This window comes from Neorhizobium tunisiense (assembly GCF_039631515.1).
Taxonomy (GTDB): Bacteria; Pseudomonadota; Alphaproteobacteria; order Rhizobiales; family Rhizobiaceae; genus Neorhizobium.
On record NZ_JBDIUU010000001.1, the window covers coordinates 901,869 to 1,337,447 of the forward strand.

Here is a 435,579-nt window from a genome sequence, read left to right on the forward strand (position 1 = left end):
GGCGATGACCGCAATGCGCGTACCGCTGATCCTGCAGCAGACCATCCCGACGCTCAGCCTGTTCATCGGGATGACGGTGCTCATCGCTCTCAACCGCCGTTACGAGTTGGTGGTGACACGTGCCGCAGGCATCTCCGTTTGGCAGTTCATCTCGCCCTTCGTCATCGGAGCGTTTCTGATCGGGCTAGCCACCTTGCTTGTAATCAATCCGCTCGCCGCCTGGGGCCAGCGCGAATCCGCTTCCATGGAGGCCAGCTGGCGCGAAGCGAGCAACCGCTCCCGGGCCTCCACCTTCATTCCCTGGATCCGCCAGATCAGCGGCGACGACGATACGGTCATCGGCGCCAAGAGCTATCAGGAGAAGGGAACGCTGCTTGTCGACGTGGTGGCTTTCCAGTTCGACAAGGATGGCCGTGTGATCCTGCGGCAGGATGCCAAGACGGCAAAATTGGAAGATGGTTACTGGCTGCTTAACGAGGTTTTGGAAAACCGGCCGGGCGAAATTCCGGTGCGTCGCGAGACAGCACAGGTTCGCACCAACTTGAAGCGGGAATATATCCAGGAGAGCCTGGCGCAGCCTGATACTGTTGCGTTTTTTGATCTTTCCAGAAAAATCGAGGTCAGCAAATCTTTCGGCATTCCCACAAAGGCGCTCGAGACGCAGTACCACTCGCTTCTCTCTCTGCCGATCCTGCTTGTGGCCATGACTCTCATTGCTGCAACAGTCTCATTAAAATTCAGTCGGTTCGCCCAGTCGCGCTCCGTGATTCTGGGTGGAATAGTTTCTGGCTTCGTGCTTTATGTCGTCACGGTGCTTGTGAAGGCATTCGGGAGCAGCGGGGCAATTCCTCCTTTCGTGGCGGTCTGGATTCCAGTGATCGTCGCGACGGCACTGGGGACGACAATTCTGCTTCATCAGGAGGATGGCTAGTGGCGGTAAGTGACCGCAAACATATAAGACGGCTCGCCGCCGCCCTGCTGACAGGTGTGTCTGTATGCGTATTCGGCGTATCCGCAACGGTTGTGCAAGCGCAGGGTCTGGTGCCTCAGGCAGCGGACGGCGCCAAGATGCTGCTGCGCGCCAATGAGCTCGTCTATAATCAGGACGCCGAAGTGGTCACCGCGACCGGTGGCGTGCAGATCTATTACAACCGCTACAAGATGGTGGCGCAGCGCGTCCAGTACGACCAGAAGAGCGGCCGCGTCATGGCGACCGGCAATATCGAGCTGATCGAGCCGGGCGGCAGCCGCGTCTATGCCGAACAGCTGGACGTCACCGACAGCTTCGGTGAAGGTTTCATCAACGCGCTCCGCGTCGAGACCACCGACAATACCCGCCTTGCCGCGGAGAGCGCCGAGCGCCAGCCTGGCGACCTGATGGTGCTGAACAATACCGTCTACACCGCCTGCCTTCCCTGCACCCAGACGCCGGGCAAGGCTCCGCTCTGGCAGGTCAAGGCGCAACGGGTGGTCCGCAATGGCCAGACCCATACGATTCGGCTTGAGAACGCCCAGTTCGAACTGTTCGGACTGCCGATCGGTCGCCTGCCTTTTGCGATCGAGGTGCCGGACGAAACGGTCGAGCGCAAGTCGGGCCTTCTGTTCCCGCAATACAGTGCGAGCGACAACCTCGGCTTCGGCGTGACCGTGCCCTACTATCACGTGTTCTCGCCGAGCATGGATGCGACGCTCAGCCCTACCTATTACTCAAATCAGGGGCTGCTGCTTCAGGGCGAGATCCGTAACAAGTTCGAGACGGGCGAACACACGTTCCGCTTCGCCGGGATCCACCAGAACGATCCGGAAGCCTTCGATCCGAATACCAGCGACCGGGCTGCGAATAACCGCCTCATGGCCGCCTCCAAGGGCGAGTTCAAGATCAATCCGCGCTGGACGTTCGGCTGGAACGTCATGACCCAGAGCGACAACAATTTTTCGCGGACCTACAAGCTGACGGGCGTCGGCGGCGGCACGTTCACCAACGACGTCTATCTTACCGGGCTGGGGACGCGGAACCACTTCGACCTGCACAACTATTATTTCAACATCCAGGACGACACCTACAGCAACACGGCGGAACAGAAGCAGGCGATCGTCTACCCCTCGCTCGACTACACCTACTACGCGCCGGAACCGATCCTCGGCGGCGAGCTTTCGGTCACCTCCAACATTACCAACCTGTCCCGTCGCGAAGACGACTGGTACAGGGAGGGCACGACCAATCGTTTCCCGGGTCTTGAAGGCAGCTACAGCCGCTTGACCGTGGAAGCCGAATGGAAGCGCACCTTCAATACGCTCGACGGCCTGCTGCTGACGCCGATCCTCGCCGCCCGCGGCGACGGCATCCGCCATACCGGTTCCGGCACGCCGGGGGCCTATTTCGGTGACATGGAGACCGAAGGCGCCAACGGCCGTTACATGCTCACGGCCGGTCTTGAAGCCCGGTATCCGATCCTGCTGACCACCGAAAACAGCAGCCATATCATCGAGCCGATCGCGCAGATCTTCGCGCGCCCCGATGAGCAGATGGCCGGCGGATTGCCGAACGAGGATGCACAGAGCTTCGTCTTCGACGCCACCAGCCTGTTCGAGCGCGACAAGTTCTCGGGCTTCGACCGTGTCGAAGGCGGCACGCGCGCCAATGTCGGCCTGCGTTATACCGGCACCTTCGCCAATGGCATCGGCGTGCGCAGCATTGTCGGCCAGTCCTACCAGATCGCCGGCCAGAACTCGTTCGCGACCGAGGACCTGGTTCAGGCAGGCGCCAATTCCGGTCTCGAAACGCGCCGGTCCGATTATGTCGCGATGGCGGCCGTCGATCTGCCGCAGGGCTTCACGATCGGGGCAAACGCCCGCTTCGACGAGAAGACGCTCGCGATCAAGCGCACCGATGCCTCGCTTTCCTACACGACGCCGCGGGTGAGCGGCACGCTGGTCTACACGCAGGTCGATGCTCAGCCGGAATACGGTTCGGACGACGCAAGAGACGTGCTGAAGCACTCGATGAGCTTCCGGATCAACGAAAACTGGGCGCTTGCCGGCACGGCGACCTGGGATCTCACGGACAAGGAACTGATCCGGCGCGGCATCGGCATCAGCTATGCGGACGAATGCACGATCTTTACGGTTGCCTATTCGGACAAGCCGTCGGACACGGCCGCCAACGACTGGACCGTCAGCGCACGCCTGAGCTTCCGCACGCTCGGCGATATCAGCGTCGGCTCGACCGAGGGTTTCGATCAGGACTACCGCTACTGACGTAGCGGCTCGTCCTATCGGCTGACCGTCATCGTTTCGCCGCAAGAATTGTGCAAGCGGTCGCGAATAGAGTATGGAATGCGAGGCCGGTCGGGCTCAAGTGCCCACCGGGGCGGGAAAAGGGATTGGTATCATGTTCGCAATGACCGCAACGCGCAAGCTGGTGCTGGCCGCGGCCGCTTTGGCCGCCTCGGTCGTCATGCAGCCCGCCGTGCAGCAGGCTCAGGCCGCAAGCGAAGTCGCAGCCGTCGTCAACAGGACGGCGATCACCAGCACCGACGTCAGCAGGCGCGTCGCCTTCCTGCGCCTTCAGCGCCAGAAGGCCGATGCCAAGACGGCGCGTGAGGCGCTGGTGGAAGAAGCCCTGAAGCGCCAGGAAATTTCCCGCGTGAAGATGTCGGTCAGCACCGAGGACGTCGACAAGGCCTTCGAGCGGTTTTCCGCCGGCAACAAGCTGAGCGTGGCACAGATGAGCCAGATCCTCGACAAAGCCGGCGTCGGCGTCGAGCATTTCAAGAATTACATCGCCGTACAGATGAGCTGGCCGCGACTGGTCAACGCCCGCTACGGCGGTTCGCGCGGTCGCATGTCGAGCCAGGAACTCGTCACGCGCATGATGGAGAACAAGGAAAAGCCGGTCACGACCGAATATTTCCTGCAGCAGGTGATCTTCGTCGTGCCGCCTGCCAAGCGCAACGCCATTCTCGCCAAGCGCCAGAAGGAAGCGAACGCCGCGCGCTCCAAATTCCCGGGCTGCGAGCAATCGAAGGATTTCGCCGCGACCATGCTGGACGTGTCGATCCGCGACCTCGGCCGGGTCCTTGCGCCCGAACTGCCGGCCGATTGGAAGCCGCTGATCGAGAAGACGACCGAGGGCGGCACGACGGGCACCCGTGTCACCGAGCGCGGCGTCGAGTTCCTGGCCATCTGCAAACAGCGCCAGGTGTCGGACGATCTCGCAGCCGAAGTCGTCTTCCGAGCCGAGGATCTCGGCAAGGAGAAAAAGGGCGCTCCAGACCCCAACGACAAGAAATATCTCGACGACCTGCGCAGCAAGGCCCAGATCGAGTATCGCTAAGAATATCGCTGATCGCGACACTTAAGTCATTTTCGGAGCCGTAATGCCTCTCGACCGTCCGCTTGCGTTGACCCAGGGCGATCCTGCCGGCATCGGCCCCGATATCACGCTTGTCGCCTGGGCCTCGCGCCAGGCATATGACCTGCCGCCCTTCCTCTTCCTCGGCGATCCGGCCGTGCTCAAGGCACGGGCCGTGATGCTTGGCCTCGACGTGCCAATCCGGGAGGCGGATGGCGAAAGCGCGATGTCGATCTTCGCGGACGCCCTGCCGGTGCTGCCGATTGCCGCCGGTGCGGAAATCGCCGCCGGCGAGCCGCATGTGGCGACCGCCAAGGGGACGATCCAGGCGATCGAGACCGCCGTTTCGCTCTCGCTTGCAGGCAAGGCCGCTGGCACGGTCACCAATCCGATCGCCAAATCCATTCTCTACCAGGCCGGCTTCGGTTTTCCCGGCCACACGGAATTCCTGGCAAACCTTGCCGAGCGCGCCACTGGAAAAAAAGTCCTGCCGGTGATGATGCTGGCGGGGCCGAAACTCCGGGCCATCCCGGTCACCATCCATATCCCGATCAAGGACGTTCCGGCAGCCCTCACTGAGGAGCTGATCGCCGAGACCTGCCGCATCGCCCATCACGATCTCAAGACCCGCTTCGGCATCGACAGGCCGCGGCTTGCGGTTGCCGGCCTCAACCCGCATGCGGGCGAGGACGGGGCGATCGGCCGCGAGGACCAGGACGTCATCCATCCGGCGATCTTCAAGCTGCGGGCCGAGGGCCTGCATGTGTTCGGGCCGCTGCCGGCCGACACGATGTTCCACGACGAGGCGCGCGCCCGTTACGACGTGGCGGTCTGCATGTATCACGACCAGGCGCTGATACCCGCCAAGGCGCTCGGCTTCGACACCTCCGTCAACGTTACGCTCGGCCTGCCCTTCATCCGCACCTCGCCGGACCATGGCACTGCATTCGGTATCGCAGGCCAGGGTGTGGCCCGCGAAACCAGCCTCGTCGAGGCGATCAAGCTCGCCGGCAATCTCGCATCCAAGTCGAAAGCCGCCTGATGGCCACTCTGGATGGCTTGCCGCCGCTGCGGGACGTGATCCAGCGTCACGGGCTCGACGCCAAAAAGGCGCTCGGCCAGAATTTCCTCCTCGACCTCAACCTCACCCAGAAGATCGCCCGCAGTGCAGGGCCGCTTGGTGATGCAACGGTTTTCGAGGTCGGCCCCGGCCCCGGCGGCCTGACCCGTGCCATTCTGTCGCTCGGCGCCAAAAAGGTGATCGCCGTCGAACGGGACAGCCGCTGCCTGCCGGCACTCGCCGAAATCGGCGACCACTATCCCGACCGCCTGGAAGTGATCGAAGGCGACGCGCTGAAGACCGACTTTGCGGCGCTCGCCCCTGAAGGCCCGGTCAAGATCATCGCCAACCTGCCCTACAATGTCGGCACCCAGCTGCTCATCAACTGGCTGCTGCCTTCGCCCGATCGATGGCCGCCATTCTGGGAAAGCCTGACGCTGATGTTCCAGAAGGAAGTCGGACAAAGGATCGTCGCCGACGAGGAGGACGACCATTACGGCCGCCTCGGCGTGCTCGCCGGCTGGCGCACCGATGCCCACATGGTCTTCGACGTGCCGCCGCAGGCATTCTCGCCGCCGCCGAAAGTGACCTCGACGGTCGTTCACCTGACGCCGCGTGCCAATCCCCTGCCCTGCGACGTCGGCAAACTCGAACGCGTCACCCACGCCGCCTTCGGCCAGCGCCGCAAGATGCTGCGCCAGAGCGTCAAATCGCTCGGCGGCGAGGCGCTATTGGTGAAAGCGGGCATTGACCCGGCGAGGCGGGCGGAAACGCTGTCGGTGGAAGAATTTGTGAGATTGGCGAACTGCCTTTGAGAGGCTGCGGTGACCGCTCTGGCCCCAGCGCCATCGCCCGTTCCCTTGCCACGTGTGGCCTTACTCAGGAGCTTGAGCAAAAGTTGAAGCTCGACTTAAAGGACGATAGGTTTCGCCAGCGGGCTGTTGCGATTCGGTCCTCGTGTTAGCAAGTCTATTCTTGGTTTGAAAATGACGTTCGGTGTTTGCAAACTCACTGGTACTAAAGGTACTTTTGTTAAATGCCACCTCCTCCCGAAAGCTCTTACTTCACCACCAGAGCGGAGTGAGGTACGGGTCGAAGGAGGCGAGGGGCGGCTACCAACTGCACGCTTTGATAGTTGGTTTGACAAGACAATAGTCACGAGAAAGGGAGAAGATATCTTCGAGCGACTCGACGCATTCGCAATTTCTGAATTGCGTCGCGAAAAACTTATTTGGAGCTCTTGGGCCGACTCCGAGGTTCTTTGCCCGATGGAAAGCGATCGGATAGATGATCAATGGGGCATGAGACAGGTAGCGTTCTCAAATCCCGAACGGATGCGCCTATTTTGCCTCAGCTTGTTGTGGCGAGCGGCGATGACAGAATTGCCTGGTTTTACAACCGTGAAGCTTCCACTCGGGCGTCTGCAACTTTTGACCGATATGCTGCTGTCTGATAGCGCGACTCCATTCGAGCACTTTCCTATCCACTTAGTTCAGTTGAGGACCCGTGGAGGCTGGCACAACCAAACTCCCATAAAGCAGTTTAATCGGTTTCCCGATGCGGATGGTACCGAACGGGAAATCGGCACTTTTAGGTTCTACATGGATGGCCTGATCATCCGCATTGAAGATGAGATCGATGATACCGTCCATTGGCGTTTTAAGGGTGTAGCCCTGGGCGAAAGCCCCAAACAGATGATTCTGACCATGCCGTTCGAACAGTCCTTTCAAGACGAACTTATCACTGGCCATATGCTAAGTGCATTGAATGACGAGCGACATGCAGCAATTGTCGAACGAATTTTCGCTCGAAGGAATGAAACCTGATCTCTCCGAACGCGACGTGATAGTCGGCGTTTGGTCACATCGTGGCTACAACTGGCGCGGAGCGTGCCCTTCATAGTTCGCATTCAGGCGCAAAACCGCAAATTCTGACATTGAACCGCTAAATTCCCGGCAGCGGGCAAGCCCATCACGAGCCCCTACCCCCTACAGCTTCGGCTCCTCCGTCAGCAATTCGCTCACAAAATCGAACAACCCATGGCGGCGGTCGCGGCGGATGCGTTCGGCGTTGACGATGCAGCTCACGTGGCCGAAAGCCTCGTCGAGGTCGTCGTTGACGATGACGTAGTCGTATTCCCGCCAGTGCTCGATCTCGGCGCGCGAGTTCAGGAGCCGCGTGCGGATCACCTCTTCGGAGTCCTCGGCGCGGCGGTGCAGGCGCGACTGCAACTCGGTCATCGTCGGCGGCAGAACGAAGATAGAGACGACGTCGGCCGCCATCTTTTCCTGCAGCTGGCGGGCGCCCTGCCAGTCGATGTCGAACAGCATGTCGCGGCCTTCGCTCATCGCCTGTTCCACCGGCTCGCGCGGCGTGCCGTAGAAATTGCCGTGCACCTCGGCCCATTCCAGCAGGTCGCCGGCATCGCGCATCTTCTCGAACTGCGGCACGGTGATGAAATGATAATGCTTATCCGCGATCTCGCTCGGGCGCTTCGCCCGCGTAGTGACGCTGATCGAGATTTCGAGGCTGCGATCCGCATCCAGAAGATTGCGGGCGATCGTCGACTTGCCGGCGCCCGACGGCGAGGAGAGAACCAGCATCAATCCGCGCCGGGCGATCTTCACGGCCGGGGACGGCTTGCCCTGAGACGATGGGGCCGGGCTCATGTCTTACTCCAGATTCTGGACCTGTTCACGGAACTGGTCGATGACGACTTTCAACTCGATGCCGGCGGACGTGACGGCAGCCGAATTGGACTTCGAACAGATAGTATTCGATTCCCGGTTAAATTCCTGTGCAAGGAAATCGAGCCGGCGGCCAACCGGACCGCCCTTGGCTATAAGCTCGCCCGCGGCTGCAACATGCGCCTTCAGCCGGTCGATCTCTTCACGCAGGTCGGCCTTGGTGGCGAGCAGGGCCGCTTCCGCATGCAGCCGGTCGCGGTCGAGCGTCGGCGCCTCCTGGAGAAGGGCGGCGAGCTGGAAGGAGAGCTTGCGGGCGATCTCCTCCGGCGTGCGGGAAGGATCGGCCTCGACGATCCCGGTAAGTTCGCCGATGCGGGCGACTTGGCTCCTGAGCACGACGGCCAGCGCCGTCCCCTCGCCTTCGCGCATCCGCTGCAGATGGCCGATCGCCTCGTCGAGGCTGGCGAGGATCGCGGCGTCACGGGCGGCGACCGTCTCCTCGTCCTCTTCCGCCTCGCGGATGTCGACCAGGCCGCGAATGCCCATCAGCGTATCAAGCCTCAGCGGCGAAGGATCGACGAGATCTCCGAGTTCTGCACGCAGCGCCAGCACGGCTGCCAGCGCATCGCGGTTCAGCACCGCTTCCACCTTGGTCTCGGCAACGGTGAGGGTAAGGGTCGCCTGCAGGTTGCCGCGCGAAAACTTTTCCGAGATCAGCCGGCGGACGTCCGGCTCCAGCCGTTCGAGACCCGGCGGCAGACGCAGCCTCATATCGAGGCCTTTTCCGTTCACCGAGCGCAGTTCCCATGCATAACGGTTGCGCCCGCTCGTGCCTTCGCTGCGGGCAAAACCGGTCATGGACTGCAATGTCATCGGTGTCTCCAGATCATGCTTCAAGGAAGCGGTCAGTTGCTCTTCGGCGGCTTTTCCGCTTCGTCGCCATCCGGCTGGCCGTCCACCACTTCCGGGTTGGCGGCGCGCTCGGATTCCATTCTACGCCAACGGCGGACATTGGCATTGTGTTCCTCGAGTGTCGCGGCGAACACATGCCCGCCGGTGCCGTCGGCCACGAAATAGAGATCCTTGGTCCGCCAGGGATTGGCAACGGCTTCGAGCGCCGCACGGCCGGGATTGGCGATCGGCGTCGGCGGCAGGCCCTTGATCTGGTAGGTGTTATAGGGTGTCGGCTTGGCAAGGTCCGACTTGAAGATCGGCCGGTCGGAGGGTTTTCCCTCGCCGCCGAAGATGCCGTAGACGATCGTCGGGTCCGATTGCAGGCGCATGCCGCGTTGCAGCCGGTTGATGAAGACGGAGGCCACATGGGCGCGCTCGTCTTCCTTGCCGGTCTCCTTCTCGACGATCGAGGCGAGCACGACGAATTCTTCCTTGGTCTTGATCGGCAGGTCCGGGTCGCGGCGCTCCCAGATCTGGTCCACCATCTTCTGCTGCGCAACCCGCATCTGCTGAATGATGTCGGCGCGCTTGCTGCCGCGCGAGAACTTGTAGGTATCGGGCCTCAAGCTTCCCTCGGACGGCAGTTCGGACGGCAGGTCGCCTTCGAGCACCGTATCCTCGGCAAGCCGCAGCATCATCTGGCGCACCGTCAGGCCTTCCGGCATGACGACCGAATAGAGGATCGACTTGCCCGATTCCAGGATGCCCATGATGTCCTTCATGGAGGCGCGCGCCTTGATTTCATATTCGCCGGCCTTCAGCGTGTCGCCCTTGCGCAGGTAGGTCGCCGTCACGTAGCGGAAGATGCGTGCATCGGCGATAATACCGTTACGCTCAAGATTGGTGGCGATTTCCGAAAGCCCGTTGCCAGGGCGGACCATGAAATGGGTATTGGCTTCGAGCGGGCCTGGCTGCTGGAAGGCCGAGATCATGTAGTAGAAGCCGGCCACCCCGATCACGCAGAGAACCACGACCATGGTCATCACGAAATTCAGGAAGATGACGACCTGGCTGCGCGCCTTCTTGGAACGACGGGGCGGTTCCGGGACGCGTTCGGGCTTCAGGGCCTCGTTCGGCGATTTCGGAATAATCGGCCCTCTGCCATTGCCGGGCGGCAATTCACTGACATGATTCGTATCGTTCAACCGCGCCCCCCGGGGTTAACGCCCCCTACAGACTCAAAGACTTGAAACCCGCTGTTTGGCCAACCAATGCGGCGAAAAACAGGTCCAGAAGATGATACGAGCCGGCTCGCGAGTCCAGCCGGCATGTGTTTCAGTACCCGAAACAATCGGCGCCCCGGAAATGGGGCCTCGAAAGATCAGGCCTCGTAGCGGCGCAGCACGAGAGATGCGTTGGTGCCGCCGAAGCCGAAGGAGTTCGACAACGCGACGTTGATCTCGCGCTTGCGCGCCTTGTGCGGCACGAGGTCGATCGCCGTCTCGACATCGGGATTGTCGAGGTTGAGCGTCGGCGGCGCGATATTGTCGCGGATGGCGAGCGCCGAGAAGATCGCCTCGACCGCACCGGCCGCGCCGAGAAGATGGCCGATCGCCGACTTGGTCGACGACATGGAGATCTTCGAAGCGGCATTGCCAACCAGGCGCTCGACCGCGCCGAGCTCGATCGTGTCGGCCATGGTCGAGGTGCCGTGGGCGTTGATGTAGTCGATGTCTGAAGCCGAGATACCCGCGCGCTTCAGCGCCGCGGTCATGCAGCGGAACGCACCGTCACCGTCTTCCGAAGGCGCGGTGATGTGGTAGGCGTCGCCGGACATGCCGTAGCCGACCACCTCCGCGTAGATCTTGGCGCCGCGCGCCTTGGCATGCTCCAATTCTTCCAGAACCACGATGCCGGCGCCCTCGCCCATGACGAAACCGTCGCGGTCGCGGTCATAGGGGCGCGAGGCCTTCTGCGGATCGTCGTTGTGCTGCGTGGACAGCGCCTTGCAGGCGGCGAAACCGGCGAGCGCAATGCGGCAGATCGGCGATTCCGCACCGCCTGCGACCATCACCTCGGCATCGCCGAAGGCGATCATCCGGGCCGCGTCGCCAATTGCGTGGGCACCGGTGGAACAGGCCGTGACGACCGCGTGGTTGGGGCCACGGAGCTTGTGGCGGATCGACACCTGGCCGGAGACGAGATTGATCAGCCGGCCGGGAATGAAGAAGGGCGAAATACGGCGCGGGCCCTTGTCGCGCAGCGTGTAGCCCGCCTCGACAATGCCTTCGAGGCCACCGATGCCCGAGCCGATCAGCACGCCGGTGGCGATCTGGTCCTCGTCGGTCTTCGGATGCCAGCCGGCATCTTCGAGCGCCATGTCGGCGGCGGCCATGCCGTAGATGATGAAGGGATCGACCTTGCGCTGTTCCTTCGGCTCCATCCACTGGTCGACGTTGAACGTGCCATCGGAACCGTCGCCGACAGGGATGCGGCAGGCGATCTTTGCGGGAAGGTCTTCGACCTCGAATTCAGTGACGACGCGGGCGGAATTTTCGCCGGCCAGCAAGCGCGACCAGCTGACTTCCGTTCCGCATCCGAGAGGAGATACCATGCCGGTACCGGTGATAACGACCCGTCTCATCGCCAGTGCCCTACCCTATAGTTTTTTGTCGATTTGCAGGGCCAAGCCCCAATTGCTGAAACGGCCCGAACAAGCGGGCCGTTTTCGGGACCTGCCTTGCGGCGTCATCCCCACTATGTCGGGTTGATCAGGCCTGGGCCTTCTCGATGAACTTCACAGCGTCGCCGACGGTCAGGATGGAATCTGCAGCGTCGTCAGGGATTTCAACGCCGAATTCTTCCTCGAAAGCCATGACCAGTTCGACGGTGTCGAGCGAGTCCGCACCGAGATCGTCGATGAAGCTTGCGCCTTCGACGACTTTGTCGGCATCGACGCCGAGGTGGTCAATAACAATTTTCTTAACGCGTTCTGCGATATCGCTCATGTCGGTTTCCTCGACCTTTGTCTTTATCGAATGCCCGATTGGCATCCGCACCCTGTTAAAAACCTGCGACCGCCGCTTGTTCAGCGCCGATGCGGGCAAACCCGTTCTCCCCTTTTCAGGTTCCGATCCTATTGCACTCACGCAATATGACGGCCTGCATTTCAGGGTGACCATTCACAGTCATGGCCCGCTTAACATGGTTTCCGTGTTCAGCAAAGCCAGAATTTGTTCCATTGCACAGCCGCCAACAACCGATTGTAAGGTGTTTTCCTGACGGCGGCACTCAATCAGATCATCGCCATGCCGCCGTTGACATGCAGGGTCTGGCCGGTGACGTAGCCAGCCTCGCTGGAGGCGAGATAAAGAACCGCAGACGCGATGTCCGACCCGGCACCCATGCGCTTCATCGGGATGGCACCGAGGATCGCCTCTTTCTGCTTGTCATTGAGCTTGCCGGTCATCGCACTGTCGATGAAGCCCGGCGCGACGCAGTTGACCGTCACGTTGCGGGTGGCGATTTCCTGCGCCAGCGATTTGGAAAAACCGATCATGCCGGCCTTGGAGGCGCAGTAGTTGGTCTGGCCCGGATTGCCGGTGACGCCGACCACGGAGGTGATGTTGATGATGCGGCCGTAACGGCGGCGCATCATCGGGTGGGTGAGTTCGCGGGTCAGGCGGAAGACTGCCGTCAGGTTGACTTCGAGCACAGCATCCCAGTCCTCATCGCTCATCCGCACGAACAGGCCGTCCTTGGTGATGCCGGCATTGTTGACGAGGATGTCGACGCCTTCGAGCTCGGCCTCGGCCTTTTCGCCGAGCGCCTTGACCTCGGCGCGGTCCGAGAGGTTGGCCGGGAAGATCTTGACCCGATCGCCGAGTTCGGCAGCGAGCGCCTCGAGCTTCTCGACGCGCGTGCCGTGCAGGCCGACTGTGGCACCCTGCTTGTGGAGCATTCGGGCGATCTCTTCGCCGAGCCCGCCGGTTGCGCCCGTCACCAATGCCTTGCGGCCGGTCAAATCAAACATGATCCTATCCCTTCGATCCTATTATCAGCCGAGGATGGCTGTGAGCGCGGCGTCGATATCAGCCGGCGTGTTGACGGCAATGCCGGAGATATTCTTGTCGATGCGGCGGGCAAGCCCGGTCAGCACTTTTCCCGAGCCGATCTCGTAGAGGGTCGTCACGCCATTGGCGCCGAACCATTCCACCGTCTCGCGCCAACGCACCTGGCCGGTCACCTGGGTGACCAGCAGTGTGGCGATCTCCTCGGCATCGTAGACCGGCACGGCGCGCACGTTTGCGACGACCGGCACGACCGGGTTGTTCTTTTCCACCTTGTCGAGTGCGTGGCGCATGGCGTCAGCGGCCGGCGCCATCAGGTCGCTGTGAAAGGGTGCGGAGACCGGCAGCATGATGGCGCGCTTGGCGCCCTTTTCGGTCGCAAGCCCCGCTGCCTTCTCGACCGCCGCCTTGGAGCCGGAGATGACCAGTTGGCCGCCGCCATTGTCGTTGGCGATCTGGCAGACGCCGGCATCGCGCGCGGCAGCGCAGATGGCATCGACATCACCGTGCTCAAGCCCGATGATCGCCGCCATGGCGCCCTGCCCGACTGGAACCGCCGACTGCATCGCATCGCCACGGATGCGCAGCAGCCGTGCCGTATCGGCGAGCGAGAAGGTGCCGGCGGCGCAAAGAGCAGAGTATTCGCCAAGCGAATGGCCGGCGACGAAGGCCACCTTGTCGGCGAGCTTGAGGCCGCGCGCTTCCATGACCCGGATCGCCGCGACAGAGACGGCCATCAGCGCCGGCTGCGCATTGGCCGTCAGCGTCAGCGTCTCTTCCGGACCGTTCCACATGATGTCGGAGAGCTTCTGGCCGAGCGCCTCGTCAACTTCATCGAAGACGGCGCGAGCTTCCGGAAAGGCTTCCGCCAGATCCTTGCCCATGCCGACAGCCTGGCTGCCCTGGCCGGGGAACGTGAATGCGATGGTGCTCATGGGGATGATTTCCTTCCCTTATGTTTTGCCCTCTCCATTCACATTCCGGCCCGGAGAGTCAAGGGCGGCGCGGTTTTCGGGCCCTTTTCCGGCCTGTTGTCCCCTTGCGCTTCGTCAAATCACGCTTAGAGTGCCGCCGACTTTTTGAGGACGGGATCTGTCGGCATGAAATACAAGAAACTTGGGCGCACGGACCTCTCCGTGTCGGAAATCTGCCTTGGCACGATGACCTGGGGCACCCAGAATTCGCAAGCCGAAGCCCATGAGCAGATGGACTACGCGTTCGAGAACGGCGTCAACTTCTTCGACACCGCCGAACTCTATCCGACCACGCCGGTCAGTCCCGCCACCTATGGCCGCACCGAGGAATATATCGGCACGTGGCTGAAGAAGAACGCGGCCAAGCGCAAGGACCTGGTCCTCGCCACCAAGATCGCCGGCAGCGGCCGTCCGCATATCCGCGATGGGCGCGACATCGAGGCCGCCACCATCCGCCAGGCGGTCGATGCCAGCCTCAAGCGCCTGCAGACCGATTATCTCGATCTCTACCAGATCCACTGGCCGAACCGGGGCACATTCCATTTCCGCAATTCCTGGACCTTCGACGTTTCGCAGCAGGACCGCGACAAGGCGGCGGCCGAGATCGCCGAAATCCTCGAAACGCTCGGCGAGCTGGTGAAGGACGGCAAGCTGCGCGCCGTCGGCCTGTCCAACGAAAGCGCCTGGGGCGCGATGAAATATCTCCGCCTGTCGGAGAAGAAGGCCCTGCCGCGCATCGCCTCGCTGCAGAACGAATACAATCTCCTCTACCGGCACTTCGATCTCGACCTCGCCGAGGTCGCCCATCACGAGGATGTCGGGCTGATGGCCTATTCGCCGCTCGCCGCCGGTCTCCTCACCGGCAAGTACCAGAACGGCGCAAGGCCGGAAGGCTCGCGCGCGACGATCAACACCGATCTCGGCGGCCGCCTGACACCCTATCAGGAGCCGGCCGTAAAGGCCTATATCGAGGTCGCCGAAAAGCACGGCCTCGACCTCGCCCAGATGGCGCTCGCCTTCTGCCTGTCGCGCCCCTTCATGGCCGCAGCCATCATCGGCGCGACGTCGATGGCCCAGCTGAAGCACGACCTGGCCGCCGCCGACCTGACATTGTCGGACGAGGTGTTCGCTGATATCGCCAGAGTCCACCGACAGTATCCTATGCCGCTCTGATCTCGCGTCCCATGACCCGATCGAGGGATGCTCTGCGGCCGCAAAGCATCCCTTTTTCTTTACCAAACGCTTACCGCGCAAAGCGATGCCGCTGTCTCGCTACCCTGCTCTGCTATAAGCTGTTCTCAATCAATGTCCGGCATGATGGCGGCATGTGAAAGACGGGACCTGCGGCCTCAGTGCTGCATGCCGGAGGACAGAGCCATCACCAACATCACCAACTCGTTCTATCGGAACTCCAATGCAGGCGCTTATGCCTCGTTGCTGTTTTCCGGTTCGTCCATTTCGGCGAGTTCCTCTTCCAGCAGCGCCCAGGGTTTCACTTCGGGCAGCGCGGGCGGCATCGAGCCAGACACGCAGGGGCCGGCGCAGCGGGCGCTGGCGCGGATCGTCGAAATCCTGGCGCTCGGCAAGGCAGACGACACGTCCGAGGTGAATGTTAGCGAAAGCCTCGGCTATATCACCCACGCATCCGGCAGCGAAGGCGACGACAGCCTGACGATGACCGGCCGCGCCGTCTACAATGTCGATAGCGGCGCCGGTGACGATACGTTGAAGATCAAGACAGCTTCCGTCTCCGGCGTCGAGGCTGGCGATGGCGCCGACAAGATCGAGGCAAAGGCCACCCTTTTGCGTGCCATAAGCGGCGGCGGCGGCAAGGACGACATCCAGCTTGCAGGAAAGCTGGCGATGGAGATTTCGGGCGGCGACGGTGCCGACAGTATCCGGATCTCGGCCGAGACGATGACCGGCATCGACGGCGGCGAAGGCGACGATACGCTCTATCTCGAAGGACGCCGCATCTTTGCCTCGGGCGGCGCAGGCAATGACACCGTTACCATCCACCAGACCGGCAAACCGGCCGGCAAGGGCGTCGTCGAATACACGTTCGGCAAGAATGGCGGCCAGGACACGGTCGCCACGGATGGGCCGATCTCGCTGCGCTTCGACGGTTATTTCGAGAAGGATGTCAGCATTTCGATCAAGGACAATGTGCTGACAGCCTCCATCAAGGGCTCCGACGACAAGATCACGGTGACGCTCGACGAAAAGACGCTGAAGAACGGTGGGCTGTCCTATGGCTTCACCTTCGACAAAGGGCAGACCATCCTCAAGATCGGTTGATCCGCGCTTCACGGACGATCGCAGGCGGGCCGGGCTTAGGCAGCGCTCGTTGAATGCATTCGATGAGCCCCTTGCCATCTCGCCAAAAATCCGTATAAGCGCGCTGTTCGCAACACCCGGTCTTCTGGCTGGTGGCTGAACGGAGGGCAGGTTCGCCGCAAGGCAAGCCGCAGGGACCACAGGGTCCAAGCCTCCCGTGTCTCCGCTCTCGACCGTCTCGATACAACACTTTTCTTGCCTGGGTTCGCCCGTTCAGGAGCAGTCGTTGAGGCTTAGCCGCCGAGGTCCGGGTAGACAACCGCAAGAAAAGGCAAAGCTTACATGGCTCTTTACGAACACGTATTCCTTGCCCGGCAGGATATGTCCGCTCAGCAGGTTGATGCCCTCGTCGAACAGTACAAGGGCGTCATCGAAGCTAACGGCGGCAAAGTCGGGCGCATTGAAAACTGGGGCCTCAAGTCCCTCACCTACCGCATCAACAAGAACCGCAAGGCTCACTACGCGCTGATGGACATCGATGCACCGGCTCCGGCCGTGCACGAGATGGAACGCCAGATGCGCATCAACGAAGACGTTCTTCGCTACATGACGATCGCCGTCGAGAAGCATGAAGAAGGTCCGTCGGCAATGATGCAGAAGCGCGACCGTGACGACCGTCCGCGCCGCGATGGCGACGACCGTGGCCCGCGCCGCGAATTCGGCGACCGCCCGCCGCGCCGCGAAGGCGGCTTCGGCGACCGTCCGGACCGTGGTCCGCGTGAAGGCGGCTTCGAGCGCCGTCCGCGCGAAGACCGTGCGTAATAGAGGCTAAGGAGAAAAATCATGGCTGACGTATCATCCTCTTCCTCCCAGGCACGCCGTCCGTTCCATCGCCGCCGCAAGACCTGCCCGTTCTCGGGCGCCAATGCGCCGAAGATTGACTACAAGGACGTACGCCTCCTGCAGCGCTACATTTCCGAGCGCGGCAAGATCGTTCCCTCGCGCATCACGGCCGTTTCCCAGAAGAAGCAGCGCGAACTCGCCCAGGCGATCAAGCGCGCCCGCTTCCTCGGCCTGCTGCCCTACGTCGTAGCGTAATTTCCGAATACCGGACCCGCTGATTAAGAGTCAGCGGGTCTATCCCTTTCGCGATGGGCGCGGATCGGAACCTCTAAAACCCCATGTTGGGGATGAAGCGCCTGAGAGATCGATTCAGGACTTGTCCCCTAACTGCTTCAAAAAGCAGGACAGCGAGACCGTGACGACCAAGATACAGACAGTGCTGCCCACCGGCATTCTTGCCGGCATAGCCGCCACCCTGCTCGTGCTGGGTGCGAATGCACAGCTGTCTTTTGCGTCCTTGCTTTACGCCGCCTCCTCGCTTCCGATCTTCATCGCCGGTCTCGGCTGGGGCAATCGCGCCGCCGTCATCGGCATCGTGACCGCCGCTGTTCTCGGCGCCATCCTCGTCTCGCCGATGTTTGCGGTCGCCATGGCGGTGTTCACGCTGATCCCGGCGGGCTGGCTGTCGCATCTCGCCAACCTGGCGCGCCCCGCTTCCGAACTCGGCGGCCCGGACAACCTGATGGCCTGGTACCCGATCTCGGATATCCTCCTGCATCTGTGCGGCCTCGTGACAATCGCCGTCATCGCGCTCGGAGTTGCGATCGGCTACGGCCCGGAACTTACCGACCAGATGGTCGATGCGATGACCGCCGCCCTGCAGGCCCAGGAACCCGCCTTCACGCCGGAACCGGCGGGCATGGCGCAGACAAAGGCGCTCTTGGTGCTGATGCTGCCGCTCGTCCAGGGCGGCGTCTGGGTAACGCTACTGTTTGCCGCCTTCTACATCGCCGTGCGCATCGTCTCGCGCTCCGGCCGCGCCTTGCGTCCGCGCGAGGATATGCCCTCGGCACTCCGGATGAACCGGCACGCGATCTTCATCTTCCTTGGCGGCATCGTGCTCGCCTTCCTCGGCGGCGTGCCGGCGATGATCGGCGCCACCATCTGCGGCACGTTCGGCGCCGGCTTCCTGATGGCGGGTTTCGCCTCCTTGCACTTCCGCAGCCTCGGCAAGGACTGGCGCATCCCGGCCCTCGTCCTCTGCTACCTCTCTTCCGTACTTGTCCTGCCGGCGATCGCGATCCTCATCCTGGGGCTCTCCGACACCAGGCGGACGATCGCGCTGACCCCGCTGAAGGGCGGCGCGAGCCCCGATAACAAAACCACCGACAACAAGATTGACTGATCGAAAGGAAACCTAACCATGCAAGTCATTCTGCTTGAACGCGTACCGAAGCTCGGCCAGATGGGCGAAACCGTCAAGGTCCGCGACGGCTTTGCCCGTAACTACCTCCTGCCGCTCGGCAAGGCTCTGCGTTCCAACGAAGCCAACAAGAAGCGTTTCGAAGCCGAGCGCGCCACACTCGAAGCCCGTAACCTCGAGCGCAAGGGCGAAGCCGCCAAGGTCGCCGAAGTTCTCGACGGCAAGTCCTTCGTGGTCGTGCGCGCCGCCGGCGAAACCGGCCAGCTCTACGGCTCGGTCGCTGCCCGCGACATCGTCGATGCGCTGGCTGCCGAAGGCTTCACCATCGGCCGCAACCAGGTCGACCTCAACACGCCGATCAAGGAAATCGGCCTGCACAAGGTCTCCCTGCACCTGCATGCGGAAGTCGAAGTTTCGGTTCAGCTGAACGTCGCCCGCTCGGCGGAAGAAGCTGAACGCCAGTCCCAGGGCGAAAGCCTCACCTCGGCCGACGCCATTTACGGCGTCGACGAAGATGCCCTGCGTCCGGAAGACTTCTTCGATCCGGAAGCCGACGGCGTCGGCGACGACGAATAATCGTCGTCTTTCCGAAGACGTTTCAAAGAGCGCCCGGGCTGACAAGGTCCGGGCGTTTTTTTGTCTATGTTCAGCGTGTAGGATGAAGCTTCGCGCCAACGATTCGCCGATTGCCACAGTCAAACGGATTCGTGCCGTTTTCCGTAATTTTGTAAGCAGCCTGTGAATCACTGTGTGTAGCGAACTGAATCATTTCAGGACGCCTCGCAACCCGTTAGAACCGACGGCTTGGCAGCAGGACAGAACGGAAAAGACCATGAACGACGCAGTACGCAAGCTCGCCAACATCCAGCCGGCAGAGCCGCATTACCGCGAAGCCCCGAACAATATCGAGGCCGAACAGGCGCTTCTCGGCGCGATCCTGGTCAATAACGACGCCTATTACCGCGTCTCCGACTTCCTGAAGCCCGTCCATCTCTACGAGCCGCTGCACCGAAAGATCTTCGAGGTTGCCGGCGATATCATCCGCATGGGCAAGACCGCCAACCCGGTGACGATCAAGACCTTCCTGCCCGCCGACGACAAGGTCGGCGACCTGACGGTGGCGCAGTATCTCGCGCGCCTTGCCTCCGAAGCCGTGTCGATCATCAACGCGGAAGACTACGGCCGGGCGATCTACGACCTGGCGCTGCGCCGCGCGCTGATCACCATCGGCGAGGACATGGTCAACATCGCCTTCGACGCGCCACTCGACATGCCGCCGCAGACGCAGATCGAGGATACCGAGCGCCGGCTGTTCGAGCTCGCAGAAAACGGCCGCTATGACGGCGGTTTCCAGTCGTTCAACGATGCGGTGGCGCTTGCCATCGACATGGCCGGCCAGGCATTCGAGCGCGACGGCCATCTCTCCGGCATCTCGACCGGCATCATGTCGCTCGACAGCAAGATGGGCGGGCTGCAGCGTTCCGACTTGATCGTGCTTGCGGGACGCCCCGGCATGGGCAAGACTTCGCTTGCCACCAACATCGCCTATAATATCGCCGCCTCCTACGAGCCTGAAGTCCAGCCGGACGGTTCGTTCAAGGCCAAGAACGGCGGCGTCGTCGGCTTCTACTCGCTCGAAATGTCGGCCGAACAGCTCGCCACCCGTATCATTTCCGAGCAGACGGAAGTCTCGTCCTCGAAGATCCGCCGCGGCGACATCACCGAGGCGGATTTCGAAAAGCTCGTCGCCTGCAGCCAGATGATGCAAAAGGTGCCTCTTTTCATCGACCAGACCGGCGGTATCTCGATCGCCCAGCTTTCCGCCCGCGCCCGCCGCCTGAAGCGCCAGCGCGGCCTCGACTGCCTGGTGGTCGACTATATCCAGCTGATGACCGGCTCGGGCAAATCCGGCGAGAACCGCGTCCAGGAAATCACCCAGATCACCACCGGCCTGAAAGCGCTCGGCAAAGAACTGAACGTGCCGATCATCGCGCTGTCGCAGCTCTCGCGCCAGGTGGAAAGCCGCGACGACAAACGTCCGCAGCTCTCCGACCTTCGCGAATCGGGCTCGATCGAGCAGGACGCCGACGTGGTGCTCTTCGTGTTCCGCGAGGAATATTACGTCAAGAACATGGAACCCCGCGATATCGCCGACCCGAAATATCCCGAATGGGAAGTGCTGATGGACAAGGTCAAGGGCACGGCGGACGTGATCATCGCCAAGCAGCGCCACGGACCGACCGGCACCGTCAAGCTCGCCTTCCAGTCGGAATACACCCGCTTCGCCGATTTGGCCGACCCGAGCTTTACGCAATACGAAGAGCATTGATGGGGCGGGCGCATTCTCTCTTCTCCCGGCGGGGAGAAGATGCCCGAAGGGCAGATGAGGGGGGACTTGCGGCAAACTCGACCTATTGTGGCTGCCCCCTCATCCGGCTGCCGCCACCTTCTCCCCGCTGGGGAGAAGAGACATGCCGCGCCGTTCTTCCCTATGAACTCTCGCATGCCGATTTCGATCTGCGCAGCGTTGCCTGACTTCCCGACGGCCTAAAAGATTGTGCAGCGCGAAGGATTTTGCGGACGTGGTCTTTTTCCTGCCTTCGAAACCGGTAGGATCGTTGCAACCGTCCTCCTGCCTTACGAGCCGACATGACCGATTTCGACAGTGAGCTTTCCTATCCCGACGATTTCGATATCGCGCCCGTCCGGCTGACGGTCGATCTGGGTGCGCTTGCCGACAATTGGCGGGAGATGGCGCGGCGTTCGGGAACGGCGCGGGCGGCGGCCGTCGTCAAGGCCGATGCCTACGGGCTCGGGCTCGAGGATTGCGGCATCACGCTTTACGAGGCCGGCGCCCGCGATTTCTTCGTCGCCGTGGCGCGGGAAGGCGTGACGCTGCGTGCCTATGCGCCCGATGCGCGCATCTATGTTCTCTCCGGCATCTGGCCTGGCCAGGAGGCGATGTTCTTCGAACATGACCTGGTGCCGGTTCTGGCCTCGGAAGAACAACTCGCCTTCTGGATGTCGGTGACATCGGAATATGGCGACCACCCCTGTGCGCTGCAGGTGGATACCGGCTTCAATCGGCTCGGCCTTCCGCTTGAGGATGCCATCGCCTTTGCCGACGACGTGTCGCGGCCGGCAAGCTTCTCGCCGGTGCTGGTACTGTCGCATCTCCACAGCGGCGACACGCCCTCCTCGCCCCTCAACCGGAAACAGCTTTCAGCTTTCCAGAAGGTCGCGGAGGCTTTCGAAGGCATCGAAACAAGCCTCTCGGCCTCCGCCGGTATCTTTTTAGGCCCGGACTATCATTTCGATCTCACCCGTCCCGGTATCGCGCTTTACGGCGGCGAGGCGGTGGTCGGCGTGCAGAACCCGATGAAGCCGGTCGTCAAGGCGGAAGCCCGCATCATCCAGATCCGCGACGGAAAGAAGGGGGAGACGGTGAGCTATGGCGGAACCTACCAGCTCTCCCGCGACAGCCGGCTGGCGATCGTGTCCGCGGGCTATGCGGACGGCTACAGCCGAGCACTCTCCGGCTCCGGCGTGCCGCTGCGCCAGACGGTCGCCCAGGGCGGCTTCGGCTTCGTCGCCGGCCGCAAGGTTCCGGTCATCGGCCGCATCACCATGGACCTGACGATCTTCGACGTCACCGACATCCCGACATCGGAGATCCAGGCCGGCGACTATGTCGAACTGTTCGGCCCGAACATAGCCGTCGACGACGTTGCCCGTAACGCCGGCACGATCGGCTACGAACTGCTGACCAGCCTCGGTCTGCGCTATGAGCGGCGTTATCTTTATCCCGACGACTGATCGGCATCCGCTTGCCTCTTGGAAGCGGAAATCCCTCGTGCTATACGAGAACAAAAGGAGATCGAAATGACCGAGATCCATCTCAGCGAACAGCACAAGGCCTTCATTGACCAACAGGTCAAAACCGGGGCCTACAAGGATGCCGACGAAGTCATCGCCGCCGGATTGCAGCGGCTTGGGAGCGAAACAGAACTGCTGCAGCAAATGATTGCCGAGGCGGACGCTCAGTTCGAACGGGGGGAGTATCTCACGTTCACCACCGCCGATGCCCTGGCTGATTCCGTCATCGAGCGGGGGATGCGGCTATTAAACCGAAAGAGCTGATCTACTCTCCTCTCGCCGATCAGGATCTCCTCAATATCTTCCTTTATATCGCCAGCCACGATCCGGTCGCGGCGTCCCACTTTGTCCGCGACCTTGTACGAAAGATGGAATGGATCGCGTTGAGCGGCTTTCCGGGCGTTCCCCGTGATGAACTGTCACCGGGATTGAAGGCTCTCCCCTACCGCCGAAGATGCATCTACTTCCGTACGGACGAGAAGACGGTGCGCATTCTCCGCGTCCTGCACGGCCACCAGAACGTCGCCCCCGACGATTTCACGACAAGCGAAACCTGAAATTTCCCATGGCAAAATCCAAAACCCAATTCGTGTGCCAGAACTGCGGCACGGTGCATAACCGCTGGGCCGGCAAGTGTGACGGTTGCGGCGAGTGGAACACCATCATTGAAGACGACATGATGGGCGGCATTGGCGGAGGCCCCGGCAAGGTGCCGAAGAAGGGCCGTGCCGTGGCGCTCACCACGCTGTCGGGGGAGACCGAGGAAGCGCCGCGGATCTTCACCGGCATTTCCGAACTCGACCGGGCGACCGGGGGCGGGTTCGTACGCGGTTCGGCGGTGCTCGTCGGCGGCGATCCGGGCATCGGCAAGTCGACGCTGCTGATGCAGGCGGCGGCCGCGCTTTCCCGCCGCAGCCACCGGATCATCTATGTCTCAGGCGAAGAGGCGGTGGCGCAGGTGCGGCTGCGTGCCCAGCGCCTCGATGCCGCCAATACAGAGGTACTGCTCGCCGCCGAGACCAATGTCGAGGACATTCTCGCCACGATCGGCGAAGGCAAGCGTCCCGACCTCGTCATTATCGATTCGATCCAGACGCTGTGGAGCGACACGGCCGATTCGGCGCCGGGCACCGTCACCCAGGTGCGCACCGGCGTGCAGGCGATGATCCGGTTCGCCAAGCAGACGGGCGCCGCCATGGTTCTCGTTGGCCACGTCACCAAGGAAGGCCAGATCGCCGGCCCGCGCGTCGTCGAGCACATGGTCGATGCAGTCCTCTATTTCGAGGGGGACCGCGGCCACCACTATCGCATCCTGCGTACCGTCAAGAACCGGTTTGGACCGACCGACGAGATCGGCGTCTTCGAAATGTCCGACAAGGGGCTTCGCGAGGTCACCAATCCGTCCGAACTTTTCCTCGGCGAGCGCAATTCGAAATCGCCGGGGGCCGCCGTCTTTGCCGGCATGGAGGGCACGCGACCCGTTCTGGTCGAGGTGCAGGCGCTGGTCGCGCCGACCTCGCTCGGCACCCCGCGCCGCGCCGTGGTCGGATGGGATTCGTCGCGCCTGTCGATGATTCTCGCGGTCCTGGAGGCCCATTGCGGCGTCAAGCTCGGACAGCACGACGTCTATCTCAACGTCGCCGGCGGTTACCGGATCACCGAGCCTGCGGCAGACCTTGCGGTCGCTTCCGCGCTGGTGTCGTCGCTGGCCGGTCTTGCCCTGCCGGCCGATTGCGTCTATTTCGGCGAAATCAGCCTCTCGGGGGCGGTGCGGCCGGTTTCGCAGACCGCCCAACGCCTTAAGGAAGCTGAGAAACTTGGTTTTGCAGGAGCGATGCTGCCGGCCACGTCCGCGGAGGTGCCGAAAGGCGCGAATGGACGCTGGGTGACGATCGAGGACCTGCCGGACCTTGTGTCACGCATCGCCGGTTCCGCTTCCAAGCTGAGGCAAACGCCGGAAGATGATTGATCTTCCGTTAACAAGCCCGCTGATGTATGACGGCTGCGGTAAGGCGGGGCGCCGGGCTTGAAGCCGGCAAGTCTTGAAGTCGGCAAGTCTGGAGTAGATCATATATGCCCATCACGATTTTCGACGGTATCGTCATCGGTGTGACGCTGTTTTCCGCCGTGCTCGCCATGGTTCGCGGTTTTTCGCGAGAGGTGCTGTCGATCGCAAGCTGGGCGGGTTCAGTCGCCGCCGCTTATTACCTCTACCCGCTGGTTCTGCCCTATGTGAAGCCTCACCTCAGTGACGAGCGCATCGCGATCGCAGCTTCCGCCGGCGCCATCTTCATCATCGCGTTGATCGTCATCTCGTTCATCACCACGCGGATCGCCGATTTCATCATCGACAGCCGCATCGGTGCGCTCGACCGCACGCTCGGCTTCCTGTTCGGCGCTGCCCGCGGCATCCTGCTGCTCGTCGTCGCCGTCGCATTCTGGAACTGGCTGGTGGCGGCCAACGCCCAGCCGACCTGGGTGACGCAGGCGAAATCAAAGCCGTTCCTCGATACGCTGGTCGCCCGCCTCGAAGCCGTGCTGCCCGCCGATATCGAGCCGCAGATCCGCGCTCGCATCCTCGGCCGCGAGGCCACACCAACCGATGGCGCCCCGGCTCAGGATCAACCGACGGCAGACGACGCGCCTGCGACAAATAATTGACGCGATCTTGCGCTTGATGCAGCGCAAAACGTCACCATTTGTGGTATCATTCGCATTCAAGTGAAAAACAGGCTGGTTTCCGGGGAGGTTCTTCCCGGCCGGCCTTTCCATTTTTCCGACAGGGACAGGTTGTCCAAAGGGATAAGGGGCCAAGATGAATCAGCCGGTTTCCGAGACGTTCGCCGAAGACAGCGTCAATGAATGGGATGGCGATACGCTGCATGAAGAATGCGGCGTGTTCGGCATTCTCGGCCATCCCGAGGCCGCGACGCTGACGGCGCTCGGGCTGCACGCCCTGCAGCATCGCGGCCAGGAGGCAGCCGGCATCGTCTCGTTCGACGGATTGCGCTTCCATTCGGAACGCCGCATGGGCCTCGTCGGAGACCATTATACCGATCCCGTTACGCTCGCCCGACTGCCCGGCAATATCGCGATTGGCCACAACCGTTATTCGACCACCGGCGAAGTGGCGCTGCGCAACGTCCAGCCGCTGTTTGCCGAACTGGAAGTCGGCGGCATCGCGGTTGCCCATAACGGCAATTTCACCAACGGCCTGACCCTGCGCCGGCAGTTGATCGCCGGGGGCGCCATCTGTCAGTCGACGTCCGATACCGAGGTCGTCCTGCACCTCATTGCCCGCTCCCGCTATTCGTCGACCGCGGACCGGTTCATCGATGCGATCCGGCAGATGGAGGGTGGCTATTCGATGCTCGCCGTCACCCGCACCAAGCTGATCGCCGCCCGCGACCCCACCGGCATCCGCCCGCTGGTCATGGGCGAACTCGACGGCAAGCCGATCTTCGCGTCTGAAACCTGCGCGCTCGACATCATCGGCGCCAAGTTCGTCCGCGACGTGGAGAACGGCGAAGTCATCATCTGCGAAATCCAGCCGGACGGCTCTATCTCGATCGACGCCCGCAAGGCCGGCAACGGCCAGACCGAACGGCTCTGCCTGTTCGAATATGTCTATTTCGCCCGTCCCGATTCCGTCGTCGGCGGCCGTAGCGTCTATGTCGCCCGCAAGAACATGGGCATCAACCTCGCCAAGGAAGCCCCGGTCGAGGCCGACGTCGTCGTGCCGGTGCCGGATGGCGGCACGCCGGCCGCGCTCGGTTACGCACAGGAAAGCGGTATTCCGTTCGAATACGGCATCATCCGCAACCACTATGTCGGGCGCACCTTCATCGAGCCGACCCAGCAGATCCGCGCCTTCGGCGTCAAGCTCAAGCATTCCGCCAACCGGGCGATGATCGAGGGCAAGCGCGTCGTGCTGGTCGATGATTCGGTGGTGCGCGGTACCACGTCGCTGAAGATCGTCCGGATGATCCGCGATGCCGGCGCCAAGGAAGTGCATCTGCGCGTCGCCAGCCCGATGATCTTCTATCCGGACTTCTACGGCATCGACACGCCGGATCGCGACAAGCTGCTCGCCAACCAGTACGACAGCCTGGAAGCCATGTGCCGCTATATCGGCGCGGATTCGCTGGAATTCCTGTCGATCAACGGCCTCTACCGCGCCGTCGGCGGCGAAGACCGCAACAACGCCCGCCCGCAATTCACCGACCATTATTTCACGGGCGACTATCCCACCCGCCTGCTCGACAAGGACGGCGAGACGATGGGCCGCAAGGTTTCGGTACTGGCCAGCAACGGCTGACGCGAGCTTCTCCCGAAGCTGAAATCAAAGGTCGAGCAAGCTCGCCCCTCTGCCCTGCCGGGCATCTCCCCCACAGGTGGGGAGATCGGCTGGGAGCCTGCTCACGGCCCTGCATTGAGCGTCACACCCTTCGCAGCAGTGCTTTGTAGGCGGGGATCGTGCCGCTTGTAATCTCCCCACCTGTGGGGGAGATGCCCGGCAGGGCAGAGGGGGGCTGGCTGGCTCGACGCTTATTGGCGCGGCTCTCCGAATGACGACCCCCTCCCGCGCAAGGACTTGCGCGCACTGGATCCCTGTGACAAGCACAGGGATGAGGGAGATTGAGGCCGGGCTGGTGCAAAGAAGCAGCCGCCTCCTCCGCAGAGATATCGGCGTGCGCATCGCATTTTGAGGGCGGAAAATCATGACTATCGATCTGAAGGGCAGGATCGCGCTGGTGACCGGCGCGTCGCGGGGCATCGGATATTTCACGGCGCTGGCGCTCGCAAAAGCCGGCGCGCATGTGATTGCCACCGCGCGCACCGTCGGCGGCCTGGAAGATCTCGACGACGCGATCAAGGCGGCCGGCGGCACCGCCACGCTGGTTCCCTTCGACATCACTGATATGCAGGCCGTCGACAAGCTCGGCGCCTCGATCTTCGAGCGCTGGGGCAAGCTCGACATCCTGGTTGCCAATGCCGGCATCCTCGGCGTCATCTCGCCGCTCGGCCATATCGAGGCAAAGGTGTTCGACAAGGTGATGCTGACCAATGTCACCGCCACCTGGCGGCTGATCCGCTCGGTCGAGCCGCTCCTGACCAAATCCGATGCCGGCCGGGCGATCATCATGTCGTCGGGCGTCGCCTCCAAGGCGCCGGCCTTCTGGGGCGCCTATTCGATCTCAAAGGCTGCGGTCGAGAACATGGCCCGCATCTGGGCCGCCGAGACCGAGCACACGCCGCTCAAGGTCAACATCGTCAATCCCGGCGCCACGCGCACGGCGATGCGCGCCCAGGCGGTGCCCGGCGAAGACCCGGAAACCCTGCCGCATCCCTCGGAAATCGCCGAAAAGATCCTCTTCCTCGCCTCCCCCGACCTCCAGGACACCGGCCGCCTCTTCGTCGTGCGCGACAACAAGTTCGTGGATTTTCGCGCACCGGAATAGAAGCAATCCACCAAGGCATGAGGCTTGCGTTCGACATTGCAACCGCACCTTACCGACGAGCAGAGAGAACAGGCGACGGCAACCGCCAATCTGGTCGCCGCGGCGATGGCCCGCCTTCACCGCGAGCATGGCGACGCTGCCGTCATGGAGGCGATGCGGCTGATCAGCTCCGCCATGACCGACGACGCACGGCGCAAATCCATCGCCCAGGCCCTGCTCGACAACGGCAATCCCCCCACCGACAAAGGACGCTGAGGCGGCCGCCTCAGGTGCCCTCTGCCTCCTGATCCAGCGCCTTGGCACGGCGCTGCAGACTTTCGCTGAGCTTGCGAAGCTGTTTCTCGTCCAGTTTTTCAATGCCGATAAACTCGTTGGCGGCCTGGCTGGACAGGATCAGTTCGTCAAGCTTCGCCTGGACCGCCTCGCCATCCCTGTTCTGGGAATTTTGAAGAACAAAGACCATCAAGAAGGTGATGATCGTCGTGCCAGTATTGACCACCAGCTGCCAGGTTTCCGAGAATCCGAAGAACGGCCCGGTGACGCCCCAGATGACGATCAACACGACGGCCGCAACGAACGTGACCGGTTTTCCAGACCAGGAGGAGATGGCGCTCGAGAACATTTCGAAAACGTTGTGATGTCTATCCTGGCTGGCCATTTCGGTATCCATCCGATTGGTGGAATTCGTGCCCATCAACGTGCGAAGCCCATGTTTTGATCCCGGTGGCGCATCAACGGCAGCCCGGGAGATACCCCCATGTATGAAAATCGGATTTTCCGCTATACTGGGCGTCCTGCGATAGGGCGCAGGAACTTCATATTTCGGGGGACAATCTGATGAGAAACATCGCTTTCTATTTCTTCGGCGCAGCCGTGCTCTGTGTCACCGCCGGCATGTTCTGGGGCATTCAGATGGCAATCTCCGGCGACCATCTGATGGCGCCGGCGCATGCGCATCTGAACCTGGTCGGCTGGACGACGATGGGGATTTTCGGCCTCTATTACACCGTGACGCCCTCAGCGGCCGACACCCTGCTGTCGAAGGTCCATCTCGGCTTTGCGGTTCTCGGCGTCCTCTGTCTCGTACCGGGCATCGCGATGGCGGTGTCCTCGGGCGGCGAGGCGCTGGCCGCGATCGGCTCGATCCTCACCGCCATCTCGATGCTGATCTTCCTGTTCACGGTCGCCAGGAACGGCATCGGCGCCAAGACGGCATAGGGCCGATTTCGGAGGTCCGGCGCGGGTAAAGCCCACTTGACCAAATGGCTTGCCCGCGCCATAAACACTTCCATGAAAACGGCGATTTCCATTTGTGGGATCATTATCCGCTAGCGTTCGCGCTGGCCCGGCCGTTTTCGTCTCTCGAAAAGCCTTGAAGACAAACGACCCGGTCCGGCCGGCACCTTGTTGTCGGGAGATTTTTCGATGAGCATTCCGCTCAGGTTCTACAATACGCTGACCCGTGAAAAGACGGCGTTCGCGCCGATCGATCCCCAGAACGTACGCATGTATGTCTGCGGCCCGACGGTCTATGACTATGCCCATATCGGCAATGCCCGACCGGCCATCGTCTTCGATGTGCTGTTCCGGCTGCTTCGCCATGTCTATGGCGAAGCTCACGTCACCTATGCCCGCAACATCACCGACGTCGACGACAAGATCAACGCGCGGGCGCTGCGCGACCATCCCGGCCTGCCGCTCAACGAGGCGATCCGTCTCGTCACGGAAAAGACCGAGACGCAGTATCACGAGGACATTGCCCTGCTGGGCAACCTGGAGCCGACCGTCGAGCCGCGCGCCACCGACACGATTGCCGAGATGATCGAGATCATCGAGAAGCTGATCGGCAACGGCCATGCCTATGTCGCAAAGGGCGAAGTGCTGTTCGACACCAAGTCGATGGCGGATTACGGCCAGCTTTCCAAGCGCCCGCTCGACGAGCAGCAGGCGGGCGCCCGCGTCGCCGTCGATGCGCACAAGAAAAACTCGGCCGATTTCGTGTTGTGGAAACTCTCCTCCCACAACGAACCCGGCTGGGAAAGCCCTTGGGGCCGCGGCCGGCCGGGCTGGCATATCGAGTGCTCGGCGATGAGCCGGCGTTATCTCGGCGAGGAGTTCGACATCCATGGCGGCGGGCTGGACCTGATCTTCCCGCACCATGAGAACGAGATCGCCCAGTCGCGCTGCGCCCATGGCACGGAAGTGATGGCGAATGTCTGGATGCATAACGGCTTCGTGCAGGTCGAGGGCCGCAAGATGTCGAAGTCCGAGGGCAATTTCATCACCATCTACGACCTGCTGCACACCGAAAAATTCGGTGGCCGCCAGTGGCCGGGCGAGGTGCTGAGGCTTGCCATGCTGATGACCCACTACCGCGAGCCGATCGACTTTTCGGTGAAGCGGCTGGAAGAGGCAGAACGCCTTCTCGCCAAGTGGCCGGCGGCGGAAGCCTCCGGCGTGGTTCCCTGCGATACCGTGATCAACGCGCTTGCCGACGACCTCAACACGGTCGCCGCCGTTCAGGCGCTGCACGCCCTGGCGCAGGACGCCCACGGCGACCCGGAGGCACTTGCGGTGTTTGCCGCCAGCGCCGCGTTTCTCGGCGTACTGCCTGAGAAAACCGAGGTCGACGAGGCACTGGCGTCCGCCGTCGACGCGCTGGTCGCCCTGCGTCTCGAAATGCTGAAGGCGAAGAATTTCGCCGAAGCCGACAAGATCCGCAACGAACTGTCGGACAAGGGCATCCAGCTGAAGGACGGCAAGGACCCGGCGACGGGCGAGAGGGTGACGACCTGGGAGGTGAAGCGGTAAGCTTCACCTCCTGGAACAACGCGGAGGAGCAAGGCGATGATCGATCACATGGGCATCAAGGTCGCGGATTTCGACCGGGCCAAGGCATTTTACGACGCAGCCTTCGCGCCGCTTGGCGCCTCGCTGCTCTACATGGTGCCGGCCGAATATACCGGCGGCGTCAAGGTCGGCGGCTACGGGCAGGAACGGCCGGTCTACTGGCTGCACGAGGCCGAACCAGTGGCCGGCCATTCGCAACATATCGCCTTCACCGCCCGCAACCGTTCCGAGGTGGATGCCTTCTACCAAGCCGCGATCGCCGCCGGCGGAACCGACAACGGCCCGCCCGGCCTGCGCACGCACTACCACCCGAACTATTACGGCGCCTTCGTCTTCGACCCCGACGGCAACAATATCGAGGCGGTGTGTCATTCACCGGAGGGTGCGTGATGGTTTTGGAACTCAGGCAATAGGATGGCGCTGCGGGCGCGGCATACCCCCCTCTGCCCTGCCGGGCATCTCCCCCTCAAGGGGGGAGATCGGCAAGCCGCATCCACCTCCCCGGCCATCGATCGCCGCGGGCGCCGCAATCTCGAGGATACTTCACACCGCCACGGCAAACTCACGCTTGGATTGAGCGCGAGGCATCGCTACCATCCGATCTCCCCCCTTGAGGGGGAGATGTCCGGCAGGACAGAGGGGGGTGCGGCACCCTGCGCCGCCGCCTGTCTCCATGTCCTGAAAACCGTCGGGGAGGCTTGAAGATGACCCAGATCCACACCGGCGGCTGCCAGTGCGGCGCTGTGAGATACCGCGCGGAGGGGGAGCTCGGGTTTCCGCATCTGTGCCATTGCCGCATGTGCCAAAAGGCGGCGGGGAATTATTTCATGCCGCTCGGCGGGGTGATGTACGAGAATTTTTCGCTGACGCGCGGTGAGCCCGCCTGGTTCCAGTCGTCGGAAACCGTGCGGCGCGGCTTCTGCGAAAAATGCGGCACGCCGCTGTTTTACGACGGGTCGAGCGATCATATGAGCATCACGCTCGGTTCGCTCGACGATCCGCAATCGGTCAAGCCGGAACTGCAGACCAATCTTGCCCACAAGATGTTCTGGTTCGGCGAGCTCGACCGCCTGCAGCACGATATCGCCATGGACATGACCGAGGAACAGGAAAAGACTGTCTCGGCCAGCAGCAACCAGCACCCGGACCACGACACCGAGGTCTGGCCTCCAAGCAATCGACACGCGGAGGGTCATTCATGAGCGATGCCATCCGAACCGGCGGCTGCCAGTGCGGCGCGATCCGCTTCCGGCTTGAAGGCGAGCCGTTCGATTCCTCGGTCTGCCATTGCCGCATGTGCCAGAAGGCCTTCGGCGCCTATTACGCGCCGCTGGTGGCGACCGGCGAGGCGAAGCTTACCTGGACGCGCGGCGAACTGAAGTATTTCCAGTCGTCGAACCATGTCCGACGCGGTTTCTGCGGGAATTGCGGGACGCCAATGACCTACGAGGCGGCGGACGGGATCGCGATCTCCGCCGGCAGCTTCGACGACCCGGCCCTGCTGCCGCCGGTCGTGCAGTTCGGCGTCGAGGGCAAGCTTCCCTTCGTCGACCGGCTTTCCGAATTGCCGGCGCGCCACACGATGGACGATATCGACACCGCCCCCTTCCTGGCCGATATCGTCTCCTACCAGCATCCCGACCACGACACCGAAATCTGGCCTCCAGAGAACGAGCACCCAGAAAACCAGCCACCGGAGAACAAGCGATGAGCGAAACCCTTAGAACAGGCGGCTGCCAGTGCGGCGCCGTGCGCTTCCGGATCCACGGAGAACTCGGCCGCGCCTCGATCTGCCATTGCCGCATGTGCCAGAAGGCCTTCGGCGGCTTTTTCGGGCCGCTGGTCTCTGCGCCGAAGGACGGCGTCGAATGGACCCGCGGCGAGCCCAAATATTTCCAGTCCTCGGTCAATATCGACCGCGGTTTCTGCGCGGATTGCGGCACGCCGCTCACCTATCGTTATCCCGGCGGGCTGGAACTGGCGATCGGCGCCTTCGACGACCGCAGCGACCTCGCCCCGAAGATCCAGGTGAACTACGCCTCGCATATCCCGTGGGTGACGACGATCTTCGACCAGCCGGTCCGCGACAGCGGCGAGGACGCCGTTCAGCAGGAGCAGATCATCTCCTTCCAGCATCCCGATCACGACACCGAAAACTGGCCGGCGAAAGGGCTGCATCTGTGACCGAAGTTCTGCGCACGCTGTATCCCGAAATCGAGCCCTATCAGACCGGAACGCTCGATGTCGGCGACGGCCATGTGATCTACTGGGAGCGGGTCGGCAAGCCGGGCGCCAAGCCGGCCGTGTTCCTGCATGGCGGCCCCGGCGGCGGCTGCAACCCGAACCAGCGCCGGCTGTTCGATCCTGATCTCTACGACGTGCTGCTGTTCGACCAGCGCGGCTGCGGTCGCTCCACCCCGCATGCAAGCCTCGAGGCCAACACGACCTGGCATCTGGTCTCCGATATCGAGCGGCTGCGCGAAATGGTCGGCGTCGACAAATGGCAGGTCTTCGGCGGTTCCTGGGGCTCGACCCTGGCGCTCGCCTATGCGGAAACCCATCCCGAACGGGTGAGCGAACTTCTGGTGCGCGGCATCTATACGCTGACCAGGCCTGAGCTCGACTGGTACTACCAGTTCGGCGTGTCGGAAATGTTCCCGGACAAGTGGGAAGCCTTCATCGCCCCTATTCCCGAAGCCGAGCGCCACGAGATGATGGCCGCCTATCACCGCCGCCTCACCGGCACCGACAAGGCCGAACAGATTCGCTGCGCCAAGGCCTGGAGCGTCTGGGAAGGCTCGACCATCACGCTTCTGCCGAGCCCCGAACTGGCGTCGGACCACGACGACGACCATTTCGCGCTCGCGTTCTCGCGCATCGAAAACCACTTCTTCATGAATGCCGGCTGGCTGGAAGACGGGCAGCTTCTGCGCGATGCCACCAAGCTCAAGGGCATTCCGGGCGTCATCGTGCACGGCCGTTACGACATGCCCTGCCCGCTGAGATATGCCTGGCAGCTTTCGAAAGTCTGGACGGACGCGGATTTCCACATCATCGAAGGCGCGGGGCATGCGGTCTCGGAACCCGGCATCACCGACCAGCTGATCCGCGCGACGGACCGGTTTGCGGGGAAGGTCTAAAACCCTACTTCCGTCATCCTCGGGCTTGACCCGAGGCTCCATCTCTTCGGTCGGCGGGTCGCCTCCATTAAACCCGTGAGCTTGGCCTTGGGTCCTCGGGTCAAGCCCGAGGATGACGGGCCGAGAATTAGAAACACCGCTCCAGGAGGAGCACCCATGACACGCGAACGCATCTATCTCTTCGACACCACGCTGCGCGACGGGCAACAAACCCCCGGCGTCGATTTTTCCGTCGAGGACAAGATCGCCATCTCCAACCTTTTGGACGAATTCGGCCTCGACTATGTCGAGGGCGGTTATCCCGGCGCCAACCCCACTGACACCGCCTTCTTCTCCCAGAAGCGCACGGTGAAATCGAAATTTGTCGCCTTCGGCATGACCAAGCGGGCCGGCATGTCCGCCTCGAACGATCCGGGCCTGGCCGTGCTGCTGCAGGCAAAAGGCGACGCGACCTGTTTCGTCGCGAAAAGCTGGGATTATCACGTGCGGGTCGCGCTCGGCTGTTCGAACGAGGAGAACCTGGAATCGATCCGCGACAGCGTCGAGGCGGCTCGCGGCGCGGGAAAGGAAGCGCTGGTCGATTGCGAGCATTTCTTCGACGGCTACAAGGCCAATCCCGAATATGCCCTTGCCTGCGCCAGGACGGCCTATGAAGCGGGTGCGCGCTGGGTGGTGCTCTGCGACACCAATGGTGGCACCCAGCCGGGCGAGATCCGCGCCATCGTCGAGGCGGTGATCGCGTCCGGCATTCCCGGCACCTCGCTCGGCATTCATGCCCATGACGATACCGGCCAGGCGGTCGCCAATTCGCTCGCCGCGATCGAGGCGGGCTGTCGGCAGATCCAGGGGACGCTGAACGGTATCGGCGAGCGCTGCGGCAATGCCAACCTCGTCACGATCATCGCGACGCTTGCCTTGAAGGACGCTTACTGCAGCCGGTTCGAGACGGCGATCGACGCGGAGCGGCTGACCGGGCTCACCCGCCTCAGCCACGCCTTCGACGAACTGCTCAACCGCTCGCCGAACCACCAGGCGCCTTACGTCGGGGCGTCGGCCTTCGCCACCAAGGCCGGCATCCACGCCTCGGCGCTTCTGAAAGACCCGCGCACCTACGAACACGTGACGCCGGAAAGCGTCGGCAACCTGCGCAAGGTGATGGTGTCCGACCAGGGCGGCAAGTCGAACTTCATCAACGCGCTGAAGCGCCGCGGCATCGAGGTCGGCAAGGACGACCCGAAGCTCGACCAGCTGATCTCGATCGTCAAGGAACGCGAGGCGACCGGTTATGCCTATGAGGGAGCGGATGCGAGCTTCGAACTGCTCGCCCGCCGCACGCTCGGCACCATTCCGGAATTCTTCTCGGTGGAGGGTTTCCGGGTGATGGTCGAGCGCCGGTTCGATTCGCATGGCCGCATCAAGATCGTCTCCGAGGCGGTGGTCACACTGGTCGTCGACGGCCAGACGCTGATGTCGGTCGCCGAGGGCGACGGCCCGGTCAACGCGCTAGACCGGGCGCTGCGCAAGGACTTCGGCAAATACCAGCACGAGATCGATGACCTGGTGCTCGCCGACTTCAAGGTGCGTATCCTCAACGGCGGCACCGAGGCGATCACCCGCGTTCTGATCGAATCGATCGACAGCACCGGCGTGCGCTGGTGGACAGTCGGCGTCTCGGAGAACATCATCGACGCGTCATTCCAGGCGCTGATGGATTCGGTCATCTACAAGCTGATGAAGAACCGGCAGCTGGCGGGCAAGATCGCGGCGGAGTGAGGCTTGTAAACGCTGCGGGTCGATCGTTTCCTCGACTTCGGCGGCATGCTGGTTTAATGCTCCGATGTCACGACGAATGGGCAGAGTTTTGGTCGAACCAGGAACCGGCCCCTTTGCACCCGATCTGCGGCTCTTCCCCGAGAGAACGCGATCTCAACCTGCGGAAAGCCTGCCCATGACGGCGTCCCTGAATTTTCGAACCACACCTTGACCGGATCCAACCCGCCCTCATCGCTTGAACGGCTTGGCTGGTCCGATTTCTTTGCAGCTCAGGTCGAGCCGGGCGAAGCGGAACTGCTGCCCCGGCGGATTGCCTCGGTTCACCGGGCGCGCGTCGATGCGATCGATGCAGGGGGGCCGGTCGGGATCGAGCTTCCGCTCAATAGCAATACTGCGGAGTTTGCGGTGGGCGACTGGGTTCTCGCCGATCCGCTGACGGGCATGCTCGTGCGCCGGCTCGACCGGAAAACCGTGTTTCAACGGCGTGCCGAAGGCGGGCACGGCCAGCAGCTTGCCGCGGCTAATGTCGATACGCTTTTCATCGTCACCTCGTGCAATGCGGATTTCAACCCGGGACGGCTGGAACGCTACCTGATCATGGCCAACCAGGCAGGCACCAACCCGGTGATCGTGCTGACCAAGGCCGACACGGTCGAAGACGCCGGCCCCTTCGAGCAGCAGGCCAGGGCGCTGCAGCGCGATCTGCCGGTGATCGTCCTGAATGCGCGGTCCGACGATGCGGTTTCTTTGCTGAAACCCTGGTGCGGTGTCGGGCAGACCGTCGCCCTGGTCGGCTCCTCCGGCGTCGGAAAGTCGACGCTGGTCAATACGCTCGCCGGACCTCAGTCCGACACGATGCAGAAGACCGGAAGCATTCGCGAACGTGATGCAAAGGGCCGTCACACCACGACGGCACGCTCGCTGCATGCGATTGCCGGCGGCGGCTGGGTGATCGATACGCCGGGTATTCGGACGCTCTATGTCAGCGACGTCACCGACGGCATCGATACGCTGTTTGCCGAAATCACCGATCTGGCGCCGAATTGCCGGTTTCGCGATTGCACGCACGCCCACGAACCGGGCTGCGCCGTGCAGGCAGCCGTCGCCAGCGGCGAACTTGCCGCCGACCGCCTGGAACGCTGGCGCAGCCTGCTTGCGGAAAACCGCGACAGAACGCCGGTGCTGAGCGGTCCAAAGGGCAACAAGATCGTCCGCAAGAAGAAATACTGAAGGTTTCGCGCGCGAATACCGTCCTCGCAGAAGGTAGCAGGCGGCCCCGAATCCCGTGGCCCCGATCCGGGCCATTGTATTTCAGGGGCTTTCGTACCATATAGACGGCATATTGAGGCGGCCGCTCGCGGTAATGACGCAGCAGCGCCTGACAACCAACTCCCTCACTATTTCATTCATCCAAGAGGCTTCGGCATCCTGTCGGAGCATCGAGATCGGAGACGTCCATGTCTGATAAAAAAACAAACACCCCGGACCAGGCTTACCAGCCCATCCCCTTTGCCAAGAAGCATCGCATTTCGGTTGAGGATGCGAAGGCTATCATCGAAAAGCACGGCGCAGACCGCAAGTCGGCCGACAAGGAAGCACGACGGGTGGCCGTCTAACCCTTCTCACCTGTAAGGCGACTGGAAGAACCGGAGACTGAGGATGCCGCACCCGGCTATTGGACCTTCAGTCCCAGTTCCGCCAGGATATCTCCGGCCTGCTGCCGCGAGATCGTGGCACCCTTGAACTTCCTGGCGTCGATCAGCTTCAGCCCGCCGAGGTCCGCGCCACGCAGATCGGCCCCTTCGAACCTCGCATCGACGAGCCCCGTGTCGCGCAGGCTGCAGCCGTCGAACACGACGTCGCGAAAATCGCATTTCGACAGATCGGCCATGCCGAAATCGACCCGCTCGATCCGGGATCTCCGGAACGACAGTGCGGGAAGCCTCGCCTGCGCCAGGATGGTCTCCTTGAAGGACAGGCCGAGCGAGGCAATCCGCGTCAGATTGGCGCCCGTCAGCTTGCAGCCGACGAACCGGGTGTCGTTCATTTTGGCTTCCAGGAAGGCGGCGTTGTTGAAGTCGCAGTTCCGGAATTCCGCCTCCGCGAGGTTCGCACCTGAAAAATTGGCGAACGGTCCCCGGCATCCCTCGAACTTGGCCCCTTCGAGATCCGCGGCCCGCAGATTGACATTCGTCATCCTGCAGTTCCTGAATTCCCAGCGCTGAAGATCGAGCCCCGACAGGTCCGCCTCTTCCAGAATGCAGCCGTCCAGGACCACCACGCTTCCGGCGGTCGTCAAGCCAAGCACGTCCGCGCGGCCGATCTGCCGCCCGGAAACCTCGACCTGGTTCTGCTCCGCCATGACATCCGCCTCCGCCGACTTTCGTTTCGCGTGATTGATCAGAGATTCGGGTCGGAGACAATCGACGACGCATCCGAGATGATGGCGACCGGGGCGTTCAGGCCTTCAGGAATGCAAGCCGGTCATCGACTCGGCCAGGCACGATTTCCTGAATTTCAGCGCTGACAACGCCTTCGGCAACGAAAGGATCGTCCGTCACGCGTATTTCGAGATCCGCGCGTGTGGTGTTGTGGACCAACACGGTTCCGCCTGCATTCGGTTGGAGGCTGCCGACCAGCAGGAAAACACCGTCATCAAAGCCCTTTCTGATCCAGGCGTTGTGTCCTTCCATGAGTTGCGGTGCCTTTGCCTTGTCGGCAAACTTGAGAGTGACGATGAACATCGGCCTTCCTTCAGACGGTTTGTGATGAAACGGATTGAGCGGGAGGCGACCGCTCGGAAATATGCGCCTCCAACCACGTGTGCATGGCGTCCACTTCGCGGCGGATGAAGGTTTCGTCGCGGAACGCCGTAGCAAGCGTCGATACACCTTGGCTTCGCATCAGGAGATGGAGGGAGAGCGCATCGGCATCGGTTTCCCTGCCGAGAGCGCAGAACTGGCGAGCGAGCCACTCCTGGAACAGGGTGAAAAGCGCGGCGGCGTCTGTTTTGGCAACATGATCGAGTTTGGCGAGTTCGTTGCAGAGCGATCCGACCGGGCAGCCATACGCCATGATCTTCGTTCGGTTGACGATGAGGATATTGATAAAGCTTCGGATGCGCTCGGCAGGCGTCTCGCTTTCAGCCTCCCATGCGTCCAGCATCCTCCGCGTATTGGCGATACGAAGGGCGATCACCGCGCTCAGAATTTCATCCTTCGTCTTGAAATGGTAGTAAAAATTGCCGCGCGACAAGCCCACGCATTCGGCAATATCGGCAAATGACGTGACGTCGTACCCGCGCTCGTAAAAGAGGCGATCAGCAGCGCTGGCGATCTGATTCCGTGTGTCCATGCCCTTCAATGTGGCAACCCTATTCACTGTTGCCCGCGTGCAAAGCAACGGCCTTGTACGATTAGGGCAACTGTCCTAATTTTCTTTAGGACAGTTGCCCTAAAACAATCAAGCCCAGGGATGCGGAATTTTCAACCCATTGCGATATTCGCGACTGGCGCCTGCTGGCCATACATTTCGTCTTGAGACAGAACGGACTACTCCCCTCCCACCTCCTCGAACGACAGCCCCCAATCCTCCTCGCCGTACCACTCGCCCTCTTGCGGCGGCCGATGCCAGCGCAGGCTGCGAACCTGATAGCCGCGGCGCAAGCGGAAGGCTTCCGCCAACCCCTCGTGGCGGCCGGGCGGAGGTGGCTGCTGGCCTTCCGCCCAGACGAAGGAGACCGGCTGCAGGAATTTGGCGCCGAAGCCCTTTGCCCGCCGGTCGATCATCAGGAAGCCTGCCCGGCCGGTAAAGCCGCCTCGCCGGCCGTTCTCGAGCGCCGGGTAGCCGAGCGGGAAGAGCGCCCGCCCCGAGACGGCCAGATTGTCGATCCAGGCAGGCGGCGGGTGGTCGAGGGCGAAATTGGCGTAGATCACATCCGCATCCTCATTCGGCCATTCGGTCGCGTCGCCGCGGACGAGTTCGACATTGGCGTAACCCGCCAGGTTCTGCCGCGCCTTTTCCGCGAGCGCCTCGTCGTATTCGACGGCGATCACCCGCCCCGACGGCCCGACCAACTCGGCGATGATCGCCGTGTAATATCCTGTCCCGGCGCCGAGATGGGCGACCGTCTCGCCGTCGCGGATGCCGAGCGCGTGGAGGCCTCCCGCATGCAGCGAAGGCATGCCGTTGTTGACGCCGCGCGCCGTGTCCAGCCCGACCAGCACATCCTGGTAGAGCACCAGCGGATCGGTGGAGGCGAGCTCGCGGTAATTGCGGAAGTCGTTATAGACCCAGGGCGGCGGGCCGACGAACTGTTCGCGCGGCACCGTGGCGAAAGCGGCAAGCAGCCGGTGGTTGGCCCCAACGCCAGCCTTGGCCAGGATCTGGCGGGCATAGATCTGCCGGTGCAACGGCTGGCTTTCGAAATCCATCCAATTCCTCCGTTCTGACCGGCAACCACTATCGCAAACCAGGCCGACGGAATCGCGACAAACGATCGGTCCTTCAATGAAATGAATTGGTCCGGCTCAACCCATTCGTTTAAACGGAGGATAACAAAAACAACATACCGGAAACACCTGCATGGCCACCGATACCGCTCCGGCGACGATAGTGAAGAACGAAGATACGCCGCGCGGCTTCGCCTTCGGGCTGACGGCCTATTTCCTCTGGGGTTTCCTGCCGTTTTATCTGAAGGCGGTTGCCCATATTCCTTCGCTCGAAGTGCTGGCGCACCGGGCGATCTGGTCGGTGCCGGTCGCCGGGATCGTTCTGTTGATCCTGCGCCGCACCGGCGATCTCAAGGTGGCGGTGCAGAACCCGCGCATGCTGGCGATGGCATGCCTCACCGCCCTGATCATCATGGCGAACTGGGGCATCTATGTGTGGGCGGTCGCCGCCGGCCGGGCGCTCGATGCGGCGCTCGGTTATTTCATCAATCCGCTGTTCAGCATCTTTCTCGCGGCCGTCCTGCTGAAGGAGCGGCTGGCGCCGGTTCAGCTCGCGGCGATCGGCCTCGTGGTGGTGGCTGTGGCGATCCTCACCTATGATGCGGGCGGATTGCCGTGGGTTTCGCTGGCGCTTACCGTCACCTGGGGTTTCTATGCGCTCTTCCGGAAAACCCTGCCGATCGGTCCGAACCAGGGTTTCTTCCTGGAAGTGCTTCTGATCAGCATTCCCTGCCTCCCCTATGTGATCTGGCTGGAATCGACCGGCCAGGGTCATCTCCTCAATTCGACCGGCTGGGACACATTCATCCTGGTGATCGCCGGGGTCGTCACCGCCGGGCCGCTGATGATCTACGCCAACGGTGCAAAACTCCTGAAGCTCTCGACCATCGGCATCATGCAGTATATCGCGCCGACGATGATCTTCCTGATCGCGGTCTTCGCCTTCCACGAGCCGCTCAGCCCCGTCAAGCTCGGCGCCTTTGTGCTGATCTGGACGGCGCTGGCGATCTATACCTGGTCTCTTCTGAAACAAGCCCGCGGCCGATAGGCCTTTCCCGGAGCATTCCCATGAAAATCAGCGATATACCCTTCGGCACCACCGACTGGAGCGCCGTGCCGAAGACCGAGCATAAGGGCGATACGGGACTGGCGACCTGGCAGACATGCCATTTCGGCGGGATCAGGGTGCGGATGGTCGAATATACCCCGGGCTATCTCGCCGACCACTGGTGCGTCAAAGGCCATATCCTGCTCTGCCTCGAAGGCGAGCTGACGACGGAACTCGCCGACGGCCGGGTCTTCGTGCTGAAGCCCGGCATGAGTTATCAGGTGGCGGATGATGCCGAGCCTCACCGCTCGTCGACATCGGCCGGAGCCCGGCTCTTCATCGTCGACTAGAAGTTAAGCGCCTGCTCTCAAAGCCTTGAAATCACCGCGTCTTCGCCACCGGACGGCGGGCGGTCCTCGCCCTGTTCGAGGATCGCCGGGACGATCTCCTCGACATCGGCGATGACCAGCGGCTGGACGAGATGCGCGCGGTGGATAAAACCCTGCTCGCGCATATGGGTGATGAGGTCCAGCATCGGATCCCAGAAGCCGCCGATATTGGCGAACACCATCGGCTTCTCATGCCGTCCGAGCTGCGCCCAGGTCATGATCTCGACGATCTCCTCCAGCGTGCCGATGCCGCCCGGCAGGGTCACGAAAGCGTCAGCGCGCTCGAACATCTTGTGCTTGCGCGCATGCATGTCCTCGGTCACAATCAGCTCGTTGAGCTGGCCGAGCGAATGGCGCGTGGCCTCCATATCGACCAGGAATTCGGGAATGATGCCGGTGACCTGACCACCGTTCGACAGAACGCCGGCCGCGACCGCACCCATGATGCCCTTGGTGCCTCCGCCATAGACAAGCCGAAGCCCATGGGCGGCGATGGATTTTCCGAGCGCACGGCCGGCTGCAATATAGGCGGGATCGCGTCCCGGCTGCGAGCCGCAGTAAACGCAGATGGATCGAATCGGCACAGTTTTCTCCGTAAGGCATTTCAAAGGGAGGGCCAAACCAAGCCCCGGTCGTCAAAATTGACGGGAAATGCCCGGAAGAGCAAGGGTTTATCGTGTGAAAAGCTTGTGAAGGCGGGAGGAAAAGGTTAATCCGGATATGCGACGGCCATAGCTGTCGGGAGAGGCATTGATGATGAAAAACCGCGCCGGCTGGCTGGCTCTGATCGTATTGGCTATCGCATCGCTGCTGATGGTGTTCCTGGTGATGCCTGCGATAAACAAGGATTCCAAGCCGATCGGCGACGCGATCAATGCCGCAGGCAATGCCGTCAAGGACGCGGTGACGGAACCGCAGCCGACGGCCAGGGCGCCCGATGCCGCAAAGCCGGCCGACCAGGCCGCTGCCACGGCGCCGCAGACGGGTGAGCCCGCCGCGTCTTCCGCAGCAGGCCAGACGACCGCGGCGATGACACCGCCCTCCTTCGACGTGCTGCGCGTCGAGCCGGACGGTTCGACCGTGATCGCCGGCCGCGCCGCCCCCAATTCCAAGCTTGAGGTCACCGATGGCGCCGCGATCGTCGCCAAGGTCGATGTCGGCCCGAGCGGCGATTTTGCCGCCATCCTCGAAAAACCGCTGCCGCCCGGCGACCACCAGCTCGTGCTCAAGGCGATCGGCAAGGACGGCAAGACCACCGTGTCGGAAGAAACGGCGACCGTCTCGGTGCCCGCCGACAAGAACGGCAAGCTGCTCGCCATGGTCACCAAGCCCGGCAAGGCAAGCCGCCTGATCGCCACGCCGACCCCGGACGCCGCAACTCTCCCTGGCGCGAGTGCCGCGCAGCCGGCCGCCCAGGCCGCGGCCACTTCGCCCGCTGGCAATCCGGCCCCCACCAGCCCCGCGCTTGCCGCCCCCTCGGCCGCGCCGTCTGCCACTCCCTCCGTTACCGCCCTGCCGGCACCGCCGTCCGGCTCCTCCAATCTCGCCTCTTCCGCGCCAAGCATACCGGTCTCGACGCCCGCCTCTCCGACGGCGACATCCGCTGCACCTGAACTGCGCATCACGGCTGTCGAAATCGAGGGCAACAAGATCTTCGTCGCCGGCAACACGAAGGCCGGCACCTTGCTGCGCGGCCAGGCCGATGGCCGGCCGATCGGCACCGCCCAGGCGGGCCAGGACGGCAGTTTCGTGATCGAAGGGGCGATCGACCTCGCAGTCGGCGACCACCGGATCGGCGTCGAGGTGCTCGGGGCCGGCGGCCAGCCTCTGGTACGGGTCGAAGTGCCCTTCAACCGCCCGGCCGGCGATCAGGTCGCGGCCGTCGCGGCGCCGCAGGCCGCCAATAACGGCATGTCGGCGGCCGACAGCGGTGCCTTCGACAAGCTGCGTAACGAGACGGTACGCGCCTTCAACCTGCTGCGCGGGCTTTACGACAACGGCCGCGTACCCTCCGCGGAACAGATGGCCGCCGCCCGCTCCGCCACCTCGATCGCCCTGAAATCGCTCTCCGAATACCGCCTGCCGGCCGAGGCGGCCGCCTCCGCCCGGGTGCTTGCCGAAACCACCGTCCAGAACGCGTCCGCGGCAGGTGCCGCGCTCGACGCGCTTCCCAAGGATGTCGCAAGCGTCGGCGCCGGCCTGAAGCGGATCGGCGAAATGATCGCCCGCGCCGTCGGCCCGGTCATCGCCCGCGAACTGCACGGCATTCCGGCCACCACAGCCGCCCCGATGACGGTTACCGACGCCAGCGGCACCCGCACCATCCATCAGGAGCCGCTGACCCAGAGCGAACGCAACTCGGTGATCATCCGCCGCGGCGACACGCTCTGGCAAATCTCCCGCCGCGTCTACGGCCAGGGTGTGCGCTACACGACGATCTACCTCGCCAACGAGGACCAGATCCGCAACCCCGACGTCATCCAGCCCGGCCAGATTTTCGGCGTGCCGGGCGAGGCCCTGCCGGACGCGGAAGAACTCCATCGCCAGCGGATGATCCAGCGCCGGTCGTAAGGGGCTGGGGTACCAATATCCCTCCCCGGCCTATTCGGGACGTCGCTTGGGACTGCCGCAGCTTCCCAACCACCCTCATTCCTGTGCTCGTCACAGGAATCCAGCCGCGCCGCGTCGGCGGTGCGGAAGACTCTTCGTGAGCATCTCCCCTGCCAAGAAACCGGGACGATTTCCCCGTCCCGTGAAAAACGCATCCAGCCCAACCACCGCTGCCATATCAATTCCCCTGCCCAAAGGACCCTTGGGCGGCCATTGCCGCGCCGGCTCCGGTTCGGCCAGCTTCGCGCAGGTTCGGAGGAATACCGCGGTGGTCAGGCGGCGTGCTCGCATATTATCTCCGACTCTGATCCATGCCGCGCGGACAGGAGAAGAAAATGGTTTCCAGCATTAATTCCATTCGGATTTGGTCCTCTCAGACGGCCCTCAATGCATTCAAGGATGTCTCCGAAAACAGGACGCCCGGCAACTCGGCGTCCGGTTCGTCCTCCTCGTCGCTTGCCGACATGCTGTTTTCCAGCGGCGGTGGCGACGACTATGAGGACGACAAGATCGCGGCGCTGATCGCCTCGCTGCAACAGACCCTAAATGGCAATGCCCCGGATGCCGACGACGACGGATCGGTCGGCGACATGTCCAGCAAGGCGTTCATGAAGGCGCTCCAGGAGAAGCTGGACGCACTGAAGGCTAGCCCCGCCAGCAAGGCGATGGCCGAGGCAATGCAGAAGGCACTGGAGGCCGGCACGCTGAAGATGACCGACGCGGTCGCCGGCGACCAGATCACCGCCTGGGACATTACCGACGGCAAACAGACTTCGGCCGGCGTCACCTCTGTCGACAAATCCGACTGGACACAGTTCCTGAAGGACCGCCTGACGCGGGACGAAAGCGGCAAGTTCGTGCGCAACGCCGACGGCAGCTATATCGAGAAGGCGACCGGCGCGAGCTCCTATTTCGGCATGGTCGGCGAGGCCTATTACTACATTTCCTGGGCCGCGTCGGCGGCGACCACCAAGCCGGCAGCCGGAACCGTCACTGCCTCGTCCACCGATACCAAGTGATCGCGACCGGCAGTGGCCGGAGACATCCCGCCTTCGCCTCGCATCGCCCGGCCGGTCCTGAAGTTTCACGAAACCGTCATTGCAACATTCTTCCCCGGACCTTATGTGCGGGAGGCGTTTAGACGCGCCCGCTCCGGAGACATTGATGGCGAATAACAAGAAGACCATTTCGGCGGATGCCAGCAATCCGCTCGGCACGCTCGTCAACCTGTGGCCCTATATGTGGCCGGAAGGGCGCGCCGATCTGAAGGCCCGGGTCATCTGGGCGACCTTCTATCTCTTCCTCGCCAAGTTCGTGCTCTTGACGGTGCCCTATTTCTTCAAGTGGGCGACGGATGCGCTGAACGGCAAGCTGGACATGGCAGGCATCCTGCCGGCCTTCCTCCTCGGTGCCGTGGTCCTGGTCATCGCGCTCAATTTCACCCGCATCCTGCAGGTGGGCTTGAACCAGCTGCGCGACGCGCTGTTCGCCTCGGTCGGGCAATATGCGGTGCGCCAGCTCGCCTACCGCACCTTCGTGCACATGCACCAGCTCTCCTTGCGCTTTCACCTGGAACGCAAGACCGGAGGCCTGTCGCGGATCATCGAGCGCGGCACCAAGGGCATCGAAACGATCGTCCGGTTCACCATCCTCAACACCGTGCCGACGTTGCTCGAATTCCTGCTGACGGCGGTGATCTTCTGGGTCAGCTACGGCTTCTGGTACGTTCTCGTCACCGCCGTCACGGTGGCGCTCTATATCTGGTTCACGGTCAAGGCCAGCGACTGGCGTATCTCCATCCGCCGCTCGATGAACGACAGCGACACCGATGCCAATACCAAGGCGATCGATTCGCTCCTCAATTTCGAGACGGTCAAATATTTCGGCAACGAGGAGATGGAGGCCAAGCGCTTCGACGCGTCCATGGCGCGCTATGAAAAGGCCGCGACCGACGTGTGGACCTCGCTCGGCTGGCTCAACTTCGGCCAGGGCGTCATCTTCGGCCTCGGCACGACGGTCATGATGGTGATGTCGGCGCTTGCCGTGCAGCGCGGCGAGCAGACGATCGGCGATTTCGTGTTCGTCAACGCGCTGCTCTTGCAGCTTTCCGTGCCGCTCAACTTCATCGGCTTCGTCTACCGCGAAATCCGCCAGGGGCTGACCGATATCGAGCAGATGTTCGAACTGCTCGAAGTGCAGCCCGAGGTCGTCGACCGGCCGGATGCCAGGCCGCTCGATATCGGCCAAGGGTCGATCGCCTTCAAGGACGTGCATTTTTCCTATGATCCGGCCCGGCCGATCCTGAAGGGCGTTTCCTTCGACGTGCCGGCCGGCAAGACGGTGGCGATCGTCGGTCCTTCCGGCGCCGGCAAGTCGACGATTTCCCGCCTGCTCTACCGGTTCTACGACGTCCAGGACGGCTCGATCACCATCGACGGGCAGGACGTGCGCGACCTGACGCAGCATTCGCTGCGTGCGGCGATCGGCATGGTGCCGCAGGATACGGTGCTGTTCAACGATACGATCGCCTACAACATCCGCTATGGCAGGCCTTCTGCCAGCGAGGAAGAGGTGCTTGCCGCCGCCGATGTGGCGCAGATCGGCCATTTCATCAGCGCCCTGCCGGACGGTTTCGGCACCAAGGTCGGCGAGCGGGGCCTGAAGCTTTCGGGCGGCGAAAAGCAGCGCGTGGCAATCGCCCGCACCGTCCTCAAGGCCCCGCCGATCCTGATCCTCGACGAGGCGACCTCGGCGCTCGACACCACGACCGAACACGAGATCCAGTCGGCGCTCGACGTGGTCTCCAGGAACCGCACGACGCTGGTGATCGCCCACCGGCTTTCGACCGTGATCGGCGCCGACGAGATCATCGTGCTGCGCGACGGGCAGATCGCCGAACGCGGCACACACAATGCGTTGCTCGAACAGAACGGTCTCTACGCCTCGATGTGGAACCGCCAGCGCGAGGCTGTGCAGGCCGAAGAACAGCTGCGCAAGGTGCGCGAGGAGGACGACCTCGGTGTCGTCATGCGCGGTGTTCCGGCAGCGGAATGAAACAGACAGGACAAGGTTTGACGTGAAGAGATACCTCACTCCCCGCATGCTCGTCCTCGGCAGCATTGCCATCGCCTATATGCTGGTGCTGATCTTCTTCGGCTCGCCATTGCTCGCCTTCACCACCTGGATGGGCTGGGTCGATCCTCAGGCAGCGCGATAAGAACACGCACTGTTCACAAGACGGCCGCTGTCAATCGGCCGGTTTGCGTGCCATCTAAGGTGCAACTTCAGACACACGAAAACCGGATGGCAACGTCATGAAAAAGATCGGCTTTCTTTCCTTCGGGCACTGGACCCCCTCGCCGCAGTCGCAGGCGCGGTCGGCATCCGATGTCCTCCTGCAATCCATTGATCTCGCTGTGGCGGCCGAAGAACTCGGCGCCGACGGCGCCTATTTCCGCGTCCACCATTTCGCGCGGCAGCTCGCCTCGCCCTTCCCGCTGCTTTCGGCCGTCGGCGCCCGCACCAAGAAGATCGAGATCGGTACCGCCGTCATCGACATGCGTTATGAAAACCCGCTCTACATGGTCGAAGACGCCGGCGCTGCCGACCTGATTTCCGGCGGACGTCTGCAGCTCGGCATCAGCCGCGGTTCGCCGGAACAGGTGACCGACGGGTTCCGCTATTTCGGTTACCAGCCGGCGGAAGGCGAGACCGATGCAGATATGGGCCGGCGTCATGCGGAAGTGTTCTTCGACGTTTTGCGCGGCGAAGGTTTCGCCAAGCCCAATCCGCGGCCGATGTTTCCGAACCCGCCCGGCATGCTGCGCCTGGAGCCGCACTCGGCGGGCCTGCGCGACCGCATCTGGTGGGGTTCAAGCTCCAACGCAACCGCCGTCTGGGCCGCCAAGCTCGGCATGCACCTGCAGAGTTCGACGCTGAAGACCGACGAGAGCGGCAAGCCGTTCCACATCCAGCAGGCCGAGCAGATCCGCATCTACCGGGAGGCCTGGAAGGAAGCCGGCCACGCCCATGAACCGCGCGTCTCCGTCAGCCGCAGCATCTTCGCGCTGATGAACGACACGGACCGCGCCTATTTCGGCGGCAGCGCCGAAAGCCAGGACCAGATCGGCAATATCGATCCGCAGACCCAGGCGATCTTCGGCCGCTCCTATGCCGCCGAGCCGGACAGGCTGATCGACCAGCTGAAAGCCGACGAGGCGATCGCCGAGGCCGATACGCTGCTCCTGACGGTGCCGAACCAGCTCGGCGTTGAATACAACGCGCATGTGCTCGAGAGCATATTGAAGCACGTCGCGCCGGGGCTGGGGTGGCGGTGACATGTCGCCAGTCACGATGACGAGGGGCCGGCTCGCGCCGGTCCTTTTCGTCTGCGATCATTCCTCCTTTGCCTGCCAGGCGCTATGCCCGGTCAACCGCTGCATGCCGGCGCGATATTCGACTTCCGAGGTCGACCAGCGCAGGCGGGCATATTCCTCCACATCCGGGCCGACCTGGTAGCGCAGACGGTCCGTCGGGTCGATGGCGGCGGCGTAGATCGCCTCGACCACCGACTGCTCCTCCGTCGAGGCGAAGGGATAGTTGATCATCGACTGCAGCATGTGATCGAAATAGTGCTTGTAGCTTTCCGGCACCGGTGCTGCCTGCGAGGCGGCCATGCCGGTGGCGGTGAAATTGGTGCTGCGCATCGCGCCGGGCTGGATCAGCCGCACCGAGATGTTCTGCGAGGACAGTTCGTAGGAAAGCGATTCGGAAAGGCCTTCGACGGCCTGCTTGGAGGCGGTGTAGAGCGACAGCAGCGGCATGGCCGCGATGCCGACGCCAGAACCGACATTGACGACCGAACCGCCGCCACGCCGGCGCAGATGCGGCACGGCCGCCCTGATGACGTTCATCATGCCGAAGACATTGGTTTCGAAGATGTGGCGGACAGCATCGGCCGGGGTCGCCTCGAAGATCGAGACCATGGTGATGCCTGCATTGTTGACGACCGCGTCAAGGCCGCCGAAGCGGTCGATGCCAGCCTGGATGGCGGCCTCGATGCTCGTCGGATCGGCGACGTCGAGGGCGGCAACCAGAATGCGGGCGGGATATTGATCGGCGAGTTCCGGCTCCGGCCTGCGCATCGTCGCGACGACGTTCCAGCCCTTGGAGGCGAAATGGCGGGCGGTCATCTTGCCAAGGCCCGATGAGCAGCCGGTGATGAGAATGGTCTTGGTCATGGGTCTGTCTCCAATGGGTCGAGGCGCCTTCAATAGACGCAACTGCCAGATCACTCTATAATGGAAACTCCGATATTCATTATGGATCGTCCCGATGGATGCCCTTGCCGATGTCATCAGGCTGCTTCGCCCCGCTACCGTCCTGCTCGGCAGCATGTCGGCCACGGGGCGATGGGGCGTGCGCGTGCCGGAACAGCCGGGGCCGACCTTCTACTTCGTCACCGAGGGCACCTGCTGGTTCAGGACGGACGATACCGGGCCTGTCTCGCTGCGGGAGGGAGACTATATCCTCTCGGCAAAACCGTTCTCGGACTCCTTCCTCAGCGAGGCGGATGGACGGACGGAACTGTCTGACGACGCCTTCAAGGCCCGCCACATGGTGGATGGCGAAATACGAGTGGGTGGCGAAGGACCGGGACCGGTCACCAGGGTCCTCGGCGGCCTTATCCAGTGCGATCCGGCCAATGCCGACCTGCTGATCGGGCTTTTGCCGCGACTCGTGCATGTGCCGGCTATCGAGCGGACGGCCACGCGATTGCGGGCGCTTGTGTCGATCATCCTGGAGGAAGCGGCCGAAAGCCGGCCCGGACGCGATGCGGTGCTCTGCCGCCTGATCGAAGTCATGCTGATCGAGACCTTGCGACGCGAGGCCGCCTGGTCGCCGCATGCCGGCCTGCTCGGCGGCCTTGCCGATCCGCAGCTCGCTGAGGCGCTCGGGCATATCCATGCCGATGTCGCCCGCGGCTGGACGGTCGGGGAACTGGCAAGGCGTGTCGGCATGTCCCGCTCCGTCTTCGCGCGGCGTTTTTCCGAGGCGGTCGGGGTCGCGCCGGTCGAATATCTGCTCGGCTGGCGCATGGCGCTGGCAAAGGACGTGCTGCTGCGCGGCGGCAATACGCTGGAGGAGGTGGCCGAGACCGTCGGTTACCGGTCGGCCAGCGCCTTCAGCACCGCCTTCAGTCAGCGCGTGGGCTGCCCGCCGAGCGAATATGCCGCGTATCTGCAGGCCACACGGGGGTAACGGCGGCATTTTTGTGCAGCGTGTCCGCGTGGCGGGTTCATCCCAACGGAACCGCATTGCCGCAAAAACGGTTTCGCTGTAGTCAGATGACCCTGACCATACGGGAGAAAACGTTGATCAACCTCTTCGACACCATCCGCAACACGCTCGTGCCGATCCACAAGGAAGGTTACATCTTCGTCGCCGCGTTCTTCATCGCCTCGCTGGTGCTCGGCTATATCGCCGAACCGCTGTTCTGGATCGGCCTGGTGCTGACCCTGTGGTGCGCCTATTTCTTCCGCGATCCGGAACGGGCGGTGCCGCAGGATGACGATCTCGTCCTCAGCCCGGCCGACGGCCGCATCAGCCATGTCGCCATGGTCGTGCCGCCCACCGAGCTGCAGCTCGGCTCGGAGCCTATGCTGCGCATCTCGGTGTTCATGAACGTGTTCGACTGCCACATCAACCGCTCGCCGGTGCGTGGCCAGGTGTCGCGCATCGAGTATCGTCCCGGCCAGTTCGTCAATGCCGAACTCGACAAGGCCTCCGAAGACAACGAGCGCAACGGCCTCGTCATCGAAACCCGCCACGGCAAGGTCGGCGTTGTGCAGATCGCCGGCCTGGTGGCGCGGCGCATCGTCTGCTGGGTGAAGCCGAGCGAACCGGTCAATGCCGGCGAACGATTCGGCCTGATCCGCTTCGGCTCGCGGCTCGACGTCTTCGTGCCGGCGGGCGGCCAGGCGCGAGTTTCGGTCGGCCAGCTCGCCATCGGCGGCGAAACCGTGCTTGCGGAATTCGGCTCGACCAAGGGGCCGACCATCAGCCGCCGCACGTAAGGGAAGGCCAAGCCTCATGGAGACGCCAGCTTCACCGCCCTCGCCCCCCTCTTCCCCGAATGAGCTTCACCGGGAACCACATCGCCCCAACGATGAGGCCCGCGGGCCTCGCCTGCGCGAAATCCCGCTCCGGCTGCTGGTGCCGAACCTCATCACCGTGCTTGCCATCTGCGCGGGCCTGACCGGGATAAGGCTCGCCTTCGAGGGACGTTACGAACTTGCGGTCGCCATGGTGCTGCTGGCCGCCTTTCTGGACGGCATCGACGGACGCGTGGCACGGCTCCTGAAGGCCACGTCGAAATTCGGCGTGCAGATGGATTCGCTGGCCGACATCATCAATTTCGGCGTCGCGCCGGCGCTGGTCTCCTACGCCTTCCTGCTCGACCAGGCGCATTCGATGGGCTGGATCGCCGCCCTGCTCTATGCGATTGCCGCCGGCCTTAGGCTTGCCCGTTTCAACGTGATGGAAGACCGCAACATCAAGGCCGACTGGCAATCGGAGTTCTTCGTCGGCGTGCCGGCGCCGATGGGCGCCATGCTGGTGCTGCTGCCGGTCTATCTCGGCTTCCTCGGGCTCGAGGCCACGCCGGTCTTCGTTTATGCCAGCGTCGCCTATACGGTACTGATCGGCTACCTGCTGGTGTCCCGCCTGCCCGTCTGGTCCGGCAAGTCGAGCCGGATCCGCCGCGACATGATGCTGCCGATCATGCTCGGCGTGGTGCTCTATGTGGCGCTGCTGATGAGCTATACCTGGGAAGTGCTGTCGATTACCGTCGTCGGTTATCTCCTCGTCCTGCCGTTCAGCGCCCGCGCCTGGCACCGGCGCTACGGCACGATTACAATCGAGGATGACAGTGCGAACGTCTGAGGGCAGGCGCACTTGGTAAGTTGCAACTTCCGCGCAACAGTTTCCCGCAAGATGACAGTTCTACGAATGCCTGGCGGCGGTACCGGCTTGTCGGCCACGATTCCGCCCGCTTTTATGGGAAAAGCCGCGATCGCAAAATGCAAACAAGAGATTCGCGTGTTGAGGAGACAGCCATGAGCACCGAAAAGAAGATTGAATCCAAACCGGAAATGACGACGCCCTACCGTCCGCTGGGCTTGAAGGCCGTGGTTGCCGCCGCCCTGATGCTGAACCGCAAGCCGAAGCTTACTCCTGCAGGCTGATCAGTCGGCTGACCGGCTTCATTCACCGCTGAGAAAGCTCCAGAGAAGCCCCAGCGCGAGAAGGCCCATGACGATGCCGATGACGACATCCAGCACCCGCCAGGCGGCGGGTCTGGCAAAAAGCGGCGCCAGAAACCGCGCGCCGTAACCGAGCCCGAAGAACCAGACAAACGAGGCAATCGCCGCACCGGCGCCATAGGCCAGCCGTTCCGCCCCTTCGAAGGCCGCTGACAAGCTGCCGAGCAGCACGACCGTATCCAGATAGACATGCGGATTGAGAAAGGTGAAGGCAAGGCAGGTCAGAACCGCCGCCTTCAGCCCCATCGGTTCCGGCGCACCCGCCACCATCGCAGCCGGCTTGACCGCCCGGCGGAAGGCCATGAAGGCGTAGACCCCGAGAAACACCGCGCCGCCCAGCGTCACCACCGAGATCAGCACCGGGGATTGCGAGACGACCGTGCCGAGCCCGCCGACGCCGGCGGCGATCAGCGTCGCATCCGACAGGGCACAGATCAGGCAGAGGATGAAGACATGGGCACGGATCAGCCCCTGGCGTAGGATGAAGGCGTTCTGGGCGCCGATGGCAATGATCAGCGAGGCACCGAGTGCGAGGCCGGAAAGGCCGGCGGAAAGCAGGTTCATGGAATTGTCCGTTTAAAGGAAGAAAGCCGAGGGGTCAGAAAAGCGACATCTGGGTCGAATCGGGTTTCGGCTTCTTCGGCGGCTCCTCTTCCGGCTGGGCAACGGCGACCGGTTTCTGCAGGTCGGGCCCCATATTGGCGACCTTGTTGACCAGGTCGGAGACCGGCAGCGCCTCGAAGAAATCCTCCTGCACCGGCCGCATCAGGTCGGCCACCTCGCGCGGTTCCTGCGTCTTGCAGTCGAGCCAGCGGGAAAAGTCCTCCGGCTCGATGACGACCGGCATGCGGTCGTGGATGTGCCGGATGCCGCCGTTGGCCGCCGTCGTCATGATCGCGGCGGTATCGACTTCGGAACCGTCCGCCGAGGACCAGGTCTCCATCAGGCCGGCAAAGGCGATGACGCCGCCGCGCTTCGGACGGATCCAGTAGGCTTGCGGCTTGACGCCGCTTTCCTTCGGTGGGCGGCGCCATTCGTAAAAGCCGGTGGCGGGAATGAGGATACGGCGGTGGCGCATGGCGGCGCGGAAGGAGGCTTTGCCGATCGCCGTCTCGGAGCGCGCGTTGATCAGCAGCGGAAACTCCTTCATGTCCTTCACCCATCCGGGAATCAGCCCCCAGCGGGCCAGGAAGGCGCGGCGCTCCGGTAGGTTGCTGCCCGGCTCGCGCTTTTCAGAGGACATGACGACGAGGATCGGCTGGGTCGGGGCGATATTGTAGCGCGCCGGGAAATCGTCGAGATCCGCCAGGCTGAAGAACTCCGAAATATCCTTGGGGGTCGCCGTCAGGGCGTAGCGTCCGCACATGCGGACTATGTGGCATCGGGCTTTCCAAGGGTCAAGCGCCGATCAGGCGTTGATGTCATGCGCTCCTGGGGCCGAACAGGATGATCGCCCCACCGATCAGGCACACCGTGACGCCGAGAATATCCCATCGGTCCGGCACCCGGGCTTCGATGGCCCAGAGCCAGAGGATCGAGGCGAGGATATAGATCGCGCCATAGGCTGCATAGGTGCGCCCCGCCGCCTCGCTCGGCACCAGCGCCAGAACCCAGGCGAAAACGAGCAGCGACGCCATGCCCGGCACCAGCCACCAGACCGGTTTTTCCAGCCTGAGCCACGCCCAGAAGGCGAAACAACCGGCAATCTCGGCAAGGGCGGCGAGGAAGTAGAGGGTGTAGGTTTTCATGGGAGATGTAGGCTTGAAGGAAGTGTCATACCGGCCAGGTTTTCATATGACCTGAACAATGGAAACCGAAATCTGCACGATCTCTCCCCGACGTAGGGCGTGAGGCGACCATGTAAATTATCTGCTTACACATCTTGACGGCGTGTAAGCGATATACTTACATGTCGTATGATCAAATCCTTCAGGAACAAGGCTCTGGCCACCCTGTTCGAGACCGGCAAGACGGGTAAAATCGACGCAAAGATGCACAAGCGGATCCTAGTGCGGCTGGACCGTCTCGAAGCGGCCGAGCGACCGGAGGATATGAACCTGCCGGGGTTTGATTTTCACGCCCTGCACGGCTTTGATCCGACCCGCTATACTGTCCACGTCAACGGGCCATGGTGCATCACATTCGAATTCGACGGCAAGGACGCCGCCCGTGTCGATTTCGAGCAATATCATTGAGGGCGACAGACTTTGGGGATGAGATCGATGGCGGAATATGAAGTAAAAAGGCCGATCCAGCGTTGCCCGTCGCATCCCGGCGCACTGCTTGAGGAGATCATCCCGGCGACCGGCAAGACGAAGGTGGAGATCGCTGAGCTTTTAGGCATTTCCCGCCAGCAGCTCTACGACATCCTGCGCGAGCGCAAGCCCGTCTCGCCGAATGTCGCGGCCCGACTCGGCAAGATGTTCGGCGATGGCGCGGCGATCTGGCTGCGCATGCAGGCCGCCCATGACGCCTGGCACGCGGAACGCGAGGTGGACGTCAGCAAGATTCCGACGTTGAGTGCAGCGTAAGACGCAGCGAAAGGCCTAACATGCCCCCCGCCCCCCAAGCCGCGTCCTCCGCCATTCTCGAACGCGATGGCCGGTTTCTGCTGATTCGGCGCGTGAACCCGCCGTCGATGGATCTGTTCGCGTTTCCGGGCGGGCGGGCGGAACCCGGCGAGACGCCGGACCAGACGGCGGTGCGGGAATTTTTGGAAGAGACCGGCATTCCGGTGCGCAACCCCGTTCTCTTCGCAACCTACGACCTGAAGAGCGAAAAGGAGGACAGGCGACACTTCTTCCTGTCCGTTTTCCGTGTGGAGGCCGATCCCGAGGCCCAGGCGATCGCCGCCGACGATGCGGCCGATGCCGGCTGGTATACGGTCGAGGAGATCCGTGGCCTGGCCGTGCCGGCAAGCGTGCTCGAATGCGCCGAGAGGCTGGCGGCGGAGATCAATGCCCGCTAAGACACATGCAATCGCGCCCTTTCGAGATCCGTTCATGAAGCTCATTCCGCGCCTTGGCTGCCTGACGCTGCTGGCAATCCTGACGGCATTGCTGGCTGCGGGGCCGCTTGCCGCCCAGCCGGCGAAACAGCAGCCGACGGCGCCACCGCCTCCCCCGCCGGTCGAGGAAAAGCCGGCGCCCTATGACGTGCAGCTGACGCGCCTCGCCGAAGTGCTCGGCTCCATCCAGTATCTGCGCACGCTCTGCGGCGCACCGACCTCCGAATGGCGGGCCTCGATGCAGCAGTTGCTGGATGCCGATACCGGCACCGAACCGAAACGCCGCGAGAGGTTGACGGCGGCCTTCAACCGGGGGTATCGGTCGTTTGCATCCGTGCATACGTCCTGCACCGATGCGGCAAGGACCGCCGAGGAGCGTTATCGTATCGAAGGCGCAACACTTGCGACAGAAATCGCCGCACGCTTCGGAAATTAGAGGATTATTTACCTCTTTTGGCAGGAGGCCGTGTCGTTTTGATAAAAGGCTGATAAAGTTTTTAACGGGCTAGTAATTAAACGGGCACCGAGGACGACAGAATGCAGACAGGCCGCAACGACATCGACGACATGATTGTGCATGAGAAGATGCAGGCTGCCTTGGAATATCAGAGTGAGGCATGGGCAGACGGCCGTGCCGACGGTATCGAGCCGGAAATCATCGCCGACGCAGCTCTGGTACTTGCCATGCGGGAAACCATCCGCATTCATGGGGAAATAGGCGCTGAGGCCATGCTCGATTCGCTCAAGAGCCGCATGCTCGCCGGCGAATTCTCCCCCGAGCGCACTGTTCAATAAACGATAGAGGTTTCCCGTGCGGAATGCGGCGGAAACGACGATAGCCCAATTGATCATCCGCCTTTCGGCGGCAACCGTGCTTGCTGCGGCGGTCGGTGGTCAGGCTCTTGCGCTGCCCGAGCTGCGCCCGGGCGACGAGCCTAGCCAGCCGGAACAGGCCCAGAGCCGGGCGATCCTCCAGGCCTTCGAAGGCACGACACTGCCGCAGCCGGGTCCTGCGATCAATCGCTCGGCACAGGCCGGCGACACCAAGACAACCGCTCCCCCGGCGGACCCCAACGCCGCCAAAACCGCGCCCGCCGACGATAAACCGGCGGAAATCATTCGCGACATGACCAAGCTGCCGGCGCCGGTCAAGCACATGCGCGAGCAGCTCGTCGAGGCCGCGGCCTCCGGCGATGTCACCCGCCTGCGCGCCCTGATGGGAACCGGAACGACCCAGACGCAGGTGATGAACGGCGAATTCGAAGATCCGATCGAAACGCTGAAGAGTTTTTCAGGCGATGCGGATGGCCAGGAAATCCTCGCCATCCTGCTCGACATCCTGTCCACCGGCGCTGCACATTTCGACGTCGGCACGCCGGATGAGGCCTATGTCTGGCCCTATTTCGCGGGAAAGCAGCTTTCAACGCTGACGCCGCCCGAACGGGTCGACCTGTTGCGCATCGTGACGGCAGGCGATCTCGCCGGCATGGAAGAGAACGGCAACTACAACTTCTTCCGCGCCGGCATCAGCCCGGACGGCAAATGGAAATTCTTCTCCGGCGGCGATTGAAGCGGGATCGTAACCGCTATCGCCGCATTTGTCGCACTTGCTACCCCTGTCACCTTCGGTGACATCTCCCGCGTTATGCAGCAATGCTACCCACAGCAACTCACGGTCCACTGCAAACAACGCACGGCTTCACGATGACCGCGCCAACTTTAGCTCGTGGTCGATCTGCGAATGAAGTATAAAAGGGGATACCAGCATGTTGGTCGGCAGGACCGGAGCCGTCGGCTTGGATCGATGCTCGCCACAACGCGCGTTCACAGAGTGAACGCCTTCGTTCGCATAGTGAACGCCTTCGCCAGATGAGGGAACCCATTATGGACGTCGTCGTAAGGACTTACACAGGCAAGGGCTCAAAAGAGCTGTTTTCACTCCTGGAAGAGCGCAAGGCAGAGATCGAGAAGCTTCTGCGCTCAACAAAAGGATTTGTGAGCTACACCTTGGCTCAAAGCACTGAAAGTGACGGGGGGCTATCGATGACCGTGTGCCAGGACAAGGCAGGCATCGATGAGAGTGTCAGCATGGCCAGGGATTGGATTGCAAAAAACGCGGCGCACATTGGCGTAGATGCACCAAAGGTATCTTTGGGAAAGATCATCATCCACGCCACAAATAACTGACTTCCATACTTCCGCCCGGTCGAGCGAACCAACCGGCCGGGCGTTTTTCCCATTTCTCTCCAATTACCAGCCTTCGACGAGATTGGCCCCGCATCGATGGCGGGCAGGACGGCGCAGCACAATCCCCCCTTGAGGGGGAGATGCCCGGCAGGGGGGAACCTCTCAGCATATTCTTCCGCCACCGCATTTGCCGAACCGTTGCTACCCCCCTCATCACCCATGAACTTTATCATCCAACCGGACGGCATGGCTTGCCGCCGCCGTCGCGAAGAACTAACTCTCAGTCTCAGAACAACCGGATATCTTCACCATGCCCGCCGCCTTCCTTCCCTCGCGAAGCCTGATCCGCCTCACCGGCAAGGATGCCCAGGATTTCCTGCAGGGGCTGATCACCACCGACATCGATGGGCTGCCTGAAGGCGAAGCCCGGCCGGGGGCGCTGTTGACGCCGCAGGGCAAGATCCTGTTCGATTTTCTGGTCTGGCGCGAGAGCGACGGTTTTTTCATCGAGGCCGAGACGGCCCAGCGCGAGGCGCTGATGCGCCGGCTGACCATGTACAAGCTGCGCGCCGCGGTCGACATCGCTGCCGGCCCGGAAGGCGGTGTTACTGTGTTCTGGGGCGAGGATGCGGACAAGGGCACTGTGAAGGATGCAGCCTTTGCCAAGGCGGGCATCGCGCTGACCCGTGCGCCCGGCAAGCTGGGTGACGGGCCGGAAGCGGCCTATCACTCGCTGCGCATCGAAGCCGGCATCCCCATGTCGGGCCATGACTATGCGCTGCAGGACGCCTTTCCGCATGACGTGCTGCTCGACCAGACGCAAGGCCTTTCCTTCCGCAAGGGCTGCTATGTTGGCCAGGAAGTCGTTTCCCGCATGCAGCATCGCGGCACGGCGCGGCGGCGGGTGGCGATCGTCTCGGGCGAGGCCGCCCTGCCCGCTTCCGGCACCGAGATCTTGGCCGGCGGCAAGCCGGTCGGTACCCTCGGATCGGCCTCCGGAAACAAGGGGCTGGCGATCGTGCGCATCGACCGCGTTGGCGACGCCTTGGCGCATGGGGTACCGCTTTCCGCGGGCGATGTCACCGTCAGCCTGACGCTTCCCGCCTGGAGCGGGCTCTCCTTCCCGGTCGAGGCTGAAGAGGCCGAGACGTGAGCCCAGCAGTGACGGCGCCACGCGCCTGGCAACGGATGCTGTCGGGACGGCGGCTCGACCTGCTCGACCCCTCGCCGCTCGACGTCGAAATCAACGACATCGCCCACGGGCTTGCCCGCGTCGCCCGCTGGAACGGCCAGACGCGCGGCGACCATGCGTTTTCGGTCGCGCAGCACTGCCTGGTGGTGGAAGAAATCTTCCGCCGTTGCAACGAGGCCTGCACGGCCGATGCGTTGCAGATGACCATGCTGCACGACGCGCCGGAATATGTGATCGGCGACATGATCTCGCCGTTCAAATCGGTGGTCGGCGGTGGCTACAAGGCGGTCGAGCAGCGGCTGGAGGCGGCGATCCACCTGCGCTTCGGCCTGCCGCCGCATCCGAGCCGCGAACTCAAGGCGCTGATCAAGAAGGCCGATACGATCGCCGCCTTTTTCGAGGCCACGGAACTTGCCGGTTTCTCGGTGACCGAGGCGCGAAAATTCTTCGGCCAGCCGCGCGGTATCACCGTCGACATGCTGCCGATCCAGCCTATGCCGGCGCCTAACGCGCAACGGCTTTTTCTCGACCGATTCCATGCGATCGAGGCCGAACGCGCGGGCAAGGCGCCATGACCGCGATCGTCGTCTGCCCTCTCGCCGCCATCGCCGAAACCGCCGTCCGGCACAAGGCGCGCGAAATGGTGAGCCTGATCGCCGAAAAACAGGACTTTCATCGGCCGGGCGTGATTTCCGCCGACCGTCACCTGAAGCTGGCGATGAACGATATCGGTTTTGCCGGCACCGGCGACCTGATCGCGCCCAGCGAGGCGCATGTGGAAAGCCTGATCGCCTTCGTGCGCGACTGGGACCAGTCGGCGCCGATCGTCATCCACTGCTGGATGGGCGTCTCCCGCTCGCCTGCGGCGGCGGTGATCGCCGCGCTCTCGCTGCACCCCGAGGAAGACGATTTCGCGCTGGCTGCGAGGCTGCGCAGCGTCGCGCCGCATGCGACGCCGAATACGCGGCTGATCGAGATCGGCGACCGGCTGCTCGACCGCAATGGGCGGCTGATCGCTGCTATCAAGGGAATAGGCCGCGGCGCCGAGACCGATGGCCGGGCGTCCTTCATCCTCCCGCTAAAAATATCGCCTTGAACCTGAAAGTTGAATTTTCCTAATTGTTTAGCTGGAGGCGGGAAACCTCCATTTTTCCCTTGACCTCGCGGCCTGCTGCGCCAATTAACGGCGAAACCGAAGAAGGAGCAGACCGCCGGATGGACCAGGCGTCGGAATTCGTTGTGGCGACCAGGGCGGCGCTCGCTCAGTTGAGCGCGCTGGGGGTGCAATATTCCTTCTCCGCCGTCGGCGCGATCGTTCTCCTCATCCTCGGCTGGATGGCCGCCGGCCTGATCAGCCGCTGGGCCTATCGCGGCCTGTCGCGCATCCACGGCATCGACGCGACGCTGTCGCAATTCTTCTCCAACATCATCCGTTACGCCATTCTCGTCATCGTCGTCGTGATGGTGCTCGGCCAGTTCGGGGTGCAGACGGCTTCGGTGCTCGCGGCGCTGGGCGCGATCGGCCTTGCGGTGGGCCTTGCGCTGCAGGGCACGCTGCAGAACATCGCGGCTGGCATCATGCTGCTGGTACTCAGACCATTCCGGGTCGGCGAGAGCATCGAGACGGGCAGCGTCACCGGCACGATCGTCGATGTCGGGCTGTTTGCGACCGAACTTCGGACTGCCGACGGCGTCTACCGGCTGGCGCCGAACTCGACGTTGTGGAACGTGCCGATCACCAATTACAGCCGGCTGAAGACGCGCCGTAACGAGATTTCGGTCAGCATCGGCACCGACCGCGATATCGGTCGGACCCAGGCGAAACTGATGGCGATCGCCAGCGGCGACAGGCGGGTGCTGAAGGATCCGGCGCCGACCGTCTACGTGGCCGAATTCGATGCCGGCAGCGCCAAGCTGACATTGCGCTACTGGACGAAAAGCAGCGACTGGTGGGAAACGGGCCGCGACCTGACCCGGGACGTCAAGCTCGCGTTCGACAAATTCCCGGGCGACAAATTCCCCGACGACGGACGGCCGGAACAGATTCCAGACCCTCAGGTAGAAACCCGCGACGTTTCCGGTGAGAGCGGACCTCCGGCTCCTCACGGTGCGGACGAACCGGTCACGCAGCGGACCTGAAGGAAAGGATGCATCGGGGCCGGCTTTTCACGAGGAAGCCGGCCCCGATGCCCAAATTATTACGAAAAACGATTCGGCGGTCGGCGTCACACGGCCTTGAGGTCGTATTCCTCGCTGCCCGACCAGACGATGTCCCAGGAGGCGCCGGGGCGGACGTTGCGGATCGCCGTCGGTTCGAAGGCGACGAGGCAGCGGCCCTCATCGTGGCGCACCGATGGATAGATCAGGCCGTCGTGGCCGTCGCGCCTCAGTTTTTCGGCCAGCGCCTGCCCTTGAGGGTAACCGATCGCCGGATCTGGATCGAGCGCCGGGTGGTCTCTCTCGTCGGTGATGTCGGGATACTCGCCGATAAAATCCGCCAGCAGCTCCACATAACGCGCGGTCTCCTCGAAGAGGCCGATGAACCTCAGTTCCCGCGTCTTGTGGAAGGCGACCTCGGCGAGCGAGGTCATCGTGTCCCAGCTGCAGTACCAGGCGCCGCGGGTCTCGTCGTTGAAGCGGTTTCCGCCTTTTCGCGTGTAGGTGAAGGCCGCGTTGATATGCGTGTTGCCATAGACCTGCAGGTCGTGCTTGCGGCGTTTCCAGGCGAGCTCGCGGCGGTCGAGATAGAGGTTCAATCCGCGCTCGGCGGCAAGGCGGGCGCTGGTCATGCCCTCGATCTCGGCGAGGATCGCCAGTTCCTCGTCGCTATCCACCAGGCCGCGCAGGCTCGGCGGCTTGTGGTAGGTCGCCGGGATCAGCCGCACCAGGGCCCGGTCGCTGACCGGCGTGACGATCACGCGCCGCCCCGCAGAGCATCCAGGTAGTTTCGGACTGCCAGGAATTGCGGCAGCCCCTCGTCGATCAGCGTATCGATAGGCCGGGCGCCGCGAAACAGCGGTCCCTCGTTCGGAAGCGTCATCCACCTGGTGGCGATCGGATCGCTGAAATAGAGTTTTAAAGCCTTGAAGATACCGATCACGGCGCTGAGGCGCAGCATCTGGTCCTTGGTGAGGCCACCGGAATAACCGGGTTTTCGGGCACGTTTCCAGGTGCTTTCCGACATGTCGGCGAGTGCTGCCGCCTCGTTCACCGGCACGCCCCATTCGGCGACGACATTGCCGAACGCCTTCAGCGCAACCGCCGTCAGCTGTTCCGCCTGTTCTTTCCTTGCCGTGACCGCCATCAGAAGCTCCTTTGCGTCGAAACCAAATGTAGTTCATTTGGTCTTTATGTAAAGGTCAAATGGCCTTTATTGACACAAAGCGTCACTGCGACATGGAGGAGCGGTGTGCCCAGCCGGTCATGCGCATCTCGATCCAGGCCATCAGCGCATACATGGCGATGCCCTCGACGGCGAGCATCAAGAGGCCGGCGAAGACAAGGGGCACGTTGAACTGGCTCTGGGCGGAGCTCATCATGTTGCCGAGGCCGTAATTGGAGGCGACGGTTTCGGAGACGACCGAGCCGACGAAGGCGAGCGTGATCGCCACCTTCAGCGAGCCGAAGAAATAGGGCATGGAGCGCGGGATGCCGACCTTCAGCATGATGTCCAGCTTCTTCGCGCCGAGCGCGCGCAGCACGTCCTCGGTTTCCGGCTCGATGGTGGCAAGGCCTGTCGCGACATTGACGACGATCGGGAAGAAGGAGATCAGGAAGGCGGTGAGGATGGCGGGGACTGCGCCGATGCCGAACCAGATGACCAGGATCGGCACGAGCGCCACCTTGGGGATGGCGTTGAAGCCGATCATCAGCGGATAGAGCCCGGCATAGATCGCCTTCGACCAGCCGATGAAGAGGCCGATCGCCAGGCCCGCGACGACGGCGATCGCGAAACCGACGGTGGTCGTATAAAGCGTCTGCAGCGAGTTCTTCCAAATCGGCGACCAGTATTGGACGATCGCCTGAAAGACGCGCGACGGCGCCGGGAGGATGGTGGGCGGTGTCTGTAGCACGATGACCAGCAGTTCCCAGAGAACGAACAGGCCGATCGTGTAAAGCCAGGGGGCGAGTTTCACCCAGTTGATGTGATGGGCAAGCGGCTTGGCGGGCGTCACGGTGTTTTCGGTCAGCACACTCATGCGACAACCCTCGCGCTGGCGATTTCGCCATGCAGTTCATGCACCATGTCGTTGAAGGCCTTTTCGTACATGACTTCCAGATCGCGGGGCCGCGCGAAGGGCACGGTGTGTTCCTTCAGCACCTTGCCGGGACGGGCGCTCATCACGAAGATCCGGTCGGCAAGAAACGTCGCCTCGCGCAGGTCGTGAGTGACGAGGATGATGGTGACGCCTTGCGCGGCATGCAGGTCGCGGATGACGCACCACAGTTCCTCTCGGGTAAAGGCATCGAGCGCGCCAAAAGGTTCGTCGAGCATCAGGAGTTCGGGTTCGTGGATCAGCGCCCGGCAGAGATTGGCGCGCTGCTGCATGCCGCCGGACAGCTGCCAGGGGAATTTCGAGCCGAAGCCCTTGAGACCGACAGTTTCAAGCAGGTGCTCGGCCTTTTCGACATATTCTCGTTTGTTGGCCCGCAGGCGGTGGCGGTGTCTTTCGACGATCTCGAGCGGCAGGAGGATGTTGTCGAGCGTGGTGCGCCAGGGCAGCATGGTCGGGTTCTGGAAGGCCATGCCGACGATCGAGACCGGCTTGGTCACCTGTTTATCCGCCACGATGACTACGCCGCTCTGCGGGATGTGCAGGCCGGTGACCAGTTTCATCAGGGTCGACTTGCCGCAGCCCGACGGGCCGACGACGGCCGCGAACTCGCCCTTGCCGACTTTCATGGTGAGGCCGGAGACGGCAAGCGTGCCGGCCACGCCGCCATAGCGCATGTCGACATTGTCGATGGTAACGAGGTGGGGCATTTGGTCTCCGTTGCTGGCGGCTTGTTTCCTCTTCTCCCCAGCGGGGAGAGGTGGCCCGAAGGGTCGGATGAGGGGGCGGTTGCCGCAGATTCCGCCTTTCGCTGTTCGCTCAAGGCGTCGCTACGCTCCTCCCCCTCATCTGCCCTATCGGGCATCTTCTCCCCGAGGGGAGAAGATATATCCAATCAGGGCAGCATCCGCTGTTCCTTGGCCGGCAGGAAGCTGGCGTCAAAAACCTGGTCGGCCTTGACGTTGCCCTTGAGGCCCATGGAGACTTTCAGCGTGTCGATGGAGGCAGTGAGCCGCGCCGGGTCGATGCCGCCGAAGCCGTTGGCGACCACGTAAGGGGTCCTGATGTTCATCGAGTTCGCCATCTTCAGGCGCTCGAGCTCGATATCCTTGTTGAGCGTCTCGTTGCGCTTCAAGACGGCGGCAACGCCTTCTTCCGGCTTGGCGACGGCATCGGCAAAGCCCTTGGCGAGCGCCTTCAGGAAGCCCTTGACGGCAGCCGGGTTCTTGGCGGCGAAATCGGTGTTGATCAGCACCGCGTTGCCATAGAGGTTGAGGCCGTGTTCGGCCATCAGGATGGTGGCGATGTCGTCATCCTTGATACCTTGGGCTTTCAAGTTGAGGATGACCGAGAAGGCGAAACCGAAGACCGCGTCGACCTTGCCCTGGGCGAGCATGGGCTCGCGGACCGGGAAGCCGATCGATTCGATCGTGATCTTGGAATCGTCGATCTTCGCGACTTGCTTGAAAGCCTTCCACTGGGCGAAGGCACCATCCGGAGGAGGCGCGCCGAGCTTCTTGCCTTCCAGCGACTTCGGATCGGTGGTGATGCCGAGCGACTTGCGGCCGACGACCGCAAAGGTCGGGCGCTCGTAGATCATCATCGCAGCCCTGATCTTCTGGTTCGGATCCTCGTCGAGGAACTTGATCAGCGAATTGATGTCGCCGAAACCCATCTGGTAGGCGCCGGTCGCGACACGCGGGATCGCCTCGACCGAGCCGTTGCCGGTGTCGATGGTGACGTCGAGGCCTTCGGCCTTGAAGTAACCCTTGTCCTGGGCGAGCAGGAAGCCGGCGGCCGGGCCTTCGAACTTCCAGTCGAGCGTGAACTTGACCGCGGTTTGCGCCACGGCCTGGCCGGCGGGCATGGAAAAGCCGGCAGCAAGCGCCAGCGCCGCGACGGCCGATAGTTTTGAAAGCAGTCTGCGCGAGATCATGAAAGGTCGTCCCCCTGGAGTTTTTTGTGCGGATAGACTGTATCCAAGCGTTTATTCCGGTGCCGCGCAAGTCGAAACTGCACACAAAACAATCATACTTTTATTTTGCTCATTATGTAATCAAAGCGCCTTTTTGGCGCTCAGGACTCTGCCGAAGTTTTGAGCGGAAGCGATTGAGAAGTGCACGTCACGCGCGAGCCCTGAAATTGCTTTTCCATATCATTCAGCGCGTTAGCGGAGCGGCGAACCATGTCCTCGTCCAGCACAGGAATGCGGCAGCGGCGCCGTCGAGAAGGAAAACGAGGCAAACAGCGTGCTGGGCCGGTGCCGAAGCGCAGACCAATGCCGGCCATCCCGCCCGGACCACGGCGTAACCAAAACCCAGGTCACTACAGCCCCTAGGGGACTTCCGAAAAACACCAATGGTTTCCAAGGCTTCCAATTGGAGGGGGTTGTGGAACACGGCTCTTCCCTTCCCTCGCCCGGCAATTGTATAACCGCTTGACCGAACTCTTCACCCGCGAGCGTGCCGATGATCGAAATCTTCCTTCTGCTGCTGGTGATCCTTGTGGTGGGTCTCAATCGCAAGACCTCGGCCCGGGTGAGCGCGCTCGAAAAGGAGCTGGAGGCGATCAAGGCCGGGCTACTTGCCACACAGCCGGTTTCCAGTGCCGCACCTATAGCCGCTTCTGCGCCCGCTCCCGCTGCGGCGGCTGTCATCGCCACCGAGGCAGTGACCGAGGAACCTGCGGTTCGAACAGAACCGTTGACCCAGGCCGAGCCGGTCGCGGAACAGGCCTTGCCGGAGGAGACGATCGCGGCGAGCACCACGGCCGCGGACGTTGCTGCCATAGAGGAGGCTCCCTCCGCCGTCACGACGACGGCACCGACGCCAGCAAGGCCGAAGACCAAAGAAAACCTCGAAAGCTATCTCGGCGCCCGCTGGCCGGTCTGGGTCGGCGGCGTGGCGCTCGCCTTCGGCGGCATCTTTCTGGTGCGCGCTTCGATCGAGGCCGGGCTGCTCGGACCGGGTGCGCGCCTCGTGCTCGCCTGCCTGTTCGGCCTCCTCCTGATGGCCGGTGGCGAGATCGTGCGGCGCCGGGCGATGCCGCAGGTGTCCGACCGGTTCAGCAATGCGATGATCCCCGGCGCGCTGACGGCGGCGGGTGCGGTGACGCTGCTCGGGGCGATCTATGCGGCCTACGGCGTCTATGAATTCATCGGCGCGACGCCGGCCTTCATCCTGCTGGCGCTCGTATCCTTCGCGACGATCGCGCTGTCGCTGCTGCACGGGCAGGCGCTGGCAGGGCTCGGCCTGCTCGCCTCGCTGCTGACGCCCGGCCTCGTCGCCAGCGATGAGCCGAACGCCAATGCGCTGTTCCTCTTCCTCGGCCTCACCTGGGTCGCGGTCAACGCCGCTTCGCGCTTCCGCAAATGGACGATCGTACCGATGCTCGCCAATATCGGCATCGGGCTGTGGGTGGTCGCCTATGCGATCGGCGCGGACGAGTTCGATACACTGCCGCCGGCGCTGACGCTGATCGTGATGATCGCCGGCACCGGTTTCTTCTGGCCGGGTGCAGTCTATGGCAGGGACCGGGTGGTCAAGACCGGCTGGGGCGGAATGCTCGGGCGCCAGCCGCTGACCATCACACTGTCGGTGGCGATCATGTCGGTGCTGCCGGCGCTCGCCATGCTGGCGACCAACCCGGTGGGCGGCATCGATCCGTATTTCGCCGCCGCGGCGGTGATCGCGGCGCTCGCGGCACTCGGGGCCAGCCGGGCCTACACCGTCTGGCCGGCGATGATCGCGGCCGGCGGAGCGGTGCTGAGCCTCGCCGTCGTGGCGATTTCGCTGCTCGACACCTATGTGCCGCAGCCGGTCGGCAACGAACCGCTGCCGGTCGTCACCTATACGACGGAAATCGCCGTCAGCCTGCTGCTCGGGGCGGTCTTCACGCTGCTCGGCTTTGCTTTTCTCAGGCGCTTCCGTAAGACCGAACCGGAATTCGCGATGGTCTGGAGCGTGCTGATGTCGGGCGTGCCGGTGGCGCTGGCGACGATCAGCTTCCTCAATTTCGGCAATCTCGGGCGCGACTGGACCCATGGGCTTTACGGGGTCGGTCTCGGCCTCGTACTTCTGGCCGGTGCCGAATGGTTGTTCCGCGACCGCAACGAGACGGATGGGCGTATCGACTGGGCGGCCAATCTGCTTGTTGCCGGCTCGTTTGCCGGGTTCACGTTTGCGCTGCATGCGCTGACCAACGGCATCGTCACCACCGTTCTCCTCGCCGTGCTGGGCTTTGCCTATGTGCTCGGCATGCGGGCGCGGCCCTGGCCGGCGCTGCCCTGGATGATGGCGGCGGCGATCCTGATCGTGTTCGGGCGGATCGCCTGGGAGCCGACGCTGATCGGCCAGAACAGTCTTGGCACCACGCCGTTCTTCAACGCGCTGCTGCCGGGTTACGGCATTCCGACGCTGCTGGCGATCGTGACGGCCTATCTGCTGAAGGACTCGGCCGATTTCCGCATCCGCAACCTGATGCAGGCGCTCGCCTCGCTCGCCTCGCTGATGACAGTGGCGGTGCTGGTGCGCCACGCCATGAACGGCGGCGTGCTCGACGATCGGGTGCCGACGCTCGGCGAACAGTCGATCTACACGCTGCTGACGGTCGGCTTCTCCGGCATATTGATGACGCTCGACCTCAAGTCGCCGAGCCCGGTGTTCCGCTGGGGTTCGATGATCGCCGGCGTGCTCGCGACGATCAATGCGCTGTCGCTGCACGTGTTTGCGCTCAACCCCTATTTCAGCGGCGAAAACACCGGCCCCTGGCCTTTCTTCAACCTGCTGCTGCTCGGTTATCTCCTGCCCGGCCTCGCCTATGCGCTCGTCGCCTATTACGCCCGCGGGCGGCGGCCGATGCCCTACGTGATCATGCTGGCGCTGGCCGGCGCCGTGCTCGGCTTCCTGTGGGCGACGCTTTCGGTGCGCCGCTTCTGGCAGGGCGAAAACATCGCCGACTGGAAGGGATTTTTGGCGGCCGAGACCTATACCTATTCGGTGGTCTGGCTGCTGATCGGCGTGTTGCTGCTGGCGATCGGCTCGAAGCTCGACGCCAAGAGCCTGCGGCTCGCCTCCGCCGGGCTGGTTCTGGTCGCGGTGGTGAAAGTGTTCCTGGTCGACATGTCGAACCTCGAAGGGATTCTTCGGGCGCTGTCGTTCATCGGGCTCGGTGCGGTGCTGATCGGGATCGGGCTTTTCTACCAGCGCATTCTGGTGAACAAGGGCGGTGAACCCGCCGCCACCGATTCCCAGGAACCTGCCGCGTGATCACCTTACTCAGCGTTGCCTTTTCGCCTTTCGAGGCGCTTGCCGAAACCCTGATCCCGCATGCAACCGAGGGTGACGACGGCTCGCACGACATCGCCCATATTCTCCGCGTCTTCCGCAATGCGATGCGCATCCATGCCCGGGAAGGCGGCGACGGGCGGGTGCTGGCCGCCGCCGTGCTGCTGCACGATTGCGTCTCTGTGGAGAAGAACTCGCCGCTCAGGACGCAGGCCTCGCGGCTGGCGGCGGAGAAGGCTGCGGCGATCCTGGCCGATCTCGGCTGGAGCAAGACGGATATCTCCGCCGTCGCGCATGCGGTGACGGCGCACAGTTTTTCGGCCAACATCACGCCCGAGACGCTGGAGGCAAAGATATTGCAGGATGCCGACCGGCTGGATGCGATCGGCATGGTGGGCGCGGCGCGCTGCTTCTATATCGCCGGGCGGATGGGCTCCGGCCTCTACGACCCGGCCGATCCGCTCGCCAGACATCGGCCGCTCGACGACAAGGCGTTTGCGATCGACCATTTCGAGGTGAAACTGTTCAAGCTCGCCGACGGCTTCCAGACGGCCGCGGGCCGCGCGCTTGCCACCGAGCGGCATGCGCGGCTGAAACAGGTCCTCGAGCTTTTCATCGACGAGATTTGAAGGAGACTTCCCATGCGGATCAGCGAACTCAATTTCTATCCGCTGAAAAGCGGCCGCGGCATCGCGCTCGCCCAAGCGGAGATCGCGGCATCAGGCATTCCCGGCGACCGGGAGATGATGGTCGTCGATCCGACCGGCATGTTCATCACCCAGCGGGAATTGCAGTCTCTCGCCAGGCTCGAGGTCTACCCGGAAACCGATGCCGTGCGCTTCGTGATGGAAGGGCAAGGCGAGATCAACGTCGCCCGGCCGCCGGCCGACCGGCGCATGGAAACGGTGGTGTGGAAATCGAGCGTCAACGCAGCACTTGCCGACGATGCGGCCAATGCGGTGCTGTCGGAATGGCTCGGGCGGAATATCCGGCTGGTGTTCTTCGACGAACAGGCCCTGCGCGTCGCGAGCCCGGAATGGGCGGGCGAGGATTCGCCCGTGACCTTTGCCGACGGCTACCAGGTGCTGGTGACGACGACGGGGTCGCTCGCCGCGCTCAATGCGGACATGGCGGCGAAGGGTGAAGGTTCGGTCGGCATGGAGCGGTTCCGGCCGAACATCGTGCTAGACCACGACGAGGCCTGGGCGGAGGACGGCTGGACCGGCATCGAGATCGCCGGCATCCGTTTCGATTTCGTCAAGCCTTGCGCCCGCTGCATCATGACCACCCAGGACCAGCAGACCGGCTCGCGCGACGTGCCGGACCCGATCCCCGCCATGGGCCGCATCCGCATGTCCGCCGACCGGCGCGTGCCCGGCCCGCTGTTCGGCTGGAACGCCGTGCCGCGCGGCACCGGGCGGATCAAGATCGGCGACGGGGCGACGGTGGTTGCCGAGCGGCCGGAGGCCTGGGCGATCAAGCGGCGGGCTTGAGCGGTTCCCATCGATGATCGTCACCGACCGGCTCATCCTCAGGCGCCCCAAGCTTGCCGACGTCCCTGCCCTGTTCGAATTCCTCGGCGACCCGAACGCGATGCGGTTCACCCATGTGGACGGCTCACCGAGGGAATGCCGGCGGCGGGTGGCGGTGCACGAATGGCGGCGGCGCCGGGATGGTTACGCACCTTGGACTGTCGAGCTGAAGGAGAGTGGCCGGATCATCGGCTGGGGCGGACTTTACGACGATCCCTTCGATCCGGGCTGGGGCGTCGAGCTCGGTTACTATTTTCACCCCGATAGCTGGGGCAAGGGATTTGGCCACGAGCTGACGGCGGCAGCGATGCATGAAGCCGACGAAGTGCTGAAACTGCCGAAGGTCGGGGCCTTTGCCCGGCCGGAAAATGCCGCCTCGCGGCGACTGCTGGAAAAGACGGGCTTTCAGGTGGTGCGTTACGTGCCCGAAATGGAACGCTATTATTTCGAGCGCCTGCCCCCGGAAAGTTGAAGGGCCGCCCGGGGCGGCCCCTCCCATCACTCGGCGGGATTGAGCGCCACGCCACCCGCCACCACCTGCCGATCCGGCCGGCTCAGCAACCCATAGCCGGCGAGCATCGTGGACAGCGCCAGCGCGCCGCCGGCCACCGCGACCCAGAAGCCGTTGGAGGCGCCGTACGCATCGATAGTCCAGCCGGCGAGCGACGAGCCGGCGGCAAAGCCGATGCTCATGCCTGTCATGGCATAGGTGATGCCTTCCGTGACCTGCGACGACGGGACGATGCGCTCGATCAGCGTCATGCCGGAAATGAAGGTCGGCGAGATCGCGGCACCTGCGAGGAAGATCACCGCCGTCAGGCCCCAGAGACTGCCGACGAAGGGCATGGGCAGGGTGGTGACGGCGGCCACCAGGCTGGCCAAGAGCAGCCGGCGGGCGAGCGACGACTTGAACTTGATGGCGCCGAAGACGATGCCGACCACAAAGGAACCGGCGGCATAGGCCGACAGGATGTAGCTGGCGGCCCCCTTGTTGCCCAGCGCTTCCGAGAAAGCGACGACCGAGACTTCCGCCGTGCCGAAGATGACGCCCATGCCGGCGAAGACGACGACCAGGAACCACATGGCGAGCCGCCGCATGACCGAGCCGCCGCCTTTCATCCGATGCGGATCGACCTTCGGTTCCGTGGATTTCTGGACCACGAACAGCGTCGTGCCGACCGCCAGGAAAGCGGCCGAGGCGAGCACGCCGGCTTCCGGGAAGAGCGCGACGCTGAGGCCGATACCGAAGACCGGGCCGCAAATATAAACGAGCTCGTCGATGACGGATTCGAAGGCGAAGGCGGTATGCAGTTCCGGTCGGTCGCGATAGATCTCCGACCAGCGGGCGCGCACCAGCGCCATCATGCTCGGCATCAGCCCGGCGACGAGGGCGAAGGCAAACAGCGTCCAGATCGGCCAGCGCATCCAGGCGGCGGCGGCAAGACCGATCAGCGCAAAAAAGGTGACGAACGTGGTCGGCACCAGCACCGCCGACTGACCCTTCGCATCCACCCAGCGCGACACCTGCGGGGAGATGAAGGCGTTGGCGAGCGCGAACGTGGCCGAGACCGCGCCGGCCAGCCAATATTCGCCATGCGTCTGGGACAGCATGGCGACGAGGCCGATCGTCGTCATCGGCAGCGGCAGCCGCGCCACGAAAGCAGCGGCGGAAAAACCTTTCGTACCCGGCCTTGCGAATATTTCGCGATAGGGATTGGGCATAACCTGCTCCTTGGGTTATTTTGAATGAGGACTTACATACGCTGCGTATGTGAGCTAGATAGTCGCATACGTTTCGTATGTCAATTAACATACGACGCGTATGCGAATAATTCGGAGTCCGCATGGCAGAGAAGATGGCAGACAAGATCGTCCCAAGGATGGCTTCCGGCACGACGCCGCGGGCTGCGGCAAAGCCGCGCAAGGAAATGATCGCCGAAACGAAGGCCAAGCTGATCGCCGCCGCACGGCACGCCTTTGCGACACAAGGTTATGCCGAAGCCTCGATGGATGATTTCACCGCCGGCGCCGGGCTGACGCGCGGGGCGCTCTACCACCATTTCGGCGACAAGAAGGGCCTGCTGATGGCGGTGATCATGCAGATGGACGCGGAAATGTCCGACCGGCTCAGCGCCATCTCATCAAGGGCCGAGACGCCTTGGCAGGCTTTCGTCGACGAATGCGTCGCCTTTATCGAGATGTCCCTGGAGCCGGAGATCCAGCGCATCATGCTGCTCGACGGCCCCGCGGTGCTTGGCGACCCGTCGCAATGGCCGAACCAGAGCGCCTGCATCCGCGCCACGACCGCAAGCCTGCAGAAACTGATCGACAAGGGCACGATCCGCCCCGTCGACGCCGAAGCCACCGCCCGCCTCGTCAACGGCGCGACGCTGAGCGCCGCACTCTGGATTGCCAATGCGGAAGACCCGGACACGGTGTCGAAAAAGGCGGTGGAGGTGTTTCTGACGCTGGTTTCGGGGTTGTTGGTGGAGAGGTGAGGTTGAGGCAGGGGCGCTGCGACGTTGGCTGGGGTTAGAAGAGCCTTCGTCCGCTTTCGGCCCTTAGCCCTCATCTTAAACATGGCAGCCGAAAGTCATGGGACTAGCAGGATCACTACGAGGCGTGGTCGCCTTGGGCAACAATCTTGTGTCTATAGCTAAACGTCCGACGACAGATCAGCCTTTGATATTGAGGGCTCCTGAAGTTTGACGCCTCGCCGGGATACTCGGTGACGGTTTAGGTCGGAATCCAAGGCTACCTGCGTCATCGCATCGTGATATCGCCGAGTGACTTCCATCATGTCCTCGGAGGGGTTGCTGATACGCGAATAGGAGTGCAGGCCGCGTAGGATTCCGGCCAGCTTGTCGCCCTCATAGGTGCATAGAATGCGTTTGTACTCATCAACCGGAAATTCCAGCAATTCGGTGACTACCCGCCGGTCATAAAGGTCATTTGGTGAGGAAAAAATGTCCTCGATCGGCCTATTTGGCCGTTGTTTTTCCCGCGCCTCGTTCAGGCGGTCAGCAATCTCCGAGTCAAGTGTCCCGTCATGGATGTAGATCCGCTCCGGCTCCATCGCGCCCGGATCGTTCTTATGCGTGGCAATGAACGCATCGATGATTGGAGCGATCTTTTCCGTTAGGGAAAGCTCGCGCAGTAAGCTTACGACTCCATGCATGTTATCCGCCGACAGGAACTCCACCTCTCGGATGAAAGAATCCGCAATCTCGGTCACAACCTCCATGCCGTTCCGGAAGGAATAGTGGTACGCCTGCCATGCTTGGCGATGACGCTCCAGAGCCTGGTCTTTCAAGACCCTCCGATGAAATTCCGAGGCATGTGCGTCGATGTTCTCCTGCGTGAAATACCCATTGGTAATGCCGCGATAAAGCTCCACGTCCAACTCATCCAGATGACTGAAACCGAACTTGCTTAGCAACGTGTCCCAAGCCTCTTCTTCCGGTGTCAGCTTTTGCTCATCTCGACCCCACATCCGGCTGCCAAAGCCCTTCAGGAATTCTATCGGGGGTGCACTGGAAGGCTGATGGTGCACCCAACCCATTACGACCATCGCCGCCGCTATGGCTTCCACCGTCTCTTTCGAGAAGGCTGACAGCAGCGGCAGGATCTGTTGGACGGCGCCATAGATCTTACCGATGACGCGGATGTTGTCGATACCAAGCTGAATGCACCGTTGCCTAACGATATTCGCGATATCGTCAGTCTGGGGAATAGCTATCGCTGCGCTTTCTTCTGCCGTCGGGGCAAATAACAGGTTCCGGTCCACGACCTTTTCCAGATATGTAGCGAACTGGAGCTTGTCCGCCCCCTTCAACGCTTCATCATTAAGGAGGATGACGACTTTGCAACCACGCTCTTCCTTCAAGTTCGAGATATAGCCAAGTACGTCACTGCTGCTCAGCTTTTCGCCCTTCCGTTCAAGGTCGTCGATGCAGATGATCTGCTTGCTGATAAGCAGGCCCAAGGCAGACACCACCGCTTCAGCGCGGTTTCCCAAAATTCCGGAGACCAGTCCGAGAAATCCCTTCTTCGTGGCAGTTTCGACGGTTGAAGCGACGCTTCCAGCAGTCTCCATGCTCGGGACGTCGCCGATCTGTGCCTTCGTTACCGTGTTCTGGAGGATCTGCGATTTGAGTTCGGTGATCGAATTGACTCCGAACAGGGACACATAGGCATAGCTGTTCAGTGCAACCCCGCCGCTTACGCTACGCTGCGCCTTTGCTATGGTTTTCCAGTTGTGGGTCTTGCCTGTACCCCAGTGACCTCTGATGCAAAGAACTTCGGCTTTGGGCGAGGCTAAAAATTCTCTGATCGCGGTTCGGACACTGGCAACGGACATTTACACCACACCGGCTGGAAAGACAGAAGGGACTACTCTACCAAAAAGTGTTGCGAAGGCCGAGAGCCGCATCATCGCTATAGGGCAAAGAAGACAGGTGTGTATAAGTGGTTTTGCAGCACTTCTCATGTACGTTGATAGCGCAAAGCGGACACCACGGCCCAACCCACCCCACTCCCCCACCTCACGCATGGCAGCTATTCGCAAAAGCAGGTTGTCCGGCCCCTTGCCGAACGGTCACAACGGGGTCATCACCATACGCTGCCTGATCCTCATGCGCCGGCCGGGTTTTCGGGCGGTTTGTCGAAAGAGACTGCCTTCATGACCCCTCGGTCCACCGGCCTCATCTGCGCCATCGCGGCGGTGACGATCTTTTCGATGCAGGACGGAATTTCCAAACATCTGGGCAGCGCCTATCCGCCGATCTTCATCACCATGATCCGCTACTGGGCGTTCGCGGGCTTTGCGTTTGCGCTGGCCAGCCGCTCGGCCGGCGGGGTGAAGGTTGCGGCAAGCGCCCGCCGGCCATGGCTGCAGATTGCCCGCGGCGCGCTGCTGGCGGTGCAGATCGTCATCTCGATCTTCTCCTTCTCGCATGTCGGGCTCGCGGCCAGCCATACGATGTTTGCGGCGACGCCGCTGGTGGTCGCCTGTCTTTCGGTGCCGTTTCTCGGCGAAAAGGTCGGTTGGCGGCGGTGGACGGCGATCGGCGTCGGCTTTATCGGCATCCTTCTGATCGTCAACCCGCTCAACGCCACGTTCGACGCCCGGATCGTCATCCCGATGGTCGCAACGCTGATGTTCGGGCTCTATTCCGTCATGACCCGGCTTGCCAGCCGCACCGACACCTCCGACACCGCCTTTTTCTATACCGGCGTCGTGGGCGCGGTGACGATCACCCTCGTCGGCCCGTTCTACTGGACACAGGTCACGTCCACCGACTGGCTGTGGATGCTGGTGCTCTGCATGACCGGCATAAGCGGGCATTACCTCTTGATCCGCGCCTTCAACCTGCTCGATGCGGTGGTCGTGCAGCCGATGTCCTATATCCAGTCGGTGCTGGTCTGCCTGATCGGCGTCTTCGTGTTCGGCGAGGTGATGACCGCCAACATGATCCTCGGCGTCGCGATCGTCATCGGCGCCGGCATTTTTACCATTTGGCGCGAGGCCCGGCTCGGGCGCACGGCCCCGCCGGCGATCGATCCGCCGGGGACGCCGTAAGGGGCGTGGAGCCCCTCCCCTTGTGGGGAGGGGTCTTCGCTCCGCATCAAGATCCCTCCCGCCTGCCGGCCACCCTCCCCACAAGGGGGAGGGTTAAGCTGCCGCGCCCTCTTCCCTCGTCTGCAACGCCCTGCCCATCGCAAACTGCACGGCATTCGCAAATCCACGGCACATCAATCCCGGTGATGGATTGATTGAGCAAAAGTTGTTTTAAGAACAGCAGCGCACGCGGTATGTTCTGCTCCTGATTTTCGAGGAGGAATTGCATGCCCACGTCCGCATCGCCATCCGCGCCGAGGCCCGTTTCCATGCCCTGGCTGATCATCGGCGCCGGCGCCCTGATTGCCATGCTGACCTTCGGTCCGCGCTCGGCCATGGGCTTCTTCCAGCTTCCGATGCTCGCCGATACCGGCTGGGACCGGTCCACCTTCGGGCTCGCCATGGCGATCCAGAACCTTGCCTGGGGGCTCGGGCAACCATTGTTCGGGGCGCTTGCCGACAAATACGGCACAGGCCGCGTGCTCACCATGTCCGGCGTGCTTTATGCCGCCGGCCTCATCATGATGGCCAATGCCAGCGCGCCGGTCTGGCTGCATATCGGCGGCGGCGTGCTGATCGGCCTGGCGATCGCCGCCGGCTCCTTCAGCGTCATCCTTTCCGCCTTTGCCCGCAACGTGACGCCGGAGCAGCGTTCGATGGCGTTCGGCATCGGCACCGCCGCGGGCTCTGCCGGCATGTTCCTGTTTGCGCCGTTGAGCCAGGCGCTGATCAGCAATTTCGGCTGGTCCGACAGTCTGGTCTATCTGTCGGTACTGATGCTGATCGTGCCGCTGCTCGCCTTTCCGTTGCGCGGCAATGCCAGCTCGGGAAGCCAGTCGCACAGCCAGTTCCAGCAATCGGTAGGTGCGGCCCTGAAGGAAGCATTCGGTCATCAGAGCTACCTGCTCCTCACCTCCGGGTTCTTCGTCTGTGGCTTCCAGGTTGCCTTCATCACCGCGCATTTCCCGGCCTATCTCGGCGATATCGGCATCGCGCCCGCTTACGCGGTGATCGCCATGGCGCTGATCGGCTTCTTCAACATCATCGGCTCGCTCGCCGCGGGCTTTATCGGCCAGCGTTATTCGAAGCCCTATTTCCTCGCCTATATCTATATCGCCCGGTCGATCGCCGTGACGGCCTTCCTCATCCTGCCGCAGACGCCGGTCTCGGTGATCGTGTTCGCAATCGTCATGGGGCTGCTCTGGCTTTCCACCGTGCCGCCGACCAATGGGCTCGTCGCCATCATGTTCGGCACGCGCCATCTCGGGCTGCTGGGCGGTCTCGTTTTCCTGTCGCACCAGGTGGGCTCGTTCCTCGGCGTGTGGATGGGTGGTTATCTCTACGACCGTTTCGGCTCCTACGATCCGGTCTGGTGGCTCGGCGTGGCGCTCGGCATCTTTGCCGCCGTCGTGCATTGGCCAATCCAGGAAAAGCCGGTCGATCGCGGGATATTGCAGCCGCAGCCGGCGGAGTGACGAGGACGCCTGGGCCGGGCCTCAGCCCGCCTGGCGTTCCGTATCCTTCGAAAGCGCCTTCAGCGCCGCCTGAACGAAACCGTCGCGGGCGGCGTTTTCCGTCAGGCCACGCGGTTCGTAGACGTGGCGATGCAGGAAATAACCGGTGAGCCGGAAGGCCTCCGCCATGCTGTCGCGGTCGGCGGCGGATGCCGTGCCTTCGCTCAGGAAACCCGGCAGGGCAAGCATTCGGTCGGCATAGGGCCTGCCCGCCTCCCGGGACACGGCGCGGCCGCTTTTCGGCGAGACGTAGACGAGGTTTTCCCGTCCGCCGGTCGCCGCGCATTCGGTGAGGTCGAGGCCGAAACCGAGGTCGTTCAGCACCGCGAGCTCGAAACGCACGAAAAGCTCGCCGGCATCGGAGGGGTCGTCGAAGGCATCGAGGATGATGTCCAGCGCATCGAAGAGATGCGGATGCGGGTCGCGCTCGGGAAGCAGGCGCAGCAGCGCGCCCATGGCCTGGACGCCGTAGACGGCGGTCGCGGTCTCCATCAGCTTGGCGGCGCGCAGGCGGACCGGCTCCAGCTTGAACTCGCCGAGATGTTCGTCGAGCCTCGCGCGCCAGACGGCCTCGACCCGGTTTCCGGCCTGCAGGACCGGCTGCATCGCCCGCGACCGGCCGGAGCGGACGAGGCCCAGATGCCTTCCGCGGTCACGGGTCATCAGTTCGGCGATGACGCTCGTCTCGCCGTGGCGCTTGACGCCTATGATGATCGCTTCGTCTTGCCACTGCATGTATCGAATAAAGCTCCTTCCCGAGCCGATTCAACAATAGAGCATAAGTCCTTCGGACTGAATCGGTTTCTGCTTTCGCCCAGCTGCGGCAAAGATGCAGGTGGCTATGGGCTTGCCTGGAACAAAATGGCCTCCATTTGGATTCCTGTGCGAAAATTCGCGATGCCAATACGACCCACATCACGCCATCCCTGGGGAGCCTTCATGAAATACGCCCTCTTCGCCGCCGCCCTTCTGGCCGCCTCGCCCGCCACCCTCCTCCCCTCGCCTGCCGCCGCGCAGTCGCAGCAGCTCGAGCAGGCCTGCATCACGGTCGCCAAAAACTTCCTGCTGGTGCCGTCGATCAAGACGGGGATCGTCCAGTCCTTCCCCGAACTGGATCCGCCTGGCGCACGGCTGACCTATTCCACCCGCGAGGATGCCAAGCCGACCGACTTCTCCAACCAGATCGAATGCGAGTTCGACAAGGGGCAGCCGCCCTTCCGCCTGCAGCGCTTCTGCATTTCCGACACCTGCTACGGACCGAACGAACAGGACCAGGACAACCGCCGTCGCTACCAGGAGGTCAGGGCGCTGATGGACCGGCAGAAATGACGCGCAAGCCTATTTGCCGAGCACGTTGAGCGCCGAGGTGAGATAACGTGCGGCGAGCATCTGGCGGCGTTTGGTGGCGAGCCAGAGAGCGGCGCGGCAATGGCGCTCCAGCGGATCGGTCGCGGCAACCGCCGCAGCCGCGGACTGGATCGTGACCGTGCCGGAATAGATGTATGGAACGCCCTCTGCATCGCGCAGGCAACGACCATTCGCGATGACGTCGATCCGGCGGCCGTCCGGATGGGTGAGGCGGTAGTTTTCCCGGTATGCGTCACCGCTGACGATCGCATCGTGGATCGCCTTTGCGACCCGTTGCTTGTCGCCCTCGTTGATGTAGCGGATGACCCTCTCGATGGGGGCGCCGGCAGCCAATTCCTCCTCGGAAACGCCGAATATGTCGGCGATCACCTGATCGCCATACACCTTGTTTTCCGGCACGACCCAACTGTAGAAGCCGAGAGAGTTCGGATCATCCGAGCCCGTGTCTTCCTCTCCCGATCCGACGTCCGACATTCATGACTCTCCGTGCCACTTTGTCGATAAATTTGGATCGTCGGCTCTACGTTAGCAAGTCGTTATAATGATGGATAAAAACCGCTAGCTATCTACCTCGTCCGCAGGTGATGCCCGAGGACTTGACGCCGCCATGCGGCGGCGTAGACGGATATGGCATTGCTCAGGACTTCGGAAATTCCAGTCCCATTTCGCGGAACCGTTCCGGATCGTCGCCCCAGTTCTCGCGAACCTTGACGAACAGGAAGAGGTGGACAGGCTGTTCGAGAATCTCTGAGAGTTCCTTGCGCGAGGCGGTGGAGATCGCCTTGATGGCGTCACCGTTCTTGCCAAGCGCGATCTTCTTCTGGCTGTCGCGCTCCACGTAGATGACCTGTTCGATGCGCACCGAACCGTCCTTGCGCTCCTCCCACTTCTCCGTCTCGACATGGCTCGCGTAGGGGAGTTCCTGGTGGAGGCGCAGGAAGAGTTTTTCGCGGGTGATCTCGGCGGCGAGCTGGCGCATCGGCAGGTCGGAGATCTGGTCCTCGGGGTAATACCAGGGGCCTTCCGGCAGCGTCGCGGACAGATAGTCCATCAGGTCGTCGCAGCCGGAGCCTGTCGTGGCGGATACCATGAAGGTGCGCTCGAACGGCACGGCTTCGTTGGCGGCGGCTGCAAGCTTCAGCAGGTCCTCGTGGCGGACGCGGTCGATCTTGTTCAAGACCAGGATCTTCGGCTGGTGGACCTCCTTGAGGCCCTCGAGGATCGCCTCGGCGTCGCCGCGGATGCCGCGTTCGCTGTCGATCAGGAGAAGGATCAGGTCGGCATCCTTGGCGCCGCCCCAGGCCGACGTCACCATGGCGCGGTCGAGCCGGCGGCGCGGCTTGAAGATACCGGGCGTATCCATGAAGACGATCTGGGCGTTGTTGTGGATGGCGATGCCGCGCACGATGGCGCGCGTCGTCTGCACCTTGTGGCTGACGATCGACACCTTGGCGCCGACGAGCCGGTTCAGAAGCGTCGACTTGCCGGCATTGGTCGGGCCGATCAGCGCCACGAAGCCGGAATGGGTCGCACCAGCTGGGGTGTGACCAGCTTCGTTCTCGTCACCGGGGATGTTGTCGTTTTCGGTCATAGTGTCCAATTCATTGTTCGGCAGATGGTTTCTGCCACACGCCTTCGCGTTCGAGCATCTTTGTGGCGGCCACCTGTTCGGCGGCGCGCTTGGAGCGGTCCACGCCGGTCTCCGGCGCCACGCCCGGAACGTCGACCGTCACCGTGAAGCGTGGATCATGATCCGGTCCAGAGCGTTCGTCGACCCTGTAGGCGGGCGTCAGACCGAATTTCGCATGCGCCCATTCCTGCAGCTCGGTCTTGGCATCGCGCCGCGCGCCGTCGGCGCGGGTGGCGCGGCCTTCCCAATACTTGAGGATGAAGCCGCGGGCGGCTTCCAGCCCGCCATCGAGATAGAGCGCGGCGATCAGGCTTTCGACCACGTCGGCACGCACGTTCATCATCCGCTTGCCAGTCAGCTTCTTGACGTCGGCGCCGGTGCGGATGAAGCGGTGCAGCTCCAGTTCGTCGGCCACAAGAGCGCAGCTATCGGCGCTGACAAGCTGGTTCAGACGCACGGAAAGCTCGCCTTCGGCGGCAGTGCGGAACGTCTTGAACAGCAGTTCGGCGACACAGAGGCCGAGCACGCGGTCGCCGAGGAACTCCAGCCGTTCGTAATTGGCACTCTTGGCCGACCCGGTGCTCGCATGGGTGAGCGCCCGGTCGAGCCATTGCTTGTCGGCGAATTCATGACCTATGGCTTTTTCAAGCTGGCCGCGTTCCTCCGCCGATAGCGTCTTTGACTTCATCACCGAACGACCTTGAAAATCCGATCCCAGCGCATGTTGGTCGGCCACTTCCAGATCTCGCGGAACGAGGTGTCGTTGCCGAGCGAGAAGAAGATGACGCTGGCGCGGCCCACCAGGTTTTCGGCGGGCACGTAACCGACGTCGAAACGGCTGTCGAGCGAGTTGTCGCGGTTGTCGCCCATGAAGAAATAGTGGCCGGCCGGAACGACGAATTCCTGGGTGTTGTCGCCGCGCGAAACCGGCGAATGGTCGAGCGTGTCATAGGTGACGCCGTTATCGAGCGTTTCGCGGAAGACCGGCACGTCGGTGCCCGGATCGAGGCTGTAATCGGAGGTGAAGGTGCCGTCGCCCTGTTTGGGAACCGGCTTGCCGTTGAGGAACAGCACGCCATTGGTGACCTGGACGCGGTCGCCCGGCAGGCCGATCAGGCGCTTGATATAGTCGATATCCGGATGGCTCGGCAGGCGGAAGACGATGACGTCGCCGCGCTTGGGTTCGTTGAATTCCAGGATACGGCCGGAGAACAGGTCGGGCGAGAACGGCAGCGAATATTTCGAATAACCGTAGGCGAACTTGTTGACGAAGATATAGTCGCCGACGAGCAGGGACGGCATCATCGAACCGGACGGGATGGTGAAAGGCTGGAACAGCACGGTGCGGATCACCATTGCCAGCAGAAGAGCCTGGATGATGACCTTGATGTTTTCCCAGAGGCTGTTCTGCGACTTGGTCTCGGCTTTGTCGGACACGTTTGACGTCTTTCTGTTCGGCGCGGCTGTTGCCAGCGGTTTTGCGTTCTCTAAACCCTTCGCAAAGCGGCGGCAATGGTCGATTAGGCCTGAGGACGGGCTTCGATCACCACAAAGGCCTGTGCATAAGGGTATTCGTCGGTGATGGTGATGTGAATAACCGCTTCGTGGCCTGCCGGCATCATGCTCGCGAGACGTTCGGCGGCGCCATTGGTCAGCACCATGGTCGGTCTCCCGCCGGGCAGGTTGACGACGCCCATGTCCTTCCAGAACACGCCGTGGGCGATGCCGGTGCCGAGCGCCTTGGAGCACGCCTCCTTGGCGGCGAAACGCTTTGCATAGGAGGCGGCGCGGTTCTGGCGGCGATCGGATTTCGCCCGTTCGATCTCAGTGAAGCAGCGATGGGTGAAACGCTCGCCGAACCGTTCGATGGATTTCTCCACGCGTCTAATATCGATGAGGTCACTGCCCATGCCGATGATCATGAAATCTCCCCTGCGGCGCCCGGCCGGTTCTCGTCAGTTTTATACTGACTTGAGGGCTCCGGCCCGCGCCGTCAAGCGTTCCAGGCGCCGGTTGCGGAAACTGCGCACGCCCAGATACGTGACGGCATAGAAAACCAGGCCGCACAGGATGCCCGGCGGCAGGGAGCCGATCAGCATCGGCTCCAGGATCGGCCGCCAGAGCTGCGAGACATCGAGGTGGTGAAACAACCTGCCGAGATCGAGACTGTCATGGCCGGCAGCTTCGTTGCCAAGCATCGTCTCGCCGATCTTCCAGGTGAGCGGCCAGATGATCGGACAGGTAATCGGATTGGCAAAGGTGGTGCCGAGCGCCGCGGCGATCATGCTGCCGCCGAACAGATAGGCGAGCGGGATCGCAAACAGGATGTGGAGGCCGAGAAACGGCGTCCAGGCGCTGACCACGCCGATCGCAAGCCCTGCCGCGACCGCATGCGGCGAACCGCCGATGCGCATCACTTTCAGGCGATAATATTCGAGGACGCGGCGAAAGCCCTTGGGAGGCAGGACGGCACGGCGCAGTCTTTCACGAAATGCAAGCGGTGTACGGCGGCGAAACGGCATGGGTGCGCATCTGGTTCTGCAGCGGGATATTCATCCGTGGGCTGCGGGAATCTTCGATCGAACAGGCCCTAGCCCAAGCCGAAGATGATGGCGAAAATTGGCCCGTCTCGCATGAGACAGGGTTTTCGCGGAGGTGATCGGGTCTTCGACCGCATCGAGGCGGCACGCGAAGACCTGCAACTGCCGCGCGGCAATTTTCCGCGCGAACGGGTGGCTGGTCGAAGCGTGTCGCTTAGAAACCCGACTTGCGGAACATGCCGCGGTCGATCTGGCGCATGCGGTATTCGAGGTCGATCCGGTCGTTTGCTTCGTTCAGGTAAGCGACTTCACGGTCCTGGGTGGTGGGAACGCGGAAAGCGCGGGCGAACTTGCGTACTGAGTCAAACATGATGTCTTCTTTCCTTCTAATATTGCACTGCAACAACATAAGACGTGGCGTCATGCTTTACCAACGCCGCAACCGCCGGGCAGCCATGCGCGGGAAGCATGTCGGGTTAATGGGGATGCGCAGGAAATGGGCGATCGTCTGAGTTCCAGAGTTCCAGCATGCGGAGAAGCCGACACTCCAGAACAGAGGGAACGTGCGCCTTTGAGCGGTATTTGATATGACGGCAGGTATTGTTTCGAACACGGATGTCGGAATCGCGTTTAGCCGGTCGTCTTCAAGACGAACAAGCCATGGAGGACGACGATGACCATTACTATTACCGCCTTCGAACGGTCGCCGGACCGTGGCAGAGGGCTGGCGCGTGACATGCGCGTTCGCTGGGCGCTCGAAGAAGCGGGACAGCCTTACGACGTCCGTCTTGTTTCGTTCAAGTCGATGAAGGAGCCCGCGCATCTGGCACTTCAGCCTTTCGGGCAGATTCCGACCTATGAAGAAGGCGATCTCGCGCTGTTCGAGTCGGGAGCGATCGTGCTCCATATCGCGGAACGGCACGGAGGCCTGCTGCCGGACGATGCGAATGCCCGGGCGCGCGCGATCGCATGGATGTTTGCCGCGCTCAACACCGTGGAACCGCCGATCTTCGACCGCAGCCTCGCCAGAATCCTCGAACGCGACGAGCCCTGGTACGAAAAGCGTCTGCGTGCGCTCGACGACAGCATCCGGAAACGGCTGGCCGATCTTTCCCGCCGCCTTGGAGACGCCGACTGGCTCGATGGTGCGTTCAGCGCCGGCGATCTTCTTATGGTGTCGGTGCTGCTCCGGTTGAAAGCGTCATCGGATATGCTGGACGATTATCCGAACCTCTCCGCCTATGTCGCCCGCGGCGAAGAGCGACCCGCATACAAGCGGGCTTTCGACGCACAGCTGGCTGTGTTTACCGCCGCATCATCGGCCGGCTGACCGCGGCCGGCTCGGGATTCGAAGCCACCGCCCGGCCGTTTTGCTCGCGCGACGGGACCGATCCTAGCCCAAATCGAGAAAGCTCTATCGGCGGATTGGTGTCTTTCCGAGCAGCCTTTTCCTTGGCTAAATCCCCCCTCGGGCTCGTCGGGCGCGACTGCCGGCGGAAATGAGGAGGATGCCATGAATGATCGCAACGTATCGGTGAAGGAGATACGCCAGAACGAGAACCGCTTCCTGAGCTCCGACATCTTTGAATCAGGGCAATATGTCTTCCCCCGCCGCAACGGCGAGGGCGTCCTCAGGGAAGAGGCGCGCGACATTCCGGTCTATCATCGCTGCGACGTGCTCGTTGTGGGCGGAGGACCATCCGGAACCGCCGCGGCACTCGCCGCTGCGCGAACCGGCGCGGAGGTCGTGGTGCTGGAACGCTACAATCATCTCGGCGGGCTTTCCACCGGAGGCGTGGTGATCTGGATCGACCGGATGACCGACTGGGAGGGACGGCAGGTCATCCGCGGATTTGCCGAGGAGGTTCTCGGCCGCCTGCCGCCCGAAGCCGTCGCCGGGCCGGACCGGAGCCTCTGGGGCGTGCAGGACGCGGACCTGGCGAAATACTGGCGGCTGCGCACCTCCGCCTTCCACGGCATCGTCACCTGGGCGCCGACCATCGATCCCGAACGGCTGAAGCTGACCTCGCAGGAAATGCTGATCGAGGCTGGCGTCAGGATCGTCTTCCATTCCTGGGCGGCGACGCCGGTGGTGGAAGACGGCGCGGTTCAGGGCGTCATCTTCGAAAGCAAGGAAGGCCGCCAGGGGATTATGGCCAAGGTCGTGGTGGATTGCACCGGCGACGGCGACGTTTTTGCCCGTGCGGGAGCGAGTTTCGAGGCCGATATAGAGGAAGGCGACGTGCATCATTCGATGAATACCGGGTTCATGCTGGGTGGCGTCGACATGGAGACATGGCTGACATTCCGGGGAACCGAAGAGCAGGCCTTCGCGGACTTCAACACGCTCGGGCGCGAAACACTCGGGTTCTTCCAGACACCATATGTCTCCTGGCGCAACGACATCGCACTGTTCCTCGGGCCTCGGCAATCGGGCCTTTCCGCGCTCAACGTCGACGACATGACCGAGGTCGAAATCCGCTCGCACCGCTTCATGCAGTCGCATTGCGAATTCTTCAGAAGGCATGCCCCCGGATTCAAGGACGCCTATATGCTGCTCAGCGCGCCGCAGCTCGGCGTCCGGCACACACGGCGGCTGGCGGGGGCCGGCCGGATCGAGCGCAGCCAGTGGGCAAGCGGTACGATCCAGCCCGACGAAATCGGCGTCAGCCCTTCGGTCTCGCCCAAATTCCCGGTTCTGTCGGTGTCTTACGGGGCGCTCGTGCCGGCCAGGCTGAACGGACTGCTGGCCGCCGGGCGCCACATCTCCTGCGATGCGAACAGCCACGGTTTCATGCGCGAGATCCCGCAGTGCTGGCTGACGGGCCAGGCGGCGGGTGCCGCGGCGGGTATTGCGGCCAATCGTGGGGTGACGCCGCGGGATGTGGATATCGCCGAGCTGCAGTCGACCTTGCGCGCTCAAGGCGCCTTCGTGCGGGATGCCAGCGAGGCGGCAACGGTGGTGAGCCAGGCGGAAACGGTGCAGGGCTGATCTCAGCCGAGCTCCTGGGCCAGTCCGATGAGAAGCCCTCCAGGCCCGCGGATGTAGCAGAGCCGATACACGTCTTGATAGTCGACGACTTCGCCGACGAGCTGCGCGCCGCGTGCGAGGAGCCTTTCGAGCGTCTGGTCGATATCGTCCACGGTAAACATGACGCGGAGGTAGCCGAGCGCATTGACCGGGGCGTTCCGGTGATCTTCGACGACGGGCGGCGTGAGGAAGCGGGAGAGCTCGAGCCGGCTGTGGCCATCCGGCGTGCGCATCATGGCAATCTCGACATGCTGATTGCCCAGTCCGGTGACGCGCCCGGCCCATTCTCCTTCGATCGTCGCCCGCCCTTCAAGCTCAAGGCCGAGTTCGCGAAAGAAATCAATCGTCTCTGCGAGGTCTTCGACGACGATTCCGACGTTGTCCATCCGCTTCAGCGCCATGATTCCGATCTCCTATGTGTCGGGTCAATCTACAAGGCGTTCGCCTCGTCAAACAAAGGACGTTCCAGACACATCAACACCGACATCCACCGACGCCCGGTTCGCTGTTTTCCACATCAGAGGCTTGAATCGCGGGCACCTCTAAATTTCGGCCCCGCTTTCAAACGATCCCTCAGTCATACACCCGCTTCACATTGGCCACGCAATCCAGGTCCTTCATCTGGCTCAACAACTGATTCAGCTGGCGCAGGTCCCAGACCTCGACTTCCATGGTGATCTCGGAGAAATCGGCGGCGCGGTTGCTGCCCATGGTGAGCGTTCGGATGTTGATGTCGAGATGGGCGATCGTCTGGGTGACGGTCGCAAGCGTTCCCGGCTCGTTCAGCGTGTTGACCTCGATGCGGGCGAGGAAGCGCGATTTGTTGGCTTCGTCGAGATCCCAACGCACGTCGATCCAGCGTTCCGGCTGGTCGTCGAAGCGCTGCAAGGCGGAAGCCTGGATCGGGTAGATGGTGATGCCCGTGTCCTTTTCCATGATGCCGACGATGCGGTCGCCGGGCACGGCACCGCTCGGCGCGAACCGCACCTGGAGATTGCCGGAGAGGCCGCGGATCGGCAGCGGATCGGGACCTGCCTCGAGCTCCTCCGGCGAGACACGCCGCTGGTTCGGCAGCTTGAAGATCATGCCCGAGGCGCTGCGCATGTTGAACCAGCCGTCATCGGAGGCCGGCTTCACGGTGACGCGTTCGTCCTTGTAATCCGGGAAGACGGCGCGCAGCACGTCGAGCGAGGAAAGTTCGCCGCGCCCGACGGCGGCGATCGCATCCTCGACATCCTTGTGCGCCAGACGCGGCAGCGCGGGTTTGAGCGTATCGCGGGCAAAGACCTTGCCGGCGCGCTCGAAGGTGCGCTCCAGGATGCGGTGGCCGAGGCCGGCATATTGCTTACGGATCGCCATGCGGGTGGCACGGCGGATCGCCGAACGCGCCTTGCCTGTCACGACGATCTCTTCCCAGGCGGCAGGCGGCACCTGCACGCCTGAGCGGATGATCTCCACCTCGTCGCCGTTGTTGAGGCGGGTGACGAGCGGCATGATGCGGCCGTTGATCTTGGCGCCGACGGTGGTGTTGCCGATCGTGGTATGAACCGCATAGGCGAAATCGATCGGAGTGGCGCCGCGCGGCAGGGCGATCAGCTTGCCCTTCGGCGTGAAGCAGAAGACCTGGTCCTGGAACAGTTCCAGCTTGGTGTGTTCCAGGAACTCTTCCGGATTGTCGCCTTCGGCCAGCGATTCGATCGTATGCCGCAGCCAGGAATAGGCGTTGGATTCCTTCGGCAGCAGTTCCCCGCCCTTCACCGCCCCTCGGCCGTCCTTGTAGAGCGCGTGCGCGGCGATCCCGTATTCGGCGATCTCCTGCATCAGCTGGGTGCGGATCTGCAGCTCGATGCGCTGGCGCGAGGGGCCGACGATGGTCGTGTGGATCGAGCGGTAATCGTTCTGCTTCGGGTTCGAGATATAATCCTTGAAGCGGCCGGGCACGACGCGCCACCGCGTATGGACAATGCCGAGCGCCCGGTAACAGGACGGAATGTCGCCGACGACGATGCGGAAGCCGTAGACGTCCGAAAGCTGCTCGAAGGAGAGCGACTTCGACTGCATCTTGCGGAACACCGAATAGGGCTTCTTCTGGCGCCCCTTGACGAAGGCGTCCTTGAGACCGTTGGCGATCAGCAGTTCACGCAACTCGTCCTCGATCTTCTTGATCAGGCCCTCGTTGCGGGCTTCGAGATCGGCAAGCCTCTGGGTGACAGTCTCGTAGGCCTCCGGGTTCATGTAGCGGAAGGACAGTTCCTCCAGCTCGTCGCGCATGTCCTGCATGCCCATGCGGCCGGCAAGCGGCGCATAGATATCCATCGTCTCTTCGGAAATGCGCGCCTTCTGCTCGGCCTTCATGTGCTCCAGCGTGCGCATGTTGTGCAGGCGGTCGGCGAGCTTGACGAGCAGGACGCGCACGTCGTCGGAAATGGCGAGCAGCAGCTTGCGCAGGTTCTCGGCCTGCTTGGCCTTCTTGGAGACGAGGTCGAGGCGTTTCAGCTTGGTGAGGCCTTCGACCAGCCGGCCGATATCCTCGCCAAACAGTTCGTCGATCTCGGCGCGGGTGGCGGTCGTGTCCTCGATCGTATCGTGGAGAAGAGCCACCGCAATCGTCGACTCGTCGAGATGCATGTCAGTGAGGATGGCGGCAACTTCGAGCGGATGGGAAATATAGGGGTCGCCGCTGGCGCGTTTCTGCTGGCCATGCTTCTGCATGGCGTAGACATAGGCCTTGTTGAGCAGAGCTTCGTTGGCTTCGGGCTTGTATTTCTGAACCCGCTCCACGAGCTCGTATTGCCGCATCATCCTGAAAAATGTCCTCGATACCGCTTCAGTGCCTGCGAGTGGGCACCGGACGAAAAGAAAATGGCGCGCCAACCGTGAAGATTGGCGCAGCCATCATAAAACATTCAAGCAGATTAGGGCGAGAGAATGAACGAAAACTTGCTAAGCGAATGTTTCGCTTAGTAATCGTCGCTCTTTTCCGGCGGCACGAGGCCTTCGATACCGGCGAGCAGTTCCTCTTCCGACATCTGGTCGAAGGTAACGGCTTCCGGAGCGTCGTCTTCCTCGTCGCGATCCGAAGCGACGGACACGCCGCCGGCAGCGATCAGCGAAGCCGGATCGGGCTCGGGCTCGTCGACTTCGACATGCTTCTGCAGCGAATGGATGAGGTCTTCCTTGAGGTCGTCCGGGGAAAGCGTCTCATCGGCGATTTCACGAAGGGCGACGACAGGATTTTTGTCATTGTCGCGATCGATGGTGATCGAAGCGCCCTGCGAGATCTGGCGGGCGCGATGGCTCGCGAGCAGGACCAGTTCGAACCTGTTGTCGACTTTGTCAATGCAATCTTCTACTGTGACACGGGCCATTGCCTGTCCTTTGATCGGTGATTTCCGGAATTGATACGCCCGATACAGCCATTGCGCGGCAAATTCAAGTTTTTCCTGATAATTGACTTTTGACAAGCGGCGCAGCGTCTTCTGGGGGCGCCCGCGAAATTCAACCTCAAGCTGCTTGGATTATTGTGAATCGTGCCATAAATGACAGTTATATGAATAGTTCGTAATGTAGTGGATTATTCCGGAGATTTGGTTCGGCTTATATTGACCAGGTCTCCACCTGCAAAGCAGGTTCATAAGAAAAGGGGATGGAGACCACATGTTTGACCCAAGGGAGAAGATTGCTCTCTTCATAGACGGCGCAAATCTTTACGCTGCTTCGAAAAGCCTCGGTTTCGACATCGATTACCGGAAATTGCTCAAGGCGTTTCAGAAGCGCGGTTATCTTCTACGCGCCTATTACTACACGGCCCTGATCGAGGATCAGGAATATTCTTCGATCCGCCCGCTGATCGACTGGCTCGACTACAACGGGTACAAGGTGGTCACCAAACCCGCCAAGGAATTCACCGACTCGATGGGCCGCCGCAAGATCAAGGGCAACATGGACATCGAGCTTGCTATCGATGCCATGGAACAGTCTGAGACCGTCGACCATCTAGTCCTGTTTTCCGGCGATGGTGACTTTACCACGCTGGTGGAAGCGCTGCAGCGCAGGGGCCGCAAGGTCTCCGTGGTTTCGACCATGGCGACCCAGCCGCCGATGATCGCAGACGACCTGCGCCGCCAGGCCGACCATTTCATCGACCTCGTGTCGCTCAAGGCCGAAGTCGGCCGAGACCCGTCCGAACGTCCGGTACGTCCGGCGGAACCGACCGAAACCACCGATCTCTGATCACCCGGCATTCGCAATATCAAAAAGAAGAATAGGCGCCCGTTTTTCGGCGGCGCCTTTTTTCGTTCTGGGCTAGAAAAGGTTCATGCTTTTCGAACGCCCCTCCGACGATGCCCTTTATGATGCCCTGGTCGCCCGCGACGCCTCCTATGAAGGTTTTGCCTGGGCGGCGGTCAAGACGACCGGCATTTTCTGCCGCCTCACCTGCCCGGCCCGCAAGCCCAAGCGCGAGAATACCAGTTTCTTCGAGACGATCGCCGAATGCCTGGAAGCGGGCTTTCGACCGTGCAGCCGCTGCCGGCCAATGCTGAAACTCGGCGAGGCGGATCCGATGGTGACGCGGTTGCTTTCAGCGCTCGATACCGAGCCTTTCCGCCGCTGGAGCGAGGGGGATGTCGTGTCGCTCGGCATCGACCCCTCCACTGCACGGCGTGCCTTCAAGCGTCAGTTCGGCATGAGCTTCCTCGAAATCGCGCGGCTCAGGCGGATGGGCAAGGCGGCCGAAACGCTGAAGGAAGGGGCGAGCGTTCTCGACGCGCAGCTCGATGCGGGCTACGAATCCGGCAGCGGCTTCCGCAGTGCGGTGACCAAGCTGTTCGGGGCGGCGCCTGCCAGCCTGCGGACCAAGATCCTGCTCAGGGCCGACTGGATCGAAACGCCGATCGGGCCGATGATGGCGATCGCCGACCAGCACTGCCTGCACCTGCTCGAATTCGCCGAGCGCAAGGCGCTGCCGGCGGAAATCACGAAACTGCAGAAATTCACAGGCAGCGGCATCGTCATGGGACGCCATCCGCCGATCGATCAGATCGAGGCGGAGCTGAAGGCCTATTTCGCCGGCGAGGACCGTGGGTTCAAAACGCGGCTGGCGGGGCACGGGTCCCCCTTCCAGCGGCAGGTCTGGGAGGCGCTGCGGGCGATCCCCGCCGGGGTGTCGACGACCTATGGAGCGGTCGCCTCCGGGCTCAACCTGCCCTCCTCCACCCGCGCGGTGGCGGGCGCCAACGGCGCCAACCAGCTCGCCATCGTCATCCCCTGCCACCGCCTGATCGGCGCCGACGGCAGCCTCACCGGTTACGGCGGCGGGCTGTGGCGCAAGCGCTGGCTGCTGGAGCACGAGCGGCGGATGGTGGTGCGGAAGGGTTAGGGAGTGTCTGGCGCGAGGCGCGGCCGACGTGTCGTGCCCGTGATACCCCGAAACTTCACACGGATGCAGGTTCGGTGAACTCAAGCGCGGAATGAGACTGCTGCCTGGCCTTCCTGGCCCGAAAGATCGCCTCGACGATCAGCGACAAAGGTAAGCCGATGAAGAACGGGATGAAGAAGTAGATCACCCGGAAGGCGACCAGCGAGCCGATGGAGGCCTGGTCCCCCATGACGTGGCGGACGGTGGCTTCCAGGACGCCGAGTCCGCCCGGCGCATGGGTGATCAATATCGCCAGGTTGGCGAGCACGAAGGCGGTTGCGGCCTTGAGGTAGCTGACATCCGCCGTGGCGGCCATGACTTCGCGCAGGCAGGCGGAGACCAGCGCGAAATTGATCGTACCGATCACCACTTGAGCAATGGCGATCTTCAGCACCGGCATTTCGAAGGTCCATGAACGGATCTTCAGCGGGGTGCGGACGAAGGCCGCGAGCGCCAGGTAACCGGCTGTTGCGGCAAGGCAGGCAAAACCGATGGCGACGATCACCGCCTCGCCCAGGCCCAGCACCGAGGCGGCATCCTTCGGGTTGAGGACCATGACGATGCCCGACAGCATCGCCATGCCGATACCGACCGTGACGCCCGACAGCAGCACGATCTTCGCCACATCCTCGGTGCTCATGCCCCAATGGGCATAATAGCGGTAGCGCAGCGCGCCGCTGCTCAAGCCGGAAAGACCGACGCTCTGGCCGATCGACAGCGCGATGAAGGAGGCAAGGCCGATCTTCGGATAGGCGAGGTCGTTCCTCACATATCGCACGCCGGCCCAATCGAAGCCCGAGAGGCAGAGATAGGAACCGAAGGCGAAAAGGAGCGCCATCAGGAGGTTGAAAGTGGGGATAGCCCGGACGGATTCGACGATGTCGGAGAGCGAGTATTCGCGAAAGGTGTGATAGAGCAAATAGCCGGCGGCCCCGAAGCCGATCACCAGCATGCCATAGGTCAGGATTTTCTTTCGCATCATTGCCCCGTTGCCCCGTTGCCCGCTTGCTTCCAAGACGTACGCAACGGGATGGTGCGGATTTTGTTCCTGGGGCGACATTTCACAGCTGTTCGATGATGCGCGAAAAAGCGGGATCGTTAGGGTTATATCCGCGCGCGGGGCTGCTGAAGCCCGCCTCGGTCTGGGCCAAATCGCTGATCTCATCGACATGAAACAGGCGCCATCCGGAACCCGTTCCGGCAATCTGCCAGGCGCTGAGGGCGAGCGCGCCCTCGCCGACATAACCGAGGATATGCGGCCGGACCCTGCGCTTTACGCCCTTGTAGCGGAGTTCGATGATCCGCCGCCGCGTGATCGCATCGATGATGATATTCGGATAGCTTGTCTTCCGCACGAGAACTCCCCCGGTGCCTCCCTTAACGGCTGGGAGGCACGGAAGTTCACGGGCGATTAGGGCAAAACGGCTTCGGAGGGAGCTGCGCGGTCGTTCAGTTCGACTTCAACAGCCGCGACTTCTGGCGGTTCCAGTCGCGTTCCTTCTCGGTCTCGCGCTTGTCGTGCAGCTTCTTGCCCTTGGCGAGCGCGAGCTCGAGCTTGGCGCGGCCCTTTTCGTTGAAATAGATCTTCAGCGGCACCAGGGTCATGCCTTCGCGGTTGATGCCGGCGCGCAGACGGTTGATCTCGCGCTTCGACAGCAGGAGCTTGCGGCGGCGGCGCGGTTCGTGATTGAAGCGGTTGGCCTGCAGGTATTCCGGCAGATGCGAATTGATCAGCCAGATTTCGTTGCCCTCGTCGGAGGCGTAGGATTCGGCAATGTTGGCCTTGCCTTCGCGCAAAGACTTGACCTCGGTCCCGGTCAGGACCAGGCCGGCCTCATAGGTATCCATGATTTCATAGTTGTAGCGGGCCTTGCGGTTCTCCGCGACAATCTTGTTGACCGTGCGCTGGCTGCCTTTGGGGGCCATGGGTGTATTCCGTTCCGCCCTTTATCCGAAAACAAATCCCCGCCCATGGGCTATGAGCGGGGTTACTTGTCTATGTAATGCGGCCAATGCCGAAAGTGAAGCGGCGAGCGCGGATGCGCCTCAGTTCAACAGGCCGGCATGGCGCAGAGCGGAATCGATCGCCGCCTCGGTTGCCGGCTCCAGCGTCGAGACCAGCGGCGAGCGGACCGTGCGGTTCATGCCGCGGATCCTGTTGAGGCCGTATTTGGCCCCGCAGAGGCCGGGTTCCAGGAAGATCGCCTTGTGCAGCGGCATCAGGCGATCCTGGTATTCGAGCGCCTTGGCATAGTCGCCGGCAAGCGTCGCCGCCTGGAATTCCGCGCAGAGGCGCGGCGCGACGTTGGCCGTCACCGAGATGCAACCGACGCCGCCGTGGGCGTTAAAGCCGAGCGCCGACGCGTCCTCACCCGAGAGTTGGACGAAATCCTTGCCGCAGGTGATGCGCTGTTCCGAGACGCGCTCGATCTTGCCGGTCGCATCCTTGACGCCGACGATGTTCCGGTGCGCCTTGACGAGTGCACCCATCGTTTCCGGCGACATGTCGATGACCGAACGCGGCGGGATGTTGTAGATGATGATCGGCAGTTTCGTCGCTTGCGCGATCGCCGAGAAATGCGCGATCAGGCCTTTCTGGGTCGGCTTATTGTAATAGGGCGTGACGACGAGGACGGCATCGGCGCCGGCCTTTTCCGCGTGCACGGCAAGCTCGACGGCTTCGCGCGTATTGTTGGAGCCGGCGCCGGCGATAACGGGAACCCGCTTTTTCGCCACTTCGATACAGAGTTCCACGACGCGCCTGTGCTCGTCATGGCTCAGCGTCGGCGATTCACCGGTGGTGCCGACCGGCACCACACCGCTGCTGCCTTCGCTGATCTGCCAATCCACATGCGCGGCAAAAGCCTGCTCGTCCACTGCACCATCGGCAGTGAACGGGGTGACCAGCGCGGGCATCGATCCCTTGAACATGCAAAACTCCCAATCGACAGCGTTCATTCTGCTGCCGCAATCCGTGACTATGAGGGCTCTCGACAATTTTGGACGGGCAGCGACGCAGCCGATCTTCTTCCCGAAAGCCTTTCAGGTCGCGCACCATAAAGCGGCGGGAAAGCGGCGACAAGCGCAAGTGCCAGGGATTTCATATGGAATCTCATATAAGAAACCGCGCATTTTCATAAACGTGGTAAGCTTTCGTTAACGTGGCTGGCGGCTAATAAGGGGACGACCATTTTCGCGAGTTACCGGATGTACAGGCCTGTTCTGATCCTCGCAGCACTGGGGCTCGGCGCTGCGAGCATGAATGCGTTTGCGGCATCGCTGCCCGAGAGCGTGGCCCCCCTTCCCTATATGAAGCCCGAAAACCCGGTCGCGATCACCATGCCCGCCGCGATGCCTGTGCCGGACGTGACCGGAACGATCCCGAGGACCAGTCCTCTGGTGGTGGCGCCCGAGCTGAAAGCCGGGCTCGACGCGCTTGCCGGCAATGACATCGCCGCCGCCCTTGCCACACGCAACGGTCTCGCCGAAGGCTCGCTCGACCGGCATATCCTCACCTGGGCGATCGCCACATCCGGGGCGCCGGGCGTGCCGTCGGGTGAGATCGCCGCGGCCCAGACGGAACTCAAGGGCTGGCCGGGTCTGAAGGGCCTGCGCGCCAATTCCGAACGCGCGCTTTATCGTGAAAATCCGCCCGCCCCGACGGTGCTCGCCGCCTTCGGCTCAACCCGGCCGGAAACCACCGAGGGCACGATCATCCTGGCCCGCGCGCTGGTCGCCTCGGCCAGACAGGCGGAGGCTGCCCGTCCGCTGCGGCAGATCTGGCAGACCGAGACGCTCGATAAGCCGACCGAAGACCGGATCCTTGCCGAATTCCCCACGCTCTTTTCGACCGCCGACCACAAGGCGCGGATGGACTTCCTGATGTACAAGGGGCGTGCGGCGCAGGCCAAGCGTTTCGGCGATCTCGGCAAGGCGCAATCTCTCTACAAGGCGTGGACCGCCGTCATCAGCAATGCCCGGAATGCCGAGGCACTGCTGAACGGCATCGATGGCTCCCTGAAGGAGGATGCCGGTTATCTCTTCGCCCGCGTCGAATATCTTCGGCGGCAGGACAAATACCGCGAGGCGGCGGACCTGCTCGAAAAGGCGCCGCGCGAGGCGGCAAAACTTGTCAACACGAGCGAATGGTGGAACGAGCGGCGCATCGTGGCGCGCGGGCTTGCCGACCAGGGCGAGTTCAAGCTCGCCTACCGGACCGCGGCCAACTATGTCGCCGCCTCCTCCACCGATATCGTCGATGCGGAATTCCACGCCGGCTGGTATGCGCTGCGGGCGCTGCATGAACCGGCAACCGCCGAGAAACATTTCCGCAAGATCCTCGATACCTCGAACAAGCCGCTTTCGGCGTCGCGCGCCCTCTACTGGCTCGGCCGCGCGGCGGAAGACGGCGGACCGGGCAGCGCCAAGGAGTTCTTCGCCAAGGCGGCGCATTTCTCCAGTACGTTCTACGGCCAGCTTGCCGCCGCACGGCTCGACCTCAAGTCGCTCGACGTCACCTATCCGACGCCGAGCGGAGCCGACCGCCAGAATTTCGAAAACCGCGAAGCCGTCCGGGCGATCGCAAGGCTCGAAGATGCCGGCCATGGCAAACGCGCCGCGGTGCTTTATCGCGCGCTGGCCGAAGAGATGACCAGCCCTGGGGAACTCTCGATCCTCGCAGCCCGAGCCGAATCGGAAGACAATCACGCCCTGTCGCTACAGATCGGCAAGACCGCCTTCAGCCGCGGCATCGACGTGGCCGCACTTGCCTTCCCGATCGGCGTCATTCCAGCCGGTGCCGATATCGCCGGTTCCGGCAAGGCGCTCGCCTATGCGATCGCCCGCCAGGAAAGCGCCTTCAACCCGGGCGCGGTTTCACCCGCCAACGCCCGCGGCCTGTTGCAGATCCTGCCCGGCACGGCGCAGGGCGTCGCCAAGCGGCACGGCCTCACCTACGCGGCAGCAAGGCTGACCACGGATGCGGGCTACAACGCCACCCTCGGCGCCCATTATCTCGGCGAACAGATCGACACGTTCGGCGGCTCCTACATCCTCACCTTCATCGCCTATAATGCCGGCCCGAAACGCGTGCCCGAATGGATCACCCGCTACGGCGACCCGCGCGGCAAGTCCCTCGACGAGGTGGTCGACTGGATCGAGCGCATCCCCTTCCCCGAAACCCGCAATTACGTGCAGCGGGTGATGGAGAACTATCAGGTCTACAAGGTGAGGCTTGGGCAGAAGGCGGATATCGGGGCGGATCTGAGGTTCGGGCGACAGTAATCAGGCTGCGGTCTGATCGAGATCGATTTTCTCTTCTTTTGAATAAAGGATGCGACTGGCTGCCGTAGCCTCGCCGGCGATGGACAAACTCACATCGCGGTAGTTCGCTGCCTCGGCGCCTGGCTGAACGCGAACGGCCGCTCCCGAATTCCAAAATCACCCGGGATTCATTTCGAACCACCATCCCGTTGCCGCCGAAGTTCCTTAAAACAAAAAGCCCGGCACGAGGCCGGGCTTCTAAGCTTCATCCGATCAAATCAGATTAGAAGTCGCGCTGCAGGCGGACGATACCCTGTACCGTGCCGTCGTTGTCGCCAATTTCCTGATAGTTTACAGCAACCTTGGCAGCGAAGTTTTCGACGATCTGGTAGTTGACAGTTACGCCAGCGCCCCAGGCATCGTCGCCGAAGAAGTCGCCGTCTGCGTCAACTTCCGTATTCCAGATGTACTGGGCTTCCGGAATGATTTCGAGCTTGTCGGTTGCCTTGAAGGAATAGGCAACGGCCACAGCTGCTTCACCAGCACCGGTATCGGTTACGCCGTAGTAGGCATTGTCACCCGACGACCAAACGCCGGAGAGGTAGAAGGTGCCCGGGCCAACCGCAACCGAGCCGATTGCACGGACAGCACCGTTTTCGGCACCGAAGTCATAAGAGCCGAGCAGTTCGAGCTTGGCCGGGCCGATAGCCGCCTGGATGATAGCTTCGATACCGACGTTCTGGCCACCAACGCCCTGAAGACGCGACAGTTCGTCAACCTGAATGCCCGCCGTGAAGGCCGAGCCGGTATAGGTGTAGGAGATCGACTGCAGACGGTTCGAACCGAGGTTGTCGAGTTCGCCCGGAAGGTCGTTTGCATCCCACCAGTTCAACCAGCGACCGACGCGGAAACCGCCGAGCTGGATATAAGCTTCGTTGATATAGGCGCCGTTGGGTGAGCTGCTGTTGGACGTGTAACCAACGTCCTGGTTGGCTTCGAAACGAACCGAAGCAACCGAGGTCAGCGTGCCGAGTTCGGTGTCGGACTTTGCCGTGAAGTCGAGCTGAGCGCGGCTGTACGAATCCCAGTCGCCGTTGTTAAAGGCGTTCGTGTCTTCGCCAAAGCCGACTTCGAAACGGACATAACCGCCGATCTTGAGGCAGGTTTCGGTGCCCGGGATGTAGAAGTAACCAGTGCCGAACGCGTCGCAGACGCGAACGTATTCCATGGGCTCCGGTTCAGCAGCGACGATGGCGTCGGCAGCCTGAGCGCCGGAAACTGCCGCGAGAGCCGCTGCAGAACCGAGAAGAAGGCTCTTAATGTTCATTCTTTTGACCTCCAGTCAATTTCTCTGAATGCTAGTTCGCGCCCGACCAAAAATTGATCAAACACGTAAAGGCCGCGAAAGCAGCCCTATCCCCCGATATCAACTCCCCATGTGGAGGCCCTGCATAGAGGCCAACCATTTATAGAGAACTCCCCCGGATAACCGGGGGAGTTCCTTTATTATTAGAACGTGCGATCGAGACGAACGAAACCGTTCCAGAACTTGTTTTCACGCGACGTCAAACCATCGGTCTGGGTCTGGTTGTAGTTCGCGGTAACCTTTGCGGTGAAGCCCGGAACGATCGTGTAGTCGACCGTCAGACCAACGCGGTAAGCCTCGTCGTTACCATAATCGCCAACGCCGTCAGCAGCATTCCAGATGTAGGAACCGCCGGGGGTGATGGTCAGCTTGTCGCCGACCTTGAAGGCATAAGAAGCCGCCAGGGTCCATTCGCCACGGTTGGCGTAGGCATTGTCGAAGTTCGCATCACCGAGACCGCTCGACCAGATGGCGAGAGCCTGGAAGGTGCCCGGACCGACCGGAGCCGAGATGAGGGCGCGAACGGCGCCTTCTTCTGCACCCAGATCATAAGCGCCGAGAAGGTCGAAAGCTACGCCACCGAACTTGGCAGTTACGATAGCTTCGATACCGACGTTCTGGCCACCAAGACCCTGAAGACGCGACAGTTCGTCAACCTGAACACCAGCGGTGAAGGCGCTACCCGTGTAGAAGTAGCCGACAGACTGCATACGAGTGTTCTGGGTACCGGAGTTCCAATCGGATTCGCCGTTGATACCCTTATCCCAAGGGTTGTAGTAACGACCAACCTTGAAGCCGCCGAGCTGGATGTAGGCTTCGTTGATGTAGGCCGGGTTAGAGCTGCTGTTGGACGTGTAAGCAACGTCCTGGTTGGCCTCGAAACGAACCGAAGCAACCGAGGTCAGCGTGCCGAGCTCGGTGTCGGACTTTGCGGTGAAGTCGAGCTGAACGCGCGACCAGGTATCCCAGTCGGTGTCGTTGAACGAGTTCTCGTCCTGGCCGATGTTAGCTTCAAAACGGACATAACCGCCGATCTTGAGGCAGGTTTCGGTGCCCGGGATGTAGAAGTAGCCGGTGCCGAAAGCGTCGCAAACGCGAACGTATTCCATGGGCTCCGGTTCAGCAGCTACGATGGCGTCAGCTGCCTGAGCGCCGGAGACTGCTGCGAGGGCAGCAGCGGAGCCGAGAAGAAGGCTCTTGATGTTCATTTTTGACCTCCAGTCAAAGTTTCGTATGGGTCTGGGTTCTTTTTGCTGAAGGACAGCGTTCCCTGCCCCATCCCCGTCGATTGCTAGAAGAAGGACGATCCACCGCCTCGCTTCTGGATTTGAAAATACAAGACGGGGGAGGTCATGCAATCTGGAACTTCAATCGGGTGCCCTTCCGGTACCCGCTTCCCATAAGTCTGTTGCTGAAAGGACACAAAGCAGGGTGCCGCATTAGGTGGTATTTTACGCTTTATTAAGAAAGAGCTTATGCCGCAGTCACTTAGCGCAACGGAAACGCGGCTGAAGGACTCAAGGCGCCGACCAGGATTCGCCAGCGATTCCTTTCTGCCAAAAGGGCTGGAAAGCTGACAGAAGGGGGCCGTATACAGGATTGGGGCGGGCGCTTTGGAGCCAGGAATGGCGGAGAAGATGGGATTCGAACCCACGATACCCTCTCGGGTATACTCCCTTAGCAGGGGAGCGCCTTCGACCACTCGGCCACCTCTCCGGTCGGGCCTGATTATTGGGAAACGATATCGATGGCAAGGTCTTTTATGGAAATGTCATGCGATTCCATCGGCAATGACACGCGAATCGCAACAAGCGATTCCATTCTTGCAGCTTTGGTGATTCTCAGTAGCCCGAACGCTGCTTGCCGATCCCGCCACCGCGGCCGTAACGGCCGGCCAACGATCGCAGCGCGCCGGAAAATTCGGTGACATCGGCGCCGACCGCCACGAAGCTCGCGCCGAGATCGAGATAATGGCGGTTCAGGGATTCGCTGAAGGTGAGGATGCCGGCCGCCTTGCCGGACTTCACGATCGTGCCGATCGCCTTCTCGATCACCTCCTGGACCTCCGGGGCCTCCATGCGGCCGAGATAACCCATGTCGGCCGAAAGATCGGCCGGGCCGATGAAGACGCCGTCGATGCCATCCACGGCTGCAATGTTCTCCAGGTCGCGGATCGAGGCCATGGTCTCGGCCTGGACGATCAGGCAGATCTCGTCGGCGGCGGTCTCGGCATAGTCGGGGATGGCGTTGAAGCCGGAGGCGCGGGCAACGGCGGCACCGACGCCGCGCACTCCGCGGGGCGGATAACGGACGGCGCGGACGAGCTCCCTCGCCTGCTCGGCCGAATCGACCATCGGCACGAGCAGCGTGCGGGCGCCGATATCGAGCATCTGCTTGATGACCCACGTCTCGCCGATCGGCGGGCGCACGACCACTTCCGAGGGAGAGGTGGCAAGCGCCTGCAATTGCGCCAGAATGCTCCGCAGGTCGTTCGGCCCGTGTTCGCCGTCGATCACCAGCCAGTCGAAACCGGCATTGCCGGCGATCTCGGCGGTCAGTGCCTCGCCCATGTTCAGCCAGAGGCCGATCTGCGGCAGGCGGGCCTTGAGCGCGGCCTTGAAGTGATTCTTCGGCGCCGGCATGGCGTTTCCCTTCAGGCGAGGAGCTGTTTCAGGTCGGCGGCGGGATCGGCAAGGATGGCGCGGTCTGGTTCGATGCCGGTTTCGAGCAGCTTCTTGCCGCTCACATAAGCCTTGGCGTCGTTGATCGCGTCGACGGCGATGAACCGTCCCTCGCGGAAATACCAGATCGACAGGCTGCCCTCGCGGGCGCCCTTGCGCACCAGGGTCTCGTCATAACCGAGGTTGAAGCCGGCGATCTGCAGCTTCACGTCGTACTGGTCAGACCAGAACCACGGCTTTGCGTCATAAGGCGTGGTGCCGCCGGCGAGCACCGCTGCGGCTGCTTCCGCCTGATCGACGGCGTTCTGTACCGATTCGAGACGGATACGCTTGCCCTTCCAGGGCAGCATGGCGCAGTCGCCCATGGCGAAGATCGAGGGATCGGAAGTGCGGGCGAACTCATCGACGATGACGCCGTTGCCGACGTCGAGGCCGCATTGCTGCGCCAACTCGTCGTTCGGTTTCACGCCGATACCGACGATGACGAAATCGACATCGATCGTGCTGCCGTCGGACAGCTCGGCGGCGCGCACGTGATTGCCTTCCGGGCCACCTCCACCGATCAGCCGGTGCAGGCCGGTCTTTTCGCGGATAACCACGCCGTGGCTGTCGTGGATGGCGCGCATCACGTCGGCAGTTTCCTTTGCAGCAACCCGCTGAAGGATGCGATCGGCCATTTCGATCAGCGTCACTTCGAGGCCGAGATGGCGGGCAACGGCCGCCGCTTCGAGGCCGATATAACCGCCCCCTATAATAAGGAGCCGCCGGCCCGGCTTCATTTCGCCGGCGAGCAGGTCGGCATCGCGCTTGTCGCGCACGGTGAAGACGCCGTCGAGATCGCCGCCGACGCTTGCCGGCAGCGTGCGCGGCGTCGAGCCGGTGGCGAGCGCCAGAGTGTCGTATTCGATGACCGCGCCGTCCTGCATGCGCACGGTCTTTGCCTCGCGGTCGATCTCCTCGACATAGGTCGAGAGCAGAAGCTCGACATCGTGTTCGGCAAACCAGCTTTCAGGCCGGAAGGTCAGCCGGTCGAATTCCATTTCTCCGAGCAGATACTTCTTGGAGAGCGGCGGGCGCTGGTAGGGGATCACGTCTTCCGAACCGATGATCGTAATCGGCCGTGCATCCTTCAAGGCCCGGAGTTTCGCAGCCAGCGCAAAACCCGCCTGCCCGCCACCGATGATAACCAACCTGCCCGTCACGTTTCGCTCCCCATACCGATCATGGTTTCCCTTGAGATAGCACCATTGATCCGATCGAAAGGGGTATCCCCGCGACACCGGTCCGTCAACAACGCGACATGCCCGATTACGCGCTTTGAGTTCGCAGCTGTTCCATCCGCCAAGGAAAAGCCGCCTCGTCAGCGATCAAATTCCGGTTTTTTCGGCGATATCCCTGCCTATCCGTCGAATTTTATCATTCCGTTTCAGAATGTGTCAGCGCAGGAGGAATATAGTCACATGGTAGGAATGAAACAGGAGGGTGTCATGCCCTTGATCATGGACCAGGACCCAAGAACACACGGCTCACGCGACCAGGCTTTCGAGAAGTTTTCGATCGATCGTCCCGGCAAGATCATCTTCGTCGGTCATCATCTCAGCACCAAGACGAGCTTCCGCTGCCTGATCCGCAGCATCTCGCTGTACGGCGCGGAACTCGAGGTCAGCCCGAACCTGCCGGTGCCCAACAATTTCTTCCTCGAGATCCTCGGCATCCATGACGATATCGGCTGCACGCTGATCCGTCGCGAGGAGGAAAGGGTCACGGTCGGCTTCAACATGCTGATCGATGCGGAATTCCTGCATCACGTGATCCGGCTGAGTTTCGAGACGAGTCATTGACCTGCAGATAGTCTCGCGGCCTGAGGGCCTTCTTCGCCCGCCGCCTGTCGCGACCACCCGTCAACCACGACAGAAACGGCACGCTCCACAGCAGCCCTCGCCACTCGGCGCCCTCCAGAGGATCGGCCATCGGATCCCGCCGCCCGCTCCGGCAGCGCTTCTTCCCATTCACTTGCTCCCAAAATCTCACTTGGTTGAGAAACATGGCGGCCACTCCATCTATGATGTGATGCCGTCGAGCTAGTGGTTTGCGGCTCCGGCTTGTAGACGCGCCGGCAAAAGCCGTTTTTCATCCGTGAACGATGGGAAAATCACCGGTGAAACCCTAAGGTGCCTCAGATGACGGATGCGGGCTGGGACGATCTCAAACTGTTCCTGCATGTGGCGAGCGAGGGAGGCTTGAGCGGCGCCGCCGCCCGCACGGGCCTCAGTGCTCCGACGATCGGCCGGCGAATGCTGGCGCTCGAACGGGCAACCGGGCGGACCCTGTTCGTGCGCAGCCAGCAGGGCTACCGGCTGGCGCCGGATGGCGAAACGCTGCTCGAACACGTCCGGGCCATGCAAAGGACCGCCGACAGCATCGCCGACTGGAACGCGCAGGCGTTTGCCATGCCGATCGTCTCGATCGGTGCCGATGCCTGGCTTTCCGGTTACATCGGCGAGCACACGCCGGAGATCAGGAGCAAGCATGACCGGTTCCGGCTCTGCTGCAAGTCGTTGCACAAGGGCGTCGATTTCACCTATCGCGAGGCGGATATCGGGATCGTCGCCCGGAGGCCGGAATCAGGCAATGTGGCGATCCGCCGATCGGTCGCGGTTGCACACTCTATATATAGGGCGAGCGGCCTTGCCGAAGACGAGAACATCCCCTGGGTTTCGCTGGGCACCGACAGCTCCCATTCGCCTGCCGACAAATGGGTGTTCCAGCATCACGAAGCCGACATTCGCACCTGGACCAATTCGCCGGATATCCTGCCGAGGCTGATTGCCCGCGGCAACGGGCGCGGCGTGCTGCCGTGCTTCATTGGCGATTCCGTCCCCGGCCTGGTGCGAGAGGGCGGCATCATCGCCGAGCTTACCCAGACGATGTGGATCGTCGCCAACGACGACGACCGGCATCGGCCGGAGGTACGTCAGGTCATCGAAAGGCTCGACGCGCTTTTCAAACGGGAGGCGAAAAGATTTAGCGGCGATGAAGCCTAATCGGCCTCAAGCAGACTTGCATGCCGGTGAATCGACCTTATTGTGTGCCGGTTTTAGAGAACCGGAACTGAAGTCCATGCCTGCATTCTCGCGCTTTACACCGCTGATCAGCGCCCTTCCCGCCAGCGTCCCCTTCGTCGGTCCCGAGGCTATCGAGCGCAATCGCGGCCTCATGGTGAAAGCCCGTATCGGCGCCAATGAAAACGGCTTCGGCCCGGCGCCTTCCGTCATCGAGGCGATCAGCGCCGCGGCCGCAAGCACCTGGAAATATGCGGATCCGGAAAATTTCGAGCTCAAGCAGGCGCTCGCCGCGCATCTGGGCTGTCAGTCCGACAACATAGCCGTGGGCGAAGGCATAGACAGCCTGCTCGGGCTGATCGTGCGGATGGTGATCGAGCCGGGCATGCCGGTCGTCACCTCGTTTGGCGCCTATCCGACGTTCAACTTCCATGTGGCCGGCCATGGCGGCCGGCTGGTGACGGTGCCTTACGTCGACGATCGGGAACACCTCGACGGGCTGATGGAAGCCGTCCGCCGCGAAAACGCGCCGCTTGTCTATTTCGCCAATCCGGACAATCCGATGGGAAGCTGGTGGGATGCTGACAGCATCACCGCGTTTGCCAGGGCGCTGCCGGAAACCTGCCTGATGATTCTCGACGAGGCCTATTGCGAAACCGGCCCGGCCGGCGCGACGCCCGATATTGCCGCGCTGATCGACCGGCCGAACATCATCCGCACCCGGACCTTCTCGAAGGCTTACGGCATGGCCGGTTCGCGAGTGGGGTATGCGATCTCGACGCCCGGTACGGCCGAGGCCTTCGACAAGATCCGCAATCATTTCGGCATGAACCGGATCGGCGTCGCTTCGGCGCTCGCGGCGCTGAAAGACCAGGCCTACCTCGCCGAGGTGATCGGGCAGATCAAGGCCTCGCGGGAGCGGATCGCAGCGATCGCTGAAGCCAACGGGCTGAAGCCGCTCGTCTCGGCGACCAATTTCGTGGCGATCGATTGCGGTCGCGACGGCGCCTATGCGCGTTCGATCGTCGATGGGCTGATGGAGCACGGCGTTTTCATCCGCATGCCGGGTGTGGCGCCGCTCAACCGCTGCATCCGCGTGAGCACGGGGCCGGAATCGGACATGGCGCTCTTCGAAGAAGCGCTGCCGAAGGTGCTGAAGGGCCTTTAGGCCTATAGGAAAATGACCGCGCCGGCCTTGTTCCTGCCGGTCGCGGTCTCAATTTCAGGCGCCAGGCCCCGTCCGGACCCGACAGCCTTGTCTCCCGATCCCATTTTTGGGTTGAAGTCTTTTGGATTGTTCTCCCGCCGGCCCTCTTGCGGGGCCGGTCAATTCGTCGCCCATAGCGCTCCTTCAAAAGGGGCTCAGTGCATGGTCATCCATTCGCGAGCGGCGCGGAGTGCCTCAGCCAGCTGCATCTTGCTCATCGTCTGGGCGAGGTCGGCGCGCAGTTCGGCGGCGCGGTCGGAGCCCTTGATCGCGGCGATGTTGAGCCATTTGTGAGCGGAAACGAGATCGACGTCGCAACCACGGCCGGTCGCATACATCAGGCCCATTTCGCAGAAAGTGTCGGCGCGGGTTTCGCCACCCATGGTGGCCATTCCGGAATTGTTCATTTCAAAGCGTGCCATCGGTTTGATCCCTGTTAAAGCCTGTTGTTCGTCGTCTGCCCTGTTTTTGCCCTTTCGGGCTCCGTCCGGATCACCGTCTTCAAGCGGCTGTTTTGATCCTTCCGGCCGGCGGTTTTTTCCGCTCGTTTGATGACTTCACTATGCGCCCAACCTTCCAAAAGACGCCTAAAAAGCATGATTAATTCAACGAAAACAAAGTTCAAACGCTTCGTAAACTTGAGTTTTTGTTAAACATGGGATGCCTTGCATTTTAAGGATTTTGCGGAGATTTTTACGAAAAGTTTAGAAAAGGATTTAAACTGATCGCTAACCACGAATCCGGGTCGCATCGGCCAATTCGTCTCCGGCCTGTGGAAAAAGTGCCCTCCCCGAGCGCGGAAATTCCGCCGCTTTCAGCCAATCCGATATTTACCTTTACGTGTGCGTAAGATAAATTTCGGCGCGAGTTCGTGCGGAGGAATGCGAACTGGAGGAAACCGCGCCGTTTGTTGCTGCGAAGGCTCGGCGGCGGAAGCGAAGGAGGAACCTATCATGATGCACAGACTGATGCTTGCTGCCATGCTGACACTTGCCGCGACCGGAGCCCAGGCCGCCGAGGCGATCGAAGGCAATTGGAAGACCGCCAGCGGCGAGACCGCGGTGATCGGCAAATGCGGCACCGCCTATTGCGTGACGCTGAAGACCGGCAAACATTCCGGCAAACAGATCGGCAAGCTCTCCGGCAAGGACGGCGAATATAGCGGCGAGATCACCGACCCGGCGGAAGACAAGACCTATAGCGGGTCCGGCTCGGTCAGCGGCAATTCGCTCAAGATGAAGGGCTGCGTTCTAGCTATCCTCTGCAAATCGCAGACGTGGACGCGCCTCTAAGCCGATTACCCAAATATCGTCCCATATAAAGAAGTGCAGAGATGGTCGCGCCGGCAACGGCACGGCCATTTTTCGCTTCTACCCGTCAAGGGCCGCCTGAATCTTTTGCTGCGCCGCATCAAGAAAAGGCAATCTGATCACGGAAACGGCATCGACTTTGACCGCGGAATTTCGCGGAATTTCCCATGTCACAGTTTTGTGAAAAGCTTGCATACCCCTTGAACACGTTTCATGCCATAAAAAAGCCGTAAAAAAGCCACGACACCTGAAAATCCACACGCCGAGGGTGCAGAACCCCTATTCCCTAGATATCTGTCTGTTTTCGCTTATTTTTTATCTTACCAAATCGTAACTTAATCGGTTTATTTGTGGCATTTTCCAAAAAATTAGCATGCTCAGCACTTTTTACGGGTATTTCTGAGCGGCGATTTTCGTTGTCAACGTTTCGTTGACAGCAGTCGCCGAAACGAGGGCTTTCGGATCGAACCGATCGGTCCGATATCAGCATCGCAAACAGAAATTCACTCCGGTTCGACCCAAGACCGAGCCGAACATAACCCAAGGATAAAGACAATGACCAAGATCACTTCCGCAATCGCCGCAGCCCTCATCGCTTCGGCCTCGTTCGCTTCCGTCGCCCTCGCTGAAGGCGACTATTATGAAGGCGCCTCCAAGGCCTCCGCTACCGTCGATCATGTTCAGACCGGCAGCATTGCTCAGGATCAACAGAACCAGATCCAGGCTTCGGTCGACCGCGGCGACTACTACGAAGGCGCAAACCGCCCGAACTAATCGCAGCTCATTCAAGATACCGAAACAATCGTCCGCAGGCCAGGTCGCAAACTTAAAGCCGCGGAACACTCTGAAAGGACTACCACAATGACCAGGATCACTTCCGCTATCGCCGCTGCCCTCATCGCTTCGGCTTCCTTCGCCACCGCTGCCCTTGCTGAAGGCGACTATTACGAAGGCGTCTCCAAGACTTCCGCCGTCGTCGACCAGCAGCGCCCGGCAACACACCAGAAGGCCCGGGGTTCGGCCAGCTACGGCTACACGGGTTCGGTCTCCAACGCCCAGTCGAACCAGTCGTTCGACGGCACGGTCACCCTGAACCGCGGCGACTACTACGAAGGCGCAGTTCGCCCGAACTAACCGCAACTCATTCAAGACACCGAAACAATCATCCGCAGGCCAGGTCGCAAACTAAGAGCCGCGGACAACTCTGAAGGGACTACCACAATGACCAAGATCACTTCCGCTATCGCCGCTGCCCTCATCGCTTCGGCCTCCTTCGCTTCCGTCGCCCTCGCTGAAGGCGATTATTACGAAGGCGCCTCCAAGGCTTCCGCTACCGTCGACCATGTTCAGACCGGCAGCATCGCCAAGGACCAGCAGAACGCCCACCAGATTCCGGCTCCGGTCGGCCGCGGCGACTATTATGAAGGCGCAAACCGCCCGAACTAATCGCAGTTCACTCAACACACCCAAACAATCGTCCGCAGGCCAGGTCGCAAACTTAAAGCCGCGGAACACTCTGAAAGGACTACCACAATGACCAGGATCACTTCCGCAATCGCCGCAGCCTTCATCGCTTCGGCCTCCTTCGTCACCGCCGCTCTCGCCGAAGAAGGCGACTATTACGAAGGTGCGCAGCCCACCGAGCAGGCCCAGTCCGTCCATGGCGCTCGCGTCGACAGCTTCGGCTATACCGGTTCGATCGCTCGCGCCAAGGGTTCCGCCCAGTCGAACCAGTCGTTCGACGGCACGGTCACCCTGAACCGCGGCGACTATTACGAAGGCGCAGTTCGTCCGAACTAACCGCCTGATATCCAAGATACCGAACATATGTCCGCAGGCCGGGTCGCAAACTCACTGCCGCGGGCAACTCTGAAAGGGATAAGACAATGACAAAGATAACTTCCGCCCTCGCCGCAGCCCTGATCGCTTCGGTTTCGTTCGCCGGTGCAGCACTTGCTGAAGGCGACTATTACCAGGGTTCCCAGAAGACTGGGCCTGTCACGTCCATCGATCGCATGAACACCGGCAGCATCGATCGTCAGGACGGCAAGCTTCCGTTCAACAATGGCGGTGGCCGCGATAACCGTACTTCCGATCTGGACAGCGGCGACTACTACAGCGGCGTCAACCGCCCGAACTAACTCTGAAGTTCGCTCGCCATCGATAGCCGCATAGGCAAGTGCCCCGTGCGGGATCGGAAAGACTGAAAAAGCAGGATTGAGATGAAATACCAGCCGCGCGAGCGGCTGGTATTCGCAGTTCATTCAAGACACCGATTGGAAAGACGGGTCGCAATCGTCCTTCCGGTGCGTAATGGCCGGACTCTGAAACCAGCCATCGAGTTCAAGATTAAGTGAAGCTTTTCCACGAATCAATCACGTTGATGCTCTTCTTCGTGAGATTCGCTATTTTCCCCGCGGCTGGCGCCGCTCTTCTTCACGATTCCCGCCATTTCTCCATCCGGAGACAGGATTGGCGGCAATTCCCTTTCATTTTTACGGGAACGATCCGTGCTCCGAGCGATTGTACCTCCGCTGCGGCGGCGTGGATTCGCCTCGCATTATGGGAACAATGGAAAGGACAGGAAAATGAAGACCTATCTGACTTCCGGTATTGCCGCTCTTATCGTTTCGGCGGGTTTCGCCGGTGCCGCCATGGCACAGAACGCCGTCTATTCGGACCGCGATGGCCTGCCGCACTCTCCGCCGACCATCCAGCAGGATCGCGGCCAGGATCGCGGCCCGGGCGTTGATGCCATGTCGACCGGCAGCATCTATCCGAACAGCGGCTACATGTATCGCGGTTCGAGCGGAAATGCCGACCTCGATGGTGGACAGGACGAAGGCGACTACTACGACGGCACATTGCGTCCGCATAACTAGCAGTTGCTTCAAGATACCGCATCCCGGGCGGTCGCGCCAATGCGCGGGATGGCGTCTCCACCGACAGAACCCAATTTCGAAGCCGGCCCTCGTGGCCGGCTTTTCCATGACGGCATCGCTCTCTAGGATCCCTACGCCTCGGGGGCGTGGATGACTTTGCTGGATGCAGTCATGGACGATTCGTCGCCCCTTCCGGTCCTTCCGGCATTAACCACCCTGAACGGGTGATGAACCTGACCCTCAGCACGCATTCAGGCGGCCGCCTTTATTCTGCCTTCATTGGCTTTGGGGAGAGAACCATGACCATCCTTGCACGCCGCCTGACAATCGTAACGCTGATCATGACCATTTTCGCATTCGTCTTCAGCGCGCTCGTGGCCACTCCGGCGCGCAACGATCTGCGCGTGCATCTGGGCACTACGGTTCCGTGCTATCATCCCGCCACGCCGAACTGTGTCGCGGCGCTTTGAAAACTCATGTGATCAACCGGCGGCAGCCTCTTGACGTCGTTTGATTGTTATTGAGTTCCCACTATAATAGCGCATGAACACACGAATCTTTTCCCTGACCCCGCTTTCCTTCATCAGCCCGAGCCCTTTCGAGCCGCGCGCTTTCGACAATCCGGTCGAGGCGGTCGATGCTCTGACCGAACTCTACGAACGCAACACGAAATTCCTGATCGATGCGTTCGCCGCGCTTGCCGATGGCGCTGCCGTGACCGGCCGCTACCGCGCCTGCTACCCACAAGTCAGCATCGAGACGACCTCCTTCGGCCACGCCGACTCGCGCCTCTCCTACGGTCATGTGTCATCGCCCGGCGTCTATACGACGACCATCACCCGGCCAAAACTGTTCCGGCATTACCTGAAGGAACAGCTTGGCCTGTTGATACGCAACCACAGCGTTCCGGTGACGATTTCGGAATCGACGACGCCGATCCCGCTGCATTTCGCCTTCGGCGAAGGCGCGCATGTGGAGGCGTCCGCGACCAGTTCGCTCGCCGACATCTCGTTGCGAGACCTGTTCGACACGCCGGATCTCAACAATACCGACGACCTGATCGCCAACGGCGAATATGACCAGGTACCCGGCGAGCCGGCGCCGCTTGCGCCGTTCACCGCCCAGCGCATCGACTATTCGCTCGCCCGCCTCAGCCACTATACGGCGACCAGCGCCGATCATTTCCAGAACTTCGTGCTGTTCACGAACTACCAGTTCTATATCGACGAATTCGCGGCCTGGGCTCGCGAGATGATGGCGAAGGGCGGCGACGGCTATACGGCCTTCGTGGAGCCCGGCAATATCGTCACGCTTGCGGGCAGCGACAAGCCGGAAACCGATGCGGTGGTGCGCATGCCGCAGATGCCTGCCTACCACCTGAAGAAGAAGGGCCATTCGGGCATCACGCTCGTCAATATCGGCGTCGGCCCTTCGAACGCCAAAACGATCACCGACCACATCGCCGTGCTGCGCCCGCATGCCTGGCTGATGGTCGGGCACTGCGCCGGCCTGCGCAACAGCCAGCGGCTCGGCGACTATGTGCTGGCACATGCCTATGTGCGCGAAGACCACGTGCTCGACGACGACCTGCCGGTGTGGATTCCGATCCCGGCGCTTGCAGAAGTGCAGCAGGCGCTCGAAAGTGCGGTCGAGGAAGTCACCGGCTACCAGGGCTTCGAGCTGAAGCGGATCATGCGCACCGGCACGGTCGCGACGATCGACAACCGCAACTGGGAACTGCGCGACCAGCGCGGGCCGGTGAAGCGCCTCTCCCAGTCGCGCGCCATCGCGCTGGACATGGAGTCGGCAACCATCGCCGCCAACGGTTTCCGTTTCCGCGTGCCTTACGGAACGTTGCTCTGCGTCTCCGACCGGCCGCTGCACGGCGAACTGAAACTGCCCGGCATGGCGACCGCCTTCTACCGCACCCAGGTCAGCCAACACCTGCAGATCGGCATCCGCGCCGTGCAGAAACTCGCGGCCATGCCGACCGAGACACTGCATTCGCGCAAGCTGAGAAGCTTCTACGAGACGGCGTTTCAGTGATGTTGTAAGGCCAGCCACCTTGGTGTATGTTTTTCCGAGTTCATACACACGAGGTGGCTATGCGCACCAATATCGAACTTGATGACGAACTGATCACCGAAGCAATGGAACTGACTGGCCTGCCGACAAAGAAGGCGACAGTAGAGCAGGCATTGAGAGATCTGGTCCGTATTCGCCGGCAGATGCGCGCGGTCGATAACCTCGAAGGCATCGGCTGGGATAGCGATCTCGATGAAATGCGGAAAGATTCGGCAAGGTTTGCCGACTGGGGCCTGAAGGGTAGCGGATGATCGTCGCGGACAGTTCCGTTTGGATTTCGCTATTTCGAAAAGATGATGTCGACGTCGCAGATAGATTGCGTTCTTTCATAGCCCAGGGCGTTGTTCTTGTCGGCGATATCATCATGCTCGAAGTACTTCAGGGTGCTCGCGATTACCATCAAGCCCGCTGGATCGAACAAAACTTCCGCGACTTTCCCGTCGCACAGATGCTGTCTCCGTCACTCGCAGTAAAAGCGGCAGCCAATTACCGTACTCTTCGGGATCGAGGCGTCACGGTCCGGAAGACGATAGATATGATTATCGGTACTTATTGCATCGAACATCGCCACAGCCTCTTGCATAAAGACAAGGACTACCTGCCGATGATCGAACATCTCGGCCTGCAGATTGCCTGATCACTCGACCTTTGTCGGCCTCGCCACCAGCAATGACAGCGCCGTCCCCACCAATGACGAGACGATCACCAGCAGATGCGTATTGACGGCGGCCTGGCCGAGCTCCTCGAGGGGCAACCCGGCCGTGCCGGCGCCGAAGGCGATGGCGCCGGCGGTGATGCCGGCGGGATAGGTGCCGACGCCGGCGGGGGCGTGCACGGGAAGAACCGAAGAGAGTTCGCCGCCGAGCGCGCCGCCGAAGCTCGCGGCGATCGAGAGGCCACCGAGCAGGCTCAGCACCCAGGCGAGCACGGCGATCTTGGTGAACCAGTTGATCAGCGTCGCGCCCCAGGCGCGGGCGAAGGCTTTCGCATCGAGCGGCAGGCCTGCCTCCACCTCGCCGAGGAGCTTTTTCGCCTTGTGCGGCAAGACCTTGGCCGCCAGGCGGAAGGCCGGGCCTCGCAGCGCGAAGGCAATCGCGGGCAGGATGAGGAAGGCGAGCCAAAATGCCCAGGCCCAGGCTTTTCCTGTCTGAAGCGCCAGCCCGGTGCCGGCGGCGGCGAGCAGCGCGTGCAGGTCGAAGAGCCGCATGACCAACAGCGCCGCCGTACTGCGCGCAACGCCCAAGCCGAATTCGCGCTTCATCAGCAACGGAAAGCTCGCCTCCCCCGTGCGGAAGGGCAGCATGATGTTCAAGAGGTTATGGACCTGCACGAGCCTCAGCAACGTGCCGAAATGGCCGCCGGTCTCGGCCGGAAAATAGTCGTAGATACGCCAGGTGCGCAGGACGTAGGTGCCGAGCAGCAATGCCAGCGCGATCCCCGCCGAGCCCCAGCCGGCCCCGCTCCACAGCGACACGACGCTCTGCCAGCCCCAGACCCATTGAATGAAGGTGGTATAGACGAGGATGATCGCCACCGTTCCGAGCGTCATCGCGTGGCGAATTATCCACGCCCGGCTGGCAACCGGAGAATTCTTCATATAGTAGGGTGCCCCATGTGATATTTCGGGTTTTGCCGCCGTCAGGGCGCGCCGTTTCAAGCCCGTGGTTTAGGAGAAACGCAAGGTGCGTACAACAGCAGAGTCGGTGACGGGCCTCATCGAGACGGCCGAGCCGATCGAACTGTCCCTCGTCGTGCCGCTCTTCAACGAAGAAGAAAGCGTGCGTCCGCTGATCGAACGGATCTGCGCGGCGATGGCCGGTTACGCCGCGAGCTGGGAACTCATCCTCGTCGACGACGGCAGCACGGATGCGACGATCGTCAATGCCCGCGAGGCGCTCAACCAGCCGGGCCTCGACCTCAAGATCGTCGCGCTGCAGCGCAATTTTGGCCAGACGGCGGCCATGCAGGCCGGCATCAACCAGGCTGTCGGCCGGCTGATCGCGACGCTCGACGGCGACCTGCAGAACGACCCCAAGGACATTCCCGGCATGGTGGCCGAGCTGGAGCGGCGCGAACTCGACCTCCTGGTCGGCTGGCGCAAGAACCGCCAGGATGGTCTCTTGATGCGCAAGGTGCCGTCCTTCATCGCCAACCGGCTGATCGGCCGCATCACCGGCGTGCGCCTGCACGATTATGGCTGTTCGCTGAAGATCTATCGCGGTTCTGTCATCAGGCAGGTCAAGCTGATGGGCGAGATGCACCGCTTCATTCCGGCCTGGGTGGCGGGCGTCGTGCCAAGCTCGCGGATCGGCGAAATGCCGGTGACCCACCATGCGCGCCAGCACGGCGTTTCGAAATACGGCATTTCCCGCACCTTCCGGGTCATCCTCGACCTGCTGTCGGTGATGTTCTTCATGCGCTTCAAGGCGCGGCCGGGGCATTTCTTCGGCTCGCTCGGCCTCGGGCTTGGGGCGCTGTCGGCGCTCATCCTCTTTTACCTGTTCGTTGACAAGTTCGTCATGGGCAACGACATCGGCACGCGGCCGCTGTTCCTCATCGGCGTCATGCTGTTCCTGTCGGCGGTGCAGATGATCACCACCGGCATCATCGCCGAAATGATCGCCCGCACCTATTATCGGGAAGATACCGCCCTCAGCTACATCGTCAGGGAAGTCTATGAGGGCGATGCGGCGCATCAGTGACGCGTTCGCCCGCCGTCCCGACCTCATCCTCTGGCTGATCGCTGCATATTATGTGCTCGCGATCATCCTCCGGGTGCTGCGCTCGGAGGCGCTCGAAAGCGACGAGGCGGAACAGCTATACCAATCGCAGTTCCTGCTGATGGGCTACGGCCGCCAGCCGCCGTTCTACAACTGGCTGCAATACGGGGCCGTGCAGCTGATCGGCCCGTCGGTTTTCGCGATCTCGCTGGTCAAGAACCTGCTGCTCTTCCTTACCTGCGCGGTCTACGGGCTCGCGGCGCGGGTCTTGCTGAAGGACAAGCGGCTCGTTGCCATCGCCATGATCGGGGTGATCGCCATGCCGGCGGTCAGCGTCATGGCGCAACGGGACCTGACGCATGCGATCGCCACGCTGTTTGCGGTCGCGTTGTTCTTCTACGGCTTCCTCAGGACACTGACGCGGCCAAGCTTCTTCACCTACCTGCTGACCGGCATCGCGGTCGGGTTCGGGCTGATCGCCAAGTATAATTTCGTCGTCGTTCCAATCGCAGCGATCCTCGCCATCCTGCCGGAACAGGAACTGCGCAAGCGCATTCTCGACTGGCGGCTGATCCCGGCGCTTGCCGTCGTCGCGGTGATCTGCCTGCCACACGGGCTATGGATGCTCGGAAACCTAAGTGAAGCGACGGCCGGGACGCTCAAGGCAATGCGGGAGGATGCTTCCGGCAACCCCTTCCTCGATCGGCTGTCCGGCATCGGCACGCTTGTCGTCGCGATTCTGGCCGGCGGGGTGCCGGTGCTCGCCTTTTTCCTGATCGCCTTCCGGCGCACGCTCATCGATGCCTGGCAGGCGACGAACCAGTGGACGCGGGTGATCGGCCGCACGCTGATTATCTGCCTGATCGCGGTCGGGCTGATCGGGCTCGGTTTCGGCGCCACCAGCATTAGCGAAAAATGGCTGTCGCCCTTCCTGGTTCTGCTGCCGCTCTATCTCTGCCTGAAGCTGGAAGCCGCCAATGCGGATACGACCCGCAGCATTCCGAGGATGCTGTTTCCGGTGGCGGTGCTGGCGCTCGGTTTCGTCGTCTATATCGCGCTCGGCAATGTCATCGGCCCGATGTTCGGCGATTATACCAAGGAAAACCTGCCGTCTGGCCCGTTCATCGAACAGGTCGTCGCCGAGCATTCCGGCGCCAGGCCGGCCTATGTGATCACCGACGATCCCTATCTTGCCGGGAGCGCTCGGCTGGAACTGCCGCAGGCCCGCGTGCTGCTACAGAGCTTCGGGCAGACGCCGCGGCTCAGCGAGGCGGAGAGAAGGCAGCCCGGATTGATCGTCTGGCAGGGGGGCAATGAAGGGCTCGATGCTCTCAAGCCCTATCTGCAGGCAAATGGGGTTGTGACGGAAGGATTGGCACCGGCGAACAAGGCAGTGCCTTATCTCTTCTCGGGCGGGCGGGACAACGTCACGTTTGGTTATGCCTGGGTGGAGCCTGGCAAATAGCTGCCGGCAGGCTCCCTCTCCACCCTTGCGGGGGAGATGTCATCGGAGATGACAGAGGGGGGTGGCGCCGCGAGTTCAAGTAACGAAGAATATGCTGAACCATCCCCCTCTTCCCCTGCCGGGGCATCTCCCCCGCAAGGGAGGAGATTGGCTCGTGGTGGTCACTCAGTCCCTTACGTTATCCTTCAGATGATCCAGCGCGCCTCTTAGCTTGTCGATCACCTCATCCACTTCCGAACGGCTGATGGTCAGCGCCGGCGAGGCGAGCATACGGTCGCCGGTGGCGCGCAGGATGAGGCCGTTCTCGACGCAGTGATTGCGCACCAGCGTGCCGATATCATCGGGTTTTGCATAACGCCGGCGGGTGGATTTATCCGCTGCAAGCTGCAGGCCGCCGATCAGGCCGATGCTTTCGGCCTGCCCAACCACGGCGTGGTCCTCGAGGCTTTTCCAGGCGGCGGCGAAATACGGCCCGATATCGTCGCGGACGCGCTCGACCAGCCCCTCCTCCTCGATGATGCGGATGTTTTCGAGTGCGGCGGCAGCCGCGACCGGGTGACCGGAATAGGTGAAGCCGTGGTAGAAATCGCCGAGCTCCTCGACCATCACGTCGGCGACGCGGTCGCTGACCAGCACGCCGCCGATCGGCAGGTAACCGGAGGACAGGCCCTTGGCGATCGGCGCCAGATCGGGCTCGAAGCCATAATATTGGTGGCCGAACCATGTACCCAGGCGGCCGAACCCGCAGATCACCTCGTCGGCGACGAGCAGGATATTGCGTGCCTTGCAGATGCGGGCGATTTCCGGCCAGTAGGTCTCCGGCGGGATGATCACCCCGCCCGCCCCCTGGATCGGCTCGGCGACGAAGGCGGCGACGCGGTCCTCGCCGAGTTCGTCGATCTTCGCCTGCAGCTCGCGGGCGACCTTCAGGCCGAATTCGGCTGGCGTCAGGTCACCGCCCTCGGCATACCAGTAGGGCTGGTTGATGTGGTGGATGCCTTCGATCGGCAGGTTGCCCTGTTCGTGCATCAGCTTCATGCCGCCGAGCGAGGCGCCGGCGACGGTCGAGCCGTGATAGGCGTTCTTGCGGGCGATGACCAAGGTCTTTTCCGGCTTGCCCAAGGCCTTCCAGTAGACCCGCGCCATGCGGAACCAGGTGTCGGTCGCTTCCGAGCCGGAATTGGTGAAGAAGACGCGCTTCAGGTTTTCGCCGGTATGGGAGGCGATCTTCTGGGCGAGCAATGCCGCCGGCGCCGTCGTGGTGCCGAAGAAGGTGTTGTAATAGGGCAGTTCCTGCATCTGGGCATAGGCGGCGTCGGCGATCGACTTGCGGCCGTAACCGACATTGACGCACCAGAGGCCGGCAAAGGCATCGAGATATTTCTTGCCCGCCGAGTCGAAGATATGAACGCCTTCCGCGCGCTGGATGACCCGCGCGCCCTTGGCGTTCAACTGCTTCATGTCCGAAAACGGGTGCAGGTGATGGGCGGCGTCGATGGCGGCGAGATTGGAAAGCGGCGGCATATCGGTCATGGCTGTTTCTCTGCCTCAGATTGTGCCGTCAATTCTTATCGGTTACGAACAGAGTTCCGCAACTCCCGTCAAAAGACATTCCTCATGGCTTCAGATTCTGCACCGCCCCGCATCGAAATCCTGCTCGTGGGTATGAACGGCGACCTGCGCGGCAAACAGATCCCGCTCGAGGCTGAAAAGAAGGTCTGGGACGGCACGGTGCGCCTCCCCTCCTCCACCCAGTCGCTGGATATCTGGGGCGACGACAATGACGAGATTACCGGGCTTTCCATGACGATCGGCGATCCCGACGGCCTGTGCATTCCGGACAAGCGCAGCTTCGCGCCGATGCCCTGGGCGCCGGAAGGCTCCACGCAGGTGCTGGCCACCATGCACGAGATGGACGGCAGCCCGAGCTTCATGGACCCCCGCGCCATCCTCGCAGCCCTTCTCAAGCGCTTCGACGAACGCGGCCTGACACCGGTCGTGGCGACCGAACTCGAATTCTACGTGGTGCAGGATGACTGGCGCGAGACGGGCCGGCCGCGGCCGCCCGCGAGCCTCATGTATCGCGGTGAGCCGAACGGCTTCCAGCTCTACGACATGAGCGCCGTCGATGCGCTCGACGACTATCTCCAGACGGTGCGGGCCTGGGCGAAGGCGCAAGACCTACCGGCCGATGCGACGACCGCGGAATTCGGCCCCGGCCAATTCGAGATCAACCTTCTGCACCGCGCCGATGCGCTGGCGGCCGCCGACGACTGCATCTACCTGAAGCGCATCGCCGAACAGGCGGCGAAGAAACACGGGTTGAAATCCACCTGCATGGCAAAACCCTATGCCGACCATGCGGGTTCCGGCCTGCATGTGCATGCGAGCATCATCGACCGCGACGGCAACAATGTGCTGGATGCCAAGGGCGGCGATCCGGTGCGACTGAAATCCGTCTGTGCCGGCATGCTGAAGACGATGCGGGATGCGCAACTGATCTTCGCGCCGTTTGCCAATTCCTACCGCCGATTCCAGCCGGGTTCCTTCGCGCCGGTCGATATTGACTGGGGCTACGGTCATCGGGGGACTGCCGTGCGCATTCCGGATGCCCAGGGGCCTGCCGCCCGCATCGAGCACCGCGTCGCCGGCGCCGACGTCAATCCGTATCTGCTGTTGACCGCCATCCTCGGCGGCATGCTTTTAGGATTGGACGAAACGCTCGATCCGGGCCCTGCAACCGAACCCGGCAAGGAACCGGCGGCCGGCACGAAAAAGCTGACGCACGATTTCCTGACGGCGGTCGAGGAGTTTTCCGCCTCGCCCTTCATCGCCGACGTTTTTGGCGCGCGCTATCAGAAGCTCTATGGCGATACGAAGCGCAAGGAGGCGATCACCTACCTGCGCACGGTCTCGGATTTCGACTACCAGACCTACCTGCCGCGGATTTAGGATTTAGGCGGCTTCGGTATCCAGGGAGCGCTCGCCAGATCGTCGATATCGATCAGCATCGGCGATCCCTCGTCCTCCTTGTAGTCGAAGGCCTTGGTCATCGCCGCGGAGAACCTGCCGAGTTCCTCATAGAGCTGAAACAGCCCTTCCTTGTTGCCGGTGACAAGGGCCACCGTCTCCTCCTCCGCTATCGCCTTGATCAGATCGCGATAGGTGCTGTTGCCCTCGCTGTCGGGGATGAAGACAACAACGCCGCCTCCATCCTTGAACTTGATGCCGACCTCGATTTCGTCATCCGTGAACAGCTCGCGGTTCTTGGCGATCATCTGCGGAATGGTAAGCGCGAACAGGCTTTCACGCGTGAGGCCGCCATGCACCTCATACTGCTGGTTCGCCAGTTGCATGAACTGCCAGCCCTTTTCGGAAAGCAGACCTTTCAGCATCAGTTTTGCAATCGGGTCGCTGATCTTGAACTTATCGGAGCCGATGAACGCGATGGCATCGGAAACCAGCTGGCTCTTCTCATCCACGTCGATGAAGGCCGCATTCACTGCAAATGCCGCCCGCATCGTCTCCTTGGCCGGCTCGCCGGTAATGCCGTTCGCCACCTGGACAAGATCGGCCTTCTTTTCCTCGGTCTTGTCTTCCTCATTTTCGGCAGGCTGGGCGTTCACCTGCTGAAGGATCAGCAAGGCCCCAGGTTGAACAGCGGAGATGGAAGTCATGCCGGCCCTCGCCCGCGACGCACCACCCTTGATGGGCATTGCCGCAATCTGTCGGGCGCTTCATGGCCAGACCAACCAGTAATTCTATCAGTGGTTGAAATCTAGTAGTCCCCACTTAACGAGATATGAACGAGCGGATGCAAGAGGTTGTACTGCAGGCCCGAACTCGCCCGGATGCCGCTACCGTCCTGTTCCCGCGGTTGGTTGACCAGCCCATTGGCTGCACAGGATCGATGTTTAAGCGAATGTTTCAACCTATCTTAAATTCATGGGGGCTAAGGAAGCTTGATATTTGAAGTCTTGCGGCAAAATCGATGCATATTGTTATCGCCAAGTCACTCTTTGCCGGACTTTTGTCCCTGCTTGCATCTCTGGCTCTATCGTTTACCTTCGTTCCGATGCTGGGCGGGGAAGTCGCCGGTGCCGGCCTGGTGATGACCATCGTTTGCCCGCTTGCTATCTCCATTCCCGCCTCGGCCGTGCTTTTCAGCCAGACCGAACGAATTCGACGTGCGGAAGCCGTGGCCTCTGACGCACTCGCGAAACTGGCCGCCGCCTACGAGGAACTTCACTGGCAGTCCCGCCGGGACGGCCTGACTGGGCTGTTGAACCGCAGCGCCTTCATGGAGGAACTGCAGACCTTCAGCAGGGAGGGTCTAACCGGAGCCCTTGTTTTCCTGGATCTCGACCACTTCAAATCGATCAACGATCGCCACGGTCATGCAACCGGTGACGAGGTCCTTCGCCGCACTGGAAAGATACTTGCCACGTATGACGGGCAACTCAATATAGCGGGCCGCCTCGGAGGCGAAGAGTTCGCTCTCTTTCAGGGTGGCCTGACCGTCGACGAGATGTTGAGGTGGTGCAAGGACATCCGTGAACTCATCGAAGGACTGGATGTGCGCTCCGCCTTGCGATCGAGCGTTCCGGTGTCGGCCAGCATCGGAGCTATCCACTGTGCTCCGGGCTTCGACCCTCATGAATGCCTCAGAGCCGCCGATGTAAACCTTTACGAAGCAAAATCGCTCGGGCGAAATCGGGTCGTTTCATCCATCTGACGAGGCGGCAGAGCGAGCGGTTCGGATACCGCGCCGAACTCGCTCAAATCCCGCTGCCGTCCCGTTCCTGTGTCACACGCTCCTGCGGCCGGTTGACCAGCACGGTCAGCTCGCCCGCATGGATCTTCAGGAGCACGTCGCGATCCATGGGCAGCAGTTCCCCGTCGATGACGCAGCGGATATCGTGGCGCTCGCGGGGGAAGTGCAATTCCAGTTCGGTCACCGTCATCGCCGTGACGGCGGCGTTTTCCTTCAGCCGGCCGCGCATGATATCGAACGTCAGCCGCGCCACGCCCGCCGGCGTCAGTGGATCGGCGACATAGAAGCCGAGATGGCCGCCGGTCAGGCTGTCGGCGAACATCAGCGGATCGCGGCCGAATTCGTTGTTGGAGACGGAAATCGCCGAGACCTTGCGGTGCCCGATCTTGCCGCCGGCGTTGAACTCCACCTCGAATTCCGGCGGATTGAACATGACGCCGATCGCCGCCCGCGTGCTCGCGCGTATCTTGCCCAGCCGTGAGGCGAAGGTCATCGAATTGCGATAGCGCACCATGCGGGCGTGCAGGCCGGCAGAAAACTGGTGCACGAAGCTATGGCCGTTGGCGCTGGCGATGTCGATGTTTTCCGGCGTACCGTCGGCCAGCGCATCCAGCACCTGCCAGATATCGAGCGGCAGTCTCAGCGAGCGGGCGAAGAGGTTCATGGTGCCGGCCGGCACGACGCCGAGCGTCAGGCCGCTTTTCCAGGCGATGCCTGCGGCCGCAGAGATCGTTCCGTCCCCGCCACCGGCGATCAGCCCTTCGACGCCGGGCGTCGAGGCCGCCTTTTCCATGGTCGAAACCACGTCCTTGCCGGACACCACATGGCATTCGATCTCGTGACCGGCCGCCTTGAACGTCTCGGCTGCTCGAGCGCAATAGGCGTCCATATCGGTGGTTCGGAAGGTACCGCCATCGCGGTTGAAGACGGCAAACAGGTTCATTGGATCTCGCTTGCAGAGGAGCGGATTTGGCGCGGGACAACGGCCCATCAGACAAATGGTTGCGACCGGGAGCTTTATCAACAAGTGCGCAATCGCTGCAGGAAAAAACTCACAATCCCGTGAGGGCACGTCTGAATAAATGGCGGATACTACCGCGACGCACAATGCCATGTTAGCCTGAAGTTCGGTCATTTCGATGACCCGCTCACCTCCAGAGCGGGTGGATGTCTCTCACATCCTACCCGCATCTTTTTCCAGCAGATTCAATGTTATGACCGATACTGCCGCCGATTTTCAATCCGCACGGGACCGTTCGGAAGCTCAAGACTTTGATAGTGCTCCCGCTCTTTCGCGGCTCGCCATCATCCTGATCGAGATCGCACTTGCGGTCGGCGGCTTCGGCATCGGCACCGGCGAATTCGCGATCATGGGCCTCTTGCCGGATGTCGCCTCCACCTACCAAGTCAGCATTCCGATGGCAGGCTACGTGATCAGCGCCTATGCGCTCGGCGTCGTCATCGGTGCCCCGATCATCGCGGTCGCCGCTGCCCGGATGACGCGGCGGTCGCTGCTGCTGATCCTGATGACGGTGTTCGCGCTGGGCAATATTTCGAGTGCCATGGCACCGGACTTCTGGAGCTTTACCGCACTGCGATTCATCACCGGCCTGCCGCATGGCGCCTATTTCGGCGTCGCGGCTCTCGTGGCTGCCTCGATGGTGCCGCCCAACAAGCGTGCCCGCGCCGTCGGCCGGGTGATGCTTGGCCTCACCGTCGCGACCTTGGTCGGCACGCCGATCGCCACCTTCATGGGCCAGATGCTCAATTGGCGGGCCGCCTTCTTCCTGGTCGGCGGCATCGGCGTCGTCACCGTGGCGCTGCTCTGGTATTTCCAGCCGCGCGACGCGGTGCATGAAGGCGCCAGCATCTGGCGCGAACTCAGCGCCTTCGGCCGCGCCCAGGTATGGCTGACGCTCGGCATCGCCGCGGTCGGCTTCGGCGGCATGTTCTCGGTGTTCAGTTATATCGCCTCGACCACGACGGTGACGGCCGGCATGTCGGTCAGCATGGTGGCGATCGTGCTCACGCTGTTCGGCATCGGCATGAATGTCGGCAATATCGTCGGCTCGCGGCTGGCCGACCTGTCGCTGAAGGGCACGATCGGCGGCGTAATGGTGTTCAACGTCATCGTCATGGGCGCTTTCGGGCTGTGGGCCGAATATCCGCTGGTGCTTTGCCTCTGCGTATTCCTGATCGGCTGCGGGTTCGCCGCTGGCCCCGCTTTACAGACGCGGCTGATGGACGTCGCCGCCGACGCGCAGACGCTCGCCGCCGCATCCAACCACTCTGCCTTCAACATCGCCAACGCGCTCGGCGCCTGGCTCGGCGGTCTGGTGATTGCCTGGGGCTGGGGTTTTGCCGCGACCGGTTATGTCGGGGCGGTGCTGTCGCTGCTGGGGTTTGGGGTGTTTGCGGTATCTGCGGCACTTGATAGGAAGATTACGGCGACCTGAGAGCCTGCAGCCCCCTCACCCGCCTCCGCTTTGCTCGGCGGACCTCTCCCCGAGGGGAGAGGAGAATAGAACCGTCGCGGCGACTTCCCTCTTCTTCCCAGCGGGGAGAAGGTGGCCCGAAGGGCCGGATGAGGGGGCCGCACGCGCTGGCCTTTCCTATGGCAAACATACGGATGTGCCGCACTTTACCGGCTAAGCTGCCTTCGACGCCGCCTTTTCCTCCGGCATCATCATGTATCTTCTGCCATTCTCGCAGACGAAATGAGTCTTGCCCCAGATGCGGAGGGCCGTGATGACCGGTTCGAGGCTCAGACCAATCGGGGTCAGCGCATAATCGACACGCGGCGGCACGACCGGGAATATGGTGCGCGTCAACAGCCCCGCCTCTTCCAGCTCCCTGAGCTGCTTGGTCAACATGCGCTGGGTGACCGACGGAATGCGGCGGCGCAGCTCGTTGAAGCGCAGGGTGCCGTCTTCCAGCAGATGATAGAGGATCACGCCCTTCCATTTTCCGTCGAGGAAACTCAGCGTCGTCTCGACCGGGCATCCGGGGAAATTGTCGGTCAGCTTGGCACGGGGTTTCGACATGGTCGGCGTCCTTTCACGGTATACTTTTCGGTACTATAGGCCAAAAATGTGCATTCTTGCGCTCGCCGAACATAGGCGCCATCTAGTTTCCGGACAACAGGACACAAACCAAGGAGACGTTCCATGCGTGCCATCGGCTTCAATACGCCCCAGCCCATCACCGCCGAAACCTCGCTGATCGATATCGAGCTGCCCATGCCGGAGGCGGCGGGCCGCGACCTGCTCGTCGAGATTAAGGCGGTCTCGGTCAATCCGGTCGACACCAAGGTGCGCCGCTTGGCTGCCGTCGAACCCGGCCAGCACCGGATCCTCGGTTACGATGCCTCGGGCGTGGTCAAGGCCGTCGGCCCTGGCGTCAAACTCTTCAAGCCCGGCGACGAGGTCTATTATGCCGGCGTGATCAACCGGCCGGGCACCAATGCGGAATTCCATCTGGTTGACGAGCGCATCGTCGGCTTCAAGCCGAAAACCTTGAGCTTCGAGGAAGCCGCCGCCCTGCCGCTGACGGCGATCACCGCCTATGAGGCGCTGTTCCATCGCATGAAGGTGCAGGACAAGGTGGCTGGCGCCTGGAACGCGGTGCTGGTCATCGGCGGCGCCGGCGGGGTCGGCTCGATCGCCATCCAGCTCCTGCGCGAACTGTCGGACGTAACGGTCATCGGCACCGGCTCGCGGCCGGAGACGCAAGCGTGGATCAAGGAACTCGGCGCCCATCACGTGCTCGACCATTCGAAGCCGATGGCACCGCAGCTCGCCCAGATGGCGATCGGCGCGCCCGCCTTCGTGTTCTCCACGACCCATACGGAAACGCATCTCAAGGACATCCTGGAGCTGATCGCGCCGCAGGGCCGCCTGGCGTTGATCGACGACCCGAAGGAGCCGATGGACCTGCGCGCCTTCAAGGGCAAGGCCCTGTCGGTGCATTGGGAAATGATGTTCGCCCGCGCCATCTTCCAGACCGCCGACATGATCGAGCAGCACAAGCTGCTGAACCACGTCGCCGAACTGGTCGATGCGGGCAAGATCCGGACGACGCTTGCCGAAACGCTTGGGCCGATCAATGCCGCCAACCTGAAGACGGCGCATGCGATGATCGAGACCAATCGCACCAAGGGCAAGCTCGTGCTCTCGGGCTTCTGACCGCCGTGGCCGCGAGCTGAAACAAAGAAAGCCCGCCGTGGCTGAAACGGCGGGCTTTCTTAACGGCCTGGCGGTGGATCAGGCCTGAATGACGACGACCTTGGCGCCGACATTGACGCGGCTGTAGAGATCGATGACGTCATGGTTCATCATGCGGATACAGCCGCTCGACATGGCAAGCCCGATCGATTCCGGCTGGTTGGTGCCGTGGATGCGGAAATGCGTGTCGCCGCCGCCGCGATAGAGATACATGGCGCGGGCGCCGAGCGGATTGTTCGGGCCACCGGGCATGCCGCCCGCGAGCTTCCGGTAACGCTCCTCGCGCCGCTGCATGTTTGCGGTCGGGGTCCAGGTCGGCCATTCCGCCTTGCGGCCGACATAGGCATTGCCGGCAAGCGCCAGGCCCGCACGGCCGACGCCGACGCCGTAGCGGATCGCACGGCCGTTGCCCAGGATGTAATAGGCGCGGCGGGCCGGCGTATCGACGACGACGGTGCCGACGGCATACGGGGTGACATAGGCGACTTCGGTGCGGCGCAGCTCCGGCTTGATGTTCTCGACCGGTACGGTCTTCAGCGGAAACTGTTCGTTCGGCAGTGCTGCGTAATTCGTCTGCTCGTTGATGGTGGAAGCGCAACCGGCAAGCAGAAGCGGCAGACCGCCAAGAAAGCCGCGACGGGAAATCGACATGAATGTGTCCTTGGTGCGTCGAGAAGATGACGCCGAATTTAAGAATATTATGGTTAATGAAGTGCTAAACGGGCGATTGCGGCAGTCATCACGAACGCGTCAGAAGGGTGCTGATGTAGAGATGCCACGCACGACGCTCGCATTGAGATACGCATCATTTGATGCAGCAGGAGATAGGCCATGCGCACGACGGTAACGATTGATGATAAATTGCTCGCCAGAGCTCAGGAAGTCACTGGCATCAAGGAGTGATCCCTCCTTTTGAAGGAGGCCTTGACGCGGCTGATTCAGGAAGAAGCTGCGCGTCGCCTTATTGCGCTGGGGGGAAGCGCACCCGATTTGGAGGCCCCGCCAAGCGGCGGTGGAACCTTGACGGGACATGGGGAGGATCAGATTGGGATAAATCGGAGTGATCCTACTCGACACTTCGATCTGGAATGATCATCGTCGAAAGCGGGAGGAAGCTGTTGAATTTCTTCTGAAACGAAAGCAGATTCTCGTGCATCCCTTCGTCATCGGAGAAGTGGCTCTCGGCCCGATGCCACGCTACGATCTTGTTCTGCAGTCCCTCTCAGAATTGCCTCAAGCCGTAGTGGCAAGCGACCCTGAGGTTCCCTTGCTCATTAGACAGCACTCGCTCATGGGAAGCGGCATCGGCTATGTCGACGCACATCTATTGGCTTCAACCAAGTTGCAGGAAGGTGCACGACTGTTAACCCGCGACAAGCGCCTCGCACGGATCGCGACAGCGCTCGACATCGGATACGAGCCTTAAACAGCCTCACATATTCGGATAGACCGGCCCTTCGCCGCCCTGCGGGGGGACCCAGTTGATGTTCTGGTTGGGATCCTTGATGTCGCAGGTCTTGCAGTGGACGCAGTTCTGGGCGTTGATGACGTAGACCTGTTCGCCATCCTTCTCGACCCATTCGTAGACGCCGGCCGGACAATAGCGCGTCGAGGGACCGCCATAGATTTCGAGTTCAGAGCGCTTCTGCAGGTCCATGTCCTTCACCTGCAGATGGACCGGCTGGTCCTCCTCGTGGTTGGTGTTGGACAGAAACACCGAGGACAGGCGGTCGAAGGTCAACACGCCATCCGGCTTCGGGTAGTCGATCTTTTTATGCCGGGCTGCCGGTTCGAGGCTCTGCGCGTCGGTCTTGCCGTGCTTCAGCGTGCCGAACAAGGAGAAGCCGAACAACTGGTTGGTCCACATGTCGAGACCGCCGAGCGCGATGCCGAGGCCGGTGCCGAGTTTCGACCACAGCGGCTTGACGTTGCGCACCCGTTTCAGGTCCTTGCCGATGGCGGTCGAGCGCCACTCGTTTTCGATCTCGACCACCTCGTCATTGGCGCGGCCGCTCCCGATCGCTCTTGCAATGTTGTCGGCGGCGAGAATGCCGGACAGGACCGCATTGTGGCTGCCCTTGATGCGCGGCACGTTGACGAGACCGGCGGAACAGCCGATCAGCGCGCCGCCCGGGAAGGTCAGTTTCGGCACCGACTGGTAACCGCCCTCGGTGATGGCGCGGGCGCCGTAGGAGAGGCGCTTGGCGCCCTCGAATGTTCCTCGGATCGCCTGGTGGGTCTTGAAACGCTGGAACTCCTCGAACGGGTAGAGATAGGGGTTCTTGTAGTTCAAGTGCACGACGAAGCCGACGGCGACCAGATTGTCTTCCAGGTGATAAAGGAAGGAACCACCGCCGGTCTTCATGTCGAGCGGCCAGCCAAAAGAATGCTGCACCAGGCCCGGGCGGTGGTTTTCCGGCTTCACCTGCCAGAGTTCCTTGAGGCCGATGCCGTATTTCTGGGGCTCGCGATCTTTCTGGAGATCGAATTTGGCAATCAACTGCTTGGCGAGCGAACCGCGCACGCCCTCGCCGATCAGCACGTATTTGCCGTGTAGTTCCATGCCGCGCGTGAAAGCCGGGCCGGGCTTGCCGTCCTTCTCGACGCCCATGTCGCCGGTCGCCACGCCCTTGACCGCGCCCTTCTCGTCATAGAGAACTTCGGTGGCGGCAAAACCCGGATAGATCTCGACGCCCAAGGCTTCCGCCTTTTCGGCGAGCCAGCGACAGACGTTTCCGAGCGATACGATATAGTTGCCGTGATTGTTCATCAGCGGCGGCATCATGAAGTTCGGAAGCCGGATCGAGCCGGCAGGCCCCAGGAACAGGAAGTGATCGGCAGTGACCGGCTGCTTGAACGGGTGGCCTGCCTCTTCCCGCCAACCGGGCAGCAGCGCGTCGATGCCGGAAGGATCGACCACCGCGCCGGACAGGATGTGGGCGCCGACTTCCGAACCCTTTTCGAGCACGACGACCGTCAGGTCCGGATTGACCTGTTTCAGGCGGATCGCCGCCGAAAGCCCCGCAGGACCAGCGCCGACGATCACCACGTCGAATTCCATGCTCTCGCGTTCTGGCAGTTCTTGCTCGCTCATATCCAACTCCGCTCGCCGGCCCCTTCCGGCTTTATTCAGGCAACCTGTTTGACAAAAGCGTCCCGGCTTGTCGAGGCGGGAAAACGTCCTCCGCCTTGTCATTCGCGCAAATGGCGTTTCGCTTTTCTCATATTACGTTTACGTACACGTCAGTTATAGGCACCGAACCGAAGAAAGCAAGATCGGCCTTTCGCCGCCCTTTGCCGCTCCTTATAAAGATCCGACAACCGATGACAGGAATTGGGGAAGGAACAACATCATGGATTTGGGTCTCACCGGCAAACGCGCTCTCGTGCTCGCCTCGTCGCGCGGCCTCGGCCTCGGCATTGCCAAGGCGCTTGCGAGCGAAGGCGCACATGTTCTGCTCGTCGGCCGCTCCGGCGACCGGCTGGCGGAAAACTGCAAGGCGATCAATGCCGAAGGCAAGGGCAAAGCCGACTGGGTGTGGGGCGATCTCGCCGACGACAATTTCGTCGAGGCGATGAAGACCGCCGTCAAGGACAAGCTCGGCGGCATCGACATCCTGGTCAACAATACCGGCGGCCCGACGCCGGGCACGGCAGAAGACATGACCGCCGACAAGCTCGACATCTTCTTCCAGTCGATGGTGCTGCGCGTCATCACGCTCACCAACGCCTTCCTGCCGCAGATGAAGGAACAGGGTTTCGGCCGCATCCTGACCGTCGCCTCCTCCGGCGTCTTCGAGCCGATCGCCAATCTGGCGCTTTCCAACACGTTACGCTCGGCGCTGGTCGGCTGGAGCAAGACGATGGCCACGGAAGTCGCGGGTTTCGGCATTACCTGCAACATGCTGCTTCCCGGCCGCATCCATACCGACCGTATCGACGAACTCGACGGCGCCAATGCCAAGCGCACCGGCAAGTCGGTAGAGGAAATCCGCTCCGCCTCGCTGAAGACCATCCCGGCCGGCCGGCTTGGCAAGGTCGAGGAATTCGCGGCAGCCGGTGCGTTTCTCTGCTCGGTCCCGGCAAGCTATGTCACCGGCACGATGCTCCGGGTCGACGGTGGCGCTTCGCGCTCGATCTGAGGTTTTGGCAAGAGGGTTAAGTCCAGGTCGTTAAACATTAAATCGAATTGAGGTGCCGCTGTTGGCGGTATCTCAATTCGCCTGGGTTACGAGGCAAGCCGGCCCCCCAAAATTAAAGGATCGCCGGCATGATCGAAAGTGTTTCGGGGGCGACCGAGGCTACCCCGCCCAGTGTACCCTCCGCCGTGCCTCACGCCGCGGCGCCTTCCGCAGTGTCCTCGGCGGCCTCGATCTCGGCGACACTTGCGGCCGGACAGGTGGCGACCTATGCAGGTTCCTGGGAAGCTGCGACCCGGCACGCCGCCGAGACTTCGGCGATTTCCGGCCGACCGGGAATCATGCATGCGCGAAGCCTTGAGGCCGTGGATGACGTCGTGGTCCGCAATCTCCTCGACAGCCTGTCGCCTTCGAGCCGCATCGCCGGCAGTTTCTTCCTGGCCGACGGCGAGGAACCGGCGCCACGTTCGCTGATCGCAACCTATTACGAAGACGTCTGACCGGAAACGCTCCCGGACAATCCGACATCACGCGAATGCGTCTCGCGGGAGACCCCGCCCAGGCCTATGATCTCCAGACCCTGCCCTCGGAGATTCTCCCATGAAATTTACTCGACTTGCGCTTTCGATCATCGGCGTCCTGATGGTCGTGCTCGGCCTGATCTGGATCGGCCAGGGCAGCGGCGCCTTCCCCTATCCTGCCAGCAGTTTCATGATCAACCAGACGCCCTGGATCGTCCGAGGCGCCGGCCTCGCGATCGTCGGCATGGCCGTCATCTGGGGCGCCCGTCGGTTTGTCCGCTAGCTCCGGTAGGGGCGCCTGTACTGCGCAGCCAAAAGGTGAAAAAGATTAACTCCTGTTCATCTAAGCCCTTCATTACAAACATTTAATTCGCCTTCACCGGTTAGTGAGCCGGTCGTGCAAAACCTGTCTTTTTTGCGCCGCAATATGGGCGGTTCGATGGAGCGATACCATTGGCACAACCATAGGCGAGCGGTTACCTCATGAAGAAGATCTGGATTTTTGCCGGCGTTCTTGTCGTTGCCGGCGTTGCGGGCTGGGAGTTCCGCGATCGGCTTCCCTTCCTTTCATCCTTCATCCAGCAGGCATCCGCCGATACCGGCGACAGCCAGCAGCCGGGCGCGCAACGGCGGCGCGGCGCGGGCGGACCGCCGCCTGCGGTCAAGACGGTCGCAGCCACCCGGGCCCCGCTTCCGATGGACGTCACCGCCTCCGGGGCGGCCGATGCGGACGAGAACACGACGATCGCCGCCCAGCAGCCGGGCGCCGTCGTCAGCATCGCGGCAACCGACGGCGCCTTCGTCAAGACCGGCGACCTGATCGCCAAGCTCGACGACCGCACTGCCAAAGCCGCTTTAGACAAGGACAAGGCACTTCTCGTTCGCGACCAGGCGACGCTGACCCAGGCCCAGACGGCTCTTTCTCGCGCCAACGACCTGCTGCACGGCAATGCCGGCACCCAGCAGGCCGTTGACCAGGCGAAGGCGGCGCAGGATACCGCGGCCGCCACCGTGCAGAGCGACAATGCGGCGATTGCATCCGATCAGGTCGATCTGGACCATACCGACATCCGCGCGCCCTTCGACGGACGGCTCGGCGATATCGGCATCAGCACCGGCGCCTATCTCAGCGCCGGCTCGGCGGTGGTGACGATCGCCAAATACGATCCGATCTATGTGAAATTCCACCTTCCCGAGGCCTATCTCGGCCAGCTCAAGCAGGGGACGCCGGCGAATGCGGTTGCGGTCGATGCCGTGCCGCAAGGCGGCGGCACCTCGGCCAAGGGAAGCTTGAGTTTCTTCGACAACAGTGTCGATCCAGCTTCGGGCACGATCCTTGCCAAGGCCCGGTTCGACAATCCATCCGGGACGCTCTGGCCGGGGCAATCGCTGAATGTCACCGTACATTTCGAGAGCGACGACAAGGACGTCGTGGTGCCGACGGTAGCCGTCAATCCCGGCGTCGACAGCCCGTTCGTCTATGCGGTCGGCGACGACAAACGAGTGCATGTGACGCCGGTCACGATGGGGCGCTCCAATGGCCCGAACACGGCGATCGCCAGCGGGCTCACCGAAGGTGCGCATGTGGTGGTCGAAGGCCAGGTTCAGCTTGTCGATGGCGCCACCGTCGTCGAGCAGTTCGGCAACGGCCAGAAGACGGCCGACGCCAGGAGCAATGACAAGGGCAATGGCCAGCCGGTCGAAGTGGGGGCAGCGCAATGATCCCGCAATTCTGCATCCGCCGCCCGGTCGCCACCACGCTGCTTGCTATCGGCGCCGTCCTCGCCGGCCTTGCCGGTTACCAGATCCTACCGGTCGCCGCCCTGCCGCAGGTCGACTTTCCGACCATCAACGTTTCCGCGCAGCTGACCGGCGCCTCGCCGCAGACAATGGCGACTGCGGTCTCGACTCCGCTGATCAAGCAGTTCGAGACCATCCCCGGCATCAGCGAGATCAGCGCCACCAACTCGCTCGGCAACACGTCGATCGTGCTGCAGTTCGACCTCAACCGCGATATCGACGCGGCGGCGGCCGACGTGCAGGCGGCGATCTCGCATGCGAGCCGGCAACTGCCGGACAACATGACGACACCGCCGAGCTACCGCAAGACCAACCCGGCCGATGCGCCGGTGCTGCTCCTGTCGATCCGCAGCGATACGATGCCGCGCAGCAAGATCGACGAGATCGCCGAGGACGTGTTGTCTCCCTCGCTCTCGACCCTGCCCGGCGTCGCGGAAGTCTCGATCTTCGGCGCCCAGACCTATGCGGTCAGGGTCGAAGTCGATCCCAACAAGCTGCAGGCCCGCAATCTCGGCGTCGACAACGTCACCAATGCGATCGCCAACGCCAACAGCCAGGCGCCGGTTGGCTCGCTGGAAAACAACAGCCAGAGGCTGACCATCAATGCCGATACGCAGCGCACCAATGCCGACCAGTTCCGTTCGCTGGTGATCGCCAGCCCGAACGGCGCGCCGGTGCATCTCGGCGATATCGCCAATGTCCAGGACAGCGTCGCTAATCTCGATGCGGGCAGCTGGTATGACGGCAACCAGTCGATCATCCTCGCCATCCAGCGGCAACCGGATGCCAATACGGTCGATGTCGTCGATTCGGTGCGCGCAAAACTGCCCGGACTGTCCGCCGAGCTGCCGGCCTCGGTGTCGATCGCGGTCATGAACGATTCCTCGACGGCGATCCGTTCCTCGATCTCGGACGTGCAGTTCACGCTGATGCTGACGATCGGGCTTGTCGTGCTGGTCATCTATCTTTTCCTCGGCCGGATCACCGCCACCCTCGTTCCGGGACTTGCCGTGCCGCTGTCGCTGATCACCACGTTCGGCGCCATGTATGTGCTCGGCTACAGCATCGACAACATCTCGCTGCTCGGGCTGACGCTTGCGGTCGGGCTGGTGGTGGATGATGCGATCGTCATGCTGGAAAACATCATGCGGCATGTCGAGGACGGCATGGCGCCGATGCAGGCGGCGCTACAGGGGGCCGGCGAAGTCAGTTCGACGATCATCTCGATGTCGGTATCGCTGATCGCCGTGTTCATCCCCATCCTGTTGATGGGCGGGGTGGTCGGGCGGCTGTTCAACGAGTTCGGCATGGTGGTGGCGCTCGCGATCGTCGCTTCGGCTATCGTCTCGCTGACGGTGACGCCGATGCTCGGCTCGCGTCTCTCCGGCGCCGAACATCACCCGGGCCTGATGGTGCGCATCTTCGACGCCGGCTTCAGCCGCACGCTGAAGGGTTATGACCGGGCCGTCGGCTGGTGCCTCAGGAACCGGGCAATCATCCTGCTCGTCTTCCTCGCCTCGGTCGGTGCCTCGGCCTATCTGTTCCGGACGCTGCCGTCGAGCTTCTTCCCGCAGGAGGATATCGGCCGCCTGACGATCTCCACCCGTGCCCGCGAGGACATTTCCTATCCGGCGATGCGCGACCTGCAGGCCCAGGTGGCCGCTGCCGTGCAGAAGAATCCCGCGGTCAAGCACGTCACCTCGATCGTCGGCAGCAATGGCCGCAGCTCGCTCAACAACGGCACGATCTGGGTGGAACTGAAGGATCGCGGTGAGCGCCCGCCGCTCGACCAGACGCTGCGGGAACTGCGGCAGGCGACCTCCAAGTTCGCGGGCATGAAGACCTTCATCACCCCGCAGCAGAGCCTGCGCTTCGGCGGCCGCGCCACGGCCAGCCAGTACCAGCTCGTGGTGCAGGCACTGAACGCCTCGCAGACCAGCGAGTGGTCGGACAAGATCCAGACCGCGATGCGGGCCGACCGGGCGCATTTCACCGACGTCACCTCGGACGCCCAGAACGACGCGATCGAAGCCAATATCAAGGTCGATCCGGAAAAAGCCGCCTCGTTCGGGATCACCGACGACGAGCTGCGCAAGACGCTGCAGATGGCCTTCGGCGGGTATACGGCGGCGGAAATCCAGTCGACCGGCGACAGCTACGATGTGATCACCGAGTTCGACAATACGCAGCAATGGAACGACCAGATGCTGCAAGGCGTCAGGGTGATGTCGTCGAATGGCTCGCTGGTGCCGCTCTCGAACTTCGCGACGATCGTGCGCCAGACGGCGCCGGTCACCATCAACCAGACCGGTCAGCTGGTTTCGACGACGGTGTCGTTCAACCTGCCGGCCGGGGTGTCGCTCTCGGATGCGACGGCGGCCATCGACCAGATCAAGGCGAACCTGCAGATGCCGAACGACGTGTTCACCTCATACGGCGGCACGGCGCAGATCTTTCAGCAGAGCCAGGGCAATACGCCGCTGCTGATCCTCGCCGCGGTGCTGACCATCTATGTGGTGCTCGGTGTGCTCTACGAGAGTTTCATCCACCCGCTGACCATCCTGTCGGGCCTGCCGGCGGCGGCCTTCGGGGCGCTGCTGGCGCTGAAACTGTTCGGCTTCGACCTGTCGATCATCGCGCTGATCGGGCTCTTGATGCTGATCGGCATCGTCAAGAAGAATGCGATCATGATGATCGACGTGGCGGTGGAGACGATGCGCACCAAGGGAGAGACGGCGGCGGCAGCGATCCACGAGGCCTGCGTGCGGCGTTTCCGGCCGATCATGATGACGACCTTCTGTGCCCTGCTCGGCGCCCTGCCGATCGCGCTCGGCACCGGCGCCTCATCCGAGCTTCGCCAGCCGCTCGGTGTCGCGGTGGTCGGCGGGCTGATCGTTTCCCAGGCGCTGACGCTGTTCATCACGCCCGTCATCTTCGTGGAAATGGACCGGTTCGGCCGCTTCCTCGGCCGGCTCGGCCGCCGCAAGGCGGAGGACTTGCACGAGGCAAACGACGATGACGATATCCCGACCGCGATTGCGGCGGAATGAGCCCCTCGCCTTGGCGCTCGATCTGCGGCGGCGGGAGAAATCCCGCCTGCCAGATAGATCGGATTGATCGTCTCGGAATGGTGCGTTCTGATCATCATCTACAGGAAAACACAGTGAAAAATGGAACAGCCGTCCGAGAATGATGCAGCGCCCTGCAAGGTAACCTTAACCAATAACCTGAACAGACGACTCCGTTTGCATTAGCCGCTGCTAAAGCTTCTTATAAGTGGCGCAGCGCAGTGTTGCGTACGCGCTGGGCGGTCGGGCTTGGGGGTCGCCCGGCCGCTTTCAGCTTCAGGCAGGCGGCCGGAAATTCAGAACCCTTCGGCCAGTTTCGGAAAATCCTTGATCAGAGAATCCCGTACCACGAAGCTGATCGGCTCTTTCGGATACCGCTTGGTATCGACCAGCAGCTTTGCGAAGATGACGCGCCGCTCGTCCTTCATCGCCCAGCCGACGAACCAGCCGAGCGGGCGGTCGTAATCCACCTTGCCAGCCTTGTCGCGCAGCCAGCCGGAACCGGTCTTGCCCTGGATGTCCCAGCCGTCGCCGGCCTGGAAATGCGGCACGATCGCCAGCGTCATATCGACCGCATGTTCGGAGACCGGCAGGCCGCCGTTCAGGAAACGGCGCAGGAACTGGACCTGCTGGTCGGCCGAAATCTTCAGCGACGACATCAGCCAGGATTCAGTCAGGCCGTCGGTATTGCCCGGGCCGCCGGAGATATCGCGGTTGCCGTAGCCGAAGCGCTGGATGTAGTCCGCGAACTTGGGCTTGCCGAGCTTGCGGGCGATTTCCTGCGAATACCAGACGATCGATTCCTTCTCCCAGATCAGCGGATCGACATCCTTCTTCACTCGCTCCGGGCCACCGAACTTCGCCTGGTACTTCCAGCGCGGGTTCTGGGCATCGGCGAGGATGCCGGCATCGTAGCCCATCATGGCCAAAGGCAGTTTGAAGGTGGATTGCGGATAAAAACCCTGGTCGCAGGTGCCCTGGCGGTAGAGCGCATCGCCGCTGTCCTCGTCGATGATGACGGTGCAGCGGATCGGATCGGCGGCACCAGCGAAGGTGCAATCGAGAAAAGTCGCGGTAATTCCGAGAGAAAAGGCGAGAAGAAAAGAATTTCTGAAAGCCATGGCGGTGCTCCAAATGGGGTGACGCGGCCTTTTTAGGTCGGCTTGCGAGCCCTGATCAAACGATGATATCTGCGGGCAGACATGAATCAAACTAGGGCATGGCCATGGTTCGACCATATTTGCCGCTGAACGCGCTGCGCGCCTTCGAGGCGGCCGCGCGCCACCTCTCCTTCACCCGGGCGGCGATCGAGCTCAACGTCACCCAGGCGGCCATCAGCCATCAGGTGAAACTGCTCGAACAGCGGCTCGGCGTGGCCCTGTTCCGGCGCCTGCCGCGCGGACTGATGATCACCGAGGAAGGATTGGCTCTGCTGCCGGCGCTACAGGAGAGTTTCGACCGGATGGCGGACATGCTGGAGCGGTTCGAGGGCGGGCATGTGCGCGAGGTGGTGAAGCTCGGCGCGGTCGGCACGCTGGCGGTCGGCTGGCTGCTGCCGCGGCTTGTCGATTTCCGGGAAAAATATCCGTTCATCGACCTGCGGCTCTCAACCAACAACAACCGCGTCGATATTGCCGCCGAAGGGCTCGACTACACGATCAAGTTCGGCAACGGCGCCTGGCACGATATCGAGGCGGAAGCGTTGTTCGAGACACCGCTGTCCGTCCTCTGCGTGCCGCCGGTCGCAAGGCAGCTCAGAACTCCGGAGGACGTCGCGCACCAGGTGCTGCTGCGCTCCTATCGCGCCGACGAATGGCCAAGCTGGTTCGAGGCCGCCCATGTCGCCCCGCCGCAAATCCGCGGCCTGGTGTTCGACAGCTCCGTGCTGATGGTCGAGGCAGCGATGCAAGGGGCCGGCGTGGCGCTCGCCCCTCCCCTGATGTTCTCCCGCCAGCTTGCCTCCGGCATGATCGAACAGCCCTTCCCGATCACCATTTCCAAGGGCAGCTACTGGCTGACCCGGCTCAAATCCCGCACCGTGACGCCGGCCATGGAAATGTTCAGGAACTGGCTGACGCAGCAGGCGGCGGAGACTCGGGCAAAAATCTAGGCCGCCTCCGCCGCCCGCCGCGCGGATTTCATCGCCTCGGTGATCGCCACGGTCTCGACCGAGACGCGGGTGACGCGCATCAGCAGGTCGACGACCTTTTCCTTGTAGTCGGCAAAACGATAGGTGTTGAATTTTTCGCGGATCGTCGGGTCCTTCGGGGTCTTTTCCTTGTACTGATCGAGGATCCATTCGAGCCCGGAGCGATTGCCGAGCCGGTAGGTCCAGACCTCGGGCGGAATGCCCGAGAGCGTCGTTTCCCCGTCGAGCCGGATGATGCCGGCATCCTTGTCGGCCTTGAGGACGGTTTTCGGCGAGACGCCGGCCGCGCGGGCCTTTTCGTCGGCGGTATCGAGGCGTTGCAGCGGCCAGGGCTCGACGGTCTCGTAGCCGATATGCAGTTCCATCAGCCGCTTGCCCCAGCCGGCCCAGGTCCAAAAATCGGGATAGAAGGGAATGCGCGGGAATTCGCGCTTCAGGTTGAGCGCGTATTTTTCGCGATAGACGGGATCGTGCAGGACGGCGTAGACATAGTGGAAGATGTCTTGCTTGCCGATCTTTTCGCCCTTGCCGTAGTGCTCGCGGAACTGTTTCAGGCCCCAGTCGGTGATGTTGTCGACGCGCTCGCCGGTGGAGGTGTAGCGGTAGAGGGGGAGGAGCTCAGAGTCGCCGGTATAGTGATAGTCTGGTATTTTTTTGCCAGCGAGGATGTTGTATGGAAGCCCGTTTCGATTGATGGCAATATATGCCGCCTCCGACGCCGCATCGAATATTTGCGATGTCTGATATTGATCCTCATTGAGGTGAGAATTTCGATATCCAAACACACGAACAAACGGCCTGAACTCTACATATGCTATATCGATCTTGGAGAACTTGACATCGACCGCGGCCCTAAGAAGGCGCTTGATTTTCCTTGTCCACTTAATTTCTGTACCCAGATCTTCGTCCCGTACGCTTTTCCGTTCGAGAATTTTTTGGCGCGCGCGCGAAAACTGCTCCAAGAAGTAGACGACCTTTGTCGTCAGAAACTGTTGGGAAAAATCGTATACCCAATCGTCTCTATTCGTTTTCATACTTTGGGAAGTGAGTTTGAAAACCGCCCTCTCCTGCCCGCTCGACTTCGCCGCCTTTGTCTTCTTGTCGGCGACCGGGATTAACTCGTCCCACTGGTTTTCCGACAGATTCACCCAGTTCGCCTGCTTATCCGGCGCAATCCGCTCAAACCCGATTCCCGATAGCTTCGACGATCCCAGAAACGCCAGCTTGTCCGCCGCCGTGTCGAATTCCGGCCGCCGGGCGTAGAAGATCTTGCAGCCCTTCTGCCTGCGGCGCTTCACCATGAAGGAGATGGCGACGCCGGTCTGGATGCCGAAGACATTGTGCCTGGTACCCGAGAGCTTGGGATTGGCGCGCACGTCGCCGCCGAGATCGACGACATAGATCTCGTTGAATTCCTGTTCCACCGCCTTGCGGAAACCGTCGAAGGTTCGGCTTTCGATGAAGCTTCGGTTGGTGATGAAGGCCAGCACCCCGTCATCGTGCATGCGATCGGATGCCCACCGGAAGAAGCGGGCGTACATGTCGTAGACCTTGGTCTTCTGCGCCGTCGAAAGCCGGATATAGCTCGACTTGATCAGCTCATCGACCCGCTTGTAGTCGCGGTTCTTGTTGTTGTCGTTCTCGTTTGCCTGGTTTGCATTATAAGGCGGGTTGCCGATGATCACCGAAATCTTGCGGGCGTTCTGTCGCTTCACGCGGGCGACGTTCTCCTCCGACATGGCGCCGAAAAGTTCGTGCTGGTGGCCGGAGCGGATGCCCAGCCCGCCGACATTGTCCAGCGTGTCGACGAAGCAGAGGTTCGGATATTCGGCAAACTGGCCGGTAATCGCCGCATAGGTCGCCTCGATATTCAGGTTGGCGACGTAATAGGGCAGGATCGCCACTTCGTTGGCATGCAGTTCGTTCTTGTATTTGTGGGCGAGCTTCTTCGGGTCGCCGCGAAAGCTTTCGAGAAGTTCGCAGATGAACGTGCCGGTGCCTGTCGCCGGATCGAGGATCTCGACATGTTCGTCGATCAGGTTCTTGCCGAAATGTTTTTCGCAGAGCCAGTCGGCCCCCTCGATCATGAACTTGACGATCTCGTTCGGCGTGTAGACGACGCCGAGGCGGTCGGCCTTCTTCGGATCGTAGACCTTGTAGAAATTCTCGTAGATCAGCTTCAGGAAGGTCTGCTTTTCCGAATGGCTGTTGATCTGCGCCGCATTCGCCCGGATCGCCGCATAATAGGGCTCCAGCCCCTTCAGCGTGTCGCGCTTCACCGCGCCGGTGAAGAATTTCCCTTCGAGCGCATAGAGTTCCTTGGCGATGTTGTTCTCGTGGTGGAAATCGCCCTCGTTGAAGATATGGGTGAAGATTTCCTCGGTCAGGATGTGCTGGATCAGCATTTCCCGGACATCCGCCTCGCCGAGCGTCGGATTGATCGTTTCCTGGCAGGTTTTCAGGAAACGGGCCGCCTCGGCCCGGAAGGCGGCATTGTCGCCATAGGCGGTGTCGATCCGTGCGCGCAGCGCATCGAGAACCGTCGGCAGGTCGGCCTTGAAACGCGCAACGGCCTTGCGGAACTCGGCAATTTCCGGCCGCTCGTAGGAAAAGAACAGCGAGACCAGTCGCGACAGGCTCGCCGTATCCGTCATCGAGGCGCGGGTGACTTCCTGGCGGTTCTGGATCAGCACCGCCGTTTCGGAATTCTCAAAGACGATATTGTCCTGCGGATAGCCCTTGGCGAGCTTCTTGCGGATCTCCTCGTCGAGATCGTCCTTGGTGTCCTTGGCCTCCCAGTAGCCGAGGGGGACGCGAATATCGTGAAGGACGGTGCCGTCCGGATAGACGGTCGTCTTCAGAGTAGTCTGGACCGGATATTCCTCCAGGAAGACGAGCTTGTCGGACGACGCCCAGGAGTCCAGCAGGCGGCGGAAGGCCGGGCGGATGATCTGTTCGTTGGAAAGGCCGGAAAACTTCCGCAGCCGATCGATCTCGGCAAGATATTGATTGATAAGCTGCTGACTCATGAATCCCCCTGAAGCCGGGACATTAGAACGCGCCGGCTCCAAGCGGAAGCGCGAAATCTTGCCCGCCTCACAACCGCCGCCCAAGGCAAGGCTTCCCCCTTGCCATCCCGCCTGCCTTGTGCGATCACCCGCCCTCTCAAAAATTCCGGGGCGCCAGAAGCGCCCTTTTCGCATTCGGAGCCTGCCAGCGCATTTGCCGGGGGCTTCGGTTCAATGACTTTCGATGGATAAAAGGAGCACGGCGATGGCACGGGCGCTCGGGCTTGATTTCGGCACGACCAATACGGTTCTGGCACTGGCGGACGGCGGCAGCACGACGCATTCGATGCGCTTCTCCAGCAGCGCCGGCGAAAGCGATTCGATGCGCACGGCGCTGTCCTTCATGAAGGACCCGGTGATGGGGGCGCAGGCGCTGAAGGTCGAGGCCGGACAGGCGGCGATCCGCCAGTTCATCGACAATCCAGGCGATTGTCGTTTTCTCCAGTCGATCAAGACGTTTGCGGCAAGTGCGCTGTTCCAGGGTACGCTCGTCTTTGCCCGCCGACATGTCTTCGAGGACCTGATGGAGATCTTCCTGAAGCGCCTGAAGATCTATGCGGAGGACAACTGGCCGACCGACGTGTCGCGGGTGATCGCCGGACGGCCGGTGCATTTCGCCGGCGCCAATCCGGATGCCAGGCTTGCGACCGAGCGCTACAACGAGGCGCTGACCCGGCTCGGCTTTCCGGAAATCCACTATGTCTACGAACCGGTGGCGGCCGCCTATTACTTCGCCCAGACGCTGAGGAGCGATGCCACCGTCCTCGTCGCCGACTTCGGCGGCGGCACGACCGACTATTCGCTGATCCGTTTCGAAACCAAGGCCGGCAAGCTGACAGCCACCCCGATCGGCCATTCGGGCGTCGGCGTCGCCGGTGACCATTTCGACTACCGGATGATCGACAACCTGGTGGCGCCGGAAATCGGCAAGGGCAGCAAGTTTAAGAGTTTCGACAAGGTGCTCGACGTGCCGGCCGGCTATTACGTCAATTTCGGCCGCTGGAATCAGCTGTCGATCTTCAAGACCAGCCGCGAGTTCACCGACCTGAAATCGCTGGTGCGCTCGGCGCTGGAGCCGGACAAGCTCGAACTGTTCATCGACCTCGTCGACCATGACGAGGGTTACCCGCTCTATCAGGCGATCTCGGCGACCAAGATGGCGCTGTCGGGCGCGGAAGAAGCGGAATTCAATTTCGCCCCCCTCGGCAAGGCGGGCCGCAAAATGGTGAAGCGTTCCGATTTCGAAGGCTGGATCGCGGAAGACCTCGGCCGCATCGAGGGTGCGCTCGACGAGGTGCTGGAAAAGACCGGCACGGCGCCTGCCGAGATCGACAAGGTGTTCCTGACCGGCGGCACATCCTTCGTACCGGCCGTGCGGCGGATCTTCACGCAGAGATTCGATGCCGGCAAGATCGAGACCGGCGGCGAACTGCTGTCGATCGCCCACGGCCTGGCGCTGATCGGCGAGAGCGACAATGTCGCGCAATGGGCGGCTTGAGGGGAAACGGGCAAGAAACAAAGCTCCCTTTGGGAATGCACGACGTCGCGTGGAGCCCCTCCCCCTTGTGGGGAGGGGTTGGGGAGGGGAGCTTTTGTTCACAGTAAGAAAGACCCCTCCCGCCTGCCGGCCACCCTCCCCACAAGGGGGAGGGTTAAGACTACCGCGTCGCATTGCCACAATTCCCCCCTCCTCATTGCCCCAAAACCGGTTCCCTCTTCGCTGCGACATGCTGTAGTGTGAATCAGATGAACTTCGCCAAAGACATGGACGCGCCAGAACTCGCCGCCCTTCTGCATTTCTATGCGGATGCGGGCGTGGAGTGGCTTGTCGAGGATGAGCCGGTGGACCGGTTCGCGCAGTTTGCGGCCCAGAAGGCGGCGCAGGCCGATGCCAGAGCGCCCGCGTCTGCCCGGCAGCAGCAGCCGACGAACTATGAGCAGGCGCCGAACTCCCAGGCAGCGGCGGCAACGCCGAAACGCACAGCTCCGACGGCGCGCGCTTCAGCACCTCCACCTGCCTCCGCGCCCGTATCGGTGCCCGACGAACAGGCGGTCGCCTCGGCACGGTTTGCGGCCGAAAGCGCCCGTTCGCTCGACGAACTCAAGACCGCACTCGAAGCCTTCAACGGCTGCAACCTGAAGAACGGCGCGCGCAACACGGTGTTTGCGAGCGGCAACCCAGCTTCCGGCATCATGGTGATCGGCCCGATGCCGAATGCGGACGACGACCGCGACGGCATTCCCTTCTCAGGCCGGCAGGGACAATTGCTCGACCGCATGCTCGGCGCGATCGGCCTTGCCCGCGACGCCGTTCTGCTCACCAACGTCATACCGTGGCGGCCGCCGGGCAACCGCATGCCGTCGCAGGCGGAGATGGATATCTGCCGGCCGTTCCTGGAACGCCAGGTGGCGCTTGCCGAACCGAAACTGCTGCTGCTGCTCGGCAATTTTCCGGCCCGTTTCTTCTTCGGCGGCAATGGCACGATCCATTCGATGCGCGGCGAATGGCGCGACCTCTCCTTCGGAGGAATCGCTGTGTCGGCGATCGCCACGCTGCATCCGCAGGAACTGCTCGCCGCACCCGCCAACAAGGCGCTGGCCTGGCAGGACCTTTTGATGTTCAAAATGCGTTTTCCCGGGCACTGACTGCCGCCATTTCAGGCAGATTTCTCAACAATTTACCCAAAGTTACGGAAATATGAAGAATGCCATGCAAGCAACGCATGGCAGCGCGGCGTTTTGCTGCATTGCAGAATCGATGTTGCATTGCAATATTGGCAACGTGTCTTGGGAGGAATTCTAGGTTTAAGGAACCAAGGCCAATGACGACCCGCTTCCGCCCGATCCATTCGGGTTTCGAAACTCTTCGCATCGCCGGCCTGTCGCCGCGCTCAACGAAGGGTTATCACCATTTCGGCTCCGCGACGAACGAGCAGCTTACCTCCCGCGCCATGGCGCGTCCGGTGGGCGTCACTCGTCCGGCTTCGGTCTTTGCCGATTTCCGCGAACGTTGATCCAGCGACGCAAGGAAGCATCAGCCATGACGGCCATCCTCCATCCGATCCGCACACTGCGTGAGAACTTTTCTCACATCGGCGCCGCCGTGAACGCCTCGCGCGAATACAGCCGCGCCGGTGCCGTCCGTGCCTCTGCCGAAGCGACCAACCCGGTCACCGCGGCCATTCCGCTTTAAGCATCCGGTTCTCAAGTCCCGGGGTCAAGCCCCGGGCGGCGAAGCCTTGCGCGCCGCCTTCCGCTCGAGCCCCAGTTGATGCTCGCGGTAGATGATGAAAATCCCCGCCGATACCGTGATCGCCGTCCCGACCAGCATGGTCGCCGTCGGCACATCCCCGAACAGAACATAGGCGATGCAGATCCCGAGAAGGATCGAGGTGTATTCGAACGGCGCGACCGTCGAGACATCCGCGTTGCGATAGCTTTCGGTCAGCAAAATCTGGCCGATGCCGCCGCAGAATCCGGAACCGATCAGGAAAAGCTTCTCAGGCATCGTCAACTCAGCCCAGCCGAAGGGCAGGCTGAGCAGTGAAAACAGCGCGCCCGACAGCGAGAAATAGAGCACGATCGTCGCCGTCTTCTCGGTGCGCACGAGCTGGCGCGTCTGGATCATCGCAAAGCCGGCCAGCACCGCAGAGAGGATGACGGCGGCTGCACCCATCGCCTGCTCCGAGCCCATGCCGCCCTGTTCGAACATGGTGAGCTTCGGCCAGGAGATGATCACCACCCCGACCATACCGACCATGACCGCGCTCCAGCGGTAGATGCGCACCGTCTCCTTCAGAAAGATCGCGGCAAAGACGACCGCCAGGAGCGGCGAGGAATAACCGATCGCGATCGCATCCGGCATCGGCAGGTGCACCAGGCCGTAAAAGCCGAAAACCATGGAGAGAATGCCGAGGAAGCCCCGTTTCACATGGCCGGTCAGGCTGTTCGTGTGGAAGGCGCCGCGCAACTCGCCCTGGAAGGCGAGATAAACCATGATCGGCACAAGCGCGAAGGCGGAACGGTAGAAGGTGATCTGCCCCGCCGGGATATCGGGACCTGCCGACTTGATACAGGTCTGCATCATCACGAAGACCACCACGGAGGTGACTTTGAACATGATCCCGCGCAGGGGATTCAGGGCATCGGCGGCCATCAACAACTCATGGGGATTTTGGCGGAAATCCGGTCCGCACTGACAGGACGTTTTGGGGAGACGATCTGGGGAGATTCAGTTTGGCGGCAAAGTAACGGAAAAGTGCCGTGAAGGGGATCAAAACTGATGATAGGTCGATCAATATCCGTGACCCAATGAAAGATTACGCGACATATACCGGAATGAAATCAGGCTTTATTTTAGCCAAAGTTTCAACAATCGTTTAGCATTGCGTGTAATTATCCGCGCGGCGACGGGTATGTGCCAATCCGGGAGTGCTGCGAAGCTCCCGATACCAATTTGAAGAGCCGGTTCAGGAAGCAACATGCGAACAGATACGGGCCAGATCGTTCATCTGGCAGATTACCGCCCCACCGACTTCGTCCTGGAACGCGTCGATCTGACCTTCGAGCTCGACCCTACCAATACGAAGGTTGATGCGCGGCTGATCTTCCACCGGCGCGAAGGCATCGATCCGTCTGTGCCGCTTGTGCTGGACGGCGACGAGCTGACGCTGTCCGGGCTGCTGCTCGACCAGAACGAGGTGCCCGCGGCGCAGTATGATGCGACGCCGGAGAGCCTGACGATCCGCGACCTGCCGGCCGAGCAGCCCTTCGAAATCACCATCACCACCTTCATCAATCCGGAAGCCAACACCCAGCTGATGGGCCTCTATCGGACCAACGGCGTCTACTGCACCCAGTGCGAGGCGGAAGGCTTCCGCCGCATCACCTATTTCCCGGACCGGCCGGACGTGCTGGCGCCCTATACGATCACCATTATCGGCGACAAGGCCGCCAACCCGGTCATGCTGTCGAACGGCAATTTCCTCGGCGGCGCGGGTTACGACGAGGGCCGCGCGTTTGCCGCGTGGTTCGACCCGCATCCGAAGCCTAGCTACCTGTTCGCGCTGGTCGCCGGCGATCTCGGCGTGGTCGAAGACAAGTTCATCACCATGTCGGAGCGTGAAGTCGCGCTGAAGATCTATGTGGAGCACGGCAAGGAAGCCCGCGCCGCCTATGCCATGGACGCGCTGAAGCGCTCGATGAAGTGGGACGAGGAGCGGTTCGGCCGCGAATACGACCTCGACATCTTCATGATCGTCGCCGTCTCGGACTTCAACATGGGGGCCATGGAGAACAAGGGCCTCAACGTCTTCAACGACAAATACGTGCTCGCCGACCCGGAAATCGCGACCGACCAGGATTACGCGAATATCGAGGCGATCATCGCCCACGAATATTTCCACAACTGGACCGGCAACCGCATCACCTGCCGCGACTGGTTCCAGCTCTGCCTGAAGGAAGGCCTGACGGTCTATCGCGACCACGAGTTTTCCGCCGACCAGCGTTCGCGCGCGGTGAAGCGCATCGCCGAGGTTCGGCACCTGAAATCGGAGCAGTTCCCGGAAGACGCAGGTCCGCTCGCGCATCCGGTACGTCCGACCAAATACCGCGAGATCAACAATTTCTACACGACGACCGTCTACGAAAAGGGTTCGGAAGTCACCCGCATGATCGCCACGCTGCTCGGCCGCGACGATTTCAAGGCGGGCATGGATATCTATTTCGAGCGCCATGACGGGCAGGCCGCGACGGTCGAGGATTTCGTCAAGTCGTTCGAGGATGCGAGCGGCCGCGACCTGACGCAGTTCTCGCTCTGGTACCACCAGGCCGGCACGCCTCTCGTCACCGTGTCGAGCGACTACGACCAGGCAAGCGGCACCTTCAAGCTGTCGCTGGAGCAGATGATCCCGGCAACCCCCGGCCAGACCGCCAAGGAGCCGATGCATATCCCGCTCTCCTTCGCGCTGATCCTCGATAACGGCTCGGCAGCAGTGCCGACCAAGGTCGCGGGCGGCGAAGTCACCGGCGACGTGCTGCATCTCACGGAGCGCCGGCAGACCTTCACCTTCTCGGGCATTTCCTCCCGTCCGGTGCTCTCGCTCAACCGGTCGTTCTCTGCGCCGATCAACCTGCATCTCGACCAGACGACGGCCGATCTCGCCCATATCGCCCGCCATGACAGCGACCTCTTCGCCCGCTGGCAGGCGCTGACCGATCTTGCGCTGCCGAACCTGATGCAGGCGGCGCGCGACGCCCGCGAGGGCAAGGCCATCACCTGCGATCCGGCTTTCGTCGCCGCCCTTCTCGAAGCCGCCGGCGACGAGACTTTGGAACCCGCCTTCCGCGCCCAGGCGCTGACACTGCCGAGCGAGGCCGACATCGCCCGCGAACTCGGCGGCAACAATGATCCGGATGCGATCCACGCGGGCCGCAACGCCATTCTTTCGGAAATTGCCAAGGCCGGAACCAGGACCTTCCTGCGCCTGTTCGAGGATATGAAGGTCAAAGGCGCCTTTACGCCGGATGCGGCAAGTGCGGGCAAGCGCTCGCTGCGCAACACGGCACTTTCCTACCTCACCTATGCGGAAGGAACGCCGGCCCGTGCGGCCGAAGCCTTCGCATCCGCCGACAACATGACCGATCTCGTCCAGGCGCTGGCGGTGCTTGCGCACCGCTTCCCGGATGCACCGGAAACAGCAAAGGCGCTCGACACGTTCCTCACACGCTTCGACGGCAATGCTCTGGTGATCGACAAGTGGTTCTCGACCCAGGCGACCATTCCCGGTGCGGGCGCGCTTGCCCGCGTCAAGGCGCTGATGGACAATCCGCGCTTCATCGCCACCAATCCGAACCGGGTGCGTTCGCTGATCGGCACGTTTGCCTTCGGCAATCCGACCGGCTTCAACCGCGCCGACGGCGAAGGTTACCGGTTCCTGGCCGAGCAGATCCTGGCGATCGACCCGCGCAATCCGCAGCTTGCCGCCCGCATCCTGACCTCGATGCGCTCGTGGCGGTCGCTGGAGCCGCAGCGCGCCGAGCATGCCCATGCGGCGCTGACCACGATCGAACAGACTGCGACGCTTTCGACCGACGTGCGCGACATCGTCGAGCGGATGCTGAAAGGCTGAGCCGAAGGCGCCGGCTTTAAACGCCGGCGCATTTTTCCAGAAAGCGGGAAACCAGCGACCGGCAATAGTCGGGCGTCAGTTCGCGATCGCCGAACAGGATGTGGTAGATGATCGGCGCGACTATGGCGTCGATCGCCTCGCCCACGTCGAAGGCGCTCTCGCCGCGGGTCAGGGCACGCCCGCGCAACGTCTCCAGATGATCATAGGTAAACTGGCAGCAGCGGCCCGCCGCGTCGCCTTCCATACTGCTCAGCACGTCCGCCAGCATCGAGCGTCCGACCTTGGACGACATTTCCTCCGCATACTGGAGAATGAAGGCTTCGAGGTCGCTTTCCATCGCGCCGGTGTCTTCCGGGTCGGCAACCGGCCGCATGCGCGCCACCGCGACATCCGCCAGGAGTTCCGATAGATCGCCCCAGCGGCGATAGATGGTCGATGGCGTCACGCCGGACTTTTCCGCAATCATCGGCACGGTGATCTCGCCGCGATCCATGGTCTTCAGCAGATCCTGAACGGTGCGGTGCACTTCCGACTGTATGCGGGCACTGCGCCCACCCTGGCGCACCATTTCCCTTGCCATTCTGTTCTCCTTGCCGGCGCGTTGCCGGAAGCATCAAATCTCTTAACGCAAAGATATTGCATTAAGCCAGGAATGCAACTACATGCGGCTAACGCTAAAAAATTGCATTAAGGTGAAACACCATGAGCAATATCCTTTCCGCCTCCCCTTCGCCATCCGCACTGCGGATGACGGTCTACAGTTTCCTCGGCGCGGTCCTGATCTCCGCGACCAGCAGCGCGCCGACGCCGCTCTACCATCTCTACCAGGAGCTCTTTCATCTCTCGCCGGCGATGATCACCCTGATCTTCGGTTCCTACTCCTTCGCGCTACTCGCGGCACTTCTGACCGTCGGCGGGCTTTCCGACTATCTCGGGCGCCGCCCGCTGATCCTGCTGGCACTGATCTTCAACGCTGCGGCACTGATCGTCTTCATGGTGGCTGAATCCGGCACGATGCTGCTTGTTGGCCGTATCGTCCAGGGTTTCGCAACCGGCATCGCTTTCCCGACCTTCGGGGCGACGATCCTCGATACCGACAAGCGCAGAGGCTCGACGCTCAACAGTATCACCGCCTTTCTCGGCCTGATGGTCGGCACGCTTGCCGGCGGCACGCTCGTCGCCTTCGCACCCGCGCCAACGCACCTCATCTACGCGCTTCTTTTCATGGTGACAGTGGCAGGCATCATCGCGCTTGCCTTCATGCCGGAGACCATCACCGGACGGCCGGGCGCGCTCGCCGCCATGCGTCCGCATATCAGCGTGCCGCAGCGGGCCCGCACTACGCTTCTCAAGGTCACGCCGGTCAATGTCGCCGGCTGGGCGCTCGGGGGCTTTTATCTGTCGCTGATGCCGACGCTGGTTGCGGTTGCGACCGGAATCACCTCGCCCTTCGTGGGCGGTACGGTCGTCGCAACGCTGATGCTGAGCGCCACCGCCTCGGTCTTCGTGTTCCGCGCATGGACGCCGCAACGGGTTCTCTCGACCGGCACGACCGCCCTGATGATCGGCGTCCTGATCACCCTCTCGGGCGTACACCTGCAGGCGGTCTGGCTTCTCTACCTCGGCACGGCGGTGGCCGGTCTCGGGTTCGGATCGATCTTTTCGAACATCCTGAAGATCGTCCTGCCGCTTGCCGAGAGCCATGAAAGAGCCGGTCTGTTCGCAGCCTTCCTGGTCGAGAGCTACCTCGCCTTCTCGATCCCGGCGATTGCCGCAGGCCTTGCCGCTCCCACACTCGGTCTCTCCAATGCCGCCTATGTCTACGGCGGTGCAATCATCACGCTGGCGGTGATTTCGATCGCGGCCACCCGCACCAACCTTTCCGAAAGCCCGGCCGTCTCCTGAGACGGCCGGTTTGCCGCCCTCGCGGGACTCTTCCGATTCGCAATTGAATCAAATCGTTAAAAAAATCTTAGCAAGCCTCTGGACACGAAGAATCACTAATGATTCATTAAGGCAGATTCGGGCGAGCGGCGCGCCGAATCACCATGAGGGACACCATGAAAACCATGTCGGACGTGCAGCGGGCAACCGCGGCCGAGGGGCGGCTGCGTCTTAAATTTCCAAGCCTTGGAAGTTTGCGGCGGGCTATCCCGGACGAGGCGCGGCTCTCCGTCAAGCCACTCGCGCGGCAACTGCCCCGCGTGGAACTCGTCCTCAAGCGTTCGATCCCCCTTCTTATCATCGCGTTCCTGACCGTCGTCGCTGCGTCGCGCATTCTCGGCATCGTCTCCGAATACACGCGGATGGAAGATGCCGCCCGGCAGGCGACGGCGCTGATGGCCGCCACGGCGAGTGCTGCCTTCTCCAGCGATGCGACCGCACTCATCGGTCGAGACCGCGCCGCCGCGGAAAAACGCCTTGGTACCTTTCTGCCGCAGGAACGCCTGGAGGCGGACGCTTTCTTCTTGTTCGTGGACGAAACCGGCCGTATCTTCGGCGGGACCAAGCAGGCCGCCAGCTATATCGGCAGGCGCCTGACCTCCGTCCTGCCGGAAACTGCGGCGCTCAGGCGGTTCGGCGACGAGAGCGGCGTTATCGAGACCTATTTCGGCGAAATTCCGCACTATGCGGCCATCGAGATGGTCGGCAGCGACGGTATGCTGATCGTGGCGGCCTATTCGCTGGAGAGCATCAATCTTGCCTGGCGTCACGACGTGTCCCTCAACGTCACGCTCTTCACCGGCATTTCGGCAATCCTGCTGGTCATCCTCTACGCCTATTACATGCAGGTGAAACGCGCCCGCGAGGCCGACGAGACCTTCGTCGAATCCAATCTGCGCATCGAGACGGCGCTGTCGCGCGGCCGTTGCGGGCTGTGGGATTTCGACGTCACAAACCGTCGCCTGTTCTGGTCCGGATCGATGTACGAGATGCTCGGCCTGCCGCCTGCCGGAAACGTGATCTCGTTTACCGATGCCGCACGGATGATGCATCCGACCGACGGCAATATCTACGCGCTCGCCCGCGCCATCAGCCGCGGCAATGCCAAGCAGGTCGACCAGGTTTTTCGCATGCGCCACGCGGCCGGCCACTATGTGTGGATGCGCGCCCGCGCCCAACTGGTGAAGACCAGCCAGGGCCGCACCCATGTCATCGGCATCGCCATGGATGTGACCGAACAGCATCGCCTCGCCCAGCGTTATGCCGAGGCCGACCAGCGCCTCGCGGACGCGATCGAGTGCACGTCCGAAGCCTTCGTGCTCTGGGACAAGAACGACCGCCTGGTGATGTGCAACACCCATTTCCAGCAGGCTTACGGCCTGCCCGACAGCGTGCTGGTGCCCGGCACCGAGCGTCACGCCGTGAATTCAGCCGCAGCCCGGCCGGTCATCGAGCGCCGCGTCGCCGATCCGGACGGCAGCGGCCTGTCGCGCACCACGGAAGTGCAGCTCGCCGACGAGCGCTGGCTGCAGATCAACGAGCGCCGCACCCGCGACGGCGGCCTGGTCTCGGTCGGCACCGACATCACGCTGCTGAAGCGCCACCAGGAACGGCTGCGCGACAGCGAGCGCCGGCTGATGGCGACGATCGGCGACCTTTCCTCCTCGCAGAAGAAACTGGAGCGCCAGAAGTCCGAGCTTTCGATCGCCAACGCCAACTACCAGGCGGAAAAGGACCGTGCCGAGGCCGCCAACAAGGCGAAGTCGGAATTCCTCGCCAACATGTCACATGAACTGAGGACCCCGCTCAACGCGATCCTCGGCTTCTCGGAAATCCTGACGAACGGCATGTTCGGACCGCTCGGCTCGCCGAAATATTCGGAATATTCCAAGGACATCCACGACAGCGGCAAACATCTTCTCAACGTCATCAACGACATTCTCGACATGTCGAAGATCGAGGCTGGCCACATGCGCATCCAGTGCGAGGCGGTCGACCTGAAGCCGCTGATCGAGGAAAGCCTGCGCCTCACCTCGATCTCGGCCCAGGACAAGCAGATCGCCATCCATCAGCGCCTGTGCGACAGCCTCCACATGGTGGCGGATCGCCGCGCATTGAAGCAGGTGATGCTCAACATCCTCTCCAACGCAGTCAAGTTCACCAACCACGGCGGCAGGATCGAACTGCGTGCCCGCAAGTTGGAAAAAGGGGTGCTGCTGACGATCGCCGATACCGGCATCGGCATTCCGATGGAGGCGCTTAACAAGATCGGCCAGCCGTTCGAGCAGGTGCAGAGCCAGTATGCCAAGAGCAAGGGCGGCTCGGGACTGGGGCTTGCCATTTCCCGCTCGCTGATCGGCCTTCACGGCGGCAAGATGCGGATCCGTTCACGGGTCGGCGAAGGCACCGTCGTCTCGCTGCTCATCCCAGACCAGCCGATGCTCGTCGGTCGCAAGCGGGTCGCCTGAGGTCAACGGCGAAACCGTTGTGGGGCGGAGACGCCCGTCATTTCCCGACAACCGAATGGAATATCCCCCGCACCGCCTTCGAGAGCCGCTTTACCTCGCCCTCCAGCGTGCGGATATCCGGGCAATCCCCTGCCCGGCAGACGCGCTCGACGAGCCCCGCGGGGGCATCGCCCGGATCAAACGGTCCGTCGACGCAGAGCCGGACGATCTGCGAAAGCTCGGTGAAAAGCCGTAGCGCCTCGACACAGGTATCGAGATCGGCAGGTTTCATCAGCTTTTCGCCGAGCGCCTTCAAAGCTTCTTCCGTACTGAAACCATAGGTATCGAGCGTCACACCCCTGGCCGGCGCTATCAGCCGCAGATACTGGGCGATGAACTCGATATCGATCAGGCCGCCGGGGACCAGCTTGAAATCCCAGATATCGCGCGGCGGCTTTTCCTTTTCGATCAGTTCGCGCATCTCGGCCACGTCCCTGGCGATCTTCGCAATATCGGGCTTGGTCGACAGCACTTCGCGGATCAGGCCCTTCGCCTCGTCGACAAGGCTTTCCTCGCCGCAGATCAGCCGGGCGCGGGTGAGCGCCATGTGTTCCCAGGTCCAGGCCTCCTGGCGCTGGTATTTGCCGAATGCGTTGATGCGGGTGGCAACCGGACCCTTGTTGCCCGACGGTCTCAAGCGCAGATCGACCTCGAAGATGATCCCCTCTGCCATCGGCGCCGAAAGCGCGGCGACCAGCCGCTGCGTCAGACGGGTGAAATAACGGCTGGCATCGAGGGGCTTGTCACCCCCGCTTTCCATCGCCTCGCCATCGTAGTCGTAGAGAAGGATGAGATCGACGTCGGAACCGGCAGTCAGTTCGAAACTGCCGAGCTTGCCCATGCCCATGACGGCGACGCGGCCACCTGGATAAAGGCCGTGGGCGCTGCGGATCTCCGCGGTCACCGCCTTCAACGCCGCGTCAATCAGGAGGTCGGCAAGGTGGGTGAAGGCGCGTGCCGCCTGGGCACCCGAGATCGCCCCCGTCAGCAGTCGGATGCCGATCAGGAACCGCTGCTCGGCCGCAAAGATGCGCAGCCGGTCGAGCTTTTCCTCGTAGTGCCGGCCGGCGGTCAGGAATGCGGCCAGGCGCCAGGAGAGATAGTCACGGGTCGGCAGTTCGGCCATCAGGCCGGGATCGAGCATGCCGTCGAAGACATGCGGCTTGGAGGCGATGATATCCGCAAGCCGGGGCGCAGACGACATGATCGTGACGATCAGCGCCAGAAGCGGCGGATTGTTGCCGATCAGCGAAAAGAGCTGGATGCCGGCCGGCAGGCCCCTCAGGAAACTGTCGAACCGCAGCAGCGCCTCGTCGGCACGCTTGCTCTCGCCGAACGCCATTAAAAGCGCCGGCATCAGTTCGGTCAGCCGCTCGCGCGCCTCCGCCGACTGGGTGGCCCGGTAGCGGCCGTAATGCCAGGTGCGGATGACGCGGGAAATGTCGGCCGGCCGCTCGAAGCCGAGCGAGGCGAGCGTCTTCAGCGTGCCCGGATCGTCCTGCTGGCCGGTGAAGACAAGGTTGCCGTCACTGCTGGTCAGCTTTGCCTCCTGCTCGAAGAGCCGCGCGTAACGTTTCTCGACGGTCTTCAGCACCTCTTCAAGCCTTGCGGAAAAACCGGCGGTGTCGGCAAAACCGAGCATGAAGGCGATACGCTTCAGTTCGGCGTCGGTTTCCGGCAGGTTATGGGTCTGCTCGTCGCGCACCATCTGGATGCGGTGTTCGACATCGCGCAGGAACCAGTAGGCCTCGGTCAGTTCGGCGGCGATCTCGGGCGTGATCCATCTCGCCTCGGCGAGCGCTGCAAGCGCCACTTCCGTATCTCGGGCCCGCAGCGGCGGCATGCGGCCGCCGGCGATCAATTGCTGGGTCTGGGCGAAGAACTCGATCTCGCGGATGCCGCCACGGCCGAGCTTGACGTCATGGCCCTTCACGGCAATCGCGCCGTGGCCCTTGTGCACATGGATCTGCCGCTTGATCGAGTGGATGTCGGCAATCGCCGCGTAGTCGAGATATTTGCGGAACACGAAGGGTGTCAGCAGCCGCATGAAATTTTCGCCGGCAGCAATGTCGCCGGCGATCGGCCGCGCCTTGATGAAGGCCGCCCGCTCCCAGTTCTGGCCGCGGCCCTCGTAATAGATCAGCGCCGCATCCAGCGAGACGGCGAGCGGGGTGGAACCGGGATCGGGCCGCAGGCGCAGGTCGGTGCGGAACACGTAACCGTCGGCCGTGCGTTCCTGCAGGATGCGGATCAGGCGGCGCATCATCCGGCCATAGACTTCCGACCCGTCGAGCGGATCGGCGAGGATGCCCGTTTCGGGGTCGAAGAACACGACGATATCGATATCGGAGGAATAGTTGAGCTCGCGGCCGCCGAGCTTGCCCATGCCAAGCACGATCAGGCCGGAGCCCTTGCTCGGTTCTTCGAGGTCGGCGAGCTTCAGCTTGCCGCTTTCATGGCCAGTGACCAGAAGGTAGTCGATTGCCGCGGCGACGGAGGCTTCGGCAAACAGGCTCAACCAGCGTGTCGTGTCCTTCGCGGAAAAGATACGGGCGAGATCGGCGAGCGCGACGAGGAAGCTCAAAGCCCGCTTGGCAGTCCGCAGTGCCGCCATCACCTCGTTTTCTGACGGTGCCTTGCCGTCCCTCGGCAGCCAGGTCCGACGCGCCGTCTCGACCAGCCGGTTGAGCGCCGGCTCCAACGGCTCGGTGATCGCGGTCGCCAGCAGCTTTGGCGAGATGACCGTCGTGTCGCGCAGATAGGGCGAGAGGGTAAAGGCCGCGACGATGAAGTCTCGGAGCGCGCTGTCCTTGCCAAGCAGTGCCGCGACCGAAGGTTCGGACTTGCCGATATCCTTCAGGACAGCCATCGCCGCCTTGGTCTCAGTCTGGTTCAGCGGGCGGATCACCTCCGCCTTCACCGTATCGAGCCGATTTCCGGTCTCCGACACTGGCACCTCCCTGATTCTTCCCTGGCGAAACTTAGGGCTTCGGCACGGGAAAGACCATGGTGACCGTCAGGCCGGGTGCCGCGGTATTCGTCTCGTCGGTGGCGGAGAGTTCCAGCGAGCCGCCATGCAGTTCCATCACCGCCTCGACCAGCGACAGGCCGAGGCCGGTGCCGGGCTTGGAGCGGCTTTCGTCGAGGCGAAAGAACCGCTTGGTTACCTCGCCGCGCTTGTTGGCCGGAATGCCGGGGCCGTTGTCGCAGACGGAGAGCCTGAGCGTGCCGTCGCTCCTGGCGAGCTTCACCCCGATCTTGGGCGTATGGCTTCCCTCGGAGGCATATTTGATCGCGTTGTCGAGGAGATTGAAGATCGCCTGGCCGATGAGTTCCCGGTTGCCCTTGACGACGAGACCCGGTTCGAGCTCGGTGGTGAGCGAAAGACCCGCCTCCTCCGCCGCCGGCTCGTAGAGTTCGGCACTGTCGGCGGAGATCGCCGACAGATCGACATCGGACATTTCGGCCGCGATCGAGCCCGCCTCGACACGGGAGATCATCAGCAGCGCGTTGAAGGTGCGGATAAGCTGGTCGGATTCGGCGATGATACCTTCGAGGGCTGCGCGGCGCACGTCCGCACGGTCTTCGCCGAGCGCATCGGCCGCCTTGTTGCGCAATCTCGTCAGCGGCGTCTTCAGGTCGTGGGCGATGTTGTCGGAAACCTGCCGCAGGCCTTCGTTCAGCTTCTCGATGCGTCCGAGCATGGCGTTCAGCGAATCCGACAGCCGGTCGAATTCGTCGCCGGACTTGCCGACCGGCAGGCGCTGCGAAAGGTCGCCCGCCATGATCTTCTGGCTCGCCGCCGACATCCGATCGATGCGTTTCAACGCATTGCGGCCGATGCCGAACCAGATCACCAGCGCTCCAACGCCCATGATGGCCAATGCCACCATCAGCGCCCGGCGCACGATACCGCGGAACCGGCTCGGGTCGCCGAGATCGCGGCCGACCAGCAGCCGCAGACCGTTGTCGAGGCGCAGCACGTTTGCGATGGCGAGATGACGGCGAGGACGATCCGCTTCCGTATAGGGTTCGTAGGTGAAGGGGATTTCCGTCCAGCCTTGGTCGTCGAGCACGCCGGGCTGCACTGCGGCGACGTTGCCGGCGAGCATCTCGCCGTTGGGACCGGCAATCACGTACAGATTGGCGCCCGGCTGGCGGGCCCTCCGCTCCATCATCCGCAGCAGCAGGCTGACGCCGCCGCGCTCATAGGCGCGCTGTATCTCCTGCACTTCCTCCTGCAGCGACTGGCGCGTCTGCTGCGCCAGCAGCCGTTCCGACATCGCCGTCACGTAGATGACCAGAAACGCCGCACACAGGGCGAAGAGCAGGATATAGAGCGCCGACAGCCGCACGGCCGTCGAGCGGAACATCAGGCGGGCACGTGCCAGCAACTCGGCTTACCCCTCGTCCTTGATCATGTAACCGGCGCCGCGGATGGTCTTCAGCAGCGGCTTTTCGAAATCCTTCTCGATCTTCGACCTCAGCCGCGAGACATGCACGTCGATGACATTGGTCTGGGGATCGAAATGATAGTCCCAGACGTTTTCGAGCAGCATGGTGCGGGTCACCACCTGGCCGGCATTCTTCATCAGATATTCGAGCAGGCGAAACTCGCGCGGCTGCAGCAGCACTTCCTTGCCGGCGCGCTTCACTTCGTGCGACAGCCGATCAAGCTCCAGGTCCCCGACCCGGTAGACCATGTCCTGTTCTGGCGTCCCCTTGCGGCGGCCGAGCACTTCGACGCGGGCGAGAAGCTCGGAGAAGGCGTAGGGCTTCGGCAGGTAGTCGTCGCCGCCGGCGCGCAGGCCGGTCACGCGGTCGTCCACCTGACCGAGCGCCGAAAGGATCAGTACCGGCGCATTGACGCCGCGCTTTCTGAGTTCGCTGATGACGGACAGCCCGTCGCGGCGCGGCAGCATTCGGTCGATGACCATCACGTCGTAGGAATTTTCGGTTCCCATGAACAGGCCGCTCTCGCCGTCGCTTGCATGGTCGACCACTATCCCGGCCTCGCGAAAGGCCTTGGTCATGTAGGCTGCCGCCTCCAGGTCGTCTTCTATCACCAGAATCTTCATGTGCGGGACAATAGCGTCCGAGCCCGTCTTTGCACTACGGGAATCTGCCGTGCCGGCTGAATATCGGGTATCCGTTTCCATCGCTCGCTCCGTGGAAAGAAGAAAGGCGCCGACCGTTGCCGGCGGCGCCCCTGATCTTGCGACCTAGTTTTAAGAAATCAGCCTTCGTTGATCGGCAGGGCGACGAAGCGGCTGGTATTGTTTTCACCAGCCACCTGGAACAGCGCACGGGTACGGCCGTCCTTGCGGGCCTGGTCGAGAACCTTGCCCACATCGGCGGCGCTGGTGACCTTGCGGTTGTTGACCGAGACGATCTTTTCGCCGGTCTTCAGGCCGCGGGCAGCGGCTTCACTGTCCGGATCGACATCGGTGACCGAGAGACCGGAACCATCTTCAGCCGGAGCGACGGTGATGCCGAGGCTGGCAAGCGCCTTGTCGCTGGAAGGAGCCGGAGCGTCGGGCTGCTTCGGCGTGGCCGCAGCGGCTTCGTCGCTCTGGAGATTGCCGAGCGTGACCGGGATCTTCTGGGCCTTGCCGTCGCGCCACAGATCGACCTCCACCTTGGTGTTCGGGCCGAAGGCGGCGACGCGCTTGGCGAGATCACGGGCATCCTTGATCGGCTGGCCGTTGACGGCGGTGATGACGTCGCCTTCCTTGATGCCGGCCTTCTGACCCGGAGAGCCTTCCTGGGGAGCGACGACGAGGGCGCCGGTCGCTTCCTTGAGGCCGAGCGAGTCGGCGATGTCCTGGGTGACCGGCTGGATCTGCACGCCGAGCCAGCCGCGATCGACCTTACCGTCCTTCATCAGGTCGGCAACGACGTCCTTGGCGGTAGAAGACGGGATCGCAAACGCAATGCCGACATTGCCGCCCGACGGCGAGAAGATCGCGGTGTTGATGCCGACCACTTCGCCCGAGAGGTTGAAGGTCGGACCGCCGGAATTGCCGCGGTTCACGGCCGCATCCACCTGGATATAATCGTCATAGGGACCGGAGCCGATATCGCGGCCGCGGGCAGAAACAATGCCTGCGGTGACCGTACCGCCAAGGCCGAACGGATTGCCGACGGCAACCACCCAGTCGCCGACGCGGACCTTCGAGTCGTCCGCGAAGTTGACATAGGTGAACTTGCGGCTGGTGGCGTCGACCTTCAGCACGGCGAGATCGGTGCGGCTGTCCTTGCCGACCAGCTTGGCTTCGAGTTCCGTGCCGTCGTTCAAAACGACCGTATAGGCGGAACCATCGGAAACGACGTGGTTGTTGGTGACGACATAGCCGTCTTCGGAGATGAAGAACCCGGAACCCTGTGCCGCCGGGCGCAGGCGGTGAGGACGGTTGCCGTCCTGGCCCCGCGGGCCGTTGCGCTCTGCGCGATCCTGGTTGCGGTTGTTGCGGTCGCCCGGAGCGCCCGGCACCTGGCCGCCGAATTCACGGAAGAACCGCTTCAGCGGGTGGTCATCGGGAAGCTGGTCGAAGCCGCGGCCGCCGAAGCTGAACGAGCTGCTGTCATCGGAAACGGGCTGTGCATCCGACTGGACGCGGACTGAAACGACGGCGGGGGAAACGGCCGAAACGACATCGGCAAAGCTCGGGGCCTGCGGTGCGGTGACGCTGACCGGAGCAGCAAAAGACTGCGTGATCTGAGCCGGGATGCCGCTCGAGAGCATGACCGCGGCAAGACCAGCAACCGTGGTGGTCTTCAAGACGGTCTTCAGGGAGGGACGTCCGATATTGCGCATGTTTTAAGCTACCTTCTTCTCTTCAGTCATATCGGCTGGAGGTCAGCCAAGCGGTGGATGACGAGAGATATAGGCGCTCGCAGGTTAACTGCAGGTGGCGGACGAATGAAATATTGGTAATGTTTGACGAACGGCTATTTTTTCAGAAGTTCTTCGATACGCGCCTGCTCCTCGGTGGTCAGCGCCGCAACCGCGCGTTGGCCTGGACGGGTGCGGACGAAGACCAGGATGGCGATTGCACCGACCAACAGTAGCAAGACCGGCGTCGCCCAGAGGATCACCGTCTTGGCGCTGAGGCGCGGCTTCAAGAGCACGAATTCGCCGTAGCGGGACACGACGTAGTCGATCACCTGCTCGTCCGTATCGCCGTTCGCCAGCCGCTCGCGCACCAGCACGCGCAGGTCGCGGGCAAGCTCCGCGTTGGAGTCGTCGATCGACTGGTTCTGGCACACCATACAGCGCAACTGCGCCGAAAGATTTCGGGCGCGCTGTTCGAGCACGGGGTTGGGGAGCACTTCGTCGGGATTGACGGCAAAGGCCGGAAGTGGGGCAAAGAGAGCCAGGAGAAGTAGAAAGAACGAGAAAAGTCCCCTTCTGGCCTGCCGGCCATCTCCCCCACAGGGGGGGAGAAAACCCGTGGCAACGCCTAGCATCCATCTCAAGGGTGCGATGGGGCGGTGAAGCCCCTCCCCCTTGTGGGGAGGGGTTGGGGAGGGGTCTTTGTCGACAGATGTTCTCATCACTCCGCCGCCTCCAGCGTCGCCTTGACCGGCTTAGCCTTCCGGCTCGGCGCCCCTACCCTGAGCCGCCGATCCGACAGCGACACGAACCCGCCGACCATCATCACCAGCGCGCCGCCCCAGATGCAGAGGATGAACGGCTTCCACCAGATGCGCACCACCATGCCGCCGCTTTCCATCGCATCGCCGAGCGAGACATAAAGCTGGCTGAGGCCGAAGGTGAGGATTCCGGCCTCGGTCGTCGGCATGCGCCGCGCCGTGTAGAGCCGTTTCGACGACCAGACGTCCGCCACCTGGACGCCGCCGCGACTGACGGCGAAATGCCCGCGCTGTTCGGTATAGTTCGGTCCGACCGCATCGCGCAGCCCGTCATAGGTCAGCGAATAACCGCCGGCGTCTACGGAAGCACCCTGCTTCATCTCGACCACCGTCTCTGTGCCGAAGGTCGTCGCCGCGAAAATGCCGAGAACCGTGACGCCGAGACCGAAATGGGCAATCGCCGTGCCGAATACCGAACGCGGCAGGCCGGCCAGGCGCTTCAGCCCGACCGAGAGCCCGACCTTCGAAAAATTGCCGCGATACCAGAGGTCGGCGAATGCGCCGATCATGCCCCAGAAACCGAGCACGAGGCCGAAGATCGCCAGAACCGGTCCGCCGTTCTGAATGTAGAAGAAGGCAAGGCCCGCAGCCAATGCCAGGCCGGCGAACACATAAAGGCGCTGCAGGGCGCCAAGGAGATCGCCGCGCTTCCAGGCAAGCACCGGCCCGAACGGCACGGCGACCAGAAGCGGCAGCATCAAGAGGCCGAAGGTCATGTTGAAGAACGGCGCGCCGACCGAGATCTTTTCGCCGGTCAGCGTTTCTAGGATCAGCGGATAGAGCGTGCCGGTCAGCACCGTCGCCGTCGCCACCGTCAGGATCAGGTTGTTGAGCACCAGCGCGCCCTCGCGCGAGATCGGCGCGAAAATGCCGCCCGCCTTCAGCATCGGCGCCCGCCAGGCAAACAGCGCGAAGGCGCCGCCGATGAAGATGCCGAGAATGCAGAGGATGAAGATGCCGCGGGTGGGATCGGTCGCAAACGAATGCACCGAGGTCAGCACGCCCGAGCGCACCAGGAAGGTGCCGAGCAGCGACAGCGAGAAGGTCATGATCGCCAGAAGCACGGTCCAGATCTTCAGCGCCTCGCGCTTTTCCATGACCAGCGCCGAATGCAGCAGCGCCGTGCCGGCGAGCCAGGGCATGAAGGAGGCGTTCTCGACAGGATCCCAGAACCACCAGCCGCCCCAGCCGAGCTCGTAATAGGCCCAGTAGGAGCCCATGGCGATGCCGGCCGTCAGGAAGGTCCAGGCGGCGAGTGTCCACGGCCGCACCCAGCGGGCCCAGGCAGCGTCGATGCGGCCTTCCATCAGCGCCGCGACCGCAAACGAGAAACAGACCGAGAAGCCGACATAACCGAGATAAAGCAGCGGTGGATGCACGGCGAGGCCGAAATCCTGCAGCACCGGGTTCAGGTCCTGCCCTTCGGCCGGCGCCGGATCGAGGCGCAGGAACGGATTGGAGGTGAGCAGGATGAAGAACAGGAAGGCGGTCGAGATCCAGGCCTGCACGGCCAATACATTGGCCCGCAGCGTATCCGGCAGGTTCCGGCCGAAGACCGCGACAAGCGCACTGAAGAACACCAGGATCAGCAGCCAGAGCAGCATCGAGCCTTCGTGATTGCCCCAGACGCCGGAATATTTGTAGATCACCGGCATCAGCGAATGGGAATTTTCCCAGACGTTCATCACCGAGAAATCCGAGACCACATAGGCCCAGGTGAGCACGCCGAAGGAGAAGGCGACGAGCGCAAACAGCACCAGCGACCCGGTCGGGGCCAGCGCCATCATGGCGATATCGCCGCGCCGAGCGCCGATCACCGGCAGGACCGAGACGATCAGCGCGGTAGCAAGCGCCAGAACGAGCGCGTAATGGCCGATCTCGATGATCATCTCGTTGCCGTCCCCTTGGCGCCGTTGCCCTTGCTTTGGTCGCCCTGGCCTTCGTTCCAGACGCCCTGCGCCTTCAGCCGGTCGGCGACTTCCTTCGGCATGTAGTTCTCGTCATGCTTGGCGAGCACGCTGTCGGCCACGAAACCGTGCGATGCCGCATCGAACGCGCCTTCGGTCACCACGCCCTGACCTTCGCGAAACAGGTCCGGCAGGATGCCCGTATAGGTAACCGGTACGCTGCCGGTTCCATCGGTCACGGTAAAACTCACGGTCGAACCCTGGCCACGCTTCACCGAACCTTCGGCAACCAGCCCGCCGAGCCTGATGCGGGTGCCGGGCTTGACGTCGGCCTTGGCAAGATCGGCCGGCATGAAGAAATAGGCGACCGACTGGCTGAAGGCGAACATGACAAGCAGCACCGCGACGAGGATGAAGCTCATGCCGCCCGCGATCACCGCCAGCCGTTTCTGTTTGCGCGTCATTGCGCCACTCCTTCGACGGCGAGCCCCATCTCGTTGGCAAGCGCCACCAGCTCGCCTGATGACGGGAACTGCTTGAGGCCGCTCTTCAGGGCCTCCTCGGCCCTGGGTTTGTCGCCGAGTACGGAATAGGAGCGTACCAGCCTCACCCAGCCTTCAAGGTTGTTCGGGTCCTGTTTCAGCCGCTCCGCCAGGCTGTCGACCATGCCGCGGATCATTGCCTGTCGATCGCCCTGCGACATGTTTTCCGCCGCCGCCACATCCGCCTGGTTCGGATTGCCGGGCGCCTGCGCCGTGTCCTGTCCCGACGTGACGGCGCCGCCGTTCTTGACGATATGCTGGTTGACGAGTTGCATCCACGGCGCATCGGCCGGCGAACCCTTTGCGATCGTCTCGAACTGCGTCCTCGCCTCCGCCGCCCGGCCTGCCTGTTCAAAGCCGAGGCCGACGTAAAAGCGTGAACGCGGATTGTCCGGATCGAGCTTCACCGCCTGCTCGAAGGCGGCACGCGCGTCCTCGGTGACAATACCGTCGTTCGACGCGACCAGCGTTTCGCCGAGCCCGGCCAGCCGGACCGGACTCGGCCCAAGGATGCGGATCGCGTTTCGATAGGCCATCTCGGCATCGCCGAGCCGCATGGAGCGGAAATAGATGGGGCCAAGCAGATCCCATCCGGCGCCGTCATTGGGATTTTCAGCCAGATGCCGCTCCGCCTTGGCGACCAGCAGGGCGACATTGTTGCCGGGATTGGCCAGCCGCGCTTCGAGCGGCTGGTCCGGCAGCCCGGGATTGCCGAGCGCCAGGTAAAGACAGAGCCCGACGACGGGCGGAACCATTGTGACCACGGTGGTGGCGAGCGCATATTTTCGCGCCTTGGGAGCGGCGGTCTCCTTGCCCTCCCCCGCGCCGGCCGCGGCCAGCAGCCGGCGGCCGATTTCGGCGCGGGCGTATTCTGCTTCCTCCGCATTGATCAGGCCCTGGGCCCGGTCGCGGTCCAGTTCGGCCAGCTGGTCGCGATAGACGGCGACCTCTCCGGCACGGTCGACGGATGCTGTTTTGGTGGCTCGGGCGAACGGCAGGATGAGGATTGCCGCAACGGCCGCCGTCAGAGCTGCGAGGATGATCCATAAAACCATAGTGGCCCAATACTGCAACGGCCCGCGCTTTCCAACAGCGCAGCCGGCGTTGACGCGAATTTGAGGCCTTTGGCCGCAAGCTCAGACCTGCATATGGGGCCGATCCGATCTGGCGGCCATGACCCATGTCAAACAGCCGCAGAGGAAATCAGACGGGGAAATCAGGTGAGCGGGGTCCAGGTGCCGTTCGAATTGCGGCAGGCAGCGCCCCGCGCCGTCATGTCGCGGCCATTCATCGTGACCGTATGGCGATACTGACGGCAGTTCTGGGTGCCCACCTGATAGGGAGCGTTGGCGACCACCTGGCCGTTCGCGTCGTCACCCTTCCAGGTGATTGCCTCGCCGCCGGCGGCCCCTTCCAAAGCGCGATATTCCGCCTCGAGGGCGCGGGAACGGTCGCTTGCCGAAAGCGTTGCGCCGGTGCGGCCGACGATGCCGCCCTGCAGCGCGGAAATATAGGAAGTCGATGGTGACGGCCGCGGTGTCAGCAGGCCACGCGTGCCGCCGGTTCCCGCTCCTGAAGACGTGCCGCAGCCAGCCAGAAGGCCAGCAACCACAAGCGATGAAACGGCATTTCGGAGGCTCAACAATCGCATCGTGTCGGAAACCGGTCGCGGCTCGTTTTCTTGGTAAATCTTGCCGAGACTGGTCCCGTCCCGGCATGGCATCATTATGGCGTCATTGGGAAAACACACAAATCCGACGATCTTTCAGTCTCCCCGCATATTAGCAGACATATAGAAATGTCTCTTCCGACAAAGATATAGCAGGCGATCCATCCGTCCAGAACCAAAGGCAGGGAATAGGCCGATGTTGCCGTTGCGCCACAGTTGCGCAGGACCGCGTTGCGAAATTTCCAACGTTAGGGGGTTTCCTTGGCGACGCCCGGAAGCAGAAGCTGCGCCCTAAGGCCGCCCCGCGCCCCGCGCGTCAGCTCGACCGAACCGTGATACTCGCCGGTGATCTCGCGCACGATCGACAGTCCGAGCCCGGCACCGGGCTTGCTCTCGTCGAGGCGCCTGCCGCGTTTCATCGCTTCGCGGATCTGATCCGGCTCCAGCCCCGGGCCGTCGTCCTCGACGGCGACCTCGACCCAAGAGCGCCGCGCGGGTTCACCTTCGCCGGATTGAGGACCGGATGTGGGCGTCGCAGTGATCCACACGCCGGTTTCGCAGAAGCGCGCGGCATTTTCGAGCAGGTTGCCGACCGTCTCCTCGACGTCCTGCTGTTCCATGGCAAGCGCCACGCCCGGCGGGAAAACCGACAGGTGAAATTCCTTTTCCGGATTGAGCCGCCGCATCACCCTGACCAGGCGTTCCAGCACCGGCTCGATCTCCGTCCGGGCAAGCAGCGATTCTCGCTGAGCGGCGATGCGCGCACGGTTCAGGTAGGATTGCACCTGCGCCTGCATTCCCTCCGCCTGCGACCGCACCATGTCCGACTGCACCTTTTCGACGGCGCGCGATTCGTTGAGCAGGACCGCGATCGGCGTCTTCAGCGAATGGGCGAGATTGCCGACCTGCATGCGAGCCCGCTCGACGATGCGGCGGTTGCTTTCGATCAGCGCGTTGATATCGCTCGCAAGCGGCATGATTTCGCGGGGAAACTCGCCTTCCAGCCGTTCGGCCTCGCCGCGCCGCACCTTTTCGAGCGAGCGTCGTGCGCCGTCGAGCGGCAACAGGCCGTAAAGGATAGCCAGACCATTGACGACCAGGCTGCCGAAACCGAAAACGGCAAGGGCGATATAGAGACTGCGGGTAAAGGCCTGGATATCCTCCTCGACAACCGCGAGATTGCCCGAGACGCGGAAGCGCGCGGCGCGGCCTTCGCCGTCGAGTACGACTTCGGTCTCGGCGACCAGAACATGGTTCTTGTAGGCGTCGATCGCGGGGTAGAAGCGCTCGTAGCGATTGTTGAAGGGCACCGCCAGGATCGACGGCACGCTGATGTTCGAGGTGCCGAGCGAAGAGGATGAAAGCGGCGTGGCCGCAAAGGTACCGAGCGGCTCGATGATCCAGTACCAGCCGGTCTCGGGCTGCGAGAAGCGCAGGTCGCCGAGTTGCGGGCTGCCGGCAAGCTTGTTGTCGTCGCCGATCGTGATCGAGTTGATGACATTATAAAGCTGGGCGCGCAGGAGGTCGGTGAAGGCGCGTTCGGCCGATTGCCGGTAGAGCTGCGAGATGACGATCGAAATGACCACCAGGGCCAGCGCCGACCACAGCGTGGCCAGAAGCAGCACGCGGGCGGTCAGCGATCTTGGTCCGATCATCCGGAATTTAGGGCGCATCGTTTGGCGCTTGCATCCTGTAACCGAGCCCGCGGACCGTCTCGATGAGGTCGACACCGAGCTTCTTGCGAAGCCGGCCCACGAAAACTTCAATCGTATTGGAATCTCGGTCGAAATCCTGGTCATACATATGCTCCACAAGCTCGGTGCGGGAAACGACCTGCCCCATGTGATGCATCAGGTAGGACAGCAGCCTGAATTCGTGCGAGGTGAGCTTCAGGGCGACGCCTTCGACGCTTGCCTTGGAAGCCTTGGTATCGAGCCGCACGGGCCCGCAGACGATTTCGGAGGATGAATGCCCCGCCGCCCGGCGGATCAGCGCCCGGACGCGGGCCAGTACTTCCTCCACATGGAAGGGCTTTGCGACATAGTCGTCGGCACCGGCGTCGATGCCCGCCACCTTGTCGCTCCAGCGGTCGCGGGCGGTCAGCATCAGAACCGGCATGCCCTTGCCTCCGGCACGCCATTTCTCGACGACGGTGATACCGTCCATGACCGGCAGGCCGATATCGAGGATCACCGCGTCATAAGGCTCGGTTTCGCCCAGATAATGGCCTTCCTCGCCATCGAAGGCCTGGTCGACCACATACCCCGACTCCTTGAGGGCGTCGGAAAGCTGCCGGTTGAGATTGACGTCGTCTTCGACCACCAGAATGCGCATGCACCGCCCCTCGAATGATATGCCGGCGGCCGATCACCGCCGGAGCCGCCTTACATCGGAACCCTGACGGTTACCTTGCGCGGTCTTTGATTGCCATCGCCTTGGACGAGCACCGTCACGACACAGGTCTGGCCATCGGAGGAGGGCTGAGCGGAAAGAAGCTGGCCGCCGGTTTCCCGCACCACGCGAGACGCCGCCGAGCCGCAATCGCCTGCGACAAGAACGAGATAATCACGCGCAGCGACCTTTTCCGGCAGAAAGCCGGCAAAACCGGCAAGGCCGGCGGTCAGTATCGCGATGATTGGCAGTCGCGCCATGGTTACAATTTCCACTCACAAGACAAACAGGATTCATGTCCAAAGCATGTGATGGAATATGTAGCCAAAGGCGGCTGAATGGCAAATGAATGGTCCGTAATGCTTTCCTTCATAGGGCTATTTTCCCCTGATTCCGGTCTGGGCCGCGATACGACCGTAGATCGCGAAAAACCCGCCGGCAGCGCCTGCCAGCGTCACCGCGAGGTCCGCGAGATCGGCCTGAACATCCGCTCCGAGCTGAATTCCCGTGACCTGCAAAAGCGAGGCGGCGACCGCGATCAACCCGCCCCAGACCGTTTTCGACTGATACCACACCTTCATGCCATCCATGCGTCATCTCCTTGTTCAACCTAAAATACAACGGTCGCCTCGGCGGGGGTGCCAAGCGGGACCGCCCGGCCCATCTGCCGGATCCGCAACGAAAGGCTCGGTTGAGTCCCACCGAAATCGGCAATCTCATCGATCGCCGGATAGATGAAAGCCGGCTCTGCCACCTCGACCACGCGCCTGACGATGGTTCCGTCCAGCACTTCCAACAGGTAGCGCTCCTCCGGCTCGTCCAGCGGGATCTCTGTTCCGTCCCAACCGTCCGCCTCGACCCTGCCGCGCCTCACCCAGGTCAGCCGGGCATCGCCGGCAACCTGCCGTTCGCCGCGGATGTGCACCGGCGAAAGCGGCGTCTCGGCGCGCATGCCCCCCGCGAACCTGTGCGGGCCGGAGCGCCCTCCCGCCTGCCCCGGGCTTTCCGCCAGCCAGTTCATCACCAGGCCGCGCTCCTCCGCCGACAATCCGAGGGGCATAACTGCCTCGTCGAGCACGACGACGGCCGCACCCGCCGCGGCGCCCGCCTGCATGGCATCCTCGGTCCCCGCCAGTCCGCGCAGCAGGTTCGACAGGGACCAGCGGTTCGGACTGATCTCTTCGGCTGCGGCAAAGGCGACTATTTCCCAGGCACCGTTCTGCGCTTTCACCGCAATTCGGTTTTCGCCATTCAGCACCGCCTGCTCGTCCGCCGACGACAATCCGCCGAAAAACAATTCGATCTCCATGGCCGGACCACGATCGAAGCGCCCGGCAACTCCGCCCGAAAGCGGCGCCGCCAGAATGCCCGCCCTCGCCGGCCGGTCGAGCGCCGATCGCATGCGATACCCTTCCGCCGTGACAGAGGAGGACAGCGCCATCCGCCGCCACGGTCTGCAGAAGCCCGCGACGCGGGCGAAGCTCGCCGCCTCGCCGGGGGCAAACCGCGGCAGATCGAGAAAATGCAGGACGGGCGCAAATGCATCGGAGACGGCGCTACCGCCATTCCGGTGCCCCCCATCGCCGGCATGGTTCGACGGCGCGAGCGGCGCGTGGTGCCGTGCCTCGATCCGCCGCGCGGCCCCCTCTTCGATCCGTTCGACGATGAACGTCCCCGCCGGGCCAGCGGCATCCGGCAGAGCCAGCCGCACCGCATCGCCGGGCTCGACGGTAATATCCGCCGGCGAGAGCGCAAAACTCAGCGACCGCCTCGATACCCTGTGCGTGCGCAGCAGCGTCTCGACCGCACCCAGCGACGTCTCTTCCGGCAGCACGGCCGGCAGGTCGTAGCTGAGGATGCGCTGGCTTTCCGCCCGCGCCCGCCGCGATCGCACGCCCGCCTGTTCGTAGTCCAGGCTCGGATTGTAGGAGGTCAGCACCGCCTCAGCCGCAAAATCGCTGTCATGCCCACGGTTTTCAGACCACAGGGGATCATCCTCAATATCGGCAATGACGGCGATCTCCTTCGCCGCCAGGCTCGCCGTCAGCCGTGACCGGAAGCGCAGCCTGCCGCCGTCTTCGGCGACATCCACCTGAAAGACCTCGATCAGCGGCTCCAGAAGCGCCCTCGCGGAGGTCACCTCGCCCTGCACGTAGCCGGTCAGGTCGCCGCTCACTTCCGAGACATCGAACTCTTCAAAACCATGCTCGGCCAGGATCGCGGCGATCGCATCGGCAAGCGTAGTTCCGCCCAGCCGGCCATTGAGCCAATGGCCGGTGCGCCAGTTGCCGCCATCGCTCCAGGCCGAAAGATCGCCCGGAAAGGCCGGAACAGGCCGCGCATCCCAGGTCCAGACAAAGACGTGGCCCGGATCGACCATGCCTCCCGGCGTCGCCTCTCCCAGCCAGCGGCGATGATGCGCTTCCAGGAACCGCCGCTGCATGCTGTCCGATCGCCCGCCGCTCGAAAAATACGGCAGCGCGCTTTCGGCGGATTTCGGATCGGTAAAGACATTCGGCTGACTGGCGCCCTTGTCGACCGCCGGACACCCGAGTTCGGTAAACCAGACCGGCTTCATGCCGGGCACCCAGGCCGTGGGCATTCCGGCCTCGACACCGTCCACACGATCAAAGTGCTGGTTCGACCACCAGCCCGAAAGATCCTTGTAACGATAGACCCAAGGCTTCCCCGCCAGCCCATCGCTGATCGGCGACCGCACCCGGTTCCGCCGGTCTGCTTCGCTCGCATAATACCAGTCGAAACCCTCGCCGGCAGCGATCTGCGCCGCCATGGCCTGCCCATCATCCGCAAGACGAAAGCCATCGGGATTTTCGGTCCAAAGATCCTCGTCGCGCCAATCGCCGAGCGGCATGTAATTGTCGATGCCGACCGCATCGATATCCGGCGAAGCCCAGAGCGGATCGAGATGGAAATGCACCTCGCCCGAACCGTCCTGCGGATGATAGCCGAAATACTCGCTCCAGTCGGCGCCGTAGGTGATCTTCGTCCCCGGCCCGACGATCGCCCGCACGTCTCCTGCCAGCCCGACCAGCTCCTGCACGAACGGAAACGCCCCCGTCTCGTCGCGCAACTGCGTCAGCCCGCGCAGTTCCGAACCGATGACGAAGCCATCGACCCCGCCCGTGGCAGCCGCCAGACCGGCATAGTGCAGCACCATGCGCTGGTAACCTTCCGCGCCGGTGCTGAAAGCCTGCACCTGCGCCCGCGCACCGGCAGTCCTATCCGCCGACAAAGGGAAACAAGTGATCCGTCCGCGCCAGGGATAGGCCGCCTGCTCCGGGCCACCATAGGGATCCGGCCGGGCGTTGCCGGGCGGGATATCCATCATCACGAACGGATAGAGATAGACTTTCAGCCCACGCGCCCTGAGGTCGGCGATCGCCTGGACCACGCTCGCATCGCTTGGCGTGCCGCCGAATGCCGGCCCACCGTCCCGGCTCACCAGATGCGCCTCGCGACGCGACATGCCCGCCACCGACCATTCGGAACTCTCCTCCCACCGCTCGGGCACTTCGACGCCCGGCACGATCCGGCAAAATCCCACTCTGAGATCCGTCCCGAACCAGGAGACCACCAGCGCCACCCGTTCGAGGTTCGGGCAGATCGCCTGCAACTCGTCGAGCGATGCCTGCCAGTCGGTCCCGGACGTCAGCGTATGGCGGTTGAGAATGCGCGCACTGCCCTCGCCGGTCTTCTCCGTCACCGGTACGGTCGCATAACCATGCTCGGTCGCGCCCGGAATGACCGTTACGGCGCGGATCTGCTTCTCGAGCCTGCCTACCGGCCGCAGCACCTCGAACTGCAGAAGCGGAATGCGATTGCCGAAACTGTCGAGCGGCAGCCGTTCGAATGTGACATAGGCCAGCCCGCGATAGGCCGGCGCATTGCCTTCGCCCTGCTTCGCCTCGATCAGCGGATCGGGCAACTGCTCTTCGTCGCCACGATAGACCCGCATCTCGAGGGCTGTCAGATCGAGTTCGCGCCCATCGGCCCAGACCCGCCGCACCCCCGCGATCGTCCCCTCGCAGAGCCCGACAGCCAGGTTTGCGAAATAGCGGAACGTCTCCACCCGCGGCCCGCTCGTCGCCTTGCCGCCAGAGCGTTCGCGCGTCACCTCCTCCTCGAAACGCGTCGCCCAGATCAGCGTGCCGCCGATCCGCGCCGTCCCGTAGATGCGGTTGATCGCCGTTCCCTCGTCAGCACCCGGGATGCGCGCCGTCGCAAGGCGAGGCCCGGAGATCGTCGTGCCGCTGTCGCCGATCAGCGCCCGATCGACAATGCTGCCGGCCAGCGCTCCCGCGGCCCGCCCGATGATCGCCCCGACTGGACCGAACACGCTGCCGAGGGCCGCGCCCGCCGCCTGGAAAAGGATAGTGGCCATCAACAACTCCACATATTCTAAAAGGCGAGTCGACCACTGGTCGCCCGCATCCATTGCGTGTTAAGTTTGCAGGCGGTTGAGGGAGAAAGCAGCAAGCGCATCGAAATTGCGCGTCGGTGGCGTGGCCGCATCGACCTCGGCAGGAGGCCCCTGCTCTCAACCATGAAGGTGATGTTATGAGGTTAACGCCTATTAGCGTCGTGCTGACTGTGAGAAAAACCCGGACGGGCTGGCTTGTCTCCGTCCGGGTATTATTCACTAGATAGTGCCAGGTGAGCGAGGTTCCCGCCTCGCTCACTCCTTCATAATAGACTTAGCCGCTCAAAATGCAACCTTGCAACTCAAATACATCCTATAGTTTTAACATTTTCAGTTGCATCAGGTTGCAATACCCTAAGCGGGTAGCTTACGTGCTGTCGGAAACCGATACACCCCCGCCACCCGCCGCCGCCACGACGGCACCAGCGCCGAGCGTGTCACCGCGCTCTGCTCATACGCATGGATAAAATGCTGCGGCCCGGCGAGAACTCCCGCGTGTTTGGCCGCACAGTCCACTCGCCAGCGGAACAGCAGGACATCACCGGCCTCCGCCTGAGCCATCGGCAGCGGCGGCCCGAAAAGTCGCATCGCCGCCTCCGCGAGCCGGTCTTCGCCGCTTCGCTCCGCCCAATCGGGCGCATAAGCCGGCACAGTCTCCGGCTCCTCACCGTAAAGCTCGCGCCAGATGCCGCGGATGAGCCCGATGCAATCGCAGCCGACACCGTTCGTCGCTCCCTGATGCCGATAGGGCGTGCCGATCCATCCCTGCGCCAACGCCACGATCCGCTCGCCTTGCCCGCTCATTCGAAGATCGGGCCGCCGTCATGGACCCGCTCCCCGTCGGCATAGGAATAGGCGAAATCGGCGCCCGGAACGTGCGGAAAGCCGCGGAAATTCAGATGGTTCGCAAAGCGCGCCCCGCAGGTCGCAAACGACTTGTCGCAACCGGCGGCCACCGCGAACGTGTCGCCCGCCGCGACCGGCACTTCCAGTGGCAGCCAGAAAGTCAGCTCCACCGAACCATCCGCCCGCTTCTCGTGCGCATCGATATCCATCGTCACACCACCCGGAAACGTCAGCACTCCCTGCCGGAAGAAGCCGTTCTCGAAACCGCCGAGGCCCGAAACGACAACCCGGCTGGCATCCTTCACCGCGATCACCGCCCCCTCGCCGCGCCACGGATCCAAGTCGACGCCGCAACGGGCGTCGCCAAGGCTGGCATCGCAGCGCCGGTTGAAGACGCGCCCCTGCGGCTGGCTCAGCCGATGCGCCAGACTGCGCAGCTCTGCCCGAAACTGCCCGCCGGCGCGGGAAACCTCGCCGATCTCCCGCACGTTCAAACGCATATGCTGATCCGGCGCCGCCCAGTTGACCTGAAACAATTCCACCCGAGCGCCGTCATATCTGCCGGTCGCCAAATCCTGCTCGCGGATCGCCGCATTCGAAAACCCGCCGGCCACCTCGTCGGCACCCGCCGAAAGCCCCGTTGCCGCTTCTGCCTCGCTTGCCGAAAACCCGCTCGCCGCCAGGAAGGTCGTGCCGTCAAATGTCAGGTCGTGGTCATGCTCGGTAAATCCCAGCACCGCCCCGTCACGCCGCGTCAGCCGCCATGCATGGCAGGTGGTGGTCGCCTCCCGCGCCAGATGTTCGGCCAGATCAGCCGGTACTGTTCTCATGCTAAAACCTCCGTCAGCGGAATGGTCGGGATGCGCCCGGCATCGAAATGCGCGAGATTGACGTCGATCCGGTCCGTATCGAACCGCACCGGCACATCGAATTCGTAACCCGCACGCACCACCGCACCGACCGGCGGAACATGCCCGGCGGCAAAGGTAACGATCCCCGTCACCACATCGGCGGAGAAAGCCTCCGGCGCTTGGCCAACGCCGTCCACCGACGCCACAACCGCCCCGGCGACCGGCTTGGCGATCCGCCTCGTCCAGCTGCCGCCGCCATCCGCGTAGGTTTTGACGAGCTGGAACGCCGCGGTCTCCCCGTCGCCCGTGCCGATCACCTGATCGGCCGCCGACGCAACCTCGCCCGGTGCGCAGGATTTCCAGTCGACCGGATCGCGGAACCGGAATCCGTAAAGCTGCCCGCCCCGCGCCTCGAAAAATTCCAGCACCGCATAAAGATCGGCAAGCGATCTCACCCCCGAACCGGCATCGTAGCTGCGCCTCGAATCCCGCCAGCGCTGGTTGCGCTTTTCGCGCCCGTTGGAAAGGTTGACGATATCGGTGCGCCGCACTGGACCGCCGGTTGCCCCGAGCGCCAGGCGCAGCGGGAACCGAACCTCGTGAAAACCGCTCATCTTTTCCTCACAAAATTATCGTCACAAGCCACGCCGGCCGCGCGAAACACTGCGCGCCAGCATGGCGGAAATCTGCCCTTCGCTTTTCCGAAAGCTCGCCGCGTCGCTCGCCGTCACGTTGAAGACGATCTGCGGGCCACCGCTGCCTGCGGCGGCAACCCCGAGCGCGCCGTCCGGCCCGCGCCTGAGCGGCAGGATCGCTTCCGCCCCCGCCTCGCCCATCAGGCCCATATCGCCACCTATCGGGAAGAAGCTCGGGGAACGCACCACACCGCCGTCGGCAAACGGCGTCACCGACCCGACAAGCCCGCCGATCGCGTTGCCGAGCATGTTTTCGAGCGGCCTGAGGCCAGCGGAAAGCGCGATGTCGGAAAGTCGGTTGCCGAGACCGCGCAACACATCCTCAAGCCCCCGCCCGCCCGTCGTCGCTGATCTGAGCGCCCCGGTCAGCGCCGCGCCGAAGCGCTGCGAGCGGACTTCAAGATCGGCCATCACGCCGGTCAGCGCCTCGGCGCCGGACAAAGTGCCGGCCAAACTCTTGTCGTCGTCTTCCATGGTTGTCCCTCATGCTCCTCACCTGAAAAATCCAACACTTAGCCTTTGGCTAAGATGCTGATTTTTCTTCCTCTCCCGCCGAATTTGCATCTCGGCGAAGGCGGTGCCGCGAGCTCCCTATCTCCCCCTTTGCGGAGAAGAATGGAATTTCAACGTCTCAGCCAAAGGCTAAGTGTTAGAAATTCCAGGAGAGGGGGTCAGTCGCCGCCATCCGGAAACGCCCGCATCAGCGCCTCCAGCCCGGCCTTCCCGATCCCCGCCCGCCGCGCCCTCAACCCGCCGGTCATCGCAAAGAACTCGACCGGCGTCAGCGCCCAGAAATCCCTTGGAGGAAGCCGCAGCAGGCAAAGGCCGGCGTGCATCACCGTTTCCCATGGAAACGGTTCCGGCCTTTTTTCTTCGGTCGCAGGTGCAGAGGGAAAACCGCCTGCCACTGCCCCGTTGCCCGCCGCGGCCCTCAAGGGTTTGCCGTGGCGTCCCCGCCCGGCGCCGCAAACGTCGCCGCCAGCAGATCGCCGACAATCCGCGCGTAACCCAAAACTCCGCCCTCGATGCTCATCGCCGCCACCTCGTCGTCGGAGAACAGGTTGCCGCCGCCGCGCAGGCCGGCGCCGATCAGCCGAATCATGTCCGCCGCCTTCAACCGGCCGGACGAAAACCGCTCCGCCAGGCTATTCAGGTCGCCGACGGAAAAGGCCGTCTCCAGTTCCGCCAAGGCGCCGAGCGTCAGGCAGAGAATGCGGCGCTCGCCGTCGATCACCGCTTCCACCTCGCCGCGCCTGCGGTTTGCGTGTCCGCCCACCATCACAGCACTCCGAAGGTCAGGCTGCCGGCCGATTCCAGTGCCAGTTCAAAGCGGATCTCGCCATTGTGCTCGCCGGAATATTCGAGCGCGGTCACCTGGAACGGTCCGGTCACCATGCCGAAGGCCGGGATCAGGATCTGCCAGGCAAGAATGCTGCCTGAGAAGAACGCGGCCCGGACCAGCGCATCGCTGTCCTGGTCCTTGAAGATGCCGGCTCCGGTCAGCGAAGCGCGCTGTACGCCGGCGCCGCCCAGCAACTCGCGCCAGCGTCCGGCGCTTTCGGCGTCGGTAATGTCGACGGTCTCCGCATTAAAGGCCAACCGCTTCGAACGCAGCCCCGCGACCGTCAGGAATGCGCCGTCATCGTCGATCTTCAAGAGCAGGTCCTTGCCCTTCTGCGCCACCATGTGGAAGTCCTTTCCTGTGTTGTCGGATTGTCGCTTCCGCGCCTCCGGAAGCGGTGCTAGAGCATCGGGCGCTCACACCCGTTTTCGCGAATGCTTCCCGCCGCCATGCCCAAAATCCTCCCCCTGCGCTCGGCGCAGACGATCGCCGTGCTCGCCGTCACCCAGATCATCTCCTGGGGCACGACATTCGACATGCTCGGGGTCATGGGCCGCATCGTCGCGCCGGACCTTGAGCTTCCGAACGAGGTCGTGTTCTTCGGCCTGTCGATCATGATGCTGGTGAGCGCGCTTGCCGGTCCCGCGACCGGGCGGCTGCTCGGCCGCCACGGCGCCGCAAAGGTTATGGCAGCCGCGTCCGTCACGTTTGCGATCGGCCTGCTTCTACTCGCGAGCGCCCACGAAATCCTGGTCTACGGGCTTGCCTGGATCATCATCGGTATCGGCGGCGCGCTCGGCCTGTCGGCGCCGGCCTATACGGCGGTCGTCGAGCGTGAGGGTCTGGACGGCAAGCGCATCATCGCCATCCTCATGCTGTTCACCGGGCTTTCGGCGACCATTTTCTGGCCGGTCCTCGCGTTGATGAACGATCTCGTCGGCTGGCGGATGACCTTCGTGCTCTCGGCCATGCTGCAGCTCTTCGTCTGCCTGCCACTCTATCTGTTCGGCCTGCCGAAACCGGTCGATCGCAACGAGCAGACCCAAGCCACGGATACGGTCCCTGTCGATTTCACGCCGCCGGAACGCCGCCGCGCCTTCTTCCTGGTGGCTGCGGCGACTGCGATCAGTTCGTTCATCAGCTTCGGCCTTTCACCTTCGCTGCTGGCCCTGCTGCAACAGGCCGGCGCCTCGCCGGCGTTTGCCTTGCAGCTCGGCTCGGCGCGCGGCGCGATCGGCGTTGCCGCCCGCTTCGTCGACATGGTTCTCGGCCGGCGCGGCAACGCGCTTCTTACGTCGCTGGTCGGCACCGGATTGGTTCTTTTCAGCTTCCTGCTCGCCGCGACCGTCACATCCTCGGGGCCGGTCCTCGTTATCTTCATGCTGCTCTATGGCTTCGGCACCGGCGTGCTCGCAGTCGCCCGCGCGCTCCTGCCGCTGTCACTCTTTTCGCCCCGCGAATTCGGCCTGCAATCGGCCCGCCTGTCTCTGCCGCAAAACCTTGCCAATGCCGCAGCGCCGGTCATCTTCACCGCCATCCTCGACCGCGCCGGCGCCACCATAGTGCTGGTGACCGGCGCCGTGCTTTCGGCAATCTCGTTGGTATTGGTGCTGATGCTGGTGGGGCTGGTGCGACGGGCGAATGCGCGGACGGCCGCTTAATTGCCAACTGACGCGACGATATCCTTGATCGGCAGCAGCAAGGTGCGGTCCAGTCTCTTGGCCTGCCGGAAGCCGTATCTGAGATAAAAACTCGCTGCCTCGTCGTCGAGTGCGTGAACCATGACGGCCCGAAAGGCGACCACCTCCGAGGTTGCAACCACGGCCAATAGGGCATTCTTCAGAAGTTCGCCGCCCAGCCCCTGTCCATGGTGCCTCCGGTCCACCGCAAGCCGAGCCAGCAACGCCACCGGAATCTCGCCGGGTGCCTGGTGGCCCTTGACCTGCCGAGGCGCGTTTTCGCGCGAAATCATGCCGGCGCAAAGCGAATGGTAACCGACGACGCGAAAATCGGCATCGGCAATCACGAAGGTCCGTGTGTAACCCTGCGCTTGATTGTGAAGCGCCATTTCCTTCAGGAACGTATCAAGCACGGACTTGCCGCTGTCGAAGTCTTCCAGATTGTGGCGCTCGCTCAGCGGAGCCGGTTTGCGATACATGGCTCAGTCGAGCCATTGCCGGTTCGACTTGAGCAAGGCCGAAAGCTTCTCGTCCACGCGCGCAGGCTCCGCGAGCAGATCCTCGACAGCATCGAAGACGCTGGCATCGACGCCGATGAATCGTTGGTCCAAAAGCTCTTTCTGAGCTGAGGCCAAGGCCGCTTCGGTCATGAACGCCGTCAGCGACTTGCCGGAGATCTCAGCCGCCCGGGCAATGACCTCGCGTGTCGAGGCATCTATCCGCAGATTGATCGTTTCGTTTTTTCGAAGTGCTGCCATAATCCCAGGATCCACAATGTACATTCATTGTATATACATTTTCCTCACGTTATTCAACGAACAATCCGAGTGACCCCATCACTCCGTCACCGCCCGAAACCGCATCTCCGCCAGATATAACTTCGTCTTCGGCTCCCGCCGCGTCCGCATGCTCACTTGCAGCAGGTTCACCAGCACCGCCCCCTCAAGCACCAGCGCCGCATCATGCAGGAGGCCGTGCACGATCCCGGCAATCTCCTGCGCCTGCCGCCGTCCCTCGCCATCAGACCAGATTTCCAGCACCAGCAGATGTTCCTCGCCCGCCTCGCTGGCGGTCGAAAAATCCCGTGTCTCCATCTCGCCGAATACGACGCAGGGCAGTTTTGCCCGCGGCAGCAGCCGGTCGCGGATGCCGTCGGCGCCGATAATGGCCGTCAAGGCAGCATCACCGGCAAGCGTTTGATGGATCGCCTGCAGAAGCGCATTCGCCGCCGTCATCGGGCCTCCTCCTCGCATTGGCAGACGAGATAACGCCGCGTCTCGTCGGGATCGTGCACCAGCTTCACCAGGAAGACCCGCGCCCCTTTTCGAAACCGCTGGCCGGCTGATATGCCGTCGCGGAACCGCACCCAGATGCGATGGCTGATCGTGCCGCCTTCGTCCGCCGCCCGCTCCTCCACCATGAACGAAACCGGCTCGATCCGCGCCCAGAGCGAGGCCGTCACCTCCCAGGTGACAGTCGCGCCGCCCTGGCCGTCCGGCAGCGCCTGCGGCACTTCAAGGTCGAGCCGGGCGGTCATCGACCCCGGATCGAAGAATACCACCATCAGAGCCTCCGCATCCGGAAGGGCGCGATCAGCCGCTCGTAGCCGTCGGGAATACCGGCCGGCTGCTGGTCCGGCGAAACGACGCCGCGGAAGGCGAACATATGGCCGATATGGAGGGACATCGCCCGCTTCAGCGTATCCGGCACGTCGGTGCCCGCCTCGCCGAAACCGGCCGAAAAATCGATTTCGATGCCGTTGACGGATCTGCCCGGCTCGGGCGGATTTCCCAGCCACAGCCGTGCCGGCCGGCCTTCGCCGTCGAGCAGGTGATCTTCCAGTGGAACTTCAAGCTGCGTTCCGTCAGCGTCGTAAACGGTAACGTTCTCAATCGCCTGCACCGGCGATCTCGAAATCCGAATCACCCCGTCCGCCGGCCAGCGGTCGAGGTAAAGACGCCATCCTTGAGACATCAGGCAAAGCCCCGTCTCCCTTTCCAGGTGTTCGCGCGCGGTCCTGATCAGCGAGGCCAGCAGCGCATCCTCGTCGCTTCCATCGAGACGCAGATGCGCCTTCACCTCGGCAAGCGTCAGCGGCTCCGCAGCGGGCGGAGTGGTTTGGGCGTAGGTCATGGGGCCTCTTGGGGTGAGCAGTGATTAGTCGGCCGTGAGTAGTGGGTTCGAGCGGAAGCGGTGATGCGAAAAGGGCAGCTTTCGGCCGCCCTGCTCACTAGTCACCACCCACTACTCGCTTCGCGGGGGCTCAAGCCGCCGCGAACTTCACCACCTTGATCGCCTCGAAATTCTGCACCCCACCGCCGACGCGCTTGGTGGTGTAGAAAAGCACATAGGGTTTTGCCGAATACGGATCGCGCAGGATGCGCACTCCCGCCCGGTCGACGACGAGGTAACCGGAGTGGAAATCTCCGAACGCGATCGAGAGCGAATTTTCCGCGACGTCGGGCATCTCCTCGGCTTCAGCGATCGGGAAGCCCATCAGCGAGGCCGGCTGGCCGGCTGATGCCGGCGGGTGCCAGAGATAGTTGCCGTCGGCATCCTTGAACTTGCGGATATCGCCCTGCGCCTTGCGGCTCATCATGAACGTGCCGTTCTGGCGGTGGCCGGCTTTCAGCGCATAGATCAGGTCGATCAGCGTGTCCGAAGGCCCGGTCGATTTCCAGCCGCCCGCAACGCCGGTGGCGATATGGCCGATATTGCCCCAGCTCCAGGCGCTGTCGGCCACCGTCGGATAGGACAGAAATCCCTTCGGCTTGTTGATGCCGTCGCCGCGGATGAAGGCGTCGCCCTCCTGCTCGGCAAACACGATGTCCATCTCGCCGGCGATCCAGGCCTCGATGTCCACCGCCGAGTCGTCCAGCAGCGACTGCGTGGCGGCCGGCATGGCGTAGAGCTCCATGGTCGGGAAGGAGAGTTCGGCCAGCTGCGGCGTGTTGGTCTGCGGCCGCGCCGCCGTCTCCGCCACCCAGCCGGTCGAAAGCCCGGCCGCCGCGAACGGCTTCTTCAGCACGGCGGAAGATACCGTGCGTACGGTCGAGAGCGCCCGCATCGGCGAAACCGCGGAAATCCGCCGGCCGATTTCCGTATCCGTTTCCGGCGGTACGAGATAACCGCCGTCGGCACCGGTCCCGCCGGAAAACGCCTTCGCCTCCAGTTCGCGCAGGCCGTTCTCCTCGCCGCGCCTGACATAGGCGTCGAAGGCCGCCTTGTGCTCGACAGCCTCGGCCGAAAGCTCCGCATCGCCGCGGCCGAGCTGCGGCCTGGCCTTCTTCAGCACCAACTGGTCGAGCACCTTCTTCTGCTCGTCCATGCTGCGGTTGATGCGGTCCATCTTGTCGCGAGTAACGACGTCGGCCGTCAGCTTCTGCTCGATCTCGCCGAGGCGCCGGTCGTTGACCTCCTTGAAGGCCTCGAAGGCCTCCATGAATTCGTCGAAGGCCGCCGTCACCGTTTCCGGCACTCCCTTGACTTCGGGGGCCTTCGCCTGAAGCGCCACGCTTGCCATCGTTCTCGCCTGCTCCGTCATATCGCTTTTCCTTTGAAGGTTGATTTCATCATCATCTTCGCCGCCCGCCGCATCTGGCGGACGAGTTCGGTTTCCCTGTCGCGGAAGAACCGCGCATGCTTGACGTTGGAGACCCGCGCCGATGGCAGCATCGGAAAGGTCACCACCGAAATTTCCCAAAGATCGGCCTCCAGGATTTTTCGCACGCCCGTCTTGGCGTCGGTCCGCGCCTTGACGGTGCGAAAACCGATCGACAGCCCGTCGAGCGCCCCTGATTTCATCAGTGCCAGCACCTCGCGGGAGCGGGCGACGCCGGGCGACAGCATGCCTTCGACATAAAGCCCGCGGGCATCCTCGCGGATCGTCCGCCAGGCGCCGATCGGCTCGGAAGGATCGTGCTGATAGAGCATCCGCACCCCCGGCGCCCCGCGCTCGACGAGGCAGTTGCGGAAGGCGCCGCGCTCGATCGTATCCTTGCCGAGATCGACCTCGCCGAAGACGCTGGCATAACCGGAGAAAACCCCGTCGCCGGTAATGCCTGCGAGTTCCAGATTGGCAAATTTGCGCGCAGTCGGACGCGGCCCGCGATAAGCGTGCATCGGTGGTCTCCTGATTTTTTTGGATTTCCCGCCGGATGTAGGCGGAGACGGCGCGGCATAGTCCCTTCTCCCCCTTGTGGGGAGAAGGTGCCGGCAGGCGGATGAGGGGTAGGCGCCTAAGGCGACCCCACCCGTCCCCCATATCTCGCGGCAATCCTCGCCAGCACGCCCAGCACCCACCAGGCACAAAGGCTGGCCGCGGCCGACCCTGTCAGCATCACTTCCGCGCCGGAAAGCTCTCCCCCGATCCCCAGCCTTTCCACCAGCCAAAGCCCGGTCGGCCCGCCGAAGATCAGCCCGCAGGAAAGCCCCGTCAGAAACCGGCTCGCCGCCTCGCGACGGCTCTTCGGCAGGAGATAGATCAGCGACACACCTGCCCCCGCCGTGGCACCGGCGATCCTCGCAGCCCACATGCCGGGAAGGACGGCCGGATCGTTTCCGAGGTCAGCCATTTTTAATCTCTCTTGTTTATGATGCACGCATATGGACAGAACGGCGCAGCTGCCATGCAACCAGCCGTTCCGCGCTTGACGCAGGGTCAGCGGATCCAGTTTCCATCAATGTTCAGAATCGCTTGGGGCTATCTACTGGGAAGTTGAGTCCGGCACTTCGCAAGTTGAGTGAGTGGCAACAGACGCGTTGAGCAAACGCCAAGCCGCCCCCGTCTACTCGTAAATGTCCTCATCCTCATCGGGCCGGTCATCCTGCCTGCCATGCCTGACGATCAGGATCAGCACGCCCTCGGAATCGACTTCGTACTCGATCAAATAGGGCGCAATAACCAGGACCCTGACGCCATTGGAGCCCGGCTTGACCTTGCCGATCTCCGGATGCTGTGACAGAAGCGACCGGGCATTCCGCAATTTCCTGTTCAGTTCCCGCGCCGCCGGAGCGCTGAACCTGCCGAGGTAGGTCCGCTCGGACCTGATGTAGTCCGCAGCCATCGTGGAGATGCGGACTTTCTTCATGCGGCATCGGTCCGGGATTTTTCATCCGCAGCATTCAAGCCGTCCAGCTCGTCGAGAAGGTCGTCCATATCCATGACCTTTCCGTCACGCACGTCCTGGCGCGCAGCGGCAATTTCCAGAAGCTCGCTTCCTTCCGTCGTCAGGTAGGCTTTCAGCGCCCGCACGATCACCCAGGATCGGCTGCGATCCGCCGTCTCGGCGATCTTCTCGATGTCCTCCAGAATGTCGACCGGCAGGCGCAGGGTGATCGGATCGGAGAGAGTGGGCTTGGCCATGACAGCCTCCATTTTGTAATACAGAGTATTACAAATACACCATGCCTTACCCGATTAATACCCCACCGCCTCCCGCTTCTCCTCGTCGCTCAGGAACGCCGCCGCCCCGACCCTCGCCCACAGTGCCTCGCGCTCAGCGGAAAGCCCGGCGATCCGGTCGAGATCCGGTTCCAGCCGCAGCCGCTCGCCATAGGCTTGCGACAGCCAGGTGGAAAAGCTCGCGGCCGTTCGAGCAATCAAGGGCAGCACGGTGAGACGATAAAAGGCGCGGTTGGCCTCCTGGTAGTTGGCATAGGTATTGTCGCCGGGAATGCCGATCAGCATCGGCGGCACGCCGAAGGCGAGAGCGATGTCGCGGGCAGCCCCGTTCTTCGCCTCGATGAAATCCATGTCCTTCGGCGACAGGCCCATCGCCTTCCAGTCGAGCCCGCCTTCGAGCAGCAGCGGCCGCCCGGCATTGACGGCCCCGGAATAACCCGCCTCCAGCTCGTCCTTCAGCCGCTCGTACTGGTCGGCGGAGAGGTTGCCGCCATCCTTCGGCTGGTAGACCAGCGCGCCGGAAGGTCTGGCGGAATTGTCAAGCAACGCCTTGTTCCAGTTCGCCGCCGCATTGTGCAGGTCGAGTGCTGCACCCGCCGCACCGAGCGGCGGAAAACCGCAATGGTCGTCGAGCGGATGAAACAGTTTCAGGTGCAGCAGCGCGATGCCGTCGCTTTCAACCGGCAGCCGCCGCGTCGTGCCGCCGGCACGATAATCGTAGCCCGCCACCCAGCCGTCGCGCCCCTCGACCACGCTCACCCGGTCGGGCCGCAGCAGATGCAGTTCGCGCAAGTCCCCACCGATCGACAGCGGTTCGACATAGGCATTGCCGGAAAGCGCCAGGTGCCCGTAGAGCGCCTCGAAAAAGTCGGGGCCGCCCTGCCGTCCGTTCGGCCTGGCCAGCAGCGCCAGCGCCGGATGGTCGGCAAGCTCGGTCGCCCCGTCATAGGCAAGCCAGGGAACGGCCGCCGCGGCTTCGGCGATCATCCGCACCGCCCGGTAGGCGACCGGGTTCTTCATGAAGCCTGCCCGCGCCAGTGCCGCATAGGACCGTCCCGACCAATGCGCCGCCCCCTCGCCGGAGACGATCGCAAAACCGGAGGCCATCTTGGTCTCGCTCTTCTGGGCTTCCGTCCTCAGAACCTCGGGCACGCCCTGTCGCCCGCCCGTGGAAAACCACGGGCGCCGGAATGGAGATTTCATTGTGACTTGTCCTTTCGTTCGGGCGCCAACGCCCGCCTTAGGGAAGCGGCAGGGGCGCTTTCACTGCGCTCGCGCTGTCGAAATCGGCTGCCATGCGGATTTCACGGATCGGGCGGACGATGTCGATCGATGCCTGATAGAGCGGATGCGCCTTGTAGGCGGCCAGCGCCGCTGCATCCTCGAATTCGCCGTAAACGACCAGATCGACCTCATTGCCAAGCTGGTCGCTCTTCACATTGGTGCCTATCTCCAGGATCGATGCGTGCGGATTGCCGGTCAGCAGGGAAAGGCCCGCCCGTACCCGCTCGATCTCGCCGGCCTCAGCCGTGAAAAACACGATGTGACGTATCATGGGAACCTCCTGCAATGCGGAGGCCTCGCTATCACGGGCTGCCACGGGCCACAATGCGGCCTATTGCAGCGCCTCGGCAAACGCCCGCGCATGCCGCGCCACGAGTTCCGCCCGGTCGCTGCCGTTGATGATTTTTCGCGCGCCCACCCAGTCCGCCCTGCCCTGCCCGAAATAGTCGCCAAGCTTCCGCCCGGTGAAACTGCCGCGCCGCATGCCCTCGATCAGGATCGCGACCGAGACCGGCATTTCCATCGCCCGGCCGGGATCAGCCACCAGGTCGATCCCGGTCACGTCGGACATCGCCTCGTAGTTCCGCCGGTGGGTCAGTTGCACCAGTCCGCGGCCGAGCCAGCTTTTTCCGTCTGCGTCCGGCCGCCAATAGGGCGTCCTTACCGACCCGAGCCGGCCCGCCGCGAAAGCTTCGTCCAGCCGCGCGATCGCGGACCTGTCACTCGCCGCCAGGGTCTCCCGGACGGGCTGCATCGTGGCGGCCGTCTCGTGAAAGGCGGTCGCCAGAACATAGGCGAGCGGCGGGCCCTCACCTTGGCCGCCCCTCTCCCGCCAACCGTCGAGAATCGCCGTCAGCCCCTCCACCTGGCCAGTGACCAGCCGGCCTTTGAAGAGCCTCGTCCGTACGAAATCAAAGAAGGCATGCCGGTTGTGAGCCATCTGGAGCCTACTCCCATACCGCGCTGCAGGGTTTCAATCGGTTTAGAAAAACTAAATCGTTTTAAGCGCTTACGCGGCAGTTTACTTTTTTCTAATGATGTGGAACCAACGGCTTCACACGACGTTCATGTCGGCTTTCTAAACAACAGGAGATCATGATGATGCAGCAGCCCGCACCGGCCGCCCCTTCCAAGCCGATCCCGCAGCATGTCGTCGAGCGGATCGAATCCGAGTGGAAGCAGATGCGCGAAAGCGCCCAGCCAAAGCCGGCAACCCCGCGCTGATCATCATCAATTAAGCGACGAGCCGCGCTCAAACACCGCGCACGCGCGGCTCTCCGTGACCTTCCAGCATCAGCGCCGTCAGCGCCCAGACCAGCGCGTCGAGCCGGTCGGGCGAACGGCCTGAAGACAGACCGTCCGGACCGAAATCGCACATCTGGTCTTCGAGCTCGGCAAACCGTCCGGCATGGGCCACACGCCCCTGTTCGTAGAGCGCCGCCACCGGCTCGGCGCGCAAAAACTTGCCGCGCGTCGCCCGCACCATGGTTACCGGCAGGCCTGCGTCGACGCTTTTCAGCATCGCCGTCACCATCTCGCCGCCCTGGTTCACTTCGGCCACGACCCGGTCCGCCTGGAAGCGGGCATGGGCCCGCGCCACCGCGTTCGCCCAACCGGCGGGGCTTTTGCCCTCCACCGAACAATCGGCCAGCACCACCGCCCGCCCGCTTGGCTCTATCCCTGCCACGACAATGCCGCAGCAGGAATTTTCGCCCGAGCCCGAGGGCGGATCGACCGCCACGACGATGCGCCGCAGCGCGCCTGTAAACCGGATCGTGAAGGCCTCAAGATCGGCGCGTTTCCACAGCGCGTCCTCGCGGTCCTCGATCAGCTCGCCGGCCAGTTCCTGCCGCCCGAGCCTTGTCCCGCCGTAACGCGCCTCCAGCGCCGAGATGAAGCCCGGCGCGAGATTGCCAGCATTGGCCTGGGTCGAAATCCTGACAAGCTGCGTGCCGGGATCGGCGATCAGCCGTTTCAGGATCGGCACCGACCGCGGCGTGGTCGTCACCAGTTGGCGCGGATCGGCCCCGAGCCGAAGACCGAACTGCAGCATGTCGAAGGTTTCCTCCGCATGCCGCCATTTGGCGAGCTCGTCGCACCAGGCGAAATGAAACTGCGGCCCGCGCAAACTCTCCGGATCTTCCGAGGAAAAGATCTGCGCGATCGCCCCGTTCGGCCAAACCAGCCGCCGGCGCGAAATCTCGAAGGCCGGCCGGTTCCTCCGCGCAATCCGGCAGATGCCGGACACCCCGTCGATCATCACCTCACGGGCATCGCCCAGCGTTTCCGCCACCAGCGCGATCCTGAGCTCCGATCTGCTGCCGGCCGCGGCCAGCCCATGGATCCATTCGGCGCCTGCCCGCGTCTTGCCGGACCCGCGCCCGCCCATGATCAGCCAGGTGCGCCAATCGCCGGCCGGCGGCTTTTGTTCGCGGCGGCCGGTATGGCGCCAGTCCCGGCTTGCGGCGCGGGAATGATGTGCGTGGATGCTATCGCGCCACTTGCGTGAAGAATCTACTGAGGACGACGACGGTTCAACGAGCTCCACCTTCTCCCCGGCGGGGAGAAGGTGGTCCGAAGGACCGGATGAGGGGGGCGAAGCCACCTTCCCGCTCACCATTTCCACTTCAGGCATTCCTCGATCCGCCGGATCGACCGCTCCGGCGTCGCCGACCCCCTCATCCCCTCGCTTCGCTCGGCACTTCTCCCCGCCGGGGAGAAGTGGGAGTTCGACGCACCCGCCCGCTCCGACCTCAACGACAGTCGTTTCGGCCGCTCCTTCATTACAGCAGGGCTCAGCGAGCGCCGCATAACCCTTTGCCATTGCTCCATGCGCCTGAGCCCGCAGACTGCTGATCCGGTCCATCGTTTCCCCGTATTCAGCCAGCGTTTCGACCGTCTGAGCTTCGACAACGTCTTCAACCGGTGTCAGGCGATGCCGTTCCATCCCTTGCCGCACTGCCGGGCTCACCAATATCAATACCAGCCTCGATGCACCGCTTTTCAAAACGCTCCTGGGCGCGCCGTTCGATAAGTTCCTCGACCTCACGCACAGCCTCCTCATAACCGCCCTCGTCCGCATCGCGCTCGGCGGCCTCGTCGCGGTCGCGGGCGAGCTGGCGTTGCAGGCTGTCGACTTTTTCGAGGGTGCGGACGATCAACGACATGGCGTCGGTCGCCGCCTTCACGTCGGCACGCGCCAGTTTCTGGGCGGCGTCGTCGCCATTCTCGAGCGCCGCCTCCGCCGAGGTGCGCATCCGCCGGAAGGTCGAAAACTGATCGCGCATCTCGACCGTCATTTCGTTCAGGAGCCGCCGCAGCTCCTCGCCAGGAGATAATGCGTCCTCGGCCGACTTGATCTCCAGCAGCACGCCGCGCACCGCGTCGACCAACACCGCGTCGTCCATCATGACCCTGTCGCCATAGGCAGGCGTCTCCGTCCAGAGCCCGAAAAGCGCCGGATCGAACGTCTCGAATTCATCCATCTGGGATATTCCCCCGGGCCGGAACAAAGGCCAGAATTTCGGCGCAGAAAATCTCGCCGCGCCCGTTTCCGGTCGCTGCGCGTCCCCGCTGCCGATTGTCGAGATAAAAAAGAAGGCCCAGCTTTTGAGACCGGGCCAGTTTGACTGGAAGTCTTGCCACCAGCCGCCCGAAGGCTGCCGCCGGCACAATACTTCGACTGTGCCTAGACCCTATCAAACAACCGTCACGCCGTCAAGGACTATTTTCCTAATTAGCAAAAATTAATTTACAGCCGGATCACGTCCCGCAGAACGTCTGCGTCACCCGTTCCTCCGGCTTCGGAGGCTGGGTGTAACCTTCGAATTCCGGCCGGTCCTCGTAAGGCTTTTCCAGCGCCTCCAGCAACCGCTCGAAGAAACCGAAATCTCCATAATTGGCGGCCGAAAGGGCCTCCTGGACCTTGTGATTACGGGGAATGATCGCCGGGTTGACGGCGCGCAGTCCGGCAGCCAGCTCACCGCTTGGCCGCGCCTCCGTGGCCAGCCGCCCGCGCCAGTCGGCAAGCCAGGCCCGAGCCTTGACCGGATCGGCAAAACTGCCCAGGAACGCCGCGTCCCTGCCCTCCGCCGCCTCGGCAAGCCGCCGAAAGGCCAGCGTGAAATCCGCCTGCCCCTCGTGCATGGCTGCCAGCAGCGCCTGGATCAGGTCGCCATCGCCGTCGGCCTCGGTCGCAAGACCGATCTTTGCCCGGAAAACGCCGATCCACTCTTTCTGGAACCGTTCTCCGAACGCTTTCAGCACGGCGTTTGCCGCTTCCACGGCGTTCTCCTCGTCCTCGTCGAGCAGCGGCAACAGGCATTCCGCCAGCCGCGCGATGTTCCACTGGCCGATGCCCGGCTGGTTGCGATAGGCATAGCGGCCGCCCTGGTCGATCGACGAAAACACCTTCATCGGGTCGTACTCGTCGAGAAAGGCGCAAGGCCCGAAATCGATCGTCTCGCCCGAAATCGTCATGTTGTCGGTGTTCATCACCCCATGGATGAAACCGACGCCCAGCCAGCGGGCGATCAGCTCCGCCTGCCGCGCCGCCACGCCCTGCAGCAGCGCCAGGTAGGGATTTCCCACCGTTTTCAGCTCGGGGTAATGCCGCTCGATCACGTAATCGGCGAGCAGCTTTACCCCGTCATTATCGCCGCGGGCGGCAAAGAACTGGAACGTGCCGATCCGTACATGGCTTGCCGCGACGCGCACGAACACCGCGCCCTGCTCCACCGTCTCGCGATAGACCTTTTCGCCGGTCGCGACAGCCGCCAGGGCCCGTGTCGCCGGCACGCCGAGCGCGTTCATCGCCTCGGACACGATATATTCGCGCAGCACCGGCCCGAGCGCCGCGCGCCCGTCGCCACGGCGGGAATACGGGGTCGGCCCCGCCCCTTTCAGCTGGATGTCGCGGCGCATGCCGTTGCGGTCGACCACCTCGCCCAGCAATATCGCCCGTCCGTCGCCGAGCTGCGGCACGAAATTGCCGAACTGGTGGCCGGCATAGGCCATGGCGATCGGCATGGCGCCGGGCGGCACGACATTGCCGGCAAGGATCGCCGCCAGCCGGGCGGGATCGGAAAAATCCGCCTCGACGCCCAGTTCCTCCGCCAGCGACCCGTTGAATTTCAGAAGCTTCGGCCCCTCCACCGGCTCGGGATAGACGGAGGCGAAAAACCTGTCCGGCAGGCGCGCATAGGAATTGTCGAACTGGAACACGGGAAGGACTCCTATGGCCGCCGGGATGCGGCGACCTTTCTTCAAATATGGGAAACCTGTCCCGCCGAACAAGCGAAATGCGCTTTTGTTGGGCCACTCAAGGCTTGGCCAGCCGCACCCCGAAACCGAGGAGGAAGGTCAGGAGCGCACCGACCGCGGCGGTCCCGTAGAGCCACAGGGCCGGCCCGCCGGCCTCGCCGTTTTCCAGCGCCGCAACCAGGCCGGTCGCACCTGCGATCATGCCGGCGATCCCCGCCCCGATTGCATATCCCGCAGTCGAAATCGTCGGCAGCAAGGCGCTTGCGAGATCGCGCTCCTGCCTTGCTGCCGCTTCCATCGCCGCCTGGTTGACGCTTGCCCAGGCGACGCCGAAGCCCGTACCGATTGCCACCTGGCCCGCCAGCAGCAGCACCAGCGAACCGCTCGCGAACGCGGCGGCGAGGCAGAGGAAACCGGCCAGTTGAAACAATGCGCCTGCGCGCATCCACCGATGCCGCGGCCCAAGCGCCGTAATCCTGCTCGCGACCACCGCGACAGCACTCCAGGCGAGCGCCATGGTCACCACCAGATAACCGACCACCGCCGGCCGGAAACCGAAGACGGCGTCGATCATCAGCGCCAGGTAGACGCTGCCGACCGAGTGGCTCGCCGACATCAGGAACAGCACCCAGAACCCGTGCCCCAGAACCGAGCCGAGCCGGAAGGCGCCGTCCGGAAACAGTTTCGGCCCGATCCGCCCGTCGAGCTTCAGCGCCGGCAGGAAAAGCCCCGCGCCCGCGACCACCGCCGCCGCCTGCATCGCCCCTCCGGTCACCACCGACGATAGCGACAGGACGAAGGAGGCCGCAAGGCAGAGCGAGATGGTGGCGACGGACAGCGGCACCGGCGCCGCCTCGGTTACTCTCACCTTCGCGGTCAGCGCGAAGACGGCAAGCAGAGCCACGAAGGGCGAGACGGCCAGGAAAGACGCCCGCCAAGAATAGGCTTCGGTCAGCAGCCCGCCCGCCAGCGGCCCGGCAATCGCCGCCACCGCCCAGACGATCGCCTCCACCGCAAACACCTTCGCGATCAGGGCGGAGGGAAAGTTGGCCGGGATGAGGCTGTAGCAGATCGCCACGATCAGCCCGTCGGCAATCCCCTGCAGCAGGCGCCCGGCCATGATCCAGGAAAACGCCGGCGCCGACAGCGCAAGCAACCCGCCCACAGCAAAGATCAGCGCCGAGATAACGAGGATGAGGCGTGCGCCAAAGCGGTCGCGCAGGGCCGCAGCCCCCGTGCCGCCGGCGATCGAACCCAGGAAATAAAGCGTATAGGCCCAGCTGAAATAACCCGTGCCGCCGATCTCCTTCGCCGCCGGCGGCAGAGCCGCGACGATCGCGAACTGGTTGAAGGCATGCAGCCCGATTCCCGCCGAGATCAGCCCCAGCATCACTCCTTCGCGGCCCTTGAAAAGCCTCGACCAGCCCACATTGATATCCTGCAACACGCCCTGCCCCTTGTCCGGTTTTCAGTCCGGGGCACGCTACAACCTCAACCGTGATTGAGGTCAAGGGATGAGCCAAAAAATAAAATTACGTATTTTCAGCGCCTTAAGACGTAATTGCAGATTTTCTTCGATGTTGTATTTTAGCTACAGCTTTCCAAGCAAACCGCTCTATTTGCGTTTCTGCCAACCAATCGGAGGGATTATCCATGAAGGCTCTTTTCATCCTTGCAGCGTCGGCCGCCATGACCGCCTCTTCCGTTGCTTACGCAGCCGACGCCGTCGAGCAAGTCCCGCAGGCTCCGCAAGCCGTCGAAACGCCCGTCGTATTCTCCTGGAACGGCCCCTATATCGGTGCTCATACGGGGTATGCCTGGGGCGACGGCGATGCCCCAGGCGGCGGTTCGGACGATTTCGACAGCTGGAGGCTTGGCGGCTTCGTCGGCTATAACTGGCAGTTCTCCAGCGGTTTCGTGGCCGGTATCGAAGGCGACGTCAACTACGACTGGAACGAGAACAGCTATGCCGGCGGCATCGACATCGACACCGGGTTCTCCGGTTCGGTTCGCGGCCGTGTCGGTTATGCCATGGACCGGGCGCTGATCTTCGCGGCAGCCGGCTGGACGGCCACCACTGCCCATATCGACGGTGGCGGTTTTGACGATGACGACATGCTCAACGGCTGGACGGTCGGCGCCGGCGTCGACTACGCGTTCACCGACAATGTCTTCGGCCGCCTCGAATACCGCTACAACGACTTCGGCAACGGCAGCCTCGCCGGCGCCGATTTCGACTTCAGCCAGCACGTAATCAACGTCGGCATCGGCGTGAAGTTCTAATTCCCCGGCCTCGATACATGTTTCAATGCTCCACCTTGTGAAAAGGTGGAGCAAGATCCCGGGCGGGTTTCAGGAATGAAGGCGGCAGAGGCGGGAATGTCCGCCTCTGCTGCTCACGACAGTCCGTAATTGCCTCAGGCTGCGGTCCTTTCCGGCGAATACCCCGCCTCGCGGATCGCCTCTTCGGCCTTCACCGCATCCCCTTCGATCGTGACTTTCTTGGTGGCGAGATCGATCGCCACCGCCGCGCCCGGCAGGGCTTCCGCCAGCGCGCCGCGCACCGTCTTTTCGCAATGGCCGCAGGTCATGTCCGGCACGCTGAAAATCGCAGTCATCAGAATCTCCTTGTTCGATGTGTGTGTTCTGCACCTTCCCATTGAGGGAAGGTCAAGTGCTATGAGAGACGAGCCGGCGCGGCATGCTCCCGATGATCCCCCCTTGGGGGCGTGAGGCGGTGCGTGGAGCCCCTCCCCCTTGTGGGGAGGGGTTGGGGAGGGGTTTTGCTTCCGCATCAGAACCCCTCCGGCCTGCCGGCCACCCTCCCCACAAGGGGGAGGGTTAGGAATGCCGCACCGCCCACGTCCCATAGCGATCACCTTCCCCCTCAACGGGGGAGATCGAAGGAGGCGCCGTTTTGCCTCATCCTGGGGTAAAGGCGTCAGGCATTCTGTTTCATCCTGTTCTTCGCTGGAGCCACCGGCTTATCGCCCGCTGCAGAGCCATCCCCCGCCAGATCATCGAGGATCGGGCAGTTGGGGCGGGTGTCGCCGCCGCAGCAATGGGCGAGGTGTTTCAGCGTCTTGACCATGCCCTGCATCTCGGCGATGCGTCGTTCGAGGTCGGCGATGTGGGCGGTCGCCACCTCCTTGACGGCGGCGCTTTCGCGGCTCTTGTCCTGCCAGAGTTTCAGAAGCGTCTCGGCCTCCTCCAGCGAGAACCCGAGGTTGCGGGCGCGCTTGATGAAGCGCAGGATATGCACCTCCTCCTCGCCATAGACCCTATAGTTGTTGCCGGTGCGGCCCATCGGGCGGATCAGCCCGATCTCCTCGTAATAGCGGATCATCTTGGCCGAAACGCCGGAAGCATTCGAAGCCTCGCCAATATTCATCTCGTCTCTCCCACTTTCACCGCCTTCAGCCGCAGCGCATTGCCGAGCACGAAGACGCTCGACAGGGCCATGGCGCCGGCGGCGATCATCGGCGACAGCAGCCAGCCGAAAGCCGGGTAAAGCACGCCGGCCGCGACCGGGATCAGCGCCACATTGTAACCGAAGGCCCAGAACAGGTTCTGTTTGATATTGGTCATGGTGGCGCGGCTCATGGCAATCGCCGAGACGGCGCCCGAAAGCTCGCCGCCGACCAGCACCACGTCGGCGCTTTCGATTGCCACGTCCGTGCCGGTGCCGATGGCGATGCCGATATCGGCCTCGGCCAGCGCCGGGGCGTCGTTGATGCCGTCGCCGACGAAGGCGAGCTTTTTGCCGCCGGCACGCATCTCGTGGATCGCCTTAACCTTGCCTTCCGGCAGGACCTCGGCCACGACTTGTCTGATGCCGACCTGGCGGGCAATCGCCTCGGCGGTGCGGCGGTTGTCGCCGGTCACCATGGCCACTTCGACACCCATCGCCTGCAGCGCCTTGATCGCGTCGCGGCTTGAGGGTTTGAGCGGATCGGCAACCGCGATCACGGCGGCCAGCTTTCCGTCGACAGCCGCATAAAGCGGAGTCTTGCCTTCGTCGCCAAGCCTTGCGGCTGCTTCCGCAAACATCTCAACCGAAAGCCCCAGCTTTTCCATGAACCGGTCGGCGCCGACCGAAATCTTGCGGCCACCCACCTCCGCCTCGATGCCGTAACCGGTGACCGATGCGAAGTTTTCCGCCTTCGGCACGGTCAGGCCCTTGGCTTCGGCCGCCTTGACGATGGCCTCGGCGATCGGATGCTCCGACTGTGCCTCGACGCTTGCGACCAGCGCCAGCACCTCGTCCTGGCCAAAACCTTCCGCCGTCACCAGGTCGGTCAGTTCCGGCCGGCCCTTGGTGATGGTGCCGGTCTTGTCGACCACGACGAGCTGGACATTGCGCAACTCCTGCAGTGCCTCGCCCTTGCGGAACAGCACGCCGAGTTCGGCTGCTCGGCCGCCGCCGACGACGATCGAGGTCGGCACCGCGAGGCCCATGGCGCAGGGGCAGGCGATGATCAGCACCGCGACCGCATTGACCAGGGCATGGGTGAGCGCCGGTTCGGGGCCGAGGAAGAACCACACGGCGAAAGTCAGCGCGGCAAGCACGATCACCGCTGGCACGAACAAGGCGGTCACCCGATCGACCAGTCCCTGGATCGGCAGTTTCGAGCCTTGAGCCTGTTCGACCATGCGGATGATCTGCGCCAGCATGGTGTCGCGGCCGACCTTGTCGGCCCTGAACCTGAAGGCGCCGGTCTTGTTGATCGTACCGCCGACCACTGTCGCGCCGACCGCCTTTGCGACCGGCAGCGGCTCGCCCGAGATCATCGATTCATCGACATTCGAGGAACCGTCGATCACCGTGCCGTCGACCGGAATGCGCTCGCCCGGCCGGATCACCAGTACGTCCCCGGCAATCACCTGTTCTGTCGGAATATCCAGCACCTTGCCGTCGCGCTCGACGCGGGCGGTCTTGGCCTGCAACCGGCTCAACTTCTCGATCGCCTCGCCGGTGCGGCCCGTGGCGCGGGCTTCGAGCAGCCGGCCGAACAGGATCAGCGTGACGATCACGGTTGCCGCTTCGTAATAAACGAATTGGGCACTTTCCGGCAGCAGGTCCGGGGCAAATGTCGTCACCAGCGAATAACCGTAGGCCGCCAGCACGCCGACGGCGACCAGCGAGTTCATCTCCGGCACCCCGCGCAGCAGCGCCGGCAGGCCGATCTTCAGGAAGCGGAAGCCCGGGCCGAAGACCACCACCGTCGCCAGCGCGAAATAGACGTAATAGAGGTTCTGCGTCTCGATCACACCCATCAGCCAGTGGTGGAACGGGTCGTAGACATGGCTTGCCATTTCCAGCACGAAGAGCGGCAGGGTCAGCACGAAGGCGATCGCCAGGTCGCGCGTCAGCACGCCCTCCTCGCCCTTGTGCATATGCATGTGGTCATGCCCGCCCGCATGGCCCGCCCTCTGGTCGTGCCCCATGGCGGCGTGATCCATGTGGTCGTGGCTTTCGGACCCGGAATGGCCATGGTCGTGGTGGTGCTCGTGCCCGGCATGCGCCGTCGACGCCACGGGAGGCATCATCCCCGCCTCGCGCATCGCATGGTCCATGGCGCCCGGCGGGATCTCGTAACCGACCTTCCGGATCGCCTTTTCCAGATCCTCGGCCGAGAAGCCTTCGGTCGATTCCACCGTCAGCTTCTTGGTCGCGAAGTTGACGGCGCTCCTGTCGATGCCCGGCACTTTGGCGGCAGCGTTCTCGACGCGGCGCACGCAGGAGGCGCAGGTCATGCCCTCGACCGGAACGGTGAAGGGCTCGGCTTTGTGGGGCGGTTTGACGATCTGGTTCATGGGACGGACCTCACTTTCCCACCCTATGTGGGGCTTCCCATCATGGGAAGGTCAAGAGGTGAATTACATTTCCTGCGGTGTCTGCGGGACAGCGCGATCGGACGGCCCGAAGCTCGGAAGGGCTCAAGGATCCCTGAGGACACCACCAAAGCCCGGCGCGTTCAGCCCGGACAGCAGCAGCACGAGTTCCGCCTGGCGGGTGGTGCCGGTCTTTTGCATGATCTTCTTCAGGTGCGAGCGGGCGGTTTCGAGCGAGATGCCGAGGGAGGCGGCGGCCATTTCCGGCGTCTGGGCCATCGCGATGCCGCGCGCCACGCGGGCTTCGGCGGGGGTGAGGTCGAAGAGGCCGCAGAGCACTCGCATGTCCGGCGGGCCGACCTGCCCCACCTGGGTGACGGCCAGCACCGCCATCGAACGGGAGAAGATGTCGCGGGCGGCGCGGCGGATGGGCAGAAGATGCAGGATCAGCGGCGGCGCTCCGTCGCGCGCCGCCATCGGCAGCGACTGCACGGTCGGGGAAGCCTGCGCCTTGTAACGCTCGATCGCCCCGTCGAGGAGAGCGCTGGCGCCCGTCCCTTCCAGCACCAGGCGGTCGCCGGCGCCGGTGCGGATGCGCGGGCTCAAGGCCTCCATCTCCGGGTTCGTGGCGATCGCCTGGCCGCCGTCGCCGATCACCGCAGCCGGCAGTCCGAGCATGGACAGCGTTTCGGTCATCGAGCGCGCCTCGCTGAAGGCAAGCCGCGAGGACATATAGGCGGCCCGGGCAAGATCCGGCTTCAGGAGATTGAGGCGCGCGAGCTGTTCGTCGGAAAAATGCGTCAGGCCCTTGGCGCGCATCAAGGTGATGACGATGACGTGCCCGGTCGGCTCCTGGAAAGCCCAGCCCGCCTCCCATTGCATGCCGTGCGGCTCGATGATGTCGCGCTGGATCGCATCATTGGCAAACTCCTCCGCGCTCAGGAGATCGGTCACGCGGACAAACGAAAAGGGCGAACGCTCCATGCCGCGCATGGGCCGGACATTGTTGAACCTGTGTTCGCTCTGCACGAATGCAGCAAAAGCGTCCGCAATATTGGGAGTGGTGACGTAACGATGATTGCCGCTGCCGTCGATGGTGAAGATCGAGGCGGTGCTGGACCCCGCCTCCAAGGCAATTCTCTCGCAAGTCTCCGTCCAAAGCTCCGGAACCAGGGCTGCCTCATAGAGGCGGTCTGCCAACGTGCCTTCTGCATTCATCGGGGTGCCATCGGAATGAATTTTGACTGTCACCGGAACCTTAGCGTTTCCGCACGCCCGGGCCTACTGGTAGAATTACCTGAAAAACTAGCGTAGCTCGTCTTAACTTATTTCATTGACAGTTAATAAACCTGTGCTTCGAGCGACTTCCCTGCCGGATCCTCGCGCGCCGGTTCAGCCCAGGGCCTATTGATCCGGTATCGCCCGATGAGCGGACATCCACCGGCACCGGGCGCTGGACGCGGGCTTTCAACAGGCGTTACCGGCGCTGCTCCGTCTGCCTTGGCGCGGCTCATTCGGGTGCGGCGATCCGGATCGGACGCGTTCCGATCGGAGCGCCGGTGGCGCGGTCGATGGTGACCGGATCAATCTCCGTTCCGGTTTCGGCGTCGAAGAACCGGGTCACCTTGCCGCCACCGCGATGCTTGCGTCCCCACGCTCCGAACGCAAAGAGAACCGGCAGAAAGTCGCGGCCGGCTTCCGTCAGCACATATTCGTCGCGTGGCGGGCGGTCGGAATAACGGCGTTTCTCCAAAAGCCCCTCCTCCGTCAGGCCTGAAAGCCGTCCGGTCAGCATGGTCGGCGCAATGCCGAGGCTCTTGCGAAACTCGTCGAAGCGGGTCAGCCCCGCATGGGCGTCACGCATGATCAGCATGCTCCACGCGTCCCCCACAAGCGCCAGGCTCCGGGCGATCAGGCAGGGCTGGTCGGAAAGATTTTTCATGTCGATATCTTTTTAGTAGTGACTTAGTACTGATTTGATAGTAACTGATCGCTCAACGATGTTCCATGACAAAATGAAAGCGGAGCCGATGAGCAAGAAAAAACGTGGCGTTGCCCTGGTTACGGGTGCCTCCTCAGGAATAGGACGGGTGACGGCGCAGGCGCTGCGGCGGGATGGCTATCAGGTCTTCGGCACCAGCCGGAAGCCGATGCCCGACACGGTGGACGGGGTGACGATGCTGATCTGCGACGTGACCGACGACGCATCCGTCCAAAATGCCGTTGACGAGGTTCTGCGCCGCGCAGGGCGGATCGACCTTCTGGTCAACAATGCAGGGATCGGGCTGCTTGGCGGCGCCGAGGAGTCCACGACGGAACAGGCGAAGGCCCTGTTCGACGTGAATGTGTTCGGCATCATCCGGATGACGAACGCCGTCCTGCCGATGATGAGGGCCAATCAGCGGGGCCGCATTGTCAACCTGAGTTCGATACTCGGGCTGATCCCGGCTCCCTTCAGCGCCCTTTATGCATCGACCAAGCACGCCGTCGAAGGGTACTCGGAGTCTCTCGACCATGAAGTGCGGACCCAGGGCATCCGCGTCGTGCTTGTCGAGCCCGGCGTAACCCGCACCGCCTTCGAGGAGAACCTGACGCGCGCGGACCGGCCGCTTTCCGTCTACGACGCGGTCCGCGCCGACGCGGAACGGCTGATGCGCGAAATCGTCGCGAAGGGAGATGCACCGGAGGTGGTCGCCGAAGCCGTCGTAAAGGCCGCCAATGCGCCATTGCCCAAACGGCGCTACACTGCCGGAAAAATGGCAGGACAGATCCGCTTCGTACGTCGATTCCTGCCCGAAACCATCGTCGACAAGAACCTTCGGAAGTTCAACAGGCTTCCTGCCTGAACATTCATCGCAGGCCTGCCGGCGATGCCAGCTCACACGGAACGGAAGTTGGTCCGATGAAATCATTCCTGATCGATCGTTATCGCAAAGGCGGCGCTCTGCGGCTCCGCGATTTCGCCCGGCAGAACGGCTCCGGCTGGCTGCTTCAACAGGTCATGCGCCTGCTGAGCCTCGGCATCAGGAGAAAAGCGGGACGCCGGAAGATCGGCTATTCGTTCCTCTTCATGACGGCGAACGGCGGTCAGCTCGCACGGATCACCTCGCTGATCGAGGCGGGCCACATCCGCCCGGTGATGGACCGGGTCTTCCCGTTCGAAAAGACCAACGAGGCACTGGACTATGTCGAAACGGGTCGCGCCAAGGGCAAGGTCGTCATCGCGGTGACGTGACGTCCTGTCCTATCGTTCCTCGCCCACCGTCAGCGGCCAATCGACGACGTAGTCCTCGAAATCCTCCACATCGACCTCGTTTTCGCTGACCGTGCGGCCGCGTGCGGAGATGCCGGCCTGGTGCACGGTGTCCGGATCGCCCGATACCAGCGGATGCCACCAGTAGAGGTCCTCGCCGTCGCGGACGAGGCGATAACCGCAGGTCGGCGGCAGCCAGGCGATCTCGTTGACGGTGGTCGGGGTGAGCTGGATACAGTCCGGCACGGTCGCCTGGCGGTGCTGGTAATCCTTGCAGCGACAGGTCTCCCCGTCGAGCAGGCGGCAGGCGACGGAGGTGAAGACGACGTCGCCGGAATCCCAGTCTTCGAGCTTGTTGAGACAACAGAGGCCGCAACCGTCGCACAGGCTTTCCCATTCATTTTGGGTGAGCTGGTCGAGTCGCTTGGTTTTCCAGAAAGGTTCGTCGGTCATCGTGGTATCACATTTGCGGCAGAGCGGAACAAATCCCCGCATCTGCATTTTACCTGTTGCGATTTTGATATCGCGCATCAACCATTTGTCAGCTAAAGCTGATTAACGGTGAGAGGCTAGAGCTCTTGATCCCTTGAAGGGACCGCGTCAAGCACATCTCATCGAAAGGGCGGGGAATTCCGAAGGTGCAGGACGAGCCAAAGTCATCGGACGACCGGCCGCGCAACAAGCGCCACCTTCTGCTGCGCATCGATTCCTGGATCGATTCGACCGTCTGGAATCTCGGCTTCCGGCTTGCCGAAATCTGGGAGGAGATCACCATCTTCTTCCGCCGTTTTCGCGTCCGCGGCTGGAAGCGCCTCGGCTTCGAACTCGCCGGCGAGGCTATGACATTAGGCACCGCCGGTTTCGTGCTGCTTCTGGCGCTTGCCCAGCCCGCTTTCGAGGAGACCCACGAGGACTGGCGCAATCGCGGCGACTTCGCCGTCACCTTCCTCGACCGCTACGGCAGCGTCATCGGCCATCGCGGCATCATCCATGAGGACTCGGTTCCGATCGACGAATTGCCGGACCACCTGATCAAGGCGGTGCTGGCGACCGAGGATCGCCGCTTCTTCGACCATTTCGGCATCGACTTCTTCGGCCTTGCCCGCGCCATGAGCGAAAACGCCAAGGCCGGCGGCGTCGTGCAGGGCGGCTCGACGCTGACCCAGCAGCTTGCCAAGAACCTGTTCCTCACCAACGAACGGTCGATCGAACGCAAGATCAAGGAAGCCTTCCTGTCGCTGTGGCTGGAAGCCAACCTCTCCAAGAAGGAAATCCTGTCGCTCTATCTCGACCGCGCCTATATGGGCGGCGGCACGTTCGGGGCGGCTGCGGCGGCACAATTCTATTTCGGCAAAAACATCGCGGAGGTGAACCTTGCCGAGAGCGCCATGCTGGCCGGCCTGTTCAAGGCGCCGGCCAAATATGCGCCGCATGTCAACCTTCCCGCCGCCCGCGCCCGCGCCAACGAGGTGCTGTCCAACCTGGTGCAGAGCGGGCTGATGACCGAGGGCCAGGTTATCGCCGCCCGCCGCAGCCCGGCGACCGTCGTCGACCGCGCCGGCGCCAAGGCACCCGACTATTTCCTCGACTGGGCCTTCGACGAGGTGCAGCGGCTGGCACAGGCCGGCAAGTTCCACGAACATTCGGTCGTGGTGCGCACGACGATCGACATGGGCCTGCAGCAGGCCTCGGAATCGGCGATGGAATCGAGCCTGCGCGAATATGGCGAAAGCTACAAGGTGAAGCAGGGCGCCCTCGTGATGATCGAGAACGGCGGGGCCGTGCGCGCCATGGTCGGTGGCCGCGACTACGGCGAAAGCCAGTTCAACCGGGCCGCCAAGGCACTGCGCCAGCCGGGCTCGTCCTTCAAGCTCTATACCTATTCGGCGGCGATGGAGAACGGCTTCAAGCCGGAATCGACCATCTCGGACGCGCCGATCACCTGGAACGGCTGGTCGCCGCAGAATTACGGCCGCTCCTACAAGGGCAAGGTGACGCTGCTGTCGGCGATGGCGCAATCGCTCAACACCGTGCCGGTCAGGCTCGCCAAGGATTATCTGGGCACCGACGTGATCGTCAAGACGGCCAAGGCCTTCGGCGTCGAGACGCCGCTCAGGAAAGACAAGACCATCCCGCTCGGCACTTCGGAAATGACGGTGCTCGACCAGGCCACGGGCTACGCGGTGATGCCGGCCGGCGGCATGGAATCGCGCCGCCACGGCATCGAGCAGGTTCTGGGTTACGGCGGGGACGTGCTCTACGATTTCAACCGCGACGAACCGCCGGCCAAGCGCGTGCTCTCCGAGCAGGCCACCTCGTCGATGAACCGCATCCTGTCGCAGATCCCGGTGATCGGCACCGCCCGCAGGGCGGCGCTCGACGGCGGCATCGTCACGGCCGGCAAGACCGGCACATCGCAGAGCTATCGCGACGCCTGGTTCATCGGGTTCACCGGCAATTACACGACCGCCGTCTGGTTCGGGAACGACGACTTCACCTCGATGGACAACATGACCGGCGGTTCGCTGCCAGCCGCGACCTTCAAGACGGTGATGGACTACGCCCACCAGGGCATCGAGCTGCGCGCCATTCCCGGCATCGACAATCCGCTGCCGACCGGCGACCACAAGGGCAACGCGGTTGCCAAGAAGAAGGAAGGCACCACCGATACCGTATTGCAGGCGCTCATCCGCCCGCGTTCCCTGTCGGCCGAATCCACCCGCCTGCTGCGGCAGATCGCCGGAAAGCTGAAAGAGGCTCCCCGGCTCGGACCGGCCACCGCCAAGGTCGTCGACAAAACGACGACCGGATCGGTCGCCGAGGCAACGCCCGTCAGTTCCAAAAACCCTTGAACCCCTGGCTTCCGAGTTTGCCGCGCACGGTCGCTGCAACGCAGAGCGCCGTCACGCCTTCGTGCAGCCCCCCTTGGGTCAGCTTGCCGAAGGCGACCCGATCCCGCTCCGACAGGTCGCCGCCTGCCTGCGAGAGCCAGGTGCGGAATTCCGCGCTGCGCTCGGCCTGCCCCACCTCCTGCCCCATCAGGTCGAAGAAGCGGATATAGCTGTCGACGGCGAGGTTCTTGACCGGCGGGCTCGTCCAGCCCTCCCGCGCCGGCTGGGGAAGGCAGATTTCGATACCGTCGACGATGGCGCGGCGCGCCTCCGTCGGCTGGCTTTCGGTCAGCGTCATGAAGTCGAGGGAAATGTCCTTCGGGGTCGAAGGTCCCGGCACGGGTTTCAGGTGGTAGTAGGCTCCCGAAAATCCGGCCGCCATGGCCATCAATGCACCGGTCGCCGTCATCCATGTTCTCATCGTCTCTGCTCCGGAACGTTGTCGCGGGACGACGGTAGCCAAGGAATGAGCCGGGCAAGACACGGGCGGTTTTTAGTCACAGGAACCGCTCCAAACAACCTTATCAAAGGGTTAACCCTAAAATCGAACCTGTGTGGAAACGGCACGCAAAGGCCTTGCCTGACCGATCGCGGCACAGGCGGCGGGATCCTTCGTCGTCATTCGGCGGGGATGGGAGGACGGGCGGGCAGCGAAACTCCACGGATGCACGGGCAGTGATTCGCCCCGCCCCACAGGCCATCGGGCGCGCGTGCCGGAAAGACACAGCACACCCATTCCTTAAGTGAATCAATGCTGGCCTTGAGGGATCAGGCTGCGCGCGGCTCGATGTTGTTCAAGGCGTCGCCCAGTTCGCGGCGCCGGTGCATCAGGTCGTAATCCGCCTGAAGGCCGAGGAAAAAACCCTCGGATATGCCAAAATAACGAGCCAGCCTGAGATCCGTGTCGGCGGAAATCGACCGCTTGGCGAGCACGATCTCGTTGATCCGGCGCGGTGGCACGCCGATGGCACGCGCCAGCCCGTTCTGGCTGAGCCCCATGGGTTTCAGGAAATCCTCCAACAGGATTTCTCCCGGATGCGGGTTCGGGAGCCATTCGGTCTCAACCATGGTAGTCGACGATTTCGACATGGGCAGGCCCTCCTTCGGTCCAGATAAAACAAATACGCCATTGATCGTTGATGCGGATCGAGAACTGCCCGGAGCGGTTGCCTTTCAAGGCCTCAAGACGGTTTCCGGGCGGAATGCGCAGGTCCGATAACGCGCGTGCCTGATTGAGAAGACGCAGCTTTCTCAGCGCAACCGACTGCATATCCGGGGGTAATTTCCGGCTTTTGCTGCCGGACCAAATCCGTTCGGCTTCGCGATCCGCAAAATCCCTGATCATGTAGAGACTATAACGCAATGCGTTATAGCGCGCAACGGGCCAGGGTTTCGCCGGCAGGCCCATTCCTTCGCAATAGAATCAATGCTAACCCTCTGGCACAGCTGTCCGAGGGCCAAAGCAAACCCGTGTTCCGTGTTCCCTTCCTCATCGCGATCGCGCTCACCATCGCCTTCGGCGGCGGGATATGGTCCACCCTCGTGGCCCTCGACGCCACGATCGGTTTCGGTGCGATCAAGCTCGGCTCGTGGGAAGCCTTTCCGGAGGCGCAGACGGCGCAGGCGGACCCTTACGCCAAATCGCACCGTGCCAGTGCCGGCAAGCTCATCTACGCGAGCGCCGAGGGCCTTGCCTTCATCGCTTCGGTCGACCAGGCCGGCGAGCGGCTCACCGGAAACTGCTCCTATCGCCTCACCGGCCACACGCCGCCGGCGCGTTTCTGGACGCTGTTTGCCGCAGCCCCCGGTGCTGCCCCGCCCTCGGCGCAATCCGACCTGCCGACCGCGCTCAATTCCCGCATCGTGCTGCGCAACGGCGGCAGCGACGGCGGTTTCGACATCGCGATTTCCGCAACCGCCAAGCCGGGCAATTGGCTGGCCGTCTCGACGCCCGGCGTGTTCCGGCTGACGCTGACGCTGTTCGACACGCCGACGGCCGGCAGCTCCGGGCTGATCGACCTCACCATGCCGCGTATCGAGAAGACCGGGTGCGGCAATGTCTAGAAGTCTTGGGTTTGGAAGTCCGCGATTTAGACGTCTGGGGTTTAAACGGCTGCGCGCGCGAGGTTTGGGGCTGCGGTCCGGGGATTTCGCGTCCCAGAAGGCCGGATCTCGCGGCTTCGCGCTGAAGGTCCTGCTGGCGGTGGTCACCGGGCTCGTCGGTGCGGCGCTGCTGCACCTGATCATCGTGCTGGCGCTGCCGGATTTCAGCGAGCGCGACGCCTATACGCGGGTGCTGGCGGAGGGCGAGATTTACCGTTTCTATCGGCTGGGGGAAAAACCGGACCGCGCAGGGCTTGCCAAGGACGATCCGTTCGTCGATGCGGCGGTCTGCGCCTTCGATATCTCGGAGGGGCCGGTGAGGCTGGCGGCCGCCAATGGCGGCGTTCCCTTCTGGTCGCTCGGCGTCTACGACCAATCGTCCAACGAGGTGTTCAGCATCAATGACCGGACGTCGTCCGGCGGGGTGCTGGATGTGGTGATCGCATCACCGATGCAGCTGACGGCATTGCGCAAGGCGCTGCCTCAGGCGGTTTCGCAGTCGATCCTGGTGGAAGCGCGGGAAGCGGAGGGATATGTGGTCTTGAGAAGTCTCGTCCCGCAACCAAGCTTTGCGGGTATCGTGTCGCAATTCCTGAACCAGGCCACCTGCGCGCCCTTCGAATGGCGCTCCCGAAGCCGGTTCTGATCTGCTATCTGCCGACTATTCGGCACGTACCGCGTGATTTTCAGCCTTGCGGTCGCCAAAATCTTCGAAACGTTCGTATCGCACGCCGGTGAACAGCAGAACCTGTCCGGCGTTCTCGCTTTCGCCGATCCTGATCTGCGGCCGGCGCTCATGCTCGCTACGCCATCTATTCAGTACTACGATCTCTGCCATGCTCGTCTCCGTTTAAGGAATTCGAGACGGATGAAGACGGACCGATCTCACCCTGCCCTTCAAGGGCCTGACGCTTCCCGAACAAGTCCGGGCATCCGCGCCGTTCTCGCCTGTGCGCCTTTTTCGAAGGCGCAACGACATTTCCGCATGAACGGCCGGTTCCGCCTGAACCGGCCGTTATCGGGATGGCCACAGGAACGCGATGGCCAACCGGTACTTGAAAACCCGGCAAAACACACGCCGGTTACTGCCTGAATTCAGCCAGACGACCGTTAACAATGCATTACTGCTAATATAGCACTTGGTACCGGTGCATGTCTGTTGTCCGCCCCTAAAACGCAGAAGCGTCGGTTTGGTTCACGGCCTTTGCAGGCGTCGATCGGAGCCGCAATCTCATGCCTGAAACACTGAAACTGCAAGAAATGACAGGCGTATCAAAACGACCCATTTTCACAGACCGTTAACCCTCCAAGAGTTAGCATCCGGTTAAACCAAGGCGACCCCATTCTGCAGATGTTCTCACAGCTGCGTGAGCGGGCGGCGCGCCACCGGGAGTTTCCCAGGCAAGGTACGATGAGAGCGCCAGGCGAGCTTTTCCGGCACACCTGATCGGCGTTCGGCACTCCGGATTTGTTTTGCGTTGATTGCGAGTTTGCCAGTGACGAATGAGTTTCGAGACCTTGAAAGGCCCCAGGCCATGCGTAAGAAGGATGTGGTGCTGATGGCCACGGTGACGAGCTTCGAAAGTCTTCCGTACCCTTCGCGGTCGGAACTTCGACAGTTCGCCGAGCTTTTCGCCCCGCTGTTTTCCGCATCTTCCGAAGAGGCCCGCCGCGATGCGGTCGCGGCCCTCTCCCAATGCAAGAACATTCCGCCGGCCGTCGCCTTCTTCATCGCCAGCCAGCCGATCTCGGTTGCAGCACCGTTCCTCACCTCCTCGACCTGCCTTTCCGACGATGCGCTGATCGCGATTGCCCGCACGCAAGGGGAAGCGCATGCCCGCGCCATCGTGCGCCGCGAGGCGCTGTCGCCGACGGTGATCGACGCGCTGGTCGGGCTGCGCCACGACCGCACGAAGCGCAGCGGCTCGCCCGAAAACCTCGACGCGCTCCTGCCGCGCCGGCCGACGCCGGACATGGTCGACGAGGCGGAACGCAGTGCGCGCGAGGAACTCCTGCGCAGCCGCATCAAGGCGCTTGCCGGCCATGTCGACCGGCCCGCTGCCGACCGGCTGGGCCTGCGCAATCTTTCACCGATCCAGGAGGCGCTGCTCGTCCGTTTTGCCCGCAACCGCGAAACCGGGCTGTTTGCGACCGTGCTCGCCGATACGCTTTCCGCCAGCCACTGGCTTGCGGAACGGATCATGCTCGACATTTCCGGGCAGCAGCTCGCGGCGACGCTGAAGGGCCTGGCGATGGAAACGGAGGATGCGCTGTTCATCCTGCAGCGTCTCTACGACCATCTGGGCGCGGCGCAGGACGGGGTGACGCGCGCCGCCGCACTCTGGGATGCGCTCGACGAGGATGAATGCGGAAAGCGCGTCGAGGCCTGGCGCCGCGCCGACAGCTACACCTATGCGGAACCGCAACATCAGCCGATGTTTGCCGACAACCGCGCGGAGGACAGCCGCCAGCCGCGGGTGATCCGCACCACCGCCAGCGCCCGCAAGCCGCTCAACGGCCTCTACCGGGTGCGCTGACCGGTCGTAGCGCGGCCGATCAGGTCGGCTTCACCACTTCGAAGAGATCGGCGACGTCATCGATCTCCAGTTCCAGCAGCCAGAGATCCGGATCGAAGCGCAGTTCGCGCGACAGCATCTCGCGGACGGCCTCCGGCTCGGCCCGTTCCGCCCTCACCTCGAATTTGCGCCCGCCGTCGTCCTCTTCGCCGAAGAAATTCTGCGGGGCCGGCGCAAAGAGCGTTTCCAGCCCATCGCGGAAACGCTGGCGGATGAAGATCGCGCCCGCCGCCTCCGCCCCCTTCTTTTCGACGGCGGCAAAACCGCCAAGCCCGAAGACGCGGCGGATCATGGCGGAGACGACGATCTCGGATTTCAGGCGCATGCCCCCTCTTACGGCGCTTCGCGGCCCAGCGCAAATTCGCCTGCGCGCAATTTTACCCGGATATAACTATTGCCATAATATTACCCGGGTGATATTAGCTACGCCTCCATCAAAGAGGGCACGGACATGAACACCATCGACAGGAAAGCGGCGATCTCCGCCTACAAGGAACGCAAGGCGCCGGCCGGCATCTATGCCATCCGTTTCGCGCCCATGGGGCAGCGATGGATCGGCCGCTCGGGCGACCTCGACAAGATCCAGAACCGCGTGTGGTTCACGCTCCGGCACGGCAGCCATCAGAGCAACACCCTGCAGGCGGCCTGGAACGCAAACCGGCCGGAGGATTTCGCGATCGAGCGGCTGGAGGAGATCGACGAGGCGCTGACCGGCTATCTGCGCGACCGGACCCTGAAGGACCGGCACCTTCACTGGGCCTGGGAGCTCGGCGCCGAGGCGGTCTGAGCCCGTCGCTCGGAAGTCCCTGAGAAGAAACGGGAAATCGTGCGCGGCACCCTTTCCTTTCACTGAGCGCACTATAATTACACATCGGTGCCGTACGGCACTGTCATGAAAAGGAGTTTGGGGCTTGGCTACTTCCGCATTGATCAGCATTCTGATCACTTTCCTGGTGATCGTCCTTGTTCTCTATCTCGTCGCGCGCCTGCCGATCGATGGCCGCGCGAAACAGATCGCGCAGATCATCATCATCATCATCGGCATCGTTTCGCTGCTGAAATATCTCGCCGTTTTTTAAAGGCAGAGATGCGCCCGGCCATGCCGGGCGCCATCCCAATCTGCGGCTCAGGTCACGCCGTCATCGCATTTGTACGCCGGTATTCCTGCGTCACCCCGCCAAAACCCCAGGCGTCCGCCTCGACCTCGCGGACGATGACATAAGTGGCGAGCGGTATCTCGCCGAGGCTCTTTTTCAAAAGCGTATCCATCGCCTCGATGAAACGCTGCTTCTCCTCCGCCGTATTGGTGCCGAGGGTGACATTGGCCTCCACATGCGCGGCGACCTCCAGAGGTTCGCCGCCGACGGTCCAGCCGGAGAGATCGACCTCCTCCACCAGGACCGCGGTGACCTCGCGGCGCTTGCGCATGATCGTGTTCATCAGCACCGTGGTTTCCTGCTGCAGATGGCGCCTGGCCTCAGGCTCGATATTCCTGCCGGCGATGATGACGTGAACGAAGGGCATGACGTTCTCCTTTTCGGATTTCTGTTGACGCCGCTATCTTCTCCCCGCACAATCGTTTTGAAAATCGCGAAGTTTCAATCGAATTCTTTAGCAGAACTCAACGATCATGCTGCCCATCAATCTCGATATCGACACGTTGAGAAGTTTCGCGCTCGGCCTGGAGCTCGGCAGTTTCACCAAGGCCGCCGACCGGCTCGGCCGTTCGCCTTCGGCGATCAGCCTGCAATTGAAGAAGCTCGAGGAGCAGGTGGGCGAAACCCTGCTGCAGAAACAGGGGCGTGGACTTGTGCTGACCGAGGCAGGCGAGATCCTGCTCAGCTATGCCAAGCGCATCCTGGAGCTCAACGACGAGGCGCGGGCGGCGGTGCGCGGCGTCGGCAGGCTCGAAGGCTGGGTAAGGATCGGCGTGCCGCAGGATTTCGCCGAAACCTGGCTGCCCGACCTGCTCGGGCGCTTTTCGAAGATCCATCCGAAGGTGCGGGTCGAGGCACGCGTCGACCGCGGGGTCGCAATGGTGCAGGCGATCGACAAGGGCGAACTCGACGTGGCGCTGACCTGGGGCACGCTCGCCAGTCCGCGGGCGGAGATCGTCGCAAGGCGGGAAATCGCCTGGATCGGCCCGGACGGCTTTCGGCATATGCCCGGAGAGACGCTTGCGATCGTCGCCTTCGATCCGCCCTGCGCCTTTCGCAAGGCCGCGATCGACGCGCTCGACCGCAACGGCATCGCCTGGCGCCACGCGTTCGCCAGCCCGAGCCTTGCCGGCCTCTGGGCAGCGGTCACCGCAGGGCTCGGCGTCACCCCCCGGATCGTCGAGGGCAAACCGGCGCAGCTTGCCGCGCTTGACGCGAAAGACGCGGGCCTGCCCGATCTCGGCGCGATCGAGCTTGCGCTGCACGTCGCCGAAACCCGCCTCGCTCCTCCTGCCGAAGAGCTGAAACGGCTGGTGCTGGAAGCGGTGGCGATGCGCTGAGCGGCAAGCTCTCGTCCCTGATCACTTTCCTGTCCGATGGACAGGCTAACGGCTATCGTTGAAACGTAAGGTGGACGGTGCCGCTCTCGGCCGTTTCCGCCTTGACCGTGTAGCCCGTTTCGAAGCCGCGCAGATCGTCCCACAGGCGCATGCCGCGCCCGAGCAAAATCGGCGCGATAGCAACATGGAGGCGGTCGAAAAGGCCTGCCCTGAGATAGTCGCGAGCCACGGTGGGGCCACCGCCGATCCTCACGTCCTTGCCATTTGCGGCCCTCACAGCCTGTTGGAGCGCATCAACCGGTGTGGCATTGAGGAAGTGGAACGTGGTGCCGCCGGCCATCTCCAGGGAGGGCCGCGGCTTGTGTGTCAAGACGAAGACCGGGCAGCGGAACGGTGGCTCGTCGCCCCACCAGCCACGCCAGTTCGGATCGTCGGGAAAGTTGTGGAGCCCGAACATGCCGGCGCCCATGATCTCGGCACCGACATCAGCAAAGTACGCCTTCGCGTATTCGTCATCGACACCTGTGGTCCCCGCTCCCGAGGTATCCTTCAACACGCGCTCGCGGAACGTTCGCGTTGCCGCATACGCACCGACGAGACGCGGCCAGTCCTCGCCGAACGGGGCTTCGGGCGTCTGGTCCGTCGTTGTCGCGAAACCATCGAGCGAGATCATGAGATCGACACGAACTACCACCGGGATCCTCCTTGCGTGTGGTTGCACCTCAACCGCCTCATATTCAGAACCGGATACTAAGGTATTTGCCTTTGTATCCAAAGCCCGATACTAAGGCAAGTACCTTCTTATCTTTGACCGTCGCACCCGACCACTTTACTGACGCACATGCCTTACCATTCGACTCCGCTCGACCTCGCCTTTCATGCTCTCAGTGACCCGACCCGCCGCGCCGTGGTGTCGCGGCTGGTCGAGGGCGAGTTGTCGGTCAGCGCTTTGGCCGAGCCTTTCGACATGGCGCTGCCCTCCTTCGCCCAGCATCTCAAGGTGCTGGAGGATTGCGGGCTGATCGTCAGCCAGAAGCGCGGGCGCAGCCGCTGGTGCCGTCTGGTGCACGCGCGCTTCGACGAGGCGGCGGACTGGATGGTATCGGAGCGCCGGCGCTGGACCGAACGGTTGGATCGGCTCGAGGTCTACCTGGATAAAACCGAAGAGGACGGTGAAGGAAATGGCAAAGCTGTTTGAGACATGGTCATTGGACCGCGAAATCGTGCTGGTGAAGCTGCTAAACCACCGCCGCGAGAAGGTCTTTGCCGCTTGGATGGACCCCAAGGCATTGGCCGAATGGTATGGCCCGGCCGGCCTCAGCATCGAGACCCACGAAGCCGATATCCGCGAGGGCGGGGTTTGGCGGTTCGACATGGTGGGCGTGTTCGAGGGCAAGGAACAGCGCTTCCCAAACCTGATGCGCTTTCTGGAGATCGTGCCGAACGAGCGGATCGTGATGGACTACGGCACGCCCGACCCTGATGACCCCGACCGTTTTCGCGCCACGGTGACCTTCGACGAACAGACCGATGGCAAGACGGTGCTGACCATGCGCCAGCTCCACCCCAGCGCCAAACGGCGTCAGGTAGTCATCGGTTTCGGCGCGGTCGAATACGGGCTGCAGACGCTGGATGGCCTCGCAGCCTGGCTTGATGGCTGAGCAGTTGGCCTAGGTGCCGCCTGCACCAGTGCGGCGGGCGGCGATCGCGAGAATCGGGAATATACCCGGAAACGCTGCCTTACAGCGCGCCGATCGACTTCAGCTTCTTCAGCACCAGTTCGTCGGGCTCGCCGGTTTCGGGCAGGCGGTAGTGGCGCTGGAAGCGGCGGATGGCGGCTTTGGTCTGGGCGCCGGCGACACCGTCCACCCCGACATCCGCATAGGCGATATTCGACAGGCCGCGCTGGATCTGCAGCACGAGGTCGCTCGGCTGGACAGATGCGTTCGGCTTCTGTGACACCGGCGTTGCGGCCGGCCGGGCGGAACTGGAGGCGGCGTTCGGGATATTGGCGGGCGGCGTCATGGCCGGTTTGCGCTCGGAGGCGCGGATTGCGGCGGCGACCGGGTCTTCGCCACGCGCGCTCTCGGCCGGGCGGACCGGAGAAACGGGCTTCGGCGGCAGGGCGGCGGATTGAACAGGCCTTGTCGGTGCGGCAGGGGTTGCCCTTGGCGTCTCGGCGGGCTTCGGCGTCGCGGGCTGCGCCTCATGGGGCGCTGCCGGTTGAGCGGCGGCCTGCTGCGGCTGTGGGCGCGGGATCGGGGCTACGACGGAAGGGGCGGACTGCACGGGCGCTGCCGTCTGCTGCGCCGGTGGGGCCGCGGGTGCCGCGGCTGGAGCCGGTGCTACGGCATTCGGATCGGCGCGCTCGATGCGGAACGTCGTGACATCGGCGGGTGCTGTGCGCCTTGCCGGGCGATAACCGGCGATCTGGTTCGGGTTCTTGGAATCCCGGGTGGCGAGGAACGGGGATGGATGGCCGCCCGGCTGGTACCAGAGCGCGTTGGCGGCGACAAAGGAGAAGACGATGCCGAAGGCCGCGCAGCCGAACAGGGTCTTCGGCCGGCGCGCAGCAGCCCGCGCTCCCGCCAGAGCCAAGCTCGACAGAATGCCCGGCTGCTTGACAGGTTTTTTCCTGTCAGGCGATTTTCGCTTCCGCGCGGTCATCGATAAAATCCTGTTCGTCCATCATGGCCGCATGCCGGGCTGCCCTCAGCCGCGGCGGGAATTCGACTTTTTCCTCCCGGGAGTCATCCCGTTTTGCTTCGACGCCCGAACCGTCCGCCGGCAGGGAGATCGTCACCACGGTCCCCTCGCCCGGACGGCTGACGATCGTAAAACGACCGCCGTGCAGCGCCACCAGGCCTTTTACCAGAGAAAGCCCGAGACCGGTACCTTCGTAGGTGCGGGTATAGGCGTTTTCCACCTGCATGAACGGCTGGCCGATATATTGCAGTTTTTCCGCCGCAATGCCGATGCCGGTGTCGCTGACCGAAATCTTGACCTCATCGCCCTCGAGCATGGCGTCGATCGACACGACGCCGCCGGGACCCGTGAACTTGATCGCATTGCCGGTCAGGTTGATCAGGATCTGCTGCACGGCGCGGCGGTCGGCGACCACTTCGCCGAGCCCGCGCGGGGCACGGCTGGTGAGCGTCACGCCCTTTTCGCGGGCCGTGAGATCGAGCATGGCACGGCAGGTTTCCACGGCTTCCGCAATCGCGAAGGGCTCGGTGAGCAGTTCATAACGGCCGGCCTCGATCTTCGACATGTCGAGCATGGTGTTGACGACCGACAGGAGATGGCCGCCGGACTGGCGGATCAACCCGACATATTCGCGCTGGCGGTCGTTTTCGAGCCTGCCGAAATATTCGCCGATGAGCACGTCGGAAAAGCCGAGAATGGCGTTGAGCGGCGTGCGCAATTCATGGCTGACGGCGGCGAGGAACCTCGACTTCGCCTCATGGGCGGAACGCGCCTCGGCGATATGGGCGGCGGCTTCCGACCGAAGATGCTCCTCCTCCGACATGTCGCGCGCCTGCGCCAGCACGTAGAGGAGCTCCCCTTCGCCGTCGCGGATGGCGGTCATGTCGAGGCGAACGGACAGGAACTGGCGGCCCGCCGCCGAGAACGGCCGCTCGATGCGGATATCGGCAACGGCGCTTGGCACGCCCTGCCGCAGCATGTCGAAAGCCTGGACGAGGCCGATCCGGTCGGACACGTGGACGCGCTCGGCGAGCGGTTCGCCGGCCGTCTCGCGCAGGCTTGGCGGAAACAGATGCTGATCGCGGCCGCCGGTCTTCACCAGCAGGCCATGCGGATCGAGAATGAGCGACAGGCCCGGCATCGCATCGAAGGCAACGTCTTCCGGCGGCGGCGCGGCAACCGAGGCCACGGCATGGCGCGGAAAAGCAAAGGAGGCGGCCGCGGCCAGAAGGAAGAGCGACAGCACCAGCGCGACACCGACGGGCAGAGCCAGCGCCGGCGGCAGGAGCAGCGCCAGTGCCGGCGGCATGGTGACGAATGCGCCAAGGCCACAGAACACGAGGCGGCGGAACTGGGCAATTTCACCGGGGCGTGCGGTCGCGCCCTCGCCGAGGCGCGACAGCCAGCGGCTTGCGGTCTCGTCGACCAGCATGACCGCCTTTCCGGCAATGTTACTCAATACGCGCACGCAAAACCCTGCACAGACTCGTTTATCGAAGCCGACAATAGGCCTCCGTGGCTTAAGGAAAGGATAAAAACAGGGGGTGCCGGAGGTCCCGCAATGGGCCAAAATCCGGCTTTGGGACAGAAGGACCAAGCCTTCCGAGTTTGTGGTTAACGCGACGTAAGCGGCGGATTTGCTTCGATTTTTCCTTTTCCGTTAACCTTTGTGGCAAACCGGCGCCCAACAAAGCCCGGGGTTTCGGGCGGACTGCCGCAATTATGCTTAACATCGATCGCTAAAATTCGATCCAAGTTCGCGACAGAGGCGCTGAAAATGCGGATATTTCGCATTTTAGGCAAATTTGCCGAAAAACCGAACGATCCCGTCAAAGCCATATTTGCTTCCCGGCGGTACAACCATGTTCAAGACCGGCACAGATCCGGCGGCCCGCTCAAGACCCAAGAGCGGGAAAAACAGGTGGATAGAGCGATGTGGTTTCTCATCAAGGGAAGTATGTGGTTCGCGGCGGTGCTGGTGGTGCTCTCCTACTTCAGCAGCAAGCCGGCGACCGAGACCGAGGGGCTTTCGCCTTTGCAGGTCAGCAATGCCTTTTCGGCCGCGACCGAAGCCTATCAATATGTGAGCGCCATCTGCACCGAAAAGCCTGAGGTCTGCGAAAAGGGTGCCGAGACCTTCTCAGCGCTCGGCACGAGGGCCAGACAAGGCGCCCAGGTCGCCTTCGAGCTGCTCGACAAGCAGTTCGGCGACAAGGGCAAAGAGACCGCGATGCTCGCCGATCCGCAACCGACCCCTTTCCCGGCCAAGCAGGCCGAGACGGCCGCCGATACGATCTTCACCGGCACCGTGCCGGTCCCGCAGAAACGCCCGACACATTAACTGGCGCAGCCAATCCGCCTGATACCGGACGTTTCATCCGACTCCGAATTCCAAAGCTTGCACCAGGCTCTCATTGCCACGGTTCCCGGTGCCTGATCTGCCTGCCCTGTATTCAGCATGTGCTGACGCCGTGAGGATTGAACCCCTCACGGCGCATTTTTCTCTTTTATCCAGGCCTGCAGTGCCTATATGGAGCAGATAGAAGAACCGGAGCGCTTATGGCCAGCCTCAAGCAGATCATCGACGATTTCGAATACCTCGACGAGTGGGAAGACCGCTACCGTTACGTGATCGAACTCGGCAAGGCGCTGCCGGACCTGCCCGACGACCAGAAGACCGGAGAAAACAAGGTGCAGGGCTGCGCAAGCCAGGTCTGGCTGGTCAGCCATCTCGGGGACGGCAGTGCCGACCCGGTGATGACCTTCGAGGGCGATTCGGACGCCCATATCGTACGCGGTCTCGTCGCCATCGTACTCGCCGTCTATTCCGGCAAGACCGCCTCGCAGATCGCCGCCACAGATGCCATCGAGATCTTCGACCGCATCGGCCTGGTCGAACACCTGTCTTCCCAGCGTGCCAACGGGCTGCGCTCAATGGTCAAGCGAATCCGGGAAGAGGCAAGGATCAGGGTTGCGGCCTGAGGGCGCCTCAAGAACCCTTCTCCCTGCCCGCGGGCCACGCTAAGAGCGCTTGCTCGGCAACGGCCTCCAGCGTCTCACGACTGAAGCCGGCCTTGGCCTGCACCGCCATGCCGTGAAGAACAGCCATCAGGAACGCTGCAAGGGTGTCGGGCCTGGCCGTCTCCGGCAGGTCACCCTCGGCCTTTGCCCGCTCGAAGCGCTCGCGAAGCTGCGCCTCGCCTTCGGCGCGCGCCTCTATCAAGGCCTGCCGGACAGGCTCCGCTTCATCCGATCCCGCCAGGACCCCTTGGATGCCGAGGCATCCCGTGTGGTCGGGATGACGGGTGGTGAGATCGATTGCGCCACGGAGAGCGTGCGCCGCAACCTCACGCGCCGTCGGGAGTTGAAGTGCAACGGGAAGATAGTCCACATACCGCTCGTAGTAGCGCGCCAGAACCTTGCGGAACAGCGCTTCCTTGTTGCCAAACGCGGAATAGAGCGCTGGTCTCTCGACGCCCGTCGCCTCTGTCAGGTCGGCATAGGAAGCACCTTCGTACCCCTTGCGCCAGAAGACGCACAATGCGGCGTCGAGCGCCTTCTCCACATCGAATTCGCGATGGCGTCCCATCAGCCCTGCTCAGCCATTTTCATAATGATCGTTACTAAACCGCTTGACCGGCACTGTCAAATTTCATACCGATCGTTATCGTAACATTCGTTATGAAATTGGGTGCCGTTTGGCAGGACCGAGCGGAGCCCCGTCGAACAGGGAAAGGATACTCATGTCCAACATATTCAAGGGGAAGGTCGTCCTCATTACCGGCGGTTCGCGCGGCCTTGGTGCCGCGACGGCGCAAGCGTTCGCCGATCACGGTGCAGACGTCGCGATCAGCTACGCGGCCTCGGCCGACAAGGCGAAAGCCGTCGTGGAGAAACTGAGGGCAAAGGGGGTTCGTGCGATTGCAGTCAAGAGCGACCAGGCCGACCTGTCTTCCGCAAGGCCGCTGATCGACACGGTGATGGCCGAATTCGGCAGGCTCGACATCCTCGTCAACAATGCCGGCATCGCCATCCAGGGTCAGATGGTGGACGATCCGGAACTCGACTGGGACAACTATAACCGCCAGTGGCAGGTCAACGTGCTCGGCACGATCGCCAACACTCGTGCTGCGGCGCAAAAGCTGACCGACGGCGGCCGGATCATCTTCGTCGGCTCCCTCCTCGGCTCCTACGTCCCCTTCCCCGGCGTCGCCGACTATACCGGGACGAAATGGGCGCTCGCCGGTTATGCGAAGGGCATTGCGCGCGACCTTGGCCGGCGCAATATCACCGTGAACGTGGTCCAGCCGGGAATCATGCCGACGGACATGGCGGCAGACGTTGCCGGGGAACTCCCGAACCGCGACGCCATCCTCGACATGCATCCGATCCGCCGCATCGCGACTCTTGAGGAGGTGGCGGAAACCATCTGCTTCCTCGCCGGGCCGCATGCGGGCTACATCAACGGTGAGCAGATCAACGTCGCTGGCGGTCTCGGAACCTGAGCGTCCAGGCCCGAGGTTTCGCCGCACTCATTGGCAGACGCCAGAGACCTCGTCCGCTTCGAGCGGAAGCGGACGTAGGCGGCGTTTGCTGCGGCAGCACGGAGCGTCTTCTCCATCACAGGACCGGCCGATAATCCTCCGTTCCCCAATGATGGCTCTGGCGGCGCTTAGCCGGAGCCGGCGGTGCATAGTGGCGGGCGAGTGCGAGCAGCGCGGTGCGCAGCATGAGTTTGGCCGAGCGGGCCGGCCATTGGCGTTCGCGTTCCACCGTCTCAAGACCCTTCACAAAGCAGCAGACATCCATCGCGACGCCGGAAAGTTCCGGCCCCATCGCTTCCACCGCCCTCGAAAAACGGTTGCGGGCCGATATCGCGCTGTCGGCGATGTCGGCCTGGCCGCCGGCGGTGCCCTTGGCGCGGGTGGCGAGCCGCGGCTCCCAAGACGCGGTGACTCGGGGCTGGAGTTGGCCGCGGGTGAAATCGGCAGCCAGCCGTTCACCGGCATCCAGGGCTTCGGCCGGCAAAAAGGGTTTTCCCTCGCGATCCTTCATCCGTGCGATCACGCCAAGCGGTGATTCCGCAAGGTTCCGGCGCACGGACTGGCGGGTGCCGTCGATCTCGGCGGAGGTCACAACGATCTCGCCATGCTGCTCGACGAACACCTCCTCGCCGGTCACCAGCGCACGGCGCAGGAAGCCGGACGCCGCCGCACTTGCGGCGATCCTTCCGTCGGCAAGCTGCGCCAGTCCGAGCGAACGGGCCTGCGCGATCACCGCTTCGGGATAGATCCGCTCTTCGGCCCCGATGAGCCGAACCTCACCCGCCTCACCCGCCGCGATCGCGCAATCGCCGCGAGCGAGCTGGCGGATCAGCCGCAGGAGGTGTCGTCTGAAGGCTGGATCCGCAGCCTTGTCCATCAGCGGTTTCCGGATTGCCTCAGTCATGAGCCGTTACCTCCGACAGGCCGAAAACGGCGGTGACGATACGTTCGACCGCCGAGACGAACTCGTCGAAGGCCAGATCATCGCGGCGATCCTCGACCACGTGGCAGGCATGGCCGACGGTGGTGCGGTCGCGGCCGAAAGCCTCGCCGATGTCGCTCATCGAAATCTGGAGCGCTACATGGCAGACATACATGGCGATCTGGCGCACATGGCAGGAAAGCCGGCGCCGGTCGCGGCGCAGCATCACCCGGTCGCCAAAAAGCAGGACAAGTTCTGAGACCATCTGGCGGACGATGCGGCAGGCGCTCCTGAGCGGCAGGCTGGCGGGAAGTTTCGGCGAACCGGCCGCATCTACCGGCACAGGCGGGGAAAACGGCAAAGAGGACGGCAGGGCGGAGGGCTGGAAATATCTCTCGAAAGGCATGACAACTCCTCAATTAATAGGAATTAATTCATACACCCTAGAGCAAAAACGGGGACGCTGGAAACCGCCTCCGCGCAATTATAAGCTGAAATTGTTGATAATTTCCACAAGCCATCGAAAGATAATGGGATTTTTTTCCTCTACCCATCCCCGCGATGCCCGTTTCAAAAAAGAAAAACCGGGCACTCGATCGGCCCGGTTCTTTATCCGCATCTCTACTTCGATGCCAAAACCAGCCACCCGCCGCTGTCGCGATCGGTCCTCATCGGGCTGGTCTTAAATCCTCCCTGCCTTGTCGGGCGTCGCCCCGGATCAGGCCTTGCCGCGCTTGCGGCGCTGGCCGAGACCCATTTCCTTGGCGAGCCTGGAGCGGGCTTCCGCATAGGCGGGCGCCACCATCGGATAGTCGGCCGGCAGGCCCCACTTCTCGCGATATTCTTCCGGCGTCATGTTGTAGTGGGTCATCAGATGCCGCTTCAGCGACTTGAACTTCTGCCCGTCTTCCAGGCAGATAAGATAGTCGTCCTCGATCGATTTCTTGATCGGGACCGGGGGCTTCGGCTTTTCGATGGCCACGACAACCGGTGCCGGCGAAGAGGTGTTGCTCAACGCCGAATGCACGTCCGCGATCAAGTTCGAAAGATCGCTGACGGGCACCACATGGTTGCTCACATAGGCAGCCACAATATCTGCGGTCAGCTCTACCAGCAGATCCGGGCTTTTGCCCAATGCGATGTCTGTCATTTCCTGTCTCCTGTTTAAGTGACTGGCTGGCCCCGCGACCTCCGCGACACCTGCCCGTTCGTAGAGTCTTTCCGGAGAAAACCTATGCCGCCCCGCCGTCTTGCGACCGAAGCCTACCCCTAAGCTTCATGCGGAAAAGAAAACGGTTCACGCCGAATGTTGCGTTCGATTAAAACCTGCCCGCGTGGGTGAACGGCGTTTATCGTTCTTCCACTCGAAGAACTTGCCGACTGTACCGAATTGCCGAGGGAACGCCTAATCTAGAACAACATCTGCACTCTACTTGTAATGAAGTACCACTGCTTCGCTTCATCTCCAAGTGCGAATTTCGCTGGTTACCAGCCTTTCTGCCGCTTATATCGCCCCTACAGCAGCTTTACTGACGAATAGATGGGCATTTGCTCAATCGTCACAGTGTTATAACTCGGCTCAGAAAGGATTATATTCGCTTATCATAATCCTTCATTTCATCCCGGACGGACTCAGCGTAAAGTGGATAGCCAACCTTGTGCGCCGCCATAGCGAGCAGATGCGCCGAAACCGGCGCCGTTAAAACAAAGAAGAAGAAGCCTGCAAGCGCCCTTGCAAAAGTCGGCAGGTCGCCCGCATGAACGCCGACTGCCAGCAGCAGCAGGCCCGAACCGACCGTGCCGGCCTTGGACGCCGCGTGCATGCGGGTATAGAGGTCCGGCAAACGATTGAGGCCGATCGCCGCCACCAGCGCGAATCCGGCGCCGCCAAGGACCAGAACAGCGGTTATCGCGGCCAGTAGAATGTCCATCATTTCTTCGCCTTCCGCCGGACGGCCGGCCCGGTGCCGGATGGGCGCCTTGCCGCGGATTTGCGCCGCGGTTCGGGCACCGACGCCGTCAACGTCTTCATCATGTCTCCCTTCGGCGCCTCCCTGTTGCCGCGCGACAGGATGAACCGCGCAAAGGCGACGGTCGCGAGGAAGCCGACGAGGCCGAGCGAGATGGCGATATCGATATAGAGCGTGAAGCCGGTGCGGATGGCGATCAGCGCGATGAAGCCGATGACGATGCCGGTCAGCATGTCGAGCGCCACGACCCGGTCGGGAAGCGTCGGTCCCTTGATCACCCGCCAGACGGTGAGCAGGAAGGAGACGCAGAGCACCACGAGCGCCAGCCAGACCGCGTAGGAGATGATCATTTCGGCCGTCGTCATCGGAACGCCTCCATGATCTTGCGCTCGAAGCCATTGGCGATATCCCGTTTGGTGGCTTCGATATCGGAACAATCGATCGCGTGGACGAACAGCGTCTTGCGGTCCTCGGAGACGTCGACCGACAGCGTGCCGGGCGTCAGCGTGATGAGATTGGCAAGCAGCGTGATCTCGAAATCGCGGGTGACGGTCAGCGGGAAGGCGAAGATGCCGGGCTTCAGGTCCATGCGGGGGCTGATGACCAGTACCGCCACCTTCCAGGCCGACAGCGCCAGTTCCTCCAGGAACAGGGCGAGCAGCGACAGGATGCGGCCGAGCCGCCGCCAGTAGCCGCGGGCACCCATCTCGTCGCGGACGATCCAGAGCACCAACGTCGACAGCGCAAACCCGAAGATCAGGTTGTGCAGCGTCGCGCTGCCGGTGACCGCAACCCAGACGACGGCAAAGACCAGTGACAGGATATAGGTGATCATCGCGCTGCCCCTCCCGGGAAGACCGACTGGATATAGGCCCCCGGTTCGCCGAGCCCCTCCGCCGCCGTCTGGGCCAGACCGAGCAGCGGTTCCGGCAGCAGGCCGAAAAGAACGACGAGAGCCGTCAGGCAGCCGAGCGGCAGGGCAATGCGCCAATCGACGGTCAAGCCGGCCGGAGCGGCGGCCTCGGGAACAGGTTCGGGCTGCGGCCGCCAAAAGGCAAGCAGGAAGACGCGGGCGAGCGCCAGCGTGACCAGGAAGGCGGAGACGAGGATCGCGGCGGCCAGCCACCAGGCGCCGATATCGAGCGAAGCTTTCAGGAGCGCCACCTTGGGCCACAGGCCCGACAGCGGCGGCAGGCCGGAGGCGGCCAGGAACAGCAGGAAGGCGGCGCCCGAAAACCACGGCGCCTTGCGGTAAAGCCCGCCGAGGCCGGAGAGCGTCCAGGTACCGCCGAGCCGGCCTGTTTCGCCCGCCACCAGATAGAGCGCGGTCATGGTCACCACCGAATGCAGCGCATAGAGGATCGCGCCGCTGACGGCCGCCGGCGTGCCTATCGCGACGCCCGCCATCATGTTGCCGATGCCGGCGATGACCACGTAGCCGACGAGCCTGCGGATATCGTTCTGCGCCAGCGCACCGAGCGCGCCGACCAGCATGGTGAGCGCCGCCGATATGGCGACGATCAGGCTCAACGCCTCGCGCTCGACGGGAAAGAGCATGATGGCGACGCGGATCAGCGAATAGATGCCGACCTTGGTGAGCAGCCCGCCGAACAGCGCCGATACGGTGACGCGCGGCGTGTGATAGGAGGCCGGCAGCCAGAAATTCACCGGAAAGGCGGCGGCCTTCATCGCAAACGCCAGGATGAACAGCGCCGTCAGCGTCGTCAGCGGCGCGGTCTCGCGCAGGCCTGCCGCCTTGCGGGCGATATCGGCCATGTTGAGCGTGCCGAAGATCGCATAGAGGTAACCGACCGCGATCAGGAACAGCGTCGTGCCGATCAGGTTGAGGACCGCGTATTTCAGCGCGCCGTCGATCTGCTCCGGCTCGGAACCGAGGATCAGGAGGCCGAAGGACGAGATCAGCAGGACCTCGAACCAGACATAGAGGTTGAAGATGTCGCCGGTCAGGAACGCGCCCGAGACGCCTGCCATCAGCAGCATCAGGAACGGGTAGAAGCCGTAGCGCCGGCCGCTCGCGTCGATATCGGCGAGCGCGAATATGCCGGCGGCAAGGGCGACGATGGCCGCCGCAAGCGCCATGACCGCGCCGAAAAGGTCGGCGGTAAAAGCGATGCCGAAGGGCGGCAGCCAGCGGCCCATGACCATGGTGACCGGGCCGTGGACCGAGACGCGCCAGAGCAGAGCGGCATCCAGGAGGACGAGCAGCGCCAACCCGGCAATCGCGATGCCGCCATGCAGGCGCACGGACTTGCGCACCATCATCAGCACCGCGCCGAGGCCGATCATCAGGGCGACGGGGAGAACGACCAGCCAGTCGGAGAGCGCCGGGGCGGCGAGGATCAGGGCTGTGGAGAGGTCGACGGAGGGAGAGGCCATCAGTGGACGCCTCCCGGTGGCGTGTCAGTTTTACCAAGTCGAGCCATTCGCCCCAGTCCGCTCTTGGAGTCCCCCGCGAGCGCAGGGCGATGCCATTTGGGATGCGAGGCGGTGCGTGAAGCCCCTCCCCCTTGTGGGGAGGGGTTGGGGAGGGGTCTTCGCTGTGAATAAAACCCCTCCCGCGTGCCGGCCACCCTCCCCACGAGGGGGAGGGTTAAGGGTGCCGCACCGCCTCGCGTCCCATATCGCTCAACAGAAAGCGGAGAGATAGGGAGCAGCAAGCCCGCCACGATTCGATCTCCCTCCTCGAGGGGGAGATGCCCGGCAGGGCAGAGGGGGGTGCCGCGGGCGAGAGAGCCAATGGGACCTCCATAACCGATAGCGTGACAACAAGTATCAGGCGGAAAACTCAACATCATGCCCTCAATACCCCAGGGGCGGAAGTTGCTCGTTCCGCGGTTCGGCGAGCCGCATCTCGTCGGTATCGTCGGTGCCGAGCTCCTGGTAGGCGCGGTAAGTCAGCACCAGGAGGAAGGCGAAGAAGGAAAACGAGATGACGATCGCCGTCAGGATCAGCGCCTGCGGCAAGGGATTGGCGGCGCCCGGCGACAGCGTGTCCATGCCGGCCGGGATGATCGGCGGCACTTCGCGCGTCAGCCTGCCGGCGGTGAAGAGCAGCAGGTTGACCGCATTGCCGAGCAGCACCACGCCGAGCAGGATGCGCACGGTGGATTTCGACAGGATGAGATAGATGGCGCCCGCAAAGAACAGGCCGATGAGGATCGAAAACAGCGCTTCCATCAGTCCTCCCCCTCCGCGTCGGAGCCCGGCTCCTGTTCGAGCGCAAGTGCGATCGAGGTGATCGCCCCGACCACCACCAGGTAGACGCCGATATCGAAGGACATCACGGTCGAGAGCGGCAGCTCGACCTCGAAAATGACGGGATAAACCCAGAGCCCGGTCATGAACGGCACGCCGAGGAAAATGGAGAGCAGGCCGGAGAGGGTGGCGAGCAGCAGGCCGAAACCGGCGATCGCCATCGGGTGAAAGCGGATCGCGCGGCGTACCGAAGGCACACCGAAGGCGATGCCGTAGATCGCCAGCGCCGAGGCCGCGATCAATCCGCCGATGAACCCGCCGCCGGGCTCGTTATGGCCGCGCAGCAGGACGAAGACGGAAAACAGCAGCATCAACGCGGTGAGAGAGGGGGCGACGGTGCGCAGGATGAGCGTGTTCATGGGGACACCTCCATGGAGCGGCACGCGAGGGCGGACATTCCAAGGGGCCTGCCGAGTGGAGCCCCTCCCCCTGGTGGGGAAGGGTTGGCGAGGGGTCTTCGCTGTGAATAAAACCCCTCCCGCCTGCCGGCCACCCTCCCCACAAGGGGGAGGGCTAGGGGAGCCGCACCGCCTCGCATCCCATATACGATAGCTCTCCCCTGTGGGGGGCTCGAAGAGCGGGTCGAGACGAGTGGCTCGCCCCAGGAAAACCAGCAGGGCAGAGGGGGGTGCGCCACGATAACGAACCTCATCGCCCCTCCTCCGATCCGGCGCGTTTACCCGCCCTCACCCGGATCAGCGCCAGGACGGCCAGGCCGGTCACCATCACCACCGCGATCTCGCCCAATGTATCCGTGCCGCGGAAGTCGACGATGATGACGTTGACGACGTTGGCGCCGTGGGCGACGGTCTTGGAATAGGTGTTGAAGAAACCGGTGAGCAGGGTATCGAACGGCGCCTCGGTCGATTTCAAAAGCAGCAGCGTGAAGCCGAGGCCGCAGGCGACCGCGATCGCCCCGTCGAAGAGCGTTTGTCCAAGAGGCCGGTGATCTCGGGGCGAGAGCCGCAGCCGTGTCATCACCAGCGCCAGGATGACGACCGACAGGGTCTCGACCATGAACTGGGTGAACGACAGGTCCGGCGCACCGAACAGCAGGAAAATGACGGCGACGGCAAAACCCTGGATGCCGAGCGAAACGATCGCCGTCAGCCGGTCTTTTGCGCGCAGCACGCCAATAAGGCCGATCACCGCGATCAGGAAGAACGCCGCTTCCTGGACCAGCAGGTCTTCCGGCCAGGCGGGCATGCCGGGCAACTCGCCGAACACGAAGGGCGGGACGAGCAGCGTCGCCGCCAGCAGGAGGAAGGTTGCGGTGATGTAGATTTCCAGCCGTCCCGGCTGGACGAGACGGGTGACGACGCCCGAAAGCCGCACCATGCCGGAGACAAAACGATCGAAACCGCGGTCCGGACCGGGGCCGAGACTTTCCACCGCCCGCACCATGAAGGCCCGCAGGTCCGTCAGCCGCCAGAAGGCGAGCGCCCCGAGTATTACGGTGATGACCGACAGAAGCAGCGGCACGCCGAGATGCGGCACGGTCGAAATGTCGATGACGGTCTTCTCGTCGATGATCGCGCTTGCCATCGGCGAGGAGACGTAGCGGTGCGCGGTGCCGGAGAAAACCGCTGCAGCCAAGCCGAACACCGAGAGGACCGCCGGGCCCAGCCAGAGCGTGACCGGTCCCTCATGAGCGTGTTTGGGTGTCTCGACATGAGGACCGAGGAAGGGTTTCAGCGCCACGGCAAAGCCGATCGCGAACATCAGCGCATTGCCGATTACGGCAAGGCCGGTGAAGAACACGGCGCGCGGATTGCCGGCGGCGAGCGCCGCATAGATCTCCTCCTTGGCGAGGAAACCGAAAAACAGCGGCAGGCCGCCCATGGAGAGCGCCGCCAGCAAGGCGGCGCCGAAGGTGACCGGCATGGCGGCACGCAGACCGCCGAGCTCGGTGACATCCCGGGTGCCCGCCTCGTGATCCACCGTGCCGGCGACCATGAACAGCGCGCCCTTGAACAGCGAATGGGCGACGAGATACAGCACCGCCGCCTCGACCGCATGGGCCGAACCGAAACCGGTCAGCATGGTGAGGAGACCGAGCGAAGCCATGGTCGTATAGGCGAGCATCAGCTTCAAGTCCGTCTGGCGGACGGCGAGAAACGTGCCGGCAATCAGCGTGATACCGCCGAAGAAGGGCAGCAGGATCACCCAGGCGGGCGTGTCCCCCATGACCGGGTTCAGCCGCATCAGCAGGTAGACGCCGGCCTTTACCATGGTCGCGGAATGCAGGTAGGCCGAGACCGGCGTCGGTGCTTCCATGGCGTTAGGCAGCCAGAAATGGAACGGAAACTGCGCCGACTTGGTGAAGGCGCCGGCGAGCACCAGCAGCAGGGTCGCGAGATAGAACGGGCTCTGGCGCAGCCCGTCGCCCAGATGCACGAGCAGCGAAAGCTGGGTGACGCCGGTGATGTTCCAGAGGAAGACCAGGCCGGCGAGCAGGCAGAGCCCGCCGCCGCCGGTGACCACCAGCGCCTGAAGTGCCGCACGCCTTGCCGCCTCCCGCTCGTGATCGAAGCCGATCAGCAGGAAGGAGGTGATCGAGGTCAGTTCCCAATAGACGAACAGCATCAGAAAGCTGTCGGAGACGACGAGGCCAAGCATCGCGCCCATGAAGGCGAGGATGAAGGCCATGAAGCGGCCCTGCCCCTCATGACCCTTCATGTAGCCGCCGGAATAGAGGACGATCAGGGTGCCGATGCCGGTGATCAGAAGCGCGAAGGTGAGCGACAGGCCATCGAGGAACCAGGAGAAGGAGAGGTTGAAGCTCGGCGCCCAGGCATATCCCCCGGTCACCACTTCGCCGGCGGCGATTTCGGGCAGCAAGGTGCAGAAATGCGCAAACGCGAGCGCCGGGGCCAGCGCCAGAACCCAGGCTGCCCTGTCGCCCAGACGACGGGTGAGGAAGGGCGCCAGAACGGAAGCGACGAAGGGAAGGAAGAGTGCAAAGAACGTCAACGCCGGCGCATTGGCAGCCATGTCATCTCCACGCTTCAGAAGCCCCACACCGCCCGACCGTTCGGAGGCAGGTGATTTTCTATGGGAAACATGTCCCCGCCTCAAGCGGAACCGGACGAAACACACAGAAAGGCGAGTTTTGGGGAATTGGGCGGACCGTGCCGGCATTGTTTTGTTGAAAAGGCAAACCGGAATTCAGCCTTTCACAAAGTCAGCGGGGCTGAGTGGAACAGGTCTGGAACCGTCAACGTCGGCAATATCGTATTCCCGGCCGAGTTCCGCCGCGACCAGGACACGCCCGGATTTCGACATCAGCGCACGATCCCGCCAAAGTCCGGCAATGACGCGGCCGATGAACCTCGGGGACTCGGAGTTGGACAGGTCGAAATATTCGGCGTTCTGCATGACGGCTTCGGTGCGCACCAGGCCGGGGTAAAGCGCGACGGCGGCAACCTTGTGCGGACGCAGTTCATGGGCAAAGTCTGCGGCCATCTTGTCGGCAGCGGCCTTGGCCATGCCATAAATCGCGTTGCCGTCGTGGAATTGAGCCGCCCAGAATGAAATATTGACGATCAGGCCGCGCTGCGCCGAGATCATCATCGGAGCCACCGCGCGCGACATCATGAAAGCCGCCTTCAAAGCTGTCCCCATCATTGCGTCCCACCGCCAGACGGGCTGCTCCCAGAAGGGACGCGGCCAAGTGAAATCGCCGTCTTCGACCATGTTTTCATAACCGGGCCAGGCATTGTTCACCAGAATGTCCAGCCGGTTGCCGGCTCTGATCTCCTCGGCCACCCGTTCGGTCGCGGCATCGTTACCATGGTCGCAATGATGGACGACGACTCGTCCCGGCAATGCCGCAGCCTCGAGTGAAAGCCCTTCCAGCGATCCTGCACGTTTGCCTGCCGGGCTCGCCTGAGCCTCCGAACGGGTCCTGCCGGTCACGTGGACCGTGGCTCCTTCGGCGAGCAGCGCCAGCGCAATCCCGCGGCCGACGCCGCGGCTTGCACCCGTAACCAACGCGACGACATCTTTCATGCAGGCCGGCCTCCCATATGACGGCTGTTGTAGGCGAAGACATCGGAATCTCGCCGCGGGGCGGAAAGCGGATGCCTGCCGCATGAAACCCCAGCCAGCCGTCAAATACAATCTCCGTGATCTGCCGGTTCCGGCCGGAAGCAGACATGATGGCGTCTGCACATCATTGCAGACTTTTCCTCCGCCGCCTCCATCCCTATCTATGGGGAAAACGAAAGGAACCTTGCGATGTCCGATGTCATCACCCCGAAAGTCCAGAAGACCGATGCGGAATGGCGCGAGCTCTTGACGCCCGAACAGTACCGCATCCTGCGGCAGGCCGGCACCGAACGCGCTTTTACCGGCCCCTTCTGGAACAGCCACGAAAAGGGGCTCTACAGCTGCGCCGCCTGCCACGAGCCGCTGTTCGTCTCCGACACCAAGTTCGATTCCGGCTGCGGCTGGCCGAGCTATTTCGAGGCGGTGAAGCCGGAGGCGATCACCGAAATCCGCGACACGTCGCACGGCATGGTGCGCACCGAAGTCCGCTGCACCAATTGCGGCGGCCATCTCGGCCACGTTTTTCCCGATGGCCCGCCCCCGACCGGCCTTCGCTACTGCATCAACGGCCATGCGATGGATTTCGAGGCGATGAAATAAAGGCGAGCGGCCGGGCAGCTCTCCGCTGAAAATGTAGACGGTCCTGTCGCAGCAGTTCGGCCGCATGATCTTGCGAGCGAGTTATGCGACGAACGTTGCCGGTTCTTCGATGATCGGGCGGCGTCGCGAAAGTCGCGGCTTTGCCAGCTAACTCTTCCCGAGCAGTTCACGCCCGATGCGTTTTGGCTGTTCGCTGCGCAAGACAATTGCCGTCGTGACGGAACCGTAGCGAGCGATCGCATCGACGATGCCCTCCAGATGGGCTGGCGAGGGCACGATAACCTTCAGATGAAAGCAGTCTTCTCCGGTCAGTCTCAGCGCCTCGATGACCTGCGGCATCTCCGCAAACAGCTTCAGGCAGGCCTTTATGTGCTCGTGCGTCGTGCGCAGCCGGATGATCGCCATCATGCCAAGGCCAACGGAAGCCGGATCAACGACGGCTTGATAGGCCTTGATGATGCCACGGTCCTCGAGCCGTTTCAGCCGTTCGGACGTTGCGGGCTGGGATAGCCCGACCTTCCTGCCCAGTTCGGAAACGCTGATGCGGCCGTCGTCCTGGAGAATCTCGATTATGGCAATGTCGGTCGGATCCAGATTGGGATAAAAATCGGGGTTCTTTGCCATCGGCCTTCAATCTATCGGAATTTGCCTTCTCTTTCCGATGAATGCCAATTCCATTCGTGATTGTAAATCGCAATGGTCGGTCGACGTCAACGAAGGGATAAGGCATGACCGATTTCATTCATCTACCCGGTATCGGCAACTCGGGAGACACTCACTGGCAAAGCCGTTGGGAGGAGGCCGATCCAGCCATCCGCCGTTTCTCTCCCGGCAGCTGGGACCTACCCGATCTGGCCGATTGGATCGCGGCGCTGGAGCAGAGTGTGCGCGAGGCGGAAACGCCGCCCATTCTCGTGGCCCATAGCCTTGCCTGCCTGCTCGTCGCCCATTGGAACGCGGTGACTTCCCTGCCGATCGGAGGCGCATTTCTCGTAGCCGTTCCCGACCCTTCGTCCCCGGCATTTCCGGCTCAGGCCGCAAGTTTCGGAATGGTTCCGCAGGAGCGGTTCGGCTTCCCTTCGTTGATCGTCGCCAGCACCAATGATCCCTACGGTTCCATGTCATACGTCGAAACGAGAGCGGAGCAATGGGGCAGCGAGTTGGTCGTGATCGGCGCGGCGGGCCATATCAACGGTCAAAGCGGCTTAGGCGGCTGGCCGGAAGGCCGCGCACTTCTGAAGGCCTTCGAAAACCGGATCCGGGGTGAAAACGCCTGAGACGTCGAATCCCTTTGTCTCGCCGTCTCAATAATCCTCGCTGATCTCGAGCCAGTAGCCGTCGGGGTCCTGCAGATAGACGGACCGCACCCCATCGGCACGCGTGTAGATCCTGCCCTCGTTTCTCGCCAGGTCCCCATATCTGGTGCCGGTTGCGGCGATGTGGGCGACCGTCCCGTCGAGGTCGGTGACGGCGATGCAGAGATGGGTCGACATGGTGACGTAGGTTTGGCCGAAATCACCTTCGATCAGGTGGATCGACTGGTCGTCGCCGATGCCGAACCAGCGGATGTTGGGCTTGCGGGCCTTGCACTCGATTTCCGGCAGGCGCAGGACCTTCTGATAGAAGTCGGCGCTGCGGGTGAGGTCCCGGACCATGATGGACAGGTGGTTTATGCGAAGCGACGCGGCCATGGCCTCCCCCAATCAGCTCTCGCGGGACCGCCTGACATCAGGTCGGATCCTTGTCGTAGACGATGATCCCGGGCGGCAGCTGCACCCAGGAATGCCGGCGGCAATCATAGACCGAATCCTGCGGCGCCGGGAAGCCCGGATCGGCGAAGGCGCCGACCGCGACCGCCACCAGATGCTGCTCGGCGCCCTCTTCCGTATGATAAAGATTGGTGCCGCAGACGGGGCAGAAGCGGAACCTGAACCTGGCGCCCTGGTCTCCGGTGCGGACATATTCGGTGGCCTTGCCGAAGACCTTGTAGTCCGGAGCAAAACCCGCAAGTGCCGCAAAGACGCTGCCGGTACGGCGCTGGCAGGCGAAACAATGGCAGACGCCGACGCCGAGCGGCTCCCCCTGGACCTCGATCGACAACTGGCCGCAGGAACAGGTGGCTATGCGGGACGACATGGGGGCACCTCGGTTCGTTACGCCGGCAATTCCACCGTGAAGGCGAAGCGGGCCTTCTCGCCCGGCGCAAGAACCACGCCGTAGGGCCGCCTAGCGATATCGTCCGAGCCGCCGAGTTCGACGGCCGTGCCGTGCCAGGGTTCGATGCAGATGAAGGGGGCGCCGGATTTCTGCCAGAGCGCCAGGTTCGGCAGGTTCTCGAAGGAAAATTTCAGGGCGGGGCCGCCGTCGGCGGCATAGGTCAGCCCCTCGCCCGCCCCTTCCGGGAAGATCATGGCATCCGCTTCGAACATCGCATGGTCGAGCGTCAGGCTGCCAGCCTTGAAGGGAGAGGCAAGCTTTTCCGGCTTGACCAGACCGCCTTCGAGCCGGGTCAGAGGCGGTTCGGCGCCGTTGGCCAGCGTGATGATGTGGGCTGCGGTGGCAGCCGCGCCCGGGATCGGCCAGACGAAGGCCGGGTGGAAGCCGAGGCCGAAGGGCATCGATTTCCGATCGCGGTTTTCGACTTCGGCCGCGACCGTCAGCGTCCGGCCGTCGAGCGAGTGCTCGACCGCCAGCAGGAATTCGAACGGATAGACGGCGCGCGTCGCATCCGAGGCGGCGAGCTCGTAGCGGCACATGGTCCCGCTCGACGCGGCGAGCGTAAATTCGCTGCGGCGGGCAAAGCCGTGCTGGCCCATCTCGTAAGACTTGCCATCGACACTGATCCGGTTTTCCGGTGCCTTGCCGACCATCGGAAACAGAACCGGGGACCGGCCATTCCAGAAGGCGGCGTCGCCGTTCCACAGGAAGGAGCGGCCGTCGGCTGCGGCCAGCGCCTGCATCTCGGAACCGAGCGAGGAGATATCGGCCGTCAGATATTGGTTGGAAATGCGGGTGACGTCTGACATGGCGGCTCCTTGTCGTTGCGGCTCGGAATCATGCCCGCATCTTTGCGCGCCAGGCGTTTCCGTTCAATGACGCGCGACACGTTTTCGGGCCTCAGGCCCGCATCGCCAGGGCTGGCCGGTGCTCCTGTTCGGCCTTTTCCGCCATGCGGATTTCATAAGCCTTGCCCCAGTCCGCCATCACCGTCACGGCATGGTTGAGGCTGCGGCCGAAATCGGTGGCGGAATATTCGACCCGCTGCACCTTGCCCGGAAATACCTCGCGGCGGATGAGGTCGTCCGCCTCCATTTCACGAAGCTGCTGGGCGAGCATCTTCTCGCTGATCCCTGAAAGGATGCGCTTCAGCTCGCCGAAGCGGCGGGGCTCGACGTTGATCTCCCAGAGGATATCGGTCTTCCATTTTCCCCCGATCACATTGAGCGCGCTCGCAAAACCGCAATCGTCGTCCGGCAGGCGTTTCATTCCCGTTCTCCCCTAACCGTAGAGTAACCGCTTACCCGAAGGTGCGTAATTTACCCGCACCAATCCGCGGCGGTATCAAATGGCATCTCACATATCGGAGTTCAATTCGATGACCACAATAGGATTTTTCGGTGCGGGCCGGATGACGATGCTGGCGCAGTTCATGGTGAGGTCATGACAGGCGCCGAAGCCCCCGTCACCCGCACCGCCGCCTGTTCCTGCGGCAACTTCCGGCTTACCCTCGCCGGTGCGCCGGAGCGGGTCTATGCCTGTGCCTGCCTGGAATGCCAGAAGGCCACCGGCTCGGCGTTTTCCTATCGGGCCCGTTACCGCAAACAGGCGATCGTGGCTGACGAGGGCGAGCGGCGGCGGTTCCGGCGGATGACCGACGAGGGACGGTGGATGGACCAGGTCTTCTGCCCGAATTGCGGTACGCTGGTCTATATGGAAGCGGAGGTGCTGGACAATGGGATCGTCGTCTCGGTCGGCTGTTTCGGCGAGCCGGATTTTGCACCGCCGGCGGCGATCTTCTGGTCGCGCCGCCGCCATGGCTGGTACGAGCCGGACGCCAAGATCCGGCTCGTCGAATAGAGCTCAGTCTTCGGCGACCTCGCCTGCATATTCATCCTCCGTCACCGCGCCCAGCCACTCCGCCGTGCTGCCGTTCAGCGCTTCCTGGATGGCGATATGGGTCATGGCGGTGGTCGGGGATGCGCCGTGCCAGTGTTTTTCGCCGGGCGGGAACCAGATCACGTCGCCGGGTCGGATGACCCGGACCTTCTCGCCCCAGACCTGCGCAAGGCCGGCGCCGGCCGTGACGATCAGCGTCTGGCCGAGCGGATGGGTGTGCCAATCGGTGCGTGCGCCCGGTTCGAAGGTGACGGATAGGGCGCGGACCCGGGCCGGCTCCGGCGCCTCGACGATCGGATCCAACCGGACGGTGCCGGTGAAATATTGTGGCGGAGCCTGCGAAGGCCGCGACCCGCTGCGCTTGATGTCCATGGTTCGATCCTCGCTGTTCGACTGGTTTCGCTTCATATAGGTCAGAACGGCATATAGATCAGAACAGACGGGCGCGACGTCCAAAAAATCTTGACTTCGATTTTGGCATGATTATCCCTTTCTGTCGAAGAGCGTCGGCCTTTGAGGTTCAGTTTGCCTAAGTAATCCCCGGTCTCGACAGGTTCACCCTCCCATGCTGGACGAGCGATGACGCTTGTCCGCGTGGGAACACTGTTCATCGGGGTGGCGGCTTGAGACCGGTTTGGCATTGATCGTGCCAGTGCGGCCTCATGCTGCCCTGCCTCCGACGCTCCCTTCCCACAGTCCGGACCTTCGCCACACCGCGTGCGCCCCCAAGAGGGCTTCTTGAGTGCCGTTTCCCGCATGAACTTCCTGACCGGAAGATCAAGACGGCATGTGCGACATCCTCCATCTCGAATGGACTGCAACCCCTAAAACCCCACCCCGGCCGATCCTTGCCTGCAGCACCTGCGGCGGCCCGAAACCCTTCCGCTCCAGCGGCCGCATCCGCCTCAACGCCAACGGCAAGCGGCTCGATGCCTGGCTCATCTACAGATGCATCGCCTGCGACGGCACCTGGAACCGGCCGATCTTCGAGCGGCAGGCCCTCCGGGCGATCGATCCTGCCATGCTCGACGCGATGCAGGCGAGCACGCCGGACTTCGTGGCCCGCATCGAATTCGACACTCAGGCGCTGAAGGCCAAGGCCGGACGCATCGAGGAAAGCGACGACATCGACATGTGCAGGACGGTGCTGCGCCACGATGCCGATTGGCGGCGAATCGCGATCACGCTCGCCCTGCCCTACCCGACCGGCCTGCGGCTCGACCGGCTGCTTTCGGCGGAACTGCCGCTGTCGCGCAGCCGGCTGCACGTGCTGTTCGACAGGCACGAGATCCGGGTCGCGCCGGAGCGGAAGGATGCCTTGAAACGCGGCATCCGCGACGGCACCGTGGTCACGCTCGACCTGCGCGACGAGGCCGAGCGAATGGCGATCGGAAGAGCGGCGATGGGCGGCTGATCAGCGATAGCCGGTGGCGTCGGCCGGCTTGCCGGGCTCCTGAACCTCTTCCAGGTAGCGCCAGCAATCCGGCCGCGAGCCGTCGACATCGTCGAACTCATAAATCTTGGCAAGGCCGCCGCTCGACAGCGACTGGCCGTTCCAGCGTGCCCGGTCCGGATCGGCGGCAAGCGCCGCCACCGCCCGGCCGATGAAGCGCGGCGTTTCGGAAATGCAGAAATGCGGCTGGGCGACGAGGGCATCCCGCCAGTTCTCCTCGGTCACCTGATAGATATCGAGCATCATTTCCGAGCGCAGCCAGCCGGGTGTGATCGAAACCGACGTGCTGCCCACCTTTTCCAGATCCTTGCCATGCGCCCAGGCGAGCCGGGTGACCGCGGTCTTGCAAAGATCGTAGAAGGGCGAGAGGCGGTAGTGTTCGGCGTTGTATTCGGCCGTGCCGTCGGTGACCTCGACCAGCAGGCCGCCCGGCTTTTCGATCATCAGCTTTAGCGCATGGTGGGCGGTGATCAGATGCGTGTCGATCGCCAGACGCAGCATACGCAGACCTTTTTCGAGGTCGTGCTCCCAGACCGGTTTGTCCCATTCGGCGAGCAGCTCGCCACCCCAGATGTCGTTGACGAGGATGTCGAGCCGGCCCTGCTCCCGGCGGATGCGCTCGACGAGCGCTGCGACATCCTCCGGGACGAGGTGATCGAGCGGGACCGCAATCCCCGTGCCGCCGGATTGCGTTACCAGCTCGGCAGTCTCCTCGATCGTCTCCGGCCGCAGGTATTCCGACTGTTTTTCCCGAGTCGTCCGTCCGGTGACATAAACGGTCGCGCCGGCCGCCCCGAGTTCGGTCGCGATGCCTCGCCCGGCACCCCGCGTGGCGCCTGCCACCAGCGCGATTTTTCCCTCAAGCGGCTTTTTGTACACGTGCGACATGACTGCTCCTTCCCTTCCGGTTCCTTATGGTTAGAACTGGCGCGTCAAATAAAGGCAATATATAAACGTTTATTCGTTTATAATTCGAGAGGCAAGATGGCGCGACCGAAAACCATGCCGGACAGCGACGTACTGGCGGCAGCGCTTAAGATGATGCACGAAAAAGGCCCGGAGGCGCTGACCTTCGCGTCGCTTGCGGCCGCCTGCGGCCTTTCCGGCTCGACGCTGGTGCAGCGCTTCAGGAACAAGGAGGAACTCGCCCGCGCCGCCCTGCTGTTTGCCTGGGACGATCTCGATGCCAAGACAGAAGCGGCGATCGCTGCCGCGCCGAAGACGCCCCAAGGTGCGGTGGACATTCTCGTCGCGCTTTCGGGAGACTATGGCGGCATCGAAGCTTATGCCGAAGGCCTGCTGATGCTGCGCGAGGATTTTCGCGATCCGCGCCTGCGTGCCCGGGGCAGCGCCTGGGGCGAGGTTATCTCCACCGCGATCACCGCCTGTTTTGCAGCGACGCCCGGTACGCCGGACAACATAGGGCTGCTGATGGCCTCGCAGTGGCAGGGTTGCCTCCTCTGGTGGGGGTTCAATCCCGTGGGGCCGATCGATGCGCACGTGCGCAGGAGCCTGGAAGCGTTTGTCGCAGCAGTGCTGCCAAGGCAATGAAAAAGGCCCGGGATGCCGGGCCTTTCGTCAAACTCCTGGGCTCAGGCTCAGTGGCTCAGGCGAGCTTGCCGCTGCGCCGCGGGCGAAGGACGGCGGTAAGCCTGCCGCAGGCGCTGACAAGAATTTCCGTCTTCAGCGACACGATCGCGACGCCGGCAAGCACGATCGAGGTGGCGATGATCTCTCTGAGGCTCACGGGTTCACCCAGCAGGACAAAACCGAGGACGATCGTCCAGGGCGGCAGGAAATAGCCGTTCATCGAGCCGATCGTCGGACCTGCTTTCTTGAGGATGTTCATATAGAGAACGATCGGCAGGGCCGTTCCGAACACGCCGAGGACGAGAAGCAGCGGCAGGTTGTCGAGCGCCGGGGAGAAGGCCGAAAAACCGCCGAGATAGATCATCACGGCGAAAGTCGGCAGGCCGGAAAACAGCTGTTGTCCCAGCGCCAGCCGGACCGGTTGAGCACCTGGAATACCGCGCACATAAAGATTGCCGAGCGCATAGCTGACCGCGACGATGGCCACGGCGCCGACGCCGCGAAGGCTGACGTTGTCGGCACCAAGCGCTGCCGGGCCGATCAGCAGGACCATGCCGCCGAAGCCGGTTGCCAGGCCGAGCGCCACTTTCGGCGTCAGTCGTTCGCTCGCAAACAGCGCCTGCGCCAGAACCGCGACGACGAGCGGCGTGGAGGCCTGGATCATCGATGTCAGGCCCGCCGAAATTTCCGTCAGCGCATAGGCGGTCAGGCTATTCGGCACGACGCCCTGCAGGAAACCGAGGACGATCCAGTCGCGCATCTCCCGGCCGCGCGGGACAATGTTGTGGCCGGAGACGATCATCCAGACGGCGATCAGGCTGCCGCCCATCAGCCCTCTCACCGCCGTCAGGGCAAGCGGCGACAGCGCCGTGCCCGCCACCTTTAAGAGAATGAAGGCCCCTCCCCACAGGAAGGAACAGGCAAGCATCTGCACGATCAGCGGGACTTCAAATGGCTTTCTTGCAGTGATCGAAGGCATGGTCGGTTCCTCACCTATTTATCTTCATGTGAAGATATTTGCTCCCGATTTATCTTCATGTCAAGATAGTTTATCGAAACGAAGAATCAGAATGGCGCAGATGCGAAAAACGCAAGATCACATCGACCGGGCGCGGGGCCAGTGGGCCAAACAATTGCCGGATCTCGATACGGGGCCGATGGAGATTCTCGGCCGCATCTACCGCGTGTCGCGGCTGGTGACGCCGTCGATCGAGGCGACATTCGCATCCTTCCAGCTCGACCGCGGGGAATTCGACGTTGTCGCGACCCTTCTGCGCTCCGGGCCGCCCCATCGGCTGACCCCGACGGAGCTCTACCGGTCGCTGATGATCGCCTCCGGCAGCCTCACCCACCGGCTGGGCCGGCTGGAAAAGGCCGGCCTGATCAAGCGCGTGCCTTCCGACAATGACGGCCGCAGCCTGGCGGTGCAATTGACGGACGAAGGCGCCAAGCGGGCGGAGGCTGCGTTCCGGCAGGACATGGCGAGCGAGGCGGAAGCCATCGCGGGCTTCGATCCGGAAAAGAAGGCGCAGCTTGCCGGCCTGCTTCGGGAACTGAACCTCGCCGTCGAGGCTCATCTATCCCGCCGGACGCCCGGCGAGCCAACGCAGGATTGACGGCCACCATATCACGCCGCCGCGAGCTTTCGCCGCGCCGGCAGGGTCATGGCGGCAACTCCCGCGACGACACAGACGAGGCCGACCCATGCGCTCGAATTCAGGCTTTCGCCAAGGAAAACGACGCCGATCGCCACCCCGACCGGCACGCGCAGATAGGCCTGTGACGTCGCGCCGACCGAGCCGAGGGTCAGCATCAGCCGGAAATAGATGACGAAGGCGAGCGCCGTGGAGAAGACCGAAAGGGCGGCGAGCGCGAGGATCGACGCCAGCGAAGGCGCGAGCGTCCACGGCTCATCGACGATCAGGCTCGCCGGGATCAGCACGGCTGCGCCGCAGACGAGCGAGCCCGCCGCCGGCATGATGGGGTCGAGACCCTTGAAATTCCTGCCGAAGATCGCAGCACCGGCATAACACACCGTCGCCAATACGATCGCCAGCTGTGGCACGAGCCCCTCGCCGAGGCCCGACAGCGCCTGCACGCCGATGACGAGGCAGATGCCCACGAGCCCTGCGCCGACGCCGAACAGTTTTCGCGCCGTCACCGGCTCGTGGCGGGTGATCAACGCGGTGATCAGGAAGGCGAAGATCGGCGTGGTGGAATTGAGGATCGCGGCAAGCCCGGCATCGGTCGATTGTTCCGCCCAGGCGATCAGCGTGAAGGGAATGGCGCTGTTGAGGCAGGCCTGGAACAGGAAACGTGCCCATGTACCCCTATCGCGCGGCAGCTTCAGGCCACGCCAGCGGATGATGGCAAGCAGCACCGTTCCGGCAATGAGTGTGCGCAGCGCGATCAGCGTGACCGGCGGAATGGTCTCGACGCCGATCTTGATGAAGGTATAGGAGGCGCCCCAGAGCGTCGAGAGCGCCAGGAGCAGCGCGAGTTCCTTCGTCATATTCGGTGTGTTCGGCATGAGGTCGGCCCGGCTGTTCGCGTTTCGATGCGGATGTTCTAGGTGAACGCGGCGGACGAATGCTTCGATGCGGACCGAACTGTTTCGAAACTTTCGGGGATCGGCCGGCGGCCGTCCGAACCATCCATGGCGATGAAGATGCCTGGCTCGAAAGACCGTGCCGAGCGACTTGCAGCCGGGGGCCGCCTGCGGCAATGATACCGGCTTCACTCAAGGAACAAGATATGCCTTCGACCGAGCTGTTTCTCGCCTTCCTCGCAACCACGGCAGTGTTCGCCTATATTCCCGGCCCGGCCATGCTCTATGCCGCGGCCCAGACGCTGGCGCGTGGGCGGTGGTCGGGCCTGATGGCCTCGCTCGGCATCCATATCGGTGGTTATGCGCATGTGTTTGCCGCAGCGGCCGGGCTTTCGGTGCTGTTCCATGCGGTGCCGATGCTCTACTTGGTCGTGAAGCTTGCAGGGGCGGCCTATCTCGTCTGGCTCGGCATCTCGCTGTTTCGCGCCAAGGCGGCCGGCGATCTCGAGCTTCCGGAGATTGCCCAGAAATCCGGCCGGCGGGCGTTTTTCGAAAGCATCACGGTGGAAGTGCTGAACCCGAAAACGGCGATCTTCTTCCTCGCCTTCCTGCCGCAGTTCATCGACGCCTCGGCCGCCTTCCCCATCTGGCTGCAGTTCGTCATCCTCGGGACGATCGTCAACCTGATGTTCTCGTCGGCCGATATCGTCTGCGTCTTCCTCGCCGGCGCGGTGATTACCCGGCTGAAGCGTTCGAGCGGGGCGCAGCGGCTGATGCAGAGGGCCGGTGGCGCGCTGCTGGTCGGGCTGGGGGCGCACTTGGCGCTGCAGCGGAGCTGAGGATCATTCGTCGGGGAAGAGGATGGCTTCGTAGTCCTGAGCGCCGTTGAGAATGTGCAGGATGTAAATCCGCTCGTTCACGATCCGGTAAAAGATCAGATAGTTGCCGTGAGGTATTCGACGGATGCCGCTTGGTTCATGCCCCGGCATGAGCGGGTATCGTAAAGGCATGTCTGATAGGGCCATACTTCGTCCGACGATTTCACGTACGAAACTGATGGCGCGTCGGGGATTGCTTTGCTCGATATAGGCCCATATCCGGTTGAGGTCGCCACGCGCTTCGGGCGTGAAGATGACGATCACGCAGTGCGGTCTTTCATCCCGGCCGCATAACGCGCCTCGAAATCGGCCAGAACCTCTTCGGCAGGCGTTCCTCTCCCAGCTTCAGAATCCGCCAGCCCGCGTGCCAACGCATCCTCAAGTTCCACGCGTCGCCGCTCCTTGATCTGCAGCAGCCGGAGGCCTTCCCGCAGAACGTCGTCGCGCGAATCGTAACGTCCGGCATTCACCAGCTCGTCGACATAGTCTTCCAAATGTCTTCCGAGATTATCATCGCTGGCCATGGCACTATTCCTTTGGCGAGAGAATACCAAGTTCGATAGCCGTTATCAACGTCACCCCGTAACCTTCAGCTCCATGCAGGTCAGATCCAGCCAGCGGCCGAACTTCGTGCCGACTTCGGAAAACGTGCCGGCGGTGCGGAAGCCGAGTTTTTCGTGGAGGCCGATCGAGGCGGTGTTTCCGGCTTCGATGCAGGCGACCATGACGTGGATGCCGTTTTCGGCGGCGCGGGTTATCAGCTCCTGCATCAGTAGCCTGCCGATGCCGCCGCCGCGGAAATCGCGGTGGACGTAGACGGAGTGCTCGACCGTGTGGCGGAAACCATCGAAGGCGCGCCAGTCGCCGTATGAGGCGTAACCGGCGACCCTGCCGCCGACATCCGCTACCAGAACCGGAAAGCCGCGCGACCTGCGGGCGGCGAACCATTCCTTGCGGTTCTGGAGATCGACCAGAACCTCGTTCCAGATCGCCGTCGTGTTGGCGACCGCGTCGTTGTAGATCTCCATGATGACAGGGAGATCGGCTTCGGTGGCGTCGCGGATAAGGGGTTCGGTCATGTTGTGATGTCCATCATGATGTTCTTTTGTCCACTATAACAGACGAACGAGCGGCGAGTCCAGATTGTTGGCATGCGTCTCTTCTGATAACCTCACCGGGGCGAATGCGGGAGGGGCGGAATGCGGTATTTGCTGATGGTTATGGCATGGCTGATCGCCGTGCCCGCAGTGTCCGCCGCCGAATGGCAGAGCTACAGCAATGCCCGCTTCGGTTATCGCGTCGAGGTGCCGCCCGGCTTCAAGATGGGACGGGCGCCGGCCAATGACGACGGGCGGACATTCACCGGTGCCAATGGCGACCGCATCCTCGTCTTCGGCACCAACCTTATCGACACCGCCTTCGAAGGCGAAGCGTCGAACCGCATCGTGCAGGCGATGGACGACGGCTGGCAGATTTCCTATTCACGGGTAGAAGCGGATTGGGCGAGCTATTCGGGCGCCAAAGATGGCCGCATTCTCTATGTGCGCGGCGTGCAGCTCTGCAACGAGGCGGCGGCCTTCGTGATGCTTGAATACCGCAGCCGGGACCTCAAGGCCTATGACGCGATCGTCAAGCGGATGGCCGCAAGCCTGAAGCCGGTCGGCTGCGCCAGATAACCGGTGACGATCAAAAACCGCCGGAGAGGCTGAAGCAGGTCATGACCGCGCCGTAATGGACGGCGGCGGCGGCGACCACGAAACCGTGCCAGATGGCGTTCTGGAAACGCAGCCGCTCCCAGACGTGGAAGATCACGCCAAGCGAATAGATGAAGCCGCCGATGACGATCAGCCAGATGGTGACGGCGGGCAGATATTGCGAGATCGTCCCGGCGACCATCACGCCGCTCCAGCCCATGGCGAGGTAAAGCAGGATGGTCAGCTTGTCGAAGCGGCCGGGAAACAGGCATTTCAGCGTGATGCCGAAGATGGCGGTCGCCCAGATCGCCAGGAGCATGGCGAATATCCACGGGTCCTGCGCGCCGCGCTGCAGGAAGGGCGTATAGGTCGCCGCTATCAGGATGAAGATCGCCGAATGGTCGAGCCGCCGCAGCACCCATTTTGCGCGCGAGTGAGGCCAGATATTGTAGGTGAACGAGATCGACAGACAGATGATCAGGCCGAGACCGTAGATCCAGGCGGCGGCGATCTCGCCATGGCTCGACCAGACGGTCGCGTAGAAGATCAGGGCAGTGGCGCCGACCAACGCAAACACGATGCCGATGCCGTGGATGATGCCATCCGCGACGATCTCGTGGAAATCGTATTTACGCCCGAAATTGAAAAACTCGTTCATCCCACCTTCCGCCTGCCTCGCCCTTAAGAATGAGCACGACCGTGGCGGAAGGCAAGAGAGGGAGGATTCACATTCCGTTTCCCGCGTTAAACTTCGTCCGACACCTCGCCGGCGCAGGTCTGGCAAAGCGGGGTGTGCGGCACGGTATCCAGGCGCTTTTCAGCGATCGGCTGGCCGCATCTGGCGCAGATGCCGAACGTGCCGGCGGCGATGCGGTGAAGTGCCGCATCGATCGCCGCAAGCTCCCGTTCGCCGGTTTCGCCGAGTTCTTCCAGCACCTCGTCATTGTTGCGTTCGACGGCGCGGTCGTCGTCGTCAGGATTGCGTGGCGTGACGAAATCCTCTTCGATGCGGCTCAGGCGGCTTTCCAGCTCCGCCTTTCTCGCCCTCAGAATACTGTCATATCTTGCCGTATCCATGGATCCGTTCCTTCTCAGCGGTCGATCAGGACCGAGCACGTGGCGTGGCGCACGACGCGGTCGGCGGTGGCGCCGATCAGATAATTCGACAGGTCGGGGATATGCGAGGCGACGATGATGAGATCGGCGCCCTGTTCTTCCGAGGCTGCCAGGATTTCGCGCGCCGGCGAGCCCTGGCGAATCTCGATATCGGCCTCGATGCCGGCCTTCTGGCGAAGCTCGACGAGCTGCCGTTCGGCATCCTGACGGGCTGCGACGATCAGATCGACGGTCAGGTCTGAGACGAGATAAGCGGGCATGTCCTCGACCACGTTGACGATCAGGATCGTGCCGTCCTTGTCAAGCAGGCTCGATGCGGTGAGCAGGATGCGCTCGCCTTTTTCGAGGGCGGAGACATCCACTGCGACGATGATCTTCTTGTACATGCGACCTCCTTCATGTTTTTCGCCTATTGTAGCTCCGGCTGTTCCTACCCGCCTTGATCAAGGTCAAGTCGCCTCTTGATCGTTTACATTTTGGAGACGATCAATCGCCATTTTGCGCTCTATCGTGAACGATGACTGTGGGCCATATAGGTTGCAACAGGGCGTTTCAGCCGCCCGACGCCCGAAAGGATTTGATATGTCCGATGTACCGCAGCCCTTTGCCCTGACCCGTCCCGCCCATGTCCGCGGCGCACATCTTGTCGTCAGCGACCTCGCCCTGGTTTCCGGTTTCTACCAGAACATCATCGGCCTGAAGGTTATCGAAAGGAGCCCGAGCGGCGAAGTGCTGGGCGTCGATGGACTGCCGCTCCTGACGCTTTCGACCGGCAACAACGTGACCCGCGCGCCGCGCAATGCCGCCGGCCTTTTCCACACCGCCTTCCTGGTCCCCAACCGGCAGGAACTTGCCCATTGGCTTGCGCATGCGGCTCACAACAACATCAGGCTGGACGGCGCGTCCGACCACCTGGTCAGCGAGGCGATCTATCTCTCCGACCCCGAGGGCAACGGCATCGAGGTCTATCGCGACCGCACGCCGCAGGAATGGGCCTACCAGCCGGACGGCACGGTCGCCATGGCGACCGAACGCCTGAACCTGCAGGAACTCTACAGCAGCGCGCCGAAGCAGGCTTTCGACGGCATGGCGGCCGGCACGGCCGTCGGCCACATCCACCTGCAGGTCGGCGACATCCCACAGGCCGACGCCTTTTATCGTGACGTGCTGGGCCTGAAGATCATGGCGCGGTATCCCGGCGCCAGCTTCTTTGCGACCGGTGACTACCACCACCATATCGCCGCCAATATCTGGAACAGCCGCGGCGCGCAGGCCCGCGAAGGCAATATGACGGGGCTCTCGGACTACACGGTCCGGTTCAACGACAAGGCGGCGCTCGACAGGGCGCTGGCGGCACTCGACACCCAGGAGATCGCCACGACCAAGACCGCAGAGGGCTGGTCGCTGAAAGACCCGTGGGGCATCGGCCTGAGGCTCGCCGCCTGAGCGCCCTACGCCCCGTTTTTGCGCGCAAGCGGCGTTCCGGAACCGGAGCGCCGCTTTCGCGTTGAGAGCGATCACGGGGACCTCTGGACATGACGATCATGAGTGCGCGCGGCAACGGCAAGCTGAAGAAACACCTGACGGACATGTCGGCGCAACGCAAGGACGCGATCCTGGGTCCGGAAGATATCGAGGCGGCGGAGAACCTGCCGCTAGGGCGCGAGGCGCTCGACGTGGCGATGGCATGGGCGGTGATCGGGATTTTCGCGATCCTATTCTTCTCGCTCGTCCATTACATGTCGCTGATCCTGATCCCCGTCACGCTCGCCATCGTCGTCGGCCTGATCCTCGGTCTTGTCGCAGATCGCCTCAGCAAGGCCGGCGTGCCCCGTTTCGGCATTGCCTTCATTCTTTCGACGCTGGTCTTCGCGGCCCTGTTCCTGATCATCAATTCACTTGCCGAACCGGTCGCGACGCTGATCCAGGAAGGCCCCAGCTTCGTCGAGCGCACCATCAACCGCATCAAGCCCTTCCTCGAAAGCCAGCACTGGATCAACGTGTCGCCCGCGACTTTCGAAACCGGGCCGATGTCGATGCAGTCGCTGATCGAGAATTCCGGCAACATTCTGGGCATCGTCACCGCCAACCTGACCCCGGCGATCATCCAGGGGATGATCTTCTTTGCGGCCCTGCTGCTCTTCCTCTACGGCCGGGTGCGGCTGCGGCGCACCATCATTCTCGCCTTTCCGACACGCCGCCAGCGGCTGATGGCGATCCGGGTGCTCAACTCGATCGACCAGGTGCTCGGTTATTATTTCGCGACCGCCAGCCTTCTCTATCTGGGGCTCGGGGTGGTGATGGCGCTGATCGCCTATTTCGGCGGGCTTTCCATGCCGGTCCTGTGGGGCCTGTTCGCCTTCGTCTCGAGCTTCATCCCGTTCCTCGGCATCACGCTGATGACCGTTTCGGTCGCGATCGCCGGCATACTCACCCATGACGCCCTCTTCCTCGGCCTGATCCCGGCGGCTATTTTCTTCACCGTGCATCTTGCCATGGAGAACCTGCTCTTCCCGGCGATCATGGGCCGGCAATGGGAGATCAATCCCTTCATCGTCTTCGTCGCCATCCTGTTCTGGACCTGGATGTGGGGTGCGGTCGGGGCGATGCTCGCCCTGCCGCTTTCCCTCATCATGATGACGGTGCTGAACGAACTTTTCCCCGACCGGAAGACCGTGCCGCACCTGCCGGGATGACCTCATTCGTAGAGGTAATACTTTTCCCACTCTTCGCGCGGGACCTTCGAACCGATCTTGTAGTCGAAGGACATCACTTCCAGGCCCTTGTCGCCGGTCTCGCACTTGTATTTGAGCCGATACCAGTCGCCGGCGCTGCGGAAGACAGCACCCGGCGCCCGGATGGCATTGCCATCTTCGACCGGCTGGGAAAAGGTATAGGCGATCACCTTATCCGGTTTGAACTCGCCCTTGTTGTCCTTTTTGATGCGATCCATCGCCTCGATATCGCAGCGCTGTTCGCGCCGTTCATCCGGAGCGAGCGCATCGAGCTGCCGGACGATCCGGGCATCGAGAGCATGCGCCGGCAGGGCGGAAAGAAGAGCCAATGCTGCGAGTGACCAGGTTTTTATCATGTCATTCCCTATCCAATATGACTCGGACGGGCGGAAACTATGAGACGGTTACGCAATTGACCACCTACCAGAACGGGAAATAGGATGATGTGATCGGGTGGGAGTATTGAGGCTGGATGACCGACGAGGCGCTTTCCGATGCCAAGAAGGAACAGATCAAACTGCGGGCGACATTCCTGAACAATATCGGGATCGGCGCCATTCTTGTCGGCGTATTCACGCCGGTTACGCGCGTTACTCTCGAATTGCCGGTGGCCAATCTCGATGTTCTCTGGATTTCCGTCTGGATGACGATTTGCTTTGCGGTCGGGCTCGGCTTACTTTCACTGGCGACACGCTTGCTGAATGGGCTGGATAGATGACCGCAACTGATTTCTTCCTCCTCTTCCTTCCCCTTGCCGGATTGCTGCTGATTGCCGCATTCGTCTGGTGGCAGAACGAGCGCGACGCTTCGCTGCCTCCCAGGAAGAAGTAACACTCGCTCCTTCCCCGCTTGCCTCGCGGCCAAGCGCCCCCTATCTCTGGCACTCCTCGCCTCACAACCGGAGTGCTTCCTTGGCCACCTCCCGCACATCGCCTTTCGCCAATCTTCCCGCCGCTCCCGTTGCGCCCAAGAAGCCGGTCTCCGATACCCGCCACGGCATTACCCGCACCGACGACTATGCCTGGTTCCGGGCCGACAACTGGCAGGCGATGTTCAAGGATCCGTCGCTCCTCGATCCGGAAATCCGCAAGCATCTGGAGGCCGAGAACGCCTATATGGAAGCGGCGATGGGCGATACCGCCGAGCTGCAGAAGGTACTGTTTGCCGAAATGCGCGGCCGCATCAAGGAGGACGACAGCTCCGTGCCGATGAAGGACGGGCCGTTCGCCTATGGCACGCTTTTCGTGACCGGCGGCGAGCAGCCGCATTATTTCCGCACCCCGCGCGACGGCGGCGAGAAACAGCTCCTGCTCGACGGGGACAAGGAAGCCGTCGGCAAGGACTATTTCCGCCTTTCCGGCATCGACCATGCGACCGACCATTCCCGCGGCATCTGGGGGTACGACGACAAGGGCTCGGAATATTTCACCCTGCGCATCCGCGACCTTGCGACCGGCGAAGACCTTGCCGACGTGATCGAGAATACCGGCGGTGGGGGAGTCTGGGCGCCTGACGGCAAGAGCTTCTTCTACACGCTGCAGGACGAGAACCACCGGCCCTCGAAGGTCTTCCATCACATCGTCGGCCAACCGCAATCGCAAGACCGGCTGGTCTATGAGGAGGAGGATCCGGGCTTTTTCATGGGCGTCGGCGGGTCGCTGCTCGACGACTTCATCTATATCGACATCCACGATCACGAGACCTCGGAATACCGGCTGCTTTCGACCAGGGACCTGACGGCCGAGCCGGCGCTGGTCGCAGAGCGCGAGGAAGGCATCGAATATTCGATGACCGAGGGCGGCGACGTCTTCTACATTCTCACCAATGACGGTGACGCCAAGGACTTCAAGATCATGCAGACGCCGGTCAATGCACCGGGCAAGCAGAACTGGACCGAGGTCGTGCCGCACGAGCCGGGCCGGCTGATCATCAGCCACATGGCGTTCGCCCGATACCTGCTCTGGCTGCAGCGCAAGGACGGGCTGCCGCAGATCATCATCCGCGACCGGGCGACCGGCGAGGAACATGCGATCGCCTTTGCCGAAGAGGCCTATTCGCTCGGCCTGCAGGGTGCTGCCGAATACGACAGCGACGTCATCCGCTTTTCCTACTCCTCGATGACGACGCCGAGCCAGCTCTACGACTACGACATGACCACCCGCGAGCGGGTGCTCCTGAAGACCCAGGAAGTGCCGTCGGGCCACAATCCGGACGACTACATCACCCGCCGGGTGATGGCGCCGGCGCATGACGGCGAGCTCGTGCCGGTCTCGCTGCTCTACCGGAAAGATACGCCGCTCGATGGCTCGGCTCCCTGCCTGCTCTACGGCTACGGCGCCTACGGGATCACCATTCCGGCCGGGTTTTCGACCAACAACCTGTCGCTCGCCGATCGTGGCTTCGTCTATGCCATCGCCCATGTCCGCGGCGGCAAGGACAAAGGGTTTGCCTGGTACGAGACCGGCAAGATGGAATTCAAGGAGAACACGTTCAAGGACTTCATCGCCGCCGCCGACCATCTGGTGACCCAGGGCTTCACCTCCTACGAGAATATCATCGCCGAGGGCGGTTCGGCCGGTGGCATGCTGATGGGCGGCATTGCCAACATGGCGCCGGAAAAGTTCGCCGGCATCATCGCGGCCGTCCCCTTTGTCGACGTGCTCAACACCATGCTCGACGACACGCTGCCGCTGACCCCACCGGAATGGCCGGAATGGGGCAACCCGATCGACAGTCTCGAAGAATACCGTTGGATCGCCGCCTACTCGCCCTACGACAATGTCGAGGCGAAACCCTATCCGCCGATCCTCGCCATTTCCGGCCTGACCGACCCGCGCGTCACCTATTGGGAGCCGACCAAATGGGTCGCCAAGGTCCGCGAATTCTCGACCGGGAGCTCGCCGATCCTCTTGAAGACCAACATGGCGGCCGGCCATGGCGGCAAATCGGGGCGTTTCCAGCGGCTGGAGGAGATTGCGTTTGAGTATGCGTTTGCGATCAAGGTGGCGGGGAAGATGTAGAGGTCTGCCAGGGAGGGCGTGCCGTGTGATACCCCCCTCTGCCCTGCCGGGCATCTCCCCCCTCAAGGGGGGAGATCGGCTGGGAGCCTGCTCACCGCTCTACATTCAACGTCTCATCCTGCGCCCCCGCATGACGCTTGTTTGGAAGTGATGGTCGCGCCGCTTGTGATCTCCCCACCTGTTGGGGAGATGCCCGGCAGGGCAGAGGGGCGGACGCGCGATGCCCTTCAATGCATGTTGGCGACACCAAAACGCTAACGGGTTGCCCTTGGGAGGTGAGAAATGACAGTCTACATTGCCCTGCTTCGTGCGGTGAACGTCACCGGCACCGCGCTACAGATGACCGAGCTCAAGGCGATCTGCGAAGGGCTCGGCTTTACGGACGTCAAAACCTACATCCAGAGCGGCAACGTGCTGTTCCGGTCAGACGAAGCGGAGGCGAAAGTAGCCGAGAAGCTTGACGAAGCGCTGGGCAAGAAATTCGGCAGGAAGCCGGGCGTGATGGTGCGCTCGACTGGAGAGATGGAGGCGATCGTCGAAAACGCGCCCTTCCCCGATGCCAAGCCGAATTTCCTGCTTGTGCACTTCCTGCCCGAGAAGGCCCCCAAAGATGCGCTCGACAAGATGGCTGCGCCGGATGGCGAGGAGGCGGTCGTCGCAGGCCGCGAGATCTATGTCCACTATCCGATCGGTTCGGGAAAGTCGAAACTGAAGCTTGCGGCGCTGAAGCCCGGCACGTCGCGCAATCTCAACACCGTGCGCAAGCTCGCCGAAATGGCCCGGGCGATGGAAGGCTGAACGGCCGATGGCGGGCATCATCATTCCGATCGCCTGTTCTGCCGTGATCATCTATGTCCTGGGAGTGGCGGGCTGGTCCGTATGGCGGCAGCGGAAAGCCAAGAAGGCTAACTGGCCGCCCTACCCCTTGATCAATGCTGGCGAGGAAGAGATGGACCGGCGGCGGGCGGAGGTGCGCGACAGGCTTTCGCACAAGGCGCTCGGGTCTGAACGGATGCGCCTCGTATGGCAAAAGTTGCAGGACGCCACGGTCGGCGAAGGGCTGATCCACGAGTTCCACCGCGACTTTTGCGGCCACGGCCTGATCCGCACGCAAGCCGGCGTCATTCTCTGTGACATCCAGGATGGCTTTCATCCGGGACCGGCCATCGCCACCTGGGAAAGCGAAGAAGAGTTCGTCGCCTTCTTCTCCCGCCAGAGCGACTTTACCCTCAGCGGTTGGGACCCCGCCGAACCGGTCTTCTACACGCAAGACACCTGGTACCGACAGAACCAGCGGCTCACCCAGGCGATATTCGACCGGTTCCTAGGCAGCCGGAACGGATAAGGAACGACCCGAACAGCCGTTCACCGACGTATTTTTGTCAAGCCCCTGTCGTCAAACCGCAACATCGGCCGCAAGCCTCGCGCAAGCTTCGTGCGTTAACCATTTGTTAACCATTTTGAACGCGGGCGTTTCGCCATGAAGATCGATAGCGGCCTCAACGGCTATTATTATCCCAACCGGGCACAAGAGATGGACCGGAAAGTCGAGGAAGCGCCTCAGCGTGAAACTGTGGCATCTCAACGGTCCCCCAATGCCTTGACGGGGAGCAGCACGCTTCTGTCGTCTTCGCTTGCCAATGCGCTCTGGGTCATGGAAATCGACGATGCAGGCTCTGCAAACGTCGATATGCAGGTCCGGTCCGCCCCGCAGGACTGGGTTGAAAACCGTTATCAGGAATTCGCCGAATTCTAAGACATCCGGCTACGCCGTTCTGGCGGGCGTGACTTCCACCGTGACATGCGACAGATCCCGGATGCCCCGGAGCTTATCCTTGTAGAAGGACGGCGCCTGGGGTTTTGGCGTGACCAGCGCGACGATCGCCGCATGGTGCCCCGGACCAACCTGCCAGACATGCAGGTCCGAAATCCTGTCCTCCTCCGTCTCGACGCTCCGGCGGATTTTAGCCGCCAGTCCCTCGTCATCCGATTGCGCGTCCAGCAGGACCGTCGCGGTTACGCGGATTAAACCCCAGGACCAGCGGGCGATCACCAGGCCGCCGACCACGCCCATGACCGGATCCAGCCAGGCCCAGCCATAGGACCGGCCGAGAATGAGCGCGACGATCGCCAGGACCGAGGTTAGCGCGTCGGCGAGAACATGCAGGTAGGCGGCGCGCAGATTGTGATCCTTGGCCGCGGGTTCATGCGCATGGGCGCCGTGATGGCCGTGGTGCCCGTGATGATGGCCGCCGTCATGGGTGTGACTGCCGTGATGGGCATGGCCGCCACCATGAGAATGGTGGTGATCCTCCCGGAGCAGCCAGGCGCTGAGCAGATTGACGGCCAGCCCGACCACGGCCACGAGAATCGCCTGATCGAAATCGATCGCCACCGGATTGGCGAGCCGGACAAAACTCTCCCAGGCGATCAGCAGCGCGATCAGGGCGAGCACGATGGCGCTGGCAAAGCCAGCGAGATCACCGAGCTTGCCGGTGCCGAACGTGTAACGCGGATTGCGGGCCTGGCGGCGGGCATAGAGATAAGCGAGCGCCGCAATCAGCATGGCGCCCGCATGGGTGGACATGTGCCAGCCGTCGGCGGTCAGCGCCATCGAGCCGAAGATCGAGCCGGCGACGATTTCCGCCACCATCATCGTCGCGGTCAGCGCGATCACCAGCCAGACCTTGCGCTCGTTGCGCTCGTGGTCGGCGCCCAGAAACACATGCTCGTGCTTCAGTTCTTCAACGGGATCGGGCATGGTCTTCTCCTTCATTCTCGATCAGCGGATATAGGTACGGAGCGCCTCGGCAAGTTCGTCGACCGCCTGCGCCCTCTGTTTCTCGTCGTCCGCATGCAACACATGCTCGCGCAGATGGTCCTCCATGACTTCACCGGTGAGCCCGGAAAGCGCGCCACGGATCGAGGCGAGCAATTGCAGCACCTCGCCGCAGGGCGCCTCGACTTCGAGCGCCCGCTCGACCGCCTCCATCTGCCCCTTCAGCCGGCGCACCCGCGCCAGAAGCTTTGCCTTTTCCCGAATGGTGTGCGCCACGAGCGTCTCCATGTAATATAGGGGGGTACCCTATATCCATCTAAGCTGACGATCTGACGCAAGTCAAATCCGAAAGCCCCGTGCAGGTTTCGCGACCTAAGCCGCTAGTGGTCTCACATGAGGAGAGTCGCGATGACGACGATCGGCAGCAGCAGCCCTTATTACGCATCTCTTTACAATGTCCTTGGCAAAAGCGGCGGCGACAAGAACGCGTCGGGCGGCGGCGCCAAGGACTATGGGGCGCCGCAGCAGTCCGTGTCGGGCGGCATCACCGGCAGCGATACGGTGTTCGGCGCAAGACTGGCCGATGCCCTCTGGACGATGGAAAGCCAGGGCGTCGAGGTCGACCAGGACGCCGGCGACACCTGGCTTGGCGAGGCGCCCTCGACGAAATACGAAGACGAGTTCATGGAACTCGCCAACAAGACCCTGGCCGAGCGCATCCGCGAACAATATCTCAAGGATCACGACCTCACCGAGGACGATCTCAAGGGGATGTCGGCGGAAGAGCGCGAGGCGGTCGAAGCGGATATCCGCAAGGCGATCCTCGAAGCCATGGGCGTCAACGACCAGAAGCAGGAAACCGCGATGGACATGGGCGGCAACCCGGCGGCCCTGGCACAGGACAACGCGCAGAAACAGCAGCAGCAGAACGGCACCAAGGACGATCCGCTGTTCTCCCTGTAAGGTTATAAGCCTTCGGCGGCGGCGGCCTTGCCAGTCAGGGCCGCAGCCGTTTTACGTTGGGCGACCGGCACCATTGTCGTTGGCAATCGTCGCGGATAGTTCCTCGCTTGCATGCCGTTCGTGCCCCCATTGCGGATGCGACCGCCGCAGCATCTCCATCGCCAGGACCAGCCACATGCCGGCGACCGTGGCGACCAACGCCCAGAACAGCCGGAGGATATCCCGCGAAGCCCCGTCGAGCCTGGCGTGGCAATGGCTGCAGCATCCGTTCATGGCGTCACCTTTCCTTTGCTTCATCCGGCCTTTGTTTCCTTCGACCCGCTTGTCTTCATGCCGGTGACTGACTAGATAATTCCTCTAGTGACTAGAGCTACAAGAGGAATTTTCGGCCATGCTGTCGATCGGCGATCTTTCGAAACGCACCGGCGTCAAGGTGCCGACCATCCGCTATTACGAACAGATGGGCCTGATCGAAGCGGCCGAACGTTCGGAAGGCAACCAGCGGCGGTATGAGCGAAACGACCTCGAACGGCTCGCCTTCATCCGCCATGCCCGCGACCTCGGGCTCGACATCCCGGCAATCCGCGAACTGATCGCGCTCAGCCAGCATCCCGACCTCCCTTGCGCCAATGCCGACCGGATCGCCGCCGATCACCTGACCGCGGTGCGCGAAAAGATCGAGAAGCTGAAGAAGCTGGAACACGAACTCGAACGCATCATCTCACACTGCGACGGCCATTCGATCGAGGATTGTTATGTGATCCGGGCGCTATCGGATCATGGGCTGTGCGAGGGGGAGCATTGACGGACATAACCCAATGGGTTAGTTTCAATTCATGAGAAAACTGCAGACGGTCGCCGAACTGCCAACGTTCACAAGCCAGGCGGCCGCTATTTTCTCTGCGGAAGAAAAGGAAGAAGTGATTTCCTTTCTTGCGGCCAATCCCCTGGCCGGCGACGAAATTCCCGGAACGGGCGGCGTGCGCAAGGTTCGCGTGCCGGCGAAGGGAAAGGGCAAGCGAGGCGGCGCCCGCGTTATCTACTATTGGTACAGCGAGGATACTCCGCTCTATGCGTTGCTCGTCTACGCAAAGAACAAGAAGACAGACCTGACGCCCGATGAGGCCAAGGTCGTTTCCGCGCTCGCCAGGGCGATCAAGGAACATTACCGGACGAGGACGAAATAGGATGGCAAAAAAGTCGAGCTTTGGCGAAGACCTGATCCGGGCGATGACCGGCGCTCTGTCTCATGCGAAGGGCGAAGCCGTCGATGGCGTCGCCCTCCACCATGTCGCGGTCGACATGCCCGATCCGAAACTGATCCGCCAGCAGCTTGAACTTACGCAGGACCAGATGGCACGGGTGCTTGGTATGAGCGTGCATGGTTACCGGAAATGGGAGCAAGGTCATCGCCAGATGAGCGGACCGGCGGCGAACCTGCTGCGCGTGATGGAGAAGGAACCCGAAGCCGTTCTGCGCGCGCTATCGGCCGCATAGGCCGAGCTCGTCACGGTTTCATCATGGGCTTGTTCTAAGAGACGCCCTCTCTTTTCGCCATGAGGGATCTTGCAAATATGACCATGCTCTTCCCCGCCCTCGCCCCATACCAGACCGGCTTCATCGACAGGCCCGGCGGCCATCGGATCTTCTTTGCCCTTTCCGGCAATCCGGCCGGAAAGCCGGTGCTGTTGCTACATGGCGGGCCGGGGTCCGGCATGTCTGACAGCGCCAGGCGGCATTTCGATCCGGCGGTGTGGCGCATCATCCAACTCGATCAGCGTGGCTGCGGGAAAAGCACGCCGAATGCGGGCGATTTCGGCAATGATCTTGCCGACAATACGACACAGCATCTGATCGACGACATAGAGGCTTTGCGGCAGCGACTTGGCGTGGAAGGCTGGCTGGTGTTCGGCTCCTCCTGGGGGGCGACGCTGGCGCTTGCCTACGCGCAAGCCTTTCCCGAGCGTATCCGCGCCATCATCCTTGCCGGCGTCACGACGACGCGCTGGACCGAAATCGACTGGCTCTATAACGGGCTGTCGATCTTCCTGCCGGAAGCCTGGGAGAAGTTCATCGCAGCCATCCCGGAAGCGCTTCGCGACCGCCATCCCGTCGCGGCCTATCATGCGCTGCTCAACCACACCGACCCGGCCGTCCGCCGGAAGGCCGCGTTCGACTGGCATCATTGGGAGGCCGGTTCGATCTCGGCGGAACCGCAGACCGGGCTCTCGGCCCGCTGGCAGGATCCGGCTTTCGTGCTCGCCCGGGCGCGGCTCTGCGTCCACTATTTCGAAAACCGTGCTTGGCTGGAAGATGGCCAGCTTTTGCGCGAGGCCTACAGGCTTGCCGGCATCCCGGGCGTGCTGATCCACGGGCGGCTCGACCTGCAGGGGCCGCCGGCAACAGCCTTCGAGCTGGCAAAAGCCTGGCCGGGGAGCGAGCTGGTGGTGATCGAAAATGCCGGCCATTCAACTGCCAACCAGGGCATGGCGGAAGCGATCATTGCGGCTGCCAACCGTTTCGCAGATCACGCTTGACAAGGTTTGAGATCGGGAGCATCTAAGCGCCATGATCAACACGCGCACGACCACCGCCTGCTCGTATTTTTGGGCCTTCCTTTAAAGGGCGGCTCGACAGATCACCATGTCAACAAGCCGCCGTCAGGCGGCTTTGTTGTTTCAAACGGCACCTGACGGCAAGAAGACCGAACAAGGATGCCGGAAATGACCGAAGATACCGATATCACCCTGCCCCGCCCGCCGGTCGTGACGATCCGCAACGCGAAGTCGCGCGACCTGCCGGAACTCAACGAGATGATCGCGCTGCTCGCCGCGCATCACAACGACCCCGCCGCCATCACCCCAGAAAAGCTCGAGCGTGACCTGTTCGGCGCCATGCCATGGATCAGCGCGCTTGTCGCCGATACCGGTTCGGACCTGATCGGCTACGCCATTCTCGTGCCGCTCTACAGGGCGCAGGAAGGCACGCGCGGCATGGACCTGCACCATCTCTTCGTGCGCGACGGCCATCGGGGCCACGGCATCGGCCAGCATCTGGTGTCGCGCGCCCGCGAGATCGCCAAGAATGCCGGCTGCGACTATCTTTCGGTCAGCGCCGCCACCGGCAATTTCGCCGCCCACCGCTTCTACGAACACATGGATTTCAAGCCGCGCCCGGTCACCGGCATGCGCTATACGCAGGCGCTGGCGTAAAAATCTGCGGCCGAGGCTTATCCGGCGGCCTTGGCCAGGATTTCGAGATAGTCGTCTACCGCGTCGCGGAAGGCGGTCTCAGCTTCGGCGAGAGTATCGGCATGGAAGCCGATGAGATCGGCAATGCCTGCGACATGGCCGACGAAGAGTTTGTCCTCAACATCGAATTCGATGACGGCGGAATGGCCTTTGTATTCCGGGAGTTCCATGGCTTCATCCCAAAAATTGGACTTCATTTCGGAAAACGGCTGAGATGAAGCGGCGAAGGTTAATCTTCGCTTCGTAAAGTTTCATATGCTCTTGCGGACCCATAATATTCCTCCTACCGCGCCGGCACAGCCTTCAAATAAGCCGCAATCGCCTCCAGATCGCTCTTCGGCAGATGCGCGAGGTTCTGCTGCACCTCGACCATGGAGCCGCCGGCGGTGTCGAAGTCCGGGGTGAAGCCGGTTTCGAGGTAACCAGCGATGTCGCTTTCGCTCCAGGAGCCGATATCCTTCGATCCCGGCGTGATGTTGGGGATGGTGCCCTTGCCCTCAGGGTTCGGGCCGCCGGCGAGCCAGCGGTCAGCCAAGAAACCGCCCGTCGTGTCGCGCGGCGTGTGGCATTCGCCGCAATGGCCAGGGCCTTCGACCAGGAACTGGCCGCGCCTGACCTTGTCGTCGGCGGACGCCAGCTGCACCCGCGGCTGGTCGTTGAAATAGAGGAACTTCCAGCCGCCGACCGCCAGCCGGATATTGTAGGGGAACAGCAACTCGTGCGGCGGTGCGACATTGGTGCTCGCCGGCAGGGTCTTCAGGTAACCGAAGAGATCGTTGATATCCCTGGCCGAAAGCCGCGAATAGGAACCGTAGGGGAAAGACGGAAAAAGGTGTTCGCCGTCCCGACCGACGCCACGGGTGGTGGCATTGCCGAACTCGGCCAAAGTCCAGTTGCCGATGCCGGCATTCGGGTCAGGCGAGATGTTGGGGATATGAAAGGTGCCGAACGGGCTTGGCAGCGCCCTGCCCCCGGACAAGACCTTGAGTGCATCGCCGGTCGCACCGGTCGCGGCATGACAGCTCGCGCAGCCGCCGGCCCAGAAAAGCTGCTCACCCTTGGCGAGATCGGGGGCGCCGAGACCCGCCCAATGGGAATCCGGATAGGGCTCGGGCTTGGTCGGCGCCCAGGCCGTGGCAGTGCCGGCGGCGATCACCACGACGCCCGCCACCAGGATTTTGGACCATATCGAGGCCATCGTCTTCCTCCAGCATCACTCTACAATGGGAGGCCGGCCGCAGAAGACCGCGGCCGTCCTTACGTCCCGGAATGGGCCGCGATCACTTCAGGCGAAAGTTCTGATGACAGGTGCTGCAGGTGCCGCCGAGCGTCTGCAGGGCCTTGCCGACAGCGGCCTGGTCTGCCGGCAGGGAAGCCAGAAGCGCCTCCGCATCGGAGCTGAGCTTCTTGGCATCGGCGCGGAATTCAGCGTTCTTTTCCCAGATGGCCGGTGCCGCCTTGGTCTTGTCGCCGGTCTCGGAGCCTGCCGGGAACTGGTCGGGAAAAGCCTTGGTATTGGTGCTGATCGTGGTCAGCGCCGCGCGCACCGCAGCCTGGTCATAGGGCTTTTCGCCCTTGGCGATGCCACCCAGAGCGCCGGCTGCGCCGCCGATGCCCTTCATCAGCGCCTGGCGCTTGGCAATCGGGGTTTCCTGCGCGGTCACGGCCGTAAAACCAAGACAGAGTACGGCTGCGGCCGCGGCAATCAGTTTGAACTTCATCAATCTCTCCTCGTTGAGCCGGTCGTGCCGGCGCAGTTTGCGGCGTCATGATTGCCGGCTTATGCGTTTGAAAAAAGTAACTTTTCTGTCAAGACTCCGCGAGCGCTCCGGCTGTTGCCGGCCGGTCACGGAATGTGAAGGATGTATGTCTGGCGGGACGGCCGCGGCCCGCTCTTCATGCCGAAAGCCCCTCCCAGAGCGTCAACGTGGAGACGGCAAGCAGCAAAAAGCCCGCAATCCGTCCGACCCAGATCGTCGCATTGCCATTGCCGACCAGGAATTTTCGCGCCCGGCCGGCCGCTGCCGCCAGGCCGCCGTAGATCGCCAGCTGGGTCGCGGCCGTCATCACCGCCATGACCGCCGCCTGCGGAGCGAGCGGCCCGAAATCCGGTCGCAGGAACTGCGGATAGACGGCGAGCATGAACAGATAGGCCTTGGGATTGATGAGACAGGTGACGGCACCGCGCCGGAAGGCTTCCCAGTTCGACCGGGTATCCGCCGGTCCGACGTGATCGACGGTGATCGAACTCCTGATCAGGCTCACGCCGATCCAGGCCATGTAGAGCGCGCCGGCGATCAGCAGCGGCCTGAACAGGACCGGCATCAGGCTTGCGAGCAGGCCGACGCCGACCGCGCCATAGAGCGAGTGCACCAGCCCGCCGGCGATGATGCCGGCGGTGGCGGCAAGACCCGCGGCGCGGCCGCGGGTCAGCGAATTGGCGAGCACGAAGATCATGTCCATGCCCGGCACGACGATGATGCCGAACAGGAGCGTGAAGAACAGCCAGAGGTTTTCGGTATAAGTCATGTCAGTTTGTTAAGCCTCGCAATATCCGGCTTCGGATGCCGAAGCCTTGTTTTTCAATCGGATATGCGCTCCTATACGGCAGCTCAACTGACAGCGTATTGTCAGTAGCAATCGTTTTGCGACGAGGAAAACCGGCATGCGCAAGGCCTCGCGCCTGTTCGAGATCATCCAGATTCTGCGGCTTGCCAGGAAGCCGGTGACGGCGGCCGAAATCGCCGTGCAGTTGGAAGTGACGGTGCGCTCGATCTACCGGGATATCGCCGCCCTTCAGGCGATGCGGGTGCCGATCGAGGGTGGGCGCGGCATCGGCTACATCCTGCGCCCCGGTTTCACGCTGCCGCCGCTGATGCTGTCGATCGAGGAGACGGAGGCGATCGTGCTGGCGCTCGCGCTGCTGGAGCGGACCGGCGACATGGAGCTTCGGCAGGCCGCAAAGCAGGTCAACCGCAAGATCGCCGCCGTGGTGCCGGCGCCGCTGGCCGGCACCTTTTCCGCCAATGCGCTGCATGCCTGGGGATCGGTGGCGCCGGTGCCCGACGCGCTCGACCTTGCGATGGTGCGCCGGGCGATCCGCGACGAGCAGAAGCTTTCGCTCGACTACCGCGACGAATATGCCCGCGCCACGGAACGGACGATCCGGCCGGTGGCGCTGATCTATTATTCGCAGACGGCCAATATCGTCGCCTGGTGCGAGCTTCGCCAGGCGATCCGCAATTTTCGCGCCGACCGGGTCGAGCATTGCGAGCTCGTCGACGGTTTCTTCCGCGGCGAAGGCGAGACGCTGCGGTCGCTCTGGGTTCAGGGCTGGACGGACACGACCGCTGGCGGGACGGCAGGCTAGGTCGTGAGCTTGGTACCACGCAGCCAGATGCGGCAAGAAGTGGCTACAGCAAGAACCCGGTCACCCATTCTGCGCTGTAGAACCCTGCGGTAAGAATGATAGAGATGGCAACCAGTCCGGTCCAAATACCCCGCATTGCGAACGGCGACAAAATAGCCAGTGCGAGGATTGCCACCATGACCAATTCTGACCTGAGGTAGATTTCCTTGTTGGCATAGAACCAGGAGCCGCCCTCCATTCCCCAAGGGTAGCACCGCTGTGTAGCCGGCGTTGACCAGCATGAAGTCGCCTTCGAGGCTTCGAAATAGTCAAAGACAAGCGACAGGAAGATAGCACAAAGTAGTGCTTGCACTGCCATTTCGATGAAGCTGGGTTTGCGGATCACCATGAGCATTACCTTATGTCACCGCAGGTCACCCTTCAACCCATACTGGTCACACCGCCGCTTATGAGTTCAAGCCCTAAAGCGCAAGCGTGCGGCTTTCCTCGCGGCCGTAGCCGATGATCTCGATACGGTCGGCAAAGATCTCCACTACCGCAAGCGCGTTTTCCGCCTCGGTATCGACCATGCCCTTGAAGTTGACGTACCAGGTGTTTCCGGCGCGGCCGAGATTGCCCAGGTGGTTATGGCCGTTCAGGTAGGCGATGACATTGCCGGAGCTGGCGAAAAGTTCGGTCAGCCGCTCATAGCCCCAGAGATTGTGATCGTTTTCGGGGTAAAGCGGATAATGGCCCAGTACAACGACCTTTTCGTTTGCGGCGCGGGCGCGCTCCAGCACCGCTTCCAGCCAGGCGAACTGCTCGTCGCCGATGCCGCCGTTCCATTCCTTGGCGTTGATCGCGCCTTCGGCCAGCAATGTTTCCAGCCGCTGCTGCGCCCGCGTGTGGCGCGGATGGCCTTCCGGGGTCGAAAACAGGCTGATCTCGTTGCCGTCGATCACCACGAAACGGAAACCGCCGCGGGAAAAATCATGCCAGGCGGCCGGCATGCCGAGCCGTTTGTGGACACCGTCAAGATGCTTGGGCGCGACGAAGAAATCGTGATTGCCCGGCATGAGAAAACTCTCGTGGCGCAGGCCCTGATAGACGGTGAGCACCGGATCGTAGCTCTCCCAGCCCCGGTCGATGAGATCGCCGAGCGTCACCACGAAAGAGAGATCCTCACCGTTCAGCACGCCGATCGCCTGGCTGAGTTTGTCGAGGCTGTTGGCGTAATAGCGGTCCATCTCCAGCCATGGCGGCAGGTCGGCATATTGCGGATCGGCGATCACGCCGAAGCGGAGGAGCGGTTTTTCGTGGGGCATTTCGCGGAGTTAGTCGGTGGCTGTGACAGGCGTGTGACATGGCCGGAACGGCGGCAGCCGACCGGCATTTGAAACATCAGAGCAACAATTCGTCGGGTGACTTTACCGCCACCCCGAAAGGGAGGAAGTGCTTGAGGTTATGGGTGATGATCGTCAGCCCGCGAAGGCTCGCGGTTCCGGCGATCATGGCCTCCGCCATGCCGGGACTATGACCGGCGGACATGGCCCGGGCTTCCAACCTGCCGGATTCCAGCGCCGTCTCGGCATCGATCGGCAGGATGCGGTCACCATATCCTGCAATCAGCCCCTGCAGAAAAAGCTCGATGAGTGTCGCCTTCGAGGTCGCGCCCCTGCCTTCCAACAATCGAATGCCCTTTTCGATCTCATGGATGGTCACTGCGGACAGGTAGATCGTCTCAAGCTTTTCCTGCTCCTCGACCCAACCGGCAAAAGCCGAAGAGGTGCCGGCCTTGGAGGGTGAAAACATCGAAACGGCATTGGTATCGAGAAGAAACCCCGTCACAGGTCGGCCTCACGGCTCGGTGCGGGATTTCTGGCGAAAACGTCGTCATCGATGTCGATATCAGCCGGAAAACTCCTGAGATACCGGACAAAGCTGGGACGCTCCTTCCGCAGCGCCTTCCTTGCCACCTCCGCGGCCTCGACGCTGACGATCACGGCTGCCGGCTTGCCGTGCCGGGTAATCGTCACGAATTCGCCCGCGGCAGCCTGGTCGACGATACTGGAAAAGCCCGCCTTGGCATTTTTCAAACTGATTTCCGCCAACTCAGCCTCCAAAATGGTCACTTGTGACTATTTTGGATCATCGTACAGGAAAATCAAGTGGGCCTGAACCAGGCCCCCATTCAAGCAATCACCGTTCCCTGGTGAAAGACGATCTTCCAGCCGGTCGCAGTGTTCCTCCAGAACGTGGAGCGCCGGCTGAGGCGGTCGCGCTCCTCCAGGATATACGACAGATGGTAGAGATTGTCGGCGAGGCGGCTGATGGTGAAATCCCGGCAGGGCCAGCCATGCGGTTCCGGCTGGCGGTATCGCTCCAGAAGATTGGCGATGACAACATCCCGGCCATAGACCCGGCCGCTCGCGCCGATCTCCCAGAACGTCTCTTCGGTCATCGCCTCCAGCGCCTCGCGGCTGGTGCCGAATTCGCGGCGATGGAAGATCGGCTCGCGGGCGGCGAGCTCTGCCATGACAATCTCAATCGGTTGCTCATCCATAACCTGCTTCCCCCTGCCTTCCGTCCCGACGACGGAGTTCAAAAACGAAAAACACCCGGCGCCTTGCGACACCGGGTGTTCTCGAAAAGACCGACGATCAAGCCGTTCGATTACTTCGTGGCGGCTTCGTAGCGCTCGAGGACGTAGTCCCAGTTGATCAGGCTGTCGACGAAGGCTTCGAGGTATTTCGGGCGGGCATTGCGGTAATCGATGTAATAGGAATGCTCCCAGACATCGACGCCGAGGATCGGGTCGGCACCGTGAACCAGCGGGTTTTCGCCGTTCGGGGTCTTGGAGATGGCGAGCTTGCCGTCCTTGACGGAGAGCCAGGCCCAGCCGGAACCGAACTGGGTCGTGCCGGCGGCGATGAAATCGGCCTTGAACTTGTCGTAGCCGCCGAGGTCGGACGTGATTGCTGCTTCGAGCTTGCCCGGCAGCTTGTTGCCGCCGCCGCCCTTCTTCATCCACTTCCAGAAATGGACGTGGTTGTAGTGCTGGGCGGCGTTGTTGAAGAGGCCCTGATTGGTGCCGAAGGATTTCTTGACGACGTCCTCCACGGACAGATCGGCCAGGCCGGCTTCGGCAGCGAGCTTGTTGCCGTTGTCGACATAAGCCTTGTGGTGCTTGTCGTGGTGGAATTCGAGCGTCTCTTTCGACATGAAGGGCGAAAGGGCTTCGTAGTCGTAGGGGAGTTCGGGAAGTTCGAAAGCCATTGGTCTACTCCTTGTTCGGCACACACCGTAGGTAAAGCGTCGTGCGGGAACATAGGAGCGCGGGGGCCAAGAGGCAACGGTAACTTTGCCAAAAATCAAGCCAATCGCGTCAAGAACTTGTTGAAATTTCAAGATACAAGAAATGGGCCAGATCACCGATTCGGAGCCCGTTCGATGAAGATCACCTCTGCTCTTGTCGCAGCCCTCATTGCATCCAGCGTCACCGTCGCGCACGCCTCCTCCGACGACGCCTGGTCCAGTTTCCAGGCCGAAGTCGCCAAGGCTTGCGTCACCGCCGCCAAGGGGCTGATCGAGAACGGCAAGGCGCTGGTCGACCCGTTCGGCAGCCAGAGCTACGGGCTCGCCGTCGTCTCCGGCAAGGCGGTCGGTGTCAAGGTGACGATCAGCACCATCTGCGCCTTCGACAAGAAGACCCGCAAGGCCGAAATCGGCGGCGAGATTTCCGCCGACAAGCTGATGGTGAAGACGGGGAAATAGACGTCGCCGCCAGCGCGGGTCCGTGACCACGGCAGCGAAACTGCCATGTCCCCCAGCAGCGATATTTGATGCCTCGTCTCCGCCGGCGCTCTTCGGGTGACGCGGGAACCTTTGGTCCCGGCGGAGAATTTAAAGCAGATGCCCGTGGCCAAGAGGAGGCTTGATGTCCTTCGATTTCCTGACCCCCGAATTCCTGATCTTCGTCGCCATAGGCTTCTTCGCACAGATCGTCGACGGGGCGCTCGGCATGGCTTTCGGGGTGCTGACGACGACCAGCCTGCTTGCCATCGGTGTTGCGCCTGCCGCGGCGAGCGCCATGACCCACGTGACCGAGTGTTTCACCACCGCAGCCTCGGGACTGTCGCATCACTACAACCGCAATGTCGATTGGCGGCTGGTGGTCAGGTTGGCGCCAGCCGGCATGGTCGGCGGAGCGGTCGGCGCCTATGTCCTGTCGAATATCGACGGCAAGGCGATCGAGCCCTTCGTCTCGGTCTACCTGATCGCCATCGGCCTCTTCATCCTCTACAAGGCCTTCCGCCCGAAATGGCCGCGCGATGTGCGCGACTGGATCGTGCCCTTTGTGGGCGGCGGGGGCGGGTTGCTGGATGCGATGGGCGGCGGCGGATGGGGGCCGATCGTCACCAGTTCGCTGCTCGGCCGCGGCCACGACGCCAAAAAGGTGATCGGCTCCACCAACCTGACCGAATTCGCCGTCACCACGGTGATTTCCGCCACCTTCATCGTCACGCTCGGCTGGTCGGAACTTTCCTCCGCCCTCGGCCTGATCCTCGGCGGTGTCCTGGCGGCGCCGATCGGTGCCTTCATCGTCCGGCACCTGCCGGTCAAACCCCTGATGATCGTCGTCTCGATGATCATCATCGGCACGGCTGCGGTCCGGCTTGTGTGAAGGAGGCATAGGACGGGCCAGACTGGCGGCCGCACGCAGAATATGGCAGACTTGCCTGATGAAGGACGACGCCGAAATCTCCGAGGACCTCAGCCGCCGTGTGGATCAGCTCGCGGCCCGCTCCAGGCTGACGCGCGGGCAGATCATCGAAGACGCGCGGGCTCACGGTCGATCGCTCGCCTGGCAGGAAAAGTGGATCGCCGGCGTCGAGGCCGGACTTGCCGACGCCGACAACGGTGATTTCGCGACGGAGGCGGAAATCGCTGCCGTGTTGACCAAATACGGGCCAGCCTGAGCCTTCCGTGCGGATCGTTTTCACGCGGCGATATCTGCGAGAATTGGCAAGCATCGGAGATTATATCGGCGAGCGTAACCCGCGTGCGGCAGCCCGCGTTATGCACGAGATTCACTCGAAGACTGCTCGGCTGCTATCGGACAATCCCTTTATCGGGCGCCACGGTGAAATCGGTGGCACGCGCGAGCTGGTGATCGTCAGCACGCCTTACGTCGTCGCCTATCGCGTGACGGAAAATCAGGAGTGTGAGAGCGAAATAGCGCGCCTTGCCCGATTGTGATAGGCTTGCCCGCGAACAGGAACCGACCTATGCGCCCGAACCGATCGATTACCATCTCCCTGCCGGACGACATGGCCGAGTTCGTCCAGAAGAAGGTCGCGTCCGGCGAATTTGCCGACGAGAGTGAGGTGGTCGCCGAAGGATTGCGGTATCTGGCGGACCATGATGCGGGAATAGAGAGCTGGCTGCGAGACGAGGTCGTGCCGACCATCACGGCGCATGATCCTTCCAAGGCAATTCCGATCAGCGAAGTCCGTCGGCGCATCAATGCGCATATGGATGCGCGCGACAAAGACACCCGCCTCCCCGAATGAGATATCGGGTCGTTTTCGATCCGGCAGCGGATGCCGACCTGACCGAACTCTATGATTATATTGCTCCGAAAGCCGGCCGCGCCATTGCACGGCGGTATATCAACCAACTCGTCGGCCACTGCGCGGCCTTGAAACCTTCCCCACCCGCGGCACGAGACATGACGAGCTCGGCTCCGGTATCCGTATTGTCGGCTTCAAGCGGAAAGCCAGCATCGTCTTTCGCATCGATGCAGACGTCGTGACGATCATGCGCATTCTACATCGGGGCAAAAGCCTCGGCGGCGCGGACGATATCGAGGACGACGAACTCTAATTTACCCCCTGCCCCGCCCGTCGCCGCCCGAAGGCCTCAGGCCTCGTCGCCGGGGGAGCGGGCCCAGTCCATGTAGAGTTCCAGCGCCTTGCGGGCGACCGGGCCTTCCTGGAGCTGGCGTTCCTCGAAGCGGTTGACCGGCACGATCTTGGAATAGTTGCCGGAGGTGAAGATCTCGTCGGCATCCATGAAATCCGCGACCGTCAGCGTCGTCTCGCGCACGTCGAAACCGCCGCGGCGCAGCAGGCCGATGACGCGCGAGCGGGTGATGCCGGCAAGGAAGGTGCCGTTGGCGATCGGCGTCATGATCACCCCGTCCTTGACCATGAAGATGTTCGAGGAGGCGGTCTCGGCGACATTGCCGTTCATGTCGCGGGCGAGCGCATTGTCGAAGCCGCGGCTGCGGGCTTCCATGATCATGCGGCCGCTATTGGGATAAAGGCTGCCGGTCTTGGCGCCGGTGATCGCCACTTCCGGGTTCGGGCGGCGATAGGGCGAGACGGTCAGCGACGAGGGTTTGGCGGTCTGCATCGGTGCCTCGAACAGGCAGAGCGCAAAACGGGTCGATTCCGGATCGGCGGTGACGACGCTGTAGGGCATGCCGTGTTCGGACCAGTACATCGGCTTGATGTAGATCGCCGTCTTGCCGTCGAACTTCTTGACGCCCTCCCAGGCGAGCGCCTCGATCTCCTCTGCCTGCATCACCGGCTGCATGCCCATGTTCGTGGCCGATCGGTTGACGCGCTGGCAATGCAGGTCGATGTCCGGCGCGATGCCGTCGAACCAACGGGCGCCGTCGAACACGGTGGAGCCGAGCCACATGGCATGCGAGGTTGGGCCGATCAGCTTCGGATTGCCCTCCAGCCATTCGCCGTCCACGAAGGTCCAGGTGGTGGTGCGGGGGGCGGTGTTGACGGACATGGCGGTCTCCTTAACGCTTCAAAATTGCGGGGTGAGTGAAGTCCGGCCCCGCCGCCGAGGTCAAGCGATAATATGAAATGGATCATCACAAAAATTGATATTTTTGACCATGGTGACCGGCGCGGCGGAGTGCCATGTTCCAGCGAGGCATCATTCCAGGAAGACAGCCCAGGAAGACAGCGATGGCGTGGTCGGCGGAGCAATATGTGAAATTCGAGGACGAGCGGACGCGCCCGGCGCGCGATCTTCTGGCGCAGGTGCCGCCCGGCTCGGTGGCCCGCGCCTACGACCTCGGCTGTGGGCCAGGCAATTCGACGGAGCTGATCGCGGAGCGTTTCGGAGCGGCCAATGTCGCCGGCCTCGACAGTGACGACAACATGCTGACGGCTGCCCGCAAGCGCCTGCCAGGCACGACATTCCTGAAGGCGGATCTCAACAGCTGGGTGCCGGAAGAGCCGGCCGACCTGCTTTACGCCAATGCGGTGTTCCAGTGGGTGCCGGACCATATTTCCGTGCTCGCCCGGCTGATGGACCACCTGAGACCCGGCGGCGTGCTGGCGGTACAGATGCCGGACAACCTCTCCGAACCCAGCCATGTGCTGATGGAAGAAACCGGTGCGACCGGCCCGTGGAAGGCGGCCTTCGAAGGCGGCCGAGTACGCCGGGCGACGCTGCCGCCGCCGGCCGACTATTTCAACCGGCTGATGCCGAAATCGGCCCGCGTCGATGTCTGGCACACGGTCTATTACCACCCGCTTGTCGATGCGCCCGCGATCGTCGAATGGGTCCAGGCGACCGGGCTTCGGCCCTATCTCGACGCAGCCGGCCCCGAGCATCGGCAAGCCTTCGCGGCGGATTATACCGCCCGCATCGCCAAGGCCTATCCGCCAATGGCCGACGGGCGGGTGCTGTTGCGCTTCCCGCGGTTCTTCATCATCGCGGTGAAGGCCTGAAGAAGATCGTCAAGGAGTACCCGGCGGCGGAGCCAGCGGGTTTTGCGGCTGAGGCTGCGTGACTTCCATCCGGCCGAGGCCGGCATCGTTCATCCAGATGATGCTCAGGACACAACCGACCAGGATCAACAGCACCGCGATAAAAAGCCAACGCATCAGTTCAGTAACTCCGCTCTTCAGTCATCGAGAAAGTTTCCAGACGGAAACATTCCGTGATCCTTGGAGCAAAACATCTGGGCGTCGGTGCGGCAACGCAGCAAATCGGCGATCCCGAGACAGCAAAACGGAGAACCAGGCCGCCGAAACAGCCGGAAAACAGGAGGGAACGGGCCGGGAAACAGGTTGACTCGGCTCCGGTGCGCTTGCACTCTTCAGCCTTGCCACTTTCCTCGTCCTGCCGAAAAGCCGTTCGAAGCCATGCCGAAACCATCCACGTTGTCGCTCACCCAGGATCTCGTCGACCTCTGCTTTCGCGAGGAGACCGATCCCGGCCCGCCCGCCACCTGGGAGCCGCTGACCGACGACGACTACATACAGATCGCCGATCGCCTGGCGGCGGAAGTCGGCGAGGATCCGCTCTGGGTGTTCGCCTATGGCTCGCTGATCTGGAAACCGGGCTTCGACAGCATCGCCTGCCAGCGGGCGGCCGCCTATGGCTGGCATCGCTCCTTTTCGCTCAGGATCGAGCGCGGCCGCGGCTCGCCGGCACAGCCGGGGCTGATGATGATGCTGTCGCGCGGCGGCCGCTGCGACGGGGTGATCTATCAGGTTGCCGACGACGACAAGCGCGTCCAGATCGAAAAAGCGTTGCGCCGCGAGATCAGCCATCGCGACAGCCTTGCCTCGTTCCGCTGGCTGCCGGTGCGGACCCAGGCCGGCGAGACCGTGCGGGCGCTGACCTTCTGGGTGGGCGGTACCAGCAGGCGTATCGTCCGGCCGTTATTGCCGCTCGACGAGGTGGCAAGGGTTTTGGCGCGCGCCTGCGGGCATCGGGGATCGTGTGCCGAATATCTCTACAATACCGTCGTGCATCTCGCCGAATTCGGCATCTACGACCGCAATCTCTGGCGGCTGCAGGAAATGGTAGCGGAGGAGATCCGGGGGATGCACGTGCGGGAGAAGGTGGAAGCGGTCGGCGTGGTGGCATGAGCCGAGAGACGGTGCCGTGTCCGCCCCGGCGATCTCGGCAGACCCGGACTGTGCCATAGCCCACAAAACCGATTGCAAAAAGCAATCGGCTCGGTTATCCATAAACCAGTTTCACTTCGCAATCGGTTATGGGAGGCCATCATGCGTCCGGTTCTGTATTCGCATCCATTCTCGTCCTACTGCCAGAAGGTGCTGACCGCGCTCTATGAGAACGGTACCGAGTTCGACACCCGCATGCTCGGGCCGGAGGATCCTTCGGCCTACGAAGACCTCTGCAGCATGTGGCCGGTAAAGCGCTTCCCGGTCCTGCTCGACGGCGAGAAACGGGTCTTCGAATCGTCGATCGTCATCGAATATCTGGGCGTCCATTATCCCGGACCGGTAAAACTGATCCCCACCGACGCGGATGCTGCGCTCGATGTGCGGATGATGGACCGTTTCTTCGACAACTACATTTCCACCCCGCAGCAGAAGGTGGTGTTCAACGCCATCCGGCCGGAAGAACACCGCGATCCATACGGCGTCACGGAAGCGCGCGGCATGCTGGACGCCGCCTATGGCTGGCTTGACGAGCGGATGGCGGGCCGGGAATGGGCGGCGGCCGATGCGTTCAGCCTGGCCGATTGCGCCGCGGCGCCTGCCCTCTTCTACGCGGACTGGACGCACCCGATCGGCGAGCAGTTTGCCAATGTGCGGGCCTATCGCAGCCGGCTGCTCGCCCGGCCGTCTTTTGCGCGTGCGGTGGACGAGGCGCGGCCCTATCGCTCGTTCTTCCCGCTCGGTGCGCCGGACAGGGACTAGGACGGGTCGGCGGAGTGGGCGCCTAGCCTTCAGAACATGCTGTCATTGGCGATCGGCAGGCCGCGCATCGCGGCATAAACCCGCCATACCTCGTGGCGCAGGACCGCGCTCGGACGCACACCGCCGCTGCCGTAATTCTTGTACTTGTCGCGATAGGCTTCCATGAAAACCGTCACCGCCTCGATGACGTCGGCATGCAGTTCCGCCCTGCGGCGCAGTTCCTCCCTCTCTGAACGCAGGCTTTCAAAGTTCTGAACAAGCAGCAGCAGGTCCTCCATCGACATGGCGACATGCGAGCGATCGGCCGAAGCGGCAGCCACCTCCGCCCGGATGCGGGCGATGATTTCATTCAGCTGGTCATTCATGGGATTAGATTCTCCTAGTCCCGCCGATGTGGGTGCCAAAATTGACCAATGCAAGGCGAAACTGTGGCCCGAAAGACACGTTTGCCGATCAACACGACCAGAACGGTCTCTTAAAGTCGCGCCGCGAGGAAGTCGATATAGGTGCGGATGCGCAGGGCGAGGTGCTCGTGGCCGGCATAAACGGCGTGGATTTCCTCGATGTCCTCCGGGTTGAAATCCTCCAGAACCGGTACGAGGCGGCCGGCCTCGATATCCGGCTCCACATGGAAACGCCCGACCCGGCCGATGCCGAGGTGATCCAGGCAGAACTGCCGGATGATCGAGCCGTTGCTCGCCTTCAGGCTTCCGGAAACCGGCAGCAGCTCCCGGGCGCCGGTTTCCGGATCACGAAAAGGCCAGCCTTCGACCGCCCGCCGGAAATTGAAATTGATGCAGTTGTGATCGATGAGCTCGGCCGGCGTCTTCGGCACGCCGTGGCGCTCCAGATAGCCCGGCGATGCGATCACCACCTGGCGGCTCTCGCCGAGCTTTCGCGCCGTCAGCGACGAATTGCGCATCGGCCCGTGGCGGATGGCGATATCGACCCGCTCGCGGATGAGATCGACGATATCGTCGGTGAGGGTGATATCGAGCTGCACATCCGGGAAAAGCTGCTGGAACTCGCAGGTAAGCGGCAGGACATAACGCTCGCCGAAGCCGACCGAAGCGTTGATCGACAGCGGCCCGCGCGGCAGCGTCCGGCCGCCGCCGGAGACCATCTCTTCCGTATCGGCGATCTCGGCAAGAATGCGCTGCGCCCGCGCCAGATAGGTCTCCCCCTCCGGCGTCAGCTGAAGCATGCGGGTGGAGCGGACCACGAGGCGGGCGCCGAGCCTGTCTTCCAGGCGCGTGACCAGCTTGCTGACGGCGGACGGGGAGAGTTTCAGCTTACGGCCGGCCGCCGAGAAGCTTTTCAGCTCGGCGGCAAGGGCAAAGACTTCCATTTCACCGGCGCGGTTGTCCATTTGAGCTCGCTTTCAGATTTCGATCATTTCAGTTGTGCCGTGGCGCCCCCTCTGGCCTGCCGGCCATCTCCCCACAAGTGAGGAGATTGGCTGGGCGCCGGCTTCGCGTGGAGCCCCTCCCCCTTGTGGGGAGGGGTTGGGGAGGGGTCTTCACTCCGCATCAAAACCCCTCCCGCCTGCCGGCCACCCTCCCCACAAGGGGGAGGGTTATGGATGCCGCGCCCTCTTCCCTCGTCTGCAAGATCGCCCAGGCGCGATGATCATGCCGCTTGTGATCTCCCCACCTGTAGGGGAGATGGCCGGCAGGCCAGAGGGGGCGGTCTTGCTCCACCGACGTCATCACCTGTGACTTCACTTCACAAATGATTATCCGCTTATGCGGCTACACAGGCAAGTCCTCCGCGCCGATATTGCGGTGCATCAACTCAATCCCCTCCTCCCAAGGATCAGGACCAAGCCAATGCCTCTCGCTCTCTACGCGCTGACGGCCGGTGCCTTCGGCATCGGGGTCACCGAATTCGTCATCATGGGCCTCTTGATCGATGTCAGCGCCGATCTCGGCGTGTCGATCTCGGCCGCCGGCCTGCTGATTTCCGGCTACGCGCTCGGCGTCGTCGCCGGCGCCCCCATTCTCGGCGCAATCGCCGGCAAATGGTCGCGCAAGACCCTGCTGATGAGCCTGATGGTGGTGTTCACCGTCGGCAATCTCGCCTGTGCGCTCGCACCGGACTACTGGACGCTGATGGCCGCCCGCGTGCTCACCGCATTCGCGCACGCCTCGTTCTTCGGCGTCGGTTCAGTGGTCGCCACCAGCCTCGTCGCCCCGAACAAGAAGGCGTCCGCCATCGCCATCATGTTCACCGGCCTCACCGTCGCCAACATTCTCGGCGTGCCGTTCGGCACCTGGCTCGGCCAGGCCTATGGCTGGCGCTCGACCTTCTTTGCCGTCACCCTGATCGGCGTCGTGGCGCTCGCCGTCATCGCGCTGTTCGTCCCGAAGGACAAGGCTGCGGACGACCAGGAGGAAAGCTCGCAGGGTGCGCTTGCCGTGCTCGGCCGCCGCCCGGTCCTGCTCGGGCTTTTGATCACCGTCTTGAGCTGGGTCGGCGTGTTTGCGGGGTTCACCTATATCGCTCCGATCCTCACCGAGGTCACCGGCTTTTCGGAAGCCGCCGTCTCGCCGATCCTGCTCGTCTTCGGCGGCGGACTGGTGATCGGCAACCTGGCCGGCGGCTGGCTGGCAGACCGGCATCTGGTGCCGACCATCGTCGCCAGCCTGATCGCGCTGTCCGTCGTGCTTCTGGGCCTGACCGCAGCGATCCACCAGCCGATACTGGCCGTCATCGCCATCGGCCTGTTCGGCGCCGCAGCCTTCGCCACTGTCTCGCCGCTGCAGATGTGGGTGCTGCAGAAGGCCGAAGGTGCCGGCCAGGGGCTGGCCTCGTCGTTCAACATCGCCGCCTTCAATCTCGGCAATGCGATCGGCGCCTGGCTCGGCGGCATGGTCATCGACCATGGCCCGGGTCTCGGCTCGGTCACCCTGATCGCCGGCCTGGTGCCGCTCGCAGCGCTTGCCGTCGCCCTCTTCGCCATCCGGCTGGACAAGCGCCAGATCGCCATCAGCGGCGCTTCTGCCCTCTCCTCCCCTGCCGAATAATTTTTGCACCCAAGGAACACGACCATGGAATATCGCAATCTCGGACAATCCGGCCTCAAGGTGCCGGTGCTCAGCTTCGGAGCCGGCACATTCGGCGGTTCCGGCCCGCTGTTCAGCCACTGGGGCACGACAGATGTCGAAGAGGCCCGCCGCCTCGTCGACATCTGCCTGGAGGCCGGCGTCAACCTGTTCGACACGGCCGACGTCTATTCGAACGGCGCTTCGGAAGAGGTGCTCGGCCAGGCGATCAAGGGCCGGCGCGACGAGGTGCTGATCTCCACCAAGGCCAGCCTGCCGACCGGCGACGGGCCGAACGACTGGGGCTCGTCGCGCTCCCGCCTGATCCGCTCCGTGGAGGCCGCGCTGAAGCGGCTCGGCACCGACCATATCGACATCTTCCAGCTGCACGCCTTTGATGCCTCGACGCCGGTGGAGGAAGTGGTCTCGACGCTCGACCAGCTCGTGAAGGACGGCAAGCTGCGTTATATCGGCGTTTCCAACTTCTCCGGCTGGCAGATCATGAAGTCGCTGGCGGCGGCCGAGAGGCATGGGCTGACCCGCTATGTGGCGAACCAGGTCTATTATTCGCTGATCGGCCGCGATTACGAATGGGACCTGATGCCGCTCGGCCAGGACCAGGGGCTCGGCGCACTGGTCTGGAGCCCGCTCGGCTGGGGCCGCCTCACCGGCAAGATCAGCCGCGGCAAGCCGATCCCGCAAGGCAGCCGGCTGCATGAGACGGCGGATTTCGGCCCGCCGGTGGAGGACGAACTGCTTTACCGGGTGGTCGATGCGCTGCAGGCGGCGGCTGACGAAACCGGCAAGAGCGTGCCGCAGGTGGCGATCAACTGGCTGACCAGCCGGCCGACCGTTTCCTCGGTCATCATCGGCGCCCGCAACGAGGAGCAGCTTCGCCAGAATCTTAGGGCCGTCGGCTGGTCGCTGACGGCAGAGCAGATCGGCAGGCTCGATGCGGCCAGTGCCGTCACTGCCCCCTACCCGCATTTCCCCTATCGGCGGCAGGAGGGCTTTGCCCGCCTCAATCCGCCCATCTCCGGCTGACGCCCCCGAAAACTCGGGTGGTTGATCCGTCACCGAATCGGTCCATGTAATAGGGGCCTCATTCCGCCCGGCCGTTTGCCGGGCTTTTCTTCAGGAGTTCGATATGTTCACAGTCAGCGCCAATGGCGCCAACATCCCCGCCCTCGGCTTCGGCACATTCCGCATGCCCGACGAGGACGTCGCCCGCGTGCTGCCGGAAGCCCTGAAGCTCGGTTTTCGCCATGTGGATACCGCGCAGATCTACAAGAACGAAGCGGCCGTCGGCGACGTGTTGTCCAAGTCCCGCATCCCGCGCGCCGACATCTTTCTCACCACCAAGGTCTGGGTCGATCGCGTCGGCCATGCCGCCTTCATCGCCTCGGTCGATGAGAGCCTGGCCAAGCTGAAGACCGACTATGTCGACCTGCTTCTCCTCCACTGGCCGCAGAGCGAAATGCCGCTCGCCGACCGCATGGGCGCGCTGAACGAGTTGAAAAAGGCCGGCAAGGTCAGGAATATCGGGGTCTCCAACTTTTCGACCGCGCTGATCGCCGAGGCGGTGAAGCTTTCGGATGCCCCGCTTGCCACCAACCAGGTGGAATACCATCCCTATCTCGACCAGACCAAGGTTCTGGCCGAGGTCGCCAGGCACGGCATGTCGCTGACCGCCTATTACCTGATGGCGAACGGCGCGGTGCCGGGCGACGAAGTGCTGAAGGATATCGGCTCCAGGCACGGCAAGACGGCCGCGCAGGTGACGCTGCGCTGGGCGATCCAGCAGAAGGACGTAATCGCGCTTTCCAAGACCGCGACCGTTTCCCGTCTGCCGGAAAATTTCGACGTGTTCGATTTCGCGCTGTCGGAAGAGGAAATGCAGGCGATCCACGCGCTCGCCAAGCCGACCGGCCGCATCGTCAGCCCGGGGCACCTTGCGCCGGAATGGGATGTTTGACCTTCATCGACAAAGCCGACACGATGCGCCGGGGATCTCCGGCGCATTTTTCGTTTCTAGAGGAAAGCCAATGACCGAGAGCAAAAAGCCTATGGCCCACAACTCACTGGCCATTGAGGATGACGCGCCGGATTTGACGGAAAGCCCGTGGGCGGAAAAACTCGCAGCTGCGCCGGTCGTCCCTGGTCGTTCGGGCTGGCAGTCCCGTATTAACGACGTCCTGAGGGCATGGCTCGCCAGGAGGTGAGAAAGGCCGCCGGAAAGATCCGGAGGCCTTCCTTGGTCAAAGCCAGCCTCTCCGCTTGAAATACAGATAGGGCATGGCCATCGAGAAGATCATCAGCGCGATCGCGGCGTGATAGCCGTAGTGCCATTGCAGTTCCGGCTGGTAGGCGAAGTTCATGCCGTAGATCGAGGCGACCAGGGTCGGCGGCAGGAAAACGACCGAGGCGACCGAGAAGATCTTGATGATCTGGTTCTGCTCGAGATTGATCAGTCCCAGCGTCGCATCCAGCAGGAAATTGATCTTGCCGGACAGGAAAGCCGAGTGGTCGCCGAGCGAGGTGGCGTCCCGCTGCAGCAGTTTCAGGCGCTGGCGCAGTTCCTTCGGCAGCTTGCGGTCGACGCCGTCGAGGGCTGCGTAATAGGCCACGACTCTGGAGACGCTGACGAGGCTTTCGCGCACGACGGTGATGAACTCGCCCTTCTGGCCGACCTCGCGGATGAGGTCCTGCAGGTCGCGGGTCTTCTTGTTGGCCTTGGCGGCCTTGGTCGAAAAGACTTCCTGCGAAATCTGGTCGATCTCGGTGCCGAGCCGTTCCAGCGTGTCGGCCATGCGGTCGATGATCGCCTCGATCAGGCCGGTCATGATCAGCTCGCCGTAACCGCAATGCAGGCCCGCGCCGTTCGGCTTGCGGGCGCGCGCCATGAAGGCATCGAAGGGGCGCGGCTCGGCATAACGGACGGTGACCAGGACCTGGCCCTTGACGATGAAGGTGACCGGAACTTTTCGCGGCGTGCCGGCATCGGGCCTGGTCAGCACCGTCATGGTCATGAACTCGGCGCCATCCTCCTGGTAGAGGCGGGCGGAGAGTTCGATATCCTCCATCTCGTCCATGGTCGGCACGGTGATGCCGAGGCGCTCGCCGACGATGCGCTCCTCGTCGGGCGTCGGGCTGACGAGGTCATACCAGACGACTGCAGGAGTTGCGGGGGCGGACGTGACCGGTGCCGACGGATCGGTAGCGACCGGCGCTGCGGCAACGGCCGGCACATCGGAGGCGACGGAAACAAGACGATCGAGGTCGTAGGCATGGATGCGCAGCATGACGGCTCCTTTTTCGGACCATCGGTCCCTTCGGAGCACGCATCCTTTCGAGAAGGACTAGAGCCCCGGAGGAACGGGTCGGTATGATGACGTCGAACTTCGACTGTCGGGGTTCATCTCAATTGTCCTTTGAAAGAGTGGCGCCCGGTCGGGCGTCACTTCGCTTTGGAAATGTGCCTTAAAGGACGAAAAGTCAATGGCTTTTCTGTCGCAGCCGCAGGGCCTCCGGATTAACAATTGGAAAGGCTTAACTTCACTCCGGAGAGACCGGATGATGGAGGAAGGTTGGCCAGCCCAGAGCCAAACCGAATGATCGACCCGGTCATCTCGTGACACGGAAATCGACCGGCTTTTCCGCGAGCGCCGTCGGCCGTCGCTCCACGCCGGAAACCGACGCGCCGGGCGGGCCATGCCGGAAACGCTCGATCATTTGCGATATGCCGGCGGGTGATCCGGTTATCAAAGCAAGGACGGAACCATCCCCCTCGTTGCGGACCCAGCCCGTCAAACCCAGCCGTTCCGCTTCCTCACGGGTCCAGGCACGGAAACCGACGCCTTGTACCCTTCCCGTTATCCGCACCATGACGGCCTCGTCATCATCGGACATGGCAACCTCCCATCTTGGGGCTACTCTCATTGACATGGAGAGTGCGAAACCCAGGACAAGCCCTGCAAGGTGCCGACAATATCCGATTGGCCCCTCGCCGGTCTCATCGCCCTGGATTCGACAAAAAAGCCGCCGGCCTCGCGGCCAGCGGCTTGATGTGTCGAAAGGTGCTGATCAGACGAACTGGCTGAGCCCAGGAACCGAAGCAATGACGGTATCGACCACCTCGTCGCCGGCGTGTTCGCGGGCGACAGCCATGGTTTCCTTGGCAAGGCCGGTGATTTCGCCCATGCCGAGACCCTGGCTCATCAGCTGCTGGCCGAGCGCCATGACGCCGCCGCCGAAGCTTGCCATCAGGCCGCCGAGGAGACCGCCGCCGCCGGCACCTTCGCCGTTGAACTTGGCGACCAGTTCGGAAGCGCCCGGGATAGCCTCGATCATCTTGGCGACCGCGCCGTCATCTGCCTCGCGCTGCAGGAAACCGAGCATCATGCCGATCGCCTTTTCGGCGACGTCAGGGGCAATGCCGACATTCTCGGCGACGCGGGAAACCAGTTCGTTCATCAATCTCTCCTGAAGGTTTTGACGTTCACGTCAAGGTAATACACACAGTCTTCGCCGAAGCCAACAGGGAGCGTCAAGCATCTCAAGACTTCATGCTTCGCCGGAACTCTCGCCCACGGTATCGGCCATGTGGGCGCCGCGAGCGCCCAAGGGTTTCGGCCTACCCGTGGTCGAATCGCGGGCGGCCTGGTGTTCGAGTTCGGCATTGATCCCGGCACCGACGATGATGACCGATGTTGATGTCCGGACCATGAAACAGATCGGCGCGCCGAGCGCGCCTTAGGTGGGGTGGCGTTGCAATCGGTAATATCCCCCAGTTAGACGGAAACTGCAATCGAGGCGGCGAGCCACAGGCGACGGCCGAGAATGCCGCTCCATCGCCACAGAGGCGCCGGAAGACGTCCTTCAGACCGAGGGCGGGGATTATTTCTTCCGGGCATTCGCCTCGCGGCCCCTGTTCCTTTCCAATGCGGCCGCCGTTTCGACGCTCGTCATGTCTACCCAGCTTTCCCATCGCGGACGAGCTTCAAGCAGTCTCGTTGCCGTTGCCCGGCGCCTCCGCACATCCTATAAGCAATGGGCAGAGAACGCGGTCAGGGAGCGCATAGTTGCATGGACGATACGGGAAAGCTCTTCATCGGCGGCAGCCGCAAGCCGGACGATTCGCTCAACAAATCTGAATATCTCGAATTGAAGTTCGGTAACCGCCACGGTCTCGTCACCGGCGCTACCGGCACCGGCAAGACGGTGACCCTGCAGGTGCTCGCCGAGGGTTTTTCCAAGGCCGGCGTGCCCGTGTTCGCCGCCGACATCAAGGGGGATCTCTCCGGCATCGCCATGAAGGGAGAGTCGAAGGATTTCCTCCTCAAGCGTGCCGAGCAGATCGGCTTTGCGGACTATGATTTCGAACAGTTCCCGGTGATTTTCTGGGATCTGTTCGGCGAAAAGGGCCACCGGGTGCGCACCACCATTGCCGAGATGGGCCCGCTCCTGCTGTCGCGCCTGATGGACGCGTCCGAGCCGCAGGAAGGCGTCATCAACATCGCCTTCAAGATCGCCGACAAGGCGAACCTGCCGCTGCTCGACCTCAAGGATTTCGCCTCCCTGCTGAACTACATGGCGGAGAATGCCAGCGAGCTTTCCAGCCAGTTCGGGCTGATCTCGAAGGCGTCCGTCGCCTCGATCCAGCGTGGGCTGCTGGTGCTGGAACAGCAGGGCGCCGAGCATTTCTTCGGCGAACCGGCGCTGAAGATTTCAGACATCATGCGCACCAACCCGAACAACGGCTACGGGCAGATCTCGGTGCTGGCCGCCGACAAGCTGATGATGAACCCCAGGCTTTACGCCACCTTCCTCCTGTGGCTGCTCTCGGAACTGTTCGAGGAGCTGCCGGAAGTGGGCGATCCGGCCCAGCCGAAGCTGGTATTCTTCTTCGACGAGGCGCATCTCCTGTTCAACGACGCGCCGAAGGTGCTGACCGAGCGCGTCGAACAGGTGGTGCGGCTGATCCGCTCCAAGGGCGTCGGCGTCTATTTCGTTACCCAGAACCCGCTCGACGTGCCTGAAACCGTGCTCGCCCAGCTCGGCAACCGGGTGCAGCATGCGCTCCGCGCCTATACCCCGCGCGAGCAGAAGGCGGTGAAGACGGCTGCCGACACGTTCCGCCCTAATCCGGATTTCGACTGCGCCACCGCGATCACCAATCTCGGCACCGGCGAGGCGCTGGTCTCGACGCTCGAAGGCAAGGGCGCGCCTTCGATGGTGGAACGCACGCTGGTGCGTCCACCCTCCGGCCGCATCGGCCCGCTTTCCGATCCGGAGCGGCAGACGATCATGGACCGCAGCCCGTTACTCGGCCTCTATGACGAGGACCTCGACCGCGAATCCGCCTTCGAAATCCTCGCCGCCCGCGCCAAGCAGGCCGCCGATGCCGCGGCCGCCAGGAAGGCGCAGGACGAGCTGCAGTCCGCCCCGCCCGCCGGCTCCGGAGAAACGACCGGCTGGACGCTGCCGGGCTTCGGCGGCAAGGACGACGACGACGACGATCGCAACCGGCCCCAGCCGCGCCGCTCCGGCTATCAGCGCGAGACGATCATCGAAGCGGCGATGAAGAGCGTGACGCGGACGGTTGCGACGCAGGTGGGACGGGCGATCGTGCGGGGGATTTTGGGGAGCTTGAAGCGGTAGTTTTGGGGCAGACGGGTAGATTGCTACCGAGTACGATCATAGACGTTGAGCGGCTGGGCCTACCCCCTCTGCCCTGCCGGGCATCTCCCCCACAAGGAGGGAGATCGGATGGGGCTTGCGGCCCTGCCCTAATCAACATGCAGACTTGGCGATAGATTGCGGACGCGGTCCAATGGGCAGTTGAGAGCCGGCCTCTGGCCAATCTCCCCCCTTGTGGGGGAGATGCCCGGCAGGGCAGAGGGGGGTGCGCCGCGCCACGAAGCCGATCGGGCTTTACGTCGACCTCGATTCCTTACCGCTTGCGCACAAACTCCGTCCGCAGCACCAGGCCCTTGATGGCGTCGTGGCGGCAGTCGATCTCTTCGGGGTTGTCGGTCAGCCTGATCGACTTGATAACCGTGCCCTGCTTCAGGGTCTGCCCTGCGCCCTTGACCTTCAGGTCCTTGATGAGGGTGACGGAATCGCCGTCCTTCAGCACGTTTCCGGACGCATCGAGTACCTCGACGGCACCCGCGGCTGCGGCCGCGGCCAGCTCCGAAGCCGGGCGCCACTCGCCGGTCGCTTCGTCATAAACGTATTCGTCGTCATCGCCTGCCATCGGCGTCTCTCCTGAAATCAACAATTCGCCGGTCCGGCGTGGCCGCTTATACCAGCCGAACCGTCCTGAGCAAGCCTGCGGCGCCAGGGCAGACCACACATCGTCCCGTTGCATTCGCTTGAGGGCAATGGTATTTCTCTGACGTGCTTTTCAAGAGAAAGGAGGGTCACGTGCACAATTTCTATTTCCGGTACCACCGGACACATGGCCCCGTCGACGCCCTGCAAACGCATTTGCAGGGCTGACCAGAGGCCGTTTCTCTCAAAGCTTCCCCTTCCTGGTCTGCCCTTGGTGGCCGCAGCGCCGAGTTTTTCGCTCGTGCGTGTTCGCGATTTTCACATGCTGCAAGCGACTGCATCGATCATGGCCCGAGCGCCATCGATGCCCTGCGCCTGCGGCCAAGACCAGAGAACGACAATGAGCCTCATCAACCTCCGCAATCTTGGAATTACCCTGTCCAGCCCGCTGTTTTCCGGGCTTAACCTCACCGTCAATGCCGGCGACCGGATCGGCATCGTCGCCGCCAACGGGCGCGGCAAATCCACGCTCCTGAAATGCATAGCCGGCACGCTTGACGCGACCGAGGGCGAGATCACCCGAAGCCGCGGGCTGGCGATCGGCATGGTGGAGCAGAACGTGCCCCCTGCCCTGATGCCAGCGACCTTCCGCGATGCGGTGCTGAAGGCGCTGCCGGCGGACCAGGTCGAGAGCGAAAGCTGGCGCGCCGACGTGGCGCTCGAAGGGATGGAGGTGCCGGAGGAGTTGCGCGAGCGGCCGCTTTCCGCGCTGAGCGGCGGCTGGCAAAGACTGGCGCTGATCGCCCGGGCCTGGGTGACGGAGCCGGATGTGCTTTTGCTCGATGAGCCGACCAACCATCTCGACCTTGCCAAGATCGCACTTCTGGAAGACTGGCTGAACGCCCTGCCCCGCGACACGCCGGTGATCCTGTCGAGCCACGACCGCGCGTTTCTCGACGCCGTCACCAACCGCACGCTTTTTCTGCGGCCGGAGAATTCTCAAGGTTTTTCCTTACCTTACAGCCGGGCACGGATGGCGCTGGATGAGGCGGACGCGGCGGATGCGAAGCGTTACGAGCGGGACATGAAGACGGCCGACCAGCTGCGCCGGCAGGCGGCCAAGCTCAAGAATATCGGCATCAATTCGGGCAGCGACCTGCTCGTGGTCAAGACCAGGCAGCTGAAGGAGCGGGCCGAAAAGCTGGAGGACGCGGCAAGGCCGGCGCATCTGGAACGCTCGGCCGGCGCCATCCGCCTCGCCAATCGGGGTACCCATGCCAAGGTGCTGGTGACGCTGGAGGATGCGGCGGTGACGACGCCGGACGGCACAATCCTGTTCAGGACCGGCAAGCAGTTCATCTGCCAGGGTGACCGGATCGTGCTGCTCGGCCGCAACGGCACCGGCAAGACGCGGCTGGTGACTATGCTGCGCCAGGCGATCACCGAGCCTTCCGTGACGGTCACCGGCATCAGGGCGACGCCGACGCTGATCCTCGGTTACGGCGACCAGTCGCTCACCGATCTCGACGACCGGCAGACGCCGCACGGAACGATCATCCACCGCTTCGACATCGGCGACCAGAGGGCCCGCTCGCTGCTGGCCGGTATCGGCATTACGGTGGAGATGCAGGCAAGGCCGGTCGGAGAGCTTTCGGGCGGACAGAAGGCGCGGCTCGGCCTCCTGGCGCTGCGGCTGCGCGAGCCGAATTTCTACCTGCTCGACGAACCGACCAACCATCTCGACATCGACGGGCAGGAAGCGCTCGAAGGCGAGCTGATGGCGCATCAGGCCAGCTGCCTGCTGGTTTCCCACGACCGCAGTTTCGTGCGCGCCGTCGGCACACGTTTCTGGGTGATCGACAGAAAGAAGCTGGTCGAGGTCGAGGGGCCGGACGAGTTTTTCGCGGCGAGCCGCGGCTGACGATCGCGGGGAAGCCTGCGCGTCCTTGCGGCTTCCCCGCGCCGAGCTGTCGCAAAAGCTCCTGCAATAACGGGATCTCCGGCTCCGATATTGCGACAGAGTTTTACAGGCGATTTCCTCCGGCGTCATGCCGGCCGAAGCGCGGGGGGAACGATCTTCGGCCGGCGAAAACGGGGAAAATCGAGACAAGGCGTACCTGACGCGTCGGCGCAGGCCGTCGGGCTAGACGCGCGATCTAAGCGGGAACGTATGTCAGCCTGATCACGTCCTCGCCGACGCGATCGGTGGAAACAAGGCGCAGCGGTGGTCGCGGGCCGGCGAAGAATGGCTTGCCGCGACCCAACACGACGGGGTGGAGGTAGAGCCTGTATTCATCGATAAGACCAAGCTCGGTCAGGCTTCCTGCCAGGTCCGGTCCGGAAACGGAAATCTCCCCGGCAAGCCGGGCCTTCAGGTCGCGGATCACCGCCTCGACGTCATCCTCAACAAGGGTGGCGTTGGGACCGACCGATTTCGACGAGCGCGACACAACCCACTTCGGCTGGCGCCGCCACGCCGCCGCGAACTCGCGGTGTTCCGCATCCCACTCGGGACGGTCTTCGTCCCAATAGCGCATGATCTCGTACATGCGGCGACCGTACACACTGCCCGTCAGGTCGCGCACCTGCTCTATCCAGTGACGAAAGAGCGCCGGGCCCGGCGCAAATTCCTGGTGGTCGACATAGCCGTCCAGAGACTGGTTCATTCCAAAGGTGAGCTTCGCCATGCTGCAAAATCTCCATCGCGGATTTATCCGCTAGCTGCCGTTCAGGACGCGGTAGCGGTTGAAAACGGCGCCGTTGGCGAAGGGCGCGGCTTCGATGCGTTCGAGCCTGACCTTGTTGCGCGCCTGGAACATCGGCGTCCCGTCACCGACCGCGACCGGCACGTAATAGATGCCGACCTCATCCACCAGGCCGGCATCCAGATAGGCGGCAGCAAGCGTCGGGCCGGATACGAAGTGTCCCGCCCGGCCTGCGCCTTCAGGTCGCCCATTGCCTCGGCATCGAGGGACGGCAGGATTTTCGTGCGCCGCGTCTTCGCCTCGGTCAGCGTCTTCGAGACGACGATCTTGTCGGTTTGTCGCCAGAGCTCGGCATATTCCGCCTCAAACGGCGTCCCGCCCTGATAGGTCTCCCAGATCGCCATCGTCTCGTACATGCGCCGGCCGTAGACGGCGAGGCCGCAGCGACGCCCCTCCCGGTTGGCGTGGCCATGCACCTGCGCATCGATATGCCCCCAGTCGAAATCGCCGGCAGCATCGTTGATATAGCCATCGAGCGAGACCATCATCTCGAACACGAGCTTTGCCATCGGTTCATCCTCACATCTTTCGCTTTCAAGGGCGAGGGATTGCGGCCATCACGCCGCCTCGATCAGCAGCGCGGTCAACTCCTCCGGCATGTCGATCGGTATATCGTGGCCGCAGGGAAGGTTGTGCACCGTCCAGCCCGGCGCGCCGTGGAATTTCTGCGACATCTCACCGAACGGGCCGTTCCAGCCGGTGGCGACGATGAAGGTCTTTTTCGGCACGCGCTCGTAGGCACCGGTGACCTTCAGCTTCTGCCGGAACGTGCCGGACGGCTGCGGCGTCGCCTTCGGGGCGGCCCAGATCTCGTCTTCTTCGCGCAGGTGACCGCCCGGACCTTCCGGCACCAGGATCATCGGCGCGGAATAATCGCCTTCCGGATCGTAGTCGGTAAAGCTCATGCCGTCTTCGGGAATAAAGGCTTCGACATAGACGATCGACCGGATGCGCTCACGGATGCGCTCGACGACGCCGGTGGCGACGATGCCGCCATAGGAATGGCCGACGAGCACGATATCCGTCAGGTCCTTGTAGATCGCCTCGTTGACGAGATCGTCGATATGGGTGTCGAGGTTGACGGTCGGGCTCGCCAGGTGCTTGCGCTCGCAGAGCCCGGTCAGTGTCGGCGCATAGGCGCGGTGACCCTTCGCATGCAGGCGGGCCAGCACCCGATCCCAGGACCAGCCGCCGGTCCAGGCGCCGTGGGCGATCAGGAAGGTCAGTTTCGGATCCGTCATGTTTTCCCTCAACCAGTTGCGCCTTGCAATTGGCATACACTACCAAACCGATTTCATTTTGCAATCAGTTTATCGAAACGCACAAATGGTAAGGCCCCCACCCTTCCGGGACATGCCCGGCGTCTTTTCAGCGCCTCGCATGCACTTCGGAGTGGGGGCCTGTACCAGCCAAACAGACTGTTCTGCCTATTTCTTCCCACTCAGCGCGAAGAAGGCGCCCTGTGGATCGAGGGCCTGGACGATCCAGGAACCGCCGGGGACCTCCATCGGGCCGTGAATGACCTTGCCGCCGCCGGCGGTCAGCCGGGCAATCGCGGCATCGATCGAATCGACGATGAAGTAGTAGCACCAGCAGGCCACCGGAACGTCCGCCGGCTTGGTCATCATGCCACCGATCTGGCGTCCGTTATGGGAGAAGATGTGGTAGATACCCATCGGCCCCATGTCGAAATCGTGGTCGAGCGTCCAGCCGAACATCTTGCCGTAGAAATCGAGCGCTTCCTTGCCGTTGGCGGCATAAAGCTCGCGCCAGCCGACATTGCCGACGGCATCCCAGGCAAGTTCCGCCGGCGGGTTTTCCATCGGCAGCGGCGTCATGATGCAGATGACCGCGCCATGCGGATCGGCGACGACGGCGAAACGGCCGATGCCCGGAATATCCTCCGGCTCGCGCTGGACGCGGCCGCCATTGGCGACGAAATCCTTGGCCATCTGGTCGACATCGTCGACCGCGACATAACCGGTCCAGTTCGGCGGAATCTTGCCCTCGAGTTCCGGCGGAAAGTTCATCATGCCGCCGATGCCGGGGCAATTGTCGCCCTCACCCATCTCGAACAGGAAATAGGGCGGCATGTCGGGCATGCTCATCTCCTTGACCTTCCAGCCGACCACCGACGAATAGAATTCTCCACCGGCATCGGTATCGGGCGTCATCAGTTCGACCCAGATGAATTTGCCATGGGTCTCGGATCTGGACCCGGTAACGGTCTGCAACATGGTCGTCTCCTCTACGAGTTACTGCGTCGGCCGACGCGTTGGATTGAGCACCCGCAGGCTCAGCGCTTGCGGGTATACTTCGCTTCCATGAACTGCTTCCAGCTGCCGTCCGGCTGTTTGGCGCTGGAATTGAAGATGCGGTGATCATCATCCGAGAAGATGATCTGCTCGCGGTAGTCGCCGGTCTTGCCGGGATTGGCGAAATCCGGGCCGGTCGTGTAGAGATTCAGCGTCGATCCGTCGTCCGACACCTCCCCCTCGTAGACCCAAAGATGGTTCATCATCGTGCCGAGCCAGGTCCCGACATATTTGCCTTTGGCCGGATCGTAGCCGAGAGTGAGAATGGTGGTTGCGGGTCCTCCGCCCCCCGGCATGTCGCCGCTGCCTTCGGCAACGAACCAGATGCCGTTCAGCGAACGGCAGACCTCGACCCATTTTTCGTCGTGGCCCATACTGGTGGACGTCACTTCCCAAAGGCCGACCATTCTTTCCAGAAAGCCGTGTTCGGCTTGGGGTTTGGGCATTTCCATCGCGCTCATCTTTTCCTCCTCCTCTTTTCGAAGCTCCAGAGTGAACCCGTTCAATGGCAGCAGGATGAAGCCGTCTCTTGTGGTTTCTGTTCGTATTCGTCGTGGCGCTTGACGAAGCTCATCGTCGAATCCTCGTTGCGACCAAGCGGCGCCCGGTCGAGGATCATCAGCGTGCCGATCAGCTCTTCGCCGCCTCGGGCGTAGCTGGAATAGGTATGAAAGACCTCGCCCGCCTCGTTCCTGTAAAATGCGGAAAGGCCCGGCAGTTCATCATGCGCCTCGGACGGCGGCACTTCGCGGAAGTTATAATAGACCTTTTCCTTGGCGAGGTCTTCCTTGGAAAAGGAGACGTGATAGTCGAAGTTGAAATCGCTGCCGAAGGACGAGACCCAGGGGAATTTCCAGCCCATGCGCTTCCTGTAGGCCTCGATCTTGTCGAGCGGCGCGCGGGCGACGGCGACATAGGTGACGTCGTGATTGTTGAGATGGACCAGGGCGCCATCGACATGGTCCGACAGGAAGGAGCAGCCCGGGCAGCCGGCATCCCAATCCGGCCCGAGCATGAAATGGTAGACGAGCAACTGGCTGCGGCCGTCGAAAAGATCGGCGAGCGACTTTTTGCCCTTCGGGGTGTCGAACACATAATCCTTGTCGATCTTGACCCAGGGCATGGCCAGGCGCTCGGCGCGCACCTTGTCGCGCAGCTTTGTCTCCTCCTTCTCGAGCGCCAGAAGTCTGCGGCTGGCCTCCAGCCACTCTTCGCGGCTGACGACCAGGTTTTCGGGCGGATTCTTCGACGATACGGTGACATCCATGACGGGCCTCCTCTTATGCTTGACAGAATAAGTTGATATCAACATACTCTTTCCATGCTGTCAAACACCCCGACTATCGAAGTGATTCCCTTTTCGACGACGCTGCTGGTACGCGACACGTGCCTCTGCCTGCATGTGCAGCGGGCAGCGCGTGCGCTGGCCCGACGCTTCGACAATGCGATGAAGCCCATCGGGCTCACCAACGGGCAGTTTTCGCTGATGATGTCCCTGAACCGGCCGCAGCCGGCACCGATGGGCCAGGTCGCCAGCCTGCTCGCGATGGACCGCACGACGCTGACGGCGGCACTGAAAGTGTTGGAGCGGCGCGGTCTGGTCGAAACCAGCGTCGACCCGAAGGACCGGCGCGGCCGGCTGCTGCGGCTGACGAACGACGGAATGACCATGCTTTCCGCCGCCCTGCCGATCTGGATACGGGTGCATGCGGAGGTCGATGCCGAGCTTGGCGAGGGTGGGCCGGAAGAGCTGCGGGCGACGCTCAATACCCTCAAATAAAAAAAGCCGGCGCGAAGGCCGGCTCTTCATCTTGAAACTTTCAGGCCGATCAGGCGACCTTGACCGGCACTTCGGTCGAGGTGCGCATCGCGTGGCTGTAGGGGCAGACGATGTGGGCCTTGGCGGCGAGGTCTTCAGCGACCGACCTTTCGAGACCCGGGATATCGACCAGAAGCGATACCTCGATGCCGAAACCGCCGCCGTCCTCGCGCGGACCGATACCGACAGTCGCCGTCACCTTGGCGTCGTCCGGGATTTTTACCTTTTCCTTGCCGGCGACGAATTTCAGCGCGCCGAGGAAGCAGGCGGAATAACCGGTGGCAAAGAGCTGTTCCGGATTGGTGCCGCGGGCACCGTCGCCGCCGAGTTCCTTCGGAACGGTCAGCGTGACGTCGAGGACGCCGTCTTCCGACGCGCCATGGCCGGCGCGGCCGCCGGTGGCGGAAGCCTTGGTGGTGTAGAGAATGGGCATAGGTCTAACTCCCTTGGTTCTAGTCCTGGGTGATAAATATCGTCCGCAATTCAATTGCGCGCAATCTAATTACGCGCATTGCATTTTGCCGTCAAGCCTGCGAAAATGGGTTTCGCCTGAAAAAGATAGAGCACAGGCACGTGAAGACAGGACCGGCCATGCAGAAAAAAGCGAGCAACGCGGATAATTTCGAGATCGAGCTCGATGCGCAACTGTGCTTTGCGATCTACGGCGCGGCGCATGCCTTCACGCGCACCTACAAGCCGCTGCTCGAGCCGCTCGGGCTCACCTATCCGCAATATCTGGTGATGATCGCGCTGTGGGAGGAGGACGACCAGCCGGTGAAGGCGATCGGCGACCGGCTTGGACTGGATTCCGGCACGCTCTCCCCTCTCCTCAAGCGGCTGGAGCAGTCCGGCCTCGTCACCCGCAAGCGCGACTGCGACGACGAGCGGCAGGTGAGGATCTCGCTGACGAAAAAGGGAACGGAACTGAAAACCCAGGCGGCCGGCGTCGCCGGTGCGATCGGCAGGGCCGTCGGTTGCAGCTTCGATGAGGCCGTGGCGCTCCGCGACAAACTGATCGCGCTGAAGCAAAGGCTGACGAAAGCGGGAAGCGAAAAAGACCCACTGCCCTCTGCTTGACAGACCTCCCGTGACCGGCCGCGGCCGGTCGTCACAAGATCGCGACGAAGCCGTCGGGGTCACGGCTTGTGGGCTTCCGGATCGTCCGTATGGCGGCCTGAATAGCGCTCGTCCAGTTCCCGGATCACGCCTTCGCCGTCGATCGGATCCACCTTGCGGAGGATGACGTCGATCTTCGCCTCCAGCCGGTCGGAACCTTCCTTCGATTGCGGCGAACCCAGGAACAGGAAGAAGGCCAGGCCTCCGACCTGCCAGAGCAGCTGCAAAAATTCCGACTGCCAGTTTTCAAAAGTGTCGCGCAGCATTTCCGTCAGATAGGGGGAAAATTCGACCGGCTGTCCGTGCTCGGCCTGTTCCTGGACGAAGGCAAACCAGCCGAACAGCCAATGCCCGACAAGACTGAAAGCGAAAAATGCCAAGGTTATCCAGGCGTAACTATACGCACGCCATAACGAATGCTGCTGCATGGCTTCCTCCAGAACGCCCCGCGCAAAGTAACTTCAAAGTCCCAGGGTGGTTCCAGCAGAGATCAGGCCCGGGCGAGGTGATCCGCGACGATCCGGTCGATCCAGTGGCGATGTTGTTCCTTGACCAGCGGGTTGGTTCCGGGTTCGCCGGCAACCGTGATCAGCGCCTTCCACAGGCACCAGCCGCGCGCCCTTTCCCAGGTCTCGGCGTCGAGCCCCACCCGCTTGCGGAAGGCACGGGCAGCCGGTTCGTCGAACAGGGTCCAGGCAATGACGAGGTCGCAGGCCGGGTCACCGATGCCGGAATTGCCGAAATCGATCACGGCGGCAAGCTGTCCATCGCGTACGAGCAGGTTTCCCTCGCTGACGTCGCCATGCACCCAGACCGGTTTGTTCTCCCAGGTCGAGGCGAGCGCCCTTTCCCAGATTTCGGTGATCAACGGCACGTCGATTTCGCCCGAGAGGACTTTGATGGAGCGGCGGGTTTCGGCGTCATACACGGCCAGCGAACCGCCGCGGTGGAAATTGTGCTGGCCCGCCGGCGGTCCGTCGGATGCGTGGATCCTCCAGAGAGCCAGGAGGAAATCCGCGAGGCCCTCCGCAAAAACGGTCAGGTCGGTGATCGTCTGGAGGCTGGATCGGTCACCTGCAATCCAGGCATAGACCGACCAGGGCCAGGGGTAACCATCACCCGGCCTTCCGAGTCCGAGGGGCACGGGAACGGGAAGCGGCAGTTGCGGGGCTAATACCGGGAGCCAACGGTATTCCTTCTCCACCTGCGCGACATAACGTTCGGCGCTCGGCAGACGCACCGACATGGTGTCGCCGAGATGGAAGGTGCGGTTGTCCCAGCCGCCATTCGCGACCGGCCGCACGTCCAAGCCCGCCCATTCCGGGAACTGTTCGGCGATCAGCCCTCTGACGAGAGGGACATCGATTTCAACCATGTAAACCTCCCGGCGCCGCGGATCAGGCCGGGTTGATAGCAGCCCTCTGTGACAGAAAAGCCTACTGCCACACCACGATGCGCGCTTTTTCCGGCACGCGGTCGTAGAGGTCGATGATATCCTGGTTCATGAGCCGCACGCAGCCCGACGAGGCGGCGGTGCCGATCGAATTCCATTCCGGCGAGCCGTGCAGGCGGTAGAGCGTGTCCTTGCCGTTCTGGAAGATGTAGAGCGCGCGGGCACCGAGGGGGTTCAGAAGGCCGGGCGGCATGCCGCCGTTCTTGGCCGAATATTTCGCAAGCTCCGGCTGGCGGGCGACCATCTCGTCCGGCGGCGTCCATTTCGGCCATCGCTGCCGCCACTGAATGACGCCCTCGCCCTGCCAGGCAAAACCCTCGCGGCCGATGCCGACGCCGTAGCGCATCGCGGTGCCGCCCGGCTCGACGAGGTAGAGGAAGCGGGAGGCCGTGTCGACCACCACCGTGCCGGGGCGTTCGCCGGTCGGATCGACGACCTGCTGGCGATAATAGCGCGGATTGATCTGGCGATAGGGGACCGCCGGGATGACGAAACCGCCATCGACCATGGTGCCGTACATGACATCCAGTTCCGACGACGGGCCTTCGATAGGCTCAGGACGGAAGGCAACCGTCGTTGCCAGCGGGCGCGGCACGGACGAGGCGCAGCCGGCAAGCGTGGAGGCTGCACCCGCGCCGAGGAGAGACAAAAAACTCCGGCGGGAAAAGGAAGGGTTCAGGATCATCTGAGGCAGGACCGCTCGATAGAAACGCAAGGGAACAGCAAAATCGCTCTTTAACGGCAGGGCGATCGAAAGGTTCCGACTCGCTCCTTCGACTGGAAGATAGGGCTGCGGTCCTTAATCAACTATTCACGAGACCTACACGGCGGGTCAAACCCATGAGATGAAACGAGGAAAGAGCGGCAAAGCCGCTCTTTCTGTCGATTGTCTCGCTGTCTCGGAGGTCAGATGACCACGATCGGCGTGCCCGAAGGCACGCGGTCGAAGAGGTCGATGACATCCTGGTTCAGCATGCGCACGCAGCCGGACGAGGTCTGCCTGCCGACGGACTGCCAGTCCGGCGTGCCGTGCACCCGGTAGAGCGTATCCTGGCCGTCCTTGAAGATATAGAGCGCGCGGGCGCCAAGCGGATTGTTGAGGCCCGGATTGGCACCGCCCTCGGCGGCCGAAAATTTGCGCAGGTCCGGCTGGCGGGCGACCATCTCGTCCGGCGGCGTCCAGCGCGGCCATTCGGCCTTGCGCTGGATCACGCCGCGGCCCTGCCACGAGAAACCGGCCTTGCCGAGGCCGACGCCGTAGCGGATCGCCTTGCCGCCCGGCTGCACGAGATAGAGGAACCGTTCCCTGGTATCGACGACGATCGTGCCCGGCGCTTCGTTGGTGGTGTAGTCGACGTCCTGGCGCAGATAGCGGGCATCGATGCGTGAATAGGGGATGGCCGGAAGCGTGTGGCCGTCGTCGCGGATGACGCCGTACATGGCCCGGTGGACCGGATTGGAAACCGGCAATCCATAGGTCTGGTGGAAAGTCGACGGATAGAGCTGGCGCTTGTGCGGAATGGCGCCCGGCATTGGCGGCGGCTGGTTCGACGGCGGATCGGCATAGGGCGGGACGTTGAAGACCGGCGCCGTCTGCTGCACGAAGACGTCCGGGTTCATGCGGCTGGTATCGGTGACCAAGGGAATCTGGCAGCCACTGAGCGCCGCGGACGCGGCGAGCACGGCGGAAAGGCCAAGGGGTCGGCGGAAAGGTCGAAAGGAGAATGGCATGGGAACCCGCTTCCAGCAGATGAAGTCCGGCCGACAATGGCAGATGCGGCTGGCGCGAAGCTGGTGGAACCGTTCATGAGTGCCAGCCCGCCTCGGCATGGGCCGCCGATGCCGGATAGCGTGCCATGCGCGCATCGAAGTCGCGGGCGATATCTGCCAGCGTCACCTTGCCGAAGCGGCTGAGGAGCAGCTTCTCTGCCTCCTCGAAAGCTTCGGAAAGGGCGGCATTCACCGCCTGCTCCACCAGGCATGCCGGCTGGTCGCAAGCGGGACCGACCGCAAAGACCGCAGGCTCGCCGACCGCTTCGTAGATGTCGAGCAGCGTCATTTCCGACAGGGGGCGACCCAGCGTCCAGCCGCCGCCATGGCCCTTTTCCGAGCGCACATAGCCCTTTTCCCGAAGCCCCGCCATGGTGCGGCGGACCACGACCGGATTGGTGCTAAGCATCGCGGCAATGGTTTCCGACGTGGCAGCGCCTTCATGGCGATCCATGTGGATCAGCACATGCAGCATGCGGGACAGGCGGCTGTCGTGTCTCATCGTGGCGCTCCGCGCGGTTGTCGGCCACCCATTCTTAACATACGCACACATTCGCAACAACATAAGTTACAAATCCATTGACGGCGCTCCATCATGTAACTTATGTTGTTTCAAGACTTCCGAGGAGAATTTCGCATGGAATACGAAGCGATCGTCATCGGCGGCAGCTATGCCGGCCTCTCCGCCGCCCTGCAGCTCGCCCGCGCCCGGCGGCGGATCCTCGTCATAGACGAAGGCCTGCGCCGCAATCGGTTTGCCGAGACTTCTCACGGGTTCCTTACCCGCGATGGGGAACGGCCGGAGATCATCGCCAGCAAGGCCCGCTCCCAGCTGATGGCCTATCCGACCGTCGAATGGCTCGACGCACGGGCCGACGATGCCCGGAAAAGCGAAGGCGGTTTCTCGGTGACGGCAGGCGGCGAGGAGCTCGCGGCGAAACGGCTGGTGCTCGCCACGGGCGTCAGGGATCATCTGCCCGAGATCCCCGGCCTGATCGAACGGTGGGGCAAAAGCGTCTTTCATTGCCCCTATTGCCACGGTTACGAATTGAACCGCGGACAGGTAGGCGTGATCGGCGTCTCCGCCCTGTCAATGCATCACGCGCTGATGCTGCCCGACTGGGGACCGACCACCCTCCTGCTCAACGATGCGTTCCGGCCCGACGAGGAACAGGCCGGCCAATTGGCGGCGCGCGGCGTCACCATCGAGGAAACCCCGATCTCATCGATCGGCGGCCATGCCGAAATCCTGCTGCAGGATGGCCGGAGCTTGAGTTTTGCCGGACTTTTCGTCCTGTCCCGGACGGAATTGACAAGTCCCATTGCCGAACAGCTCGGCTGCGCCCTGGAAGACGGCCCGGTGGGCAAATTCATCCGCACCGACATGACCCAGCAGACCAGCATTCCCGGCGTTTTCGCCTGCGGCGATGCAGCCCGCGCGGCGGGCTCGGTGGCGATTTCCGTCGGTGATGGCGCCATGGCGGGCGCGGGAACGCACCGGTCGCTGATGTTCGGGTAATTCTCGCGACGTAGCGGGAGGCTCGGCCTTAACCCGTGACCTGGTTGAAGAAGCGGATGCTTTCGGCGACCGCGCCCGGCACGACGCCGTTGTGGTTGCCGGGCAGGAGCTTGGCCTCGATCTGGGCGCCGGCTGATTTCGCCCGGTCCATCAGCAAACGGTGGTCGGCGTCGAATGGCCGTTCCTCGGTGCCGCGCAGCAGCAGCGTCGGGCATTTGAGGCTGTGACCGAAGCAGACCGAAGAGCGCATGATGAATTCCTTCTGGTCGCTCTCGTCGAAACGCACTTCCCGCTCGAACCGGCCGAAATAACGCCAGGAATTGACGCCCGCCGAGATCGGCGCGGAGGCGCGGAACTTTCGCGTCATCGAGGCGAGCAGCGCCAGAGTACCGCCGTTCGAATGGCCGGCGAGGAAGAACCGGTTCTTGTCGATGCCCGGCAGTTCCTCCAGATAGCTGGCGGCGGCCAGCGCATCCGAAGTCTCGTCGTAGAAGCCCGAATAATTGCCGGCCTGGCCGTTTTCGCCTCTGAACGAGGGCAGCATGACGACGTAGCCGGCTTCCCAATAGGCCTTCATCAGTTCCCAGTGGCCATCGCCGGTGGCGTTGCCGCCGTGCAGGAAAAGAATCGCGGGTTTCAGCTTTGCGGACGGTTCATAATGAGAGATCCATGCGATCAGTTCGATCGAGCCGTCCGGGCCGCCGCGATACGTCACCTTCTTCGCTCCTGCCGGCGTGCCGAGCGGAGGAGACTGTTCCGGCGACGGGCCCTTGCGGATGAGGTTGGTGTGGAAATGCCGGCGAGCGTCGCCGTAATCCTCCTTCTCAAGCGGCGGAACCTCGGGAACGGGAAATTGCGCACTGGCCACGGCCGGCAGCATGGCAGCAACCGAGAGGCCGGCGGCTCCTGCCAGCAGGGTACGGCGCGTGAGGCCATCGCCTCGCGAGGGGAATTTCGAGGTGAAGATGCGGTCTGATGCCATGTCTTTCGATGCCATGTCTGCGGAATCCATTCTTCCGTTGCGCGCGATTCCGATTTCAGCACTCGTGAAAGGCGCTGTCCATTCAACGATTCGGGAACGGCAACGGGTTTTCAGCCGGCCTTGGCATCCAGCATCGCGGTCAGCGTCGACAGCCGGTCGGCGTCGCGCGGCAGCTTGTCATAACGAAGCCGGGCGATGCGCGGGAAACGCATGGCAACGCCGGACTTGTGGCGGGTCGAGCGATTGATACCCTCGAAGGCGACCTCCAGCACGAAACCGAAATCCCGCTCGGCACGCACTGCCCGGACCGGTCCGAAACGGTCGACCGTATTGTCGCGCACGAACTTGTCGAGCACTTCGAGTTCCGCGTCGGTAAAGCCGAAATAGGCTTTTCCGACCGGCACCAGTTCCTCGCCGTCAGGCGTCTCGGCCCAGACGCCGAAGGTGAAGTCGGAATAATAGCTCGACCGCTTGCCGTGGCCGCGCTGGGCGTAAAGCATCACCGCATCGATATTGTAGGGATCACGCTTCCACTTGAACCATGGTCCCTTGAGGCGGCCGGCCTGGTATGGGCTGTCCTTGCGCTTGATCATCACCCCTTCGATGACCGGATCGGGCGGGGCGATGCGGATGCGGTCGAGCTCGTCCCAGGTGGTGAAGGGCACGAGTTCGGAGAGGTCGAAACGATCATGCGGCGCACCGTGGATGATGTCGCCGAGGCGTTTTCGGCGTTCGAGAAAACTCTCGGCGCGGATATCGAGGTCGCTTTCGAACAGCAGGTCGTAGGCGCGCACGAAGGCGGGGTAGTCGTCGAGCATCTTGCCCGTCACCGTCTTGCGGTTCAGGCGCTGTTGCAGGTCCGAAAAGGTGCGCGTCGGATTGTTGGAGCGGGCAGTGCCGCCGACCAGCAATTCGCCGTCGATGACGCCTTCGAAATTGATCGAGCCGACGACATCCGGAAAGGCGCCGGTGATGTCGTCGCCGGAGCGCGAATAGAGTTTCTTCGTGCCGCCGTAGCTCGACATCTGCACGCGGATGCCGTCCCATTTCCACTCGGCGGCGTAATCGGCGGGGTCCAGCTTTTCGAGATCGCCCGTCTCCACCGGATTGGCCAGCATGACCGAATGGAAGATCGCCGGCGTGGCGAGAACCGGCTTTTCCGCCCTGCCCTCCAGCCAGGCGAAAAGCGGCTCGTAGGGCGGGGTCAGCCCATGCCAGAGCGTCTCGATTTCGGTCACGTCTTTTCCGCTCATGTCCGACAGCGCCTGCTTGGCGAGGCGGGCGGAAACGCCGATGCGGAGCGCCCCGGTGACGAGCTTCAGGAAGGCGAAGCGGCTCGACGTGTCGAGCTTGTCGAGCAGATCGCGGACGGCGGAGCGCACTTCGGTGCGGCCGAGCGAGTTCATGCGGGTGACGACTTCGCTTAAGCGCGGCTGATGGTCGTCATCGATTTCGTCCTTGCGGGTGCCGTCCCAGACAAGCGAGATGGTCTCGGCGAGATCGCCGACATAGTCGTAGGAATATTGGAACAGGACCGGGTCCATGCGCTCCAGCACCAGGTCGCGCAGCATGGCGGGTTTGACGCTCTTGAGATCGAGCCCGCCGGCGAGTGCGGCCAGGCCGTAGCCGCGGTCGGGATCGGGTGTGTCGCGAAAATAGTCGGCGAGAAGAGTGAGCTTGCCGTTGCGCGACGGGGTGAGGACGAGGCGGTCGAGGAGGGTGGCGAAGGCTTTCATGGGGCGCCCTCTTCAAGAAAGACCCCTTCTGGCCTGCCGGCCATCTCCCCCACAAGGGGGGAGAAGACTCGTGGCAATGCCTTGCCTCGATCTCGACGGAAACGCGTGGCACCGAAGCCCCTCCCCCCTGTGGGGAGGGGTTGGGGAGGGGTTTTGTCTTTGAAGAATGGCAATGGCCATGCCGCTGATCGATCTCCCCCTTTGAGGTGGAGATGCCCGGCAGGGCAGAGGGGGGTGTCGGCGGCACGAGCGGAAAAGATCATCCCCATCAATCCCCCTCATCCTCGTAGCCCACCAGATGCAGCGGCCTTGCCGGAATATTCTTCAGCTCGCACCAGCGCACCAAGGCCTCCTCGCGGCCATGGGTAACCCAGACTTCGCTCGGGCCGATCTCCTCAATGGTGGAGAGCAGTTCCGGCCAGTCGCAATGGTCGGAGATGACCAGCGGCAGTTCGACGCCGCCCTGCTTGGCGCGCTGGCGCACCATCATCCAGCCTGACGCAAAGGCGATCAGCGGTTCGTTGAAACGCCGCGCCCAGCGATCCTGAAAGGCCGAGGGCGGGCCGACGATGACGGCGCCCCTGAAGGCGTCGGGGCTGCTCTTCTCGATGGTCGCAGGTCTTATCTCGCCGAGGTCGATGCCCTGGCCGACGTAATAATCACAGAGTTTCGCCAATGCGCCGTGGATGTAGATCGGCTCGTGATAACCGCAATCGCGGATCAGCCGGATGACCCGCTGGGCCTTGCCGAGCGCATAGGCGCCGATCAGGTGGCTGCGCTCGGGAAACTGTTTCAGCGAGGTCAGGAGCTTGCCGATTTCCTGCCTCGGGTCCGGGTGATGGAAGACCGGCAGGCCGAAGGTCGCCTCGGTGATGAAGACGTCGCAGGCGACCGGCTCGAAGGGGGCGCAGGTGGGATCGACGCCACGCTTGTAGTCGCCTGAAACGACGATCCGCAGCCCGTCCTTCTCGATGGCGACCTGGGCCGAGCCGAGCACGTGGCCGGCCGGGTGAAAACTCACCCGCACGCCGTCGACATCGATCTCCTCGCCGAAGATAGCGGCCTGTTCTTCGCCGCAAAAGTCCTCGCCGTAGCGCAGCCGCATGATGTCGAGCGTCTGGCGGGTCGCCAGAACCTTGGCGTGGCCGGCACGGGCGTGGTCGGAATGGCCGTGGGTGATCAGCGCCCGCTCGACGGGACGCACCGGATCGACATGGAAGCGGCCGATGGGGCAGAACAGCCCGGCCGGGGTGGGATGAAGCAGCGCCTCTGGTTTCATGCCATTGAAGATAGGGTAAAAACGACGCCGCGCCAGATCACTCCGAGGCGGCGGCCGGCTTGTTTTCGGCCATCACCGCCTGCGGCAGGCGGACCGGTTTCAGCATCAGGGCGGCGATAAGACCGATCAGCGCCATGGCGCTGCCGGCCAAGAACACGGGCGTGAAGGCCTCGGTGTAGAGCGTGTGGACGGCGATGCGTGACGGCTCGGGCAATGCGAGCATCATCAGCGGCGTCAGCGAGCCGATATCCTCGACGCCCGGAATGCTGGTGCCGACACCCCTGATGCCGGCGGCGACGATCGCGCCATAGACCGAGATGGCGATCGAGGCGCCGGCCATGCGCATCAGCGTCACGGCACCGGTTGCCGCGCCGACATCCTCGCGGGGCGCGGAATTCTGCACGCCGATGATCGGCGCCTGCTGGCCGAAACCGATCGCCAGGCCCTGCATCAGCATGAAGCCGAGGATAATGTAGATCGGGGTTCCGACCGGCAGCTGCGAGAAGATGAACAGGGCGGCGATGTTCAGCGACAGGCCGATCAGCGTGAACGGCTTGTAGCGGCCGGTGATCGAGATCAGCCGGCCGGTCGAGATCGAGCCGATGACGATGCCGAGGGTCGTGGCGACAAAGCAGAAGCTCGCGGTCGTCGGCGACAGGCCGGTGGTCGTCTGCAGGAAGAGCGCGAAATAGTTGGCCATGCCGATCGCCACCGCGCCGGTGCAGAAGGAGACGATCAGGAACAGCGAAAAGGTCGAATCGCGGAAGAGTTTCAGCGGCACGATCGGCTCGGGCACCTTCCCTTCGACAACGACCCAGAGGATGGCACAGAGGGTGCCGACCGCCACGACGAGCAGGGACTGCCAGGCGACCAGCGAACCGAACAGCGTGACGCTGTCGGCCCAGATGACGATGCTCGCAACGGTTCCCGCCAGAAGGACGGCGCCGAGATAATCGATCTTCGGCTTGCGGACCGGGCGGCGATAGGGAAGCAGAAGCGAAATGCCGGTGACGGCGACGATGCCGACCGGCAGGTTGATCAGGAAGATGGACCGCCAGCCGAACAGTTCGCTCATCGTGCCGCCGAGCAGCGGGCCGAGGCTGCCGGAGGCCATGATCACCAGGCTCGAATAACTCTGGTATTTCGCCCGTTCGCGCGGCTCGAACAGGTCGGCATTGATCGAGAAGATCGATACCATGATGCCGCCGCCGCCAAAACCCTGCAGCACACGCGAGGCGATAAGCGAATCCATCGACCAGGCAAGCCCGCAGGTGAGCGAACCGATGGTAAAGATGACGATCGCCGCCAGCATCACGTATTTGCGGCCGAACAGATCTCCGAGCTTGCCGTAGATCGGCATCGAGGTGCTGCTGGCGAGAAGATAGGCAGAGCCGACCCAGCCGAAACGCTCCAGTTCGCCGAACTCGCCGATGATCGTCGGCAGCGCCGTCGAGACGATCTGGTTGTCCAGCGTCGCCATGAACAGCGCTGTCAGCAAAAAGCAGAAGATCACCAACCGCTGGCGGTGGCTGGCGACAAGCGGCACCTGGGCCGGGCGGGTCATATCCATGAGATCAATCCACAGTGTCGGAATTTTATGTGCCTTCCGCATATAATTGTCAACGGCACTTTGATGCGGGATGCAAAGAACGATTGGAAAGCCTTTTGCGCTTTGATATGTTCGTCCCATGACGACAAAGAGCCTTCTCACAGAAACCCCTGCCGCTTCGCCTTCCCCGGAGGATGTGGTTCGCGTGAGCGAAATGCTCGGGCGGATGCGGATCCTGATCGGCCGGCGGATCATCGGCCGCACGGCGATCGCCAATATCGCGCCGGGGTTGGAGATTTCGCATCTCGACGTGCTGGACGTGATGCGCCGCATCGAGGGCGAAGTGACGGTCGGCGCGATCGCCGAGGCGATGCGCATCGACCCCTCGCGCGGCAGCCGGCTGGTGGCCGACCTCGTCACGCGCGGCATCCTGCGCCGAGACGCTTCGCAGGCGGACGGCCGCCGCTCGCTGGTGGTAAGAACCGAATTCGGCGACAGCCTGCTGGCCGAGATCCGCGCCGTCAAACGCACCCTGCTGGCACGTGTCCTGGAGGGCTGGCCGGAAGACGAGCTTCACACATTCTCGGTGCTGTTCGAAAAATTCGTCTCGAGCTACGAAGAGGTCTTCGTGACGGCGGAAAAGTCGGCGGAGGGAGAACTCGCCGAAACGACCCAGCCGATGCCATAGATTGCGCATAAAATGTTACTCCAATATAATTTCGGGCAGAAACTGGAGACACGCGCATGAATGTTTCGATCGGTCCCCGCTGGGAAAGATTCATCGAGGAAGCGGTAGAGGACGGGCGCTACGGCTCGGCCAGCGACGTGGTGCGCGAGGGCCTACGACTGGTGCAGGAACGCGAGGCCGAGACTGCGACGCTCAAGGAAACGCTGCGGAAGTCGATCGAGGCCGGCGGAGACGTCAAGGAGGAAGAACTCGATGTTTTTCTGGAAGCCGAGTTCGAGAAGCTTGAGAAAGAAGGTTATTGAGTGCCGCGCATTCAATATCTTGATAGCGCACAGGCCGATTTCGGGGAAATCGCTCGTTACATCTCAAAGGAAAGTGGCAGCGTCGTTATCGCGCGCCAATTCGTGAAAGCCCTGCGTCAAAAGCGCCGCGATCTGGCTACTTTGCCCGGCGCTATGGGACGAGACCGTTCGGAACTTGGTCCGGACCTCAGAAGCATCGCCTATCGCGGCTACATCATCTATTTTCGGTACTTCGAGGACCGCTTCCAGATCGTCAACATCCTCGAAGGTCACCGAAATGCGGCGCGGCATTTCGGCGTGGACGACGAGGATTAAATCCCCTCGCCTCCCGAAACGCGCAGGCGGTCGCGGCCCTGGTCCTTGGCTTCGTACATGGCGCGGTCGGCGCGGGCGAGCAGTTCCTCCGGCGTATCGCCGTCCTGCGGGAAGAAGGCGACGCCCATGCTGCAGGTGGCGGTAACGCTCTTGCCGTCGATGACGATGGGTTTCGAGATCGCGGTCCGCAATTCCTGAAGCCGGCGCACCAGGCCGGGTTCGTCCTGACTGACATTGCTGAAGACGATCGCGAACTCGTCGCCGCCAAGGCGAACCAGAAGATCGGTCACGCGGACGCAGTTGACCATGCGCCACGACAGCGTTTTCAACACCTCGTCGCCGGCCGCGTGCCCCAGCGTATCGTTGATCTGCTTAAAATTGTCGAGGTCGAGATAGGCGACCGTGACCTTGCGTTTCTCGCGGCGAGCCTCATGCAGCGCGCGGCTGAACTGCGCCCAGAACAGCGTCCGGTTCGGAAGGCTGGTCAAAGGATCGTGATGCGCCATATGCTGGATACGCTCTTCCGCGCGGGCGCGCTCAAGGGCGATGCCGGCAATGTCGGTTGCCATCGCAGTCAGTTCGAGCTCGAGCTCGGTCGGTTCGCGCGGCGAATCGGAATAGAGAGCGAACGTTCCAAGCACCAGCCCGTCGGCGCTCATGATCGGCGTCGACCAACAGGAGCGGAAGCCAAACCTCAGCGCCAGTTCGCGATAATTGTCCCAGAGCGGATCGACCAGCACGTCCTTGACGAAGACAGGTTCGCGCCGCCAGGCGGCCGTGCCGCAGGAGCCGACTTTCGGGCCGATCTCGATGCCATCGATCAGTTTTACATAGGCTGGCGGAAGGCGGGTCGCCGCGCCATGGCGCAGCCGGTCCGTACCCTCTTCGAGAAGCAGGACCGAGGCCGTGACGTCGTCCAGTTCGTCTTCTACCGTTTTGACAATCGCATCCAGAACCGCCGACAAAGGCTGGCCCCGGGCGATCATCTCAAGAAGACGCGCATGGCCGTGCCGGCGGTCGTCGTGGCGTTTGCGCTCGGTAATGTCGCGCGAAATCCCTATCAGGCCGACGATCTGACCGTGGACATCGCGCAGCGGCATTTTCGAAGTGGTGAGCCAGAGCATGCGGCCGTCGCCGAGCTTGACGCGCTCCTCGCGACTGTCGATCGCCACGCCGGTCGACATGATCTCCTGTTCGACGAGAAACAGTTCACGCGCGGTCTCATGATCGAGAATATCGAAATCCGTCTTGCCGATCAGGTCGTTGCCTTTATGCAGCTTGCTGCTACGTCCGGCTGCGGCATTGGCAAAGACGAAGCGGCCGCGGCGGTCCTTTACGTAAATGAAGTCCGGAAGCTGATCGAGAAGGGTGCGGGTTTCGAGTTCGCGCGTCACCAAAGCGATGTCGAGGTCTATCTCGCTGTCGGCGGAAACACGCAGGAGGCGGCTGCAGAGTTCGTCCAGCGGATCGACAAAACCCAAGGGCATGCTATGCGACATGGGGCCCGCCATCCGAGTGCCTCCTTTTCATTTTCCATAGAAAATACGCGGGAACTCGCGCCAGGTTGCCGTATAGCATGGCGGAGAATTCCTTATCGTTGTTTAAGATCATTGTGAAATTGCCATGATTGAAGCTTCGAAAGAAGCCTTTTTTACTCAATCGGTCGGAGCCTTCGAGCATAGTAACAATATAAAGGGCCCGCATGGAAAATGCTTTATTGACGCAGGGGAGACGTTGGATGATTTCGAGACGAACGGCGTTGACGATGATCGCGGGCGCGGCGGCGGCCGGAGCCGTGCCTCGGCCCCTCCTCGCCGCAGCCCAGGGCTTTTCGACGATCGACCTGCGCGGCTCGATCGATGCCGGCGCACACGGCGTCACGCCAGACGGCGGTGACAAGCAGAGCCGCAAGCTCGCAGAGATCATCGCCAAGGCGGCGCGCCAGAACATGCCCGTCTTTCTGCCGCCCGGAAACTACCCGATGTCCAATCTGGACCTGCCGGACGGCACCCGCATTACCGGCGTGGCCGGGGCTTCCCGGCTCGTCTATTCCGGCGACGGGCGAATGCTCACGGCCGACGGGGTACGCCGCATCGAGCTTTCCAACATCGTCATCGACGGGGCGAACCGCAGGCTCGACGACCAGAGCCCGGCACTCGTCCACATGCGCGGCATCGGTGAGATCGTCATCGACAATTGCGAGATTATCGGCGCGGGCAAGACCGCCGTACAACTCGAACGCTGCGGCGGCCGGATCGATCGGAGCCGGATTTCCAGCGCCGCCGAATACGGCCTCTATGCGGTCGAAAGCACCGGGCTTTCGGTGACCGGCAATACCGTCTTCGACTGCGGCAATGGCGGCATCCTCATCCACCGCCTGACCAAGGGCGCCGACGGCACGATCGTTTCCGGCAACCGCATTTCCAGGATCGGCGCCACCCATGGCGGCACCGGCCAGTACGGAAACGCCATCAACCTGTTCCGGGCCGACAATGTGATGGTGACCGGCAACCAGATCTCGCAATCGGCTTTTTCGGCGATCCGCGCCAACAGCGCCTCGAATGCCCAGATCGCCAACAATACCTGCCTCGCGTCGGGCGAGACGGCGATCTATGCGGAATTCGCCTTCGAGGGCGCGATGGTCTTGGGCAATATCGTCGATGGCGCGGCGAACGGCATTTCGGTCGTCAATTTCAACGAGGGCGGCCGGCTTGCGACCGTCGCCAACAATATCGTCCGCAACCTGAAACCCACCGGTCCCTATGTGCTCGACGGAGCGATCTTCGGCGTCGGCATCAGCGTCGAGGCGGATACGGCGGTGACCGGCAACGTCATCGAGAATGTGCCGCTCTGGGGCATGGCGCTCGGTTTCGGGCCGTACCTGCGCAACGTGCTTGCGAGCAACAACGTCGTCAGGCAGGCGAAGGTCGGCTGTGCGGTGACGGTGGTCGAAGGCGCAGGCGCAGCGCTGATTTCCGGCAACCTGTTCGAGGCGGTGAAGGACGGCGCGGTGATCGGCCACCGCTGGAAGACGCCTTCCACGGCAGAACTCGGCCGCGGCGGCGGGCAGGCCCAGGGGTTCAAGCATCTGACGATCGAGAACAACCGGATCGTTTAGTCGCATGATTCATCGAAAACTTTCATGATCGTCCAACGCGGATTGGTCTTCCGTTTTGGGCGGCCTGCCCGTAGCTTGCGCTCGCATTTCCTGGAGGGACTTTAATGCTGAAAATCTATGGAGTTTACCGCTCGCGCGCCACGCGGCCGCTGTGGCTCATCGAGGAACTGGGTATTCCTTTCGAACATATTCCGATCATCCAGGGCTACCGCCTGCCCGAACCGATGGCATCGGGCGCACCGGTCAACACGCTGTCGCCGGAATTTTTAGGCATCAACCCCATGGGTTCCATTCCGTCGATGGACGATGACGGTTTCGTGCTGCACGAATCGCTGGCGATCACGCTCTATCTCGCCCGCAAGTATGGTGGCGAACTCGGTCCCAGGGATATTGCCGAGGAAGCGCTGATGGTGCAGTGGTCGCTGTTCGGTGCGACCAGCATCGAGACCCCGGCGCTGAAGATCTCCGCCACGATCGCCGGGGGCAAGCAGGACAGCGAGGAAGGCAAGACCGAGATAGACGTCGCCGCACGCCTGCTGAAGCGTCCGTTCGACGTACTCGAAAAGCATCTTTCCCAGAACAGTCACATGGTCGGCCGGCGATTTACCGTGGCGGACATCAACGTGGCGGAACTGGTTCGCTATGCGCAGGGTCACGCCCCGGTTTTCGAGGGCAGACCGGCGTTGAAGGCCTGGATCGAGGCCGCTCAGGCCCGCCCCAGCTTCAAGGCAATGTGGGACAAGCGGACCGCCGAACCGGCATAACCCCTCACCTAAGGCTTTCCGGGAGCGGCGGCAGCTCCGTCTTCAGCCAGTCCCGGAAAGCCCTCACCTTCGCCGGCACCCGAGCACCGGCGCGGGTGACGAGATAATGCCCCATGCCGGTATGCGCCCGGATCGCAAACGGCTCGACCAGCCGCCCCTGTTCCAGCGCGTAGGTCGCCAGAGTATGCCAGGCGAGCATGACGCCCTGGCCCGCAATCGTGGCGTCGAGGCAGAGCGAGGCGTCGTTGAACACGTGCCGCGTCGCCATGCCCGCGCCGGACAAGCCCGCCTCGTTCAGCCAGATCTCCCAGGAAAACATCGAGGGGCCGTCGATGATCGCCGGCAGTTTCAGGATATCCTTCGGCTCCTTCAGCTTTTCGGCAAGCGCCGGCGAACAGACCGGAAAGACCGTCTGCTCGATCAGCAGTTCCGCATCGACGCCAGGCCAGGTGCCCGGCCCGACGCGGATGCCGAGATCGATGTCGTCGACACCGAGATCGGCAAGCCTGGTCGTCGCGTCGATGCGCAGGCGGATTTCCGGGTGCAGGCTCGAGAACCGATCGAGCCGGTGGACGAGGAACCGGGCCGCAAACACCGGGGCGACGGAGATGGTGAGCAGCGCATCGTCATGCCGCCTGCCGATCGCCACCGCTTCGGAAAGCGCATGGAAACCTTCGCTCAATCGCGCCAGCATGGGCCGCGCCGAATCGACCGGCGTCATGCCCTTCGGCAGGCGCTGAAACACCGGCTGGCCAAGCTGGGCTTCGGCCTTGATGACCTGCTGGCTAACGGCGCCGATTGACACGCCGAGCTCGTCGGCAGCCGCCTGCAGCGAGCCCAGACGTCCGACCGCCTCCAGCGCCCGCAAGCCGTTGAGATGCACAAGGTTGAGATTGCTCATATAGATTTTCTATAGTCACTCTCTCAAGAACTCAATTGAAAAAGGCGGCAACAGAGCCAATATTGCCTCTGCAAATGATAACAAATTTGCGAGGTGACGGTCATGGGACCGCTGAAGATTTTCTTGAACCTGAAAGCCTGGTTGGAAACGACCGAAACATTGGCGGACATCGAGGCTAACGACCCGTTCCACCATCCCGACATCCGCTCGATGGACCTGCGGCAGCTCGCCGACCTGCCCTTCCCGCGCTTGGCTCACGCGGACACGAATTGCAACAAGGCGCCTCTCGCGAAATGCGCCTGACGCTCCCGTGATCCGCTTCTCGAAAGGGCGGATCGGGCGGCTGACGTGGATGCATGTCTCGGGCAAAGAAGCTTGCTGTCAGCTTCAGGCAGCTGTCGCGGCAGCCTGTTCGGCCAGCGCCTGCTGGACGGCCGGACGCTGTTTCATCCGCTCGTAATGCGCGTTGACCTTCGGGAAATCGGCGCGATCAAGCTTCATGTTCGCGAGCCAATCGGTCATCAGGTAGAGATAGGCATCGGCCACCGAATAGGTTTCCCCGAGCACATAGGGGCCTTCGAGCAACGAGTCCTCGATCACCTGAAAACACTCGTGAAAGACCTTTGGCGCCTTGGCGGCCATGTCATCGAAGGAGGACTGGTTGTCCGCCCAGCGATAACCGCGACGCCAATGGGCATAGGCGACATGCACTGTCGAGGCGATATAGGCGTTGAACGCCTGCATCTTGCCGAACAGGAACGGGTCGTCGAGCGGCGCGAGCTTCGCCTCGGGTGCTGCCTGGGCGATGAAGGCGAGGATTGCGACGGACTCGGTGATGATGCCCCGGTCCGTTGCAAGTGCCGGGACGCGGCCCTTCGGATTGATCTTCAGATAGGCTTCCGACTGCTGTTCCTTGTCGGCGAATTTCACCCACTTGATCTCGTAGGGAAGACCGGATTCGGCAAGCGCGATGTGGCTGGCCAGCGAACAGGCATTGGGCGAAAAGAACAGCGTATACATGAAAATCCTCCTTTGGACCGCGTCGTTCTAGCACGGTTTTTTTAGGCTCAAAGCCTCAAACCACCGGTCAGCTCACGCCGGGCACGTCTTCCAGCCGATGCCAGACCGGAATACCGCGCTCGTTGGCGATCCGGACATCGTTGTCGGCGCCCTTGGAGGCTCCCGGCAGGCGCAGAACGCCTTCGCAGAGCTGCAGCAGACGTCCTGCGACCGGATGAAAGATCTCCTCGTAGAGGTCGTCGCCCACATGTTTTCCGCCGGCCGCATGCCAGACCGGCAGCGCCACCCATTCGCCGATCATCGGCACATGGCCGGCCTTGAACAGCGCATGCGACGGGGCTTCGAGCCGCTTCAGGTTCTCGGCCATCTTCTCAGGATCGTCTCCGGTGCCGGAGCGGTAGGGGCCAGCAATCAAGATCAACATCTTCGTTTCTCCAACTTGTCCGCGGTCATCGCGAAATTGCACGAATTTGCCTGATATGCTTTACATTAGCGGCAATATCAGGCATAGATGCGCTTATTCATGCAATTTCGTGCATAGTCAAGAGCCATGCTGACAAGCCAACGCAAGAGCCTCATCCTCGACATATTGCGCCGGGAGGGGCAGGTCGTCGCCAAACGGGCCGCGGAAGAGTTCTCGCTTTCGGAGGACACGATCCGGCGGGATCTTCGGGAAATGGCGGCGGAAGGGCTGTTGCGGCGGGTGCATGGCGGGGCGATGCCCATCTCTCCCGACCTGCCGGATTTGTCCGCCCGGCGGGCCGTGTCGTCAGATGTCAAGCAGCGGCTTGGCGCAAAGGCGGCCGGGATGGTGCGCGAGTGGCAAACGATCTTTCTTGACGGTGGAACGTCGACCGCCGAGATCGCCCGCGCCCTGCCCCGCGATTTCGCCTTCACGGTCGTCACTCACAGCCCGACGATCGCCGCAGAGCTTGAGCGTCATCCAACGGCCGACGTGATCCTGATCGGCGGCAGGCTCTACAAACATTCGATGGTGGCGACAGGGGCAGCGGCAATGGCGCAGATCGCGCTGATGCGGCCCGACATCTTCTTCCTCGGCGTCACCGCCGTACATCCGGTACGCGGCCTATCGACCGGCGATTTCGAGGAGGCGGCGATCAAGCGCCATATTGCGGCATGCTCGGCCGAGACGATCACGCTGGTGACCGCGGAAAAGCTCGATGCGGTTTCGCCGCATGTGATCATGCCGGTTTCGGCACTGTCGGGCATGATCGTGCAGGAGGGGATCGAAGAGGAGCGGATGGCATCCTACAGGGCTTTGGGGATCGCCTTGCTGGAAGCCTGAGGCCTGTCATCGAGAGGCGGCCCAGGCGGCTTTCTCGCCAATGGGCGGCAGGCCATGCGAAAACATTCGACAAAAGCGCGGCGGATTGCGGCGTTCCGCAATTGGCGGGCGAGCCGTCCATAATGCCTTATCATGCTCGATGTCACAACAGGCTGGGGGGCCTCCTGCCGCTTCGGAAACAGGCGCGCGTATGTCATTTCGCTTCCGCCTTCCTTTGTCGGGTGCCGCCATGAACGAGATATTTGACGCTGGAGAACAATCGCGAGCGGAAGACAGTGACGATCATAGGGCTGGCTCCTCTAAACACCGGGAACCGACACGCGGGGTCGCGTCGTGGGCGATCCGGTCCGTTCCGGAAGAGGATGAGCGCCACTCAACTATAAATCAAATGCATTGTTTCTATAATGATTATGCTTCAGACGAGGAACCCTCGAGCCTCTTCGTCAAGGCGCTCGCCAGTCGATCGACCGCCGGGTCGAAGCGTCTCGGCATAGCGCTGCGGACCAGGGTGACGGTTGCGGGGATGACGAAATCCATCACGGACAGAATCTGCCGGCCTTCGCGATGCGGGCTGTGCTCGAACAAACGGCGCGGGACGAGCGCAAGACCTCCCGCCTTGGACAGAAGCGACAGCTGAAGGTCTTCCCCGAAAATCTCGGCGGCGATTCGCATGGAAAGCTGTTGGCGATCGAAAGATCGTTCCAACGCTGCGCGACATCCACATCCCGACGGATTGAGAAACCAGTCTTCTTCGGCCAAATCCCTCAAGCGCCACGGACTGCCGTCCCGTCTTGTGGGGAGCCGCGACGCAGAAACCACGACGACCTGTTCCGCGCCGAGCGCAACACGCTGCAGCCCGGCTGGGACCGTGTGGGCGTCGGTCAACAATCCGACGGCGCAATCGATGGCGCCGCTCCGCACTTCCTCGATCAGGCCGACGCTCCAATTCGAACTGATCTGGAGCCGGAGGCGGGGAAAATCCTGCCGAAGCGTTTCCAGCGGCGTGCTGAGAACTATCTCTCCCAAGCCGTGGGCCACCCCGATCTTCAGTTCGCCAGCCGGATCGGCGGCGCTCGTCGTGCAGGCTTCCAGCTCCGTCACGGCAGCAAGCACGCGCCTGCAATGTTCGAGCACATGGCTACCAAGCGCCGTCAGTATGGCGGGCTTGACCGTGCGATTGAAAAGAAGGCCTTCTCCCACGGCGATTTCGAAGCTTTGGATGCGCCGCGTCATGGCAGGCTGGGTGAGATTGAGGCGTGCTGCCGCGCGACTCACGGAGCCCGTTTCCGCCACTGCCACGAAGGCCTCTATATCTTGAAGATTCATGCCCATGTTTTATAAACACCGGCGGATTATGCACAAGCGGGAATGCCCGAGCGCGGCAGAGAAGATCCATCCTTCCGCTCGATGCGAGAAGCTGTAAGTCCTACCCTGCCAGTGCCGATCTCACGCAAACAGCGTGTCGGTCACCCTCACGTCACCCACATGGATGCCGTTCCAGTTCTTCATCGGCTTGTTGGCCATCGCCATCAGCTTGCCATGCACCTCGCCGCCCTTTTCGAAATAGCGGGCGATCAGGGCGAAGATCATCGCTTCGGCGGCACGCGTCGTGCCGTCCTCGCATTTCACCGCCATGGCGATGCCCTGGTCCGGAAGGGCGGCAACGAACACGCCTTCGGCGCCGGTCTTGGCAAAGATCTTGCCGGGGGCGACTTCCATCAGCCTGGTGCAGGCGCGGTTGGTGCCGGCGACATAAAAGGGCTCGGCCATGCAGGCTTCGATCAGCCGGCGCGAGGCTTTGGCGCGCTCGGCGGACAGGGTGTTGCCGGTCGCCATTTTTGCGAAACCATGGGCGAGGCCCTTGAGCGGCACCGCATAGGTCGGGATCGAGCAGCCGTCGGTGCCGCAATTCTGGTGGCCGATAATGGCGCCGGTCAGGGTTTCCATCGTGCCGCGGATTTCGGCCTGCAGCGGATGGTCGTATCCGCCGTAACCTTTCAGATTCATGCCCGTGTGCACGCAGGCGCAGACGAAGCCGGCATGTTTGCCGGAGCAATTGTTGTGCAGTGCTGTCGGCGCCTCGATGGTGCGGGCCTGGTGGATCAGCACCGCCTGCTCGGACGACCAATGGGCGCCGCATTCGAGCGCGTTATCGTCATGGCCGGCCTTGCCAAGCATCGAGGCGGCCATTGCCACATGCGCATCCTCGCCGGAATGGGAGGCACAGGCAAAGGCGAGTTCCTTGTTGCCGAAACCATAGGCGTCCGCCGCACCGCTTTCGATGAGCGGCAGCGCCTGCATGGCCTTGCTGGCGGAACGGGGGAAAACATGCGCGTCCGCGTCGCCGAACGAGAACAGAACCTTGCCGTCGCCATCCACCACGGCGCCGAGCCCGCGATGGCGGCTTTCGACCAGATTGCCTCTAGTGACTTCGACGGTAACGGGGTTTTGCATGGTCTGTCCTGAAATTGCCGGTTTCAATGTGCCTATCGTCTGGCGATATCACAGGCTCTTAAACGAGTCCGGCGGGATTTTCATGGGGGAGCGTATGAAATCGGTTAAGCGGTTGTTTCTGGTCATTTTCATCGTCTACCTGGTTCCGACCTTCGCGTCGGCAGGGTTGTGGGCGATCAAGGATCGGCCGGCGGGCTGGCGCGATGCGCGCTGGTCCTCGGCCGGCATATTGCCGAAGCCAGAGGCAAGCAACGAAGCGGCGATCTACGTCTTCTCGGCGACGACGGGGGGCCTGAAGGGCGCGGTCGCGAGCCATGCCTGGATCGTCTTCAAGGAAAAAGGCGCTAAAACCTATACGCGCTTCGACAAGGTGGGGTGGGGTTCGCCGATCCGCCGCAACGGTTATTCGCCTGACGCCTACTGGTATTCCAACACGCCGCAAATCGTTACCTCGGCCACCGGTTCGAAGGCGGAACTGCTGATCCCGAAGGTCGAAGGCGCGATCGCCGCCTACCCTTATGCCGAGCCAGGTGGCTATACGATCTGGCCAGGGCCGAACTCCAACACGTTCGTCGCCCATGTGCTGCGCAGCGTGCCGGAGCTTGACGCCGTGCTGCCGCCGCACGCGGTCGGCCGCGACTATCTGCCGGACGGCGAATTCATTCATGTGGACGACGATTGGCGCGATGTGCACGTGACCCTGCGCGGCCTCATCGGCCTGTCGGCCGGTTTGCGCAGCGGGTTCGAGGTGCACTTCCTGGGCTTGGTCGCAGGCGTCGATATCGCCAATCCCGGCATCAAGGTTCCGGCGCTCGGACGGATCGGGATTTAAGATGGCAGCTATGCATAAAATGCAAAACGCCCGCGTATGCGGGCGTTTGACATAACCGAATGTCAGATGGCGATCAGAAGCCGACGGCCTGACGCGCTACCCGGCGGATATCGCCCTGGGCGATGCCGAGATCGTTGAGTTCGCGCGGCGTCATACGGCCCAGTTCGGCAACCGTCTGACGGTACTTGCGCCAATTGTTGAGAGTGCGTGCGACGTTCATGATGGTTCCCCTTTCCTGGGATTTTTCGAAGCTTGAACGCCAGTCCTTGGCGCTCTCGTTTGCTTCGATGACGCTTATATAAGCTCATCAAACCTGCACTGAAAGCGCCCACTTAGCAGGCCACCTATGCGAGAGGCGCATGGGTGTTCTCATATTAGAAATAATGAAAAATGAAGAGCGGCCGGCGAAAGAGCCGCGGAAATGAAAAGGGCACAAAAAGGAAAAGGGCCGCTCGAGGCGACCCTTCCATGAGTTTGGTCCGGTTGAACGAACCCGGGGCGCTTCGTGAGCTCCCCGAAGGAAGATGAAGTTCAGGCCGAGGGTTGCCCCGTCAAGACCGCCACCTTTCCATTGCCCGTTACGCAGACCGAAATCTCACTAGACATTGGATCACCTTCCTTTCACTACGTTGACGATGATTAAAAGGTAAGGGCCAAAGCCCTATTCTGCAAGCCACGTTATGTAAACGATCGCGTATTTAATTGAGTTGCGAAGGCGGCCTTCCGCCCCTAGAATTCGCCAGCTTCGATCGAGGCAGATTCTCCCCTTCAGCTCAACGTCACCACGATCTTGCCGATATGGCTGCTGGTTTCCATCCATCGATGGATCGAAGATCAGGCTGCGTCCGCGATATCCAGCCGGACGGAAAGCCCAACCTTTCCAGCCAGTTCAACCAGCGCATCCAGGCTGAAATTGGCAATTTTGCCCTGCAGCAGGTCGTTCAGCCGCGGCTGAGTGACGCCGAGGCGAGAGGCCGCCTCCTTTTGGGTCACCTTCCAGTCCCGGACCTTCTGCTCGATCGCAATCAGCAGGGCCGAGCGCATCGACATATTGGCCGCTTCCGCCGGAGTATTTTCCAGCGCATCCCAGACATTTGCAAAGCTCTGGCGTTCCATGGGTTCCATCCGATCAGATCTGCCGCAGCCGCGCAGTGGCAATATCCAGATCCCGCTTTGCCGTCTGCTGCGTCTTCTTCTGAAAAGCATGCAGGACGTAAACGGCATCATCAACTCTGGTCACGTAGATGACACGAAACGCGCCCGTCTCGTCGCGGATGCGAATCTCCCGCACACCCGCTCCGATCGTCGTCATCGGCTTCCAGTCGCTCGGCTCAAGACCGAGCTGAATTTTATGCAACTGGACGCCCGCCTCTTTACGGGCGGGCTCAGGAAAATCCCGCAAGCGATCCAACGCATCTCCGAGAAATTCCAACCGCTTCATATCAATCCACGACTTATATCAAAACCAGTATACCGCGACAAAAGGACTAAGCAAGCGTCACCACGATCTTGCCGATATGGCTGCTGGTCTCCATCAGCCTGTGGGCCTCGACGACGTCTGTGAACGGCAGGACGGAGTGGATGACCGGGGCGACGGTTCCGTCCTCCAGGAGCGGCCAGACCTGGGCGAAAAGATCGTCGCGGATGGCGCGTTTTTCGTCCGCGGTGCGCGGGCGCATGGTCGAGCCGGTGATCGTCAGGCGCTTGACCATGATCGGCGACAGGTTGACCTTTTCGGCGATGTTGCCGCCGAGGAAGGCGATGATCGACAGGCAGCCGTCCTTGGCGAGAACCGAGAGGTTCTTTTCGAGATAGGCTGCGCCGATCATGTCGAGCACGACATCCACGCCCCGGCCGGCGGTTTCCGCCTTGATGACCTCGGCAAAATCCTCGGTCCTGTAGTCGATGCCTCTCACGGCACCAAGCTTTTCACAGGCATCGCACTTTTCCCTCGAACCGGCCGTCGCGTAGATCGTCGCGCCGAACGCCCTGGCGAGCTGGATGGCCGTCGTGCCGATGCCGCTGGTGCCGCCGTGGATCAGCACGCTTTCGCCTTCCGTCAGGCCCGCCATCTGGAACAGATTGGCCCAGACAGTGAAGAAGGTTTCCGGCAGCGCGGCGGCCTTGACCGCGTCATAACCCTTCGGCCAGGGCAGTGCCTGCCCGGCAGGAACGGCGCAATATTCCGCATAACCGCCGCCGTTTGCGAGCCCGCAGACCTTGTCGCCGGGCTTGAATTCGCTGACACCCTCCCCGATTGCCACGACTTCGCCTGATATTTCCAGGCCAAGGATCGGGCTTGCGTCCTTCGGCGGCGGATAAGCGCCCTTGCGCTGCTGCACGTCGGGTCGGTTGATGCCGGCCGCCTCCACCTTGACCAGGATCTCGCCCGGCCGCACCGCCGGCAGCGGACCGCTGGCAATGGTCATCACCTCCGGCTCTCCGAAGGACGGCAGATCGACGAAACGCATTTCGGTGGGAAGTGGCATGGCGGGACTCCTCTCGGTGCGGCCACCGACGAGACCGGTGACAGGTCCCTGACTTAGGATAGTCGCCTCGCGATAGGAAGGCGGCGTTCCGCCGCCTAGGTCATTTTGTCTCGCCGAAACTTGCGAAAACCAGACCGCCCTCGCTTTCCTTGGCTTCCGCCTTGACGGCGGCGATCTCCGAACCGATGCGGCCGACATCGTCGAGCAAAAGGCCCTGGGGCAGTTCGAGCACGCCGATCGAGCAGCGCAGCAGCGGGAAATCGCGCTCGGCGCCGGAGCGGTCGTGGCCGCGGATCTTGCCGGCGGCGCGTTCTTCGGGGGAATAGAGTTCGACGACATCGTCATGGAAATCGGAAAGCAGCCGCCCGAGGATTTCATTGAGCTCGTCGCGAGCCCAGTCGCGTACGCCGATAAAGAAATCGTCGCCGCCGACATGGCCGAGGAAATCGCCGTCGGAGAAGAAATAACGCTTTACCAGGGCGGCGAACAGCGAGATCGCATGGTCGCCCATCTGGAAGCCGTAATGGTCGTTGAACGGCTTGAAATTGTCGAAGTCGCAATAACAGAAGAAACGGGCTTCGTCGTCGTCGCGGCCAGCTTCCTGCATGAAGTCGCGGATGGCGCGATTGCCCGGCAGGCCTGTCAGCGGGTTCTGGTCCTGGGCAATCTTCAACTGCTTTTCGTTGATGACCTTGATCAGCGAGGCGGCCGAGACGACGCCCGCATAGCGCATGTTTTCGGTAAGGATGACGCAGGCGCTGTTTTCCATATTGGCAAACAGGGTCATCAGTTCTTCGGCTTCCGCATCCAGGCCGACAATCGGGGCGCGGTCGACGAAATGCGAGATCGAGCGCTCGTAGACCTTGTTCTTCAGGAGATCGCGGCCGAAGGGCTGATAGATATATTCCTTGAGGTGGTATTCGTTGATGACGCCGCGCGGCTCGCCATTGGCATTCAGTACCGGGAAGAAGGCCTGCCGCGGGTTGCGGCGGAACAGGTCGAAGACACTGTCGATGCTCTGGTTCTCGTAGACGGTCGGCAGGTGTTCGATCTGCTTGCGGATGAGGATTTCGTCGAGCGACTGGCTAGAGCGCCGGGTACGGCCGATATCGGCGAGATAGGGGAAGGACGGCTGCAGTTCGGACACGAATGTCGTCGGCCGGGCTATGAACCAGCCCTGGACGAGATCGACGCCGTATTCGCGGCAGGCAAGGAATTCCGCTTCCGTCTCGATGCCCTCGGCAATGACGCGAATGCCGAGCACGTGGGCGATGCCGACGATGTTCTTGACGAGGTGGCGCTTGCGCGGGTTCCTGTCGATGCCGGCGACGAAATGGCGGTCGATCTTCAGGTAGTCGACCGGATAGTCGCAGAGCAGTTTCATTTCGCCATGGCCGACGCCGAAATCGTCGATCGCCAGCTTGAAGCCCTCCTTCCGCATCTGGGTGACCAGATCGGCGAATTCCGGCACGCTCGTGTTGTCGAAACGCTCGGAGAATTCGAAGCAGACGGAAGACGGCGCGATATTCGCCTTGCGCAGGTGCTGCACGACCTTTTCGAGGAAATGGTGGCCGTGGCGGATCAGCCGGACGTCGAGATTGAGGAACAGCGTCTGGGACGAAAAATCAGGCAGGCTGGCGAATTTCGCCAGGGCCCGGGCTGCCATCATCTGTTCGAGCGCCAGAAGCTGGCTGGTCTCCTGGGCCTCATCGAGCAGTTCGAGCGGTGAAGAGAAACCGATCCGTTCCTGGCCGCGCAGCAGCGATTCATAACCGAAGACGGAACCGGTGCCGACTTCGACGATCGGCTGGAAGGCATTTTCCAGTACCAATTTTGCCAGGGTGACAAGCTGATCGCTCGCATACCGGCGGAAAACGCCCGGTTCCAAGATGGTCGCAGACGACATTACTCATTACTCCACTGCGCAATGGCCTAAAACATGCCTCAACACGAACGTCAGGTTCCCAGCAATTGGTCAAAAATACCTTTCCCGAACATGACGGCTGGATGAAATTTTTATGACGATAAAAGGCATTTTTATACAAGATTTTAGAGACTTAGCGGCAACCTTTGCGTGCCTCATGGCTTGGCCGCAAGCGCGACCGCGATCAGGGCCCAGCCCTGCATCGTGAGGTCGATCGCGAGGAACAGGCCGAGGATCCAGACGCTGTTCACCGGCCAGCCGAGCGCAATGACGAGGCCCGCAAGAGCCGTGATGACTCCTCCGAAAATAACCCAGCCGGAACCCCGCATCGGCCGCAGCCTGAACCCGACCCAGGTGCGGAAAACGCCCGCGACGATCAGCGCCACTGCCATGAAGAAGGTGACGATGACGGCTGTCAGCGCCGGATTCCAGAAGGCGAGCAGGCCGGCGATCGTATAGAGGATGCCGCTTGCCGCCCAGAACAGGATATGATCCCAGCCCTTCACCTGGAAGGCGTGGACGAGATAGGCGATGCCGCCGACCAGCATCATCATGCCGATGTAAAAGACCGACGCGACCGTCGCCACGAAGAGATTGGCGAGCGCGAGAAAACCGAAGATCAGCAGCAGAATGCCAAGGGCGAGAAACCAGCCCCACTTGTCACGGACCGTCAAAACCGACGGTGCGTCCAGACCGAACGTCATAGCCAACCCCCTTTTTGCCAAAACCTCACCCGAACCTAACGGATAGGATGTGGAGCGGGCTTGATCCGGGTCAATGGCGCGCTTTTGGAACAGGAAGGTTCGCAATCGCTTCTTGATTGCCAAGACGATCGAAAATAACTCAAATCACTGAAGGAATCTAAGGCAAATCGAGATGGTCACAGCCGAGCGACGACGCACGACGCCCCACTTCCTCAAAAGCGGCGCGATTGCAGGTAGTGAGGTATCGTGGCCCAACCGCACACGCGGCTGGATCCTCGGGTCAAGCCCGAGGATGACGGCGGAGAGGGAGGTGCGACGGATGACAGGAGAGGCCTCCCGGCAGCCAGCAACCTCATCTGTTGCGCCAACCGATCCCACGCGCTCCGTCATCCTCGGGCTTGACCCGAGGATCCATCTGCCTGGCCTCCGGGCATTGCCTGCCGCGCGCGAAAGTGCCGGCTCCCCACGCCATCCCGACAATTGAGGACGCCATGACCAAGCCCAATATCCTCATCGTCATGGTCGACCAGTTGAACGGGACGCTGTTTCCGGATGGGCCGGCTTCATTCCTGCATGCGCCTCATCTCAAGGCGCTCGCCGCGCGCGGCGCGCGGTTCGTCAACAACTACACGTCCTCGCCGCTCTGCGCACCGGCGCGTGCCTCGTTCATGGCCGGGCAATTGCCGAGCCGAACGCGGGTCTACGACAATGCCGCCGAATATGTCTCGTCGATCCCGACCTTCGCGCATCACCTGCGCCGCGCCGGTTATTACACCGCGCTGTCGGGAAAGATGCATTTCGTCGGGCCGGACCAGCTGCACGGGTTCGAGGAACGGCTGACGACCGATATCTATCCGGCCGACTTCGGCTGGACGCCGGACTACCGCAAGCCGGGCGAGCGGATCGACTGGTGGTATCACAATCTCGGTTCGGTGACCGGCGCAGGTGTGGCCGAAATCACCAACCAGATGGAATATGACGACGAGGTCGCCTTTCTGGCCAACCAGAAGCTCTATCACCTCGCTCGCGAGCGGGACGATGCCGACCGGCGGCCCTGGGCCCTGACCGTCTCCTTCACCCATCCGCACGACCCCTATGTGGCGCGGAAGAAGTTCTGGGATCTCTACGAGGATTGCGAGCACCTGCTGCCGGAAGTCGGGCCGATCCCGCTCGAAGACCAGGACCCGCATTCGAAGCGGATCATCTTTTCCTGCGACTACAAGAATTTCGACGTGACGGAAGAGAATGTCCGCCGCTCGCGAAGAGCCTATTTCGCCAACATTTCCTATATCGACGAGAAGGTCGGCGAGCTGGTCGACACGCTGACGCGGACACGGATGCTCGACGACACGATTATCTTGTTCTGCTCCGACCACGGCGACATGCTCGGCGAGCGCGGGCTGTGGTTCAAGATGAATTTCTTCGAGGGTTCGGCCCGCGTGCCGCTGATGATCGCCGGTCCCGGCGTGCCTGCTGCCCTGCATCTGGCGCCGGTTTCCAACCTCGACGTGACGCCGACGCTCTGCGATCTGGCCGGCATTTCGATGGACGAGATCAAGCCCTGGACGGACGGCGAAAGCCTGAAGCCGATGATGGAAGGTGTTGCGCGCACCAGCCCGGTGCTGATGGAATATGCGGCCGAGGGCTCCTATGCGCCGCTCGTCGCCATCCGCGAGGGCAAGTGGAAATACATTCACTGCATGCTCGATCCGGACCAGTTGTTCGATCTGGATAGCGATCCCCAGGAACTCAACAACCTCGCCGACGATCCGGGTTTTGCCGAAGTGGTTGCCCTGTTCCGGCGTAAGCGCGAGGAGCGGTGGGACATGGGTGCGTTCGACGCGGCGGTGCGCGAAAGCCAGGCGCGGCGCTGGGTGGTCTACGAGGCGTTGCGCAACGGCGCCTATTATCCCTGGGACCACCAGCCCTTGCAGAAAGCATCCGAGCGCTACATGCGCAACCATATGAACCTCGACAATCTCGAGGAATCCAAACGCTATCCGCGTGGAGAATGAGATGAAAGCCCAGCCGATCGCCAGCCATTTCATCGACGGCGAATATGTCGAGGATACCGACGGCACCGTCATCGAAAGCCTCTATCCGGCGACCGGCGAGGTGATCGCCCGGCTGCATGCGGCAACGCCCGCGATCGTGGAGCAGGCGATTGCGGCCGCCAAGCGCGCCCAGCCGGAATGGGCGGCCATGAGCCCGACGGCGCGCGGCCGGATCCTCAAACGCGCCGCCGATATCATGCGGGAGCGCAACCGGGAGCTTTCCGAACTGGAGACGCTGGACACGGGCAAGCCGATCCAGGAAACCATCGTCGCCGACCCGACATCGGGCGCCGACAGCTTCGAATTCTTCGGGGGTATCGCAGCGGCAGGACTCAACGGCAGCTACATCCCGCTGGGGCAGGACTTTGCCTATACGAAACGGGTGCCCTTGGGCGTCTGCGTCGGCATCGGCGCCTGGAACTATCCGCAGCAGATCGCCTGCTGGAAGGGTGCGCCGGCGCTGATCTGCGGCAATGCGATGGTTTTCAAGCCGTCCGAAAACACGCCGCTCGGGGCGCTGAAGATCGCCGAAATCCTCATCGAGGCCGGGTTGCCGAAGGGGCTCTACAACGTCATCCAGGGCGACCGGACGACCGGGCCGCTGTTGGTCAACCATCCGGATGTCGCCAAGGTGTCGCTGACCGGCTCGGTGCCGACCGGCCGCAAGGTGGCGGCGGCCGCCGCCGGCAGTTTGAAGCATGTGACGATGGAACTCGGCGGCAAGTCGCCGCTGATCGTCTTTGACGATGCCGATATCGACTCGGCGATCGGCGGGGCGATGCTCGGTAATTTTTATTCGACCGGCCAGGTCTGCTCCAACGGCACTCGCGTCTTCGTGCAGCGGAGCATCAAGGAGACATTCCTCTCCCGCCTCAAGGCACGCACCGAAAACATGGTGATCGGCGACCCGATGGACGAGGCGACCCAGATCGGCCCGATGGTCTCCTTCGACCAGCGCCAGAAGGTGATGAGCTATATCGACAAGGGCAAGGCCGAGGGTGCGACGCTCGTCACCGGTGGCGGCATCCCCAACCACGTCACCGGCGAAGGTTACTACGTGCAGCCGACCGTTTTCGCCGACGTGACCGACGAGATGACGATCGCGCGGGAAGAAATCTTCGGCCCGGTCATGTGCGTGCTCGATTTCGACGATGAGGCCGAGGTGATCGCCCGGGCCAACGGCACGGAATTCGGCCTTTCCGGCGGAGTGTTCACCTCCGATCTGACGCGCGGACATCGGGTGGCGGATCAACTCGAGGCCGGCACGCTGTGGATCAATACCTACAATCTCTGCCCGGTGGAAATCCCCTTCGGCGGTTCCAAGCAGTCGGGCTTCGGGCGCGAAAACTCGCTTGCCGCGCTGGAGCATTATTCGGAGCTGAAGACGGTCTATGTGGGTATGGGCAAGGTCGAGGCGCCGTATTGAGGTATGGCCATGAGTTCAGTCGTAATGCCTAAGCTTTGGAAGCCGTTTCGACCGTTCGTGGCGCTTCTCGATATAGAGCCAGTAGAAAAAGCCCGGCACGACGCAGATCCCGAGGCATATTTCCAAAGGCCACCCGAAGAAGACACGAAGCGGAATTGTTCCGATGATAACGAGAAGGGTAACAAATCCCCTTCTGCGACGTGCCCCGAGAATTTTCTCGAGCGGTTCCTCGGCGGGACGCGTGTCGCGATAAATATTGACCACATCTGCAGCCATCGCCTCCCGCTCGTCTTCGGCAATCTTGCGGTCATCCTCGATCCGCTTCAGGCGACGAAGAACTGTCTGACTAAAGCTCTTAGAAGCCACGAGCATGAGTCCCTTTTGAAATTTGCGGTAGAGCGCATTTATCAAAAGTTGTGTCCCTTCTCAATTCCTCGCCACCATTCAACTTCCCTGACTTCTGTGCAGAGTTAAAGAGAACCGAAAAGGGCCGTTCATGCAGAGCGCAGATTACATCATCATCGGTTCCGGCTCGGCGGGCTCGGCCATGGCCTACCGGCTGTCGGAGGACGGCAAAAATTCCGTGATCGTCATCGAGGCCGGAGGTTCCGATTTCGGGCCGTTCATCCAGATGCCGGGGGCCCTTGCCTGGCCAATGAGCATGAAGCGCTACAACTGGGGTTATCTTTCCGAACCGGAGCCGAACCTCAACAACCGCCGCATCACCGCGCCGCGGGGCAAGGTGATCGGCGGGTCGTCGTCGATCAACGGGCTCGTTTATGTGCGGGGACATGCCGAGGATTATAACCGCTGGGAGGAGCTCGGCGCGACCGGCTGGGCCTATGCGGATGTGCTGCCCTATTTCAAGCGCATGGAACATTCCCACGGCGGCGAGGAAGGCTGGCGGGGGACGGACGGACCGCTGCATGTCAAGCGCGGGCCGGTGACCAATCCGCTGTTTCACGCCTTCATCCAGGCAGGCTCCCAGGCCGGCTTCGAGATGACGCAGGATTATAACGGCTCGAAGCAGGAAGGCTTCGGGCTGATGGAGCAGACGATCCATAACGGCCGCCGCTGGTCCGCCGCCAACGCCTATCTGAAACCGGCGCTGAAGCGGAAAAATGTCGAGTTGGTCTATGGTTTTGCGCAGAAGATCGTCATCGAGAACGGCCGCGCCGTCGGCGTGGAGATTTTTCGCCGCGGCGTCAGCGAGACGATCAAGGCCAACCGCGAAGTGATCGTCTCGGCCTCCTCCTTCAACTCGCCGAAACTGCTGATGCTGTCCGGCATCGGGCCGGCGGATCACCTGAAGGAAATGGGCATCGAGGTGACGGCCGACCGTCAGGGCGTCGGCCAGAACCTGCAGGACCATATGGAATTCTATTTCCAGCAAGTCTCCACCAAGCCGGTGTCGCTTTATTCCTGGCTGCCGTGGTTCTGGCAGGGCGTCGTCGGAGCACAATGGCTGCTTTCGAAGGGCGGGCTTGGCGCGTCCAACCAGTTCGAGGCCTGCGCCTTCCTGCGCTCGAGCGCGGGGCTGAAGCAGCCGGATATCCAGTATCATTTCCTCCCCGTGGCGATTTCCTACGATGGCAAGGCGGCGGCGAAAAGCCATGGTTTCCAGGTGCATGTCGGCTACAACCTGTCGAAATCGCGCGGGAACGTGACGCTGCGATCGCCCGACCCGAAGGACGATCCGGTGATCCGCTTCAACTACATGAGCCATCCCGAAGACTGGGAGAAGTTCCGCCATTGCGTGCGGCTGACCCGCGAGATCTTTTCCCAGAAGGCGTTCGACGAGTATCGCGGGCCGGAAATCCAGCCGGGCGAACAGATCGAGACCGACGACCAGATCGATGCCTTCCTTCGCGAGCACCTGGAAAGCGCCTATCACCCCTGCGGCACCTGCCGGATGGGCCGCGCCGACGATCCTCTTGCGGTGGTCGACCCGGAATGCCGGGTGATCGGGGTCGAAAGCCTCAGGGTCGCGGACTCGTCGATCTTCCCGCATGTGACCTACGGCAACCTCAACGGCCCCTCGATCATGACCGGCGAAAAGGCGGCCGATCATATTCTCGGCAAGACGCCCCTGCCCCGCAGCAACCAGGAACCCTGGGTCAATCCGCGGGCGATGGTGAGCGATCGGTGATCAGTGGTAATCGTCTTCGCGCTGGTGGCGGACGGCAAGGATGGTGACGGTTTCGGCATCTTCTATTTCGTAAAGGGCGACGTAGCCAGCCGAGCCGAAAGGGATCACCAACTCCCTTAGAAGCGCATTTTCACCAGGGGCCTTGCGTGCGGAGAAAGGAAACTCCGCCAACCCCTCGATCGATCTAATGATGATCTCGACGGCTTTCTCCGCCGCACGGAAGTCTCGATTGAGAAGAAAACCATAGTGACGCCTGATGTCCGCTCGCGCTGCTAGTGTATAGCGGAGTAGGTAGGTCATTCGCCACGCTCAGCCCGCTTGGCCTCAAGCATAGCTCTTAGTTCGGCGTGAACCTCACCCGCGCTGTAATACTCGCCTGTCCTCTTGGCTTCTTCTCTTGAGGCAAGCCCCCTTGCGATAAACTCCGCCTGCGTCTGCCGATAGTTGATCTGAGCCCGCAACGAGTTCTCGACGAAAGCAGAAAGCGTTTCGCCCTCTTTCAACACGCTCTCGGCTGCGGCACGCAGTTCCGGATCGACGCGCAGGGAGGGAATGGTCGCCGTTTTCATGTCTTCACTCCATGCGTTGCAATTGCGATGCAGTGTGCTTCAGATGTTTGAATTAATCAAGAAGCCTACAAGAACCCGATCCATCTGCCGGCAATCACCGCGCTGATCCAGATCACGATCGAGAGGACGGCGGAAAACCGAAGTGCTGCTGTCGGCGCGTTGCCGACGAGCACCGTCCGCCACCCGGAGTTGAAATGAACCACCGCAACGTTCAGAAGGCCGAGCGCGACCAAGCCGAGCTTGGCGAGGAAAGCCGGGTTGCGGACATATTCCAGCGGCCGCACCGAGAACAGGCAGAGGCCGGTAACGATGGCAACCAGGACACCGGCGCCGGCGAGGCGTGACAGGTAGGGCGCGATCACGGCAAGCGGGACGACCGGGGCCAGGCCTAGCAGCCGGAGATCGAGCGCCAGGATGGCACCGAACAACATGCCGATGCCGAGGATATGCGCGGCGTTGACCAGAAGATAAAGCGTCGACGAGGTGATCAGCGCCCGCGCGAGCGGCGTTTCGGCAAGCGAAGCGAGGAATTCCATGCCCGCCTCAGTTGGTCTTGATGCGTTCCGGATAAATGTCGAAGGTCTTGCCGGAGACGACGATCCGGACCGCCTTCATGCGTTTTTCGCTCCGGTCTTCGGAGCGGTTGCCGGTGGCGGTGATCTGGTCGCCGACCTTGGCCTGCCCTTCGACGAAGCCGGAGCGCTGGGTCTGGTTGGGATTGCCGAGCTCGACGCGCCAGACACCGTCGTCGGCCTTCACCTCAAGTGTCGGATGCGGCGGCGCGAACGAGATCGACTGGATCGTACCCTTGAGGTCTATCTGGTCGGCCTCTGCCCAGGACCAGCCGTGATGGGCGGTGGCGGTGCCGGCGAGCAATGCGGCAATTGCGGTGCCGGCAAGAATGCGCGTGATCGAAAGGCGGGGCATGACGGCTCTCCTCTATTCCGGATCATGTGCCGGAAGATGTAGGAGCCTGCGCCGATGACCAGAGGTTTCACCGTTTCTTGAACGTCCACCCGCTGTCGACGGTCAATTGGTCGCCATCAGCGCCACGGCCCTGTCGACGATCAGGCGGTTGAGGGCGCGGTAGTCGCCGTCGAAATGGTGGCCGCCTTCGCGGGCGAGCACCTGAGAGCCGCGGATTTCCCGGACTGCCGGGCAGGCGGTGTCATTTTCCTTCAGCCCGTAGATGCACTGGATCTTGGACGGCTCGATCTCGCGAAGATCGTCGACAGGATCGCCGTATTTGCCGGTGCCGGTAAAACCGAGCCAGCCGGTCACGTCGATCTCGAAATCCGCCTGATGCGACAGCGCCAGGAGCGAGACGAGCAAGATCGCCTGCTTGTCCGCCTCCGGCAGAAGCCGGTAGGTCGCCGGCAGGACATTGGCCCCGAAGGAATAACCGATCAGCAGGACGTTATCGACGTTCCAGCGTTTGCGGTAGGACCCGATGATATGGGAAAGGTCGGCGGCGGTCTGTTCCGGGGTTCGCTCGCTCCAGAAATAGCGCAATGCATCGACGCCGACGACCGGGATGCCCTCTTCCTTCAGATAGGCGCCGAGCTGCTGGTCGATGTCGCGCCAGCCGCCGTCGCCGGAGTAGATGATCGCCATGGTGTTGTGCTTCGGCGTCGCGTGGATCGGCACGATCGGCAGATTAAGCGGCGAAGCGGACTGGGCGAGCCGCCGGACGGTGGCCGATGTGTTCTCCAGCAGGGCCGCATCTGCGCCCTCAGCCGTTTCACGGTACTCGATCGCGGGATGGGTGTTTTTCAGATCTTCCGCGTGGATGCGGCCCGCCGCGTCGGCCTCGGGGCTGAAGACGATCCGGACGGGATTGGGGAGATCGCCTTCCGTCAGACCATAGACCGTGCCGCCGGGGACGGGCGTCTTCGGCGCCGGGGTGCAGAGGATGGTTGATAGCGGGATGGTGGTCTGCGGGTCGATGGCAAGCGTCTCGGCGATCGTCGAATCCGGCGTCTGGGCGGCGATGGCCAGCGCCAGCGTGCCACCGTCGCCGATGCCTGCCACGACCGGCGGATGATAGGTGGCGATATCGGCCGAGCGGTGCAGCTGGCGTGTCACGTCTTCGATATCGGAAACCAGATAGAGGCAGTCGTCCCGCTCTTCCTCAAGCGCCGCGTAATAGTCACGGATATCCACGCCGATCACCAACGCGCCATCCCTGATCAGCGCCTCGGACGTTCGCTCCTCGCGTTCCGACCACCCCTCGCCGCCCGAAAACAGAAGGACTACTCCGGTCGCCTTGCCTTCGGGAAAGGAAATCCGGTCGGTCGGCAGGCTCTTGGCCTTCAGGGCCGGGTCGGAGGCGATATTGACGATGGCGGCGACGAACGTGATGCCTGCAAAAATGATCGGCAGAACCTTCATCTGCGAAGGATGCCCTTCAGCCCGCCGCCGATCAACATGGTAATGTCGAACATCGAAATGACCGGCATGCCACGGCCCGAGACGACGAGATAACGCGGCTGCCATTCCGGATCGAATTTATCCTTGAACAACCGCACGCCACGGAAATTGTAGAAACGCTCGCCGTTCCGGTAGATACGCTCGCCCACGTGGTTCCAGAGCGGTGCCTTGTTGTGGGTCGAAAGGCCGGCAAGCGGCGCCATGCCGAGATTGAGGGTGCGAAAGCCTGCAGCCTTCAAATGCTCCATGATCCGCACGAACAGCAGGACCATCATGCCCTGATGAGCATTCGGCAGGTGGCGCATCAGGTCGATGCAGGCGTCCCCGGCCGAGCCGGTCGAAAGGACGTTGGCGAATGCAACGATCCTGCCCTCGATGCGGATGACGCCAACCGGGCCGGCCGCCACGTATTGAGGCTGGAAGGTTCCCAGCGAAAAACCTTTTTCCGTGGCATTCTGGGCCGTCAGCCAGGCACCGGAGACGGTCCGGAGTTCATCGAGAACTGCGGGCACGTCATGTGCCTCGATCATCGAAAACTCGAGACCATCGCGAACCGCGCGGTTGACCGCGCGCCGAAGCCTGATCCGAGTACCGCCCTTGAGATCGAAATTCGAAAGATCGACCACCGCCTGTTCGCCGAGCTTATAGGGCTTCAACCCGGATTCGACGGTGAGCGGCAGGAAATCCGGGGAGACCTGATAGAAAACGGGGCGGCAGCCTGAGTTGCGGGCCTGCTCCATGAATTTGAGCGCGAGGCCCGACCAAGCGCTGCCGGGGCCGACGGGGTCGAACAACGCCACCCAGGAGCGGCCCTGCTGGGCGTACATGATAAACGCGTTGCCGCAATCGGAAAAAAGCAGCTTCTTGTCGCCGAGGCGTACAAGGCCGGCGCTCGCATTCGGCTGGGTGGCGAGAATTTCGACGGCGCGGTCCATTTCGTCGCTCGCCGGCGGCTTGCGGCAGCGCCGCGGGCGCCGCAGCCGGTTGGTGGCAAGCGTGCCGATCAACAGCGTCAGCGCCAGACCGGTCGGTGCCTGAATATCGCTGTTTGACAGAAGCAGGCCCCAGCCGAGCCTCACCAGACTTTCCTCGAGGAAAACACTCACGCCAAGGGCGGTCACGAACAGAACGAAACCAAAAGACAGGAGAATGCTCGTATCGGGGGTCAGACGGTCGATCAGCACCCTCCCCATAGAGATGGCCGATTGGGTCGACTGTTTTGCCGGCAAGCCGGAGACCGGCTCGGAGGGTTCTTCGAGGTGGGCAATGTCTGCCATAGGTTATCCGTCACGGAAATAAGCGTTAGGCCTGCATTTCGTCAGAGCTTGCGCCCAGAAGGTTCTTACCTGTTCTGTGCCAATCAACAATTGACACATATCAATTTTGAAAAACTTTCCGTGATTAAGGTAAAAACGCCACGCAATAACGGCGCGTGCACTGCGATTTCAGTGGCACTCTACATGCCACAGCGTGTAACGGGCGGCTAACGTCATCTTGAGGCTGCGGAAACGCTATTTTCGGAAAACCTTCCAGCGTGTCGGACGGAAGCGCGTTTCGCTGCCGAGCTCGATCGGCGCATGCAGCGGTACCTCCACCTCGACGTGATAGGGCGCGTGGCCGTCATTGGCGATGTCGATCTCGGCGATGCGGGTGCCGGCGAGGCGGCGGCAGGCGGTGACCTTGCCGAACAGCGCATCCGGCGCGTCGACGAGCGTCACGTCCTCCGGCCGGAAGAACAGTTCCCCTGCCCCGTCGCCCGCCTCCGCAATGCCGATCGGCTGGCCCTGGAAGAGCGTGATGCCGTCTTTCACCTCGACCGGGAGCTGCGAGGACTCGCCGATGAACGAGAAGACGAAGGGGGAGCCCGGCCGATCATAGACGTCATCGGCCGAGCCGACCTGTTCGATCTTGCCCCGGCTCATGACCACGACCCGGTCGGCAAGTTCCAGCGCCTCTTCCTGGTCATGGGTGACGAAAACGGTCGTGTGGCCGGTGCGGTCGTGGAATTCCCGCAGCCAGCGGCGCAATTCCTTGCGTACCTTGGCGTCGAGCGCACCAAAAGGCTCGTCGAGCAACAGGATGCGTGGCTCGATCGCCATGGCGCGCGCAAGTGCGACGCGCTGACGCTGGCCGCCGGACAGCTGGTTCGGATAACGCTTTTCAAGACCTCCGAGCTGGACCATCTCCAGGAGGTCCGAGACCCGGCGGCGGATTTCCGCCTTGGGCGGGCGGCTGCCGGCCGGCCGGACCTTGAGGCCGAAGCCGATATTCTCGGCGACCGTCATATGCCGGAACAGCGCATAGTGCTGGAAGACGAAACCGACATTGCGCTCCTGCACCGAATGATGCGAGGCGTCCTGATCGCCGAAGAAGATCTTGCCCGATGTCGGGAAGTCGAGGCCGGCGATCAGCCGCAGCAGCGTGGTCTTGCCGGAACCCGAGGGACCGAGCAGCGCGATCAGTTCGCCGGAGGCGATCTTCAGCGACACGTCGTTCAGCGCCGGGAAACGTTCGAATTCCTTGCGGATATTGTTGATGGTGACTTCCATCTAGTCTTGGACCTTTCAATGCCTGCCGCCGGCAGCGCCGGCACCGAACCGAAGTTCGAGAAGGGTTTTCAATGCAAGGGTGACGAGCGCCAGCAAGGCCAGCAGCGAGGCCACCGCGAAGGCCGCGACGAAGTTATACTCATTATAGAGTATCTCCACATGCAGCGGCATGGTGTTGGTGAGTCCGCGGATGTGACCCGAGACGACCGATACGGCGCCGAACTCGCCCATGGCGCGTGCGTTGCAGAGGAGCACGCCGTAGAGCAGGCCCCATTTGATGTTCGGCAGCGTCACGTACCAGAAGGTCTGCCAGCCGGATGCGCCGAGCGACAGGGCCGCTTCCTCGTCGCCGGTGCCCTGGTCCTCCATGAGCGGGATCAGCTCGCGCGCGACGAAGGGAAAGGTGACGAAGACGGTGGCGAGCACGATGCCCGGCACGGCGAACAGGATGGTGATCCCCTGGCTTTTCAGCAAAGGGCCCAGCAGGCTGCTTGAGCCGAACAGCAGCACGTAGACCAGCCCGGAAATGACGGGCGAGATCGAGAACGGCAAGTCGATCAGGGTGATCAGGAAGGATTTGCCCTTGAACTCGAACTTGGCGATCGCCCAGGCGGCGCAGAGGCCGAAGACGAGGTTGAGCGGAACCGAAATCGCCGCCACCAGAAGCGTCAGGCGGATCGCTGCCGCCGCGTCGGGTTCGATCAGAGCCTCGTAATATTCCAGCCAGCCCTTGCGGAACGCCTCGACGAAAACGGAAACCAGCGGCAGGAGCAGGAAGAAGGCGAGGAAAACCAGCGCCAGCCCGATCAGCAGGATTTTTGCAAGCGGCCGCTCGTCGGCGGGGTTCCGGAACGACGGCGATTTGCCGTGCGCGGAGCGGGAGACGTCAGACATTGCCGTATCTCCTTCGGTTCCAGGCCTGGATGAGGTTGATGATGAAGAGCATCACGAAGGAGATGATCAGCATGATGGTGGCGATCGCCGTCGCACCCGCATAGTTGAACTCCTCCAGCCGGATGACGATCAGGAGCGGAGCGATCTCCGAGACGTAAGGAATGTTGCCGGCAATGAAGATGACAGAGCCGTATTCGCCGACGCCTCTGGCGAAGGCGAGCGCAAAACCGGTGAGGATCGCCGGCGTCAATCCCGGCAGGATCACCTGCGAAATCGTCTGGAAGCGATTGGCGCCGAGCGTGGCTGCGGCCTCTTCCACCTCGCGGTCCAGTTCCTCCATGACCGGCTGCACGGTGCGCACCACGAAGGGAAGGCCGATGAAGACCAGCGCGACGACGATGCCGAGCGGCGTGAACGCGATGCGGAACGGCATGAACAGCGAACCGACCCAGCCGTTGGGTGCGTAGAGCGCTGCGAGCGCGATGCCGGCGACCGCCGTCGGTAGGGCGAACGGCAGGTCGACGATCGCATCGATCAGCCGGCGACCGGGGAAATTGTAGCGCGTCAGCACCCAGGCGACGACCACGCCGAAGACCACGTTGACCAGCGCGGCCACGAAGGCCGTGCCGAAGGATATATAAAGTGCGTCCAGCGTGCGCCGGTCGGTCAGAACGGCGAAAAACCCGCTCCAGCCGAGCCCGGCGGTGCGCCAAAGCAGGCCGGCAACGGGGATCAGGATAATCAGCGATAGGTAGGCGAGCGAAAAGCCGAGCGTCAACCCGAAACCCGGGATGATGCTCGGCTGCTTCAGTCGCCACTTTGCCGGTGAGACAGTGGCGTGGATCATTGGATATTCCGACCTTACTTACCGGGCTTGTAGATCTGGTCGAAAATGCCGCCGTCACCGAAATGTTCGGGCTGCGCCTTCTTCCAGCCGCCGAAGATGGGATCGTCGATGGTGACGAGCTTGATATTCGGCAGCGCCTTCAACAATTCCGGCTTTACCACATCGGGCTTCGAAGGACGATAGAAGTGCTTCGCCGCGATGTTCTGGCCCTCGTCGGAGTAGAGATATTGCAGATAGGCCTCCGCCTGCTTGCGGGTACCCTTGGAATCGACGGTCGCATCAACGACGGCAACCGGCGGCTCTGCAAGGATCGAAATCGGCGGAACGACGATCTCGAAGGCATCCTTGCCGAACTCGGCGCCGGCGAGATAGGCCTCGTTTTCCCAGGCGAGCAGCACGTCGCCGATCTGGCGCTGCGCGAAGGTGACCGTCGAGCCGCGGGCACCGGTATCGAGCACCGGAGCGCGCTTGTAGAGTTCGCCGACATAGGCCTTGATCTTGGCCTGGTCGCCCTTGAATTCCTCGTTCGCCCAGGCCCAGGCCGCAAGGTAGTTCCAGCGGGCGCCGCCGGAAGTCTTGGGATTGGGGGTTACGATCTGGATGTCGCCCTTCACGAGGTCGCCCCAGTTCTTGATCCCCTTCGGATTGCCCTTGCGCACAAGGAAGACGATCGTCGACGTATAGGGCGATGCGTGGTTCGGCAGGCGGTCACGCCAGCCGGCCTTGATCTTGCCGGACTTCTCGATCGCATTGATGTCGCTTTCGAGCGCCAGCGTCACGACATCGGCCTCAAGGCCGTCGATGACGGAACGGGCCTGCGCGCCGGAACCGCCATGCGACTGGCGGATCGTCACGGCCTCGCCACCCTGGGCCTTCCAGTATTTGGCGAAAGCGGCGTTGAAATCCTTGTAGAGCTCGCGGGTCGGATCGTAGGAGACGTTGAGCAGCTGGGTATCGGCAAAAGCTGGCGCGACGACCCCGACCGTCAGGGACAGGCCGAGTGCGACGGCGCCCAAACGGGCACCCAGTCGCCGGCTCAATCCCGGGGCAAAATTGAACATGAGGTTCCCTCCTGTGGTTCTGCCGAAACTCTATCGGTTGAGTCGTCTTAGTCAATCGAGGTCGGGAAGAAGGCAAAACTGTTTCCCTTTGACGGTCTGCGACGACAAAGAAACCATTAACCCTGTCGACATGGACAGAACGCCCGCGTCGGCAAACAGGCGGTTCGTAAAATCACAATCCGGCCATGATTGGGATTTTGGGGACGCGGGGGAGAATTTTCCAAGGGTTTGGAGAAACGCTACAGATGTCGGCTGACATCCATCTTCTGATGAAGAATGCGGATAATATCGATGGCGCTTTCGGAAAACCGATAGAAAACGCAATGCGCGCCGACGGTATATTTGAAATACGCCTGCCGAATATCAACCGGCCGACCGAGTTTCCGCCCTGCGGCTAATCCTTCCAGCGTTGAGATTAGCTCACCGTGGTAGCGTTCAGCCTGCTCCCAAGACCAGGTTTCAGCCGTATAATTCCAAATATCTCGAAGATCCTCTTCCGCAAGCGGTGAAAGCCTGTAACCCCGGCCCTTAGCGGCCATGGCGCTCTCGCATCCGTTTCAGAAATGCCTGATTGTCAAATGGTTGCGGCGGTCCAGACTCCTCACCGGCAATCAGGGCGTCCTGCAAGGCCTTGACCCGGGCCTCGTGTTCTTCAAGCAGGCGCAGACCCGCCCGGACGACATCGCTTGCCGAACCATAGCGACCGCTTTCGACCTGCGTGTCGATGAAAGTGGCGAAATGATCGCCGAGCGAAATGGATGTGTTTCGAGCCATACTGCCTCCTACCCGCCATTATACCAAATTTTGGTACATCGCCAAGCTGGAAGCAATACTCAAGCCGTCAGCAATTCCCTGACCGGTGCCTTGGTGTCGCCGGCGCCTTCGATGGCATCGGCGATCGTGGTGTTGAACAGCACGTCGCGGGTCGCGTCGGCGACGCGGGCGAAGACGTGGCGGATTTCGCACAGGTGCTCGCCGTCGCAATCCTCGCATTTGCGGTAGGCGGTCTGCGACAGGCAGGGCAGCGGCGCGATCGGGCCATCGACCAGGCGCAGGACTTCGCCGAAGGTGATGGCATCGGCGGGTTTCAGGAGAAGATATCCGCCCTGCTTGCCGCGACGGGAAACGACGATGCCGGAACGTTTGAGGTCGAGCAGGATCTGTTCCAGAAATTTCTTCGGAATGCTCTGCTGGAGGGCAATCTCGGAAATCAGCATCGGCGCCTCGGGATCGGCCTGCGCCAGGGCAGCCAGGGCCCGAAGGGCGTATTTCGCTTTCTGGGATATCATCACGCAACCATCGACAATAGCGCCGCCGCGAGGCGAATGGTCCTCACGGCGCCGCTCACTTAAGCTTCGTTCGGGGCATCCACGGGGCCGCCGGAAGGGCGCTCAGGGGCTGCATATCCGCCAGGGGAAACAGCGCCCCGGAGACATGTTCCCGCAATATCTCAAATCACGAGAAAATACAAACCAATGCAGGGGTTTCCGGGGATTAAACCGGTCACTTTTGGTTAAGGCGGCAGGTTTTCTGTGTGAGCGCCGCTTTGGAGAGATATTTGCTCCGCATCATCATGGGAAGAAACGCGTTTTCCTGTCCTTGCGCGCGTGGAATCTGAATAATCAAGCAATCGCTCACGGAAGAAGACCCATGACATTGCACGACGCCGCCGGCCGGGACCGTCTGGAACTGGCCGCCACACTCGACGCAAAGCTTGAAAACCTCGACCTTGCCGGCCGTCTGGCGCTTGCCGCCGAACTCGGCCACGCCGTCTTCACCACCTCGCTCGGCATCGAGGACCAGGTGATAACAGCCGCGATCGGCACGCACCGCCTGCCCGTCGAAGTCTCGACGCTCGAAACCGGGCGGCTGTTCCAGGAAACTGTCGATCTGATCGGCGAGACCGAGGAACGCTACGGTATCGAGATCCGACGCTTTCGGCCGGATCAGGACGACGTGGATGAATACGCGGCGAAATACGGACTGAACGGCTTCTACGACAGCGTCGAGGCCCGCCACGCCTGCTGCCATGTGCGCAAGCTGAAGCCTCTTGCCAAGGCTCTGGCCGGCGCCGAGGTCTGGATCACCGGCCTTCGCCGCGGCCAGTCGGGCAATCGCGCCACGACGCCGTTCGCCGAATACGACGCCGAGCGCAACCTGATCAAGATCAACCCGCTCGCCGACTGGGACATCGAGACGATCAACGCCCATGTGGCTGCGGAGGCGATCCCGGTCAACCCGCTGCACAAGCGCGGTTATCCTTCGATCGGCTGCGAGCCCTGTACCCGCGCCATCAAGCCCGGCGAGCCTGAGCGCGCCGGCCGCTGGTGGTGGGAAAACGACGAGAAGCGCGAATGCGGCCTGCATGTGCCGGAAAACGCCTCAGTCGCAGAGCCCGCGCCCCAGGCGAACTGAAGCCACACGTGTTTGTATCCAGAGACTAGCCGGAGACCGAAATGCCCTTGTCAGTACAGGAAACGGAAGTGAAGAACCCGCCCGTTTCCAGACCGCCGCTCGATCCGCATCTGAAGGCCCTCGAAAACGAAGCGATCCACATCTTTCGCGAAGTGGCGGCGGAATTCGAAAATCCGGTGATGCTTTATTCGATCGGCAAGGACTCCTCCGTCCTGCTGCATCTCGCCCGCAAGGCCTTTTACCCCGGCCGCGTCCCCTTCCCGCTCCTGCACGTGGATACGACGTGGAAGTTCAGGGAGATGATCGAGTTCCGCGACCAGATCGCCGAGAAATACGATCTCGACCTCGTGGTCCACACCAATCCGCGCGGCGCCGAGGAAGGCATCACGCCGTTCTCCCACGGTTCGGCGCTCTATACCGACATCATGAAGACCGAGGCGCTGCGCCAGGCGCTCGATGCCGGCGGCTACGACGCGGCCTTCGGCGGCGCGCGGCGCGACGAGGAGGCCTCCCGCGCTAAGGAACGCATCTATTCGTTCCGCACCCCGGACCATAAATGGGACCCGCGCAACCAGCGCCCGGAGCTTTGGAACGTCTATAACGGCATGGTCCGCAAGGGCGAAAGCGTGCGCGCCTTCCCGCTCTCCAACTGGACGGAAGTCGACATCTGGCGCTACATCCAGGCGGAGGACATCCCGCTCGTGCCGCTCTATTACGCCGCCGAACGCCCTTATGTGGAGCGCGACGGGATGATGATCCTTGCCGAGGATCCGCGGCTTGAACTCAAGCCCGGCGAAACCGTGCAGCGGGGCATGATCCGGTTCCGCACGCTCGGCTGCTTCCCGCTGACCGGCGCCCTCCACTCGACCGCCTCCAACCTTGAAGAGGTGATCGCCGAGCTCGAGATCGCCACAGTTTCCGAACGCCAGGGCCGCGCCATCGACCGCGACCAGTCAGGCTCGATGGAAAAGAAGAAGCGCGAAGGATATTTTTGAGATGACCGCAACAGCAACCTCGCCCTCCGCGACCATCCTGCCCTTCGCAGAACCCCTGAAGGCAGTGCGCGACACCCGCCCGCTGCGCCTCATCACCTGCGGCTCGGTCGATGACGGCAAGTCGACGCTGATCGGCCGCCTGCTCTGGGACACCAAGGCGGTCAAGGAAGACCAGGCGGCGACGCTTGCCCGTGACTCGGGCGGTCAGAACGACCTCGGCCTGCCGGACTTCGCCCTGCTGCTCGACGGCCTGCAGGCCGAGCGCGAACAGGGCATCACGATCGACGTCGCCTATCGCTATTTCTCGACCGACCGGCGCTCGTTCATCGTCGCCGACACGCCCGGCCATGAGCAATATACCCGCAACATGGCGACCGGGGCCTCGACCGCCGATCTCGCCATCCTGCTTGCCGACGCCCGCGCCGGTCTTCTGGAGCAGACCCGCCGGCATGCAACGATCGCCGCCCTGATGGGCATCCGGCAGTTCGTGCTCGCGGTCAACAAGATCGACCTCGTCCACTACGACAAGGCTGTGTTCGACAGGATCTCCCACGATTTCCGCGAATTCGCGCTGTCGCTCGGCGTGCGCCAGATCACCGCCATCCCGATGTCGGCCTTGAAGGGCGAAAACGTCGTTTATCCGGCCGACACCTCGATGCCCTGGTATGACGGCCCGACGCTGGTCGAGGCGCTGGAGCTGGCGACCGTGCGCTCCACCCAGGCCGGTGGTTTTCGCCTGCCGGTGCAGCGTGTCGTGCGTCCCGGCGAGAGTTTTCGCGGATATCAGGGAACTGTCGCGGGCGGCTCGGTGAAGCCGGGCGACTCGGTGGTCGTCCTGCCCTCCGGCACCGTCGCCAATGTCAGCCGGATCGTCACCTTCGACCTGGTGCGCAACGCAGCCGTCGCAGGCGACGCGATCACGTTGGTCCTCGACCGGCAGGTGGATATCGCGCGCGGCGACGTGATCGTCTCGCTCGACGGCCAGCCGATGACCGGCCACCATTTCGACGCCCAGCTGGTGTCGCTGCAGCCGGGCGGCATCGAACCCGGAAAACGCTACTGGCTGAAGAGCGGTTCGCGCCGCCAGCGCGTCGTGGTCGAGCCGATCAGCCAGCTCGAGCTTGCGACCGGCAAATGGCAGCCGCATGCCTCGACGCTGGCGATGAACGCGATCGGCAAGGTGCGCCTCTCCTTCGAGGAACTGGCGGTCTTTGACGCCTACGACCAGAACCGCTCCACCGGTGCCTTCATCCTGATCGATCCGGATACCCTGAACACGGTTGCGGGTGGCATGATCACCGCCAAGCGCGGCGAGGTTGGCGGTATCCATCGTGGCCAAGGGGGCGAAGGCCAGCGTGTCGTGCTGTCGCTGCCGGCCGATCTCGCCGAACAGCTGATGGCAAGCGAACTCTTCGCCAACCGGCGCGACGAAACCGAGATCAAGCGGATGACCGCCAAGCAGGCAGCGGAGCTGTTCTCCAACGCCGGCGGCGACATCTGATCGTTTCGATCGGCGGGAAATAGAAAGGGGGCCGGAAGGTCCCTTTTTTCGTTGCCAGCCCCCGTCAGGCGATCGGCCGCGTCGAACCGCGCTGGATGAGATCGAACGGCAGCTGGATCACCCGGCTCGGCAGGCATTCGCCGCTGACGGCCCGGATTATAAGATCCGCGGCACGATAGCCCATTTGGAAACGCGGCACGCGGATCGTCGTCAGCCTCGGTTCGGCGCAGAGCGCGAAATCCAGGTCGTTATAGCCGCAGATTCCAAAATCGTCCGGCACGCGCAGGCCCGCCCTTTGCGCCTCGAACAGCGCGCCGAGCGCAAGATCGTCGTTCTGGCAGAATACCGCGTCGACATCGGGGTCCGTTGCCAGCAGCCGCTTGAAGAGGTCGCAGCCGAGCTGCATGCTCGTTTGCTTGTGCTCGCTCATGACGAGGCCCGGATCGTAGAGGCCGGCCTCCTGCATGGCCAGCGCATAACCATCATGCCGCCTCTGCGCGCGGAGATCGCGGCTGCCGCCGATCAGGCCGATACGGCGATATCCGCAGGCGAGTAGATGGCGCGTCGCAGTCTCGGCCGCCTCGCGGTGATTGATGCCGACCGCGATACCCGAGGGCAGCAGGTTGAGATCGACGATCTGAACCACCGGGCACGGCGCGAGCGCAAGCAGACCGCCGACGCGCTGGTCCTGCAATCCCGTCAGGAGGATGCCGGCCGGATGCTGTGACAGGAAAAGCTTGACCTGACGGTATTCCTGATCCGGATCGTGGTTGGTGTTGGCATATTGGATGCGCAGATCCGTATCGCGCAATCGTTCCTCGATGCCACTCATGATGCCGAGAAAAGCATGATTGGTCAGCGCCGGCGCCAGAACCCCGATAGTGCCGTTGTGGCGGCTTGCGAGCGCCCGGGCGGCCAGATCGGGCACATAGCCCATCTGCTCCACCTGACGGAGGATCTTCTGCCGAAGCGGCTCGGACACCTTTTCCGGTTCGCGCAGGGCGCGGGAAACGGTGATCGAACTGATCCCGAGAACGTTTGCGACGTCAAGCAGGGTCACCCGTTCCGATCTGGCGCGTCTAGGCGGCATGCGTTCTGCGGCCCTCTCTCCTGCCAAGCAGGCTACCACCCGAAGCAGTTTCTGGGCGGGGAGGCCTTTCGACAAGTTGCACGTTCCCGCCGCCATGATGCCGCAACGGCATGTCCGGACCTAATATAATTTCGTCCTGTCAAAGCGTGGGTTGTGGATAAGACCGATCTAAAGCAGCAATCCCGATGTATTCGGCCATGCGGTGGGTCCGCTGGACTACGGTTTTACGGGGAAAGCTTTTCGGGAGAGCGAAATCTCTTGGGAAGCCAAGGATCGGCTGGTCGGAGTGGAGTGATTCGAACACTCGACCCCCACGTCCCGAACGTGGTGCGCTACCAGACTGCGCTACACTCCGTGACCAGCGGCGCCTCTATAGACCAGCATTTTTCATTGCACAAGCGCCGCTCATGAAAAATATGCGACAGCGTCTTGATCGCCGGCACACCGGTTCCGGAAAGGCGGAAAACCAAGGCGTTGCAAAAAAGCGGCGCAGGATAAATTTGATGTCGATGGGCGCTCATCGCCTCGCGAAGCCTGACAAAAATCTGTTACGTGCAGTCTCGAAAGCCTTGCCTCCCAGGCACAACAGAAGACATGAAGGATTTTTGAGAATCATGAGCCGCCGCGTCATCGCATCGACTGCCCTTTTCGCGCTCGCCCTTTCGGCCTGCACCACCGTCAGCGTTGCCAGCAACCCCATCGAAAGCCGCTGGGTGGGTCACTCGGCCGGCGAGTTCTTCGCGAAATTCAGCCCGCCGATCAGCGATATCGACGAGGGCTCCACGACCGTCTACACTTGGCGTGGCGGCTATAACCGCATCAAGCAGCAGGGCGGCCGCACGGCCAGCGTCAGCTGCACGGCCAAGATCACCGTCTCCTCCAGCTACGTGATCCGCGACATCACCATCATCTCCGATCGTCCGGGCGCCAACGGCCCGAGCTATTGCACGGAACTGCTGACCGCCAGCTGAGCCGGGCAAGCCCGCGCAAGCGGACGACATCAGTCATGAAAGCCGCCGGCCGCCGCCCGACAGGGTGAAGGCCGGCGCTGTTTTTGAATGCACCGCAGCGAAAGCGGTGCTAAATCTCTCCCGCGCTTTGAACAGCGTATCGATACGATCGGGTGTCTGGCGCAGAACCGGCAATGCCGCAATGGCCGTCATCGAGATCGCATCAGGCGCGGAGGCCCGGCATGGCGGAAGACATTACCTTCGACATGGAATTCACCCCTTCCTACGGCGTGCCGGTCACTGTTGCCGACGGCGTGCAGCGGATTACCGTCAACAATCCCTCGCCCTTTACCTTTCACGGCACCAATACCTATATCGTCGGCGGCTCCTCGGTCGCGGTCATCGATCCAGGCCCCGAGAACGATGCGCATTTCGAGGCGCTGATGGCGGCGCTGAAGGGTCGCGAGGTCACCCATATCTTCGTCAGCCACACCCACCGCGACCATTCCCCGCTCGCCCGCCGGCTGAGCGAAGAAACCGGCGCGATCACCGTCGCCGAGGGACCGCACCGGGCCTCGCGGCCGCTGCATGCGGGCGAGGTCAACCCGTTCGCGGAAAGCGCCGACACCGGTTTCGTGCCCGACATCGCGGTCGCCGACGGGCAGGTGATCGAGGGGGACGGCTGGGCGCTGGCGGCCGTGCACACACCCGGCCACACGGCCAACCATTCCGCCTTCGGACTGGAAGGAACCGCCGTCCTGTTTTCCGCCGATCACGTGATGGCCTGGGCAACCACGATCGTCGCGCCGCCGGATGGCTCGATGGCCGACTTCATGGCTTCGATCGAAAAACTGCTGCCGCGCGAGGACCGCATCTTCTTTCCGGGCCATGGCGGCCCGGTGAAGGAACCGGGCTCGTTCCTGCGCGGGCTTCGCACCCATCGGCGCATGCGCGAACGCGCCGTGCTGGAGCGCATCAAGGCAGGCGACCGGCTGATCCCGGACATGGTCAAGGTGATCTATGCCAGCACCGATCCGCGCCTGCATGGGGCGGCGGCCCTTTCGGTGCTCGCGCATCTGGAAGACCTGGTCGAAAAAGGCCGCGTGCTGACCGAAGGCCCGCCATCGCTTGCGGGCGTGTACTGGGCGGCCTAGTTCCCGGCAATCCCCAGGAGCTCGGTATCGAGCCGGTCGAGGAAATCCTCGGCGATGGCTTCGCTCATCCCGAGGTCATGCGGCCCGTAGCGCGAAGCGACGCGGATATCGACGGAGGTCGTCTCGGCATCCTCGCGCAGCCGGATCACCAGGTCGAAACGCAGGCCGAGAACCAGGGTGCGGGTCTCCCCCTGCAGCAGCACATCGCCGGCATTGACGAAAACCGGTGCAAGCGACGGTTCCGGGCGCGGCAGCGGGATCGGCGCCACGTCCGGCACCGGCGCCTGTTCGTCCGGCGGCGCGGGGCGCTGGGAGATGTCCGGCGCGATCAGCTCGACGCCTTCCTTCTTGGTGATCGCGATCCGGGCGGAGAGTACCGCCTTCTGTACGCCCTGATAGACGCGGTCGAGGGCGCCTTCGTAACGCCTGCCGGTGAGGCCGGGATAGGCGGCGAATTGCACCCGCCGATCGGCAGGCGTGATCACCGTCGAGCGCGGCAGCCATTTCTGGTTGGCCTTCGGTGCCGCGACCCAGGGCGGCGGATCGGCAATATCGGTGGAAATGTCGTGGAGCGGCGGCAAGGTGTAATAATAAAAGGCGCCGGTCGCCACGACGGCAAGCGGGACAGCGGCATAGGCCAGCCCCTTGGTGGCTGCGACGCCGCCGCTTGCGCCGACCTGCCAGAGCCGCATCAGGCCGATCAGCGACAGGGGCACGGAAACGGCGGCAATCGCCGCCGAGAGAAACAGCAGGGCCAGGAAATCCGGCGTCGCCAGGGGACCGAAACGATGCGCCAGCGTGGCGATGACGAACAGCGCCAAGGCCGATAAGGCCAGCCTGCGGGCCGTATAGGCCGAGTGGGAAACGGGCCGGACAAAACGGACGGACATCAGATCGGTAAAGGCTCCATGGCAAAAGCGCTTGCTCCTGTGTAAAACAGCTTCGCCCGGAATGGAATCCCATGGTTGCAGCCCGGCTGAATGAAAAGGAGTTCATGCCCATGCGCCCTCACAGCTTTCTCCTCATCGCACCGTTGGCCGCGCTGCTGGCGGGCTGCCAGACGATGACGCCGGAGGAACGCCGCGCGGCGGACGAAACTACCTGCGCCAGCTACGGCTTCAGGCGGGGCACGGATGCCATGGCGCGCTGCATGCTCGACATCGAGCTCGACCGCCGCGCCGAAGGCCGCTCGATGCAGTCCCGTGCCGACGCGATGATGTGGCGGCCGATGGTGGTGGAGCGCCGGGTGATCGTCGAGCGGCGTTGATTCGATACGACGCTATAGAGCAGCGCGCTCCTCCAAATCCCGCATGCTACCGGCGTGCCGGGTCTCCTTGACCGGCCCATAGGGATATCCGGCGTCGAAAGTGAAGGCCCGCTCGATCACCGGCGATATTGCAGCTCGATCTTCACGCCTTCCGGGCCGTAGACGAAGATCTGGCCGATGTCGGTATCGGGTATGGCGTCGTGTTCGAAGCGGTAACCCGTCGCCGTGATCCTCTCGATGGCGGCGTCGTGATCGTAAAAGCCGAAAGCCACATGGTTGAACATGCCGGGCGGAAAATCTTCGTCACGGGTGACGATGCTCAAGTGAATGAAGGGATGGCCTTCGAGATAAAGCCAGCGGCCCGGATCGGAAAAGGGTGGCCGGTAGCCTTCCTTGGCCCCGAGCACCTTGCCCAGGAACGCGATCATCGCGTCGGCATCGCGCGTATGAATATTGACATGGTCCAAGCGCGGCATGTTTTCCTCCCTGTCGCTCTCGCTGGGGAAGATAGCATGGGGAGTTCGCCGTCCTAGCCCTCACTGGCAGAAACGAAAGGTGGCCGGCCTCAGAAATTCTTCATGTTGTAATGGGGAATTCCAACATCGAAGAACTCTTCGCCATACGCCTTGAAGCCGAAGCGTTTATACATGGAGATCTTGTCGCTTTGGGCGGCCAGATGGAAGCGGTTGTCCCTCGCGTCCTTATGCGTCTCCATGGCGGCGCGGATCATGGCGCTGGCGAGGCCCTTGCCGCGCCAGGGCCTGATGACGGCGACCCGGCCGATCCTGACGCAGTCTTCCGCATAAATGACCCGAAGCGTGCCGCAGACCTCACCCGAAACGACGGCCACGAAGTGGAAGGCGGTCAGATCGTCGGCATCGAACTCCATGTCAGCGGGCACGTTCTGCTCGACGATGAAGACTTCGCGGCGAAGGCGGAAACCCTCATTGCAGAGCGTGCTGAAGACGGGCACTGCGAGAACGGTGACTTGGCTCATGACCTCCTCCTTTCGATCGCCGCCTGCGCCGCCGCAAGCCTTGCGATCGGCACGCGGAAGGGCGAGCAGGAGACGTAGTCGAGGTCGGCATTCTCGCAGAAGCGGATCGAGGCGGGATCGCCGCCATGTTCACCGCAGATGCCGAGCTTCAAATCGTTGCGGGTGCGGCGGCCGCGCTCGGCGGCCATCTGGATGAGCTCGCCGACACCGTCGAAATCGAGCGAGATGAACGGGTCGTGCTCGATGATGCCCTTCTTCTGGTAGGTCGGAATGAAGGCCGCCGCATCGTCGCGCGACATGCCGAAGGTCGTCTGGGTCAGGTCGTTGGTGCCGAAGGAGAAAAATTCGGCGGTCTCGGCGATCACATGGGCGCGGATCGCGGCGCGCGGCAGCTCGATCATCGTGCCGGCGAGATAGGCGATCGGCACGCCCGTTTCCTTCGCGACATCCTCGGCGACGCGGTCGATGACGCCCTTCACATAGTCCAGTTCCTTGCGCAGGCTGACGAGCGGAACCATGATTTCCAGCTCGACCGGCTCGCCCGTGAGCTTTCCGGCCTCCACCGCCGCCTCGAAGATGGCCCGGGCCTGCATTTCGGCGATCTCCGGATAGGAAATCGCCAGCCGGCAGCCGCGATGGCCGAGCATCGGGTTGAATTCGTGGATTGCGTCGATGCGGCGAGCGAGGAAGGCCGGCGGCATCGCCATCGCCTTGGCGACCTCAGCGATTTCGGCCTCGCTCTTCGGCAGGAATTCGTGCAGCGGCGGATCGAGCAGGCGGATCGTCACCGGCAGGCCGTGCATGATCGAAAACAGCTCGATGAAATCCGAACGCTGCATCGGCAGGAGTCTTCCGAGCGCCTCGCGGCGGCCCTTTTCATCTTCGGCGAGGATCATCTCGCGCATCACGTGGATACGGTCGCCCTCGAAGAACATGTGCTCGGTGCGGCACAGCCCGATACCTTCGGCCCCGAACGAGCGGGCGGCACGGGCATCCTGCGGCGTATCGGCATTGGTGCGCACCGTCATGCGGCGGGTCTTGTCTGCCCAGGCCATCAACTTGCCGAAATCGCCCGACAGCGCGGGCTGGATCATCGGCACGGCGCCCTTCAGCACCTGGCCGGACGAGCCGTCTATCGTAACCGTGTCGCCGCGCTTCAGCGTCACGCCCCCGGCGCCGATCAGGATTTCGTTGCGCAGATCGACGCGCATCGAGCCGGCGCCGACGACGCAGGGGATGCCCATGCCGCGGGCGACGACGGCGGCGTGGCTGGTCATGCCGCCGCGGGTCGTCAAGATGCCTTCAGCGGCGTGCATGCCGTGAATATCCTCAGGGCTGGTTTCGATGCGCACGAGGATGACCTTGCGGCCCTCGTGTTCCGCCTCGACCGCCTCTTCGGCGGTGAAGACGATCTCGCCGGTGGCGGCTCCCGGGGAAGCCGGCAGGCCGGACCCGACCACGTGGCGCTCGACACGCGGATCGATGGTCGGGTGGAGAAGCTGGTCGAGCGAGGGCGGCTCGATGCGGCAGACTGCCTCTTCCTCGGTGATGACACCCTCCTCCACCATGTCGACGGCGATCTTCATCGCCGCGCGGGTGGTGCGCTTGCCGGAACGGGTCTGCAGCATCCACAGCTTGCCGCGCTCGACGGTGAATTCGAGGTCCTGCATTTCGCGGTAATGGGCTTCCAGCCGGTCGCAGATCGCCTTGAACTCGGCGAACGTTTCCGGCATCAGCTTTTCCATCGACGGCTTTTCGGAGCCGGAGGCGATACGTCCTTCCTCGGTGATCGATTGCGGCGTACGGATGCCGGCGACGACATCCTCCCCTTGGGCATTGACCAGAAACTCGCCGTAGAGCGCCTTTTCGCCGGTCGAGGGGTTGCGGGTGAAGGCGACACCGGTCGCAGACGACGAGCCGAGATTGCCGAACACCATGGTCTGGACGTTGACGGCCGTGCCCCACTCCTCCGGAATGTGGTGGAGCATGCGATAGGTCATGGCGCGCGGGTTCATCCAACTCGAAAAGACGGCGCGGATGGCGCCCCAGAGCTGCCCATGCGGATCCTGCGGAAAGCTGGTGTCCAGCTCGTCCTCGATCATCCTCTTGTAGAGGCCGACGACATGCTGCCATTCGACGGCGGAGAGGTCGGTGTCGTAGTCATGGCCGAGCCTTGCCTTTTCGTCCTCCAGGATTTCCTCGAAGACCTCATGGTCGAGGCCCATGACCACATCGGCATACATCTGGATGAAGCGGCGGTAGCTGTCCCAGGCAAAGCGCGCATCGCCGGCATCGTGCCCGAGCGCCTGCACGGTCTCGTCGTTGAGGCCGAGATTGAGAACGGTGTCCATCATGCCCGGCATCGAAGCACGGGCGCCGGAGCGCACGGACAGCAGCAGCGGCTTCGTCTTGCCGCCGAATACGCGGCCGGTCTGCCCTTCGATCGCGGTTATGCCTTCGAGGACCTGCGCCTTCAGGTCGTCCGGAAGCGTCCTTCCATTCTCGAAATAGAAAACGCAGGCATCGGTAACGATGGTCAGCCCTGGAGGAACAGGCAGGCCAAGGCTTGCCATCTCTGCGAGATTGGCGCCCTTGCCACCTAGCCGCTCGACGTCCGTGGCGCGGCCCTCCGCCTCGCCACCGCCGAAGCGATAGACCCATTTCGACATTGCTGCTCTCCACCCGTCGCAGTCTTTTGCGCAATAACTACAAGTTTTATGACGGTTTGGAAACGGATGTCGGCAGGATTATGTTGCGTCGCAACAAAAGCGGTCGAATACGGTCATCAAATGGACCGGGTCTCGCTTAAAACAAAGCTTTGCGGGGCCGGATCACAGGCGGCCCCGCAAAGCTTTCCGCCCAGGACAGGAAACCCGGACGGGGGGTGCGAAACTTTAAGTCGGACTGCGAAGCGTATGGACGCTTAAGCGCGTTCCCATTTCACAATCCACAAAATAACAGTAGTCAAAAAATTACATCCCCCATATGGGTGATTCTACGTAGGTTGCAGGTACTTTACCCCGGATGCCGCGTTAAAAATTGATGCTGGTCAATGAATTGACCTAAATCACGTCGCTAGACAATACAACTCTCACAACAAGCCCCTCTCAGCTCGCCTCGCGCAGAAGTTCCGCGGTCTGGAGATCGACGGAAACGAGCTGGGACACGCCCTGCTCGCCCATCGTCACGCCGAAAAGGCGGTTCATGCGGGCCATGGTGATGGGATTATGGGTGATGATGATGAAGCGGGTTTCGGTCGATGCCGCCATCTCGTCCATCAGATTGCAGTAACGTTCCACATTGTGATCGTCGAGCGGCGCATCGACCTCATCCAGCACGCAGATCGGCGCCGGATTGGTGAGGAAGACGGCGAAGATCAGCGCCATCGCCGTCAGCGCCTGCTCGCCGCCGGAGAGCAGCGTCATGGTCTGCGGCTTCTTGCCTGGCGGGCGGGCGAGAATTTCGAGACCGGCTTCGAGCGGGTCGTCGGATTCGATCAGCTGAAGTTCCGCGGTGCCGCCGCCGAAGAGATGGGTGAAGAGCCGCTGGAACTGCTCGTTGACCACGTCGAAGGCGGCCAGCAGCCGCTCGCGGCCTTCGCGGTTGAGGCTCTGGATCGCGCCGCGCAGTTTGCGGATCGCGTCGATCACGTCGGCGCGCTCGCGCATCAGGTTGTCGAGCTTGTCGGAAAGTTCCTTCTGTTCCTCGTCGGCCCGCAGGTTAACGGCGCCGAGCCTTTCCCGCTCCATGCGCAGGCGGTCTACCTCGCGCTCGATCTCGCGGACATCCGGCAGGGCCGAGTCGGGCTTCAGGCCCGCCAGCCGCAGGACCTCGTGGGGTGCGACATTGAGCGCCTCACGGATGCGGTTCTCGCTCTCATGGCGCTTCTCGGCAGCCGAAACCAGACGCTCCTCGGCACGGCCACGCTTTTCGCGCACCTCGGCCAGTTCCGACAGCGCGACGGTGGCAATCCGGTCAGCCTCGCGCTGATGGGTTTCCGCTTCAGCCAGGCGGTCGGCGGCGCCGCGGCGGGCCTCCTCGGCCTTCTGCAGCTCGGTGAGCAGCGCGCGGCGCTTGTCGTCGAATTCTTCAGGCGCAGCTTCGAGATCGGCGATCTCCTCGCGGGCCTCTTCCTCGCGTTCTCGAAGGCTGGCGATATGATCTGCGGCGCTCGCCGCCCGGGCCGTCCAGGAGGCGCGCTCCTGGGCGATCGCTGCCACGCGCCGCTTGCGAGCCTCGGTCTCGCGGCTCAGGCCCTCGTAACGGGCGCGCGCTTCGGCGAGCAGGCCGCGATCGGTCGCGACAACCGCCTGCTGGTCGCGCAGCCGGTTATCGAGATGGGAAATATCGGGCGCATCCTCGAGCTCGATGCGGGCGTTTTCTTCCTGGACGCCGAGATCCTCGATCTGCGCGGTCACCTGGTTCACCGCCTCGCCGGCCACGTCGCGGCGGCGCATCAGGTCTCCGGCGGCGCGTTCAGCAGCGGCCAGCGCATCGCGGGCTTCCGAAAGCTGGCGCGCGGCGATGCGGGCGCGGTCGCGAGCGTCGGTGAGGCGCCGTTCTGCGGAGACGATTTCGGATGCGGCGGCGGCGAGCGCCACTTCGGTTTCGGAAAGCACGATGCGGGCTTCGTCGATCTCGGCTTCCAGTTCCGAGAGCCGGTTCTTCTGGGACAGGCGCAAGGCAGCGGCACCCGGCGCCTCGGAGCCGGTGACGTGACCGTCCCAGCGGTAGACGGCGCCTTCCCTGGTCACCAGGCGCTGGCCGGGTCGTAGCAGGCGCATCAGGCGATGCGCATCGCCAGGCGCGATCACACCGATCTGGGCAAGGCTGCGGGACAGTTCCGGGGGCGCGGTGACATGGGCGATCAGCGGCTGGGCGCCCTGCGGCAGGCCGGGATCACCGGAACCGTCGCCATTCACCGACCAGTAGGTCGGGGCCGATACATCAACGGGGCTTTCGAGATCGTCACCCAACACCGCGCCGAGGGCGGCCTCGAAACCGCGATCGACGCGGATCATGTCGGCGACCGCGACGAAATCCCCCGATGTGGCGCCGGCGGCCAGCATTTTCGAAATGGTGCGCGCCTCGGTCTCCAGCGCATTGAGCGCCGAACGGGCAGCCTCCACCGGGCCACGGGCCATCAGTTCGGCGGAACGGGCTGAGGAAAGCGCAGCCTCCACATCCTCGGCGGCGATGGTTGCGTCCTCGACGGCGATTTCCGCCGCCTCGACCGCCTCGCGCTTTTCGGCCGGATCGTCGAGGCCGGACAGCCGCTCGTTGATCGCGTCGAGTTCGCCGGTCGCGTCGGCGAGCTGCCGGTCGAGGCGCTGGCGGCGCTCCGCGAGATCGCGGATCAGCCGTTCGAGCTGGTTGCGACCGGCGGCCGCCTCGGCGCGCTCGGCGGTGATTGCCGAAAACAGCGCTTCGCTCGCCGCAAGCGACGCGGCGGCAGCCTCGAAAGTCTCGCGCATCTCCTCGGCTTCGGCGCCGGAATCGGAAAGCATGTCGTTGAGTTCGGCCTCTTCCTCGCCGAGCTTTTCGAGGAAGGCGGTATTGTCGGCGGCGAGCCGTTCCTCGCGGCTGATATCTTCGCCCAGCTGGATGAGCCGGCGGGTCAGTTCGTCTCGGCGCTTCAGGAGGCGGTTTGCCTCTTCCTCCAGCTGGCCGCGGGCAATCTGCAGGCGTTGCAGGGCGGCACCGGCCTTCGCCTCCTCCTCGCGCAGTTCCGGCAGCTTGAGGCTGGCGATCGCCTGTTGTTTGGCGGCCTCCATCTGACCTTGCGCCTTTTCGGCAACGACACTGGTGATCTGGTTCAGCGCGCTTTCGGCCTCTCCTTCCGCCTCCTTGGCCTGCACCCAGCGGATATGCAGCAGCATCGCCTCGCGGGCGCGGATATCGGCCGACAGGGTCTTGAAGCGGCTTGCCTGGCGGGCCTGGCGTTTCAGGCTCTCGATCTGGCTTTCGAGCTGCGAAAGCACGTCATCCAGGCGTTCGAGATTGCCTTCGGCGGCGCGCAGCCGCAGTTCCGCCTCGTGCCGGCGGGAATGCAGGCCGGAAATGCCTGCCGCCTCTTCGAGCAGCTGGCGACGCGCCTGGGGTTTTGCCTGGATCAGTTCGCCGATGCGGCCCTGCCCGACCATGGATGGCGAGCGGGCGCCGGTCGAGGCATCGGCAAACAGAAGCTGCACGTCCTTGGCGCGGGCTTCCTTGCCGTTGATGCGGTAGACGGAGCCGGACTCGCGCTCGATGCGGCGGGTCACCTGGATCTCGTCGGAATCGTTGAAGGCAGCGGGTGCCGTGCGATCGGAATTGTCGAGATGGAGGCCGACTTCGGCGGTGTTGCGGGCCGGGCGGTTGCCGGAGCCCGAGAAGATTACGTCGTCCATGCCAGACGCGCGCATGTTCTTGTAGGAGTTTTCCCCCATCACCCAGCGCAACGCTTCGACAAGGTTCGACTTGCCGCAGCCGTTCGGGCCGACCACGCCGGTCAGCCCGCGCTCGATGATGAATTCCGTCGGTTCGACGAAAGACTTGAATCCGAGAACGCGCAGCTTGTTGAATTTCATGCCGCGCCCCTCACCTTCCCGTCAGGGAAGGTGCACTCACGACAGGCTGTCGATGAGCTTCGACATGGATTCAACCGACATATCTCCCGAATACTTCTTGCCGCCAATCAGGAAGGTCGGCGTGGAATTGACGCCAAATTCATCCGCACCCCTCTTAACGACAGCATTCACTTGATCGAGAAGCTTCTGGTTCGTCAAGCAGGCCTCGAAAGTCTGCTGTGAGTAACCTGCGAGTTTGACCGTCTGGAGCAGCGCATTGCGCACATTTCCGTCCGCAGGCGCCGCCCAGCCGCGCTGCTGCTTGAAGAGCATCGAAACCATCGGGAAATACTGGGCAGGCGTCGAAAGCTCGGCGGCGTTCTGCGGGCTGCAGCGGGCAAGCATGAAAGCGGCGGTCGCGACCGGATCGAACGGGAATTCGCGGATGATGAAGCGCACCTTGCCGGTATCGATATACTTGGTCTTGATCGTGTCGAACGTCTTGTTATGGAAATTGGCGCAATGCGGGCAGGTCATCGACATGTATTCGATGATCGTGACCTTGGCCTTTTCGTCACCCAGCGCCATTTCCGGCAGCGGGCCGGGCTTTACCGCAGCGGCCATGTCCACGTCGCCCTGCGATTCCGGCAGTTCCTGCGCGAAGGCTTCGGAAGCGCCGAGCGGCAGCGCCAGGCAAAGGGCAGTGACGGCCACTCCGCCGAGAAGCGCGCGCCTGGTCATGGTCATTTCGTTCATCTGCATGGAACACCCGTGTGCGAGAGATCTTCAATAAAGGTGACATTCCGTATCGCGGCGCCCCAGCGCGAACAAGCTGTCGATAGGCAAATCTCTTCAAAGAATTGTGACAAATCGGAGGTCTATCAAGAGGATCGGCGGGTTTATCTCTCAGAGCTTGCGTTTCTGCTGCAGGACGGCGGTGCCGAGCCTTGCCACGGCTTTCTTGAGCGCCTCGCTTTCGATGCCTTCCATCATGGCTTCGAGCCGCTTGGCGGCCTCGCCCTTCAAAGGCGGCGGCTTGCGGGGATGCTTGAAGGTCTGGGAGACCGGTTTCTGGACAATGCGGATCTGGCGCACGGCCGGAAAACCGAAAAAGCCGTTGATGCGGGCGATCAGCTCGCCCTGTGCATGGGTGAGGAAAAGGGCGCGGGCGCCTTCGCAGGCGATCGTCAGCACGCCGGCCTGGTGGCCGCCGCCCGAACCGGTGCCCTCGTCGCGGCGCGGCCAGGCGATCTTTTCCGGCCGCGTGCAATCGGCAAAGTCCTCGCCGGCGATCTCGTCCCAGGAACCGAGCAGTGCAGTCGATATGCCGGCGCGGCGGGCGAGCACCGGATCGATGATGCCGTTTGCCACTTCCGATATCTGCAGCTCGCGTTTCTTGGGATAACTCATGACGCCTGCCATTGTGGCGCCGGCAGGCCTTGATGCCGGCGCACTCTTCCCACAACTATACGCCAACTCTTCCCATTACGGCAAACAATGCTCCAGACGATCCACATTACCCATGCGCAGAAGCTGCTGACCTGGTACGACCGGCATCACCGCGAGCTTCCATGGCGGGTGAGCCCGACTGCGGCAAGGGCCGGAAGGCGGGCCGATCCCTATCATGTCTGGCTGTCGGAAGTGATGCTGCAGCAGACCACCGTGCAGGCGGTCAAACCCTATTTCGCCAAGTTCCTGACGCTCTGGCCCAAAGTGACCGACCTTGCCGCCGCACCGGTCGAGGACGTGATGGCCGCCTGGGCGGGGCTTGGTTATTACGCCCGCGCCCGCAACCTTAAAAAATGCGCCGAAGCGGTGGCGGCCGAGCATGGTGGTGTGTTTCCGGACACGGAGGAAGGCCTGCGGGCACTTCCCGGCATCGGCGACTATACGTCAGCGGCCGTCTCGGCCATCGCCTTCAACCGGCAGTCCGCGGTGATGGACGGGAATGTCGAGCGGGTGATTTCGCGGCTTTACGCCATCGACGCGCCGCTGCCCGGCTCGAAACCCGCCATGAAGGCGAAGGTGGCTGAACTGACGCCAGCCGACCGGCCGGGCGATTTCGCGCAGGCGATGATGGATCTCGGCGCGACGATCTGCACCCCGAAACGACCGACCTGCGCGCTCTGTCCCTTCCGCGACGACTGTCTCGCCTTTGCCGAACACGATCCGGAACGGTTTCCGGTGAAGGCGGCGAAGAAGGAAAAGCCGGTGCGGCTGGGGGCGGTCTTCGTGGCCGTGACGCCCGAGGGCGAAGTGCTATTGCGGCGGCGGGTCGACAGCGGCCTGCTCGGCGGCATGACCGAAGTGCCGACCACTGCCTGGACCTCGCGCATCGACGGCGGCACGACGACGGACCACGCGCCCTTCCCGGCCGCCTGGGAGGCATCCGGCACCGTCACCCACGTCTTCACCCATTTCGAACTGAGGCTCTCGGTCTTCCGGGCGAAGACCGAGAGGATCACAACCGCCGACGGCTGGTGGGAACCGGTCACCAATCTCGAGGCCCAGGCCTTGCCGACGGTGATGAAAAAAGCCATCACCCAAGCTATTCCATTGGCCTTCGAAAAATCTCCGAACTGATATTCCCGGGACATACTCATGGCAGCCAAGATCGACCACATCGTCTTCGACATCGGCAAGGTGCTGATCCACTACGATCCGAACCTTCCCTTCGCCCGCGTCATTCCCGACGAAGAGGAGCGCAGATGGTTCTTCGAAAACATCTGCACCCATGAATGGAACCTGGAACAGGATCGCGGCCGCAAGTGGGAAGACGCCGAGGCGCTGCTGGTCGAGCAATATCCGGAGCGCGAGGAGCAGATCCGCGCCTTCCGCAAATACTGGCACGAAATGGTGCCCCATGCCTATGAAGGCTCGGTCGCGATCATGGAAGGCCTGATCGACAAGGGCCGGGACGTGACGATGCTGACCAATTTCGCCGCCGATACGTTCGCCGAGGCTCGCAAGATCTTCCCCTTTCTCAATAAGCCGAGGGGCGTGACCGTGTCGGGCGAAATCGGCCTGATCAAGCCGGACGTGGCGATCTACGAAAAGCACGCCCGCGACTTCGGCCTGACGCCGGAAGCCTCGATCTTCATCGACGACAGCTATCCGAATGTCGAAGGTGCGCGCGCAGCCGGGTGGCAGGCGGTGCATTTCAAGGATGCCGAGACGCTTCGCCAGGACCTGATCGCCCACGGCATCGAGCTATAGCGGCTGGGCTTGCGGGGCCGGATATCTACAGGATCCGGCTCGCGGCGCAGACTCGTCCAACGACTTTGAGGTCGGCTAAACTGTCCTTGAGGACATGCTGTGGGCGATAACGTTCCAGATTGTCCGGCAGGAGTTCTAGGCTGCCGTCCACCAGGCGCTGCACCCGCCGTGCGATCAATTCCTCGCCGACATCGAACAGATAGACGCTCCCGTCCTCCAACTTGCGGTCGCCGATATCGACGAAAATAGGCGCCCCGTCGACGATCGTCGGCGCCATGCTGTCTCCCCTTGCGGATACGACCCGGATGTTCTCCGGATCGACAGAGAGCTTCGCCCAGAAGCTTTGAGGCATGGCCGCCCATGTCGTGTCGCGCGGTTCGAGTGGAGGCAGCCCGGCCGCCTCGTCCTCATACGCCGGGATAAGGATGCGATCCGCGGCATTCCAGACCGGGTTCGGTTCGGAAAATCCGCCGGGCGGGATTTCCGGGAGCGTAAAATGGATGACCCCTTCCTCCACCGACCAGTCGTTGCCGAGATACTCGATCGGCACTTCGGCGAGTTCCGCCATCATGTTGAGCGTGCTGTGGCGCGGTTCGGTCTTGCCGTGGCGGTAGTTGTCGAGGGTGTTGTCGTTGAGGCCGAGCGCATCGACGACGCGCAGGCGGCCGCCGGCCAGTTCGCAGAGGATCAGCATTTTCAGCGCCACGGCACGGCGCGCGGCATCCCTGCCCTCCCAGCTTGGAGAGAACCGCGCCAGCGCACGCTCGATCCGGTGGCGCAACTCGCCATTGACAGGCAGGGACATTTTTCAAAAACGCAAAATTGGAAATTAGCTCAACCCGATACAACCTACGATACCAAGCGCAGGTGACGGCGGGAATACCTGAAATTTCGCAAAATCGAGTTTGGCTGGGCGGCAGAGGCTGTCCACGCGACGCGCAAAAAGAAATGGCGCCCGGGATCAGCCTTCCCGGGCGCCAATTATCCTCGTCCGGGACTAGAGGTACGAAACCGGACGAGGCATTCGGTCGGTGTGGCGAGGGCCGGTGGATCAGCCCAGTTTCGCCATACCGTTTCGGATCACGGATCGCAGTTCATCGATGGGCTTGAGCGATTGCCCGTCGTCGAAATGCCAGAACGTCCATCCGTTGCATGCATCAAGGCCCTGCACTTTCGCGCCAAGGCGATGAATGGAACCGGCGTCGCCATTTGCCGAGAGCGTGCCGTCGGCGCGGATGATCGCGCTGTGGCGGCGCTTCGCGTCGGTCAGGACCTGACCGGGCTTGACGAGACCGCTTTCGACCAGCGTGTTGAAGGCGACACGAGGTTCAGCCTTCTTGCCGATCATGACCGTCAGTTCCGCCTTGCCGAGCGGCTCGACGGAGGCGATGCGGGCGGAAGCCGCGTCGATATAATCCTGCTCGCGCTCGATGCCGACGAAATTGCGGCCGAGGCGCTTTGCAACGGCGCCGGTCGTGCCCGAGCCGAAGAAGGGATCGAGGATCACGTCGCCCGGCTTGGTCGAGGCCATGATCACACGGGCGAGCAGCGCTTCCGGCTTCTGGGTCGGATGGACCTTCTTGCCGTCATCGCCCTTCAGGCGTTCGCCACCGGAGCAGATCGGGAACAGCCAGTCGGAGCGCATCTGCACGTCGTCGTTGGAGGCCTTCAGCGCATCGTAGTTGAAGGTATAGCTCTTGGCCTTGGCGTCGCGGCTCGCCCAGATCATCGTCTCATGGGCATTCTGGAACCGGCGGCCCTTGAAGTTCGGCATCGGGTTGACCTTGCGCCAGACGATGTCGTTCAGCAGCCAGAAATTCAGGTCCTGCATGATCGCGCCGACGCGGAAAATGTTGTGGTAGGAGCCGATGACCCAGATCGTGCCATGCGGCTTCAGCACGCGGCGGCAGGCGAGCAGCCAGGCCCGGGTGAAGGCGTCATAGATTTCGAAAGAGGCGAACTGGTCCCAGTCGTCATCGACGGCATCGACCAGCGACTGGTCGGGACGGTGCAGCGTGCCGCCGAGCTGGAGATTGTATGGCGGATCGGCGAAGATCGCATCGACGGAATGATCCGGAAGGGCTTCCAGGGCCGCAACGCAATCGCCCTTGATGATGGAGTTTAGCCAAGTGTCCGGACGGACCTGACGCTTCAGGTCGGCCAGCGGAAGAACTGCTGCCATGTGCTACTCGCTACGCTCTACTCGATACGAATTTACTGACTGTTATGGTTACCTATTTTGGTTACCAAAGCCTGAAGCGGCGTGCGATTTCGGGAAAAAATTCGAGACGTGGAAAGACCGTGCGGGTTGATCATTCCCACACTTGCCGTATCCTTAGGCTCCAACGATGGAGTGCGATGATCATGCCCACCGCAAAGGCGTCCGCAAAGCGGGGCGAACAAACGACGAGAAGAGTGCTTCTTGCTCGAGAGCTCAGCGATGTGGAAATGGCAGCGATCCGCGACGCGAAGGTCAAGACTGACGCGCCCTATAATCTCGACGATCTCGACGATGAAGGCAATCATATCTCCGGAAAACCGTCGGATCGGGCGCGTTGAAAATCCCTCATTCGGCGCCAATCGGTAGCATTGTCGCCTACGAATATCTCTGGCATTCCCAATCCGGAACAAGGGACGACGGCGAGAAAACGCGCCCTGCGGTTATCGTCGTGTCTGCCGTCCGCGATGGAAGCAAAGAGATCGTCTATTGCCTCGGCATCTCGCATAGCGAACCGAAATCTCACCAACGGGCATTGCCTCTGCCAGCAAAGCTGCTGAGGTATCTCGGCCTCTCGGACGAGCCGTTCTGGGCCTATACCGACCAGTTGAATGTCTTCATCTGGCCAGGCCCCGATCTGCGGCCCGCTTCGCGGTTGTCGAGCCGACCGCGCGCCGACGACAGCTGCGTGATTGGCCATCTGCCGAGCGACTGGTTCGAGTTGCTCAAGATGCATCTTGAGGAAAGCCGGCGGCTCGGGAAACTCGCCGCCATCAAACGCAGCGAATAGACATCTAAGCCGCATGCACCTCGCGGCTGTCCTTCGGCGCCTCCTCCCTCTCGAACATGCCGTAGTCCCTGACGACATGGCCGATCCGCAGGCGGTAGTCGGCAAATACACCGCCGCGGCCGGCTTTCTGGGCGGCGCGGTGGCTTTCGAGATTGCGCCAGGTCTTGACGGCCTCCTCGTCCCGCCAGAACGACAGCGAGAGGATTTTTCCGCGCAACGTCAGGCTTTCGAAACGTTCGATCGAGATGAAGCCGTCGATGGTTTCCAGCTCGGACCGCAGTTCGCCGGCAAGGTCGAGATATTTGTGGCGTTCGCCCATATAGGGAATGACTTCAAAAATGACGGCGATCATGGCTTTACCAAAGCTCCGTGCGGCATGGATACATTCTTGAGGAAGATTCGGTCCTCCTTCAGGATGAAACGCTCGCGTTTCGAGAAGGCGTAGTTCTCCTGGCCGAGCGGATCGGCCATCAGCCGGGTGCGATAGGCCTCGTACGCGGCGAGGCTGTCGATGTTGTAGACGGCGTAGGCCGTGGTCGCCGAGCCCTCGTGGGGGCCGAAATAACCGATCAGGTCGGCGCCGCAGCGGGGGATCGCCTGGCCCCAGTTGCGGGCATATTCAGCGAACTCCTCCTTCTTGAACGGGTCGATCTCGTAGCGGATGAAACAGGTGATCATGGCTTTCTCTCCTTGTGGTGTGGAGATGTTCTGCCATGTTGCCAGACGAAGATGCTTCGGTTACGGTCGAAGTATGAAAGAAGGCCCAGACATTGCCCGCATCGGGATGCTGTTCGGCGATCCCGCCCGCGCCAACATGCTGACCGCCCTGATGGGCGGCCAGGCGCTGACGGCGACCGAGCTCGCGCAGGCCGCCGGCGTGACGCTGCAGACGGCGAGTTCGCATCTCTCCAAGCTCGAGGAAGGCGGCATCCTCGCCCAGCGCAAGCAGGGCCGGCACCGCTATTTCACGCTTGCCGACGCGGCGGCTGGGACGCTGCTCGAAAACATCATGGGGTTTGCGGCAAGCCGTGGCCATCTGCGCCACCGGCCGGGGCCGAAGGATCCGGCGCTGCGCAAGGCGCGCGTCTGTTACGATCATCTGGCCGGCGATTATGGGGTTAGGATGCTCGACAGTTTTGTCGCCCGCGGCGCGATCGAGAGCGACGGCGAGAACCTGACGGTGACCCAAGAGGGCCGCGAGGAACTCGGCACGCTCGGCATCGATGTGGCATCGCTCACATCCAATCGGCGGCCGCTGTGCAAATCCTGCCTCGACTGGAGCGAGCGGCGTTCGCATCTGGCCGGCACGCTCGGCAAGGCGCTGCTTGCGCATTTCCTCGAAAAAGGCTGGGCACGGCGGAGTGAAGAGAGCCGCGCGGTGCTGTTCACTCCGGACGGCGAACGGAAGTTTCTTTCGCTGTTTCCGGCGGCCTGAACCCCATGACCAGCACGCCCGCATAATCCTCTCCGGCAATGCCATCGCAAAGGCTGCTCCATTCGCAGCCCGCGCAGGCGCGGCGCGTCACGCCGGCAGAGAAGGCATCCCGCAGTTTTTCGAACAGCGCCGCGTCGGGGGCGATCACCGCGCCCGCCTCAAGTTCCCGCTCAAGCAGGCGGGCAATATCTGCCAGCGCCGCCGCATCGCGATCGGCAACCGAGGCCCCGAAACAATGCGCAGCTTCGTCCGACAGAAGCGGGGCACAGATATCGTCGGGGCCGGAGATGATTTCGATCGGCTCGCCGGCGGAAATCCGGCCGGCGAGACGACGATAATTGGCGACGAAGGCTGGGCTGTAGCCCTCGCCGACAAAGGTCAGCATGCAGAGAAGATGATGCGGCCTAAGCCTCACCGTCATTCCGCGGCTACGCGATTGCGGGACGCGACCGCGGCAAGAACAGCCGCCGCCAGGCCCGATTTCAGCGCAGCGCCGAGGATGAACGGAGCAACACCGGCAAAGAACGCCTTTTCAGCGCCAATCAGGGCCGCAAGCCAGGCCCAGCCAAGCGCAAGGCATAGAAGGTTTGCGATGAGGTGTGCCGAGAAGCTGGCGAGGATGCGCCGCCCGGTCCAGCCGCGTTCGGCAAGCCGGCCGGCAAGGGCGGCAATCACCGGAAAGGAAAAGAGATAACCGGCGGTCGGCCCTGCGAAGGCGGCAATGCTGCCCGCCCCACCCGCCAGCACGGGCGCACCAAGTGCTGCTTCTCCAAGCCACGCAAGCACCGTCAAGGCGCCAAGCCGCCAGCCGTAGAGCGCGCCGATCATGGTCACGGCGAAGGTCTGCATGGTGATCGGCACCGGAACCATCGGCACGGCGATCCGGGATGCAATCGCCAGCACCAGCGTGCCGGCCAGCACGAATATGGCCTTCATCACCAACGACCTTTCGGCCAGCCGCAGCGGGTCGAAAACAAGTGCCTGGGGGGAATTGATCATGGACATCGAGCTCTCCTTCAAATTATAGATAATTTTCATTCCCATCTATTTTATGAGGCGCAATTTCGACGAAGGCAATAGCCTTGGCAATGAACACATAGCCAAGATCGGCAAGAATCGCCTAATTTGACGAAATTCAGCCGGATTCCCGGTAGATAAATTATCTATAATTCTGAAGTTCTTCAGCCAACGATGGCGAAAGTTTCGCGCGGAGTGCCCGTTTTTGCCGGCTGCGGGCCTCGGCCGATCCATTGCACGTGCTTCTGCAGGATGGCCGCGGCTTCATCGGCCTTGCCCTGCCTAAGGGCGGCCAGGATGGCGCGGTGGTCGTGGTCGGTGCGCTTTTCCCACCCGGACTGCCAGGCCGAGAACAGGAAGCGCGCGCTCGCCGCATGCAGGTCGTCGATCGAGGCGAGCAGGCGTTTCATGCCACAGGGGGCCAGGATCAGCCGGTGGAAACGGCGGTTCGCCTCTTCCCAGGCATGCACGTCGGCAGCGGCATCGCCCTCACGGGCCGCCTCTTCCGCCGCGTCGAGGATGGCTGGGGTCAGGTGGCGGGCGGCATGACGGAGCGCCAGCACCTCCAGCACCGCACGCATTTCCGCCACTTCGCGGACCTCGGCGAGATCAAAGGAGGCGACGCGCACGCCACGGCGCGGTTCGCTGATCGCCAGGCCCTGCGCTTCGAGCCGGCGGAAAGCCTCGCGCACCGGCACGTGGCTGGTCTGAAACTCCTCGGCGATGTGATCCTGGCGAAGACGGGCACCGGGAGCGATCTCGCCGCGCACGATGCGATCGGCAAGCACCCGGCTGATTCGGCTGGCGATTGTGTCTTCCGGCTCCTTGCTCATCAGCGTTCCTTAGAACGCCACCCCCGGCTTGTCGAGAGCCGCCCGCTACGCTGGTCTCAGCCATGCATGGCGGTTGGTTGAGGTTTGCATTATCATCGTATAAAAGGCCGCCGCACCCTATATCAGGCCGATGGAAGGCATTTCCTCATGAGCAGCTTCGACCTCATCATTTTCGATTGCGACGGTGTTCTCGTCGATTCCGAAATCATCGCGGCGCAGGTGGAATCCCGGCTGCTGACCGAAGCGGGTTATCCGATCAGCGTCGAGGAAATGGGTGAGCGCTTCGCCGGCATGACCTGGAAGAACATCCTGCTGGCTGTGGAGAAGGAAGCCGATATTCCGCTGTCGGCCTCGCTGCTCGACAAGTCCGAAACGCTGCTCGATGCGCGGCTTGCCCGCGACGTAAAGATCATCGACGGCGTGAAATTCGCGCTGGCAAGGCTGACGACGCAACGCTGCATCTGCTCCAATTCGAGCAGCCACCGGATCGACATGATGCTCGAAAAGGTCGGCCTCAAGCCCTATTTCGCGCCGCATATCTATTCGGCGAAGGACCTTGGGCCGGATCGGGTCAAGCCGAAGCCGGATATCTTCCTGCATGCCGCCGAGCAGTTCAAAGTTTCGCCGGAAAAGTGCCTGGTAATCGAGGATTCCACCCATGGCGTTCATGGCGCCAAGGCGGCCGGCATGCGTGTCGTCGGCTTTACCGGCGCATCGCACACCTATCCGAGCCATGCCGACCGGCTGACGGACGCCGGCGCCGAAACGGTGATCTCGCGGATGATGGACCTGCCGGCCGTCATCGCCGCCCTCGGGGAATGGGCCGGGGCGCTCTGATTCCCTCTATCAGCCGCGGCGGGCCGGCTTCTTTGCGGGCCCGTTGTCGTAGCCCAGGCGAACGCGGGTAAAGCGCGAGGCGCCGCCTTGCGCGTTCGGGATCTGCACATCCGCCTTGTTGAAGATGAACTGGGTGCCGCCCGCCGGCATATCGACCGGGAATGCCACCTTCTGCGAATAGATGACGCTGTCGCCATCGACCACTTCGACGAGGATCGGCAAGGTGACCTTGCCGGGAACGCCGACCGGGCCCTGGACGAGACGCCCTTGCGCGACGAGGTTGATGGTCAGCGTCGTTTCATTGGCGGTGCACTGGCGCGTCGCATCGGCGAGCGAGGCCTGATAGAGCAGCTTTTCCGGCTGGTTCTCCCCGCCGCGCGCATAGGCGCGGTGAACGGCGGTCTGTTCCAGCATGACGACCGGCGGGCAGAATGCCTGCACGACGGGAGTTGATGCCTCAGCGGCAGGGGCGGCGGTAGCGGTCGGGGTCAACCCTTCGGTCGGCGCCGAGGAATTGCAGCTTGCGAGAACCGCCACGAGCGACACCGCCAGAAGACCACGCGAAATCTTTGCAAACACCGTACTCAACCCTCTTCCATCCCAATATCTGGGCTATTCACCTGGCGAACCGGAGTGTCACTTTCCGGTCTTTCACCGCCCATTTTCCTGGTCTATATCAGCGGCGCGAATAAAAATCGATTGGGGTTGATGGTCGTGGACTATATTTCTACCCGGGGCGAAGCCGCTCCGCTCGGATTCCGGGATGCGCTGATGGCGGGCCTTGCCCGCGACGGCGGCCTTTACGTGCCACGTCAATGGCCTTCGCTCTCCAAGAAGGAAATCCGCGCGCTGCGCGGCAAGTCCTATCAGGACGTCGCCTTCGAAATCCTCAAGCACTTCGTCGGCGACGAAATTCCCGCCGACAAGCTGAAGGGCATGATCACGGAAGCCTATGCGACGTTCCGGCATCCGGCCGTCGTGCCGCTGGTGCAGACCGGGCCGAACGACTTCGTGCTGGAACTCTTTCACGGCACGACGCTCGCCTTCAAGGATGTGGCGATGCAGCTGCTCGCCCGGCTGATGGACTATGTGCTGGCCGAGCGCGGCGAGCGCGCCACGATCGTCGGCGCGACGTCGGGCGATACCGGAGGGGCGGCGATCGACGCATTCGCGGGCCGCGAGCGCACCGACATCTTCATCCTCTTCCCGCATGGCAAGGTCTCGCCCGTGCAGCAGCGGCAGATGACCACGTCCAGCGCCGCCAACGTGCATGCGCTGGCGCTGAAGGGCAATTTCGACGACTGCCAGAACATCGTCAAGGAGATGTTCAACGATGTCGCGTTCCGCGACCGGGTGAGGCTCTCGGGCGTCAACTCGATCAACTGGGCCCGCATCATGGCGCAGGTGGTCTATTATTTCACGGCCGCCGTTTCGCTCGGCGGGCCGGACCGGAAGATCTCGTTCACCGTGCCGACCGGCAATTTCGGCGATATCTTCGCGGGCTATGTGGCCAAGAAGATGGGCCTGCCGATCGACCGGCTGGTGATCGCCACGAATGACAACGACATCCTCGCCCGGACGCTGAAGACCGGGCGCTACGAGATGCGCGACGTCAAGGCGACCACTTCGCCGTCGATGGACATCCAGATCTCGTCCAATTTCGAGCGGCTGCTGTTCGAAGCCTATGGCCGCGACGCAGCTTCGGTTCGCGCCGCGATGGCCGGACTGAAACAATCCGGCAGCTTCGAGATCAAGCCGGAGGCGTTGAAAGCCGTCCGCCGCGAGTTCCGTGCCGGGCGTGCGACGGAGCGTCAGGTTGCCGCAACCATCCGCGAGACGCTTTCCGAGACCGGCTACCTCCTCGATCCCCATACTGCGACCGGTGTTTTCGTCGCAGGCAAGAACGCAAAACCGACAAGCCCGATGGTCACTCTCGCCACCGCGCACCCGGCCAAATTTCCCGCTTCGGTAAAATCCGCTTGCGGAATTGATCCTGCGCTTCCATCATGGCTTGCTGATCTTATGCAAAGGGAGGAGCGCTTCGATATCTTGGAGCCTGAGCTTAAGGCCGTCGAAACTTTCATCGGCGAGCATGCCCGCGCTAAGTAAGTAAGGTATCGGCGGCGCCGGAAAGACGTAAACATGAATGTAGAAATCACCCGGCTCGCCTCCGGGTTGACGGTCGTCACCGAAACCATGCCGCATCTGGAGAGCGTCGCGCTGGGTGTCTGGATCAAGTCCGGGTCGCGTAACGAGACCGAGGACGAACATGGGATCGCCCACCTCCTCGAGCACATGGCCTTCAAGGGCACCGCCCGCCGCAGCGCCCGCGACATCGCCGAGGAGATCGAGAATGTCGGCGGCGAACTCAATGCCGCGACATCCACCGAAACCACCTCCTATTACGCCCGCGTGCTCAGGGACCATGTCCCGCTGGCGGTCGATATCCTTGCCGACATCCTGACGGAATCAGCCTTCGACGAGGAAGAACTGCGTCGCGAAAAGCACGTCATCCTCCAGGAGATCGGCGCTGCCAACGACACGCCCGACGACGTGGTGTTCGACAAGTTCTCCGAGGTTGCCTATCGGGGCCAGACGCTCGGCCGGCCGATCCTCGGCACGCCGGATACGGTCAAGGGGTTCACGCCGGGGCAGATCCGCAACTATCTTTCACGCAATTACACGACGGATCGGATGTTCGTGGTCGCCGCCGGCGCCGTCGATCATGCGACGTTCACCAAGCAGGTGGAAGAGCGCTTCGCCAGCCTGCCGATGACCCCGAATTCGCCGCCCGTGCTCGAAACCGCCCGTTACATCGGCGGCGACGTGCGTGAAACCCGCGACCTGATGGACGCGCAGGTCCTGCTCGGTTTCGAGGGCAAGGCCTACCACATGCGCGACTTCTACTGCTCGCAGATTCTCGCCAACATCCTCGGTGGCGGCATGTCATCGCGCCTGTTCCAGGAGGTGCGCGAACGTCGCGGCCTGTGTTATTCGGTCTATGCCTTCCACTGGGGTTTTTCCGATACCGGCATCTTCGGCATCCATGCGGCAACCGGCGGCAACGAGCTGCCGACGCTGGTGCCCGTCATCATCGACGAGCTGCGCAAGTCCTCGGAAACCATTGATCAGCAGGAAATCGACCGCGCCCGCGCCCAGATCCGCGCCCAGCTTCTGATGGGCCAGGAGAGCCCCGCCGCCCGCGCCGGCCAGATCGCCCGCCAGATGATGCTCTATGGCCGCCCCATCCCCAACCCGGAAATGATGGAACGGCTGGAAGGCATCACCACCGAGCGGCTCACCGACCTTGCCGGACGGCTGTTTTTCGATACAGTTCCGACATTGTCGGCGGTCGGCCCGATCGAACAGCTCGCACCGTTGAGCGACATCACCACGGCGCTTGCCACGCCGGGGATCCAAACGAAGAAGGCTGCCGGTTAAACCGGCCGCCATGCCCGGAGCAGCGCCAGCATGAACAAGTCGGTGTTTCGGTTCCTGTCGCGACAGCCGGACACACCAGAGCTTTATGGCGAAAACCATCTGCTCCGGCTTCCCCGTTATTCCGACTACAAGCAGTGGCAGCGGCTGCGCTCGGAAAGCCGCCCTTTCCTGCAGCCCTGGGAGCCGATCTGGCGGCCGGACGAGCTGACCGAAGGGGCGTTCCGCCTGCGCGTCGTCAGAAGCGGCCAGGAATATGCCTCGGGCCTTGCCGTGCCGCTGCTCCTCTTCCGCCGCGACGACCAGGTGCTGCTCGGGGGCCTCACCATCGGCTATATCCGGCGGGGTGCGGCGCAGAGCTGCATGATCGGCTACTGGATGGGCGAGAAACATTCCGGTCAGGGCCATATGTTGGCCGCATTGAAGGTGGCTATCCCGTATATCTACGGCGGACTTCAGTTGCACCGGATCGAGGCAGCCTGTATTCCGGAGAACTGGAAAAGTGTCCGGCTTCTGGAAAAAGCCGGCTTCGAGCAGGAAGGTCTTTTGCGCAAATATCTCAAAATCAATGGCGAATGGCGCGACCACCTGATGTTTTCCCGGTTGCCGGAAGACGGCGAGTTCGGGAAGATGCTGAAACCATGAGAACCCCTGCCCTGCCTCTTGCGTCGCTGATCCGCTTTTTCCCGGCGATCATCGCTCTCCTTGCTGCCGCCATGGTCCTGACGGCGGCGCCCGGTGCGCGCGCCGCGGAGCCGGTCAAGATCTCGCGAGACGACACGGCGCTCGACCTCACGAGAACCACCGATATCTACGCCAACCAGGGCGAGGCTTTTCAGGTCTCGACCGCTGCCGGCGCGGACGGCATCCGCCGCCGCATTGAGGTGCGCGCCAGCTCCCCCGGCCACCAGGGCGACTGGGCGGTGTTCGCACTTTCCAACGTTTCGGAAGAACAGCTCGAGCGGGTGATCGTCGCCCCGCATTTCCGGCTCGCCAATTCGAAAATGTTCTGGCCGGACCTCGGCTCGCAGCGCATCATCTCGATCACGCCCTCGGAAGGCTTTGCGCTTGACCGGATACCGAGCCCGGATGCCGATGTTTTCCGGATCACGCTGAACCCCGGCTCGACCATCACCTTCGTCGCGGAACTCGCGACGCCGTCGCTGCCGCAGATCTATCTCTGGCAGCCGGATGCCTACAAGGACACGGTCAACTCGTTCACGCTCTATCGCGGTATCGTGCTCGGCATTGCCGGTCTCCTGGCGGTGTTCCTGACCATTCTTTTCGTCGTCAAGGGCACTTCGATGCTGCCGGCGGCGGCCGCCCTTGCCTGGGCGGTGCTTGCCTATATCTGCGTCGACTTCGGGTTCCTCGACAAGCTGATCACCGTCACGTCCGGCGACCAGCGCATCTGGCGGGCGGCGGCGGAAGTGGCGCTCGCTTCGTCGCTGGTCATCTTCCTATTCACCTATCTCAACCTCAATCGCTGGCATGTGCATCTCGGTTACGCGACGCTGGCCTGGGTGGTCGGCCTGGTGCTGCTCGGCGGCGTGGCGATCTATGATCCGTCGGTCGCGGCAGGCATTGCCCGCATCTCGTTTGCGCTGACCGGCTCGGTCGGCATCCTGTTGATCATCTATCTCGGCTTCAACCGCTACGACCGCGCGATCCTGCTGGTGCCGACCTGGGCGCTGATCCTGGTCTGGCTGTTCGCCGGCTGGCTGACGGTGACCGGCAAGCTCGACAACGACATCATCCAGCCGGCGCTTGGCGGCGGCCTGGTTCTGATCGTGCTTCTGATCGGCTTCACGGTGATGCAGCACGCCTTTGCCGGCGGCGCTTACCAGCAGGGCCTGTTCTCCGACCTCGAACGGCAATCGCTGGCGCTGACCGGCAGCGGCGACACCGTCTGGGACTGGGACGTGGCCCGCGACCGCGTCGTCACCACGCCCGACATCTCGACCCGCCTCGGGCTCGATCCCGGTGCCATGCACGGACCGGTGCGCAACTGGGTGCCGCGGCTGCACCCCGACGATCGCGACCGCTTTCGCGCGACACTGGACGTGCTGCTCGAACACCGCCGCGGCCGCCTGAACCACGAATTCCGCATCCGCGCCGAGGACGGGCATTTCCACTGGCTGCAGATCCGTGCCCGGCCGGTGCTCGGCTCGAACGGCGAAATCATCCGATGCGTCGGCACGATCATCGACGTGACCGAACAGAAGAATTCCGTCGAACGCCTGCTGCAGGACGCGCTGCACGACAACCTGACCGGCCTGCCGAACCGCCAGGTCTTCCTAGACCGGCTGCAATCGGTGCTGACGCTGGCGCCGGGCGGCGACACCGTGCGGCCGACCGTCATGGCGATCGACATCGACCGCTACAAGCAGGTCAACGACTCGCTCGGCATTGCGGCCGGCGACAACATCCTGATCGCGCTGACCCGCCGCCTGCGCCGGCTCCTGAAGCCGCAGGACACGCTGGCGCGGCTGGCCGGCGACCAGTTCGGACTGATCCTCGTCTCGGAGCGCGATCCGGCCAAGGTGGCGGATTTTGCCGATGCGGTCTCCAAGGCGATCATGGTGCCGATCAACTTCGCCAACCGCGAAATCATCCTGACCGCCTCGATCGGCCTCTCCTCATGGGTCGACCAGCAGGAAAGCGCGACCGGCATGCTGGCCGACGCTGAACTTGCCATGTACCGGGCAAAACGCTCAGGCGGCAACCGCGTCGAACCCTTCCGCCCCGCCTTCCGGGCCGCCGGCGCCGACAAGCTGCAGATCGAGACCGACCTTCGCCGCGCGATCGAGCGCAAGGAACTGTTTCTCGCCTACCAGCCGATCATCAGCCTGAAGGATGGCGAGATAGCCGGCTTCGAGGCGCTGATGCGCTGGGATCATCCCAAGCGCGGCAGCATACCGCCCTCGGAATTCATCCCGATCGCCGAGATGTCGGACCTGATCGGCCCGCTCGGCCTGTTCGCCATCGACCGTGCCGCCTCCGACCTGATGGTCTGGCAGCAACAAACCGGCGACCTGCCGGTGTTCGTGTCGGTCAACCTGTCGAGCGCGCAGCTTCTCAACGCCGATCTCTACAACGACGTGCGCGCCCTGCTGCAGAAGACCCAGGTCAATCCAGGCCAGCTGAAGCTCGAGCTCACCGAGTCACTGATGATGGAGAACCCGGAACAGGCGCGGCTGGTGCTCGCCAAGCTCAAGGAGACAGGCCTCAGCCTGGCTCTCGACGATTTCGGCACCGGTTATTCGTCGCTCGCCTACCTTACGCAGTTCCCGTTCGACACGATCAAGCTCGACAAGGCGCTGGTCCGCAACGCGACGGAAAAGCGGGCAGTCCTGCTGCGTTCGGTGATCGCCATGGCCCGCGCGCTGGAAATGACCGTGGTGGCGGAGGGCGTCGAGACCGACGAGGATGCGGCGGAACTCGCCAAGATGGGCTGCCATTTCGGCCAGAGCTATCTGTTCGGCCCGCCGGCCCCGGCAGACGCGGTGCTGCGGCTTCTGAAGGAACGTTTTCCGCTGACCAAGCGGGCTTAGATTTTCTCAGGCGGCCTTGCCCGCTCTCGGACGCTCGCGAGCGAAGGGGCTGAGGCCCAGCCATTGCTGCATCGAACTTGCCATTTCCGGATCGCCGTCGAGCTCCAGCCTTCCCTGCGCCATTTCAGTCCGCACGGTCGCGATACCCATCCAGATCGCCGTCATCGTTCGCAGCGAACAGGTCACGTAGAGGTCGATCTCGAAACCGGGGTCGGTCGAGCAGACATCGACCTCACGGCCATCGACGACCAACCAGTATCGTTGCTGCGCCGGCGGCCGGTCGGGATATAAAAACAGGACGGTGCAGCGCCGGGAGGGCATCGGGGTCGGATCGAGATGGCGGCGCATGTCCCACATCAGCAGCGACGGATCGAGTTTCTGAAGCGAATGCTGGGTCTCGACCCAATGCTGACCCCAGAAGCCGAGGGTCATCACCACCTCGCGCAGATCCTCGCCGGCCGGCGTCAGGTGATATTCCATTACCCCATCGGCCGCCTTGCGGTTTTCGACGATGCCGGCCTGGACCAGTTCCTTCAGCCGTTTCGAAAGCAGGGTCGGCGACATGCGCGGCACGCCGCGCCGGAGGTCGTTGAAACGGCAGCTGCCACACAGAAGCTCGCGCAGGACGAGCGGTGTCCAACGGGTGCAGAATATCTCCGCCGCCATCGCCACCGGGCAGAACTGCCCGTAGCTCGCGGTCACTTCCAACATCGCCAGTCTCCTCGGCATGCCCCGGGGCAGAGTAATCCCGTTCCGGAAACCGACCAAGTCCACTTTATGGACTATTGATTTGATATGGGAGCGGTTCCGGAACGCCGGAAATGAAGGACATCATCCAGCCCGGCGCCCGCACGATCGACAACGATGCATAGCCATCAGGGCATGACAAATCCAACACGATCATTCCGAGCCAAGGGATACGGCCCTTTGATGTCATTTCTACTTGACTCATTCATAGCTCTCCAGCTATGTAAAAATCCATAGCCAACGAGGTATGCATTCAGTGTCGAACGCTCACGACGTGCTCTTCAAAACGCTCGCCGACCCGACGCGCCGGGCCATCTTCGAGCGGCTGTGCCGCGAAGGCGAGAAGACGGTCGGGGCGTTGACGGCGCAGGCCGGGGTTTCGCAACCGGTCGTCTCGAAACATCTCGGCGTGCTGAAACAGGCGGGACTGGTGCGCGACCGCCACCAAGGCCGCCAGACGCATTACAGCGCCCAGCTCGGCGCGCTCGCCCCGCTGGTCGACTGGACGAGCCAGATGGCCGGGTTCTGGCAAAACCGCTTCGACCGCCTCGAAGACCTGCTCAAAAGGATGGACCAATGAACGAGACTGTGACCGAAACACGCACCGTCGTCGTCGAACGCGAAATTCCCCACCCGGCGGAAAAGGTCTGGCGGGCGCTCACGCAGCAGCACCTGATCGAGGAATGGCTGATGAAGAACGATTTCCAGCCGGTCGTGGGCCACCGTTTCAAGCTCCGCGGCGAGTGGGGCGGCGTCCTGGACTGCGAAGTGCTGGCCGTGGAGCTTCACAGAAAGCTCTCCTACACCTGGGATCACGCGCATGACGATGCGGCCTACAATCTGAAAAGCGTGGTGACCCTGACGCTCACCCCCACCAGCACAGGAACCAGCCTGCGCATGGAGCAGTCGGGTTTCCGGCCGGAGCAGACGCTCGCCTACAACGGCGCCCGCCACGGCTGGCAGGGGTTCTTCGGTGCGCTGGAGACGGTTTTGGCGGGCCTGGACTGAGGCCTCGCGAGAGGCCGGACTTTTTAGAGAGCGGTTGTGCCGTTCGTTTTCGGGGAGATATTATCGTTGAGCTGGAACACGTTAACTCGGCAGGTCCACCGCTGGCTGTCGATCGTCTTTACGGTGATGGTCATTGCGAACTTCGTCGCCATGAGCATCGGCGAGCCGCCCTTGTGGGTCGTCTACTCTCCCCTCATCCCCCTGTTCCTGCTATTGTTCAGCGGTCTTTATCTGTTCGCGTTGCCATACGTTCGTCGCAGCGGGCAACGCACCAGCGGATAGGAGTGAACTGAATGGCTGAAAAGACGTCCGGGAAATCCGGGTCTGCCAAGCCGATACCCGCCAGCCGCGTCGCTGCGGAGCCGGCTCTCCTTTCGGGCGGCAACCCGCAGATCGCCAAGGGTTACGGCGACGCACCCGTGCAGGCCTATATCGCGGCCATGCCGGGCTGGAAAAGCGATGTCGGGCGGCGCCTCGACGCACTCGTCACCAAAACCGTCCCCAACGTCTACAAGGCGGTCAAATGGAATTCGCCGCTCTACGGCATCGAGGGCGATGGCTGGTTTCTCGGCGTCCATTGCTTCACGAACTACATCAAGCTGGCCTTCTTCCGCGGCACGTCGCTCAGTCCGGTCCCTCCCGGCACGTCCAAAACTCCGCAGACGCGCTACTTCCATATCCATGAGGGAGACGAACTCGACGAAACACAGCTCGCCGATTGGGTGAAGCAGGCCAGCCAATTGCCCGGCGAACGGATGTAGCTGCGGGCGAATGGCGATAGCATGAAGAAAGCGACAACCACCATGGAAAGCATTTCTACGAACAAGGAACCCTCTCCGGCGCAGTTGATCGATGCGAGGATCCGCGAACTCGGCGACTGGCGGGGCGAGACGCTTGCCCGCGTCCGGTTCCTGATCAAGCAGGCCGATCCCGACGTGGTCGAGGAATGGAAATGGCGAGGGGTACCGGTCTGGGAGCACGCCGGGATCATCTGCACCGGCGAAACCTATAAGGCCACCGTGAAACTGACCTTTGCCAAGGGGGCCTCGCTGGACGACCCTTCCGGCCTCTTCAACTCCAGCCTCGACGGAAATACCAGGCGCGCCATCGATTTTCACGAGGGCGACAAGATCGACGAAGAGGCACTGAAGGCACTCATTCGTGCGGCCGTGGCGCTGAATACCGCTCGCTCGAAGAAGAAGCCGAAAAGCGCCTGAAAAGCATCGCGAAACGGCGGAGATCGATCCGCCTTCCAATGCCATGATCAAGCGGCTCGAGTTGTCGGGCTTGCCCCGACCATCCGCTGCGCCGGGTAGCGGCGGTCGATATCCGGCAGGGTCTAGTCCATTTCCTGTACTTGCGGCTGCTCGCCGAGCGGCCAACACTCCGCCCATTCTCGACAAATGGGAGGAGAAAGACATGACAGCAGCAACCGAACTCAAACCCGCCCACACGGTCCATTCGAATGCGATCGGCATTGCCAGATCGCTCGGGCCGGTGTTTGCCGCACGCGCCGCCGACGCCGATAATGGCGATGCCTTCGTCGCAGACAACTATCGCGACCTGCGCCATTCCGGCCTGATCGAGGCCGGCGTTCCCGCCGATCTTGGCGGCGGCGGTGCCGAGGTCCGCGAACTCTGCGACATGATCCGGGAGCTCGCGCATCATTGCGGCTCGACGGCGCTCGCCTTTTCGATGCACACGCATCAGGTGGCGATCCCGGCCTGGCGCTGGACCCGTCAGAAGGCGGCGCCGGTGATGCCGCTTCTCAAACGCGTGGCGGCTGAGCGGGTCATCCTGCTGTCGAGCGGCGGCTCGGACTGGATCGAAGGGTCCGGCAAGGCCGAAAAGGTCGATGGCGGTTACCGGATCACCGCACGCAAGATCTTCACCTCCGGCTCGCCGATCGGCGACATCCTGATGACCGGCGCGGTGTTCGATGAACCGGACGGGCCGAAGGTCCTGCATTTCGGCGTGCCGATGAACTCCCCGCATGTCAAGGTTCTCGACACCTGGAAGGTGATGGGGATGCGCGGCACAGGCTCGAACGACGTGATGATCGAGGGCCATGTGGTGCCGGAAGAGGCGGTGGCGCTGAAGCGCAACCAGGGTGAATGGCACATGCTTTTCCACATCATCTCGATGATCGCCTTCCCGCTGATCTACTCGGCCTATCTCGGCGTCGCCGAAAGCGCTCGCGACATCGCGGTCGAGATGGCGAAACGGAAGGCGCCGGATGCGCATGTGATCGAGCTTGCCGGGCGGATGGAAACCGAACTCAGGGCGGCGCAATACGCCCATGCCGGCATGATCGCGGCGGCCGAGCGCGGCGAACCTTCGCCGGCGACGACCAACGAGATCATGATCGGCCGCTCGCTGGTCGCCCGCCACGCGATCGCCGCGACGGAACTCGCCATGGAGACCGCAGGCGGCGCTGCCTTCTATCGGGACAAGGGCCTCGAACGCCGCTTCCGCGACATTCAGGGCGCCCGTTACCACCCCATGAGAACCGGAGGGCAGCAGGAATTTTCCGGCCGCATGGCCCTGGGTCTCGACACGCTCAGGACCTTTTGAGAAACAAAAAACTTGAGGTAGCGACGCACAAGGACCAGCATAGGCTGCATTTTGCCCAGAATGGGAGGCAAAGGGAGCGACTTCAACGCAAGGTGGCATCTTTAAAATATGAAAATGCATGTTTTTGAGTTGACGAAATCGTGATCTTGCCCCCTAATTCCCAGGGGTCTCTGAATGCGCCCCACAAACTACACCCCGCCTTTCGATCCACCGAAAGGCGGGTTTTCTTTTTGGGTCGGGAGTCTATCTCCCCTGGGCCTGAATCAGCCGGTGAATATATTCCAGCTTGACCATGACGGCCTGCGAGAGGACGAACGGATAGAGATCCGGCTGGCCCATCGAGCGGTGGATGCTGTTGAGCGCCATGCTGAACGGCACCCAGGCCGAAACGAGCTGTTCGGCATCACGCGCCGCATAGGGGTTAAAAGCCACTTCCGCCGCCATTTCCGCGTGGCCGCGCGGTTCGATCACCATGCCATAGGCACGGGCGGTCTCCAGCGTATCGACGATATGCAGGTAGTGGGCGAAGCACTCGGCGAAATCTTCCCACGGATGGGTGCTGGCATAGGTGCTGATGTAGAAATCCTGCCAGCCGGGCGGCGGGCCCTGCTCGTAATTTCTCTGTAGCGCCGTGCCGTAATCGATCGTCTCGTCACCGAAGATGGCGCGGAATTCCTCCAGCCTGCCGCCGTCCCGCACCAGCTTGTCCCAGATATAGTGACCTGTTTCATGGCGAAAATGCCCGAGCATGGTGCGGTAGGGCTCGTTCATCGAGACACGCACCTGCTCGCGGGTCGCATCGTCGGCTTCGGCGGCGCGGATCGCGATCAGGCCGTCCTCGTGGCCGGTCATGGCCGGTACGATGGTGCCGTCCGGCTGCACCTCGTCGATCAGGAAATCGAAAACGAGGCCGCCCTGCGGATCCTCGTCACGATTGGTGTGCGGCAGGTTCCAGCGCATCAGGGAGTAAAACAGATGCCGCTGCGCCTGGCTGATGCGCCGCCACTGGCTGAGGCCGACCTCGGTCGAGGCATCCGGAACCAGGCGGTTATGCCGGCAGGCAGGGCAGAACGGATGAGGGTCGTCTGCGCTGACCGTCCAGTTGCAGATGTCCATCGCGGCATTGGAGCAGTGACGCACCTTATAGTCTGGCCGGGCGACGAGATGCCATGTTCCTTCCCCTTCATCCTGCGCAAGCGCATGCATGGCCATATGCTCCGGGACGAATGCCAACCGGTGGCCGCAGTTCACGCAGGAGCGATTGTCGAAATGGATGGTCTGGCCGCAATGATCGCAGTCGTAGAGGCGCATGGAAAATCCGTCAGTTTCAAAAGGGCGGATACAGAAAACCTGCTCCGGCCGGAGCCGGAACAGGTTCGCATTCTAAGCTTGTAGAGCAACTGTTACATGCGGTTGACAACACCCTTCGCCGCATCCTTGAGCTTGCCCTTGGCCTGCTGAGCATGACCCTTGGCTTCCTGGCCCGCACCCTTTGCCTTGAGCTTCGGATTGTCGGTCATGTCGCCGGCCGCCTGCTTGACCTTGCCGGCCATTTCGTTGGCCTTGCCGGCCATCTTGTCACTGGTGCTGCCCATCATGCTTCTCCTCGGTGAGGACGCCCATCGTCCTGCTGGGAAAAGAACTCCGGGCTGGGGGCTTCGTTCCGGAAATCTTTTAAAACTGAACGATCAGGCGTGGCCGGCTTCGCTGGAGAGCATTTCCGGGCTGACGCCGAGGAGCGCCAGCGCGCGTTCGTATTTGCCTTCCAGCGCCCGGTCGAAGATCAGCGCTTCGCTGGCAGGGCAATTCAGCCAGCCGTTGTTGGCGATTTCCAGTTCCAGCTGGCCGGCGCCCCAGCCGGCATATCCGAGCAGCATCGTGGCACGCGCCGGTCCCCGCCCGTCGCAAATGGCGCGGATGATATCGAGCGTGGCGGTGAGAGAGATGTCGTCACTCACGGGGATGGAGGACTCGCTGACGAAATCGTCCGAATGCAGCACGAAACCGCGGCCGGTCTCCACCGGACCACCGGAAAGGATCGGCAGATCACGGGTCTGCACCGGCAGCATGATCGCATCGGCCTGATCCATGATCTTCAAGTGGAGGAGAACGTCGGTGAACGAAATCTGCTGCGCGCGGTTGATGATGAAACCCATCGCGCCAGCCGCCGAATGGGCACAGATATAAACGACGGCACGGGTGAAATTGCTGTCCTGCATGCCCGGCATGGCTATCAGGAACTGTCCGTCCAGGAAGCCCCGTTCGCTCTTGTCCCCGAGGGTCGAGAAAGACATGATGCCTCCAGCCTGCCTTCCGGCCCGGCCAACGGGCTGGAGAGCGTCAATTGCAATTCTATCAAGATGGGGCAGTCCGCCCGATCAATCAACCGAAAATGATCGGCGCGCGAGGGCTCGTGACTGGTTCGGGCAAAGCCAATCGGTTAAATGCTTGGTCGATGAAGAGAATTTCGCCGAGCAACATCCCGTCTCGCGCGCCCATGGCGCTCGCCGCCTGCATCACTGCAGGCGCAGTCCTGGGCATTGCCTCGATGAGCTGCGCCGAGACCACGCCCTGGGCGACAAACGAGGGCGGCCGGATGCGGGTGGTGGCGATGCCGCCCGAGCCCGACGGCATGGTGCGCGGCGCGCTGCAGATCGAACCGAAGGCCGGCTGGATCACCTATTGGAAGGAGCCGGGCGATGCGGGCATTCCGCCGCAGATGGTGTTTTCCAAGGCAAGCGGCGTGACGCTGAGCAGCATGAGTTATCCCGTGCCGAAGCGGATCGACAACGGCAAGCTGCGCGATATCGGCTATGACCATGCGGTCACCCTGCCCTTCGAGCTCAAGATGGAGGATCCCGGAAAGCCGCTGAACCTCGGCGCTTCCGCCTTCGTCGGCCTTTGCCGCAACATCTGCATTCCGTTCCAGGCGGAATTCTCGCTGCAGCTTGGAGCCACCAAGGGCACGCCCGTCGAGGAAGCAATGATCCTCAACGCCGCGGCCTCGAAGCTCCCGGAAGCGCCCTCGGACGATTTCGCCGTCACCTACTACGCGATGACGCAGGGGCGCGACAAGCTGGCCCTGAAGCTGAAACTGCCGGCAGAGGCCTCGGCACCGCCGCAGGTGATCGTCACCGGACCGCAGGGCCACGTGCTCTTCGACGGCGTCAACGGCCGGCGCGACGGCGACGCCTATGCGCTCGACATGCCGGTCGGCAAATTGCCGAAGAACTACGACATCAAGGGCAAGCGCTGGGGGATTCTGGTGATCGCCGGCAACCGGGCCATGGAAACCTCGCTCGCCTTCGACTGACGTCACGTCCTGTTGATCGGACCTGCCTCCGGCGGCGTGTTGCATTGCGGCCTTTCCCTTGTCTTGCGCTAAGTGCGCTCTATAGTGCGCCGCGAATGGCGGGCCGGAACCAGGCGCTCGCCCAACCGAGGAGAGCCCCATGACGATTGCCATCGGCGACAAACTTCCCCCAGCCAAGTTCAAGGAAAAGACCGCGGACGGTCCGGTGGAGATCACCACCGAACAGCTGTTCGACGGCAAGAAGGTCGTACTTTTCGCCGTGCCGGGCGCCTTTACGCCCACCTGCACGCTGAACCACCTGCCGGGCTATCTCGAAAACCGCGACGCGATCCTCTCCAAGGGAGTAGACGACATCGCCGTTCTCGCCGTCAACGACTGGCACGTGATGGGCGCCTGGGCGACCCAGACTGGTGGCCTCGGCAAGATCCACTTCCTGGCCGACTGGGACGGAGCCTTCACCAAGGCGCTCGGGCTCGACGCCGACCTTTCCGCCGGTGGCCTTGGTGTGCGCTCGAAGCGCTATTCGATGCTGGTCGAAAACGGCGTCGTGAAGTCCCTCAACGTCGAGGAAAGCCCCGGCCAGGCCACAGTCTCCGGCGCCGCCGCGATGCTGGAACAGCTTTGAGCCATCGCTCATTCCGTTTGAAAAGGGCGCCGGGTGGCGCCCTTTTTGTTACCTAGCGTTGCCACGCTTTAATAGCTTCCTCGACTTTGGGATGAATGTGTGCGCGTATTACTTTAAGGCGTGGGGGCCCATCATGAAATCGAAGGTCATAATGTTGCTGCTTGCGGCACTGCCATTGTTGCCGGGTTGTGTTGCGTCGTCAGGCGAGAGTATTCCTGGACCAAGCGGCAAAGCGATGCGCGAGGCGAAATGTAACGGATCGCCTCAGGGCTGCCTCAAAACAGCGGCTGTGGCTTGCAAAGGGCCATATCAAGTACTCGACAGCTCAAGCAATGCTGGCGGACTGATCGCCGATATCATACCCGGACCCATTACTTGGTATCGCATGAGCTACGAGTGCGGCCCATCAGATGGAAGGATGCCCGCTTTCCCCTTCAGGGGACAAAGCTATGCGCCGCCCCCCATCGTAATGTCGGCTCCGAGATCACCAACAACCACGAATTGCTATAGGTATGGCAACAACGTGACCTGCAGCAGCTACTAAATCTCGCCAACGACGACGTCCGCGACTCCTACGACTGGGTTTTGTGAACCATCGCCTTTCGGAGACGAAACAGCCCGCCTTCTTTTCGCCGCATTTGTTATAACATAACAGTAATGTTATTACATAAATGGCAGCTTCCATGAAACGACTTTCTCTCTCCTCCAGCCTGGTCGGCAGTTCGGCTCTTGGCCGCCTCGCTTACGTCGCGCTGTTCCTCGGCCTTCTCTGGCTGGCGATCGGCTGGGCGGCGATGCTGCCGTGAACGCCCTCCTCACGCTCGACAATCTCACGGTGACCTACGACCGTCATCCCGCCGTCCATCACGTATCGGGCTTCTTCCGGGCTGGCAGCCTGACCGCGATTGCCGGGCCGAACGGCGCCGGCAAATCGACGCTGATGAAGGCGATCATGGGCGAATTGCGGCCGGCGGAAGGGCGGATGCAGCATCAACTGGTCCGCAGCGATTTCGGGTATCTGCCGCAGGCGGCGGATATCAACAGGCGTTTTCCGATCTCGGTCCTCGATACGGTACTGCTCGGCGCATGGCGGCATACCGGAGCCTTCGGGGCGAACGGACCGAAGGAACGCGCCCATGCGACCGAGACGCTCGCCGCTGTCGGCCTCGGCGGGTTCGAACGGCGGCCGATCGGCTCGCTTTCGGCCGGGCAGTTCCAGCGGGTGCTGTTTGCGCGCCTCCTGCTTCAGGATGCGAAGGTCATCCTGCTCGACGAGCCCTTCACCGCGATCGACGCGCGCACCACGCAGGACCTGCTCGACATCGTGGCGCACTGGCATGGCGAGGGCCGCACCGTGATCGCCGTGCTGCACGACCTCGAACAGGTGCGGGCGCATTTTCCCGAGACCCTGCTTCTGGCCCGCGAATGCATCGCCTGGGGGCCGACGGCGGAGGTGATGTCGGCCGGCAATCTGCTCAAGGCGCGGATGATGGCCGAGCGATGGGACGACGGTGCCGGAACCTGCGAGCCGCCGATCAGCGACGCGTCGAACAACGGGGTTGTCGCATGAGCGCCTACGATCTGCTGATCGCGCCGTTTGCCGATTACGGCTTCATGCGCCGGGCGCTGGTCGCCTGCCTGTGCCTGGCGCTCGGCTCCGGCCCGATCGGCGTCTTCCTGATGCTGCGGCGCATGAGCCTGATGGGCGATGCGATGAGCCATGCGGTGCTGCCGGGTGCGGCGATAGGCTATCTCGTCGCCGGCTCGCTGTCGCTGACCGCGATGGGGATCGGCGGGCTTGTGGCGGGTCTTTCGGTGGCTCTGCTTTCCGGTATCGTCAGCCGGGCCACCGTGCTTCAGGAGGATGCGAGCTTTGCAAGCTTCTACCTGACATCACTGGCCCTGGGCGTGCTGATCGTCTCGCTGCGCGGATCCAACATCGACCTGCTGCACGTGCTGTTCGGCACAATTCTCGCGATCGACGGCCCCGCGCTCGCCCTCATCGGCTCGATCACATCGGTGACGCTGGTCGCCCTTGCCCTCGTCTACCGGCCGCTGGTGGCGGAATGTTTCGACCCGGGTTTCCTGCGCACCGTCGGCGGCCGCGGGCCGGTTTACCACGCGCTGTTCCTACTGCTCGTGGTGCTGAACATGGTCGCAAGCTTCCAGGCGCTCGGCACGCTGATGGCGGTCGGGCTGATGATGCTGCCGGCGGCGGTAGCGCAGCTCTGGGGCCGCAGCCTGACCGCGATGATAACTCTTGCCGCCGTCACGGCCGCGATCTCCGGCTATGTCGGGCTGGTCGCCTCCTATCACCTCGAACTCGCCTCCGGCCCGACGATCATCATGACGGCGGCGGTGATCTACGGCTTTTCCATCCTCTTCGCACCGTCCGGCCTTATCCGGCGGCTCTTTCCCCGCCCGCATCTCGCGGGCTGACCTCAAGGAGACTTCCATGATATCCCGCAGACTGCTTCTCTCCGTCGCGCTTCCGGCGCTGATGGTCCTTTCCGCAGCCCCGGCCTTCGCGGACACGCTCAAGGTCGTCGCCTCCTTCACGGTGCTCGGCGATGTCGTCTCCCAGGTGGGCGGCAAACATGTGAAGGTGACGAACCTCGTCGGCCCGAACGGCGATCCCCATGAATTCGAGCCATCGCCGGTGGATGCCAAGAACCTCAAGGCGGCGCAGGTGGCCTTTGTCAGCGGCGAAGGCCTGGAAGGCTGGATGGACCGGCTGATCACCGCTTCGGGCTACAAGGGCAAGCCGGTCGTGGTCTCGCAGGGCGTTAACACCCGCACCATGGACGAGGACGGCAAGACGGTGACCGATCCGCATGTGTGGAACAGCCCCGTCAACGTGAAAATCTGGGTCGCCAACATCGAGAAGGCGCTGTCGGAGGCAGACCCTGCCGACGCGGGCGCCTTCAAGGCGAATGCCGAAGCCTATCTCCAGAAGCTCGATGCGATGAATGCCTACGCGCATTCCAAGTTCGACGCGGTGCCCGCCGACCGCCGCAAGGTGCTGACCAGCCACGACGCCTTCGGGTACTTCGGCCGCGAATACAATGTCAGCTTTTTGGCGCCGCTCGGCCTCTCGACCGAAACGGAAGCTTCCGCCGCCGACGTCGCCAAGCTGATCGAGCAGATCAAGGCGGAGGGCGTAAAAACCTATTTCCTCGAAAACTCGAACGATCCGCGGCTGGTGAAACAGATCGCCAAGGCGACGGCGGCGCAGCCGGGCGGCGAGCTTTATGTCGAATCGCTTTCGGATGCCAAGGGGCCGGCGCCGACCTATGAGAAGATGTTCCGCTACAATGTCGACCAGATCGCCGCGGCGATGGCGAAGTCGAGCTGATCCCGCAAGCGGAGGCTGCGGGTAAATGCCCGCGGCCTTTTCTCACACAGCCATATCGAAGACCAGAAGCCCGGAAAGGCCGCCGTCCGCAGAACCGATGATCCGGTCGCCAACAGCTATGTGGTCCGGATGGACGAGATAGGCGTCGCGCGCCTCGGGGCTCTCGAAGGTCACGATGAAACCATCGAGAAAACCGCCGTTCAGCCCTTCCGGCGAAACGTTCTGGCCAAATTTCACGTCGAGTATGCCGGGCGTGACATCCTTCAGCGCGGCGATCGCATCGTAGATCGACTGCTTGTCGGCCTGCTGGATGGCCGCCTTGAACCGAACGAATACGCAATGCAGGATCATGCGCTGACCTCCCCTGGTTGTTGGCGGCAGAATAGTGACTGATGCTGCGAGCGCAACAGCGGCTCAGGCGATTTCCAGAAGAAGCGCCCGGTGGTCGGAAACTTCCGGCTCGGCGACCACATCAAAACTCTCGACCTTCACCTTCGGTGTCACCAGCAGGTAGTCCGCATAACGGCCTTCCTTCGGGTACCAGGACGTGCGGGTATCGGTGAAGCCGCGGGTGGTGACGAGATCAATGAGGCCGAGCCTGCCAAGGATCGAGAAGGTCTCGCTGTCGGGCAGAAGGTTGAGGTCGCCGCAGACGACAAGCGGTTCGCCCGGCTGCCAGATCCTTTCGATCAGCGCGACGAGAGCATGCGCCTGGGCCCGCCGGGCCGGCGTATCGCCCTTGCCGGTAAGCTCCCGCAGCCCGTGCATCTGCACGATGGTCACCTCCGAGCCTGTCTCGTAGCGGTGGATGCGGACGGCGTGGGCGTTGCGCGAGCGCGGGTGCTCGCCCCAGCCGTCGGCCGAGAACTCTCCATGCACGAAACCGAGCTGCTGGCCGATGATCGGGAAAGAGCCGCGCACGAAAGTGGCGAGGCCAAATTCGGAGGCGACCTCCCGCTCGCCCTCGAACAGCGTGCCCCGGGCGACCGGCGCGTACATCGCCTCATGGCCGGGCAGAGCCGCCTTCACCTCCTCATAGAGGTTGGCCCGCTGCGGCAGTTCGAAGGCGCCGTCGCGGTAGGCCAGCCAGTCGGCGGCCGCATCCGGCGTGCGGGTGACTTCCTGCAGGCAGAGCACATCCGGGTCAGCCGCCTTGAGATACTGCATCAGCGGTTCATGGACGCGACCGCCCCAGGCGTTGAGGGAAATCAGGCGCAAGGTCATCGCTCAGCGCTCCGGCTACTTCTTCTTGAAAGGCGCCATGCCGAGGCGGGCGAGCTCGTCGGCGCGCTCGTTTTCCGGATGGCCGGCATGGCCCTTGACCCAGTGCAGCGTCACCTTGTGCTTGTTGCGCGCTTCCTCCAGCTGCTGCCAGAGTTCGGCATTCTTCACCGGCTTCTTGTCGGCGGTCTTCCAGCCGTTCTTCTTCCAGCCGAAAATCCACTTGGAAATGCCGTCCATCACATATTTGCTGTCGGTGTGAAGGTTGACCTCGCAGGGGGTTTTCAGCGCGTTCAGCGCGGTGATCGCCGCCATCAGCTCCATGCGGTTGTTGGTCGTCTCGGCCTCGCCGCCGAACATTTCCTTTTCCGTGTCGCCATAACGCAGGATGGCGCCCCAGCCGCCCGGGCCGGGATTGCCGGAACAGGCGCCGTCGGTGAAAATCTCTACCTGCTTCATGATGCGGACAGTCTTTCCCCGGCCAGCCCGTATTCGCTGGCCGATGTGATTTGGCGGTGGAAGCGCAGCTTGCGCAGATATTCGAGCGGATCCTTCTTGACGACCAGCGCGCCGGCCGGGGTCGTCAGCCAGTCGTAGAGCCGCGTCAGGAAAAATCGCAGCGCGGAACCGCGGGCGAGGATCGGCAGGGCCTCGATCTCGGCTCTCTCAAGCGGACGGACGCTCTGGTAGCCTTCGAGCAGCGCCTGGCCCTTGGTGAGATTGTAGGCGCCGTCCTTTTCGAAACACCAGGCATTCAGGCAGATCGACACGTCATAGGCGAGCAGGTCGTTGCAGGCGAAATAGAAGTCGATCAGGCCGGACAGCTCGTCGCCGAGGAAGAAGACATTGTCCTGGAAGAGATCCGCATGGATGACGCCGGCGGCCAGGTCCTTCGGCCAGTGGCGATCCAGGTGATCGAGTTCCGACGAGATCTCGTCCTGCAGGCCGGTTTCGACCTCGTCGGCACGGTCGGCGGACTTTTCCCAAAGCGACTTCCAGCCTTCGACGGACAACGAGTTCGGGCGCGTCAGCTCGAAATCCTGGCCGGAAAGATGCATCCGTGCGAGGGCCTTGCCGACCTCGCGGCAATGTTTCGCCTCCGGCTTCCTCAGCCACATGCCTTCGAGGAAGGAGATGAGGGCGGCGGGCCGGCCGGACAGGGTGCCGTAGAGATTTCCGTCGTTGCGCGGCAGGGGCAGCGGGCAGGACAGGCCGCTGGCTGCCAGATGCTGCATCAGGCCGAGGAAAAATGGAAGATCGCGCTCATCCGTCCGCTTTTCGTAAAGCGTCAGGATCAGCGGATCGCGGGTCGTGTGCAGCAGGAAGTTCGAATTCTCGACGCCCTCGGCAATCCCCTTGTAGGAGGTCAGCTCGCCGACCTCGTATTCCGTCAGGAACTGCTTGAGGTCGTCTTCGGTGATATCGGTGTAAACGGCCAAGATGCTTCCCGCTGTGATTCTGCCGCGCAGATAGGTGATGTGGCTTTCCTAGCGGCTCGCCAGGACCTTCGCTAGAGCTCGGGACGTTCGAAGCTGAAATCGAATCATCGGATCGATTTTTCCGGCTTCGCCGGACCGCTCCTCACCCATTCACCCAAGCCATGTCCTCGATGGTCAAAGGCACGCCGCGCAGCTCGCGGTTGACCAGGAAATTTTCGGTTTCTTCCGCCGTGATCGCCAGCTCGATCTCGGCATCGAAACGGTCCTTGAAGGCGGCGATGATCTCGTCGACGATGACTTCCGGGGCAGAGGCGCCGGCGGAAAGGCCGAGCGTGCCGATGCGGCCGATCTCGTCCCAGTTCAGTTCGGAGGCGCGCTGCACCAGGAGCGAACGCTTGGCCCCTGCCCTCAGCGCCACTTCGACCAGCCGCTTGGAATTCGAGGAATTCGGAGCGCCGACGACGATGAAGAGGTCGCAGCCGGGAGCCGCTTCCTTGACCGCTTCCTGGCGGTTGGTGGTGGCGTAGCAGATGCTGTCCGCAGCCGGCGCCGTGAGGTTGGGGAAACGCTCCTGCAGCTTGGCTATGACGCCTGCGGTATCGTCCACCGAGAGCGTCGTCTGGGTGACGTAGCCGAGGTTGTCCGGATCTTCAGGGACATAGGCTTCCGCGTCGGCGATCGTGTCGATGAGCGACACCGTGCCCGGCGGCAGCTGGCCCATCGTGCCGATCACTTCCGGGTGGCCGGCATGGCCGATCAGCACCACATGGCGGCCAAGGCGCTGGTGGCGCATGGCCTGCTTGTGGACTTTCGAGACCAGCGGGCAGGTCGCGTCGAGATAGAAGAGATTGCGGGCCTCCGCATCCTCGGGCACCGATTTCGGCACGCCGTGGGCGGAAAACACCACCGGCTGTTCGCGGTGTTCAGCCGGGATTTCGTCGAGTTCCTCGACGAAAATGGCGCCCTTGGCTTCCAGCCCTTCGACCACATAACGGTTGTGAACGATCTCGTGGCGGACATAGACCGGCGCGCCATAGGCCTTCAGCGCCAGCACGACAATCTGGATCGCCCTGTCGACGCCGGCGCAGAAACCGCGCGGACCGCAGAGGCGAATCTTGAGCGGGCTTTTTTCTAAAATCGATGATGCCATCAAATCAGGACGCCAGGACTGTCAGCACGAGAGCGAGAATGGCCGGGCCGCCCTGGATGAGCAGGATGCGCGGCTTGACCGACCACGCGCCATATATAGCGGCAATGGTGACCCACACAAGAAAGAAGAGCTTCAATTCGACGGCGAAGGAGGGATCGGGGGCAGGCCCACGTTGTCGAAGCGCGCGGGAAATCACGATTGCTGTCAACGCCTATCGAGCTTCGCCCGTCTCTATGAAATCACGGAAGGGCGTCGTAGCCCGGGCCGAAGCCGGTCAGCTCGATCGGGATGCCGACCCGGTCCTGATCGGCGGATTCGCGCAGGGCAAAGACGGCAGCCTTGCCGGCGCGCAAGATGCGCATCAGTTCCTCGTCGATCTCCACTTCCACATAACAGCCCTCTGAGAAGCAGCGGGTGAAATAGGCGCGGCCGATATTGTTGTTGTCGACATAGAGTTCCATGCCGTCTTTCAGGAGAACGCCGAGCGGCGCGAGAATGCGCAGGATGCGCGCCTTGCGGTCGGCGGTCTTGAGCACCACCACCGACAGGCCGACTTCCGGCCGGTCCTCGGCGATGACGTTCTGCATCAGCGCGCACTGGTCGGCGGAAGCGCCGGCCGGCCGGTCGCAGATGATCGACCATGCGCCGTGGTTCTCGCGCACGTTGCCCGGGGGCTGCGCCTGCTGCCCCGAAGGCTGCTGGGCCTGCGCGCCGTTCGTCGCCGGCCGGGGTGGCTGCGGTCCCGGCTTGGCGCCCTGGGTTGGCTGAGGGGCTGGCTGGGGGGCCGCGGGCCGCGGGCCGGGCTGCGGCTGCTGCGCCAACGCGGGAAGCGAAACGGCGGCTGCAAGCATCACGGCTAGACCGGCGCAGATCAGGGAGGGACGACCCATGGAAACCTCTGGAAGACGAATCAGTGCGGCTATTCTTGTCGTTCGCTGGACGAAATGAAAAGCCCTGACCTCTTTCCAGTGGAGTACGGCGAAAGTGGGACCCGCCAGGACGCGTGGCTCAGCCGTCACGTTTATCAACAAAACGCCGGATTTTGGCCGCCGTGCAGTCTATAATGACGCGGCCAGGGGTGTGGAAGGCCCTTGGAATATCAGCTCGGCCCGGCCGAAAAGGCGAACTATACGCCCTGATTATCGGGGGATTCCGGGCTTTTCCGGGAGGCGCAAAATGCCGCACGGGCTTTTCCCGCCAGATATTGCGGCGGCAGGCAAACTGTGATTGAAGCAGACCATATAGCTTGGATTCTGCGTTCGGTTTGATCGAGATCAGACGCATGGGGAGATTTTAGTGATGAACAGGGCTTTTGCAGTGATGACGGCGCTCATCTGTCTGCTCTTTGCTTCCGCGGGCTTTGCGGACCAGCCGCACCCGTGGCAGATTGATTTCCAGGCGGCCGCGACGCCGATCATGCACCAGATCCGCTGGTTCAACCACTATACGCTGTGGTTCATCGTGCCGACCACGCTGCTGGTTCTGGTTCTGCTGGTGGTCGTTGTCGTGAAGTTCCGTGCCAGTGCCAATCCGGTACCGTCGCGGACCAGCCATAACACGGCGATCGAGATCATCTGGACGCTCGGCCCGGTTCTCATCCTCTTCTTCCTCGCCATTCCCTCCTTCAATCTCCTGAATGCCCAGCTCGAAATTCCGGAATCGGACATGACGGTCAAGGCGACCGCCACCCAGTGGCAGTGGAACTATGAATATGAAGGCACGCCGGCCCCGGTGGCCTTCGACAGTTTCATGCTGAAGGACCAGGACCGCGCCGGCGCCGGCAAGACCGATACTGCCGTCTACCCGCGTCTTCTCGCCGTCGACAACGAAATGATCATCCCGGTCAACAAGACCGTACGTGTTCTGGTGACCGCTGCTCCGTCCGACGTCATCCACGCCTTCGCAATGCCGGCTTTCGGGGTCAAGATCGACGCCGTTCCGGGCCGCCTGAACGAAACCTGGTTCAAGGCCGAGAAGGAAGGTCTTTATTACGGCCAGTGCTCCGAACTGTGCGGCAAGGACCACGCGTACATGCCGATCGCCATCCGCGTCGTCTCGGAAGACAAGTACAAGACCTGGCTCGCCTCTGCTGCGACCGACCTGCCGGGCGCCTACAAGGCTCTCGTGGCTGCGGTCGACAAGCCTGCCGGCAATTTTGCCGTCGCGGCAAACGTATCCAAGTAATTCAGAGGAGTGAGGACAATGGCTGGACATTCCGCTCACGACGATCACGCACATGCCCGCACCTCTCACGATGCGCATGCTCACGACGATCATCATGATCATTCGCACACGCCGACTTTTGCTCAGCGCTGGCTGTTTTCGACCAACCACAAGGACATCGGCACGCTCTATCTGATCTTCGCGATCTTCGCGGGCATCGTCGGCGGCCTTATGTCGGTCGCCATGCGCATGGAGCTGCAGGAGCCGGGCATCCAGATCTTCCATGGTCTGGCCTCGATGGTCTACGGTTTCCAGGGTGATTCCGCGATCGACGGCGGCAAGCACATGTTCAACGTGTTCACCACCGGCCACGCGCTGATCATGATCTTCTTCATGGTCATGCCCGCGATGATCGGCGGTTTCGCCAACTGGATGGTGCCGATCATGATCGGCGCGCCGGACATGGCCTTCCCGCGCCTGAACAACATCTCCTTCTGGCTGATCGTGCCGGCCTTCCTGCTGCTGCTGCTTTCGATGTTCGTCGAAGGCCCGGCGGGCGCTTACGGTGTCGGCGGCGGCTGGACCATGTATCCGCCGCTTGCGACCATGGGTCATCCAGGCCCGGCCGTTGACCTTGCGATCTTCTCGCTGCACGTCGCCGGCGCGTCCTCGATCCTCGGCGCGATCAACTTCATCACCACGATCCTCAACATGCGCGCTCCGGGCATGACGCTGCACAAGATGCCGCTCTTCGCCTGGGCCGTTCTGGTCACCGCCTTCCTGCTGCTGCTCTCGCTGCCGGTTCTGGCGGGCGGCATCACCATGCTTCTGACCGACCGCAACTTCGGCACGACGTTCTTCTCGCCGGAAGGCGGCGGTGATCCGATCCTCTACCAGCACCTGTTCTGGTTCTTCGGTCATCCGGAAGTCTACATCCTGATCCTGCCCGGCTTCGGCATCATCAGCCACATCGTCTCGACCTTCTCGAAGAAGCCGGTCTTCGGTTATCTCGGCATGGCCTATGCCATGGTCGCGATCGGTGCCGTCGGCTTCATCGTCTGGGCCCATCACATGTACACGGTCGGCATGTCGCTCGACGCACAGCGCTATTTCGTCTTCGCGACGATGGTCATCGCGGTTCCGACCGGCATCAAGATCTTCTCCTGGATCGCGACGATGTGGGGTGGCTCGCTGACGTTCTCGACCCCGATGGTCTGGGCGATCGGCTTCATCTTCCTGTTCACCGTCGGCGGCGTCACGGGCGTCCAGCTCGCCAATGCCGGCCTCGACCGCTCGCTGCATGACACCTACTACGTCGTGGCCCACTTCCACTACGTTCTGTCGCTCGGCGCCGTCTTCGCCATCTTCGCGGCCTGGTATTACTGGTTCCCGAAGATGTTCGGTTACATGTACAACGAGTTCATCGGCAAGCTGCATTTCTGGGTCATGTTCATCGGCGTCAACCTGGTGTTCTTCCCCCAGCATTTCCTGGGTCTCGCCGGCATGCCGCGCCGCTACATCGACTACCCGGATGCGTTTGCCGGCTGGAATTACGTTTCCTCCATCGGCTCCTACGTCTCCTTCGTCGGTGTGCTGATCTTCCTCTTCGGCGTATGGGAAGCCTTCGCCAAGAAGCGCGTCGCCGGCGACAATCCGTGGGGCGAAGGTGCGACGACGCTGGAATGGCAGCTTTCTTCGCCGCCGCCGTACCACCAGTGGGAACAGCTGCCGCGCATCAAGTAAGCGGTTCATCTTCGAAGAGGGGCATCGCGGCAGCCGCGATGCCCTGAAATACCAGACAGGACGGTTTAATGACGGTTATGGACAATCACGACGCTCTTGGCACCGATGGAGGCTCGCGCCTCTCGGAGGCGAGCGCGCGCGATTTCTTCGAACTCCTGAAGCCGCGCGTTATGTCGCTCGTGGTGTTCACTGCATTCGCCGGCCTCATCCTCGCGCCAGGTCAGATCAACCCGATCCTTGGCGTGATTTCCATTCTCTGCATCGCCGTCGGCGCCGGCGCCTCCGGGGCGCTGAACATGTGGTATGACGCTGATATCGACGCGGTCATGACCCGCACCGCCAAGCGCCCGATCCCGGCAGGCCGCATCCTGCCCCAGGAAGCGCTCGCCTTCGGCCTGACGCTCTCGGTCTTCTCGGTTGTCATCCTCGGCCTTGCGGTCAACTGGTTCTCGGCCGGCCTGCTCGCCTTCACGATCTTCTTCTACGCCGTCGTCTACACGATGTGGCTGAAACGCTCGACACCGCAGAACATCGTCATCGGCGGTGCGTCCGGCGCCTTCCCGCCGATGATCGGCTGGGCCTGCGTGACCGGCGGCGTATCGCTCGACAGCATTCTCCTGTTCCTGATCATATTCCTGTGGACGCCGGCGCATTTCTGGGCGCTCGCGCTCTTCAAGATGCGCGACTACGGCTCGGTCGGCGTGCCGATGATGCCGAATGTCGCAGGCGAGGCCTCAACCAAGAACCAGATCATCGTCTATGCAGTGCTGACTGCGGTAATCGCGGTCGCCCCTACCCTCACCGGACTTGCGGGCCTCGGTTACGGCATCTTTGCCGCCGTGCTCGGCGCGATCTTCGTCATCTGTTCCATCGCCGTCCGGCGCATGCCCGACGGCGACGAGAAGATGATGCCGGCGAAGAAGATGTTCGCCTATTCGATCTTCTATCTCTTTGCGATCTTCTCGGGCCTGCTGGCCGACCGGCTGCTGGCCGGGTTGCCGCACCTCGTGGGAGGTCTGCTGTGATGGAAACACTCAAGCTCAGCGAAGCCCAGAGGAAGTCGCGCCGCAACCGCAATGTCGCGCTCGGCATCGTTCTCGCCGGGCTCGTGGTCCTCTTCTACATCATGACGCTGGTGAAAATCGGCGGAGTCGGGAACTAGGGTGGAGCGATGACGGACGTGGTTCGGAACGGGCAGGCAAAGCGGGTCAGCAACAGCGCGATCTTCGCCGGCTGCGCCGTTTTTGTCGCCGGCATGGTCGGCGCCGCGTATGCTTCCGTGCCGCTCTACCGGCTGTTCTGCCAGGTAACCGGCTATAACGGCACGACCCAGCGCGTCGAGCAGTATTCCGACAAGATCCTGAACAAGCCGATCCAGGTCACGTTCGACGCGAACATCTCGCCGGGCCTGAACTGGGAGTTCAAGCCCGCCAAGTCGGTCAACCCGAAGATCGGCGAGACCGTTCAGATCGAATATACGGCGACCAACCGCTCGTCGAAGCCGACGACGGGGAGCGCCGTGTTCAACGTGACGCCGATGGAAGCCGGCGCCTATTTCAACAAGGTCGAGTGCTTCTGCTTTACCGAGCAGACGCTGCAGCCCGGCCAGTCGGTGCAGATGCCGGTGGTATTCTTCGTTGACCCGGAGTTCGCCACGGCTCAAGAGACCAAGAACATCAAGACGATCACCCTGTCCTACACCTTCTATCCGAGCGAGCCGGGCAAACCGGTTGCCGCTCTGCCGGAAGGCCAGAAGGCAGGCGCCCCGAAGACGGGCGCGCTGAACGCAGGCGTGGGGAAACTTTAAGAGGGTTCGCCGGTTTTCCGGCGAAGCAGGCATTCATCCGGGGATTCTGACATGGCCGACGCGCATCAGAAAAATCACGACTACCACATCATCGATCCGAGCCCGTGGCCGATTCTCGCCTCGCTCGGTGCCTTCGTCATGACCTTCGGCGGCGTCGCCTACATGCGCTATCTGAAGGGCGGCGAGTTTCATCTTTTCGGCCTCAACTGGGCGAGCCCATGGTGGTTCTTCGGCGGCCTCGCCATCGTTCTCTACACGATGATCGGCTGGTGGACGGACACCGTCAAGGAAGGCAATTCCGGCGCCCATACCCGCGTCGTCTCGCTGCACCTGCGCTATGGCATGATCATGTTCATCGCTTCCGAAGTGATGTTCTTCGTCGCCTGGTTCTGGGCCTTCTTCGATGCCAGCCTCTACGCCAACGAGGCGATTCAGGCGACCCGCGTCGAATTCCTCGGCGGTCAATGGCCGCCGAAGGGCGTCGAGGTCCTCGATCCCTGGCACCTGCCGATCTACAACACCATCATCCTGCTTCTGTCCGGCACCTGCGTCACCTGGGCTCACCATGCGCTGCTGCACGGCGACCGCAAGGGCCTGATCACCGGCCTGGCGCTCACCGTGGCACTCGGCATCCTGTTCTCCTGCGTCCAGGCTTACGAGTATATCCACGCTCCGTTCGCCTTCTCGAACTCGATCTACGGCGCGACCTTCTTCATGGCGACCGGCTTCCACGGTTTCCACGTACTGGTCGGCACGATCTTCCTGCTGGTCTGCCTGCTGCGCGCGGTGGCCGGCGGTTTCACGCCCACCCAGCATTTCGGCTTCGAAGCGGCCGCCTGGTACTGGCACTTCGTCGACGTGGTCTGGCTGTTCCTCTTCTTCGCCATCTACATCTGGGGTGGCTGGGGCGCTCCGCTGGCCCACTGATCGCGGGGACATGAAATTCGGGAGGGCGGCGACGAGCCGCCCTTCTGCTTTTTGAGGATTGGAACGAATGGCAACCAAGGCTCCCTCGCGAACCGCATCGGATAAAATACCCGGCCGTGGCAGGGCGATCGCGACCGCCGTCTTGGTGCTGGCGGCGCTCGCCATACTGTTGTCGCTCGGCACCTGGCAGGTGGAGCGGCTGCATTGGAAGGAAGGGCTGCTTGCCGATATCGCTCAGCGGCGGGCGGCGGCACCCGTCGCGCTATCGGATATCGAGGCGATCCGGAAAGCCGGCGGGGATATCGAATACCGCCGGGTGTCGGTCACCGGGATATTCGACCACGCCGGGGAGCAGCATTTCTTCGCGACCTTCAACGGGCAGACCGGATTCTACGTCTATACCCCGATGACGCTCGCCGATGGCCGCGTCCTTTTCGTCAACCGCGGTTTCGTGCCCTATGAGATGAAGGACCCGAAGATCCGCAGCGCCGGGGAGGTTGCCGGCCCGCAGACCGTCACCGGTTATGCGCGGGTGCGGCTTGGCGATAAGCCATCCTCCATCGTTCCGGACAACGACACGGCGAAGAACATCTTCTACTGGAAGGATCTCGATGCCATGGCCTCGACCACCGGTATCGAGGCGTCGAAGGTCGTGCAGTTCTTCGTGGATGCCGACGCGTCGGTCGTCAATCCGGGCGGCTGGCCCAAAGGCGGCGTCACCCAGTTCGACCTCCCCAACAGCCACCTGCAATATGCAGTGACCTGGTACGGGCTTGCCGCGGCCCTGGTTGCCGTCGTCATCGGCATGATCTTCCGCCGCAAACGCGCCTGACCCCGCAGGATAGGCTTGCTTCGGTCCCTCCCCGGACCTACATCGGTTGGAACAGAGCGCGCGTCTTCACGAGGACCAGCGACGAAGGAGCACCCATGAACACCGACCTTCTCAACCTTTTCGACTGCGACGAGACCAAGCTGCGCTCGATCCTCTCCGAGGCGCTTACCGGCGCCGATGACGGCGAGCTTTTCGTGGAACATGCCCAGGCGGAATCGCTGACCTTCGACAATGGCCGCCTGAAGGGCGGTTCCTTCAATACCGACCAGGGCTTTGGCCTGCGCTCGGTCGCCGGCGAGGCGGTCGGGTATGCGCATGCGGGCGAGCTTTCGGCGGCGGCACTTTCGCGCGCCTCCGATGCGGTTCGCGCCGTCACCGCCGGGTATTCCGGCTCCTATGCGGCAGCCCCGCAGCGCACCAACAAGAAATATTACGGTGACGAAAACCCGATCGGATCCCCGAGCTTCGAGGACAAGGTCAAGCTGCTGACCGATATCGACACCTATCTGCGCAACAAGGACGACAAGGTGCGGCAGGTGACGGCCACCGTTTCCGCAAGCTGGCAGGTGGTCGATATCCTGCGCGCCGACGGCCATCGCGTGCAGGACATCCGCCCGATGACCCGCATCAACATTTCCGTCGTCGTCGGTGACGGCGACCGGCAGGAGAGCGGTTCGTTCGGCACCGGCGGCCGCATCGGCTTCGGCGATTTCGTCACCGAAGGCAACTGGCAGACCGGCGCCGACGAGGCGCTGCGCCAGGCGCTGGTCAACCTGACCGCCATCGACGCGCCGGCCGGCACGATGGATGTCGTGCTCGGCTCCGGCTGGCCTGGCGTGATGCTGCACGAGGCGGTCGGCCACGGGCTCGAAGGCGATTTCAACCGCAAGAAGACCTCGGCCTTTGCCGGGCTTCTGGGGGAAATGGTTGCGGCGCCCGGCGTCACGGTCGTCGATGACGGCACGATCGACAACCGCCGCGGCTCGATCACGATAGACGACGAAGGCACGCCATCGGCCTACAACGTGCTGATCGAGAACGGCAAGCTGGTCGGCTACATGCAGGACCGCCAGAACGCCCGGCTGATGGGCGTCCAACCGACCGGCAACGGCCGCCGCCAGGGTTACGCCTATACGCCGATGCCGCGGATGACCAATACCTACATGCTCGGCGGCGATAAAACCCCGGAAGAGATCATCGCCTCGGTGAAGAAGGGCATCTACGCCGTCTCCTTCGGCGGCGGCCAGGTGGACATCACCTCCGGCAAATTCGTGTTCGGCTGCACCGAAGCCTACATGATCGAGGACGGCAGGATCGGCCCCGCCATCAAGGGCGCCATGCTGATCGGCAACGGTCCGGACGCGATGCGCCGCGTCTCGATGGTCGGCAACGACATGAAGCTCGACACCGGCATCGGCAATTGCGGCAAGGGCGGCCAATGGGTTCCGGTCGGCGTGGGGCAGCCGCATCTGCGGATGGACCAGGTGACGGTGGGTGGGACGAAGGCGTAAGGCTTTTCGGGAGATGTTATGCGCCTTTTATCGCGATGGCAGAATTCGGCCGGCGAACGGGTGCGCATAGCGCTCAACCTCAAGGCCATTCCTTATACCTACGTGCCTGTGGGGTCATTGGCGCCGGGGGAATACCGGCGCCTCAACCCGCAGGGACTACTGCCGGCACTCGATATTGCCGGGCAGATCATTCCCCAATCGTCGGCAATCCTCGACTATCTTGAGGAAACCCATCCGCTGCCCGCGCTTCTGCCGAAAGATCCACTGCTCCGAGCACAAGCGCGTGGCTTCGCAGGGCATATCGCATCTGAAATGCACTCCCTCACTGTGCAGCGGGTACGCCGGCTTCTCCAGGCGGATTTGGAACTCGATCCAGCGAAAGTACATCAATGGGTTTCGCACTGGCTGACGCTGGGACTGAACGCGCTGGAAGAAAGCCTGCTTGATCGAAATGAACGCTTTGCGTTCTGTTTCAGCGATGAACCGGGATGGGCGGATCTACATCTCGTTCCGCAGTTGAGCAACGCGCGCAGGCTCGGTTGCGATCTTTCAATCTATCCGGAACTCCTGGCTGTCGAAGCGAAATGCGTCGAGCTTCCTGCCTTCCGTTTGGCACGCCCTGAAGCACAGTCGGATTTCCCCGGCGCGGTCTGACCTTACCCCTCATCCCGCCTGAACAACCACTTCCGCTCGATCGCCGCCGCCAGATCGAGCCCGTTCGTGCGTGCAAACAGCAGGACATGGCCGAGCAGATCGGCGGTTTCGTCGGCGAGGTCGCTGCCGAGATCCTCGTCGCTCCTACCCTTCTTCCTCCCGCGGCCGGTGGCGCGGTTCCAGGCCTGGGTCAGTTCGCCTATCTCTTCCTGCAGTTTCAGGACAAACCAGTCCGGATCGCGCACCATCCCATGGTTTTGCGCATAATCGGAAGACGCGGCCTCGAATTGTGCGATAAGCTTGCCCAGCATGACATTCTCCTTTTGTATCCGCAGGAGAATGCCGATTCCCGCGCCGTCTCCAGAGGGTTTGCTTGACACCCTTCTCCAAATCCCGGCAGGTGCGGGCCACTCGATCCCATCTGCATACGGCATTTCCCATGGACACCGCCAACCCGATCGCCGCCTTCCTGGATGCATGGATTCCGGGCCATGGGCCGGCGCAGCTCGTGTTTCTTTTCCTCTCGGCACTGATTGCCGGGCTGGCGCGCGGGTTTTCCGGGTTCGGCGGCGCGCTGATCTTCGTTCCGCTCGCAGGTGCGGCCGTTGGGCCGAAGATCGCCCCTGCCCTGCTGCTCGTCATCGACGGAGTGACGACACTCGGCATGGTGCCGGACGGCTTGAAGCGCGCCAACCGCCGCGAGGTGGGCACGATGCTGATCGGTACGCTGATCGGCGTGCCGGTGGGCACGACGCTGCTGGCGTTGATCGATCCGACGGCGCTCAGGTGGCTGATCTCGGTCGTCGTGCTCTGCCTGCTGATCTTCCTGATTTCCGGCTGGCGTTATCATGGCAAGCCGAAGACGCCGCTGACGATCGGCGTCGGGGCGCTTGCCGGCCTGTTCGGCGGCGCGGCACAGCTCTCCGGGCCGCCGGTCGTCGCCTACTGGCTCGGCGGCGCCATCCCGCCGCTCACCGTACGCGCCAATCTCATCCTCTATTTTGCGCTTTCGACGGTGATCTCCGCCACAGCCTATGTCGTCGGCGGTCTTTTGACGTTCGACGTTCTCGCCCTCGCTTTGATCGCCGGGCCGGGTTACGGCCTCGGTGTGATTGCCGGTTCGAAACTGTTCGGTTTTGCCTCCGAAGGCACCTTTCGGCGCATCTGCTTCCTGCTGATCGCCATGGCGGCGATCGTCAGCCTGCCGCTTTTCGATGCGCTGCGGCCCTGACCAAGATCAAGCCCCGCTTTATTCAGCAAGGCTTAACCCGTCCGGCAGTAGTGTCGCCCACTGCAAAGTAACGTGGGCGTGATCGCGGTGGGGAACACGAGGGACAGGTTTCAGGCGCTTTGGCGCCGGGATGTCAAACGCCGGCTGGTCGCCGGTGGCCTCGACATGGCCGCAGCACTTGCGCGTGCCGGAATGATGCCCAATGCCCGCGGCCACGGTGCCATCTTCACGCTCCATCATGTGCGGCCGAAACAGAGCCGCCCGCTGCAGCCGAGCGGCCATCTGGAAGTGACGGCGGATTTCCTCGGTGAAGCTATCGAGCGGCTTTCGGCCGAAGGCTACGAGTTTATCCCTTTGAGCGCCGTACCGGCACGGCTTGCAGCGCCGACGAAGCAGCCGTTCGCGGCTTTTACGCTCGATGACGGCTACCGCAACAATGCCGAATACGCCCTGCCGGTGTTTGCCCGCCACGGCGTACCCTTCACCATTTTCGTCACCCGCGGGTTTGCCGAGCGCAGCCATTCGCTGTGGTGGGAGACGGTCGCCGAACTTCTCGGCCGCGAGCGGGAAGTGACGTTCGATTTCGGCGGCGGACCTGAAGTGCTCGACCTTACCTCCGAGGCGCGCAAGTTCGACGCCTTCGACCGGTTTTCCAGCTATGTCCTGGAAGTGGAAGAGTCGGCCGCCGTCTCGCGGATCGATGCGTTGGCAAGAAAACACGGCGTCGATCCGCTGAAGATCACCGACGACCTCACCATGAATGCCGAAGAACTTCGTTCGGTCGCCGCCCATCCGCTGGCGTCGCTCGGTGCCCATACGACGAGCCACAGGGCCGTCGCCCGGCTTTCGGCGGAGGACGCCCGCGCGGAAATGAAGCAGTCGGCCGACTGGATCGAGGCTTTGACCGGCGATCGGCCGGACACGATCGCCTATCCCTATGGCAGCCGCGCCGCTGTCTCCGAGCGCGACTACGGGATCGCCAAGGAGCTCGGCTTTTCGGTCGCGGTGACGACGCAGCCCGGCACGCTCTGCGCCAAATACGTGAGCAGGCTCACCGGCCTGCCGCGCATCTCGCTCAACGGCTATTACCAGCAGCCGCGCTACGTCTCTGCACTCGCTTCAGGCATTCCCTTCGCGATCGGGCGGTGAGCGATGGCGAAGTCCTTTGAATTCGTGAACTCTTCCGCGAAAAAGGCCTTCCAGGAACTTCCCAAAGATATCCAGATCCAGTTCGCCAACGACCTTCAGCGTGTCCAGGAAGGGCTTCAACCTCTTTCGGATTTCAAGCACCTGAAGGGTATAGGAAACGGTGTCGTCGAACTGATCGAGAACGGCAGTCCCGCCTATCGCGCTGTCTATTGTGCCAAATACCTCGACACGGTTTTCATCCTCCATGCCTTCACAAAGACGACGAATGGCGTTGATCGCAAAGCGATGGACACTGTCCAGGATCGTCACAAGACGATGCTTCAAATCGTCAAAAGCCGCAAATAGATCAGGCCGCCTCGACCACTTCGCAGATCACTTTGTGCTCGGCGTTGAAAGAAGGCTTCAGGCGCACTCCGAGCTTTGCAAGATAGCCGATCAACTTATCCGCCGAGAATAGGTGAATCTTCCCACGCATCAACTCGCTGACGCGAGGCTGGGGAATATCGAGAGCCTGGGCGATAGCCGCCTGCTTCCACTTCCTGTCTTCGAAAATGGCAACCAGGGTCGTGAGCAGATCCGAGCGAAACCGTAGGTCTGCGGCCTCGATCGGATCCTCCGTGACGGCATCAAAGATATTCTCAAAGACCAGGCGTTCCATTTCCGTCCTCTATATACGGATTTTCGTATAATCTAGGCGGAAACACATGTCTGGTCAATGACGGATCACGGATACATCCGCACCTTTTCCCACGGACCGTCGGCGACGGGGCGGCGGAATTCGATGCGGTCGTGCAAGCGGAACTGGCGGTCGTGCCAGAACTCGATCGATACGGGCTTGATGCGGAAACCGGACCAGTAGGGCGGGCGCGGAATGTCGCCGATCGCGTAGCGTGCGGTGTATTCGGCCACCGATTTTTCAAGTGCGAAGCGGGTTTCGAGCGGGCGGGACTGTTTCGACGCCCAGGCGCCGATGCGGCTGCCGCGGGCGCGCGAGGCGTAGTAGGCGTCCGCCTCGGTATCGCTCACCACTTCCACCTCGCCGCGCAGGCGAACCTGCCGGCGCAGCGATTTCCAATGGAAACACATCGCCGCCTTTTTCTGGCCGAGGATCTCGCGGCCCTTCTGGCTTTCGAAATTGGTATAGAAGACGAAACCGTTCTCGTCATACCCCTTCAACAGGACCATGCGGACGTTCGGCATGCCGTTTTCGTCGACGGTCGCAACCGCTACGGCATTCGGATCGTTGGGTTCGGAGCTCTCGGCATCCTTCAGCCAGGAACCGAAAAGCGCGAAAGGTTCGTTCTCGGCGGTGAAGTCACCAGTTGTTAACCCGCTCTCAGACATATTGACTAAAATACTCCCAATCTCATGAAAAATGCCCGAGTTTTTCAGTCGGACAGGACGCACGGTGGTAGTGATAGCAAAGTCGAAGAGCCGCACAAAGAGGTCGTTTCTCCTCGGCAGACGGGCAGCCGCCCTCTGCCTTGCAGGGCTTTCGCTTGCCGGTTGTACCAGCAGCCTCGATCTCTTCGGAAGCTCCCCCAAAGTCGACCGCTCGATCGCGACCGGCACCGTGCCCGGCGCGCCCCAGCACACGGGTGCCGCGCTTTCCGACGAGGCGACTGTGCGCAACGCAGTCTCCTCTGCCGACCTTGCGAAGGTCGGCGCGGCTTCGGTTCCATGGGCCAACACAGCAACGGGCAGCGCCGGCGTCGTGTCGCAGATCCATGAAGCCCGCAACGGCGAGCAGATCTGCCGCGTCTTCACCACCACGCGGCATTCCTACGAGGGTATCGCCATGTTCTCCGGGCAGACCTGCCTGACCGGCAGCGGCGACTGGATGCTCACGGCCTTCGACCGCCAGTAGGTCCGCCCTCCCCCAAACAGACACCGCTGCAGATCCGTTTCATGCATTTGCGAAAGTCGCGCCGGAAACCATTCGTTTACCTTAACGAGTGCGATTGGCGGCCGCGTAACCACTGATTCACAAGTCCTAACATAGGCTCGCCGGATGTAAGCAGTAATCTGCCCGGAACATGAGGAACCGGCGGATGGCTGTCGGAGTTGTGACGAGTATCGGGGGTCCAAGGATCAAGCGGGGGCCTGCCGTCTCAAGTAACCGGTGGTCCCACAATGCGTGATCCCTATTCTCTTCTTGGCGTGAAGCGCAATGCCGAGCCCGACGAAATCAAGGCTGCCTGGCGCGCCAAGGCCAAGACCGTTCATCCCGACCAGAATCAGGACGATCCGTCTGCGACGAGCCGTTTCGCAGAGATCGGCCAGGCCTACGAGGTCCTGAAGGATCCCGAGCGCCGCAAGCGATACGACAAGGCCGCCGAGATGCACCAGACCATCATGCAGCAGCGTAATGCCGCCCGCGAAGCCGCCGAACGTGCCAAGGTCGCCAAGGCCAACGCCGAAAAGGTCATGGAAGAACTCGCCAAGGCCAATGCGCAGAATGCCAAATCGCAGGCCCAGCCACAGGCGCAGGCTCGCGGCCAATCGCAATCGCAGGCTCAGGCTCAGCCCCAGAATCAGTCCGGCCCGGCAGGCGAAACGCCCGAGGACATGATCGAGCGCATTTTCGGCGCTGCAGCAGCCGAACAGGCAAAATCTCACCCGACCGGCTCATCATCGCAGGCAAATGGCGATTCGGCCGAAGCGGCCAAGGCAGATGCATCCGGCGCCGAAAGACCGCCTCTGCCGGCCCTTGCCATCGACCTGATCGCCTCCATCGTGCGCCGCTTCCGCGGCACAACGCCTGCTCCGGAAAAGGCTCCGGATATTTCCGTCGAGGCCACGGTGACCGTCGAGGACCTCCTGAAACTCAACACGATCACGCTGAAAATGGCCGACGACCGCGAAGTGCGCCTCGCCTTGGAAAAGGGCATGACCGATGGCCATGTGGCGCGGCTCAAGGGCCAGGGCCTCAAGCTCACCGGCATGAAATCCGGCGACCTCCTCGCCTCGATCAAGATTGCCCGCGACAGCCGTTTCCGCGTCGAAGGTTTCGACCTCCATACGACCTTGTCGATCTCGCTCGAAGATGCCGTGCTTGGCGGCGATGCCTCGGTCGAGACGCCGGACGGTAATCGCAACATCAGCATTCCGGCATGGTCCGGTTCCGACCAGACAGTCCGGCTGAGCGGCCTTGGCCTCCATGACGATGCGGGCGGTCGCGGCGATCTGGTGGTCGAACTGCGCGTCGTCCTGTGGGAAAAGCCGAACGAAAAGGTCACCGACCTGATGCGGCACATGCGTCACGGGCTGTATGTCTGACGGCATCGCCTAGTGGAGGAGCGACGTTCGTACGCGCCAAACCCGCAACTTGTTTTGTAAGACGTCACGGAGATTTGTTGGTGCGCCGGCGACCAGACAGCGCGAATAGACCATCCGGCTATCGCCGGTATCAATTATAGGGTGGGCTGGGTACTCCAATTTCATGAGCGGTAAAGTTGCTTCTGTAGTTGCGCCGTCCCGAATTTCGCTCCACGTTTCGATCTATCCTCCGGCAATATCCAGGCCGCAATTGGCTTGCCGGCTTGGCCGCCAAACAACGCAGGCTTGTCGTGCCACGACCACGAAATCGGCGAGCGTCGGTGTATTCGAGTGGTTCAGTCGCTAGCCAATCATGGTCTGGTGGTAGTTACTAACGAGAAAACAAAGTATGGCGTGATGTAGGCGGATTCGAAGCTAGTATATTTGGCATCCTCAAACCAAAATATTGTCCTCTGAACTATGCAAGAAGACAGCTTTGAAGTAGGCGCAGTATATGACAACGTTATTCGAGTATTTTGAGCGAGTTGAGATCATCCACCTGCCTGAGCGGACCGACCGCTTTCGTGCGTTGAGCAGAGAATTGGCCCGGAGTGGATACAACATCAAGGATGCCTCCATCCCTCATGCGCCAAAGCCCGACGGCACTTTTGGTTTTCCATCGATCGGCGTCTACGGAAATTTTTTGAGCCATCTCGACATCATCACAAGAGCAAAAGGCGAAGGGGCCTCAACAGTTCTGATCCTGGAAGACGACGCAATTTTTAGTCGGCGTTTCAAACAACGACAACTCGCAATCGCCGATCAACTTTCCAAAACCCCATGGGATATTCTGTACATCGGTCACTCCCTACAAGGGGGAACCTCCACTCGAGTCACGCCTGATCTTGCTCGCTTCACCGGCGACCTGCTTTGGGCACATTGCTATGCAATTAATCGGTCGGTCATGCAGCGGCTGACCGAATATCTTGACTATACGCTCAAGGCTCCTCCGGGTGATCCAAAAGGCGGGAAAATGTACATCGACGCAGCACTCACGTTGTTTCGACGCCAGAATCCTGACGTGGTGTGCCTGGTGACGGATCCGTGTTTATCAGTTCAGAAGGGATCGCAGAGCAATCTTGGAAAAGGGAAGTCGTGGATTGGTCGAAATCTCCCGCAGGCCTTGTCCCTAGGACGCTCATTTCGAGACGAATGTTGGCGCTACGGCGTCATTGGCATATCCGCTAAAGCCAAACATTGATTGGCTTTCACTTTGGGGGCCGCAGCCAACATTCATGACGCGAGGCTACGATGCATCTACGTACTATTGGCCCAGCCTCCTAGTATGACAGTTTTGCGTCGGTATTCACCGCTAAGCACCCTTTGTTACGGCCACTAACACGAGATGATCCAAGTCTGCTTGAACCCTAGACCTGCCTATGTCATAGGCAGCGTTCATCTAAGGTATCAGGGGACTATGTATGGTTCAGGCTTCCGGCCTCATGGCAGGCAAACGCGGTCTCATCATGGGCGTTGCCAACAACCGTTCGATCGCGTGGGGCATTGCCAAGGCCATCCACAGCCATGGCGGGGAAGTTGCCTTCACCTACCAGGGCGATGCGCTCAAGAAGCGCGTTGAGCCGCTCGCCGCCGAATTGGGGGCCTACATGGCCGGCCATTGCGACGTCGGCGACGAATCGACCATCGACGAGGTCTTCGACAATCTCGAAAAACACTGGGGCAAGATCGACTTCCTGGTGCATGCGATCGGCTTTTCCGACAAGGACGAACTGACAGGCCGTTACGTCGATACGTCGGCGGACAATTTCGCCAAGACGATGCAGATCTCGGTCTATTCCTTTACATCCGTCGCAAGGCGGGCGGAAAAGCTGATGACCGACGGCGGCTCAATGCTGACCCTCACCTATTATGGTGCTGAAAAGGTCATGCCGAACTACAACGTCATGGGCGTCGCCAAGGCAGCGCTCGAAGCCAGCGTCAAATATCTCGCCGTCGATCTCGGTCCGAAGAACATCCGCGTCAATGCGATTTCGGCCGGCCCGATCAAGACGCTTGCCGCTTCCGGCATCGGCGACTTCCGCTACATCCTCAAGTGGAACGAATACAATGCGCCGCTGCGCCGCACCGTCACCATCGAGGAAGTCGGCGATGTCGGCCTCTACATGCTGTCCGACCTGTCGCGCTCCGTCACCGGCGAAACCCATCACGCCGACAGCGGTTACCATGTCGTCGGCATGAAGGCGGTCGATGCGCCGGACATTTCGGTCATCAAGGACTGATGCTCTTCCAGGGACGTCTGCCGTGCTCATCTACATGATCCGCCACGGGCAGACGGACTGGAACGCCGAGGGCCGGCTACAAGGCCAGCAGGATATTCCGCTCAATGCGCTCGGCCGTTCCCAGGCGACCCGGAACGGCGAGCGTCTGCGCGAGATGATCGGCGCGGCCGAGGGGTTCAGCTTCGTCGCCAGCCCGCTGTCGCGGACCCGCGAAACCATGGAACGGCTACGCACCGCCATGGGCCTCGACCCCCTCGCCTACAAGACCGACAAACGACTGATCGAAGTCTCCTTCGGCGACTGGGAAGGCTATACGCTCGATGAGATCAGCCACATTTCTCCGGACCGGCTCACCGCCCGGGCCGAGCAGAAGTGGAGTTTCATCCCGCCGGGCACATCTGCCGAGAGCTATGAGATCCTCTGCTGGCGAATCGGCGCCTGGCTGCAATCCCTTGACGGCCCGACCGTCTGCGTCAGCCATGGCGGGGTGATCCGCTCGCTCTTCCGGCTGATCGGAAACCTCGATGAAGACGAGGCGGCCACCGTTCCGACCCCGCAGGACCGCATCCTTGAGGTCGATACCCGCTACAACCGGATCGAATGGCTCTGATCGGGCTGAAGCGGCGCGGCAGATATTCTAAATTATACTTCGCTAATTCCGCAATATTACTGAACGATCTGAAGATCGTCGACGACGCGGTTGCCATCGACAACCGTGTAGAAGACGAGCACTTTGACGCCGGCCTTCAAGCCCTCGAAATTGAACTCCTCGGGCACCTTGTAGGTTTTTCCATCGTCGAGCGTGAAGTTCAGCGCCTTCGCGTCCACGGCCTTGATCGTGGCTTCGACGTCGGCACTTTGCGCCCAACTGTTGAGGGGCGAAAAGACGCTGGCCGTGGCAAGCAGAGCAGCAATCAGGATGCGCATGGTCGAAAGCCTTGATGAGGTCGATTATGTCTCGTTTCGACGCACAGATAGCCTCCTGATTGTGGCGAAAATCGCCCGGCACCATGACATTTTCCGTACAAGTAATCAGCTGATAGTTAACGCTTTTCCAAGACCCGGATGCTGCGCGGCGATCAAGTCCGGTCACGCTCGCAAACCATTCAAAGTATTCGTACAATAAATCGCGCCAAAGTTTGTAGGGTGTGGTGAAAGCGTAAATTAACCCCCGCCCCATAGGCTGTTCGATCATGCCACAGAGGTTAATGAGAAGGTTTGCGCTCGTGAAATTCTGGCCGTCGTCCGGTTCCAAATCACTGCGCCTCGCGCGCAGTACCAAGGCTCCGACGGCAATCGCATTCGTCATCGCCCTTACTGTAATCTCGATCGGTGTGATCGTCGACCAACGTTACATCGAGGGTTTTCGCAGCGAGCTTCGGACGACGACGGAAAATGTTGCCGGCCTGCTGGCGCGGCGCCTCATTGCACGCGTGGAGACCGACACCGCTGCCGCCGGCCATCTGGCTCATGCCCTGAGGGAAGACGCCGAGGGCTCGGTTGATGGGTTCAAGCATTACGTCGACAAGGAACTTGGCGAGGCGACGCATTTTTCCGGCGTCGCGGTCGCACCCAATTTCGAGTTTGCCCGGCTGATTACCCGCGACGGCATTGCCGACGGTACGCCAAGCAAGGTCGGCAAGATCGATATCCCGCGCCTTGCAAGAGACTTGAAATCCGTCAGCGGCCGCAACCGTGTATCCCTGCTGAGCGGCAGCCAGGAGGAACACCTGACCTTGGTCGTGCCGGTGCCGAAGGAAGAGGACGGCACCGACCTGTGGGGCGCCATCGCCGTGCTGATCGACAAGCATGGCCTGATGGAAGCTTCCGGCGTCACCTTCTCCCCCGCCACCGCGACGAAACCGAACCTGATCAATCTCGAGTGGCTTAACGTCGTCCTACGGGACGTGGATCGGCCGGAATATTTCGCCTTCTTCGGCAATGATTCCATCGAGGACCAGTCTCCGATGAAATGGACGGTGCCGATCAGTGGTGCCAACTGGACGCTTCTCGCCGCCCCTCGTTCCGGCTGGGACATCGTGCCGCCCAATCAGCTCGGGATCCGCCTCGCCCTCGTGATTGCCGCACTCGCGGTGATCGTGCCGATCTTCATCGCCACCTCACTGATCTCGGAGCGCAACCGCAATATCGACGCGCTGAAGGCGCGTGAACTCAATCTCATCGAGCTGTCGCAACGCTTCAATCTTGCCATGGAAGCCTCCAATATCGGCATCTGGGAGGTGACGGGCAACAGCAACAGTCTGTTCTGGGACAGCCGAGCCGCCGGGCTGCACGACAAGCCGGCGGCCAGCGAGGGCAATCGTCTCTACGACTGGCTCGGATCGATCTATGCGCCCGATCGGACGGCCGCGGAGACGCATTTCCTCGACTGCGCCTCCAGCAACACGCCCTGCAGCGAGACCTATCGGGTGCAGTTGCCGGACGGCACGCTGCGATACCTGAGGTCGGCGGGTGCGAACTATCGCAATGCCGACGGTACGCTGCGCACCACCGGGATTGTCTGGGACGTCACCGGCGACGTTGTGATGACCCAGACCCTGCGCAACGCCAAGGAAAATACCGACATCAAGAACGCCGAACTGGAGCTGGCGCTCGATGAGCTGTCGAACCGCGAGCAGGACCTGGAAGAGCTGTCGACCAAGCTCGACCTCGCGCTCGACTCCTATAATTGCGGCATCTGGGAGTCGAACCCGGCAACCCGGGTCGATACCTGGGATGCCCGCATGTGCCAGTTGCACGGCATCCCCTTCACCGACGGCTTCGTCCGGGTCGATGACTGGATCGAGCTCATCCATCCGGACGACCGGGAACTTGCCAAACTCAGCTCCTATCATTTCACGGAGAACTTCCGGCCGGATGCGCTGGTCGTGCGCGTGCCCCAGCCGGACGGCTCGATCCGCTACATCCGCTCCATCGGCAAGGTGCATACGACACGTGACGGGTCCAAGAAGGTGGTGGGCATCGCCTTCGACGTCACCCAGGACGCCATCCTGACCAGCGAACTCAAGGCTGCCAAGGACGAGGCCGATGCCAAAAACGCCGAACTCGAGCTCGCCAAAAGCCGCATCGAGCACAATTCCCTGCATGACCCGCTGACACTGCTGGCCAACCGCCGCAAGCTGGACATGGAACTCGACCGGCTGTCGCGCTCCAGCCATAACGAGCGCCAGAAGTTCTCGATCCTGCATCTCGATCTCGACCGTTTCAAGCAGATCAACGACACGCTCGGCCACGCCGCGGGTGACGCAATGCTCGTGCACGCCTCGCGCATCCTGTCGCGCAACGTCCGCGGCAGCGATATCGTCGCACGTATCGGCGGCGACGAATTCGTGATCCTCGCCACCGGCAATTCCAGCGCCGAAGAGATAGGCCAGCTCGCCCAGCGCATCATCGCGGAATTCCACCAGCCGATCGATTTCGAAGGTTTCGCCTGCCGCTGCGGCGTATCCATCGGCATCGCCCAGGCAAGCGGCATGAATGTCGATGCCCGCCGCACGCTCGTCAATGCCGATATCGCGCTCTACCGGGCGAAAGGCATGGGCCGCAACCGACACGAGTTCTTCACGCAGAACCTGCAGGCCGAAATCGTCAGCCACAAGCGCACCGCCGACGAGGTGCTGGCCGGCATCGACAATGACGAATTCATCACCTTCTACCAGCCGCAGTTCGATGCCCGCACCAACCAGCTCACCGGCGTCGAGGCGCTGATCCGCTGGAACCATCCGCATCACGGGATTCTCCCGCCTGACCGGTTCCTGAAGATTGCCGAGGATCTGAACGTCTCGGCCGCGCTCGACCATATCGTGCTCCAGACGGTACTGAAGGACAAGATGCGCTGGGCGGCGCTCGGCATTCGAGTACCGAAAGTGTCCGTCAACGTTTCTGCGAAGCGCCTGCATGACGAGACGCTGATCGACACGCTGCAGACGCTGGCGATCACGCCCGGCGAAATCTCATTCGAACTGGTGGAATCGATTTTCCTCGACGAGAGCGAAGCATCGGCGGCCAGCAATCTCGAGCGGATCAAGGAACTCGGCATCGATATCGAGATCGACGATTTCGGCACCGGACATACCTCGATCGTCAGCCTTCTGAAGCTGAAGCCGAAACGGCTGAAGATCGACCGCCAGCTCGTCATGCCGATCCTGTCCTCGCCGCAGGAACGGGCGCTGGTGCGCTCGATCATCGACATCGCCCGCTCGCTCGGCGTCGAAACAGTGGCGGAGGGGGTCGAGACCATGCAGCATGCAAGCCTTTTGCGCGAACTCGGCTGCGATCTCTTGCAGGGCTACGCCTTCGCCCGGCCGCTTTCCTTCAACGATTTCACCCAGGCTGCGCATGCTGGCTGGCGTAAGGCCGCCTAGAGCCGGCATTGTTCACCATTCCGGCGCGACCGTTCCGCCAAGAAACACTTGTCGCCCGGCAACCTTTTCCATATGACAGCCGCGTCAGAAGTTGGCGAAAGGCCAACTCCGCCACAGCTGGTCTTGTAACGCCATGTCGCACAACACGTTCGGTCATCTTTTCCGCGTCACCACCTGGGGTGAAAGTCATGGTCCGGCACTCGGCTGCGTCGTTGACGGCTGCCCGCCCGGTATCCGCTTCACGCTGGCGGAAATCCAGGCCTGGATGGACAAGCGCAAGCCCGGCCAGTCGCGCTTCGTGACGCAGCGGCGCGAGGACGATATCGTCAAGGTGCTCTCCGGCGTGATGATGGATGCCGACGGCGAGACGATGATCTCGACCGGCACGCCGATCTCGATGCTGATCGAGAACACCGACCAGCGCTCCAAGGATTACGGCGAGATCGCCCGCCGCTACCGCCCCGGCCATGCGGACTATACCTATGACGTGAAATACGGCATCCGCGACTATCGCGGCGGCGGCCGTTCTTCCGCCCGCGAGACGGCGGCCCGTGTCGCCGCAGGCGCGCTTGCCCGCAAGGTCGTGCCCGGCCTCAATGTCCGCGCCGCGCTGGTCCAGATCGGCAAGCACAGAATAGACCGCGCCAACTGGGATTGGGACCAGGTCGGCCAGAACCCGTTCTTCTGCCCGGATGCGGCGATGGTGCCGGTCTGGGAAGATTATCTCGACGGCATCCGCAAGGCCGGGTCGTCGATCGGTGCCGTGGTGGAGGTGATCGCCGAAGGCGTGCCCGCCGGCCTCGGCGCGCCGGTCTATGGCAAGCTCGACCAGGATATCGCCGGCCTGCTGATGTCGATCAACGCCGTCAAGGGCGTCGAGATCGGCGACGGTTTCGGTGCCGCGGAACTTTCCGGCGAGGAAGATGCCGACGAGATGCGCATGGGCAATGATGGCAAGCGCATCTTCCTTTCCAACCACGCAGGCGGTATTCTCGGCGGCATCTCGACCGGCGAGGCGGTGGTCGCCCGCTTCGCGATCAAGCCGACATCCTCCATCCTGACCGAGCAGCGCTCGATCGACGTCGATGGCAACAATGTCGAGGTGCGCACCAAGGGCCGCCACGACCCCTGCGTCGGCATCCGCGCTGTGCCGATCGGAGAGGCGATGGTTGCATGCGCGATTGCCGATCACTATCTCCGCGACCGGGCCCAGACGGGTCACAGTCACTCCGGACGACATCTCTAGGAAACGACAGCCATGGCCTATGATCAGAAGCGCGTCGTCGACGCCCTCCGCGCCTTCGAAGCCGGCGAAATCGTCGTCGTCACCGATGACGACGACCGCGAGAACGAAGGCGACCTGATCGTCGCCGCAGTCCACTGCACGCCGGACAAGATGGCATTCATCGTGCGCCACACGTCCGGCATCGTCTGCGCGCCGATGCCGCGCGAGGAGGCCAAGCGCCTCAACCTCAACGCCATGGTGGCGGAAAACGACAGCGCCCATACGACGGCCTTCACCGTCACCGTCGACTTCAAGCACGGCACGACGACCGGCATTTCCGCCGAGGACCGGACGCTCACCGTCCGCAACCTCGCCAATCCGAATGTCGGCGCGAGCGATTTCGTGCGGCCCGGCCACATCTTCCCTCTGATCGCCCGCGAAGGCGGCGTCTTGATGCGCTCCGGCCATACGGAAGCGGCGGTCGACCTCTGCAGGCTTGCCGGCCTGCCGCCAATCGGCGTTATCTGCGAACTCGTCAACGACGACGGCACCGTGACGCGCGGCCAGCAGGTCACCGATTTTGCCGCCAAACACGGCCTGAAGCAGGTTTCCGTCGCCGACCTGATCGCCTATCGCCAGCGCAAGGAAACGCTGATCGAGCTGCAGACGGCCTTTGACGTCGAGACGCCGCACGGCAAGGCAAAGGCGCATGCCTATTCCCTGCCCTGGGATCCGATGCAGCACGTGGCGGTGATCTTCGGCGACATCCGCGATGGCGTCGATATTCCTGTCCGCCTGCATCTCGAAAACGTCACCCGCGACGTATTCGGCACGCAGCGCTCGGTCGATCGTTACATGGCGAAGATCGAGGAAGAGGGCCGCGGCGTGATCATCTACCTGCGCGAAGGTTCGGTCGGCGTCGGCCAGAAGGATCATGGCCGCAAGCTGCGCCAGGACCAGGAGGGCCATGCCGAGGCCCAGGCCCGCGAGAGCGAATGGCTGGAAATCGGCCTCGGTGCCCAGATCCTCAAGGATCTCGGCGTCAGCTCGATCAAGCTCCTGACCCGCAGCGAACGCCACTATGTCGGCCTAGAAGGTTTCGGCATCAAGATCGCCGAAACGGTGATCTGCTGACCACCCTCAATCCTTAGGGTTGCAAAAGGTTTCGGACCGTTCCATCGTCGCTCGTTGTCGGGCGGCGATTTTTCGTGTACGGATAATAGTTGAAGATCATTTGGGACGAGACGAAGAGGATCGTGAATCTCGAGAAGCATGGTCTCGATTTCGCCGATCTTTATTTCGAGTTTTTCGCAACGGCGGTTACCACGCCTGCCAGAAAGGCGAGATCCAAAGCTGTCGGCCGCCTGAGGGATGGAACGATCGTCGTGATATTCCTGGCGCTCGGCTCGGAAGCAATCTCGGTCATTTCGATGCGCCCTGCCCGAAAAGATGAGAGGAGCATGATCGAATGAACATCAAACATGAAAAACAGAAAGAATTTCGCCCTGGTCGCGGTTACACCAAAGAGGACTGGGACGCTGTCGACAGTCCGCCACTGACCGCCGAAGAGATGGCGAGCATGCGACCCTTCCGGGAAGTCTTCCCCGAAATGGCCGCAAAGATGGAACAGGCCATCGCCGCCCGCGGCCGCCCGAAAGCGGAGGCGCCGAAGGTGGCCGTCACGCTCAGACTCGATCCGGACGTGCTCGATAAATTCAAGGCGTCCGGCAAGGAGTGGCGTGCCAAGATGGCCGAGGAACTGCGCAAGGCAGCCGGCCTCTGAGACGGCCTACCGGCTTGCGGCAAGGATTTCCGCAATGAAGCGGTGAGCCTTGAGCGCATCCTCGCCGGTGACCCGGAGAGGCAGGCCGTTGCGGATGGCATCGATGAAATTGCCGATCAGCGCCCGATGCATTTCGTGGCCAAAGGCCATCGGATTGGCTCCCGCGCCGCTGCCGGATTTCTCGCCGCCTTCGGTGACGCTGGTGCCGTCCATGAAAGCCGCCTCTAGCCGGCCGCCCATGAAGACCGCGGCACCCTTCGTGCCAAGCAGCTCGATGCGTTCCGGCAGGCCGGGATAGGCGCAGGTGGTGGCGTTCAGCGTGCCGATCGCGCCGTTTTCGAAAGCGAACGCCGCCGTCACCAGGTCTTCGGTTTCCATCGAATGGATCGGGCTGGTGCGGACGAAGGACGCGACGTCTTTCGGCGTCCCGGCAAAGCTCAAGAGCAGGTCGATCGTGTGGATGCCTTGGGTCAGCAGCACGCCGCCGCCGTCTCGCGCCATCGTGCCGCGACCCTCGACGTCGTAATAGCTCTGCGGGCGCCAGTTGCGGATCGCGGCGGATGCCTCGATCAACTGGCCCAGCCGGCCGGATCTGACGATCTGGTCGAGTTTCAGAGCCGCTGATCGGAAACGGTTCTGCAACACCATGGCCAGAAGCACGCCCGCGTCCTTGGCGGTGCGGACGATCGCTTCCGAGCGCTCGAATGAAATGTCGAGCGGCTTTTCCAACAGGATATGCTTTTTCGCCGCGGCGCATCGCTGGACGAGTTCCAGGTGGCTGCTCGGCGGTGTGAGGATCAGCACAGCCTCGATCGTCTCGTCCGCGAAGATCGCATCGAGATCGCCGGTCACCGGGATCGGGTATTCGGCCGCGAATGCCTCGCGCCGGGTGGTGGTCTGGCTGAAGGCCGCGACACATTCGATCCGGTCGGAAAGATCGAGCAGGGCGCGGGCATGGTGCCCCGCGGCCATGCCGAGCCCGATCATCGCCACTTTCAATTTCGGCATCGTCTCCTCCCCCTCAAGATCTGTTGTCAGCCGAGAACTTCCAGCGTGCGCATGATACCGCGCAGTTCCGCCAGACCCTTCAGCCGTCCGATGCAGGAATAGCCGGGATTGACGCGTCTGCCTATGTCGTCGATGATCGCATGGCCGTGGTCCGGGCGCATCGGGATCTGCCAGTCCGCGCGGCCTTCCGCCTTGCGACGCTTTTCCTCGGCCATCAACGCCATCACCACGCGCACCATGTCCGTGTCGCCCTCCAGATGCTCGGCTTCGTGGAAGGAACCGTCCCCTTCCTTGGTGACGTTGCGCAGGTGGGCGAAATGGATGTCGGGGCCAAATTCCCTGGCCATGGCGACCAGATCGTTTTCCGGATTGGCGCCGTAGGAGCCGGTGCAGAGCGTGATGCCATTCGCCGGCGACTTTGCGGCCGCGAGCAGCGCGCGCGCATCCGAAGCCTTGCAGACGACACGCGGCAGGCCGAAGAGCGGGAAAGGCGGATCGTCCGGATGGATCGCCATTTTTACGCCGGCCTCTTCGGCGACCGGGACGATCTCGTTCAGGAAAGTGAAGAGGTTTTCGCGGAAGCCCGTCTCCGAAAGCTCCTTGTAGATGTCCAGCATACGGTTGAGGCTCTGCCGGTCGTAGACGAATTCGCGGGCCGGCACCCATTCAATCAGGTTGCGCTCCAGCCGGGCGAGATCGCTCTCGCCCGCCGTCTTCAGCCAAGCTTGGGCCTTCTCCATGCGATCGGCAGGATGATCGGCCTCGGCGCCGGGGCGCTTCAGGATGAAGACGTCATAGGCGCAGAATTCGACGATATCGAAACGTAGCGCGGTGCCGCCATGCGGCATCTCGTATTCGAGATCGGTGCGCGTCCAATCGGTGATCGCCATGAAATTGTAGCAGACCGTTCTGATGCCGGCCTTGGCGACCGCGCGGATCGAGGCCTTGTAGTTGTCGATCAGCTCGCGGTAACGACCGGTGCGGGTCTTGATGTCCTCGTGGACGATGATGCTTTCTACCACCGACCAGGCGAGCCCGGCCTCCTCGATGATCGCCTTGCGCTTCAAAATCTCGTCGTCGGGCCAGACGCGGCCGTCGTTCAGGTGATGCAGCGCGCTGACGATGCCGGTCGCACCCGCCTGTTTCACATGCGAAAGCTTGACCGTATCGTCCGGTCCGAACCAGCGCCAAGTCTGTTCCATTGTCTTGCTACCTTATGCTTGTCAGCCGAGCCGCATGCCGGTTGCGGCATCGAAGATATGGCTGTTGGTGGGTGCAAGCGCCAGATTGAGCACCTCGCCGGTTTTGATGAAAAGCCGCTCGCGCAGCTGCGCCGAGAACTTCTGGCCGTCGACTTTGCCCTGGACGAAGGTTTCCGAACCGGTCGGCTCGATATTCGTCACCGTCATCGGAATGCCCTCGTTCCCCGAGGCGATGGCGAGATGTTCCGGCCGGATGCCGTAGGTGACCGAGGTGCCAGCCAGGGCGGAAGCCTCGGGGCCGAGCGGCAGGCGAACGCCGTTTCCGGTCAGCACGGACTTGCGGTCCTCGGCCACCTTGCCGGAAAGGAAATTCATCGAGGGTGAACCGATGAAGCTGGCGACGAAGGTGTTGACCGGCTTGTCGTAGAGCTCCAGCGGCGCGCCGACCTGCTCGACGATGCCGTCCCTCATCACCACGATCCGGTCGGCCATCGTCATTGCCTCGATCTGGTCGTGGGTGACGTAGACGGTGGTCGTCTTGATGCGGGCGTGGATGTCCTTCAGCTCGGCACGCATCTGCACGCGCAGCTTGGCGTCGAGGTTGGACAGCGGTTCGTCGAAGAGGAAAACCTTGGGGTTGCGGACGATGGCGCGGCCCATGGCGACGCGCTGGCGCTGGCCGCCGGAGAGCTGTTTCGGGTAACGCTTGAGGTAATCGGTTAGCCCCAGGATACGCGCCGCGTCGGCGACCCGCTCGGCGATCTCCTCCCTGGATTTCTTGGCGAGCCGGAGCGAAAAGCCCATGTTCTCGGCGATCGTCATATGCGGATAGAGCGCATAGTTCTGAAAAACCATGGCGATGTCGCGGTTCTTCGGCTCGACCTCGTTGATGACGCGACCGTCGATGCGGATCGTGCCACCGGAGATATCCTCCAGCCCGGCGATCATCCGCAGCAGCGTGGACTTGCCGCAGCCGGAAGGACCGACGAGGACGACGAAAGCACCATCCGGCACATCGACCGACACGCCCTTGATGGTCTCGAGGTCGCCATAGGCCTTGCGGACGTTCTGGATTTCAACGGAAGCCATGTATTTATCCTGAAACTGTTCGGGTTTGGGGCTTCAACCGATCTGCGGCGTGAATGGCTGCGAGCAGGCTGAGGCCGGTGTGGTAACCGGGATCGAGATCCGGCGTGGCGGGCACAAAATCGACGGGGCCGTCCTTGGTTTTGGTCTGGTAGGCGATCGGGGCCAAGCCGCGCCAGTAGCGCTCGAAGAACGCGGCATGCGCCGTCTTCCAGACGTCGAGGCTCTCGGCGCTGCCGGTGCGCTCGTGGGCGAGGGCCGCCGAACGGATGGTTTCCGGCAGCGACCACCACGGGCAATAGGGGCTCTGCGCCTCACCAGTCTCGATGGAGACGGCGAGCGTGATGCCCGGACCGACGAAGCCCTTGCGGAAGGACGAGACGAGGATGCGTTCCAGCGTTTCGATCAGCGCCGGATCGGCTGTGTCGTCAAGATAGTCGAGCGCGAAGCCGACGAACTCGATTCCGTGGCCGACATTGCATAGATCCTTGCCCGGCACGTTGCGCAATAAGCCGGTCGCGGCGTCGTAATGCCTGTCGATGACATGGGCGATAAAACGGTCGGCAAAGGCGAGATGCACCGTGTGTCCGGCGCGTTTCAGCGGGCCTGCGGCACCGAGCAGAATCATCCGCGGGCCGAAATCTTCGGGCTGGACGGCAAGGCTGTGGAGCGAGAGCGGCCGGCGTTCGTCCATCTGGAAGCGGCCGCTTTCAACGGCGGTGATCACACGGTCGAAATAGGCGAGGTGACCGGCGATATCCGGCAGGCCGTAGCGGCTTGCGGCTGCCACCAGTCCCTTGGCCACGAAGGCATCCGAATAGGTGTAGATCAGCGCCGGCTTTTCCTGAGCGTGGAGCACGTTGGACTGATCCGCATAGATGGCCTGCATATCGCGGTCGTAGCAGAAATAGGCATGGCCATCCGGCTTCTGCAAGGCAGCCAGTAGGTCGTGGAGGCGGCGGCCGGCGGTATCGAGCTTCTTGGCGAGGGGCGGCAATTCATCGTCAAAGAACTCCGCATGTCCGACCAAGGCTTCCAGCCCCCGCCCCTGGATCCAGCCATAGGTGTAATCCGGGCCACGGATGCCATCCTCCGAACTGTAGTCCTTGAGCGTCAGGCTGTTCTGCTTGGTGTTCAGAAACCCGCCGCCGAGCATTGGCCGCTGCAGCATCCAGTAGAGGGTGCCTGCATTGGCCGCGGCATAGGTGGTGCGGGCGTCCTCGAAGAAATCCATCGCCATCGTCACTCCTTGAGACCGGTGCTGGCGACGCCCTGAACGAAGTTGCGGCGCAGGATGACGAACAGAAGGATGGACGGAATGAGGACGGTGGCGGAGGCGGCGCTCAAGCGGCCGAGATCGACCGTGAAGCCGGTCTGGAACAGCGCCAGGCCCACCTCGATCGTGTAGCTGGTGCGGGTCGTCGCGACGATCATCGGCCAAGCGAAGGCGGTCCAGGCCTGGAAGAAGGCGAGCACGGCGAGTGCGCCCAAAGCGCCGCGCAAGAGCGGCAAAACGATATGCAGGAAAATCCAGAATTCGCCTGCGCCGTCGATGCGGGCCGCTTCCAGCAGTTCGTCGGGGATCGAATGAATGACGTTCTGGCGGATCAGGAAGATGCCGAAACTCATCACCAGGTAACCGAGCAGCAGGCCCCAGACGGAATTGAGGATGCCGAGGCTTTTTGCCTGGAAATAGAGCGGGATCATGTAGACCTCGAACGGCACGATGGCGGTTGCGAGGAAGAGCGCGAACAGGATGTTCAGCGTCCGGAAGCGGAATTTGCCGAAGATGTAACCGGCGATCGCCGAGGTGGCAACGATGGCGACCGTCGACATGACGGCAAAGGCGATGCTGTTGCCGATCCAGCGCAGGAGCGGCGTTTCGCCGAGCACGGCGGAGAAATTGGCAATCGTCGGGTCGCGCGGGATGATGGTCGGCGGCCAGCTGAGCATTTCCGCCGGGGTCTTGAAGGCGTTGGCCACCAGGAAGACCAGCGGCAGCAGCATCAGGATCGAGACGACGATCAGGAAGACGTCGATCGCGAAGTTCATCACCCGCTTCTTGCGGCGCAGGCGAACGCCCTCGGCAAGCTCTTCAGCGGTGGGTTCAATATAGTTCACGGAATCGGCGGTCATGCCTTGCCCCTTTCCCGCAGCGTCGAGAACTGGATGAGCGTCAGCGCCAGAACGATGACCAGAAGCACGACGGCTTCGGATGCCGCGTAACCGACGCGGTAATTGCGGAAGCTGTTTTCCAGCATATCGAGAACCAGCACCCGTACCTGCCGCCCCGGCGCGCCTTGCGCATCGGATGCCAGCACGAAGGCCTGGGCGTAAACGTTGAAGCCGGAGACGAGCGTCACGACCGAGACATAGAGGGTGATCGGCTTCAGCATCGGGATCGACAGGTACCAGAAGCTCTGCGGGCCGGAAGCGCCGTCGAGCTTGGCCGCTTCATAAAGCGAGACCGGCAGGTTCTTGAAACCGACGATATAGATCAGCACCGCATAACCCAGCGCCTGCCAGGAGCAGAGCACGATGATGCAGATGACCGACAGGACCGGATCGAACAGCCAGGATTGCGCCGGGATGCCGAAGAAGGTCAAAAGCGCATTGAGCGGGCCGAGGCGGGCATCAAATATCCATTTCCAGGCCATGGCGGCGGGAACCAGCGACACGACATGCGGAATGAAGATCGCGGTCTCGTAAAAGCCGGCCATCCGCGAGCGGGTGCGGTGAAAGATCAGCGCGGCGATGATCAGCGCCATCGGGATGGTCAGGATCAGCACCCCGAAGGCGATGATCGTGGTATTGACCAGCGCATCGAGGAACAGGTGGTCGCCCATCAGCTCGCGAAAATTGGCGAGGCCGACGAAGGGCTTGTTCTTCGACAGGATGTCCCATTTGAAAAGGCTGAGCCTCAGCGTGTCGGCGATCGGATAAAGCCGGACATAGGCAAAGATTGCCAGGGTCGGCAAGATCGCAAGGATCGCAAAAATCCATCTTTTGCGCTTCACCATAAAGTTTGGCCTGTAGACAGCAGGGTTCGGCCGCGGCGCGGGTCGGACCCAGGATCCCCGTTAAAGTGCCCGGAGCAATGATGCTCCGGGCCCATGCGATTGGCGAGTGGTGCTGGCGATTATTTCGCAGCCAGGCCTTCGCGGCCGAGGATGGTATTCACTTCGTCGCTGGTCTTCTTCAGGAAGGCGTCGATCTTGGCATCGTCGCCGGCAAGCGAGGCGTCACCGAAGGCGGCGACGAGCTGGGCGGCAACGCGGGTCAGGATCTCTTCGATCGGGCCGATCGACGGCAGCGTGAAGAACTCGTAGCCCTTCGGATAGTCGACGAAGGCGGCAAAGGCCGGCTGCTTGGAGGTGACGCTCGAATAATCGACGCCCGAACGGTTCGGCAGCCAGCCGACGTTCTGGAGCAGCCACACCAGGTTTTCCGGCGAATTGGCGGCCTTGGCGAATTCCCAGCCGAGCTTGGCATCGGCGCCCTTGCCGGCGACGTAGAGGTTAGTGGGCAGGGCGATGGAACCCTTCGGCAGCGGCGCGGTGGCGTATTTCAGATCCGGCGCCTTCTTGGCGATGTCGCCGATCACCCAGGATTCACGGATGAACATGGCGGTCTGGCCACGCTCGAAGGCATCGGCGTCCGCCGGCATTTCCGGGGTGACCGTCTTGGTGGTGAAGATGTTGGTGAGATATTGCTTCAGCGCCTTGCGGCCGGCTTCATTGGCGAAATTGGGCTTCCACTTGCCGTCGCCGGCGGGAACCAGGATGGCGCCGCCATATTGATGCATGTTGATCCAGAATTTCTCCGCAATGCCCTGGCCACCGCCCGAGAGACGCAAGCTCCAGCCGGAGACGGTCGCCTTGCCGGATGCGTCGCGCTTGGTCAGCTTCTCGGCATAGGCGGAATATTCCTCCATGGTCTTCGGCGCGGCAATCAGCCCCGCAGCCTTGAACATGTCGGTGTTGTAGTAGAGGGCACCCTGGCCGCGGAAAAGCGGCACGCCATAGATCTTGCCGCCCTGACCTGCGGTATCGCTGAAGAACTTGTCGAAGTTCTTCAGGTCCTTGACGAAAGTCGAGATATCGGCTGGCGCTTCCGGAAGAAGATCGTTTTCGAGGTAACGGGTGGCGGTCGAACCGGAGAGCTCGATGACCGTCGTGCCGTCCTGGCCGCCGGTAAGGCCGAGTGCTACGCGCTTTTCGTGCTCGCGAAGGGCGATCGCCTCGACCTTCACCTCGAGTTTCGGATAAGCGGCCTTCATGCCCTGCGCGACATGTTCGTAGAACGGTGCCATTTCCGGATAACCGCTCCAGACCGTCAGCGTTTCAGCCGAAACGGTGGAGGCGCCGGAGAGAAGGGCTGCGCCGAATGCCGCGCTCAAAAGCAGCGCGCGGGTCGAAATCCTGGTCTTTACTGATCTGTTTTCCATGTCCCTGTTCCCTTGTTGTTGTTAACAAAAAGCTCTCATGCAACCGGTTGCGTGTCAAGCATCGGATCGTTTCCGGCGGTCCCTTGGATCATGCGGCCCCGCTTCCGCTGGGGGTCTCATCCGCGAGCCTGATGGCGCAGGCCGCGAGCGCTTCCGCCGAGCCCGGCGCGAAGGTCGCGGCCAGGCCGTAATAGCGATGCGCCTCGTCGACTTCGTAGCCGCCGAACTGGAATTCGCTGGCCGGCGGGATGTAGCCGGGATTATCGTCGGCAAAACCGATGACGAAGGCCGGCTCGTCCGCCCCGAGGCTCGTGCGGATCGACAAAGCCGTCTCCGCAAAGATTTCACCGGGCAGCGCCACGATCGGCACGCCGCCCCAATCGAGCACGGTCACGCGGGCTGCCAGCGGTTCGGGCTTGAGGGGGGCGATATCGCGCGCCCAATCGGCCCAGTAACCCAGCAGGTTTTTGCGTGCGGGGTCGGCGCTCAAGGCTTCTTCCCGCCAGCGCTTTTCGAGAATGTCGGACGCTTCCGTCTCTCTGCGTTCGAACGCGAGGCTCACTGTGCCGTTGCGGGCATGCACCTTGTCCGAAACCGGCTCTTCTGCAGCGCCGAGCGCCGCCTCGGCGATCTTGCGGCCGATCCGTTCGGCGGCAGCAAAACTGCGATCCGGGTTGGCGGCAAGCGAGATCGAGGCATGCGCCGAGTGGCCGGTATTGGCGTCGCCGACGCAGCCGGTCATGAACAGGGCGACGGCGTCGGGATGGGCTTCTTCCAGCGCCTGGCGAACGAAATGCGGATAGTCGGCCGTCCAGTGAAGATTGTCGGCCGCCAGCACGACCGGGTGGCAGGCATAGGCAGTGACGAGGGCGATCATGCTGCCATCCGCGGCGCGGATGCGAAGGAGCGGCAGGGAAGCGTCCACGGGTCCGCCCGGATGGCGCCGATTGCGCGCAATCCCCGGATCACTTCCCTGCCCCACAGTGATGGTTGCCGGCCGGCGCGCGGCGGCGGCCCTGTCGATGGCGGCGACGCAGGCGTCTTCCAACCGCTCCAAGTAGGCTGGATCGGCTGGGATGCTGAGCCGGCCGGCCATGGAGACCGGACCGCCGTGATTGTGGAGTGCTGCGACCACGACATTATCCGCCGGCAGGACGCAGCGCTTACGGATTCGGGCGCTCGTCGCGGCATCGATACCGATGACATCGGCGACGACGACGGCCGTATCGCCGACCACCACGGCACGCGCCGTCAGGGCGTCATGGGCGCCCCTGGCCGGCAGCGTGCGGGCCGCAAAGCCGGACATGGCAAGGCCCAGGGGCGGGGTGATATCGACAATGGCGGCTCCGGCCCGGATCATGCGCAGAACGCCTTCTCGCCGTGGACCCAGGCTTCCCGCACCTTCAGTTCGCGCGCGCCTTCGGGCCATTCGAAACGGATGAGATCGGCCCGCGCGCCGACTTCCAGCAGGCCGCGCCCGCCGACGAAGCGGCCGGGATTGCGGGTCGCGAGCAAGAGCGCATCGGCAAGCGGAAGGCCCACCATCTGTGACGCGATCGCGACATTGGCGGAGAGCGGCAGGCTGGCGCCGGCGAGATAGGGCGTGCCGGCAACGCTGATGCGGCCTTCGGGAGAGACCTCGACGCGGCCGCCGACCGGCTGGTCGTAGAGGCCGGCGGGCATGCCGGCGAGCGCCACCATGTCGGACACGAGGATCGCACGATCCAGACCCTTGGCGCGCAGCATGGCCTTGAACGTGTCGGCCGGCAGGTGCCAGCCGTCGGCGATGAAGCTCGCCGTCAGCCGGTCGTCGGCGAGCTGAGCCCAGATGAAATTCGGATGGCGCGGCAACATGGCGGCGGCGCCGTTGCCGAGATGGGTGGAGAGGACCGCGCCCGCCTCGGCCGCCGCATGGATTTCATCGGCCGTCGCGGCTGTGTGGCCGAGCGCCACATGGACTCCCCTGGCCGTCAGCGCTCGGATGTATTCGATGCTTCCCTGATGTTCGGGCGCAAGCGTCACCATCGAGACCAGATTGCCGGATGCCTGCTGCCAGCGGTCGAATTCCGCGATCGACGGCGGGCGGACATGCGCGAGCGGGTGGGCGCCGCGCGGACCGTCCTTGTCGGAGATCGAGGGACCTTCGACATGGATGCCCGGCACCATCTCGGCGATCAGCCGGTGGCCGGCGCGGATCCTTGCGATATCGGCGAGCGCCTGAAGGATGGAAGTCTCGGAAGCCGTGATGATGGTCGGCAGCCAGGTAGTCACGCCGACGCTCAGCATCTCCTCGCAGAGCGAAAGGAGGATATTGGCGGTGACCTCGCCACTGTTCAGGTCGAAGCCGAGATAACCGTTGACCTGCAGGTCGATCAGCCCGGCGGAGAGATAAAGTGGGCTGGTGTTTTCCGCAGGACGAATGGCGGCAATCGTGCCGTCGGCGATGTCGATCGCAAAACCTTTGCCGGTGCGGGGATCGATACCGTCGACGACCATGGTCAGAGCGCCCTCACCCGGCCTTGGAAATTGGCGATGAAGCGGCCGTTCGCCTCGTCGCCTCCCGGCGCATTGCCGCTGCGCCAGACCGGCGGTTCGATGCCGCGTTCGACGAGTTTTGCCACCGTGCGGATCACCAGGCAATTCAGTGTGAACGCGTTGGCGAAGGTGGAGATCGCCGCGATGTTCTCGCCCATGCCGGGGACCTTCACGACCGCATCGCCGATCGGCACCTTGCAGTCGATGGCGATGTCGACAATGTCGTGGAGGTTTTGCCTGGTCGGATGGCGAGCTGGATGATCCGGCGAGGTTTTCGAAGCGTGTTCGCGGGAGCTGACGCCGATCAGGAAGGCGCCGCGGCGTTTCGCTTCCAGCGCCGCATCGATCAGCGCGGCATTGATGCCGTAGGCGTTGACGAGGATCAGCAGGTCGGTGTCGCCGAGACGCTGGTTTGATATCACCACCTTGCCGTAACCCGGCGTACGCTCGATCGCCATGGAGCGGAGCGCGCCGTTCGACAGAAGCGTGCCTTCATCGAGAATGGCGCTGATATGCATAAGGCCGCCGGCGCGGAAGAATACTTCCTGCGAGGCGAGGTTGGAATGGCCGCCGGGACCATAGATATGCACCAGCCGGTCGGCGGCGATCTGGTCGGCGAGTTTTGCCGCTGCCTTGTCGAGCGGAGCCTTTTCCTCCTCCAGAACCCGTCGCATCAGGCTTTGGGTCGAAGCGAAATAACCTTCGCAGAGCGCATCCGCATCGATGACGGAGTGATCAGGCATCGGGGTCCGAATCCTTGTCGATATAGAGGGTACAGGCAGGGTGGAAGCGCAGGATGCTTGCCGGACATTCGGTGGTCAGGGGGCCGTAAAGCGTCTTCGAGACGGCGTCGCGCTTGATGGAACCCGGCACGACGCAGAACAGCCGGTCGGCACGCAAGAGGCGCGGCACCGTGAGCGTGATCGCCTCGTGGGGTACGGAGGCGAGATCGGAAAAACAGTCGTCATCGACCTGCTGCTGGCGGCAGATGTCGTCCAGTTCGACGACCTTGACGTCGAGCGGATCGTTGAAATCGGCAACCGGCGGGTCGTTGAAGGCGATATGGCCGTTGACGCCGATGCCGAGGCAGACGAAATCGATCGGAGCCTCGTTCAGCAGGTCGGAATAGCGGCGCACTTCGGCACTCGCATCCGGTTCCGGGGTGATGCGGTGCACGGCGGCGAACGGCAACCTGGCGAACACGTGCTCGTCCAGCCAGTTGACGAACCGTGCCGGCGAAGATGGCGACAGGCCGATATATTCGTCCATGTGGAAGGCGGTGACGCGGCTCCAGTCGATGCCGGGTGCGGCGCAAAGCGCCTTCAGCATGTCCGCCTGGCTGGGAGCGGCGGCAAAGATCACCCGGACTTCGGCCTGACTTGCGAGGCGTTCCGCCAAGGCGGCGGCAATGTCGGCGGCAGCAGCGGCGCCCATCTCGGCCCTCGTGGCAAAGCTTTCGACCGCGAGGCGGTCGAAGGTCCGCCGCGTTTCCGGCGAAGGACGATGGGCGGTGGCTAGGGTCAACGCGGTCTCCATGTCTGCAGGGACGTGTCGGCAGGCGGGCTTCGCCGCGCCGCATCCGTTGCAGGTCCCCTTTTTCTTGTTGATGAAAGACTTCCATGCAACCGGTTGCATGTCAAGTGGATGAATGGCAGTCTTTCGGCTGAATACCGGGGACAGAATTGATAGCGCCGCGGACTTCATGCTAAGTGCCAGGCCAAACGGGCGAGTTCTCAATTTCCATGATCAAGCGGACCAAGGGCGTCACCATCAGCCAGGTCGCCGATGCGGCAGGCGTTGCGCGTTCCAGCGTCTCGCGCGCTTTCACGCGACCGGACATGCTCTCCCCGGAAACCGTGACGCGGATCATGAAGGCGGCGGAAGCGTTGGGCTACGTGCCGAACCACACGGCGCGGGCGCTGAGCACCGGGCGGCACGGCAATGTCGGTCTGATCGTGCCCGACATCGCCAACCCGTTCTTTCCCCCGCTGATCCAGGCCGCCCAGTTGGAAGCGGATCGTTCCGATTTCTGCATCTTCCTCGGCAATACGGAGGAGAACCCGAAACAGGAGGACAAGCTGGTCGGCCGGTTTGCCGGCCAGGTCGAGGGCCTGGTGCTCGCCTCCTCGCGCCTTTCGGACGAGCGCATCCGCGCCCATGCGGGCCAGTTGCCGCTGGTGCTGATCAACCGCGATATCGACGGAATCCCTCGGGTGCTGATCGACAGCGGATCGGGCGTTAGGGAAGCGGTCGAACATCTCGCCCAGTTCGGGCACCGCCGGATCGTTTATGTCAGCGGCCCGTCGAATTCCTGGTCGAACAAACAGCGCCGCACCGCCATCAAGGCCGCCGCGACACGCCTTGGCATTGTGGTCGAAACCGTGCCGGCGGTGCTGGCGAGCTACAATTCCGGCCGCAACGCCGTCAGCGCGATCCTTGCCACCGGCGCCACGGCAGCCGTCGCCTTCGACGACCTGACGGCGCAGGGCGTGCTGGCCGGGCTTTCCGAAAAGCGGGTTTCGGTGCCTGGCGATTTCAGCCTGATCGGCTGCGACGACGTGCTCGGCGCGGTCACCTACCCGGCCCTGACATCGGTCTCCAACCGCTCGACGGAGGCCGGCCGGGTGGCCGTCTCGCTGCTCCTCGACATGCTGCAGTCGCGCGCCATCCGCGACGTGCGCTACGTGCTGGAAACGCATCTCGTGGTGCGCAATACGACGACCACGGCGCGATAGATCGGGAACCTTGGCGCCAACGGCCGGTTCGGAAGGATATCCAATCTTTCCCGGGAGGTTTCCATGTCCAAGAAGAACAAGAAGAAATGGTCGCAGGACGTGACCGAGCACAGCGACGCGATGGACCTGAAGGGTGACGTGTTCAAATCGCGCAGCCCGAAAAAGATCGCCGACTCCCTCAAAAGTTCCGCCGAAGCCAGCCATCGCCGCAAGGCAAGCCCGTTCCAATCGGCCATGTCGATGCTGAATTTCTACATCAACCGCGCCGGCGACAAGCTCTCGAAATCGCGCCACGCCACGCTGGAGAAGGCCAAGGATGAGCTTCGCAAGGATTTCGGCCGTGAACCGAAGCATTAAGATTACCCCGCCGAGCCTCGACGCCATGACCTCCACCGCCGATACCACCCTCGAGACCATTCTCTTCGAACCCAGCGAGTGGGTGCCGAACAATCCCGATCTGCCGGTACTGGTCTATCGCAACGCGATCCCGGCAGAAGGCGAGATGGCGCCAACGTTCGAGGAGCGGTTCCGGGAGAATGGCTGGCAGGGGATCTGGCTCAATGGCGTCTTCGACTATCAGCATTATCACACCGGCGCCCATTAGGTGCTGGGGATTGCCGGTGGCCGGGCGCGATTGCTGATCGGCGGGGCCGGCGGCGCCGAACTCAGCGTCAATGCCGGCGACTGCCTGATCCTGCCCGCCGGCACCGGTCACATGCGGATCGATGCCAGCCGGGATTTCCTGGTGGTCGGCGCCTACCCGCCCGGACAGGACGCGGACATCCAGACCGGGCCGGCGAGCGAAGCGCAGCTCGACAGGATCGCCAACCTGCCGCTCCCACGGACCGACCCTGTGGGAGGTGCCGAAGGTGCTCTTCTTCGCGCCTGGTCGCAACGCTGATCTTTGAGGTGGCGGCACCCCAAGCCAGCGCGCCGAATAACAGGATTCAGCCCGGCTTTCCAAGTGGCGAAATCTCGTGTTTTGCGCCTGGAAATCGGCCGTAAATCAGGCATTGGGACGCCGCGGCATAAGCGGGACCATCGAGGCCATTAGATTTCAGCCGCAAGCCGCTTTCACACCGCTGGCGCATTTGACGGCCCCCAAAATGTATGGCTACCTTATATTTTAGCGCGAACGGGAGGAGACTGCTCGCGTCACATCACACTCCGGCCTCGCCCGCGAGGTGCCGGACTGAACTCTAGGAGGAGAGTGCAGTGAAGCGATTTCTGGCAGGCGCCCTGGCGCTGGTGTTTTCCGCATACATTCCGGGCGCTACGGCCACCGCCGCCGACGATTATCCGAGCCGGCAAATCACGCTGATCGCCGGTTTCCCGGCCGGCAGCGGCGCGGACGTCTATGCCCGCTTCTTCGCCAAGAAGCTGGAAGAACAGCTCAAGCAGACCGTCATCGTCGACAACAAGCCGGGTGGCCTTGGAAGCCTTTCGGTCGTGGCGCTCAAGAACGCCAAGCCGGACGGCTATACGATGCTGATCGGTTCGGCCGATCAGCTCACCGCGGCACCTTACGTCTTCAATGCCCCGCCCTATGATCCGCTCAAGGATTTCGACTATGTCGCGCCGGTATTCAGCCAAGCATTCATGATGCTGGTCAACGCCAAGTCGCCTTACCAGAAGATTTCCGACCTGACCAAGGCGATGAAGGAAAAGGGCGCCAAGGGCTCCTACGCCACGTCGAACTTCCCCTCTGTCATCCTGGCCGAAATGTACAAGGCCAATACCGGTGTGCCGGATACGCTTCAGGTGCGCTACAAGACCAGCGCCGATTCGCTCAACGACTTTGCAAGCGGGGCGATCGACTACATGGTCGGCGATCCGGTCTTCGGCCTTGCCCGCTCGCGTGACGGGACGCTGCGCGTGCTGGCTGTCAGCACGGCGAAGCGCATTTCCTCGGTCCCGGATATCCCGACCTTTGCGGAAGAAGGGGTGCCGAATGTCGATGTGCGCATCTGGTGGGTTCTCGCCGCGCCCAAGGGCACGCCGAAGGACATCGTCGACAAGATGCACAAGGTGATGACGCAGGTCACCACCAGTGACGAAGCCCGCAAGTTCGTCGGCACCAATGGCGGCGAACCTATGACACTCGACAGCCCGAAAGCGACCCTCGACTATGCGACGATGGACACCAAGCGCTGGGAAGAGTGGGCCAAGATCGGCAAGATCGAAAAGCAGTAAGCTCCAGACGCATGACCAGATCAGGAAGGCCGGGGGGATCTCCGGCCTTTTCCGTTTCACCTATCCAAAACAGGAGCCAGAACGCCCCTCGGGAACAACCGCGGATTGATCATCTGCATCAACAGCTTCGCCGAAGATGCAGGCCCCAAGCGTGAGAAACCGCCCGCGTCAGGCAATTTTATCGGAACCAGCACCGTCGCTCGACAGTTAGACCGCAGAATTCGACGGCTCTAATCGACGGCGAGGCAAAACCGATGAACACGCGCCCCCAATTCATCGCCGGGACTTCCCTCGCGCAACTCCCACCTCAGATTTATTACGTTCATCCCCTGATGCTGCGAGGTCTGGATGCCTGGCGAGAGGTTTTTGCGCATGCCAGGGATCTCGGTTTCGACACGGTGCTGACGGCACCGCTTTTCGAGCGGGGCCACAATGCGAGCGTCTTCGTGACGAAGAATTTCGACCGGCTAGACCCGGAGCTTCAGCTCGGCTCTTCCGTCCAGGACGGGATCAAGGCCCTGGTCCAGGCGGCGCGCGAAAGCAAGATCAAGCTGATGCTCGACCTCGTGGTCGATAGGGTCGCCGTGGACGCCGAACATGCCGGGCCGATCCTCGCCGATCCGCGTATTGCGCCGCGAGACAGCTGCAGCCGCGGCATCGACTTCATGAGCGAAGCCCGCCATATCGAGGATTGGCGCAAGCGGATGGCGCAGCTAACCGGCCTCGGGATTGCCGGTTTCCGCTGCCTCGGCATCGGCCGTCTGGCGCCGGAAGCCTGGTATGACCTTATCGTATCGACCCGCAAGACCAGGCCGGAAACCACCTTTCTGGCTTGGACGCCGGGCACTTCCTTCGAAGATCGCCGGGCGCTGGAAGGTGCCGGTTTCGACGGCAGCTTCTCGTCACTCGCCTGGTGGAACCTGGAGGAACGCTGGATCCTCGACGAATACCAGATCCAGCGGCAGCTCGGGTATCAAATCACGTTTCCGGAGGCGCCGTTCGGCAAACGCATCGCCCATGGCACCGACAGTTGCGAAGTGCTGCAGAGGAAGGCGGTCCGGTCGCTGAAACTCGCCTCGACCTTCGCCAGCGGGCTGATGATCCCGATGGGTTTCGAATTCGGCGCCTCGACACCGCTCGACCCGCTGTTTGGCGATGGAATGGGGCTCAGGGGCTTGCGCGAACAGGGATCGTTCGACCTCTCTGCCGATATTCGCGGCGTGAACGCGGGTACCAACAAGACCGCCGCCGGGTTCGCCCGCCAGCCGCTCCGTCTCGTCTCCGCCAGCCAGACGCCCGCCGTGGCTTTGATGCAGACCGACCGCGAAGACGTACGCTCGGCCCAGAAGGTGCGGGTCGTGGTTTTGAACCGCGACCTGCGCCGCAGCGTGGCCGCTCCCTTCAACGCGCTTCGCGAGGCCGCCTCGCCCTTCCTGCCGCTCGAAGCGCCGGAGGCGGACGGCGAAGCCTTTGCCGCGCAGCTCAAGCTGAAACCGGGCGAGATCAGGATATTCGAAGGCCGGTCGTCGGTGCCGATCGTCGATGCCGTGCCGGTGCCCTCGGTGGACAAGGCGACCGCTTCACCCCGGCTGGCGATCGAGAAGATCACGCCCTCCGTCGATGACGGCCGTTTCGTCGTCAAACGGGTGGTCGGCGAGACGGTGAATGTCGAGGCTGACATTTTTGGCGATGGTCATGATCCGCTGGCGGCGGCACTTCTGTGGCGCGCGGCCGACGAGACCGAATGGACCGAGGAGCGCATGCAGCTCGTCCTCAACGATCGCTGGAATGCGGAGTTCACGCTGAAGCGCATGGGCCGCCACGAGTTCCTGATCGAGGCCTGGCGAAATCCCTTCGCGATCTTCCGGTATGAATTCGTCAAGAAGCACGAGGCCCGGCTCGACCTGCGGCTGGAAATCCAGGAGGGCATCAACCTCGTTCTCGATGCGCTGGACTACTCGTCCGGCAGGATCAAGACGCAGCTAAAGGCCCTGTTCGACAAGCTGACCGAGGTGCAGGACCCGCAGCGCACGGAAATCCTGCTGGCGCCCGAAACCGCCGATCTGATGGCGGAGGCTGACCGGCGGCCGTTCAAGGTCCGCTCGCAGGCGATCCCGGTCGATGCGGAGCGGATCGCTGCCGGTTTCGCCAGCTGGTACCAGATCTTTCCGCGTTCGCAGAGCGGCGATCCCAACCGGCACGGTACGTTCGACGACGTCATCAAGCGGCTGCCCGCTATCCGCGACATGGGTTTCGATGTTCTCTATTTCCCGCCCATCCATCCGATCGGCAAGACCAACCGCAAGGGCCGCAACAATGCGTTGCACGCGGCGCTGGAGGATCCGGGCAGCCCCTATGCGATCGGCTCGGAAGACGGCGGTCATGACGCGATCCACCCCGAGCTCGGCACGTTCGAGGATTTCCGCCGATTGGTGGATGCCGCCAAGGACGAGGGCCTTGAAATCGCGCTCGATCTCGCGATCCAGGCTTCGCCCGACCATCCGTGGCTCAAATCACATCCCGGCTGGTTCGACTGGCGGCCGGACGGGACGATCCGCTATGCGGAAAACCCGCCGAAGAAATACGAGGACATCGTCAATGTCGATTTCTACGCCCATGACGCGATCCCCTCGCTCTGGGTGGAACTCCGCGACGTCGTGCAGAAATGGGTCGACAACGGCGTAAAACTGTTCCGCGTCGATAACCCGCACACCAAACCCTTCCCGTTCTGGGAGTGGCTGATCGCCGATATCCGCGCCCGGCATCCGGATGTCGTTTTCCTGTCGGAGGCCTTCACCAAGCCGAAGGTGATGTACCGGCTCGCCAAGGTCGGCTTCTCGCAGTCCTATACTTACTTTACCTGGCGCAATGCCAAGTGGGAGCTCGAACAGTATATGCGCGAGATCACCACCGAGGAGCCAAAGGAATTCTTCCGGCCACATTTCTTCGTCAACACGCACGACATCAATCCGGACTTCCTGCAGAACGCGCCGCGACCGGCTTATCTGATCCGCGCAGCACTCGCGGCAACACTCTCCGGCCTCTGGGGGGTCTATAACGGTTTCGAGCTCTGCGAAGGCCGGCCGGACGCCAAGCGCAAGGAATATGCGGATTCGGAGAAATACGAGATCCGCGCCTGGGATTACGACCGCCCGGGCAATATCAAGGGCGAAATCACCCTGCTCAACCGGATCCGCCGGGAGAACCCGGCGCTGCACTCCCATCTCGGCCTCCAGCTTCTCACGGCCTGGAACGACAACATCATGTTCTTCGAGAAGGCGAGTGCCGGCCGCGAGAACGTTCTTCTGATCGCAATCAACCTCGACCCCTACAATGCCCACGAGGCGGATGTCGAAATTCCGCTCTGGTCGTGGAACCTCCCGGACCACGGCGCGCTTGACCTCGAAGACCTGGTCGGCGGCAACCGTTTCACGCTGACCGGCAAGGTCCAACGCATCCGGCTCGATCCGCGTCACGGCCTGCCGTTTTCGATCTGGCGCGTGCGATAAGGGAGGAAAACAAAATGGACATGACGGGCAGCCGCAGCCAGGCTCAGAACCAGGCGCAAGGTCAAGAGAGCGATCCCTTGTGGTACAAGGACGCGATCATCTACCAGCTCCACATCAAGTCGTTCTTCGATGCCAATGGCGACGGGATCGGCGATTTCCAGGGCCTGCACGAAAAGCTCGACCATATCGCTTCGCTCGGGGCCAACGCGATCTGGCTCTTACCCTTCTTCCCCTCGCCGCGCCGCGACGACGGCTACGACATCGCCGACTACGGCAGCGTCAGCCCCGACTACGGCACCGTCGACGAGTTCAAGGCTTTCGTCGAAGCAGCGCACCAGCGCGGCATAAGGGTCATCATCGAGCTCGTCATCAATCACACATCGGACCAGCATCCGTGGTTCCAGCGGGCGCGGCATGCGCCGGCAGGCTCTCCGGAGCGGGATTTCTACGTCTGGTCGGATACGGACCAGAAATTCCCGGAAACCCGGATCATCTTCCTCGACACCGAAAAATCGAACTGGACCTGGGACCCTGTCGCGGGCGCCTATTACTGGCATCGATTCTATTCCCACCAGCCGGATCTCAACTTCGACAATCCGCAGGTTCTGGAGGAGCTGCTCGGCGTCATGCGCTTCTGGGCCGATACCGGCATCGACGGGTTCAGGCTGGATGCGATCCCCTATCTCGTCGAGCGCGAGGGGACCAACAACGAGAACCTGCCCGAAACCCACGAGATCCTGAAGAAGATCCGCGCCTCGCTCGACAGCACCCATCCCGGCAAGATGCTGCTCGCCGAGGCCAATCAGTGGCCGGAGGACACCAACGAGTATTTCGGCAGTGGCGACGAATGCAACATGGCGTTCCATTTCCCGCTGATGCCGCGCATGTACATGGCGATCGCCAAGGAAGACCGTTTCCCGATCACCGACATCATGCGGCAGACGCCGGAAATCCCGGAAAACTGCCAATGGGCGATCTTCCTTCGCAATCACGACGAGCTGACGCTCGAAATGGTGACCGACGAGGAACGCGACTACCTCTGGAACATCTATGCCGCCGACCGGCGCGCCCGCATCAATCTCGGCATCCGCCGCCGCCTCGCTCCCTTGATGGAGCGCGACCGCCGCCGCATCGAGCTGATGAATGCGCTGCTGCTCTCGATGCCCGGAACGCCGGTTCTTTATTACGGCGACGAGATCGGCATGGGCGACAACATCTATCTCGGCGACCGCGACGGGGTACGCACCCCGATGCAATGGTCGCCGGACCGCAATGGCGGTTTCTCCAAGGCCGATCCGGCAAGGCTGGTGCTGCCGCCGGTCATGGACCCGCTCTACGGATACGAAGCGGTGAATGTCGAGGCGCAAGGCGCCGACGCCCATTCGCTGCTCAACTGGACGCGGCGGATGCTGGCCTTGCGCAACAAGCATTCCGCCTTCGGCCGCGGGTCGCTGAAATTCCTGTCGCCGGGCAACCGCAAGATCCTCGCCTATCTGCGGGAATACAATGGCGACACGATCCTCTGCGTCGCCAATCTTTCGCGCCTGCCGCAGGCGGTCGAGCTTGATCTGGCGCAGTTCGCAGGCCGCGTACCGATCGAACTCTCCGGCATGTCGCCCTTTCCGCCGATCGGCCAGCTGACCTACCTGCTCACCCTGCAGCCGTTCGGCTTCTTCTGGTTCCAGCTCGTCGCCGAAGCCGACGGCCCGGTCTGGCGCAAGGAGCCGCCGGAGCAGATGCAGGACATGGTGACCATGGTCACCCGCCGCGACCTGCAGGAACTGGTCGATCAGCCGCGGCTTGCCGGCACGCTGACGAACGAGGTGCTGCCCGCCTATCTCGGCAAACGCCGCTGGTTCGGCGCCAAGGGCGAAATTTTGAACGGTGCTTCGCTCGTCGCCGCAACGCCGATCCCCTTCGCCAACAACATCCTGCTCGGCGAGTTGGAGGCGGAGGTGAACGGCCGCATGGACACATATCTGCTACCGCTCGCCGTTTCCTGGGACGACGCCCAGCCGACGGCGCTTGCCCAGCAGCTGGCGCTTGCCCGCATCCGGCAGGGCCGCCGTGTCGGTTTCCTGACCGACGGCTTCGCCATGGAGGGACTGGCGCGCGGCGTCATCCGCGGCCTTTGCGAGCGCTCGGTGATTTCAGGCCGCGCCGGCACGCTGGAATTCATCGGCACCGACAAGCTCGACTGCCTGACGATCAACGAGGACATGGCCGTGCACTGGCTGTCGGCCGAACAATCCAACAGTTCGCTTATCCTGGGCGACATGGCGATGGTGAAACTCATCCGCCACATCTTCCCCGGCATGCATCCCGAAGTCGAGATGACCCGGTATCTGACCAATGTCGGCTACCAGAACACGGCGCAACTGCTCGGCGAGGTCGCCCGCACGGCGCCGGACGGCAACCGCTACACGCTGATCATCGTGCAGAGCGCCATCCGCAACCAGGGCGACGCCTGGAACTGGATGCTCAGCAACCTGCGCCGCGCCATCGACGAAGTCGTGGTGACCGGCCTCGAGGGCGAGGTGGTGGACGAACATTTCAAGCCGCTCGTGAACTTCGTCGCGACCATCGGCAAACGGCTCGGCGAACTGCATGTCGCGCTCGCCCAGCCGACCGACGACCCGGACTTCCAGCCGGTGCGGGCAAAGGCTGCCGATGCCGAAAAATGGCGCGAAGGGGTCACTGGCCAGATCTCCCACAGCCTGGCGATCCTTGAAAAGACGATCGAAGGTCTGGATTCGGATATCGCCAATGAGGCAAAGGCGCTGCTCGGCCGCCGTGACGAGCTTCTCGGCCTTGCCGGAGATCTTGCGGGTGCGGTGAAAGGCACGCTGATGACCCGCAACCACGGCGACTTCCATCTTGGCCAGATCCTGGTCGCGGAAGGCGATGCCTATATCATCGACTTCGAAGGCGAACCGACCCGCGATCTCGCCGAGCGTCGCGCCAAGACCAATCCGCTGCGTGACGTCGCCGGGCTGCTGCGCTCGCTCAGCTACCTTGCGGCCTCGGCCGATCTCGACCGCGAAATCGTCAGCGAGGTGGACGACGCCCGTCACAACGCTCTCGTCGCCCGTTTCATCGAGATGGCGGAACCGGCCTTCCTTGATGCCTATTTCGAGGCGACCGGGAATTCGCGGGAACTGCGCATCGCGCCGGAGGCTCGCGGGCGCATTCTCGATCTCTTCCTGCTCGAAAAAGCCGCCTACGAGATCGCCTACGAAGTGCGCAGCCGCCCCCATTGGCTTCCCCTGCCGCTTGCCGGCTTCTCGGCGATCGCATCCCGACTTCTGGAGAATGTCTCATGAGATACGAGCGCACAGACCTGATGATCGGTACCGTCCGTGAGGGCTTGGCTGCCCTGGTTGAAGGGCGGCACGGAGACCCGTTCTCGATCCTCGGGCGTCATCAATATGGCAGCCTGACCGTGGTGCGGGCATTGATGCCCGGTGCGCTGGCGGTCGACGTGATGGAGGCTGAGACCGGCAAGGTGCTGGCCGAACTCGAAACCATCCATGAAGGCGGGCTGTTTGCCGGGGTGACCGGCAGTACAACGCCCTATTTCTTCCGGATCCACTGGCCGGACGCCATCCAGGAGATGGAAGATCCCTATTCCTTCCCCCTTCTGCTCGGCGATCTCGACCTGCACCTGATCGGCCAGGGCACGCATTACGATCTCGGCCGGACGCTCGGCGCCATTCCAATGGAGGTCGAGGGCATCGAGGGCGTGCGCTTTTCCGTCTGGGCGCCGAATGCCCGGCGCGTGTCCGTCGTCGGCGATTTCAATTTCTGGGATGGACGGCGCTATCCGATGCGGCTTCGTCCGCAGGCAGGCATATGGGAACTCTTCATTCCGCGCCTGACCCATGGCGAACGCTACAAGTTCGAAATCCTCGACGGCAACGGCAACCTCCTTCCGCAAAAGGCCGATCCCGTCGCCCGCGCCAGCGAGGCGGCGCCGTCGACGGCCTCGATCGTCGCTTCCTCGAAACCGTTCCGCTGGAACGACGAGGACTGGATGCGCAGGCAGCGCGCCGACCGGGATCGCGAAGGCGCGATGTCGATCTACGAAGTGCATCTCGGCTCGTGGCTTCGGATCGCCGAGGAAGGCAACCGGATGCTCGACTGGGTGGAACTCAGCCAGCGGTTGATCCCCTATGTGGAAAACCTCGGCTTCACCCATATCGAGATGCTGCCGATCATGGAACATCCGTTCGGCGGTTCCTGGGGTTACCAGCCGCTCGGGCTGTTCGCACCGACCGGGCGCCATGGGACGCCCGAGGATTTCGCCTATTTCGTCGATCGCTGCCATCAGGCCGGCATCGGCGTCATTCTCGACTGGGTGCCGGCGCATTTCCCGACCGATGTCTGGGGGCTTGCAAGGTTCGACGGGACGCCGCTCTACGAGCATGCTGATCCGCGCGAAGGCTTCCACAAGGACTGGAACACGCTGATCTACAATCTCGGCCGCAACGAGGTGAAAGGCTTCCTGATCGCCTCGGCGCTCGAATGGCTGGAGCATTATCACGTCGATGCGTTGCGCGTGGATGCGGTCGCCTCGATGCTCTACCGCGACTACAGCCGCAACGAGGGCGAATGGATACCCAACCAGTATGGCGGGCGCGAAAACCTCGAGGCGGTCGAGTTCTTCAAGCACCTGAACAGCATCATCCACGACCGCTGCCCGCACGCGTTCACGGCGGCGGAGGAATCGACCGCCTGGCCGGGCGTCACCAAAAAGACGGAGGACGGCGGCCTCGGCTTCGATTTCAAATGGAACATGGGCTGGATGCACGACACGCTGCATTACATGCAGGACGATCCGGTCTACCGGAAATACCACCATGGGGCCATGAGCTTCGGGATGATCTATGCCTATTCCGAACGCTTCATCCTGCCGCTTTCCCATGACGAAGTGGTGCACGGCAAGGGCTCGCTGATGGCCAAGATGCCGGGCGACCACTGGCAGAAGCTTGCCAACCTGCGCGCCTATTACGGCTTCATGTGGGGCCATCCTGGCAAGAAGCTGATGTTCATGGGTGGTGAACTCGCCCAGGAGAGTGAGTGGAACCACGACGGCTCGGTGGTCTGGGATCTGCTCGACCAACCCGACCATGCGGGCGTCCAGCGGCTGGTCCGCGATCTCAACGCGCTCTACGCGCAGGAGCCGGCGTTGCAATATGGCGACCTGCACCATGAAGGCTTCGAGTGGGCGGTGGCCGACGACGCGGAAAACTCCGTTTACGGCATGCTGAGGAGCAGCCAGGACCGATCATCGCATGTGCTTGTGGTCTCGAACCTCACGCCGATGCCGCGGCACGGCTACCACGTCGGCGTGCCGGCGGAAGGTCGTTGGGAGGTGGTGCTGAACACGGATGCGGCGCTCTATGGCGGGTCCAATCTGGGGCAGACGGAGGTGTGGACGGAACGCACGCCGGCGCATGAGAAGGCGTTTTCCGTACACGTGGTGCTGCCGCCGCTGGCGACGGTGTTCTTGCGGTGGCGGGGATAGGTTTTAGCTTAAGTTGAAACGGGAATTTGCCGTGAGGCACCCCCGTCTGCCCTGCCGGGCATCTCCCCCACAAGGGGGGAGATTGGCCAAAGGCGGGCTCCCCGCTTCCCATCGAACGCCAAGTTTTCGTGTTCGCTGTGACTAAGTGGCGCTGAGAATGAGTGGCGAGGGCAACTCCAGCCGATCTCCCCCCTTGTGGGGGAGATGCCCGGCAGGGCAGAGGGGGATGCCACGGCAAACGACGCGGCCCAAGGTTTTCCGTTGGCTTCGCTTATTCGCCCCGCCAGCCATCCTGATAGGTAATCTTGTCCACACCGGCAAAACGCCCGACGCGAAACAGCTCCGCCTCCAGCTTCTCTAACCGTCCCGCAGAAGCCCGCACGCCCTTTTCCAGCCAGAGCCGCTTTACATCCAGCGTCCCGGACTTGCGGTCCGCCTTCATGTCGATACGACCGATCATCCGGTCGCCTTCGAGCAGCGGGAAAACGTAGTAGCCGTATTGCCGCTTTGGTTCCGGCACGAAAACCTCGATGCGGTAGAAGAAGTTGAACAGCCGCTCGGCCCGGTCGCGATTGCGCAGGAGCGGATCGAAGGGGCTGAGGACACGCACCCGGGCGGGCGGTTCGGGGATATCGCCAAGGTTTTCCGGAAAACCGACAAAGGCGAAGGAGGGGCGCGGGCGGCTGCCGTCCGCCGTCTCGATCAGCACCTCCGTCAGTTCGTCGCGATGGGCCTTCACCCAATCCTTCGCCTCGTCCGGGGTGACGAGATCGAAGAAGGCGGCAAGTTCTCCGGAGGTCGCAAAGCCGAGGCGGGTCATGGCGCCGCGGCAGGCCCAATCGATGAATGCCTCGTGGCTGACCTCCGGCTCGTGGTGATGCCGCGGAATGACCCGCTCCATCAGGTCGTAGATCTTCTGGAAGTTGACGCGGCCGGCGATCGCCAGCTTGCCGGTGTGCCAGTAGTATTCGAGCGCGGTCTTGTTCGGGTGCCAGTTCCACCAGCCACCGGATTTGTGATCCTCGGCCTTCATGTCGCGCGACATGATCGCGCCATTTTCGGCAATGTGCTGGAAGGTTTCCTCGAAGGCGGCGTCGAACCCTTCGCCATGCCATTTGCGCCAGCGCTCGGCGAGGATCGGCTCACGGCGGCGAAAGCGGTGTTTCCAGTAGCGGAAGAAGCTGGTTGGGATGATCGAGGCGTCATGTGTCCAGTGTTCGAAGAGCTCGCCGTCCTTTTCCAGAAGTGCTGTCAGGTGTTCGCGCCGGTAGGTCTGGTTGCGCGAGAACAGGATCATGTGATGGGCGCGCTCGACGGTGGCGATACTGTCCACCTGGACGAAACCGAGATCCTCGATGAGCTGCAGCAGGCCGGCTTTGGTCAAGGCACGGCCGGGCGGTTCGCAGAGCCGCTGCCGTTCGAGGAAGATCTTGCGGGCCTGATCGTTCGGAATGAGAATCGCCATGGCAGTAGACTAGGATGTCGCCGCGCCGGATTCAATGTTCACGTTCGGTTCCGCATTCCCCTTCCCCATCTTCCGGTCTATAGACGGCTCACCATCGAGGGACAGGCTTGGATATCCGTTTCGAACAGGCAGAAGCGCGTTTCGAGGGACGCACCGTCGTCCAGCCGCTGACGCTGTCATTGACCGAGCGCCGGATCGGCGTGATCGGCCTCAACGGTTCCGGCAAGACGACCTTCGCGCGGATGATCAACGGGCTGGTGCTGCCGGCCGCCGGCCTGGTGACCGTCAACGGGTTCGATACGGTCAAGGACGGCGACAAGGTGCGCGGCCAGGCCGGCTTCATCTTCCAGAACCCGCAGAACCAGATCATCCTGCCGATCCTGAAGGAAGACATCGCGCTCGGGCTGAAAAGCCGAAAGCTCTCGAAGGCGGAAACGGATGACGCGATTGATGCCGTGCTTGCGCGTTTCGGCATCGCTCATCTCGGTGAGCGGCGTGCGCACGAGCTTTCCGGCGGCGAGTTGCAGCTCGCAGCACTTGCCTCGGTCCTGGTCACCCGGCCGGACATCCTGATCATGGACGAGCCCACAAACCAGCTCGATCTGAGAAACCGCGGCCTGGTGGAGCGCACGATCCACGGGCTCGACGAAAACGTCATCGTCATCAGCCACGATCTCGGCCTTATCGCCGATTTCGACCGGGTTCTGTGCTTCCACGAAGGCCGCCTCGCCGATGACGGCGCGCCGGCGGAGGTCATCGCCCGTTACCGCGAGCTTGCGGCATGAAGACGCTCTATGTGGAAGGCGACACGTTTCTACACCGGCTTTCGCCGCGGACGAAACTTCTCGGTCTCGCCGTGGTCAGCCTCGTCCTTTTCCTTATTCATTCGCCGGCCATTCTTTCCGTCGCGGCCGCGCTCGGCGGCATCGTCTACGCTTCGCTTCGGCTCGGGTGGCGCCAATCCTGGCTGCGACTGCGGCCGATCCTGCTGACCATCGTGGTGGTGGCGCTGTTCACACTGGTCTTCAACGGGTGGCACGACGCATTGATCGTCGTCACGCGGCTGACGGCGCTTGCCGTCTTCGCCGCGGCGGTGACGGCGACGACGAGCACCGGCGATTTCATCGACGAGATCACCCGGCTTGCCATGCCGCTTGAACGCCTGGGGCTCGTCAGGGCTGCAGATATCGGGCTTTCGATCGGTCTGGTCATCCGTTTCGTGCCGGAGATTCTCGGCCGCTATCAGGCCATCCGGGATGCGCATCGCGCCCGCGGGCTGAAGGTCCGGCCGCTGACGCTGGCGGTGCCTCTGATCATCCTGACACTCAAAAACGCCGACGAGATCGCCGCCGCCATTGACGCACGCGGCGTCCGGGCGCAGAAATAACCCACATAAAGACTTGAGGATTCGCATAGCATGACCACCCGTGATCTCGTTCTGGCCGCCCTTTTCGCCGCCATTATCGTGGCGCTCGGTCTCGTGCCGCCGATCATGCTCGGCTTCATTCCGGTGCCGATCACGGCGCAATCGCTGGGCGTCATGCTGGCGGGCGTGATCCTCGGCGCCAGGCGCGGCGGTTTCGCAGTGCTTCTGGTCCTGCTGCTCGTCGCTATCGGCCTGCCGGTGCTGTCGGGCGGACGCGGCGGCCTTGCCACCTTTGCCTCGCCGACCGCCGGTTACCTCGTCGGCTGGTTCTTCGCGGCCGTCGTCACCGGCTATTGCTCCGAGCGCTTCGTCGACCGGTCGCAGGCCGGCATCGTGCAGATCACCGGCTTTTTCCTCGCGGCCCTGCTTGGCGGCGTGGTTGTCGACCATGCGCTCGGCATCTTCTACCTTGCCTATATCACGGGCACCGGGCTTGCGACCGCCTTTATCGGCGACCTGTCCTTCGTTCCGGGCGATGTGCTGAAGGCGATGATCGCGGCACTTGCAGGGCGTGCCGTGATGGTCGGTTACCCGCTGCTGCCGCACCGGGCCTGATCAACCGTCTCAATCAATCCAGGAACTGGTAGAGCCAGTCGCGCAGGTCTTCGGGAAGCGGCACCGGCTCCATGCTTTCAGGGTCGCAGGTCATCCAGACGATTTCGGCTTCCGCGACGGCCTCATTGCCCCGCAGCATATGCACCAGGAAGCCGGCGGACTTTCCGCCGATCTTGCTGACGCCGATATGTGTGTGCACGACGTCCCCAAGCCTCAAGGCCGAATGGAACGTGCAGGTAATCTTGCCGATCCTGAAGAACGGATCGTCCTTTTGCGGCTTGCGGCGACGCCAGAATTCCGTGACGGCTTCTTCCGCCCGCACGACATAGGATGACCGGAACATCTCCCCGTTCATGTCGACATCCCGGAAAGGAACCCGGAATTCCTGAGATTTGACTGACTCTCTGGCCACGATACCCTCTGGGTTGCACCCAATCATGTAAGACCATTCTTTCAAGCTAAACAAGCGTAAGAGCAAGGGGTTGCGGCTTGAAAAAGTCAGCTTTCTGCGCCATGTCGGAAAGGTCCAGACCGGACTGACCCTCACGAGGCCGCCGCATGACCACGCGCCTTTACGAACACAAGATCTTCCTCGAACACAGCACGCCCGAGGGACATCCCGAACGGGCGGACCGGCTGCGGTCGCTGGCGATCGCGCTGGAGCATCCGAATTTCGCCAGGCTCGACCGCAAGGACGCTCCCCAAGCGAACGAGGATGCGGTCCTGCTCGCGCATCCGGAGGAGCATCTGCGCGCCGTCATGCGCGAAATCCCCGAGGAGGACACGATCCGCCAGATCGAGGCCGACACCTATGTGGGGCCGAAGAGCTTTCAGGCGGCGCTGACCGGCATCGGCGGTGCAATGGCGGCCGTCGACGACGTGGCGACCGGCAAGGTGGACAATGCCTTCGTTGCGGCAAGACCGCCCGGTCATCACGCCGAAAAAGACAAGGCGATGGGCTTTTGCCTGTTCAACAATGCCGCGATCGCCGCGCGCCATGCACAGCAGAAATACGGGTTCGAGCGCATCGCGATCGTCGATTGGGACGTGCATCACGGCAACGGCACCCAGGACATCTTCTGGGAGGATCCGTCGGTGCTGTTCTGTTCGACGCACCAGATGCCGCTTTATCCCGGCACCGGCGCAAAGGACGAGACGGGCACCAGGAACAACGTCGTCAACGCCCCGCTTTCGCCCGACACCGGCAGCGAATATTTTCGCGAAGCCTTCAAATCCCGCGTGCTGCCGGCGCTCGACAATTTCCGGCCGGATTTCATCATCATCTCGGCCGGCTTCGACGCGCATCACCGCGATCCGCTGGCGCAGATCAATCTCGTCGGCGACGATTTCGACTGGGCGACCGGCCGGCTGATGGAGATCGCCGGCAAATATGCCGGCCACCGTATCGTCAGCCTGCTCGAGGGCGGATATGATCTCGAAGGGCTCGCCGAATCGGCGGGCATGCACATTTGCAGACTGATGAAGGGATAAACGATGACCGAGAACACCGAGACCCTCGATGTGAGCGGCTATTCCTTCGAAAAGGCCGTCGCCGAACTGGAAAGCATCGTGGCCCGGCTGGAGCGTGGTGACGTGGCGCTCGACGAGTCCATCGCCATCTACGAACGCGGCGAAGCGCTGAAGAAACACTGCGAAAAACTGCTGACGGCCGCCGAAAACCGCATCGAAAAGATCCGCCTCGACCGCGCCGGCAAGCCGCAGGGCGTCGAACCGCTCGACGGCGAGTGAACTTCATCGACTAAAACCAAAGTCTTACGACCTTCGCACGGAATGCGTCACAAACCGATTGACGCACCGGAAGCGCCTCCCCATGATGGCCGCCATCTACGTGGTTGCTTTGGGAGGAGGCCATTATGAACTTCGGCGTGAAGTCCAGTAAAATCAATCTCATGTTCGTGGCGACGCTTGCCGTCTCGACGGCATTTTCCGCTGCCGGCGCGAAAGCTGCGGAATTTATCAACGTACTGACCGGCGGCACGTCGGGCGTCTACTATCCGCTCGGCGTCGCGCTTGCGGAAATCTACGGACAGGGGATCAAGGACGCTCGCACCCAGGTGCAGGCCACCAAGGCTTCCGTCGAAAACCTCAACCTGCTGCAGGCCGGGCGCGGCGAGATCGCCTTTTCGCTCGGTGATTCGGTCCAGGAGGCCTGGAAGGGCAACAAGGAAGCAGGCTTTCCCGCCAAGCTCGACAAGCTGCGCGGCATCGCCGCCATTTATCCAAACTATATCCAGGTGGTCGCCAGCGCCGAATCCGGCGTAAAGACGCTCGCTGATCTCAAGGGCAAGAGCCTGTCGGTCGGTGCGCCCGCCTCCGGTACCGAGCTCAATGCCCGGGCGATCTTCACGGCGGCCGGCATGTCCTACAAGGATCTCGGCAAGACCGAATACCTGCCGTTTGCAGAATCCGTCGAACTCATCAAGAACCGCCAGCTCGACGCGACGCTGCAATCGGCGGGCCTCGGCGTCGCCTCGATCCGCGACCTTGCGACCTCGCTGAAGATCAACGTCGTGGCGATCCCGGCCGCCGAAGTCGCCAAGATCGGGGCGCCCTATGTCTCTGTGAAAATCCCGGCCGGCACCTATGAGGGCCAGACCGCCGATGTCGAGACCGCCGCCGTCGGCAACTTCCTGGTCACCCATTCGGGCGTATCCGACGAGACCGTCTACCAGATGACCAAGCTGCTGTTCTCCAACCTGCCGAAACTTTCCGCCGCCCATGCTGCCGCCAAGGCGATCGACCCGAAAAAGGCGCTCGAAGGCATGCCGGTGCCGCTGCATCCGGGTGCCGAGCGGTATTACAAGGAAGCTGGGTTGATAAAGTAAAGCAATAGGCAGACCGTGCCTATTGCAAGTCCCCTCCCCAACCCCTCCCCACAAGGGGGAGGGGCTTAACCTGCCGCACCGCCGACGCCCACTTGGTCGGGAGAGAGCCGCGGGTCTTCTCCCCCCTTGTGGGGGAGATGGCCGGCAGGCCAGAGGGGGTTTCCCGACAGACCAGAGAGCTTGCCGAGAGAACCAATGTCCGAAACCCCAATGCAAAACCCGATGACCTCGCAGAGCGCCGAAGAGCCGATCGAGGGCCTGCCGGCCGGCTTCGGCGAAGGGATCACCGGGCGGATTGCCTTCTGGATCGCCTTTGCCTTTACCCTTTTCCAGCTCTGGACCGCCGCCTATGGCACGCTTGCGAGCCAGATCGTCCGCGCCATGCATGTGGGCTTCCTGCTGCTGCTCGGTTTCGTGCTGATCGGCAATCTCGTCGCCAAGACGAAAGCCGGCAAGATCTGGTTCTGGGCGCTCGGCATCCTCGGCTTTCTCACCGGCATCTACAATTGGGTGTTCTATACCGACCTCATCCAGCGCAGCGGTTTCCTGACGACGCCTGACCTCGTCATCGGAGCCGTGCTGATCGTGCTTGTCTTCGAAGCGGCGCGGCGGCTGATGGGCCTGCCGCTGACGATCATTGCCGCCATATTCCTCGCCTATTGCTTTTTCGGCCAATACGCCCCCGGCCCGTTCATCCATCGCGGCTACGATTTCGAGCAGATCATCGAGAATTTCGCCTACGGTACCGAGGGTATCTACGGCACGCCGATCTACGTCTCGGCGGCCTATATCTTCATCTTCGTGGTCTTTGCAGCCTTCCTCGAACGCGCCGGCATGCTGGCTCTGTTCAACGATTTCGCACTCGGCCTGGTTGGCACCTGGCGCGGCGGACCGGCGCAGGTCTGCGTCATGTCCTCGGCGCTGATGGGCACGATTTCCGGCTCCGGCGTCGCCAATGTCGTCGCGTCGGGCCAGTTCACCATTCCGCTGATGAAGCGTTTCGGTTTCCGCTCCGCCTTTGCGGGCGGCGTCGAGGCGACGTCCTCGATGGGCGGGCAGATCATGCCGCCGGTCATGGGTGCGGTCGCCTTCATCATGGCCGAGACGCTCAACGTCTCGTACGCGGAGATCGTCAAGGCGGCCATCATCCCGGCCGTGCTCTATTTCGGTGTCTGTTTCTGGATGGTGTTCCTGGAAGCCGGCAAGGCCGGCCTCAAGGGCATGAACAAGGCCGACCTGCCGAACCCCTGGGCTGCAGTCAGGGAGCACTGGCCGCTGATCCTGCCGCTCGCCGCCCTCGTCTACCTGCTGTTTGCCGGTTATACGCCGATCTTTGCCGGTACGATGGGCCTGGCGCTGGTCATCGTGCTGATCCTCGGCATGCCGCTTGCCGCAAGCATCGGCCCGCTTGCCTTCCGCCTCGTCTTCTGGGTCGTGCTCGGCATCGCCGCCGCCTCGTTCCTGCGTTACGGTGTGAACTTCCTGGCGATCGTCATCCTCGCCCTGATCGCCGGCTGCTTCTTCGTCAAAGGGGGGCACGAGACGCTGGCGATCTGCCGCGACGCGATGGCGGAGGGCGCCAAGAACGCGCTGCCGGTCGGCATCGCCTGCGCCATCGTCGGCATCGTCATCGGCACGCTGACGCTCACCGGCATCGCCTCGACCTTCGTCGGCGCAATCATCCGTGTCGGCGAGCACAACCTGTTCCTGTCGCTGGTGCTGACAATGATCACCTGCCTGGTCCTTGGCATGGGCATCCCGACAATCCCGAACTATATCATCACCTCGTCGCTTGCCGGGCCGGCGCTGCTCGAACTCGGCGTTCCGCTGATCGTCAGCCACATGTTCGTCTTCTATTTCGGCATCATGGCGGATCTGACCCCGCCGGTCGCGCTCGCCGCCTTCGCGGCCGCGCCGATGGCCAAGACTTCCGGGCTGAAGATCGGCGTGGAGGCTACCAAGCTCGCAACCGCCGGCTTCGTCGTGCCCTTCATGGCCGTCTATACGCCGGCGCTGATGCTGCAGGATCCGGGTGCGATTGCCGCCGCGTGGGGTTATCCGGTCGAAGTCGCCTACGTCTTCCTGAAAGCCTGCTTCGGCATCGCGCTCTGGGGCACGGCGGTGGTCGGTTTCCTTTTCGCCCGCATGGTGGCGTGGGAACGGCTGCTCGCCGTGATCGCCGGCGCAAGCCTGGTTGTTGCGCTTCCCTGGACCGACGAACTCGGCTGGACCCTCGGCATCGTCGTTGTCGCACAGCACTGGTGGCGCAACCGCAATGCGCCGGCCGCACCGGCGCTGACATGAGCGCCGGGCAATGAGCCTCTGTATCCTGGCGGGCGGCAAGGTGACCGCGCTCGCTCTCTCGATGTTCACGCTCTCCTGGACCCATTCGGTGCAGAAGACCGAATGGCGGGAGACCTGGGCGGTAACGCCGACCGGGCTGGAGCTTCGGCAGGCGGAGGTCAAAGGCTCCGGGGCAGGCATGGAGCCCGGGGCGGATGCGGTGCTGAAGGATGGCTGGTGGGTGTGGCACCCGGCGCTGCCACCGCAGGAACGCATTTCACTGGCGGCGTCCGGCCTGACGCCGAGCGGGTGGAGGCTGTGTCATACGGGTGGATGTATGGAACTTGGGGCGACGGCAGGGGATGCGGTCGTGCTGAGCAGGTGCCCCTGAAGCTCTCGACCAAATCCGGCGGTTCCACTATATTACCCGCATGGACAAGGATCTGGTCATCGCCAAGCTGAGGGCACATGAGGCCGAGCTGCGCGCCGCGGGTGCGGAGCATGTGTCGATCTTTGGCTCGGTGGCCAGGGGCGAAGCGACGACGGAGTCCGATCTCGATATTCTTGTCAAATTTTCCGAGCCCGTAATACAATCGGGTTTCGGCTACTTCAGTGCGCTGGCAGGCTTGCAGGAACGCATTGCCGAAATCACGGGCGCCTCTCACGTAGACATAGTGGCCGAGCCGGTGCGCAAGGAGCGTCTCCGGCGGAACGTCGAGCGGGATCGTGCCGTTGCCTACTAAGCGACCCCTCACTCGACTGCGTGATATCGCCGAGAATAGTGAGGCCATCCTCGAATATACCCGAGGAATGGATTTCGAAAGTTTCCTGAGGAACCGCTTGGTGCGTGACGCTTCGGAACGCTGCCTAGCACGCATCTCAGAGGCGGCGGTAAAATTAGGGCCGGTGGCCGAAGACCTTTTGCCCCAGCATAGCTGGCGGGATATCAGGAATTTCGGCAACATACTTCGGCACGAATATGAAGACGTTCTGGACGATGTGACATGGGCGATCATCACGCGACATCTTCCTCCCCTCCTCCTTGAACTCGAAATATTCCTCGCCCGATATCCCGAAGACCAGGAAACACTGTAGCGAGTCCCTTCATGTCCTTCTTCCCCGGAAACGACCCGGTCGCAGGCGACGCCTTTGCCTGCGATGGGATCGAGAACCTGATCATTCCGCGCACCAGCGATATTGGCGGGTTTTCGGTGCGGCGCGCTTTGCCAAGCCGACAGCGACGGCTGGTGGGACCGTTCATCTTTTTCGACCGGATGGGGCCGGCGCTGCTGCGCGCCGACGAGGCGCTCGACGTCAAGCCGCATCCGCATATCGGGCTTTCCACCGTCACCTACCTGTTCGACGGCGAGATCAAGCACCGCGACAGCCTCGGCACCGAACTGGTGATCCGGCCGGGCGACATCAACCTGATGACTGCCGGTCGCGGCATCGTGCATTCGGAACGCACCCCGGAAAACCTGCGCGGCCACCCCATGTCGGTCTCCGGCCTGCAGACCTGGCTGGCCCTGCCTGACGACAAGGAGGAGATCGATCCGGCCTTCTCCCATACGGGCAAGGAGAACATGCCGGTTATCGATGCGGACGGGGCAAGCGGCCGGGTGGTGATCGGTGCCTTCGAAGGCCTCGGCTCGCCGGTCTCGACCTTTACCGACACGCTCTATGTTGATCTCCGCCTGGAAGCGGGCAAACGCTTCCCGTTCGCTGCAGCGCATGAGGAGCGGGCGGTCTACATTCTTTCCGGCGAGCTGGTGGTGTCGGGCGACCGGTTCGCGGCCGACCAGCTTCTCGTCTTCCGGCCTGGCGACAATATCACGCTCGAAGCCGGCGCGATGGGTTGCCACCTGATGCTATTCGGCGGGGCGGCGCTGAACTCCAAGCGCTATATCTGGTGGAATTTCGTTTCCTCCTCCAAGGAACGTATCGAAAAGGCAAAAGATGAGTGGCGCACCGGCCATTTCGACATCGTGCCGGGGGACGAGGAGGAGTTTGTCCCCTTGCCCACGGCCTGAAATCGGTTAGAACCGGAGGTCATGCAACTTGAAAAAGCCTGCTTTCTTCTCATCTTGGGGAGGAACACGCTTCCGGAAAAGAGCAGAAAAGGCCACCATCCGTGACATCAATCCCCGCCACGCCACTGCTCGACAAGGTCAAGCTTCCTGCCGATCTTCGCCAGATCGAAGACCGCGACATGCCGCAGCTTGCCCGAGAATTGCGCGACGAGATGATCGATGCGGTGTCGCGGACCGGCGGCCATCTGGGTGCCGGCCTTGGCGTCGTGGAACTGACGATCGCCATCCACAAGGTGTTCAACACGCCGGATGACAGGCTGATCTTCGATGTCGGCCACCAGTGTTATCCGCACAAGATCCTGACCGGCCGGCGCGACCGCATTCGCACGCTGCGCCAGGAGGACGGGCTTTCCGGCTTCACCCGCCGGGCCGAAAGCGAATACGATCCGTTCGGCGCCGCACATTCCTCGACGTCGATCTCCGCGGGCCTCGGCATGGCGGTGGCGGCCGATCTCTCCGGCTCGAAGCGCAACGTGATCGCCGTCATCGGCGACGGCGCGATGTCGGCCGGCATGGCCTATGAGGCACTCAACAATGCCGGCGCGCTCGACGCGCGGCTGATCGTCATCTTGAACGACAACGACATGTCGATCGCCCCGCCGACCGGCGCGATGAGCGCCTATCTGGCCCGTCTCGCCTCCGGCCGCACCTATATGGGTTTTCGCGACCTCGGCAAGAAACTGACCGCCTATCTCGGCAAGAATGTCGACCGGGCGATCACCCGCGCCGTCGAGCATGCGCGCGGGTACGTTACCGGCGGCACGATGTTCGAGGAAATGGGCTTCTACCATATCGGCCCGATCGACGGTCATTCCTTCGACCATCTTTTGCCCGTACTCCGCAACGTGCGTGACAACGCCCGCGGCCCGGTGCTGATCCATGTGGTGACGCAGAAGGGCAAGGGTTATGCGCCGGCAGAAGCCGCCGCCGACAAATATCATGGTGTCAACAAGTTCGACGTCATCACCGGCGCGCAGGCGAAATCGAAGCCGAACGCACCGAGCTATACGAGCGTGTTCGGCGAGGCGCTGGTGCAGGAAGCTGGGCTCGACGAGAAGATCGTCGGCGTCACCGCCGCAATGCCGAACGGCACGGGCATCGACAAGCTGGCGGATGTTTTCCCGGCCCGCACCTTCGATGTCGGCATCGCCGAGCAGCATGCGGTGACGTTTGCTGCTGGCCTTGCGGCGGAAGGCTACAAGCCGTTCTGCGCCCTCTATTCGACCTTCCTGCAGCGCGGTTACGACCAGGTCGTCCACGACGTGGCGATCCAGGGCCTGCCGGTGCGCTTCCCGATCGACCGCGCCGGTTTCGTCGGCGCCGACGGGCCGACCCATGCGGGATCGTTCGACACAGCTTTCCTCGCCACCCTGCCGGGCATGGTGGTGATGGCTGCCGCCGACGAGGCGGAGTTGAAGCACATGGTGCGCACCGCCGCCGCCTATGACGAAGGCCCGATCTCCTTCCGTTATCCGCGCGGCGAAGGTGTGGGCGTAGAACTGCCGGAACGCGGCCAAATTCTCGAAATCGGCCGGGGCCGGGTGGTCAAGCAGGGCGCCAAGGTGGCCCTGCTCTCTTTCGGCACGCGCCTCAAGGAATGCCTGCTGGCGGCCGAGGATCTCGATGCCGCCGGGCTTTCGACGACAGTCGCGGATGCACGTTTCGCCAAGCCGCTGGACCAGGACCTGATCCGCCAGCTCGCCCGCCATCATGAAGTGCTCATCACCATCGAGGAAGGTGCGGTCGGCGGCTTCGGCAGCCATGTTCTGCAGTTCCTGGCGACCGAGGGCCTGCTCGACAACGGGCTGAAGATCCGCTCGCTGGTGCTGCCGGACATCTGGATGCAGCAGGCAAGCCCGGATGCAATGTATGCGAAGGCCGGTCTCGACCGCGCCGGCATCGTTTCGACCGTCTTCAGGACGCTCGGCCAGCCGCAGATCGGCGTCGGTTTCGCTGGCTGAGCGTATCCGTCGGGTTCTCCCGGACTAGAAGCCGAGGCGGCTTAGTGGGCCTATGATCTTGCGATAAAGCAGCGGCGGCGTGAAATCGCGCAGCACGTCGCGGCGGATTTCGGCATAGTCCTTCTTATCCGCCGAATTCGGACGCGGTTTGAAAAGCGTCGAATGCGACTTGCGGGAATCGTCCCAGGTCGCGGTGTAATAATAGAGGGCGATCGAGTCCCTCGTCTTGTCTTCCGGATGGTTCACGACACTGGGGTTGCCGTGGAAGGAGTCCGACGTGGTCGAAAAGGTGACCATGCGGTTGAACAAGGGGGTGAAACTGTGCACCTTGCCCTTCATCTCCTTGTCCCAGATTTCGAACGAACCGCCCCACTCCTCCCGCCAGCCCTTGTTGAGATAGATCAGCGTGTTGAGCCGGCGCTCGACCCTCATCTTGGAATGAAGGTTGAAATCCGCATGGATATCGAGATGCCCGCCGTTGGCGGTCTCGTGGACGCCGGCGCCAAAAAAGAACGGGTCGGGGATCAATCCCTCGATGCCGGTCATCTCCTCCAGGAAGAGGATGAAAGGGCGCGAATTCAGCGCATAGAACAGGTTCCTGGTGTAGGTCGGAAGCCGCTCCGGAGCATAGGAGACCTTCTTGTTCTCCTGCGCCCTCGCAAAAGTCGTCTCCTTTTCGGGACGGTTCTTGAGGTCGGTCAGGACGTTTTCCAGAACTTGCTCGGGCAGGAAATTGTCGATGCAGATATGCGGATAGGGCGATGCCGATTGGTAAGCCTCAGCATAGTTCCGGGCCATCGAGCGAGCGGCATCAACATCTGCCAGAAGAGTATCCGCATCAATCGGATATACCGAATGCGCCATTGCATTTCCCCAACTTATACTTCGGCCAGGGTGTCATATTTTGGGGACGGCGCAAGTATGACAAAAGACCATGCTTCAAAAGCCTTAGTCTCCAGAGGTTTCCAATCAAGCCTCTCGTTTTTAAACCCCACTTAAAATCAATAAATTCAGGCAAGGGTGCGTCGCAACACGGGATTCCTTTTCCAAAACACGGCTCCGAAGCAGTATCTTCCTACGTCGAATGAAGTAATGGGGTCCAATCGAGGGGACGGTCGTTAAATCCGCTCGCCCTCGATCACCATGTCGAACTGAACGACATTGGAATAGATCGGCGTACCGACGTCCATGGCGTAACGCGAGCGGTAGATCTTGCCGCTGACGTTGAAGCCTATCTTTCGGCCGTTCCAGGAGGTCAGCTTCACATCGAAGATTTCGGGTGAGCTATGCCCCTTGGCGGTCAGCGTGCCGGTGATGCGGGCACTGTCCGGACCGGTCTGTTCGATCCTTTCCGAACGGAACGAGATCGTCTCGAAATGTGCGGAATCAAAGACGGCGCCGGAGCGCAGGAAGTTATCGATGCGGTCCTGGCCGGTGCTGACACTTTCCGGCTTCAGGTCGAAATTCACCATTGAATGGGTGAGATCGCCGGCTTTCAGGTTGAACGTGCCCGAAAACTTGCCGAACTTGCCCTTGATGCCGCCGCCGCCGACCTGGTCGACGGCGAAGGCGATGCGGGAGCCGGACGTGATGGCATAACGCCCCGCCGCCTCCGTGAGACTGGGGACGTCGACCGCCGAAAAGCCGGCCTGCGGAAGCGACATGGCGAGCAGTATCGCTGCGATGACTGTTGTCTTGCGGGTCATGGTCCCGGCTCCTGGATTGACGTTTTGACGGTGCGGCGCCGGCTGCCGAGCATGCGGGCGAGCACGTCGTC

Annotated in this window: 484 protein-coding genes, 2 tRNA genes and 4 pseudogenes (2 of these 490 running past the window's edge); 239 read left to right on the top strand and 251 right to left on the bottom strand. The window is 62.6% G+C overall.

What is annotated here, in order from left to right; all coding sequences use genetic code 11:
- The 6 genes from lptG to ABCW43_RS04730 all read left to right on the top strand — a co-directional run.
- Positions 1-931, top strand: partial view of an LPS export ABC transporter permease LptG gene (gene lptG / locus ABCW43_RS04705; RefSeq protein WP_210011307.1) — the 3' portion only. Its footprint begins 158 nt before the window's first position; only the last 931 of its 1,089 coding nucleotides appear in the window; its start codon lies off the left edge, out of view; the stop codon is at positions 929-931.
- Entirely contained in the window at positions 931-3,258 is a 2,328-nt protein-coding gene (locus tag ABCW43_RS04710; protein ID WP_345922321.1) for an LPS-assembly protein LptD, read from the top strand. The genes lptG and ABCW43_RS04710 overlap by 1 nt, the downstream gene beginning before the upstream one ends.
- A gap of 199 nt (positions 3,259-3,457) precedes the next feature.
- A complete protein-coding gene (locus ABCW43_RS04715) occupies positions 3,458-4,336 on the top strand; it encodes a SurA N-terminal domain-containing protein (protein ID WP_345923340.1) in 879 nt (292 codons plus the stop codon).
- A gap of 43 nt (positions 4,337-4,379) precedes the next feature.
- Positions 4,380-5,396: a 4-hydroxythreonine-4-phosphate dehydrogenase PdxA gene (gene pdxA, locus ABCW43_RS04720; RefSeq protein WP_345922322.1), complete on the top strand. Its 1,017-nt coding sequence runs from the start codon at positions 4,380-4,382 to the stop codon at positions 5,394-5,396.
- Entirely contained in the window at positions 5,396-6,229 is an 834-nt protein-coding gene (rsmA, locus tag ABCW43_RS04725; protein ID WP_345922323.1) for a 16S rRNA (adenine(1518)-N(6)/adenine(1519)-N(6))-dimethyltransferase RsmA, read from the top strand. The genes pdxA and rsmA overlap by 1 nt, the downstream gene beginning before the upstream one ends.
- Positions 6,230-6,400: 171 nt before the next feature.
- Positions 6,401-7,240, top strand: a complete 840-nt coding sequence (locus ABCW43_RS04730) for a hypothetical protein (RefSeq protein ID WP_345922324.1) — start codon at positions 6,401-6,403, stop codon at positions 7,238-7,240.
- 162 nt (positions 7,241-7,402) lie between these two features.
- On the opposite strand, the gene gmk is transcribed toward ABCW43_RS04730, so the two are convergent.
- The 5 genes from gmk to ABCW43_RS04755 form a co-directional block, all read right to left on the bottom strand.
- Positions 7,403-8,083 carry a guanylate kinase gene (gene gmk / locus ABCW43_RS04735; RefSeq protein WP_345922325.1) on the bottom strand — a complete coding sequence of 227 codons (681 nt, stop codon included), beginning with the start codon at positions 8,081-8,083 and terminating at the stop codon, positions 7,403-7,405.
- A 3-nt stretch (positions 8,084-8,086) separates the two neighbouring features.
- Complete coding sequence (locus ABCW43_RS04740) at positions 8,087-8,974, bottom strand: YicC/YloC family endoribonuclease (RefSeq protein WP_345922326.1); 888 nt, start codon at positions 8,972-8,974, stop codon at positions 8,087-8,089.
- Positions 8,975-9,006: 32 nt separating this feature from the next.
- A complete protein-coding gene (gene mltG, locus ABCW43_RS04745; protein ID WP_345922327.1) occupies positions 9,007-10,200 on the bottom strand; it encodes an endolytic transglycosylase MltG in 1,194 nt (397 codons plus the stop codon).
- A 176-nt stretch (positions 10,201-10,376) separates the two neighbouring features.
- Positions 10,377-11,639, bottom strand: a complete 1,263-nt coding sequence (gene fabF, locus ABCW43_RS04750) for a beta-ketoacyl-ACP synthase II (protein WP_345922328.1) — start codon at positions 11,637-11,639, stop codon at positions 10,377-10,379.
- A gap of 127 nt (positions 11,640-11,766) precedes the next feature.
- Positions 11,767-12,003 carry an acyl carrier protein gene (locus ABCW43_RS04755; protein WP_003502080.1) on the bottom strand — a complete coding sequence of 79 codons (237 nt, stop codon included), beginning with the start codon at positions 12,001-12,003 and terminating at the stop codon, positions 11,767-11,769.
- On the opposite strand from ABCW43_RS04755, the gene ABCW43_RS04760 reads away from it, so the two are divergent.
- Complete coding sequence (locus ABCW43_RS04760; protein WP_251089992.1) at positions 12,002-12,277, top strand: hypothetical protein; 276 nt, start codon at positions 12,002-12,004, stop codon at positions 12,275-12,277. The genes ABCW43_RS04755 and ABCW43_RS04760 overlap by 2 nt on opposite strands.
- Positions 12,278-12,290: 13 nt before the next feature.
- On the opposite strand, the gene fabG is transcribed toward ABCW43_RS04760, so the two are convergent.
- Together fabG and fabD are read right to left on the bottom strand one after the other, a co-directional pair.
- Entirely contained in the window at positions 12,291-13,028 is a 738-nt protein-coding gene (gene fabG, locus ABCW43_RS04765; RefSeq protein WP_113129993.1) for a 3-oxoacyl-[acyl-carrier-protein] reductase, read from the bottom strand.
- Between the two features lie 24 nt (positions 13,029-13,052).
- Positions 13,053-14,000 carry an ACP S-malonyltransferase gene (gene fabD / locus ABCW43_RS04770; RefSeq protein WP_345922329.1) on the bottom strand — a complete coding sequence of 316 codons (948 nt, stop codon included), beginning with the start codon at positions 13,998-14,000 and terminating at the stop codon, positions 13,053-13,055.
- A 165-nt stretch (positions 14,001-14,165) separates the two neighbouring features.
- Between fabD and ABCW43_RS04775 the strand changes: the two genes are divergently transcribed.
- The 15 genes from ABCW43_RS04775 (at position 14,166) to ABCW43_RS04845 (ending at position 28,175) form a co-directional block, all read left to right on the top strand.
- The gene (locus ABCW43_RS04775) at positions 14,166-15,212 is read left to right on the top strand and encodes an aldo/keto reductase (protein WP_345922330.1); all 1,047 of its coding nucleotides are present in this window, start codon (positions 14,166-14,168) and stop codon (positions 15,210-15,212) included.
- A 186-nt stretch (positions 15,213-15,398) separates the two neighbouring features.
- Positions 15,399-16,337 carry an RTX toxin gene (locus ABCW43_RS04780; protein WP_345922331.1) on the top strand — a complete coding sequence of 313 codons (939 nt, stop codon included), beginning with the start codon at positions 15,399-15,401 and terminating at the stop codon, positions 16,335-16,337.
- A 321-nt stretch (positions 16,338-16,658) separates the two neighbouring features.
- Positions 16,659-17,138: a 30S ribosomal protein S6 gene (rpsF, locus tag ABCW43_RS04785; RefSeq protein ID WP_038541657.1), complete on the top strand. Its 480-nt coding sequence runs from the start codon at positions 16,659-16,661 to the stop codon at positions 17,136-17,138.
- 21 nt (positions 17,139-17,159) lie between these two features.
- The gene (gene rpsR / locus ABCW43_RS04790; RefSeq protein WP_007771634.1) at positions 17,160-17,414 is read left to right on the top strand and encodes a 30S ribosomal protein S18; all 255 of its coding nucleotides are present in this window, start codon (positions 17,160-17,162) and stop codon (positions 17,412-17,414) included.
- A 160-nt stretch (positions 17,415-17,574) separates the two neighbouring features.
- Complete coding sequence (locus ABCW43_RS04795) at positions 17,575-18,564, top strand: DUF2232 domain-containing protein (protein WP_345922332.1); 990 nt, start codon at positions 17,575-17,577, stop codon at positions 18,562-18,564.
- An 18-nt stretch (positions 18,565-18,582) separates the two neighbouring features.
- A complete protein-coding gene (gene rplI / locus ABCW43_RS04800) occupies positions 18,583-19,158 on the top strand; it encodes a 50S ribosomal protein L9 (RefSeq protein WP_345922333.1) in 576 nt (191 codons plus the stop codon).
- A gap of 256 nt (positions 19,159-19,414) precedes the next feature.
- Complete coding sequence (locus tag ABCW43_RS04805; protein ID WP_037080796.1) at positions 19,415-20,911, top strand: replicative DNA helicase; 1,497 nt, start codon at positions 19,415-19,417, stop codon at positions 20,909-20,911.
- A 320-nt stretch (positions 20,912-21,231) separates the two neighbouring features.
- Positions 21,232-22,398 (top strand): alanine racemase, encoded by a 1,167-nt coding sequence (gene alr, locus ABCW43_RS04810; protein ID WP_345922334.1) that lies wholly within the window; start codon positions 21,232-21,234, stop codon positions 22,396-22,398.
- A 66-nt stretch (positions 22,399-22,464) separates the two neighbouring features.
- Complete coding sequence (locus ABCW43_RS04815) at positions 22,465-22,722, top strand: type II toxin-antitoxin system ParD family antitoxin (RefSeq protein WP_345922335.1); 258 nt, start codon at positions 22,465-22,467, stop codon at positions 22,720-22,722.
- 47 nt (positions 22,723-22,769) lie between these two features.
- Positions 22,770-23,015 (top strand): type II toxin-antitoxin system RelE/ParE family toxin, encoded by a 246-nt coding sequence (locus ABCW43_RS04820; RefSeq protein WP_345923342.1) that lies wholly within the window; start codon positions 22,770-22,772, stop codon positions 23,013-23,015.
- Between the two features lie 8 nt (positions 23,016-23,023).
- A complete protein-coding gene (gene radA, locus ABCW43_RS04825; RefSeq protein ID WP_345922336.1) occupies positions 23,024-24,427 on the top strand; it encodes a DNA repair protein RadA in 1,404 nt (467 codons plus the stop codon).
- Positions 24,428-24,531: 104 nt separating this feature from the next.
- Complete coding sequence (locus ABCW43_RS04830) at positions 24,532-25,119, top strand: CvpA family protein (RefSeq protein ID WP_345922337.1); 588 nt, start codon at positions 24,532-24,534, stop codon at positions 25,117-25,119.
- Positions 25,120-25,273: 154 nt separating this feature from the next.
- Positions 25,274-26,776, top strand: coding sequence for an amidophosphoribosyltransferase (gene purF, locus ABCW43_RS04835; protein WP_345922338.1), 1,503 nt, complete (start codon positions 25,274-25,276; stop codon positions 26,774-26,776).
- A gap of 403 nt (positions 26,777-27,179) precedes the next feature.
- Positions 27,180-27,920, top strand: coding sequence for an SDR family NAD(P)-dependent oxidoreductase (locus ABCW43_RS04840; RefSeq protein ID WP_345922339.1), 741 nt, complete (start codon positions 27,180-27,182; stop codon positions 27,918-27,920).
- A gap of 24 nt (positions 27,921-27,944) precedes the next feature.
- The gene (locus ABCW43_RS04845; RefSeq protein WP_345922340.1) at positions 27,945-28,175 is read left to right on the top strand and encodes a hypothetical protein; all 231 of its coding nucleotides are present in this window, start codon (positions 27,945-27,947) and stop codon (positions 28,173-28,175) included.
- A 10-nt stretch (positions 28,176-28,185) separates the two neighbouring features.
- On the opposite strand, the gene ABCW43_RS04850 is transcribed toward ABCW43_RS04845, so the two are convergent.
- Positions 28,186-28,578, bottom strand: coding sequence for a low affinity iron permease family protein (locus tag ABCW43_RS04850; protein ID WP_345922341.1), 393 nt, complete (start codon positions 28,576-28,578; stop codon positions 28,186-28,188).
- A 179-nt stretch (positions 28,579-28,757) separates the two neighbouring features.
- Between ABCW43_RS04850 and ABCW43_RS04855 the strand changes: the two genes are divergently transcribed.
- From ABCW43_RS04855 to ABCW43_RS04900, 10 genes are all read left to right on the top strand, one after another.
- Positions 28,758-29,138: a hypothetical protein gene (locus ABCW43_RS04855; RefSeq protein WP_345922342.1), complete on the top strand. Its 381-nt coding sequence runs from the start codon at positions 28,758-28,760 to the stop codon at positions 29,136-29,138.
- Between the two features lie 207 nt (positions 29,139-29,345).
- On the top strand, positions 29,346-30,731 hold the full coding sequence (cysS, locus tag ABCW43_RS04860; RefSeq protein WP_345922343.1) for a cysteine--tRNA ligase: 1,386 nt from the start codon (positions 29,346-29,348) through the stop codon (positions 30,729-30,731).
- 36 nt (positions 30,732-30,767) lie between these two features.
- On the top strand, positions 30,768-31,160 hold the full coding sequence (locus ABCW43_RS04865) for a VOC family protein (protein ID WP_345922344.1): 393 nt from the start codon (positions 30,768-30,770) through the stop codon (positions 31,158-31,160).
- Between the two features lie 314 nt (positions 31,161-31,474).
- Entirely contained in the window at positions 31,475-31,972 is a 498-nt protein-coding gene (locus tag ABCW43_RS04870; RefSeq protein ID WP_345922345.1) for a GFA family protein, read from the top strand.
- A complete protein-coding gene (locus tag ABCW43_RS04875; protein WP_345922346.1) occupies positions 31,969-32,481 on the top strand; it encodes a GFA family protein in 513 nt (170 codons plus the stop codon). Before ABCW43_RS04870 ends, ABCW43_RS04875 begins: the two co-directional genes overlap by 4 nt.
- Entirely contained in the window at positions 32,478-32,954 is a 477-nt protein-coding gene (locus ABCW43_RS04880; protein WP_345922347.1) for a GFA family protein, read from the top strand. The genes ABCW43_RS04875 and ABCW43_RS04880 overlap by 4 nt, the downstream gene beginning before the upstream one ends.
- Positions 32,951-33,910, top strand: coding sequence for a prolyl aminopeptidase (pip, locus tag ABCW43_RS04885; RefSeq protein WP_345922348.1), 960 nt, complete (start codon positions 32,951-32,953; stop codon positions 33,908-33,910). The genes ABCW43_RS04880 and pip (ABCW43_RS04885) overlap by 4 nt, the downstream gene beginning before the upstream one ends.
- A gap of 156 nt (positions 33,911-34,066) precedes the next feature.
- The gene (gene cimA, locus ABCW43_RS04890; RefSeq protein WP_345922349.1) at positions 34,067-35,683 is read left to right on the top strand and encodes a citramalate synthase; all 1,617 of its coding nucleotides are present in this window, start codon (positions 34,067-34,069) and stop codon (positions 35,681-35,683) included.
- A 207-nt stretch (positions 35,684-35,890) separates the two neighbouring features.
- Entirely contained in the window at positions 35,891-36,913 is a 1,023-nt protein-coding gene (gene rsgA / locus ABCW43_RS04895; RefSeq protein WP_345922350.1) for a ribosome small subunit-dependent GTPase A, read from the top strand.
- A 227-nt stretch (positions 36,914-37,140) separates the two neighbouring features.
- Positions 37,141-37,299: a hypothetical protein gene (locus tag ABCW43_RS04900; protein WP_345922351.1), complete on the top strand. Its 159-nt coding sequence runs from the start codon at positions 37,141-37,143 to the stop codon at positions 37,297-37,299.
- A gap of 56 nt (positions 37,300-37,355) precedes the next feature.
- Here ABCW43_RS04900 and ABCW43_RS04905 read toward each other — a convergent pair whose 3' ends face one another.
- The 4 genes from ABCW43_RS04905 to ABCW43_RS04920 all read right to left on the bottom strand — a co-directional run bounded on the left by ABCW43_RS04905 (position 37,356) and on the right by ABCW43_RS04920 (position 40,116).
- The gene (locus ABCW43_RS04905; protein ID WP_345922352.1) at positions 37,356-38,045 is read right to left on the bottom strand and encodes a pentapeptide repeat-containing protein; all 690 of its coding nucleotides are present in this window, start codon (positions 38,043-38,045) and stop codon (positions 37,356-37,358) included.
- Positions 38,046-38,142: 97 nt separating this feature from the next.
- Complete coding sequence (locus ABCW43_RS04910) at positions 38,143-38,427, bottom strand: YciI family protein (RefSeq protein WP_345922353.1); 285 nt, start codon at positions 38,425-38,427, stop codon at positions 38,143-38,145.
- Between the two features lie 10 nt (positions 38,428-38,437).
- A complete protein-coding gene (locus ABCW43_RS04915) occupies positions 38,438-39,037 on the bottom strand; it encodes a TetR/AcrR family transcriptional regulator (RefSeq protein WP_345923344.1) in 600 nt (199 codons plus the stop codon).
- A 197-nt stretch (positions 39,038-39,234) separates the two neighbouring features.
- Positions 39,235-40,116, bottom strand: coding sequence for a protein-L-isoaspartate O-methyltransferase family protein (locus tag ABCW43_RS04920; RefSeq protein WP_345922354.1), 882 nt, complete (start codon positions 40,114-40,116; stop codon positions 39,235-39,237).
- A gap of 151 nt (positions 40,117-40,267) precedes the next feature.
- On the opposite strand from ABCW43_RS04920, the gene rarD reads away from it, so the two are divergent.
- Positions 40,268-41,182 (top strand): EamA family transporter RarD, encoded by a 915-nt coding sequence (rarD, locus tag ABCW43_RS04925; RefSeq protein ID WP_345922355.1) that lies wholly within the window; start codon positions 40,268-40,270, stop codon positions 41,180-41,182.
- 20 nt (positions 41,183-41,202) lie between these two features.
- A complete protein-coding gene (locus ABCW43_RS04930; protein WP_345922356.1) occupies positions 41,203-41,532 on the top strand; it encodes a DHCW motif cupin fold protein in 330 nt (109 codons plus the stop codon).
- A gap of 17 nt (positions 41,533-41,549) precedes the next feature.
- Here the strand turns inward: ABCW43_RS04930 and ABCW43_RS04935 are convergent, their stop codons facing one another.
- Positions 41,550-42,179, bottom strand: coding sequence for an LOG family protein (locus tag ABCW43_RS04935; protein ID WP_345923346.1), 630 nt, complete (start codon positions 42,177-42,179; stop codon positions 41,550-41,552).
- A gap of 145 nt (positions 42,180-42,324) precedes the next feature.
- Here ABCW43_RS04935 and ABCW43_RS04940 point away from each other — a divergent pair, with 145 nt between their 5' ends.
- From ABCW43_RS04940 to ABCW43_RS04960, 5 genes are all read left to right on the top strand, one after another.
- Positions 42,325-44,142, top strand: coding sequence for a LysM peptidoglycan-binding domain-containing protein (locus tag ABCW43_RS04940; protein ID WP_345922357.1), 1,818 nt, complete (start codon positions 42,325-42,327; stop codon positions 44,140-44,142).
- A 374-nt stretch (positions 44,143-44,516) separates the two neighbouring features.
- On the top strand, positions 44,517-45,200 hold the full coding sequence (locus tag ABCW43_RS04945) for a hypothetical protein (protein WP_345922358.1): 684 nt from the start codon (positions 44,517-44,519) through the stop codon (positions 45,198-45,200).
- 145 nt (positions 45,201-45,345) lie between these two features.
- Positions 45,346-47,235, top strand: coding sequence for an ABCB family ABC transporter ATP-binding protein/permease (locus ABCW43_RS04950; RefSeq protein ID WP_345922359.1), 1,890 nt, complete (start codon positions 45,346-45,348; stop codon positions 47,233-47,235).
- A gap of 22 nt (positions 47,236-47,257) precedes the next feature.
- Positions 47,258-47,398, top strand: a complete 141-nt coding sequence (locus ABCW43_RS04955; RefSeq protein WP_210011265.1) for a hypothetical protein — start codon at positions 47,258-47,260, stop codon at positions 47,396-47,398.
- A gap of 97 nt (positions 47,399-47,495) precedes the next feature.
- Complete coding sequence (locus ABCW43_RS04960) at positions 47,496-48,518, top strand: LLM class flavin-dependent oxidoreductase (protein WP_345922360.1); 1,023 nt, start codon at positions 47,496-47,498, stop codon at positions 48,516-48,518.
- Between the two features lie 57 nt (positions 48,519-48,575).
- Here the strand turns inward: ABCW43_RS04960 and ABCW43_RS04965 are convergent, their stop codons facing one another.
- The gene (locus ABCW43_RS04965) at positions 48,576-49,421 is read right to left on the bottom strand and encodes an SDR family oxidoreductase (RefSeq protein WP_345922361.1); all 846 of its coding nucleotides are present in this window, start codon (positions 49,419-49,421) and stop codon (positions 48,576-48,578) included.
- Between the two features lie 94 nt (positions 49,422-49,515).
- Between ABCW43_RS04965 and ABCW43_RS04970 the strand changes: the two genes are divergently transcribed.
- From ABCW43_RS04970 to ABCW43_RS04985, 4 genes are all read left to right on the top strand, one after another.
- A complete protein-coding gene (locus ABCW43_RS04970) occupies positions 49,516-50,442 on the top strand; it encodes an AraC family transcriptional regulator (RefSeq protein WP_345922362.1) in 927 nt (308 codons plus the stop codon).
- Positions 50,443-50,558: 116 nt separating this feature from the next.
- Entirely contained in the window at positions 50,559-51,257 is a 699-nt protein-coding gene (locus ABCW43_RS04975) for a phosphatidylserine decarboxylase (RefSeq protein ID WP_345923348.1), read from the top strand.
- Positions 51,258-51,273: 16 nt separating this feature from the next.
- The gene (gene pssA, locus ABCW43_RS04980) at positions 51,274-52,125 is read left to right on the top strand and encodes a CDP-diacylglycerol--serine O-phosphatidyltransferase (protein WP_345922363.1); all 852 of its coding nucleotides are present in this window, start codon (positions 51,274-51,276) and stop codon (positions 52,123-52,125) included.
- A gap of 173 nt (positions 52,126-52,298) precedes the next feature.
- Positions 52,299-52,427, top strand: a complete 129-nt coding sequence (locus ABCW43_RS04985) for a hypothetical protein (RefSeq protein WP_255759033.1) — start codon at positions 52,299-52,301, stop codon at positions 52,425-52,427.
- A gap of 18 nt (positions 52,428-52,445) precedes the next feature.
- Here ABCW43_RS04985 and ABCW43_RS04990 read toward each other — a convergent pair whose 3' ends face one another.
- Genes ABCW43_RS04990 through ABCW43_RS05000 form a run of 3 tightly spaced genes read right to left on the bottom strand, consistent with a single transcriptional unit; the run spans position 52,446 to position 54,253 of the window.
- Positions 52,446-53,063, bottom strand: coding sequence for a LysE/ArgO family amino acid transporter (locus tag ABCW43_RS04990; RefSeq protein WP_345923350.1), 618 nt, complete (start codon positions 53,061-53,063; stop codon positions 52,446-52,448).
- Positions 53,064-53,103: 40 nt separating this feature from the next.
- Entirely contained in the window at positions 53,104-53,871 is a 768-nt protein-coding gene (locus ABCW43_RS04995; protein WP_345922364.1) for an SOS response-associated peptidase, read from the bottom strand.
- A 55-nt stretch (positions 53,872-53,926) separates the two neighbouring features.
- Positions 53,927-54,253 (bottom strand): YnfA family protein, encoded by a 327-nt coding sequence (locus ABCW43_RS05000; protein ID WP_345922365.1) that lies wholly within the window; start codon positions 54,251-54,253, stop codon positions 53,927-53,929.
- Between the two features lie 168 nt (positions 54,254-54,421).
- Between ABCW43_RS05000 and ABCW43_RS05005 the strand changes: the two genes are divergently transcribed.
- The 11 genes from ABCW43_RS05005 (at position 54,422) to ABCW43_RS05055 (ending at position 61,030) form a co-directional block, all read left to right on the top strand.
- Positions 54,422-54,700: a type II toxin-antitoxin system RelE/ParE family toxin gene (locus tag ABCW43_RS05005; protein ID WP_007752652.1), complete on the top strand. Its 279-nt coding sequence runs from the start codon at positions 54,422-54,424 to the stop codon at positions 54,698-54,700.
- 27 nt (positions 54,701-54,727) lie between these two features.
- Positions 54,728-55,036: a HigA family addiction module antitoxin gene (locus ABCW43_RS05010; RefSeq protein ID WP_345922366.1), complete on the top strand. Its 309-nt coding sequence runs from the start codon at positions 54,728-54,730 to the stop codon at positions 55,034-55,036.
- Between the two features lie 20 nt (positions 55,037-55,056).
- Positions 55,057-55,473, top strand: coding sequence for an NUDIX domain-containing protein (locus ABCW43_RS05015; protein WP_345922367.1), 417 nt, complete (start codon positions 55,057-55,059; stop codon positions 55,471-55,473).
- Positions 55,474-55,507: 34 nt separating this feature from the next.
- Positions 55,508-55,948 (top strand): TIGR02301 family protein, encoded by a 441-nt coding sequence (locus ABCW43_RS05020; protein WP_345922368.1) that lies wholly within the window; start codon positions 55,508-55,510, stop codon positions 55,946-55,948.
- A gap of 101 nt (positions 55,949-56,049) precedes the next feature.
- Positions 56,050-56,307: a hypothetical protein gene (locus tag ABCW43_RS05025; RefSeq protein WP_345922369.1), complete on the top strand. Its 258-nt coding sequence runs from the start codon at positions 56,050-56,052 to the stop codon at positions 56,305-56,307.
- A gap of 16 nt (positions 56,308-56,323) precedes the next feature.
- Positions 56,324-57,082 carry a hypothetical protein gene (locus tag ABCW43_RS05030; RefSeq protein WP_345922370.1) on the top strand — a complete coding sequence of 253 codons (759 nt, stop codon included), beginning with the start codon at positions 56,324-56,326 and terminating at the stop codon, positions 57,080-57,082.
- Between the two features lie 314 nt (positions 57,083-57,396).
- Positions 57,397-57,699, top strand: coding sequence for a hypothetical protein (locus ABCW43_RS05035; RefSeq protein WP_345922371.1), 303 nt, complete (start codon positions 57,397-57,399; stop codon positions 57,697-57,699).
- A gap of 310 nt (positions 57,700-58,009) precedes the next feature.
- Positions 58,010-58,852: a CAF17-like 4Fe-4S cluster assembly/insertion protein YgfZ gene (gene ygfZ / locus ABCW43_RS05040; RefSeq protein ID WP_345922372.1), complete on the top strand. Its 843-nt coding sequence runs from the start codon at positions 58,010-58,012 to the stop codon at positions 58,850-58,852.
- Between the two features lie 35 nt (positions 58,853-58,887).
- Positions 58,888-59,466 (top strand): YfbR-like 5'-deoxynucleotidase, encoded by a 579-nt coding sequence (locus tag ABCW43_RS05045; protein ID WP_345923352.1) that lies wholly within the window; start codon positions 58,888-58,890, stop codon positions 59,464-59,466.
- Positions 59,463-59,987, top strand: coding sequence for a tyrosine phosphatase family protein (locus ABCW43_RS05050; RefSeq protein ID WP_345922373.1), 525 nt, complete (start codon positions 59,463-59,465; stop codon positions 59,985-59,987). The genes ABCW43_RS05045 and ABCW43_RS05050 overlap by 4 nt, the downstream gene beginning before the upstream one ends.
- A 119-nt stretch (positions 59,988-60,106) precedes the next feature.
- Positions 60,107-61,030 carry a mechanosensitive ion channel family protein gene (locus ABCW43_RS05055; RefSeq protein ID WP_345922374.1) on the top strand — a complete coding sequence of 308 codons (924 nt, stop codon included), beginning with the start codon at positions 60,107-60,109 and terminating at the stop codon, positions 61,028-61,030.
- Positions 61,031-61,116: 86 nt separating this feature from the next.
- Here the strand turns inward: ABCW43_RS05055 and ABCW43_RS05060 are convergent, their stop codons facing one another.
- The 5 genes from ABCW43_RS05060 to ABCW43_RS05080 form a co-directional block, all read right to left on the bottom strand.
- Complete coding sequence (locus tag ABCW43_RS05060) at positions 61,117-61,809, bottom strand: RES family NAD+ phosphorylase (protein WP_345922375.1); 693 nt, start codon at positions 61,807-61,809, stop codon at positions 61,117-61,119.
- Positions 61,806-62,195: an MbcA/ParS/Xre antitoxin family protein gene (locus ABCW43_RS05065; RefSeq protein ID WP_345922376.1), complete on the bottom strand. Its 390-nt coding sequence runs from the start codon at positions 62,193-62,195 to the stop codon at positions 61,806-61,808. The genes ABCW43_RS05060 and ABCW43_RS05065 overlap by 4 nt, the downstream gene beginning before the upstream one ends.
- A gap of 82 nt (positions 62,196-62,277) precedes the next feature.
- Complete coding sequence (locus ABCW43_RS05070; protein WP_345922377.1) at positions 62,278-63,090, bottom strand: ABC transporter permease; 813 nt, start codon at positions 63,088-63,090, stop codon at positions 62,278-62,280.
- A complete protein-coding gene (locus ABCW43_RS05075; protein WP_345922378.1) occupies positions 63,087-63,875 on the bottom strand; it encodes an ABC transporter ATP-binding protein in 789 nt (262 codons plus the stop codon). The genes ABCW43_RS05070 and ABCW43_RS05075 overlap by 4 nt, the downstream gene beginning before the upstream one ends.
- Positions 63,876-64,060: 185 nt before the next feature.
- Entirely contained in the window at positions 64,061-65,101 is a 1,041-nt protein-coding gene (locus ABCW43_RS05080; protein WP_345922379.1) for an ABC transporter substrate-binding protein, read from the bottom strand.
- Between the two features lie 532 nt (positions 65,102-65,633).
- On the opposite strand from ABCW43_RS05080, the gene ABCW43_RS05085 reads away from it, so the two are divergent.
- From ABCW43_RS05085 to ABCW43_RS05100, 4 genes are read left to right on the top strand one after another with little or no spacing between them, the layout of a single operon-like run.
- Positions 65,634-68,432 carry a DUF2339 domain-containing protein gene (locus ABCW43_RS05085; protein WP_345922380.1) on the top strand — a complete coding sequence of 933 codons (2,799 nt, stop codon included), beginning with the start codon at positions 65,634-65,636 and terminating at the stop codon, positions 68,430-68,432.
- Positions 68,429-69,079: an HD domain-containing protein gene (locus tag ABCW43_RS05090; protein WP_345922381.1), complete on the top strand. Its 651-nt coding sequence runs from the start codon at positions 68,429-68,431 to the stop codon at positions 69,077-69,079. Before ABCW43_RS05085 ends, ABCW43_RS05090 begins: the two co-directional genes overlap by 4 nt.
- A 12-nt stretch (positions 69,080-69,091) precedes the next feature.
- Positions 69,092-69,943, top strand: coding sequence for an MOSC domain-containing protein (locus tag ABCW43_RS05095; protein WP_345922382.1), 852 nt, complete (start codon positions 69,092-69,094; stop codon positions 69,941-69,943).
- Between the two features lie 13 nt (positions 69,944-69,956).
- A complete protein-coding gene (locus ABCW43_RS05100; protein ID WP_345922383.1) occupies positions 69,957-70,454 on the top strand; it encodes a GNAT family N-acetyltransferase in 498 nt (165 codons plus the stop codon).
- Between the two features lie 26 nt (positions 70,455-70,480).
- Here the strand turns inward: ABCW43_RS05100 and ABCW43_RS05105 are convergent, their stop codons facing one another.
- A complete protein-coding gene (locus ABCW43_RS05105; protein ID WP_345922384.1) occupies positions 70,481-71,704 on the bottom strand; it encodes an MFS transporter in 1,224 nt (407 codons plus the stop codon).
- Positions 71,705-71,910: 206 nt separating this feature from the next.
- Between ABCW43_RS05105 and ABCW43_RS05110 the strand changes: the two genes are divergently transcribed.
- Entirely contained in the window at positions 71,911-72,480 is a 570-nt protein-coding gene (locus ABCW43_RS05110; protein WP_510749644.1) for a TetR/AcrR family transcriptional regulator, read from the top strand.
- A gap of 158 nt (positions 72,481-72,638) precedes the next feature.
- On the opposite strand, the gene ABCW43_RS05115 is transcribed toward ABCW43_RS05110, so the two are convergent.
- Entirely contained in the window at positions 72,639-74,342 is a 1,704-nt protein-coding gene (locus ABCW43_RS05115; RefSeq protein ID WP_345922385.1) for a P-loop NTPase fold protein, read from the bottom strand.
- Positions 74,343-74,663: 321 nt separating this feature from the next.
- Between ABCW43_RS05115 and ABCW43_RS05120 the strand changes: the two genes are divergently transcribed.
- Positions 74,664-75,563 (top strand): DMT family transporter, encoded by a 900-nt coding sequence (locus tag ABCW43_RS05120; protein WP_345922386.1) that lies wholly within the window; start codon positions 74,664-74,666, stop codon positions 75,561-75,563.
- A 46-nt stretch (positions 75,564-75,609) separates the two neighbouring features.
- On the opposite strand, the gene ABCW43_RS05125 is transcribed toward ABCW43_RS05120, so the two are convergent.
- Positions 75,610-75,888, bottom strand: coding sequence for a hypothetical protein (locus ABCW43_RS05125; protein WP_345923431.1), 279 nt, complete (start codon positions 75,886-75,888; stop codon positions 75,610-75,612).
- On the opposite strand from ABCW43_RS05125, the gene ABCW43_RS05130 reads away from it, so the two are divergent.
- Entirely contained in the window at positions 75,830-77,077 is a 1,248-nt protein-coding gene (locus ABCW43_RS05130) for an MFS transporter (protein ID WP_345922387.1), read from the top strand. The two genes, ABCW43_RS05125 and ABCW43_RS05130, sit on opposite strands and share 59 nt — an antisense overlap.
- A gap of 21 nt (positions 77,078-77,098) precedes the next feature.
- Here ABCW43_RS05130 and recO read toward each other — a convergent pair whose 3' ends face one another.
- Positions 77,099-77,851, bottom strand: a complete 753-nt coding sequence (gene recO / locus ABCW43_RS05135) for a DNA repair protein RecO (protein ID WP_345922388.1) — start codon at positions 77,849-77,851, stop codon at positions 77,099-77,101.
- A gap of 204 nt (positions 77,852-78,055) precedes the next feature.
- Between recO and ABCW43_RS05140 the strand changes: the two genes are divergently transcribed.
- A complete protein-coding gene (locus tag ABCW43_RS05140; RefSeq protein ID WP_345922389.1) occupies positions 78,056-78,445 on the top strand; it encodes a hypothetical protein in 390 nt (129 codons plus the stop codon).
- A gap of 9 nt (positions 78,446-78,454) precedes the next feature.
- Here the strand turns inward: ABCW43_RS05140 and ABCW43_RS05145 are convergent, their stop codons facing one another.
- The 7 genes from ABCW43_RS05145 to ABCW43_RS05175 all read right to left on the bottom strand — a co-directional run bounded on the left by ABCW43_RS05145 (position 78,455) and on the right by ABCW43_RS05175 (position 83,024).
- Entirely contained in the window at positions 78,455-78,958 is a 504-nt protein-coding gene (locus ABCW43_RS05145; protein ID WP_345922390.1) for a PAS domain-containing protein, read from the bottom strand.
- Between the two features lie 163 nt (positions 78,959-79,121).
- On the bottom strand, positions 79,122-80,075 hold the full coding sequence (era, locus tag ABCW43_RS05150; RefSeq protein ID WP_345922391.1) for a GTPase Era: 954 nt from the start codon (positions 80,073-80,075) through the stop codon (positions 79,122-79,124).
- A 10-nt stretch (positions 80,076-80,085) separates the two neighbouring features.
- Positions 80,086-80,805 carry a ribonuclease III gene (gene rnc / locus ABCW43_RS05155; protein ID WP_345922392.1) on the bottom strand — a complete coding sequence of 240 codons (720 nt, stop codon included), beginning with the start codon at positions 80,803-80,805 and terminating at the stop codon, positions 80,086-80,088.
- Positions 80,802-81,551: a signal peptidase I gene (gene lepB / locus ABCW43_RS05160; protein ID WP_345922393.1), complete on the bottom strand. Its 750-nt coding sequence runs from the start codon at positions 81,549-81,551 to the stop codon at positions 80,802-80,804. The genes rnc and lepB overlap by 4 nt, the downstream gene beginning before the upstream one ends.
- Positions 81,552-81,634: 83 nt before the next feature.
- Positions 81,635-82,036: a holo-ACP synthase gene (acpS, locus tag ABCW43_RS05165; protein ID WP_345922394.1), complete on the bottom strand. Its 402-nt coding sequence runs from the start codon at positions 82,034-82,036 to the stop codon at positions 81,635-81,637.
- Positions 82,037-82,075: 39 nt separating this feature from the next.
- Complete coding sequence (locus tag ABCW43_RS05170) at positions 82,076-82,636, bottom strand: DUF2062 domain-containing protein (RefSeq protein WP_345922395.1); 561 nt, start codon at positions 82,634-82,636, stop codon at positions 82,076-82,078.
- A 232-nt stretch (positions 82,637-82,868) separates the two neighbouring features.
- A complete protein-coding gene (locus tag ABCW43_RS05175; RefSeq protein ID WP_080954080.1) occupies positions 82,869-83,024 on the bottom strand; it encodes a DUF3563 family protein in 156 nt (51 codons plus the stop codon).
- Between the two features lie 303 nt (positions 83,025-83,327).
- Here ABCW43_RS05175 and ABCW43_RS05180 point away from each other — a divergent pair, with 303 nt between their 5' ends.
- Together ABCW43_RS05180 and ABCW43_RS05185 are read left to right on the top strand one after the other, a co-directional pair.
- Positions 83,328-83,984 carry a glutathione S-transferase family protein gene (locus ABCW43_RS05180; RefSeq protein WP_345922396.1) on the top strand — a complete coding sequence of 219 codons (657 nt, stop codon included), beginning with the start codon at positions 83,328-83,330 and terminating at the stop codon, positions 83,982-83,984.
- Between the two features lie 183 nt (positions 83,985-84,167).
- Positions 84,168-85,646, top strand: coding sequence for an FAD-dependent oxidoreductase (locus ABCW43_RS05185; RefSeq protein WP_345922397.1), 1,479 nt, complete (start codon positions 84,168-84,170; stop codon positions 85,644-85,646).
- A gap of 2 nt (positions 85,647-85,648) precedes the next feature.
- On the opposite strand, the gene ABCW43_RS05190 is transcribed toward ABCW43_RS05185, so the two are convergent.
- From ABCW43_RS05190 to rpoZ, 3 genes are all read right to left on the bottom strand, one after another.
- Positions 85,649-86,086 carry a VOC family protein gene (locus tag ABCW43_RS05190; RefSeq protein ID WP_345922398.1) on the bottom strand — a complete coding sequence of 146 codons (438 nt, stop codon included), beginning with the start codon at positions 86,084-86,086 and terminating at the stop codon, positions 85,649-85,651.
- Between the two features lie 172 nt (positions 86,087-86,258).
- Positions 86,259-88,487: a RelA/SpoT family protein gene (locus ABCW43_RS05195; protein ID WP_345922399.1), complete on the bottom strand. Its 2,229-nt coding sequence runs from the start codon at positions 88,485-88,487 to the stop codon at positions 86,259-86,261.
- 158 nt (positions 88,488-88,645) lie between these two features.
- Entirely contained in the window at positions 88,646-89,053 is a 408-nt protein-coding gene (gene rpoZ, locus ABCW43_RS05200) for a DNA-directed RNA polymerase subunit omega (protein WP_306864869.1), read from the bottom strand.
- Between the two features lie 289 nt (positions 89,054-89,342).
- On the opposite strand from rpoZ, the gene ABCW43_RS05205 reads away from it, so the two are divergent.
- Both ABCW43_RS05205 and ABCW43_RS05210 read left to right on the top strand, forming a co-directional pair.
- Positions 89,343-89,918, top strand: coding sequence for a LabA-like NYN domain-containing protein (locus tag ABCW43_RS05205; protein ID WP_210011228.1), 576 nt, complete (start codon positions 89,343-89,345; stop codon positions 89,916-89,918).
- Between the two features lie 85 nt (positions 89,919-90,003).
- Positions 90,004-91,065: a bifunctional transcriptional activator/DNA repair enzyme AdaA gene (locus ABCW43_RS05210; protein WP_345922400.1), complete on the top strand. Its 1,062-nt coding sequence runs from the start codon at positions 90,004-90,006 to the stop codon at positions 91,063-91,065.
- A 55-nt stretch (positions 91,066-91,120) separates the two neighbouring features.
- Here the strand turns inward: ABCW43_RS05210 and ABCW43_RS05215 are convergent, their stop codons facing one another.
- The 4 genes from ABCW43_RS05215 to dapA form a co-directional block, all read right to left on the bottom strand.
- The gene (locus ABCW43_RS05215) at positions 91,121-92,086 is read right to left on the bottom strand and encodes a lysylphosphatidylglycerol synthase transmembrane domain-containing protein (protein ID WP_345922401.1); all 966 of its coding nucleotides are present in this window, start codon (positions 92,084-92,086) and stop codon (positions 91,121-91,123) included.
- Positions 92,087-92,165: 79 nt separating this feature from the next.
- Positions 92,166-92,459, bottom strand: a complete 294-nt coding sequence (locus tag ABCW43_RS05220) for a WYL domain-containing protein (protein WP_345922402.1) — start codon at positions 92,457-92,459, stop codon at positions 92,166-92,168.
- 94 nt (positions 92,460-92,553) lie between these two features.
- The gene (gene smpB, locus ABCW43_RS05225) at positions 92,554-93,030 is read right to left on the bottom strand and encodes an SsrA-binding protein SmpB (RefSeq protein ID WP_210011223.1); all 477 of its coding nucleotides are present in this window, start codon (positions 93,028-93,030) and stop codon (positions 92,554-92,556) included.
- A 120-nt stretch (positions 93,031-93,150) separates the two neighbouring features.
- On the bottom strand, positions 93,151-94,035 hold the full coding sequence (gene dapA, locus ABCW43_RS05230) for a 4-hydroxy-tetrahydrodipicolinate synthase (protein ID WP_345922403.1): 885 nt from the start codon (positions 94,033-94,035) through the stop codon (positions 93,151-93,153).
- 276 nt (positions 94,036-94,311) lie between these two features.
- Here dapA and ABCW43_RS05235 point away from each other — a divergent pair, with 276 nt between their 5' ends.
- Positions 94,312-96,387, top strand: a complete 2,076-nt coding sequence (locus tag ABCW43_RS05235) for a lytic transglycosylase domain-containing protein (protein ID WP_345922404.1) — start codon at positions 94,312-94,314, stop codon at positions 96,385-96,387.
- A 262-nt stretch (positions 96,388-96,649) separates the two neighbouring features.
- Here the strand turns inward: ABCW43_RS05235 and ABCW43_RS05240 are convergent, their stop codons facing one another.
- From ABCW43_RS05240 to ABCW43_RS05260, 5 genes are all read right to left on the bottom strand, one after another.
- The gene (locus ABCW43_RS05240) at positions 96,650-97,693 is read right to left on the bottom strand and encodes a porin (RefSeq protein WP_345922405.1); all 1,044 of its coding nucleotides are present in this window, start codon (positions 97,691-97,693) and stop codon (positions 96,650-96,652) included.
- Between the two features lie 182 nt (positions 97,694-97,875).
- Positions 97,876-98,940 carry a porin gene (locus ABCW43_RS05245; protein ID WP_345922406.1) on the bottom strand — a complete coding sequence of 355 codons (1,065 nt, stop codon included), beginning with the start codon at positions 98,938-98,940 and terminating at the stop codon, positions 97,876-97,878.
- Positions 98,941-99,358: 418 nt separating this feature from the next.
- Positions 99,359-99,448, bottom strand: a tRNA-Ser gene (locus ABCW43_RS05250).
- A 125-nt stretch (positions 99,449-99,573) separates the two neighbouring features.
- The gene (locus ABCW43_RS05255) at positions 99,574-100,374 is read right to left on the bottom strand and encodes an aldolase/citrate lyase family protein (RefSeq protein ID WP_345922407.1); all 801 of its coding nucleotides are present in this window, start codon (positions 100,372-100,374) and stop codon (positions 99,574-99,576) included.
- Between the two features lie 11 nt (positions 100,375-100,385).
- Positions 100,386-101,615, bottom strand: a complete 1,230-nt coding sequence (locus ABCW43_RS05260; RefSeq protein WP_345922408.1) for an NAD(P)/FAD-dependent oxidoreductase — start codon at positions 101,613-101,615, stop codon at positions 100,386-100,388.
- Positions 101,616-101,900: 285 nt separating this feature from the next.
- On the opposite strand from ABCW43_RS05260, the gene ABCW43_RS05265 reads away from it, so the two are divergent.
- The 3 genes from ABCW43_RS05265 to ABCW43_RS05275 all read left to right on the top strand — a co-directional run bounded on the left by ABCW43_RS05265 (position 101,901) and on the right by ABCW43_RS05275 (position 104,643).
- Positions 101,901-102,254 (top strand): hypothetical protein, encoded by a 354-nt coding sequence (locus ABCW43_RS05265; protein WP_345922409.1) that lies wholly within the window; start codon positions 101,901-101,903, stop codon positions 102,252-102,254.
- Between the two features lie 339 nt (positions 102,255-102,593).
- A complete protein-coding gene (locus tag ABCW43_RS05270) occupies positions 102,594-103,457 on the top strand; it encodes a LysR family transcriptional regulator (protein ID WP_345922410.1) in 864 nt (287 codons plus the stop codon).
- Between the two features lie 76 nt (positions 103,458-103,533).
- A complete protein-coding gene (locus ABCW43_RS05275) occupies positions 103,534-104,643 on the top strand; it encodes a pyridoxal phosphate-dependent aminotransferase (protein ID WP_345922411.1) in 1,110 nt (369 codons plus the stop codon).
- Positions 104,644-104,837: 194 nt separating this feature from the next.
- Here ABCW43_RS05275 and ABCW43_RS05280 read toward each other — a convergent pair whose 3' ends face one another.
- Positions 104,838-105,104 (bottom strand): sel1 repeat family protein, encoded by a 267-nt coding sequence (locus ABCW43_RS05280; protein ID WP_345922412.1) that lies wholly within the window; start codon positions 105,102-105,104, stop codon positions 104,838-104,840.
- A 531-nt stretch (positions 105,105-105,635) separates the two neighbouring features.
- Between ABCW43_RS05280 and ABCW43_RS05285 the strand changes: the two genes are divergently transcribed.
- The 11 genes from ABCW43_RS05285 (at position 105,636) to vapC (ending at position 111,596) form a co-directional block, all read left to right on the top strand.
- The gene (locus tag ABCW43_RS05285; protein ID WP_345922413.1) at positions 105,636-105,974 is read left to right on the top strand and encodes a DUF2147 domain-containing protein; all 339 of its coding nucleotides are present in this window, start codon (positions 105,636-105,638) and stop codon (positions 105,972-105,974) included.
- Between the two features lie 573 nt (positions 105,975-106,547).
- Positions 106,548-106,766 carry a hypothetical protein gene (locus ABCW43_RS05290; protein ID WP_345922414.1) on the top strand — a complete coding sequence of 73 codons (219 nt, stop codon included), beginning with the start codon at positions 106,548-106,550 and terminating at the stop codon, positions 106,764-106,766.
- A gap of 87 nt (positions 106,767-106,853) precedes the next feature.
- Entirely contained in the window at positions 106,854-107,126 is a 273-nt protein-coding gene (locus tag ABCW43_RS05295) for a hypothetical protein (RefSeq protein ID WP_345922415.1), read from the top strand.
- A gap of 87 nt (positions 107,127-107,213) precedes the next feature.
- Entirely contained in the window at positions 107,214-107,438 is a 225-nt protein-coding gene (locus tag ABCW43_RS05300) for a hypothetical protein (RefSeq protein ID WP_345922416.1), read from the top strand.
- Between the two features lie 87 nt (positions 107,439-107,525).
- Positions 107,526-107,792, top strand: coding sequence for a hypothetical protein (locus ABCW43_RS05305; protein ID WP_345922417.1), 267 nt, complete (start codon positions 107,526-107,528; stop codon positions 107,790-107,792).
- Between the two features lie 86 nt (positions 107,793-107,878).
- On the top strand, positions 107,879-108,133 hold the full coding sequence (locus ABCW43_RS05310; RefSeq protein ID WP_345922418.1) for a hypothetical protein: 255 nt from the start codon (positions 107,879-107,881) through the stop codon (positions 108,131-108,133).
- A 447-nt stretch (positions 108,134-108,580) separates the two neighbouring features.
- Entirely contained in the window at positions 108,581-108,874 is a 294-nt protein-coding gene (locus ABCW43_RS05315) for a hypothetical protein (RefSeq protein ID WP_345922419.1), read from the top strand.
- A gap of 299 nt (positions 108,875-109,173) precedes the next feature.
- Entirely contained in the window at positions 109,174-109,344 is a 171-nt protein-coding gene (locus ABCW43_RS05320) for a hypothetical protein (protein WP_345922420.1), read from the top strand.
- Between the two features lie 73 nt (positions 109,345-109,417).
- A complete protein-coding gene (gene amn, locus ABCW43_RS05325) occupies positions 109,418-110,920 on the top strand; it encodes an AMP nucleosidase (protein ID WP_345922421.1) in 1,503 nt (500 codons plus the stop codon).
- Between the two features lie 59 nt (positions 110,921-110,979).
- Positions 110,980-111,210: a type II toxin-antitoxin system VapB family antitoxin gene (locus ABCW43_RS05330; RefSeq protein WP_345922422.1), complete on the top strand. Its 231-nt coding sequence runs from the start codon at positions 110,980-110,982 to the stop codon at positions 111,208-111,210.
- Positions 111,207-111,596: a type II toxin-antitoxin system VapC family toxin gene (gene vapC, locus ABCW43_RS05335; protein ID WP_345922423.1), complete on the top strand. Its 390-nt coding sequence runs from the start codon at positions 111,207-111,209 to the stop codon at positions 111,594-111,596. Before ABCW43_RS05330 ends, vapC begins: the two co-directional genes overlap by 4 nt.
- Here vapC and ABCW43_RS05340 read toward each other — a convergent pair whose 3' ends face one another.
- Complete coding sequence (locus ABCW43_RS05340) at positions 111,597-112,556, bottom strand: lysylphosphatidylglycerol synthase transmembrane domain-containing protein (RefSeq protein ID WP_345922424.1); 960 nt, start codon at positions 112,554-112,556, stop codon at positions 111,597-111,599. It abuts the gene before it with no gap.
- A gap of 85 nt (positions 112,557-112,641) precedes the next feature.
- Here ABCW43_RS05340 and ABCW43_RS05345 point away from each other — a divergent pair, with 85 nt between their 5' ends.
- The gene (locus ABCW43_RS05345) at positions 112,642-113,661 is read left to right on the top strand and encodes a glycosyltransferase family 2 protein (protein ID WP_345922425.1); all 1,020 of its coding nucleotides are present in this window, start codon (positions 112,642-112,644) and stop codon (positions 113,659-113,661) included.
- Positions 113,645-115,144, top strand: coding sequence for an ArnT family glycosyltransferase (locus ABCW43_RS05350; RefSeq protein ID WP_345922426.1), 1,500 nt, complete (start codon positions 113,645-113,647; stop codon positions 115,142-115,144). Before ABCW43_RS05345 ends, ABCW43_RS05350 begins: the two co-directional genes overlap by 17 nt.
- Positions 115,145-115,309: 165 nt before the next feature.
- On the opposite strand, the gene ABCW43_RS05355 is transcribed toward ABCW43_RS05350, so the two are convergent.
- The gene (locus tag ABCW43_RS05355; RefSeq protein ID WP_345922427.1) at positions 115,310-116,677 is read right to left on the bottom strand and encodes an aspartate aminotransferase family protein; all 1,368 of its coding nucleotides are present in this window, start codon (positions 116,675-116,677) and stop codon (positions 115,310-115,312) included.
- Positions 116,678-116,761: 84 nt separating this feature from the next.
- Between ABCW43_RS05355 and ABCW43_RS05360 the strand changes: the two genes are divergently transcribed.
- Positions 116,762-118,096: a glutamine synthetase family protein gene (locus ABCW43_RS05360; protein ID WP_345922428.1), complete on the top strand. Its 1,335-nt coding sequence runs from the start codon at positions 116,762-116,764 to the stop codon at positions 118,094-118,096.
- On the opposite strand, the gene ABCW43_RS05365 is transcribed toward ABCW43_RS05360, so the two are convergent.
- On the bottom strand, positions 118,093-118,821 hold the full coding sequence (locus ABCW43_RS05365; RefSeq protein ID WP_345922429.1) for a hypothetical protein: 729 nt from the start codon (positions 118,819-118,821) through the stop codon (positions 118,093-118,095). The genes ABCW43_RS05360 and ABCW43_RS05365 overlap by 4 nt on opposite strands.
- 314 nt (positions 118,822-119,135) lie before the next feature.
- Here ABCW43_RS05365 and ABCW43_RS05370 point away from each other — a divergent pair, with 314 nt between their 5' ends.
- Positions 119,136-119,879, top strand: coding sequence for a GGDEF domain-containing protein (locus ABCW43_RS05370; RefSeq protein WP_345922430.1), 744 nt, complete (start codon positions 119,136-119,138; stop codon positions 119,877-119,879).
- A gap of 43 nt (positions 119,880-119,922) precedes the next feature.
- Here ABCW43_RS05370 and ABCW43_RS05375 read toward each other — a convergent pair whose 3' ends face one another.
- On the bottom strand, positions 119,923-120,861 hold the full coding sequence (locus tag ABCW43_RS05375; protein WP_345922431.1) for a diacylglycerol/lipid kinase family protein: 939 nt from the start codon (positions 120,859-120,861) through the stop codon (positions 119,923-119,925).
- Positions 120,862-121,132: 271 nt separating this feature from the next.
- Here ABCW43_RS05375 and ABCW43_RS05380 point away from each other — a divergent pair, with 271 nt between their 5' ends.
- Entirely contained in the window at positions 121,133-122,374 is a 1,242-nt protein-coding gene (locus ABCW43_RS05380; RefSeq protein WP_345922432.1) for an MFS transporter, read from the top strand.
- A gap of 192 nt (positions 122,375-122,566) precedes the next feature.
- Here ABCW43_RS05380 and ABCW43_RS05385 read toward each other — a convergent pair whose 3' ends face one another.
- Positions 122,567-122,962, bottom strand: a complete 396-nt coding sequence (locus ABCW43_RS05385; protein WP_345922433.1) for a winged helix-turn-helix transcriptional regulator — start codon at positions 122,960-122,962, stop codon at positions 122,567-122,569.
- Positions 122,963-123,085: 123 nt separating this feature from the next.
- Here ABCW43_RS05385 and ABCW43_RS05390 point away from each other — a divergent pair, with 123 nt between their 5' ends.
- Entirely contained in the window at positions 123,086-124,102 is a 1,017-nt protein-coding gene (locus ABCW43_RS05390; RefSeq protein WP_345922434.1) for a zinc-binding alcohol dehydrogenase family protein, read from the top strand.
- A 78-nt stretch (positions 124,103-124,180) separates the two neighbouring features.
- Here ABCW43_RS05390 and ABCW43_RS05395 read toward each other — a convergent pair whose 3' ends face one another.
- Complete coding sequence (locus tag ABCW43_RS05395) at positions 124,181-124,792, bottom strand: L,D-transpeptidase (RefSeq protein WP_345922435.1); 612 nt, start codon at positions 124,790-124,792, stop codon at positions 124,181-124,183.
- 180 nt (positions 124,793-124,972) lie between these two features.
- On the opposite strand from ABCW43_RS05395, the pseudogene ABCW43_RS05400 reads away from it, so the two are divergent.
- Positions 124,973-125,205, top strand: a pseudogene (locus ABCW43_RS05400) (type II toxin-antitoxin system VapB family antitoxin).
- The gene (locus ABCW43_RS05405) at positions 125,202-125,567 is read left to right on the top strand and encodes a type II toxin-antitoxin system VapC family toxin (RefSeq protein ID WP_345922436.1); all 366 of its coding nucleotides are present in this window, start codon (positions 125,202-125,204) and stop codon (positions 125,565-125,567) included. Before ABCW43_RS05400 ends, ABCW43_RS05405 begins: the two are co-directional and overlap by 4 nt.
- Positions 125,568-125,573: 6 nt before the next feature.
- Here ABCW43_RS05405 and ABCW43_RS05410 read toward each other — a convergent pair whose 3' ends face one another.
- Complete coding sequence (locus ABCW43_RS05410; RefSeq protein ID WP_345922437.1) at positions 125,574-127,235, bottom strand: electron transfer flavoprotein-ubiquinone oxidoreductase; 1,662 nt, start codon at positions 127,233-127,235, stop codon at positions 125,574-125,576.
- Between the two features lie 259 nt (positions 127,236-127,494).
- Between ABCW43_RS05410 and ABCW43_RS05415 the strand changes: the two genes are divergently transcribed.
- The 5 genes from ABCW43_RS05415 to ABCW43_RS05435 all read left to right on the top strand — a co-directional run bounded on the left by ABCW43_RS05415 (position 127,495) and on the right by ABCW43_RS05435 (position 133,651).
- Positions 127,495-128,283, top strand: a complete 789-nt coding sequence (locus tag ABCW43_RS05415; protein WP_345922438.1) for an SDR family oxidoreductase — start codon at positions 127,495-127,497, stop codon at positions 128,281-128,283.
- Between the two features lie 128 nt (positions 128,284-128,411).
- Positions 128,412-128,780, top strand: coding sequence for a hypothetical protein (locus ABCW43_RS05420; RefSeq protein WP_345922439.1), 369 nt, complete (start codon positions 128,412-128,414; stop codon positions 128,778-128,780).
- A gap of 100 nt (positions 128,781-128,880) precedes the next feature.
- Positions 128,881-129,084 carry a hypothetical protein gene (locus ABCW43_RS05425; RefSeq protein WP_345922440.1) on the top strand — a complete coding sequence of 68 codons (204 nt, stop codon included), beginning with the start codon at positions 128,881-128,883 and terminating at the stop codon, positions 129,082-129,084.
- Between the two features lie 200 nt (positions 129,085-129,284).
- On the top strand, positions 129,285-130,523 hold the full coding sequence (locus tag ABCW43_RS05430) for an efflux RND transporter periplasmic adaptor subunit (protein ID WP_345922441.1): 1,239 nt from the start codon (positions 129,285-129,287) through the stop codon (positions 130,521-130,523).
- Positions 130,520-133,651: an efflux RND transporter permease subunit gene (locus tag ABCW43_RS05435; RefSeq protein WP_345922442.1), complete on the top strand. Its 3,132-nt coding sequence runs from the start codon at positions 130,520-130,522 to the stop codon at positions 133,649-133,651. Before ABCW43_RS05430 ends, ABCW43_RS05435 begins: the two co-directional genes overlap by 4 nt.
- 314 nt (positions 133,652-133,965) lie before the next feature.
- Here the strand turns inward: ABCW43_RS05435 and blaOXA are convergent, their stop codons facing one another.
- Entirely contained in the window at positions 133,966-134,790 is an 825-nt protein-coding gene (gene blaOXA, locus ABCW43_RS05440; protein ID WP_345922443.1) for a class D beta-lactamase, read from the bottom strand.
- A 104-nt stretch (positions 134,791-134,894) separates the two neighbouring features.
- Here blaOXA and ABCW43_RS05445 point away from each other — a divergent pair, with 104 nt between their 5' ends.
- Entirely contained in the window at positions 134,895-135,779 is an 885-nt protein-coding gene (locus tag ABCW43_RS05445) for a LysR family transcriptional regulator (protein WP_345922444.1), read from the top strand.
- Here ABCW43_RS05445 and ABCW43_RS05450 read toward each other — a convergent pair.
- Positions 135,776-138,847 carry a type ISP restriction/modification enzyme gene (locus ABCW43_RS05450; protein ID WP_345922445.1) on the bottom strand — a complete coding sequence of 1,024 codons (3,072 nt, stop codon included), beginning with the start codon at positions 138,845-138,847 and terminating at the stop codon, positions 135,776-135,778. The genes ABCW43_RS05445 and ABCW43_RS05450 overlap by 4 nt on opposite strands.
- Positions 138,848-139,091: 244 nt before the next feature.
- Here ABCW43_RS05450 and ABCW43_RS05455 point away from each other — a divergent pair, with 244 nt between their 5' ends.
- From ABCW43_RS05455 to ABCW43_RS05470, 4 genes are all read left to right on the top strand, one after another.
- Positions 139,092-140,384: an Hsp70 family protein gene (locus tag ABCW43_RS05455; protein ID WP_345922446.1), complete on the top strand. Its 1,293-nt coding sequence runs from the start codon at positions 139,092-139,094 to the stop codon at positions 140,382-140,384.
- Positions 140,385-140,632: 248 nt separating this feature from the next.
- Entirely contained in the window at positions 140,633-141,532 is a 900-nt protein-coding gene (locus tag ABCW43_RS05460; protein ID WP_345922447.1) for a uracil-DNA glycosylase, read from the top strand.
- Between the two features lie 176 nt (positions 141,533-141,708).
- Positions 141,709-141,900 (top strand): hypothetical protein, encoded by a 192-nt coding sequence (locus ABCW43_RS05465; protein ID WP_210011178.1) that lies wholly within the window; start codon positions 141,709-141,711, stop codon positions 141,898-141,900.
- Positions 141,901-141,926: 26 nt separating this feature from the next.
- Positions 141,927-142,079, top strand: a complete 153-nt coding sequence (locus tag ABCW43_RS05470; protein WP_345922448.1) for a hypothetical protein — start codon at positions 141,927-141,929, stop codon at positions 142,077-142,079.
- Between the two features lie 24 nt (positions 142,080-142,103).
- On the opposite strand, the gene ABCW43_RS05475 is transcribed toward ABCW43_RS05470, so the two are convergent.
- Entirely contained in the window at positions 142,104-143,042 is a 939-nt protein-coding gene (locus tag ABCW43_RS05475) for a DMT family transporter (RefSeq protein WP_345922449.1), read from the bottom strand.
- Between the two features lie 325 nt (positions 143,043-143,367).
- On the opposite strand from ABCW43_RS05475, the gene pepN reads away from it, so the two are divergent.
- Positions 143,368-146,016, top strand: a complete 2,649-nt coding sequence (pepN, locus tag ABCW43_RS05480) for an aminopeptidase N (RefSeq protein WP_345922450.1) — start codon at positions 143,368-143,370, stop codon at positions 146,014-146,016.
- 16 nt (positions 146,017-146,032) lie between these two features.
- Here pepN and ABCW43_RS05485 read toward each other — a convergent pair whose 3' ends face one another.
- Positions 146,033-146,596, bottom strand: a complete 564-nt coding sequence (locus tag ABCW43_RS05485; protein WP_345922451.1) for a TetR/AcrR family transcriptional regulator — start codon at positions 146,594-146,596, stop codon at positions 146,033-146,035.
- Between the two features lie 122 nt (positions 146,597-146,718).
- Between ABCW43_RS05485 and ABCW43_RS05490 the strand changes: the two genes are divergently transcribed.
- Together ABCW43_RS05490 and ABCW43_RS05495 are read left to right on the top strand one after the other, a co-directional pair.
- Positions 146,719-147,921 carry an MFS transporter gene (locus tag ABCW43_RS05490; protein ID WP_345922452.1) on the top strand — a complete coding sequence of 401 codons (1,203 nt, stop codon included), beginning with the start codon at positions 146,719-146,721 and terminating at the stop codon, positions 147,919-147,921.
- A 164-nt stretch (positions 147,922-148,085) separates the two neighbouring features.
- Entirely contained in the window at positions 148,086-150,428 is a 2,343-nt protein-coding gene (locus ABCW43_RS05495; protein WP_345923356.1) for a PAS domain-containing sensor histidine kinase, read from the top strand.
- Between the two features lie 37 nt (positions 150,429-150,465).
- On the opposite strand, the gene ABCW43_RS05500 is transcribed toward ABCW43_RS05495, so the two are convergent.
- The 21 genes from ABCW43_RS05500 to ABCW43_RS05600 all read right to left on the bottom strand — a co-directional run bounded on the left by ABCW43_RS05500 (position 150,466) and on the right by ABCW43_RS05600 (position 173,151).
- Positions 150,466-153,417 (bottom strand): bifunctional [glutamine synthetase] adenylyltransferase/[glutamine synthetase]-adenylyl-L-tyrosine phosphorylase, encoded by a 2,952-nt coding sequence (locus ABCW43_RS05500; protein WP_345922453.1) that lies wholly within the window; start codon positions 153,415-153,417, stop codon positions 150,466-150,468.
- Positions 153,418-153,448: 31 nt separating this feature from the next.
- Entirely contained in the window at positions 153,449-154,840 is a 1,392-nt protein-coding gene (locus tag ABCW43_RS05505) for a sensor histidine kinase (RefSeq protein WP_445738915.1), read from the bottom strand.
- A 27-nt stretch (positions 154,841-154,867) separates the two neighbouring features.
- Positions 154,868-155,626 (bottom strand): response regulator transcription factor, encoded by a 759-nt coding sequence (locus ABCW43_RS05510; protein WP_345922454.1) that lies wholly within the window; start codon positions 155,624-155,626, stop codon positions 154,868-154,870.
- A gap of 77 nt (positions 155,627-155,703) precedes the next feature.
- Positions 155,704-157,284, bottom strand: a complete 1,581-nt coding sequence (locus ABCW43_RS05515; protein WP_345922455.1) for a Do family serine endopeptidase — start codon at positions 157,282-157,284, stop codon at positions 155,704-155,706.
- 134 nt (positions 157,285-157,418) lie between these two features.
- Entirely contained in the window at positions 157,419-157,937 is a 519-nt protein-coding gene (locus ABCW43_RS05520) for a cytochrome c-type biogenesis protein (RefSeq protein WP_445738892.1), read from the bottom strand.
- Between the two features lie 86 nt (positions 157,938-158,023).
- Entirely contained in the window at positions 158,024-160,012 is a 1,989-nt protein-coding gene (locus ABCW43_RS05525; RefSeq protein WP_345922456.1) for a heme lyase CcmF/NrfE family subunit, read from the bottom strand.
- On the bottom strand, positions 160,009-160,494 hold the full coding sequence (ccmE, locus tag ABCW43_RS05530; RefSeq protein ID WP_345922457.1) for a cytochrome c maturation protein CcmE: 486 nt from the start codon (positions 160,492-160,494) through the stop codon (positions 160,009-160,011). Before ccmE ends, ABCW43_RS05525 begins: the two co-directional genes overlap by 4 nt.
- A complete protein-coding gene (ccmI, locus tag ABCW43_RS05535; protein ID WP_345922458.1) occupies positions 160,491-161,627 on the bottom strand; it encodes a c-type cytochrome biogenesis protein CcmI in 1,137 nt (378 codons plus the stop codon). Before ccmI ends, ccmE begins: the two co-directional genes overlap by 4 nt.
- Positions 161,628-161,788: 161 nt before the next feature.
- Positions 161,789-162,223 (bottom strand): RT0821/Lpp0805 family surface protein, encoded by a 435-nt coding sequence (locus tag ABCW43_RS05540; protein WP_210011165.1) that lies wholly within the window; start codon positions 162,221-162,223, stop codon positions 161,789-161,791.
- A gap of 266 nt (positions 162,224-162,489) precedes the next feature.
- Entirely contained in the window at positions 162,490-163,896 is a 1,407-nt protein-coding gene (locus ABCW43_RS05545) for an ATP-binding protein (RefSeq protein WP_445738893.1), read from the bottom strand.
- 7 nt (positions 163,897-163,903) lie between these two features.
- Positions 163,904-164,575: a response regulator transcription factor gene (locus ABCW43_RS05550; RefSeq protein WP_046628321.1), complete on the bottom strand. Its 672-nt coding sequence runs from the start codon at positions 164,573-164,575 to the stop codon at positions 163,904-163,906.
- Between the two features lie 50 nt (positions 164,576-164,625).
- The gene (locus ABCW43_RS05555) at positions 164,626-164,892 is read right to left on the bottom strand and encodes a hypothetical protein (RefSeq protein WP_037081003.1); all 267 of its coding nucleotides are present in this window, start codon (positions 164,890-164,892) and stop codon (positions 164,626-164,628) included.
- A 117-nt stretch (positions 164,893-165,009) separates the two neighbouring features.
- Positions 165,010-165,222, bottom strand: coding sequence for a hypothetical protein (locus ABCW43_RS05560; RefSeq protein ID WP_345922459.1), 213 nt, complete (start codon positions 165,220-165,222; stop codon positions 165,010-165,012).
- Between the two features lie 20 nt (positions 165,223-165,242).
- On the bottom strand, positions 165,243-169,034 hold the full coding sequence (locus tag ABCW43_RS05565; RefSeq protein WP_345922460.1) for a baseplate multidomain protein megatron: 3,792 nt from the start codon (positions 169,032-169,034) through the stop codon (positions 165,243-165,245).
- A gap of 393 nt (positions 169,035-169,427) precedes the next feature.
- A complete protein-coding gene (locus tag ABCW43_RS05570; RefSeq protein WP_345922461.1) occupies positions 169,428-169,877 on the bottom strand; it encodes an NlpC/P60 family protein in 450 nt (149 codons plus the stop codon).
- Positions 169,874-170,749 carry a phage/gene transfer agent baseplate hub protein gene (locus ABCW43_RS05575; RefSeq protein ID WP_345922462.1) on the bottom strand — a complete coding sequence of 292 codons (876 nt, stop codon included), beginning with the start codon at positions 170,747-170,749 and terminating at the stop codon, positions 169,874-169,876. Before ABCW43_RS05575 ends, ABCW43_RS05570 begins: the two co-directional genes overlap by 4 nt.
- Positions 170,746-171,384, bottom strand: a complete 639-nt coding sequence (locus ABCW43_RS05580) for a phage distal tail protein, Rcc01695 family (RefSeq protein WP_345922463.1) — start codon at positions 171,382-171,384, stop codon at positions 170,746-170,748. Before ABCW43_RS05580 ends, ABCW43_RS05575 begins: the two co-directional genes overlap by 4 nt.
- A gap of 21 nt (positions 171,385-171,405) precedes the next feature.
- Complete coding sequence (locus ABCW43_RS05585; protein WP_345922464.1) at positions 171,406-171,939, bottom strand: phage tail tape measure protein; 534 nt, start codon at positions 171,937-171,939, stop codon at positions 171,406-171,408.
- A 197-nt stretch (positions 171,940-172,136) separates the two neighbouring features.
- A complete protein-coding gene (locus ABCW43_RS05590; protein WP_345922465.1) occupies positions 172,137-172,373 on the bottom strand; it encodes a rcc01693 family protein in 237 nt (78 codons plus the stop codon).
- A 23-nt stretch (positions 172,374-172,396) separates the two neighbouring features.
- The gene (locus ABCW43_RS05595) at positions 172,397-172,744 is read right to left on the bottom strand and encodes a gene transfer agent family protein (RefSeq protein ID WP_345922466.1); all 348 of its coding nucleotides are present in this window, start codon (positions 172,742-172,744) and stop codon (positions 172,397-172,399) included.
- On the bottom strand, positions 172,744-173,151 hold the full coding sequence (locus tag ABCW43_RS05600) for a phage major tail protein, TP901-1 family (RefSeq protein ID WP_345922467.1): 408 nt from the start codon (positions 173,149-173,151) through the stop codon (positions 172,744-172,746). The genes ABCW43_RS05595 and ABCW43_RS05600 overlap by 1 nt, the downstream gene beginning before the upstream one ends.
- A gap of 105 nt (positions 173,152-173,256) precedes the next feature.
- On the opposite strand from ABCW43_RS05600, the gene ABCW43_RS05605 reads away from it, so the two are divergent.
- Positions 173,257-174,468 carry an MFS transporter gene (locus tag ABCW43_RS05605; protein ID WP_345922468.1) on the top strand — a complete coding sequence of 404 codons (1,212 nt, stop codon included), beginning with the start codon at positions 173,257-173,259 and terminating at the stop codon, positions 174,466-174,468.
- Here the strand turns inward: ABCW43_RS05605 and ABCW43_RS05610 are convergent.
- The 13 genes from ABCW43_RS05610 to ABCW43_RS05670 form a co-directional block, all read right to left on the bottom strand.
- Positions 174,465-174,965: a GNAT family N-acetyltransferase gene (locus tag ABCW43_RS05610; RefSeq protein ID WP_345922469.1), complete on the bottom strand. Its 501-nt coding sequence runs from the start codon at positions 174,963-174,965 to the stop codon at positions 174,465-174,467. The genes ABCW43_RS05605 and ABCW43_RS05610 overlap by 4 nt on opposite strands.
- A 3-nt stretch (positions 174,966-174,968) precedes the next feature.
- Positions 174,969-175,244: a type II toxin-antitoxin system TacA family antitoxin gene (locus tag ABCW43_RS05615; protein WP_345922470.1), complete on the bottom strand. Its 276-nt coding sequence runs from the start codon at positions 175,242-175,244 to the stop codon at positions 174,969-174,971.
- 78 nt (positions 175,245-175,322) lie between these two features.
- Positions 175,323-175,721 carry a DUF3168 domain-containing protein gene (locus ABCW43_RS05620; RefSeq protein WP_345922471.1) on the bottom strand — a complete coding sequence of 133 codons (399 nt, stop codon included), beginning with the start codon at positions 175,719-175,721 and terminating at the stop codon, positions 175,323-175,325.
- On the bottom strand, positions 175,718-176,050 hold the full coding sequence (locus ABCW43_RS05625) for a phage head closure protein (protein ID WP_445738894.1): 333 nt from the start codon (positions 176,048-176,050) through the stop codon (positions 175,718-175,720). The genes ABCW43_RS05620 and ABCW43_RS05625 overlap by 4 nt, the downstream gene beginning before the upstream one ends.
- Positions 176,050-176,619: a head-tail connector protein gene (locus tag ABCW43_RS05630; protein ID WP_345922472.1), complete on the bottom strand. Its 570-nt coding sequence runs from the start codon at positions 176,617-176,619 to the stop codon at positions 176,050-176,052. Before ABCW43_RS05630 ends, ABCW43_RS05625 begins: the two co-directional genes overlap by 1 nt.
- A gap of 130 nt (positions 176,620-176,749) precedes the next feature.
- Positions 176,750-178,030, bottom strand: coding sequence for a phage major capsid protein (locus ABCW43_RS05635; RefSeq protein WP_345922473.1), 1,281 nt, complete (start codon positions 178,028-178,030; stop codon positions 176,750-176,752).
- Complete coding sequence (locus ABCW43_RS05640; protein ID WP_210011152.1) at positions 178,027-178,608, bottom strand: HK97 family phage prohead protease; 582 nt, start codon at positions 178,606-178,608, stop codon at positions 178,027-178,029. The genes ABCW43_RS05635 and ABCW43_RS05640 overlap by 4 nt, the downstream gene beginning before the upstream one ends.
- Before the next feature lie 116 nt (positions 178,609-178,724).
- Positions 178,725-179,060, bottom strand: coding sequence for a DUF6107 family protein (locus tag ABCW43_RS05645; protein ID WP_345922474.1), 336 nt, complete (start codon positions 179,058-179,060; stop codon positions 178,725-178,727).
- Between the two features lie 213 nt (positions 179,061-179,273).
- Complete coding sequence (locus ABCW43_RS05650) at positions 179,274-179,576, bottom strand: type II toxin-antitoxin system RelE/ParE family toxin (protein ID WP_345922475.1); 303 nt, start codon at positions 179,574-179,576, stop codon at positions 179,274-179,276.
- Complete coding sequence (locus ABCW43_RS05655; RefSeq protein WP_345922476.1) at positions 179,573-179,851, bottom strand: CopG family ribbon-helix-helix protein; 279 nt, start codon at positions 179,849-179,851, stop codon at positions 179,573-179,575. The genes ABCW43_RS05650 and ABCW43_RS05655 overlap by 4 nt, the downstream gene beginning before the upstream one ends.
- Before the next feature lie 54 nt (positions 179,852-179,905).
- The gene (locus ABCW43_RS05660; RefSeq protein ID WP_445738895.1) at positions 179,906-181,093 is read right to left on the bottom strand and encodes a phage portal protein; all 1,188 of its coding nucleotides are present in this window, start codon (positions 181,091-181,093) and stop codon (positions 179,906-179,908) included.
- 37 nt (positions 181,094-181,130) lie between these two features.
- The gene (locus ABCW43_RS05665) at positions 181,131-181,445 is read right to left on the bottom strand and encodes a Dabb family protein (RefSeq protein ID WP_345922477.1); all 315 of its coding nucleotides are present in this window, start codon (positions 181,443-181,445) and stop codon (positions 181,131-181,133) included.
- Between the two features lie 60 nt (positions 181,446-181,505).
- Positions 181,506-182,114: a hypothetical protein gene (locus tag ABCW43_RS05670; RefSeq protein WP_345922478.1), complete on the bottom strand. Its 609-nt coding sequence runs from the start codon at positions 182,112-182,114 to the stop codon at positions 181,506-181,508.
- Between the two features lie 155 nt (positions 182,115-182,269).
- On the opposite strand from ABCW43_RS05670, the gene ABCW43_RS05675 reads away from it, so the two are divergent.
- Positions 182,270-182,398, top strand: a complete 129-nt coding sequence (locus ABCW43_RS05675; protein ID WP_255392928.1) for a hypothetical protein — start codon at positions 182,270-182,272, stop codon at positions 182,396-182,398.
- Positions 182,399-182,426: 28 nt separating this feature from the next.
- On the opposite strand, the gene ABCW43_RS05680 is transcribed toward ABCW43_RS05675, so the two are convergent.
- The 4 genes from ABCW43_RS05680 to ABCW43_RS05695 form a co-directional block, all read right to left on the bottom strand.
- Complete coding sequence (locus ABCW43_RS05680) at positions 182,427-183,662, bottom strand: DNA-packaging protein (protein ID WP_345923368.1); 1,236 nt, start codon at positions 183,660-183,662, stop codon at positions 182,427-182,429.
- Between the two features lie 430 nt (positions 183,663-184,092).
- Positions 184,093-184,659: a hypothetical protein gene (locus ABCW43_RS05685; protein ID WP_345922479.1), complete on the bottom strand. Its 567-nt coding sequence runs from the start codon at positions 184,657-184,659 to the stop codon at positions 184,093-184,095.
- Between the two features lie 277 nt (positions 184,660-184,936).
- Positions 184,937-186,397: a protein adenylyltransferase SelO gene (locus ABCW43_RS05690; protein ID WP_445738896.1), complete on the bottom strand. Its 1,461-nt coding sequence runs from the start codon at positions 186,395-186,397 to the stop codon at positions 184,937-184,939.
- A gap of 97 nt (positions 186,398-186,494) precedes the next feature.
- Complete coding sequence (locus tag ABCW43_RS05695; RefSeq protein ID WP_345922480.1) at positions 186,495-187,883, bottom strand: MFS transporter; 1,389 nt, start codon at positions 187,881-187,883, stop codon at positions 186,495-186,497.
- Positions 187,884-188,089: 206 nt separating this feature from the next.
- On the opposite strand from ABCW43_RS05695, the gene ABCW43_RS05700 reads away from it, so the two are divergent.
- Complete coding sequence (locus tag ABCW43_RS05700; RefSeq protein WP_345922481.1) at positions 188,090-188,719, top strand: outer membrane protein; 630 nt, start codon at positions 188,090-188,092, stop codon at positions 188,717-188,719.
- Positions 188,720-188,853: 134 nt separating this feature from the next.
- Here the strand turns inward: ABCW43_RS05700 and ABCW43_RS05705 are convergent, their stop codons facing one another.
- The 5 genes from ABCW43_RS05705 to ABCW43_RS05725 form a co-directional block, all read right to left on the bottom strand.
- On the bottom strand, positions 188,854-189,054 hold the full coding sequence (locus ABCW43_RS05705) for a heavy-metal-associated domain-containing protein (protein ID WP_345922482.1): 201 nt from the start codon (positions 189,052-189,054) through the stop codon (positions 188,854-188,856).
- Positions 189,055-189,377: 323 nt separating this feature from the next.
- Positions 189,378-189,827: a Cu(I)-responsive transcriptional regulator gene (cueR, locus tag ABCW43_RS05710; RefSeq protein ID WP_345922483.1), complete on the bottom strand. Its 450-nt coding sequence runs from the start codon at positions 189,825-189,827 to the stop codon at positions 189,378-189,380.
- Positions 189,824-192,253 carry a heavy metal translocating P-type ATPase gene (locus ABCW43_RS05715; protein ID WP_345922484.1) on the bottom strand — a complete coding sequence of 810 codons (2,430 nt, stop codon included), beginning with the start codon at positions 192,251-192,253 and terminating at the stop codon, positions 189,824-189,826. Before ABCW43_RS05715 ends, cueR begins: the two co-directional genes overlap by 4 nt.
- Before the next feature lie 123 nt (positions 192,254-192,376).
- Positions 192,377-193,522, bottom strand: coding sequence for a helix-turn-helix transcriptional regulator (locus ABCW43_RS05720; RefSeq protein ID WP_345922485.1), 1,146 nt, complete (start codon positions 193,520-193,522; stop codon positions 192,377-192,379).
- A gap of 259 nt (positions 193,523-193,781) precedes the next feature.
- Complete coding sequence (locus ABCW43_RS05725; RefSeq protein WP_345922486.1) at positions 193,782-194,213, bottom strand: winged helix-turn-helix transcriptional regulator; 432 nt, start codon at positions 194,211-194,213, stop codon at positions 193,782-193,784.
- 88 nt (positions 194,214-194,301) lie between these two features.
- Between ABCW43_RS05725 and ABCW43_RS05730 the strand changes: the two genes are divergently transcribed.
- Both ABCW43_RS05730 and ABCW43_RS05735 read left to right on the top strand, forming a co-directional pair.
- The gene (locus tag ABCW43_RS05730) at positions 194,302-195,117 is read left to right on the top strand and encodes an oxidoreductase (protein ID WP_345922487.1); all 816 of its coding nucleotides are present in this window, start codon (positions 194,302-194,304) and stop codon (positions 195,115-195,117) included.
- 110 nt (positions 195,118-195,227) lie between these two features.
- Positions 195,228-195,506 (top strand): annotated as a pseudogene (locus ABCW43_RS05735) (zinc-binding dehydrogenase); the annotation flags it as partial.
- Between the two features lie 9 nt (positions 195,507-195,515).
- On the opposite strand, the gene ABCW43_RS05740 reads toward ABCW43_RS05735, so the two are convergent.
- Entirely contained in the window at positions 195,516-195,977 is a 462-nt protein-coding gene (locus ABCW43_RS05740; RefSeq protein ID WP_255392941.1) for a YcgN family cysteine cluster protein, read from the bottom strand.
- 185 nt (positions 195,978-196,162) lie between these two features.
- Here ABCW43_RS05740 and ABCW43_RS05745 point away from each other — a divergent pair, with 185 nt between their 5' ends.
- On the top strand, positions 196,163-198,376 hold the full coding sequence (locus ABCW43_RS05745; RefSeq protein ID WP_345922488.1) for a transglycosylase domain-containing protein: 2,214 nt from the start codon (positions 196,163-196,165) through the stop codon (positions 198,374-198,376).
- Here the strand turns inward: ABCW43_RS05745 and ABCW43_RS05750 are convergent.
- The 3 genes from ABCW43_RS05750 to ABCW43_RS05760 all read right to left on the bottom strand — a co-directional run bounded on the left by ABCW43_RS05750 (position 198,357) and on the right by ABCW43_RS05760 (position 199,760).
- Positions 198,357-198,836, bottom strand: coding sequence for a hypothetical protein (locus tag ABCW43_RS05750; protein ID WP_345922489.1), 480 nt, complete (start codon positions 198,834-198,836; stop codon positions 198,357-198,359). The two genes, ABCW43_RS05745 and ABCW43_RS05750, sit on opposite strands and share 20 nt — an antisense overlap.
- Positions 198,837-199,183: 347 nt before the next feature.
- Positions 199,184-199,504: a HigA family addiction module antitoxin gene (locus ABCW43_RS05755; RefSeq protein ID WP_345922490.1), complete on the bottom strand. Its 321-nt coding sequence runs from the start codon at positions 199,502-199,504 to the stop codon at positions 199,184-199,186.
- Positions 199,476-199,760 (bottom strand): type II toxin-antitoxin system RelE/ParE family toxin, encoded by a 285-nt coding sequence (locus ABCW43_RS05760; RefSeq protein ID WP_345923372.1) that lies wholly within the window; start codon positions 199,758-199,760, stop codon positions 199,476-199,478. The genes ABCW43_RS05755 and ABCW43_RS05760 overlap by 29 nt, the downstream gene beginning before the upstream one ends.
- 125 nt (positions 199,761-199,885) lie before the next feature.
- Here ABCW43_RS05760 and ABCW43_RS05765 point away from each other — a divergent pair, with 125 nt between their 5' ends.
- Together ABCW43_RS05765 and ABCW43_RS05770 are read left to right on the top strand one after the other, a co-directional pair.
- Entirely contained in the window at positions 199,886-200,479 is a 594-nt protein-coding gene (locus ABCW43_RS05765) for a DUF1214 domain-containing protein (RefSeq protein ID WP_345922491.1), read from the top strand.
- A 64-nt stretch (positions 200,480-200,543) separates the two neighbouring features.
- Positions 200,544-201,164, top strand: coding sequence for a DUF1254 domain-containing protein (locus ABCW43_RS05770; RefSeq protein ID WP_345922492.1), 621 nt, complete (start codon positions 200,544-200,546; stop codon positions 201,162-201,164).
- Positions 201,165-201,179: 15 nt separating this feature from the next.
- Here ABCW43_RS05770 and ABCW43_RS05775 read toward each other — a convergent pair whose 3' ends face one another.
- On the bottom strand, positions 201,180-201,356 hold the full coding sequence (locus ABCW43_RS05775) for a hypothetical protein (RefSeq protein WP_345922493.1): 177 nt from the start codon (positions 201,354-201,356) through the stop codon (positions 201,180-201,182).
- Positions 201,357-202,014: 658 nt separating this feature from the next.
- On the opposite strand from ABCW43_RS05775, the gene ABCW43_RS05780 reads away from it, so the two are divergent.
- Positions 202,015-203,055, top strand: a complete 1,041-nt coding sequence (locus ABCW43_RS05780) for a DUF2336 domain-containing protein (protein WP_345922494.1) — start codon at positions 202,015-202,017, stop codon at positions 203,053-203,055.
- A gap of 19 nt (positions 203,056-203,074) precedes the next feature.
- On the opposite strand, the gene ABCW43_RS05785 is transcribed toward ABCW43_RS05780, so the two are convergent.
- Positions 203,075-203,419, bottom strand: a complete 345-nt coding sequence (locus ABCW43_RS05785; RefSeq protein ID WP_345922495.1) for a DUF1491 family protein — start codon at positions 203,417-203,419, stop codon at positions 203,075-203,077.
- Between the two features lie 126 nt (positions 203,420-203,545).
- Between ABCW43_RS05785 and ABCW43_RS05790 the strand changes: the two genes are divergently transcribed.
- Together ABCW43_RS05790 and ABCW43_RS05795 are read left to right on the top strand one after the other, a co-directional pair.
- Positions 203,546-203,881 (top strand): GIY-YIG nuclease family protein, encoded by a 336-nt coding sequence (locus ABCW43_RS05790; protein WP_345922496.1) that lies wholly within the window; start codon positions 203,546-203,548, stop codon positions 203,879-203,881.
- A 124-nt stretch (positions 203,882-204,005) separates the two neighbouring features.
- A complete protein-coding gene (locus tag ABCW43_RS05795) occupies positions 204,006-204,173 on the top strand; it encodes a Thivi_2564 family membrane protein (RefSeq protein ID WP_345922497.1) in 168 nt (55 codons plus the stop codon).
- A 52-nt stretch (positions 204,174-204,225) separates the two neighbouring features.
- Here the strand turns inward: ABCW43_RS05795 and ABCW43_RS05800 are convergent, their stop codons facing one another.
- A complete protein-coding gene (locus tag ABCW43_RS05800; protein WP_345922498.1) occupies positions 204,226-204,618 on the bottom strand; it encodes a tautomerase family protein in 393 nt (130 codons plus the stop codon).
- Between the two features lie 106 nt (positions 204,619-204,724).
- Between ABCW43_RS05800 and ABCW43_RS05805 the strand changes: the two genes are divergently transcribed.
- On the top strand, positions 204,725-205,591 hold the full coding sequence (locus ABCW43_RS05805) for a LysR substrate-binding domain-containing protein (protein ID WP_345922499.1): 867 nt from the start codon (positions 204,725-204,727) through the stop codon (positions 205,589-205,591).
- A 52-nt stretch (positions 205,592-205,643) separates the two neighbouring features.
- On the opposite strand, the gene ABCW43_RS05810 is transcribed toward ABCW43_RS05805, so the two are convergent.
- Positions 205,644-206,285: a dihydrofolate reductase family protein gene (locus ABCW43_RS05810; protein WP_345922500.1), complete on the bottom strand. Its 642-nt coding sequence runs from the start codon at positions 206,283-206,285 to the stop codon at positions 205,644-205,646.
- 147 nt (positions 206,286-206,432) lie between these two features.
- Between ABCW43_RS05810 and ABCW43_RS05815 the strand changes: the two genes are divergently transcribed.
- Both ABCW43_RS05815 and ABCW43_RS05820 read left to right on the top strand, forming a co-directional pair.
- Positions 206,433-206,789, top strand: coding sequence for an ArsR/SmtB family transcription factor (locus tag ABCW43_RS05815; RefSeq protein ID WP_345922501.1), 357 nt, complete (start codon positions 206,433-206,435; stop codon positions 206,787-206,789).
- The gene (locus ABCW43_RS05820) at positions 206,773-207,252 is read left to right on the top strand and encodes an SRPBCC family protein (protein ID WP_345923374.1); all 480 of its coding nucleotides are present in this window, start codon (positions 206,773-206,775) and stop codon (positions 207,250-207,252) included. Before ABCW43_RS05815 ends, ABCW43_RS05820 begins: the two co-directional genes overlap by 17 nt.
- Positions 207,253-207,331: 79 nt before the next feature.
- On the opposite strand, the gene ABCW43_RS05825 is transcribed toward ABCW43_RS05820, so the two are convergent.
- From ABCW43_RS05825 to ABCW43_RS05835, 3 genes are all read right to left on the bottom strand, one after another.
- Positions 207,332-208,258 (bottom strand): peptidoglycan-binding domain-containing protein, encoded by a 927-nt coding sequence (locus ABCW43_RS05825; protein WP_345922502.1) that lies wholly within the window; start codon positions 208,256-208,258, stop codon positions 207,332-207,334.
- Complete coding sequence (locus tag ABCW43_RS05830; protein ID WP_345922503.1) at positions 208,230-209,765, bottom strand: sensor histidine kinase; 1,536 nt, start codon at positions 209,763-209,765, stop codon at positions 208,230-208,232. The genes ABCW43_RS05825 and ABCW43_RS05830 overlap by 29 nt, the downstream gene beginning before the upstream one ends.
- Positions 209,766-209,911: 146 nt before the next feature.
- Positions 209,912-210,136: a hypothetical protein gene (locus ABCW43_RS05835; RefSeq protein WP_345922504.1), complete on the bottom strand. Its 225-nt coding sequence runs from the start codon at positions 210,134-210,136 to the stop codon at positions 209,912-209,914.
- 94 nt (positions 210,137-210,230) lie between these two features.
- Here ABCW43_RS05835 and ABCW43_RS05840 point away from each other — a divergent pair, with 94 nt between their 5' ends.
- A complete protein-coding gene (locus ABCW43_RS05840) occupies positions 210,231-210,638 on the top strand; it encodes a DUF5330 domain-containing protein (protein ID WP_345923376.1) in 408 nt (135 codons plus the stop codon).
- Positions 210,639-210,856: 218 nt separating this feature from the next.
- On the top strand, positions 210,857-211,279 hold the full coding sequence (locus ABCW43_RS05845) for a SufE family protein (RefSeq protein WP_345922505.1): 423 nt from the start codon (positions 210,857-210,859) through the stop codon (positions 211,277-211,279).
- 7 nt (positions 211,280-211,286) lie between these two features.
- On the opposite strand, the gene ABCW43_RS05850 is transcribed toward ABCW43_RS05845, so the two are convergent.
- A complete protein-coding gene (locus ABCW43_RS05850) occupies positions 211,287-211,886 on the bottom strand; it encodes a TetR/AcrR family transcriptional regulator (protein ID WP_345922506.1) in 600 nt (199 codons plus the stop codon).
- A 154-nt stretch (positions 211,887-212,040) separates the two neighbouring features.
- Here ABCW43_RS05850 and ABCW43_RS05855 point away from each other — a divergent pair, with 154 nt between their 5' ends.
- Positions 212,041-212,802: an SDR family NAD(P)-dependent oxidoreductase gene (locus ABCW43_RS05855; RefSeq protein WP_345922507.1), complete on the top strand. Its 762-nt coding sequence runs from the start codon at positions 212,041-212,043 to the stop codon at positions 212,800-212,802.
- A gap of 115 nt (positions 212,803-212,917) precedes the next feature.
- On the opposite strand, the gene ABCW43_RS05860 is transcribed toward ABCW43_RS05855, so the two are convergent.
- The 11 genes from ABCW43_RS05860 to ABCW43_RS05910 form a co-directional block, all read right to left on the bottom strand.
- Positions 212,918-213,745: a DUF6456 domain-containing protein gene (locus ABCW43_RS05860; protein ID WP_345922508.1), complete on the bottom strand. Its 828-nt coding sequence runs from the start codon at positions 213,743-213,745 to the stop codon at positions 212,918-212,920.
- The gene (locus tag ABCW43_RS05865) at positions 213,738-214,169 is read right to left on the bottom strand and encodes a helix-turn-helix domain-containing protein (protein ID WP_345922509.1); all 432 of its coding nucleotides are present in this window, start codon (positions 214,167-214,169) and stop codon (positions 213,738-213,740) included. The genes ABCW43_RS05860 and ABCW43_RS05865 overlap by 8 nt, the downstream gene beginning before the upstream one ends.
- Positions 214,170-214,481: 312 nt before the next feature.
- The gene (locus tag ABCW43_RS05870; protein WP_210011115.1) at positions 214,482-214,913 is read right to left on the bottom strand and encodes a Ros/MucR family transcriptional regulator; all 432 of its coding nucleotides are present in this window, start codon (positions 214,911-214,913) and stop codon (positions 214,482-214,484) included.
- A gap of 439 nt (positions 214,914-215,352) precedes the next feature.
- A complete protein-coding gene (gene mnhG / locus ABCW43_RS05875; RefSeq protein ID WP_345922510.1) occupies positions 215,353-215,697 on the bottom strand; it encodes a monovalent cation/H(+) antiporter subunit G in 345 nt (114 codons plus the stop codon).
- The gene (locus ABCW43_RS05880) at positions 215,694-216,098 is read right to left on the bottom strand and encodes a cation:proton antiporter (protein WP_345922511.1); all 405 of its coding nucleotides are present in this window, start codon (positions 216,096-216,098) and stop codon (positions 215,694-215,696) included. Before ABCW43_RS05880 ends, mnhG begins: the two co-directional genes overlap by 4 nt.
- Positions 216,095-216,568 carry a Na+/H+ antiporter subunit E gene (locus tag ABCW43_RS05885; protein WP_345922512.1) on the bottom strand — a complete coding sequence of 158 codons (474 nt, stop codon included), beginning with the start codon at positions 216,566-216,568 and terminating at the stop codon, positions 216,095-216,097. The genes ABCW43_RS05880 and ABCW43_RS05885 overlap by 4 nt, the downstream gene beginning before the upstream one ends.
- The gene (locus ABCW43_RS05890; protein WP_345922513.1) at positions 216,565-218,130 is read right to left on the bottom strand and encodes a Na+/H+ antiporter subunit D; all 1,566 of its coding nucleotides are present in this window, start codon (positions 218,128-218,130) and stop codon (positions 216,565-216,567) included. The genes ABCW43_RS05885 and ABCW43_RS05890 overlap by 4 nt, the downstream gene beginning before the upstream one ends.
- A 423-nt stretch (positions 218,131-218,553) precedes the next feature.
- On the bottom strand, positions 218,554-218,931 hold the full coding sequence (locus ABCW43_RS05895) for a Na+/H+ antiporter subunit C (protein ID WP_345922514.1): 378 nt from the start codon (positions 218,929-218,931) through the stop codon (positions 218,554-218,556).
- Entirely contained in the window at positions 218,931-219,368 is a 438-nt protein-coding gene (locus ABCW43_RS05900; RefSeq protein WP_345922515.1) for a Na+/H+ antiporter subunit B, read from the bottom strand. Before ABCW43_RS05900 ends, ABCW43_RS05895 begins: the two co-directional genes overlap by 1 nt.
- A 289-nt stretch (positions 219,369-219,657) precedes the next feature.
- Positions 219,658-222,003 (bottom strand): putative monovalent cation/H+ antiporter subunit A, encoded by a 2,346-nt coding sequence (locus tag ABCW43_RS05905; RefSeq protein WP_345922516.1) that lies wholly within the window; start codon positions 222,001-222,003, stop codon positions 219,658-219,660.
- A 174-nt stretch (positions 222,004-222,177) separates the two neighbouring features.
- The gene (locus ABCW43_RS05910; RefSeq protein ID WP_345922517.1) at positions 222,178-223,020 is read right to left on the bottom strand and encodes an SDR family NAD(P)-dependent oxidoreductase; all 843 of its coding nucleotides are present in this window, start codon (positions 223,018-223,020) and stop codon (positions 222,178-222,180) included.
- A gap of 228 nt (positions 223,021-223,248) precedes the next feature.
- Here ABCW43_RS05910 and msrB point away from each other — a divergent pair, with 228 nt between their 5' ends.
- A complete protein-coding gene (msrB, locus tag ABCW43_RS05915) occupies positions 223,249-223,659 on the top strand; it encodes a peptide-methionine (R)-S-oxide reductase MsrB (RefSeq protein WP_345922518.1) in 411 nt (136 codons plus the stop codon).
- Between the two features lie 147 nt (positions 223,660-223,806).
- Here msrB and ABCW43_RS05920 read toward each other — a convergent pair whose 3' ends face one another.
- The gene (locus tag ABCW43_RS05920; protein WP_345922519.1) at positions 223,807-224,283 is read right to left on the bottom strand and encodes an Lrp/AsnC family transcriptional regulator; all 477 of its coding nucleotides are present in this window, start codon (positions 224,281-224,283) and stop codon (positions 223,807-223,809) included.
- Between the two features lie 104 nt (positions 224,284-224,387).
- Between ABCW43_RS05920 and ABCW43_RS05925 the strand changes: the two genes are divergently transcribed.
- A complete protein-coding gene (locus ABCW43_RS05925; RefSeq protein WP_345922520.1) occupies positions 224,388-224,936 on the top strand; it encodes an RBBP9/YdeN family alpha/beta hydrolase in 549 nt (182 codons plus the stop codon).
- A gap of 27 nt (positions 224,937-224,963) precedes the next feature.
- On the opposite strand, the gene ABCW43_RS05930 is transcribed toward ABCW43_RS05925, so the two are convergent.
- The 4 genes from ABCW43_RS05930 to ABCW43_RS05945 form a co-directional block, all read right to left on the bottom strand.
- A complete protein-coding gene (locus tag ABCW43_RS05930) occupies positions 224,964-225,350 on the bottom strand; it encodes a VOC family protein (protein ID WP_345922521.1) in 387 nt (128 codons plus the stop codon).
- Positions 225,351-225,387: 37 nt separating this feature from the next.
- Positions 225,388-225,795, bottom strand: a complete 408-nt coding sequence (locus ABCW43_RS05935) for a GFA family protein (RefSeq protein WP_345922522.1) — start codon at positions 225,793-225,795, stop codon at positions 225,388-225,390.
- A 17-nt stretch (positions 225,796-225,812) separates the two neighbouring features.
- Positions 225,813-226,685 (bottom strand): aldose 1-epimerase family protein, encoded by an 873-nt coding sequence (locus tag ABCW43_RS05940; RefSeq protein WP_345922523.1) that lies wholly within the window; start codon positions 226,683-226,685, stop codon positions 225,813-225,815.
- A gap of 91 nt (positions 226,686-226,776) precedes the next feature.
- Positions 226,777-227,145 (bottom strand): winged helix-turn-helix transcriptional regulator, encoded by a 369-nt coding sequence (locus tag ABCW43_RS05945; RefSeq protein WP_345922524.1) that lies wholly within the window; start codon positions 227,143-227,145, stop codon positions 226,777-226,779.
- Positions 227,146-227,319: 174 nt separating this feature from the next.
- Between ABCW43_RS05945 and ABCW43_RS05950 the strand changes: the two genes are divergently transcribed.
- Positions 227,320-227,736 carry a GFA family protein gene (locus ABCW43_RS05950; RefSeq protein WP_345922525.1) on the top strand — a complete coding sequence of 139 codons (417 nt, stop codon included), beginning with the start codon at positions 227,320-227,322 and terminating at the stop codon, positions 227,734-227,736.
- A gap of 3 nt (positions 227,737-227,739) precedes the next feature.
- Here ABCW43_RS05950 and ABCW43_RS05955 read toward each other — a convergent pair whose 3' ends face one another.
- Positions 227,740-228,147: a (R)-mandelonitrile lyase gene (locus ABCW43_RS05955; RefSeq protein ID WP_345922526.1), complete on the bottom strand. Its 408-nt coding sequence runs from the start codon at positions 228,145-228,147 to the stop codon at positions 227,740-227,742.
- Between the two features lie 415 nt (positions 228,148-228,562).
- Between ABCW43_RS05955 and ABCW43_RS05960 the strand changes: the two genes are divergently transcribed.
- On the top strand, positions 228,563-229,189 hold the full coding sequence (locus ABCW43_RS05960; RefSeq protein WP_345922527.1) for a DUF1062 domain-containing protein: 627 nt from the start codon (positions 228,563-228,565) through the stop codon (positions 229,187-229,189).
- Here ABCW43_RS05960 and ABCW43_RS05965 read toward each other — a convergent pair whose 3' ends face one another.
- The gene (locus ABCW43_RS05965) at positions 229,190-230,116 is read right to left on the bottom strand and encodes an SDR family oxidoreductase (protein ID WP_345922528.1); all 927 of its coding nucleotides are present in this window, start codon (positions 230,114-230,116) and stop codon (positions 229,190-229,192) included. It lies immediately after the preceding gene.
- Positions 230,117-230,212: 96 nt separating this feature from the next.
- Here ABCW43_RS05965 and ABCW43_RS05970 point away from each other — a divergent pair, with 96 nt between their 5' ends.
- Positions 230,213-230,779: a TetR/AcrR family transcriptional regulator gene (locus ABCW43_RS05970; RefSeq protein ID WP_345922529.1), complete on the top strand. Its 567-nt coding sequence runs from the start codon at positions 230,213-230,215 to the stop codon at positions 230,777-230,779.
- A gap of 55 nt (positions 230,780-230,834) precedes the next feature.
- On the opposite strand, the gene ABCW43_RS05975 is transcribed toward ABCW43_RS05970, so the two are convergent.
- Positions 230,835-231,797 (bottom strand): DMT family transporter, encoded by a 963-nt coding sequence (locus ABCW43_RS05975; RefSeq protein ID WP_345922530.1) that lies wholly within the window; start codon positions 231,795-231,797, stop codon positions 230,835-230,837.
- A 91-nt stretch (positions 231,798-231,888) separates the two neighbouring features.
- Here ABCW43_RS05975 and ABCW43_RS05980 point away from each other — a divergent pair, with 91 nt between their 5' ends.
- Positions 231,889-232,434, top strand: a complete 546-nt coding sequence (locus tag ABCW43_RS05980) for a MarR family winged helix-turn-helix transcriptional regulator (protein ID WP_345922531.1) — start codon at positions 231,889-231,891, stop codon at positions 232,432-232,434.
- A gap of 11 nt (positions 232,435-232,445) precedes the next feature.
- On the opposite strand, the gene ABCW43_RS05985 is transcribed toward ABCW43_RS05980, so the two are convergent.
- A complete protein-coding gene (locus tag ABCW43_RS05985) occupies positions 232,446-233,330 on the bottom strand; it encodes a DMT family transporter (protein ID WP_445738897.1) in 885 nt (294 codons plus the stop codon).
- Between the two features lie 242 nt (positions 233,331-233,572).
- On the opposite strand from ABCW43_RS05985, the gene ABCW43_RS05990 reads away from it, so the two are divergent.
- Positions 233,573-234,205, top strand: coding sequence for a LysE family translocator (locus tag ABCW43_RS05990; RefSeq protein ID WP_345922533.1), 633 nt, complete (start codon positions 233,573-233,575; stop codon positions 234,203-234,205).
- A 3-nt stretch (positions 234,206-234,208) separates the two neighbouring features.
- Here the strand turns inward: ABCW43_RS05990 and ABCW43_RS05995 are convergent, their stop codons facing one another.
- Genes ABCW43_RS05995 through ABCW43_RS06005 form a run of 3 tightly spaced genes read right to left on the bottom strand, consistent with a single transcriptional unit; the run spans position 234,209 to position 235,323 of the window.
- Positions 234,209-234,508: a type II toxin-antitoxin system RelE/ParE family toxin gene (locus tag ABCW43_RS05995; RefSeq protein WP_345922534.1), complete on the bottom strand. Its 300-nt coding sequence runs from the start codon at positions 234,506-234,508 to the stop codon at positions 234,209-234,211.
- A complete protein-coding gene (locus tag ABCW43_RS06000; RefSeq protein WP_345922535.1) occupies positions 234,505-234,768 on the bottom strand; it encodes a type II toxin-antitoxin system ParD family antitoxin in 264 nt (87 codons plus the stop codon). Before ABCW43_RS06000 ends, ABCW43_RS05995 begins: the two co-directional genes overlap by 4 nt.
- Positions 234,769-234,819: 51 nt before the next feature.
- Complete coding sequence (locus tag ABCW43_RS06005) at positions 234,820-235,323, bottom strand: GNAT family N-acetyltransferase (RefSeq protein ID WP_345922536.1); 504 nt, start codon at positions 235,321-235,323, stop codon at positions 234,820-234,822.
- A gap of 120 nt (positions 235,324-235,443) precedes the next feature.
- On the opposite strand from ABCW43_RS06005, the gene ABCW43_RS06010 reads away from it, so the two are divergent.
- Entirely contained in the window at positions 235,444-235,920 is a 477-nt protein-coding gene (locus ABCW43_RS06010) for a hypothetical protein (protein ID WP_345922537.1), read from the top strand.
- A 10-nt stretch (positions 235,921-235,930) separates the two neighbouring features.
- Here the strand turns inward: ABCW43_RS06010 and trhA are convergent, their stop codons facing one another.
- The 3 genes from trhA to ABCW43_RS06025 all read right to left on the bottom strand — a co-directional run bounded on the left by trhA (position 235,931) and on the right by ABCW43_RS06025 (position 237,440).
- Positions 235,931-236,596 carry a PAQR family membrane homeostasis protein TrhA gene (trhA, locus tag ABCW43_RS06015; RefSeq protein WP_345922538.1) on the bottom strand — a complete coding sequence of 222 codons (666 nt, stop codon included), beginning with the start codon at positions 236,594-236,596 and terminating at the stop codon, positions 235,931-235,933.
- Between the two features lie 86 nt (positions 236,597-236,682).
- Complete coding sequence (locus ABCW43_RS06020; RefSeq protein WP_345922539.1) at positions 236,683-237,015, bottom strand: TraR/DksA family transcriptional regulator; 333 nt, start codon at positions 237,013-237,015, stop codon at positions 236,683-236,685.
- 14 nt (positions 237,016-237,029) lie between these two features.
- Entirely contained in the window at positions 237,030-237,440 is a 411-nt protein-coding gene (locus tag ABCW43_RS06025) for a universal stress protein (RefSeq protein WP_345922540.1), read from the bottom strand.
- A 196-nt stretch (positions 237,441-237,636) separates the two neighbouring features.
- Here ABCW43_RS06025 and ABCW43_RS06030 point away from each other — a divergent pair, with 196 nt between their 5' ends.
- Positions 237,637-238,500, top strand: a complete 864-nt coding sequence (locus ABCW43_RS06030) for a VOC family protein (RefSeq protein ID WP_345922541.1) — start codon at positions 237,637-237,639, stop codon at positions 238,498-238,500.
- A 143-nt stretch (positions 238,501-238,643) separates the two neighbouring features.
- Positions 238,644-239,750, top strand: coding sequence for an AI-2E family transporter (locus tag ABCW43_RS06035; RefSeq protein WP_445738916.1), 1,107 nt, complete (start codon positions 238,644-238,646; stop codon positions 239,748-239,750).
- Between the two features lie 2 nt (positions 239,751-239,752).
- Here the strand turns inward: ABCW43_RS06035 and ABCW43_RS06040 are convergent, their stop codons facing one another.
- On the bottom strand, positions 239,753-240,145 hold the full coding sequence (locus tag ABCW43_RS06040; protein WP_345922543.1) for a DUF930 domain-containing protein: 393 nt from the start codon (positions 240,143-240,145) through the stop codon (positions 239,753-239,755).
- A gap of 116 nt (positions 240,146-240,261) precedes the next feature.
- Between ABCW43_RS06040 and ABCW43_RS06045 the strand changes: the two genes are divergently transcribed.
- The 5 genes from ABCW43_RS06045 to ABCW43_RS06065 all read left to right on the top strand — a co-directional run bounded on the left by ABCW43_RS06045 (position 240,262) and on the right by ABCW43_RS06065 (position 244,565).
- Positions 240,262-240,507: a hypothetical protein gene (locus ABCW43_RS06045; RefSeq protein ID WP_345922544.1), complete on the top strand. Its 246-nt coding sequence runs from the start codon at positions 240,262-240,264 to the stop codon at positions 240,505-240,507.
- A 193-nt stretch (positions 240,508-240,700) separates the two neighbouring features.
- A complete protein-coding gene (locus tag ABCW43_RS06050) occupies positions 240,701-242,809 on the top strand; it encodes a S9 family peptidase (RefSeq protein ID WP_345922545.1) in 2,109 nt (702 codons plus the stop codon).
- Positions 242,810-243,091: 282 nt separating this feature from the next.
- Positions 243,092-243,607: a DUF1697 domain-containing protein gene (locus tag ABCW43_RS06055; RefSeq protein WP_345922546.1), complete on the top strand. Its 516-nt coding sequence runs from the start codon at positions 243,092-243,094 to the stop codon at positions 243,605-243,607.
- Positions 243,608-243,614: 7 nt separating this feature from the next.
- A complete protein-coding gene (locus ABCW43_RS06060; RefSeq protein WP_345922547.1) occupies positions 243,615-244,154 on the top strand; it encodes a hypothetical protein in 540 nt (179 codons plus the stop codon).
- Positions 244,155-244,289: 135 nt separating this feature from the next.
- Positions 244,290-244,565 (top strand): hypothetical protein, encoded by a 276-nt coding sequence (locus ABCW43_RS06065; protein ID WP_210011081.1) that lies wholly within the window; start codon positions 244,290-244,292, stop codon positions 244,563-244,565.
- Between the two features lie 9 nt (positions 244,566-244,574).
- On the opposite strand, the gene dmeF is transcribed toward ABCW43_RS06065, so the two are convergent.
- Together dmeF and dmeR are read right to left on the bottom strand one after the other, a co-directional pair.
- A complete protein-coding gene (gene dmeF / locus ABCW43_RS06070) occupies positions 244,575-245,570 on the bottom strand; it encodes a CDF family Co(II)/Ni(II) efflux transporter DmeF (RefSeq protein ID WP_345922548.1) in 996 nt (331 codons plus the stop codon).
- Positions 245,571-245,591: 21 nt separating this feature from the next.
- Positions 245,592-245,876 (bottom strand): Ni(II)/Co(II)-sensing transcriptional repressor DmeR, encoded by a 285-nt coding sequence (gene dmeR / locus ABCW43_RS06075; protein ID WP_445738898.1) that lies wholly within the window; start codon positions 245,874-245,876, stop codon positions 245,592-245,594.
- A 120-nt stretch (positions 245,877-245,996) separates the two neighbouring features.
- Between dmeR and ABCW43_RS06080 the strand changes: the two genes are divergently transcribed.
- Positions 245,997-246,551, top strand: a complete 555-nt coding sequence (locus tag ABCW43_RS06080) for a hypothetical protein (protein ID WP_345922550.1) — start codon at positions 245,997-245,999, stop codon at positions 246,549-246,551.
- Positions 246,552-246,602: 51 nt separating this feature from the next.
- Here ABCW43_RS06080 and ABCW43_RS06085 read toward each other — a convergent pair whose 3' ends face one another.
- Positions 246,603-246,848 carry a hypothetical protein gene (locus tag ABCW43_RS06085; RefSeq protein WP_345922551.1) on the bottom strand — a complete coding sequence of 82 codons (246 nt, stop codon included), beginning with the start codon at positions 246,846-246,848 and terminating at the stop codon, positions 246,603-246,605.
- Between the two features lie 94 nt (positions 246,849-246,942).
- Here ABCW43_RS06085 and ABCW43_RS06090 point away from each other — a divergent pair, with 94 nt between their 5' ends.
- The 5 genes from ABCW43_RS06090 to ABCW43_RS06110 all read left to right on the top strand — a co-directional run bounded on the left by ABCW43_RS06090 (position 246,943) and on the right by ABCW43_RS06110 (position 249,763).
- A complete protein-coding gene (locus ABCW43_RS06090) occupies positions 246,943-247,356 on the top strand; it encodes a MerR family transcriptional regulator (RefSeq protein ID WP_007752925.1) in 414 nt (137 codons plus the stop codon).
- A 31-nt stretch (positions 247,357-247,387) separates the two neighbouring features.
- A complete protein-coding gene (locus ABCW43_RS06095; protein WP_345922552.1) occupies positions 247,388-247,738 on the top strand; it encodes a type II toxin-antitoxin system RelE/ParE family toxin in 351 nt (116 codons plus the stop codon).
- A 1-nt stretch (position 247,739) separates the two neighbouring features.
- Positions 247,740-248,048 carry a helix-turn-helix domain-containing protein gene (locus ABCW43_RS06100; protein ID WP_345922553.1) on the top strand — a complete coding sequence of 103 codons (309 nt, stop codon included), beginning with the start codon at positions 247,740-247,742 and terminating at the stop codon, positions 248,046-248,048.
- Between the two features lie 77 nt (positions 248,049-248,125).
- On the top strand, positions 248,126-249,088 hold the full coding sequence (gene pip / locus ABCW43_RS06105; protein ID WP_345922554.1) for a prolyl aminopeptidase: 963 nt from the start codon (positions 248,126-248,128) through the stop codon (positions 249,086-249,088).
- A gap of 186 nt (positions 249,089-249,274) precedes the next feature.
- Positions 249,275-249,763 (top strand): GNAT family N-acetyltransferase, encoded by a 489-nt coding sequence (locus ABCW43_RS06110; RefSeq protein WP_445738899.1) that lies wholly within the window; start codon positions 249,275-249,277, stop codon positions 249,761-249,763.
- Positions 249,764-249,780: 17 nt separating this feature from the next.
- On the opposite strand, the gene ABCW43_RS06115 is transcribed toward ABCW43_RS06110, so the two are convergent.
- The 4 genes from ABCW43_RS06115 to ABCW43_RS06130 all read right to left on the bottom strand — a co-directional run bounded on the left by ABCW43_RS06115 (position 249,781) and on the right by ABCW43_RS06130 (position 252,331).
- The gene (locus tag ABCW43_RS06115; protein WP_345922556.1) at positions 249,781-249,972 is read right to left on the bottom strand and encodes a type II toxin-antitoxin system HicB family antitoxin; all 192 of its coding nucleotides are present in this window, start codon (positions 249,970-249,972) and stop codon (positions 249,781-249,783) included.
- Positions 249,973-250,085: 113 nt separating this feature from the next.
- The gene (locus tag ABCW43_RS06120; RefSeq protein WP_345922557.1) at positions 250,086-251,000 is read right to left on the bottom strand and encodes a c-type cytochrome; all 915 of its coding nucleotides are present in this window, start codon (positions 250,998-251,000) and stop codon (positions 250,086-250,088) included.
- Positions 251,001-251,082: 82 nt separating this feature from the next.
- The gene (locus tag ABCW43_RS06125; protein ID WP_345922558.1) at positions 251,083-251,523 is read right to left on the bottom strand and encodes a c-type cytochrome; all 441 of its coding nucleotides are present in this window, start codon (positions 251,521-251,523) and stop codon (positions 251,083-251,085) included.
- 175 nt (positions 251,524-251,698) lie between these two features.
- Positions 251,699-252,331 carry a LysE family translocator gene (locus ABCW43_RS06130; protein ID WP_345922559.1) on the bottom strand — a complete coding sequence of 211 codons (633 nt, stop codon included), beginning with the start codon at positions 252,329-252,331 and terminating at the stop codon, positions 251,699-251,701.
- A gap of 136 nt (positions 252,332-252,467) precedes the next feature.
- Here ABCW43_RS06130 and ABCW43_RS06135 point away from each other — a divergent pair, with 136 nt between their 5' ends.
- On the top strand, positions 252,468-253,172 hold the full coding sequence (locus tag ABCW43_RS06135) for a helix-turn-helix transcriptional regulator (RefSeq protein WP_345922560.1): 705 nt from the start codon (positions 252,468-252,470) through the stop codon (positions 253,170-253,172).
- A 43-nt stretch (positions 253,173-253,215) separates the two neighbouring features.
- On the opposite strand, the gene ABCW43_RS06140 is transcribed toward ABCW43_RS06135, so the two are convergent.
- The 6 genes from ABCW43_RS06140 to ABCW43_RS06165 all read right to left on the bottom strand — a co-directional run bounded on the left by ABCW43_RS06140 (position 253,216) and on the right by ABCW43_RS06165 (position 256,427).
- Positions 253,216-253,560, bottom strand: coding sequence for a hypothetical protein (locus tag ABCW43_RS06140; protein ID WP_345922561.1), 345 nt, complete (start codon positions 253,558-253,560; stop codon positions 253,216-253,218).
- Between the two features lie 73 nt (positions 253,561-253,633).
- On the bottom strand, positions 253,634-254,476 hold the full coding sequence (locus ABCW43_RS06145) for a metallophosphoesterase (protein ID WP_345922562.1): 843 nt from the start codon (positions 254,474-254,476) through the stop codon (positions 253,634-253,636).
- A gap of 76 nt (positions 254,477-254,552) precedes the next feature.
- Complete coding sequence (locus ABCW43_RS06150) at positions 254,553-254,999, bottom strand: type II toxin-antitoxin system VapC family toxin (protein WP_345922563.1); 447 nt, start codon at positions 254,997-254,999, stop codon at positions 254,553-254,555.
- Entirely contained in the window at positions 254,996-255,262 is a 267-nt protein-coding gene (locus tag ABCW43_RS06155) for a type II toxin-antitoxin system Phd/YefM family antitoxin (RefSeq protein ID WP_345922564.1), read from the bottom strand. The genes ABCW43_RS06150 and ABCW43_RS06155 overlap by 4 nt, the downstream gene beginning before the upstream one ends.
- Before the next feature lie 80 nt (positions 255,263-255,342).
- Positions 255,343-255,687: a nuclear transport factor 2 family protein gene (locus ABCW43_RS06160; protein WP_345922565.1), complete on the bottom strand. Its 345-nt coding sequence runs from the start codon at positions 255,685-255,687 to the stop codon at positions 255,343-255,345.
- Between the two features lie 137 nt (positions 255,688-255,824).
- The gene (locus tag ABCW43_RS06165; RefSeq protein WP_345922566.1) at positions 255,825-256,427 is read right to left on the bottom strand and encodes a superoxide dismutase; all 603 of its coding nucleotides are present in this window, start codon (positions 256,425-256,427) and stop codon (positions 255,825-255,827) included.
- A gap of 174 nt (positions 256,428-256,601) precedes the next feature.
- On the opposite strand from ABCW43_RS06165, the gene ABCW43_RS06170 reads away from it, so the two are divergent.
- From ABCW43_RS06170 to ABCW43_RS28805, 6 genes are all read left to right on the top strand, one after another.
- On the top strand, positions 256,602-256,925 hold the full coding sequence (locus ABCW43_RS06170) for a hypothetical protein (RefSeq protein ID WP_345922567.1): 324 nt from the start codon (positions 256,602-256,604) through the stop codon (positions 256,923-256,925).
- Positions 256,926-257,088: 163 nt separating this feature from the next.
- Complete coding sequence (locus tag ABCW43_RS06175) at positions 257,089-257,835, top strand: sulfite exporter TauE/SafE family protein (RefSeq protein WP_345922568.1); 747 nt, start codon at positions 257,089-257,091, stop codon at positions 257,833-257,835.
- 58 nt (positions 257,836-257,893) lie between these two features.
- The gene (locus tag ABCW43_RS06180; RefSeq protein ID WP_345922569.1) at positions 257,894-258,130 is read left to right on the top strand and encodes a CopG family ribbon-helix-helix protein; all 237 of its coding nucleotides are present in this window, start codon (positions 257,894-257,896) and stop codon (positions 258,128-258,130) included.
- A gap of 7 nt (positions 258,131-258,137) precedes the next feature.
- Complete coding sequence (locus ABCW43_RS06185) at positions 258,138-258,410, top strand: type II toxin-antitoxin system RelE/ParE family toxin (protein WP_345922570.1); 273 nt, start codon at positions 258,138-258,140, stop codon at positions 258,408-258,410.
- 29 nt (positions 258,411-258,439) lie between these two features.
- Positions 258,440-258,724 (top strand): ribbon-helix-helix domain-containing protein, encoded by a 285-nt coding sequence (locus ABCW43_RS06190; protein WP_345922571.1) that lies wholly within the window; start codon positions 258,440-258,442, stop codon positions 258,722-258,724.
- Entirely contained in the window at positions 258,721-258,966 is a 246-nt protein-coding gene (locus ABCW43_RS28805) for a type II toxin-antitoxin system RelE/ParE family toxin (protein ID WP_445738900.1), read from the top strand. The genes ABCW43_RS06190 and ABCW43_RS28805 overlap by 4 nt, the downstream gene beginning before the upstream one ends.
- A 107-nt stretch (positions 258,967-259,073) precedes the next feature.
- Here ABCW43_RS28805 and ABCW43_RS06195 read toward each other — a convergent pair whose 3' ends face one another.
- Positions 259,074-259,958 carry a branched-chain amino acid aminotransferase gene (locus tag ABCW43_RS06195; protein WP_345922572.1) on the bottom strand — a complete coding sequence of 295 codons (885 nt, stop codon included), beginning with the start codon at positions 259,956-259,958 and terminating at the stop codon, positions 259,074-259,076.
- Between the two features lie 182 nt (positions 259,959-260,140).
- Between ABCW43_RS06195 and tam the strand changes: the two genes are divergently transcribed.
- Positions 260,141-260,911 (top strand): trans-aconitate 2-methyltransferase, encoded by a 771-nt coding sequence (gene tam / locus ABCW43_RS06200; protein ID WP_345922573.1) that lies wholly within the window; start codon positions 260,141-260,143, stop codon positions 260,909-260,911.
- Between the two features lie 9 nt (positions 260,912-260,920).
- Here the strand turns inward: tam and ABCW43_RS06205 are convergent, their stop codons facing one another.
- Positions 260,921-261,067 (bottom strand): hypothetical protein, encoded by a 147-nt coding sequence (locus ABCW43_RS06205; protein WP_210011060.1) that lies wholly within the window; start codon positions 261,065-261,067, stop codon positions 260,921-260,923.
- A 261-nt stretch (positions 261,068-261,328) separates the two neighbouring features.
- On the opposite strand from ABCW43_RS06205, the gene ABCW43_RS06210 reads away from it, so the two are divergent.
- Together ABCW43_RS06210 and ABCW43_RS06215 are read left to right on the top strand one after the other, a co-directional pair.
- Positions 261,329-262,060, top strand: a complete 732-nt coding sequence (locus ABCW43_RS06210) for a gamma-glutamylcyclotransferase (protein ID WP_345922574.1) — start codon at positions 261,329-261,331, stop codon at positions 262,058-262,060.
- A 141-nt stretch (positions 262,061-262,201) separates the two neighbouring features.
- The gene (locus tag ABCW43_RS06215; RefSeq protein ID WP_345922575.1) at positions 262,202-262,861 is read left to right on the top strand and encodes a glutathione S-transferase family protein; all 660 of its coding nucleotides are present in this window, start codon (positions 262,202-262,204) and stop codon (positions 262,859-262,861) included.
- Between the two features lie 29 nt (positions 262,862-262,890).
- Here ABCW43_RS06215 and ABCW43_RS06220 read toward each other — a convergent pair whose 3' ends face one another.
- Both ABCW43_RS06220 and ABCW43_RS06225 read right to left on the bottom strand, forming a co-directional pair.
- Complete coding sequence (locus ABCW43_RS06220) at positions 262,891-263,226, bottom strand: hypothetical protein (RefSeq protein WP_345922576.1); 336 nt, start codon at positions 263,224-263,226, stop codon at positions 262,891-262,893.
- Positions 263,227-263,336: 110 nt separating this feature from the next.
- A complete protein-coding gene (locus tag ABCW43_RS06225; RefSeq protein WP_345922577.1) occupies positions 263,337-264,230 on the bottom strand; it encodes a LysR family transcriptional regulator in 894 nt (297 codons plus the stop codon).
- Positions 264,231-264,690: 460 nt separating this feature from the next.
- Here ABCW43_RS06225 and ABCW43_RS06230 point away from each other — a divergent pair, with 460 nt between their 5' ends.
- The 4 genes from ABCW43_RS06230 (at position 264,691) to ABCW43_RS06245 (ending at position 268,127) form a co-directional block, all read left to right on the top strand.
- Entirely contained in the window at positions 264,691-265,887 is a 1,197-nt protein-coding gene (locus ABCW43_RS06230; RefSeq protein WP_345922578.1) for an MFS transporter, read from the top strand.
- A 24-nt stretch (positions 265,888-265,911) separates the two neighbouring features.
- On the top strand, positions 265,912-266,949 hold the full coding sequence (locus ABCW43_RS06235; RefSeq protein ID WP_345922579.1) for an aldo/keto reductase: 1,038 nt from the start codon (positions 265,912-265,914) through the stop codon (positions 266,947-266,949).
- Positions 266,950-267,052: 103 nt separating this feature from the next.
- Positions 267,053-267,880, top strand: a complete 828-nt coding sequence (locus ABCW43_RS06240) for an aldo/keto reductase (RefSeq protein ID WP_345922580.1) — start codon at positions 267,053-267,055, stop codon at positions 267,878-267,880.
- Positions 267,881-267,950: 70 nt separating this feature from the next.
- Entirely contained in the window at positions 267,951-268,127 is a 177-nt protein-coding gene (locus ABCW43_RS06245; RefSeq protein WP_345922581.1) for a hypothetical protein, read from the top strand.
- Between the two features lie 36 nt (positions 268,128-268,163).
- Here the strand turns inward: ABCW43_RS06245 and ABCW43_RS06250 are convergent, their stop codons facing one another.
- The 4 genes and pseudogenes from ABCW43_RS06250 to ABCW43_RS06265 all read right to left on the bottom strand — a co-directional run.
- The gene (locus ABCW43_RS06250; RefSeq protein ID WP_345922582.1) at positions 268,164-269,207 is read right to left on the bottom strand and encodes a magnesium transporter CorA family protein; all 1,044 of its coding nucleotides are present in this window, start codon (positions 269,205-269,207) and stop codon (positions 268,164-268,166) included.
- Between the two features lie 322 nt (positions 269,208-269,529).
- Positions 269,530-269,814: an acylphosphatase gene (locus ABCW43_RS06255; RefSeq protein ID WP_345922583.1), complete on the bottom strand. Its 285-nt coding sequence runs from the start codon at positions 269,812-269,814 to the stop codon at positions 269,530-269,532.
- Positions 269,815-269,988: 174 nt separating this feature from the next.
- Positions 269,989-270,378, bottom strand: a complete 390-nt coding sequence (locus tag ABCW43_RS06260) for a hypothetical protein (protein WP_007764435.1) — start codon at positions 270,376-270,378, stop codon at positions 269,989-269,991.
- Between the two features lie 90 nt (positions 270,379-270,468).
- Positions 270,469-270,657: pseudogene (locus ABCW43_RS06265) on the bottom strand (ribonuclease); the annotation flags it as partial.
- A 333-nt stretch (positions 270,658-270,990) separates the two neighbouring features.
- On the opposite strand from ABCW43_RS06265, the gene ABCW43_RS06270 reads away from it, so the two are divergent.
- Positions 270,991-272,565: a helicase HerA-like C-terminal domain-containing protein gene (locus tag ABCW43_RS06270; protein WP_345922585.1), complete on the top strand. Its 1,575-nt coding sequence runs from the start codon at positions 270,991-270,993 to the stop codon at positions 272,563-272,565.
- Between the two features lie 292 nt (positions 272,566-272,857).
- Here the strand turns inward: ABCW43_RS06270 and ABCW43_RS06275 are convergent, their stop codons facing one another.
- Entirely contained in the window at positions 272,858-273,163 is a 306-nt protein-coding gene (locus ABCW43_RS06275; RefSeq protein ID WP_345922586.1) for an alkylphosphonate utilization protein, read from the bottom strand.
- Positions 273,164-273,580: 417 nt separating this feature from the next.
- Between ABCW43_RS06275 and ABCW43_RS06280 the strand changes: the two genes are divergently transcribed.
- Positions 273,581-275,101: an ABC-F family ATP-binding cassette domain-containing protein gene (locus ABCW43_RS06280; protein WP_345922587.1), complete on the top strand. Its 1,521-nt coding sequence runs from the start codon at positions 273,581-273,583 to the stop codon at positions 275,099-275,101.
- A 235-nt stretch (positions 275,102-275,336) separates the two neighbouring features.
- Here the strand turns inward: ABCW43_RS06280 and ABCW43_RS06285 are convergent, their stop codons facing one another.
- From ABCW43_RS06285 to ABCW43_RS06310, 6 genes are all read right to left on the bottom strand, one after another.
- Positions 275,337-275,867, bottom strand: coding sequence for a dihydrofolate reductase family protein (locus ABCW43_RS06285; protein ID WP_345922588.1), 531 nt, complete (start codon positions 275,865-275,867; stop codon positions 275,337-275,339).
- A 30-nt stretch (positions 275,868-275,897) separates the two neighbouring features.
- Positions 275,898-276,053: a dihydrofolate reductase family protein gene (locus ABCW43_RS28810; protein ID WP_445738901.1), complete on the bottom strand. Its 156-nt coding sequence runs from the start codon at positions 276,051-276,053 to the stop codon at positions 275,898-275,900.
- Between the two features lie 449 nt (positions 276,054-276,502).
- Positions 276,503-277,186, bottom strand: a complete 684-nt coding sequence (locus tag ABCW43_RS06295) for an alpha/beta fold hydrolase (RefSeq protein ID WP_345922590.1) — start codon at positions 277,184-277,186, stop codon at positions 276,503-276,505.
- A gap of 186 nt (positions 277,187-277,372) precedes the next feature.
- Positions 277,373-278,182, bottom strand: a complete 810-nt coding sequence (locus ABCW43_RS06300; RefSeq protein ID WP_345922591.1) for a VOC family protein — start codon at positions 278,180-278,182, stop codon at positions 277,373-277,375.
- A gap of 59 nt (positions 278,183-278,241) precedes the next feature.
- Positions 278,242-278,721, bottom strand: a complete 480-nt coding sequence (locus ABCW43_RS06305; RefSeq protein WP_445738902.1) for a DUF1579 domain-containing protein — start codon at positions 278,719-278,721, stop codon at positions 278,242-278,244.
- 41 nt (positions 278,722-278,762) lie between these two features.
- Positions 278,763-279,527 carry a DUF899 domain-containing protein gene (locus tag ABCW43_RS06310; protein WP_345922592.1) on the bottom strand — a complete coding sequence of 255 codons (765 nt, stop codon included), beginning with the start codon at positions 279,525-279,527 and terminating at the stop codon, positions 278,763-278,765.
- A 57-nt stretch (positions 279,528-279,584) separates the two neighbouring features.
- Here ABCW43_RS06310 and ABCW43_RS06315 point away from each other — a divergent pair, with 57 nt between their 5' ends.
- Positions 279,585-280,040, top strand: coding sequence for a MarR family winged helix-turn-helix transcriptional regulator (locus tag ABCW43_RS06315; RefSeq protein ID WP_345923379.1), 456 nt, complete (start codon positions 279,585-279,587; stop codon positions 280,038-280,040).
- Positions 280,041-280,089: 49 nt separating this feature from the next.
- Here the strand turns inward: ABCW43_RS06315 and ABCW43_RS06320 are convergent, their stop codons facing one another.
- Positions 280,090-280,512 carry an organic hydroperoxide resistance protein gene (locus ABCW43_RS06320; protein ID WP_345922593.1) on the bottom strand — a complete coding sequence of 141 codons (423 nt, stop codon included), beginning with the start codon at positions 280,510-280,512 and terminating at the stop codon, positions 280,090-280,092.
- 158 nt (positions 280,513-280,670) lie between these two features.
- On the opposite strand from ABCW43_RS06320, the gene ABCW43_RS06325 reads away from it, so the two are divergent.
- Positions 280,671-281,156: a MarR family winged helix-turn-helix transcriptional regulator gene (locus ABCW43_RS06325; protein WP_345922594.1), complete on the top strand. Its 486-nt coding sequence runs from the start codon at positions 280,671-280,673 to the stop codon at positions 281,154-281,156.
- A 59-nt stretch (positions 281,157-281,215) separates the two neighbouring features.
- Here ABCW43_RS06325 and ABCW43_RS06330 read toward each other — a convergent pair whose 3' ends face one another.
- The 5 genes from ABCW43_RS06330 to ABCW43_RS06350 form a co-directional block, all read right to left on the bottom strand.
- Positions 281,216-281,623 (bottom strand): DUF6766 family protein, encoded by a 408-nt coding sequence (locus ABCW43_RS06330; protein WP_345922595.1) that lies wholly within the window; start codon positions 281,621-281,623, stop codon positions 281,216-281,218.
- A 62-nt stretch (positions 281,624-281,685) separates the two neighbouring features.
- A complete protein-coding gene (locus ABCW43_RS06335; protein WP_345922596.1) occupies positions 281,686-282,570 on the bottom strand; it encodes an aminoglycoside phosphotransferase family protein in 885 nt (294 codons plus the stop codon).
- 61 nt (positions 282,571-282,631) lie between these two features.
- A complete protein-coding gene (locus ABCW43_RS06340) occupies positions 282,632-283,333 on the bottom strand; it encodes a L,D-transpeptidase (protein WP_345922597.1) in 702 nt (233 codons plus the stop codon).
- A 221-nt stretch (positions 283,334-283,554) separates the two neighbouring features.
- On the bottom strand, positions 283,555-284,379 hold the full coding sequence (locus tag ABCW43_RS06345; RefSeq protein WP_345922598.1) for a L,D-transpeptidase: 825 nt from the start codon (positions 284,377-284,379) through the stop codon (positions 283,555-283,557).
- A 73-nt stretch (positions 284,380-284,452) separates the two neighbouring features.
- The gene (locus tag ABCW43_RS06350) at positions 284,453-284,920 is read right to left on the bottom strand and encodes an Rrf2 family transcriptional regulator (protein WP_345922599.1); all 468 of its coding nucleotides are present in this window, start codon (positions 284,918-284,920) and stop codon (positions 284,453-284,455) included.
- A gap of 135 nt (positions 284,921-285,055) precedes the next feature.
- On the opposite strand from ABCW43_RS06350, the gene ABCW43_RS06355 reads away from it, so the two are divergent.
- Positions 285,056-285,937, top strand: coding sequence for an NAD(P)/FAD-dependent oxidoreductase (locus ABCW43_RS06355; protein ID WP_345922600.1), 882 nt, complete (start codon positions 285,056-285,058; stop codon positions 285,935-285,937).
- Positions 285,938-285,965: 28 nt separating this feature from the next.
- Here ABCW43_RS06355 and ABCW43_RS06360 read toward each other — a convergent pair whose 3' ends face one another.
- The 4 genes from ABCW43_RS06360 to ABCW43_RS06375 all read right to left on the bottom strand — a co-directional run bounded on the left by ABCW43_RS06360 (position 285,966) and on the right by ABCW43_RS06375 (position 291,504).
- Positions 285,966-286,919, bottom strand: a complete 954-nt coding sequence (locus ABCW43_RS06360; protein ID WP_345923381.1) for an alpha/beta hydrolase family protein — start codon at positions 286,917-286,919, stop codon at positions 285,966-285,968.
- A 110-nt stretch (positions 286,920-287,029) separates the two neighbouring features.
- Positions 287,030-288,655, bottom strand: a complete 1,626-nt coding sequence (locus ABCW43_RS06365) for a cisplatin damage response ATP-dependent DNA ligase (RefSeq protein WP_345922601.1) — start codon at positions 288,653-288,655, stop codon at positions 287,030-287,032.
- Between the two features lie 268 nt (positions 288,656-288,923).
- Positions 288,924-289,934 carry a ligase-associated DNA damage response exonuclease gene (locus ABCW43_RS06370; protein ID WP_345922602.1) on the bottom strand — a complete coding sequence of 337 codons (1,011 nt, stop codon included), beginning with the start codon at positions 289,932-289,934 and terminating at the stop codon, positions 288,924-288,926.
- Between the two features lie 37 nt (positions 289,935-289,971).
- Entirely contained in the window at positions 289,972-291,504 is a 1,533-nt protein-coding gene (locus ABCW43_RS06375) for an MDR family MFS transporter (RefSeq protein WP_345922603.1), read from the bottom strand.
- Between the two features lie 118 nt (positions 291,505-291,622).
- On the opposite strand from ABCW43_RS06375, the gene ABCW43_RS06380 reads away from it, so the two are divergent.
- The 3 genes from ABCW43_RS06380 to ABCW43_RS06390 are packed head-to-tail and all read left to right on the top strand — an operon-like array spanning position 291,623 to position 292,788.
- Positions 291,623-292,171 (top strand): MarR family winged helix-turn-helix transcriptional regulator, encoded by a 549-nt coding sequence (locus ABCW43_RS06380; protein WP_345922604.1) that lies wholly within the window; start codon positions 291,623-291,625, stop codon positions 292,169-292,171.
- A gap of 56 nt (positions 292,172-292,227) precedes the next feature.
- Positions 292,228-292,473, top strand: coding sequence for a type II toxin-antitoxin system ParD family antitoxin (locus ABCW43_RS06385; protein WP_345922605.1), 246 nt, complete (start codon positions 292,228-292,230; stop codon positions 292,471-292,473).
- Entirely contained in the window at positions 292,474-292,788 is a 315-nt protein-coding gene (locus ABCW43_RS06390; protein WP_345922606.1) for a type II toxin-antitoxin system RelE/ParE family toxin, read from the top strand. It begins immediately after the preceding gene.
- On the opposite strand, the gene ABCW43_RS06395 is transcribed toward ABCW43_RS06390, so the two are convergent.
- Positions 292,785-294,299, bottom strand: a complete 1,515-nt coding sequence (locus ABCW43_RS06395; protein WP_345922607.1) for a sensor domain-containing protein — start codon at positions 294,297-294,299, stop codon at positions 292,785-292,787. The two genes, ABCW43_RS06390 and ABCW43_RS06395, sit on opposite strands and share 4 nt — an antisense overlap.
- Before the next feature lie 227 nt (positions 294,300-294,526).
- Here ABCW43_RS06395 and ABCW43_RS06400 point away from each other — a divergent pair, with 227 nt between their 5' ends.
- Together ABCW43_RS06400 and ABCW43_RS06405 are read left to right on the top strand one after the other, a co-directional pair.
- On the top strand, positions 294,527-295,906 hold the full coding sequence (locus ABCW43_RS06400) for a TIGR03808 family TAT-translocated repetitive protein (RefSeq protein WP_345922608.1): 1,380 nt from the start codon (positions 294,527-294,529) through the stop codon (positions 295,904-295,906).
- Between the two features lie 104 nt (positions 295,907-296,010).
- A complete protein-coding gene (locus tag ABCW43_RS06405) occupies positions 296,011-296,670 on the top strand; it encodes a glutathione S-transferase family protein (protein WP_345922609.1) in 660 nt (219 codons plus the stop codon).
- A 4-nt stretch (positions 296,671-296,674) separates the two neighbouring features.
- On the opposite strand, the gene ABCW43_RS06410 is transcribed toward ABCW43_RS06405, so the two are convergent.
- Positions 296,675-297,571 (bottom strand): LysR substrate-binding domain-containing protein, encoded by an 897-nt coding sequence (locus ABCW43_RS06410; protein WP_345922610.1) that lies wholly within the window; start codon positions 297,569-297,571, stop codon positions 296,675-296,677.
- A gap of 123 nt (positions 297,572-297,694) precedes the next feature.
- Here ABCW43_RS06410 and ABCW43_RS06415 point away from each other — a divergent pair, with 123 nt between their 5' ends.
- Positions 297,695-297,874, top strand: coding sequence for a hypothetical protein (locus tag ABCW43_RS06415; protein ID WP_345922611.1), 180 nt, complete (start codon positions 297,695-297,697; stop codon positions 297,872-297,874).
- Between the two features lie 84 nt (positions 297,875-297,958).
- Here the strand turns inward: ABCW43_RS06415 and ABCW43_RS06420 are convergent, their stop codons facing one another.
- Both ABCW43_RS06420 and ABCW43_RS06425 read right to left on the bottom strand, forming a co-directional pair.
- Positions 297,959-298,591, bottom strand: coding sequence for a glutathione S-transferase family protein (locus ABCW43_RS06420; RefSeq protein WP_345922612.1), 633 nt, complete (start codon positions 298,589-298,591; stop codon positions 297,959-297,961).
- 67 nt (positions 298,592-298,658) lie between these two features.
- Positions 298,659-299,015, bottom strand: a complete 357-nt coding sequence (locus ABCW43_RS06425; protein ID WP_046641593.1) for a hypothetical protein — start codon at positions 299,013-299,015, stop codon at positions 298,659-298,661.
- Between the two features lie 126 nt (positions 299,016-299,141).
- Between ABCW43_RS06425 and ABCW43_RS06430 the strand changes: the two genes are divergently transcribed.
- Entirely contained in the window at positions 299,142-299,897 is a 756-nt protein-coding gene (locus ABCW43_RS06430) for a DeoR/GlpR family DNA-binding transcription regulator (protein WP_345922613.1), read from the top strand.
- A 408-nt stretch (positions 299,898-300,305) separates the two neighbouring features.
- On the opposite strand, the gene ABCW43_RS06435 is transcribed toward ABCW43_RS06430, so the two are convergent.
- Together ABCW43_RS06435 and ABCW43_RS06440 are read right to left on the bottom strand one after the other, a co-directional pair.
- A complete protein-coding gene (locus ABCW43_RS06435; protein ID WP_345922614.1) occupies positions 300,306-301,229 on the bottom strand; it encodes a LysR family transcriptional regulator in 924 nt (307 codons plus the stop codon).
- A 114-nt stretch (positions 301,230-301,343) separates the two neighbouring features.
- Positions 301,344-302,351: an asparaginase gene (locus tag ABCW43_RS06440; RefSeq protein ID WP_345922615.1), complete on the bottom strand. Its 1,008-nt coding sequence runs from the start codon at positions 302,349-302,351 to the stop codon at positions 301,344-301,346.
- 94 nt (positions 302,352-302,445) lie between these two features.
- On the opposite strand from ABCW43_RS06440, the gene ABCW43_RS06445 reads away from it, so the two are divergent.
- Entirely contained in the window at positions 302,446-303,183 is a 738-nt protein-coding gene (locus ABCW43_RS06445) for a DUF3750 domain-containing protein (protein ID WP_345922616.1), read from the top strand.
- Positions 303,184-303,256: 73 nt separating this feature from the next.
- Here ABCW43_RS06445 and ABCW43_RS06450 read toward each other — a convergent pair whose 3' ends face one another.
- The 6 genes from ABCW43_RS06450 to ABCW43_RS06475 form a co-directional block, all read right to left on the bottom strand.
- Positions 303,257-303,403 carry a DUF1127 domain-containing protein gene (locus tag ABCW43_RS06450; protein ID WP_007751079.1) on the bottom strand — a complete coding sequence of 49 codons (147 nt, stop codon included), beginning with the start codon at positions 303,401-303,403 and terminating at the stop codon, positions 303,257-303,259.
- A 614-nt stretch (positions 303,404-304,017) separates the two neighbouring features.
- Positions 304,018-304,299 carry a helix-turn-helix domain-containing protein gene (locus tag ABCW43_RS06455; RefSeq protein ID WP_345922617.1) on the bottom strand — a complete coding sequence of 94 codons (282 nt, stop codon included), beginning with the start codon at positions 304,297-304,299 and terminating at the stop codon, positions 304,018-304,020.
- A gap of 13 nt (positions 304,300-304,312) precedes the next feature.
- Positions 304,313-304,624, bottom strand: coding sequence for a type II toxin-antitoxin system RelE/ParE family toxin (locus ABCW43_RS06460; protein WP_345922618.1), 312 nt, complete (start codon positions 304,622-304,624; stop codon positions 304,313-304,315).
- A 46-nt stretch (positions 304,625-304,670) separates the two neighbouring features.
- Positions 304,671-305,672 (bottom strand): NAD(P)H-quinone oxidoreductase, encoded by a 1,002-nt coding sequence (locus ABCW43_RS06465; RefSeq protein WP_345922619.1) that lies wholly within the window; start codon positions 305,670-305,672, stop codon positions 304,671-304,673.
- A gap of 100 nt (positions 305,673-305,772) precedes the next feature.
- Entirely contained in the window at positions 305,773-307,578 is a 1,806-nt protein-coding gene (locus ABCW43_RS06470; RefSeq protein ID WP_345922620.1) for a bifunctional diguanylate cyclase/phosphodiesterase, read from the bottom strand.
- A 173-nt stretch (positions 307,579-307,751) separates the two neighbouring features.
- The gene (locus tag ABCW43_RS06475) at positions 307,752-308,300 is read right to left on the bottom strand and encodes an HdeD family acid-resistance protein (protein ID WP_345922621.1); all 549 of its coding nucleotides are present in this window, start codon (positions 308,298-308,300) and stop codon (positions 307,752-307,754) included.
- Positions 308,301-308,791: 491 nt separating this feature from the next.
- Here ABCW43_RS06475 and betC point away from each other — a divergent pair, with 491 nt between their 5' ends.
- Positions 308,792-310,315 carry a choline-sulfatase gene (gene betC / locus ABCW43_RS06480; RefSeq protein WP_345922622.1) on the top strand — a complete coding sequence of 508 codons (1,524 nt, stop codon included), beginning with the start codon at positions 308,792-308,794 and terminating at the stop codon, positions 310,313-310,315.
- 1 nt (position 310,316) lies between these two features.
- A complete protein-coding gene (betB, locus tag ABCW43_RS06485; protein ID WP_345922623.1) occupies positions 310,317-311,780 on the top strand; it encodes a betaine-aldehyde dehydrogenase in 1,464 nt (487 codons plus the stop codon).
- A 15-nt stretch (positions 311,781-311,795) separates the two neighbouring features.
- Here the strand turns inward: betB and ABCW43_RS06490 are convergent, their stop codons facing one another.
- Entirely contained in the window at positions 311,796-312,191 is a 396-nt protein-coding gene (locus tag ABCW43_RS06490) for a hypothetical protein (RefSeq protein WP_345922624.1), read from the bottom strand.
- An 85-nt stretch (positions 312,192-312,276) separates the two neighbouring features.
- On the opposite strand from ABCW43_RS06490, the gene betA reads away from it, so the two are divergent.
- Positions 312,277-313,929, top strand: a complete 1,653-nt coding sequence (gene betA / locus ABCW43_RS06495; protein WP_345922625.1) for a choline dehydrogenase — start codon at positions 312,277-312,279, stop codon at positions 313,927-313,929.
- Here betA and ABCW43_RS06500 read toward each other — a convergent pair whose 3' ends face one another.
- The 13 genes from ABCW43_RS06500 to ABCW43_RS06560 all read right to left on the bottom strand — a co-directional run bounded on the left by ABCW43_RS06500 (position 313,930) and on the right by ABCW43_RS06560 (position 323,568).
- Positions 313,930-314,229, bottom strand: a complete 300-nt coding sequence (locus ABCW43_RS06500; RefSeq protein WP_345922626.1) for a type II toxin-antitoxin system RelE/ParE family toxin — start codon at positions 314,227-314,229, stop codon at positions 313,930-313,932. It abuts the gene before it with no gap.
- Complete coding sequence (locus tag ABCW43_RS06505) at positions 314,226-314,498, bottom strand: YlcI/YnfO family protein (protein WP_345922627.1); 273 nt, start codon at positions 314,496-314,498, stop codon at positions 314,226-314,228. The genes ABCW43_RS06500 and ABCW43_RS06505 overlap by 4 nt, the downstream gene beginning before the upstream one ends.
- Before the next feature lie 65 nt (positions 314,499-314,563).
- The gene (locus ABCW43_RS06510; protein WP_345922628.1) at positions 314,564-315,034 is read right to left on the bottom strand and encodes a DUF6644 family protein; all 471 of its coding nucleotides are present in this window, start codon (positions 315,032-315,034) and stop codon (positions 314,564-314,566) included.
- A gap of 7 nt (positions 315,035-315,041) precedes the next feature.
- Positions 315,042-315,425 carry a DUF6152 family protein gene (locus ABCW43_RS06515; protein WP_345922629.1) on the bottom strand — a complete coding sequence of 128 codons (384 nt, stop codon included), beginning with the start codon at positions 315,423-315,425 and terminating at the stop codon, positions 315,042-315,044.
- Positions 315,426-315,527: 102 nt separating this feature from the next.
- Positions 315,528-316,889, bottom strand: a complete 1,362-nt coding sequence (locus ABCW43_RS06520) for an AcvB/VirJ family lysyl-phosphatidylglycerol hydrolase (RefSeq protein WP_345922630.1) — start codon at positions 316,887-316,889, stop codon at positions 315,528-315,530.
- Complete coding sequence (locus tag ABCW43_RS06525) at positions 316,886-318,205, bottom strand: phosphatidylglycerol lysyltransferase domain-containing protein (RefSeq protein WP_345922631.1); 1,320 nt, start codon at positions 318,203-318,205, stop codon at positions 316,886-316,888. Before ABCW43_RS06525 ends, ABCW43_RS06520 begins: the two co-directional genes overlap by 4 nt.
- Before the next feature lie 234 nt (positions 318,206-318,439).
- On the bottom strand, positions 318,440-319,477 hold the full coding sequence (locus tag ABCW43_RS06530; RefSeq protein ID WP_345922632.1) for a sulfate/molybdate ABC transporter ATP-binding protein: 1,038 nt from the start codon (positions 319,475-319,477) through the stop codon (positions 318,440-318,442).
- Between the two features lie 15 nt (positions 319,478-319,492).
- Positions 319,493-320,371: a sulfate ABC transporter permease subunit CysW gene (gene cysW / locus ABCW43_RS06535; protein WP_345922633.1), complete on the bottom strand. Its 879-nt coding sequence runs from the start codon at positions 320,369-320,371 to the stop codon at positions 319,493-319,495.
- Positions 320,364-321,218, bottom strand: coding sequence for a sulfate ABC transporter permease subunit CysT (gene cysT, locus ABCW43_RS06540; protein WP_345922634.1), 855 nt, complete (start codon positions 321,216-321,218; stop codon positions 320,364-320,366). The genes cysW and cysT overlap by 8 nt, the downstream gene beginning before the upstream one ends.
- Before the next feature lie 14 nt (positions 321,219-321,232).
- On the bottom strand, positions 321,233-322,279 hold the full coding sequence (locus tag ABCW43_RS06545) for a sulfate ABC transporter substrate-binding protein (protein WP_345922635.1): 1,047 nt from the start codon (positions 322,277-322,279) through the stop codon (positions 321,233-321,235).
- Between the two features lie 239 nt (positions 322,280-322,518).
- Positions 322,519-322,818 (bottom strand): type II toxin-antitoxin system RelE/ParE family toxin, encoded by a 300-nt coding sequence (locus ABCW43_RS06550; protein WP_345922636.1) that lies wholly within the window; start codon positions 322,816-322,818, stop codon positions 322,519-322,521.
- Positions 322,808-323,053 carry a type II toxin-antitoxin system ParD family antitoxin gene (locus ABCW43_RS06555; RefSeq protein ID WP_345922637.1) on the bottom strand — a complete coding sequence of 82 codons (246 nt, stop codon included), beginning with the start codon at positions 323,051-323,053 and terminating at the stop codon, positions 322,808-322,810. The genes ABCW43_RS06550 and ABCW43_RS06555 overlap by 11 nt, the downstream gene beginning before the upstream one ends.
- 59 nt (positions 323,054-323,112) lie before the next feature.
- Positions 323,113-323,568, bottom strand: a complete 456-nt coding sequence (locus ABCW43_RS06560) for an RrF2 family transcriptional regulator (protein ID WP_345922638.1) — start codon at positions 323,566-323,568, stop codon at positions 323,113-323,115.
- A gap of 361 nt (positions 323,569-323,929) precedes the next feature.
- Between ABCW43_RS06560 and ABCW43_RS06565 the strand changes: the two genes are divergently transcribed.
- Genes ABCW43_RS06565 through cysN form a run of 3 tightly spaced genes read left to right on the top strand, consistent with a single transcriptional unit; the run spans position 323,930 to position 327,190 of the window.
- Positions 323,930-324,694: a phosphoadenylyl-sulfate reductase gene (locus ABCW43_RS06565; RefSeq protein WP_345922639.1), complete on the top strand. Its 765-nt coding sequence runs from the start codon at positions 323,930-323,932 to the stop codon at positions 324,692-324,694.
- A gap of 41 nt (positions 324,695-324,735) precedes the next feature.
- Positions 324,736-325,689 (top strand): sulfate adenylyltransferase subunit CysD, encoded by a 954-nt coding sequence (gene cysD / locus ABCW43_RS06570; RefSeq protein ID WP_345922640.1) that lies wholly within the window; start codon positions 324,736-324,738, stop codon positions 325,687-325,689.
- A 1-nt stretch (position 325,690) separates the two neighbouring features.
- A complete protein-coding gene (cysN, locus tag ABCW43_RS06575) occupies positions 325,691-327,190 on the top strand; it encodes a sulfate adenylyltransferase subunit CysN (RefSeq protein ID WP_345922641.1) in 1,500 nt (499 codons plus the stop codon).
- Between the two features lie 64 nt (positions 327,191-327,254).
- Here cysN and ABCW43_RS06580 read toward each other — a convergent pair whose 3' ends face one another.
- Positions 327,255-328,280 (bottom strand): LacI family DNA-binding transcriptional regulator, encoded by a 1,026-nt coding sequence (locus ABCW43_RS06580; protein WP_345922642.1) that lies wholly within the window; start codon positions 328,278-328,280, stop codon positions 327,255-327,257.
- A gap of 278 nt (positions 328,281-328,558) precedes the next feature.
- Positions 328,559-328,635, bottom strand: a tRNA-Pro gene (locus ABCW43_RS06585).
- Between the two features lie 259 nt (positions 328,636-328,894).
- Here ABCW43_RS06585 and ABCW43_RS06590 point away from each other — a divergent pair.
- Positions 328,895-329,251, top strand: a complete 357-nt coding sequence (locus ABCW43_RS06590; RefSeq protein ID WP_046607127.1) for a hypothetical protein — start codon at positions 328,895-328,897, stop codon at positions 329,249-329,251.
- Positions 329,252-329,472: 221 nt separating this feature from the next.
- The gene (locus ABCW43_RS06595) at positions 329,473-330,384 is read left to right on the top strand and encodes an MBL fold metallo-hydrolase (protein ID WP_345922643.1); all 912 of its coding nucleotides are present in this window, start codon (positions 329,473-329,475) and stop codon (positions 330,382-330,384) included.
- Here the strand turns inward: ABCW43_RS06595 and ABCW43_RS06600 are convergent.
- Complete coding sequence (locus ABCW43_RS06600; RefSeq protein WP_345922644.1) at positions 330,381-331,274, bottom strand: DUF1499 domain-containing protein; 894 nt, start codon at positions 331,272-331,274, stop codon at positions 330,381-330,383. The genes ABCW43_RS06595 and ABCW43_RS06600 overlap by 4 nt on opposite strands.
- Positions 331,275-331,378: 104 nt before the next feature.
- On the opposite strand from ABCW43_RS06600, the gene ABCW43_RS06605 reads away from it, so the two are divergent.
- Positions 331,379-331,651 (top strand): hypothetical protein, encoded by a 273-nt coding sequence (locus ABCW43_RS06605; protein ID WP_445738917.1) that lies wholly within the window; start codon positions 331,379-331,381, stop codon positions 331,649-331,651.
- Positions 331,652-331,767: 116 nt separating this feature from the next.
- On the opposite strand, the gene ABCW43_RS06610 is transcribed toward ABCW43_RS06605, so the two are convergent.
- The 6 genes from ABCW43_RS06610 to ABCW43_RS06635 all read right to left on the bottom strand — a co-directional run bounded on the left by ABCW43_RS06610 (position 331,768) and on the right by ABCW43_RS06635 (position 340,606).
- The gene (locus ABCW43_RS06610; protein ID WP_345922646.1) at positions 331,768-332,127 is read right to left on the bottom strand and encodes a VOC family protein; all 360 of its coding nucleotides are present in this window, start codon (positions 332,125-332,127) and stop codon (positions 331,768-331,770) included.
- Between the two features lie 89 nt (positions 332,128-332,216).
- Positions 332,217-332,648, bottom strand: a complete 432-nt coding sequence (locus ABCW43_RS06615) for a GNAT family N-acetyltransferase (protein WP_345922647.1) — start codon at positions 332,646-332,648, stop codon at positions 332,217-332,219.
- Positions 332,645-335,317, bottom strand: a complete 2,673-nt coding sequence (gene ppdK / locus ABCW43_RS06620; RefSeq protein ID WP_345922648.1) for a pyruvate, phosphate dikinase — start codon at positions 335,315-335,317, stop codon at positions 332,645-332,647. Before ppdK ends, ABCW43_RS06615 begins: the two co-directional genes overlap by 4 nt.
- 438 nt (positions 335,318-335,755) lie before the next feature.
- The gene (locus ABCW43_RS06625) at positions 335,756-339,217 is read right to left on the bottom strand and encodes a chromosome segregation SMC family protein (protein WP_345922649.1); all 3,462 of its coding nucleotides are present in this window, start codon (positions 339,215-339,217) and stop codon (positions 335,756-335,758) included.
- A 36-nt stretch (positions 339,218-339,253) separates the two neighbouring features.
- A complete protein-coding gene (locus ABCW43_RS06630; RefSeq protein WP_345922650.1) occupies positions 339,254-339,958 on the bottom strand; it encodes a DsbA family protein in 705 nt (234 codons plus the stop codon).
- Positions 339,959-340,102: 144 nt separating this feature from the next.
- A complete protein-coding gene (locus tag ABCW43_RS06635; protein WP_345922651.1) occupies positions 340,103-340,606 on the bottom strand; it encodes a DUF721 domain-containing protein in 504 nt (167 codons plus the stop codon).
- A gap of 87 nt (positions 340,607-340,693) precedes the next feature.
- On the opposite strand from ABCW43_RS06635, the gene mutY reads away from it, so the two are divergent.
- Positions 340,694-341,779: an A/G-specific adenine glycosylase gene (gene mutY / locus ABCW43_RS06640; RefSeq protein ID WP_345922652.1), complete on the top strand. Its 1,086-nt coding sequence runs from the start codon at positions 340,694-340,696 to the stop codon at positions 341,777-341,779.
- Positions 341,780-341,797: 18 nt separating this feature from the next.
- A complete protein-coding gene (locus ABCW43_RS06645) occupies positions 341,798-342,412 on the top strand; it encodes an HAD family hydrolase (protein WP_345922653.1) in 615 nt (204 codons plus the stop codon).
- A gap of 25 nt (positions 342,413-342,437) precedes the next feature.
- Here ABCW43_RS06645 and ABCW43_RS06650 read toward each other — a convergent pair whose 3' ends face one another.
- Positions 342,438-343,217 carry a S24 family peptidase gene (locus ABCW43_RS06650; RefSeq protein ID WP_345922654.1) on the bottom strand — a complete coding sequence of 260 codons (780 nt, stop codon included), beginning with the start codon at positions 343,215-343,217 and terminating at the stop codon, positions 342,438-342,440.
- Between the two features lie 246 nt (positions 343,218-343,463).
- Positions 343,464-344,594: a site-specific DNA-methyltransferase gene (locus ABCW43_RS06655; RefSeq protein ID WP_345922655.1), complete on the bottom strand. Its 1,131-nt coding sequence runs from the start codon at positions 344,592-344,594 to the stop codon at positions 343,464-343,466.
- A gap of 182 nt (positions 344,595-344,776) precedes the next feature.
- Between ABCW43_RS06655 and ABCW43_RS06660 the strand changes: the two genes are divergently transcribed.
- Positions 344,777-344,971 carry a hypothetical protein gene (locus ABCW43_RS06660; protein ID WP_345922656.1) on the top strand — a complete coding sequence of 65 codons (195 nt, stop codon included), beginning with the start codon at positions 344,777-344,779 and terminating at the stop codon, positions 344,969-344,971.
- 110 nt (positions 344,972-345,081) lie between these two features.
- Positions 345,082-345,420: a hypothetical protein gene (locus ABCW43_RS06665; protein WP_345922657.1), complete on the top strand. Its 339-nt coding sequence runs from the start codon at positions 345,082-345,084 to the stop codon at positions 345,418-345,420.
- A 4-nt stretch (positions 345,421-345,424) separates the two neighbouring features.
- Here ABCW43_RS06665 and ABCW43_RS06670 read toward each other — a convergent pair whose 3' ends face one another.
- Entirely contained in the window at positions 345,425-345,772 is a 348-nt protein-coding gene (locus ABCW43_RS06670; RefSeq protein WP_345922658.1) for an antibiotic biosynthesis monooxygenase family protein, read from the bottom strand.
- A complete protein-coding gene (locus ABCW43_RS06675; RefSeq protein ID WP_345922659.1) occupies positions 345,769-346,098 on the bottom strand; it encodes an NIPSNAP family protein in 330 nt (109 codons plus the stop codon). The genes ABCW43_RS06670 and ABCW43_RS06675 overlap by 4 nt, the downstream gene beginning before the upstream one ends.
- Positions 346,099-346,171: 73 nt before the next feature.
- On the opposite strand from ABCW43_RS06675, the gene ABCW43_RS06680 reads away from it, so the two are divergent.
- Positions 346,172-346,855 (top strand): ArsR/SmtB family transcription factor, encoded by a 684-nt coding sequence (locus tag ABCW43_RS06680; protein WP_345922660.1) that lies wholly within the window; start codon positions 346,172-346,174, stop codon positions 346,853-346,855.
- Here the strand turns inward: ABCW43_RS06680 and ABCW43_RS06685 are convergent.
- From ABCW43_RS06685 to ABCW43_RS06695, 3 genes are all read right to left on the bottom strand, one after another.
- A complete protein-coding gene (locus ABCW43_RS06685) occupies positions 346,806-347,276 on the bottom strand; it encodes a DUF1284 domain-containing protein (protein ID WP_345922661.1) in 471 nt (156 codons plus the stop codon). The genes ABCW43_RS06680 and ABCW43_RS06685 overlap by 50 nt on opposite strands.
- The gene (locus ABCW43_RS06690) at positions 347,273-347,860 is read right to left on the bottom strand and encodes a biotin transporter BioY (RefSeq protein ID WP_345922662.1); all 588 of its coding nucleotides are present in this window, start codon (positions 347,858-347,860) and stop codon (positions 347,273-347,275) included. Before ABCW43_RS06690 ends, ABCW43_RS06685 begins: the two co-directional genes overlap by 4 nt.
- A 176-nt stretch (positions 347,861-348,036) precedes the next feature.
- Positions 348,037-348,705, bottom strand: coding sequence for a GntR family transcriptional regulator (locus ABCW43_RS06695; protein WP_345922663.1), 669 nt, complete (start codon positions 348,703-348,705; stop codon positions 348,037-348,039).
- Positions 348,706-348,852: 147 nt separating this feature from the next.
- Here ABCW43_RS06695 and ABCW43_RS06700 point away from each other — a divergent pair, with 147 nt between their 5' ends.
- The gene (locus ABCW43_RS06700) at positions 348,853-349,542 is read left to right on the top strand and encodes an HAD family hydrolase (protein ID WP_345922664.1); all 690 of its coding nucleotides are present in this window, start codon (positions 348,853-348,855) and stop codon (positions 349,540-349,542) included.
- 9 nt (positions 349,543-349,551) lie between these two features.
- Here ABCW43_RS06700 and ABCW43_RS06705 read toward each other — a convergent pair whose 3' ends face one another.
- A complete protein-coding gene (locus ABCW43_RS06705; protein ID WP_345923384.1) occupies positions 349,552-350,121 on the bottom strand; it encodes a PilZ domain-containing protein in 570 nt (189 codons plus the stop codon).
- 126 nt (positions 350,122-350,247) lie between these two features.
- On the opposite strand from ABCW43_RS06705, the gene thrC reads away from it, so the two are divergent.
- From thrC to ABCW43_RS06725, 4 genes are all read left to right on the top strand, one after another.
- Entirely contained in the window at positions 350,248-351,651 is a 1,404-nt protein-coding gene (gene thrC / locus ABCW43_RS06710) for a threonine synthase (protein WP_345923386.1), read from the top strand.
- A gap of 33 nt (positions 351,652-351,684) precedes the next feature.
- Positions 351,685-352,983 (top strand): M16 family metallopeptidase, encoded by a 1,299-nt coding sequence (locus ABCW43_RS06715; RefSeq protein ID WP_345922665.1) that lies wholly within the window; start codon positions 351,685-351,687, stop codon positions 352,981-352,983.
- 30 nt (positions 352,984-353,013) lie between these two features.
- Complete coding sequence (locus ABCW43_RS06720; protein ID WP_210010946.1) at positions 353,014-353,625, top strand: GNAT family N-acetyltransferase; 612 nt, start codon at positions 353,014-353,016, stop codon at positions 353,623-353,625.
- 71 nt (positions 353,626-353,696) lie between these two features.
- The gene (locus ABCW43_RS06725; RefSeq protein WP_345923388.1) at positions 353,697-356,534 is read left to right on the top strand and encodes an EAL domain-containing protein; all 2,838 of its coding nucleotides are present in this window, start codon (positions 353,697-353,699) and stop codon (positions 356,532-356,534) included.
- Positions 356,535-356,540: 6 nt separating this feature from the next.
- Here ABCW43_RS06725 and ABCW43_RS06730 read toward each other — a convergent pair whose 3' ends face one another.
- Positions 356,541-357,245 (bottom strand): winged helix-turn-helix transcriptional regulator, encoded by a 705-nt coding sequence (locus ABCW43_RS06730; protein ID WP_345922666.1) that lies wholly within the window; start codon positions 357,243-357,245, stop codon positions 356,541-356,543.
- 292 nt (positions 357,246-357,537) lie between these two features.
- On the opposite strand from ABCW43_RS06730, the gene ABCW43_RS06735 reads away from it, so the two are divergent.
- From ABCW43_RS06735 to ABCW43_RS06760, 6 genes are all read left to right on the top strand, one after another.
- The gene (locus ABCW43_RS06735; RefSeq protein ID WP_345922667.1) at positions 357,538-357,861 is read left to right on the top strand and encodes an ArsR/SmtB family transcription factor; all 324 of its coding nucleotides are present in this window, start codon (positions 357,538-357,540) and stop codon (positions 357,859-357,861) included.
- The gene (locus ABCW43_RS06740) at positions 357,858-358,289 is read left to right on the top strand and encodes an SRPBCC family protein (RefSeq protein ID WP_345922668.1); all 432 of its coding nucleotides are present in this window, start codon (positions 357,858-357,860) and stop codon (positions 358,287-358,289) included. Before ABCW43_RS06735 ends, ABCW43_RS06740 begins: the two co-directional genes overlap by 4 nt.
- Positions 358,290-358,355: 66 nt before the next feature.
- Positions 358,356-358,571, top strand: coding sequence for a hypothetical protein (locus ABCW43_RS06745; RefSeq protein ID WP_345923434.1), 216 nt, complete (start codon positions 358,356-358,358; stop codon positions 358,569-358,571).
- A gap of 11 nt (positions 358,572-358,582) precedes the next feature.
- Positions 358,583-359,050, top strand: coding sequence for a DUF1801 domain-containing protein (locus tag ABCW43_RS06750; protein WP_345922669.1), 468 nt, complete (start codon positions 358,583-358,585; stop codon positions 359,048-359,050).
- Positions 359,051-359,071: 21 nt separating this feature from the next.
- The gene (locus tag ABCW43_RS06755) at positions 359,072-359,506 is read left to right on the top strand and encodes a DUF1801 domain-containing protein (RefSeq protein ID WP_345922670.1); all 435 of its coding nucleotides are present in this window, start codon (positions 359,072-359,074) and stop codon (positions 359,504-359,506) included.
- A 202-nt stretch (positions 359,507-359,708) separates the two neighbouring features.
- Positions 359,709-360,863, top strand: a complete 1,155-nt coding sequence (locus tag ABCW43_RS06760) for an acyl-CoA dehydrogenase family protein (RefSeq protein WP_345922671.1) — start codon at positions 359,709-359,711, stop codon at positions 360,861-360,863.
- A gap of 243 nt (positions 360,864-361,106) precedes the next feature.
- Here the strand turns inward: ABCW43_RS06760 and ABCW43_RS06765 are convergent, their stop codons facing one another.
- From ABCW43_RS06765 to ABCW43_RS06775, 3 genes are all read right to left on the bottom strand, one after another.
- Positions 361,107-362,174: a zinc-binding metallopeptidase family protein gene (locus tag ABCW43_RS06765; RefSeq protein WP_345922672.1), complete on the bottom strand. Its 1,068-nt coding sequence runs from the start codon at positions 362,172-362,174 to the stop codon at positions 361,107-361,109.
- A 92-nt stretch (positions 362,175-362,266) separates the two neighbouring features.
- On the bottom strand, positions 362,267-362,458 hold the full coding sequence (locus ABCW43_RS06770; RefSeq protein WP_345923390.1) for a CsbD family protein: 192 nt from the start codon (positions 362,456-362,458) through the stop codon (positions 362,267-362,269).
- Positions 362,459-362,551: 93 nt separating this feature from the next.
- On the bottom strand, positions 362,552-363,157 hold the full coding sequence (locus ABCW43_RS06775) for a YqgE/AlgH family protein (protein ID WP_345922673.1): 606 nt from the start codon (positions 363,155-363,157) through the stop codon (positions 362,552-362,554).
- Positions 363,158-363,318: 161 nt separating this feature from the next.
- Here ABCW43_RS06775 and ABCW43_RS06780 point away from each other — a divergent pair, with 161 nt between their 5' ends.
- The 6 genes from ABCW43_RS06780 (at position 363,319) to ABCW43_RS06805 (ending at position 368,156) form a co-directional block, all read left to right on the top strand.
- Positions 363,319-364,176, top strand: coding sequence for a protein-disulfide reductase DsbD domain-containing protein (locus ABCW43_RS06780; RefSeq protein WP_345922674.1), 858 nt, complete (start codon positions 363,319-363,321; stop codon positions 364,174-364,176).
- Between the two features lie 139 nt (positions 364,177-364,315).
- Positions 364,316-364,801 (top strand): peroxiredoxin, encoded by a 486-nt coding sequence (locus ABCW43_RS06785; RefSeq protein WP_345922675.1) that lies wholly within the window; start codon positions 364,316-364,318, stop codon positions 364,799-364,801.
- Positions 364,802-365,484: 683 nt separating this feature from the next.
- Positions 365,485-365,607 (top strand): hypothetical protein, encoded by a 123-nt coding sequence (locus tag ABCW43_RS06790; RefSeq protein ID WP_345922676.1) that lies wholly within the window; start codon positions 365,485-365,487, stop codon positions 365,605-365,607.
- On the top strand, positions 365,604-366,371 hold the full coding sequence (locus ABCW43_RS06795) for a metal ABC transporter ATP-binding protein (protein ID WP_345922677.1): 768 nt from the start codon (positions 365,604-365,606) through the stop codon (positions 366,369-366,371). The genes ABCW43_RS06790 and ABCW43_RS06795 overlap by 4 nt, the downstream gene beginning before the upstream one ends.
- The gene (locus ABCW43_RS06800) at positions 366,368-367,240 is read left to right on the top strand and encodes a metal ABC transporter permease (RefSeq protein WP_345922678.1); all 873 of its coding nucleotides are present in this window, start codon (positions 366,368-366,370) and stop codon (positions 367,238-367,240) included. Before ABCW43_RS06795 ends, ABCW43_RS06800 begins: the two co-directional genes overlap by 4 nt.
- Positions 367,241-367,256: 16 nt before the next feature.
- On the top strand, positions 367,257-368,156 hold the full coding sequence (locus ABCW43_RS06805; protein WP_345922679.1) for a metal ABC transporter substrate-binding protein: 900 nt from the start codon (positions 367,257-367,259) through the stop codon (positions 368,154-368,156).
- 42 nt (positions 368,157-368,198) lie between these two features.
- Here the strand turns inward: ABCW43_RS06805 and ABCW43_RS06810 are convergent, their stop codons facing one another.
- From ABCW43_RS06810 to ABCW43_RS06840, 7 genes are all read right to left on the bottom strand, one after another.
- Positions 368,199-368,507, bottom strand: coding sequence for a Dabb family protein (locus tag ABCW43_RS06810; protein WP_345922680.1), 309 nt, complete (start codon positions 368,505-368,507; stop codon positions 368,199-368,201).
- A gap of 63 nt (positions 368,508-368,570) precedes the next feature.
- Positions 368,571-369,380 carry an endonuclease/exonuclease/phosphatase family protein gene (locus tag ABCW43_RS06815; RefSeq protein ID WP_345922681.1) on the bottom strand — a complete coding sequence of 270 codons (810 nt, stop codon included), beginning with the start codon at positions 369,378-369,380 and terminating at the stop codon, positions 368,571-368,573.
- 15 nt (positions 369,381-369,395) lie between these two features.
- Complete coding sequence (rnhA, locus tag ABCW43_RS06820) at positions 369,396-369,836, bottom strand: ribonuclease HI (RefSeq protein ID WP_046641544.1); 441 nt, start codon at positions 369,834-369,836, stop codon at positions 369,396-369,398.
- Positions 369,833-370,816 (bottom strand): homoserine kinase, encoded by a 984-nt coding sequence (locus ABCW43_RS06825; protein WP_345922682.1) that lies wholly within the window; start codon positions 370,814-370,816, stop codon positions 369,833-369,835. The genes rnhA and ABCW43_RS06825 overlap by 4 nt, the downstream gene beginning before the upstream one ends.
- Positions 370,817-370,958: 142 nt before the next feature.
- On the bottom strand, positions 370,959-371,966 hold the full coding sequence (gene ispH, locus ABCW43_RS06830) for a 4-hydroxy-3-methylbut-2-enyl diphosphate reductase (protein WP_345922683.1): 1,008 nt from the start codon (positions 371,964-371,966) through the stop codon (positions 370,959-370,961).
- A gap of 4 nt (positions 371,967-371,970) precedes the next feature.
- Complete coding sequence (locus tag ABCW43_RS06835; RefSeq protein WP_345922684.1) at positions 371,971-372,174, bottom strand: DUF1304 family protein; 204 nt, start codon at positions 372,172-372,174, stop codon at positions 371,971-371,973.
- 31 nt (positions 372,175-372,205) lie between these two features.
- On the bottom strand, positions 372,206-372,856 hold the full coding sequence (locus tag ABCW43_RS06840; protein WP_345922685.1) for an invasion associated locus B family protein: 651 nt from the start codon (positions 372,854-372,856) through the stop codon (positions 372,206-372,208).
- 409 nt (positions 372,857-373,265) lie between these two features.
- Between ABCW43_RS06840 and coxB the strand changes: the two genes are divergently transcribed.
- The 9 genes from coxB to maiA all read left to right on the top strand — a co-directional run bounded on the left by coxB (position 373,266) and on the right by maiA (position 381,603).
- The gene (gene coxB / locus ABCW43_RS06845; RefSeq protein WP_345922686.1) at positions 373,266-374,150 is read left to right on the top strand and encodes a cytochrome c oxidase subunit II; all 885 of its coding nucleotides are present in this window, start codon (positions 373,266-373,268) and stop codon (positions 374,148-374,150) included.
- Between the two features lie 18 nt (positions 374,151-374,168).
- Positions 374,169-375,872 carry a cytochrome c oxidase subunit I gene (ctaD, locus tag ABCW43_RS06850; RefSeq protein WP_345922687.1) on the top strand — a complete coding sequence of 568 codons (1,704 nt, stop codon included), beginning with the start codon at positions 374,169-374,171 and terminating at the stop codon, positions 375,870-375,872.
- A gap of 68 nt (positions 375,873-375,940) precedes the next feature.
- Positions 375,941-376,897 (top strand): heme o synthase, encoded by a 957-nt coding sequence (locus ABCW43_RS06855; protein WP_345922688.1) that lies wholly within the window; start codon positions 375,941-375,943, stop codon positions 376,895-376,897.
- Positions 376,897-377,034: a cytochrome c oxidase system small membrane protein gene (locus tag ABCW43_RS06860; protein ID WP_345922689.1), complete on the top strand. Its 138-nt coding sequence runs from the start codon at positions 376,897-376,899 to the stop codon at positions 377,032-377,034. The genes ABCW43_RS06855 and ABCW43_RS06860 overlap by 1 nt, the downstream gene beginning before the upstream one ends.
- Positions 377,035-377,043: 9 nt before the next feature.
- Positions 377,044-377,679, top strand: coding sequence for a cytochrome c oxidase assembly protein (locus tag ABCW43_RS06865; RefSeq protein ID WP_345922690.1), 636 nt, complete (start codon positions 377,044-377,046; stop codon positions 377,677-377,679).
- Between the two features lie 51 nt (positions 377,680-377,730).
- On the top strand, positions 377,731-378,606 hold the full coding sequence (locus ABCW43_RS06870) for a cytochrome c oxidase subunit 3 (protein ID WP_345922691.1): 876 nt from the start codon (positions 377,731-377,733) through the stop codon (positions 378,604-378,606).
- Between the two features lie 67 nt (positions 378,607-378,673).
- Positions 378,674-379,438, top strand: a complete 765-nt coding sequence (locus ABCW43_RS06875; RefSeq protein WP_345922692.1) for an SURF1 family protein — start codon at positions 378,674-378,676, stop codon at positions 379,436-379,438.
- A gap of 95 nt (positions 379,439-379,533) precedes the next feature.
- Positions 379,534-380,949: a metalloprotease TldD gene (gene tldD / locus ABCW43_RS06880; RefSeq protein ID WP_345922693.1), complete on the top strand. Its 1,416-nt coding sequence runs from the start codon at positions 379,534-379,536 to the stop codon at positions 380,947-380,949.
- A gap of 18 nt (positions 380,950-380,967) precedes the next feature.
- Positions 380,968-381,603 (top strand): maleylacetoacetate isomerase, encoded by a 636-nt coding sequence (gene maiA / locus ABCW43_RS06885; protein ID WP_345922694.1) that lies wholly within the window; start codon positions 380,968-380,970, stop codon positions 381,601-381,603.
- Between the two features lie 2 nt (positions 381,604-381,605).
- On the opposite strand, the gene ABCW43_RS06890 is transcribed toward maiA, so the two are convergent.
- Positions 381,606-381,914 carry a nucleoside triphosphate pyrophosphohydrolase family protein gene (locus tag ABCW43_RS06890; RefSeq protein ID WP_345922695.1) on the bottom strand — a complete coding sequence of 103 codons (309 nt, stop codon included), beginning with the start codon at positions 381,912-381,914 and terminating at the stop codon, positions 381,606-381,608.
- Positions 381,915-382,042: 128 nt separating this feature from the next.
- Here ABCW43_RS06890 and ABCW43_RS06895 point away from each other — a divergent pair, with 128 nt between their 5' ends.
- From ABCW43_RS06895 to ABCW43_RS06905, 3 genes are all read left to right on the top strand, one after another.
- Positions 382,043-382,834, top strand: a complete 792-nt coding sequence (locus ABCW43_RS06895) for a sulfite exporter TauE/SafE family protein (RefSeq protein WP_345922696.1) — start codon at positions 382,043-382,045, stop codon at positions 382,832-382,834.
- 165 nt (positions 382,835-382,999) lie between these two features.
- A complete protein-coding gene (locus ABCW43_RS06900) occupies positions 383,000-383,983 on the top strand; it encodes a polysaccharide deacetylase family protein (protein ID WP_345922697.1) in 984 nt (327 codons plus the stop codon).
- A gap of 3 nt (positions 383,984-383,986) precedes the next feature.
- Positions 383,987-384,328, top strand: a complete 342-nt coding sequence (locus ABCW43_RS06905) for a type II toxin-antitoxin system RelE/ParE family toxin (RefSeq protein ID WP_345922698.1) — start codon at positions 383,987-383,989, stop codon at positions 384,326-384,328.
- Between the two features lies 1 nt (position 384,329).
- Here ABCW43_RS06905 and ABCW43_RS06910 read toward each other — a convergent pair whose 3' ends face one another.
- The gene (locus ABCW43_RS06910; RefSeq protein WP_345922699.1) at positions 384,330-384,641 is read right to left on the bottom strand and encodes a helix-turn-helix domain-containing protein; all 312 of its coding nucleotides are present in this window, start codon (positions 384,639-384,641) and stop codon (positions 384,330-384,332) included.
- A gap of 65 nt (positions 384,642-384,706) precedes the next feature.
- Positions 384,707-385,327 carry a pyridoxamine 5'-phosphate oxidase gene (gene pdxH, locus ABCW43_RS06915; protein WP_345922700.1) on the bottom strand — a complete coding sequence of 207 codons (621 nt, stop codon included), beginning with the start codon at positions 385,325-385,327 and terminating at the stop codon, positions 384,707-384,709.
- Positions 385,328-385,391: 64 nt separating this feature from the next.
- Between pdxH and ABCW43_RS06920 the strand changes: the two genes are divergently transcribed.
- The 5 genes from ABCW43_RS06920 to ABCW43_RS06940 all read left to right on the top strand — a co-directional run bounded on the left by ABCW43_RS06920 (position 385,392) and on the right by ABCW43_RS06940 (position 390,151).
- Positions 385,392-385,850: an RT0821/Lpp0805 family surface protein gene (locus tag ABCW43_RS06920; RefSeq protein ID WP_345922701.1), complete on the top strand. Its 459-nt coding sequence runs from the start codon at positions 385,392-385,394 to the stop codon at positions 385,848-385,850.
- A gap of 266 nt (positions 385,851-386,116) precedes the next feature.
- Positions 386,117-387,262 carry a DnaJ C-terminal domain-containing protein gene (locus ABCW43_RS06925; RefSeq protein WP_345922702.1) on the top strand — a complete coding sequence of 382 codons (1,146 nt, stop codon included), beginning with the start codon at positions 386,117-386,119 and terminating at the stop codon, positions 387,260-387,262.
- 493 nt (positions 387,263-387,755) lie between these two features.
- Positions 387,756-388,502 (top strand): glycosyltransferase family protein, encoded by a 747-nt coding sequence (locus ABCW43_RS06930; RefSeq protein WP_345922703.1) that lies wholly within the window; start codon positions 387,756-387,758, stop codon positions 388,500-388,502.
- A gap of 220 nt (positions 388,503-388,722) precedes the next feature.
- Positions 388,723-389,541, top strand: a complete 819-nt coding sequence (gene fabI / locus ABCW43_RS06935; protein ID WP_345922704.1) for an enoyl-ACP reductase FabI — start codon at positions 388,723-388,725, stop codon at positions 389,539-389,541.
- A 22-nt stretch (positions 389,542-389,563) separates the two neighbouring features.
- Complete coding sequence (locus tag ABCW43_RS06940) at positions 389,564-390,151, top strand: histidine phosphatase family protein (RefSeq protein WP_345922705.1); 588 nt, start codon at positions 389,564-389,566, stop codon at positions 390,149-390,151.
- Positions 390,152-390,207: 56 nt separating this feature from the next.
- On the opposite strand, the gene ABCW43_RS06945 is transcribed toward ABCW43_RS06940, so the two are convergent.
- Positions 390,208-390,468 carry a DUF1344 domain-containing protein gene (locus tag ABCW43_RS06945; RefSeq protein WP_037084286.1) on the bottom strand — a complete coding sequence of 87 codons (261 nt, stop codon included), beginning with the start codon at positions 390,466-390,468 and terminating at the stop codon, positions 390,208-390,210.
- Between the two features lie 299 nt (positions 390,469-390,767).
- Here ABCW43_RS06945 and ABCW43_RS06950 point away from each other — a divergent pair, with 299 nt between their 5' ends.
- The 5 genes from ABCW43_RS06950 (at position 390,768) to ABCW43_RS06970 (ending at position 396,934) form a co-directional block, all read left to right on the top strand.
- A complete protein-coding gene (locus ABCW43_RS06950) occupies positions 390,768-393,926 on the top strand; it encodes a bifunctional diguanylate cyclase/phosphodiesterase (RefSeq protein ID WP_345922706.1) in 3,159 nt (1,052 codons plus the stop codon).
- 133 nt (positions 393,927-394,059) lie between these two features.
- Positions 394,060-395,172, top strand: coding sequence for a chorismate synthase (gene aroC, locus ABCW43_RS06955; protein WP_345922707.1), 1,113 nt, complete (start codon positions 394,060-394,062; stop codon positions 395,170-395,172).
- 12 nt (positions 395,173-395,184) lie between these two features.
- A complete protein-coding gene (ribB, locus tag ABCW43_RS06960; protein WP_345922708.1) occupies positions 395,185-396,285 on the top strand; it encodes a 3,4-dihydroxy-2-butanone-4-phosphate synthase in 1,101 nt (366 codons plus the stop codon).
- 89 nt (positions 396,286-396,374) lie between these two features.
- Positions 396,375-396,623 (top strand): BrnT family toxin, encoded by a 249-nt coding sequence (locus tag ABCW43_RS06965; protein WP_345922709.1) that lies wholly within the window; start codon positions 396,375-396,377, stop codon positions 396,621-396,623.
- The gene (locus ABCW43_RS06970) at positions 396,620-396,934 is read left to right on the top strand and encodes a BrnA antitoxin family protein (RefSeq protein ID WP_345922710.1); all 315 of its coding nucleotides are present in this window, start codon (positions 396,620-396,622) and stop codon (positions 396,932-396,934) included. The genes ABCW43_RS06965 and ABCW43_RS06970 overlap by 4 nt, the downstream gene beginning before the upstream one ends.
- A gap of 6 nt (positions 396,935-396,940) precedes the next feature.
- Here the strand turns inward: ABCW43_RS06970 and ABCW43_RS06975 are convergent, their stop codons facing one another.
- The 11 genes from ABCW43_RS06975 to ABCW43_RS07025 form a co-directional block, all read right to left on the bottom strand.
- Complete coding sequence (locus ABCW43_RS06975) at positions 396,941-397,942, bottom strand: Gfo/Idh/MocA family protein (protein WP_345922711.1); 1,002 nt, start codon at positions 397,940-397,942, stop codon at positions 396,941-396,943.
- Between the two features lie 26 nt (positions 397,943-397,968).
- Positions 397,969-399,144: a mannonate dehydratase gene (gene uxuA, locus ABCW43_RS06980; RefSeq protein ID WP_345922712.1), complete on the bottom strand. Its 1,176-nt coding sequence runs from the start codon at positions 399,142-399,144 to the stop codon at positions 397,969-397,971.
- A gap of 21 nt (positions 399,145-399,165) precedes the next feature.
- Complete coding sequence (locus ABCW43_RS06985) at positions 399,166-400,233, bottom strand: ABC transporter ATP-binding protein (RefSeq protein ID WP_345922713.1); 1,068 nt, start codon at positions 400,231-400,233, stop codon at positions 399,166-399,168.
- 4 nt (positions 400,234-400,237) lie between these two features.
- Entirely contained in the window at positions 400,238-401,470 is a 1,233-nt protein-coding gene (locus ABCW43_RS06990) for an AGE family epimerase/isomerase (RefSeq protein ID WP_345922714.1), read from the bottom strand.
- 2 nt (positions 401,471-401,472) lie between these two features.
- Positions 401,473-402,366, bottom strand: a complete 894-nt coding sequence (locus ABCW43_RS06995; protein ID WP_345922715.1) for a carbohydrate ABC transporter permease — start codon at positions 402,364-402,366, stop codon at positions 401,473-401,475.
- Positions 402,363-403,250, bottom strand: coding sequence for a carbohydrate ABC transporter permease (locus ABCW43_RS07000; RefSeq protein ID WP_345922716.1), 888 nt, complete (start codon positions 403,248-403,250; stop codon positions 402,363-402,365). The genes ABCW43_RS06995 and ABCW43_RS07000 overlap by 4 nt, the downstream gene beginning before the upstream one ends.
- Positions 403,251-403,369: 119 nt before the next feature.
- The gene (locus ABCW43_RS07005) at positions 403,370-404,677 is read right to left on the bottom strand and encodes an extracellular solute-binding protein (RefSeq protein WP_345922717.1); all 1,308 of its coding nucleotides are present in this window, start codon (positions 404,675-404,677) and stop codon (positions 403,370-403,372) included.
- Positions 404,678-404,765: 88 nt separating this feature from the next.
- Positions 404,766-406,037, bottom strand: a complete 1,272-nt coding sequence (locus ABCW43_RS07010) for a neutral/alkaline non-lysosomal ceramidase N-terminal domain-containing protein (protein WP_345922718.1) — start codon at positions 406,035-406,037, stop codon at positions 404,766-404,768.
- The gene (locus ABCW43_RS07015) at positions 406,034-407,173 is read right to left on the bottom strand and encodes an N-acetylglucosamine-6-phosphate deacetylase (protein WP_345922719.1); all 1,140 of its coding nucleotides are present in this window, start codon (positions 407,171-407,173) and stop codon (positions 406,034-406,036) included. The genes ABCW43_RS07010 and ABCW43_RS07015 overlap by 4 nt, the downstream gene beginning before the upstream one ends.
- A gap of 2 nt (positions 407,174-407,175) precedes the next feature.
- Entirely contained in the window at positions 407,176-407,955 is a 780-nt protein-coding gene (locus ABCW43_RS07020) for a sugar isomerase domain-containing protein (protein ID WP_345922720.1), read from the bottom strand.
- The gene (locus ABCW43_RS07025; RefSeq protein ID WP_345922721.1) at positions 407,948-408,736 is read right to left on the bottom strand and encodes a glucosamine-6-phosphate deaminase; all 789 of its coding nucleotides are present in this window, start codon (positions 408,734-408,736) and stop codon (positions 407,948-407,950) included. Before ABCW43_RS07025 ends, ABCW43_RS07020 begins: the two co-directional genes overlap by 8 nt.
- A 218-nt stretch (positions 408,737-408,954) precedes the next feature.
- Between ABCW43_RS07025 and ABCW43_RS07030 the strand changes: the two genes are divergently transcribed.
- The 7 genes and pseudogenes from ABCW43_RS07030 to glgB all read left to right on the top strand — a co-directional run bounded on the left by ABCW43_RS07030 (position 408,955) and on the right by glgB (position 421,176).
- Positions 408,955-409,947 carry a LacI family DNA-binding transcriptional regulator gene (locus ABCW43_RS07030; protein WP_345922722.1) on the top strand — a complete coding sequence of 331 codons (993 nt, stop codon included), beginning with the start codon at positions 408,955-408,957 and terminating at the stop codon, positions 409,945-409,947.
- Between the two features lie 63 nt (positions 409,948-410,010).
- The gene (locus tag ABCW43_RS07035) at positions 410,011-410,304 is read left to right on the top strand and encodes a DUF3175 domain-containing protein (RefSeq protein WP_345922723.1); all 294 of its coding nucleotides are present in this window, start codon (positions 410,011-410,013) and stop codon (positions 410,302-410,304) included.
- Positions 410,305-410,329: 25 nt separating this feature from the next.
- Positions 410,330-410,848, top strand: a pseudogene (locus ABCW43_RS07040) (cupin).
- A gap of 314 nt (positions 410,849-411,162) precedes the next feature.
- A complete protein-coding gene (locus ABCW43_RS07045; RefSeq protein ID WP_345922724.1) occupies positions 411,163-412,140 on the top strand; it encodes a Bug family tripartite tricarboxylate transporter substrate binding protein in 978 nt (325 codons plus the stop codon).
- A gap of 254 nt (positions 412,141-412,394) precedes the next feature.
- Positions 412,395-415,649 carry a maltotransferase domain-containing protein gene (locus ABCW43_RS07050; RefSeq protein ID WP_345922725.1) on the top strand — a complete coding sequence of 1,085 codons (3,255 nt, stop codon included), beginning with the start codon at positions 412,395-412,397 and terminating at the stop codon, positions 415,647-415,649.
- 14 nt (positions 415,650-415,663) lie between these two features.
- A complete protein-coding gene (treS, locus tag ABCW43_RS07055; protein WP_445738903.1) occupies positions 415,664-418,972 on the top strand; it encodes a maltose alpha-D-glucosyltransferase in 3,309 nt (1,102 codons plus the stop codon).
- On the top strand, positions 418,969-421,176 hold the full coding sequence (glgB, locus tag ABCW43_RS07060; protein WP_345922726.1) for a 1,4-alpha-glucan branching protein GlgB: 2,208 nt from the start codon (positions 418,969-418,971) through the stop codon (positions 421,174-421,176). Before treS ends, glgB begins: the two co-directional genes overlap by 4 nt.
- A 271-nt stretch (positions 421,177-421,447) precedes the next feature.
- On the opposite strand, the gene ABCW43_RS07065 is transcribed toward glgB, so the two are convergent.
- Positions 421,448-422,641, bottom strand: coding sequence for a winged helix-turn-helix domain-containing protein (locus tag ABCW43_RS07065; RefSeq protein ID WP_345922727.1), 1,194 nt, complete (start codon positions 422,639-422,641; stop codon positions 421,448-421,450).
- A gap of 107 nt (positions 422,642-422,748) precedes the next feature.
- On the opposite strand from ABCW43_RS07065, the gene ABCW43_RS07070 reads away from it, so the two are divergent.
- The 3 genes from ABCW43_RS07070 to ABCW43_RS07080 are packed head-to-tail and all read left to right on the top strand — an operon-like array spanning position 422,749 to position 424,622.
- Entirely contained in the window at positions 422,749-423,426 is a 678-nt protein-coding gene (locus ABCW43_RS07070) for an energy-coupling factor ABC transporter ATP-binding protein (RefSeq protein WP_345922728.1), read from the top strand.
- Positions 423,423-424,028: an energy-coupling factor transporter transmembrane component T family protein gene (locus ABCW43_RS07075; RefSeq protein WP_345922729.1), complete on the top strand. Its 606-nt coding sequence runs from the start codon at positions 423,423-423,425 to the stop codon at positions 424,026-424,028. Before ABCW43_RS07070 ends, ABCW43_RS07075 begins: the two co-directional genes overlap by 4 nt.
- Before the next feature lie 30 nt (positions 424,029-424,058).
- Complete coding sequence (locus ABCW43_RS07080; RefSeq protein WP_345922730.1) at positions 424,059-424,622, top strand: biotin transporter BioY; 564 nt, start codon at positions 424,059-424,061, stop codon at positions 424,620-424,622.
- A gap of 13 nt (positions 424,623-424,635) precedes the next feature.
- On the opposite strand, the gene ABCW43_RS07085 is transcribed toward ABCW43_RS07080, so the two are convergent.
- Positions 424,636-425,061, bottom strand: a complete 426-nt coding sequence (locus ABCW43_RS07085; protein WP_345922731.1) for an acyl-CoA thioesterase — start codon at positions 425,059-425,061, stop codon at positions 424,636-424,638.
- A 119-nt stretch (positions 425,062-425,180) separates the two neighbouring features.
- On the opposite strand from ABCW43_RS07085, the gene ABCW43_RS07090 reads away from it, so the two are divergent.
- The 9 genes from ABCW43_RS07090 to dxs all read left to right on the top strand — a co-directional run bounded on the left by ABCW43_RS07090 (position 425,181) and on the right by dxs (position 433,802).
- The gene (locus ABCW43_RS07090; protein ID WP_345922732.1) at positions 425,181-426,113 is read left to right on the top strand and encodes a histone deacetylase family protein; all 933 of its coding nucleotides are present in this window, start codon (positions 425,181-425,183) and stop codon (positions 426,111-426,113) included.
- A 3-nt stretch (positions 426,114-426,116) separates the two neighbouring features.
- Positions 426,117-426,371: an exodeoxyribonuclease VII small subunit gene (locus ABCW43_RS07095; protein WP_037084325.1), complete on the top strand. Its 255-nt coding sequence runs from the start codon at positions 426,117-426,119 to the stop codon at positions 426,369-426,371.
- Between the two features lie 161 nt (positions 426,372-426,532).
- Positions 426,533-427,468, top strand: coding sequence for a TAXI family TRAP transporter solute-binding subunit (locus ABCW43_RS07100; protein ID WP_345923394.1), 936 nt, complete (start codon positions 426,533-426,535; stop codon positions 427,466-427,468).
- Between the two features lie 195 nt (positions 427,469-427,663).
- The gene (locus tag ABCW43_RS07105) at positions 427,664-429,772 is read left to right on the top strand and encodes a TRAP transporter permease (protein ID WP_345922733.1); all 2,109 of its coding nucleotides are present in this window, start codon (positions 427,664-427,666) and stop codon (positions 429,770-429,772) included.
- 10 nt (positions 429,773-429,782) lie between these two features.
- Positions 429,783-430,142 (top strand): DUF1850 domain-containing protein, encoded by a 360-nt coding sequence (locus ABCW43_RS07110; protein WP_345922734.1) that lies wholly within the window; start codon positions 429,783-429,785, stop codon positions 430,140-430,142.
- Between the two features lie 40 nt (positions 430,143-430,182).
- The gene (locus ABCW43_RS07115; protein WP_345922735.1) at positions 430,183-430,494 is read left to right on the top strand and encodes a nucleotidyltransferase family protein; all 312 of its coding nucleotides are present in this window, start codon (positions 430,183-430,185) and stop codon (positions 430,492-430,494) included.
- Positions 430,478-430,846: a HepT-like ribonuclease domain-containing protein gene (locus ABCW43_RS07120; protein ID WP_345922736.1), complete on the top strand. Its 369-nt coding sequence runs from the start codon at positions 430,478-430,480 to the stop codon at positions 430,844-430,846. Before ABCW43_RS07115 ends, ABCW43_RS07120 begins: the two co-directional genes overlap by 17 nt.
- An 11-nt stretch (positions 430,847-430,857) precedes the next feature.
- On the top strand, positions 430,858-431,781 hold the full coding sequence (locus tag ABCW43_RS07125) for a pirin family protein (protein WP_345922737.1): 924 nt from the start codon (positions 430,858-430,860) through the stop codon (positions 431,779-431,781).
- A gap of 101 nt (positions 431,782-431,882) precedes the next feature.
- The gene (dxs, locus tag ABCW43_RS07130) at positions 431,883-433,802 is read left to right on the top strand and encodes a 1-deoxy-D-xylulose-5-phosphate synthase (protein ID WP_345922738.1); all 1,920 of its coding nucleotides are present in this window, start codon (positions 431,883-431,885) and stop codon (positions 433,800-433,802) included.
- Between the two features lie 24 nt (positions 433,803-433,826).
- Here dxs and ABCW43_RS07135 read toward each other — a convergent pair whose 3' ends face one another.
- From ABCW43_RS07135 to ABCW43_RS07145, 3 genes are all read right to left on the bottom strand, one after another.
- Complete coding sequence (locus ABCW43_RS07135; RefSeq protein ID WP_345922739.1) at positions 433,827-434,666, bottom strand: 2OG-Fe(II) oxygenase; 840 nt, start codon at positions 434,664-434,666, stop codon at positions 433,827-433,829.
- A 254-nt stretch (positions 434,667-434,920) separates the two neighbouring features.
- Positions 434,921-435,508, bottom strand: coding sequence for a YceI family protein (locus tag ABCW43_RS07140; RefSeq protein WP_345922740.1), 588 nt, complete (start codon positions 435,506-435,508; stop codon positions 434,921-434,923).
- Positions 435,505-435,579: the 3' end of a cytochrome b gene (locus tag ABCW43_RS07145; RefSeq protein ID WP_345922741.1), read on the bottom strand. 519 nt of this gene lie beyond the right edge of the window; 75 of the gene's 594 nt are visible here — the last part of the coding sequence; its start codon lies beyond the right edge, outside the window — the gene reads right to left on this strand; its stop codon occupies positions 435,505-435,507. Before ABCW43_RS07145 ends, ABCW43_RS07140 begins: the two co-directional genes overlap by 4 nt.

What these genes read in the sequence shown, in the direction of transcription:
- ABCW43_RS05105 (WP_345922384.1), bottom strand. Translation starts at nt 71,704, where the DNA reads ATGCCCAATCCCTATCGCGAAATATTCGCAAGGCCGGGTACGAAAGGT.
- ABCW43_RS04970 (WP_345922362.1), top strand. Translation starts at nt 49,516, where the DNA reads ATGGATGCCCTTGCCGATGTCATCAGGCTGCTTCGCCCCGCTACCGTC.
- ABCW43_RS05620 (WP_345922471.1), bottom strand. Translation starts at nt 175,721, where the DNA reads ATGACGGCGGCGAATGCGCTTCTGCAGGCGATCCATCAAACGCTTGCC.
- cysW (WP_345922633.1), bottom strand. Translation starts at nt 320,371, where the DNA reads ATGTCTGACGTCTCCCGCTCCGCGCACGGCAAATCGCCGTCGTTCCGG.
- ABCW43_RS05375 (WP_345922431.1), bottom strand. Translation starts at nt 120,861, where the DNA reads ATGAACCTGTTTGCCGTCTTCAACCGCGATGGCGGTACCTTCCGAACC.
- ABCW43_RS06630 (WP_345922650.1), bottom strand. Translation starts at nt 339,958, where the DNA reads ATGCAGATGAACGAAATGACCATGACCAGGCGCGCGCTTCTCGGCGGA.
- ABCW43_RS05290 (WP_345922414.1), top strand. Translation starts at nt 106,548, where the DNA reads ATGACCAAGATCACTTCCGCAATCGCCGCAGCCCTCATCGCTTCGGCC.
- ABCW43_RS06990 (WP_345922714.1), bottom strand. Translation starts at nt 401,470, where the DNA reads ATGGCGATGGATTTCTTCGAGGACGCCCGCACCACCTATGCCGCGGCC.
- ABCW43_RS05360 (WP_345922428.1), top strand. Translation starts at nt 116,762, where the DNA reads ATGGCTTCAGATTCTGCACCGCCCCGCATCGAAATCCTGCTCGTGGGT.
- ABCW43_RS05190 (WP_345922398.1), bottom strand. Translation starts at nt 86,086, where the DNA reads ATGGCGCTGAAGCGGATGGACAACGTCGGAATCGTCGTCGAAGACCTC.
- ABCW43_RS06225 (WP_345922577.1), bottom strand. Translation starts at nt 264,230, where the DNA reads ATGGACAACCGCGCCGGTGAAATGGAAGTCTTTGCCCTTGCCGCCGAG.
- ABCW43_RS06030 (WP_345922541.1), top strand. Translation starts at nt 237,637, where the DNA reads ATGTCCGATGTACCGCAGCCCTTTGCCCTGACCCGTCCCGCCCATGTC.
- ABCW43_RS05560 (WP_345922459.1), bottom strand. Translation starts at nt 165,222, where the DNA reads ATGGATGGCATGAAGGTGTGGTATCAGTCGAAAACGGTCTGGGGCGGG.
- ABCW43_RS05685 (WP_345922479.1), bottom strand. Translation starts at nt 184,659, where the DNA reads ATGGATGAATTCGAGACGTTCGATCCGGCGCTTTTCGGGCTCTGGACG.
- ABCW43_RS07075 (WP_345922729.1), top strand. Translation starts at nt 423,423, where the DNA reads ATGAAGACGCTCTATGTGGAAGGCGACACGTTTCTACACCGGCTTTCG.
- ABCW43_RS06020 (WP_345922539.1), bottom strand. Translation starts at nt 237,015, where the DNA reads ATGGATACGGCAAGATATGACAGTATTCTGAGGGCGAGAAAGGCGGAG.
- ABCW43_RS05935 (WP_345922522.1), bottom strand. Translation starts at nt 225,795, where the DNA reads ATGTCGTCCCGCATAGCCACCTGTTCCTGCGGCCAGTTGTCGATCGAG.
- ABCW43_RS05235 (WP_345922404.1), top strand. Translation starts at nt 94,312, where the DNA reads ATGTACAGGCCTGTTCTGATCCTCGCAGCACTGGGGCTCGGCGCTGCG.
- ABCW43_RS06740 (WP_345922668.1), top strand. Translation starts at nt 357,858, where the DNA reads ATGAACGAGACTGTGACCGAAACACGCACCGTCGTCGTCGAACGCGAA.
- ABCW43_RS07010 (WP_345922718.1), bottom strand. Translation starts at nt 406,037, where the DNA reads ATGATCCGGGCCGGAGCCGCCATTGTCGATATCACCCCGCCCCTGGGC.
- ABCW43_RS07100 (WP_345923394.1), top strand. Translation starts at nt 426,533, where the DNA reads ATGTTCGTGGCGACGCTTGCCGTCTCGACGGCATTTTCCGCTGCCGGC.
- ABCW43_RS06605 (WP_445738917.1), top strand. Translation starts at nt 331,379, where the DNA reads ATGCCCATGCGCCCTCACAGCTTTCTCCTCATCGCACCGTTGGCCGCG.
- ABCW43_RS06690 (WP_345922662.1), bottom strand. Translation starts at nt 347,860, where the DNA reads ATGTCCATGATCAATTCCCCCCAGGCACTTGTTTTCGACCCGCTGCGG.
- ABCW43_RS05095 (WP_345922382.1), top strand. Translation starts at nt 69,092, where the DNA reads ATGCGGATCAGCGAACTCAATTTCTATCCGCTGAAAAGCGGCCGCGGC.
- ABCW43_RS06755 (WP_345922670.1), top strand. Translation starts at nt 359,072, where the DNA reads ATGAAGAAAGCGACAACCACCATGGAAAGCATTTCTACGAACAAGGAA.
- ABCW43_RS06500 (WP_345922626.1), bottom strand. Translation starts at nt 314,229, where the DNA reads ATGACCTACCTACTCCGCTATACACTAGCAGCGCGAGCGGACATCAGG.
- ABCW43_RS05660 (WP_445738895.1), bottom strand. Translation starts at nt 181,093, where the DNA reads ATGAAATCTCCATTCCGGCGCCCGTGGTTTTCCACGGGCGGGCGACAG.
- ABCW43_RS05555 (WP_037081003.1), bottom strand. Translation starts at nt 164,892, where the DNA reads ATGGCGCGACTGCCAATCATCGCGATACTGACCGCCGGCCTTGCCGGT.
- ABCW43_RS05245 (WP_345922406.1), bottom strand. Translation starts at nt 98,940, where the DNA reads ATGAACATCAAGAGCCTTCTTCTCGGCTCCGCTGCTGCCCTCGCAGCA.
- ABCW43_RS05020 (WP_345922368.1), top strand. Translation starts at nt 55,508, where the DNA reads ATGAAGCTCATTCCGCGCCTTGGCTGCCTGACGCTGCTGGCAATCCTG.
- ABCW43_RS05960 (WP_345922527.1), top strand. Translation starts at nt 228,563, where the DNA reads ATGTGCGACATCCTCCATCTCGAATGGACTGCAACCCCTAAAACCCCA.
- ABCW43_RS06160 (WP_345922565.1), bottom strand. Translation starts at nt 255,687, where the DNA reads ATGGCAGAGCTCGCCGCCCGCGAGCCGATCTTCCATCGCCGCGAATTC.
- ABCW43_RS07115 (WP_345922735.1), top strand. Translation starts at nt 430,183, where the DNA reads ATGGACAAGGATCTGGTCATCGCCAAGCTGAGGGCACATGAGGCCGAG.
- ABCW43_RS06135 (WP_345922560.1), top strand. Translation starts at nt 252,468, where the DNA reads ATGCGCAAGGCCTCGCGCCTGTTCGAGATCATCCAGATTCTGCGGCTT.
- ABCW43_RS06170 (WP_345922567.1), top strand. Translation starts at nt 256,602, where the DNA reads ATGAAGATCACCTCTGCTCTTGTCGCAGCCCTCATTGCATCCAGCGTC.
- ABCW43_RS05210 (WP_345922400.1), top strand. Translation starts at nt 90,004, where the DNA reads ATGCTTTTCGAACGCCCCTCCGACGATGCCCTTTATGATGCCCTGGTC.
- ABCW43_RS06945 (WP_037084286.1), bottom strand. Translation starts at nt 390,468, where the DNA reads ATGCGCATCCTGATTGCTGCTCTGCTTGCCACGGCCAGCGTCTTTTCG.
- ABCW43_RS06545 (WP_345922635.1), bottom strand. Translation starts at nt 322,279, where the DNA reads ATGTTCAATTTTGCCCCGGGATTGAGCCGGCGACTGGGTGCCCGTTTG.
- ABCW43_RS05730 (WP_345922487.1), top strand. Translation starts at nt 194,302, where the DNA reads ATGAGCAAGAAAAAACGTGGCGTTGCCCTGGTTACGGGTGCCTCCTCA.
- ABCW43_RS06615 (WP_345922647.1), bottom strand. Translation starts at nt 332,648, where the DNA reads ATGAGCCAAGTCACCGTTCTCGCAGTGCCCGTCTTCAGCACGCTCTGC.
- ABCW43_RS05785 (WP_345922495.1), bottom strand. Translation starts at nt 203,419, where the DNA reads ATGCGCCTGAAATCCGAGATCGTCGTCTCCGCCATGATCCGCCGCGTC.
- ABCW43_RS06445 (WP_345922616.1), top strand. Translation starts at nt 302,446, where the DNA reads ATGAAATCGGTTAAGCGGTTGTTTCTGGTCATTTTCATCGTCTACCTG.
- ABCW43_RS06645 (WP_345922653.1), top strand. Translation starts at nt 341,798, where the DNA reads ATGGCAGCCAAGATCGACCACATCGTCTTCGACATCGGCAAGGTGCTG.
- ABCW43_RS05630 (WP_345922472.1), bottom strand. Translation starts at nt 176,619, where the DNA reads ATGACCTACGCCCAAACCACTCCGCCCGCTGCGGAGCCGCTGACGCTT.
- ABCW43_RS05050 (WP_345922373.1), top strand. Translation starts at nt 59,463, where the DNA reads ATGACCGCGATCGTCGTCTGCCCTCTCGCCGCCATCGCCGAAACCGCC.
- ABCW43_RS06215 (WP_345922575.1), top strand. Translation starts at nt 262,202, where the DNA reads ATGCGTCCGGTTCTGTATTCGCATCCATTCTCGTCCTACTGCCAGAAG.
- ABCW43_RS06890 (WP_345922695.1), bottom strand. Translation starts at nt 381,914, where the DNA reads ATGCTGGGCAAGCTTATCGCACAATTCGAGGCCGCGTCTTCCGATTAT.
- ABCW43_RS05975 (WP_345922530.1), bottom strand. Translation starts at nt 231,797, where the DNA reads ATGCCTTCGATCACTGCAAGAAAGCCATTTGAAGTCCCGCTGATCGTG.
- ABCW43_RS05025 (WP_345922369.1), top strand. Translation starts at nt 56,050, where the DNA reads ATGCAGACAGGCCGCAACGACATCGACGACATGATTGTGCATGAGAAG.
- dmeR (WP_445738898.1), bottom strand. Translation starts at nt 245,876, where the DNA reads ATGGAGACGCTCGTGGCGCACACCATTCGGGAAAAGGCAAAGCTTCTG.
- ABCW43_RS06910 (WP_345922699.1), bottom strand. Translation starts at nt 384,641, where the DNA reads ATGGAACGCCTGGTCTTTGAGAATATCTTTGATGCCGTCACGGAGGAT.
- ABCW43_RS05675 (WP_255392928.1), top strand. Translation starts at nt 182,270, where the DNA reads ATGATGATGCAGCAGCCCGCACCGGCCGCCCCTTCCAAGCCGATCCCG.
- ABCW43_RS05885 (WP_345922512.1), bottom strand. Translation starts at nt 216,568, where the DNA reads ATGATCACCTATATCCTGTCACTGGTCTTTGCCGTCGTCTGGGTTGCG.
- ABCW43_RS05580 (WP_345922463.1), bottom strand. Translation starts at nt 171,384, where the DNA reads ATGAGCGGTTTTCACGAGGTTCGGTTCCCGCTGCGCCTGGCGCTCGGG.
- ABCW43_RS05760 (WP_345923372.1), bottom strand. Translation starts at nt 199,760, where the DNA reads ATGATCAGGGATTTTGCGGATCGCGAAGCCGAACGGATTTGGTCCGGC.
- ABCW43_RS04985 (WP_255759033.1), top strand. Translation starts at nt 52,299, where the DNA reads ATGAGCACCGAAAAGAAGATTGAATCCAAACCGGAAATGACGACGCCC.
- fabF (WP_345922328.1), bottom strand. Translation starts at nt 11,639, where the DNA reads ATGAGACGGGTCGTTATCACCGGTACCGGCATGGTATCTCCTCTCGGA.
- ABCW43_RS06270 (WP_345922585.1), top strand. Translation starts at nt 270,991, where the DNA reads ATGGACGATACGGGAAAGCTCTTCATCGGCGGCAGCCGCAAGCCGGAC.
- ABCW43_RS06085 (WP_345922551.1), bottom strand. Translation starts at nt 246,848, where the DNA reads ATGAAGCAAAGGAAAGGTGACGCCATGAACGGATGCTGCAGCCATTGC.
- ABCW43_RS05100 (WP_345922383.1), top strand. Translation starts at nt 69,957, where the DNA reads ATGATCGTCACCGACCGGCTCATCCTCAGGCGCCCCAAGCTTGCCGAC.
- ABCW43_RS05800 (WP_345922498.1), bottom strand. Translation starts at nt 204,618, where the DNA reads ATGCCCTTCGTTCACGTCATCATCGCCGGCAGGAATATCGAGCCTGAG.
- ABCW43_RS05510 (WP_345922454.1), bottom strand. Translation starts at nt 155,626, where the DNA reads ATGGAAACGGATACCCGATATTCAGCCGGCACGGCAGATTCCCGTAGT.
- ABCW43_RS06245 (WP_345922581.1), top strand. Translation starts at nt 267,951, where the DNA reads ATGACCGAGAGCAAAAAGCCTATGGCCCACAACTCACTGGCCATTGAG.
- ABCW43_RS05815 (WP_345922501.1), top strand. Translation starts at nt 206,433, where the DNA reads ATGCCTTACCATTCGACTCCGCTCGACCTCGCCTTTCATGCTCTCAGT.
- maiA (WP_345922694.1), top strand. Translation starts at nt 380,968, where the DNA reads ATGCGCCTTTTATCGCGATGGCAGAATTCGGCCGGCGAACGGGTGCGC.
- ABCW43_RS06975 (WP_345922711.1), bottom strand. Translation starts at nt 397,942, where the DNA reads ATGCCGAAATTGAAAGTGGCGATGATCGGGCTCGGCATGGCCGCGGGG.
- ABCW43_RS05275 (WP_345922411.1), top strand. Translation starts at nt 103,534, where the DNA reads ATGCCTGCATTCTCGCGCTTTACACCGCTGATCAGCGCCCTTCCCGCC.
- pssA (WP_345922363.1), top strand. Translation starts at nt 51,274, where the DNA reads ATGGAGACGCCAGCTTCACCGCCCTCGCCCCCCTCTTCCCCGAATGAG.
- mutY (WP_345922652.1), top strand. Translation starts at nt 340,694, where the DNA reads ATGCTCCAGACGATCCACATTACCCATGCGCAGAAGCTGCTGACCTGG.
- ABCW43_RS06475 (WP_345922621.1), bottom strand. Translation starts at nt 308,300, where the DNA reads ATGACGTTCGGTCTGGACGCACCGTCGGTTTTGACGGTCCGTGACAAG.
- ABCW43_RS06230 (WP_345922578.1), top strand. Translation starts at nt 264,691, where the DNA reads ATGCCTCTCGCTCTCTACGCGCTGACGGCCGGTGCCTTCGGCATCGGG.
- ABCW43_RS06175 (WP_345922568.1), top strand. Translation starts at nt 257,089, where the DNA reads ATGTCCTTCGATTTCCTGACCCCCGAATTCCTGATCTTCGTCGCCATA.
- ABCW43_RS05455 (WP_345922446.1), top strand. Translation starts at nt 139,092, where the DNA reads ATGGCACGGGCGCTCGGGCTTGATTTCGGCACGACCAATACGGTTCTG.
- ABCW43_RS04775 (WP_345922330.1), top strand. Translation starts at nt 14,166, where the DNA reads ATGAAATACAAGAAACTTGGGCGCACGGACCTCTCCGTGTCGGAAATC.
- ABCW43_RS06530 (WP_345922632.1), bottom strand. Translation starts at nt 319,477, where the DNA reads ATGGAAGTCACCATCAACAATATCCGCAAGGAATTCGAACGTTTCCCG.
- ABCW43_RS06905 (WP_345922698.1), top strand. Translation starts at nt 383,987, where the DNA reads ATGGCGAAGTCCTTTGAATTCGTGAACTCTTCCGCGAAAAAGGCCTTC.
- ABCW43_RS05705 (WP_345922482.1), bottom strand. Translation starts at nt 189,054, where the DNA reads ATGACTGCGATTTTCAGCGTGCCGGACATGACCTGCGGCCATTGCGAA.
- ABCW43_RS05970 (WP_345922529.1), top strand. Translation starts at nt 230,213, where the DNA reads ATGGCGCGACCGAAAACCATGCCGGACAGCGACGTACTGGCGGCAGCG.
- ABCW43_RS04960 (WP_345922360.1), top strand. Translation starts at nt 47,496, where the DNA reads ATGAAAAAGATCGGCTTTCTTTCCTTCGGGCACTGGACCCCCTCGCCG.
- ABCW43_RS06650 (WP_345922654.1), bottom strand. Translation starts at nt 343,217, where the DNA reads ATGTCCCTGCCTGTCAATGGCGAGTTGCGCCACCGGATCGAGCGTGCG.
- ABCW43_RS05570 (WP_345922461.1), bottom strand. Translation starts at nt 169,877, where the DNA reads ATGAGCGGGCAAGGCGAGCGGATCGTGGCGTTGGCGCAGGGATGGATC.
- rarD (WP_345922355.1), top strand. Translation starts at nt 40,268, where the DNA reads ATGGCCACCGATACCGCTCCGGCGACGATAGTGAAGAACGAAGATACG.
- glgB (WP_345922726.1), top strand. Translation starts at nt 418,969, where the DNA reads ATGAGATACGAGCGCACAGACCTGATGATCGGTACCGTCCGTGAGGGC.
- ABCW43_RS06130 (WP_345922559.1), bottom strand. Translation starts at nt 252,331, where the DNA reads ATGACTTATACCGAAAACCTCTGGCTGTTCTTCACGCTCCTGTTCGGC.
- ABCW43_RS07110 (WP_345922734.1), top strand. Translation starts at nt 429,783, where the DNA reads ATGAGCCTCTGTATCCTGGCGGGCGGCAAGGTGACCGCGCTCGCTCTC.
- ABCW43_RS05490 (WP_345922452.1), top strand. Translation starts at nt 146,719, where the DNA reads ATGAGCAATATCCTTTCCGCCTCCCCTTCGCCATCCGCACTGCGGATG.
- ABCW43_RS06625 (WP_345922649.1), bottom strand. Translation starts at nt 339,217, where the DNA reads ATGAAATTCAACAAGCTGCGCGTTCTCGGATTCAAGTCTTTCGTCGAA.
- ABCW43_RS05485 (WP_345922451.1), bottom strand. Translation starts at nt 146,596, where the DNA reads ATGGCAAGGGAAATGGTGCGCCAGGGTGGGCGCAGTGCCCGCATACAG.
- ABCW43_RS05860 (WP_345922508.1), bottom strand. Translation starts at nt 213,745, where the DNA reads ATGACTGAGGCAATCCGGAAACCGCTGATGGACAAGGCTGCGGATCCA.
- ABCW43_RS06190 (WP_345922571.1), top strand. Translation starts at nt 258,440, where the DNA reads ATGCGCCCGAACCGATCGATTACCATCTCCCTGCCGGACGACATGGCC.
- ABCW43_RS06320 (WP_345922593.1), bottom strand. Translation starts at nt 280,512, where the DNA reads ATGCCCATTCTCTACACCACCAAGGCTTCCGCCACCGGCGGCCGCGCC.
- ABCW43_RS06145 (WP_345922562.1), bottom strand. Translation starts at nt 254,476, where the DNA reads ATGCCCCACGAAAAACCGCTCCTCCGCTTCGGCGTGATCGCCGATCCG.
- aroC (WP_345922707.1), top strand. Translation starts at nt 394,060, where the DNA reads ATGTCGCACAACACGTTCGGTCATCTTTTCCGCGTCACCACCTGGGGT.
- ABCW43_RS06410 (WP_345922610.1), bottom strand. Translation starts at nt 297,571, where the DNA reads ATGAGCAATCTCAACCTTGTGCATCTCAACGGCTTGCGGGCGCTGGAG.
- ABCW43_RS06785 (WP_345922675.1), top strand. Translation starts at nt 364,316, where the DNA reads ATGACGATTGCCATCGGCGACAAACTTCCCCCAGCCAAGTTCAAGGAA.
- cysN (WP_345922641.1), top strand. Translation starts at nt 325,691, where the DNA reads ATGACCGCAACAGCAACCTCGCCCTCCGCGACCATCCTGCCCTTCGCA.
- ABCW43_RS06725 (WP_345923388.1), top strand. Translation starts at nt 353,697, where the DNA reads ATGGTCCTGACGGCGGCGCCCGGTGCGCGCGCCGCGGAGCCGGTCAAG.
- rpoZ (WP_306864869.1), bottom strand. Translation starts at nt 89,053, where the DNA reads ATGGCCCGTGTCACAGTAGAAGATTGCATTGACAAAGTCGACAACAGG.
- ABCW43_RS07005 (WP_345922717.1), bottom strand. Translation starts at nt 404,677, where the DNA reads ATGGAAAACAGATCAGTAAAGACCAGGATTTCGACCCGCGCGCTGCTT.
- uxuA (WP_345922712.1), bottom strand. Translation starts at nt 399,144, where the DNA reads ATGGAACAGACTTGGCGCTGGTTCGGACCGGACGATACGGTCAAGCTT.
- ABCW43_RS04995 (WP_345922364.1), bottom strand. Translation starts at nt 53,871, where the DNA reads ATGTGCGGACGCTACGCCCTGACGGCGACCCCCAAGGATATTTCGGAG.
- ABCW43_RS05515 (WP_345922455.1), bottom strand. Translation starts at nt 157,284, where the DNA reads ATGCGCAATATCGGACGTCCCTCCCTGAAGACCGTCTTGAAGACCACC.
- ABCW43_RS06470 (WP_345922620.1), bottom strand. Translation starts at nt 307,578, where the DNA reads ATGTCGTCTGCGACCATCTTGGAACCGGGCGTTTTCCGCCGGTATGCG.
- ABCW43_RS06600 (WP_345922644.1), bottom strand. Translation starts at nt 331,274, where the DNA reads ATGTCCGTCCGTTTTGTCCGGCCCGTTTCCCACTCGGCCTATACGGCC.
- ABCW43_RS05065 (WP_345922376.1), bottom strand. Translation starts at nt 62,195, where the DNA reads ATGGCGGTCACGGCAAGGAAAGAACAGGCGGAACAGCTGACGGCGGTT.
- ABCW43_RS05470 (WP_345922448.1), top strand. Translation starts at nt 141,927, where the DNA reads ATGACGGCCATCCTCCATCCGATCCGCACACTGCGTGAGAACTTTTCT.
- ABCW43_RS06140 (WP_345922561.1), bottom strand. Translation starts at nt 253,560, where the DNA reads ATGGTGATCCGCAAACCCAGCTTCATCGAAATGGCAGTGCAAGCACTA.
- ABCW43_RS07050 (WP_345922725.1), top strand. Translation starts at nt 412,395, where the DNA reads ATGAACACGCGCCCCCAATTCATCGCCGGGACTTCCCTCGCGCAACTC.
- ABCW43_RS05295 (WP_345922415.1), top strand. Translation starts at nt 106,854, where the DNA reads ATGACCAGGATCACTTCCGCTATCGCCGCTGCCCTCATCGCTTCGGCT.
- fabG (WP_113129993.1), bottom strand. Translation starts at nt 13,028, where the DNA reads ATGTTTGATTTGACCGGCCGCAAGGCATTGGTGACGGGCGCAACCGGC.
- ABCW43_RS06010 (WP_345922537.1), top strand. Translation starts at nt 235,444, where the DNA reads ATGCGGTATTTGCTGATGGTTATGGCATGGCTGATCGCCGTGCCCGCA.
- smpB (WP_210011223.1), bottom strand. Translation starts at nt 93,030, where the DNA reads ATGGCCCCCAAAGGCAGCCAGCGCACGGTCAACAAGATTGTCGCGGAG.
- alr (WP_345922334.1), top strand. Translation starts at nt 21,232, where the DNA reads ATGACCGATTTCGACAGTGAGCTTTCCTATCCCGACGATTTCGATATC.
- ABCW43_RS05835 (WP_345922504.1), bottom strand. Translation starts at nt 210,136, where the DNA reads ATGGCTTTGACGGGATCGTTCGGTTTTTCGGCAAATTTGCCTAAAATG.
- ABCW43_RS06040 (WP_345922543.1), bottom strand. Translation starts at nt 240,145, where the DNA reads ATGATAAAAACCTGGTCACTCGCAGCATTGGCTCTTCTTTCCGCCCTG.
- recO (WP_345922388.1), bottom strand. Translation starts at nt 77,851, where the DNA reads ATGCAGTGGCAAGACGAAGCGATCATCATAGGCGTCAAGCGCCACGGC.
- ABCW43_RS07140 (WP_345922740.1), bottom strand. Translation starts at nt 435,508, where the DNA reads ATGACCCGCAAGACAACAGTCATCGCAGCGATACTGCTCGCCATGTCG.
- ABCW43_RS05895 (WP_345922514.1), bottom strand. Translation starts at nt 218,931, where the DNA reads ATGGAAGCGCTGTTTTCGATCCTCATCGGCCTGTTCTTTGCGGGCGCC.
- ABCW43_RS04920 (WP_345922354.1), bottom strand. Translation starts at nt 40,116, where the DNA reads ATGGATTTCGAAAGCCAGCCGTTGCACCGGCAGATCTATGCCCGCCAG.
- ABCW43_RS06700 (WP_345922664.1), top strand. Translation starts at nt 348,853, where the DNA reads ATGAGCAGCTTCGACCTCATCATTTTCGATTGCGACGGTGTTCTCGTC.
- ABCW43_RS05495 (WP_345923356.1), top strand. Translation starts at nt 148,086, where the DNA reads ATGTCGGACGTGCAGCGGGCAACCGCGGCCGAGGGGCGGCTGCGTCTT.
- rnhA (WP_046641544.1), bottom strand. Translation starts at nt 369,836, where the DNA reads ATGAAGCAGGTAGAGATTTTCACCGACGGCGCCTGTTCCGGCAATCCC.
- ABCW43_RS05045 (WP_345923352.1), top strand. Translation starts at nt 58,888, where the DNA reads ATGCTGTCGGGACGGCGGCTCGACCTGCTCGACCCCTCGCCGCTCGAC.
- ABCW43_RS06855 (WP_345922688.1), top strand. Translation starts at nt 375,941, where the DNA reads ATGACGGTTATGGACAATCACGACGCTCTTGGCACCGATGGAGGCTCG.
- ABCW43_RS06065 (WP_210011081.1), top strand. Translation starts at nt 244,290, where the DNA reads ATGAAGATCGATAGCGGCCTCAACGGCTATTATTATCCCAACCGGGCA.
- ABCW43_RS05265 (WP_345922409.1), top strand. Translation starts at nt 101,901, where the DNA reads ATGCCCTTGATCATGGACCAGGACCCAAGAACACACGGCTCACGCGAC.
- ABCW43_RS05505 (WP_445738915.1), bottom strand. Translation starts at nt 154,840, where the DNA reads ATGTTCCGCTCGACGGCCGTGCGGCTGTCGGCGCTCTATATCCTGCTC.
- ABCW43_RS06325 (WP_345922594.1), top strand. Translation starts at nt 280,671, where the DNA reads ATGCAGAAAAAAGCGAGCAACGCGGATAATTTCGAGATCGAGCTCGAT.
- ABCW43_RS05000 (WP_345922365.1), bottom strand. Translation starts at nt 54,253, where the DNA reads ATGAAAACCTACACCCTCTACTTCCTCGCCGCCCTTGCCGAGATTGCC.
- ABCW43_RS06115 (WP_345922556.1), bottom strand. Translation starts at nt 249,972, where the DNA reads ATGGAACTCCCGGAATACAAAGGCCATTCCGCCGTCATCGAATTCGAT.
- ABCW43_RS05955 (WP_345922526.1), bottom strand. Translation starts at nt 228,147, where the DNA reads ATGGACATCAAGCGCAGCGGGTCGCGGCCTTCGCAGGCTCCGCCACAA.
- ABCW43_RS06790 (WP_345922676.1), top strand. Translation starts at nt 365,485, where the DNA reads ATGAAACGACTTTCTCTCTCCTCCAGCCTGGTCGGCAGTTCGGCTCTT.
- ABCW43_RS06275 (WP_345922586.1), bottom strand. Translation starts at nt 273,163, where the DNA reads ATGGCAGGCGATGACGACGAATACGTTTATGACGAAGCGACCGGCGAG.
- ABCW43_RS05330 (WP_345922422.1), top strand. Translation starts at nt 110,980, where the DNA reads ATGCGCACCAATATCGAACTTGATGACGAACTGATCACCGAAGCAATG.
- ABCW43_RS05890 (WP_345922513.1), bottom strand. Translation starts at nt 218,130, where the DNA reads ATGGCCTCTCCCTCCGTCGACCTCTCCACAGCCCTGATCCTCGCCGCC.
- ABCW43_RS06340 (WP_345922597.1), bottom strand. Translation starts at nt 283,333, where the DNA reads ATGATCCTGAACCCTTCCTTTTCCCGCCGGAGTTTTTTGTCTCTCCTC.
- ABCW43_RS06375 (WP_345922603.1), bottom strand. Translation starts at nt 291,504, where the DNA reads ATGGATATGACCCGCCCGGCCCAGGTGCCGCTTGTCGCCAGCCACCGC.
- coxB (WP_345922686.1), top strand. Translation starts at nt 373,266, where the DNA reads ATGAACAGGGCTTTTGCAGTGATGACGGCGCTCATCTGTCTGCTCTTT.
- ABCW43_RS04805 (WP_037080796.1), top strand. Translation starts at nt 19,415, where the DNA reads ATGAACGACGCAGTACGCAAGCTCGCCAACATCCAGCCGGCAGAGCCG.
- ABCW43_RS05700 (WP_345922481.1), top strand. Translation starts at nt 188,090, where the DNA reads ATGAAGGCTCTTTTCATCCTTGCAGCGTCGGCCGCCATGACCGCCTCT.
- ABCW43_RS06220 (WP_345922576.1), bottom strand. Translation starts at nt 263,226, where the DNA reads ATGAATGACCAGCTGAATGAAATCATCGCCCGCATCCGGGCGGAGGTG.
- trhA (WP_345922538.1), bottom strand. Translation starts at nt 236,596, where the DNA reads ATGAACGAGTTTTTCAATTTCGGGCGTAAATACGATTTCCACGAGATC.
- ABCW43_RS06450 (WP_007751079.1), bottom strand. Translation starts at nt 303,403, where the DNA reads ATGAACGTCGCACGCACTCTCAACAATTGGCGCAAGTACCGTCAGACG.
- ABCW43_RS05410 (WP_345922437.1), bottom strand. Translation starts at nt 127,235, where the DNA reads ATGAGCGAGCAAGAACTGCCAGAACGCGAGAGCATGGAATTCGACGTG.
- ABCW43_RS05585 (WP_345922464.1), bottom strand. Translation starts at nt 171,939, where the DNA reads ATGGAAGACGACGACAAGAGTTTGGCCGGCACTTTGTCCGGCGCCGAG.
- ABCW43_RS07105 (WP_345922733.1), top strand. Translation starts at nt 427,664, where the DNA reads ATGTCCGAAACCCCAATGCAAAACCCGATGACCTCGCAGAGCGCCGAA.
- ABCW43_RS05055 (WP_345922374.1), top strand. Translation starts at nt 60,107, where the DNA reads ATGGACCAGGCGTCGGAATTCGTTGTGGCGACCAGGGCGGCGCTCGCT.
- gmk (WP_345922325.1), bottom strand. Translation starts at nt 8,083, where the DNA reads ATGAGCCCGGCCCCATCGTCTCAGGGCAAGCCGTCCCCGGCCGTGAAG.
- ABCW43_RS06520 (WP_345922630.1), bottom strand. Translation starts at nt 316,889, where the DNA reads ATGAAGGTTCTGCCGATCATTTTTGCAGGCATCACGTTCGTCGCCGCC.
- ABCW43_RS06305 (WP_445738902.1), bottom strand. Translation starts at nt 278,721, where the DNA reads ATGAGCGCGATGGAAATGCCCAAACCCCAAGCCGAACACGGCTTTCTG.
- ABCW43_RS06385 (WP_345922605.1), top strand. Translation starts at nt 292,228, where the DNA reads ATGAATGTTTCGATCGGTCCCCGCTGGGAAAGATTCATCGAGGAAGCG.
- ABCW43_RS05425 (WP_345922440.1), top strand. Translation starts at nt 128,881, where the DNA reads ATGAAATTTACTCGACTTGCGCTTTCGATCATCGGCGTCCTGATGGTC.
- ABCW43_RS05670 (WP_345922478.1), bottom strand. Translation starts at nt 182,114, where the DNA reads ATGGCTCACAACCGGCATGCCTTCTTTGATTTCGTACGGACGAGGCTC.
- ABCW43_RS05080 (WP_345922379.1), bottom strand. Translation starts at nt 65,101, where the DNA reads ATGATCTCGCGCAGACTGCTTTCAAAACTATCGGCCGTCGCGGCGCTG.
- cysT (WP_345922634.1), bottom strand. Translation starts at nt 321,218, where the DNA reads ATGATCCACGCCACTGTCTCACCGGCAAAGTGGCGACTGAAGCAGCCG.
- ribB (WP_345922708.1), top strand. Translation starts at nt 395,185, where the DNA reads ATGGCCTATGATCAGAAGCGCGTCGTCGACGCCCTCCGCGCCTTCGAA.
- ABCW43_RS05615 (WP_345922470.1), bottom strand. Translation starts at nt 175,244, where the DNA reads ATGGCAGCACTTCGAAAAAACGAAACGATCAATCTGCGGATAGATGCC.
- ctaD (WP_345922687.1), top strand. Translation starts at nt 374,169, where the DNA reads ATGGCTGGACATTCCGCTCACGACGATCACGCACATGCCCGCACCTCT.
- ABCW43_RS06360 (WP_345923381.1), bottom strand. Translation starts at nt 286,919, where the DNA reads ATGGCATCAGACCGCATCTTCACCTCGAAATTCCCCTCGCGAGGCGAT.
- ABCW43_RS05825 (WP_345922502.1), bottom strand. Translation starts at nt 208,258, where the DNA reads ATGACCGCGCGGAAGCGAAAATCGCCTGACAGGAAAAAACCTGTCAAG.
- ABCW43_RS06875 (WP_345922692.1), top strand. Translation starts at nt 378,674, where the DNA reads ATGGCAACCAAGGCTCCCTCGCGAACCGCATCGGATAAAATACCCGGC.
- ABCW43_RS05185 (WP_345922397.1), top strand. Translation starts at nt 84,168, where the DNA reads ATGAATGATCGCAACGTATCGGTGAAGGAGATACGCCAGAACGAGAAC.
- rsmA (WP_345922323.1), top strand. Translation starts at nt 5,396, where the DNA reads ATGGCCACTCTGGATGGCTTGCCGCCGCTGCGGGACGTGATCCAGCGT.
- ABCW43_RS06580 (WP_345922642.1), bottom strand. Translation starts at nt 328,280, where the DNA reads ATGCCGCCTAGACGCGCCAGATCGGAACGGGTGACCCTGCTTGACGTC.
- rplI (WP_345922333.1), top strand. Translation starts at nt 18,583, where the DNA reads ATGCAAGTCATTCTGCTTGAACGCGTACCGAAGCTCGGCCAGATGGGC.
- ABCW43_RS05925 (WP_345922520.1), top strand. Translation starts at nt 224,388, where the DNA reads ATGACCGATTTCATTCATCTACCCGGTATCGGCAACTCGGGAGACACT.
- ABCW43_RS06120 (WP_345922557.1), bottom strand. Translation starts at nt 251,000, where the DNA reads ATGGCCTCGATATGGTCCAAAATCCTGGTGGCGGGCGTCGTGGTGATC.
- ABCW43_RS05845 (WP_345922505.1), top strand. Translation starts at nt 210,857, where the DNA reads ATGGCCAGCCTCAAGCAGATCATCGACGATTTCGAATACCTCGACGAG.
- ABCW43_RS06295 (WP_345922590.1), bottom strand. Translation starts at nt 277,186, where the DNA reads ATGACGGATCCGAAACTGACCTTCCTGATCGCCCACGGCGCCTGGACC.
- ABCW43_RS05300 (WP_345922416.1), top strand. Translation starts at nt 107,214, where the DNA reads ATGACCAAGATCACTTCCGCTATCGCCGCTGCCCTCATCGCTTCGGCC.
- ABCW43_RS06780 (WP_345922674.1), top strand. Translation starts at nt 363,319, where the DNA reads ATGAAGAGAATTTCGCCGAGCAACATCCCGTCTCGCGCGCCCATGGCG.
- ABCW43_RS06260 (WP_007764435.1), bottom strand. Translation starts at nt 270,378, where the DNA reads ATGAACGAACTGGTTTCCCGCGTCGCCGAGAATGTCGGCATTGCCCCT.
- ABCW43_RS05755 (WP_345922490.1), bottom strand. Translation starts at nt 199,504, where the DNA reads ATGTCGAAATCGTCGACTACCATGGTTGAGACCGAATGGCTCCCGAAC.
- ABCW43_RS06635 (WP_345922651.1), bottom strand. Translation starts at nt 340,606, where the DNA reads ATGAGTTATCCCAAGAAACGCGAGCTGCAGATATCGGAAGTGGCAAAC.
- ABCW43_RS05120 (WP_345922386.1), top strand. Translation starts at nt 74,664, where the DNA reads ATGACCCCTCGGTCCACCGGCCTCATCTGCGCCATCGCGGCGGTGACG.
- ABCW43_RS06420 (WP_345922612.1), bottom strand. Translation starts at nt 298,591, where the DNA reads ATGTATACGCTGTTCTTTTCGCCCAATGCCTGTTCGCTGGCCAGCCAC.
- radA (WP_345922336.1), top strand. Translation starts at nt 23,024, where the DNA reads ATGGCAAAATCCAAAACCCAATTCGTGTGCCAGAACTGCGGCACGGTG.
- vapC (WP_345922423.1), top strand. Translation starts at nt 111,207, where the DNA reads ATGATCGTCGCGGACAGTTCCGTTTGGATTTCGCTATTTCGAAAAGAT.
- ABCW43_RS05385 (WP_345922433.1), bottom strand. Translation starts at nt 122,962, where the DNA reads ATGTCGAAACCCCGTGCCAAGCTGACCGACAATTTCCCCGGATGCCCG.
- fabI (WP_345922704.1), top strand. Translation starts at nt 388,723, where the DNA reads ATGGTTCAGGCTTCCGGCCTCATGGCAGGCAAACGCGGTCTCATCATG.
- ABCW43_RS05110 (WP_510749644.1), top strand. Translation starts at nt 71,911, where the DNA reads ATGATCGCCGAAACGAAGGCCAAGCTGATCGCCGCCGCACGGCACGCC.
- ABCW43_RS05775 (WP_345922493.1), bottom strand. Translation starts at nt 201,356, where the DNA reads ATGGCAGAGATCGTAGTACTGAATAGATGGCGTAGCGAGCATGAGCGC.
- ABCW43_RS04905 (WP_345922352.1), bottom strand. Translation starts at nt 38,045, where the DNA reads ATGGCGGAGCAGAACCAGGTCGAGGTTTCCGGGCGGCAGATCGGCCGC.
- ABCW43_RS06345 (WP_345922598.1), bottom strand. Translation starts at nt 284,379, where the DNA reads ATGCCATTCTCCTTTCGACCTTTCCGCCGACCCCTTGGCCTTTCCGCC.
- ABCW43_RS05460 (WP_345922447.1), top strand. Translation starts at nt 140,633, where the DNA reads ATGAACTTCGCCAAAGACATGGACGCGCCAGAACTCGCCGCCCTTCTG.
- ABCW43_RS05280 (WP_345922412.1), bottom strand. Translation starts at nt 105,104, where the DNA reads ATGGCACGCTTTGAAATGAACAATTCCGGAATGGCCACCATGGGTGGC.
- ABCW43_RS05870 (WP_210011115.1), bottom strand. Translation starts at nt 214,913, where the DNA reads ATGACAGACATCGCATTGGGCAAAAGCCCGGATCTGCTGGTAGAGCTG.
- ABCW43_RS06000 (WP_345922535.1), bottom strand. Translation starts at nt 234,768, where the DNA reads ATGGCCAGCGATGATAATCTCGGAAGACATTTGGAAGACTATGTCGAC.
- ABCW43_RS06405 (WP_345922609.1), top strand. Translation starts at nt 296,011, where the DNA reads ATGCTGAAAATCTATGGAGTTTACCGCTCGCGCGCCACGCGGCCGCTG.
- ABCW43_RS06670 (WP_345922658.1), bottom strand. Translation starts at nt 345,772, where the DNA reads ATGATCGCCGTCATTTTTGAAGTCATTCCCTATATGGGCGAACGCCAC.
- ABCW43_RS06125 (WP_345922558.1), bottom strand. Translation starts at nt 251,523, where the DNA reads ATGAAGTTCAAACTGATTGCCGCGGCCGCAGCCGTACTCTGTCTTGGT.
- ABCW43_RS06210 (WP_345922574.1), top strand. Translation starts at nt 261,329, where the DNA reads ATGCCGAAACCATCCACGTTGTCGCTCACCCAGGATCTCGTCGACCTC.
- ABCW43_RS06550 (WP_345922636.1), bottom strand. Translation starts at nt 322,818, where the DNA reads ATGGCCGCTAAGGGCCGGGGTTACAGGCTTTCACCGCTTGCGGAAGAG.
- ABCW43_RS05940 (WP_345922523.1), bottom strand. Translation starts at nt 226,685, where the DNA reads ATGTCAGACGTCACCCGCATTTCCAACCAATATCTGACGGCCGATATC.
- ABCW43_RS05005 (WP_007752652.1), top strand. Translation starts at nt 54,422, where the DNA reads ATGATCAAATCCTTCAGGAACAAGGCTCTGGCCACCCTGTTCGAGACC.
- ABCW43_RS06720 (WP_210010946.1), top strand. Translation starts at nt 353,014, where the DNA reads ATGAACAAGTCGGTGTTTCGGTTCCTGTCGCGACAGCCGGACACACCA.
- ABCW43_RS05900 (WP_345922515.1), bottom strand. Translation starts at nt 219,368, where the DNA reads ATGAACACGCTCATCCTGCGCACCGTCGCCCCCTCTCTCACCGCGTTG.
- ABCW43_RS06300 (WP_345922591.1), bottom strand. Translation starts at nt 278,182, where the DNA reads ATGTTGCAGACCGTTACCGGGTCCAGATCCGAGACCCATGGCAAATTC.
- ABCW43_RS06090 (WP_007752925.1), top strand. Translation starts at nt 246,943, where the DNA reads ATGCTGTCGATCGGCGATCTTTCGAAACGCACCGGCGTCAAGGTGCCG.
- acpS (WP_345922394.1), bottom strand. Translation starts at nt 82,036, where the DNA reads ATGATCATCGGCATGGGCAGTGACCTCATCGATATTAGACGCGTGGAG.
- ABCW43_RS06195 (WP_345922572.1), bottom strand. Translation starts at nt 259,958, where the DNA reads ATGTCCGTCAACACCGCCCCCCGCACCACCACCTGGACCTTCGTGGAC.
- ABCW43_RS05370 (WP_345922430.1), top strand. Translation starts at nt 119,136, where the DNA reads ATGCATATTGTTATCGCCAAGTCACTCTTTGCCGGACTTTTGTCCCTG.
- ABCW43_RS05625 (WP_445738894.1), bottom strand. Translation starts at nt 176,050, where the DNA reads ATGGTGGTATTCTTCGATCCGGGGTCGATGACCGCCCGGCTCGACCTT.
- ABCW43_RS06770 (WP_345923390.1), bottom strand. Translation starts at nt 362,458, where the DNA reads ATGGGCAGCACCAGTGACAAGATGGCCGGCAAGGCCAACGAAATGGCC.
- ABCW43_RS05365 (WP_345922429.1), bottom strand. Translation starts at nt 118,821, where the DNA reads ATGACTTCCATCTCCGCTGTTCAACCTGGGGCCTTGCTGATCCTTCAG.
- ABCW43_RS06680 (WP_345922660.1), top strand. Translation starts at nt 346,172, where the DNA reads ATGAAAGAAGGCCCAGACATTGCCCGCATCGGGATGCTGTTCGGCGAT.
- ABCW43_RS06765 (WP_345922672.1), bottom strand. Translation starts at nt 362,174, where the DNA reads ATGCGCCTCTACGACTGCGATCATTGCGGCCAGACCATCCATTTCGAC.
- ABCW43_RS06280 (WP_345922587.1), top strand. Translation starts at nt 273,581, where the DNA reads ATGAGCCTCATCAACCTCCGCAATCTTGGAATTACCCTGTCCAGCCCG.
- ABCW43_RS05610 (WP_345922469.1), bottom strand. Translation starts at nt 174,965, where the DNA reads ATGTATCGCAAACCGGCTCCGCTGAGCGAGCGCCACAATCTGGAAGAC.
- ABCW43_RS04875 (WP_345922346.1), top strand. Translation starts at nt 31,969, where the DNA reads ATGAGCGATGCCATCCGAACCGGCGGCTGCCAGTGCGGCGCGATCCGC.
- ABCW43_RS04715 (WP_345923340.1), top strand. Translation starts at nt 3,458, where the DNA reads ATGCAGCCCGCCGTGCAGCAGGCTCAGGCCGCAAGCGAAGTCGCAGCC.
- ABCW43_RS05820 (WP_345923374.1), top strand. Translation starts at nt 206,773, where the DNA reads ATGGCAAAGCTGTTTGAGACATGGTCATTGGACCGCGAAATCGTGCTG.
- ABCW43_RS05380 (WP_345922432.1), top strand. Translation starts at nt 121,133, where the DNA reads ATGACCGATACTGCCGCCGATTTTCAATCCGCACGGGACCGTTCGGAA.
- ABCW43_RS05240 (WP_345922405.1), bottom strand. Translation starts at nt 97,693, where the DNA reads ATGAACATTAAGAGCCTTCTTCTCGGTTCTGCAGCGGCTCTCGCGGCA.
- ccmE (WP_345922457.1), bottom strand. Translation starts at nt 160,494, where the DNA reads ATGACGCGCAAACAGAAACGGCTGGCGGTGATCGCGGGCGGCATGAGC.
- ABCW43_RS05340 (WP_345922424.1), bottom strand. Translation starts at nt 112,556, where the DNA reads ATGAAGAATTCTCCGGTTGCCAGCCGGGCGTGGATAATTCGCCACGCG.
- ABCW43_RS05645 (WP_345922474.1), bottom strand. Translation starts at nt 179,060, where the DNA reads ATGGCTGACCTCGGAAACGATCCGGCCGTCCTTCCCGGCATGTGGGCT.
- ABCW43_RS06805 (WP_345922679.1), top strand. Translation starts at nt 367,257, where the DNA reads ATGATATCCCGCAGACTGCTTCTCTCCGTCGCGCTTCCGGCGCTGATG.
- ABCW43_RS06455 (WP_345922617.1), bottom strand. Translation starts at nt 304,299, where the DNA reads ATGGAACGCCAGAGCTTTGCAAATGTCTGGGATGCGCTGGAAAATACT.
- ABCW43_RS05600 (WP_345922467.1), bottom strand. Translation starts at nt 173,151, where the DNA reads ATGGTGGCGCAGAAGGGCAAGGACCTGCTCTTGAAGATCGACGATGAC.
- ABCW43_RS05035 (WP_345922371.1), top strand. Translation starts at nt 57,397, where the DNA reads ATGGACGTCGTCGTAAGGACTTACACAGGCAAGGGCTCAAAAGAGCTG.
- ABCW43_RS05445 (WP_345922444.1), top strand. Translation starts at nt 134,895, where the DNA reads ATGGTTCGACCATATTTGCCGCTGAACGCGCTGCGCGCCTTCGAGGCG.
- ABCW43_RS06895 (WP_345922696.1), top strand. Translation starts at nt 382,043, where the DNA reads ATGGACACCGCCAACCCGATCGCCGCCTTCCTGGATGCATGGATTCCG.
- ABCW43_RS04910 (WP_345922353.1), bottom strand. Translation starts at nt 38,427, where the DNA reads ATGTTCATCGTCACTCTCAAGTTTGCCGACAAGGCAAAGGCACCGCAA.
- betC (WP_345922622.1), top strand. Translation starts at nt 308,792, where the DNA reads ATGACCAAGCCCAATATCCTCATCGTCATGGTCGACCAGTTGAACGGG.
- ABCW43_RS06800 (WP_345922678.1), top strand. Translation starts at nt 366,368, where the DNA reads ATGAGCGCCTACGATCTGCTGATCGCGCCGTTTGCCGATTACGGCTTC.
- ABCW43_RS06930 (WP_345922703.1), top strand. Translation starts at nt 387,756, where the DNA reads ATGACAACGTTATTCGAGTATTTTGAGCGAGTTGAGATCATCCACCTG.
- ABCW43_RS07090 (WP_345922732.1), top strand. Translation starts at nt 425,181, where the DNA reads ATGACCACGCGCCTTTACGAACACAAGATCTTCCTCGAACACAGCACG.
- ABCW43_RS06425 (WP_046641593.1), bottom strand. Translation starts at nt 299,015, where the DNA reads ATGTTGATCTTGATTGCTGGCCCCTACCGCTCCGGCACCGGAGACGAT.
- treS (WP_445738903.1), top strand. Translation starts at nt 415,664, where the DNA reads ATGGACATGACGGGCAGCCGCAGCCAGGCTCAGAACCAGGCGCAAGGT.
- ABCW43_RS05255 (WP_345922407.1), bottom strand. Translation starts at nt 100,374, where the DNA reads ATGCCGGCGCCGAAGAATCACTTCAAGGCCGCGCTCAAGGCCCGCCTG.
- ABCW43_RS06045 (WP_345922544.1), top strand. Translation starts at nt 240,262, where the DNA reads ATGACCGACGAGGCGCTTTCCGATGCCAAGAAGGAACAGATCAAACTG.
- ABCW43_RS06660 (WP_345922656.1), top strand. Translation starts at nt 344,777, where the DNA reads ATGCCCACCGCAAAGGCGTCCGCAAAGCGGGGCGAACAAACGACGAGA.
- ABCW43_RS06565 (WP_345922639.1), top strand. Translation starts at nt 323,930, where the DNA reads ATGACATTGCACGACGCCGCCGGCCGGGACCGTCTGGAACTGGCCGCC.
- ABCW43_RS07065 (WP_345922727.1), bottom strand. Translation starts at nt 422,641, where the DNA reads ATGGCGATTCTCATTCCGAACGATCAGGCCCGCAAGATCTTCCTCGAA.
- era (WP_345922391.1), bottom strand. Translation starts at nt 80,075, where the DNA reads ATGACCGAAAACGACAACATCCCCGGTGACGAGAACGAAGCTGGTCAC.
- ABCW43_RS06515 (WP_345922629.1), bottom strand. Translation starts at nt 315,425, where the DNA reads ATGCCCCGCCTTTCGATCACGCGCATTCTTGCCGGCACCGCAATTGCC.
- ABCW43_RS05905 (WP_345922516.1), bottom strand. Translation starts at nt 222,003, where the DNA reads ATGGCTGCCAATGCGCCGGCGTTGACGTTCTTTGCACTCTTCCTTCCC.
- ABCW43_RS06810 (WP_345922680.1), bottom strand. Translation starts at nt 368,507, where the DNA reads ATGATCCTGCATTGCGTATTCGTTCGGTTCAAGGCGGCCATCCAGCAG.
- blaOXA (WP_345922443.1), bottom strand. Translation starts at nt 134,790, where the DNA reads ATGGCTTTCAGAAATTCTTTTCTTCTCGCCTTTTCTCTCGGAATTACC.
- ABCW43_RS05750 (WP_345922489.1), bottom strand. Translation starts at nt 198,836, where the DNA reads ATGAGAACATGGATGACGGCGACCGGTGCATTGATGGCCATGGCGGCC.
- ABCW43_RS06180 (WP_345922569.1), top strand. Translation starts at nt 257,894, where the DNA reads ATGAAGGACGACGCCGAAATCTCCGAGGACCTCAGCCGCCGTGTGGAT.
- ABCW43_RS06370 (WP_345922602.1), bottom strand. Translation starts at nt 289,934, where the DNA reads ATGAAACCAGAGGCGCTGCTTCATCCCACCCCGGCCGGGCTGTTCTGC.
- ABCW43_RS06760 (WP_345922671.1), top strand. Translation starts at nt 359,709, where the DNA reads ATGACAGCAGCAACCGAACTCAAACCCGCCCACACGGTCCATTCGAAT.
- ABCW43_RS06095 (WP_345922552.1), top strand. Translation starts at nt 247,388, where the DNA reads ATGAGAAAACTGCAGACGGTCGCCGAACTGCCAACGTTCACAAGCCAG.
- mnhG (WP_345922510.1), bottom strand. Translation starts at nt 215,697, where the DNA reads ATGATGGACATTCTACTGGCCGCGATAACCGCTGTTCTGGTCCTTGGC.
- ABCW43_RS05215 (WP_345922401.1), bottom strand. Translation starts at nt 92,086, where the DNA reads ATGATGCGAAAGAAAATCCTGACCTATGGCATGCTGGTGATCGGCTTC.
- dmeF (WP_345922548.1), bottom strand. Translation starts at nt 245,570, where the DNA reads ATGCCCGATCCCGTTGAAGAACTGAAGCACGAGCATGTGTTTCTGGGC.
- ABCW43_RS06460 (WP_345922618.1), bottom strand. Translation starts at nt 304,624, where the DNA reads ATGAAGCGGTTGGAATTTCTCGGAGATGCGTTGGATCGCTTGCGGGAT.
- ABCW43_RS04755 (WP_003502080.1), bottom strand. Translation starts at nt 12,003, where the DNA reads ATGAGCGATATCGCAGAACGCGTTAAGAAAATTGTTATTGACCACCTC.
- ABCW43_RS05085 (WP_345922380.1), top strand. Translation starts at nt 65,634, where the DNA reads ATGATCGAAATCTTCCTTCTGCTGCTGGTGATCCTTGTGGTGGGTCTC.
- ABCW43_RS06365 (WP_345922601.1), bottom strand. Translation starts at nt 288,655, where the DNA reads ATGAAAGCCTTCGCCACCCTCCTCGACCGCCTCGTCCTCACCCCGTCG.
- ABCW43_RS04740 (WP_345922326.1), bottom strand. Translation starts at nt 8,974, where the DNA reads ATGACATTGCAGTCCATGACCGGTTTTGCCCGCAGCGAAGGCACGAGC.
- ABCW43_RS04855 (WP_345922342.1), top strand. Translation starts at nt 28,758, where the DNA reads ATGAGAAACATCGCTTTCTATTTCTTCGGCGCAGCCGTGCTCTGTGTC.
- ABCW43_RS05390 (WP_345922434.1), top strand. Translation starts at nt 123,086, where the DNA reads ATGCGTGCCATCGGCTTCAATACGCCCCAGCCCATCACCGCCGAAACC.
- ABCW43_RS04865 (WP_345922344.1), top strand. Translation starts at nt 30,768, where the DNA reads ATGATCGATCACATGGGCATCAAGGTCGCGGATTTCGACCGGGCCAAG.
- ABCW43_RS07020 (WP_345922720.1), bottom strand. Translation starts at nt 407,955, where the DNA reads ATGCCTGATCACTCCGTCATCGATGCGGATGCGCTCTGCGAAGGTTAT.
- ABCW43_RS06285 (WP_345922588.1), bottom strand. Translation starts at nt 275,867, where the DNA reads ATGGCGAAGCTCACCTTTGGAATGAACCAGTCTCTGGACGGCTATGTC.
- ABCW43_RS05950 (WP_345922525.1), top strand. Translation starts at nt 227,320, where the DNA reads ATGACAGGCGCCGAAGCCCCCGTCACCCGCACCGCCGCCTGTTCCTGC.
- ABCW43_RS06310 (WP_345922592.1), bottom strand. Translation starts at nt 279,527, where the DNA reads ATGGATGTCACCGTATCGTCGAAGAATCCGCCCGAAAACCTGGTCGTC.
- ABCW43_RS06255 (WP_345922583.1), bottom strand. Translation starts at nt 269,814, where the DNA reads ATGTCCGATGATGACGAGGCCGTCATGGTGCGGATAACGGGAAGGGTA.
- ABCW43_RS06730 (WP_345922666.1), bottom strand. Translation starts at nt 357,245, where the DNA reads ATGTTGGAAGTGACCGCGAGCTACGGGCAGTTCTGCCCGGTGGCGATG.
- ABCW43_RS05550 (WP_046628321.1), bottom strand. Translation starts at nt 164,575, where the DNA reads ATGCGCATTCTGGTGGTCGAAGACGACGTCAATCTCAACCGGCAGCTT.
- ABCW43_RS05450 (WP_345922445.1), bottom strand. Translation starts at nt 138,847, where the DNA reads ATGAGTCAGCAGCTTATCAATCAATATCTTGCCGAGATCGATCGGCTG.
- ABCW43_RS05525 (WP_345922456.1), bottom strand. Translation starts at nt 160,012, where the DNA reads ATGATCATCGAGATCGGCCATTACGCGCTCGTTCTGGCGCTTGCTACC.
- ABCW43_RS05270 (WP_345922410.1), top strand. Translation starts at nt 102,594, where the DNA reads ATGACGGATGCGGGCTGGGACGATCTCAAACTGTTCCTGCATGTGGCG.
- ABCW43_RS06840 (WP_345922685.1), bottom strand. Translation starts at nt 372,856, where the DNA reads ATGGGTCGTCCCTCCCTGATCTGCGCCGGTCTAGCCGTGATGCTTGCA.
- ABCW43_RS06675 (WP_345922659.1), bottom strand. Translation starts at nt 346,098, where the DNA reads ATGATCACCTGTTTCATCCGCTACGAGATCGACCCGTTCAAGAAGGAG.
- ABCW43_RS04815 (WP_345922335.1), top strand. Translation starts at nt 22,465, where the DNA reads ATGACCGAGATCCATCTCAGCGAACAGCACAAGGCCTTCATTGACCAA.
- ABCW43_RS04730 (WP_345922324.1), top strand. Translation starts at nt 6,401, where the DNA reads ATGACGTTCGGTGTTTGCAAACTCACTGGTACTAAAGGTACTTTTGTT.
- ABCW43_RS04880 (WP_345922347.1), top strand. Translation starts at nt 32,478, where the DNA reads ATGAGCGAAACCCTTAGAACAGGCGGCTGCCAGTGCGGCGCCGTGCGC.
- ABCW43_RS06205 (WP_210011060.1), bottom strand. Translation starts at nt 261,067, where the DNA reads ATGCGTTGGCTTTTTATCGCGGTGCTGTTGATCCTGGTCGGTTGTGTC.
- ABCW43_RS05070 (WP_345922377.1), bottom strand. Translation starts at nt 63,090, where the DNA reads ATGAGTGTGCTGACCGAAAACACCGTGACGCCCGCCAAGCCGCTTGCC.
- ABCW43_RS04950 (WP_345922359.1), top strand. Translation starts at nt 45,346, where the DNA reads ATGGCGAATAACAAGAAGACCATTTCGGCGGATGCCAGCAATCCGCTC.
- ABCW43_RS07015 (WP_345922719.1), bottom strand. Translation starts at nt 407,173, where the DNA reads ATGGTCGTCGACGGTATCGATCCCCGCACCGGCAAAGGTTTTGCGATC.
- rpsR (WP_007771634.1), top strand. Translation starts at nt 17,160, where the DNA reads ATGGCTGACGTATCATCCTCTTCCTCCCAGGCACGCCGTCCGTTCCAT.
- ABCW43_RS06995 (WP_345922715.1), bottom strand. Translation starts at nt 402,366, where the DNA reads ATGACCGCCGATTCCGTGAACTATATTGAACCCACCGCTGAAGAGCTT.
- ABCW43_RS06510 (WP_345922628.1), bottom strand. Translation starts at nt 315,034, where the DNA reads ATGGAATTCCTCGCTTCGCTTGCCGAAACGCCGCTCGCGCGGGCGCTG.
- ygfZ (WP_345922372.1), top strand. Translation starts at nt 58,010, where the DNA reads ATGCCCGCCGCCTTCCTTCCCTCGCGAAGCCTGATCCGCCTCACCGGC.
- ABCW43_RS07080 (WP_345922730.1), top strand. Translation starts at nt 424,059, where the DNA reads ATGACCACCCGTGATCTCGTTCTGGCCGCCCTTTTCGCCGCCATTATC.
- ABCW43_RS06465 (WP_345922619.1), bottom strand. Translation starts at nt 305,672, where the DNA reads ATGCCACTTCCCACCGAAATGCGTTTCGTCGATCTGCCGTCCTTCGGA.
- ABCW43_RS05965 (WP_345922528.1), bottom strand. Translation starts at nt 230,116, where the DNA reads ATGTCGCACGTGTACAAAAAGCCGCTTGAGGGAAAAATCGCGCTGGTG.
- ABCW43_RS06715 (WP_345922665.1), top strand. Translation starts at nt 351,685, where the DNA reads ATGAATGTAGAAATCACCCGGCTCGCCTCCGGGTTGACGGTCGTCACC.
- ABCW43_RS07135 (WP_345922739.1), bottom strand. Translation starts at nt 434,666, where the DNA reads ATGGCGCATTCGGTATATCCGATTGATGCGGATACTCTTCTGGCAGAT.
- ABCW43_RS04760 (WP_251089992.1), top strand. Translation starts at nt 12,002, where the DNA reads ATGTCGGTTTCCTCGACCTTTGTCTTTATCGAATGCCCGATTGGCATC.
- ABCW43_RS04930 (WP_345922356.1), top strand. Translation starts at nt 41,203, where the DNA reads ATGAAAATCAGCGATATACCCTTCGGCACCACCGACTGGAGCGCCGTG.
- ABCW43_RS04900 (WP_345922351.1), top strand. Translation starts at nt 37,141, where the DNA reads ATGTCTGATAAAAAAACAAACACCCCGGACCAGGCTTACCAGCCCATC.
- ABCW43_RS06035 (WP_445738916.1), top strand. Translation starts at nt 238,644, where the DNA reads ATGTCGGCGCAACGCAAGGACGCGATCCTGGGTCCGGAAGATATCGAG.
- ABCW43_RS05575 (WP_345922462.1), bottom strand. Translation starts at nt 170,749, where the DNA reads ATGAGAACAGTACCGGCTGATCTGGCCGAACATCTGGCGCGGGAGGCG.
- cimA (WP_345922349.1), top strand. Translation starts at nt 34,067, where the DNA reads ATGACACGCGAACGCATCTATCTCTTCGACACCACGCTGCGCGACGGG.
- ABCW43_RS05420 (WP_345922439.1), top strand. Translation starts at nt 128,412, where the DNA reads ATGATCGAAAGTGTTTCGGGGGCGACCGAGGCTACCCCGCCCAGTGTA.
- ABCW43_RS06430 (WP_345922613.1), top strand. Translation starts at nt 299,142, where the DNA reads ATGCTGACAAGCCAACGCAAGAGCCTCATCCTCGACATATTGCGCCGG.
- ABCW43_RS06595 (WP_345922643.1), top strand. Translation starts at nt 329,473, where the DNA reads ATGGCGGAAGACATTACCTTCGACATGGAATTCACCCCTTCCTACGGC.
- ABCW43_RS07035 (WP_345922723.1), top strand. Translation starts at nt 410,011, where the DNA reads ATGTCCAAGAAGAACAAGAAGAAATGGTCGCAGGACGTGACCGAGCAC.
- ABCW43_RS05075 (WP_345922378.1), bottom strand. Translation starts at nt 63,875, where the DNA reads ATGCCCCACCTCGTTACCATCGACAATGTCGACATGCGCTATGGCGGC.
- ABCW43_RS06440 (WP_345922615.1), bottom strand. Translation starts at nt 302,351, where the DNA reads ATGCAAAACCCCGTTACCGTCGAAGTCACTAGAGGCAATCTGGTCGAA.
- ABCW43_RS05910 (WP_345922517.1), bottom strand. Translation starts at nt 223,020, where the DNA reads ATGAAAGATGTCGTCGCGTTGGTTACGGGTGCAAGCCGCGGCGTCGGC.
- ABCW43_RS06900 (WP_345922697.1), top strand. Translation starts at nt 383,000, where the DNA reads ATGGCCGCAGCACTTGCGCGTGCCGGAATGATGCCCAATGCCCGCGGC.
- ABCW43_RS06110 (WP_445738899.1), top strand. Translation starts at nt 249,275, where the DNA reads ATGACCGAAGATACCGATATCACCCTGCCCCGCCCGCCGGTCGTGACG.
- ABCW43_RS06685 (WP_345922661.1), bottom strand. Translation starts at nt 347,276, where the DNA reads ATGACGGTGAGGCTTAGGCCGCATCATCTTCTCTGCATGCTGACCTTT.
- ABCW43_RS06355 (WP_345922600.1), top strand. Translation starts at nt 285,056, where the DNA reads ATGGAATACGAAGCGATCGTCATCGGCGGCAGCTATGCCGGCCTCTCC.
- ppdK (WP_345922648.1), bottom strand. Translation starts at nt 335,317, where the DNA reads ATGTCGAAATGGGTCTATCGCTTCGGCGGTGGCGAGGCGGAGGGCCGC.
- ABCW43_RS06695 (WP_345922663.1), bottom strand. Translation starts at nt 348,705, where the DNA reads ATGAGCAAGGAGCCGGAAGACACAATCGCCAGCCGAATCAGCCGGGTG.
- ABCW43_RS05840 (WP_345923376.1), top strand. Translation starts at nt 210,231, where the DNA reads ATGTGGTTTCTCATCAAGGGAAGTATGTGGTTCGCGGCGGTGCTGGTG.
- ABCW43_RS05520 (WP_445738892.1), bottom strand. Translation starts at nt 157,937, where the DNA reads ATGCTAGGCGTTGCCACGGGTTTTCTCCCCCCCTGTGGGGGAGATGGC.
- msrB (WP_345922518.1), top strand. Translation starts at nt 223,249, where the DNA reads ATGTCCGATGTCATCACCCCGAAAGTCCAGAAGACCGATGCGGAATGG.
- cysS (WP_345922343.1), top strand. Translation starts at nt 29,346, where the DNA reads ATGAGCATTCCGCTCAGGTTCTACAATACGCTGACCCGTGAAAAGACG.
- ABCW43_RS05640 (WP_210011152.1), bottom strand. Translation starts at nt 178,608, where the DNA reads ATGCACGCTTATCGCGGGCCGCGTCCGACTGCGCGCAAATTTGCCAAT.
- ABCW43_RS06080 (WP_345922550.1), top strand. Translation starts at nt 245,997, where the DNA reads ATGACGACGATCGGCAGCAGCAGCCCTTATTACGCATCTCTTTACAAT.
- ABCW43_RS04940 (WP_345922357.1), top strand. Translation starts at nt 42,325, where the DNA reads ATGATGAAAAACCGCGCCGGCTGGCTGGCTCTGATCGTATTGGCTATC.
- betB (WP_345922623.1), top strand. Translation starts at nt 310,317, where the DNA reads ATGAAAGCCCAGCCGATCGCCAGCCATTTCATCGACGGCGAATATGTC.
- ABCW43_RS06985 (WP_345922713.1), bottom strand. Translation starts at nt 400,233, where the DNA reads ATGGCTTCCGTTGAAATCCAGAACGTCCGCAAGGCCTATGGCGACCTC.
- ispH (WP_345922683.1), bottom strand. Translation starts at nt 371,966, where the DNA reads ATGGCATCATCGATTTTAGAAAAAAGCCCGCTCAAGATTCGCCTCTGC.
- ABCW43_RS05740 (WP_255392941.1), bottom strand. Translation starts at nt 195,977, where the DNA reads ATGACCGACGAACCTTTCTGGAAAACCAAGCGACTCGACCAGCTCACC.
- ABCW43_RS06750 (WP_345922669.1), top strand. Translation starts at nt 358,583, where the DNA reads ATGGCTGAAAAGACGTCCGGGAAATCCGGGTCTGCCAAGCCGATACCC.
- ABCW43_RS06350 (WP_345922599.1), bottom strand. Translation starts at nt 284,920, where the DNA reads ATGAGACACGACAGCCGCCTGTCCCGCATGCTGCATGTGCTGATCCAC.
- ABCW43_RS06395 (WP_345922607.1), bottom strand. Translation starts at nt 294,299, where the DNA reads ATGGCGGGCCCCATGTCGCATAGCATGCCCTTGGGTTTTGTCGATCCG.
- ABCW43_RS05355 (WP_345922427.1), bottom strand. Translation starts at nt 116,677, where the DNA reads ATGACCGATATGCCGCCGCTTTCCAATCTCGCCGCCATCGACGCCGCC.
- ABCW43_RS06380 (WP_345922604.1), top strand. Translation starts at nt 291,623, where the DNA reads ATGACGACAAAGAGCCTTCTCACAGAAACCCCTGCCGCTTCGCCTTCC.
- ABCW43_RS05850 (WP_345922506.1), bottom strand. Translation starts at nt 211,886, where the DNA reads ATGGGACGCCATCGCGAATTCGATGTGGAGAAGGCGCTCGACGCCGCA.
- ABCW43_RS06860 (WP_345922689.1), top strand. Translation starts at nt 376,897, where the DNA reads ATGGAAACACTCAAGCTCAGCGAAGCCCAGAGGAAGTCGCGCCGCAAC.
- ABCW43_RS05605 (WP_345922468.1), top strand. Translation starts at nt 173,257, where the DNA reads ATGCCCAAAATCCTCCCCCTGCGCTCGGCGCAGACGATCGCCGTGCTC.
- ABCW43_RS05125 (WP_345923431.1), bottom strand. Translation starts at nt 75,888, where the DNA reads ATGATCAGCCAGGGCATGGAAACGGGCCTCGGCGCGGATGGCGATGCG.
- ABCW43_RS04780 (WP_345922331.1), top strand. Translation starts at nt 15,399, where the DNA reads ATGCCGGAGGACAGAGCCATCACCAACATCACCAACTCGTTCTATCGG.
- ABCW43_RS05435 (WP_345922442.1), top strand. Translation starts at nt 130,520, where the DNA reads ATGATCCCGCAATTCTGCATCCGCCGCCCGGTCGCCACCACGCTGCTT.
- ABCW43_RS06435 (WP_345922614.1), bottom strand. Translation starts at nt 301,229, where the DNA reads ATGGGCATGAATCTTCAAGATATAGAGGCCTTCGTGGCAGTGGCGGAA.
- ABCW43_RS04870 (WP_345922345.1), top strand. Translation starts at nt 31,475, where the DNA reads ATGACCCAGATCCACACCGGCGGCTGCCAGTGCGGCGCTGTGAGATAC.
- ABCW43_RS05980 (WP_345922531.1), top strand. Translation starts at nt 231,889, where the DNA reads ATGGCGCAGATGCGAAAAACGCAAGATCACATCGACCGGGCGCGGGGC.
- tldD (WP_345922693.1), top strand. Translation starts at nt 379,534, where the DNA reads ATGAACACCGACCTTCTCAACCTTTTCGACTGCGACGAGACCAAGCTG.
- ABCW43_RS05115 (WP_345922385.1), bottom strand. Translation starts at nt 74,342, where the DNA reads ATGTCCGTTGCCAGTGTCCGAACCGCGATCAGAGAATTTTTAGCCTCG.
- ABCW43_RS06865 (WP_345922690.1), top strand. Translation starts at nt 377,044, where the DNA reads ATGACGGACGTGGTTCGGAACGGGCAGGCAAAGCGGGTCAGCAACAGC.
- ABCW43_RS06505 (WP_345922627.1), bottom strand. Translation starts at nt 314,498, where the DNA reads ATGAAAACGGCGACCATTCCCTCCCTGCGCGTCGATCCGGAACTGCGT.
- ABCW43_RS05205 (WP_210011228.1), top strand. Translation starts at nt 89,343, where the DNA reads ATGTTTGACCCAAGGGAGAAGATTGCTCTCTTCATAGACGGCGCAAAT.
- ABCW43_RS06970 (WP_345922710.1), top strand. Translation starts at nt 396,620, where the DNA reads ATGAACATCAAACATGAAAAACAGAAAGAATTTCGCCCTGGTCGCGGT.
- ABCW43_RS05635 (WP_345922473.1), bottom strand. Translation starts at nt 178,030, where the DNA reads ATGACGGAGCAGGCGAGAACGATGGCAAGCGTGGCGCTTCAGGCGAAG.
- ABCW43_RS06400 (WP_345922608.1), top strand. Translation starts at nt 294,527, where the DNA reads ATGATTTCGAGACGAACGGCGTTGACGATGATCGCGGGCGCGGCGGCG.
- ABCW43_RS06250 (WP_345922582.1), bottom strand. Translation starts at nt 269,207, where the DNA reads ATGCTGCGCATCCATGCCTACGACCTCGATCGTCTTGTTTCCGTCGCC.
- ABCW43_RS05010 (WP_345922366.1), top strand. Translation starts at nt 54,728, where the DNA reads ATGGCGGAATATGAAGTAAAAAGGCCGATCCAGCGTTGCCCGTCGCAT.
- pepN (WP_345922450.1), top strand. Translation starts at nt 143,368, where the DNA reads ATGCGAACAGATACGGGCCAGATCGTTCATCTGGCAGATTACCGCCCC.
- ABCW43_RS05540 (WP_210011165.1), bottom strand. Translation starts at nt 162,223, where the DNA reads ATGCGATTGTTGAGCCTCCGAAATGCCGTTTCATCGCTTGTGGTTGCT.
- ABCW43_RS07030 (WP_345922722.1), top strand. Translation starts at nt 408,955, where the DNA reads ATGATCAAGCGGACCAAGGGCGTCACCATCAGCCAGGTCGCCGATGCG.
- ABCW43_RS06925 (WP_345922702.1), top strand. Translation starts at nt 386,117, where the DNA reads ATGCGTGATCCCTATTCTCTTCTTGGCGTGAAGCGCAATGCCGAGCCC.
- pdxA (WP_345922322.1), top strand. Translation starts at nt 4,380, where the DNA reads ATGCCTCTCGACCGTCCGCTTGCGTTGACCCAGGGCGATCCTGCCGGC.
- ABCW43_RS28805 (WP_445738900.1), top strand. Translation starts at nt 258,721, where the DNA reads ATGAGATATCGGGTCGTTTTCGATCCGGCAGCGGATGCCGACCTGACC.
- ABCW43_RS05665 (WP_345922477.1), bottom strand. Translation starts at nt 181,445, where the DNA reads ATGATACGTCACATCGTGTTTTTCACGGCTGAGGCCGGCGAGATCGAG.
- ccmI (WP_345922458.1), bottom strand. Translation starts at nt 161,627, where the DNA reads ATGGTTTTATGGATCATCCTCGCAGCTCTGACGGCGGCCGTTGCGGCA.
- ABCW43_RS06100 (WP_345922553.1), top strand. Translation starts at nt 247,740, where the DNA reads ATGGCAAAAAAGTCGAGCTTTGGCGAAGACCTGATCCGGGCGATGACC.
- ABCW43_RS05650 (WP_345922475.1), bottom strand. Translation starts at nt 179,576, where the DNA reads ATGAAGAAAGTCCGCATCTCCACGATGGCTGCGGACTACATCAGGTCC.
- ABCW43_RS06005 (WP_345922536.1), bottom strand. Translation starts at nt 235,323, where the DNA reads ATGACCGAACCCCTTATCCGCGACGCCACCGAAGCCGATCTCCCTGTC.
- pip (WP_345922554.1), top strand. Translation starts at nt 248,126, where the DNA reads ATGACCATGCTCTTCCCCGCCCTCGCCCCATACCAGACCGGCTTCATC.
- ABCW43_RS05175 (WP_080954080.1), bottom strand. Translation starts at nt 83,024, where the DNA reads ATGTTTGACTCAGTACGCAAGTTCGCCCGCGCTTTCCGCGTTCCCACC.
- ABCW43_RS07125 (WP_345922737.1), top strand. Translation starts at nt 430,858, where the DNA reads ATGTCCTTCTTCCCCGGAAACGACCCGGTCGCAGGCGACGCCTTTGCC.
- ABCW43_RS06815 (WP_345922681.1), bottom strand. Translation starts at nt 369,380, where the DNA reads ATGACCTTGCGCCTGATTTCCCTCAACGCCTGGGGCGGTCGCGTCCAT.
- ABCW43_RS05145 (WP_345922390.1), bottom strand. Translation starts at nt 78,958, where the DNA reads ATGTCGGACGTCGGATCGGGAGAGGAAGACACGGGCTCGGATGATCCG.
- ABCW43_RS05865 (WP_345922509.1), bottom strand. Translation starts at nt 214,169, where the DNA reads ATGCCTTTCGAGAGATATTTCCAGCCCTCCGCCCTGCCGTCCTCTTTG.
- ABCW43_RS04830 (WP_345922337.1), top strand. Translation starts at nt 24,532, where the DNA reads ATGCCCATCACGATTTTCGACGGTATCGTCATCGGTGTGACGCTGTTT.
- ABCW43_RS05430 (WP_345922441.1), top strand. Translation starts at nt 129,285, where the DNA reads ATGAAGAAGATCTGGATTTTTGCCGGCGTTCTTGTCGTTGCCGGCGTT.
- ABCW43_RS05305 (WP_345922417.1), top strand. Translation starts at nt 107,526, where the DNA reads ATGACCAGGATCACTTCCGCAATCGCCGCAGCCTTCATCGCTTCGGCC.
- ABCW43_RS05415 (WP_345922438.1), top strand. Translation starts at nt 127,495, where the DNA reads ATGGATTTGGGTCTCACCGGCAAACGCGCTCTCGTGCTCGCCTCGTCG.
- ABCW43_RS05595 (WP_345922466.1), bottom strand. Translation starts at nt 172,744, where the DNA reads ATGGTGGGCGGACACGCAAACCGCAGGCGCGGCGAGGTGGAAGCGGTG.
- ABCW43_RS06025 (WP_345922540.1), bottom strand. Translation starts at nt 237,440, where the DNA reads ATGTACAAGAAGATCATCGTCGCAGTGGATGTCTCCGCCCTCGAAAAA.
- ABCW43_RS04850 (WP_345922341.1), bottom strand. Translation starts at nt 28,578, where the DNA reads ATGGCCAGCCAGGATAGACATCACAACGTTTTCGAAATGTTCTCGAGC.
- pdxH (WP_345922700.1), bottom strand. Translation starts at nt 385,327, where the DNA reads ATGTCTGAGAGCGGGTTAACAACTGGTGACTTCACCGCCGAGAACGAA.
- ABCW43_RS07000 (WP_345922716.1), bottom strand. Translation starts at nt 403,250, where the DNA reads ATGGTGAAGCGCAAAAGATGGATTTTTGCGATCCTTGCGATCTTGCCG.
- ABCW43_RS07095 (WP_037084325.1), top strand. Translation starts at nt 426,117, where the DNA reads ATGACCGAGAACACCGAGACCCTCGATGTGAGCGGCTATTCCTTCGAA.
- ABCW43_RS05990 (WP_345922533.1), top strand. Translation starts at nt 233,573, where the DNA reads ATGCCTTCGACCGAGCTGTTTCTCGCCTTCCTCGCAACCACGGCAGTG.
- ABCW43_RS05715 (WP_345922484.1), bottom strand. Translation starts at nt 192,253, where the DNA reads ATGAACCAGATCGTCAAACCGCCCCACAAAGCCGAGCCCTTCACCGTT.
- ABCW43_RS04945 (WP_345922358.1), top strand. Translation starts at nt 44,517, where the DNA reads ATGGTTTCCAGCATTAATTCCATTCGGATTTGGTCCTCTCAGACGGCC.
- ABCW43_RS04915 (WP_345923344.1), bottom strand. Translation starts at nt 39,037, where the DNA reads ATGGACACACGGAATCAGATCGCCAGCGCTGCTGATCGCCTCTTTTAC.
- ABCW43_RS05465 (WP_210011178.1), top strand. Translation starts at nt 141,709, where the DNA reads ATGACGACCCGCTTCCGCCCGATCCATTCGGGTTTCGAAACTCTTCGC.
- dapA (WP_345922403.1), bottom strand. Translation starts at nt 94,035, where the DNA reads ATGTTCAAGGGATCGATGCCCGCGCTGGTCACCCCGTTCACTGCCGAT.
- ABCW43_RS06775 (WP_345922673.1), bottom strand. Translation starts at nt 363,157, where the DNA reads ATGTCTTTCTCGACCCTCGGGGACAAGAGCGAACGGGGCTTCCTGGAC.
- ABCW43_RS05655 (WP_345922476.1), bottom strand. Translation starts at nt 179,851, where the DNA reads ATGGCCAAGCCCACTCTCTCCGATCCGATCACCCTGCGCCTGCCGGTC.
- ABCW43_RS05315 (WP_345922419.1), top strand. Translation starts at nt 108,581, where the DNA reads ATGAAGACCTATCTGACTTCCGGTATTGCCGCTCTTATCGTTTCGGCG.
- cueR (WP_345922483.1), bottom strand. Translation starts at nt 189,827, where the DNA reads ATGAATATTGGCGAGGCTTCGAATGCTTCCGGCGTTTCGGCCAAGATG.
- ABCW43_RS05565 (WP_345922460.1), bottom strand. Translation starts at nt 169,034, where the DNA reads ATGGCCACTATCCTTTTCCAGGCGGCGGGCGCGGCCCTCGGCAGCGTG.
- ABCW43_RS06060 (WP_345922547.1), top strand. Translation starts at nt 243,615, where the DNA reads ATGGCGGGCATCATCATTCCGATCGCCTGTTCTGCCGTGATCATCTAT.
- ABCW43_RS05130 (WP_345922387.1), top strand. Translation starts at nt 75,830, where the DNA reads ATGCCCACGTCCGCATCGCCATCCGCGCCGAGGCCCGTTTCCATGCCC.
- ABCW43_RS05140 (WP_345922389.1), top strand. Translation starts at nt 78,056, where the DNA reads ATGAAATACGCCCTCTTCGCCGCCGCCCTTCTGGCCGCCTCGCCCGCC.
- ABCW43_RS06610 (WP_345922646.1), bottom strand. Translation starts at nt 332,127, where the DNA reads ATGCCGCGCTTGGACCATGTCAATATTCATACGCGCGATGCCGACGCG.
- ABCW43_RS06555 (WP_345922637.1), bottom strand. Translation starts at nt 323,053, where the DNA reads ATGGCTCGAAACACATCCATTTCGCTCGGCGATCATTTCGCCACTTTC.
- ABCW43_RS05790 (WP_345922496.1), top strand. Translation starts at nt 203,546, where the DNA reads ATGAACACCATCGACAGGAAAGCGGCGATCTCCGCCTACAAGGAACGC.
- ABCW43_RS06525 (WP_345922631.1), bottom strand. Translation starts at nt 318,205, where the DNA reads ATGGCAGACATTGCCCACCTCGAAGAACCCTCCGAGCCGGTCTCCGGC.
- ABCW43_RS04840 (WP_345922339.1), top strand. Translation starts at nt 27,180, where the DNA reads ATGACTATCGATCTGAAGGGCAGGATCGCGCTGGTGACCGGCGCGTCG.
- ABCW43_RS05725 (WP_345922486.1), bottom strand. Translation starts at nt 194,213, where the DNA reads ATGAAAAATCTTTCCGACCAGCCCTGCCTGATCGCCCGGAGCCTGGCG.
- ABCW43_RS05180 (WP_345922396.1), top strand. Translation starts at nt 83,328, where the DNA reads ATGACCATTACTATTACCGCCTTCGAACGGTCGCCGGACCGTGGCAGA.
- ABCW43_RS07085 (WP_345922731.1), bottom strand. Translation starts at nt 425,061, where the DNA reads ATGATTGGGTGCAACCCAGAGGGTATCGTGGCCAGAGAGTCAGTCAAA.
- ABCW43_RS06870 (WP_345922691.1), top strand. Translation starts at nt 377,731, where the DNA reads ATGGCCGACGCGCATCAGAAAAATCACGACTACCACATCATCGATCCG.
- ABCW43_RS05320 (WP_345922420.1), top strand. Translation starts at nt 109,174, where the DNA reads ATGACCATCCTTGCACGCCGCCTGACAATCGTAACGCTGATCATGACC.
- ABCW43_RS06560 (WP_345922638.1), bottom strand. Translation starts at nt 323,568, where the DNA reads ATGATATCCCAGAAAGCGAAATACGCCCTTCGGGCCCTGGCTGCCCTG.
- ABCW43_RS06055 (WP_345922546.1), top strand. Translation starts at nt 243,092, where the DNA reads ATGACAGTCTACATTGCCCTGCTTCGTGCGGTGAACGTCACCGGCACC.
- ABCW43_RS05285 (WP_345922413.1), top strand. Translation starts at nt 105,636, where the DNA reads ATGATGCACAGACTGATGCTTGCTGCCATGCTGACACTTGCCGCGACC.
- ABCW43_RS05930 (WP_345922521.1), bottom strand. Translation starts at nt 225,350, where the DNA reads ATGGCCGCGTCGCTTCGCATAAACCACCTGTCCATCATGGTCCGGGAC.
- ABCW43_RS05805 (WP_345922499.1), top strand. Translation starts at nt 204,725, where the DNA reads ATGCTGCCCATCAATCTCGATATCGACACGTTGAGAAGTTTCGCGCTC.
- purF (WP_345922338.1), top strand. Translation starts at nt 25,274, where the DNA reads ATGAATCAGCCGGTTTCCGAGACGTTCGCCGAAGACAGCGTCAATGAA.
- ABCW43_RS05880 (WP_345922511.1), bottom strand. Translation starts at nt 216,098, where the DNA reads ATGACGACGGCCGAAATGATCATCTCCTACGCGGTCTGGCTGGCGCTC.
- ABCW43_RS05350 (WP_345922426.1), top strand. Translation starts at nt 113,645, where the DNA reads ATGCGGCGCATCAGTGACGCGTTCGCCCGCCGTCCCGACCTCATCCTC.
- ABCW43_RS06655 (WP_345922655.1), bottom strand. Translation starts at nt 344,594, where the DNA reads ATGGCAGCAGTTCTTCCGCTGGCCGACCTGAAGCGTCAGGTCCGTCCG.
- amn (WP_345922421.1), top strand. Translation starts at nt 109,418, where the DNA reads ATGAACACACGAATCTTTTCCCTGACCCCGCTTTCCTTCATCAGCCCG.
- ABCW43_RS05170 (WP_345922395.1), bottom strand. Translation starts at nt 82,636, where the DNA reads ATGCCGTTTCGCCGCCGTACACCGCTTGCATTTCGTGAAAGACTGCGC.
- ABCW43_RS06335 (WP_345922596.1), bottom strand. Translation starts at nt 282,570, where the DNA reads ATGGTTGAAATCGATGTCCCTCTCGTCAGAGGGCTGATCGCCGAACAG.
- ABCW43_RS05855 (WP_345922507.1), top strand. Translation starts at nt 212,041, where the DNA reads ATGTCCAACATATTCAAGGGGAAGGTCGTCCTCATTACCGGCGGTTCG.
- ABCW43_RS06165 (WP_345922566.1), bottom strand. Translation starts at nt 256,427, where the DNA reads ATGGCTTTCGAACTTCCCGAACTCCCCTACGACTACGAAGCCCTTTCG.
- ABCW43_RS05475 (WP_345922449.1), bottom strand. Translation starts at nt 143,042, where the DNA reads ATGGCCGCCGATGCCCTGAATCCCCTGCGCGGGATCATGTTCAAAGTC.
- betA (WP_345922625.1), top strand. Translation starts at nt 312,277, where the DNA reads ATGCAGAGCGCAGATTACATCATCATCGGTTCCGGCTCGGCGGGCTCG.
- ABCW43_RS05195 (WP_345922399.1), bottom strand. Translation starts at nt 88,487, where the DNA reads ATGATGCGGCAATACGAGCTCGTGGAGCGGGTTCAGAAATACAAGCCC.
- ABCW43_RS05985 (WP_445738897.1), bottom strand. Translation starts at nt 233,330, where the DNA reads ATGACGAAGGAACTCGCGCTGCTCCTGGCGCTCTCGACGCTCTGGGGC.
- tam (WP_345922573.1), top strand. Translation starts at nt 260,141, where the DNA reads ATGGCGTGGTCGGCGGAGCAATATGTGAAATTCGAGGACGAGCGGACG.
- ABCW43_RS06240 (WP_345922580.1), top strand. Translation starts at nt 267,053, where the DNA reads ATGTTCACAGTCAGCGCCAATGGCGCCAACATCCCCGCCCTCGGCTTC.
- ABCW43_RS05015 (WP_345922367.1), top strand. Translation starts at nt 55,057, where the DNA reads ATGCCCCCCGCCCCCCAAGCCGCGTCCTCCGCCATTCTCGAACGCGAT.
- ABCW43_RS06235 (WP_345922579.1), top strand. Translation starts at nt 265,912, where the DNA reads ATGGAATATCGCAATCTCGGACAATCCGGCCTCAAGGTGCCGGTGCTC.
- ABCW43_RS05545 (WP_445738893.1), bottom strand. Translation starts at nt 163,896, where the DNA reads ATGATCGGACCAAGATCGCTGACCGCCCGCGTGCTGCTTCTGGCCACG.
- ABCW43_RS04965 (WP_345922361.1), bottom strand. Translation starts at nt 49,421, where the DNA reads ATGACCAAGACCATTCTCATCACCGGCTGCTCATCGGGCCTTGGCAAG.
- cysD (WP_345922640.1), top strand. Translation starts at nt 324,736, where the DNA reads ATGCCCTTGTCAGTACAGGAAACGGAAGTGAAGAACCCGCCCGTTTCC.
- ABCW43_RS06330 (WP_345922595.1), bottom strand. Translation starts at nt 281,623, where the DNA reads ATGCAGCAGCATTCGTTATGGCGTGCGTATAGTTACGCCTGGATAACC.
- fabD (WP_345922329.1), bottom strand. Translation starts at nt 14,000, where the DNA reads ATGAGCACCATCGCATTCACGTTCCCCGGCCAGGGCAGCCAGGCTGTC.
- ABCW43_RS05945 (WP_345922524.1), bottom strand. Translation starts at nt 227,145, where the DNA reads ATGAAACGCCTGCCGGACGACGATTGCGGTTTTGCGAGCGCGCTCAAT.
- rpsF (WP_038541657.1), top strand. Translation starts at nt 16,659, where the DNA reads ATGGCTCTTTACGAACACGTATTCCTTGCCCGGCAGGATATGTCCGCT.
- ABCW43_RS05310 (WP_345922418.1), top strand. Translation starts at nt 107,879, where the DNA reads ATGACAAAGATAACTTCCGCCCTCGCCGCAGCCCTGATCGCTTCGGTT.
- ABCW43_RS05395 (WP_345922435.1), bottom strand. Translation starts at nt 124,792, where the DNA reads ATGTCGATTTCCCGTCGCGGCTTTCTTGGCGGTCTGCCGCTTCTGCTT.
- ABCW43_RS05920 (WP_345922519.1), bottom strand. Translation starts at nt 224,283, where the DNA reads ATGGCAAAGAACCCCGATTTTTATCCCAATCTGGATCCGACCGACATT.
- ABCW43_RS06590 (WP_046607127.1), top strand. Translation starts at nt 328,895, where the DNA reads ATGAGCCGCCGCGTCATCGCATCGACTGCCCTTTTCGCGCTCGCCCTT.